Here is a 459577-nt window from a genome sequence, read left to right as displayed (position 1 = left end):
ATGTGGGCTGGCTGCTGCGCCTGTGGCTCGAGCTGCTGGCGCCGCTGGCGCCTGAAGAGCTGCTGTAGCGCACGCGGCAGCTGCGCCGGCAGTGCCGGCAATGCCGGCAATGCCGGCAGCGCCGGCGGCACCACGAGAATCGGCTGCACCGGCGGCGGCCCGGCCATGCCAGGCCAGGCCAGGCCGATGGCCGCCACGGCGCAGCGGCTTCAGCCCGCCTGCAGCCGGCGCTCGGCGCGCAGTGCCAGGCCGCCCAGCAGCATGCCGAGAGCGGCCGCGCCGGCCGTCACCCAGCGCGCCGAGGCCCATTGCCCGCTGGCCGCCACCACCGCGGCGATCAGCGGTGTGCCGATGAACTGGCCCAGCTGCGAACACTGCATCACCGCGCCCTGCACCGCGCCTATCTGCGCCGGCGTGCGCGCCAGCGCCACCGAGGCCGACAAGGCCGCCGCCGGGATCAGCCCGCCCGCGAACGACAGCGCCACGCTGCAGGCAAAGCGCAGGCCATCGGGCAGCACGGCACTGAAGCAGCCCAGGCCCAGCAGGCCGGTGGCGGCATGGGTGGCCACGATCAGCCGGCCGCGCGACACGCCGCGCTGCACCAGCATGCCGCCGATCAGGTTGCCCGGCACGCAGGCCAGCAGCATGGTGCAGGTGAGCAGGGCCACGCTGGCCGGCGCCAGGCCGCGCTGCTCGCGCAGGAAGCTGGGCATCCAGACGATCAGCGCAAAGTGCTGCAGCGCCCACAGCCCGAAGGCCAGGCCGTACAGCCAGGGCAGCGGCTGGCGCAGCACGGCCAGCGTGGGGCGCCAGTCGCCGGCATGGCTGCCGGGCGCGGCGCCGGCATAGTGCGCGCGCTGCAGCCAGGCCGCCGCCGCGGCGGTGAACAGGCCCGCACTGGCCAGCCACCACAGGCCGCGCCAGCCGGCCAAGGCCAGCAGCAGCGGCGACAAGGCCATCGCCAGCCCGGCGCCGGCCGGCAGGTAGGTGGCCCACACACCCAGCGCAAAACGCCGGTCGGCCGGGGCCGCGGCGGCGCTGATCAGCGTGGGCGCGGTGGCGGCCACGGCCAGAAAGCCGGCCCCTTCGGCCAGCCGGGCGGCCAGCAGCCAGCCAAAGCCCGCGCCCGCGCTGCCTGCCCCCGCACCCGCCGCACCCGCCGCACCCGCCTGGCCGGCCAGCAGGGCCGGTGGCAGCAGCGTGATCGACAGCGAGGCCAGGCCGCCCAGCAGCAGGCCGCCCAGCAGCAGGCGCAAGGCCCCCAGGCGCCCGGCAACCAGGCCCACGGCCAGCGCCGCGCACACCGCCAGCGTGACCAGGGCCGACGACACCCAGCCGGCCTGCACCAGCGACAGGCCCAGCTCGGCGCGCAGCGCGCCGATGGCCAGCGGCACCTTGCCCACGTTCAGCGCGATCGCCACGCCGGCGCCGGCGGCGGCCAGCACCGCGGGCCAGTGGGTCACCGGGGCCGCGGGCGGCGCTGGCAACCGGTGCGGGTGCGGGTGCGGGTGCGGGGCGGCGCGGCCGCCGGCAGCGCTCAACCGAGCAGCCCGCGCTCCATCGGCAGGGCCGGCAGATCCACCGCGGGTTGCGGCTTCCAGCCCTTCTGGCGGTGCTCGGCCACCACATTGGTGTAGATGCCGCCGCGCACATACCACTTGGCGGTGATGCGGATGAAGCGCGGATCGGTGGCGGCCACGATGTCGTCGAGGATCAGGTTGGTCACCTTCTCGTGGAACGCGCCTTCGTTGCGGTAGCTCCAGAAGTACATCTTCAGGCTCTTCAGCTCGACGCACAGCTTGTCGGCAATCATGTCGATGGTGAAGTGCGCGAAGTCGGGCTGGCCGGTCAGCGGGCAGTGGCAGGTGAACTCGGGCACCTGGAACTGGATCAGGTAGTCGCGCCCGGGCATCGGGTTGTCAAAGCTGTGCAGCTGCTTGCTGGGTGCGCTGGGCGGGTTGGGCGGCAGCGGGCGCGGCTGGGCCTGCGGCTGGGCGGCCGCGGCGGCCTTGGCGCCCGACTTGCGGCGCGCCGGCTGGCCGGCGTTGGCCGGGCGCGTGGCGGAGGGGTTCGGGGCGGAGGGCTTCTTGGCCATGGCGGCACGGCTCGACGGCCGGGTCTCGAAAGGGGGCGCGATGGTATCATCCGGCCCCGTTCGAACCCTTTTCCGGGTGCGATAAAACCATATAAATCAAGCACTTGCAGCCGCTCGCCGAGCCCGGGGCGCGGCCCGCCCGCGGTGTTTCGCGCATGCGTCTGAACCAGATCAAGCTCTCGGGCTTCAAGTCCTTCGCCGAACCCACCACCTTCCAGCTGCCTGGCCAGCGCGTGGGTGTGGTGGGCCCCAACGGCTGCGGCAAGTCCAACATCATGGACGCGGTGCGCTGGGTGCTGGGCGAGAGCAAGGCCAGCGAGCTGCGTGGCGAGAGCATGCAGGACGTGATCTTCAGCGGCTCGGGCCACCGCAAGCCGGCCAGCCGCGCCAGCGTGGAGCTGGTGTTCAGCAACGAGGACGCACGCGCCGGCGGCCAGTGGAACCAGTTTGCCGAGATCGCCGTCAAGCGCGTGCTCACCCGCGACGGCACCAGCAGCTACTACATCAACAACCAGCCGGTGCGCCGGCGCGATGTGCAGGACGTGTTCCTGGGCACCGGCCTGGGGCCGCGTGCCTACGCCATCATCGGCCAGGGCACGATCAGCCGCATCATCGAGAGCCGGCCTGAAGAGCTGCGCCTGTTTCTCGAGGAGGCTGCGGGTGTCTCCAAGTACAAGGAGCGCCGCCGCGAGACCGAGCACCGGCTGAAGGACACGCGCGAGAACCTCACCCGGGTGGACGACATCCTGCGCGAGCTCAACGCCAACCTCGACAAGCTCGAGAAGCAGGCCGAGGTGGCCGCGCGCTACCACGCGCTGCAGGAGGCCGGCACCACCAAGCTGCATGCGCTGTGGTTTCTGAAGCAGCGCGACGCGGCCGGCGAGGAGCAGCGCGTGCAAAAGGCCGTGCTGGAGGCCACCAACGCGCTCGAGGCCCGCCTGGCCGAGCTGCGCCATGTGGAGGCCGAGCTCGAGACCGTGCGCCAGGCGCACTACGGGGCCAGCGACCGCCTGCACCTGGCCCAGGGCGCGCTGGCCGATGCCTCGCTCGAGGTCAGCCGGCTCGAGGAGCGCATCCGCTACGTGGTGGAAGGCCGCCAGAAGCTGCAGCAGCGCCTGGCCGATCTGAAGAACCAGAGCGCCAGCTGGGAGCTGCGCCGCGACGAGGCGCTGGCCGAGCAGGACACCATTGCCGAGCAGATCGCCGCCGCCGATGAAAGCGCCGAGCTGCTGGCCGCCCAGGCCGAGGAGCAGGCCATGCGCCTGCCCGATGCCGAGGACGCCGTGCGCGCCGCCCAGGGTCAGGCCAATGCCCAGCGCGGCAAGGTGGCCGAGGTGCAGCAGCAGATCCAGGTGCTGGCCAGCGAGAGCCGCCACCTTGACGAGCAGGGCAAGGGCCTGCGCGGGCGCCGCGAGCGCCTGCACGGCGAGCGCCGCGGCCTGGCCGCGCCCGACCTGAGCCGGCTGGACGAGCTGCGCACCCAGTCGGCCGCCGCCGACGAGGCCCATGCCGTGGCCGAGGCCCGCCTGCACGAGCTGCAGGAGCAGGCGCCGGCGCTCGACGACCAGCGCCGCAGCCAGCAGCAGCAGGCCAACGACGAGGCGCGCAAGCACGCCGACATCGGCGCCCGCCTGGCCGCGCTGCGGGCATTGCAGGACAAGGTGCAGACCGAAGGCAAGCTCAAGCCCTGGCTGGCCAAGCACGGGCTCGACGGCCTGGCCGGGCTGTGGACCCGCATCCACATCGAGCCCGGCTGGGAAACCGCCCTCGAGGCCGCGCTGCGCGAGCGCATGAGTGCGCTTGAGATCGGCCGCCTCGACACCGTGCGCGCCTTTGCCGCCGATGCGCCGCCGGCCCGCCTGGCCTTCTACACCGCGCCCGCTGCCGGCATCGAGAACACCCACCGCACGCTGCCGCGCCTGAGCGACCTGCTGCGCCTGGGCCAGAACGCCGGTGACGAGGGCCTGAAGGCGCTGCTCAACGACTGGCTCGAAGGCGTGTACACCGCCGCCAGCCTGGACGAGGCCCTGGCCCAGCGTGGCCAGCTGACCCATGGCGAGGTCATCATGACCGCGCAAGGCCATGCGGTGAGCCAGTTTGCGGTGGCCTTCTACGCACCCGATTCCGAGCAGGCCGGCATGCTGGCGCGCGCGCAAGAGATCGAGCACCTCGACCGCCAGATCCGCGCCCAGGCGCTGATCGCCGACGAGGCCCGCAGCGCCCTGGTGCGGCTGGAGGCGGCCTATGCCGACGCCCAGCAGCGCCTGGTGGGCGCACGCCGCGAGGCCACCGACACCCAGACCCGCGCCCACCAGCTGCAGGTGGAGCTGCTGCGCCTGGCCCAGCAGGCCGAGGCCGCCCAGCTGCGCCGTGGCCAGCTGGACGAGGAGCTGGCCGAGATCGATGCCCAGGACGAGCAGCTGCAGGAACGCCGCGCCATGGGCGAGGCGCGCTTCGAGGAGCTGGATCTGCAGCTGGCCACCACGCAGGAGCGCCATGCCGAGCTGGACGAGGCGGTGATCAACGCCGAGCGCCGGCTCAGCGACGCGCGCGAGCAGCTGCGCACGCTGGAACGCCAGGCGCAGGAGTCGCAGTACCAGGCGCGTGCGTTGGCGGCCCGCCGCGGCGAGCTGCAGCGCATGATCGAGACCGCCGCGCAGCAGGTGCAGGGCAATGCCCAGGCCGGCGAGCAGATGGCGCTGGAGCTCGAGACCCTGAACGACGCCGCCGCCCAGGCCGGCCTGCAGACCGCGCTGGCGCTGAAGCTCGAGCGCGAGCAGGCGCTGGGAGCGCAGCGCAGCGAGTACGACGACCTGTCGCACAAGCTGCGCGCCGCCGACGAGCAGCGCATGGGTTTCGAGCGCAGCCTGCAGCCGCTGCGCGAGCAGATCACCAAGCTGCAGCTCGAGGCCCAGGCGGCGCAGCTGGGCGGCGCCCAGTACCTTGAGCAGCTCAGTGCGGCCAACGTCGACCTGGCGGCGCTGGCCACGCGCATCGAGGCCGACGGCCTCAAGCTGTGGGGCCTGCAGGGCGAGATCGACCGCATCAACAAGGAGATCGCCGCGCTCGGCGCGGTGAACCTGGCCGCGCTGGACGAGTTGAGCGCGGCGCGCGAGCGCAAGACCTTTCTCGACGCGCAGAACGCCGATCTGCTGGACGCCATCGGCACGCTGGAAGACGCCATCCACAAGATCGACCTCGAAACCCGCGACCTGCTGGGCAAGACCTTCAACCTGGTCAACGAGCAGTTCGGCCGCATGTTCCCCAGCCTGTTTGGCGGCGGCAATGCCAAGCTGGTGATGACCGGCGACGAGATCCTGGATGCCGGCGTGCAGGTGATGGCCCAGCCGCCGGGCAAGAAAAACAGCACCATCCACCTGCTGTCGGGTGGCGAGAAGGCGCTCACCGCGATTGCGCTGGTGTTCGCGATCTTCCTGCTCAACCCGGCGCCGTTCTGCCTGCTCGACGAGGTGGACGCGCCGCTGGACGATGCCAACACCGAGCGTTATGCCAAGCTGGTGGCCGAGATGAGCCACAAGGGCACGCAGTTCCTCTTCATCAGCCACAACAAGATCGCGATGGAAATGGCCGAGCAGTTGATCGGGGTCACCATGCAGGAGCAGGGCGTGTCACGCATCGTGGCCGTCGACATGGAAGCCGCTGCCAAGATGGTGGACGCATGAGTTTCGGCCTGATGGAAGGCCTGGCCATCGCCGCGGGCGTGGTGCTGGCGGGCGTGGTGGCCCACGGGGTGTGGAGCGCGCGCAAGGCCACGCCGCGCCAGGCCGAGGGCGCGGGCGACAGCCGGCTCGAGCCGGTGATGGGCGGCGCGGCGGCCGTCACGCGCGCCCCCGACGACGCGGCGGCCGACGCCGCCGAGGCCGAAGGCGCGATGCAGGCCCTGGCCGAGCTGCGCCCGGCCGTGGTGCCGCGCAAGACCGCGCGGCTCGATCCGCTGATCGATGCCATCGCGATGCTGCGGCTGGAGTCGCCGGTGACCGGCGAGCTGGCCCTGATGCACCTGCCGCCCACCCGACGTGCCGGCACCAAGCCCTTCCTGATCGAGGGGCTCAGCACCGACAGCGGCGAGTTCGAGCTGCCGGCTCCGGGGCGGCGCTACACCGAGTTCCAGGCCGGCGTGCAGCTGGCCAACCGCTCGGGCGCGCTCAACGAGATCGAGTACAGCGAGTTCGTGCAGAAGCTGCAGGGCTTTGCCGAATCGGTGGGCGCCATGGTCGACCTGCCCGACATGCTGGAAGTGGTGGGCCATGCCCGCGAGCTGGATGCCTTTGCCAGCGCCCACGACGCCCAGCTGGCGGTGGTGCTGCGCGCCAACGATGCCGCGTGGACGGTGGGTTATCTGCAGCAGGCTGCCGGCCGCCATGGCTTTGTGCCCGGCGTGTTGCCCGGCCGCCTGGTGCTGCCCGGCGCCGAGGACGGCGCGCCGCCGGTGCTGGTGCTGGGCTTCGACGCCCAGGCCGCGCTGGCCGACGACCCCAACGTGGCCGCGGTGCGCTCGGTGACGCTGAGCCTGGACGTGCCGCAGACCGCCGAGGCCACCGAGCCCTATCCCGCCTGGCAGGACGCCGCCCGCCGCCTGGCCGCCGAGATCGACGCCACGGTGTGCGACGACGCCGGCCGCGCCATCACCCTGCAGGCCTTCGTGGGCATCGGCGAAGACCTCAAGGTGCTGTACCAGGCGCTCGAACAGCGCGATCTGGCCGCCGGCTCGGCCGCGGCGCGGCGTCTGTTCAGCTGATGGCGCGCTGACCCGCTCAGAAGCTGGCGCTCTGGCGCGCCCGCCAGGCGCTGCACAGGTCCACCGACTCCAGCGTGCGCTGCAGTGCGCGCTGGCCGCCCAGGTAGCGCGGCATGGCCCGGCCGAAGGCGGCTTCGAGCTGGCGGCGCTCGTCGGCACCGCAGGCATTGCGAAACAGTCGCGGCAGGCCCGCCGGATCGTCGCGGCCCATGCGGCGGGCCAGCGCCTCGAACTGGCCGGCCACATCGGCCAGTGCGGCGCGGCGGGTGGTGGCGTCGGCGGTCTGGCCGCCCATCAGCGGCCACAGGCTTTCGCGGATGTCGATGCCGCTGTCCAGCAGCAGCGACCGGGCGCGTTGCGCCAGGGCCGGCTGGCGGAAGTGGCCCAGCGCGCTGAGCAGATCGCTGCGCAGCGTGCGGTCGCTGCTGCGGCGCAGGGTGGCCAGCAGGGCGTCGAACAAGGCCGCGTCGCCGTCCAGCGCGGCGGCTGACAAGGTGGCGCGGCGCAGGTCGCTGCTCAGCGCGTGGGCCTCGGCATCGGCCAGCCAGGCCAGGGTGAGCGCTCGGGCCTCGGCGCGCAGCACGGCGTCGTCGCCCAGCTCGGCCAGCCGTGGCAGCAGCTCGGCGCGCAGCAGGTTGGCGTCGTCACCATCGCCGGGCCGGGCGCGCCAGCCCAGCGCGCGGGCGCGCTCGCCGAACGCGGCCTGCCAGCGGGCGGCATAGGCCGTGCGGGCCGCGCCGGCCTCGGCCAGCGGCTTCAGGTGGGCCAGCAGCTCGGCCGCGGCCTCCACCACCGCGCGGCGCGGGTGGCCGGCAAAGGCCTGCACCACGGCCAGGGCCGCGGCGGTGTCGATCTGGCCGGCGTCGTGCAGGCCGGCCGCATCGTCGATCAGGGTCAGCGCCTCGCCGATCGTCAGGCTGGCCAGGGTGGAGGCGCTGGTCAGCCGCGCCAGGCCGTCGGCCGCGTAGGCCACGCGGTAGTAGCCGCTGCCGTCGGCGTTGGCGTTCAGCCAGGCCGGGCAGTCGGCATCGGGCAGGGTCAGCGTGGCCTGCGGCGCATCCAGCATCAGGCGGGTCAGGCCGGCCGGGGTGCGCACGCGCACCGGCACCTGCCAGCGGGTGGGCGGCCCGGCCACCGCGGGCGAGCCCAGCGGCAGCAGGCGCGACTGGGCCAGCAGCAGCTGTGGCGGCTGGCCGGCCGTGCACTGCAGCGTGGCGTGCAGCAGCGGAATGCCGGCCTGGGTGGTGAAGCTGCGGATGGCGGCCGGCAGCGCGGCGTCGTCCGGGGTCGGTTGGGGCGTGCCGGTGCCCGAGGCGCCTGTGCCAAGCGCGGCAAAGAAGTCGGCGCTGGTGGCATGGCCCCAGGCATGGCGCTGCATGTAGCGCTGCACGCCCTCGCGGAACCGCGCCTCGCCCAGCCAGCCCTCGGCCATGCCCAGCACGGCCTGGCCCTTCTGGTAGGTGATGGCGTCCCACAGGTTGCCCATGTCCTCGTCCACCCGCACCGGCTGCTCGATGCGGCGCGCGCTGGCCAGGCGGTCGGCGCGCATGGCCCAGCGCCGAGCGTGCGCAGGAGCGGCGTCCCAGCCGGCGTCGGGCAGCACCTGGGCGGTGATGCGGTCGCCCAGCCAGGAGGCGAAGGACTCGTTGAGCCACAGGTCGTCCCACCAGGCCATCGTGACCAGGTTGCCGAACCACTGGTGGGCCAGCTCGTGCGCGGCGGTGCTGGTGTACTCCTGCCGGAACGAGGCCGAGGCCTGGCCCGGCGGCGCCAGCATCAGCGTGGAGGCATAGGTCACCAGGCCCGGGTGCTCCATGGCCGAGAAGCCCACCGTGACCGGGATCGCCAGGCTGTCGAGCTTGGCGTAGGGGTAGGGCATGTCGAAGTAGCGCTCCAGCTGCTCCAGCACGCGGCCGGTGATGCCGGCGGCGAATTCGGCCTCGGCCTCGCGCCCGCGCGGCACCACAAAGCGGATCGGCGTGCCCGCCGGGCTGCTGGCGGGCGCCTCGCGCACGCCGAAGTCACCCACCGCAAAGGCCAGCAGGTAGGCCGGCAGCGGCGGCGTGGTGGCGAACTGCACGCGCTTGCGGCCACCGGCGGCCGGGCTCTCGCTGGTCACCGGCATGTTGGCCACCGCGGTGAGGCCCTCGGGCACGGTGAGGCTCAGGCTCCAGGGCAGCTTGAAGCCGGGCTCGTCGAACAGCGGAAACGCCAGCCGTGCGCCGGTGGCCTCGAACTGCGTGAACGCGGCCCAGCCGCCGCCGGGCGCTGCGGCCGCTGCGTCCTCGCGGTCGCGCTGGCGGAACAGGCCGTACACGTCCTTGTCCTGCAGCCGGCCCTCGAAGCTCAGGCCCAGCACCGCCTTGCCGGCCGGCAGCGGGCGCGGCAGGCGCAGCTCGATGCGCTCGGGGTCGCGCTGGCGCACCTGCGCCGCGCGGCGGTGGGCGCCGGTCTCGGCCCAGGCGGCCGTGATGCGCAGGTCCTTGGCATGCAGCAGCACCGTGCCGGACGGCTTGCTCAATGTGATGTCGATCTCGACCTCGCCGCGGTGCGTGGGCTGGGCCGGGTCGACCACCAGCGACAGGCGGTAGGCGGTGGGCCGCACGCCCTCGGGCAGGCGCATCGGCAGCGGCGCCGCGCGGGCCGGCGTGCGCGTGGCTGCGTGCACCGGCGCGGCGGCGGCCAGGGTGATCAGCAGGCCGGTCAGCGCCAGGCGCAGCAGGGGGGCGGGAGAGGGCATGGACAAAGCTTCATGCAGGCGCGGTGGGGCGCCCGTTGCGCGGCACTGTACAGAGGCCGCACGCGGCGCGGCGCCGGCCCCCTAAACTTGGCGCCCTGATGCCCGACATGCCCGCCTTGCCTGCCCTGCCCGAACCGCCCGCCGATCCGGGCGATGCCGGTGATCCCGCCGCCCGCGCCACCGCGCTGCGGGCACTGCTGCTGTACCACGGCCACCGCTACCACGCGCTGGCGGCGCCCGAGATCCCGGATGCCGAATACGACCGGCTGTTCCAGGCCCTGCAGGCGCTGGAGGCCGCCGACCCCGCGCTGCGCAGTGCCGATTCGCCCACCCAGCGCGTCGGCGCTGCCGTGCTGGACGGGCTGCAGCCGGTGCGCCACGTGGTGCCGATGCTGTCGATCCAGACCGAGACCGACACCAGCGCCGAGGGCGCGCGCGCCTTCGATGCGCGGGTGCGGCGCGAGCTGGGCCTGGCCGCCGACGCGCCACCGGTGGCCTACCACGCCGAGCTCAAGTTCGACGGCCTGGCCATCAATCTGCGCTACGAGCAGGGCCTGCTGGTGCAGGCCGCCACGCGCGGCGATGGCGAGAGCGGCGAGGACGTCACCCACAACATCCGCACCGTGCGCGGCCGGCCCGGGGCCGGGGGCGCCATCCCGCTGCGCCTGCAGGGCGAGGCACCGCCGGTGCTCGAGGTGCGCGGTGAGGTCTACATGCGCCGCGACGATTTCGAGGCGCTCAACGAGCGCCAGCGCGAGCGTGGCGACAAGACCTACATCAACCCGCGCAATGCCGCGGCCGGCGCGGTGCGCCTGCTCGACTCCACCCAGGCGGCGCAGCGGCCGCTGAGCTTTTTTGCCTATGGCCTGGGCGAGGTGCAGGGCTGGATCGCGGGCCACGAGCCCCCGGCCACCCAGCACGGCCTGCTGGCGGCGCTGGCCGGGCTGGGCCTGCCGGTGGCGCGCGAGAACGCGGCGGTGCAGGGCGCCGAAGGCCTGGTGGCCTTTCACCAGCACATCGCCGCGCAGCGCGACGCGCTGCCCTTCGACATCGATGGCGTGGTCTACAAGGTCGACAGCCTGGCGCTGCAGCAGCAGCTGGGCTTCAAGACCCGCGAGCCGCGCTGGGCCGTGGCCCACAAGTACCCGGCGCAGGAGCAGGCCACGCGGCTGAACGGCATCGACGTGCAGGTGGGCCGCACCGGCAAGCTCACGCCGGTGGCCAAGCTCGAGCCGGTGTTCGTGGGCGGCACCACGGTGAGCAATGCCACGCTGCACAACCTGTTCGAGCTGCGTCGCAAGGGCGTGCGCGTGGGCGACCGGGTGATCGTGCGCCGCGCCGGCGACGTGATTCCCGAGGTGGTGGGCCGCCTGCCCGGCGCGCGCGCGGCCTATGTGCCCAACTTCCGCATCTGGCCGCGGCTGTGCCCGGTGTGTGGCAGCCTGGCCGAGCGCGAGCGTGGCGGCATGGACTACCGCTGCTCGGGCGGCCTGTTCTGCCCGGCCCAGCGCAAGCAGGCCTTGCTGCACTTTGCCGGCCGCCGTGCGATGGACGTGGAAGGCCTGGGCGACAAGCTGGTGGATCAGCTGGTCGACGGCGGTCTGATCCGCACCCTGCCCGAGCTGTACACCCTGGGCCTGGCCAAGCTCAGCGCGCTGGAGCGCATGGGCGAAAAAAGCGCGATGAACCTGGTGGCCGCACTCGAGAAAAGCAAGGCCACCACGCTGCCGCGCTTCTTGTTCGCGTTGGGCATCCGCCAGGTGGGCGAGGCCACGGCCAAGGACCTGGCGCGCCACTTCGGCAGCCTGGACCGAGTGATGGACGCGCCCGAGCCCGAGTTGCTGCAGGTGCCCGATGTGGGCCCCATCGTGGCCCACAGCATCCGCAGCTTCTTCGACCAGGCGCACAACCGCGAGGTGGTCGAGCGGCTGCGTGCCGCCGGCATCGCCTGGCCCGAAGGCGAGGGCGCCACCACGGTGCCGCAGGTGCTGGCCGGCAAGACCCTGGTGCTCACCGGCACCCTGCCCAGCCTGGGCCGCGAGGACGCCAAGGCGCTGATCGAGGCCGCCGGCGGCAAGGTGGCCGGCAGCGTGAGCAAGAAGACCTATGCCGTGGTGGCGGGTGAGGAGGCCGGCAGCAAGCTCGACAAGGCGCGCGAGCTGGGCATCACCGTGCTGGACGAAGCCGGCCTGCAGGCCCTGCTGGCCGGCGCTGCGGCGGCCGGGCCAGCGGCCTGAGTTCGATCACCGCCACCTGATCCAAAACCCCCGCCGAGGAACCCAGCCCATGGCCGTGCGAGAGATTCTGAAAATGGGCGATGCCCGCCTGCTGCGCGTGGCGCAGCCGGTCACCGCCTTCGACACCCCCGAGCTGCACCAGCTGCTGGTGGACATGGCCGAGACCATGGTGGCCGCGCAGGGCGCCGGCCTGGCCGCGCCGCAGATCGGCGTCGATCTGCAGGTGGTGATCTTTGGCGGCGGCGGCCCCAACCCGCGCTACCCCGACCGCCCGCTGGTGCCGGCCACGGTGCTGATCAACCCGCAGATCACGCCGCTGGGCGAGGCGCTGGAAAGCGACTGGGAGGGCTGCCTCTCGGTGCCCGGCCTGCGCGGCCGCGTGCCGCGCCATGCGCGCATCCGCTACAGCGGGGTCGACCCGCTGGGTCGGCCGATCGAGCGCGAGGCCGATGGCTTTCACGCCCGCGTGGTGCAGCACGAATGCGATCACCTGATCGGCCGCCTGTACCCCACGCGCATGAGCGATCTGCGCGAGCTGGGCTTCACCAGCGTGCTGTTTCCCGGGCTGGATGCCAGCGCCGGCGACGACGATTGAGCCACCACCCGCCGCAAGGAGCCTGGCCATGCTGATGTCCGCCCTGATCAAGACGCCCGAGGCCATCGCCCGCATGCGCGAGGCCGCGGCCATCGTGGCCGGCACGCTGGAGATGATCGGCGCCCATGTGCGGCCCGGCATCACCACCGCGCAGCTCGACCGCCTGTGCCACGACTACATCACCGACCACGGTGCGGTGCCGGCCTGCGTGGGCTACCAGGGCTACCGCCATGCCAGCTGCATCTCGGTCAACCAGGTGGTCTGCCACGGCGTGCCGGGCGACAAGGCGCTGCGCGACGGTGACCTGCTCAACATCGATCTGGTGGCCAGCTGCCAGGGCTGGCATGCCGATTCAAGCGCCATGTTCACGGCCGGCCGGCCCACGCTGGCCGGCACGCGCCTGGCCACGCTGACCCAGCAGGCGCTGTACCTGGGCCTGCTGGCCGTGCGGCCCGGGGCGCGGGTGGGCGACATCGGTGCGGCCATCCAGCGCCATGCCCAGGCGCATGGCCTGAGCGTGGTGCGCGACTACGGCGGCCACGGCATCGGCCAGCAGATGCACGAGGCGCCCGAGGTGCTGCACTACCGCACCGGCAACCCCGGCATCACGCTGCTGCTGGGCATGTGCTTCACCATCGAGCCGATGCTCAATGCCGGTGGCCACGCCTGCCGCACCCTGGCCGACGGCTGGACGGTGGTGACCCGCGACCGCAGCCTGTCGGCGCAATGGGAGCACACGGTGCTGGTCACCGAACAGGGCGCCGAGCCCCTCACGCTGCGGCCGAGCGAGCGCCAGGGCTGGCTGGACTTCGTGGCCGCGCAGGGCGCGCCGGCCGGCGGTCAGCGCGGCAGGCCTCTGGCGCGTTGAGTGCTGGTGCGCCCGGTGGCGGGCGCTTGAAAGTCTGTCAATGGCACGAGCCAGCCGCTGGGCGCGGGCGTTGTGGGGTCAAGGCCTGGTAATCGTGCGCAGCTTGCTGCTGCTGTGGCTGGCCCAGGCCGGCAGCGCCTGGGCGGCCGATGACGAGCCGCTGCGGGTAGGCCGGCTGGCCGCCACCCAGGGCCCGGTGTGGCTGCTTGACCGCAGCGACGAAGCCGAGGGCGAGCCGCGCAGCTCGCGCCAGGACCGTGAGCGCGCCAACGGCCGCGACACCTGGCACGACAGCCGCGAGGCCTCGCTGGTCAACTGGCCGCTGGGCCGCGGTGACCGGCTGCGCACCGGCGCCGCGGGCCGCGCCGTGCTGCAGCTCGACAGCCTGACCCTGCGCCTGGGCGCCGACAGCGAGCTGCACATCGAGCAGCTCGATGCCGGGCAGCTGCGGCTGTGGCTGCCGCGCGGCGATCTGGCGCTGCATGTGCTGGCCGACCCCGGCACCCGCGCCATCGAGCTGCGCACGCCCGAGGGCCGGCTGTGGCCGCGGCGTGCGGGCCACTACCGTGCCAGCCGCGTGCACGACAGCACCCAGGCCACGGCCTGGGACGGCGAGTGGCACTTCGATGCCGACGACAGCGCACTCAGTCTGGGCGAGGGCCGGCGCGCCGATTTCTGGCTGCAGGGCCGGCCGCCGCGCACCCACCACGCCTGGACGGGTGTGGACCGCGACGACTTTGCCGACTGGGCCCGCCGCGAGGCCCGTGCCGACACGGCGCCAGCGGCCGCACTGCCCGCCGACCTGGCCAGCCTGCCCGGTGCCGGCGACCTGCAGCGCTGGGGCGACTGGCGCGACGACCCCGAGGCCGGGCGGGTGTGGCAGCCGCGCCAGCTGCCGCCCGGCTGGGCGCCGTACCGCGACGGCCGCTGGGTGTGGCTGTCGCCCTGGGGCTGGACCTGGATCGACGCCGCGCGCTGGGGCTTCACGCCCTTCCACTATGGCCAATGGCTGCTGCTGGGCGGCCGCTGGTGCTGGTCGCCGGGGCCGGTGGTTCCACGCCACCGTTACCGGCCCGTGCAACCGGGCTGGAGCCATGCGCGGCCGCAGCCGCAGCCGCTGCTGCCGCATCCGATGCCACCGCGCCAGCTGCATCCGCCGCCGGTGCATCGGCCGCCGGTGCACCAGCCCCTGCTGCCGCCACAGCCCGTGCCGCATCAGGCGCCCCGGCAGCACGTGCCGCACCATGCGCCGCAGCACCAAGCGCCGCAGCACCACGTGCCGGAGCGCCACGTGCCACATCACAACGTGCTACAGCACCACTCGCCGCAACAGCCAGCGGCACCCGCACCACTGGCCCCGCCTGCGCAGGTGCCCCCGCCTGCGCCGCTGGCGGCGCCACCCAAGCCGGCCATGCCGGCGGCGCCCGTGCCGGTGATGCCGCCGCCAGCCGCGCCCGCGCAGGCCGCACCGCCGGTGGCGTCACCCCGGCCGATGCGGGGCGAGCGAGAACGCGAGCCGCGCTCCGCCGAACAAGGCCCGCGCCGCCATGGCGACCGGGCCCAGCACGCGCCGCACTGATCAATCCCCGGGCCGGCCGTGCTGCGCTGCGCTCAGCGCAGCCAGGGCTTCATCACCTTCCACACATTGGCCAGCATGGTCGGGTGGGCCGCGGCCAGCGGATGGATGCGGTCGGGCTGGAACAGGCGTTCGGCCTGCGGCCCGTCGGCCACCCCGGCCAGCAAGAACGGCACCAGGGCCGCGCCCTGGGCCTGGGCCACGCCGGCAAACAGCGCGGCAAAGTCCTGCCCGTAGCGCGCGCCGTAGTTGGGCGGCACCTGCATGCCCACCAGCAGCACCTTGGCGCCGGCCGCTTGCGCAGCCTGGGTCATGGCCTGCAGGTTTTGTCGCGTCATGTCCAGCGGCAGGCCGCGCAGCGCATCGTTGCCGCCCAGCTCGATCACCACATGCGTGGGCTTGTGCTGGGCCAGCAGCGCCGCCAGGCGCGAGCGGCCGCCCGAGCTGGTGTCGCCGCTGATGCTGGCATTGACCACCGTGGCCGCCAGCTTCTCGTCGGCCAGGCGCTTCTCGAGCAAGGCCACCCAGCCGCTGCCGCGGGCCAGGCCGTACTCGGCCGACAGGCTGTCGCCCACGATCAGCACGGTGCGCGCTGCGCCCTTGCCGCCGGCCTGGACGGCCGGCGCGGCCAGCACCGGCTGCCACAGCAGGGGCAACAGCAGCGCGCTACAGTGCGCCAGCAGCTTTCGACGCGACGTGCCACGCCGCGGCTTCACACCATCCATGAGCGATCCCATCATCTCTGTCGAGCACGTCACCCGCGCGGTGTCTGATTCAACCGGCACGCTGACCATTCTCCATGACATCGATGTGAGGATTGCCAGCCGAGGTTCAACCGCCATCGTCGGCGCGTCGGGCTCGGGCAAGAGCACCTTGCTGGCCATCATCGCGGGGCTGGACCGGCCCAGCAGCGGCACGGTGCGCATTGCCGGCACCGACATCTTTGCGCTCGATGAAGATGCCCGCGCGGCGCTGCGCGCGCAGCAGCTGGGCTTCGTGTTCCAGAGCTTCCAGCTGCTGGCGCACCTGAGCACGCTGGAGAACGTGATGCTGCCGCTGGAGCTGCTGGGCCGTGCCGATGCCCGCGCCCGCGCCACCGAGATGCTGCGCCGCGTGGGCCTGGGCGAGCGCCTGCGCCACTACCCGCGCACGCTGTCGGGCGGCGAGCAGCAGCGCGTGGCGCTGGCGCGTGCCTTCGTGGTGGAGCCGGCCGTGCTGCTGGCCGACGAGCCCACCGGCAGTCTCGACCACGCCACCGGCGAAACGGTGATGCAGCTGATGTTCGAGATGAACCGTGAGTCGGGCACGACCCTGGTGCTGGTCACCCACGACCGCGGCATTGCCGCGCGCTGCGACCGGCAGCTGCACATCGAGGCCGGCCGCCTGCGCGAGGACACCCCGGCGTGAGGCGCCGCACGGTGCTGCTGGCGGCACCGGGCCTGCTGGCAGCGGGCCGGGCGCCGGCCGCCCCGGCCCCGGGCGACCTGCCGCGCGAGCGCGTGGCGCCCGGCGGCGTGGCGCGGCTGGCGCTGGGGCCCGATGCGGCCCGCCCGCGCGCCTGGCTTGACGACGCGCCGCTGCTGGTGACCGGCAGCCCCGCCGGCTGGACCGCGCTGGTGGGCCTGGCCCTCAAGCAGACGCCCGGCGCCGTGCGGGTGCGTGTGCAGATGCCGGGCTCGGGCACCGAGCAGCAGCGCACGCTGGACGTGCAGCCACACCGTTATGCCGAGCAGCGCCTGAAGGTGGCACCGGGGCAGGTCGACCTGTCGCCCGAGAACGCGGCCCGCGCCCAGCGCGAGCGCGAGCACATCGCAGGCCTGATCGCGCAGTTCAGCGAGCCGGCGCCGGCCACGCTGCGCATGCGGGTGCCCACGCCCGGCCCGCGCTCCAGCTCCTTTGGCCTGCGGCGCATCTTCAACGGCCAGCCGCGCTCGCCGCACAGCGGCATGGACATCGCCGCGGCCACCGGCACGCCGGTGCTGGCGCCACTGGCCGGCCGGGTGATCGACACCGGCGACTACTTCTTTTCCGGCCACGCGGTGTGGCTGGACCATGGCGCCGGCCTGCTGAGCCTGCTGTGCCATCTGAGCGCCATCGACGTGCAACCCGGCGATGTGGTGCCTGCCGGCGCGCCGGTGGCCAAGGTGGGCGCCACCGGCCGCGTCACCGGCCCGCACCTGCACTGGGGCGTGTGCCTGAACCAGGCCATGGTCGACCCGGCACTGTTTCTGGCCGACGCAGCCAACGACCCGCCGCGCCAATGACAACGGGCGCCCGAAGGCGCCCGTGAAGAGGGTTGTTGCCCACACCTCGGGGGGCTGCCGCGGCAACCCGCAGCCAGGGGCTCAGCACCTGTCGAAGCGAAGCGAGGCCAGCGCCGGGCCGCTCCCAAGCGGCCTCGCCCACCCCTCGGGGGTCGGCTGCGGTACCCCGCAGCCGGGGGCTCCCCTTACTGCGCGAACTTGTAGTCGGTCTTCGCGCCCTTGCTCAGGTCCTGCTGGAACTTGACCAGCTTCTGCTGGGCCAGGTGCTGCTGGATCTGGGCCTTCACCGCGTCGAACTCGGGAAATTGCGCCTGGCGGGTGTCTTCCAGGCGGATGATGTGCCAGCCGAACTGGGTCTTCACCGGCGTCTCGGTCATCTCACCCTTCTTCAGGCCCGACATGGCCTTGCCGAACTCGGGCACATAGCTCTCGGGCTTGGCAAAGTCGAGGTCGCCGCCGTTCTGGCCGGAGCCCGGATCCTTGCTCTTGGCCTTGGCCAGCTCCTCAAAGCTGCCGCCACCCTTGATCTGCGCGATCAGGGCCTTGGCTTCCTCTTCCTGCTCCACCAGGATGTGGCGGGCGCGGTACTCGGTGCCGGTGTTCTGGGCCTTGAACTTCTCGTACTCGGCCTTGGCCTCGGCGTCGGTGACCGGGTTCTTCTTCTTGTAGTCCTCGAACAGCTCGCGGATCAGGATGCTCTGGCGGGCCAGTTCCATCTGCGCCTTGTACTCGGCGTTCTGGCTCACGCCGCGGCGCTCAGCCTCCTGCGCAAAGATCTCGCGGCGCACCACCTCGTCCTTGGCACGGGCCTGGATCTCGGGCGTCACTTCCTGGCCGGCGCGCTTGGCCTGGTCGAGCAGGGTGTCCAGGCGCGCCTTGGGCACGGCCTTGCCGTTGACGATGGCGATGTTCTGCGCCAGCGACGCCAGCGGCAGCAGCAGGGCGGAAGTCACGGCCACCGCGGTGGCACGGGCAGCAAAGCTCTTGCGGATCATGGGCAGACAAACCTTCTCGGGGGAGACGGGCGCACCGGCTTGGCGGCCCTGACGGGAACGGAGGGAGAGTGGGAGTGTGGCCGCTGCCGTGCCTAGCACTCAGGCCGGGCTTGGCGCACGCGCATCGATGGCGAGCGCGTGGATGCCCTGGGCCAGCAGCGGACGCAGGGCATCATACACAAGGCGGTGTCTCGCCACGGGCGTCAGACCGGCCAGGCGCTCGCTGACCAGGCGCACCCGCCAGTGCGAGCCTTCGCCCGCGCCATGGTGGCCGGCGTGCAGGTGGCTTTCGTTGATGACCTCCAGCAACGCGATCGGCTGGATGGCGGCGCGCACCGCGGATTCGATCTGGCTGGCTTGTACGGCGTTCAAGGCTTGATCCTCTGGTCAGGGCGTGACCGGCTCCCGGCAGGGAGAAACGCGCCGGCCTCGGAGCGGCCGTGCGCAAACGCTCATGACGCCTTGTCGTCGGCCGCTGGCTCGTCGGGCAGGTACCGGCCGATGTACAGGCCCTGTGCCAGGGTGAACACCAGCATCAGCCCGATGCCGCCGAACAGCTTGAAGTTGACCCAGGCGTCGGTGCTGAAATGGTAGGCCACCCACAGGTTGAGCACGCCCATGCCGGTGAAGAAGCCGACCCAGGCCCACGACAATCTCTGCCACACGGCGTCGGGCAGCTGGATCTGCTCGCCCAGCATCAGCTTGAGCAGGTTGCGACCAAACAGCCATTGGCTCACCAGGAAGGACAGCGCCATGGCCCAGTACAGGCCGGTGGGCTTCCACTTGATGAAGGTCTCGCTCTTGAGCCACACGGTCAGCCCGCCCAGCACCACCACCAGGCTCAGGCTGATCCACAGCATCAGGTCGACCTTGCGGCCGCTGAGCTTGAGCCAGGCCACCTGGGCCAGCGAGGCCGCAATGACCACCAGCGTGGCCAGCATCACCGGCGCCTCAGCGGGGCCGACGCTGCCGCCGGCCACCATCCAGCCGAAGTGTTGCGAGGCGAGGGCGGCGGCCCATTCCCTGTGGTTCTCGGCGTACTTGAAGGTACCGAAAAACAGCAGGATCGGCAGAAAGTCCAGAAGCAGTTTCATGCGGCGGCGAGTGTAGCGGCCGGCCATGACGGCCGGCCCCCCCTCATCCCTGGCTTGCAGTGTCTGGCGCGCCCTGTTGGCGGCCAGGGCGTGACCGAAGTCAGGCTTTGGGCGTGAAATCGATCGACGCCGAGTTGATGCAGTAGCGCTCGCCGGTGGGCGCCGGGCCGTCCTCGAACACATGGCCCAGGTGCGAGCCGCAGGCGGCGCAGCGCACTTCAACGCGCAGCATGCCGTGGCTGGCGTCGACCAGGCGCTCCACGCGGCCGGGCTCGATCTCCTGCCACCAGCTGGGCCAGCCGCAACCGGCGTCGAACTTCTCGCCCGAGCGGAACAGCGGCGTGGCGCAGCCCACGCAGCGGTACACGCCATCGGCCCAGTGGTCCCAGAAGCGGCCGGTAAAGGCCCTCTCGGTGGCGGCGTGGCGGGCCACCTCGAACTGCATCGGGTCGAGCTGGGCGCGCCATTCGGCCTCGGTCTTGCGCACCGGGTAGCGGTCATCGTCGTGCGCATGCGGGGCGGGGGGCTTGGAACCGGGCTTGCTGAAGGGGTTCATGGCGGGGTGGTGTGCGGTGGCGGTGGCGGTGGCGGTGAGGCTGGGGCAGAACAGGGCGCAGGCGCCGGGCCGACGCCATCGGGCGCAGGCCTGCGGCGCACAATCGTGGCGGCAACGCTGCGCCTGCCGGCAGTGTAGGCAGGCCCTGCTGTCGCATCAGCGACCAGGGGTTTGCCCGCGCCCGGATAGCGTGCGCGCCCCATGGCCACCGCGGCAGCGCCGCCGGGCCAGCCGCCGTTTCTTAGCCCCCCCTGTTTGCCAAGACCCAAGGAGAACCCGATGCCTGCCTTGATGGGCCAGATGATGCAGATGCCCCTGCTGATCTCGAGCTTGATCCGCCATGCCGCGCGCCATGCGGCCGACACCGAGATCGTGTCCAAGCGGGTCGAGGGCGACATGCACCGCAGCACCTGGGGCGAGGTGGAGTTGCGCTCGCGCCAGCTGGCCCAGGCCTTTGCACGCCTGGGCTGCACGGCCGGTGACCGCATCGGCACGCTGGCCTGGAACGGCTACCGCCATGTGGAGATCTACTACGGCAGCTCGGGCTCGCAGCTGGTGTGCCACACGATCAACCCGCGTCTGTTTCCCGAGCAGATCGTGTGGATCGCCAACGATGCCGAAGACAAGGTACTGTGCTTCGACCTGACCTTTCTGCCGCTGGTGGAAAAGCTTGCCGCGCAGCTGACCACGGTGAAGCACTTCGTGCTGATGACCGACCGCGCCCACATGCCGGCCAGCAGCGGCATTGCCAATCTGCTGTGCTATGAAGACCTGGTGGCGGCCGAGAACGGTGACTATGTGTGGCCAAGCTTCGACGAGAACACCGCGTCGAGCATCTGCTACACCTCGGGCACCACCGGCCACCCCAAGGGCGCGGTGTACAGCCACCGCTCGAGCGTGCTGCATGCCTACGGCGCGGCGCTGCCCGACGCGATGGACTGCAGTGCCTCGGACGTGGTGCTGCCGGTGGTGCCGATGTTCCACGTCAATGCCTGGGGTCTGCCGTACTCGGCCGCGCTGGTGGGCTGCAAGCTGGTGTTTCCGGGCCCGCACCTCGATGGCAAGAGCGTCTACGAGCTGTTCGAGAGCGAGAAGGTCACCTTCTCGGCCGGCGTGCCCACGGTGTGGCTGGGCCTGCTGACCCATGTGCAGAACAACAAGCTGAAGTTCAGCACCTTCCGGCGCACCGTGATCGGTGGCTCGGCCTGCCCGCCGGCCATGATGAAGGCCTTCCAGCAAGAGCATGGTGTCGAGGTGATCCACGCCTGGGGCATGACCGAGCTGTCGCCGCTGGGCACGCTCAGCAAGCTCAAGGCCAAGCACCTCGAGCTGCCGCCCGAGGCCCAGCAGCGCCTGCTGGAGAAGCAGGGTCGCGTGATCTACGGCATCGACATGGCCATCATCGACGACGATGGCCGGGCGCTGCCCTGGAACGGCCAGGCCGCGGGCAACCTGGTGGTGCGCGGCGCGTGGGTGATCGACCGCTACTTCGGCAAGCCCGAGTCGCCGCTGGTCACGGTGAACGGCGAAGAGGGCTGGTTTCCCACCGGTGACGTGGCCACCATCGATGCCGACGGCTTCATGCAGATCACCGACCGCAGCAAGGACGTGATCAAGTCGGGCGGCGAGTGGATCAGCTCGATCGATCTCGAGAACATCGCGATGGCCCACCCGGCGGTGCACGAGGCCGCCGCCATTGCCGCGCGCCACCCCAAGTGGGACGAACGCCCGCTGCTGGTGGTGATGACCAAGCCGGGCCAGAGCCTCACCCGCGAGGAACTTCTGGGCTTCTTCGAAGGTCGCATCGCCAAGTGGCAGATCCCCGACGACGTGGTCTTCGTCAGCGAGATCCCGCACACCGCCACCGGCAAGATCCAGAAGCTGAAATTGCGCGAGCAGTTCAAGAATCACAGCTTGCCGTCCGCTTGACGGAAACCCTGCTTTACCTATGAAAAGCCACCCCTCCGCGGGTGGCTTTTTCGTTTTGCGGAATATTCTTCGAGGCTTGGGTATGTTTTTGTCCCGAGCGCGACAAGGCGCTCGGGTAGTCCCCGAGGCCCGAGCTGCATGCCATCCGTTACCTTCTCGCCGCCGCTTGCAGCGCAACATCGTTAGGAGACACGAATGAGCTTTGCCAAGACCCTGATCAGCCTTTCGGCCACCACCGCCCTGATGCTCGGCGCGGTGGCCGCCCATGCCCAGAAGGGCGAGACCGTGAAGATCGGCTGGGTCGACCCGATGTCGGGCCTGATGGCGCCCGTGGGCACCAACCAGATCAAGAGCTTCCAGTTCATGGCCGAGCAGTTCAACAAGAACAACGCGGCCGGCGTGAAGTTCGAGATGGTGCCCATCGACAACAAGCTCAGCCCGCAAGAGAGCACCACCGCGGTCAAGAGCCTGATCGACCAGGGTGTGCGCTACATCGTGCAGGGCAACGGCTCGGGCGCGGCGCTGGCCATCATCGATGCGGTGTCCAAGCACAACGAGCGCAACCCGGGCAAGGAGGTGGTGTACCTGAACTACGCCGCCGTCGATCCTGACCTGACCAACAGCAAGTGCAGCTACTGGCACTTCCGCCTCGACGCCGACACCTCGATGAAGATGGAGGCGCTGACCACCTGGCTGAAGGATCAGGCCGACGTCAAGAAGGTCTACCTGTTCAACCAGAACTACGCCCACGGCCAGCAGGTGAGCAAGTTCGCCAAGGAGAACCTGGCACGCAAGCGGCCCGACATCCAGGTGGTGGGCGACGAGCTGCACCCGCTGGCCTCGGTGCGCGACTTCGCACCCTATGTGGCCAAGATCAAGGCCTCGGGTGCCGACACGGTGCTCACCGGCAACTGGGGTTCCGACCTGACGCTGCTGGTCAAGGCCGCGGCCGATGCCGGCCTTAACGTCAAGTTCCTGACCTACTACGCCGGTGTCACCGGCACGCCCACGGCGCTGGGTGCCGCCGCCGCCGGCCGCGTGTATGCGGTGGCCTATGCCCACAGCAACATGCCGGGCGAGGTGTCGAAGGCCGGCGCCGACTTCAAGGCCAAGTTCAACGACGACTACTACACGCTGGCGGTGCACCACGCCTTCAACCTGCTGAGCTCGGCCATGGCCCAGGCCAAGACCACCGACCCGGCCAAGGTGGCTGCCACGATGGAAGGCCTGAAGTTCAAGAGCTTCAACGGCGAGGTCGAGATGCGCAAGTCCGACCACCAGCTGCAGCAGGGCCTGTTCATCACGGTGTGGAAGAAGGCCGATGCCAAGCACCCGTACTCGGTGGAGAACACCGGCTACGGCTTCCAGCCGGTGAAGGCCTACGACGCGTACGTCGCGTCGACGCCGACGAGCTGCCAGATGAAGCGTCCGTAAACCCCAACGCCTGAGTCGCCGGCCCGCCGGAGCCACCTCCGCCGGGCCGTTTTCACATCAAGGCCAGCCCCACCGTGGACCAGATCCTCATCAACGTACTCAACGGCGTCAGCTCCGGGCTGCTGCTGTTCATGCTCAGCTCGGGCCTCACGCTGATCTTCAGCATGATGGGCGTGCTGAATTTCGCCCATGCCAGCTTCTACATGGTGGGGGCCTACATCGCCTACACGCTCACCGGCGTGCTGGGTTTCTGGCTGGCGCTGCTGGTGGCGCCGCTGGCGGTGGGGGCTCTGGGGGCCTTGTTCGAGACCACCGCCCTGCGCCGGGTGCACAAGTTCGGCCATGTGCCCGAGCTGCTGATCACCTTCGGCCTGAGCTATGTGGTGCTCGAGCTGGTGCAGCTGATCTGGGGCCGCACGCCGGTGCCGTTCTCGCCGCCCGAGCTGCTGCAGGGCCCGGCCTTCACCATCGTGCAGTCGCCCAGCAGCGGTTTCTCGATGGTGTGGGGCGCGGCCAGCGAGGCGCTGTGCCAGGGCGCGCAGTGCTCGCGCTTTCCGATGACCCGCGCCTTCATGATGGTGGTGGCGCTGGCCATGCTGGTGTCGCTGTGGCTGCTGCTCACCCGCACCCGCATCGGGCTGGTGATCCAGGCCGCGCTGACCCACCCCGAGGCGGTGGAGTCGCTGGGCCACAACGTGCCGCGGGTGTTCATGCTGGTGTTTGGCAGCGGTTGCGCACTGGCCGGCCTGGCCGGCGTGATCGGCGGCATCACCTTCGTCACCGAGCCGGCCATGGCCGCGGTGGTGGGCTCGATCATCTTCGTGGTGGTGGTGGTGGGCGGCATGGGCTCGCTGGCTGGGGCCTTCGTGGCCTCGCTGCTGATCGGCCTGCTGCAGACCCTGCCGCTCACCGTGGATGCCAGCATCGCCGATGCCATCAACCGCCTGGCCGGTGCCGGCACGGTGGGTGACGGCACGCCGGGCTGGCCGCTGCTGCGCATCACGCTGGCCCAGGCCGCGCCGATCCTGCCCTACCTGCTGCTGGTGCTGATGCTGATCTTCCGACCCAAGGGCCTGCTGGGCACCCGCGAGAGCTGAGCGAGCGAATTCCCATGAGTCTTCCAACCCTGAGTTACCGACCCAACCCCTGGGGCGGCACGCTGGCCGTCTGGGGTGGTTTTGCCCTGATCCTGGCCGTGGCGCCGCTGTTCTGGACGAGCAGCTTCGCGCAGACCATGCTCAGCCAGATCGGCATCGCCATCATCGCCTGCCTGGCCTACAACATGCTGCTGGGCCAGGGCGGCATGCTCAGCTTCGGCCACGCGGTGTACAGCGGCCTCGGCTCGTTCCTGACCATCCACACGCTCAACCTCGTGTCGGCCGGCACGCTGAACATCCCGGTGTCGCTGCTGCCGGTGGTGGGCGGCCTGTCGGGCATGCTGTTCGCGGCGCTGCTCGGCTGGGTGACCACCAAGAAGAGCGGCACCACCTTCGCCATGATCACCATGGGCGTGGGCGAGCTGGTGTGGTCGATGTCGCTGATGATTCCCGAGTTCTTCGGCGGCGAGGGCGGCATCAGCGGCAACCGCGTGGTCGGCAAGCCGGTGATGGGCATCAGCTTCGGCCCGCAGATCCAGGTGTACTACCTGATCGCGGTGTACTGCTTCATCAGCACCGCGCTGATGTACGCGATGACCCGCACGCCGCTGGGCCGCATCCTCAACGCCGTGCGCGACAACCCCGAGCGGGTGGAGTTCATCGGCTACGACACGCAGATGGTGCGCTTTTTGGCCTTCATGATCTCGGGCTTCTTCTCGGGCGTGGCCGGCGGCCTGGGCGCGCTGAACTTCGAGATCGTCACCGCCGAGGTGGTGGGCGCGGCGCGCTCGGGGGCCTACCTGCTGTTCGTGTTTCTGGGCGGTGCCACCTTCTTCTTCGGGCCCATCCTGGGCGCGGTGCTGATGGTGATCGCGCTGGTTCTGCTGTCTGAGCTGACCAAGGCCTGGCTGCTGTACCTCGGCCTGGTGTTCCTGCTGATGGTGATGTATGCCCCCGGCGGCCTGGCCAGCCTGATCATGATGAACGTGCGGGTGGCCGCGTTTGGCAAGCTCAAGCGGGTGCTGGGGCACTACCTTGTTCTGGGCATCACCGGCCTGTTGGCGCTGGCCGGCATGGCCGCAATGATCGAGATGCTCTACCACCTGCAGCTCAATGCCGCGCTGGGCCCGACGATGAAGTTCCTGGGCGTGGCGCTGGATGCCGGCACGGTGGCCAGCTGGGCGGGCGCTCTGGCGCTGATGGTGGTGGGCGGTGGCCTGTTTGAATGGCGGCGGCGCGGCTTTGCGCGCACCTGGGGCGCGATCCAGTCCGAGATCGAACACAGCATCCAGCAACGGGAGGGCCGGGCATGAGCGGCCGATCTGAATTTGCAGTCGAGCTGCTGGACCTGCACAAGCGGTTCGGCAAGACCGAGATCATCCGCGGCGCGCAGCTGCAGGTGCGGCCCGGCGAGCGCGTGGCCATCATCGGCCCCAACGGCGCGGGCAAGAGCACGCTGTTCAACCTGATCAGCGGCCGCTTCGGTGCCAGCAGCGGCGACATCCGCCTCAACGGCCAGAGCATCCTCGGGCTCACGCCCTACGAGATCAACCGCCGCGGCCTGGCCCGCAGCTTTCAGGTGAGCAACCTGTTCGTGCGGCTGTCGGTGTTCGAGAACCTGCGCTGCGCCGTGTTGTGGAGCATGGGCCACCGCTACGCGTTCTGGCGGTTCCTGTCGCGGCTGGACGATGTGAACGCGCGCACCGAGCAGTTGCTGGCCATGCTGAACCTCGAGCGCCGCCGCGACACGTTGGCGATGAACCTCACCTATGCCGAGCAGCGCGCGCTCGAGATCGGCATCACCATCGCCGGCGGTGCCGAGGTGGTGCTGCTCGACGAGCCCACCGCCGGCATGAGCAAGAGCGAGACCAGCCGCTTCATCGAGCTGATCCGCGACGTGACGAAGGGCAAGACCCTGCTCACCGTGGAGCACGACATGGGCGTGGTGTTCGGCCTGGCCGACAAGATTGCCGTGCTGGTGTATGGCGAGGTGATCGCCTTCGACACGCCCGACGCCGTGCGCGCCAATGCCCGCGTGCAGGAGGCCTATCTGGGCTCGGTGCTGGCCGATCAGCAAGCCGCCGGCCACTGACGACGAGACGACCCACATGCTGTCATTGCGAGAACTCCACGCCTATTACGGCAAGAGCCATGTGCTGCATGGCGTCACCTTCGATGTGCAGCCCGGCGAGATCGTGGCCCTGCTGGGCCGCAACGGTTCGGGCCGCAGCACCACGGTCAAGGCCATCATGGGCCTGGTGCAGGCCACTGGCGCGGTCAGCTGGAACGGCACGCCGCTGGTGGGCAAGCCGGCCTTCGAGATCGCCCACCTGGGCCTGGGCTATGTGCCCGAAAACCGCGACATCTTTCCCAAGCTCACGGTGCACCAGAACCTGATGCTGGGCGAGAAGCGCGGCAAGAAGGACCCGCGCTGGTCCTTCGACGACATGTACACCATGTTTCCGCGGCTCAAGGAGCGCCAGCACACCGAGGCCGGCGTGCTCTCGGGCGGCGAGCAGCAGATGCTCACGCTGTGCCGCACGCTGATGGGCGACCCCGACCTGATCATGATCGACGAGCCCACCGAGGGCCTGGCACCCAAGATCGTGGAGCTGGTGGCCGAGTACCTGCGCGAGTTGAAGCGCCGCGGCATCGCCGTGCTGCTGGTGGAGCAAAAGCTCACCATCGCGCTCGAGGTGTCGCAGCGCTGCCTGGTGATGGGCCATGGCCAGATCGTGTTCGAGGGCACGCCGGTGCAGTTGAAGGCCAATTCCGACATCCGCAAGGAGTGGCTGGAGGTCTGAGCGTTCTGCCTGGCGTTTCCTGGGCCCCTTCTGGGTGGCTTCTGGGTGGCTTCTGGGTGTCTTGTGGGTGTCTTCTTGGCTTCGGCCTGGTTTTGGCTTGCGGGGACCGAGCAGGCCGAGGGGCGCATGGGCCTGCGGTGGCGTCAACTGCTTGGCCTGCCGCTGCGCGGCAGGCTTCCCTGCGCTGCTCGGCCGGGCGGCTTGTGCGGCGCAACTCCCTCCGCTCGCTGGCGCTCGCTGTGGTCGGACAAGCGCCGCAAGTCAGTTCACGATGTGCGCCTGCGGCGCACCGCCGCCCAACCTGCGCTGCTCGGCGGCGCAGATTCACGCCACCGCAGGCCCATGCGCCCCTCGGCCCTCACATACCGAGGCACGCGGGTATTTCGTCGCCCAGGCAGGTGCCTCGGGCCGAAGACGACGGGTGACTGGCTGACGCAGGTAAAGGAGGAGGGCCGTAGGCCCGGGGGACACGGAGTCAGCCAGTCACCCGGTGGCTTTGGCCTTGCACCCAAGCACGCAAGCGAAGTCATCGAGCAATTCGCCAAGTTGCACGCTCATATCAGGCAATAGCAATCGATGAAATTCAGGGTTTATCCCAGAACCCAAAAAGAACCCTTGCCGTTGTCTCGCCAGGGACAGATGCTATGCAAGCCGTGCCTAGAATCGAACGATCGTGCTTTTTTGAAAAGCACCCATTTCCTGAACCCGCGAGGAATGCCATGAGCGCCAGCTACGAAAACCGCGACGGTGTGGCCGTCATCACGCTGAACAACCCGCCGGTCAACGGCCTGGGCTACGACACGCGGCGTGCCATCGCCGATGGCATCGAGCGCGCCAATGGGGATGCCGCCGTCAAGGCCATCGTGCTCACCGGCGCCGGCAAGGCCTTCTCGGGCGGCGCCGACATCCGCGAATTCGATTCGCCCCGCGCCACCGCCGAGCCCAACCTGCTGTCGCTGATCAAGCTGGCCGAAGGCAGCGGCAAGCCCATCGTGGCCGCCATCCACACCGTGTGCATGGGCGGCGGGCTGGAGCTGGCACTCGGCTGCCACTACCGCGTGGCTGCGCCCGGCGCCGCCATCGCGCTGCCCGAGGTCAAGATCGGCCTGATCCCCGGTGCCGGCGGCACGCAGCGCCTGCCGCGCGTGCTGGGCGTCGAGACGGCCATGAACATGATCGTCAAGGGCGACCCGGTGCCCAGCGAGGTGCTGGCTTCGCTGCCGGGCCAGAAGCTGATCGACCAGATGATCGACGGCGACCTGCTGGCCGGCGCCATCGCCTTTGCGCTGAAGGTGGCTGACGTGCGCCCGCTGCCCAGCGTGCGCGATCTGAAGGTCAAGCACCCCAACCCCGAGGCGTACGTGAAGTTCGTGCGCAACATGGTGGCCGGCATGGCCAAGAACTTTCCGGCGCCGCTGGGCTGCGTGGACGCGGTGGCCTATTCGCTCAAGGCGCGCAGCCTCGATGACGGCCTGGCCGAAGAGCTGCGCATCTTCAAGGGCTTGATGATCACGCCCGAGGCCAAGGCCCTGCGCCATGCCTTCTTCGGCGAGCGTGCCGCCAGCAAGATCCCCGATGTGCCCGAGGGCACGCCGCAGCGCGCCATAGCCAAGGTGGGTGTGATCGGCGCCGGCACCATGGGCGGCGGCATCACGATGAACTTCCTGAATGCCGGCGTGCCCGTCACCATGCTCGAGATGAAGCAGGACGCACTCGACCGCGGCGTGGCCACCATCCGCAAGAACTACGAGGCCCAGGTCAAGAAGGGCAAGCTCAAGCAAGACAAGTACGAGCAGCGCATGGCCCTGCTGAGCACCACGCTGAGCTACGCCGACCTGAAGGACGCCGACCTGATCATCGAGGCGGTGTTCGAGGAGATCGGCGTCAAGGAAACGGTGTTCAAGACGCTGGACGAGGTGGCCAAGCCCGGCGCCATTCTGGCCAGCAACACCAGCACGCTGGACGTCGACAAGATCGCCTCGTTCACCAAGCGCCCGCAAGACGTGGTGGGCATGCACTTCTTCAGCCCGGCCAATGTGATGAAGCTGCTGGAGGTGGTGCGCGGCAAGGCCACCGGCAAGGACGTGCTGGCCACCGTGATGGCCGTGGCCAAGAAGATCAAGAAGACGGCCGTGGTCTCGGGCGTGTGCGACGGCTTCATCGGCAACCGCATGATCGAGCAGTACAGCCGCCAGGCCGGCTTTCTGCTGGACGAAGGTGCCACGCCGGCCCAGGTGGACAAGGCCGTCGAGAAGTTCGGCTTTGCCATGGGCCCGTTCCGCATGGGTGATCTGGCCGGCAACGACATCGGCTGGGCCATCCGCAAGCGCCGCGCGGTGGAGCAGGCCACCATGAAGTACAGCCGCACGGCCGACAAGCTGTGCGAACTGGGCCGCTACGGCCAGAAGACTGGTGCCGGCTGGTACGACTACCAGGCCGGCAAGCGCGATGCGATCCCCAGCCAGCTGGTCGAGGACATGATCGCCGCGCACCGCAGCGAACTGGGCATCACGCCGCGCAGGATCTCCGATGAAGAGATCGTGCAGCGCCTGGTGTTTGCGCTGGTCAACGAGGCCGCGCACATCCTCGAGGAAGGCATTGCCAACAAGGCCAGCGACATCGACATGGTCTACCTCACCGGCTATGGCTTCCCGCTGTTCCGCGGCGGGCCGCTGTGCTATGCCGACAGCCTGGGTCTGTTCAACGTGGCGCAGGCCATGAAGCGTTTTGCGCAGAACCCGAACGACGACGCCGCCTTCTGGCAGCCGGCACCGCTGCTGGCGCGCAAGGTGGCCGAGGGCGCCAGCTTCACCTGAGGCCCCGCGCCTCGCCGACTCACCGGGCCGCCCGCAACAGGCCAGCCAAGCCAGGAGACACACGATGAACGCACGCGCCAGCTTCACCCGCATGGACGAGAGCACCGCTGCCGACTGGCAGGCCATCGGCGCGGAGTTTCCGGCCTTTGCCAAGGCGTTGCCCGACCGTGTGCTCAGGCACCTGGCCCTGCTGGATGGCGACTACGGCGGTTTCCCGATCGACCGCTACCAGCACTCGCTGCAGACCGCCACGCTGGCACTGCGCGATGGCCGCGACGAGGAATACGTGGTCTGCGCGCTGTTGCACGACATCGGCGACACGCTGGGCTGCTTCAACCACTTCGACATCGCGGCGGCCATCCTCAAGCCTTTTGTCAGCGAGGCCAACCTTTGGATGGTGCAGAACCACGGCATCTTCCAGGGCTACTACTTCTTCCACCACATCGGGCTCGACCGCAACCTGCGCGAGCAGTTTCGCGGCCACGAGCACTTTGCGCGCACCGAAGAGTTCTGCGCGCTGTACGACAACCCCGCGTTCGATCCGGCGGTCAAGCCGCTGCCGATCAGCGAGTTCGAGCCCATGGTGCGCCGCGTGTTCTCGCAGGTGCGCCGCAGCGTCTACCAGGCCTCCAGCGTGGCGCAGAACGCCGCGCAGGCCTGAGCCCCTTCTTTCCATCTCGTCCAGATTCTCCCCAAGGAGCTTGCCAACATGACCGACGCCGTCATCGTCTCCACCGCCCGCACCCCGCTTGCCAAGAGCTGGAAGGGCGCCTTCAACATGACCCATGGCGCCACGCTGGGCGGCCATGCCATCGCGCACGCGGTGCAACGTGCCGGCATCGACGCCGGCGCGATTGAAGACGTGCTGATGGGCTGCGCCAACCCCGAGGGCGCCACCGGCATGAACATCGCCCGCCAGGCCCTGCTGAAGGCCGGTCTGCCGATCACGGTGAGCGGCGTCACGATCAACCGCTTTTGCTCCAGCGGCCTGCAGACCATCGCGATGGCCGCGCAGCGCATCATTGCCGGCGAGGGCGATGTGTACGTGGCCGGTGGTGTGGAGAGCATCTCCTGCGTGCAGCAGGAGATGAACATGCACATGATCCAGGACACCTCGCTGCTGAAGCTCAAGCCCGAGATCTACTGGAACATGCTGCAGACGGCCGAGAACGTGGCCAAGCGCTACAACGTGGCCAAGGAGCGCATGGACGAGTACGGCGTGGCCAGCCAGCAAAAGGCCTGCGCCGCGCAGGAAGCCGGGCTGTTGAAGGACGAAATCGCGCCGATCACCGTGACCGCCGGCGTGGCCGACGCCCAGCTGGGCCTGCGCAGCAAGGAAGTCACCGTGTCGGCCGACGAAGGCCTGCGCCCGGGCACCACGCTCGAGTCGATCCGCGGCATCCGCTCGGCCGTGCCGGGCGGCGTGGTCACCGCCGGCAATGCCAGCCAGTTCAGTGACGGCGCCGGCGCCTGCGTGCTGGTGAGTGACAGCTATGCCCAGCAAAAGGGCCTGAAGCCGCTGGGCCGTTTTCTCGGCTTTGCCGTGGCCGGCTGCGAGCCCGACGAGATGGGCATCGGCCCGGTGTTTGCCGTGCCCAAGGTGCTGAAGAAGCTGGGCCTGAAGGTGAGCGACATCGACCTGTGGGAGCTGAACGAAGCCTTCGCGGTGCAGGTGCTGTACTGCGCTGACACGCTGGGCATCCCGATGGACCGGCTCAACGTCAATGGCGGTGCCATCGCCGTGGGCCACCCCTACGGTGTGAGCGGCCAGCGCCTGACCGGCCATGCGCTGATCGAAGGCAAGCGCCGCGGCGCCAAGCGCGTGTGCGTGACCATGTGCATTGGCGGCGGCATGGGCGCGGCCGGTGTGTTCGAGGTGCTTTGACGCTGCGCTGAGCTGCTGAACCGAGACTGATTGAACCGATGCGCGACACCGTCGATTTTCTGCTGCGGCACTGGCTGAACGTGGCCGCGCTCACCGAGCGTGAGCGCTTTGCCGACCATTCGCCCGAAACCTTTGCCCAGGTGCTCGACACCTGCGAGCGCATTGCGCGCGAAAAATACGCGCCCTTCAACCGTCTGGTGGATGTGGAGGAGCCGCGTGTCGTTTCAGGTGCCGGCGGCGACAAGGTGATCCTGCCGGCCGCCACCCAGGCGGCCTGGGATGCGTACGCCGAATCGGGCATGCTCAGCGCCGCGCAAGACTACGACATCGGCGGCATGCAGCTGCCCTACACCGTGGAGGCCGCGGCCAACGCCTTCTTTGCCAAGGCCTCGGTCAGCATCGGCTCGGGCATGCTCAGCGTGGGCAATGCCAACCTGCTGATGGCGCATGGCACCGAGGCGCAAAAGCGCGTGTTCGCGCTCAACGAGTTCTCCGGCCGCTTCTCGGGCACCATGTGCCTGAGCGAGCCGCAGGCCGGCTCCAGCCTGAGCGATGTGGCCACCCGCGCCACGCCGGATGGGGCAGGGCACGAAGCCGATCCGCTGGGCCCGCGTTACCGCCTCAAGGGCAACAAGATGTGGATCTCGGCCGGCGAGCACGAGCTCACCGAGAACATCATCCACCTGGTGCTGGCCAAGATCCCGGGGCCCGATGGCAAGACGGTTCCGGGCGTCAAGGGCATCTCGCTGTTCGTCGTGCCCAAGAAGCTGGTGGACACCGAAGGCCGACTCACCGGCGAGCGCAACGACGTGGCGCTGGCCGGCCTGAACCACAAGTGCGGCTGGCGCGGCACCACCAACACGCTGCTGAACTTTGGCGAAGGCCAGTTCAAGCCCGGCGGCCAGGCGGGGGCGGTGGGCTACCTGGTGGGCCAGCCGGGCCAGGGCCTGGCCTGCATGTTCCACATGATGAACGAGGCACGCATTGGCGTGGGCATGGCGGCCACCATGCTGGGCATGGCGGGTTATGAAGCCAGCCTGGCCTATGCGCGCCAACGGCCGCAGGGCCGCGCCATCGGCATTGGCGGCAAGGATGCCGCGGCGCCACAGGTGCCGATCATTGCGCATGCCGATGTCAAGCGCATGCTGCTGGCGCAGAAGTCGTACTCGGAAGGCGCGCTGGCGCTGGCGCTGTACTGCGCCCGCCTGGTCGACGAGCAGCACACCGGCGCGCCCGAGGCTGCGCACGATGCCAAATGGCTGCTCGAGGTACTGACCCCGATCGCCAAGAGCTGGCCCAGCGAGTGGTGCCTCGAGGCCAACAGTCTGGCCATCCAGGTGCACGGCGGTTACGGCTACACACGCGACTTTCTGGTGGAGCAGTACTGGCGCGACAACCGCCTGAACATGATCCACGAGGGCACGCATGGCATCCAGGGCCTCGACCTGCTAGGCCGCAAGGTGGTGATGGAAGGCGGCAAGGGCCTGGCGCTGCTGGCCGGCACCATCAACCGCAGCATCGAGCAGGCCGGGCAGGTGGATGGCCTGGCCGAACATGGCGCGGCGCTGGCCGTGGCGCTGCAGAAGCTGGGCGCGGCCACCAAGGCCGCCTGGTCCACCGGCGTGCCCGAAGACGCGCTGGCCAACGCCACGCCCTACCTGCAGGCCTTTGGCCATGTGGTGCTGGCCTGGGTGTGGCTGGACGTGGCGCTGTGCGTGCGCCGCTCGGCGGCCGCGGTGCCCGAGGCCTTTGCCCAGGGCAAGCTGCAGGCCTGCCGCTACTTCTATGCCTACGAGCTGCCGCGGGTGGATGCCTGGCTGGGCGTGGTGGCCCGGCGCGAGGCGCTGTGCCGCGAGATGCACGACGACTGGTTCTGAGCGCCGCATGGGGATGTTGCCGCGGGCGCACACTGGCGGGCATGAAACCGTCTGTCGTCGAAATCTGGGTGTGGGTGCTGATCTATGGCGGCCTGCTGGGCGTGTGCACCGGCCTGGCGGCCGAGCGCTACGGGCTGGTGCTGGGCGAAAGCCTGGTCACCTGGGGCAGCCTGGTGGCGGCGCTGGGTGTGCTGCTGATCTACCTGCGCTCGCGCATGCGCGAGTGAGCGTCACCCCGCAACACATGGAAGCTGCATGACATGGGCACCGCGATCCAGCAACTGTTCAACCTGAGCGGCCGCGTGGCCCTGGTCACCGGCGGCTCGCGCGGCCTGGGCCTGCAGATGGCCGAAGCCCTGGGCGAGGCCGGCGCCAAGGTGATGCTCACCGCGCGCAAGAGCGCCGAGCTGCAGGAGGCCGTGGCCCAGCTGGCCGAGCGTGGCATCGATGCCCGCTGGGTGGCCGGTGATGCGGCCCAGCCCGACGACATCACCCACATCTGCAACGAGACGCTGCAGCGCCTGGGCGATGTGGACATCCTGGTCAACAACGCCGGCGCGGCCTGGGGCGCACCGGCCGAAGACCACCCGCTGGCCGCCTGGGACAAGGTGATGGGCCTCAACGTGCGCAGCGTGTTCCTGTTCAGCCAGCAGATCGGCAAGCGCTGCATGATCCCGCGGCGCCGCGGCCGCATCGTCAACATCGCCTCGATGACGGCCTTTGGCGGCAACCCGCCAGGCCAGGAGACCGTGGCCTACAACACCAGCAAGGCGGCGGTGGTGAACCTCACGCGCGCCCTGGCCTGCGAGTGGGGCGAACACGGCATCACGGTCAACGCCATCGCGCCGGGCTACTTTCACAGCAAGATGGCCGACCACATGATCGAGCTGGTGGGCGCCGAGGCCATGGCCGCGCGCGCGCCGATGCGCCGCCTGGGCGACGACGACGACCTCAAGGGCGCCGTGCTGCTGCTGGCCAGCGATGCCGGCAAGCACATCACCGGCCAGACCCTGGCGGTGGATGGCGGCGTGACGGCGGTACTGGCGCAATGAGCAACATGAGCAGCAACGATTCAAAACCACCGGTGCGCCGCCGCGCGGGCGCCAAGCCCTCGCCGCTGGACTTTCCGGCCAAGGTGCCTTTTGTCGAGACGCTGGGCTTCGCGCTGCACCGCTATGGCGACGGCGAGGCCGAGTTGCGCGTCGACCTCGACGCCGGCCACCTCAACACCTGGGACGTGGCCCACGGCGGCGTGGTGATGACCCTGCTGGACGTGGCCATGGCCATGGCCGCACGCAGCGGCAATGCCGCCGGCCAGGGCGTGGCCACCATCGAGATGAAGACCAGCTTCATGCGCCCGGCCGAGCACCAGCTGCGTGCCGTGGGCCGGCTGCTGCATGCCACCGCCACGATGGCCTTCTGCGAAGGCCAGGTGTTCGACGACCGCGGCCAGCTCTGCGCCACCGCCAGCGGCACCTTCAAGTACCTCAGGGGACTGGCAAAACGCCGCCTCCACGACGCGTCGCTCCTGCCTGCCGAGGGCCCGCTCGGCCCCTTGGCGCAAGCCGGCGGGACCGAGGCCGCACACACCCCTGACGCCCCCGACCAGGAGACCCCATGAACCCCACCCATAACCAACGCATCGTGCTGGCCAGCCGTCCGGCCGCCGAACCCACGCCCGACAACTTCCGCCTCGAGACCGTGCCGGTGCCCGAGCTGCAGGACGGCCAGGTGCTGGTGCGCCATCACTACCTGAGCCTCGACCCCTACATGCGCGGCCGCATGAGCGAGTCCAAGAGCTATGCCAACCCGCAGCCGCTGGACGAGACCATGATCGGCGGCACCGTGGGCGAGGTGGTGGCCACGCGCAGCAGCCACTTCGCGGTGGGCGACACCGTGGTGGGCATGGGCGGCTGGCAGCTGTATGCGGTGGTGGATGCCACCCAGCGCGGCCTGCTGCGCAAGGTGGACGCCACGCAGATCCCGCTGTCGGCCTACCTGGGGGCGGTGGGCATGCCCGGCGTCACGGCCTGGTATGGCCTCACCCAGATCATCGCGCCCAAGGCCGGTGAGACCGTGGTGGTGTCGGCCGCCAGCGGCGCGGTGGGCGGGGCCGTGGGCCAGCTGGCCAAGACCCGCGGTGCGCGCGCCGTGGGCGTGGCCGGCGGTGCCGACAAGTGCCGCTACGTGGTGGAAGAACTGGGCTTCGACGCCTGCGTCGACTACAAGGCCCATGCCGACCTGCGCAGCCTGTCGCAGGCGCTGAAAGAGGCCTGCCCGCAGGGCATCGACGGCTATTTCGAGAACGTGGGCGGCATGGTGCTGGACGCCGTGATGCTGCGCGCCAACGCGTTCTCGCGCATTGCCATGTGCGGCATGATCAGCGGCTACAGCGGCCAGCCGATCCCGATGGCGGCGCCCCAGCTCATCCTGATCAACCGCATGAAGGTTGAAGGCTTCATCGTCGGCGAGCACATGCAGCACTGGCCCGCGGCGCTGGCCGAACTGGGCGCCATGGTGGCCGGCGGCAAGCTGAAATACCGCGAGAGCGTGGCGCCCGATCTGGCCGCCGCGCCCGAGGCCTTTCTGGGCCTCTTGAAGGGCAAGAACTTCGGCAAGCAGCTGGTCAAGCTGGTCTGAACCCGGTGAGCGCCCAGCCCTTGCAATGGGCCTGGCAGCGCTTTGATGCGCTGACCGGCCAGCAGGTCTACGAGATGCTGGCGCTGCGCTGCCGCATCTTCATCCTGGAGCAGGGGCCGTACCTGGACCCCGACGGGCTGGATCAGGCCAGCTGGCACCTGTTCGGCCGCGATGCGCAGGGTGAGCTGCGCGCCTACCTGCGCGTGGTCGACCCCGGCCTGAAGTACGACGAGCCGTCCATCGGCCGCGTGGTGGTGGACGCCGCGCTGCGCGGCACCGGCGCCGGCCATGCACTGGTGGCCGAGGCGGTGGCGCGGTGTGACGCCACCTGGCCCGGCCGCGGCAACCGCATCAGCGCCCAGGCGCACCTGCAGGGCTACTACCGCCGCCACGGCTTTGCCACGGTGGGCGAGCCCTACCTCGAAGACGACATCCCGCATGTGCAGATGCTGCGGGCGCCCTGAACCCACGGAGACAGCCATGAGCGCATCGGTGATCACGCACGAGGTCGTCAACCAGGCCGAAACCCTGGTGGGCGCCAACCTGTATGCCGGCAACCAGGCGCTGCGCGATGCGCTGGCCTTCAACCTGCCTGGGGTGGACGAGGCGCCGTTCATCGCGCTGGGCGCCGAGGCCGGCTCGGCCGAGATGCAGCGCCATGCGCGCCTGGCCAACCGGCACCAGCCCGTGCTGCACACCCATGACCGCCAGGGCCGCCGCATCGACGAGGTCGAGTTCCACCCCAGCTACCACACGCTGATGGCCGCCGCCATGCGCGCCGGCCTGCACGGCACGCCGTTCACGCAGGGGCCGGGCGGCCACATCCGCCGTGCCGCGGCCATGATGCTGTTCACCGAGGCCGAGCCCAGCATGCTGTGCCCGATCTCGATGACCTATGCGGCCAATGCCGCGCTGCGCGACAACCCGGCCATCCATGCCGCCTGGGGCCCGGGCCTGGCCAGCACCACCTACGACGAGCGTTTCCTGCCCTTCGATCAAAAGCGCGGCCTGACCATGGGCATGGGCATGACCGAGAAGCAGGGCGGCTCCGATGTGCGCGCCAACAGCACCGAAGCCGTGCCCGATGGTCAAGACAATCAGGATGCCTGGGGCCAGCGCTACCGCATCACCGGCCACAAGTGGTTCTTCTCGGCGCCGATGTGCGACGCGCACCTGGTGCTGGCGCGCACCCCCGCCGGCCTGAGCTGCTTTTTCGTGCCGCGCTGGCTGCCCGACTGGGTGCCGGGCGGGCAGGGCGGCGGCCTGAACGCGCTGCGCGTGCAGCGCCTGAAAGACAAGCTGGGCAACCATGCCAATGCCAGCAGCGAGGTCGAGTTTCACGGCGCCATCGGCTGGCGTGTGGGCGATGAGGGCCGCGGCATCCCTCAGATCCTGGCCATGGGCATGCTCACGCGCCTGGATTGCGCGCTGGGCAGCGCCGGGCTGATGCGCCAGGCGCTGTCAATTGCGCTGCACCACACGGCGCAGCGCGAGGCCTTTGGCAAGCGCCTGATCGAGCAGCCGATGATGAAGAACGTGCTGGCCGATCTGGCACTCGAAAGCGAAGCCGCCACCGCGCTGGCGCTGCGCCTGGCGCGCGCGGTGGATGCCACCGAGAACGGCAACGATGCCTCGGGCCACGAGAAGCTGATCGGCCGCGTGCTCACGCCGATTGCCAAGTTCTGGATCTGCAAGCGCGGCGCGGCCTTTGCGCAGGAGGCCATGGAATGCCTGGGTGGCAACGGCTATGTCGAGGAGGGCGGCGAAGGCGTGATGGCCCGCATCTACCGCGAGATGCCGCTCAACTCGATCTGGGAGGGCGCCGGCAACATCATGGCCGTCGACCTGCTGCGCGCGCTGCGCAGCGGCCCGGTGGCCGAGGCCCTGGCGCATGAGATGCGGCCAGCCCGGGGCGCGCACCCGGCACTCGACGCCGCACTGGCCCGCGTGCTCGATGGCCTGGACGGCGGCCCATCCTCCGATTTCAGCGAGGCCCGCGCCCGCCGCCTGGCGCGCGACACCGCCCTGGTGCTGCAGGCCGCGCTGCTGCGCCAGCACAGCACCGATGCCGTGTTCCAGGCCTTTTGCGCCGGCCGCCTGGCCGAGGGCTGCGATGTGTTTGGCGCACTGCCTGCAGGCTGCGACCTCGATGCCATCGTGCAGCGCGCCCTGCTGCAGTGACGCCAGCCGCGACCGATCCGACAAGGAGACACCGACCATGCGCCATGAACTGATCCTGCACCACTACCCGATGTCGCCGTTTGCCGAGAAGGCGCGGCTGCTGCTGGGTGCCAAGGGCCTGGCCTGGCGCTCGGTGATCATCCCCAGCGTGATGCCCAAGCCCGACGTGCTGGCGTTGACCGGCGGCTACCGCAAGACGCCGCTGCTGCAGATTGGCGCCGACGTGTACTGCGACACCGCGCTGATGGCCCGCGTGCTCGAGGCGCGCCAGCCCACGCCCAGCCTCTACCCGGCCAGCGCGCCACTGGCGGCGCCGCTGGCGCAATGGGCCGACTACACGCTGTTCTGGCTGGCGGCCACGGTGGCCATGCAGCCGGCCGGCGCGGCCGCCATCCTGCCCAACCCGACGCCCGAGACGGTGAAGGCCTTTCGCAGCGACCGCGCCGCCTTCACCGCCGGCATGGCGCGGCCCACGCTGGCCGATGCCACGGTGCAGTTGCAGGCCGCGCTGGCGGCGCTGGATGCGCAACTGGCCCGCGGCACGCCTTGGCTGCTGGGCGCCGAGCGCTCGATCGCCGATTTTTCGGTGGCGCATTGCCTGTGGTTTGTGCGCCGGGCCGGCCCGGTGGCCGAGATCCTGGCACCCCATGCCGCGCTGAATGCCTGGCTCGACAGCATGCTGGCCATCGGCCATGGCACGCACCAGGATCTGGCCAGCAGCGAGGCGGTGGCCATGGCCGCCGCCGCCGGAGGCCACGCCCCCACCACGGTGCAGCCGGGCCTGGGCTTCGAGCCCGGCCAGGCCGTCACCGTGGCGGCGGTGGACTACGGCACCGACCCGGTGGCCGGCACGCTGGTGGGCCTGGGCCCCGAGAGCGTGACGATTGCCCGCCGCGACGAGCGTGCCGGCGCCGTGCACGTGCACTTTCCCCGCCAGGGCTTCCAGATTCGCAAGGAGCAAAGCGCATGAAGACATTCAAGGGCCGCACCGCGGTACTCACCGGCGGTGCCTCGGGCTTCGGCCTGGAGTGCGCACGCATTGCCGCGCGCGAAGGCATGAACGTGGTGCTGGTGGATGTGCAGGCCGATGCGCTGGCCAGCGCCGAGGCCGAGGTGGCCGCGCTGGCCGCGGGGCAGGGCGGCCGCGTGCTGTCGCAGCGTGTGGACGTGAGCCAGGCCACCGCGATGGAATCGCTGGCCAAGACCGTGCACGAGACCTTTGGCGCACCGCACTTCGTGTTCAACAACGCCGGCATCGCAACCGGCGGCCTGGTGTGGGAACACTCGGTGCAGGACTGGGAATGGACGCTGGGCGTCAACCTGTGGGGCGTGGTGCACGGCGTGCGCCTGTTCACGCCGATGATGCTGGCCGCCGCCCAGGCCGACCCGGACTACGAAGGACACATCGTCAACACCGCCTCGATGGCCGGCTTGCTGAGCCCGCCCAACATGGGCGTCTACAACGTCAGCAAGCATGCGGTGGTGACGCTCAGCGAAACGCTTTATCAAGACCTGGGCCTGGTCACCGAGCAAGTGCACGCCCATGTGCTGTGCCCGTATTTCGTGCCCACCGGCATCCACCAGAGCGAACGCAACCGCCCGGCTGGCATGGCCAACGCCGGTGGCCCCACCAAAAGCCAATTGATCGCCCAAGCCATGAGCGACAAAGCCGTGGGCAGCGGCAAGGTGAGTGCGGCCGAGGTGGCCGGCTTCGTGTTTGACGCGCTGCGCGAGAACCGCTTCTACGTCTTCAGCCACCCCAAGGCCCTGGGTGGCGTGCAATTGCGGCTGGAAGACATTCAGCTGCAGCGCAACCCCACCGATCCGTTCAAGGAGCGGCCCGAGGTGGGCGCGCAGTTGAAGGCACAGTTGCGCGGCTGATCTATGATGCACACCTTAATGTACACACATGAGGTGTGCCATGGAAACGCTCACGACGCGGGTGTTCAACAACGGCAACAGCCAGGCCGTGCGCATTCCGGCCGAGTTTCGGCTCGACACCGACCGGGTGAGCATCACCCGCAATGAGGCCGGTGATCTGGTGATTCACCCCTTGCGTGTGCCGCGCGGTGCCGCCCTGATGCAGGCCCTGCAAGCGCTGGGTGAGGTGGACGGCAGTTTCATTGCGGCGCTGGACGCCGAGCAGAGCAAGCCCTTGCCCGCGCAGGAGCGGGAAGGGCTGTGATCTACCTGCTCGACACCAACATCCTGATCTACCTGATCAAGAACCAGCCGCCGGGCATCGCGCAGCGCATTGACGCGATGCCGGCAGAAGACAGCCTTTGCATGTCATTCGTCACCTGGGCTGAACTGCTCAAGGGGGCGGAACGCAGCACCCGCAAGGTCGAGGTCTTGCGCAGGCTGGAATTGCTGGCGCGGCAGGTGCCCGTGCGCTACCCCAGCGGCCCGGCCATCTGCCGCCACTATGCCGAACAGGCCACGCGGCTGAAGGACGCCGGCACACCCATTTGCGCCAATGACCTGTGGATCGCCAGCCATGCCTTGGCCGAAGATGCCGCGCTGGTGACGCACAACACTCGGGAGTTTGGCCGCGTGGCCGGATTGCGTGTCGAAGACTGGGTGGCGGGTGCGGGGGCTTGACCGATGCAGCTCGCAGCAAGTGTGAGGTGGCTTCCAAGGCGCATCCACAAACCAATTGATGCCTCATGCATTCGCTAACAATTCGCTGACATGGGCCTCACATAGACTGGCCGAGAAGAAGCGCAAAGCCACGCACTGAGCTTGCTTCTCTGGTCTTGTCTAGCGGAGGGCGGGCTCGAAACGTGTCCGTAGAGGCTTCTTGGCAGTGAATCGTTTGCAAGATTCAGCTGCGGCTATTGCGGCTGATGGCTCCGATGTATTCGAGGCAGAGGCTCCTCTGCCCGACGCAAGAGATGTCGGCCTGCGTGCCTTGTGCATCGTGGCACGCATGCACCATGTGGCGGCCGAGCCAGACACCCTCAAACATCAACTGGGCCTCAGCGCCAGCGCTGATCTGACCCGCGACGATTTGCTGAACGCAGCCCGAGAGATCGGCTTGCGGGCACGGGTCGTCAAGACAAGCGCTCAGCGCCTGGCCTTGGCCGCTTTGCCCGCCTTGGCGCTGATGCGTGATGGCCGCACCGTGGTGCTGGCCCAATGTGATGGCCAGCGCGTATTGCTGCTGGACCCATCGGCCGGGGGCGAGGGCCAGGCCGTGCGCCCCACGATCCTGCCCTTGGACGCCTTTGCTGAAGCATGGCAAGGCGAACTGATCCTGATCGCCAGCCATGCCAGCCTGGCCGGCGAACTGGCGAAGTTCGACTCCTCCTGGTTCATCCCCAGCCTGGTGAAGTACCGCCGGCTGTTTGGTGAGGCCTTGCTGGCCTCACTGTTCCTGCAGTTGTTCGCGCTGGTATCGCCGCTGTTCTTTCAGGCGGTGATGGACAAGGTGTTGGTGCACAGGGGCTATACCACGCTGGATGTCTTGATCATCGGCCTGGTGGTGATCACGCTGTTTGAGAGCGCGCTCACCGTGCTGCGTGCCTATGTATTCAGCCACACCACCAGCCGCATCGATGTGGAGTTGAGCTCGCGGCTGTTTCGCCATCTGTTGAGCCTGCCGCTTGCCTACTTTCAGGCGCGTCGGGTGGGTGACTCGGTGGCGCGGGTGCGTGAGCTGGAGAACATTCGCCAATTTCTCACCGGCAATGCGCTCACCCTGGTGCTGGATGTTCTGTTCTCGGTGGTGTTCATTGCGGTGATGTTGGTCTACAGCGTGCCGCCCACCTTGATTGTGCTGGCGTCGCTGCCCTTGTACATGCTGCTCAGTCTGGGCATCGTGCCAGTGCTGCGAGGACGATTGAACGAGAAGTTTGCGCGTGGTGCTGAGAATCAGGCACTGCTGGTGGAAACCGGGACTGGACGAGGCCATCTCAACCCTGGCCACAGCCAGCCCCCCTGCGCCGGCACACCAAGAGGCCGAGAACTGAATGCACCTCCATACGACGATCACAAGCCGCACACTGATGCGCATGCGCTGGCTGCCGCTGGCCTGCCTGGCCCTGCTGGGCGCCTGCGCAAGCCAGGAGCGCGACCGCTACGCCTCAGTGCCCTTGCCCATCAGCACCCCGGGCCTGAGGGTGGCCTACGAAGCTGCGCGCATGGGGCCTACTGGTGGCCTAAACGACTGGCAGCAGCGCAGGCGTGACGACATCATCGAGACCCTGCGCGTCTCGGTTGAAAACAAGCTGCCTGCGGCCTTGCGCGCGGCAGGCATTGCCGCGCTGGTGCACAGCACCCGGCCGCCGGAACTGATCGACTGGAACCACCCCAGCTTTGCCGCCGCGGGTGATGACTGGCTGAGCCTGCGGGTGCGGCCGGTGTCGATGACACAAAACTGCGTCAACGCCGGTGCCAGCTGCGCCTACCAGTTGCGCGTGAGCCTGACGCTGATGGGCCCGCGGGGCCAAGGCGGTGTGTTGTGGTCCATCGAGATTGCGTAGCCAACCGTCGTCTCGGGTTTCGTCTGCCAGGCGCGCTACGACGAACTGGCGGAGCACATGGCCAGGGCGGTGTTGCGGGCAGTTAAGAAGGGAGAGTCGGCGCCATGAAATCACCCCCAATTGAACACATCTGGCGCAGTTGCACCGTTGCGCTGGGTCTGTCGGCAATCATGCTCACTACATGGGCGCAAGCGCCCGAAAGGACCGGGCCTGCGACGGCAGCGCCAGCAGGTGTGCTGCCGGCCACGCCTGCTGCTGAACAAGCCACGCGAGCCCCTGCCAGCCCGGAGCAACTGGCCCGCATGCAGGCCTCGCAGCGCTACCACCAGGCTGAGTTTGAACGCACTCAGCGGCGCCAGAGAGAACTCCAGGCCCTAAAGCCTCGGCAGTACGACCCAGCTTTGCGAGAAAACGCGCCACCGGCGTATTTTCCCAATACCAGCATAACGCCCGAAGAGCCGCCCGCTGTGCCGCAAACCCATGGGCTGGATCTCAGCCAGCATTCACCCGAAGTGGCCAAGGCCTACTTCAATTGGCTGTGCGCCAATGAAGCGGGTGACTTCATCTTCCATAAAGTTGAAGGTGTAGACAGCGTGTTCGAGATGCGGCCCCGAGAAGAGTATTCACAAGGCTGGGTTCGGACAAGCAAGTACTTCTGGGAGGATCCAGTCGGGCGTGCGGTATCTGCCGACAAAGGTGTCTTTTACCAACCGGAAGTTGAAGGTATGTATCCTGGCAGGCATGGCAGTTCATCCAATTACAAGAAGTGGTACGACAGGGCGGCAGCGGAAGGGCTGAAGATTATGCCCTATGAGCAGTACAACCCTGAACAGGGGTATGTAACTACTGAGGCTCAAGCGCGTCCGATTGACCAGGCGCGCTACGGGCCGGGGAGGTTCGTTCGGTTCACCCGAGTGTGGCCAACACACCCGGAGTATGACCGTGATCCACAGGGGCACATACGCATGTTCCAAGATAGGCGCCACCTCAATCCTGCATTCCCTTCCCCGGTAAGCCCCGAGGTTGACAATTGGGTGTACAGCATTCATGTGGATGAATTCCACACGTATCTTAAATCGCGAGGCCATATCCCGCCTCAAGCCCAGATGGGTGATCGGGTGCAGAGCAAATATGGTTTCATGTGGCGCGGCATTGCGCGCAGCCCGCATGACCGTGAATTCGGCATTGCAGGCAATGAAGTGCTTGTGTACGACCTCACTACCAATAAACTGCTGGGGGTGCGGCGCAACTTCCTGTGGGCGCCACTCATCAACGATGAACCAAGAAGCAGTGCTATTTGGTTACTCGGGCGTGGACAAAGGGTCTGTCGCGATCATCAAGAAAGATTTGAGAAGATGGTTCTGCCGCCACCTGATCCGTATGTCGGGCTGACAGTGTCTATTGAATAATATCCGCGGGTACTAATCCAATGACTTCTACGAATGATTCAATTTCCCTGGCTGATGCACGCCGCTATCAAAATGCCTATAGGCTGATGGCTGTCTCACAGGCTTTTTTCGATGGCATAGATTTCTCAGTGAAGGGCGACCTGAGAGTGAAGTCGGCTATTATGGACAAGCTCCAAATTGGCACCTTGAGCGCTGACATGCTGAAGGCGAGAGAGACGGATTGGCGAAAGACGCACAATGGTGAGCCTCTCCCTGAAGATCAGCAGCACGGCAGCAGCGCATTGGCGCCAATCGAAGCCGCGCAGGTGGTCAACGTGTACACACTGATCGACCAAAAGCCGAACGATCCGCAGAGTGGGTTTTCTGGGACACGGCTGGAGTCCTAGATCGATGGCAGTTTCGTCATTGCGCTGCGTGATACCGAGTTCACGCCCACCGAAAAGTGGATGGGAAACGCAAACCAGGATCTGAAGGGCGCCGATCACGACCAACTGCTGCTCACTGGTGGTGCATGGTCTCAGATCCACCTGATTAGTCATGACTCTCAGCCACGCCCCGAATCTGCCGCTCGCGCGTCGGCGCGGTGAGTGCCGCATGGCCGAGCAGGTTGCGCATCAGTTCGGCGAGGTCTAAGCGCGAGTTGAAGCGGTAGGCAAAGGCACCGAGATATTGTTGGGCGTACTTGCCGAACTTGAAGGCTTTGTGGGCGCCATGAATCATGGTCTTGAGGTTGCCCAGGATGGTGTTGACCCAGGTGAACTGCGGCAACTCGCGGGGCTTGCGCGCGGCCACGACGACGTAAGAGTGGGCGCAGCCGGCATCGATGACGCCGCCGAAGCAGGCCAGGCCGTCGCTGCGCACGTCGGTGCCGGGCAGCAGGTTGGCGCGGGCCCAGTGGGCGATGGCTTCGCGGCTGAAGGTGGACACGGGCGAGACCTTCAGCCGCAGCGGACGACCAAGGTCATTGGTCTGCACGGCCGCCACGATGGGCACCTTGTTGGGCGAACCACGCCCGCCCACGCCAGGGCGCTCGCCGCCGAGGTAGGCATCGTCGAGTTGCACGTTGCCGCTCAGGGGCTCGTGCGAGTCGTGTTCTGCCAGCGCGGCCATGAGCTTGTGGTGGATGAGCCAAGCAGTACGGTAGCTGGTGCCCAGATGGCGCATCAAGGCCAGCGAGGACAGGCCCGTCTTGTCCTGGCTGATGAGGAACATCGCCAGGAACCAGGTGCGCAGTGGCAACTTGGTGTTGTCGAGCACTGTGCCAGCGGTCAGCGAGGCTTGATGCCGGCAGCCACGGCACTGGAACAGACGACGCGAGCCATGGCTGACGATGTAGTGCGCCGGCAAGTCACAACGCGGACAGCGGAAACCCTGCGGCCAGCGCAGGGCCGTCAGCGCCGCAACGCACTTCTCTTCGGTGCCGTAGCGCTCGAAGAATTCGGGCATGGACACCCCGGGCTGGAACTGGACTCGGTTCATCGGCATGGCGCGCTCTCCGGATGGGATGAGCGTCACCCTACGAGATCACTGGCTCATGGCGTGATCCTGCTGAGAGTCGTGACGAATCAGGTGAGGCGGAAGCCTGGATAGGCGACGGTCTTTGGAATGAAACCACAGCAAATGAATATCTTTATGATATCGCGTCCGAGAAGATTGGTCGTGCTAGTAAGGAGCGACATTTTTACATCATATGGGCTGGAAACGAAGCGCGCTACGGATCTCCGATTGCTATTGATCTCAACGGTGATGGTTTACAGGCATTCAGGCTTTCCCAGAGTTCGACGTACTTTAGCTATTCCGCAGACCAGAAATTGGTCAAAACGGGCTGGCTCACCCAATCGGATGGCTTCTTGGCAATGGATGCGAACCGGAATGGCGCTATTGATGGGCTGGGTGAAATGTTCGGCGGTACAAATAGGGGCGATGGATATGCGAAGTTGGCTGTGCTTGATGAGAATGCAGATGGTGCATTGAATGAGCTGGATTCCGCGTATTCTGATCTTGTCGTATGGCAAGACTTGAATTCCAACGGGTCTTACGATGCCGGAGAAGGCTCTACGCTTGATCAACACGGCATAGCGGAACCTGATTCGAAACGAAGCTAAGCCTAGCTCACCCGGTGAGCCACCTGGCCCATAGGCTGGATGCACTTCACCCAGGAGTGCAAGCCGTGGCCTACAACCCGATCCAGTTTCAGCAAGGCATGTCGATGCCCGAGTTCCTGCAGTGCTTCGGAAACGAGGCTGCGTGCGCTGAGGCGGTTCGTCAGGCGCGCTGGCCGCAGGGTTTCGTTTGTCCGCGCTGCAGTAGCCGGGCGCACTGCGTTGTCTCGAGCAGCGGGCGCAACCTCTACCAGTGCCACAGCTGTCACCGGCAGACCTCGGTTACCGCCGGCAGCCTGTTCGGCAACACCAAGCTGCCGCTGACCCGGTGGTTTCTCGCGATCTACCTGATCAGCCAGGCCAAGACCGGCATGTCCGCCCTTGAACTCAAGCGGCACCTCGGCGTCAGCTACCCGACCGCTTGGCTGATGCACCACAAGATCATGACCGCCATGGCCTCGCGTGAGGCCGAGCACCGCCTGTCGGGCGCCGTGCAGATCGATGACGCCTACCTGGGTGGCGAGCGCCCTGGTGGCAAGCCCGGGCGCGGCTCGGAGAACAAGGTGCCCATCGTCGCGGCGGTCTCGCTCAACGACAAGGGCAATCCGCTGTACCTCAAGGTCACGCCGGTAGCCGCCTTCTCCAGCGATGCCATCTCCCACTGGGCACGGCTGCATCTGGCGCCTGGCTGCTCGGTGCTCAGCGACGGCCTGGGATGCTTCGCCGCCGTCACCGAGGCCGGCTGCACCCATCAGGTCGAGGTCGTCGGCCAGCGCAAGCCCCGGGACTTGCCGCAATTCAAGTGGGTCAACACCGTCCTGAGCAACCTCAAGACCATGCTCTCGGGTGCCTACAAGGCCTTCGGCTACGCCAAGTACGCCGACCGCTACCTCGGCGCCTTCGCCTACCGCTTCAACCGACGCTTCGACCTCGCCGGCCTCGTCATCCGCCTCATCGTCGATGTCTGTCGCGGCAAGGCCGCAACCGAGCGCGTCATTCGGCATGCTTAGCTTCGTTTCGAATCAGGTAGCGGAATTGGGTGTTCACTATGAGGTGAGCAACAAATGGTCCGAGAGCAATCTTATTGGCGAGTCTTCATATGCCATTAAGGATGGGAAGGTCGTTGAAATGGGAGACGTGTATTTCAGGTATGCATCGGACTACAGTGGCCCGAACTTTTCAAGCGCGGTGACACCGGTGGGAACGCATCAAGCAACCGATACGATGTTGGCCGAAATCCTGCCCAGCATCGACACAAAGGAAGTGATTGAGGTCGCTGATCTGCACTACTTGGAGCGAGGGTCAGAATCTCAAGTGACTATAGTCCATAGACTTATCGAAGCCATGGGCGCGTTTGCTCCGAATGCAGCCTTCGAGGCGACCTTTAAGGCGCTTACGAATAAGGAAGATTTGGCGCGTATCACTGTACCGATACAACCCGCCCATTTCGCCTGATCTCGCTGCACCAAAGACAAGGGGCCCAAACGGGCCCCCGATACATGTGCAGTGCGCCGGTTCAACCAGCCGCACTCTCGCGGTGGTAGCCGGTCACCCGCTCCACCTCGTTCTTCGAGCCCAGCACCACGCTCACCCGCTCGTGCAGCTTGGTGGGCTGCAGGGTCAGGATGCGTTCCTGGCCGTTGGTGGCGGCGCCGCCGGCCTGCTCCACCAGATAGGCCATCGGGTTGGCCTCGTACATCAGGCGCAGCTTGCCGGGCTTGTTGGGCTCGCGGGCGTCCCACGGGTACATGAACACGCCGCCGCGGGTGAGGATGCGGTGCACGTCGGCCACCATGCTGGCCACCCAGCGCATGTTGAAGTCCTTGCCGCGCGGGCCTTCCTTGCCGGCCAGGCATTCGTCGATGTAGCGCTTCACCGGCGGTGCCCAGTGGCGCATGTTGCTCATGTTGATCGCGAATTCCTTGGTGTCGGCCGGGATCTGCACGTCCTTCTCGGTCAGCACCCAGGAGCCGGTTTCGCGGTCGAGCGTGAACATCACCACGCCGTCGCCCACGGTGAGCACCAGGGTGCTCTGCGGGCCGTACACGCAGTAGCCGGCGGCGGCCTGCTGGCGGCCGGGCTGCAGGAAGTCGCTCTCGTCCACGCCGCGCTGGTTGGTGACCTTGCGCAGCACCGAGAAGATGGTGCCGATCGACACGTTGACGTCGATGTTGCTGCTGCCGTCGAGCGGATCGAACAGCAGCAGGTACTCGCCCTGGGGGTAGCGGTCGGGCACCAGCGAGATGGTGTCCATCTCCTCGCTGGCCATGGCCGCCAGGTGGCCGCCCCACACATTGGCCTCGATCAGCACCTCGTTGGCGATGACGTCGAGCTTCTTCTGCACCTCGCCCTGCACGTTCTCGGTGTCGGCGGTGCCCAGCACGTCACCGAGCGCGCCCTTGTTCACCTGGATCGCGATGCGCTTGCAGGCGCGGGCCACGGTCTCGATCAACAGGCGCAGCGGCGGCGGAATCTGGCCGCGGTCGCGCTGCTGTTCAACAAGGTACTGGGTGAGGCTGATGCGTTTCATGGCAGGCAAGGGGTTTGCAATGGCAAAGGGTCAATCTTCAAGTGACTTGGTGACGATCTCGCGCACGTCGTCCGACAGCCTGGCCTGTGCGGCCACGCGCGCCACGGCCTCGCGGGCGGCACTGCGGTAGGGCTCGGCCAGCACGCGCCAGCGGTCCATGGCGCGGGCCAGGCGCGCGGCAATCTGCGGGTTGATGGCGTCGAGCTCGAGCACGCGGTCGGCCCAGAACACGTAGCCGGCGGCGTCGCTGCGGTGGAAGGCGGCGGGGTTCTCGCGGCAGAAGGCGCCCACCAGTGCGCGCACGCGGTTGGGGTTCTTCATCGAGAAGTCGGCGTGCTGCAGCAGGCCCTTCACGCGGCCCAGCACCTGGCCGGCCGACTGGGCGGGGGCCTGCAGCGGCTCGGCGGCCATGGCCTGTGCGGCAAACCATTTGTCGAGCACCAGGTCGTCGCCCGCGGCCACGCCGTGAAAGTGGCTCAGCGCGGCCGTGGCCAGTGCCGAATGGCCGTTCACCAGCGCCAGCAGGGCGGCATGGCGGTCGGTCATCTGGCCGGCGTCCTTCACGCGCTGGTAGGCGCGGCCCGGCCACACCGGATCACCCTGGGCCACGGCGTCGAGCACCAGCATGCTCAGGGCCAGGTTGGCCAGCGCGCGCCGGCCCGATTGCACGGCGTCGGGGCGGTAGCCCTCGCGCACCTGGTGCGCCTCCCAGGCCCATTGCCAGTCGCTGCGCAGGCGGGCGGCCAGTTGCTGGCGCATGGCTTCGCGCAGGCGGTGGATGCGCTGCGGGTCGACTTCGGTGCACTGCTCGGCCACATAGCCTTCGCCTGGCGGGGTGAGCACCAGTTCCTTGAAGGCCGGGTCGAGCGCCGGATCGCGCAGCACGGCGCGCATGGCATCGATGAAGGCGTCGTCCAGCGGCGGCAGTTCGTCGCTGCCGGGCAGGGCGGCCAGCAGGCGGTTGAGCGCCAGGCGCTGGCCGGCTTCCCAGCGGTTGAAGGCGTCGGCGTCGTGGCGCAGCAGGGTGATCAGCGCACCGTCGTACAGGCCGCTGTCCAGCACCACCGGCGCCGAGAAGCCGCGCAGCAGCGAGGGAACGGGCGGCGCGTCGATGTCTTCGAAGACATAGCTTTCTTCGGCCGCGGTGAGCACCAGGGTGCGTTCGCTGCCGGTGGCCGCGTCTTCGCCCAGCAGGCGCAGCGGCAGGGCGCGGCCGTCGGCCGACAGCAGGCCCATCACCACCGGCATCACGCAGGGCTGCTTGGCCGGCTGGCCGGGTGAGGGCAGGGCGCTCTGGCTGAGGGTCAGCGTGAAGCGGCGGGCCGCCGCATCGTGCGTGCCGCGCGCGGTGAGGCGCGGCGTGCCGGCCTGGCCGTACCAGTGCTTGAACTGCGCCAGGTGCGTGGCCAGCGCGCTGCCGGAGTTGGCATCGGCAATCGCCTGGGCAAAGTCGTCGCAGGTCACGGCCTGGCCGTCGTGGCGCTCGAAGTACAGGTCCATGCCGCGGCGAAAGCCCGCGCGGCCCACCAGCGTGGCCATCATGCGCACCACCTCGGCGCCCTTTTCGTAGACCGTGGCGGTGTAGAAGTTGTTGATCTCCTGGTAGCGGTCAGGCCGCACCGGGTGCGCCATGGGGCCGGCATCCTCGGGGAACTGCACCGCGCGCAGGCCGCGCACGTCGTCGATGCGCTTGACGGCGCGGGCCGACGGCGAGCCGGCCATGTCCATCGAGAACTCCTGGTCGCGGTAGACCGTGAGGCCTTCTTTCAGGCTCAGCTGAAACCAGTCGCGGCAGGTGATGCGGTTGCCGGTCCAGTTGTGGAAGTACTCGTGGCCCACCACGCTCTCGATGCCGGCAAAGTCGACATCGGTGGCGGTGGCCGGGCTGGCCAGCACGAACTTGGTGTTGAAGATGTTGAGGCCCTTGTTCTCCATCGCGCCCATGTTGAAGTCGCTCACCGCGACGATCATGAAGCGGTCGAGGTCAAGCGGCAGGCCGAAGCGGGCTTCGTCCCAGGCCACGCTGGCAATCAGCGAGCTCATCGCGTGCTCGGTCTTGTCGAGGTCGCCGCGGCGCACATACACCTGCAGCAGATGCTCCTTGCCCGAACGGGCCACGATCTTCTGCTCGCGGCACACCAGATCGGCGGCCACCAGGGCGAACAGGTAGCTGGGCTTGGGGAAGGGATCGTGCCACTTGGCGAAGTGGCGGCCGTTGTCGAGCGCGCCGTGCGCCACCAGGTTGCCGTTGCTCAGCAGCACCGGGTAGCGGGCCTTGTCGGCGCGCAGGGTCACGCTGAACACGGCCATCACGTCGGGCCGGTCCAGGAAGTAGGTGATGCGCCGGAAGCCCTCGGCCTCGCACTGCGTGAACAGGCCGCTGCCCGAGGTGTACAGGCCCGAGAGCTGGGTGTTCTTGTCGGGCGCGCAGGTGTTGCGGATCTCGAGCGTGAAGGCGTCCTTCTCGGGCGGGTGGTCGATGACCAGCAGACCGTCCTCGTGCCGGAAGCTCACGCTCTCGCCATCGGCCAGGCAGCGCAGCAGCGTTAGATCTTCGCCGTGCAGCACCAGGGCCTGGCCGGCCGCGGCCTGCGGGTTGCGCTCGATGGCCAGCTTGCTGGCCACGATGGTCTTGGCCGGGTCGAGGTCGAAGCTGAGTTCGACCTGGCGAATCCAGAACGCCGGGGCGGCATAGTCCTCGCGCCGGATGGCGCTGGCGGTGGCTTCACGCATGGCGATGCGCTCCTCAAGTGTCTTGTCGGGGGGCGCACCGCCCGCCGGCCCGGGGCCTGGCTGCTGGGCGGCGCGGCGGGGGGTCAGAGGCCTTGCTTCAGACTGGCCTCGATGAAGGCGTCGAGATCGCCGTCCAGCACTTTCTGGGTGTTGCTGATCTCGACACTGGTGCGCAGGTCCTTGATGCGGCTCTGGTCGAGCACATAGCTGCGGATCTGGTGGCCCCAGCCCACGTCGGTCTTGGTGTCCTCGAGCTTTTGCTGCTCTTCAAGCCGCTTCTTCATCTCGAAGTCGTACAGGCGCGAGCGCAGGCGGCGCCAGGCCACATCGCGGTTGCTGTGCTGGCTGCGGCCGTCCTGGCACTGCACCACGATGCCGGTGGGAATGTGCGTGAGCCGCACCGCCGAGTCGGTCTTGTTGATGTGCTGGCCGCCCGCACCGCTGGCGCGGAAGGTGTCGGTGCGCACATCGGACGGGTTGATCTCGATCTCGATCGAGTCGTCGATCTCGGGGTAGACGAAGAGGCTGGCAAACGAGGTGTGGCGGCCGCCGGCCGAGTCGAACGGGCTCTTGCGCACCAGGCGGTGCACGCCGGTCTCGGTGCGCAGATGGCCGAAGGCGTACTCGCCGTCCACCTTGATGGTGGCGCTCTTGATGCCGGCCACGTCGCCCGGCGTCTCGTCTTCCACCGTGGCCGTGAAGCCCTTGCGCTCGGCGTACTTCAGGTACTGGCGCAGCAGCATGCCGGCCCAGTCGCAGGCCTCGGTGCCACCGGCGCCGGCCTGGATGTCGATGAAGCAGCTGCTCGGATCGGCCGGGTTGCTGAACATGCGGCGGAACTCGAGCCGCTCCACGGTTTCGCGCAGCGGCTGGGCATCGGCCTCGATGGTGGCGAGGCTGTCGAGGTCGCCCTCGGCCTTGGCCATCTCGTAGAGCTCGAGGTTGTCAGCCAGGTTGCTGTCGAGGTGCTTGATGGTCTCGACCACGTCTTCCAGCTGGCGCTTTTCGCGGCCGAGGTCCTGGGCGCGCTTGGGCTCGTTCCAGACGCTGGGGTTCTCCAGCGCGGCATTGACTTCGTTCAGCCGCAGCGATTTGCGGTCGTAGTCAAAGATACCCCCGGAGCTGCTGGGTACGGGCGCTCAGATCGGCAAGCAGCGAGCCGATGGCGTTGATCTGTTCGGTGTCCATGAGATGGCCTGGGTGCTGAAATGGCAGCCACGAATGACAAACCGGGATTCTCGCATGCAGCCCAGGCAGGCCCTCGCGCCGGCGCACGGTACCCGGGATGCCCCCGAGTGGTACCCGGGGTGGTTTGCGCATAGCATCGCGCCGCCCGCCGCATGGGCCCCGATCCCGATCCCGATGTCGACTCCCGAGAAGCACCGCCTCTACTGGCGCCGCGTCGTGCGGCTCACGCTGCTGCTGCTGGCGGTGTGGCTGGTCTTGACCATCGCGCTGTCGGTGTTTGCCCGCGAACTGAGCTTCGCCTTCTTTGGCTGGCCCTTCAGCTTCTGGATGGCCTCGCAGGGCGCGCTGTTCATCTTCTGCGCGCTGGTGTGGGGCTACTCGCTGCGCATGGACCGCCTGGACGACGAGTACAGCCCCGCGCAAGACGACTGAGGCAATGGCGGCCTGTCAGGCCGAGGTTGGCTGGCCCAGGTTGCGCAGCACCTCGCGCACAAACTGCGCGCGGTCCTTCGGATCGGCGATCTCGCGGTCGATGCGCAGCTTGTCATTGCCCACCAGCTTGATGGCGCGGTTCTTCTGCACCAGCTCGATGATGCGCATCGCATCCACCGGCGGGTTGGGCCGGAAGGTGATGTTCATCAGCTTGGGGTTGGCGTCGATCTTCACCACGCCGTAGGGCCGCGCCAGCACGCGCAGGCGGTGGGTGTCGAACAGGGTCTGGCCCTGGGCCGGCAGCTTGCCGAAGCGGTCGGTGATCTCTTCGAGCATGGCGTCCAGCTGCTCGGGCTTGCTGGCGGTGGCCAGGCGCTTGTAGAGGTTCAGGCGCACATGCACGTCGCCGCAGTAGGCGTCGGGCAGCAGGGCCGGGGCATGCAGGTTGACATCGGTGCTGCCGCCAAACACGCCGGTGGGGCTCAGCAGGTCGGGCTCCTGGCCGTTTTTCAGTGCGCGCACGGCCTCGGCCAGCATGTCGTTGTAGAGCTGGAAGCCGACCTCCATCATGTTGCCGCTCTGCTTTTCGCCCAGCACCTCGCCGCAGCCGCGGATCTCGAGGTCGTGCATGGCCAGGTAGAAGCCCGAGCCCAGCTCCTCCATGCTCTGGATCGCGTCGAGCCGCTGCTGCGCCTGCTTGGTGAGGGTTTCGGTGTCGGGCACCAGCAGGTAGGCATAGGCCTGGTGGTGGCTGCGGCCCACGCGGCCGCGCAGCTGGTGCAGCTGCGCCAGGCCGAACTTGTCGGCGCGGCTGATGACGATGGTGTTGGCGCTGGGCACGTCAATGCCGGTCTCGATGATGGTCGAGCACAGCAGCACGTTGTGGCGCTGGGCCACGAAGTCGCGCATCACCGACTCGAGCTGGCGCTCGGGCATCTGGCCGTGGGCGATGGCGATGCGTGCCTCGGGCAGCAGCTCGGCCAGCCGGCGGCCGCGGGCCTCGATGGTCTCGACCTCGTTGTGCAGGAAGTACACCTGGCCGCCGCGCTTCAACTCGCGCAGCACGGCCTCGCGGATCACGCTATTGCCCTCGCTGCGCACGAAGGTCTTGATCGCCAGGCGGCGCTGCGGGGCGGTGGCGATCACGCTCAGGTCGCGCAGGCCTTCCAAGGCCATGCCGAGGGTGCGTGGAATGGGCGTGGCGGTGAGCGTGAGCACATCCACCTCGGCGCGCATGGCCTTGATGGCCTCCTTGTGGCGCACGCCGAAACGGTGTTCCTCGTCGATGATCAGCAGGCCCAGGCGCTTGTACTTGAGCTCGGCGCTCAGCAGCTTGTGGGTGCCGACCACGATGTCGATGGTGCCGTCGGCCAGGCCGTCGAGCGCGGCCCGGATCTCCTTGGGCGAGCGAAAGCGCGACATCTCGGCAATGCGCACCGGCCACTTGCCGAAGCGGTCGACCAGGGTCTGGTAGTGCTGCTCGGCCAGCAGCGTGGTGGGCGCCAGCAGCGCCACCTGCTTGCCGCCATGCACCGCCACGAAGGCTGCGCGCAGCGCCACCTCGGTCTTGCCGAAGCCCACGTCGCCGCACACCAGGCGGTCCATGGGCTTGGGGCTCACCAGGTCCTGGATCACGGCGTGGATGGCGGCGCGCTGGTCGGGCGTCTCCTCGAAGCCGAAGCTCGAGGCAAAGGCCTCGTAGTCGTGCGGGCTGAAACGGTGCGCAAAGCCCTCGCGCGCGGCGCGGCGGGCGTACAGGTTCAGCAGCTCGGCGGCGGCGTCGCGCACCTGCTCGGCGGCCTTGCGGCGGGCCTTCTCCCACTGCCCGCTGCCCAGCCGGTGCAGCGGCGCCTCGTCGGCGCTGACGCCGGTGTAGCGGCTGATCAGCTGCAGCTGCGCCACCGGCACGTACAGCGTGGCCTTGTCCGCGTATTCGAGGTGCAGAAACTCGCTCGGGCCTTCGCCCAGGTCGATGTTCAGCAGCCCCTGGTAGCGGCCGATGCCGTGGCTGGCATGCACCACCGGATCGCCCACCTTAAGCTCCGACAAGTCCTTGATCAGCGCGTCGACGCTGCTGGTCTGCTCCTGCTTGCGGCGCCGGCGGGCCTGCGGCGTGCTGGCAAACAGCTCGGTCTCGGTGAGGAACTGGATCGCCAGCGCGCCCTCGGGCGCCTCGGGCTCGTGCCAGAAGAAGCCGGCCGCCAGCGGCGCGGCAGTGATGGCCACCTTCTCGCGCTCATCGCCGGTCTGGGCCAGAAACTCGGCCAGCGTGGCCACGCTGGGCGGCTCGATCTTGTGGTCGCGCAGCAGCTCCAGCAGGCTTTCGCGCCGGCCTTCGCTTTCGGCCACGATCAGCACGCGGTGCGGCGTGCTGTCGAGGTGCCGGCCCAGCGCGGCCAGTGGCTCGGTGGCGCCGCGGTCGGCGGCGATGTCGGGCAGCGGGCGGGCCCAATCCAGTGGTTCATCGCCGCGCAGCACCAGCGTGGCCTGGCGGCCGGCATTGGCAAAAAACTCGTCGGCGCGCTGAAAGATCTCTTCCGGCGCCAGCACCGGCCGGTCGGGATCGGCGGCCATGAAGCGGTGGCGCTCGCGCGTGTCGGTCCAGAAGCGCTCGATGGCCTGATCGACCTCGCCATGCAGCACCAAGGATGCCTGGGCGCCAAGGTAGTCGAAGACCGTCGCCGTCTGCTCGAAGAACAGCGGCAGAAAGTACTCGATGCCGGCCGTGGCGATGCCCTGGGCGATGTCCTTGTAGATGCGGCTCTTGGTGGGGTCGCCATCGAGCTTCTCGCGCCAGCGCTGGCGGAACATGGTGCGCGCCGCCTCGTCCATCGGAAACTCGCGGCCCGGCAGCAGCCGCACCTCGGGCACCGGGTACAGGCTGCGCTGGCTGTCGGGGTCGAAGGTGCGGATCGAGTCGACCTCGTTGTCGAACAGGTCCACGCGGTAGGGCACCGGCGAGCCCATCGGAAACAGGTCGATCAGGCCGCCGCGCACCGCGTACTCGCCGGGCGACACCACCTGGCTCACATGGTTGTAGCCGGCCAGCGTGAGCTGAGCGCGCAGCGCCGCCTCGTCGAGCTTCTGCTTTTGCTTGAACTCGAAGGTGGTGGCCGCCAGGAACGAGGGCGGCGCCAGCCGCGTGAGCGCCGTGGTGGCGGGCAGCAGCACCACGTCGGCATCGCCCTTGTGGATGCGCCACAGCGTGGCCAGGCGCTCGCTGATCAGGTCCTGGTGCGGGCTGAAGGTGTCGTAGGGCAGGGTCTCCCAGTCCGGAAACACCGTGGCGCGCAGCCCCGGGGCGAAGAACGGCATCTCGTCAGCCAGGCGCTGCGCGTCGGCCGGCTCGGCGGTGACGATGGCCAGCAGCTTCTTCTCGCCCACGCGTGCCTGCGCAAATCGGGCCAGCAGCAGGGCATCGGCCGAGCCGATGGGCCGTGGCAGCGTGAAGCGTTTGCCGGGGGCGATGACGGGCAGTTGCATGGGCAGGACCGGTGGAAAGACGGAGCGCGGCCGCAGCCGCTGAAAACGACGGCACGCCCCGGAGCCGTGACTCGGGGGCGTGATGAACGCGAATTCTAGAATCCCGCCCATGAACACACTGTTGACCGAAGCGGGCGGGCCGAGCGCCGGGCCGCCCCCAAGCCGGCCCGCCAACCCGCCCGGCGGGTGGCCCTGCGTACTCGCGGGGCCGGGTGCCCCTGCGGGCCGACGTATTCGCCGGACGAGGGGCTGACATGACTCCCCGTTGTTTCGCGTTGGTGCCCTGTGCGGGCACCGGCAGCCGCTCGGGCTCGTTCGTGCCCAAGCAATACGTCGCGCTGGCCGGTTTGCCGGTGGTGGCGCACACGCTGGCCGCGCTGGCGCAGGTGGAGCGCATCGCCGCCACGCTGGTGGTGCTGGCGCCCGATGACGAGCAGTTCGAGGACGAAGTGCCGGGCTTCGGCCAGGGCGAGCAGGCCGAGCGCGCCTGGATCGCCCGCGTGGGCGGCGACAGCCGCGCCGCCACGGTGCTGGCCGGCCTGGCCGAGCTGCGCGCCCGCGGTGCCCAGCCGCACGACTGGGTGCTGGTGCACGACGCCGCCCGCTGCCTGGTGCGCCCGGCCTGGATCGAGCGCCTGCTCGCCACCTGCTGGCACGACGAGGTGGGCGGCCTGCTGGCCCTGCCGCTGGCCGACACGCTGAAAGCTTGCGATGCCAGCGGCGACCGCGTGGCCGCCACCATCGGCCGTGAGGGCAAGTGGGCGGCGCAGACGCCGCAGATGTTTCGCCTGGGCCTGCTGGAGCCGGCCTTGCGCCAGGCGCTTGAAGCGGGCCCGGCCGGCAGCGCCATCACCGACGAAAGCAGCGCGGTCGAGGCCCTGGGCCATGCACCGCGCCTGGTGCGCGGCGATCTCGAGAACCTGAAGATCACCTACCAGCCCGACTTCGGCCTGGCCGAGCGCCTGCTGGCCACCGGACGGCGCGGCACCGAGTTGCGGCCCATGGTGCCGGCGCGCGAGTTCATGCTGGCCCAGGAGTTCTACACCGACATGGGCTTTGTGCGCGAGTTCAGCCGCGGCCAGCTGGCGGGCTTTCGGCTGGGCAACAGCGCCTTTCTGCTGCAGGACTTTCATGACGAAGGCCTGGCCAGCAACCTGGTGCTGCACCTGACCCTGGCCGACCTGGACGACTTCTGGGCCCGCCTGCAACGCGAGGGCCTGGCCGAGCGCTACGGCGTGCGCGTGGAACCGCCGCAGCTGCGGCCCTGGGGCCTGAAGGACATGACCGTGACCGACCCGAGCGGCGTGCTGTGGCGCATTGCCCAGCGCATGGAGGTGGTGGAGTGAGCCACATCGACCCGCTGAACCTGCGCATTGGCGAAGGCTGGGACGTGCACCAGCTCGTCGACGGCCGGCCGCTGGTGCTGGGCGGCATCACCGTGCCGCACAGCAAGGGCCTGCTGGGCCACAGCGACGCCGACGCGCTGCTGCACGCCATCACCGACGCCTTGTTCGGCGCCGCGGCGCTGGGCGACATCGGCCGGCATTTCCCCGACACCGATGCCACCTTCAAGGGCGCCGATTCGGGCGTGCTGCTGGCCGAATGCGCGCGGCGCGTGCGTGCCGCGGGCTGGCAGATCGTCAACGTCGACAGCACCATCGTGGCCCAGGCGCCCAAGCTGGCGCCGCACATCCCGGCCATGGTGGCGCGCATCGCCGAGCTGCTGTCGCTGGAGGCCGGCCGCGTCAACGTCAAGGCCAAGACCGCCGAGAAGCTGGGCCCAGTGGGCGAGGGCCGGGCAATCGAGGCGCGGGCGGCCTGCCTGCTGCTGCGAGGCCAGGGCCCGGCCGCGGGCGGCTGATCGCGGGCCGCCCGCGCAGCGGCCTCGCGCCCGCCGGCCTCAGGTCTTGGCGTGCTTCAGCCGCAGGTGGATCATCAGGCCGGTGTCGGGCGCGTTGTGGAACTCCACCGTGCCGCCCATGCGCGCCATGGCCTTCTCGACGATGGCCAGGCCCAGGCCGGCACCGGTGGCCGCGGTGCGTGCCGTGTCGCCGCGGTAGAAGGGCGCGGTGAGCTGCTTGATGCGTGACTCGGGCACGCCGGGGCCGCGGTCGCGCAGGCTGCAGATCACCCAGCCGCCGGTGCGCACATAGCTCACCTGCACCTCGGCCACGCCGGTGTCGGCGCTGCGGCCGTAGCGGCGCGCGTTCTCGAACAGGTTGGCGAACACACGGCCGAGCTCCACCTCGTCGGCCATCACCTCCAGGTCGATGGCCACGCGCGAGGTGATGCGGATCTCGCCCGGATCGCGGAAGGCTGCCGCCTCCTTGTCGATCAGGCGCGACAGCAGCACGCCCTGCAGGCGGGTTTCGCCCGGACGGGCGTAGTCCATGAACTTGTCGATGATGGCGTCGAGCTGGTCGATGTCGCTGGCCATGTTGGCGCGGGCTTCTTCGTCCGACACGCTCATCTCGGCTTCCAGCCGCAGCCGGGCCAGCGGCGTGCGCAGGTCGTGGCTGATGCCGGCCAGCATCACCACGCGGTCTTCCTCCACCTTGGCCAGCTCGCGCGCCATGCGGTTGAAGCCCATGTTCACCTCGCGGATCTCGCTGGTGATGGTGGTTTCGTCGAGGCGCGAATCGAGGTCGCCCTCGCGGATGCGGCTGGCCGCGAACTGCAGCTCGCGCAGCGGCCGGTTGATGCGCCGTGCCACCAGCACCGAGGCCACCAGGATCACCGCCAGCACCGCCAGCAGCGCCAGCAGCCAGGGCAGGTTGTGCGGCGGCAGGGCGCGTGCGGGGTCGGCGCGCAGCCACCAGGCCTCGCGCTCGATGGCAAATCCCACCCACAGGCCGGGCTGGCCGTTGACCTGGGCCGCCACCTGCGTCTCGGCCCCCAGCTCGCTGCGCAGCACGTCGGCAAAGCGGCGCAGGCTGGCATCGTCGCTGGCACTGGCCCAGCGGTCGGCGGCGGTGCGCGGGCGCAGCGTGAGCTGCTCGCGCGCCGCAATGGCCTGCAGCAGGCCGGCGCGCGCGCCCGGCTCGATGCGCACCAGCGCCTCGCGGCCGACGTTGATCACGCAGGCCAGCTCGCGCGCCGCCAGCACCTCGCGCGGCGGGTCGTCGCGCATCAGCAGGGCGATGGTCCAGGCCGTGAGGCAGCCACCCACCAGCAGCACCAGCAGGAAGAAGGTGCGCCAGAACAGGCTCAGCGCCATGCGCTGCGCCGACATCGGCACCGCACGGTTGGCGGCGCTCATGGCCTGCGCCCCCACGCCGGCGGCAGCGGTCCGCGTGGTGGTGCTCCGCCCGGCCGGGTCATGCCGCGCCGTCAGGCACGAACACGTAGCCCACGCCCCACACGGTCTGGATGTAGCGCGGTGCCGACGGGTCGGGCTCGATCAGCTTGCGCAGGCGCGAGACCTGCACGTCGAGGCTGCGGTCGAAGGGCTCAAACTCGCGGCCACGCGCCAGCTGCGCCAGCTTGTCGCGGCTGAGGGGCTGGCGCGGATGGCGCACCAGCGCCTTGAGCATCGAGAACTCGCCGGTGGTGAGCTGGATGGCCTCGCCGTCCTTTGTGAGCCGGCGCAGCGACAGGTCGAACGAGAACGGCCCGAAGCTCACCACCTGGGCTTCCTTGGAGGGGGCGCCCGGCGCCTCCTGCTGCGGCCGGCGGCGCAGCACGGCATGGATGCGGGCCAGCAGTTCGCGTGGGTTGAAGGGCTTGGGCAGGTAGTCGTCGGCGCCCACCTCGAGGCCGACGATGCGGTCGACGTCTTCCACCTTGGCGGTGAGCATGATGATCGGCGTGGTGTCGTTGGCGGCGCGCAGGCGCCGGCAGATCGACAGCCCGTCCTCGCCCGGCAGCATCAGGTCGAGCACGATCATGTCGATGTTCTCGCGCGTGAGCAGGCGGTTGAGCGTCTTGCCGTCTTCGGCCAGCAGCACCTCGAACCCCTCTTGCGTGAGATAACGGCGCAGCAGGTCGCGAATGCGGGCGTCGTCATCGACGACGACAATGCGGTCCGGCCGGGCCGTGGCTGCTGTACTCATGCGCACTCCGAATTTGTAACAGAGGCATTGTGGGCCCGGGTTCGAGGGCCAAACGGCCTGATCTGACCCACTGTTACAACTCTAACCGCATCGCGTCAGAGCCCGCCTTGCGCATCGTTCGCCTGCAGCGGCAGGCCCCAACCCCAAGCCCATGGACATCCGCGTTCCCCCCCCCGCCGCCCACTCCAGCAGCCCGTTGCCGGCGCTGCGCGTCCAGCGCTTTGCAGCCAGTGCCGCGCCGCCGGCCCCGCTGGGACAGATCGACTATGCGCAGGCCGGCCTGCGGGTGCTGGCCGGCGACGGCGTGGATGCCTGGTGCGCGGGCGACTCGCTGCGCGAAGGCCGCCAGGGCCTGCTGCAATGGCGCGACGACGGCCACTGGCTGTTCGGCAGCATCGACCTGCCCGAGCAGGGGCGCAGCCTGGCCGCACTGGCCGAGGCGGCCTATGCCGAGGTGTTCAGCTGCCTGGCCGCGCATGGCCGGCCGCTGGTGCGCACCTGGAACTACCTGCCGCGCATCCACGACGACTGCGCCGGGCTTGAGCGCTACCGCCAGTTCAACGCCGGGCGCCAGGCGGCGTTCATTGCCGCCGGTGTCGACAACCTGGCCGGCGCACCGGCCGCGTGCTGCCTGGGCACGGCCGACGGGGGGCTGTCGCTGCGCTTTCTGGCCGGGCATTGCCGGGTGCAGCCGCTGGAGAACCCGCGCCAGGTGCCGGCCTGGCGCTACTCGCGGCGCTGGGGCCCCAAGTCGCCCACCTTTTCGCGTGCGGTGCTGATGGATGCCGGCGGTGGCCGCACCGGCCTGCTGATCTCGGGCACCGCCAGCATCGTGGGCGAGGAGTCCCAGCACGAGGGCGATGTGCAGGCGCAGACCGCCGAGACCCTGGACAACCTGCGCGCCGTGCTGGCGGCAGCACGCGCCGCGAAGGCAGGCCTTGCGCTGGATCTCGACGCGCTGGAACTCACCGTCTACCTGCGCCGGCCGGCCGATCTGCCGCAGGTGCGCGCCCTGCTGCAGGCCGCCGCACCGGCGGCAGCGGCGCGCGCGCTGTGGCTGCAGGCCGACATCTGCCGGCGCGAGCTGCTGGTCGAGATCGAAGCCCATGCCCTGGCCTGAGCGGGCCGGCCCGGGGTCAACGCGGGCCGGGGCGGGGCGTTGAGAGTGGGGGGCGGCCGCAGGCCGGCCCGACCGGCCATTGCCAAGATCCCATGCTGACAAGGAGCGCCATGCGCCATCCGTTCACATCAAGCCCCCGCTCTGCGGCGGGCCGCGCCATCGCGGGCCTGCTGCTGTGCGCGGCAGCCACCGGTGCGGCGGCGCAAAGCCTCACCACCGCGCCGCCGGCCAATGTGCTGGTGCTGTCGGCCGAGGCCAGCACCGAGGTCGTGCAGGACCTGCTGACCATCACGCTGCAGGTGGTGCGCGAGGGCAGCGATGCCGGCGCGGTGCAAAGCCAGTTGCGCCAGGTGCTCGATGCGGCGCTGACCGAGGCGCGCAAGGCGCAGCGGCCTGGCCAGGTGGAGGTGCGCACCGGCGCGTTTTCGCTCTACCCGCGTGCGGCACCCAAGGGCGTGGGCATTGCCGGCTGGCAGGGCCAGGCCGAGCTGGTGCTCGAGGGGCGCGACCTGCCGGCCATCAGCGCGCTGGCCGGCCGCCTGCCGGGCATGAGCGTGGCCCGCGTGGGCTTCGGCCTGTCGCGCGAGGCGCGCGAGCGCGTGGCCACCGAGGTGTCGGCCAGCGCCATCGCCCGCTTCCAGCAGCGGGCGGCCAGCTACGCGCAGCAATTCGGCTTTGGCGGCTGGAGCGTGCGCGAGGTCAACATCTCGGGCGGCGATGTGGCGCCCAGCGGCCCGATGCCGATGTTTCGCGCCGCCCGCGCCATGGCCGCCGCGCCGGCCGATGAGTCGCAGCCGGTGGAGGCCGGCCGCGCCACGGTGAGCGTCACCGTCAGCGGCAGCATCCAGATGTCGGCGCGGTAAATCTGGCGTCAGCCCGGCGGCGCGCCGCGCATCGGGCTGCGCGCAGGCTCATTGAGCGACCCAGCCGCCGTCCACGTTCCAGGCCACGCCGCGGATGTTGTCGGCGGCCGGCGAGCACAGAAACACCACCAGCTCGGCCAGCTGCTCGGGCGTGGTGAACTGCAGCGAAGGCTGCTTCTCGGCCAGCAGTTGGCGCTTGGCGTCTTCTTCGCTGATGCCGGCCTGCGCGGCGCGGGCATCCACCTGCTTTTGCACCAGCGGCGTCAGCACCCAGCCAGGGCACACCGCGTTGACGGTCACGCCGGTGGTGGCGTTTTCGAGTGCCGCCACCTTGGTCAGGCCCACCACGCCGTGCTTGGCCGCCACGTAGGCCGACTTCTGCGCCGAGCCCACCAGGCCGTGCACCGAGGCCACGTTGACGATGCGGCCCCAGTTGCGGCGCTTCATGCCCGGCAGGGCCACGCGCATGGCGTGGAAGGCCGAGCTGAGGTTGATGGCGAGGATGGCGTCCCAGCGCTCGACCGGAAAATCCTCCACCGCCGCCACATGCTGGATGCCGGCGTTGTTGACAAGCACATCGACCGAGCCGAAGTCGGCCTCGGCCGCCTGCACCATGGCCTCGATCTCGGCCGGCTTGCTCATGTCGGCGCCATGGTAGGCAACACGGCGGCCCGGCTGCAGCGCGGCCGCCACCGCGGCCTTGGCGCCATCCACGTCGCCAAAGCCGTTGAGCATCACATGGGCGCCCTGGCGGGCCATGGCCAGCGCCATGCCCAGGCCGATGCCGCTGGTGGAGCCGGTGACGAGGGCGGTCTTGCCGTTGAGCATGTCGAATTCTCCTGTCGGGTGTGATGGTGTGCGGGGCGGGCCGCCACGGGCCCGGCTTGCTGCGATCATTATGGGCAAGGAGCCTGAAAAGTGACTGACCTGACCACCGCCCCTGCCCACACGCCCGCCGCTGCCGGGCCGCGCCTGAACCATGTGCAATGCCTGGGCAGCCGCGGCCTGCACCGCATGGCCTGGTGGGAGTGGGGCGACGCGGCCAACCCGCGCGTGCTGTTGTGCGTGCACGGCCTGTCGCGCCAGGGGCGCGACTTCGACACCCTGGCCGCCGCCATGGCCGGCGAGTACCGCGTGGTGTGCCCCGACGTGGTGGGCCGCGGCCAGAGCGACTGGCTGGCCGACCCGATGGGCTATGCCATCCCGGCCTACGTGGCCGACATGGTCACCCTGCTGGCGCGGCTCAATGCCGACACCGTGCACTGGGTGGGCACCTCGATGGGCGGGCTGATCGGCCTGGGCGTGGCCTCGCTGCCGGGCTCGCCCGTCTCGCGCCTGGTGCTCAACGATGTGGGCCCGAGCATCGAGTACGCCGCGCTGCAGCGCATCGGCACCTACCTGGGCCTGCCGGCGCGCTGGCCCAGCGTGGACGCCGCGGCCGACGCGCTGTGGGCCATCAGCCAGGGCTTCGGGCCGCACACGCGCGCGCAGTGGCTGGCGCTCACCCGGCCGCAGCTCAAGCCCGATGGCGACGGCTTCAAGCCGCACTACGACCCCCAGATCGCCGTGCCCTTCCGCCTGGTGACGCCCGAGCTGGCCCAGGCTGGTGAGGCCGCGCTGTGGCAGGGCTACGAGCGCGTGGGCTGCCCCACGCTGCTGCTGCGCGGCGCGCAGAGCGATCTGCTGTCGGCCGCCACGGCCCAGGCCATGGGCCAGCGCGGCCCGAAGGCGCGGCTGGTCGAGTTTGCCGGCGTGGGCCATGCCCCCACGCTGGTGGCACCCGACCAGGTGGCCGCGGTGCGCGACTTTCTGCTGCAGGGGTGATCGGGCGCCCATGAAGACCGTACCCGCGGCCGACCAGCCGCAGGCGCAGCCGGCCGCCGCCATCGTGCAGGTGGTGGATGTGGACCCCGCCGCCCGCGCCCAAGCCGGTGACGACGGCGGTGCCGATGCGCTGCTGCGCGCGCGCGCCTTTGCCGAACCCCTGCTCACCGGCCGCCTGCTCGACACCGGCGAAGACGCCCAGGGCCATGCCGATGGCGTGGCCGAGATCCTGCGCAGCATTGGCGCCGCACCGTCGATGCGCGCCGCCGCCTACCTGGTCTATGCGGGCGATTTTCTGCAGCGCCCCGAGGAGGTGGTGGCCAAGGCCTTCGGCACCCGCTACGCCAGCCTGGTGACGCTGACGCGCAAGCTGGTGCAGATCCAACGTGCCGCGCGCGAGGCGCAGATCGGCGCCGCCCAGCGCGCCGAGCAGACCGAGCGCGTGCGCAAGATGCTGCTGGCCTTCAGCCGCGACCTGCGCGTGGTGCTGCTGCGCCTGGCCAGCCGCCTGCAAACCCTGCGCTGGTACGCGGCCAGCAAGAACCCGTGCCCGCAGGCGCTGGCACGCGAGTCGCAGCAGGTGTTCGCGCCGCTGGCCAACCGGCTGGGCATCTGGCAGATCAAGTGGGAGATGGAAGACCTGGCCTTCCGCTTCCTGCAGCCCGACGACTACAAGCGCGTGGCCGCGCTGCTGGCCGAAAAGCGCGTCGAGCGCGAGGGCGGCATCGAGGCCACCCGCCGCCAGCTGGCCGACGAGCTGGCCGCGGTGGGCATCGCCGCGCAGGTGCAGGGCCGGCCCAAGCACCTGTACAGCATCTGGAAGAAGATGCGCGGCAAGGGCCTGGGCCTGGAGCGCGTGTTCGACGTGCGCGCGCTGCGCATCATCGTGGCCGATGTGCCGGCCTGTTATGCCGCGCTGTCGCGGGTGCACGAACGCTACGTGCCGGTGCCCGGCGAGTACGACGACTACATCGCCCGCCCCAAGGCCAACGGCTACCAGAGCCTGCACACCGTGGTGATGATGGCTGGGGGCATGTCTGGGGGGATGTCTGGCGGGATGGCGCTGGACGGCGAGGCGCCGCGCGCGGTGGAAGTGCAGATCCGCACCCAGGCCATGCACGACCATGCCGAGCACGGCGTGGCCGCGCACTGGGCCTACAAGGAGGCCGGCACCAAGGGCTATGCCGGCGTGCTGGCGGCGGGCGATTTTGAAGAGCGTGTGGCCGAGGCGCGCAAGGCTGTGCTGCGCCAGCTGCTGGCCTGGGAGCGTGATTTCGTGGGGCAGGGCGCCGACGAACCCGGCAACGGCAGCGCCCCTGCAGCGGCCACCGCCGGCACGCCCGAGGCACCGTCGTTCGACGACCGCATCTACGTCTTCACGCCGCAGGCCGCGGTGGTGGAGCTCACCGCCGGCGCCACGCCGGTCGACTTTGCCTATGCGCTGCACACCGATGTGGGCCACCGCTGCCGCGGCGCCAAGGTGGATGGCGTGATGGTGCCGCTGGGTACGCCGCTGGCCAATGGCCAGACGGTGGAGGTGATCACCGCCAAGGAAGGCGGCCCGTCGCTCGACTGGCTGAACGCCGAGCTGGGCTACCTGAAGAGCCCGCGCGCCCGAGCCAAGGTGCGCGCCTGGTTCAACGTGCAGGCCCAGGCCGGCACCATTGCCCGCGGCCGCGAGCTGGTGGAAAAGCTGCTGCAGCGCGAGGGCCGCACCGCCATCAAGCTGGACGACCTGGCCGCGCAGCTGGGCTTCAAGGGGGCCGATGCCCTGTTCGAGGTGGTGGGCAAGGACGAGTTCTCGCTGCGCCCGATCGAACAACTGCTGCGCCCCCCCGAGCCCGAGCCCGAGGCGGCGGCCGACATCATCACGCTCAAGCGCACCCGTGCCACCGACGGCGGCGTGCTGGTGGTGGGCGTTGAGTCGCTGCTGACGCAGCTGTCACGCTGCTGCCGGCCGGCGCCGCCCGACGAGATCGGCGGCTATGTCACGCGCGGCAAGGGCGTGGCCATCCACCGCCTGGGCTGCAGCAACTTCCGCCACATGGCGCAGCAGCAGCCCGGCCGCGTGATCGCCGTGGCCTGGGGCGAGCCGCCCAAGGGCCGCGACGCCGCCTACCCGGTGGACGTGAGCGTGGAGGCGGCCGATCGGCCCGGCCTGCTGCGCGACATCTCTGAGGTGTTCGCCAAGGACAAGACCCACATCACCGGTGTGCACACCCAGTCGGTGCGCGGCCCCGGCGGAGCCACGGCGCACATGACCTTCACCGTGGAAGTGGGCGATGCCCACCGCCTGAACGCCGTGCTGCGCCAGGTGGCGCAAGTGGCGGGCGTGCGTCACGCCAGACGCCGCGGATGATTTACTTGAAAGCCCTGAAACCCGTGCTATAGTCCTGGGCTCGACAGGCGCGTAGCTCAGCTGGTTAGAGCACCACCTTGACATGGTGGGGGTCGTTGGTTCGAGTCCAATCGCGCCTACCAAATTTGGTAGTTGAATCAAGCACCTGGCGGAAACGCCCGGTGCTTTTTTCATTCCGGTGCCAAACAGCCCGGTCTGGCGGGCCGCTGCAGGCTGCGACAAAGCCGCAGCCTGCTCGGGCCGTCACGTGGACTGGGCTGCCTTGACCGCGGCCTTGGCCTGGGTGGCCAGGGCCGTCTTGGCGGCGGCGTTCGTCGAGGCATCGGTGACCGCCTTTTTCGCGCCGTCGAGCGCACCGGCCACATAGGCCGCATTGCTCTGGGCCGCGGCGATCTGGCTGGTGGCCTCCTGGGCATGGCTCTGGGCGACCGTCACGCGGGCCTCGTAGATGGCCGCGTTTTTCGTCGTGATGGCCACGTTCTGTTCGGCCATGGCCTTTTCTGCCTTGACCAGTGCTTCGGCCTGGGCCGACTTGCCGGCCTTGTCCTGCGCGGCCACCAGGGCGTTGAGGGCGTCCTGCTCGGCCGCCTGGGCCGCCGTGAACGCGGCGCGCTTGACCATGGCGGCCTGGTAGGCCTCGTTGTAGGTGGTCTCGGCGTCCTTTTGCTCGCCCGCGGCCTCCTTGTACTCGTCCAGCGGCGCGAAGAAGCCCTTGCCCTTCAAGAGGTTCTCGGCCAGCTGGATATCGGATTGGCCACCCGCCGCGCCGATGGCGGCCATGAAGGTGTTGCCGCGTGCCTTGCCGACCGCCTTGCCCAGCTCGTTGGTCGCGTCGGTGGCCTGGTTGGCCTGCGACAAGGCCAGATCGGCCGCCGCCCGAGCGGTTTCCAGCCGGGTCTTGGCCGCGTTGAAGGCGTCCAGATCGGCCTTCGCGGTGGCCGCCGCCACCGGGATCGCGGCGGTCTTGTCGTCGGCCAGTTTCTGCCAGCGCTGGGTCTCGGCGGCATTGCTGGCCACATCGGCGCGGGCACTGGCCACCAGGGCCGTGGCCTGGCTTGCGCCGGCCGTGGCGCGCGCCACGTCCTGTGTGGCTTGCTGCAGCAGGGCCTCGCGCTGCGTCACCTGGCTGCGGGCCGCGGCCAGCTCGCGCTCGGCATTGGCCTGGGCATTGGCGGCGGCGGCAGCCTCCTCACGCTTGACCGCCAGGTTGGCAAGCTGCCAGTCGGCAGCGGCCTTGCCGGCGGCCTGGTCGGCGGCAATCTTGGCCTGGTTGGCCTGCTCGGCCTCGGCCTTGGCCTCGGCTGCCGCAGCGGCCGTGATCCGGGCGAAGTTGACGAGGAAGTTGTACTTCTGGATGTCTTCCGTCCGGGTCTTGTCCTGCTTGGCGGCGTTGGCCGCGGCCAGTGCGGCCGCGGCCTCGTCCTGCGCGGCCTTGGCCTTCTTCTGGGCTTCGGTGGCGCGGGCGCTGGCCAGCGCGGCAGCGGCCTCGGTGGCCTTCTTGGTGGCCTCGGCGGCCACCATGTTCATCTTGGTCGGCGACATGCCGATCTGCAGGTAGCCGGCCTCCAGCAGGTATTGGCGGTCGGCGTCGCGGCTTACGCGGTACCGGCCCTGGTTGTAGACGACGTTCTCGTCCGTGGTGGACGTGGCGTTGGCGGCGCTGGCCATCACCTCCTGAAGCTGGCGCTGCAGCGTGGCGAGGTCGGCACTGTTCTTGTTGTTCAGCGCGTCGTTCACCAGGCGTTGGGCTTGCTGGGCCGCGTCCACATGGGGGCCGGTGACCCGGGCCCCGACCTGCCAGCTCGTCAGGCTGGCAATGAGCCCGCGCAGGTGCTCGAGCTGGGCGATGACGCCGGCCTTCTGCGGCGAGTCTGCATTCAGGCGGAGCGCCGTTTGCTGGGCTTCGGCGCTGGCCTGCGTTGCCCGCTCGGCATCGGCGTTCGACTGCCGCGACGTCTGGTTCGCGTTGTTGACCTGGTCGCTGTTGCGCTGCGTGATCGAGGTGGCGTCGCTCACCTGCTTGGTCGCGGTGCCCAGGTTCGTGGTCGTCACGACGTCGAACGCATTGGCGATGTTCAGTCGGTCGGCCTTCTGGGTGGCGGTGACGCGGGTGTCGGTGGCGGCTTGCTCGGTGGACTCCTTGTCCAACTGAGACAGCGCCGCGGTGAGCTTGGCCTCGGCAATGCGCTGGCTGTCGCCGAGGGTGGCAACAGCCGAGGCGGCCTTGTCGGACTCGGTGTGGGTGTCGGCGGCCTGCAGTGCTGCGGTGCGTGCCGCCAGGCCGTCCTTGCTGGCCTGGAGCTGGGCTTTCAATGACGCCAGGGTCTTCTCTTCGCTGGCCGGTGGCGTGGCCGCATCCCTGGCCGCCTGGGTGGCGGCGGCGGTTGAGGCCTGGGCCCGGGCCTGTGCCGCGTCGGCCGCCTCCTGGGCCTGGCGTGCGGCCGTGGCGGCCGTTTGGGCCGTGGCCTTGGCGTTGGCCAGCGTGTCCTGCGTGGTCAGCAGATCCACCAGCGCGGCCTTGACCTTGGGGTCGAGATTCTCGAGCGAAGCCTGGGCCTTGCCGATCTGATCGGACCCAAGCCACTTTTTCTGGTCGGCGCTGAGCTGGCCCGGGTTTGCCGCATTCTTCATTGCCAGCGCGAAAGCTTCCAACACGATCTTGGCGTTGGCGACCAGGTTCTGGATCGTGTTGGCACGGCTCATGGGCATCGGGCCGGCGACGGTGGTGGTGCCGGCCGTGCCTGTTGCTGGGGGCGTGACCGGGCTCGACTGGCCCAGCATCGTCGTCAGAGCGGCGCTGCCGCTGCCGACGATGGCGCTGGAGGTGCTTGCATTCACCTGGCCGCTGCCGTCCCTGTCCGTGGGCGACTGCGGGCGCTGGATGATGGCCACCGTGTTGGCCAGCGTCGGGCCGGTGGCGGGGGAAGTCGTCGGCGTGGGGGCTGGAGCTGGAGCTGGAGCGGGAGCCGGAGCCGGAGCCGGAGCTGGTGCTGGTGCTGGTGCTGGTGCTGGTGCTGGTGCTGGTGCTGGTGCGGGAGCCGGAGCCGGATCGATGGTGAGCGTGCCGTCGTTGAGTGAAGTGACCTGGTAGTTGCCGTGCACGCCCACCGTGGTGCCGCTCACCTTGTAGGCATTGGGCCCGCTGGCATAGGTGCCAGCCGCGGTGGCGGCGTTGGCGGCGGAGCCCACGCTCAGGCCAAGCAAGGCCTGCAGGTTGTCCCCATTGGCCACCCCCTGGCCCCCGACGCTGAAGCCCACCGTGGGGTTGCTGGCATCGCCGTAGCTGCGGCTGCCCGCGGCATTGCTGCCGGCGCTGAGGCTGATCTGGCGCGGATCGACGGTGAGGGTGCCGTCGTGGATGGCGGTGACCTGGTAGTTGCCGTGTACGCCGGTGCTGGTGCCGCTGATGCGGTAGGCATTGGTGCCGCTGGCGTAGCTGCCGGCTGCGGTGGTGGCGCCGGCCGCCGAGCCGACGCTGTAGCCCAGCAGGGCCTGCAGGTTCTCGCCATTGGCGGCGCCCTGGCCGCCGATGGTGACACCCACCGTGGGGTTGCTGGCGTCGCCATAGCTGCGGCTGCCTGCGGCATTGCTGCCGGCGCTCAGGCTGATCTGGCGCGGTGTGATGGTCAGCGTGCCGGCCACGTACTCCACGCGATAGCCGCCCTGGTCATCCGGGGTGGCGAGCGTGAGCGCGCTGGGTGTCAGGCTGTAGCTGCCGGCGTTGCTGGCGCCGCCGCCGGCCGTGACCGTGGGCGTGCCGCTGAAGATGCTGGCGTCGGCACCCGTCACCGTGGCGGTGAAGCCCGAGGCCGCAAGGCCGTTGTAGACCGCCAGCCGGTTGTCGGCGATGACGAACACGGTCTTGAGCTGATCGGCCAGCAGCGGGTAGCTGCCGTCGCGCAGTTCCCAGCCTGTGCTGCTGTCCCAGGCCGGCGCAATGCTGGCGCCGTTGACGGCCGTGGGCAGCCTGAAGTTGGCCGCCGTCTGCATCTGCGCAGTCGTCATGCCGGTCACCTCGTTGGCGAGCTGGCCGCCGCTGGTGGCCTGGCGGCTGCTGCTCGTGTCCCAGAAGTTGGCCGACAGCAGGCCGGGCAGGTTGCCCGGGTTGTCGAAATAGCCGACGAAGCCGCCCACGCCCGCGCTGGCCACGCCGGCGTTGACCTCGCCGCGTGCGTAGTTGGCCACCATGGACGAGCCGGTGTAGCCCGCCAAGCCGCCCACGTCGGCCAGGCCGTTCACCGCGCCGGTGGCGTAGCTGCCGCCGATGCTGCCGCTGATGTGCACACCCACCAGGCCGCCAATGCCACCGGCCAGGCCGTGGCCCAGGCTGGTCTGGTCGCCGCTGGTGGCGTTGACGCTGACCTTGGCGTGGCTGGCAACGATGGCGCCGCCGTTGAAGCCGACCAGCCCCCCGATGGCGGTGACGCCGTCGTCGCTGCTGCCGGGGTTGGCGCCCACGCCCGCGAGGTCTCGGCCGGTCACGACGCTGGTGCCGTTGCCGCTGGCCTTGGCGTAGCTGTTGGCGATGCGGCCCTCGTTGCGGCCCACCAGCGTGCCCACGTGCGACAGGCCGCTGACGTTGGCATCGATCAGGCCGACGTTCTGCACCAGGCCTGGCGTGCTGGCGAAGGTGACGATGTCGGTGGTCGGGCGCAGCGCGCCGAACAGGCCGACGTGGGTGTTGTTGGCCCCCGCACCCGAGATGGTGAGGCCGGTGATGGTGTGGCCCAGGCCATCGAAGAGGCCATCAAAGGCGCTGGCCTGGTTGCCGATGGGCGTCCAGTTGGCGAGCGCCGGTGTGGTGCTGGTGTCGAGGTCGGTGCCCAGCACGTAGTTGCCGCTCAGGCCCAGGTCCTCGAGGCCCACCGACTTGCCGGCCACCTTGTCGGCCGAGGCGACGACGATGCTGTAGTGCAGGGTCGTGGTCGGCGTGGTGGCGCCGTCGCGCAGGTAGGTGGTGGAAAAGCTCGCGCTGGGCGAGAGCCTGACCGGGGCCGTCAGGCGGTAGCTGCCGGCGGCGGGCAGCAGGTCGTCGGGTGTGCCGGCCTGGCCGAACTGGAAGGCCAGGCCGCCGGCGCCCGTGACGCTGATCGGCGCATTGACGCGGATGTCGCGCCAGGCGTTGAGCGTGAGGGTCTTGTCGCTGCTCCAGCTCACGCTGTCGTTGACGTGGATGTCGCCGTTGCCGCTGCCGCCGCTGCTGCAGCTGGCACCCGCCGAGCAGCTGGTGCTGGTGTCGGTGGTCTGGATGGTGATGTTGTTGCTGGCCAGGGCCTGTGACAGCGCCGTGCCGGTGATGTTGCCGTTGCTCGCCGCGATGGTGAAGTCCTGCGGGTCGAGCAGCCAGATGCCCGTGCGGCCCTGGGGCGCGCCGGTGTCCACCCGGGCCTGGCCGGTGATCTGCAGCTGGCTGGCGCTGGTCTCGATGAAGCCGCCATCTCCTGCGGCCTGGCCGCCACGGGCGCTGAGGCTGCCGCTCACCAAGGTCTGGCTGGCGGGGTTGGCAAGGTCGGCCAGCAGCGTGGCCGAACCACCGCGGCCCTGGGCGCCGGCATCGACCGACACCTGGCCGCTGTGCAGCAGCTGGCTGCTGGCGAGCAGGCGCACGGTGCCGCCGTCGGTGCTGAGGCCTTGCGCTGCGACGCTGCCGCTGTTGACCACCTGGCCCAGCAGGCCGGCGGCCGATTGCGCCGAGAGCACCACCAGGCCGGCATCGGCCTGCACCAGATGGCGGTTCTCGACCAGCGTGTCGATGCTGGCGCGTTCGACCTGCACGTCAACCAGGGCGTTGCCGCTGATGTTGAGCGTGATGGCCTCGCCGGCGGCCAGGGCCACGGTGCCCTGCGGGGCCACGATCGTGCCTTCGTTGCGCACTTCCGGCGCCAGCAGGCCCACGTAGCGGGCGCTGAGTTCGCCCAGGTTGAGCACCTGGCCGCGCGCGCCGTCCCGCGTGAAACGGTAGCGGCCAGCCAGGAAGTCGTCGTCGCGCAGGTTCAGGCTCGAGGCCACGAGGCCGCCCACATCCACGCGCGCACCAGCGCCGAACAGCACGCCGTTCGGGTTGACGAGAAAGACCTGGCCATTGGCCTTGAGCGTGCCGTACACGGCCGAGGCATCGCTGCCGAGCACGCGGTTGAGCGCGATGGCCTGCGCCGAGGGCTGCACGAAATTCACCGTGGCCTGGCTGCCGATGTCAAAGCGCTGCCAGTTCAGGATGGCCTGGTTCGAGCTTTGCTGGATGTTCAGCGTGGCGCCACTCTGGCTCAGGCGGGCCTGGCCGGCCACCACCTGGCCGCCGGTGGGCAGCGCGCTGGCTGGCGGCGCCTGCGCGCCGGCGTTCTGGCCCAGCAGGGCAATCAGGCCGGCGAGCACCGAGCCGGCCATGCCGGCACGGCGCGAGCTGGGCTTGCCGCGCGTGCAGGCGGCTTCGTGCGCCACCACCCAGGTTTGGCGGGCGTCGCTCCAGATCAGCGTGTAGGTCTTGTTCATGGGTACTTCGTCTCGCTCAGAACGTGGCGTACAGATGGATCCAGGCCCGCGTGCGACCGGCGGCGCCATCGGCGTTGTGGCCGCTGGCATCGGCGCCTGGGTTGCGGCCCAGGGCGCGGGCCAGCGTGGCCCGCAGCGTGGCCTGGGGCGTCGGGCGCCAGACCGCGGTGAGGCCGGCCGCGCTGAGCGCGTAGCGGTTGTCCAGCGCGGGCTGGCCGGCGTTCCAGCCTGCCCAGGTGCGGTGGTTGAGCTGCACGCGGCCGTGGTCCAGGAAGACCCCCAGCTCGGTGGCCTCGTTGAGCTGGCGCACGAGATCGGCGCTGCCGATCCAGCCCTGGTCGCCCGTGCCTTCACCCACCGGGTAGGCGCGCACGCCGTTGGGGCCGCCCAGCGAGAAGCGCTCGGTCGAGTCCAGGTTCTTGTCGGCCAGCTGGCCGCGCAGCGCGCCGCTGACGCGCCAGGCGCCAGCCAGCGTCTGAAGGTAGGACAGGCTGGCGCTGAGCTTGTTGAAGCGGCCCTGCACCTGGCGCGCGGCGGCATCGGCGGCCAGTGCACCGGCGTTGGCCTGATCGCTGTCGCCCACGGTGAGGCCAAGGTCGAACTGCAGCATGCCCGGGGCCCAGAGCGCGCGCTCCACGCCGTCGAGCTGGCCGTCGAGCGCCAGGCCGGCAACCTGCACCCGGCGGCGGCTGGTCTCGCCCACCACGGTGCGGTCCACCAGGCGTTTGCTGTCGGCATTGAACAGCACGCCCAGGCTCAGGCCGTTGCGCCGGGCCAGCGGCAGGCTGGCCACCACGCCGGCGGTGCCGGCATCGCCACGCGATTCAAGTGCGGCCAGCGCCGGCTGCACCACGCGGTAGTGCATCTGCGAGGCGTTGAGGCCCACGCGCAAACCGCTGTGGCCCACGGCAATGCCGTAGTCCAGGCGGCCGAAGGCGCTGCCTTCGGACAGGTTGGCGGTGAGGGCCACGGCATCCAGGTGCCCGCTCAGGTTGCTGAGCACGAGGCTGCCGCCGAGCTGGGCTTCACCGGTGCTGGTGCTGCCCTGGTTGCTGACGCCAAGCTGGCCGGTCAGCCACGGCTTGGCGGTGGCGGTGACGGTGATGTCGACCTCGGCTTGCGCCTGCCCCGTGGCCAGCGCCGACCGCACGGCCAGGCCCGGTTGCTCGTTGAGCACATTGAGCGCCTCGCCCAGGCGATGGAGGTCGAAGGTGTCGCCACGGCCGAGGCGGTGGTCGATGAAGCCGGCCACGCGTGAGGCGTCGATGTGCGGGTCCGTGGCATTGACACGCACGCCGCCGCGCCGGCCTTCGATGACCTCCAGCGTCAGCACGCCACTCTCGATCTGCTGCGGCGGTGCAAACACGCGGGCCAGGTAGCCACGCCGGGCGTAGTGGGCCGACAGCGTTGCCGCCGCGCCTTCGAGTTGGCGAAAGCCCAGCTCCTTGCCCACCAGATCGCGCAGTTGCGCCTGCAGCTCGGCCTCGCTGATCAATTGGGCGCCGCGGATGCGAAACGCGTTGATCAGCACCCGCGGCCCGGTCTCGGGCGCCTGGGCCGCAGTGGCTGCGGGTGCGGGCGCGGGTGCGGTGGCCGGTTCGGTGGCGGGCGGGCGGGGCTGCTGGCGCAGCAGGCTGCCCGCATCGGGCGCTGTCTGTGCCTGCGCCCCCGTGGCCAGCGAGGCCGCCCCGAGCGTTGCCAGCATCAGCCGTGAAAGAGTGCACAGGGTCGGCCAGCCGACCGGATCGGGACGATGTGGGTTCATGAGCAACTGCGATGTGGAGTTGCTCTTTCGGCACCAATGCCGTGCAGGTTAGGCCGCGCCGGTGCCTGACGGCACCTGTTGGCTCGCCAGGTGTGCGAGGCTTCGCGAATCTGCACCCCGTGTGCAGCACTCCGCCAGGGCCGCCTTGCCCGGCCCTCACCGCCGGGAGGGTGGGCGTGCGCTCAACCCGCCTGCGACCCCCGGTGCGCCCAGCCGGTCATGCGCCGCTCGAGCACCGAGAAGGCCTCGTACATCAGCATGGCCATGGCGCCCACCACCACCAGGCCGGCAAAGGCCAGGCCCATCTGCATGGAGCTGCCGGCGCTGACCAGCAGGTAGCCGATGCCCTCGTTGCTGGCCGTCATCTCGCTGACCGTGGTGCCCACGAAGGCCAGCGTGATGGCCACCTTCAGGCTGCCAAAGAAGTAGGGCATGCTGCGCGGCAGGCCCACCTTGATCAACACGTCCCAGCGGCGGGCGCCCAGCACGCGCAGCACGTCTTCCAGCTCGGGCTCCAGCGTGGCCAGGCCGGTGGCGATGTTCACCGTGATCGGGAAGAAGCTGATCAGAAAGGCCGTCAGGATGGCCGGTCCGGCACCGATGCCCAGCCACACCACCAGGATGGGCACGAAGGCCGCCTTGGGCAGGGCGTTGAAGCCGGTCATCAGCGGGTAGATGGCGGCGTAGGCCAGGCGCGAGCTGCCGATCAGAAAGCCCAGCAGCACGCCGATGACGATGGCCAGGCCAAAGCCCGCCAGCGTGACCCACAGCGTGCGCCAGGCGTGCTTGGCGATCTCGCCCTTGAACTCGTTGAGCTGCTGGGCAATGCGCGCCGGGCTGGGAAAGATGAACTCGCTGACCGAGAAGGCCGAGCACAGCCCCTGCCACAGCGCCAGCACGGCCAGCAGCAGCAGCCAGGGCGCCCAGGTTTCAAGCCGCCTGCTGCTGCTGCTGCTCATGGTGTCACTCCCACGCCGGGCGTGCCCACCGGCTTGCGCATGGCGCCGATGTGGCCGCGCAGCTCGTGCACGATGTCGGTGAAGGCCGGTGTGTAGGTCAGCTCCAGGTCGCGCGGGCGCGGCAGCTCGATCTCGCGCCGCACCACAAAGCGGCCGGGGCTGCGGCTCATCACGTACACCGTGTCGGCCAGAAACACGCTCTCGCGCAGATCGTGCGTGACCAGGATGACGTTGAACCCGCGCGCCGCCTGCAGGTCGCGCAGCGTGCACCACAGCTCTTCGCGGGTGAAGGCATCCAGCGCGCCAAAGGGTTCATCCAGCAGCAGCATCTTCGGCTCGTGGATCAGCGCGCGGCAGATGCTGGCGCGCTGCTGCATGCCGCCCGAGAGCTGCCACGGAAAGCGGTCTTCGTAGCCGCCCAGGCCCACGCTTTGCAGCAGCGCGCGCGCCTTGGCTTCGTACTCGGCCTTTCTGCGCTTGAACTGGCTGCGGTGCGGCTCCACGATCTCCAGCGGCAGCATCACATTGGCCACCACCGTGCGCCAGGGCAGCAGGCTGGGCGCCTGGAAGGCCATGCCGGTGATCTTGAGCGGGCCGGTCACCGGCTGGCCGCCGATGTGCACCGTGCCCCTGCTGGGCCGCTTCAGGCCGGTGGCCAGCTTCATGAAGGTGCTCTTGCCGCAGCCCGACGGGCCGACGATGGCGATGAACTCGCCTTCGTTCACCTTCAGGTCGATGGCCTCGACGGCGTACTTGCCCTGCGCCAGCAACTCGTCGTTGTAGGCCAGCCAGACGTCGTTGAAATCCACGAACGGCGGCGTGCCCGCCGGGGCTGCGGTGGCACCCATCACTTCTTGGCCGGCTTGGCCGCCGCAAAGATGTCGCGCTCGGCGGCCGGCGGCAGGTAGCTGCCGTTCCACACCGCGTCGGGGTTGATGCGGCCCTTGGTGGCGTAGGCGTCGGCCACCTGGCTGGCCATCAGCGCCAGGCGCGGCGGCTTCACGTCGCCAAAGCCCTCGGCCCTGGCATCGGCGGTGGCGATCGACGACTCGATGGCCATGCGCAGGCGGCGCTCTTCCAGCTCGGCGTTGGCGATGCCGTCGCGCTCCTTCACCAGGGCCACGGCAGCCTTGGGGTCGGCGATCACGGCCTTGGCGCCCTTGGCAAAGGCGCGCAGAAAGGCTTTCACCGCCTCGGGGTTCTTCTTGAGGTAGTCCTCGCCCACGATGATGGCGTTGCCGTACAGCTTCACGCCGAACTGCGGGTAGGCCATCACCGCCACATCCTCGGCCTTGACGCCGCGCGCCTCCAGGCTCAGCAGGCTGGTGAAGCTGAAGCCGGTGATGGCGTCCACGTCGCCGCGGGCCAGCATGGTTTCGCGCAGCGCCGGCTCCATGCTGATCCAGTTGACCGCGCCCACGCCATTGGCCTTGGCAAACACCGGGAACGCACGCCGCCCGGCGTCGAACACCGGCGCGCCCAGCTTCTTGCCGGTGAGATCGGCCGGGCCCTTGAGGCCGGTCTTCTTGAGCGACAGCACCGCGGCCGGTGTGTTGTTGTAGACCATCATCACCGCCACCGGCTTGTTGGGTGCAGCGGGGTTGTTGGCATGAAACTCCATCAGCGCGGCCAGGTCGGCAAAGCCCATGTCGTAGGTGCCCGAGGCCACCCGGTTGACCGCATTGGCCGAGCCGTTGCCGGCATCGACCGTGACGTTCAGCTTCTCGGCCGCGAACAGGCCCTTGGCCACCGGATGCAGGAAGAAGGCCGACGGGCCCTCGAAACGCCAGTCGAGCTGGAACTTGACCGGTGTCTGGGCCTGCACCGGCAGTGCGGTGGCCAGCGTGGCGGCGACGGCGGTGCCCAGCGCCAGGCGGCGGGAGAAAAAGCGGGCCATTGGCAAAGCTCCTGTGCAATTGAATCTGGTGCACGGCCCTGCTGGCCGGTGCACACCGTCAGCTCTGCAAGCTTCGTGCGCGCTGCCTTGGGTGCAGCTGCGGGCGCCGGCCCGGTGCATGGGCTGCCGGGTGGGGCATGCGGTGCCCCGTGGCGGGGCGCGTGCGCCGCGGCGGTGCCGCCAAGGGCGGCGGCAGCAGGGCATGTGCTTTGCTATCCAGCTGGTGGAGCCCGGCCTTGATGCGGGGCCATCACAACCCTCCCCATCGTGAAGATATCAACCATGCAACCCTTTGCCCTGCGCCCCCTGATGGCTGCCCTGGCCCTGGCCGCCGTGGCCGGCGGCGCCGCCGCCCAATCCTCGGTCACCATCTTCGGCCTGGTCGACCTGTCGGCCGGCCGCACCCAGGCGCCGGGCGGGGCGGCCGTCAAGGGTGTGGAGAGCGGCAAGATGACCACCAGCTACTGGGGCCTGCGTGGCCAGGAAGACCTGGGCGGCGGCCTGTTCGGGGTGTTTTCGCTGGAGAGCTTCATGCGCAGCGACACCGGTGCGCCGGGCCGCTTTGATGGCGACGGCTTCTGGGCACGCAACTCCTTCGTGGGCCTGCGCAACGAGCTGGGCACGCTCACGCTGGGGCGCAACACCACCTCCTTGTTCGTGCAGACGCTGCAGTTCAACGCGCTGGGCGATTCGTTCGGCTACTCGCCCAGCATCCGCCACTACTTCACCAGCGGCACCACCACCGGCGACACCGGCTGGAGCGACTCGGTCAAGTACGTCAGCCCCAAGCTGGGCGGCTTCACGGCCACCGCCATGGGCGCGCTGGGCGAGGGCAACGGCGGGCGCAACATGAGCCTGGCCGGCCACTACGGCGCCGGCGACCTGGCGCTGGGCGCCACCTGGCAGAAGGTGGACAAGGGCGCCAGCGTGGCCGACACCACCACCTGGCAACTGGCCGGCTCGTATGCCTTCGGCCCGGTGCGCCTGTTCGGGCAGTACGGCGAGGTCGACAACCGCAGCACGCGGGTCGACTACACCATTGCCGGCCTGGGCGCCGCCTGGGCCGTCACCGGCCAGGGCAGCCTGCTGCTGCAGGTGGGTCGGGTCAAGCCCGCCACCGGCGCCAAGCGTGGCACGGTCAGCGGCGGCTACGACTACTACCTGTCCAAGCGCACCGACCTGTATGCCGTGGTGATGAGCGACCGGCTCAGCGGCGCCAAGAACGGCACCAGCTACAGCGTGGGCGGGCGCCATCGCTTCTGAGCGGGCGTTGCGGGTTGGCACCAAGGGGGAAACACCCGCGGGCCCGGGGCATGTGCGCTCCTAGAATCATGGCGCACTGCACAAAAGGAACTGTCCGACATGCCAGCCCACCGCCGCGCTGCGGCCGCCGACGACGCCACCCCTGGCGCTGACGCCGGTCCGCGGATCCTGAAGAAGTATCCGAACCGGCGGCTTTACGACACCCGCACCAGCAGCTACATCACGCTGGCCGACGTGAAGGGCATGGTGCTCGGCGGCGAGGTGTTCGAGGTGCGCGACGCCAAAACCGGCGACGACCTCACCCGCAGCATCCTGCTGCAGATCATCCTCGAGGAAGAAACCGGCGGCATGCCGATGTTCAGCACCACCATGCTGGCGCAGATCATCCGCTTCTACGGCCATGCCATGCAGGGCATGATGGGCTCGTACCTTGAGAAGAACCTGCAGACCTTCGTCGACCTGCAGGGCCGCTTTGCCGAGCAGAGCAAGGGCCTGTACGACGGCAAGGCCTTCACGCCCGAGGTATGGAGCCAGTTCATGAGCGGCCAGGCGCCGCTGATGCAGGGCCTGATGGGCAACTACCTCGAGCAGAGCAAGAACCTGTTCGTGCAGATGCAGGAGCAGATCCAGGCCGGCGCGCTGTTTCCGGGCATGCCGGGCTTCGGCGCCAAGAAGCCCTGAAAGCGGCCGGCGCGGCCCGGCCCCTTGCCTGCGCCGGCCGGCGCCGCGCGCCATCGGGGACAATCGGGCGATGCACGAGTCCCCTGACACCACCGCCGCCAGCCGCCCCGCCAGCGCGCCACCCAAGATCGGCTTTGTTTCGCTGGGCTGCCCCAAGGCCCTGACCGACAGCGAGCTGATCCTCACCCAGCTCAGCGCCGAGGGCTACGCCACCAGCAAGACCTTTGCCGGTGCCGACCTGGTGATCGTCAACACCTGCGGCTTCATCGACGATGCGGTCAAGGAAAGCCTCGACACCATTGGCGAGGCGCTGGCCGAGAACGGCAAGGTCATCGTCACCGGCTGCCTGGGCGCCAAGGCCACCGATGACGGCACCGGCAACCTGGTGCGCCAGATGCACCCGAGCGTGCTGGCCGTCACCGGCCCGCATGCCACGCAGGAGGTGATGGACGCGGTGCACGCCCACGTGCCCAAGCCGCACGACCCCTTCGTGGATCTGGTGCCCGAGGCGCGCGCGCTGTTTCGCGGCGAGGCCGGCATCAAGCTCACGCCGCGCCACTACGCCTACCTGAAGATCAGCGAAGGCTGCAACCACCGCTGCACCTTCTGCATCATTCCCAGCCTGCGCGGCGACCTGGTCTCGCGCCCGGTGGGCGATGTGCTGGGCGAGGCGAGGGCGCTGTTCGAGAACGGCGTCAAGGAGCTGCTGGTCGTCAGCCAGGACACCAGCGCCTATGGCGTGGACGTGAAGTACCGCACCGGCTTCTGGGACGGTCGGCCGGTGAAGACCCGCATGACCGAGCTGTGCGTCGCGCTGGCCGAGCTGGCCGCCGCGCATGGCGCCTGGGTGCGGCTGCACTACGTCTATCCGTACCCGCACGTCGACGAGCTGCTGCCGCTGATGGCGTCGGGGCAGATCCTGCCCTACCTCGACGTGCCCTTCCAGCACAGCCACCCCGATGTGCTGCGCCGCATGAAGCGCCCAGCCTCGGGCGAGAAGAACCTCGAGCGCCTGCTGGCCTGGCGCGCGGCCTGCCCCGAGCTGGTGATCCGCAGCACCTTCATCGCCGGTTTTCCGGGCGAGACCGAAGAAGAGTTCGAGCACCTGCTGAACTTCGTGCGCGAGGCGCAGATCGACCGCGCCGGCTGCTTTGCCTACTCGCCGGTCAAGGGCGCCACGGCCAACGAGCTGCCCGGTGCCTTGCCCGACGAGGTGCGCGAGGAGCGCCGTGCGCGCTTCATGGCGGTGGCCGAGCAGGTGTCGGTGCAGCGCCTGGCGCGCCGCGTGGGCGCCACCATGCAGGTGCTGGTGGATCACGCGCCGGGGCTGGGCCGCAAGGGCGGCCGTGGCCGCAGCTTTGCCGATGCGCCCGAGATCGACGGCGCCGTTCGCCTGCTGCCGCCCGAGAAGGCCAGCAAGACGCTGAAGGTGGGCGAGTTCACCAAGGCCCGCATCGTGGCCGTCGAGGGCCACGACCTGGTCGGCCTGCCGTTCTGATTGCCCCCGGGCCGGCCGCGGCCGGCCGTCCCCACACGGGGAACCAGGACCGTGGCGTGGCCACATTGCCTGGTGCGCCCCATCCGACGAGATGCCGCCATGCCTGATTCCGACGACTTGATCACCGGCCTGATCCACCACCCGTACCAGCCGCCCGAGGGCTGGGCGGCCGTGCCACCCGGCGTGTTCAAGGCCTCGACGGTGATCTTTCCCAGCGTGGCGGCGCTGCGCGGGCGCAGCTACACCGCCAAGACCGGCTACACCTACGGCCTGCGCGGCACGCCCACCACCTACCAGCTGGAAGAGCGCCTGGCCACGCTGGAGGGCGGGCGCCATTGCATCCTGTCGCCCAGCGGCCTGGCGGCCATCACCCACGTCAACCTGGCGCTGCTGGGCCAGGGCGACGAACTGCTGCTGCCGGCCAATGTCTACGGCCCCTCGGCCGACCTGGCGGCCAGCGTGCTGGCGCGCTGGGGCATCACGCACCAGCTCTACGACCCGATGAACCCGGCCGACCTGGCCGCGCGCATCACCGAGCGCACGAAGCTGGTGTGGCTCGAGGCCGCCGGCTCGGTGACCATGGAGTTCCCCGATCTGACGGCCCTGGTGGCGGCCGCCCGGGCGCGCGGCGTGCTGACCGCGCTGGACAACACCTGGGGCGCCGGCCTGGCCTTTCGCGCCTTTGATCTGGGGGTCGATGTGGTGATGCATGCGCTCACCAAGTACCCCTCGGGCGGCGCCGACGTGCTGATGGGCGCAGTGCTCACGCGCGACGACAGGCTGCACCAGCGCCTGCTGCGCGTGCACGGGCAACTGGGCCTGGGCGTGGCGGCCAACGACGCCGAGCTGGTGCTGCGTGGCCTGCCCACGCTGGCGCTGCGTTACCACGCCCACGATGCCGCGGCGCGCCAGCTGGCGGCCTGGCTGGCCAGCCAGCCGGGCGTGACCCGGGTCTTGCACCCGGCGCTGCCCGGTGCGCCGGGCCATGCCCACTGGGCGGCGCACTGCACGGCGGCGGCTGGGCTGTTCTCGGTGCTGCTCGATCCCGGCCTGCGCCGCGAACAGGTGGACGCCTTTGTCGATGCGCTGCGCCTGTTCAAGATCGGTTTCAGCTGGGGCGGCCCGGTCAGCCTGGTGGTGCCCTACGAGCTCGACGGCATGCGTGCCGACCGCTCGGCGCTGCCCGGCCACCTGGTGCGCCTGTCGATCGGGCTGGAGGCGGTGGCCGATCTGCAGGCCGACCTGGCGCAGGCCCTGGCGCTGCTGGCGCGGCCCTGAGCCCGGCCTGCGCCGCGTTGCGTGGCGGCTGCAGTGGTGAACCCGGGTGGGTATCTGGCCCGGGTGGGCGCGCACAACTGCGCGCCGCGTTCGTAACCGGGTGTTCGCTGGCGGCGCCGATCGGCTATACCGTCGGCTTGGCGTCCGCGGCCTGATCGGCCCGAGGCAGGGCGCCACCACCGCGTCAAACACCGCCGAGAACACCAGCCGTCATGTGGGACTCATCGACCATCGAACTGCCAACCGGCGCGCTCACCCAGCCGATGGGTCTTGAGCCGCATGCGCGCCCGGCCTGCCTGGTGGTCTACAGCGGCGCCGAAACCGGCCGCCGCCTGGTGCTGGAGCCCGGCAGCTCGGTGATCGGTCGCGGCCACGGCGCCAGCCTGTACCTCGACGACCCGAACCTCAGCCGCCGCCATGCCGAGCTGCAGGTGTCGGCGCAAGGCATCTGCCTGCGCGACCTGGGTTCGTCGAACGGCAGCTGGGTGAACGGCCGGCGCATCGAGCAGCCGCAGTGGCTGGCCGATGGCGACCGGGTCTGCCTGGGCAAGCTGCAGCTGCGCTTTCTGGCCGCCGGCAACCCTGAATCGGCCGTGCATGCGCGCGCCTGGCACCTGGCCAACGTGGATGGCCTGACCGGCGCATGGAACCGCCGCTACTGGCGCGATGCGCTGGCCACCGCCGTGCGCCTGGCGGCCCAGGGCGGCCCGCCGCCGGCGGTGCTGTGCGGCGACCTCGACTTCTTCAAGCGCGTCAACGACCAGTACGGCCACAGCGCCGGCGACACGCTGCTGCAGCAGGTGGTGCAGCGCGTGCAGGCGCGGCTGCGCCAGGGCGATCTGCTGGGCCGCCTGGGCGGCGAGGAGTTTGGCGTGCTGCTGCCAGGCACGCCACAGGCCACGGCGCTGGCGCTGGCCGAGCGGCTGCGCGAGGCCGTGGCCAGCCAGGGCTTCATGCTCGATGACGGCACTGGCGGCGGCAACCTGCAGCACCACCAGACCATGAGCTGGGGCGTGGCCTGCTGGTCGCTCGAGCGGGCCGACGCACCGGCCCTGATCGACCTGGCCGACCGCCGCCTCTACGAGGCCAAGCACGGCGGACGCAACTGCGTGCGCGGCTGAGCAGGCGTTTCGCGCGGCCTGTCGGCTGCGGTGCAGCGGCGCCCCATGGCGGCCCTGCCCGGGGCGTGTGAACGGCCGCTGCCGCAGCGGCCGCCAGAACAGTGGAATCGAAGTCACGTTCCACGGCCCGACGCCGCTGCTCTGGGCTGTTGGCTGGGCGGTCACCCCCGCGTGTGCGGGGCGGGTAGACCAGGGCTCCTGACTAGCATCGCGGCTGTCCTTGCGTTGCCTTGCACGAGCAGCAACATTCCAGCCACGCTTTCTCAGAAATGCCCAGCCAAGCCATGCCCATTGCCCGACCTTCCCTCACGGCCGCCAGCCTGTTGATCTGCGCCCTGGTGCTGAGCGCCTGCGGTGGCGGCAGCGAGACCGAGGCCGAGCGCACGGCCCAGCAGGCCGATGACCTGGCCAGCCGCACCGTGGTCTCGGACAGCGCCCAGCCCAGCGACGCCGATCCGCCCGCACTGCAAGCCGACGGCACGCCCGCCAGCCCGGCGCCGACCATGCGCGCCCAGGCCGCCGCGGTCACCCCGGTGGACAGCGAAGCGGCCATCGAGGCCGGCAACCTGTTGTTCCACGATGTGCGGCTGTCGGCCAGCGGCCGCATGTCCTGCGGCACCTGCCACGTCGAGGGCTCGGGCCATGCCGACGCGCCGGGCACGCGGCTGCCGCTGGGCGGGCCCCTGCTCGACCAGGCCGGCATGCGCTCGTCGATGACCGGTCGCTACCTGAACCTGACGCCACCGTTCCGCCTGAGCCTGCTGGGCACGCCCTCGGGCGGCTACCTGTGGGACGGCCGGGCCGACGACCGCTTCGGCCAGGCCTTTCACGGCGGGCCGTTCTTCAACCCGGTGGAGCAGGCGCTGCCGGGCAGCGCCACCGAGCCCAAGGCCCTGACCGACCTGGTGCGCAGCGCGCCGTACTGGCCGCAGATCCAGGCGCTGTACGTCGATGCGCCCGAGAAGATCGCCAGCGACACCGCGCTGTTCAAGGAGGTGGCGGTGCTGCTCGAGGTGTACCAGCGTGGCGACGCCGACTACAACCTGTTCGACAGCAAGTTCGACCAGGTGCAGGCCGGCAAGGCCAGCTTCACCGAGGCCGAGGCGCGCGGCTGGGCGCTGTTCAGCAACCCGCAGCGCGGCAACTGCGTGGCCTGCCACACCGCCTCGCTGACCAAGACCTCGCTGTTCACCAACTTCGGCTATGCCGCGCTGGGTGTGCCGCGCAACCATGCCGGCCCCAAGAACGCCGACCCGGCCTACTTTGACCTGGGCCTGTGCGCCCGCGAGAAGGCCCGCACCAACAACGTGGCCGATCTGCTGGTCAAGCTGCTGCCGCGCTACTGCGGCCTGTTCAAGACGCCCACGCTGCGCAACGTCGAGCACACCGGCCCGTACTTTCACAATGCCGCGGTGACCACGCTGGAAGACGCGGTGCGCTTCCACTTCGAGCGCGACACGCAGGCCGCGCGGTGGTATCGCAAGGCCGATGGCTCGGCCGACCGGCGCTACAACGATCTGCCCTGGTACTACCGCGGCAACCTGGCGGCGGGCCGGCCGTTCAATGGTGCCTGGCAGCCGGGCAACCAGGACATCGCCGACCTGCTGGCCTTTCTCAAGACCCTGAACGACGCCGACCAGGGCACCGGCACGCCGCACTGAGCGGCCAGCGGCGCCCGGTGGGCGCCGGCCTCACTGGCCCGACGAACCGCTGCCCGACTCGCCGCCCGGCGACGACAGCAGCGGGATCGAGCCCTCGGCACCGCCCAGCAGGCCGGTGCGGGTGTAGATGCCCAGCTTGTCGCGCGTGTCGCTGATGTCGAGATTGCGCATGGTCAGCTGGCCGATGCGGTCGGCCGGCGTGAACGCGGCGTCTTCCACCTTCTCCATGCTCAGGCGCTCGGGCGCGTAGGTGAGGTTGGGGCTGGCGGTGTCGAGCAGCGAGTAGTCGTTGCCGCGGCGCAGCTCCAGCGTCACCTCGCCGGTGATGGCGCGTGCCACCCAGCGCTGGGCGGTCTCGCGCAGCATCAGGCTTTGCGGGTCGAACCAGCGGCCCTGGTACAGCAGCTTGCCCAGGCGGCGGCCATTGGCGCGGTACTGCTCGATGGTGTCTTCGTTGTGGATGCCGGTGACCAGGCGCTCGTAGGCGATGTGCAGCAGGGCCATGCCCGGGGCCTCGTAGATGCCGCGGCTCTTGGCCTCGATGATGCGGTTCTCGATCTGGTCGCACATGCCCAGGCCATGGCGGCCGCCGATGCGGTTGGCTTCCTCGAACAAATCGACCGCGCTGGCAAACGTGCGGCCGTTCAGTGCCACCGGCTGGCCTTCCTCGAAGCGCACGGTCACCTCTTCGGCCTTGACCACCACGTCGTCGCGCCAGAAGGCCACGCCCATGATCGGGTTGACGATGCGGATGCCGGCGTTCAGGAACTCGAGGTCCTTGGCCTCGTGCGTGGCGCCCAGCATGTTGCTGTCGGTGCTGTAGGCCTTTTCGACGCTCATCTTGTAGTCGAAGCCGTTGGCGATGAGGAACTCGCTCATCTCCTTGCGGCCGCCCAGCTCGTCGATGAAGGTCTGGTCGAGCCAGGGCTTGTAGATGCGCAGCGCCGGGTTGGCCAGCAGGCCGTAGCGGTAGAAGCGCTCGATGTCATTGCCCTTGTAGGTGCTGCCGTCGCCCCAGATGTTGACGCCGTCGTCGCGCATCGCCACCACCAGCGCGGTGCCGGTCACGGCGCGGCCCAGCGGCGTGGTGTTGAAGTAGGTGGCACCGGCGGTGGTGATGTGGAAGGCCCCGCACTGGATGGCGGCAATGCCCTCGGCCACCAGCTGCGCGCGGCAGTCGATCAGGCGCGCCATCTCGGCGCCGTAGGCCAGGGCCTTGCGCGGGATCTCGTCGTAATCCGTCTCGTCGGGCTGGCCCAGGTTGGCGGTGTAGGCGCAGGGCACGGCGCCCTTCTTGCGCATCCACAGCACGGCGGCGCTGGTGTCCAGGCCACCGGAAAACGCGATGCCGACGCGTTCGCCGACGGGAAGCTTCTGAAGGATGTTGGCGCCCACGGGGGAGATCTCGCTGCTGGAAGTTGACGGAAAACCCGCGATTTTAGGCTGCCGCGGCCGGTCGCCGGCGGGGCCACAGGCCCAGCACCAGGGCCGTGCCGGCCAGGATCACCAGGCCGCCCAGCAACATGGGCAGCGTGAGGGCCTCGCCCAGCACCAGCGCGCCCCAGGCGCTGGCGAACACCGGCACCAGAAAAGTGACGGTGGCGGCTGACGTGGGCCCCACGCGGGCGATCAGCCGGAAGTACAGGATGTAGGCCAGCGCCGAGCACAGCAGCGCCAGTGCCGCGGCCATGGCCCAGTGCGCCGGCGAGGGTGGCGTGGCCGGCCAGGTGAGGGCGGCCGGCACGGCCAGCGCCAGCGCCGCAGCGGCCTGGGTGCCGGTGGCCAAGGCCATGGCCGGCACGCCGCTCAGGTGCCGGCGCGAGAAGTTGCCGGCATGGCCGTACATCAGCGTGCCCAGCAGGCAGGCGCCCACGGCCAGCGCGGCGCCGCCGTCGAGCTGCCAGCCGCCGAGCGTGCCACCGGCCAGCGACTTCTGCAGCGCCAGCCCGGCCACGCCGGCAAAGCCGATGGCCAGGCCGAGGGCGCGCGGCCGGCTCAAGGGGTCACCCAGCCAGGCCCAGGCGATCAGGGCCGTGGTCATGGGTGTGGCGGCATTGAAGATCGAGGCCAGGCCGGCCGGCAGCGTGAGTGCCGCGTAGCCGAAGCACAGGAAGGGCAGGCCCGAATTGGTGAGGCCCAGCACCAGCATCAGGCGCCAGTGCGCGCGCAGCGCCGGCCACTCGCCGCGCCACACCAGCAGCGGCAGCAGCATCAGCGCCGCGCCGGCCACCCGCACAAAGGCCAGGGCCACCGGCCCGAAGGCCGGCGCCGCCAGGCGCATGAACAGGAACGAGCTGCCCCAGATGGCGGCCAGCAGCAGCAGGTCGATCAGGTCGCGGCTTTTCATGCGGCGAGGATCGAGCGCTGCGCGCCTTCCAGCTGCAGCAGCGCCTGCTTGCGCTGCAGGCCGCCGGCATAGCCGGTGAGGCTGCCGTCGCGGCCCAGCACCCGGTGGCAGGGCACCAGGATGCCGACCGGGTTGCGGCCGATGGCGGCGCCGGCGGCGCGCACCGCCGCCGGCCGACCCACGCTGGCGGCCACCTCGGCGTAGGTGCTGGTGCGGCCGTGGCCGATGGCCAGCAGCGCCTGCCACACGGCGCACTGGAAGGGCGTGCCGTGCAGATCCAGCGCCACGGCCGGCGGCGGCTGGCCGTCGAAGTACAGCGCCAGCGCCTGCGCGGCGGCCTGCAGATGCGGGTGGTGCGGCGTGTCGGGCACGTTCAGCGTGCCGGGGTGGTGCTGCTGGGCATCGAACCACAGGCCGGCCAGGCCGTGCGCGGTGGCGGTGGCCAGCAGCAGGCCCAGCGGGCTGGCGATGCGCGTCTGCGCCTCGATCTTGGGGTGCGGGGTCATGGGGTGGTCTCCAGGTGCTTGCACGGCCCGGCGGGCAGGCCGGGGCGCTTGGCCGGGGCTTCGTCCGTGCGCAGGGGCGGACTGAGCTCCAGGCTCAGCCACAGGTTCATCACGGCATAGGCGCGCCAGGGCCGCCAGGCCTCGGCCTGGGCGCTGGCGGCCTTCACGTCGCGGGTGCCCAGCGCGTTGAGGATGCCGATGTCGCTGGCCGGCCAGGCGTCGGGCCAGGCCAGCGCGCGCATCGCGATCAGCTGCGCGCTCCAGTCGCCGATGCCGGGCAGGGCGGTCAGCGCATCGAGCGTGGGCTGCAGCGGGGCAGCGCGGTGCAACTGCAGCTGGCCGTCGGCCACCGCCTGGGCCAGCGCCTGCAGCGCACGCACGCGCTGGCGCACGATGCCCAGCGTGCCGATGTCCTCGGGTGCCGCGGCGGCCAGCGTGGCGGCGCTGGGAAACAGCCGGTCGAGCCCGGCAAAGGGGGTGTCGAGCGGCGTGCCGAAACGCTCGACCAGGCGCCGGGTGAGGGTGCGCGCCGCGGCCACCGTGACCTGCTGGCCGAGGATCACCCGCATCGCCGATTCAAAGCCGCACCAGCCACCCGGCACGCGCACGCCAGGGCGCGCCGGGCCGGGCAGGCCGGCCATCTGCGCATCGATGCGCGCCGGGTCGGCATCCAGATCGAGCGCCTGGCGGGCGCGCTCGCGCACCGCGGCCACTGCCGGCATCAGGCTGGGCGCCAGCGCCAGGCGCAGCTCGTGCCGATCGGCATCAAAACGCGCCTGCACCCAGCCGGCCAGCACCTGCCCCTGGTGCCTGAGCGCCAGCGTGCGCCGCAGCGCGAGGCCGTCGACCTGCTCGATGCCGGGCAGCGCACGCGCGCCCAGAAAGCTCAGCACGCCGGCCAGGTCGTAAGGTGGCCGCCAGGCCAGGCGCAGCTCGTCGCCGGCGGCATGGGCCGCGTGCCTTGCCAGGCCCGCATGGGCGGCGCTGCGCGGTGCTGCCGCGGCCGCCGTGCCATCGGCCGACTGCTTGCGCAGCGCGCCGGGCTGCAGCCGGTAGCGCTGGGCAAAGGCGGCGTTGAAGCGGCGCACGCTGGCAAAGCCGCTGGCCAGGGCCACCTGGGTGACCGGCAGCGAGGTGTCGGTGAGCAGCTGCTTGGCCAGCAGCAGGCGCTGGGTGGTGAGCCAGGCCATCGGCGTGACGCCATGGGCGCGCTGGAAGATGCGGCGCAGGTGCCGGTCGGTGATGCCCAGGCGGGCCGCCACGCCGGGCAGGATGGCCGGCAGCGCGTCATCCACGCCCTCGTGCACCGCCTGGGCCAGCAGGCGCGCGGCCTGGGCGGCCAGCACATCGGACGAGTCGGTCAGCGACAGGCCGGGCGCCAGCTCGGGCCGGCAGCGCAGGCAGGGGCGAAAGCCCGCCGCCTCGGCCAGCGCCGCCTGGCCGAAGAAGCGGCAGTTCTCGCGCCGCGGCTGGCGCACCCGGCACACCGGCCGGCAGTAGATGCCGGTGGAGGTGACGCCGACGAACAGCCGGCCGTCAAAGCGCGCATCGCGGCTGCGCAGCACCTGGTAGGCGGCATCGCCCTGCAGCGCACCCTCGCTGCCGTCGCCGTGGGTGGTGAGGGGGGTGTGGGTGGGGCGGGGCATGGCGCGATGATAGGCAGGCCCTGAGCCGCGGCTGGCCGTTTTCGGGCCTGTGCATGGCGCGCCCCGCCGGCCCGCAGCGCGCTACATCGGCTTGAACAGGTGCACGTAGGCCCGGCTCACCGGCAGCTCGTGCGGCCAGCCGTGCAGGCGCAGCCACAGGCGGCTGGCCTCGTCGCGCCGGGTGCCGGCCAGGTGCGCCAGGTTGACCAGGGTCGAGCGGTGCACCTGCACGAACTGCTGCGCATCGAGCTGCGCCGCCAGCTCGACGATGGGCGTGCGGATCAGGTGCTCGGCGCCGGCCGTCTGCACGCAGGTGTACTTGTCGTCGGCGCGAAAGAACAGCACCTGCTCCACCGCCAGCTGGTGGGTCAGGTCGCCGGCGCTGGCACGTATCCAGCGCAGCGGCGGGCTGGCCGGCGGGGCCGGGGCCTGGGCCAGCTGGCGCAGGGCGGCCAGCAGCCGGGCATCGGCGGCCGGCGCGGGGGCCTGGCCCGTGGCGGCCGCGTGGTCGGCTGCCAGGTGCTGCTGCAGCCGGGCCACGGTGCGCGCCAGGCGCTCGTGGCTGACTGGCTTGAGCAGGTAGTCGAGTGCCTGCTGGTCGAAGGCCTGCACCGCATGCTGGTCGTAGGCGGTGACAAAGACCACCCGGGTCGGGCCTTCGATGCCCTCGGCCACGTCCAGCCCGCTCTGGCCGGGCATCTGGATGTCCAGAAAGGCCAGGTCGGGCTGCAGCGCGGCAATGCGCTCGGCGGCCTCGTCGCCGTGGCGCGCCACGGCCACGATGCGCAGTGCCGGCCAGGCCGTGGCCAGCTGGGCCACCAGGGCGCGGGCCAGCGCGGGTTCGTCATCGGCCACCAGGGCCGTGGGCGCGGGGCGGCCGTGGGGCAGGCGGGCGGGGTGTTCCGGCAGGCGGTCTGTCATGGCGTCATCGTGTGCCCGGGGGATGGCAGCGTGGCAGCGTGGCAGCGTGGCAGCGTGGCAGCGTGGCAGCGTGGCAGCGTGGCAGCGTGGCGGCATGGCTTCAGGTGGGCGGGGCCTGCAGCGGCAGCACCAGCGTGGCCCGCGTGCCGGGGTGGGCCGCCACCACGCTCAGCGTGGCCGCCGTGCCGTAGCGCGAGGCCAGGCGCTCGCGCAGGTTGTGCAGGGCCACGCCGTTGCCGCGGTGGCCAGGGTGGCCGGGGCGGGGCGGGGCATCGAGGCCGCGGCCGTTGTCGTGCACGCTCAGCACCAGCCGGCCATCCAGCACCCGCGCCTGCACGGTGACGGTGCCGCCGTCGATGGCCGGCTCCAGCCCGTGGTGGATGGCGTTCTCGATCAGCGGCTGCAGCAGCAGCGGCGGCACCACGGCGGCGGCGGCGGCCGGCTCGGCCTCGATGCACACCTGCAGCCGGTCTTCCATGCGCAGCTGCATCAGCTGCAGGTAGGTGCCGGCCAGCGCCAGCTCGTCGGCCAGCGGGCCGTCGTCGCGGCGCAGCGCGCCCAGCGCGTGGCGCAGGTGGTCGGTGAAGGCCTGCAGCATCTGCCGCGCGCGCGGCGGGTCGGCCTCGATCGTGGCCACCACGCCGGCCAGGGTGTTGAACAGGAAGTGCGGTTCGATCTGGCCCTGCATCAGCTTGAGCTGGGCCTCGGTGGCGCGGCGCTCGGCCTCGAGCTGGCGCGCCTTGGCGCTGAACCACAGGTGAAAGCCCAGGCCGATCAGCAGCGACAGCAGCAGCGAGCCGGTGACATCGATGCGGGCCTGCCCGCCCAGGTAGTGGCGCACCGGGCCGAGGTCGAAGCCCGCCAGCTGCATGCCCAGCGGCCAGCCGATGGCCATGCCTACCAGCGTCACCAGCGTGAACACCAGGCTGCGCCGCCACATCGGCCAGCGGCGCAGGCGCGCCACCGTGAGCCAGGTTCGGCCGAGCACTTCGTGCATCAGGTGGATCAGGGCGCCGATGCTCAGGCTGACGATCAGGTTGCGCCCGTACCAGAGCGCCCAGCCGGCCGGGCTGACGCGGCAGCCGTTGCGGCAGTGCACCAGGTAGCCGATCACCGTGAAGATCAGCGCGATGGCCATGCAGAAGGCCAGCGTGCACAGCCAGGCCAGGCACCAGTCGCGGCTGAGCAGGGCCGGGCGGTGGCGCCAGTCGTGCCAGTTGCGCCAGGCCTGCTGCCACAGGTTCGGGCGGGCGGCCGGGGCGGGCCCGGCCGGAGCAGCGGTGGCGGTGGCGGTGGCGGTGGCGGCAGCGGCAGCGGCAGCGGGGGTGTTCATGCCGGCGCAGTGTAGGCAGACCGCCCTGGCGGGCACGGGGCTTGCGACAGCCGGCCAGCCGCTGGCGCCAATCAACGGCAGGGGCGGCAAACGGGCGGCCCGGGCCCGGGCGCCGCGTCTGCCCCGGGGCCGCGTCAGCGGCGTCATGGGGGCTGCCTACAATGCCGCCCGGTCTTCCTTTCACAGTACACACCCATCCCATGCAAGTCCACGCCAGTGTCTTCAAGGCCTACGATATCCGCGGCGTCGTCGGCAAGACGATCGACGAGACCTTTGCCGAGCACCTGGGCCGCGCCTTCGGCAGCGAGGCCGTTGCCGCTGGCGAGAAGGCCGTGGCGGTGGGCCGCGATGGCCGTGTCTCGGGCCCCGGCCTGGCGGCAGCGCTGATCCGCGGCCTCAAGAGCACCGGTCTCGACGTGGTGGACCTCGGCGCCGTGACCACGCCGATGCTGTATTACGTGGCCGCCACGCGCAGCGCGCAGGGCTGCAGCTCGGGCATCCAGGTCACCGGCAGCCACAACCCCAAGGACTACAACGGCTTCAAGATGGTGCTGGCCGGCCGCGCCATCTATGGCGACGACATCCAGAAGCTGCGCCAGCGCATGGAGTCCGAGACCTACACCGCCAAACGCGGCCGCGTCGGCAAGATGGACATCCTGGCCGAGTACACCCAGCGCATCCTGGGTGATTGCCAGCTCAAGCGGCCGATGAAGATCGTGGTCGATTCGGGCAACGGCATTCCGGGCGCCAGCGCGCCCGGCATCCTGCGTGCGATGGGCTGCGAGGTGGTCGACCTGTACTCGCAGGTGGACGGCGACTTCCCCAACCACCACCCCGATCCCAGCAAGCCCGAGAACCTGGAAGTGCTCAAGACCGTGGTGCGCGCCACCGGTGCCGAGCTGGGCCTGGCCTTCGACGGCGACGGCGACCGCCTGGGCGTGGTCACCGCCGGCGGCAACATCATTTATCCCGACCGGCAGATCATGCTGTTCGCGCGCGACATCCTCAAGCGCAACAAGCGCGCGCACATCATTTTCGACGTGAAGTGCTCGCAGCGCGTGCCCGAGGTCATCAAGGCCGCCGGCGGCAAGCCGCTGCTGTGGAAGACCGGCCACTCGCTGGTCAAGGCCAAGCTCAAGGAAATTGGCGCGCCCTTTGCCGGCGAGATGAGCGGCCACCTGTTCTTCGGCGAGCGCTGGTACGGCTTCGACGATGCCATGTACACGGCCGCCCGCCTGCTCGAGATCCTGAGCCGCGAGAAGAACCCCAGCGCCGTGCTTGACGCGCTGCCCACCAGCTTCTCCACCCCCGAGCTCAACGTGCCCTGCGCCGAGGGCGAGCACCACCAGGTGGTGGCCGATCTGCTGGCTCGCGTGGCCGATGGCCGCCTGGCCTTCCCGGGCGGCGAGGTTGGCACCATCGACGGCCTGCGCGTCGACTTCGCCGACGGCTTCGGCCTGATTCGCGGCAGCAACACCACGCCGGTGCTGGTGCTGCGCTTTGAAGGCCACAGCGCCGAGGCGCTGGCGCGCATCGAGAAGCAGTTCATGGCCGCGCTGCGCGAGGTCAAGCCCGACGCGCACATCCAGCAGGCCGCGCACTGAGCGCAGGGCGCCTGTCACCCGCCACGCGAGCTGCGCTGATGTTGCGCACCGGCTGGCAGGCTGTGGTGCGCGCCGTCTACGGCGCGCTGCTGTGGCTGGCCACGCCGCTGTACCTGCTGCGCCTGTGGCGGCGCGGCCGCAGCGAGCCGGGCTACCGCGAGCACCTGGCCGAGCGCCTGGGGCGTTATGCCGAACCGGCGCCGGCGCCGGGCGCGCTGTGGCTGCACGCCGTCTCGCTGGGCGAGGCGCGCGCCGCGCTGCCGCTGGTGGAGGCCTTGCGCCGCCACCGGCCCGGCTTGCGCATGCTGTTCACCCACGGCACGGCCACCGGCCGCAGCGCCGGCCAGCGCCTGATGCAGCCGGGCGACCTGCAGGCCTGGCTGCCCTATGACACGCCGGGTGCGGTGCAGCGCTTTGTGCGCCACTTCCGCCCCAGCGTGGGCGTGCTGATGGAAACCGAGATCTGGCCGGTGCTGCTGCACGAGGCCCAGCGCGCCGGCGTGCCCATGGTGCTGGCCAATGCCCGCCTGTCGGAGCGCAGCGCCGCCAAGGGCGCGCGCCTGGGCGCGCTGCTGCACCCGGCGGCCGCGCGCCTGGCCAGCGTGCTGGCGCAGACACCCGACGACGCCGAGCGCCTGCGCGCGGCCGGGGCGCTGACGGTGAAGGTGGTCGGCAACCTCAAGTTCGACATGACGCCGCCGCCCATGCTGCTGGCGCGCGGCCTGCAATGGCGCCGCGCGCTCAACCGGCCGGTGGTGATGATGGCCTCCAGCCGCGAGGGCGAGGAAGAGCCGCTGCTCGACGACTGGGCCGCGCTGCCCAGGCCGCGGCCGCTGCTGCTGCTGGTGCCGCGGCACCCGCAGCGTTTTGACATGGTGGCCAGCCTGGTGTTCAGCGCCGGCCTGACGCTGGCGCGCCGCAGCCGCTGGGTGAACACGCCGCCCGACGACGCCTACGGCGTCGACGTGTGGCTGGGCGACACGGTGGGCGAGATGCCGCTGTACTACGCCTGCGCCGATGTGGCCCTGCTGGGCGGCAGCTTCGAGCCGCTGGGCGGGCAGAACCTGATCGAGGCCGCCGCCTGCGGCTGCCCGGTGGTGATGGGCCCGCACACCTTCAACTTCGCCCAGGCCGCCTGGCATGCCGAGCAGTGCGGCGCCGCGCGCCGCGTGGCCAGCCTGCAGCAGGGTGTGGATGTGGCGGTGATGGCGGTGCAGGACATGGCCCGCAACCAGTGGGTCGACCGCGCACTGGGCTTTGCCGCCGCCCACCGCGGCGCCGCTGACGAGATGGCCAGCGAGGTGCTGGCCCTGGCCGGGCCGCCTTACTTGGCCAGCAAGGCCTCCAGCGCGTCCACGTCGCCCGGCTGAAGCAGGCCGGCGGCCTGGCGCAGCTTCAGGCTGGTGAGCAGCGCGTCGTAGCGCGCCTTGGCCAGATCGCGCTGGGTGTTGTAGAGCTGCGATTGCGCGTTCAGCACGTCGAGGTTGACGCGCACGCCCACCTTGTAGCCCAGCTGCGTGGCGTCCAGCGCCAGCTTGGTGGACGACTCGGCCGCCTCCAGCGCCTTGACCTGGCCCTGCAGCGACTGCACGCCCAGGAACGCACTGCGCGTGCCCAGGGCCACGGCGCGGCGGGCGGCCTCGAGGTCTTGCCGGGCCTTGTCTTCGAGCACCAGGGTTTCCTTCACCCGGTTCTGGATGGCATAGCCCGAGAACAGCGGCACGGCCAGCTGCACGCCCACCGTGGTGGTGGTGGTGGTGCCGGGCCGGCCGAACGAGTCGGTCACCGCGGTGCCGCGGCTGTCGCTGCCGGCCAGGCGGCCGATCAGGTTGACCGTGGGCAGGTGGCCGGCCTTGGCCTTCTCGGTCTCGAGCCGCGCCACCTCCATGCCCAGGCGCGCCTTGCGGATGCCGGGGTGGCGGTCTTCGGCCTGGTTGACCCACTCGTCGGCATTGGCCGGCAGCACGGCCGGCAGCACCAGCGGCAGCACCGGGCCACGCGGCACCACGCCGGCGCGGCCCACCAGCTGGTCGAGCGCCACGCGCTTGGTCTGCAGGTCGTTCTCGGCCACCAGCTCGCGGGCCTGGTCGAGGTCGAAGCGGGCCTGGGCTTCACGCGTGTCGGTGATGGTGGCGGTGCCGACCTCGAAGTTGCGCTTGGCCGAGGCCAGCTGCTCGGTGGTGGCCTTCTTGGCCGCCTGCTGCGCCGACAGCGCATCCTGCGCGGCCAGCACGTCGAAATAGGCCTGGGCCACGCGCACGATCAGGTCCTGCTCGGCGCTGTCGAGGTCGCTGCGGGCCAGCTCGAGGGCGCGCTGGGCCTGATTGAAGGTGGCGTTGTTGGCGCGGTTGAACAGCGTGTAGCTGCCTTCGGCGGTGAGGGTGGCGTTGGTCAGCGCGGTGTTGTTGGCGCCGGGCAGGTTGGATTCGGCGCGGCTGGCCGAGCCGGTGAGCTGGGCGCTGGGCAGCTTCAGCGCATTGGCCTGCGCCGCCTTGTGCACCGCCGAGTCGGCCAGCGCGCGGGCGGCCAGGTAGGTGGCGTCATAGGCCCGTGCGGCCTCGTACAGGGTCTTCAGGCTCTGCGCCTGGGCCAGGCCCGGCAGCGCCGCCAGGCCGGCTCCCATGACCAGCAGGCTGGAGCGGATCGCGGCGGTGGTCAGGCGCAGGGGCGTGCGGGGCATGGAAACAGTCCTTTGACGGGCGTTTGGAATGGGGGCGGGGTCAATAACGCGGCACCGACGCATCCACCTGCGTGGACCAGGCGTCGATGCCGCCGTGCACGTTGTACACATGGGCATGGCCCTGGCGCTGCAGGTATGCGACGCATTGCAGGCTGCGCATGCCGTGGTGACACAAAGCGAGGATGGTCTGCGCGGGGTCGAGCTCGTCCAGGCGCTGCGGCAGCTCGCCCATCGGCAGGTGCAGCAGGCGTGTGCCGGGCAGCTCGAGCCGGGCGGTCTCGAGCTCCCAGGCCTCGCGCACGTCCAGCAGCAGCGGCGGCGCGCTGCCGGGCTGGGCCGCGTGCTGGGCGATGAAGCTGGCGAGATCCTGCACGCGGATCTGGCGCAAGGGGGCGGTCATGGCGGCGGCGGTGATCGAACGGGGAGGGGGGACGGGCGCGGGCTTGAGTGGGCGGGTGCGGCCGGCTCAGAAGCTGAAGCGCGACGGTTCGTCGAAGCCACGCAGGCGCGGCTGCACGGTGTCGAACAGCGGCTGGGTCTGGAAGGCGGTGTCCGACAGGCGCGTGATGCGCACGGCGCGCATCACCGGCTCGTTGCCCACCACGGCGATCAGCCGGCCGCCCGGCTTGAGCTGCTGCAGCAGTGCCTTGGGCTGCTGCGTGACCGAGCCCGACAGCACGATGACATCGAACGGCCCCTCGGCCGCCAGGCCGGCGCTGCCGTCCATCTCGCGCACGCTGGCGTTCACCACGCCGGCGCGCTGCAGGTTGTGGCGCGCCAGCCTGGCCAGCGCGGGCTTGTCCTCGAGCGACAGCACCGACTGCGCGCGGTGCGCCAGCAGCGCGGCCATGAAGCCCGAGCCGGCGCCGATCTCGAGCACCTTCTCGTGGCGCTGCACCTGGGCGTCCTGCAGCAGGCGGGCCTCGACGCGCGGGCACAGCATGCATTCGCCCTCGGGCAGCGGGATCTCGATGTCGCTGAAGGCCAGCGCGCGGTGCTCGGCGGGCACGAAGTCCTCGCGGCGCACGATGGCCAGCAGCGAGAGCACGGCGGTGTCGAGCACGTCCCAGGGACGGATCTGCTGCTCGATCATGTTGAAACGGGCCTGTTCGACGTTCATCGCGGGTCCTGGTATACGGTGGAGGGGTATCGCGGGGCGGGAGAACCCGAATTCTAGAGGGGGCTCTGACCGCCAGCTTGCGCCGACGCCGCCGGCTGAGCCTGGTCAGCCGGGGGGCTGGCATGGCGCGGCTGCCAGCGCCGCCGCAGCCAGGCGCCGAGGTCGTCGAGCCAGCCGTAGATCACCGGCACCACCACCAGGGTGAGCACGCTGGAGGTGATGACGCCGCCGATCACCGCCTGGCCCATCGGCGCACGCTGCTCCGAGCCTTCGCTGAGCGCCAGCGCCAGCGGCAGCATGCCGAAGATCATGGCCAGCGTGGTCATCAGGATCGGCCGCAGGCGCACCCGGGCGGCATGCAGCAGCGCATCGGCGCGGGCCATGCCGTCGGCGCGGGCGCGGTTGGCAAAGTCGACCAGCAGGATGGCGTTCTTGGTCACCAGGCCCATCAGCATCACCACGCCGATGATCGAGAACATGTTCAGCGTGCTCTTCCAGATCAGCAGCGCGCCGACCACGCCGATCAGCGTGAGCGGCAGCGAGCTCATCAGCGCGATCGGCTGCAGCACGCTGCGGAACTGGCTGGCCAGGATCATGTAGATGAACACCACGCCCAGCAGCAGGGCCTGCACGGCGTAGACGAAGGACTCCTGCATGTCCTTGGTGCTGCCGCCGAAGCGGTAGCTGTAGCCCGGTGGCAGCGGCGTGGCGTCGAGCATGGCGCGCACATCGGCCGACACCTCGCCCAGCGCGCGGCCGCTGGTGTTGGCGGTGATCTCCGACTCACGGTTCTGGTCGCGCCGGTTGATCTGGTTGGGGCCGGTGCCGGGGCGCAGATCAACCACCTGGGCCAGCCGCACGCTGCGCGCCGAGCCATCGGCGTTGCTGCCGGTGAGCAGCGGCACGCGCGCCAGGTCGGCCAGGTTGGCGCGGCTGTCGGGCGCCAGGCGCAGCTTGACCTCGTAGCTTTGATCGTCGGCGGCGCGCCAGTCGCCCAGCGTCTGGCCGGCCACCAGGGCTCGCAGCGTGCTGGTGATGCTGCCCACCGACAGGCCCAGGTCGGAAGCCACGTCGCGCTTGACCTCCACCGCCACGGTGGGCTTGGGCGGCTTCATGCTGGTGTCGAGATCGGCGATGCCGGCAATGGTGGCCAGGCGCGGCATCAGGCTGTCGGTCAGGCGCTGCAGCGTGGCCAGATCGGGGCCCTGCAGCGACAGCGAGATCGGCTTGGCGCCGCCCACGGCATCGAGCAGGCCGACATGCGTGACGGTGATGCCCGGCACCCGCGCCAGCTGCTCGCGCAGCGGCACCGACAGCTGGTCGACCGAGCGCGTGCGCTGCTTGCGGTCGACCAGGCGCACGAACACGCTGGCGTAGTTGCGGCCCTGGGCCTGGCCGGTGTTCACCGTGGCCAGCGTGCTCTGCACCTCGGGCATGGCGCGCAGGATGGCGTCGACCTGGCGTACGCGCGCCTCGGTCAGCGCCAGCGGCGTGCCCACCGGGGTGTAGAAGGTGACCGTGCTTTCGCTGAAGTCGGCCTTGGGCACGAACTCGGTGCCCACGCGCTTGACCAGGGCCAGCGCCAGCACCAGGGTGCCCAGCGCAATGGCCACGGTGATCAGCGGATGGGCCAGCGACCAGGCCAGCGCACGCACATAGCCGTTGCCCAGGCGGTGCGAGCCGCGATCCACCCAGTGGGTCAGGCGGCCCAGCGTGTGGTCGTACAGGTTGCGCGGCACGAAGGGCTGGCCTTCGCGGTCGATGGCCGGGTCGTGCCACACGCTGCTCATCATCGGGTCGAGCGTGAAGCTCACGAACATCGAGATCAGCACCGCGGCCACGATGGTGACGCCGAACTCGTGGAAGAACTTGCCGATGATGCCGCCCATGAAGCCGATGGGCAGGAACACCGCCACGATCGACAGCGTGGTGGCCAGCACCGCCAGGCCGATCTCCTGCGTGCCGTCCAGCGCCGCCTGGTGCGCGCTCTTGCCCATCTGCACATGGCGCACGATGTTCTCGCGCACCACGATGGCATCGTCGATCAGCAGGCCCACGCACAGGCTCATGGCCATCAGCGTGAGCATGTTGATCGAGAAGCCGGCGATGTGCATGACCAGGAAGGTGCCGATCAGCGCGATCGGCAGCGTCAGGCCGGTGATGACCGTGGAGCGCCAGCTGTTGAGAAACAGGAACACGATGCCGATGGTGAGCAGCGCGCCCTCGATCAGCGTGCGCTGCACATTGGCCACCGACAGGCGGATCGGCCGCGAGCCGTCGCGCACCACCTCCACGGCCATGCCCCTGGGCAGCTGCGGCGTCAGCGCGGCCACGGCCTGCAGCAGGCCGTCGACGACCTGGATGGTGTTCTCGCCCTGGCTCTTCTGCACCTCCAGGCCGATGGTGCGCTGGCCGTTGTAGAGCGCCAGGGTCTCGATCTCTTCGGGGCCGTCCTGCACATCGGCCACCTGGCCCAGGCGCACCGGCTGGCCGTTGCGCCGCGCGACGACGATCTTGGCCAGGTCTTCGGGCCGGCCCACGCGGCCCTCGATCTGCACGATGCGCTCCGACTCGGCCGAGCGCAGGCTGCCGGCCGGCAGGGTCTGGTTCTCGGTGCGCAGCGCGTTGGTCAGGGCGTCGATGCCCACGCCGAAACCTTCCATGGCCTGCGGCCGCAGGTAGACGTTGACCTCGCGCCTGACGCCGCCCACCAGGGTGACCGCGCCCACGCCGCGCACGTTCTCGATGCGCTTGCGGATCACCTGGTCGGCGTGCGTGGTCAGCTCCTGCACGCTGCGGCTGCCGTCGGGCGAGGTGATGGCCAGCGAGAAGATCGGCCGCGAGGCGGGGTCGAAACGCGAGACGCGCGGCTCTTTCACCTCGTCGCGAAAGCCGGCCTTGACGATGGCCAGCTTCTCGCGCACGTCGTCGGCGGCGCGGCGGCCCTCGACGTCGAGGTTGAACTGCACGATCACCACCGAGGTGCCCTCGTAGCTGCGCGAGAACAGCTGGCTGATGCCGGCGATGGTGTTGATCGACTCCTCGACCTTCTTGGTGACCTCCTGCTCCACCACCTCGGGCGAGGCGCCGGGGTAGTCGACCTGCACCACCACGGTGGGAAAGTCGATGTCGGGAAACTGGTCGACCTTCAGGCGCTGGTAGCCCACCAGGCCCAGCACCACGAAGGCCAGCATGACCATCACGGCCATCACCGGATTGGCGATCGAAACACGGGTGAACCACATGGCGGCGGGCCCGGTGTCAGTGCGTCTTGGCCGGCGCGGCGGCGCTGGCGGGCGCCGTGGCGGCGGGCAGCTGCAGCCTGACGCCGGCGGCCACCAGGCCGGTGCTGGCGGCCAGCACGCGCTCGCCCTCGGCCAGGCCGGCGCTCACCTCCACCCAGTCGCTGCCGTCGACCTGGCCGCGCTGGCCCAGCGTGAGCCGGCGGTGCTCGGCGCGCTCACCGGCCAGCACCACGGCATAGGGCCGGGCCTGCTCGGTGCGCACCGCCGACAAGGGAATGGCCAGGACGCTGCGGCGCTCGAGCTCGACCACGCCGCGCGCGAACAGGCCGCTGCGCAGCCCCGGCTGGCCGGCCAGGCGCAGATAGGCCGGCACGGTGCGTGCACCGGCCACGGCGCTGGGGTTGATGCGCACCACCGTGGCGGCCAGCGGCTCGCCGCCGCCTTCCACGCTGAGCCGGGCGCGGGCGCCCACGCGCAGCGCCGGCACATCCTGCGGCGCGATGGCGGCCTCAAGCTCCAGCGTTGACAGGTCGACGATCTCGAGGATGCGCCCGTCCACCGCCACACGCTCGCCGGGCTGGGCCAGGCGCTGCGACACCAGGCCGCTGATCGGCGCGCTGAGGGTGGCGTCGGCGCGCGCCTTGCGGGCCAGCTCGACGGCAGCCTGGGCGGCCGCCAGGTTGGCCACCGCGGCGGCCTCGTTGGAGACCGAGGTTTCCAGCGCGGTGGGCGAGATGAAGCCCTGTGCCACCAGCGCCTTGTTGTTGGCCAGCTGGCGCTGCGCGATCTCGAGCTGGGCCTTGGCCGCAGCGGCCTGCTGCTCGGTCTGGCGCAGCCGCCAGTCGAGCTCGGTGGGGTCGATCTGGGCCAGCACCTGGCCGGCGCGCACGCTGTCGCCCTCGCGCACGCTCAGCTGCCTGAGCTCGCCGGCCACGCGTGCCTTGAGCACGGCACTGTCGGCCGCCTCGAGCGTGCCCGACACCTCGATCACCCGCGCCAGCTCGGTGCGGCGGGCGGTGATCAGGTCTTGCGCGGCCAGCGCCAGCGCCGGCTGGGCCGCGGCACTGGCCGCCGCAGCGGCTGCCGCGGTGCCGGCCTTGGCGGGCTCGGCCGGCGGGCCGCCGCGCAGCAGGCGCAGGCCCAGCCAGGCCACGATCAACAATGCCACGGCGGGCAGCAACCAGCGTTTCCAGGACGTCATCGGTGTATGCGTTGCAGGTGTTCGGTTGAGGGCTCAGGCCTGCGGTGGCGACGGCGGCGGCGGCGGAGAGACAGGGTGGGGCGCGCCGTGCTGCAGGCCGGCCAGCACCAGCTGGATGTGCCGGCTGATGAACTCGCGGCCTTCGAGCTGCCAGTTGAGCTGGCAGGCGCCCAGTGAATGGCGGTGCAGGCAGATCATGATCAGCGGCAGCACCAGCGAGTGCACCGCATGCTCCACCGGCACGTCGCGAAACTCGCCGGCAGCAATGCCGCGCTGCAGCACCGTGCCCAGCAGCTGGTGCGCGGGTTCGACCACTTCCTGGAGGTAGAAGTTGGCGATCTCGGGGAAGTTGCGCACCTCGGTGATGATCAGCTTGAACACCCCAGCCGACGGGCTTTCATAGAGCTGCGTCCACCAGTCGACCAGGATCACGTTGAGCAGGGCGCTGGCGCTGCCGTCGTGGGCCGCGGCCAGCTCGGCACCGGCGCTGATGCGGGTGCCCAGGTTGTGCGCGATCACCGCCTTCAGCAGCTCTTCCTTGCTGGGAAAGTAGAGGTACAGCGTGCCCTTGGACACACCGGCGCGCAGCGCCACCTCCTCGGCCCGGGCCGACGCGAAGCCTTTTTCGACAAACAGCGACAAGGCCGCGTCGAGCAGCTCCTGCGGACGGGCTTGCTTGCGGCGGCGGCGTTGCGCGGGCTCCTGGGCGTCAGGCGGCTCGCCAGCGTCGGGCGGGGTGGGATGGGACAAGGGAGATTGATTAATGACTGACCGGTCAGTAATGTAGTCGCCCGGGCCAAGCGTGGTCAAGGCGGGATCGCCCGGGGGGCTTGGTGGCCTGGCCGCGCAGCGTGCCCGGCCGTGCCTCGGGCCCCTGTGCTGCCAGCCTTCCTAGAATGCGGGCCCGCCAACCAATCTGCCTGCATGAACCTCGCCCGCCGACATCTGCTGCGCCGCAGCACCCTTGTGGCCCTGCCCATGGCCGGCGCGCTGCCGCTGGGCTGGCTGGCCGGTTGCGCCGGCATCGGCGGCCCCACCGTGGTGACGCTGGGCGAAACCGAGCTGGGCCTGCTGCTGGGCCGCGCGTTTCCAGCCCACCGCCGCCTGCTCGAACTGGTGGATGTGACCCTCAGCACGCCGGCGCTGCGCCTGCTGCCCGAGCGCAACCGCCTGGCGCTGGGCCTGGACATCGCGGCGCAGGAGCGGGTGCTGCGCAAAAGCACCCGCGGCCGCCTGATCTTTGACAGCGCGCTGCGCTATGACAGCCTGGACGCCACGGTGCGCCTGCAGCAGGTGCGCGTGACCCAGCTGAGCTTCGACGGCACGGCCGGCCTGCCGGCGGCGCTGGAGGCGGCCGTGGCCGCGGTGGCTGCCGCGCCCATGCCCACGCCTGCAAACACGCCTGCAAACACGCCGGCAAACACAGCCACACCCACGCCCGTGCCGGCCGCGGGCGCGCCGGCGGCCGGCAGCCTGGCGCAGCGGCTGGGCCAGGTGCTGGCCGAGCGCATGCTCGAGAACCTGCAGCTCTACCAGTTCAGCGCCGAGCGCCTGGCCAGCCTGCGCCAGCTGGGCCTGCAGCCCGGCGCGGTGACGGTGACCGCCCGCGGGGTCGAGATCACGCTGGCCCGCAGCGCTGGCTGAGAGGGTGAGTGCCCGGGGTGGTGACGCCGGCTGCGCCGGCGCGCATGGGCCCGGCCGATCAATGTGCTGCGCCGCAGCATCGTGACCCGGGCCGGTCACCCCCCGCGGCTATCATCCGCGGCTTTGCCGGCGCTCGCAGCCGGCCCAGCCATCGAACTGAGAGGAAGTGGGCGTGGATCTTCTGCTGTTGGTCAAGGCGGCCGTGATGGGCGTCGTGGAAGGGCTCACCGAGTTTTTGCCGATCTCGTCGACCGGTCATCTGATCCTGGCCGGCTCGCTGCTGGGCCTGAACGACGAGCGCGGCAAGGTGTTCGAGATCGCGATCCAGACCGGCGCCATTTTCGCGGTCATCATCGTCTACTGGCAGCGCCTGCGCGATGCGGTGACCGGCCTGGCCAGCAGCCCGGCGCAGCGGCGCTTCGTGGCCAATGTGGGCATCGGCTTTGTGCCGGCGGTAGTGCTGGGCCTGCTGTTCGGCAAGGCCATCAAGGCGCACCTGTTCACGCCCACGGTGGTGGCCAGCACCTTCATCATCGGCGCCTTCGTGATCCTGTGGGCCGAGCGGCGCGCCGCCACGGCGGTGCGCATCGAGTCGGTGGACGACATGACCCCGCTGGACGCGCTGAAGGTTGGCCTGGTGCAGTGCTTCGCGATGATTCCGGGCACCAGCCGTTCGGGCGCCACCATCATCGGCGGCATGCTGCTGGGCCTGTCGCGCAAGGCGGCCACCGATTTCAGCTTCTTCCTGGCCATTCCCACGCTGATCGGCGCCGGCCTGTACAGCCTGTACAAGGCGCGCGACCTGCTGCACATCGCCGATCTGCCGATGTTCCTGGTGGGCCTGGTGGCGGCGTTCATCAGCGCCTATGCCTGCGTGCGCTGGCTGTTGCGCTACATCGCCAGCCACAGCTTCGTGCCCTTTGCCTGGTACCGCATCGTGTTCGGCGTGGTGGTGCTGGTCACCGCCCACATGGGCTGGGTGGTCTGGGCCGATTGATTCGCCGATGGATGCGCCGATGGATGGGCCGGCGGGCCGGCCGGCAGGCCGGGCAGGGGCTCAGGCGATGCGCCGGAACATCAGGTCCCACACGCCATGGCCCAGGCGCAGGCCGCGGGCCTCGAACTTGGTGAGCGGGCGCAGCTCGGGCTTGGGCGCAAAAGCCTCGGCCGTGTTGGCCAGCGCCGTGCAGCCACCCAGCACATCCAGCATCTGGTGGGCATAGGGCTCCCAGTCGGTGGCGCAGTGCAGCCAGCCGCCGGGTGCCAGCCGGCTGGCCAGCAGCTCGACGAAAGGCGGCTGGATCAGCCGGCGCTTGTGGTGACGCTTCTTGTGCCAGGGATCGGGAAAGTAGATGTGCAGGCCGGCCAGGCTGTCGGGCGCCACCATGTGCTCGAGCACCTGCACCGCGTCGTGCTGCAGGATGCGCAGATTGCCCAGGCCGCGCTCGCCGATCTCGCGCAGCAGCGCGCCCACGCCGGGCTCGTGCACCTCGATGCCGATGAAGTCGAGATCCGGCCGCGCCGCGGCGATCTGCGCCGTGGCCTGGCCCATGCCGAAGCCGATTTCCACCACCAGCGGCGCCTGGCGGCCGAACACCGCCGCGGCATCCAGCCGCTGGCCGCTCGAACCGGTGTAGGGCAGCACGTACTGCGGCCCCAGCTCGCGCAAGGCACGCACCTGGCCGCTGCCCATGCGCCCGGCACGCAGCACAAAGCTGCGCACCGGGCGGTGCGCAGCCGCCGCGCTGGCCTGGGAGCTGTCGCCGGCCTGGGGGCTGTCGCTGGCCTGGGGGCTGTCGCTGGTGTGGCCGGGTTCGGTCGAGGGGTCCGCCAGGGTGGCTGGGTCGGCGCTCTGGGGCGTCTGGGGTTCGTGCATGGCGCGGGGCAAAAGAAGAACTGGCGGCCGGGCCGGGGGCTGATGCGGGCATCACCCCGGGCTGGCCCGCCTAGGCTGGCGGGGTGCGAGATTCTGCCCGAAGCCCCATGACCGGCCCGCCAGCCAAAGCCAAAGCCGCCGCCTCGGTGCTGGCGGCCGGCGCCGCCTCGGCGCCTGCGCCCGGTGGCCGCCGCCAATGGCTGGCCGGCAGCGCCGCCGGCGTGCTGGCCCTGGGGGCGGGCGCCTGGCCGGCCGGCGCACTGGCGCGGGTGGCGGGCTCGGCCGCGCCGGCCCGCGCGCCAGGTCTGGCCGCACCGGCCCGCGAGGCGGGCGCGGCCTCACCGGCCCGCGCGCCGGTGGTGCTTCCAGCGCCGCTGCGGGCCATCTGGGCGTCCTGCGGCCTGCCCGACAGTGCGCTGGGCCTGCACGTGCAGGCGGTGGACGGTGCCAGCGCGCCGCTGGCCAGCCTGAATGCCGAGCATCCCTATCAGCTGGCCAGCACGGCCAAGATCGTCACCACGCTGGCCGCCTTCGACCTGCTGGGCGCCGACTACTGCTGGCGCACCCGCGCCTACCTGGACGGCCTGCTGCGCCAGGGGCGGCTGCTGGGCGATCTGGTGATCCAGGGCGGCGGCGATGCGCGGCTGAACTCGGCCGAGCTGCGGCAATGGTTCGTGCGCCTGCACGAGCAGGGCGTGCAGGACGTGCTGGGCGACATCGTGCTGGACCATTGCGGCTTCCAGCTCACCGGGCAAGACCACGCCAGCACGCCGCCGCCATCGCCCGAGCGGCCGCACCATGCCTGGCCCGATGCCTTCACGCTGGACGACGGCCGCCTGCGTGCGGCCGGCGATCTGGCCGGTGGCGGCGCCGCGGTGCGCACGCCGCTGCAGGCCAGTCTCAGCGGCTCGCGCATCGACAGCGTGGTGGCCCAGCTGTGGCGCGCCAGCGGCGGGCGCCTGCGCGGCCGGGTGCGCGAGCGCCGCATCAGCGATCTGGCGCCCGGCACGCCGCGCGATGGCGCCGGCCGGCCGCTGGCAGTGTGGTCGGAGCACCGCTCGCCGCCGCTGCCCGAGCTGGTGCGCGAGATCAACAAGACCAGCGACAACCTGGCCGCGCGCAACCTGATGCTGAGCATGTCGCCCGGCTTTCCGCAGCGGGCGGCCACACTGCCGGCAGCGCGCCAGCGCCTGGCGCAGTGGCTGCAGCGCCAGGGCCTGGCGGCCGACGATCTGGCGGTGGACACCGGCTCGGGCCTGTCGCGCGACGAGCGCGGCAAGGCCCGCGCCATGGTGCAGCTGCTGCGCGCGGCCTGGCGCTCACCGCGGTCGCAGGGGTTCGTGCAGTCGCTGCCGGTGGCCGGCGTGGACGGCACGCTGAGCCACCGCATGACCCGCGGCCAGGCCACCGGCCGCGCCTTCCTGAAGACCGGCACGCTGCTGGACACCCGCGCGCTGGCCGGCTATGTGCACGGCCGCGACACGGTGTATGCCGTGGCCGTGCTGGTCAACCACCCCGAGGCGCCGCGCGCCACACCGGCGCTGGATGCGCTGGTGGAGTGGGTGGCCGCGCGCGCCTGACCCCTGCGCCGCCCGCTCGGGTGGCGGCCGCCGCTGGCCGGCGCGGGTGTGCCCGGCACGCGGCGGGCCTCACCACGGCACGTTGACGCTGGCCACCAGGGTGCGCCCGCGGCCCCGGTAGCAGTGGCCGTCCTGGCACGACAGGTAGCGCTTGTCGGTCAGGTTGGTGGCGTTGAGGCCCAGCTTGGCGCCTGGCAGCAGCGCGTTCAGGGTGTAGCCGATGCGTGCATCAACAAGGGTGTAGCCGGCATTGCGCACGGTGTTGGCGGCGTCCGCAAAGGTCTCGCCGGTTCTGCGCGCGCCCAGGCCCAGATCCAGGCCTTGCAGCCAACCGCTGCCAAAACGCTGGTGCACCCAGACGCCGGCCATGTGCCCGGGCGTGGTGACCGGCCGCTTGCCTTGCGTGCCGTCGTTGCTGCGGGTGATGCGGACATCGCCCAGGCTGTAGCTGGCAGACAAGTCCAGCCCGGTGGCCAGGCTCAGGCTCGACTCCAGTTCCACCCCGCGCGAGCGCATCTCACCGGTCTGCACGCTGTTGACCTCGTTGGCCGGATCGCGGGTCTTGACGTTTCGCTGCACCAGGTTGAACACGCTGAGGGTGTGGCTGACGCGCCCGCCGTCGGGCTGGTACTTCACGCCCAGCTCGGCCTGCCGGCCTTGGGTGGGCTTGAAGGCCTCACCCGCCAGATTGCTGCCGAACTGCGGGATGAAGGAGGTGGCCACGCTGGCGTAGGGCGACCAGGTGTTGTCGATGCGGTAGAGCAGGCCCAGGCTGCCGGTGCTGGCGTGGTCGGTCTGCCGCGTGCGTGCGCCGGTGCTCAGGTCGGTCTCGGCCTTGCGCACCGTGTCGCGCCGCAGCCCGGCCGACAGGCGCCAGGAGCCCACCGTGATCTGGTCGGCGAGGTACAGGCCGGTCTGGCTGCCCTTCATGCCTTGTTCAACCAGCACCGTGTCGGGCCGGGTGACCGTCTGGTGGTGGTCGGGGTTCGTCAGGCTGATCGACGGCGCGCTGCCGTACAGGTAGCGCACCTGCGCCGTCAGGCGGGCGTGGTCGAGCCCCAGGCTGAGCGTGTGCTGCAGCGCGCCGGTGGACAGCCGGGCCTCCAGCGCCGTGTCCACGGCCAGTGTGCGCATGGTTTCGTAGACGCCGTAGCTGTCGCGCAGCACGGTGGCACCATCGGCGTCCAGCGTGCCGTCCAGGTACTGGTTGTCGGTGCGCACCCGGGCATGGCGCAGGTTCTGGCGCAGGCTCCAGGCGTCGGACAGCCGGTGCCGGGCCTCGTAGCCCAGCGCCCACTGCGTCTGCTTCAGGCCGTCGAAGTCGACATCGCCATCCCAGAACTCGGTGAGCGTGCCGTCCGGCAGCTGAAACGGCTTGGGCGATCCCGCGGTCTCGAAACGGCTCCAGTGCGAGAGCACGGTGACCTGGGTGCGTGCCGACGGTGTCCAGCTCAGCGCGGGGGCCAGGTAGGTGCTGTCGTCGTTGACACCCACCGTGCCGGTGTTGGCCTTGCGGGCCAGGCCCACCAGGCGGTACTGCCAGTCGCTGTTCGGCACCAGTTCGCCACCGAGGTCGAACTGGGCCTGCCGGTGCTGGTGGGTGCCCGCCTGCACCTCCACCTCACGCACGGCGTCGCGGCTGGGCCGCTTGCTGACCCGGTTGACCAGGCCGCCCGGGCTGATCTGGCCGTAAGTCACCGAATCGGGGCCCTTCACCACCTCCAGGCGTTCCAGCGCATAGGGCTCGGTATGGGCATACGACAGCCATCCGGAATTGGGCTGGCGCAGGCCGTCGCGGTAATCGGCATCGGTGGTGACATCGAAGCCACGCACGACGATCTCGTCAAAGCGTGGATCGTTGCCCGACATGCCCACCTGCACGCCGGCCGTGTAGGCCACGGCATCCTCCACCGTCAGCACCTTGCGGTCGCGCATCTGGTCTTCGGTGATCACCGACACCGCGCGCGGCGTTTCGGCCAGTGGCAGATCAGACCTGGTGGCGCCCAGGCTGCGCCTGGCCACGTAGCCGGTCACCGGCCCGGTCGCCGTCTCCTGCTCGGCCCCGGCCTTGACCATCACTGCGGGCAGCACGGCCTCACGCATCACCGCCGGCGCTGGCGTGCCTGGCGCGGGCCCGGCCGCCTTGCGCAGGGCAAAACCGCCGCCCGGCAGCGGCACGGCCTCCAGGCCGCTGCCGCGCAGCAGCACATCCAGCCCGGCCGACACTTCATGCGCGCCGTGCAGACCCTGGCTGCGCAGGCCCGCAAGCCAGGCCGGGTCATAGCTCAGGTTGATGCCCGCCACGCGCGCAAAGCGGTCGAGCGCCGCCTCCAGCGGACCGGCCGGCACGGCGAAGGTCTTGAACCCCGCCTCTTGCCCGGCGACCGTGGGCGCCGACGGCTGCGCCGGTGCCTGGGTCTGAGCCTGGGCCTGGGCCTGGGCGAACAAGGCCAGCAAGGCGGCCTGCAGCGCGCGCGCCAGGCGCGTGCGCGGCATCAACGGCGGGTGCTTGCGGTGGATGGGCTGTCGCGTGGCGGCAGCAACTGGGGTGCGGTGATGGGTCATCGGTGCTTCTCTGGGCAAGACGGGTGGCAAGCGCCCGGGTTGCGCGGTTCAAGCTCTTCAAAAGCCAGGCCGCGAGGCGCTCTCCACAGACAGGCCGAACCAGAATCGAAATCCCCTCACCGCGCCGCAATGGCGTGCCGCCCGGCTGGCTGCGGGCCGGGGTGGCACGTTCAGGGCCGCGGCCCGACCGTGACCCACCAGCGTGTGCGGTAGATGACGCTGACCGGCTGGGTCGACGCGAGAAAGCGCAAGGCCTGGTCGGTGTCGCGGAGGTGGAACACGCCCGACACCCGCAGCCCGGCCACGCGCGGGTCGCAGCTGACGTGGCCGCTGCGGTAGCGGCTCAGCTGGGCCAGCCAGTCATCCAGCCGGATGTTGCGCCCGGCCACGACACCGTCGACCCAGGCATCGGCCTCGAAGCCCGGGTCCTGCGCCGCGGCGCTGCCCGTGTTGCTGAGCCAGCGGCTCTCGCCGGCGTGGACGAGGGCCGGCCCGCCATCGTTGGCGCCCGGCCTGGCGGGGTAAAGCGCCACGGCGCCTTCCTGCACCGCCACGCGGGCGCGGCCCGGGTCGAGCCGGACGACAAAGCGCGTGCCCAGCGCCTGCAGGCGGCCAAAGGGCGTGTGCACCCAGAATGGCCGTCTGGCGGCGGCGCCGCGAGCCGTGGCCCCCGCATCCGCGCCGGTGCTGACCCTGATCTCGCCGCGCCGCAGCACCACGAGCCGCAGCGCGCCGTCCAGGTCGGTGCTGACCGCGCTGTCGGTGTTGAGCATCATTACCGTGCCATCGGCCAGATGCAGGGTTTTCTGCTCGCCCACCGCCGTGAAGGTGCTGGCCTGCAGGCGCTGCCACGGGGCCTGCTCGTGCAGCACCCAGCCCAGGCCCGCCGTTGCACCCGCGAGCGAAAAAAGCTTCAGCAGCTGCCGGCGCCCGCCGGGCCTTGAACCGCGCGCCGGTTCGCGCTGCAGCTCGGCGGCCTGCAGGGTGTCCAGCGCCAGGCGGGCGGGCAGCCGGGCCAGGTCACTGCGCACGCTGCCGATGCGCGACCAGGCCAGCGCGTGCAAGGGATCGGCCTGCAGCCATTGCGCAAAGGCCTGCCGCGTGGTTTGCGTCGACGGGCTGTGGTCGATCTTCACCGACCAGGTGACCGCGGCATCCACCACGTCATCCGGCAGCCGCAACGCCTGTTCGGGAGGCAGTGCGGGTGCGGTCACGACTCAAAGCGCAGCGCGTAGCAGCGGCGCAAACCTTTGGCGACATGGCGCTCCGCCGTGGCCAGCGACACGCCCAGGCGCTGCGCAATCTGCGGGCAGCTCAGCCCTTCGAGCTGCGCCCAGAGAAAGGCCTGACGGACCGCGGCAGGCAATTCGTCCAAGGCCTGGTCGATGGCGACCAGGGCCTCCAGGATGACCAGGCGATGCTCGGGGCTCGGCACCTCGGCCTCAGGCCATGCGGCCAGGGTGTCGAGCCAGGCCTGTTCCAGATCGCGGCGGCGCCAGTGATCAATGACCAGGCCCTTGGCAATGGTGCACAGGTAGGCGCGTGGCGCATCGAGCCGTGGCGGAAGTCTGGCGCTCAGCAGCCGGACGAAGGTGTCATGGGCCAGATCGGCCGCCCGATGGGTGCAGCCCAAGCGGTTGCGCAGCCAGCCGTGCAGCCACCCGTGGTGGTGGCTGTACAGCGCATGCACTTGCTGCTGATTGGCGGATTCGATGGCGGACACGAACACCCTGGCGCAATGGCTGGCTGGGGCGCTCGGCACCTTGGCTGCTAATGGGAATTATTCGCATTGTAGCAATCCGGCGTCCGGCGAAACAGCCATGCCCAGGCGCTGCAAGTCGCTTTGGCCGGTGCGGCGGTGAAATGGGCCTGCGCCGCCCCACCAAACAACAAGGCCCTCCAGAACTGGGAGGGCCTTGGCGGTGCCGGTGTGTGCACCGGCGGCGAACCCGCAGGCTTGGTCAGAGGGCCCCAGGCACCGGCTGATCCGGAGCACCTGGGCCCACTGCCAGGCCGGCAGGTGAAGAACGCTTGGAGCGGGTGATGGGAGCCCGCCCCATAGTTTGGCGCCAGCAGTGTAGGTTGTTGACGTACTTGGATTTTATCGGCACCGGCGACTGACACCGGAGGTCGCCGCCACGCAGCTTTGGGACACCCCCTTGGGCCATGGCCAAGGAACCGCAGTGCCGCAGATTCTGGCTCGATTGACTGGACGGATACGGCGCGTAGTCTTGATAGCGCCGTCTGGGGCGGACCTTCACAGGCCAGGTGCCTCACTCGTGTCCAGGGGGCGGGGCGACGGTTGCGACAGCCAAGTTGCATTTTTGACGACTTCGAGCCGGCGCCTCAGAATCCGGGCTGACTGCTGACTGCACCCATGAAGAAGAATAAGAATAAGAACATCGACTCGGCGCAAGGCCAGGCCGGGGCCAACCTGCCCGGGCCCCTGCCCAAGCACGCATGCCTAGCGGCGCCTGCGGCCAGTTCCGCTGCCGTCACTGCAGCTCACTGGCAAGCTCCCCTGCCGCCTGCGCTGTCTGACTTCCGCGTCACTGCGTTCGCCGACTGGTTGGAATTCGAGATAGAGCTCGCACGGGCCTCGCAGGCTCGCCACGTTCGGGCAAGTCTGCCCAAGGCTTGGTCCACGAATGGCAAGGCGCCGTTTGTCGAGGCGGTGGGGGCGTCGAGGAGTGGCACGTCCACGCGATTCCGGTTTCGGATCCAAGATCCTGTGAGCGCGGCGGATCTGCTGATGCAGTTCCGCAAGCTCGACTACCTGCTGCCGCTCGCTGCGCCAGTTCGCATCGTGGGCATGGAGGTGGGCGTCGATCTCTGGCCGCAGAGGCCGGCTGCAGATGTTGTGCGCATGGCAGAGCACCTCTACCGCGGCCTGGCCGTGCTGGCCAGCGACAACCACCGGATCACAGGCGAGAAGGGCATCCGCGGCACCGCGACGAGTGCCAAGGGCCACCGGCGCGAGAACCTAAGCGCCCTTGCGGCGCAACGCACGATTTTCATCGGCAACACCGGAGACCCGGTCACCCAGCGCATCTACGCCAAGGGCTTGGCCCGTGCGCGCTACGAAGTCACGCTGACCAACGACAGCTGCCCAGTATCGAGCCTCGACGAGCTGGCCTGCTTCCGCTTCGAGAACCTCAGCGGCTGGTTCCGGTGGCGCACCCCGGACATGGAGCGCCTGAAGATGCCGTCGTGGCAGGCCACCCACACGTCGCTCACGCTGGACGACCACGAGCGCCGTCGACGCGAACATCGCCGCGTCCACGCCTTTGGCACGCGGGCCGACACGGCACTGGGCAAAGAGGCTGTGAAGGCGCTGAGGCGCCTGTCGACCGCGCAAGCCCGCGGTTGGCAGTCAGTGCTGACCAAGGTGGCCCGGCTGGGCGGTGAGCACCTGCTTGCCACGCGGAAGCCTCGACCGATTGACAGGCAAGCTGTTGATTTTGTTGAAGATTCGGCTGCGCTCCTGAATACTAACTTGCCCGAAGAACAAAAAGTTGTGAGTGGTCTTGATGACGTACGGTTCATCGACCACAGCAGCAACGTTACGGGGAGGGTGGTCACCAGGGCTGTTCGTGCCCGCGGCCGTCGGTTGGAGTCGGGCCAGCGGTACCGCGAGCTCAGAAGTGTGCGCCAAGGTGGACGGAAGACGGGCATGAGCCGCCGCCACAACTCGAAGACGGACCTTCTACCCCCTAGCTGGAACAGCCCAGCCACGAGGCCCTGGCTGCCGTTTTTCCTGGCGGCCAGGAGCAAGTCTTATAGGGCCACACGGGCCGAGCGCACCCTGCTGCGCACGTTGCGGAAGTCGCTGAGATTGCCTGCATGGTGGTGACCCACCGGTCCCAATAATCAAATCGAGCGGGTACATGTCGTGCCCGACACCTTCGAGGAGATCACCACCATGTCCACGTTCAAGCGCATGCCCAACCTCCGGGCCGACCGTCACCCCGAGCTCATCACCGCCGACAAGCTGGCCGCCACGCCGGTGCCGCTGGCTCAGCTGATGCGGGAGCACATCGACGCCGGCAAGGTCACCCAGCAGCAGTTGGCCGCCCAGCTGGGCTTCACGGGTGAGGCTCCCCTGCGGCAGATGCTCTCCGGCGCGGTGAAGGTGCCGCTGAGCCTGGTGCCGGCCTTGTCGAGGGCCCTGGGCATCGACGAGATCGCCCTGGCCGGCCTGTGGATGCGCGAGCATGACCCGCGCCTGCATGCCTACTTCGAGCGCATGCGTGAGCTCACTCACCTGTCGCCGGGCGAGGTCACGCTGATCGAGCAGATCCGCACGCTCACCCTCGGCCGCGGGGTGATCCCGGTCGTGTTCGACAAGGGCCCGGTGGTGGCCTTGCTGGAGTACTGACGCCACGGTCGGCCCGCGAAGTGCCAGCATGACAGCCCCGTGCGGCAAGCCTTGTCTTTGACCTCGGGCGCCCGCTGCCATCAAAATCCCGGCAACGAGCGCTGCCAGGGCCGCCACGCCTGCAACATCGCGCAGCGCGTGGAGGCCATGAAATGACAGACTCGACCGCCATGGGCTCCGAACAGCGCCGCCCGAGCAGGTCAGAGATCAGGGCAGAAGCGCAGGCCAGCATCGCCCGGCTGGAGGCTGCGGCTTCGTTGATCGCACAAACCCTGGACTCCGCCTCCGAGCACGAGGAAGAAGAGCTTCAGCATGAGCTTCATCGCGTCCGGGTCGATCAGGCCATCCTGCGGGAGTGCATCGGGATGCTGGACGACATGGAGGCCTGGCGCCGGGAGGTGCAGGATCTGACTGGCACAGCCTGGCTGCAACGCCCGCGGCTCCGCGTGTAAGCACAGGGCGATCCGGCAGCGGATCGTGATGTCGACGAAGACGGCCAGGTGCTGTGGCGCAGGCAGTGCGCAATTTCCCATCCCGGTCGTGATCTGCCCGTAGGTCATCACCTTGCTGGTCCAGACGCTGCAATCCGTCAATGAAGCAGCATGAAATTTCGGACAGCAGCGAGAGTCCGCAATTCCGCTGCAAGATCGATGCAGTGAACCCGCCGAAGCTGCTGGTTATCATCAAGCCTGTCATCTCCAGGGAGCGCACCGGGGTCAACCCCGGGCGGGCAGCGCAGCAAGATGCCGGGCAGTACCGAGTCGACGTCGAACTTCGCGTTCCTGCACGCGCGTGATCCGCTGCTGGCCCAGTTGGCCGTCAGCGCCGAGCGCTACTGCCATGACGACCCCAATGCCAGCCTGCTGAAGCTGCGCCAATTCGGCGAGGCGGTGGCCCAGCATGTGGCCGCGCTGCATGGCATCGCCGCCACCCCGGATCGGCCCCAGGCCGACATGCTGGCCGACATCCGGCGCAAGCAAGTACTCGATGGCGATGTGCTGGCCATGCTGCACATGCTGCGCACCCAGGGCAACGAGGGCGTGCACCGCTTCGAGGTGGATGCCCGGGCCGCGCTGGGTGCCCTGCGCATCGCCCGGCAACTGGCCATCTGGTTCCATCGCGCCTTCCGCAACCCGCCGGCCAGCTTCAAGCCCGGCCCCTTCACGGCCCCGGCAGCCCAGGTGCGCTACGTCACCGTGGCCGCCCGTCAGGTGGCCGAAGCGCCCGAGGTGGATGCGGCCGCCGCCGCGGCCCGACTGGCCGCCCTGCAGGCCGATCTGGACGCCGCCCGGCAAGCTGTGGCTGCTGCCGGCCAGGACGCCGAGCGCGCCCGGGCCGATGCCGCCGTGCAGGCTCAGGAGCGCGCCCTGTGGCAGCAACTGGCCCAGGACGAGGAACGCGAGCGCCAACGCCTGCAGGCCGGCTTCGACGCCGAGCTGGCCCGCATCCGCGCCGAGGCCGCCGCGGCCCAGGCCAAGCCCTCTGCGCCCGCCCACCAGGCCCAGCTTCAGGCCACGATGCAGGCCGCCCAGCAGGCCACGCGGGACATTGACCTGGACGAAGCCGAGACCCGCGCCCTGATCGACCACCAGCTGCGCGCCGCCGGCTGGGAGGCTGACTCGCAGCGCCTGCGCTTCGCCAGGGGCGCGCAGCCCGAGGTCGGGCGCAACATGGCCATCGCCGAGTGGCCCACCGCCTCCGGGCCGGCCGACTACGTGCTGTTCTGCGGCCTGCAGGCCATGGCCGTGGTGGAGGCCAAGCGCTTCGGGCTGGAGATCGCCAGCGTGGTGGGCCAGGCCGAGCGCTACAGCCTGGGCTTCGAGTTCCAGCGCGATGCCCGGCCGGCCGTGCCGCCCGGCTGGGCCGGTGGCGATGCCAAGGCCCGCGAGCAGTTTGCCGGCTGGCCGGCGCAGGCCGCCACGGTGATCGGCACCACGCACTTCCGCGTGCCCTTCGTGTTCAGCGCCAACGGGCGCGACTACCACCGCCAGTTTCTGCCTTTCAGCGGCGTGTGGCACCGCGATGTGCGCCGCCCGGCCAATCACGCCGACGCACTGCCCGGATGGCACACGCCCGAGGGCCTGCTGCGTGAGCTGGCCAAGGATGTGGACGCCGCCGAGCGTGAACTGCAGGCCGAACCCTTCGGCTACCTGGGCCTGCGGCCGTACCAGGAGCGTGCCGTGCAGGCCGTGGAAGGCGCCATCGCCGCCGGGCGCCGCACAGCCCTGGTGGCCATGGCCACCGGCACCGGCAAGACCCGCACCGTCATCGGCCTGATCTACCGCCTGCTCAAGACCAAGCGCTTCCAGCGCGTGCTGTTCCTGGTGGATCGCTCGGCTCTGGGTGAGCAAGCCCAGAACGCCTTCAAGGACGCCCGGCTGGAGCAGAACCGCCGTTTCACCGAGATCTACGAGCTCAAGGAGCTGGCCGACATCACGCCCGACGCCGCCACCAAGGTGCATGTGGCCACGGTGCAGGGCATGGTGCGGCGGCTGTTTGCCGGTGATGCCGGTGACATGCCGGTCGACCGCTACGACTGCATCATCATCGACGAGGCCCACCGCGGCTACATCCTCGACCGCGAGATGGGCGAAGGCGAGCTGCTGTTCCGCGACGAAACCGACTACATCTCGGCCTACCGCCGCGTACTCGACCAGTTCGACGCCGTGAAGATCGCGCTCACCGCCACGCCGGCGCAGCACACCACGCAGATCTTCGGCCTGCCGGTCACCACCTACAGCTACCACGAGGCCGTGATCGACGGCTGGCTGATCGACCACCTGCCGCCCATCCGGCTGCTCACCCAGCTGGCCGCCCACGGCATCCACTTCGACACCGGCGCCACCGTCACCGTGCTCAACAGCCAGGGCAGCACGGCGCAGCAGGTGCTGCCCGACGAGCTGGACTACGAGATCGACCACTTCAACCGCCTGGTCATCACGCCCGACTTCAACCGCGTGGTGTGCGACGAGATCTCGAAGCACCTCGACCCCATGGGCGACGAGAAGACCCTGGTCTTCTGCGCCAACGACACTCACGCTGATCTGGTGGTGAACCTGTTGACGGCGGCGCTCGAACGCGAGCACGGCCCGGTGCATGACAAGACGGTACTCAAGATCACCGGCCGCGCCGACAAGCCCGACGAACTGATCCGCCTGTTCAAGAACGAAGCCTTGCCCAAGGTGGCAGTGACGGTGGACCTGCTCACCACCGGCATCGACGTGCCGGCCATCACCAACCTGGTGTTCCTGCGCCGGGTGCGCAGCCGCATCCTGTACGAGCAGATGCTGGGCCGCGCCACGCGCCTGTGCCCGGCCATCGGCAAGGAACACTTCCGCATCTTCGACGCGGTGGATCTGTACGCCGCCCTCGATGCCGTGAACACCATGCGCCCGGTGGTGCAGAACCCCAATGTGCCGCTGCCCCAGCTGCTGGCCGAGTTGCAGGACGAGCGTGCCGGCCAGCTGGTGGTGGGCCAGGATGCCCGCACCGGCCAGGCCATCACCCATGCCGACGAACTGCGCGATCAGCTGCTGGTGCGCGTGCGCAACCTGCTGCGCCGGGCGCAGAAGCTGGCCGGCCAGCGCACCGAGCTGCGCGACGGCCTGCAACAGCTGCAGCTGCTGACCGGCCTGGCCCCGGCGCCATTGGTGGAGCACCTGCGCGGCCTGGATGTGGCCGGCCTGCGCGCCTTCATGGCCCAGCACGGCCAGGCCCTGGCCGCGCTGCGCACCGAGGCCACGCCCACCGCGGGCGTGGACCGCGTGCTGGCGCCGCACGCTGACCAGCTGCTGGGCGTGGAACACGGCTGGGGCCCCTACCAGCGCCCCGAGGACTACCTGGGCGCCTTCCACGCCTTCATCCGCGAGAACGTCAACCGCCTGGCCGCACTCGAGATCGTGCTCACCCGCCCGCGCGACCTCACCGCCGAGCACCTGCGCAGCCTGCGTGTGGAAATGGCCCGCCACCAGTTCACCGAGCCGGCCTTGCGCACCGCCTTCGCCCAGGCCCGGCAGGAGGACGTGGCGGCCACCGTCATCGGCTACATCCGGCAGCTGGCGTTGGGCTCACCGCTGCTGCCCTTCGCCACCCGGGTGGATCGGGCCGTGGCCCGCCTGCTGGCCCGCGGCAGCTACACCCCGCCGCAGCGCCGCTGGCTGGAGCGCATCGCCACCACGCTGAAAGACCAGGTGGTGGTGGACGAGAGCACCTTCGCCCAGGGCGCCTACGTCACCCACGGCGGCTTCAAGGCCGTGGACAAGGTGTTCGGCGGCCACGGCAAGGACGTGATCGGTGCGCTGGAAGACGAGGTGTGGAGCGACGCCGCCTGACCGGCGCCCATCCAGCCAGACCTTTTTAGATCTCTTTTCGGTCTATCATGCCGCCGCGGCTGCGGGCCGCCACCTCACTGGAGACCGACCATGCGCTACTCGACCCAGGTCAAGCCCATCAGCTGGCTCAAGGCCAATGCTGCTGAGGCCCTTGAAACGCTGTCCACACAGCGCGAGCCCTTGCTCATCACTCAGAACGGCGAGGCCAGGGCCGTGCTGCTGGACCTGGCCAGCTACGAGCAGCAGCAGGAAACCCTGGCACTGCTGAAGCTGCTGGCCATGTCCGAGCGCGATTTGGAAGAAGGCCGCGTGGAGCCGGCCGACAAAGTGCTGGCCGAACTGCAGGCCGAGCTGGACGCCGACTTCCCGCCGGTACCGGCAGCGGCCGCCACCCAGGCGCCCAAGCGTGCCAGGCAGCAGGTGCCCGTGCAGGCCAACGTGCGCCGCGCCGTCAAGAAATGAGCAGCGCCGAGCCTCCGGTTCATCAGGTGCTGATGTCCATCGAGGCCCGCAAGGACCTGCGGGCCATCGTCCGCTGGATCGCCGAGCACGATTCACCGATGGCCGCCACCCATGTGCTGAAACAGGTCACGCGCACCTACGAGGGCCTGGCCACCTTTCCTGAGCGCGGCGCCTATCCGCCTGAGCTTCTGGCCCTGGGCATCCACCGCTACCGCCAGGTGCACTTCAAGCCTTACCGCATCATCTACCGCGTGCTGCCAGACACCCAGCCGCCCGGCGTGCTGGTGGCGCTGATCGCCGACGGCCGCCGTGACCTGACCACCCTGCTTGAGCGCCGCCTGCTGGCGCCCTGATCTCCTCCCATGTCCACCCACAACATCGTCCAGAAGCTCTGGTCGCTCTGCGACATCCTGCGCGACGACGGCATCACCTACCACCAGTACGTCACCGAGCTCACGCTGCTGCTGTTTTTGAAGATGGCGCAGGAGACCGACACCGAGCACCGCCTGCCCGCTGGCCAGCGCTGGGCCGACCTGAAGGCGCGCAACGGCATCGCCCAGCTCGACCACTACCGCAGCAGCCTGCTGGTGCTCAGCCGCGCCGCCGAGCCCAGCGTGGCCGCCATCTACGCCGGCAGCAACACCAGCATCAAGGAGCCGCGCCACCTGGCCCAGCTGGTGGAGAGCATCGACGCGCTCGACTGGTACACCGCCCGCACCGACGGCCTGGGTGACCTGTACGAGGGCCTGCTGGAGAAGAACGCCGGCGAGACCAAGAGCGGCGCCGGCCAGTACTTCACGCCCCGCGCGCTGATCCGCGCCATGGTGGAGGTGCTCAAGCCCCAGCCCAGCGAGGTGGTGCAAGACCCCGCCGCCGGCACCGCCGGCTTCCTGATCGAGGCCGACCGCTACATCAAGCAGCACACCGACGACCTGTTCACCCTCACGGTGGAGCAGCAGAAATTCCAGCGCCAGCACGCCTTCGTGGGCATGGAGCTGGTGCCCGACACCCAGCGCCTGGCGCTGATGAACTGCTTGCTGCACGACATCACCGGCGCGGGCCAGGGCCCGGTGCGCGTGGGCAGCACGCTGTCGGGCGAGGGCGAGAGCCTGCCGCCGGCGGATCTGATCCTGGCCAACCCGCCGTTTGGCACCAAGAAGGGCGGCGGCCTGCCGACGCGGGGCGATTTCACCTACCCCACCAGCAACAAGCAGCTGGCCTTTCTGCAGCACATCTACCGCGGCCTGAACCCCGGCGGCCGGGCCGGCGTGGTGCTGCCCGACAACGTGCTGTTTGAGGGCAACGTGGGCAGGCAGATCCGCGCGGATCTGATGGACAAATGCCGCCTGCACACCATCCTGCGCCTGCCCACCGGCATCTTCTACGCCCAGGGCGTGAAGACCAATGTGCTGTTCTTCGAGAAGGGCCGCACGCCCACCGGCAATACGCACGAGGTGTGGGTGTACGACCTGCGCGCCAACATGCCGCAGTTCGGCAAGCGCACGCCGTTCACGCTGGCGCATCTGCAGCCCTTCATCACCGCGTATGGCGAGCGCGCCGATGGCAGCAGCCCGCGCACGGATGAGGGCGAAGCCGGGCGCTTGCGCCGCTTCAGCCGCGAGGAGATCCGGGCCCGTGACGACAGCCTGGACATCGCCTGGCTGAAGGACGACAGCGCCGAAGACGCCGCCGACCTGCCCGAGCCCGCCGCGCTGGCGCAAGCCGCGATGCAGGAGCTGGAGCACGCGATGACCGAGCTGGAGGCCATCCTGGCCGAGCTGGGTGCGGAGGTGGACGGGTGAGCGAGTTGCCGAGTGGGTGGACGCGAACCACCGCTGCCGAACTGTTCGAGCGGGTGACCAGTGGCTCACGCGGATGGGCGAAGTACTACGCCAACACCGGGGCAGCATTCATCCGCGTAGGCAACCTCGACCACGACACGATCAAGCTCGACTTGGCCGATGTGCAGCGCGTTGAGCCGCCAGCGGGTGCCGAAGGCGAGCGCACGCGCCTGATGCACAACGACCTGCTGGTGTCCATCACGGCAGAGCTGGGTATGGTGGGCTTGGTGCCGCGAGACCTCGGCGAGGCGTACATCAATCAGCACATCGCGCTGGCGCGTCCTCGCGCTGGTTGCGACCCCAGGTTTCTGGCTTGGTACTTCGCCTCCGAGGCGGACGGCAAGCGGCAGTTGCTCGCGGCGAGCCGGGGCGGAACCAAGGCAGGCCTGGGCCTTGATGACATCCGCGATGCCGAAGTGCTGGTTGCACCGTTTCCCGAACAACAGCGCATCGCCAACAAGCTCGACGCCATCCTCGCCCGCGTCGATGCCTGCCGCAATCGTCTCGACCGCGTGGGGCCGCTGCTGCAGCGGTTCAGGCAGTCGGTGCTGGCGAGGGCAGTGTCAGGCGGCGTAGGCGATCAGCAGTACGACATCTCAGAGTGGACGCCTTGCGCCATCGGTCAACTCGGCGTTGTTGTCACAGGCAACACACCCGCCCGAGTGCGGGCATCGGATCCAAATGGCCGAATCCCGCTTTTCAAGCCGACCGACTTGTCCCAGGGCGATGCGGTTTGCCAGTCTGACGAGCGTTTGACCGATGAAGGAGTCTCCGGTGCAAGGCTTCTGCCCACTGGCGCGGTTTTGGTGACATGCATCGGTGCCACGATTGGCAAGACGGGCCTGGCAGCCGTCCCGTGCGCGACAAACCAGCAAATCAACGCCGTGGTGTGCGACGAATCACGTGTGGATCCCCGCTATCTCTACCTCTGGTTCAGCAGTCCGATCGGGCAGCAGGCCGTTATAGGCAACGCCTCCGCCACCACGCTTCCCATCATCAACAAGTCGAAGTTCGCCTCCTTGCAGGTGCTCTTGCCACCGCTCGCGGTTCAGCGCGACATCGCTGGAAGGGTGTCCATGCTGTTAGAGCAAGCCGGTCGACTGCAACGACGCCTGGATGGTGCCGCGGCCACCATCCATCGGCTTGCGCCCGCCACCCTCGCCAAAGCCTTCCGCGGCGAACTCGTCCCCCAAGACCCGAACGACGAGCCGGCCGCCGAGATGCTGGCCCGGCTGGACGCATCCGCCCCACCGAAGACGACCGCCAGGCGAGGGAGAAGCACCGCATGAGCGAGGTGAAGCTGTACCGCCTGATCGACGGCAAGGCCAGTGAGCTGGAGGGCAGCGCGTCAGACCTGGAGAAACCGCTGCAGAAGCTGATCGAGGCCAACCTCGAGCCCATGCTGGGCATCCGCTTCCTGGCCACCGAGTACAGCACCGGCAAGCTGCACGGTGGCCGCATCGACACTCTGGGCCTGGACGAGGACAACTGCCCGGTCATCGTGGAGTACAAGCGCGCGGTGGGCGAGAGCGTCATCAACCAGGGCCTGTACTACCTGGACTGGCTGCTCGACCACAAGGGCGAGTTCCGGCTGCTGGTGCAGGAGCGTCTGGGCGCCGAGGTGGCGCAGGCCAACGAGTGGAAGGCGCCGCGGGTGGTGTGCATCGCCGGCGCCTTCACCAAGTACGACGGCCACGCGGTGCGCCAGATGCACCACAGCATCGACCTGATCCGCTACCGCCAGTTCGGCCCCGACCTGCTGCTGCTGGAGCAGGTGCACACCGCCCAGCAGACGGCCGGCGCCAGCGCCGCCAAGAAGCCGGGCAAGGCCGACACCGACGCCACAGAGGCCACAGGTCACCTGGAGACCGACCAGCCGGCACCCGCCGCAGCCACCGACAAGCCCGCCGGCACCGACAAGCCGTATGCCGAGGTGGTGGCCAGCATGGCACCGGCGCTGCAGGACGTGCTGGCCTCGCTGGAGGACTACATGTTCGCGCTGGGCGACGACGTGCAGCGCAAGGAGCTCAAGCTCTACGCCGCGTTCAAGCGACTGAAGAACTTCGCCACCGTGGTGCCGCAGAAGGGCCGCCTGCTGCTCTACCTGCACCTCGACCCGCCCAGCCTGGGGCCCTTGCCCCCGAACGCCCGCGACGTGAGCCAGCAAGGCCACTGGGGCACCGGTGACCTGGAGCTGGCGCTGACCACGCAGGAGCAGCTGGACGCGGCCAAGAGGTGGGTCGTGATGGCGTACGAGGGCAAGGCGCCCCCGCCACTGGCCACCTGACTGCCTAGCCACCTGACCGCCCGACCGCCCGACCGCCCGACCGCCCGACGTCAGACCCGGGCGGAAGTAAGGTCGCGTATATGACGATTCAGCGGATGACTAAGTGAATCGCACACCGCGCGATAGCCATCGCTGGTGAATCGATCACCGAGTTGAATCGAGTCGCCTCGAGACCCTGGCGGACGGATGAGGAGGATGCTCGAATCCGCCGCCTGTATTTTCCTCAAGTAAATGAGAGTATGTCGGCCTGAGCAGGGATTTTCAATTCCCGTGCGAGGCGTGCGGCGCTTGCTTGACGGAGCTCCGAAAACGGTTCAACGTTCTCGGCCCCTTCGCCGTCAGGTTCTTCGACGCGCTGCTATGCCAAGAACTGCGGTACCGAGCGCCAACAGCATCCATTGACTCGGCTCGGGGACAGTGCTGACCGATATGTCTCCGAGCGCTGTCCAGCTTGCGTTTCCGTTGGCCACAATCTGAAAATACCTGCCTGAAACTGCTGAGAAGTTGACGGTGACTGGAGCGGTATACGATGCATACTCATTGCGAACTGCAACCGGGTTGAGGCTTGACCAGTTCTGCCCGATCGGCGCATCGGAAATGTAAATTGCCTCGTATGTCACGCCAGGTGTCCAACCCGTTGTGTAGGTGACCGAGTACAGAAATTTCGTAGCCCCGAGATCCACATGCAACCAACCAGTTCCGAAAGTTCCAGAGTTCCATCCGCCGCCGTTGAATGCTGAATTGGCGTCTTGACCACTCCAGTACTGGCTTTGCGAGTAACTTCCACTGGGCAAACCGGCCGCGGCCGAACCAGCTGCAAGGGTATGTCCCGCGTGCAGTGTGATCGCGCCGAAGAATATTACTTTGTAGAACTTACTCATAGATCCCCCTGAAAACGTCATGGAACGTGCGAATGGAAGGTATCCATTCTCATCTAGATAGGTCCGAGACTTGTTCAGGCTAGGTTGCATGGCCTGCCAAGGCGAGCCAATTTTGCAAGCAAACCCGAGATTCCGAGCAGCATCAACACAGCTGCGGTCGGCTCAGGCACAGCGGTCGTCAGTTCAAGTTGGGAAGTCAGAGTGCCACGCAACACCGTACCCCCTTCGGCCAGAGAAAATTTCAATATCGAATTCTGAATAAGCCACAAATGATCGGGATCACCTTCGATAGGGCTCGAATAGCCGGTCATCGTTAGACCCGGCAGCTTGCTCTTGCCAGCGTCTGTCACCAGCACGCCGAAGCGCAAGCCCTCGGCCAGCGAAATACCAGCAGTACCGATGACGAAATCAAACGTGTCGCCCTGCCTGGGGGCGTAGCCAAACGCAGCAAACAATTCAGGCTGCAGTACCACCTGCACCTGACCGTCCAGTTGCACGGCCTCACCGACCATCAACTGGCTGTAGCTGCCACCGCTCTGGCTTGCGCTGCTGAAATCAGCTTGGCCATGACCCGCGATGAACAGCCGGAGAATGCCAGTGGATTCTTGCGTATAGCTGCCAGTGACGCTGAGGCTGGCGTCGACCGCAAAGGTGCCATTCACCACTGGTGAAGCTTCGCGCAGTTCTATTACTTGTGGGTTCGTAATCCCTGCGCTGAGTGTCAGTAGGGGCGCAGACGTAGCGCCTCCGGAACCAGTTCCACCGCACGTTCCGGCTGAGTCGCATCCACCCGACCAACGGGCGAAACGAAAATAGGTGTCCTGATTAATGACCACTGGCGAGGCGGCAGTGACTACGACTGCCGCTACCGGTTGTTGTGCCGCCGGCATCGTAGTCGGTGCATCAACAACATATTGCACCTCGCTACCTTTGACCTGTGCGAGCGCTTTTACTGGTATTCGGACCAGCCCGCGGTTAAGAACATTGCCTCTAATGGTTCCGTTGCCGCTGAATACGGCACCCTTGTCAATGGTCAGCGTACCTTGCCCATTATCGAGGTCAATTACTTCATTCGCGCCCAGCGAAAAATTCGATTCAGCGACGATCGTCAGGTTTTTCGCAACGATCGACGATCTGCTCGATGGATCCGCTACATAATTTCCGGAAAATACTCCATTCGCGATTGGGGAAGGGATGGACAAGCCCGATATCCGATCTATCCGGATTGAGACATTATCAAGCCAGATCTGCTCCCCAACTGTCTGGTACACCATTAACTGGATACCCGATATGCCGGCCATGCTTAGCACGTCATTCCGAGACTCCATGCCGAATATATTGCCTCCTTCATTCGAGGCGGAAAAGGATGTTAGCCCATTGGAGAATTTTGCTGAATACGAATAGACCCCAGGCGTCATTTGCACCAGCTGCGCAAGCGAATAATGACTAACATCAGAGAATAATATTCTTGGATAGTTATTCCCCCATCCGTAAGGATTGGTCCAGGTCTCCGCGCGAAACTCTCTATCGATCGTGTTACGTAGAGCGACCCCTTGCTGATTTCCCCAGTAGTTCGGGGAGAGGTTCGCTTGCCAATCGATGCTTATGCCGACCAAGTCTGGCGATGGAGGTAATTCGAGTGTCAAAACCCCAATAGAATCATACCCGGCGAAAAATCGGCCACCAGAAATACCGGCATTGTCAGCGTAGCCGACGGAGACTAGTGGGTTGTGGTATGTCCATCCACTGGGTATTGAATTATCGTCAAAATTGATTCTAATATACTCGCTTGCGGCATAAGCGGAAGCGGGTAGCATGCTTGAGAGCATCAATAGGAGGAGGATTACCGCCCGACCCAGCTTTGCTGCATGTACATCCAGGAAACCCTTCAAACCGATTTGCACCTCACGCCCCCTTGCTCAATCCACGGACTGAGCGTAGCGAGCAAGGCGACGCAATGGAATGACCGCGGGCTCGGCAGGGTCAATCTGCGCCCACAGAAGCTAGGGGGGCGTGCACAACTGCGGTGCAGTTTCTGTCCGAGACCGAGTTTGCCGTGCGCCATCGGCGCAAGAGCGCGAGCACCACCCCGGCGAGTGGGTCAGTGGGGTCGCTGATGCGATTCCTTCAGGCGCAGCGCATGGCCAACTGCCTCGACCCCCGCGGCTACGTCGAACCTGGCCGGTTTGACGTTGTCGAATTGCAGCGCCTCAATGTGAGGGCGAAGTTCCGCCGCTTCGCGCGCTTTGATGTAGTGCGCACTGGCCCCGGCATGTGCCTTCAGAGAATGGCCAAGCAACTGCTTGAATGCCTTGTCGGGCACGCCAGCCCGCTCCAGCGCGGTGTTCACTGTGTGCCGGAAGGAGTGAAACACCTTCCGACCATCGCGGGGTAGCTTGAGCCGCTTGCCGAGGAAGCGCTCGTTGAACCAACTGCTCGCAGCCTTGCCGTAGCCCTTGTCGGGGTGATGTATGAGTTCGGGGAACAGCCGCTGGTGACCGGCGATGCGCAATGCGGCGACGTAGTCCAGCAGACGAAGCTCCAGGAGCTTGCTGTGGATCGGCACCTGCCGCTCTGCTGCGACGGTCTTCAGTGACTTGTCCGGCGCGATGTCGTCGTCGTCGCTGTTCTGCTTGTCGGGGTTTGCAAGGTTGAAGTCGATCACCCACAGGCCGGGCTCAAGCTCTTTGATGTCGTCCAGGTACAGCTGTGACAGCTCGTTGATCCGGCCGCCGGTGAACAAGGCAAGCACTGGCAGCCAGTAGTAGTGCGGCCTGTAGCTGTGGAAGATGCCCTGCTGCGTCCGGCGCCCGACGCCGGTGACGAACCACTCGACGCCGAAGATCTTGCCGAGGTCGTCATCGCTGAACTGTTCGCGCTGCTGGTGGCTCTGGCGACGGGTACCGCCCATGGACTCGAACACCTCTGCGGCCAACTCGGCCGCGGGGTTCTGCATCAGCCAGCCAAGCTTGACGCCGAAGGCAATGATCGAGCTCATGTCCTCCACGAGGCGCTCAACCGAGCCCGCCGTTGCGGTCCGCATCCGAAGTTCGCCGGCGAGGCGCACCAGTTCGTGCCAGTCGGTCGCACCGTTGCTCAGCTTGGGTGCTGAGACGAGGTGTCGCCGGTGTGGCAGCCGACGCAGTTGGCCGGAGACACTCCAGAGCATCTCTCGGTCGACCTCCCCCAACAGTGCGTCGCCTGTGAAAGCCACCAGCGCGCCGCAGGCGTCGCGTTGCCGCCTGAGCTCATCGGGCTTCCAGTGCCCAGCGCGCTTGTCCAGGTACAAGGTCGCCAGTTCGGACAGCCGTTTCTTCGCATGCCGTGGGATCGCGAGTCCGCTTTCGTGTGCCGGTGAGACCGGCGATGCATGGCCTGGCGCCCCTGGATCAACTTGCCGCAGTTGCGGGCTCAAAGACCGGCGCAAAGCCTCGACGTCCAGCCGTCGCACGAGAAGATGATCGACGACGAGGCTGACACCAGGGTAGGGCACTACAAAGCCGACCCTCGAGAGGCCAGTGGCTGAAAACCGAAAGAGCGCAACTGCGGCACCCGCTGCGGCTTGCACCACACGCACCGCGTCGCTCGGGAGGTAGAGCTCCAGCTGCCGGCTCACGACTCGCTCTTGGCCCAGTCGCTGCAGCGCGCCGTCGCTGATGTCCACGGACACCAGGTAGCCGCTTTCGTCCCGCTCGTGGTTCAGTTCGGTGATGTCGTCGAGCACCCAACCCGACCAGGTGTTGGCCTCGACCAAGAAGCGTGCGTGACGGTGGGCCAAACGCCTGGTGAGGTCCATCAGGTCGGCCCCCAGCAGCTTGGCGGCCTCCGCGAGGGGCAGGGTGCCGTCGCCCAGGAGGTCCACGCTGCCTTGGAGAACTTTCTGCGGGTCCATCGTCATCAAGCTCGCGATTGTGCGATGCCAGTGAGCAGCCATCTCGGCAGCCACGATCTTGGCCACCACCAAATCACGACAGCCCGTGCTTCGCTGAACCTCGCTGCAGCCGACGATGACGCGCAGGCGTTCGGGGACGACGAAGCGAACCGCATACACGCCGCTGGATCGGCGGCGCAGGTGATGGCGCTGACTCATGTGGGATACCCCATTGGGACACCACTACCAGCGCCCGCCCGAGTCGGGCGGCAGCCCCTGACGGATCAAGGACTTACGAAACTATGGAGCGGGTGATGGGAATCGAACCCACGTATCGAGCTTGGGAAGCTAGCGTTCTACCATTGAACTACACCCGCAGTGCCGCGCATTCTAGCCATGGCCCGGCCCGCCTGGGCCGGTTGCCGGGCCGCCCGGTGTGCGTGGGCGCAGGTGTGCCGATGTGCCGGTGTGTCGGCGTGCCGGACAACGTGTGGCCGATGGCCGCGGTGCGCGGCCGATGGCCGCGGTGCGCGGCCGATGGCCGCGGTGCGCCGGCGTGGTGCCGTGGCATCCGCCGCCGCGCCGTCCCCGTAGTTCCCAGCGTGGCGCCGGCCGCTCGGGCTGGGGCATGATGCGGGGCACGATCATGAGTGAGCCTATCCAACTGCTGTTTCTGGGCCGTGGCGCGCCCGACCTGTCCACCTCGGTCTTCGGGCCGTTCGTGGTGCACCCCTGCGCCGGCCGCGCCGATCTGGCGATAGAACTCGACACCCACCCTTGCGATGCCTTGGTGGTGGGCGCCGATCTGGCCGAGCCGCTGGCCATGCTGGCCAACTGGCCCGAGCTGCCGCGTGCGGTGATCGACGCCGCGGTGCTGGTGGTGGCGCCCGAGCCTTCGTCGGCCGATGCCTTGCGCCTGGTGCGCCTGGGTGTGCAGGATGTGCTGCCCCAGCGCGGGCTGGACGCGCAGCAGCTGGCGCGCGCGGTGCGGCTGGCGGTCGAGCGCAAGCGCCTGGAGCGCATGGCGCGCAAGGCCTACGCCACCGATCTGGCCACCGGCCTGCCCAACCATCAGCAGCTGATGGAGCACATGACCCATCTGCTGGCGCTGCGCGAGCGCGAGCCTGCGGCGATGGCCTTGCTGGCGCTGCGCATCGACGGCCTGACCGCCACCGAGGCACGGCTGGGCGCCGAGGCGGCCAATGTGCTGCGGCGCAAGGTGGCGGTGCGCCTGCGCTCGGGCCTGCGCGCCAGCGATGTGGTGGCCTCGGTGGGCCTGGACAGCTTTGCGGTGCTGCTGGCCTGGATCGACAGCGCGGCCGATGGCCCGCGCGTGGCGGCCAAGCTGGCGCAATCGCTGCAGCGGCCGTTCACTGTGGCCGGGCAGGACGTGGCGGTGGCGGTGAGCGTGGGCGTGGCGCAGTACCCCGAGGACGGCAAAGAGGCCGACGCCCTGCTGCGCCGCGCGATGGGCCAGGCCGGCGAAGCGCCGGCGCTGGGCCGCGCCGGCCTGACGCCCCGCGGCGGGGCACTCGCCGCCAACGACGAGTGAAACGCGGGGTAGTAGCGGCCGGGCGCCGGGCCGCTCCCAAGCCGGCCGGCCAGGCGATCTGCCTGCGGTTCAATGCCGCAAGCATCGCCGGCCCCTCGGGAGGCCGACCGGGCTTGCCGGCGTTCAGCCGGCGCCAGACCGGGCGAGGGGCTGCCGTTACTTCAGGATGTCGCCCAGGCAGAGGTACTTGAGCTCGACATAGTCGTCGATGCCCTGGCGCGCACCCTCGCGGCCCAGGCCCGATTGCTTGACGCCGCCGAACGGCACCTCGGCCGTGCTGATCAGGCCGGTGTTGATGCCGACCATGCCGTACTCGAGCGCTTCGCCCACGCGGAAGATGCGGCCCATGTCGCGGCTGTAGAAGTAGCTGGCCAGGCCAAACTCGGTGGCATTGGCCCGCTCGATCACCTCGGCCTCGGTGCTGAAGCGAAACACCGGCGCCACCGGGCCGAAGGTTTCTTCGCGCGAGCACAGCATCTCGGGCGTCACGTCGGCCAGCACGGTGGGCGTGTAGAAGCGCTCGCCCAGGCCGGGGGCACGCTCGCCGCCCACCACCACGCGGGCGCCCTTGGCCACGGCATCGGCCACATGGCTTTCGACCTTGGCGACGGCCTGGTCGTCGATCAGCGGGCCCTGGCTGACACCGGCCTCGAAACCGTTGCCCACCTGGATGGCGGCGGCCTTGGCGGCCAGCTTCTCGACGAAGGCGTCGTAGACCTTGTCCTGCACATACAGGCGGTTGGCGCAGACGCAGGTCTGGCCGGCGTTGCGGTACTTGCTGATCATCGCGCCCTCGACCGCCGAGTCGAGATCGGCGTCGTCGAAGACGATGAAGGGCGCGTTGCCGCCCAGCTCGAGGCTCAGCTTCTTGATCGTGGGCGCGCATTGCGCGGCCAGGATGCGGCCGACCTCGGTGGAGCCGGTGAACGACAGGTGGCGCACCACGCCGCTGGAGCACAGCACCTTGCCCACCTCGATGGACTGGGCGCTGTCGGCGGTGAGGATGTTGAGCACGCCCGCGGGCATGCCGGCGCGCTGGGCCAGCTCGGCCACGGCCAGCGCCGACAGCGGCGTCTGCTCGGCCGGCTTGATGATCACCGGGCAGCCGGCGGCCAATGCCGGTGCCACCTTGCGCGTGATCATCGCGATCGGAAAGTTCCAGGGCGTGATGGCCGCGCACACGCCGATGGGCTGCTTGACGACGATGTAGCGCTTGTTGTTGTCGGTGGTGGGGATGGTCTCGCCGTAGACACGGCGCGCCTCCTCGGCAAACCACTCGAGGAAGCTGGCGCCATAGCCCACCTCGCCGCGCGCCTCGGCCAGCGGCTTGCCCTGCTCGGCGGTCATGATGCGGGCCAGGTCGTCGGCATGCTGCTGCAGCAGCACGAACCACTTCATCAGGATGGCGGCGCGCTCCTTGGCGGTCTTGGCGCGCCAGGCCGGCCAGGCGCGCTCGGCGGCCATGATCGCGTCGTGGCACTCCACCGGGCCCAGGTTGGCCACGTCGGCCAGCTTGAGGCCGGTGGCGGGGTCGGTGACATCGAAGCGGCTGTTGCCGCTCACCCACTCGCCGGCGATCAGCGCGTCGGTCTTCAGCAGGGTGGGGTCGCTCAGCGTGGCCAGCGGCGAGGTCTTCTTGTCCATGGCAGGTTCTCCGGTCAACGGGGCATTCTGGCCCGGCTGCGCGGGGAGGGCGGTATCGGCCTGTTGCATTGGGGTGTGCATCTTGTCGCGGCGGCGGTGAGGGGTGGGCCGGGGGCGGCCCGGGGTTTCAGCGGCGGGGCACGCCAGGCAGCGCGCACAGCATCTCGTAGAGCAGGTTGGCGCCCAGCAGCGCGGTGTTGCCGCTGGGGTCGTAGGGCGGCGACACCTCCACCAGATCGGCGCCCACCAGGTTCAGGCCCTGGCAGCCGCGCACGATCTCGAGCGCCTGCGGCACCGTGAGGCCGCCGATCTCGGGCGTGCCGGTGCCGCCGGCATAGGCCGGGTCGATGCCGTCGATGTCGAAGCTGAGGTAGCAGGGCGCATCGCCAATCGTCTGCCTGACGCGTTGCATGAGCGGCGCCAGCGATTGCCACCACAGCTCGTGCGCCGGCACCACGGTAAAGCCCTGCTGGCGCGGCCAGTCGAAATCGTCGGCGGCATAACCGGTGCCGCGCAGGCCGATCTGGAACACCTTGTTGCCTTGCAGCAGACCTTCTTCCACCGCCCGGCGAAACGGCGTGCCGTGGGCCACCGGCTCGCCGAACATGTGCTCGTTGACATCGGCATGCGCGTCCACATGCACCATCGCCACCGGGCCGTGCCTTGCGGCCATGGCGCGCAGGATGGGCAGCGCGATGGTGTGGTCGCCGCCCAGGGTGAGCGGCACGCAGCCGGCATCGAGCACGCGGGCGTAGAAGGCCGTGATGATGGCCAGCGACTTCTCCAGCGAGTAGGTGTTGATCGGCACGTCGCCCAGGTCGGCCACCTGCAGGGCATCGAAGGGCGCGGCACCGGTGGCCATGTTGTAGGGGCGCAGCAGGGCCGATTCGGCACGGATGGCGCGCGGGCCGAAGCGGGCCCCCGGGCGGTGGCTGGTGCCGATGTCGAGCGGCACGCCGATGAAGGCCGCGTCCAGCCCCTCGGGCGAGGTGGCCAGCGGCAGCCGCATCATGCTGGCGATGCCGCCGAAGCGCGGCATGGCGTTGCCGCCCAGCGGCTGGTTGAGTTGGCGTTCTGTCGTCATGCGCGGCGGCCGCGGATCCATTCGAGAGTGAGCATCAGCCCCGTGGTGAAGATCGTCAGCAGCGTGGCCACCGCGGCGATGGTCGGGTTGATGTTCTCGCGGATGCCGGTGAACATCTGGCGCGGCAGCGTCACCTGCTCGGGGCCGGCGATGAACAGCGTGACCACCACCTCGTCGAACGAGGTGGCAAAGGCGAACAGCGCGCCGCTGATCACGCCCGGCGCGATCACCGGCAGCGTGACGCGGAAGAAGGTGGTCACCGGGTCAGCCCCCAGGCTCAAGCTGGCCCGCACCAGGTTGTGGTTGAAGCCCTGCAGCGTGGCCAGCACGGTGGTCACCACAAAGGGCGCGCCCAGCGCGGCATGCACGAGGATCAGGCCGATGTAGCTGTCGGCCAGGCCCAGGCGCGCAAAGAACAGGTAGCAGGCCACGCCCACCACCACGATGGGCACCACCATCGGCGCGATCAGCACGCTCATCAGCGCGCCCTTGCCGGGAAACTGCACGCGCGCCAGGCCCACGGCCGTGAGCGTGCCCAGCGTGGTGGCAATCAGCGTGGCGGCCGGGGCCACGATGAAGCTGTTCTTGGCGGCGCGCGCCCAGTCGGCGCTGGTGAAGAGGTTGTGGTACCACTGCAGGCTCCAGCCCGGCATCGGGTAGGCCAGAAAACTGCTGGCCGAGAAGCTCAGCGGCACGATCACCAGGATGGGCAGCAGCAGAAACACCAGCAGGCCGATGGCCACCAGGCGCAAGGCCCACCAGCCGGCCTTGTCGATGGGCGTGTAGTACGCCGGGAATTGAGGACGAAGCAGGGACAGGGTGCTCATGACGATCAACCAAGACTGAGTTCGGCCTTGGCCAGCTTGCGGTAGATGCCGTACAGCGCCAGCGTGGCCACCAGCAGCACGGCGCCCAGCGCGCAGGCCATGCCCCAGTTGATGTCGACGTTGGTGTACTGGGCGATGTAGTAGCTGAGCATCTGGTCATCGGCGCCGCCCAGCAGGGCCGGCGTGACGTAGTAGCCGATGGCCAGGATGAACACCAGCAGCGCGCCCGCGCCGATGCCGGCATAGGTCTGCGGCACGTACACCCGGAAGAAGGCCGCCAGCGGCGCACTGCCCAGCGACACCGCGGCGCGCAGGTAGGTGGGCGGCACGCTCTTCATCACGCTGTACAGCGGCAGGATCATGAAGGGCAGCAGGATGTGCACCATGGCGATGACCACGCCGGTGCGGTTGAACAGCAGGGCCAGCGGCTCCTGGATGATGCTTAAGCCCATCAGGCTCTTGTTGACCAGGCCCTCGCGCTGCAGCAGCACGATCCAGGCGGCCACGCGCACCAGGATGCTGGTCCAGAACGGCACCAGCACCAGGATCATCAGCAGGTTGGCGTGGCGGGCCTTGAGCGTGCTGAGCCAGTAGGCCAGCGGATAGGCCAGCAGCAGGCACCACAGCGTGACGGTGAGGCTGATCTCGAAGGTGCGCAGCAGGATGCGGCCGAACACGCGCTGGTCGGGCTCCACCCGCGCGATGCCGCCTTCGGGCTGGCGCTTCAGGTCGATGGCGGTCAGCAGGTAGTCGGGTGTCCAGCGGCTGACGTTCTTGGCGATCGCCTGCCAGTACTTGGCCTGGCCCCAGCGCTCATCCAGCGCCAGCATGCGCTGCTGCACCTCGGCGGCGGGCAGTGTGGCCGGCCAGGCCTGCGGGTCGCGCACGGCGCGGTAGGTGGCCATCACCAGCGAGCGGGCGCCCGAGGCCTCGGTATTGAGGCGGCGGGCCAGGCCGCCGGCCTTGGCGCCATCCTCGATGGCCGCCAGGTCGGCCGCCAGCGCGGCAAAGGCCGGCGCCGGCGGCGTGTCAAGGCGGTTCCAGCCCGACAAGGCCTCGCCGGTGCGTGGCAGGGCCGCGGCCACCTCGGGGTTCTCGACCGCGCGCAGCAGCAGCGCACCAATGGGCACCAGCAGCGTCACCAGCAAGAACAGCAGCAGCGGCAGCGTGAGCAGCACGGCCACCGTGCGCCGCCGGGTTTCGGCGCGGTGCAGCGATTGGCGCAACGCCGGTGAACCGATTGCGGGGAGGGCGGCTGTGCTCATGGCGGACAACTCACGCAGGGATGAAGAACCCGAGGCCAGGCCAGGCGCTTACTGCGCCGCCCAGGAGGCGAAGCGCTTTTCCAGTTCTTCGCCCTGGTCGGCCCAGAACTTGATGTTGAACTGCAGCGCGTCCTTGGCATTGGCCGGGGCGGTGGGCAGCTTCTCCAGCACCTTGGCATCCAGCTTGGCCAGGGCCTTGGTGTTGGTGGGGCCGTAGCTGATGTGGCGGGCGTACTCGGCCTGGGCGTCGGCGCTGGAGGCCAGCGCGATGAACTTCAGCGCCGCGTCCTTGTTGGGCGAGCCCTTGACGACGGTCCAGTAGTCGAGGTCGTAGATGCCGCCGGTCCAGGTGATCTTGAGGTTCTTGCCCTCGCGCTGGGCGGCGTCGATGCGGCCGTTGTAGGCGGTGGTCATGGCCACGTCGCCGGCCACCAGGAACTGCGGCGGCTGCGCGCCGGCTTCCCACCACTGGATGCTGGGCTTGAGCTCACCCAGCTTCTTGAAGGCGCGGTCGGCGCCGGCCTTGGTGGCGAGTTCCTTGTACACATCGGCCGGCTTCACGCCATCGGCCATCAGCGCGAACTCGAGGTTGTAGCGCGCGCCCTTGCGCAGGCCGCGCTTGCCGGCGAATTTCTTGGTGTCCCAGAAGTCGGCCCAGGTGGTGGGCGCGGTCTTGAACTTGTCGCCGTTGTAGGCCATCACGGTGGACCACACGAAGATGCCGATGCCGCACTCGTGGATGGCGGCCGGCGTGAAGTCGGCCTTGGCGCCGATCTTGGCGTAGTCGAGCTTCTCGAACAGGCCTTCGTCGCAACCGCGGGTGACGTCGGGGCTTTCCACCTCCACCACGTCCCAGCTGACCTTCTTGGTCTCGACCATGGCCTTGATCTTGGCCTGCTCGCCGTTGTACTCGACACCGGTGATCCTGGCGCCGGCGTTGGCCTTCTCGAAGGCCTCGACAAAGGCCTTCTTCTGCGCCGCGCCATTGGCGCCGCCGAAGTTCACGACCGTGAGGTTCTGCGCCAGCGCCGGGGCGGCGGGCAGGGCAAGCGCGGCGGCGGCCGCGGCAATGGCAGCGATGCGGGCAAAGGTCGTCATGGTCTTGGGCAACTCCTCTTGGCAAACAGCGGGGGGAAAAGAATCGAGCGGCGGGCGTGGCGCCGCGTCAGACGTACACGCGCAGGTAGGGCGTGGGAATGTGCAGCCACAGCGTCTGGCCAGCCACCGGCTGCTCGCCGGCCGCCAGCGGCAGCTTGACGGTGGCCTGCTCCTGGCCGGCCACGGCGCAGCGCAGGCGCAGGTGGTCGCCAAAATAGATCACGTCGTTGACGGCGGCCTTCAGCGTGTTGGCCAGGTTCTCGGGCGGCGTGAAGCGCGCCTCAATGCGCTCGGGCCGCACCGAGGCCACCACCGCGGCGCCCGGCAGCGCGGCGTTGACGTTGATGCCGGCCAGGCGCTCGCCGGTGGGCAGCACCAGCTCGCAGCTGCCGCCCTGGGCCGCGCCCAGCGTGCCGGTGAGCAGGGTGCTGTCGCCCACGAAACCGGCCACGAAGCGGTTGCTGGGTGTCTCGTACAGGCGCTCCACCGCGTCGATCTGCTGGATCTCGCCATCGTTGAACACTGCCACGCGGTCGCTCATGGTCAGGGCTTCGTGCTGGTCGTGGGTGACGTAGACGAAGGTCACGCCGAGCTGGCGGTGCAGCTCCTTCAGCTCGATCTGCATGTGCTCGCGCAGCTGCTTGTCGAGCGCGCCCAGCGGCTCGTCCATCAGCACCAGCTGCGGCTCGAATACCAGCGCGCGGGCCAGCGCCACCCGCTGCTGCTGGCCGCCCGACAACTGGCTGGGGTAGGCGCGGTCGCGCCCGCCCAGCTGCACCATGGCCAGGGCCTTGGTCACGCGGCTGGCGATCTCGGCCTTCGGGACATTGCGCACGGTGAGCGGGTAGGCCACGTTGTCGGCCACCGTCATGTGCGGAAACAGCGCGTAGTTCTGGAACACCATGCCGAAGTTGCGCTTGTGCGGCGGGGTGCGGGTGATGGGCACGCCATCGAGCGTGATCTCGCCGCCAGTGGGCGACTCGAAGCCCGCCAGCATCATCAGGCAGGTGGTCTTGCCCGAGCCCGAGGGGCCCAGCAGCGACAGGAACTCGCCGCGGCGGATGTCGAGATCGAGCGAGCGCACGACCAGCGTCTCGCCGTCATAGGTCTTCTGCACGCCACGAAAGGCGACCAGCGTATCAGTGCGTGTGAAGGCGTCGGGCGGCATGGCGGAGGGCTTGGCTACGGCGATGCGGACTGTAGGCGGCGCTGTCACACGGCCGCCATGTACAGACGCGACAGACAGTTTCGGCACTGTACCGGCCAGGGGGCCAATACACGCTCACCCGGATGGTGCGTGCCGAAACGAGACGTCCATGGCCAAGCGCCAGGCTGGTGCCTGGCGCTGCGGGGTGGTGCCTGCCGGGGGAATCAGGCCGGTTTTGGCGGCCAGTACAGGCCCGCGGCCAGCGCGGCGCGAATGGCCTCGCCATGCTCGTCCAGGCCCGGCGGCGGCAGCTCGGCCACCGGCCGTTCGTTGTCAAAACGCATCGGCGTGGGCACGCTGGGGATGCCGTGGTGCGAGATCTTCATGCCGCGGTGCTGCACCTGCGGATGCTCGAACACCTCGGGCAGCTCGAGGATGGGCGCGCAGGGCACGGCATTGGGCTCGAGCAGGGCGGTCCATTCGGCCGTGCTGCGGGTGAGCATCCATTCGGCCACCTGCGGCATCAGCAGGTCGCGGTGGCCGATGCGCCCGGCATTGGTGGCAAAGCGCTCGTCGCGCGCCACCTCGGGGTGGCCGGCCAGCTGGCAAAAGCGGGCGAACTGGCCGTCGTTGCCCACGGCCAGCACGATGTGCCCGTCTTGCGTGGCCAGCACCTGGTAGGGCACCACGTTGAGGTGGGCGTTGCCCATGCGCTTGGGCCGCAGGCCGCCAATCAGGTGGTTGCTGGCCTGGTTGGCCAGCATGGCCACCTGGGTGTCGAGCAGGGCCGCGTCGATGTGCCGGCCCACGCCGGTGCGGCCGCGCTCGATGATGGCGGCCAGCACCGCGGTGGTGGTGTACACACCGGTGAACAGGTCGGCCACCGCCACGCCCACCTTCTGCGGCTGGCTGCCGGGCACGCCGTCTTTCTCGCCGGTGACGCTCATCAGCCCGCCGGTGGCCTGGATGGCGAAGTCGTAGCCGGCGGCCGGCGCATACGGCCCGGTCTGGCCGTAGCCGGTGACCGAGGCGTAGATCAGCCGCGGGTTCAGCGCCTTCAGGCTGGCGTAGTCGAGCCCGTACTTGGCGAGCTGGCCGACCTTGTAGTTCTCGAGCACCACGTCGGCCTCGGTGGCCAGCTGGCGCACCAGGGCCGCGCCCTCGGGCGTGGCGATGTCGATGGCGATCGAGCGCTTGCCGCGGTTGGCGCTCAAGTAGTAGGCCGAGGTCTTGGTGGCCGGATCGCCCCACCAGGGCGGGCCCCAGCCGCGTGTGTCGTCACCGGCGCCGGGTCGCTCGACCTTGATCACATCGGCGCCGTAGTCGGCCAGCAGCTGGCCGCACCAGGGGCCGGCCAGCACGCGCGACAGATCGAGGACGCGGATGCCGTCCAGCAATTTAGGTCCAGTCAAGATGTCTCCTCATGCTCGGTGCAAGCCACCCAGCGACCGCCGTGGAACCGGCCCTGCCGGGCCACTGGCGGTGCCCCAGTCCCTGGGTTCAGGCGAGGCGGCGAAGCCGCTTCGGGGGGGCTCAGCTGAAAGCCTGGATGCCGGTGATGGCGCGGCCGAGGATCAGCGCATGGATGTCGTGCGTGCCCTCGTAGGTGTTCACCACCTCCAGGTTCACCAGATGGCGGGCCACGCCAAACTCGTCGCTGATGCCGTTGCCGCCCATCATGTCGCGCGCCAGGCGGGCGATGTCGAGTGCCTTGCCGCAGCTGTTGCGCTTCATGATGCTGGTGATCTCCACCGCGGCCGTGCCGGCGTCCTTCATGCGGCCCAGCTGCAGGCAGCCCTGCAGGCCGAGGGTGATCTCGGTCAGCATGTCGGCCAGCTTCTTCTGGATCAGCTGGTTGGCGGCCAGCGGGCGGCCGAACTGCTTGCGGTCGAGCACGTACTGGCGGGCGCGGTGGAAGCAGTCTTCAGCGGCACCCAGGGCGCCCCAGGCAATGCCGTAGCGCGCGCTGTTCAGGCAGGTGAACGGGCCCTTCAAGCCACGCACCTCGGGGAACGCGTTCTCGTCGGGGCAGAACACCTCGTCCATCACGATCTCGCCGGTGATGCTGGCGCGCAGGCCCACCTTGCTGTGGATGGCCGGGGCGCTGAGGCCCTTGGCGCCCTTCTCGAGGATGAAGCCGCGGATCGAGCCCGCGTCGTCCTTGGCCCAGACCACAAAAACATCGGCGATCGGGCTGTTGGTGATCCACATCTTGGCGCCGCTCAGGCTGTAGCCGCCCGGCACCTTCTTGGCGCGGGTGATCATGCTGCCGGGGTCGGAGCCATGGTTGGGCTCGGTCAGGCCGAAGCAGCCCACCCATTCGCCGGTGGCCAGCCTGGGCAGGTATTTCTGCTTCTGCGCCTCGGTGCCGAATTCGTTGATCGGCACCATCACCAGCGAGCTTTGCACGCTCATCATGCTGCGGTAGCCCGAATCCACCCGCTCCACCTCGCGCGCCACCAGGCCGTAGCACACGTAGTTGAGGCCGGCGCCGCCGTACTCGGTGGGGATGGTGGCGCCCAGCAGGCCCAGGCTGCCCATCTCGGTGAAGATCTCGCGGTCGGTGCGCTCGTGGCGGAAGGCCTCGGTCACGCGCGGCAGCAGTTGCTCCTGACAGTAGGCGCGAGCGGCGTCGCGCACGGCGCGTTCATCGTCGCTGAGCTGGCTGTCCAGGTGCAGCGGGTCGTCCCATTGGAACTTGGCAGAGGTGGCGGCCATGGTCTGTCTCTTCGTTGGAGGAGTCGTTGATGGCGCCGATTGTGGTGGCGTGGATGAATAGCTGTCTAATATTGATTACCGATTGATCAATAGGGTCTGCGAATTCATGGAACTGCGCCATCTGCGCTGCTTTGTCGCGCTGGCCGAAGAGCGGCACTTTGGCCGCGCCGCCGCGCGCCTGGCCATGACCCAGCCGCCGCTGACCACCGCCATCCAGCAGCTGGAGGCCTCGGTGGGCGCGCGCCTGTTCGAGCGCAACAGCCGCGGCGTGGCCATCACCACGGCCGGTGCGGCACTGCTGCCGCGTGCACTGAGCCTGCTGGAGCAGGCCGCCGCCGCGGCGCGCGAGGCCCGCGACGTGGGCCTGGGCTTGGCCGGCAGCCTGCGCATCGGTTTTGCCGGCACGGTGCTGTACCGCGGCCTGCCGCAGGTGCTGCGCAACTTTGCCGCCGCGCACCCGCGCCTGCGCCTGAGCCTGCACGAGCTGAGCTCGGCCGAGCAACTGGCCGAGCTGGCGCAAGACCGGCTCGACCTCGGCTTTGTGCACACGCCGCGCGTGCCGCCGGGCTTTTCGCAGATCCTGCTGTCGAGCCAGCCGTTCATGGCCTGCCTGCCCGCCGGGCATGTGCTGGCCGGCAAGGCGGCGGAGGGGGCACCGCCGCTGGATCTGCGCCAACTGGCCGGCGAGCCTTTCGCGCTGATCATGCGGGCGGTGTCACCCGACTACCACGACCGCATCCTGGCGGCCTGCGCCGCGGCCGGCTTCGAGCCCGAGGCGCGTTTCGAGCTGCGCCACTGGCTCAGCGTGGTGTCGGTCATTGCCCAGGGCTTGGGCGTGGGCCTGGTGCCGGCCGCGCTGCAGCAGGCCGGCCTGCCGGGCGTCAGCTTTCGCCCGCTGGCCGCACCGCTGGCGCCCTACGACACGCACTGCCTGTGGCGCACGCAGCGTGATCTGGCGGCGCTGCAGGCTTTTCTGGATGCCGTGCGCGGCGTCGCCGAGAGCGGCCCTCCGTCGCGCCGGGCCGCCCCAAGGGACTGAGCACCCCCTCGGGTGGGCACAGGCGCGCAGCGAGCTTCGGGCCGGTGGCTTCAGGCCAGCTGGTCGAACAGGCCCGACAGGATGGCCAGGCCTTCGGCCAGCAGCTCGTCCGACGCGGTCAGCGGCACCAGGATGCGGATCACGTTGGCATACACGCCGCACGACAGCAGGATCAGCCCGGCCTGGGCCGCGGCCTTGACGATGGCCGAGGTCAGCGCCGCATCGGGGCGCCTGGCGTCACCGTCCTGGCACAGCTCGATGGCGATCATGGCGCCCAGGCCGCGCACGTCGGCAATCACCTTGTGTTTCGCGGCGATGGCTTTCAGGCCGTCGGTCAGCAGGGCACCCACGGCGCGGCTGCGGGCCAGCAGGTCGTCGCGCTCGAAGCTTTCCAGCACCGCCAGCGCCGCGGCCGTGGCCAGCGGGTTGCCGGCATAGGTGCCGCCCAGGCCGCCGGGGCCGGGCGCGTCCATGATCTCGGCACGGCCGATCACCGCGCTCAGCGGCATGCCGCCGGCCAGGCTCTTGGCCATGGTGATGAGGTCGGGCTGGGCCTCGGGGCCCCATTGCTCGCAGGCCAGCCAGGTGCCGGTGCGGCCGGCGCCGGTCTGCACCTCGTCGGCGATCAGCACGATGCCGTGCTGGTCGCACAGCCGGCGCAGCGCGATGGCAAATTCCACCGGCGCGGCATAGAAGCCACCTTCGCCCTGCACCGGCTCGAGGATGATGGCCGCCACGCGTGCCGCTTCGACGTCGTACTTGAAGATGGCTTCGATCGAGGCCAGCGCGTCGGCCACGCTCACGCCGTGCATCGCGCAGGGAAACTTGGCGTGGTAGATCTCGGCCGGGAAGGGGCCGAAGCCGGCCTTGTACGGCGCCACCTTGCCGGTCAGCGCCATGCCCATCAGCGTGCGGCCATGGAAGCCGCCGCCAAAGGCGATCACCGCCGCGCGCTTGGTGTAGGCGCGCGCCACCTTGACGGCGTTTTCCACCGCTTCGGCGCCGGTGGTCATGAAGAAGCTCTTCTTGGCGAAATCGCCCGGCGCCTTGGCATTCAGGCGCTCGGCCAGCTCCACATAGCTCTCATAGGCCAGCACCTGGAAGCAGGTGTGGGTGAAACGGCCCAGCTGCTGCTGCACCGCGGCCACCAGGGCCGGGTGGCGGTGGCCGGTGTTGAGCACCGCGATGCCGCCGGCGAAGTCGATGTAGCGCTTGCCTTCCACGTCCCACACCTCGGCGTTTTCGGCGCGGTCGACGAAGATCTCGTGGCTCTGGCCCAGGCCGGCGGGCAGGGCGGCGCGGCGGCGCGCCATCAGCAGCTGGTTGGTGCGGGCGGCGTCTTGAAGGGCGGAATCGCGTTGCATGGGGGCCTCGTGTGCAAGGGGGCGGGCGGATCGATGGCAGGCCGATCCGGGGCAGGGCGCCGGCCGTGGCTGCAGCATGGGCCTCACTCTAGGCAGTGCAGCCGGGCGCTACCATGTACAGGCCGGGCCGCCGCGCCGATGCACTGTGCAGGCGCTGTCACCGGTACAGATCGGCCTCGTGCCTGGCTTTCTTGCAGTTTCTGCGCGGCGTGCATCCACGCCGTGTCCCGTCCCGATGTTCACCTTGAATCCGCAGTCGTCCGTGCCGCTCGTCGTCCAGATCGTCGAGGGGCTGAGCCGGCTGATCGAGGACGGCTCGCTGCGCGCCGGCACCAAGGTGCCGTCGATCCGCCAGTTCGCACATGCGCACGAGGTCAGCGTGTTCACCGTGGTCGAGGCCTACGACCGCCTGGTGGCCCAGGGCTGGCTGGTGTCGCGGCCGCATTCGGGCTTCTTTGTGCGCCGCCGCGTGGGCGCAGCCGCCGCCGGCCGGCCCAGCGAGCCGCAGCAGCCGGGTGGCGCGGGCTTCGACGCCATGTGGTACCTGCGCAAGATCTTCGAGAACCGCCACCTGTCGATGAAACCGGGCTGCGGCTGGCTGCCGGGCGACTGGCTGTTCGGCGACGGCCTGAAGCGCAGCCTGCGTGGCCTGGCCGGTGACGACCTCGATCTGGGCGGCTACGGCGACCCCAAGGGCTACCCCGATCTGCGCCGCCTGATCCGCGACACCCTGGCCGAGCAGGAGATCGCCGTCACGCCCGAGCAGGTGCTGCTGACCCAGGGCTCGAGCCAGGCGCTCGACCTGGCCGCACGCCGCCTGGTGCGTCCGGGCGATGTGGTGCTGGTGGACGACCCCGGCTACGCCAACCTGCTGTTCTGCCTGCGCTTCATGGGTGCGCAGCTGGTGGGCGTGCCGCGCACCGCGGCCGGCTACGACCTGCCGGCGCTGGAGGCGCTGCTGGCCCGGCACAAGCCGCGGGTGTTCTTCACCCAGCCGCGGCTGCAAAGCCCCACTGGCTCGGTGGCCCAGCTGTCGCACCTGCACCGCGTGCTGCAGCTGGCCGAAAAGCACGACTTCGTCATCGTCGAGAACGACATCTATGCCGATCTCGACCCGGCACCGCGCCCCTCGCTGGCCAGCCTGGACCAGCTGGCGCGGGTGATCCATGTCAGCAGCTTCTCCAAGACCATCTCGCCCAATCTGCGCGTGGGCTACCTGGTGGCCGATCCCGACCTGGTGGAAGACCTGGCGCAGCTGAAGATGACCGCCGGCCTCACCTCGTCGGAGTTCACCGAGCGCCTGGTCTACGGCGCGCTCACCGAGGGCCGCTGGCGCAAGCACCTCAAGGCGCTGCGCGAGCGCCTGGGCCAGGCCCACGAGCGCGTGGCCTCGCGCCTGGCCGACCTGGGTTTCGAGACCTTTGCCGAGCCCAAGGCCGGCATGTTCTTGTGGGCGCGGCATGCCGACATGCCCGATTCGGCAGTGACGGCCAACATGGCCGCCGAGCACGACATCCTGCTGGGCCCCGGCCACCTGTTCTCGGCCACGCTGGAGCCCACGGCCTGGATGCGCTTCAACGTCGCCTTTTGCGAGGACGAGCGGGTGTTCGCCTTCCTCGAAAGCCGGCGCCTCGCAGCCTGAGCTGCGGCCGGCACCCGGCCCCACCGCCCAGGGCCTAAAATCGCGGGTTTCGTGCGCCCAGCCGGCGCGCAGCGCGACCGCACCCTCGACCACCTCTACAGGCACCGCCCGACCCGATGAAAGCCGCCGAGATCCGCTCCACGTTCCTGAAGTTCTTCGAGTCGAAGGGCCATGCCATCGTTGCCAGCTCGCCGGTGATCCCCGGCGACGACCCGACGCTGCTGTTCACCAACGCCGGCATGAACCAGTTCAAGGACGTGTTCCTGGGCTTCGACAAGCGGCCCTACAGCCGTGCCACCACCAGCCAGAAGTGCATCCGGGCCGGTGGCAAGCACAACGACCTGGACAACGTGGGCTACACCGCGCGGCACCACACCTTCTTCGAGATGCTGGGCAACTTCAGCTTCGGCGACTACTTCAAGAAGGACGCGATCAGCTACGCCTGGGAGCTGCTGACGGTGCACTTCAAGCTGCCGTCCGACAAGCTGTGGGTCACCGTCTATGCCGAGGACGACGAGGCCTACGAGATCTGGAACAAGGTGGTGGGCGTGCCCGCCGAGCGCATCGTGCGCATCGGCGACAACAAGGGCGGCCGCTACATGTCCGACAACTTCTGGATGATGGGCGACACCGGGCCCTGCGGCCCCTGCACCGAGATCTTCTTCGACCACGGCCCCGACGTGGCCGGCGGCCCCCCGGGCAGCCCCAACGAAGACGGTGACCGCTACATCGAGATCTGGAACAACGTGTTCATGCAGTTCAATCGCACCGAGGACGGTGTGATGCACAAGCTGCCCAAGCCCAGCGTGGACACCGGCATGGGCCTCGAGCGCCTGGCCGCGGTGCTGCAGCATGTGCACAGCAACTACGAGATCGACCTGTTCGCCAAGCTGCTGGGTGCCGCCAAGCTGGCCGTCGACAGCGCCTCGCCGGCCGGCAACGACTGTGACGCCACCAGCCCCAGCCTGAAGGTCATTGCCGACCACATCCGCGCCTGCAGCTTCATCGTCACCGACGGCGTGATCCCCGGCAACGAAGGCCGCGGCTACGTGCTGCGCCGCATCGCCCGCCGCGCCATCCGCCACGGCTACAAGCTGGGCGCGCGCAAGCCCTTCTTCCACACCCTGGTCAAGGCCCTGGCCGCCGAGATGGGCGAGGCCTATCCCGAGCTGGCGCGCGACGCCCAGCGCGTCACCGAGGTGCTGAAGACCGAGGAAGAGCGCTTCTTCCAGACCATCCATCACGGCATGGAGATCCTGGAAGCCGCGCTGGCCGCGATGGCCGGTTCGGGCAGCCAGACCATCGACGGCGACACCGCCTTCAAGCTGCACGACACCTTCGGCTTTCCGGTCGACCTGACCGCTGACGTGTGCCGCGAGCGCGGCGTGGCGGTGGACGAAGCCGGCTTCCAGGCCGCGATGAACCGCCAGCGCGAACAGGCGCGTGCCGCCGCCAAGTTCAAGATGGCCGCCGGCCTCAGCTACGACGGCCTGCCCACCACCTTTCACGGCTACGAGCACCTGGTGTGTGAAACCGCCAAGGTGGTGGCGCTCTACATCGACGGCAGCCCGGTGCAGCAGGCCAAGGCCGGCGACGATGTGGTGATCGTGCTCGACCACACGCCGTTCTACGCTGAAAGCGGCGGCCAGGTGGGCGACACCGGCGAGCTGCGCAACACCGCCGCCCGCGTGCTGGTGGAAGACACCACCAAGATCCAGGCCGATGTGGCTGGCCACCAGTGCCGCGTGCTGGAAGGCGCCATCGCCGTGGGCGACAGCTTCGTGGCCCGTGTGGATGCCGAGCGCCGCGCCAAGACCATCCGCAACCACAGCGCCACCCACCTGATGCACAAGGCTCTGCGCGAGGTGCTGGGCGGCCATGTGCAGCAGAAGGGCTCGCTGGTCACGCCCGAGCGCACGCGCTTCGACTTTGCCCACAACGCACCGGTCAGCGACGCCGAGGTGCGCCGCATCGAGGCCATCGTCAACGCCGAGATCCTGGCCAATGCCGGCACGCAAGCCCAGGTGATGGCCATTGACGACGCGCAAAAGAGCGGCGCGATGATGCTGTTTGGCGAGAAGTACGGCGAGACCGTGCGCGTGCTCAGCATCGGCAACAGCAAGGAGCTGTGCGGCGGCGTGCACGTGCGCGCCACGGGCGACATCGGCCTGTTCAAGGTGGTGGCCGAAAGCGGCGTGGCCGCCGGCGTGCGCCGCATCGAGGCCGTGACCGGCGACAACGCGCTGGCCTACCTGCAGCAGCTGGAAAGCACCGTGGGCGGCGTTGCCGGCACGCTGAAGGTCACGCCCACCGAGGTGCCGGCGCGCGTGAACGCCGTGCTCGAGCAGCTGCGTGCGCTCGAGAAGGAGCTGGCCGCGCTGAAGGGCAAGCTGGCCTCGTCGCAGGGCGATGGCCTGCTGGCCCAGGCGGTGGACGTGAAGGGCCTGAAGGTCTTGGCCGCGGTGCTGGAGGGCGCCGATGCCGCCACGCTGCGCACCACCATGGACCAGCTGAAGAACAAGCTCAAGACCGCCGCCATCGTGCTGGCCGCAGTGGATGGCGGCAAGGTGCAGCTGGCCGCCGGCGTCACCGCCGACAGCCTGGGCAAGCTCAAGGCCGGCGAGCTGGTGAACTTTGTGGCCCAGCAGGTGGGTGGCAAGGGCGGCGGCAAGCCCGACATGGCCATGGCCGGCGGCACCGACGCGGCCAGCCTGCCGGCGGCGCTGGCCAGCGTCTCGGGCTGGGTGGCCGAGCGGCTCTGAGCCCCGGCCTCGGCTGGCTTGTTGAGACGGCAAGGGGCGCTTCGGCGCCCTTTGCCGTTTCTCGGGGGTCACCTGCTTGCCGGCCAACGGGGCGCATGTCATCCTGTAAAAACTTGTGCGAGGACAGCTGCCCAGCAGCGACCGCGTTGGGAATGGATCAGCAACCCCTGGAGCCACCACCATGCCCATCGCTTCCGATCGCCCGAAGATCTTTGTCAGCTACGCCCACACCGACAAGGAATGGCTCGAGCGCATGCACGTGCACCTCAAGCCGCTGGAGCGCTCACACAACGTCGAGCTGTGGACCGACCAGAAGATCGGCGTGGGCAAGCGCTGGCTCGACGAGATCCAGAACGCGCTCGACGACTCGCATGTGGCCGTGCTGCTGGTGTCGGCACACTTCCTGGCCTCCGACTTCATCGCCGATGGCGAACTGCCGCCGCTGCTGCAGAAGGCCGAGCAGGAGGGCACGCGCATCATGCCGGTCATCGTGGGCAGTTGCGACTTCCGCGGCCACCCCGAACTCGGCGCGTTCCAGAGCGCCAACGATCCCGAGCAGCCGCTGCAGGCGCTGAACCCGGTGCAGGTCGACCAGGTGTTCGTCAAGCTCAAGCGCGCCATCGAGGAGGCACTGGCCGAGCAAGCCGCTCTCGACCAGGCCGCCGCAGTGGACGACGGCAGCGAAGACGAGGCCGACGGCGACGACAACGAACTCGCCGACTGGGCGCTGGAGCTCACCGACCACCTCGATGCGCTGCTCGACAGCGAAGAGGTGGCCGCGGTCAGGGTGTTCGCGCACGAGGGCCGCAACTCGGTGCAGATGCTGGCCTTTGGCCTGGCGCAAGACGATGACGGCGTGCTGCACGTGACGCTCGAGGTGGCCGGCAATGCCGACCTGCCCGAGTTTCTGCAGCTGCCGGTTGCCGTGCGCCAGCGCATGGCGCGCGAGTTTGGCGTCGAGCGCGACCGCGACCCCAACGCCGCCGGCGTGTGCGACTGCGGCCCGATCGACGAGGCCGAGGCCTGCCAGCTGCGCGACCTGGCCTGCAGCCTGCTCGAGCAGGTGTTCGGTCTGCCCACCAGCGAGGTGGGCATCGCCTCCGAGGCCGTCTCGGCCTGACACGCGGTGGCTGGGCTTGCTGCGCAAGCCGCTGCACGGGTGTCGGGCGGCGTTGCCCGAACCACGCCGAGCCCGCGCGCGACGCTTCATTCACACCGGGCTCGTGATGCGGCCTGCGCAGCCGCCCGGGCGTTGACGGCCGCGGTGGGCGCCGGCAACACTCGGGCGCTGGAGGATCCTGATGAGCTTTGACGCGCCCCTGAACATTCGCCGCGCCACCCCGGCCGATGCGCCCGGCTTCACCCGCATCATGGGCCACCCCGAGGTGCTGCCCTATCTGATGCAGGTGCCCTACGTGGTGGAGGAGCGGCTCAAGACCCTGCTCACCGAGCAGCAAACCCCGGGCAAGACCGATCTGATGCTGGTGGCCGAGCGCGCCGACGCGCATGGCGAGCCGGCCATCGTGGGCACCTGCGGCCTGCATCCGGTGGGCCTGCAGCTGCGCCGGCGCCACGTGATGATGCTGGGCCTGTCGGTGGCGCCCGAGGCGCAAGGGCAGGGCGTAGGCCGGGCACTGATGACCGCGCTGCTGGACTACGCCGACCGCTGGGCCCAGGTGCTGCGCCTGGAGCTGCAGGTGTTTGCCGACAACCAGCGCGCCATCGCCCTGTACGAATCGCTGGGCTTTCGCTGCGAGGGCCGGCACATCGGCTATGCCCTGCGCGACGGGCAGTACGTCGACTCGCTGTCGATGGCGCGCCTGCATCCCCGGCCACCGGTCTGGCCACCGCAGGGCGCCTGAACCCAGCCGCGCTGCGCCGCACGGCCGCCGTCTGCGGGCGCTCAGCAGCGACAATGCGCGCCTCATCTGCCTTTTTTTGACCCGCGCCGCTGCGCCGCCACCATGACCTCAACCCGCCGCCCCGCACCGGCCCGCCGCCCATGAGCCGCGCCCCCCGCAACGCCACCGAGGCGCAGATCGAGGCGCTGGAGCAGTTGTGCGAGCGCCTGGCCGGCTTTGGCGCCGACACCTCGCTCGAATGGCTCGATGGCTACATGACCGCCATCGCCTCCAGCCGCCGCGCCATCGCCATCGACGAATGGCTGCCCAAGGCCTTTGGCGATGCCTTCGAGCGCACCTTCGCCGATCCGCAGGACGAAGCCGCCGCCCGCGCCACGCTGCAGACCCATGCCGACCTGCTGGCCAGCCAGCTCGATGCCGAGGCCATGCTCGATGCGCCCGACAACCTGCGCCTGGCGCCGCTGATGGCCAGCTACGACGACGCCGCGCGCGCCGAAATGGTGGCCGGCGGGCATGCCACCGAAGAAGAAGCCCGCGACCTGCTGCAGACCGGTGCACTGTGGTCCGAAGGCTTCCAGCAGGCGGTGGAGCACTTTGCCGAAGACTGGCCTGAACCCGATCCCGAAAGCGACGAGGGCGTGTGGTTCGACAGCTGCATGGTCCGCGTGCTGGCGCTCACGCTGCCGCAAAAGGAGCTGGCCGAGCACCTGCAGGACGAGTACCCGGGCGAAACGCTGGAGCGCGACCAGATCGTCGACGAGGCCTGCTTCGCGATCCAGGATCTGCGGGTCTACTGGCTCGAGCATGCACCCAAGCCCGAGACCCGGCGCGTCGAGGCCAAGACCGGCCGCAACGACCCCTGTCCCTGCGGCAGCGGCAAGAAGTTCAAGAAGTGCCACGGCGCCTGAGCCTTTGATCCACCTGCCGCCAGGCGGCCGTGCAGGGGCCCGACCGGCCGCTGCCGGTGGCCCTGCGCCAGACTTGCGGAACCGAGCCTGATGTCCATCCCCGTTCCCCATCGACCGCAGCCGCTGGGCGGCCGCCACATCCTGCTGGGCCTGTCAGGCGGCATCGCCTGCTACAAGTCGGCCGAGCTGGTGCGCGAACTGGGCCGCGCCGGCGCCAGCGTGCAGGTGGTGATGACCGAGGCCGCCTGCCAGTTCATCACCCCGGTGACCATGCAGGCGCTCTCGGGCCTGCCCGTTGCGCTGAGCCAGTGGGACGCGCGCGAGCCCAACAACATGGCGCACATCAACCTCAGCCGCGAGGCCGACGCCATCCTGATTGCGCCGGCCTCGGCCGACTTCATCGCCAAGCTGGCGCAGGGCCGGGCCGATGAGCTGCTGTCGCTGCTGTGCCTGGCGCGGCCGCAATCGGCCGATGCCGCCATCGGCCGCAGCGTGCCGCTGCTGCTGGCCCCGGCCATGAACCGCGAGATGTGGCTGCACCCGGCCACGCAGCGCAACCTGCGCCAGGTGGTGGCCGACGGCGCCGTGCTGGTCGGCCCCGGCCATGGCGACCAGGCCTGTGGCGAGGTGGGTGACGGCCGCATGCTTGAAGCTACTGAACTGCGCGACGAGCTGATCGCGTTCTTCCAGCCCAAGCTGCTGGCCGGCAAGCGCCTGCTGATCACCGCCGGCCCCACCTTCGAGGCCATCGATCCGGTGCGCGGCATCACCAACCTGTCATCGGGCAAGATGGGCTTTGCCATCGCACGCGCCGCGCAGGAGGCCGGCGCCGACGTCACCCTGGTGGCCGGCCCGGTGGCGCTCGATACGCCGCGCCATGTGCGCCGCATCGATGTGAAGAGCGCGCAGCAGATGCACGATGCCGTGCTGCCGCTGGCCGCTGCGCAGCATGTGTTCGTGGCCACTGCCGCGGTGGCCGACTGGCGCCCCACGGCCAGCGCCGGCGAGAAGATCAAGAAAGACGGCTCGGGCCAGGTGCCCGCCATCTCGTTCACCGAGAACCCCGACATCCTGGCCGCCGTGGCCCGCCTGGCCGCCGCGCCTTACTGCGTGGGCTTCGCCGCCGAAAGCCACGAGCTGGCACGCCATGCCCGCGAAAAACGCCTGCGCAAGGGCGTGCCGCTGATCGTGGGCAACCTGGGCCCGGCCACCTTCGGCCGCGACGACAACACCCTGCTGCTGGTTGACGAGACCGGCGAACGCGAACTGCCCACCGCCGACAAGCTGAGCCTGGCCCGCGCGCTGGTGCACGAGATCGCCCATCGGCTCGGGTGCGCACCGGGGAGCCCGTGAGTGTGAATGCACTGCACTGGCCGGGCCTGGACTGGCTGGCCCTGGCGGGCGGTGGCAACCGCTGCGGGTGGCAGGCCGGCGCCCTGGACGATTTAGCGAGGTTCGGCGCACGCTTGCCGCAGGGCCTGAGCGGTACCCGTGCCGGCGCCGCCATTGGCGCCGCCGTTTTTGCCTGCGCGGCGGCGGTCAGGCCAATGGCCATGGATGGTGGCGACACCGACAACGCGCCCGTGCCCGTGCCCGATGCCGCGCGCCAGCCAGCGACCCAGGCTCTGGTGATGCCGACGCGTCATGACCCCGGGCGACCGCCGCTGTTTCGTGAGCTTGGCCGAACCTGCTGGCAGCCCAGCCAGCCCGTGCCTGTTTCAACCTGGGATTGCCGCCGGGGCACGCCCGTGAAGGCCGCTTGGGAGCTGGGCCGCAGCGATGCCGCGGCCTTGCTGTCACGGGGCTGCGTGACGCTCAGCTGACAAGTCCCCACCTCGACTGACCCATGATGAACTGCATCGATCTCAAGATCCTCGACCCCCGCATGGCCGAGCACCTGCCCGCCTACGCCACGCCGGGCAGCGCCGGCCTCGATCTGCGCGCCTGCATCGCCGCGCCGCTCAGCCTGGCCCCGGGCCAGTGCGAGCTGATTCCCACTGGCATCGCCATCCACATTGGCGATCCCGGTCTGGCGGCCATGATCCTGCCGCGCTCGGGCCTGGGCCACAAGAACGGCATCGTGCTGGGCAATCTGGTGGGCCTGATCGACAGCGACTACCAGGGCCCGCTGATGGTGAGCTGCTGGAACCGCGGCAACGCGGCCTTCACGCTCGAACCGATGGCGCGCCTCGCGCAGCTGGTGATCGTTCCGGTGGTGCAGGCCACGTTCAGGCGGGTGGATGACTTCACCGCCTCGCAGCGTGGCGAAGGCGGCTTCGGCTCGACCGGCAGGGCCTGAACCGGGGGTGACCCTGCGTACCCGCAGGGCCTGGTGCGCCATGCCAGCGGGCCGAGCGCCGGGCAGCTCCCAAGCCGGTCCGCACCCGCCCGGCGGGTGGCCCTGCGTACCCGCAGGGGCGGGTGCGCCATGCCAGCGGGCCGAGCGCCGGGCCGCTCCCAAGCCGGCCCGCACCCGCCCGGCGGGTGGCCCTGCGTACCCGCAGGGCCGGGTGCGCCATGACTAATGCAGATGGGGCGGCGTCTGCGCCGTGGGCACCACGCTCAGCAAGCTCTCTGCCACCGAGCCGGCTTCGGCTTCGGCATCGGTGGCTTCGCGCACGGCAAGCACCTTGACGTGCAGGTTCAGCGACACGCCAGCCAGCGGGTGGTTGCCATCCAGCACCACATGCGAGGTGTAGATCTCGGTCACGGTGTAGATCAGCTCGGGCGGCATGCCCACGGTGGCGGCGCCTTCGGGCAGGCCATCGAACTGCATTCCTTCTTCCACGCCCTCGGGAAACACCGCGCGGTCTTCAAAACACACCAGCTGCGCGTCATAGTCGCCGAAGGCGTGTTCGGGCTCGAGGTGCAGGTCGGTCTCGAAACCGGCTTCCTGGCCGGCCAGGGTTTCTTCCAGCTTGGGCAGCAGGTCGTCGCCGCCGTAGAAGAACTCCATCGGTTCGAGCAATTCATCGATGGCCTGTCCCTGGGCATCGGCCAGGGTCCATGTCAGGCTCACCACACAAGGGGCTTGGATCAACATCCAGGCATGATCGCACAAGCCGCATGACGCCCGGCCGCGGTGACAATGCCGCGCCATGGATGTGAACCAACCCACGGCGCTGCTGGGCGGCCTGTCGCCCGAGCGCTTCATGCGCCGCCATTGGCAAAAGAAACCGCTGCTGGTGCGCCAGGCCTGGCCCGGCGTGCAGCCGCCGTTGAGCCGCTCGGCGCTGTTTGATCTGGCCGGGCAGGAGGGCGTTGAAAGCCGCCTGCTGACGCAGCTGGATGCGCGCGGCAAGCCGGGCTGGCAGTTGCGGCACGGCCCGTTCACGCGGCGCCAGATCCCGCCCGTCGGCAAGCCGGGCTGGACCCTGCTGCTGCAGGGCCTGGATCTGCACCTGGACGCGGCGCACCGCATGCTGGCGCCGTTTCGCTTCGTGCCCGACGCGCGGCTCGATGACCTGATGATCTCCTACGCCAGCGATGGCGGCGGCGTCGGCGCGCACCTCGATTCGTACGACGTGTTCCTGCTGCAGGTGCACGGCCGCCGGCGCTGGCGCTTCGGCCCGGTGAAGGACCGCAGCCTGGTGCCCGGCTTGCCGGTGCGCATCCTGGCCAACTTCGAGCCCACCGAAGAACATGTGCTCGAGCCCGGTGACATGCTCTACCTGCCGCCGCTGTGGGGTCACGATGGCGTGGCCGAAGGCGAGTGCATGACCTGCTCGGTGGGCTTTCGCGCCGCCACCGCCACCACGCTGGCGCAAGACCTGCTGCAACGCCTGGCCGATGACCTCGAGCCGCCACCGCCGGGCGTGCGCGAGGCCATCTACCGCGATCCCGGCCATGGCGCCACCACCACGCCCGGGCGCCTGCCCACTACGCTGCGCGAGTTTGCGATCGCCTCGCTCGAGCGTGCGCTGGCCGACCCGCAGGCCCTTGACCGGGTGCTGGGTGCCGCCGTGACCGACCCCAAGCCGCAGGTCTGGTTCGAGGCTGGCGTGGCGGTGGGCGAGGGCGCCGGCGTGCGCCTGGATCGCCGCACGCGCATGGCCTACGACGAGCACCACGTGTTCATCAATGGCGAAGCCTTTGAAGCCAGCGGCCGCGACGCCAGGCTGATGCGCCAGCTGGCCGATGCCCGTGAGCTGGCACCGGCCGAGGTGGCGCGGCTGGGCGAGGGCGCGCGCGGCCTGCTCGACGACTGGGCCGAGGCCGGCTGGCTGCATCAGCAGCTGGCTGGTTGATTCATCGGCTGACATACCGTAGCCATGAATCCCCCAGAGCCACCATCCGGCCCGCCGGGCGATCCACTGGCGGCGCCCTTGGCCGATACCGTGCTGACCGGGCGCGCAGCGTGGGTCGATACCTTGCGCAGCACCTTGTGCCAGCTGGGCCATGGCCACGCCGGCGCGGCAGGCGCGGCAAACCCTTCAGGCCAAGCTGGGGGTGGCGTGGCCGTGCGGCCCGTGCTGCTGTGGAGCCGCGACTTCGCCGAATGGCCGCTGGGCGAGCCGGCCGTGCTGGACAGTCTGGGCCGGTGGCTGCGCGCTCCGGGCCGGCGTCTGGTGTTCATCGGCCACGATTACGCGGCAACAGCGCGGATCTTCCCCAGGCTGGAGCGCTGGCGCCGCGATTGGGCGCACCGCATCGATGCCTGGTCGCCCACGCTGCCCGTTGAGGACGAAGCCCCGAGTCTGCTGCTGGCCGGCCCAGTGGGGCTGCAGCTGCTCGACGGCACGCATTGGCGCAGCCGGGTGGTGCGGCAAGCTGCGCTGTTGCGTGCCCAATGGGAGCAAACTGATGCGTGTTTGCAACGCTGCGCACCGGCGTGGCCGGTGACCACGCTGGGTTTATAGGGACGTTCCCTAGTATGGCTATAATGGCGGGCTAGTCCCAGAAGGGCTCGAGCTTTCTGGGTCTGGTTTACGGCGGATCTGTTTCGATGGATGCGTCGGATCCTATTACCGGTAATTGTTGATCGATCCATTTTTAGAGGACAAACCAAATGAACAAGTCGCTCCTGCTGGCTTCGCTGATCGCTGCTGCTGCCCTGACCGCCTGCGGCAAGAAGGAAGAGGCGCCCGCCGCCGCTCCCGCTCCCGCCGCTGTCGTCGCCCCCGTGGTTGACGCTGCTGCTTCGGCCGCCGCTGCCGCCGCTTCGGGCGCTGCTGCTGTGGCTTCTGGCGCCGCTGCCGTGGCCGACGCTGCCGCTTCGGCTGCCGCCACCGCTGCCAGCAAGTAAGCTGCTGCTGCGTTGCGGCTTTCAGCCGCAGGCGAAAAAAAGCCGCCCTTCGGGGCGGCTTTTTTCATGGCGCGACGCGCAAGCCTCGGCATCGCGCTGCCAGCGCGACTCAGCGTTTCAGCGCGTCACAGTGACCGAGAAGCGCACCGCGCCGTAGGCATCACAGCCGGCAGTGGCGCATTGCGCGCGCCCGGCAAAGACCGAACCGCTGGCCGTGTGGCCCTGCGCCAGCGTGGCGGCCGCGGAGCCGGTGGGCAGTTTCTGGAACCAGGTCTCGCGCACCAGGCCCAGCGCCGAGAAATCACGCGGGTTCTCGGACACCAGGGCCAGGAAGTACTCCTCGCCCGCAGGCTCGGTGGTGTCGAGCGGCCAGTTCGCCTGCGGCAGCGTGAGAGCCTGCCCGGCGCGCACCCGGTTCTGCGTGGCCTGGCTGTTGGGATAGAGCAGCAGCCATGTGCCATCGCCACTGGCCGAGTACACATACAGGTAGCCGTCGCGCGCCGAGCGCACGGTGAACACCAGGCGGTCCTTGCCGATGCGCAGGCTGGGCTGCTGGGCGCCGGCCTGCACATCGAAGCCCGCGCTGCGGCCCTGCAGGATGCGGTCGAACTCGCTCACCGGGCTCCAGGTGGACGCCGGCCCGGCCGGCGCCACGGTGGCGGCCGGTGCCGGCGCCGCCGGTGCAGGGTTGGCCAGCGGGGCGGCGGGCATGGCGGCCGGTGCCGGACTGCGCTGCTGCAGCCACAGGGCGCCGGCACCGGCCAGCAGCACCAGGCTGCCGACACCGGCCCACAGCAGCTTCGGGCTGCCCTTGGCCTCGGCGCCGGCCGCTGCGTGCGGGCCGGTGTCGATGCTGGGCATGGCCTTGTGGGCCACCGGGGGCATCACGGTGACCGGCGGCGGCGCCGCCGGCGGGCGGCTCGACGGCACGATCACGGTCACGCCGCCGGCACCGCCACCATCGATGGCAATCGCCTGGCGCAGGGCCTGCACCGATTCGGTCCGCTCATCGGGGCGCACCCGCAGGCCGTCGTCGATGGCTTGCAGAAAACCGGCCGAATAGCGGCCCGCCGCGGCACGCACCAGGGGCACATAGCTGTCCTGCACCGTGCGGCCCACGGCGGCCGGCGGCTTGGTGCCGGTGATGGCGGCGTAGACCACCGCGCACAAGGCATACACGTCGGTCCAGGGGCCCTGCTTCATGCCGGGCACCTCGGCGTACTGCTCGACCGGGGCATAGCCTGGCTTGAGGATGGCCGTGAGGGCCTGCGTGGCATCGCTGATGACCATGCGCGCGGCGCCGAAATCAAGCAGCAGCGGCTTGCCGGAGCCAGCCAGCAGCAGGATGTTGTCGGGCGCGATGTCGCGGTGGTAGCAGCGCTCGGCGTGCAGCACGCCCAGCGCCTCGGTCAGCGGCGCCAGCAGGGCCATCAGCCAGCGTTCGTCGGGCGGTGCGCCCAGGGCCTTGAGCGTGGCCTTCAGCGTGGTGCCTTCGTAGAACGGCATCACCATGTAGGCCGTGCCGTTGGCCTGCCAGAAGCGGTAGACCTTGAGCAGCGCCGGGTGGTCGAACTGCGCCAGCATGCGCGCTTCTTGCAAAAAGCCGTCGAGGCCGGCATTGAACAGCGCACGGTCGCGCTCGGCCTTGACCACCACCTCCAGCCCGTCGCCACGGGCTGCCAGCGTGGCCGGCATGTATTCCTTGATCGCCACCCGGCGCTGCAGCATGTGGTCCTGCACCAGGTAGACGATGCCGAAACCGCCTTCGCCAATGACCTTGAGCACCTCGAACTCGGCCATGCGCGTGCCCACCGGCAAGGCATTGCCGATGGCAGCCGGCCGGCTGGCCGCCGCGCGCGGAATGATCTGGGTGGGCGCCCAGGCCTGCGCATCGGCCGGATTCGGCGTGGCTGCCGGGCGCGGCGATGGGTCAGGGGCGGGCGATGTCATCGGGTGCAGCTTGGGCGATCAATCTTGCCGATTGTTGCGCATGCCGGTCACGCTGCCGCCCCCCGATCAGCCGGGTTGTCCGTGCCCCGTGGGACGCCGCCGTGGCGTCGTGGGCGCCGGCCTTGGGCCGATCGGCAGGGTGGTGGGCTTGGGGCGCTCCGGCCGGCACGGGCAGCGCGCGTGGCGCGATGTCCATAGGGATCGTGCGGTATGGCAGCGAACACTCTGCTGGGATGAAGTTGCGCCTGTTCTCGTGGGATGCGTCCAACGGATACACGTTTATCATTGTTTTGCACCCATGGCATCGCGCCTGCGGAAAGTACTCTAAATCATGCTGAAGTCGTTGCGTCGCCTGTTGTCCCGAGGGGGCCAGAGCCCGGCCGCCGGCGTGTTCGAGTCCTGGGCCACCGAGCGCGGACATGCCTTCCGGCGGGTGCGCGATGCCGAGGGCTGCGTCATCGAAGGCCGGCTGGGCACCCAGCCCTGGCGCATCGAATGGGGCGAGCCGCAGCGCAACTACATCGCCGGGCACGAGCTGCGGCTGATGGCCGAGTTCAACCTGCCCAAGGAACTGCAGGTGCTGGTGCTCAACCGGCAGCTGATGGAAACCATGGAAAAGGCGGTGTACGAGCAGTATGTGGACGATGTGCAGACCCGCATCGACACCGAGACGCCATCCGAGATGCGCTGGCTGGTGATGTACCAGAAGCAGCCGGCGGCCGACCTGGGCCGTCTGCGCGATCGCTACGGCGCGGTGTCGAGCGTGCTGCCCTGGACCCAGCAGTGGCTGGCCTCGCCGTTGAGCGACGCGCTGGCGGCGTCGATCGATGCGGTGGCCGAGGATCACCCGGTCACGCTGACCATCGGCCGCGGCCGGCTCACGCTGCGCACGGCGATGGACGAGCCCGACGCCCAGCGCCTGGCGCAGTGGGTGTCGGTGTTCGAGCATGCGCTGCGCGAGGCGCGACGCCTGGGCGACGAGTGGCGCGACGCGGCCGGCGCCGGCCAGACCACCCAGCCCAGCCTGTGGGAGCACATCGGCCCCACCGATCCCGACGACACCACCCAGCGCCTGCCGCCGCGGGGATGAGGCACCCGGCCCCGCGGGTACGCGGGACCACCCGCCGGGCGGGTTGGCGGGCCGGCTTGGGAGCGGCCGGGCGCTCGGCCCGCTGAGGAGGCTGCCCCCGGCAGCCCAGAAGTCATCGTTGCGTGTGCCGCCCCAACTCGATCTTGGCGATGGCGTTGCGGTGCACCTCATCGGGGCCGTCGGCAAGGCGCAGCGTGCGGGCCTGGGCATAGAAGAAGGCCAGCGGCACGTCGTCGCTGACGCCGGCGCCGCCGTAGACCTGCATGGCCCAGTCGATGACCTTCAGCGCCATGTTGGGCGCCACCACCTTGATCATCGCGATCTCGGCCTTGGCCGCCTTGTTGCCGGCCACATCCATCATCCAGGCGGCCTTCAGGGTGAGCAGGCGGGCCTGCTCGATCAGGCAGCGGGCCTCGGCGATGCGCTCCTGCGTCACCGTCTGCTGGGCGATGGTCTTGCCGAAGGCCACGCGCGCCACGGCGCGCTGGCACATCAGGCCCAGCGCACGCTCGGCCAGGCCGATCAGGCGCATGCAGTGGTGGATGCGGCCCGGGCCCAGGCGGCCCTGGGCGATCTCGAAGCCGCGGCCCTCACCGAGCAGGATGTTGCTGGCCGGCACGCGCACGTTGCTGAACTCGACCTCGCTGTGGCCGTGTGGCGCGTCGTCGTAGCCGAACACCGGCACCTGGCGCAGCACGGTGACGCCTGGCGTGTCCATGGGCACCAGGATCATCGACTGCTGCGCGTGGCGCGGCGCGTCGGGATCGGTCTTGCCCATGAAGATCAGGATCTTGCAGCGTGGGTCGCCGCCGCCCGAGGTCCACCACTTGCGGCCGTTGATGAGGTACTCGTCGCCCGCACTGCCGCGAACACGTTCGATGCGCGCCTCGATGTTGGTGGCGTCGCTCGAGGCCACGGCCGGCTCGGTCATCGCGAAGCCCGAGCGGATCTCGCCGGCCAGCAGCGGCGCCAGCCACTGCGCTTGCTGCGCCGCGCTGCCGTAGCGGGCCAGCACCTCCATGTTGCCGGTGTCGGGCGCCGAGCAGTTGAACACCTCGCTGGACCACAGCACGCGGCCCATCAGCTCGGCCTGCGGGGCGTACTCGAGGTTGCTGAGGCCGGCGCCGCCATGGCCTGAATCGGGCGGCAGGAACAGGTTCCACAAGCCGGCGGCGCGCGCCTTGGGCTTGAGCGCCTCGATCACCTGCAGCGGGCTCCAGCGCTTGCCGGCGGCGGTGTTGGCGGCCAGCTCTTCGGCGTAGCGGGCCTCAGCCGGGAAGATGTGCTCGTCCATGAAGGCTTGCACACGTTCTCGGTACTGTTGGGTCTTGGCGGAGTAGGCGAAGTCCATGGTGGATCTTTGGTTTGGGTCAGGCAGGCTCAGCGTGGCGCGACAAAGCCCCAGGCCATCTCGGCCAGTGCCCGGGTGGCCGAGCCGGTGGCGCGCGCCTGGGCGCTCGAGGCCGTGCCGTCAAGCACGCGCTTGGCAATGCCCTGGGTGATGGCGGCCAGGCGGAAGCCGTTGTAGGCGAGGTAGAAGCTCCAGTCGGCCAGCAGCGCATCGGCGGCGTCGGTGCCGCTGCCACGGCCGGTGCGCTCGCAGTAGCGGCGGATGTAGTCGCGCTCGCCGGGAATACCCAGGGCCGCCAGATCCAGCCCGCCGATGCCGCGGAAGGTGCCCGGCGTGATGTGCCAGCTCATGCAGTGGTAGCTGAAGTCGGCCAGCGGATGGCCCAGCGTGCACAGCTCCCAGTCCAGCACGGCCACGATGCGCGGCTCGGTGGGGTGAAAGATCACGTTGTCGAGCCGGTAGTCGCCGTGCACGATGCTGACCTGGCTTTCATCGCAGGCGCTGTCGGGCATGTGCTCGGGCAGCCAGGCCATCAGCCGGTCCATGGCCTCGATGGGTTCGGTGATCGAGGCCTGGTACTGCTTGCTCCAGCGGCCGATCTGGCGGGCAAAGTAGTTGCCGGGCTTGCCGAAGTCGGCCAGGCCCACCGCCTTGGGGTCCACGCCGTGCAGCGTGGCCAGCACGCGGTTCAGTTCGTCGTAGATGGCACCGCGCTCGGCCGGCGCCATGCCGGGCAGATCCTGGGCCCACAGCACGCGACCTTCCACGCACTCCATCACGTAGAAGGCGCGTCCGATCACGGCCTCGTCCTCGCACAGCACATGCATGCGCGCCACCGGCACGCCCGACAGCGCCAGCGCGTTCATCACCCGGTATTCGCGCTCGATGGCGTGGGCCGACGGCAGCAGCTTGGCCAGTGGCCCGGGCTTGCTGCGCATCACGTAGGCGCGCTCGGGCGTGATCAGCTTGTAGGTGGGATTGGACTGGCCGCCCTTGAACTGCTCGACCGTCAGCGGCCCGGCAAAGCCGCTCATGTTGGCCGTCAGCCAGCGCTCGAGTGCGGCCAGGTCGAAGGCGTGCGAAGCCAGCACCGGCTGGGTGCCGATGTTCACGCTGTGGTCCATCGGGAAGTCTCCTGTGCCCGTGGACCGGGCGTCTTGGTGTCGAATGAATGGGCCGTCGCGGCCTGCTTGCCTAGCGTTCGGCGATGGTCAGCAGCTTGTCGCGCGACAGCACCACCAGACGGGTGGGTTCCACGCGCACCGCACCCTCGCGCTCGAAGCCCTTGAGCTCTTGATTGACGCGCTGGCGCGAGGCGCCCAGCAGCTGCGCCAGGTCTTCCTGCGCCAGCTGCAGGCCGATGCGGATCTCTTCGCCCTGCGGGATGCCGTAGCTCTTGGCCAGCAGCAGGATCTGCTTGGCCAGGCGCGCAGCCAGCGGCTTGGTGTTGAGATCCTCGAACTGGTTGAACATCAGGCGCAGGCGCCGGCAGTTCAGGCGCAGCAGCGCGTCGTACAGCTCGGTGTGCTGCGACAGCAGTTCCTTGAAGTCGGCCTTGCGCACGCACAGCAGCGTGGTGTCGCCATGGGCATCGGCATCGTGGGTGCGCGGCAGGCCGTCGAACAGCGCGATGTCGCCGAACCAGGTGCCCGGCTCGCAGTAGGTGAGGGTGACCTGCTTGCCCGACAGGGACACCAGCGACACCCGCACCGCGCCGCGTGCAACGCCGATCCAGTCTTCGGCCGGGCTGCCCCGAGTGGCCAGCGGAGCGCCGTCGCTCAAACGCCGCACATAGGCTCTCGACAGGATGGCATTGCGCAGGGGCTGGGAGAGCTTGGAGAACCACGCACCGCATTCGATGTTCTGTCGCTCTTCGATTGTAAGAACCGGGGTATTCATGGCTTGTCCCAGGCGCGACAACGGCGCCATCATGCAAAGCCTATTGTCTATGCAGCCATGCTGCAGCGCAGCCGTCGCAAACGACGATTCCGCACAGGCCGGATCGTGCGAGCGAGAACGACAGATGGAGACCCCACCCATGCCGACACGCCAGCTCGAGATCCCCAGCCGCCGCCACCAGATGACACCCGAGGAATGGCAAGCCCGCGTCGATCTGGCGGCAGCCTACCGGCTGGTAGCACTGTTCAAGTGGGACGATCTGGTGTTCACCCACATCAGCGTGCGCGTGCCCGGCAGCGAGGACCAGTTCCTGATCAACCCCTACGGCCTGCTGTTCGAGGAGATCACCGCTTCCAGCCTGGTGAAGATCGACCTGCAGGGCAACAAGGTCGAGGAGTCGCCGTTTCAGGTCAACCCGGCCGGCTTCACCATCCACAGCGCCGTGCATGCGGTGCGCCACGACGCCCAGTGCGTGATGCACACGCATTCGCTCAACGGCGTGGCGGTATCGGCGCAACAGGGCGGCGTGCTGCCGATCTCGCAGCAGTCGATCTTCGTGCTGTCCAGCCTGGGGTATCACAGCTACGAAGGCGTGGCCCTGCGCGACGACGAAAAGCCGCGGCTGCAGGCCGACCTGGGCCAGCACAGCTACCTGATGCTGCGCAACCATGGCCTGCTGACCGTGGGCGGCAACGTGGCCGAGGCCTTTCTGGCGATGTACGTGTTCGAGGCCTGCTGCACGATCCAGGTTCGGGCGCAGGCAGGTGGCGGTGCGCTGATCCCGGTGCACCCCGAAATCATCGGCAGCGCCAAACAGCAGTCGGCCCAGGCCACGCGCGGCATGGGCGGCAGCCTGGTGTGGCCCAGCCTGCTGCGTCGGCTCGACCGCCAGATGCCCGGCTACGACCAATGAGCCCGGCGGCTTGAGCAGCCGGCGCGGGCAGGCCGGCCGCGCCGGCGCCATCCGACACGCCGTGCGCAGCTTGCCGGGCAGCCGCCGGGCCTGGCCAGATGACGGGCCGGTGCAGGGCCGGTGCAGCAAGGGGGCTTGGCAGGGCCCCGGGCCAGGGGGCTGTGAAGCGTCTGGCGCGGGCCGGATGGGGCCAACCCGCATGCTAGAGTGCCCGCCATCCGCCGATGGCCCTCCAACCCGCCGCCCGACCCGCAGTACTCCGCATGGCGCGCCGTGTTCACCTTTGCCCTGCGCGTGCCGCATTGCCGCTGTTGCTGCTGTTGCTGCTGGGCCTGTGGCAGGCTGCCCCGGCAGGCGCCCAAGCCGTGCCGGCACTGAGCGCCGCCAGCGCGCCGGTGGCGCCACTGGCGCCGCTGCCCGGGGTGCCGGCCGCCCCCGCCATCACTGCACCCGCGAGCATCACCACGCCGGCGGCTGACAGCGGCGCCGATCTGGCACAACTGCGCACCGAGGTGCGCCAGCAACAGGAGCTGGTGCAGCTGATGCGCCACCGCCTGGCCAATGCCGACACCGCCAGCACCTGGCTGCCATGGGTGGGCCTGGGCCTGGTGTTCAGTCTGGCGCTGGCCGGCTGGCTGGGCCTGCGGCTGCTGCAGCTGCAGCGTGACGGCGCTGGCAGCCAGGCCAGCCGGCGTGAGAGCCGGCCGCCCGACTCGGCATCGCCCTTTGTGGCGCCACCGGTACGCCGGCCGGGCGCCGAAGCCGGCGCTGACCGCGATGCCCGCAGCGACGCCATCAACGCCTTGTTTGCCGATGCCGACGCGGCTGGCCGGGCCTCGGCAGCCGGCTCGCCCACCACCACGGCCGGTGCGATGGCCGCCTACCAGCCTGAGCCCAGCACGCTGACCCGGCCGGCGGTGTCGGTGCCGCGCCCGCCGCCCGATCCGCCATCGCTGTCGGGTGACCTGTCGCTCACCGGTCAGCTGCCCCGCGAGGTCAGCGTGGAAGAGCTGCTCGATCTGGAGCAGCAGGTCGACTTCTTCATGGTGCTGGGGCAGGAGGAATCGGCGGTTGATCTGCTGGTCAGCCACATCCGCGGCACCGGTGGCACGAATGCCTTGCCCTACCTGAAGCTGCTCGAGGTTTACCGCCTGCAAGGCCGTGCCGATGCCTACGAGCGCACGCGCAGCCGCTTCAACCTGCGCTTCAACGCCTATGCGCCCGAATGGTCGGCCGAGCCCGATGCCGGCCGCCTGCTCGAGGACTACCCCGGCGTGATCGAGCGTCTGCAGCGCCTGTGGTCGAACCCGCTGGATGCGATGGCCGACCTCGAATCGATGCTGTTCCGGCGCGACCAGGGTGAGCTGTTCGACCTGCCGGCCTACCGCGAGGTGCTGCTGCTGTACGCGCTGGCGCGCGATCTGCATGAGCAGCAGCCCGTGTCGGGCACGCCGGTGGATGTGCTGCTGCCGCTGGACGACGAGCAGCAGGAGACCACATCGCCACGGCCGCACCTGGGCCTGTTCTCCGACGAGGCCCTGGGTGGGCGCACCGCCGAGTGGGCGCGCAGCAACGAGCGCGGCGGCAGCCAGCGCCTGGCCGAACGGCAGGCCGAGCGGGCCCAGGATCGCCCGCTCGAGCGGCCGCACGACCGCACGATGGCGATGCGCACCCCCGATCTGCCACCGCCGCGCATCGATCTCGACATGGCGCTCGACATCGACCTGAGCGAGTTCTCGCCGCCGCCGCGCGAGTTCACGCAGCCGGCGGCGTTCAACGACGTGGACCCGCGCAGCTCGGACTTCGCCGATTTCGACGATCCGCCGCAACTGCCCACCACACCCACCGTGCCCACCCGGCGCGGCTGAGCGCCGCGTGCCGGCGGGCCAGCGCGCCAGCCAGGTTCAGATGCGGGCCAGCCGCGCCAGCGCGGCGTTCAGCGTGTCGTCGCGCTTGGCATAACAAAAGCGCACCAGGCCCTGGTTGCGGCCGTCGCCGTAGAAGGCCGACAAGGGGATGGCCGCCACGCCGATCTCGGTGGTGAGCCAGCGGCAGAACTCGGCCTCGGGCAGCGCGCTGATGGCGCTGTAGTCGACCACCTGGAAGTAGCTGCCCTCGCTGGGCAGCAGCCTGAAGCGGGTGCCGGCCAGGCCGGCGCGGAACAGGTCGCGCTTGGCGCCGTAGAAGGCCGGCAGTTCGAGGCAGGGCCTGGGGTCGGCCATGTAGCGGGCCAGGCCGTGCTGCATCGGCGTGTTGACCGTGAACACATTGAACTGGTGCACCTTGCGAAACTCGGCCATCAAGGGCGCCGGGGCGGCCACGGTGCCCACCTTCCAGCCGGTGACGTGGTAGGTCTTGCCGAAGCTCGAGATCACGAAGCTGCGCGCCGCCAGCGCCGGGATGCGCGAGGCGCTGGCATGCGGCTCGCCGTCGTAGACCATGTGCTCGTAGACCTCGTCGCTGATCAGCAGCACCTCGGTGGGGGCCAGGATCTCGGCCAGACGCTGCATGTCGGCCTGGCGCCAGATGCTGGCGCTGGGGTTGTGCGGCGAGTTGACGATGATGGCCCGCGTGCGCGGCGTGATGGCCGCGGCGATGGCGTCGAAATCGGGCCTGAAGCTGCCAGCCTGCAAGGCCACCCGCACCACCACGCCACCGGCCAGCTCGATGTTGGGCACATAGCTGTCGTAGTTGGGCTCCAGCACGATGACCTCGTCACCCGGCCCGACGATGGCCAGGATGGCCGTCAGGATGGCCTGGGTGGCGCCGGCGGTGACCGTGATCTCGCTGGCCGCGTCGTAGCGGTGGCCGTACAGCGCCTCAATCTTGGCCGCCATGGCCTCGCGCAGCGGCGCCACGCCGGCCATTGGCGGGTACTGGTTCAGGCCCTCGGCCATGGCCTGCTGCACGCAGCCCAGCAGCGCGGGGTCGCAGTCGAAATCCGGAAAACCCTGGCCCAGGTTGACCGCGCCATGCTCGGCCGCCAGCGCCGACATCACGGTGAAGATGGTGGTGCCCACCTGGGGCAGGCGGCTGGGCGGCTGGGGGGTGTGCAGACGCACTGGCAAAGGGGTGGGCAGGGGGGCGGCAGCGGTCATGGCAGGCGGGGCTGGGGTGGGGCAGGGCTCAGAGCTGGTAGTCGGCGGCGGCCTCGCCGCCCGGGCGCTCGGCCATCGCGCGTTCGATCATCGAGCGGCTCAGGCGCTCGGACAGCAGGGCCGCAAAGGCAAAGACGAAGTGGCGCAGGTAGGCGCCGCGCTTGAAGGCCACGCGCGAGGTGTTGGTGCCGAACAGGTGGCCTGCCGGATGCACCACCAGGCCGGCGCTGGCATCGGCCGAATCGCTGCGCACGGCCATCTCGGCCACCACGCCCACGCCCATGCCCAGCTTCACGTAGGTCTTGATCACGTCGGCGTCGATGGCTTCGAGCGCGATGTTGGGCTTGAGCCGGGCGCGGGCAAAGGCGGTGTCGATGCGTGTGCGGCCGCTGAAGGTGGGGTGGTAGGTGACCAGCGGCTCGGCGGCCAGCTGCTCCAGCGTGGGCCGCTCCACGCCAGCCAGCCTGTGGTCGGCCGGCACCACGATCACGTGCTGCCAGTCGTAGCAGGGCAGGGTCACGATGTTGGGATGCTCGGCCAGCGCCTCGGTGGCCAGGCCGATCTCGGCCACGTCGTCGATCAGCATGCGCGCCACATCGGCGGGCGTGCCCTGGTGCATCTGCACCTGAACTTTCGGAAACTGCCGCCGCAGCTGCGCCACCGGTTCGGGCAGCACATAGCGCGCCTGCGAGTGGGTGGTGGCGATCGACAGCGTGCCGGCGTCCTGCTTGCTGAACTCGTCGCCGATGCGGCGCAGATTGGCCACCTCGCGCATGATGATCTCGATCGACTGCAGCACCAGCTGGCCCGGCTCGGTGACACGCTTGAGCCGCTTGCCGTGGCGCGCGAAGATGTCCACGCCCAGCTCCTCCTCGAGCTCGAGAATGGCCTTGCTGATGCCAGGCTGCGAGGTGTAGAGCGCCTTCGCTGTCTCGGTGAGGTTGAGGTTGCGGCGCACCGCCTCCTGCACGAAGCGGAACTGGTGCAGGTTCATCGCAGCACGATTTCCGGCAGCGCCTGCGCATCCAGGGCCACGGCGGCCATGGCCTGCACCACGGCATCGGCCTCGCCCACGGCGCGGCGCAGCTGCCACTGCACCTCGGGATGCTCGGCCTGCAGCTGGCTCACCAGGGCCGGCAGGTCCTTGCGCACATGGCCGCCGGCGCCCAGGAACAGCGGCACGATCTGCACCGTGCGGCAGCCCGCCGCCGCCAGCTGTGCGCCCGCAGCCAGCAGGCCCGGCTGCATGAACTCGAGAAAGGCCAGCGCCACGCGGCTGGTGGTGGCCGCCTGGCCGTCGGCGGCCGGCGCCTCGCCGCGTGCCGCGCGGCACTGCCGCGCCACGGCCTCGAAGGGGCGCGCCCACAGGGGATCGCGCGCGCCATGGGCAAACAGCAGCAGGCCGCCAGCGGCAGAAACGTCGGTGTTCATCGGTACCTCACCAGCCATGCAAAGGCCGCCATCGAAAGCAACAGGTAGAGCAGGCTGGGCGTGGCCGCCACCAGCCAGGGGGTCCAGTGGCGCAGCATGCCCAGGTGACCGGCGGCGTTGTTCAGCAGCACGAAGCTGATGCCCAGCATGATGCCGCCGAACACCTTGAAGCTCACGCCGCCGGCGCGGGCATGCAGGTAGGCAAAGGGCAGGGCCAGTGCCACCATCACCACGCAGGCCAGTGGGTACAGCGCCTTTTTCCAGAACTGGATCTCGTGGCGCTGCGCGTCCTGCGACTGGTCGGCCAGGTGCCGGGTGTAGCGCCACAGGTCGAGCGTGGACATGGTCTGCACCGGCAGCAGCGCGGCGGTCACCACGGTGGCCTGCAGGCCGCTGGGCCAATCAAGTGCGGCATGGCGCCGGCTTTGCACCGTGCTGCCGCGGCCGGCGGCCTCGGGCGTGGGCCAGTCGGTGCGCTCGGCCTGGCGCAGCTGCCAAAGGCCCTGGTGCACCGTGGCCTCGGCGGCCTCGGTGCGGCTGCGCAGGCGGCCCTGGTCATCGAACTCGAAGATGCGCACGCCGCGCAGCTCGCCCAGGCCGGCCACCGCCTGCACATTGACCGACACCGCGCGCTCGCCCTCGGGCGTGGCCCGTCGCTCTTTCAGCCAGGCGCCGGTGCGGCCCAGGCTCACCGCACGGGCGCCGGCCTTCAGGGCCACCGCCTGGCGCTCGGTGTGCGGGGCCAGGTAGTCGCCGACGCCAAAGGTCAGCAGCGCAAAGGCCACGCCGGGCACGGCCAGCAGGCGCAGTGCGCGCACCGGGCCCAAGCCGGCGGTACGCAGGATGGTGAATTCTGATGACTGCGCCAGCCGGGCCATGGCGTAGATCGTGCCGATCAGCACCGCGATCGGAAACAGCTCGTAGAAGTGCCCTGGCACCTGCAGCAGCGTGCGCAGCGCGGCCACCCCCAGCGAGTAGCCGTTGCGGCCCACGTCCTCGATCTCGTCGACGAAGTCGATGAAGAAGAACAGGCTCAGAAAGGCCACCGCCACGAACACCACCGACCAGCCGATGTCGCGGTACAGCAGGCGCCGCACGGTCTTCATGCGCAGGCTCCAGTGGCCCGGCCGCTGCCGCCGCGCGAGAAGCGGGCGCGCCACACCGTGGCATGGTCGCGCCACCAGATCAGCGACAGCGCCAGCGCGAACACGCCGCCGTGGATCAGGGCCAGCGCCGTGCCCATGCCCAGGCGGCCGCTGGCCACCCACGATTGCGACAGGTTGATCAGGTTGAAATAGGCCACGAAGCTCAGCAGTGCGAACAGCAGGTTCCAGTTGGAGGCCCGGCGCGGCTGCGTGGCCGCCAAGCCGATGCCCAGCAGCAGCAGATTGGCGGCCGCCAGCAACAGGCCGAAGCGCCAGGCCAGCTCGCCCTGGTTGCGCGGTGTCGGGTTGCGCAGCAGGCTCAGGGTGGTGGTGGCCTTGGGCGGCCGCTCGGCGGCACTGCGCGCGGCGGCGTCGCTCACCACCACCCGGTAACGCTCGAAGCTGGACAGCGTGCGCACGCCGCTGGCGCTGTCGGTGTCGTTGCGCTGGCCTTCGTCGAGCTGCAGCATGCGCTGCGGGCCCACATCCACCAGGCGGCCGCGGTGCGCCGAGGTCACCGATTCCAGGGTGTCGCGGCGGGCCAGCACGAAGACGTTCTGGCCCTCCACGCCGGCCGCGCCGTCGGGGCTGGCGCGGTCGATGAAAAACACCCGGCTGCCATCGCGCGAGCTCTGGAACACGCCGGGCGTCACCCGCGACAGATCGGAGCGCTGCTCGTAGCGCCCGCGCAGCTCGGTGCCGGCCTGGTTGCCCCAGGGCCACACGAACAGCAGCAGCAGGCCCACCGCCAGCAGCACCGGCCAGGCCATGCGCAGCACCGGCCGCACAAAGCGGCCCAGGCCCACGCCACTGGCAAACCAGATCACCATCTCGCTGTCGCGGTACATGCGCCCGAGCGTCACCACCACCGCGATGAACATCGACAGCGACAGCATCGTCGGCAGGTGGCCCAGTGCGTAGTAGCCCAGCACCAGCACCACATCCTCGGGCGCGACGTTGCCGCCGGCCGCCATGCCCAGCGTGCGGATCAGCATCATGGTGATGACGATGGTCAGGATCACCACCAGGGTGGCCCCGAAGCTTCTTGCCAGTTCACGACGAACAGTCGAATCGAATAACATCTTTGGCTCTTCTAACCCGAGCGAATTATGGATTGCAGATCTCTCGTGATCGCGCCCGAGGCCACAAGCCGTCTGAGCGCAGATGCTGTTCTGCTGTTGGTGGTGGGCGAATCGCTGCCGCCGGCGGTGGATGCCGTGATCGGCCAGGCCGTGGCCGAGGCGCAGGCCCAGGGCGATCTGGTGCTCAAGCCCGGCAAGCAGGCCTACCTGGGCCGCGTGCCCGGCCTGAAGGCGCCGCGCCTGGCCGTGGTGGTGGCCAAGGATGGCAGCCCCAAGGCGCTCAAGGCGGCCGCGGTCAGCGGCCTGGCGCTGCTCAAGGGCCTGGCGATCAAGCACCTGGCGGTGCAGATCGCTGGTGCGGGCGAGGCCACTGCGGCGCAGGCCGAGGCCCTGGTGCAGGCGGTCACCGACGCGGTCTACCTGTACCGCGCCACCAAGCCCAGCGCGCCGGCCGCGCCGGTGCTGGCCAAGCTCACGCTGCTGGTGGGCAGCAAGGCCGAGGCGGCCACGGCCACCATCGGCCTGGTGCGCGGCCTGGCCATTGCCGAGGGCGTGACCCTGGCGCGTGAGCTGGCCAACCTGCCCGGCAACCACTGCACGCCCAGCGTGCTGGCGGCGCAGGCGCGCAAGCTCGGCCGCAGCCACGGCCTGCGCGTGGAGGTGCTCGAGCGCCGGCACTGCGAGGCGCTGGGCATGGGCAGCTTCCTGTCGGTGGCGCAAGGCTCGGCCGAGCCGCCCAAGTTCATCGTCATGCACTACCAGGGCGCGGCCAAGACCCAGGCGCCGCTGGTGCTGGTGGGCAAGGGCATCACCTTCGACACTGGCGGCATTTCGCTCAAGACCGCCGGCGAGATGGACGAGATGAAGTTCGACATGGGTGGCGCGGCCAGCGTGTTCGGCACGCTGCGCGCCATTGCCGAGCTCAAGCCCAAGCTCAACCTGGTGGCCGTGGTGCCGGCCACCGAGAACATGCCGGGCGGCCGCGCGGTGAAGCCGGGCGACGTGGTCAAGAGCCTGTCGGGCCAGACCATCGAGATCCTCAACACCGACGCCGAGGGCCGGCTGATCCTGTGCGATGCGCTGACCTATGCCGAGCGCTTCAAGCCCGCGGCCGTGGTGGACATCGCCACGCTCACCGGCGCCTGCATGATCGCGCTGGGCGGTGTGCGCTCGGGTCTGTTCAGCCCCGACGACGAGCTGGCCGCGGCCCTGCTGGCCGCCGGCGAGAGCGCGCTCGACCCCTGCTGGCGCATGCCCACCGACGACGAGTACGACGAGGCGCTGAAGAGCAACTTTGCCGACATGGCCAATGTGGGGCCGCGCGCAGGTGGTGCCATCACGGCGGCCAAGTTCCTGCAGCGCTTCACGGCCAAGCTGCGCTGGGCCCACCTCGACATCGCCGGCACCGCCTGGAAGTCGGGTGCGGCCAAGGGCGGCACCGGCCGCCCGGTGGCCTTGCTGACCCACTGGCTGCTGGCGCAGGCCAAGTGACGCCGGCGCCGGGCGGGATGCGCTGCGCATGACGCTGGAGGTCGACTTCCACACCGGTGTGGCCGACAAGCTCGGCTACACCTGCCGCCTGCTGCGCAAGGCCTGGCGCTCGGGCAAGCAGGTGGTGGTCACCGGGCCGCCGGCTGCGCTGAACCGGCTCGACCAGCTGCTCTGGACTTTCGAGCCCGGCGAGTTCATCCCGCACGCGCGGCTGCGCGCCGGCCAGGCCATCGAGCCGCGGCTGGCCCGCACACCGATCTGGCTGGCCGAGTCGCCGGCCGATGCCGGCCCGCGCGACGTGCTGGTGAACCTGGGCCCGCAGGCCCTGGCCACCGCAGCCACGGGCAGCGCCAGCTGTCCGCGCGTGATCGAGATCGTGGCCGACGAGCCCGACGAGGCCGAGGCCGGGCGCGAACGCTGGCGCCAGTACAAGGCCGCCGGCCTGAACCCACGCAACCACAGCCAGCGGCCCGCCCCGGCGGCCTGAGGCCCCAAGGCACCGGGCCAACGCACTGGGCCAAGGCACCGCGCCAAGGCCTGGGCATGCGGCTTGCGTGCCCTTGGCGGCTGGGTGCCGGTTGACTAGGGGCAAGCCCCGATGCGGGGCATCCGGGAGGGCCCTGTCAACAGGTGTATCGTTCCGCCCGTTGAGAAAACACACCTGTCTCGCAGGTGACCTCATCCTTCTTCCATCCGGAGGTTTTTGAATGCAACACAAGCTCAATCTGATCGTCGCTGCTGCCGCCACGGTGTTGGCTGGCACCGCCATGGCCCAAGACATGGTCGTCAAGATCGGTCACGTCGGTCCGGTGTCGGGTGCGCAGGCGCACTATGGCAAGGACAACGAGAACGGCGCCCGCATGGCCGTCGAGGAACTCAACGCCAAGGGCGTGACGATCGGTGGCAAGAAGGTCAAGCTCGAGCTCGTGGCCGAAGACGATGCCGCTGACCCGAAGCAGGGCACGGCCGCCGCGCAGAAGCTGTGCGATGCCAAGGTCAACGGCGTGGTCGGTCACCTGAACTCGGGCACCACGATCCCGGCTTCGACGGTGTACAACCAGTGCGGCATCCCCCACGTGACGCCCTCGGCCACCAACCCCAAGCTCACGCAGCAGGGCTACAAGACCACCTTCCGCCTGCTGGCCAATGACAACGCGCTGGGCGCCGGCCTGGCCCTTCACGCGGCCAACAACCTGAAGCTGAAGAAGGTTGCGATCATCGACGACCGCACCGCCTACGGCCAGGGCGTGGCCGAGGTGTTCAAGAAGACCGCGCTGGCCCGTGGCATCCAGGTGGTGGACGAGCAGTTCACCAACGACAAGGCCACCGACTTCATGGCCATCCTCACCGCCATCAAGAGCAAGGCGCCCGACGCCGTGTTCTACGGCGGCATGGACCCGCAGGCCGGCCCGATGCTGCGCCAGATGGACCAGCTGGGCATGAGCAACGTCAAGATGTTCGGCGGCGACGGCATCTGCACGGCCAAGCTGGCCGAGCTGTCGGGTGGTGCCAAGGCCCTGGGTGGCGTGATCTGCGCCGAAGGCGGCGCCTCGCTCGACAAGATGCCCGGCGGCAAGGCCTGGATGGCCAAGTACGAAGCCAAGTACCCGAAGCAGTTCCAGGTGTACTCGCCCTACACCTACGACGCGGTGCATGTGCTGGTCGACGCCATGGTGCGCGCCGGCTCGGCCGACCCCAAGGTCTACACCGCCAAGCTGTTCGAGAGCAACTACCAGGGCGTGACCACCAAGGTCGGCTTCGAGCCCGATGGCGAGCTGAAGAACCCCGCCATGACCCTGTACGTCTACAAGGACGGCAAGAAGGTCCCGCTGAACTGATCCACGGTTCAGGCCACGATAAAAAAAAGGGCGCCGCGAGGCGCCCTTTTTTCGTGTCCGTTGGGGCGTCAGGTGCCCGGCGCCACCTGCCAGATGCGGCGGGCGTATTCGCCGATGGCGCGGTCGGCCGAGAAGCTGCCCATGGCGGCCACGTTGGCAATGGCCTTGCGGGCCCAGGCTTGGGGGTCGCGGTACAGCGCATCCACCTGCAGTTGGGTGGCCAGGTAGTCTTCGTAGTCGGCCAGCAGCAGGTAGTGGTCGCCGCCCCACAGCAGCGCGTCCACAAGGCCGCGGTAGCGGCCGGGCTCGTCGGGGCTGAAGGCACCCGAGGCGATGGCATCGAGCACGGCCTTGAGCTGGGGCAGGCTCTCGTACAGGCGCATCGGCTGATAACCCGCTGCGCGGATGGCCGTGACCTCGCTGGCGCGGCGGCCGAAGATGAAGATGTTGTCGTCGCCCACGGCCTGGCGGATCTCGATGTTGGCACCGTCGTCGGTGCCGATGGTCAGCGCGCCGTTCAGGGCCAGCTTCATGTTGCCGGTGCCCGAGGCCTCGGTGCCGGCGGTGCTGATCTGCTGCGACAGGTCGGCGCCGGGCATGATCACCTCGGCCAGCGAGACGCCGTAGTTCGGCACGAACACCAGCTTGAGCCGGTCGCCGATGCGCGCGTCGTGGTTGACCACGCGGCCCACGTCGTGGATCAGCCGGATGATCTGCTTGGCCATGGCATAGCCCGAGGCCGCCTTGCCGGCAAAGATCACCGTGCGCGGCTGCCAGCCCTGGCCATCGGGGCCTTGCGGCTGGGCCAGGATGGCGCGGTAGCGGGTCACCACATGCAGCAGGTTGAGCAGCTGGCGCTTGTATTCGTGGAAGCGCTTGACCTGCACATCGAACAGGCTGTCGGGGTCCACCGCGGTGCCGGTGCTGTTGGCGATCAGCCGCGCCAGGCGGCGCTTGTTGGCCTGCTTGGCGGCCATGAACTCGGCGCGGAACGTGGCCTCGTCGGCCAGCGGCCCGAGCTGCGCGAGCTGCGCCAGGTCGCGCCGCCAGCCGGTGCCGATGCGCTGGTCGATCAGGGCCGACAGCGGCCGGTTGGCCTGGGCCAGCCAGCGCCGCGGCGTGACGCCGTTGGTGACGTTGCCGAAGCGCTCGGGCCACAGCAGCGCAAAGTCGGCAAAGATCGTCTGCACCAGCAGCTTCGAGTGCAGGGCCGAGACGCCATTGACCTGGTGGCTGCCGGCCACCGCCAGGTGCGCCATGCGCACGCGGCGCTCGCCGCTCTCGTCGATCAGCGACAAGCGGCGCATGAAGTCGAGATCGCCCGGCCGTGCCGCCTGGGCCTCGACCATCAGCTCGTGGTTGATGCGGAAGATGATCTCCAGGTGCCGCGGCAGAACCTGCTGAAACAGGCTCACCGGCCAGGTCTCCAGCGCCTCGGGCATCAGCGTGTGGTTGGTGTAGCTGAACACGCGCTGGGTGATGCGCCAGGCCGGCGTCCAGGCAAAGCCGTGTTCGTCGACCAGCAGGCGCAGCAACTCGGCCACGCCGATGGCCGGGTGCGTGTCGTTCAGGTGGATGGCCACCTTGTCGGCCAGGTTGGTGAGCCGGCCATGCTCGGCCAGGTGGCGGGCCAGCACGTCCTGGATCGAGGCCGAGGTGAAGAAGTACTCCTGCTTCAGCCGCAGCTCGCGGCCGGCCGGCGTGCTGTCATTGGGGTACAGCACCCACGAGATGTTCTCGAAGGCGTTCTTGAACTCGGCCGCGCGCGCATAGTCGCCGCTGTTGAAGGCGTGCAGGTCGATGTGGGCCGGCGCCACTGCCTTCCACAGCCGCAGCGTGCTCACCCGCTCGGTGCCGTAGCCGGGCACCACCATGTCGTAGGCCTTGGCCTGCACCGTGCCGGCATGGCGCCAGATCGGCGGCACGTCGGGCGATTCAGGGTGCTCGACCCAGCCGCCAAAGCGCACCGGGTGCACCACGTCCGGCCGCGGAAACTCCCACGGCGTGCCGTCTTCCAGCCACGGGTCGGGATGCTCGATCTGGCGGCCGCCGGCAATGCTCTGCGCGAACATGCCGAACTCGTAGCGGATGCCATAGCCGAAGGACGGCAGGCCGCGGGTGGCCATGGCGTCGAGAAAGCAGGCCGCCAGCCGGCCCAGCCCGCCATTGCCCAGCGCCGCGTCGCGCTCCTGGCCTTCAATTTCTTCGAGCGTGTGCGCGTGGCCGGCCACGCTGTTGCCGGCGGCGGCGCCGAGCCCCAGCGCATCGAGCGCGTTGCCCAGGCTGCGCCCGATCAGGAACTCCATCGAGAGATAGACCACGCGCCGCGCCTGGGCCGCGCGGTCGGCCGCGTCGCCCTGCACCCAGCGCCGCGACAGCTCGCCCCGCACGGCCTGCGAGACGGCGCCCAGCAGGTCGATCGGGCTGGCCGCGGCGGGGGCCGTGGCCATGGTGTGCAGCAGGTGATGCTCGACCTGGGCGGCCAGGCCGGTGCAGGCCTCGCGGGTGGCGGGCGTGGCGGGGGCGGCGGGCAGGGGTGTGGGCTGGCTCATCGGGCGGGGTGGGGTGGCGCAAGGCCGGGCAGGGCGGCCGGCGCACAGGGCAGGCGTTTCGCATTATTGATGCCACGTCCGGCGCGAAAGCCCGATTTGGCATGGCACCATGGCACGCAAGCCGGCAGGGGCGCAGGCAGGGTGTCTGCGGTCGTGTGCCGGCCAATGCCGTACGCGCCATGCCATCGATGAATCACCACGATCTTGCGTCCAGTCTTGACCTGCCCAAGCGCGCCGTGGCGCTGGTGCTGGCCGGTGGCCGCGGCAGCCGCCTGAAGAACCTCACCGACAACCGCGCCAAGCCGGCGGTGTATTTCGGCGGCAAGTTCCGCATCGTCGACTTTGCGCTGAGCAACTGCCTCAACTCGGGCATCCGCCGCATCGGCGTGATCACCCAGTACAAGAGCCACAGCCTGTTGCGCCACCTGCAGCGCGGCTGGGCTTTTCTGAAGGGCGAGATGAACGAGTTTGTCGACCTGCTGCCGGCCCAGCAGCGGGTGGACGAAGAAAGCTGGTACCGCGGCACCGCCGATGCGGTTTACCAGAACCAGGACATCCTGGCCGCCTACCGCGCCGACTACATCGTGGTGCTGGCCGGCGACCACATCTACAAGATGAACTACGCGCTGATGCTGGCCGACCACGTGGCGCGCGGGCGCGAGTGCACGGTGGGCTGCATCGAGGTGCCGCGCAGCGAGGCCCATGCCTTTGGCGTGATGGCGGTGGACGAGCAGCGCAACATCGTCGACTTTGTCGAGAAGCCGGCCGATCCGCCGGCCATGCCGGGCAAGCCCGACCGGGCGCTGGCCAGCATGGGCATCTACATCTTCAATGCCCGCTTCCTGTACCGCGAGCTCGAGCGCGACATGGCCGACGCGAACTCGAGCCACGACTTCGGCAAGGACATCATCCCGGCCATCGTGCAGCGCGGCCAGGCGGTGGCGCACCCGTTCGAGATGAGCTGCGTGGGCGGCAAGCATGGTGGCGCACCGTACTGGCGCGACGTGGGCACCATCGACGCGTTCTGGGACGCCAACATCGACCTCACCGCCACCGACCCCGAGCTCAACCTCTACGACACCCGCTGGCCGATCTGGACCTACCAGCCGCAGCTGCCGCCGGCCAAGTTCGTGCACAACGCCGACGACCGCCGCGGCAACGCCATCGAGTCGCTGGTGTCGGGTGGCTGCATCGTCTCGGGCGCGGTGTTCCGCTCGGTGCTGTTCTCCAGCGTGCGGGTGCACTCCTATGCCAGCGTCAACTGGAGCGTGCTGATGCCCGGCGTGCAGGTGGGCCGCGGCGCGCGCCTGACCAAGGTGGTGGTCGACCGCGGCTGCAGCATCCCCGACGGTATGGTGATCGGCGAGGATGCGCTCGAGGACGCGCGGCGCTTTCATCGCAGCGAGCAGGGCGTCACCCTGGTCACCCGGCCGATGCTGGCCGCGCTGGCCAACGGCACCGGCGCCAATGCCGGCGTGGAGGGCTCGGGGGTGCCGGCCTGATGCGCGTTCTGCATGTGGCGGCGGAGATTTATCCGCTGGTCAAGACCGGTGGCCTGGCCGATGTGGTGGCCGCGCTGCCGCCGGCACTGGCCGCCGAAGGGGCCGATGTGCGCCTGCTGCTGCCGGGCCTGCCGGCGGTGCTGGACGCGGTGCAGTCGCCGCGCACGGTGCTTGATGTGGGCGCGGCCTTTGGTGCCATGCGGGTGCGCCTGCTCAAGGGCCGCATGCCGGGCACCCAGCTGCCGGTGTACCTGGTGGACGCGCCCTACCTCTACCGCCGCGGCGGCAGCCCCTACCAGGCACCCGATGGCAGCGAGTGGGCCGACAACCTGCAGCGATTTGCGCTGCTGGGCTGGGTGGGTGCGCACCTGGCTGCCGGCGATGCCGACCCCGACTGGACGCCCGACGTGGTGCATGCCCACGACTGGCACGCCGCCATGACCTGCGCCTACATGGCCGAGCACCGGCCCACCGCCGCCGCCTCGGTGTACACGATCCACAACCTGGCCTTCCAGGGCCTGTTTGCGCACGACGACTGGGCGCTGCTGGGCCTGCGCTCGGCCTTCATGTCGCCGGCCGGGCTCGAGTTCCATGGCCAGCTGTCGTTCATGAAGGCCGGGCTCAAGTTCGCCGACGCGATCACCACGGTCAGCCCCAGCTATGCGCGCGAGATCGCCACGCCCGAGTTCGGCTGCGGCCTCGAGGGCGTGATCCAGGGCCGGCGTGGCGATGTCTGGGGCATTCTCAACGGCATCGATCCGCAGGTCTGGAACCCGGCCGCCGACGCCGCCATTGCCACCCGCTACGACGCCGACCAGGCCGCCGGCAAGCGGGCCTGCCGCCGTGCCCTGCAGGCCGAGATGGGGCTGGCCGCGGACGACAAGGCGCTGCTTGTCACCGTGGTCAGCCGGCTCACCTCGCAAAAGGGCCTTGATCTGGTGCTGGCCGCGCTGCCCGCGCTGGTCGCCGAAGGCGTGCAGTTTGCAGTGCAGGGCACTGGCGATCCGGCCTTCGAGGCCGCGTTCCGCATGGCCGTGGACGCCCATCCGGGCCGGGTGGCGGTGCACATCGGCTATGACGAGGCCTCGGCCCACCGCCTGATCGCCGGTGCCGACGCGATTGCCGTGCCCTCGCGCTTCGAACCCTGCGGCCTGACCCAGATGTACGGCCTGCGCTACGGCACCCTTCCCATCGTGCGGCGGGTGGGCGGCCTGGCCGACACCGTGGCCGATGGCGTGACCGGCTTCGTCTTTGACGAGGCCACGCCCACTGCGCTGGCCGCCACCGTGCGGCGGGCCGCGGCGCTGCACAAGGATGCGGCCGCCTGGTGGCGCATGGCCGGCACCGGCATGGCGCAAGACCTGTCGTGGGCCGGCCCGGCGCGGCAGTACCTCGATCTGTACCAGCGCGCCATGGCCGCGCGTGCCGCGGCACCGCGCGTCGTGCTGGGTTGAGCCGGCGGCGGCAAGGTCTGGCCTGGCCGCCACGGCTGCGCCGCCTGTCGCGTGCCGCCCGGCGCCTATCGTCTGGGGCCTGTCGCCTGAGGCGTGCGCTGCGGCTTCTGTCTCAGGGACCTGATTCGCCGACGATGCGCCACTGGCCGTCGATGCGGCGCAGGCTTAGCAGCGTGACCGAGTCGCCGCGGCGCCAGCGGCCCTGGCTTTCCAGCCGCCAGGCCACATGCACCGCCAGGCGCAGGGTGTCGTCACCGTGGGTGGCCGCTGTCCTGGCCGGTTGCATGCTCAGCGACAGCAACTGATAGCTGCGCTGCGGCCAGCGGCGCATGAAGGCGATCTTGTCGGCAGCAATCAGCGCCCAGTCGGCCTTGGCACGGCCGCGGTAGTGCACCTGGTCGGCGTAGAGCGGGCGCAGGGCAGCCAGCCGCTCGGCATCGGCCTGGGCCTCTTCAGCCAGCCACTGGCGAACGAACTGCTCGGCCTGCTGGCGTGGGACGGCGTCGGTGGCCGCGGGCTCTGGTGCAGGTGTGGCCGGCGAAGCGACGGCGGGTGCGGGTGCGGGTGCAGGTGCGGGTGCGGGTGCGGGTGCGGGTGCAGGTGCAGGTGCAGGTGCAGGTGCAGGTGCAGGTGAGGGCAGGGCAACGGGCGCGGCCGGTGCCTCGGTCAGTGCCGTCGGCGCCGCGCCGGGCGCGCTGGCCGCTGCGGGGTTGGGGTTCGGCAGCGCCACGGCTTCGGTCGGGCGGGATGCCGCGGCGGCCATGCCCGCCGGAGCCGGTGCCTGCGCTGCCGTGCCGGCCTGCCGGCTTGCCGCGGTACTGGCGCCGCCGGTGCTCGCCGGCGGGGCGCCGCGCTGCGCGGGTCGGCCGACGCTGAACCACAGGGCCACCACGGCCGCGGCGGCGACGGTGCCTGCCAGGCCGGCCACCGCGGCGCGCGGCAGGCCGGCACCGGTGGCCGCGCTCAGCGGGGCAGTCGGCGGGCGGCTGTTGCCCTGCGGCGCCGGCGGCAGCCAGCCGCAATTGGTGCAGTAGGGGCTGGCCGCGGCCCAGTGCTCGCCGCAGCGCGGGCAGTCGTCCAGGGCGCCCGCGGGCGGCGTCACCTCGGCAGCGCCCAGGTCGGCGGGCTCGGATGGCCGGGCAGGGTGCGGGTCAGGTGGCAATGCAGACGACGACATGGCATGCGGGAGCGGCGGGGATTCGACCCCGGCATATCGGCCGCGCCGGCCGCCAATGCAGCGCAGCGGGCGGGCCCTGCGGCGCGAGCGGGCAAAAAAAATGGCCCCGGGGCGACGCAGCGCACGCGGGACCTGATTTTTTACGGCTGCAGCGGCACCGGCAATCCGGTACGGCATCAGCCTTTGTAGGGTGGCGGAGAGAGCGGGATTCGAACCCGCGGTGGGCTGTTAACCCACACACGCTTTCCAGGCGTGCGACTTAAACCACTCATCCATCTCTCCGTGGCCAGCCCAGGATTCTAGCCCAGGCTGGCAGATCCACTGTGCGTTGCAAGCCGCAGCCGCGGTGATGGCGCTGCAGCCGGGCGCGCCGGTTGCAGCGCCAAGTCGGCCGAGCAGGGGCCGTGCAGGGGCCGTGCACGGGCAGTGGCTGGGCACTGCATGGGCGGTGGCCGGTGCGTCACGCGGGGGCCATCGCACGGCCCTACACTTCGCGCCTCGCCGAATTTTCGGGTTGTCTGTCCCCTTGGCCGCTGGAGCCGCCGATGCTGCGTTTTCACTTTCCCATCGTCATCATCGACGAGGACTTCCGCTCCGAGAACACCTCGGGCCTGGGCATTCGCGCGCTGGCCGCGGCGATCGAAAAGGAAGGGCTCGAGGTGCTGGGTGTCACCAGCTACGGCGACCTGTCGCAGTTTGCGCAGCAGCAAAGCCGCGCCTCGGCCTTCATCCTGTCGATCGACGACGAGGAGTTCACGCCCGGTCCCGAGCTCGACCCGGCGGTGCTGAACCTGCGCAGCTTCATCGAGGAGATCCGGCGCAAGAACGCCGACATCCCGATCTACATCTACGGCGAGACGCGCACCAGCCAGCACATCCCCAACGACATCCTGCGCGAGCTGCACGGCTTCATCCACATGTTCGAGGACACGCCCGAGTTCGTGGCGCGTCACATCATCCGCGAGGCCAGGAGCTACCTCGACGGCCTGGCGCCGCCGTTCTTCAAGGCGCTGATGGACTATGCGCAGGACGGTTCGTACAGCTGGCACTGCCCCGGCCATTCGGGCGGCGTGGCGTTTCTCAAGAGCCCCGTGGGCCAGATGTTCCACCAGTTCTTCGGCGAGAACATGCTGCGCGCCGACGTGTGCAATGCCGTTGAAGAGCTGGGCCAGCTGCTCGACCACACCGGCCCGGTGTACGAGAGCGAGAAGAACGCCGCACGCATCTTCAATGCCGACCACTGCTTCTTCGTCACCAACGGCACCAGCACCAGCAACAAGATGGTGTGGCACCACACGGTGGCGCCGGGCGACATCGTGGTGGTCGACCGAAACTGCCACAAGAGCATCCTGCACTCGATCATCATGACCGGGGCCATCCCCGTGTTCCTGACGCCCACGCGCAACCACTACGGCATCATCGGCCCGATCCCCAAGAGCGAGTTCAGCCGCGAGGCCATCGAGCGCAAGATCGCCGCCAACCCGCTGCTGGCCGGCGTCGACCCGCATGCCGCCAAGCCGCGTATCCTGACGCTGACCCAGAGCACCTACGACGGCGTGCTGTACAACACCGAGACCATCAAGCGCGAGCTCGACGGCTACATCGACACGCTGCACTTCGACGAGGCCTGGCTGCCGCACGCGGCCTTCCACCCGTTCTACGGCAGCTTCCACGCCATGGGCAAGAAGCGCGAGCGGCCCGAGCGCGCGGTGGTGTACGCCACCCAGTCCACGCACAAGCTGCTGGCCGGTCTGTCGCAGGCCTCGCAGGTGCTGGTGCAGGACTCGCGCACGGTCAAACTCGACCGGCACCTCTTCAACGAGGCCTACCTGATGCACACCAGCACCAGCCCGCAGTACGCCATCATCGCCAGCTGCGATGTGGCCGCGGCGATGATGGAGCCGCCTGGCGGCACCGCGCTGGTGGAAGAAAGCATCCGTGAATCGCTCGACTTCCGCCGCGCCATGCGCAAGGTCGACGAGGAATACGGCCACGACTGGTGGTTCAAGGTCTGGGGCCCTGACGCCCTGGTGGACGAAGGCATCGGCCGCTCGGCCGACTGGACCCTGCAGGCCGATGACGAGTGGCACGGCTTCGGCCCGCTGGCCGAAGGCTTCAACCTGCTCGACCCGATCAAGAGCACGGTGATCACCCCGGGCCTGGACATGAACGGCAAGTTCGCGTCCACCGGCATTCCGGCCGGCGTGGTGACCAAGTTCCTGGCCGAGCACGGCGTGGTGGTCGAGAAGACCGGCCTCTACTCGTTCTTCATCATGTTCACCATCGGCATCACCAAGGGCCGCTGGAACACGATGCTCACCGCGCTGCAGCAGTTCAAGGACGACTACGACAAGAACGCGCCGATGTGGCGCATCCTGCCCGAGTTCTGCCAGGCGCACCCGCAGTACGAGCGCATGGGCCTGAAGGACCTGTGCCAGGCCATCCACGAGGCCTACGCCGAGGGCGACATCGCGCGCCTGACGACCGAGATGTACCTCAGCGATCTGCAGCCGGCGATGAACCCGACCGACGCCTACGCCCACATCGCGCGGCGCGAAACCCAGCGGGTCGACATCGACGCGCTGGAAGGCCGCATCACCACCAGCCTGCTGACGCCGTACCCGCCTGGCATCCCGCTGCTGATCCCGGGCGAGCGCTTCAACAAGAAGATCTGCGACTACCTGAAGTTCACGCGCGCCTTCAATGCCCGCTTCCCGGGTTTTGCGGCCGACGTGCACGGCCTGGTGGCCGAGGACGATGGCAAGGGCGGCAAGCGCTACTACGTCGACTGCGTGCGCGACTGACGCACTGGCCTGCTGCGCCGGCCGATCTCAGGCCTGCGCTGCTCGCCGTACGGGTGTACGGCTGCGCTGCTCGACCTGACCTCGGCCCGCTCGCGACGGCCATTGCGCCAGTCGCGAGGGTTGGCAGAAGTCAAGCTTCCGGATTGGCGATGGCCACGTGGCTGAAGCCGCCGTCGACGTAGACGATCTCGGCGCTGATGCCGGCCGACAGGTCGCTCAGCAAGAACGCGGCGGTGTTGCCCACATCGTCGATGGTGATCGCGCGGCGGATTGGGGTGGTGGCGGCAAACTCGCTCAGCAGCTTGCCGAAGTCCTTGATGCCCGAGGCGGCCAGGGTCTTGATCGGGCCGGCCGAGATGCCGTTCACCCGAACGCCCTTGGCGCCCACGCTCTGCGCCAGGAATCGCACGCTGGCCTCGAGGCTGGCCTTGGCCAGGCCCATGGTGTTGTAGTTGGGCACGTAGCGCACGGCGCCCAGGTAGCTCAGCGTCAGCAGCGCGGCGCCCGGGCGCAGGCGCGGAAGCGCCGCCTTGGCCATGGCCGGAAAGCTGTAGGCCGAGATGTCGTGCGCAATGCGGAAGCTCTCGCGGTTCAGGCCGTCGAGAAAATCGCCGGCAATCGCCTCGCGCGGGGCAAAGGCGATGGCGTGCACGAAACCGTCGAACTGATCCCAGTGCTGGCCGAGGTCGGCAAACAGCTTTTCAATCTGCGCGTCGTCACCGACGTCGCAATCGAACACCAGTTTGGAGCCGAAATCGGCGGCAAACTCGGTGATGCGATCCTTGAAGCGCTCACCCACATAGCTGAAGGCCAGTTCGGCGCCTTCGCGGTGGCAGGCCCGGGCGATGCCGTAGGCGATGGAGCGGTTGTTCAAGACGCCCGTGATCAGCAGGCGCTTGCCGGCGAGAAATCCCATGCTGTTTCCTGTGGATGGCTGCAGTCGATCGAAGCCCGCGATTCTCGCATGCTGAGGGTGTGCCAAGTGGGGCAAGCTTGAGGGCATGGCGTTTGCAGGCTACAATCCCGCCTTTCGCTGAAGAGCAAAGTTGGGCGGAGACTTCCTGCCCATTTTTTTTGCTCGAACGCATTTCACTTTATTCACACCCGGGGTGGCGTCGCCGTCGGTTCGGGTGCTGGTTGAGCCGCGGCAGGATCGTTCAAGGCAGATGAGTTGGCAGGCAGCGCTGGAGCGCACCGTTACCGGCATGGGGTACGACCTCGTGGACGTCGAGCGTTCGACGGGTGGGTTGCTGCGCGTCACGATTGATCGCCTTCCCGGCCAGGTTTATCCGACCGGCCTCAGCGACTACGTGCTGGTCGAGGATTGCGAGCTGGTGACGCGCCAGCTGCAGTACCTGCTGGAGGTCGAGGCGGTTGAATACGCGCGGCTCGAGGTCTCGTCGCCCGGTCTGGATCGTCCGTTGAACAAGCCGGCCGACTGGCAGCGCTTTGTCGGCGTCGAGGTCGAGATCACGCTGCGCGAACCGTTCTTGAACCGCCGCAAGTGGCGCGGCGTTCTGGCGGCTGCGGCGCCCGAGGTGGCCGGTGCGGGTGAAACCGCCTGGCGGCTCGAGCTGCCGGCCGAATCTGACAAGCCGGCGCGTTTGCGCAAGGGTGGCAAGCCGGCGGTGAAGACCGCTGCGCGCACTGCCAAGGTGGCCAAGGGCGACTCGGCCACGGTGGCGCCTGTGCGCGAGGCGCTGGATTTTTCGCTGGAAGAAGTGCGCGAGGCGCGCCTGGTGCCGGTGGTTGACTTCAAGGGGCGGCGCGGTGGCGCGTCGGCCGAAGAAGAGTCGGCCGCCCACCGCGCCGAGGCCGAAAAGGAAGACGGAGGTCAGAACTGATGAACCGCGAAATGTTGATGCTGGTCGATGCCATCTCGCGCGAGAAGAACGTCGATCGCGACGTGGTGTTCGGCGCGGTCGAGGCCGCGCTGGCGCAGGCCACCAAGAAGCTGCATGGCGGCGAGGTGGACATTCGCGTGGCGGTCGACCGTGAATCCGGCGACTACGAGACCTTCCGTCGCTGGCTGGTGGTGCCCGACGAGGCCGGCCTGCAGAACCCCGACGCCGAAGAGATGCTCAGCGATGCGATCGACCGCATTGCCGAGATCGAGGTGGGCGACTACATCGAAGAGCCGATTCCGTCGGTGCCAATCGGCCGCATCGGCGCCATGGCGGCCAAGCAGGTGATCCTGCAGAAGATCCGCGATGCCGAGCGCGAGCAGCTGCTCAACGACTTCATGTCGCGCGGTGACCAGATCTTCGTCGGCACGGTCAAGCGCCTCGACAAGGGCGACATCATCGTCGAGAGCGGTCGTGTCGAAGGGCGCCTGAAGCGCAGCGAGATGATCCCGAAGGAAAACCTGCGCTCGGGTGACCGTGTGCGGGCCTTCATCACCGGCGTCGATCCCACCGCCCGCGGCGCGCAGATCATGCTGTCGCGCTCGGCGCCCGGCTTCATGATCGAGCTGTTCCGCCAGGAAGTGCCCGAGATCGAGCAGGGCCTGCTCGAGATCAAGAGCTGCGCCCGTGATTCGGGCAGCCGCGCCAAGATCGCCGTGATCTCGCACGACCGCCGGGTTGACCCGATCGGCACCTGTGTCGGCGTGCGTGGTTCGCGTGTCAACGCGGTCACCAACGAGCTGGCCGGCGAGCGTGTCGACATCGTGCTGTGGAGCGAAGACCCGGCGCAGTTCGTGATCGGCGCGCTGGCGCCGGCGAACGTGGTGTCGATCGTGGTCGACGAAGAAAAGCACGCCATGGATGTGGTGGTCGACGAGGAGAACCTCGCCATCGCCATCGGCCGTGGCGGCCAGAACGTGCGCCTCGCGTCCGAGCTGACCGGCTGGCGCATCAACATCATGACCGCCGAAGAATCCCAGGCCAAGCAGGCCCAGGAGTCCGAGTCGGTGCGCAAGCTGTTCGTCGAGAAGCTTGATGTCGACGAGGAAGTCGCCGACATCCTGATCGCCGAAGGTTTCGGCAGCCTCGAAGAAGTGGCCTACGTGCCGATTCAGGAGATGCTGGAGATCGAATCCTTCGACGAGGACACCGTGCATGAGCTGCGCAACCGCGCCAAGGATGCCTTGCTGACGATGGAAATCGCCCGCGAGGAATCGGTGGAAGAGGTGTCGCAGGACTTGCGCGACCTGGAATTCCAGGGCCAGGGCCTGAACTCGGAGCTGATCGACAAGCTCGCTACCGGCGGCGTGCACAGCCGCGACGACCTGGCCGATCTGGCCGTCGACGAACTGGTCGAACTGACCGGTCTGGCCGACGCCGAGGCCAAGGCCCTGATCATGAAGGCGCGGGAGCACTGGTTCACGGCCTGAAAGCCGCACTGAACCCCTCCCGAAACGCCAGAGAAGTTACGCAAGGAAAACCGCCCATGGCCGTGACCACCGTCGCCCAGTTCGCAGCCGAGCTCAACCGTCCCGCGGGGACGCTGCTCGAGCAGCTGCAGTCTGCCGGTGTCGCGAAGAAGTCTCCTGACGATCAGCTCACCGAGACTGACAAGGAGCGTCTGCTCGACTACCTGCGCACCTCGCACGGCACTGCTGCCGCCGCGCGCAACAAGATCACGCTGACCCGCAAGAGCACCAGCGAGATCAAGCAGGCCGATGCCTCCGGCAAGGCCCGCACGATCCAGGTGCAGGTGGTGAAGAAGCGCACCTTCGTCAAGCGCGACGAAACGCCGGGTGAAACGCCGGCGCAGGCGGCCGCGGCCGCGGCGGCCATCGAGTCCGCCGAGCTGCAGCGCCGCGAGGAAGAAGCCCGCGCCCAGGCCGAGGTGTTGCGCCAGCAGGAGGCCGAGCTGGCCGAGCAGGCCCGCCAGCGCGCCGAGCGCGAACGTGCCCAGCGCGAAGCCGCCGAGGCAAGCGCCCGCGCCGAGGCCGAAGCCAAGGCTGCGGCCGAGGCCAAGGCGGCGGCCGACGCCGCTGAAGCGGCCGCCAAGGCCGCGGCTGCAGCCGCCATCGAGAAGGCCGCCGCGCCGACCGACGGTTCTGCACCCAAGGCTGCGCCGGCCGCAGCGCCGGCACCGGTTGCCGCGCCGGCACCGGCGCCTGCGCCCGCGCCCGTTGTTGAAGCCGCCAAGCCGGTCGAGCCGCCCAAGCCCGCGCTGCGCGTGGTGAAGGCCGCCGACACCGAGGCGGCCGAGAAGCAGCGCATGGCCGACCTCGAAAAGCGCCGCAAGGCTGCCGAGGCCGAGGCGCTGGCCATCCGCAACATGATGAACGCCCGCCGTGGCGTGCTCACGGCCAAGAAGCCCGAAGAGGTCAAGCCGGCGGCTGCCGCGGCCGACAAGGCCGGCATTTCCGGCACCATCCACAAGCCCAAGGCGGCACCGGGTGCGCCGGGTGCTGCGGCGCCGGGCAGTGCCGCTGCCAAGCCGGGCGACAAGAAGTCGGTCAAGAGCGAGAAGCTCTCGTCGAGCTGGGCCGACGACGCGGCCAAGAAGCGCGCCGCGGCCGGCAAGGGCCGCACCGACGGCCCCGGCGGCAACCGCCCGGGCTGGCGTGCACCGCGTGGTGGCCGCCGTGGCGGCGAGCGTGATGGCTCGTCGGGTGGCTTCCAGGCGCCGGCCGAGTTCGTGTCGCAGGAAGTGCACGTGCCCGAGACAATCAGCGTGGCCGACCTGGCGCACAAGATGTCGGTCAAGGCTGCCGAGCTGATCAAGCACATGATGAAGCTGGGCCAGATGGTCACCATCAACCAGCAGCTCGACCAGGAAACGGCCATGATCCTCGTCGAGGAAATGGGCCACAAGGCGCTGGCCGCCAAGCTCGACGACCCGGAAGCCTTCCTCGAGGAAGAGCACGCCACCACCGACACCGAGATGCTGCCGCGTCCGCCGGTGGTCACGGTGATGGGCCACGTCGACCACGGCAAGACCTCGCTGCTCGACTACATCCGCCGGGCCCGCGTGGCCGCTGGCGAGGCCGGTGGCATCACCCAGCACATCGGCGCTTACCACGTCGAGACGCCACGTGGCGTGATCACCTTCCTCGACACCCCGGGTCACGAGGCCTTCACGGCCATGCGTGCCCGTGGCGCCAAGGCCACCGACATCGTGATCCTGGTGGTGGCCGCCGACGACGGCGTGATGCCGCAGACGCGCGAAGCCATCCACCATGCCAAGGCGGCGGGCGTGCCCATCGTCGTGGCCATGAACAAGATCGACAAGCCCGGTGCCAACCTCGAACGCCTGAAGGGCGAGCTGGTGGCCGAGCAGGTGGTGCCTGAAGACTTCGGCGGCGACTCGCCCTTTGTGCCGGTGTCGGCCAAGACCGGCGAGGGCGTCGACACGCTGCTCGAGCAGGTGCTGCTGCAGGCCGAGGTGCTGGAACTCACCGCACCGAAGGAAGCTGCCGCCAAGGGCCTGGTGATCGAAGCCCGCCTCGACAAGGGCCGCGGCCCGGTGGCCACGGTGCTGGTGACCAGCGGCACGCTCAAGCGTGGCGACGTGGTGCTGGCCGGTTCGAGCTTTGGCCGCGTGCGCGCCATGATCGACGAGGACGGCAAGGCCACGCAGGAAGCCGGCCCGTCGATCCCGGTCGAGATCCAGGGCCTGACCGAGGTGCCGGGTGCCGGCGACGAGTTCATGGTGCTGACCGACGAGCGCCGTGCGCGCGAGATCGCCACCTTCCGTCAGGGCAAGTACCGCGACGTGAAGCTGGCCAAGCAGCAGGCCGCCAAGCTGGAGAACATGTTCGACAACATGGGCAGCGGCGCCGCGCAGGCTCTGCCGCTGATCATCAAGGCCGACGTGCAGGGCTCGCAGGAAGCGCTGGCCACCTCGCTGCTCAAGCTCAGCACCGACGAGGTCAAGGTGCAGATCGTGCACGCCGCGGTGGGCGGCATCAGCGAGAGCGACATCAACCTGGCCATCGCCTCGAAGGCCGTGGTCATCGGCTTCAATGTGCGCGCCGACGCCGGTGCCCGCAAGCTGGCCGAGGGCAATGCGGTCGACCTGCGCTACTACAACATCATCTACGACGCGGTGGATGAGGTGAAGGCGGCGATGGCCGGCATGCTGGCGCCCGAGCAGCGCGAGGAAGTGCTGGGCACGGCCGAGATCCGCACCGTGTTCGTGGCCAGCAAGATCGGCACGGTGGCCGGTTGCATGGTCACCTCGGGTCTGGTCAAGCGCGACGCCAAGTTCCGCCTGCTGCGCGACAACGTGGTGATCTACACCGGCGAGCTCGATTCGCTCAAGCGCATGAAGGACGATGTGCGCGAGGTGAAGGAAGGCTTCGAGTGCGGTATCAAGCTGAAAAACTTCAACGACATCAAAGAAGGCGATCAGCTCGAACTCTTCGAGATCAAGGAAATCGCCAGAACGCTGTAAGTCGGCCCCAGCCCACTGCAGCAAACCCCGCCTGACCCCAGGCGGGGTTTGTGCTTGAGGGGCTGCCACCGCAGGAAAGCCCACCATGCGCCACAAGCAACGCTCCATCCCCAACCGCAGCTTTCGCGTGGCCGACCAGATCCAGCGCGATCTGGCCGAGCTGATCCGCACGCTGAAGGACCCGCGCGTGGGCATGGTCACGATCAATTCGGTCGAGGTCACGCCCGACTACGCGCATGCCAAGGTGTTTTTCTCGCTGCTGGTGGGTGATCCGGTCGAGTGCGAGGCCGGCCTGAACGAGGCCGCCGGCTTTCTGCGCAACGGCCTGTTCAAGCGCTTGCAGATCCACACCGTGCCAACGCTGCATTTCCAGTTCGACAAGACCACCGAGAACGCGGCCGAACTGAATGCCCTGATCCGTCAGGCCAACGCCACGCGGGCGAAAGAATGACCGCCTCCGAAGCAGCCTCGCTGCCGCCCGCCCAGGGGGGCGCCGCCAGCGGTCAGGCAAGGCCGGATCGGCGGCGGCCGTCTGGTCTGGTGCGTGCGCCGCGGCGCGCCGTGCACGGCGTGCTGCTGCTCGACAAGCCGCGTGGCTGGTCGAGCAATGATGCGCTGCAAAAGGCCAAGGGCATGCTGCGTGCCGAGAAGGCCGGCCACACCGGCACGCTCGATCCGCTGGCCACCGGTTTGCTGCCGCTGTGTTTTGGTGCCGCCACCAAGTTCAGCCAGGTCAGCCTGGACGCCGACAAGAGCTACCGCGCCACGCTGCGCCTGGGCCAGCGCACCAGCACCGGTGATCTGGAAGGCGAGGTGGTGGCCGAGGCGCCGGTGCAGGTGGATCCGGCCCTGATCGCCGCCGCCATCGCGCGCCACACCGGCGCGATCGACCAGCTGCCGCCCATGCATTCGGCGCTCAAGAAGGACGGCAAGGCGCTGTATGAATACGCCCGTGCCGGCATCGAGGTCGAGCGCACGCCGCGCCGCGTGACCATTCACGCCATCGACATGGTGAGCTGGGATGATGCCGCGCACACGCTGGTGATCGACGTGCGCTGCAGCAAGGGCACCTACATCCGCACCCTGGCCGAAGACATCGGCGCGGCACTTGGCTGCGGTGCCCACCTGGCCGGGCTGCGCCGCACGGCCAGTGGCGCGCTGCGCCTGGACAGCGCCCTCACGCTCGAGCAGCTGCAGGCCATGAGCGACGACGAGCGCCTGGCCTGCCTGCAATCACCCGACGCACTGCTGGCCGACTGGCCGGTGGTGAACCTGGGCGCCGACGAGGCGGCGCGGCTGCTGGCCGGCATGCGCCGCCGCGTGGCCTTGCCCGATGCGCCCTGTGTGCGTGTGCTGGGCCCCGACCTGGCCTTGCTGGGCAGCGCCCACATCACGGCCGGCGAGCTGATTGCCGACCGCCTGCTCAGCCCGCCCGAGGTGGCGGCGCTGGCGGCAGCCCGCAGCGCGCCGGCCCCGCGGCCGGCCGTGGCGCACGCCGCCTGACACGAGATTTCTGAATCCTTCGAGACCGACCCCATGAGCCAACAGATCCGCAACATCGCCATCATCGCCCACGTCGACCATGGCAAGACCACCATGGTGGACCAGCTGCTGCGCCAGAGCGGCACCTTCGCCGACCATGAGAAGGTGGTCGACACCGTCATGGACAGCAATGCCATCGAGCGTGAGCGCGGCATCACCATCCTGGCCAAGAACTGCGCGGTCAGCTGGGAAGGCACCCACATCAACATCGTCGACACGCCCGGACACGCCGACTTCGGCGGCGAGGTCGAGCGTGCGCTGAGCATGGTGGACGGCGTGGTGCTGCTGATCGACGCCCAGGAAGGCCCGATGCCGCAGACCCGCTTCGTGACCAAGAAGGCGCTGGCCCTGGGCCTGAAGCCGATCGTGGTGGTGAACAAGGTGGACAAGCCGGGCGCCAAGCCCGACGCGGTGATCAATGCCGCGTTCGATCTGTTCGACAAGCTGGGCGCCAACGACGAGCAGCTCGACTTTCCGGTGGTCTACGCCTCGGGCATCAACGGCTGGACCTCGCTGGTCGAAGGCGCGCCCGGCGAGCAGTGGGGCCCCGACATGTCGGCGCTGTTCAACACCATCCTGAAGCATGTGCCGGCGCAAAAGGGTGATCCCGAGGCGCCGCTGCAGCTGCAGATCTCGGCGCTGGACTACTCCACCTTCGTCGGCCGCATCGGCGTGGGCCGCATCAGCCAGGGCACCATCAAGCCGGGCATGAGCGTGGCGGTGATGGAAGGTCCCGACGGCAAGAGCGTGACCGGCCGCGTCAACCAGGTGCTGACCTTCCAGGGCCTCGACCGTGTGCAGGTCACCGAAGCCGGCCCGGGCAACATCGTGCTGATCAACGGCCTCGAGGACATCGGCATCGGCGTCACCGTCACCGACCCGGCGCGCCCGGCACCGCTGCCGATGCTCAAGGTGGACGAGCCGACGCTGACGATGAACTTCTGCGTCAACACCAGCCCGCTGGCCGGCCGCGAAGGCAAGTACGTCACCAGCCGCCAGATCTGGGATCGCCTGCAGAAAGAACTGCAGAGCAACGTGGCGCTGCGCGTCTCGGAAACCAGCGAAGACGGCATCTTCGAGGTGATGGGCCGCGGCGAACTGCACCTGACCATCCTGCTCGAGAACATGCGCCGTGAAGGCTACGAGCTGGCCGTGAGCAAGCCGCGCGTGGTGTTCCACAACGTCAATGGCGAGAAGCACGAGCCGATCGAGCTGGTGACCGCCGACGTTGAAGAGCAGCACCAGGGCGGCGTGATGCAGGCACTGGGCGAGCGCAAGGGCGAGCTGGTGAACATGGAGCCCGATGGCCGTGGCCGCGTGCGCCTGGAGTACCGCATTCCGGCGCGTGGCCTGATCGGCTTCTCGAACGAGTTCCTGAACCTGACCCGCGGCTCGGGCCTGATCAGCAACATCTTCGACGGCTACGAAGCCCACAAGGGTGACATCGCCGGCCGCAAGAACGGCGTGCTGATCAGCATGGACGCGGGCGAGATCTTCACCTACGCGCTGGGCAAGCTCGACGACCGCGGCCGCATGTTCGTCAAGCCGAACGACCCGGTGTACGAGGGCATGATCGTCGGCATCCACAGCCGCGACAACGATCTGGTGGTCAACGCCACGCGCACCAAGCAGCTGACCAACTTCCGCGTCTCGGGCAAGGAAGACGCGATCAAGATCACGCCGCCGATCGAGCTGACGCTGGAATACGGCGTCGAGTTCATCGAGGACGATGAGCTGGTCGAGATCACGCCCAAGAGCATCCGGGTGCGCAAGCGCCACCTGTCCGAGCACGACCGCAAGCGTGCCCAGCGCGAAAGCGCCTGAGCGGGCGATGGTGCGGGCCGCCCGGCGGCCCGCGGGCTGACACGACCCCATGACGCTGAACCACTCGCGCGCCGTGGCGCTGATGCTGCTGATCACGCTGATGTGGAGCATCGCGGGCGTGGTGTCGCGGCATTTCGAGGCCGCGCGCGGCTTCGAGGTGACCTTCTGGCGCAGCGCCTTCAATGTGCTGGCGCTGGTGGTGGTGCTGGGCGCCTTGCGCGGGCGCGCGCTGTGGCGCGACCTGCGCCACGGCGGCTGGCCGCTGTGGGCCTCGGGCCTGTGTTGGATGGTGATGTACACCAACTTCATGTTGGCCATCACCATGACCACCGTGGCCACGGTGCTGATCACGATGTCGATCGCGCCGCTGCTCACTGCCTTGTTCTCGCGCGTGTTTCTGCGCCACGCAATGCCGCTGCGCACCTGGCTGGCGATTGCCGTGGCCGGTGCCGGCATCGCCTGGATGTTCGGCAGCCAGGCGCTGGCGCAAAACGCCGGCGGCGGCTCGATGGCCGGTGCGCTGGTGGCGCTGGGCGTGCCGATTGCCGGCGCCAGCAACTTCACGCTGCTGCAGTGGCTGCACCAGCGCCATGCCGCCGATCCTGCCGTGGCCGAGCCCGAGATGCTGCCGGCGGTGCTGATCGGCGCGCTGCTGTCGGCGCTGCTCACGCTTCCGATGGCCCTGCCGTTTCAGGCCACTGGGCACGACCTGTCGCTGCTGGCCATGCTGGGCCTGGTGCAGCTGGCCATTCCCTGCCTGCTGGTGGTGCGCGTGGCCAAGGTGCTGCCGGCGCCCGAGATCTCGCTGCTGGGCCTGCTGGAGGTGATCTTCGGCGTGCTGTGGGCCTGGCTGGGGGCCGGCGAGGCGCCCGGCGCCACTGCGCTGCAGGGCGGGGCGCTGGTGATCGGCGCCCTGCTGGCCAACGAGGCCGTGGCCCTGCGTGGCCGCCGCCTGGCCGCGCAGCCGGTACCCACGGCCTGACACTGCGCACCGGCGCTGCGGCCGCTTGCCGCGGCCCAGCATGACGTGCTGCGGCAGATCATCCCGGCAAGCCGACCTGCGCCCGCGCTGAGCACGCTGCCCAGCGGTCACAATGAGGCCATGCCGCGCCGCGCCCGAACCGATTTGCCCTACCCGCGGCTGGTGGGCCATGTGGATGGCAGCGAGGCGCACTTTGCGCTGGTGCCCGCCGAAGGCCAGCCACTCGAGGCCGTGGCCCGCCTGGCCTGCGCCGCCCATGCCACGCTGGACGACGCGGTGCAGGCCTACCTGGCCACGCTGAGCGGGCCGCCGCCGCGTGCCGCCGCGCTGGGCCTGGCCACCGCCGTCACCGGCGACCGGGTGCGCATGACGAACCATGGCTGGGCCTTCTCGACCCGCGAGCTGCGGCGTGCGCTCGCGCTCGACGAGTTGCTGGTCATCAACGACTTTTCGGCCCTGGCGCTGGCGCTGCCGCTGCTGCAGCCGTCGGCGCTGCGCGCGGTGGGCGTGGGCGCTGGCGTGCCCGGCGCGCCGGTGGCCTTGATCGGGCCATGCACCGGCCTGGGCGTGTCGGGCCTGCTGCCCTCGCTGGACGGGCGCCTGCCGGTGCCGCTGGGCGGCGAAGGCGGGCATGCCTCGCTGTCGGCCCAGGACGCCGACGAGGCCGCGGTGCTGGCCCTGTTGCAGCGCCGCTTTGGCCATGTGTCGGCCGAGCGGGCGCTGTCGGTGCCCGGGCTGCTGAACCTGGCCCAGGCCGTGGCCCAGCTGCGTGGCGAGCCCTGCGCCGCCGATCAGCCTGACGAGGTGCTGCAGGCCGGCCTGGCCGGCAACGATGCGGTGTGCCTACAGGCCTTGCAGCTGTTTGCCAGCCTGCTGGGCAGCACCGCCGGCAACCTGGCGCTCACACTGGGCGCGCGCGGCGGGGTCTACCTGGGCGGGCCGCTGGTGCCACGCCTGGGCCGCTGGCTCGACCGATCGCTGTTTCGCGAGCGCTTCGAGGGCAAGGGCCGGCTGCGCGCCTACCTGCGCGCCATTCCCACCTGGGTGCTGTCCCCCGGGCCGCTGCCGGGCCTGATGGGCGCGGCGCGGGCGCTCACGCTGCTGAGCCCGGCCTCGCCGTTGACCACCGCCGGCGCCGCACGGCGTGGCCCGCGTGGCAGCCGGCGCGCCACGGCCACGGTGCTGCAAACCTTGCCGCCGCTGGCCGCGCCGGCCGAAGCGGGGCTTCCCGCCTTGCCGGCCCAGGATTGAATCTTTGCCGGCGCATGCCGCGCCCGCTGCACGACCCGACCGACACCATGCCGATCCACCGCCCGCTTGCCGACTGGAACTCGCCCCACACTGCCGACCCCGATGCCCCGCTGGTGCTGCGCTTTGCCGCCGTCGGCGATGTGGTGCTGCTCACCGCGCTGCTGGCCGCACTGGCCCAGCGCTATGGCCGGCCGGTGCACCTGCTGTCCTCGGGCGCCTGGACGCCGGTGCTGCTGGGCCACGACCCCGCCGTGGCCGAGCTGCGCCTGCTGAGCAGCCGCCGCGCGCCGTACTGGCTCACGCCCTCGCAATGGGCGGCGCGGCGCTACATCCGCGCGCACCGCGGCCCGGTGTACCTGTGCGACCCCGACATCTACGCCCAGCGCGTGATCGACGGTGCCGGCGTGCCCGAGTCACGCCTGGTGCGGGCCTGGCAGCACTGGCCGGGCGACGGCATCCACTGGGTTGACTGGTGGCTGCAGATTGCCGCGCTGGATGCCCCGGCCGTGCCCGGCCCGGCGCAGCCCGTCAGCGTGCCGGCGCATCCGCGCCTGGCCGTGCCGCCCGAGTGGCATGCGCAGGCTGAAGCCTGGCTGGCGGCCCAGGGCCTGCTGGGCCGGCCGCTGGTGCTGGTGCAGCCCGGGCACAAGAAGACCTACAAGCGCGGCAAGGTGGGCACCACCACGCACGACAAGCACTGGCCCGCCGAGCACTGGGCGGCGGTGATCCGCGGCATGCTGCAAAGCCTGCCGCAGGCAGCGGTGCTGCTCAATGGCGCGCCCCGCGAGGCGGCGCTGGTGCAGGACATCATCGACGCCGTGGACGCGCCGGCCGGGCCCCACCGCCTGGTGAACCTGGCGCGTGAAGACACGCCCTTGTCGCGCCTGGCGGCGCTGGCCGCGCGCGCACACAGCATGGTGTCGGTGGACACCGGCCCGGCCCATGTGGCCGGCGCGATGGACTGCCCGCTGGTGGCCTTGTACGGCCAGGCCGGCTGGGGCCGCTGGAAGGCCCGCGCGCCGCACAGCACGGTGATCGCGCTGGGCCCCGAAGCGCCCACCTCGGGTGCGCGGTTGATGGACCTGAGCCCCGAGGCCGTGTTGGCCGCCTGGCGCAGCCTGCCGGCGCGCAGGGCCGTCCAATGAGCGCGCCGCTCAACCCGGCCGGTGGTCAGGCTCCGTCGGGCCTGGCAGCCTCCGGCCCGGCACCAGGCGGGCCGGCACCAAGCGGCTCGGCACCAGGCGGCCCGCAGTTGGCCCTGGTGGCCCTGCTGGTGCCCGAGTACGCGCCGGCCATCGCGTTTTTCACCCAGGCGCTGGGCTTCACCCTGCGCGAGGACCGCGACATGGGCGCTGGCAAGCGCTGGGTGGTGGTGGCGCCCGCGGGCGGGCAGGGAACGGCCTTGCTGCTGGCGCGGGCCAGCGGCGCCGAGCAGCAGGCCGGCATCGGCCGCCAGGGTGCCGGCCGGGTGTGGCTGTTCTTGCACACCGACGACTTTGCGCGCGACGCCGCGCGCCTGCAGGCCCATGGCGCGCGCTTTGCCGAGCCGCCCCGCCATGAGCCCTATGGCACGGTGGCTGTGTTCGAAGACCCCTGGGGCAACCGCTGGGACTTGATCCAGCCGGCCGGTTGAAAGGTGCGCCCCCGGCGCTTCGCCCCGGCCTCCACCCAGGGGGCACCCAGGGCTGCTGACGGCTGCCTGCTGTTTGCTGTTTGCTGTCTGCTGTCTGCTGTTTGCTGTCTGCTGTTTGCTGACCACCCGCCGCTTCAGCGCGGCGCCTGGCGCGCAAAGAAGCGCCAGATCTCCTCGGTGGCATCCAGCGCGGTGGCGTTCGTGCTGCGGCCGCGCGGCTTGGTGCCGCCGGGCCAGGAGTGGCCGCCGCCGTCGGTGCTGCACCATTGCACGGCGCTGCCGTCGCGGCAGGGCGCGCGCTGCTCGCACAGCGCGCCATCGGTTTTCAGCACGGTCTGGGGCGCCGCGGCCGGGCAGCCGTTGCGCTGTGACCAGCGCGCCACCGTGTCGGCCACCGAGCTGTAGTCGGTTTCCTGGCGCGAGGGCTTGCCGGCGCCGCCGTCGTACAGCACGCGCTCGTCGTCGCGGGCGTGGATGTGCAGCACCGACACCGCCTGCGCCGGCGTGCACTGGTGCGTGTTGTCGGTGCCGGCCACTGCGGCGATGGCCAGAAAGCGCTGCGGCAGCTCGCAGGCCAGGCGGTAGGCCATCATGCCGCCGTTGGACATGCCGGTGGCGAACACGCGGCGCTCGTCGATCGCCCACTGGCCGCGCAGGCTGTCGATCAGCGCGGCGATGAAGCCCACGTCGTCGCTGCCCTGGTCGCGCGCAGCGCCGCAGCAGCGCCCGGCGTTCCAGGTGGCCAGGTGACCGCCCCGAAAGCGGCTGTAGCCATTGGGAAACACCACGATGAAGCCGTGCCGCTCGGCGGCGCTGATCCAGCCGTAGTAGCGCTCATCGGCCTGGATGTCCATGCTGCCGCCGCCGCCGTGCATCGACACCACCAGCGGCAGCGGCCGCTGCGGGTCGTAGCTGGCCGGCACATGCACGCGGTACAGGCGGGTGGTGCCGCCATGGGGCAGGCTGGCGCGGTGGCTGCCCGGGCCGGCGCTGAACGCGGAGTCGGCACCCGCCGCTTGCGCCGGGTTGGCAGCCGCCGCCTGCGACGGGTTGGCGGCCAGCGCTGGGGCGCCGGGCAGGCCCAGGCACAGCAGGCCCAGGAATCGCAGGCCGAGCCTCAGCCGCGGCGCGTTGCCCCGCCGCAGCCACCCCCTTGCACGGTGCCACCAGGTGGCAAGGCGGCGCTGCTGGGGCAAGGGCAGGGTGGTCATGCGGGGTCGAAGGTGGGGGTGGAAGGTGGGGGGCCAGGGCATTGTGGTCTGCGCCCCGCGCGGCCGCCGTGTCGCTGCATGACGCCATGTGACAGGCCTGTCGTGATGCGCCACCACCGCCCCGGAGGGGGGGCTGAGGCAGGCGTCAGCGCAGGCGCCTGGTGCGGCGGATCGCCTGACGCACATCAAGCGCGGCCGCTGGCTCCGGGACAACACCGTGCCGACGCGGCCGGCCCGCAACCTAGGATGCCGGCATGAAACAGCTCAGCGGCCTGGACGCGACCTTTCTGTTCCTTGAAACCGAGGCCATGCCGATGCATGTGGGCTCGGCCCATGTGTTCGAGCTGCCGCCGGGCACGCGGGGCAAGTACGTCACGCGCTTGCGTCAGCACCTGGCCGAGCGCCTGCCGCTGGCCCCGGTGCTGCGCCGGCGCCTGTGGTGGATGCCGCTGAACCTGGCCAATCCCGCCTGGGTGGATGCCGAGCCCGACCTGAGCTGGCATGTCGTCGAGCTGAAGCTGCCCGAGGCACGTGCGCGCGGCCAGGCCCGCAGCACCGACCCGGCCGCCACGATGGCCGCCTTCGAGAAACGGGTGGGCGAGCTGCATGCGCTGCGGCTGGACCGCACCCGCCCGCTGTGGCGCATGCATGTCATCGAGGGGCTGCCGCCCGGTCCGCGGGGCGAGCGCCGCGTCGGCGTCTACACCCAGCTGCACCACGCGGCGGTGGACGGCCAGGCCGCGGTGGCGCTGGCCGGTGTCCTGATGGACCTGCATCCCGAGGGGCGCAAGCTCGAGCTGCGGCCCAGCCAGCGCCGCAAGGTGTTCGAGCTGGGCTCGGCCACCATGCTGCGCAGTGCGCTGGCCAACGAGGCGGCGCAGGTGCTGCGCATCGTCAAGGGCCTGCCCGGCACCGTGGGCACCCTGGCCGGCGCGGCCGGCGACGCGCTGCGGCACACGGCCTTGCTGGGCGATGGCCGCGGCAGCGCCATCGGCAACCTGTCGCTGGCGCCGCGCACGCTGTTCAACGTCAACGTGGGCACCGGCCGCAGCTTTGCCGGCCTGAGCCTGCCGCTGTCCACGCTCAAGGAGGTGGCGCACGCCCAGGGCGTCACGCTCAACGACCTGGTGCTGTACCTGTGCAGCACCGCGCTGCGGCGCTACCTGGCCCAGCACGATGCGCTGCCGCGCAAGAGCCTGATCGCCGCGGTGCCGGTCACGCTGCGCGAGAAGGGCGACGCCTCGCCCGACAACCAGGCCTCGATGAGCCAGGTGAGCCTGGGCACGCACCTGTCCGACCCGCGCCGCCGCCTGGCCCACATCAAGGCCGCCACCACCGCCATGAAGGCCACCATGGGCAGCCTGAAGAGCGTTCTTCCGACCGACTTTCCGTCGATCGGCGTGCCCTGGCTGATGGAGGCCCTGACCGCGCTGTACGGCAAGGCGCGGGTGGCCGAGCGGTTGCCCCAGCTGGCCAATGTGGTGATCAGCAACGTGCCCGGCCCGCCGGTGCCGCTGTACCTGGCGGGCGCGCGCATGCTCAGCAACTGGCCCACGTCGATCGTGGCCCATGGCCTGGCGCTGAACATCACGGTCGAGAGCTACGACACGCAGATGGATTTCGGCCTGGTGGCCGATGCCGCGGCCGCACCCGATCTGCGCCGGCTGGCCGAAGCCATCCAGTCGGCCTTTGACGAGCTTCCGCTGCTGGCCCCTCGCCGCCGCGCCAGCGGTGCCGCCGCCAGCCTGCCCGAGCTGGCCCGCAGCGGCCGCAAGATGGCCGGCCAGGTGGTCAGTCAGGTGGCCAGCCAGATGGTGGGCAGCGTGGCCGACGGCGTGATGCAGCGCGTGGGCGGCGTGGTCAAGTCGGCGGTGGGGGCGGTGACCCAGGGCGCGGTGCGTGGCGCCCTGCAAGGTGTGGCGGCAGCGCGGCGGCCCAAGGCTGCTGCGACACCGCCGCCGGGCCCGGCCCCCAAGGCCGTGGCAGCACGCAAGCGGGCCAAGCCGGCCGGCCTGCGATGATGGCGCCTGCATCGCAGGCAAACCATCGCAGGGCAGGGCATGAGGATCAGCGCCAACGGCATCGCCATCGAAGTCGACATCCAGGGCCCGCCCGGCGGCGAGCCGCTGCTGTTGATCATGGGCCTGGGCATGCAGCTCACCGGCTGGCCCGACGAGCTGGTGGCCGATCTGGCGGGGCGCGGCTACCGCGTGATCCGCTTCGACAACCGCGACGCCGGCCTCAGCCAGCGCTTTGACGAGGCCGGCATGCCCAGCCTGTGGCGTGCCGCGCTGCGCCACACGCTGCAGCTGCATGTGCCGTCGCCCTACCGGCTGCGCGACATGGCCGACGACAGCGTGGGCGTGCTCGACGCGCTGGGCATCGAGCGGGCGCATGTGTGCGGCGCCTCGATGGGCGGCATGATCGCCCAGCATGTGGCGGCGCGGCACCCCGCGCGGGTGAAGAGCCTGGCACTGATCATGACCACCAGCGGCCACTGGCGCCTGCCGCAGCCGGGCTGGACGGTGCGCCAGGCCCTGCTGCGCCGGCCGCGCAGCAACAGCCTGCCCGACGTGGTGGCGCACCTCAGCAGCCTGTTCGGGCTGATTGGCAGCCCCGACTGGCGCGACGATCCGGCCCGCGTGCGCGAGCGCATGCAAGCCGCGGTGCAACGCGCCTGGCACCCCGCCGGCACCGCCCGCCAGCTGGTGGCCGTGGCCGCCGATGGCGACCGCTCGCCGCTGCTGGGCCAGATCCACCAGCCGACCCAGGTGATCCACGGCGCTGCCGATCCGCTGGTGCCACCGGCGGGCGGGCACGATCTGGCGCGCAAGATCCACGGCGCGCGGCTCGAGCTGATCGACGGCATGGGCCACGACCTGCCACTGGCGCTGCTGCCGCGCATCGCTGCGCTGATTGCCACCAATGCCGAGCGCGCCGCGGCCTGAGGCCCGCGTGGCAAGGCCCGGCAGACGGGTGCCGGCAGCGGCTGCGGCAAGCCTGGCCTTGGCCGGCCTGTTGCTGACCGGCACGCTGTCGCATGCCGTCGACCTGAACGCCCTGTGGGACTTTCGCCAGCCGCTGCGCAGCCTGGGCCGGCTGGACGAGGCCTTGCAGCTGCAGCAGCGTCTGGCAGCAGACAATACGGCCGCCGGCACGCCCGACCCGTACGTGTTGGACGAGCTGGCCGAGTTGCACCGAGCCCAAGGCCGCGAGCCCGAAGCCCGCGCTGCCGCGGCCCAGGCCGCCGCGCTGCGGGCCATGCGCTGAGTCGCTCGCCCCCCGCCAGGGCGCGGCCCTGGTCCGTTTCATCCTGTCCCGATGTGCCTGCCGGCGCCTGCCGCCGGACTGGCGCCGCATTTGCTGCCTGCCCTTGAACCCGCCTGCTGCCCAATCCGTGCCACTGAGCCCCTGGCGCCTGTCGGTCGCGCCGATGATGGATTGGACGGTGTCTTAAAAAATCATCGTTGAATCAACGTGTTGCAGCGATTGTTTTGGGGTCGTTGCATTTTCGTTGCACTGTAAGTGCGGGAAAGCGCTTGAGTTCGGGGCCGAGTTGCACTTTCCAGAACGTCGTCAGCGCCTGAGGCGTCGGCGGGGATGCCAGTCCAGCATGCCCATGGCTGACTTGACTGTACGGCTTATATCCGTATGATTTGAGGCTTGTACTAGGAGAACCGACATGGGCGCGCTCGCACTCAAAGATGCTCGCATGGAGCTCAAGACCACCAAGGAAGCCAAGGAGCTGCTGAGCAAGGCCGCCGTCCTGGGCGGCATGGACCTGTCGTCCTTCATGCTGTCGACCGCCATGGAAAAGGCTCGTGCGATCTTGCTCGACCACACCTCCATCCAGCTCTCGGTGCAGGGGCAGGCGCAGTTGGCCAGCGTGCTGCAGACGCCGGTTGCTCCGACCGAGGCCATGAAGGAACTGCGCCGCACGCCCCGCTTGAAAGTGCGTGAATGAGTTTTTTCATCACTCGCTTCGATCCGGGGGCGAAGTATGGGGGCTACAACCAGTTCGATTGCCAGCACGCCGTCATCAACAAGTTCGTCAAGGACTCGCTCAAGAAGCAGGTCAAACAGGGCTTGAGCGTGGCCTACGCGCTGCTGGAGGAGGATGGGGCCACGCAGCGATTCGCCGGCTTCTTCACGATCGCCAGCCACACCATTGCACTGTCGGCGCTGGGCGCCCTGCAGCGTGGCGGTCTCCCCAAAACCATTCCCTGTGTCCGCTTGATCATGCTCGGGGTTCACCATGCCGATGCAGGCCAGGGTCTTGGCTTGCAGCTCATGAACCATGCGCTGGACATCGTGAAGGTGGGGGCGCAGAGCATAGGGAGTTACGGCTTGTACCTGGATGCCGACGCGGGGGCGTTCGGTTTCTATCAGAAGCTGGGCTTTGTGCCGCTGGAGGGCGACAAGAGCCCGGCGCCTTCGCCGATGTTTCTGCCCATGTCGGCGATTCCCTGAGTCAGGCTGGCTACAGGGCATCGATCCCTTGATTGCCAGCCGCGAGCGTGGGCATTCGTCGGGTCAGACCGAGGCCACTCAACCAACAAGACAGGTGCATGGGTTCCACGATGAGGCTCGCCGACCGCATGCGTCAGTCGATTCGACGTCGATCTGGTCATGTCGTGCTGCGCGCCGAGCTCGCGCCCCTGGGCAGCGCATCGCAGGTTTCGCGAGCCCTGAAGACGCTTCAGCGCGACGGGGAGTTGCTTCGCCTGGGCGCAGGCGTCTATGCCAAGGCCCGTCGGGACGAATCCACGCACGAGGTAACGCCGGTGGTGGATGCCGAGACACTGGGGCGCGAGGTGGCGCACAAGCTCAAGGCAAAGGTGATCGACGGCGGTGATGGCACGCTGGTGCTGGATACGGGCGACCGTCGTGTTTCGCGCAAGCTGGCTCTGGGCCATGGCGCCGTGCATTACGTCAATGATCGCAATCGCAGGGCCTTCACGGCAACCAGAAAGAAGCTGAGTGACACAGCCCCTTTCCCGACCGCCGATGTGGGCAGCTATGTGCGAGGGCTTGCGGCCTTTCACGGGGTCCGGTATGAGCCGACGGCCGCCGATCAATGGGCCGAGACCGTAACCAGCTTGGCCGGAGACGACGTGCGTTCCGGCCCGGTGCAGGATCTGCTGGTCGCCCTCAAGCGTGCCGGCAAGCTGACCAAGGACGACATGGCGACGTTGCTCGTGAACTACCTGCGGGAGCGAAAGCAGGGTGTTTGATCCGTTCAAGGATTTCCAGACGTCGACTATGGCCATCCGTTTCTGGATGGCAATGGCCGTACCATGCTGGTGGTCCACACCGAGTTGTGTCATCGCGCCGGGTTCTGCATCGAATGGCACCGAACGAGCAAGTTAGATTACCTGACCGGACTGAGCGCCGAGATCGCTATGTAGGCGTCACAAGCTGAGTCCTCGGGCGGAACCGAGCTTCTTTCTGCGGTCTGCAAATCGCCGTTTGGCGCAGTCGCTGGTGGCTGTATGCCGGCGTCAATGCTGGCACTCAACGATGGCTGTCATGTGGTGTCGGTTGGGAGGGTGGCCTCAATGAATCTTTTCAATCCTTCCGGATGAGTAGCGACCAGTCTGCGGCAATAGTCGCCGTCCGCATGGTTGGCCGTTGCGCCCGTTGCACTTGAAATTTGTTTGGCCGCCCCAATAGTCTCCAGATGGAGATATCGGCAAGTAAATCAACTAAACCCTTCCGGGTACTATGCCTGGACGGCGGCGGCATGCGTGGGGTCTATCAGGCAGCGTACCTTGCAACCTTTGCGGGGCGTGTGGCCAAGCAGGCCGGGTGCGCAAATGCTTCGCTGGACATCGGCAAGGCGTTCGACCTGATTGTTGGTACTAGCACCGGCGGCATTGTCGCCAGCGCCCTGGCCAAAGGCATCCCACTGCAGGCGGTGCAGGACCTTTACGCCGAATACGGTGGAAAGATCTTTCCCTATCAGAAGCTACGGTCGACGCCCGTCATCGGGAACTTCGTGATTCGCAATTTCGGTTTCGGACTGCGCAAGGGTGAAGTTGCCTTGCGCGAGGCGCTCCGCACTAAGTTGGGTACTACTACCGTCGGTGAGGTATACGAGACCCGCAAGATTGCCTTGGCTATCCCGACCCTCGACCTCAACCGCCACGCGGCGGTGGTCTTCAAAACCAAGCACCTGAATCGTTTGAATGGCCGCGACGACACCCGCACGCTGGTCGATGTCTGCATGGCCAGTACGGCAGCTCCCATCCTGCGCTCGATGGCTCAACTGGACGAACCGGGCGGCGATGGCGCAACTACGGCCACCTACGTTGACGGTGGTCTCTGGGCTAACAACCCTGGCTTAGTCGGCATGATGGAAGCGGTCGAGATCCTCCATGACCGCAAGGAGGAACGCCCGATCCAGCTCTTCATGCTTGGCACCCTGCCTGCCCAAGGCGGCGAAGAAGTCACCGCCAGAGGTCGCTACCGGGCCGCGCCAGGCTGGAAGTTCGGCCTGAAGGCTATCGAAGCGGGTATGAACGCTCAAGCCGTGGGCTACGGCTACCTCACTAACAAGGTTGCAGAGCTGCGTCACGATGGCAGCTTCGCGTATCGCCTCCCTGCCCAATGCCCGTCCAAGGCGTTGCAAGAGCTGTTGTCCAACATGGACGACGCTCGCCCGAAGCTACTCAACGCGCTCGCGCGTCAGGCCATTTCCGACGTCGACTACGCATGGGCAGGCCAAGCGCATAACCCGCACTTGCTGGCCTTCCGAGCCGCGCTTTCCGAGTCCCAGCCACACATATAGAAAAGGAGGAGCTATGGCTGACATCAACTGCAACGCCGAGATGACGGCGTACCACCGTGACGAGGTCACCCTATCCCTGAATCAACAGCGGGACATGCGTACGCGCCGCGATGCAGGCCGCACTAGGCTCGAGAACGGGCTCGACACCGCCGAGAAGCCTCAGCCCCGGGAGGTCCGTTCGCAGGGTTCCTATCAAATGCGCACCATGGTGCAAGACCCAGAGAACGACTACGACATCGACGACGGGGCGTATTTCCGACATGACGATCTGAAGGACGACGACGGCCTGGACCTGTCGCCGCTGGTCGCCCGCCAGCGGGTGTGTGACGCCCTCAAGTGGGACGGCCGCTTCAAACAGGAGGCCGAGGTGAAAAGCAACTGCGTTCGCCAAGCGTACGCCGCGGGCTATCACATTGACGTGCCCGTGTACCGGGTCATGATCGTAAAGGACTGGCAGGGTAACGAAACCGAGCGGTACGAACTGGCCAGCGGCGATGCGTGGGTCATCTCGGACGCTCGAGCCGTGACGCGTTGGTTCAACAACAAGGTCAAGGAGCTCAACGAGAACGACAGCGAACTGAACGAAGGCCAAGCGGACGGCAGCCAGCTGCGACGCGTCACCAAGCTGACCAAGAAATTTGCGCGACGCGCTGACTGGAAGGCGAAGACCACCAGCGGCATCACCATCACCAAGCTGGTCGTTGACCATTTCGTGGCCAGCGCCGACCGCGATGACACGTCGCTGCGCGAGACCTGGAAGAAGATCAACGCTGCGCTGGTCTGGTCCACGCAGGTCGCCCACCCCGTCGTGGACAAGAACCTGGCGGAGAGTGGTGATGAGCAGGTGACGCACTTCCGTACCTGCTTGAAGGCGGCGCTGGACACGCTCGCAGCGCTCGACAAGGACGATTGCACCCGCGCTCAGGCTCGCCAGGCATGGGATGACGTCTTTGACACGACGTTCTTCTCCGACCAGCCTGATCCGGATGCGTCCAAGAAGGCGGCTGCCGGCGGCTCGGTTATGGAGGTGACGAAGGTCGAAACCGCGCGGCGCGACGATGGTGGGGGGCGCTTCGGCTGATGGCATCGCATGAGGTAATCACCGCCATCGAGGCTGAGATACAAAGCCAGCGTGCCGGTCGATGGCGGCGCCTGACCACCGAGGAGTTGCATCAGCAGTCGCCCCATGCTTTTGATAGCGGTTGGCGCGTGGAGGTCGCGGAAGGCGAGATCCGACCGGCGGGGGTGGATCACTTCCTCGTGGTCATCGATGCAGCGTTCCCAAATTCCCAGCCGCGGATACTTGCGCCGGGCATGGGCAGCGACTTTCGGTGGCCTCATGTCGAGCCCAAAGGTCTTTTGTGCCTGCGGCCAACGTCGGTGGCAGCACCTGCTGCCGATCGTATTCGTCTCCACCTCGGCGACGCGCTGGAACTACTGAATTATCCCGAGCACAAGTGCTCGGCGGAGTTCGAACGGGAGTTCGGCGCGTACTGGGCACAGCAGGCGACTCGGTCGCAAGACAGCCTGCGCGTGGTCAGCCTTGTCAAGCCAGGTGGCAAATCCCGCCAAGTCTTCTTTCATCTGGACAACCGGTTGTCGAGGCTGGTGGTCGCAGACACCAAGGCAGAAGTCAAGGTATGGCTCAACAGCGCGGGTTCGCCGATTGGCGACCGTGACCTCCTGCCGGGTCTGCTCGTGCGGCTCAAGAAGCCTTGGGCTCCAGCCGAGTTTCCAAAGACCGTCGGCGATACCGTCAAGGGCCTGCCCGAGGACGCCGTGCGCGCAACACTGCTGCCCGGACGAAGGTCGTTGTTCCTGTTCGAGGCCACGACGGTCACTGGGCCCGTTTTCGCGGCGGTGCTGGCCGCCGGGGCCAAGAGCGACAAGATCAAGAACGGCTTCCGCAGTTGGAACCAGGTGCCCCTCGAGCACATCAAGCGTGCCATGGCGCAACAGCGCGTTGAGCGCGTGGTGGTCAGCCGGGTTGATGCTCCGTGGATCCACGGCCGAGGCCATTCCACCGAGCAGGCTCCACTGCAGGCCTGCAAGGTGGCGGTGATTGGCTGCGGCTCTGTCGGCTCTGAGGTCGCTGAGTTACTCGCCAAGGCCGGTGTCGGCGAGCTGAGCTTAGTCGATAGCGATGACCTGATGTCCGCCAACGTGGGCCGCCACCTACTTGGAATTTCCTACCTCGGTTGGAACAAGGCCAAGGGCGTGGCGACCGAGCTGCGGCGGCGGCTGCCGCACCTGAAGATTGGGTCGACGTTCACGTCGAAGTTCGAGCGTCTCCAACCTGCGGAGCTGGATCGGCTCGCTGGAATGGACGTGATCGTGACGGCAGGGCTCGACATCGAGGGAGAGGCTGCTGTCAACGCCTGGCGGCAAACACTTGCGCACCCTCCGGCATATCTCAGCACTTGGGTGGAGGCATACGCGCTCGTCGGTCATGCGGTGCTGTTGTTCGGGAAGGATGATTTGATGACTCGGTTCGATGGCGAAAGGCCCGCATTTCGGCTGACGGATTGGCCCTCCGGCACCGGCGGCTTGATCGTCGAAGCAGGTTGCGGCAATGTGTTCCAACCTCACGGCGCGGTCGACCTTCAGACGTCGATTGCCATGGCCGCGAAGCTCGCCTTAGACGCGCTTCTGGGCCGGGTTCCTATGTCATGCCGGCGCGTCTGGTTCGGCGATAGGGAGGCAGTGGTAGCGCACGGCGGCTTCGCCCGCGAAGGCTTCACTGAAGTCAACGCCATGCGGCAGTTTTCGTGGTGAACTTGTTTCGCCGCGCGCGCGTCGTGGTACCTCCGGCAATCGGGCACATTGCGGACGTCGATCAGCGAGTTCGGCTGTGCTCCGAAGTCTTGTCGCACGTGCGTGGGCTTCGGCAGCTTTCATCGAGGGCGACCGAAGCAGGCGGTCAGCTGTTCGGCACCATAACGGCGGAACTCATAGACGTCACCAAGGCAACTGGCCCATACGCCGGCGATGAACGCTCGCGCTATCGATACCGATCAGGTCCCGCTGCAGCACAGCGCGCCATCCAAGAACAGTCGCAGGCAGGCCTGCTGTACCTCGGCGAATGGCACACGCATGCCGAGGACCTACCTGGCGCGTCGGGATTGGACGACGATGCGATGCAATTGCTTCTGGCGCGATCTCAACTGAACAGCAACGCGCTGTTAATGCTTATCGTCGGCCGCGAGGAAACCGTAGCTGGCCTCGCGTTGTTCACGGTGGCGCCAGAGCGTGTATACCGATGGACACTCGGTTTGTAGGCATAGCCATTAGCGCGGCACCACTATGGACAGCCATCGCCCCACTCACACCTGGCATCGTTTCCACGTATCCTCAGCCTGTTCCCGAGCCTTGTCGATCAGCTTCGCCAGGTCGCCGACATGGATGACGTAGGGCGCCTTCTGGGACTTGTTGAGCCGGAATACCGGAAGGGGCAATTCGCCTTGTGCCGCCTGCCGCATGGCCTCCTGCCGGCTGAGCCCGAGGTAGTCGACGCAGATGCGATCCAGCGACACGGTGGGGCCATCAAAGACGGCCATGAGTGCGAATGCGGTGTTCACAGTGCCACCTCCGGCAGCGCTGCGTTCATCAGCGTGAAGGTGACGGCTGCGCGTGCGAACAGCTTTTCCTGGTGGTCAGGGCCCCCGACTTCGCGCGCCTTTTCGTCCAGCAGCAGAAGTTGACCGTGGAACTGTGCGAGCAGGTTGAACTGGGCCTCGGTGTTGTGATCGACGCCACCGGCTGTATGGTCGAGCAGCTGGCTCAGCGTCCATTCGAGGCGACGCTCCACCTCGGCCTGAAGGTTTTCAGCACGTGTTTTCTCAGGCGCGATGAAACCCTGGCGAGGTGACTCGGGCACCGAGTTGTCGCACGATTCGCAGACGGGGAACTGTAGGACGGTGAGGGCATAGCCGGTGAGGCTGCCGGATTTCTGGCAATCGTGCATGGTGATCCAAGGTTCGATTTCCCCGAGGGGGAAAGAACCGGGTCACCGTTCGTCGCAACTTTGCGCTCCTGATCCCCTTACCCAGAATTGGGGGATACGAACCGGATCTACTGATGTCCGACCGTCCACCGCCCCAAGAGAACTTGTTCTTGGGCTCCGTCGTGGATCAGAGGGCTACCTCTGATGTCGTCAGTGCACTTTATGAAGTCCCTTCACTGCCTGCTGCGATCCCGTGCACCCATACGCCGCATCAGACTCTTTTTCGCTCAGGGACGTCGTCAGTATCTGGATACATCGCACCTTGGGTCAAGAAATCCGCGTGCCAGCTTCCGCTGAGTTGATGTTTTTATGCAACGCGTGCCGGAGGCGCTGAGTCGACCGCCGGCAGGAGTCGTGGCGACGCTGCGCCGCTCGGTCAGACGGCGTGCCGCGACGCTGTGGGCCGAGGGACGGGCGGGCGCTTCGCTCATCAACAAACGTCTTGCGGCCGTTTTGCTTCTTTTTCTTTGGTTGCATTTTGTTTCATTTGTTGCAAGGCGCCAAGCGGCTTATTTGGCGGGCAAGTTATTAAACGTTTAGACGTTTGATTTGACATGTTATTCACGTCATGATGTGAATCGATGGTTTATCGAGTGGTTCAAAAACTATTGCCGAGCCTGAATTTTCAGATGTAACTTTCGCCAAATTGGCCGGCGTGCCAATTGGCGTCATATCCGGCAAACTTTCTCCATCGATCGCCGAAGAAGAAGGCGTTTCGATGGCGAATGTTTGAAATCCGTGTTCCTCACCATCGTGGGGTTTGCCGTTGTTTTCGGTGGCCCGGGGTTCCTGCCATTCGTCTCTTTCGCGGGATTTGAAATGGGCGCCCTGAACCAGAGTACCCATTTCATTCCCATCAAAGTTACGGCCGATTCAGGCCAACACATATTTGGGAACCGATGAGACTGAGTAAATCAGAAACAAGCGCGGCAAGCGGGCCGGCCGCGGAGCAAGACGAGCCGCTGGTTCCTGCGCAAGTCAATCTGGCCACGTACCCATGGGCGCCTGTCCGCATGGACTACTTCACCGGGCACCTGCTCGCGCTGGCCGCCAACCCGGAGCCGTTCCGGGCCCTGGTGCTGCTGATGGCCCAGGCCTGGCGGCAACAGCCCGCCATGACGCTGCCTGATAACGACACCCAGTTGGCGGCGATGGCGGGCTTTGGTCGAGACGTCGCGGGCTGGGTGCTCATTCGCCCCGAAGTCTTGGAGGGCGACTGGTATCTGGCCAGCGATGGCCGCTGGCACCACCTTGAGTTCGGCGGGTGGGCTCTGCAGGCTTGGGACAGCAAACAGAAGACCGACCGCAGTTCGGAGAAGCAACGCGAGCGCGCGCTGGTCGGCGTTGCCCGCAGGCAGGCCGCCGCCAATGTTGGCGTCCCGTCGGCGGTGAGCCATGGCTCGGCCACGGCTCAGCCATATGAGAGTACCGAAGAATCAAAACATAAGTTAGATGAACACACATATGAGAGGGAGAGGGACAGAAGCACATCGTCAGATCGCTCTCTGCTCCCCTCTGTTGCAGATGCTTCTTCGTCTCATGTCAATCAGGGCACAGGCACAAAGGAGGACAAGCAATCGGTAGGCGACGTGGATCCTGTGGTGATGATCTTCGAGCATTGGAAGCAGGCAACCAGGCGGCCCGATGAGCTTCTTATTGAGTCCCGCAAACGTGTCATCCAAGCCAGACTGGATGAAGGCGTTAGCCCGGCGTCGATGTGCAAGGCCATTGACTTCGCCGCGCAGGATGACTTCTATCAAGGTCGCACCGCCAAGAGCACCCGCAGGCAGGACACGATCGCGGTCATCTGCTGCAGTGCCGACCGCGTCCTTGCTTTGGCCAGCGGGGCTCGCACAGGCGGTGCTCCGCAGATCAGCATGCTCAAGCCTGCGGCCCAGCGCACAGCAGAAGTCGCAGCGGCCGTGGCAGCACGGTACGACGCCGACGTGATCGATGCCGAAGCGCCATTGGTGCTGACGATCGAAGGGAGCGCAGCATGAACCGCGTGACCGTCAAACCGTCGCCATCGGTCGTGCGTGTGGTGACCGAATGCCTGTGCGAGGTTGCGGAGCGCACCGGGAAGGAGGTCGGTGCTCTGGAGATGGCGAAGTGGTACGAGGCCTTCGCTGTCTGTCAGCCCTTCGAGCTCCGTGAGGCGTTCGACAACCATGCCTTGACCTCGCCCTTCGCGCCCAGCATGGCCGCCATTCGCCAGGAGCTGGACCGCTCTCGATTCGGCGGCATCTCGGGTGCGTGGTTGATGGTCAGGGAGGCAGCCCTGGCGTGTGCGGGCCGCAACTTCTTTGTTGTCTTCGAGCACGCCGCCATCCACTTTTCCATCGAGGTCATCGGGGGGTGGCATTCGGTGATTCGGCTGGTCCGAGATCCAGGCAGCGTCTCATTCGCTCGACGCGATTTCATGAAGGCCTTTGAGGACCATCGCCCGTCGATCGGCTACCCGGCTGGGCTGGGTGGGTTCAACGGTGTCAATGCGGTCCTGATCGGACACCGGGAACGCGCGCTGGAGGTCTACCGGCACGGTGCGAAGGGGGGTGCAGCCTGCTTCTCCGGCATCAACATCCTGCATCCCCAGGTCGAGCTATTGCCCGGGCAACACCTGCAAGCCTGGCCGGCGCATCTGGGCCCCGAGCACATGGCTGTGCCACCCGGGCCACCTGTGCACATCACCCCGACATGGTGGGGCACCGAGCCGTCGCCATCGGCGCTGCCCGTAACACCCACCTGATAACGCTGCGTAACGCTACGCGCGATAACGCACCGTAACGCTACCTGTTACCAACCGAAGAAATGAAGGAATGAAATCATGATGAAACTTGACCTGACCGACGCGGTCGCTGCAGCTGACGCGGCCGTTGCTGCCGTCTGCGATGCCATGGTGAAGGAGGGGCTGAAGCCCTCCACCCGTTCCGTTCGCGAGCGGATGGGCGGCGGCTCCTACACCACCGTGTTGCGGGGGGTGCAGCATTGGAGGGAGCTTTGCGCGGCGTGCGCTGCTGACGATATCCCCCTCGACCCCGTCATCATCCAGCGGTTCCGCGCCCAGTACGTGGCGATCTCGAATCAGGCGTCCAATGACGCCAACATGCGCGCTGCAGATGCGGAAGAAACAGTGGCTCAACTGGCCGCCGAACTCGAGGGGATGGCAGATCGGCTGGCCGAACGAGAGGGTGAGCTGAGCACGGCGCAGACCCAAGTGCAGCAGCAGCAGGGGCAGCTGGCGGAGCGGGCCGGGGCGCTGGAAAAGCTGAAAGCGGAGTACGCTGCGGCGATCGATGAGGCCAATAAACGTGCCGCGTCCGAACGAGCCCAGGCGGAAGAGCTTCGTCAGGAGCTGGTGCGGAAGTCGATTGACCTGGCGCAGGTGCCGGGTCTGAAGGAAGAGCTGGAGGCAGCCCGGCAAACGGCGAAGAGCAGTGCCCACCAGGTGGCCGAGGCCAGGCAGATCGCCGCCGTGGCAGAAGAGCGGGCCGAGGCACATTTCGACCGGGCGTGCCAGGCCGCTTTGCGTGAGACCAAGCTCGAAGCCCAGTTGCAGCGTCTGCAGGAACAACAGGAGAAGGCGCTGGCCACGGAGCGCGCGCTGCAGCAGGATATCTTGAAGCTGTCCACCGCGGGGTCAGCCCTGGAAGCGCGTTGCCTGGTCCAGCTGTCCGAGATCGCACAACTGCGGGAGGCCGCGCGCAAGGCCGTTGCCAAAGACGATGAGCACGCCAGTGACCGTGACGGTGAAGAGGTTGCCCCCACACCGCGCGAACCGCGCGGCACCGTCTGACATCGGGCGGCGATCCGCGCTGGTCAGTGTGTCACCGACCTGGCCCGGATGCCGTTGCCACCATCGCGGTGCGGTACCGGGAAGAGGCTGGCTTCTGCCCGCGAGCCGAGCGATTCAGCGGCCGGCCGTCTGCCGGGCTTCCTGGTCGGCGATCATCTGGCTCAGTTCCTTGAACGTGCCGGGCTTGTAGAGCTTGATGGCCAGCTGCGCGAATTCTCGCTCGCAGGTGGGCACGCGGCCCGGCTCGGCGGGCTCGCAGCGCTTGGCCTGTAGCACGGCGCAGGGCGTGTTCATCAGCCGCACGCTGATGCCGCCAGACGGCAGCGCAGTAATGGCCAGTTCATCCGGCTTTCCCCAGCCTTGCGTGGGCTTCTGCGTCCACTTAAGTTCGTCGGATCGAAACTCGCCTGTCGCACCGCTGGGGCGGACGAAGCCCGCGAACGATCCGTTCGGAAACGCGGCCTCCGGCCGATCACCGAAACTGAACTCGGCATCCTTCAGTCCGTCCTTGAAGGGGCCGAAGGGGCGAACATCCACGATGGCGGCCACGCGCTGACCCGGCCGGCAACTGTAGACGCCGGCGAATCGGCCTTCAACAGGGTGAGGGCCGACGACTTTCTGTTTGCACCGCTGCGCGATTTCCCGCGGATTGCCCAGCACGATGAGCGAGGTCCCCGCTGCGCACAGGTTGTATTCCATCCGCGCTCCGAAGCCCGTTTGCCAGGTTCCTGTGGCCGAGAGAAGGCCGGGGTGCCCGGAGCCGAACGTCTGTCCGAGCATCAGGCCGATGAACCCGATCACCGCCAGGCCGGCCAGGATGGGCGCCAAGCTGAAGACCAGGGCCAACACGGGCAGCGCAAGGCAGCCGCCGATCCAGGTCCATGCGAGCATCGCGACGACCAACGCCACCATGCCCGCCCACCCGGGCTGCCCGATGCCGCCCACCAGGGCGGGCAACACACCAGCGCCGACGACGCCGCCGATGAGGCCAGCGACGACGATCACGAACAGCATGACCGCGTTCGGAGAGGCGGAACTCAGCACCGCCGTGCTGGCTGCGTCAGCGGCCCCGAGGGCCCCTGCGCCACCGGTGCTGCGCACATGCCCCGAAAAGACGGGCGACCGCATGCGCGGGTCGGACCAGTCCAGCCGCAGTTTGACCGCGCGGCGGATCCAGAAGGCCAGCGCGACGGACGCGGCGGCGTAGGCGATGAGAAGAATCGATGCGATCACGGACGTGCTCCCACAGTGGTTGAACAAGTGGGGGCGGGGTGGCGAACTATTTCGTTGAACTGACCAGCGGAGCGTCCCGGACCGATCCGTTGAGGTGCGGGTCCGTGTCCTTCTGTGCGGCTGCTGCCGCTCGGGCCTCGAGGTCGCGCTGGGACGCGCCTGCCGACACGGCGGCCGCGACGTGGTGAGGTGTTGCGAAGCGTGCGGACGTCTTGTGCGGCATCTGAGCGGCCTGCGCCAGTGCGGCGCCATTCATCAGCAAGCCCATCAACAGAAGGGCCACAGAGATTTTCAGGTCAGTCCAGATGGATGGGGTCATCAGTGATGGGTGGTGAGGGAAGTTTCCGCAGCGGTCCCGGTGACTGAATCTCCGGCCGGCCAGTATTTGCACCGACTCTATCATCTATGTATTTAATTAAGTGTGGTTTTTATGCATACGTAAAGCAACCCTTGTGGGATGGCAATAGCAAGCAAAAAAGTCATCCCCAGGGGCCGGCCCGTCGGCTCCAAATCGACCGACCCGACGATTGCAAAGGCCTTCGGCCAGGCGGTCGTCATGTTGCGGACATCCAAGGGTTTGTCGCAAGAATCTGTTGGATTGGCGGCCGCCATCGGCCGCTCGAACATGTCGTCTATCGAGAACGGGCGGACGGTTCCAAACCTTGTCGGCGTGGTCAAGATTGCCGCTGCACTGGGATGCAGCCTGCCCGTGTTGTCTCGAGAGTTCGAGCGAGCCTACAAGGGGCTCCTCCAAGGCACTGAGGGTGACGAGCCGGCCAGGTGACCGGAGGTCGCATTGCCGCTTTCATCGACCGGCCAGCCGGCCAGGTTTTTCTTGTATGGACGATGGGGGTGCAGCTACAGTGACAGTGTTTGCCGTCATGGCTCGCACCCGATTCAGCGGCACCCTGCGTTTTCTGCCTTCCACACCACATGCCCCAATTCTTCGACGCACGAACTTCATCGCCTCAGCAGGTGGTGCGTGAGCGTGGCCGGCCAGATCTCGTTGGCATAGCGAGACGATAGGTCACCCATTCCTCAGTTGGCGCGCCGCACTTGTCGGCGTCATCGCGGACTTCGTCCGTCCCAACTGAGCGTTATGTATGACTGAAAATCTGTTTGAAACTACCGTCGGCGTGGCCGAGCTGCTGCCGCTGTTTCAATGCCCCGACTGGATGAGCGTTCGGCTCGATCCTGAGCTGTCGCGTGATGGCCGTCGCCTTAGCGAAATCTTCCTGCGCACGTTTGCCCTGATCTTGGGGCGCAGGCAGCCCCGTCGGGCAGCCGTCAGCTGCGTGAGCGTGGACGGTGTCCTGCATGTGATGTTCGACTTCTCTCCGCGACGCGGCGATCTTGAGCACGCAACCCTCAGCAGTTTGGCCGAGTCCCTGCAGGAACTGCACAACCGTCGCCTGGCAGCCGAACTGCGCGACCACACTCAGCCGGCCAGGAGTGATGTCCCGGAATTCGACCTGCCTGACGTGGACGGCGGCCTCGACCTGCTGGGGCTGGTCACCGGCCCGCACGCACTTGAGCCGATCGACGTCTTCAAGTTCGCCGAGAGCGCAGAACAGCTCGAGCAGCGCATCAAAGGCCGCGATGGCGAAGCCGGCCGACGAATTGCGCAGACACTGGAGCGCTTGGCGCTCAGCGGCATCAGCCGGCCAATGGCGCCACCGCCCGCTGATTGGCTGCAGCGCCTGGACGCACTGGTGGAGAGCTTCCCCAGCTTCGAGCAGGTGATCGAGACGGCCATCCGCCCGCACATCACACTGTGCGCGCAGGGGTTGCCGCACCGGCTTGCGCCCATCCTGCTCGCGGGTGGACCCGGGATTGGCAAAACCACCTTCGCCAATGCATTGGCGGCCTTGCTGGGCACGCCGCCGCCGCTGTTCGTTTCGATGGCGGCCGAAACAAATGGCAGCTCGATTTCAGGATCGAGTACCTTCTGGTCGAACTCCTCGCCAGGTCAGCTTTTCGAGTTCATCGCCTGGGGACGTGCCGGGCACGACCCGGTGGCCAATGGACTTGTCGTGCTCGATGAAATCGACAAAGCCCACACGACCGGGTACAGCGGGCTCGGGCCGCTTTATTCGCTTCTGGAGGAGCACACGTCGAAGTTTTTCGTTGACCAATCGCTGCCCGATTTGATCTTCGATGCCAGTCACCTCAGGCTCATCGCGACGGCCAACAATGCCGATGAGATCCCTGCGGCGCTGCGCTCGCGCATGTTGGTTTTCCAGATCTCGCCGCCGTCCGCAGGGCAACTGATGAACGTCGCCCGGCAGATTCTGGCGGAGCTGATCCGCAAGATGCGAGTGCCGTTTTCAGCCGATCTGCCCGCAGCGTTGAGCGGGCAGATCGGAGACATGAGCCCGCGGGCCATCAAGCACGCTGCGGAAATCGCGTTCGCGCGTGCCGTGATGGCAGGACGCAGCCATCTCGTCGAAGAAGACTGGCCGGCGCTGCGCATGGATGAACGCCAGCCGGCCCGACGCGCAGCGATGGGATTTGTGCACAGCTGATGCGCCAGGCGCCGGGACCCGGCGCCCTTGCAGTTGCGCCCAGGCTGTGGACACGGCACCGCTGCTGGTCAGCAAATGGTGGTGGGCTCGGCGTCGTCATCCAAAGGCAGTTGGATGTCCACATGGGAAATGCCGGGAGCCACCTGGCCTGCAGCTGCCACGAGTGGCATTTTGAACACGGCGCGATCCTGGTCGCGCTCCAACATGCCGGCGATCTCGGTCACGAGTTCCGGCCGCTTGGCCATGACCCATTTGCCAATGATCACGGCCTGGCGCGTGATGCGTTTTCGCTCAGTGGCACCATGCTGCGCGAGCAACAGGGCGCGTCGGTTTTTGAGCTGCTGCAGTTTGATGTCAATCGACTGGATGTTGTTGGGTGTCATGGCCGCACCTGGATACGTTTGCTGAGTACAGTGTATTTATTGGCAAGACAGCTGTGGGGCTGTGCGGTCCTGATTACCCCCGATCATTTCGCCCATATTGCGAATGGCTATTGGATGGGAGTCGCTGACGACCTCCCCGAAGGGCGCACTTAGAGTAATCCCGCTTCGCAAGATTACGTGCGGTCAGGGCTGCGCCCCGACACCCCGGAGGAACTACAGTGGCAATTTTCCATTTGAGCGCTCGCCCGCCCATTGCTCGCGCCAGCGGCCGATCCGCTACAGCTGCGGCGGCGTATCGCGCCGGCGCATTGATCACCGATCAACGCACCGGTCAGGTCTTTGACTACCGCCGCCGCAAGGGCGTGCTTGACGCGCGCATCCACCTGCCGGGTGGCCGGCTTGTGCGGGATCGCGAAAAATTCTGGAACGACCTGGAGCTGCACCACCGCCGGCGTGATGCCGTGCTCGCGCGCGAAGTTGTGCTCGCGCTTCCCAACGAGCTGGATGCCGACGAGCGCGCCGCGTTGGCTTTCGGCTTCTCCCGAGACATCGCCACCGAGTTTGGTGTCGGCGTGGACTGCGCCTTGCACGCGCCATCCCGCGGCGGTGATGATCGGAATCATCACGCACACTTGCTCCTGACCGCATGTACGGTCGATGCCGACGGTGTGCTCGGTAAAAAAGCAGAACGACTCGACCCCATCGCGTGCAAGCGACATGGCGCAGCGGATTCCGTGTCGTGGCTGCGGCCACGTTGGGAGCTTTCGGTGAATGCTGCGCTTGCCCGCAAGGGATCTGCCGAGCGCGTTGATCACAGGAGTTTCAAGGATCGAGGGATTGGACGGTTGCCCACCGTGCACGTTGGCGTCAACGGTGCTGCGGCCCGGGGACGCGCCAGCCTCAACGCGCGGCTGCGACGGCGTAACGCGCGCGTTTCGGCCGTTGAGGAGCAGATGTGCAAGTTGTTGCGCATGAAGGCGCGCCTGGCTGAGCGGACCGAGCCAAGGCCGGACCCACAGCGTGTGGCGCCAAACGTCGAGGGACCGGCGTCCGATTTGTCGCCGTGGCGTCGCCCCAAGGAGGCGCTGCCAAGTTCGCGGAGATCAGTGACGGTGGTTCGTAGGGGTGGTGAACTTTCGATTCAGCAGTCTGATCGCCGCAAGCCACCACGGTCACAACATCGCCCTTGATCAAGGCGTGAATGTGGGTGGTGGATAAAAACACAGTTATCGGTGCGCATGGTCATCAAACTGATCAGGGTAAGATGCTCAGAATGCACCTGCCCATCATTTTCGTCTCGACCCAAGCCCAGGGGCCATCAAGCGATGGTTGCTGACCTGTCGCAGTCGCAACGGGAGCGGGTTGCATACCTTGAGCTGAAAGCGTTTTTCGCAGGCGAGTTGCGGCGGGCTGATATCGAAGAGCGGTTTGGAGTGAAGCCTGCTGCGGCCACTCGAGACCTGACCGCTTATCGTCAATTGGCCCCGGCAAACCTCTCATACGACGTGCTTGCCCGTTGCTACAGGCCGGCGGACGCATTCAAGCCTGTATTTGAGTTTTCGCCAGATCGCGTACTGGCCTGGCTGCTGCTCGGGTTCGGTGACGGTCTGGATCTGAAGCTTCGCAAGGCCGTACCTTGCGAAGGGCCTGGCAATTTGGTTCGCCCTGACCTGAAAACTCTTGCTACTGTGACGCGGGCAATGTGCGCCAAAAGAGCGCTCAAGGTGACCTATCTGTCGTTGTCATCGGGGGCGGCTTTGCGCGAACTGGTTCCGGTTGCGGTGGCAGACAACGGGTTGCGATGGCACGTTCGTGCATTCGACAGAAGTAAGTCACGGTTTGGCGACTTCGTCCTATCGCGCATTACGAAAGCCACAGAGGTAGCCGGCTCAGTCGAGGAGCATGAGCTGTTGGGTGCCGACGAGCAGTGGGCGCGGATCGTGGACTTGGAGGTCGTTCCCCATCCCGGCGTCAAGCAACCCAAAGCGATTGAGGCCGACTATGGCATGGACGGCGGCGTGTTGAAGATCAAGACGCGGGCCGCGCTTGCCGGCTATGTGCTTCGGCGATGGTCCATCGACGCGAGCCCCGACCACCGGCTCGACCCTGCGTCCCACCACCTATGGCTTCGCAACACGCCCACCCTCTATGGCGTGGAGAGCGCGATGCTCGCGCCAGGCGCTTCGTCGTCGGGGAGCCCCGCGTGACGTTGCTGCGTTCAAGCCCAATCCGCAACGAGATAGACAACATTCATACGGGAGCGAGCAATTGACAGAACAAAACACGATTGCCCATGAGCCAGGCGCGCCGCCGTCGAGCGCGTGGGTGCGTTTCCTGCGCACCTACGGTCCGACGCCGAACAACCTGACGATGTTCGATGAATACGTGGCCGGAGCCGTCGGCCGGGCTAAGGTGCAGCCCATCGCGCTGAGCACGCCGATGCTCGAGCCGATGAAGGCGCATGTGGCGTCTGGAAAGCCTGGCTCCATACTGATCGCGGGCACGGCTGGCGACGGCAAGACCTACCACTGCCGCGCGCTTTGGACCTCCATGGGCGGCGACCCGCGCGCGTGGGCCGCCAAGGGCAACATCAAAGAACATCGCCTGGCTGACGGCCGCTTGGCAGTCTTCATCAAAGACCTCAGCGAGTTCAATGGCGAGGAAAGCGATGCTCCCCTGGCACGGCTCGAAAAATCGGTGCTTGAACGCGACGACAGCGAGATCGTCATCCTGGCGGCCAACCACGGCCAAGTGCTCGACAGGCTTCGCGACCTTGGGCGCAGGCAAGGGCGCAGCCACCCGCTGCGCAAGCCGCTGCAGGAATTCTTCTTGCAGGCGGGCAAAGAGCCAGATCGCCTAGCCGTTTTCGACCTCAGCCGCAGCGTGGGCCGCATGGCGCTCGAGGAGGTGGTTGCCGCCGTTGCCAAGCACGCCGAATGGGACAACTGCCGCCGGTGCTCGCTGAAATCGGGCGATAAGGTGTGCCCGATCTATGAGAACCGTCAACGGCTTCTTGGAACTGGCGATGGCGCGCAACTCGGACGCCGGCTGGGCGACTTGGTGGAGATCGCCAGGCTCAACGGGCAGCATTTGCCGGTTCGAGACTTGCTCGCTCTGTGCGCCAACATGATCTTGGGCCACCGCGACGCCAAGGACGGCTTGATGTCCTGTGCCGAGGTCGCGTGGATTCAGGAGCAAGGGGCGGTGGATCGCGGGAGCGTCTACGGCAACGCTTTCGGCGCGAATCTTCCCAAGCGGCGCCTCGCCGACCGGCCGGTCTTCAAGGCGATGGCGGCCTTTGGCGTGGGCGACGAGACCACCAATGGCGCGGACGGCTTGTTGGTCTACGGGAAAGACGACGTGAAGCTCGCGCCGGCGTTCGCCCGCTTGATTGCGAGCGACCCCGTCTATGGGGCCACGCCACGGCTGCTGAGCGCCCAGGACAAGTATCTTGAAGGCGAGGAGGCCGCCCGCATCGACGGCGGAGCCGCCGGCTTCATGGACCTGCTGCAAGAGCAGCGCCGCCGCCTCTTCTTCACGCTGCCTCCGGGCGAGGAGGGCTACCCCTTCTGGTCGATGACCGTGTTTCGCTTCGCGGGCGAATACATGGAGATGCGCGCGGCCTTGCTCGACAAGAAGCCCGTCGCCGAGACCGTGCGCGGCCGGCTGGTGCGCGGCCTCAATCGCGTGATGACGGGCCTCTTGATCGACAACGTGGACCGCATCTTTGTCGCCAGCTCTGGTGGCTTCACGCAGTCGCGCGTGAGCGTGCTGTGCGACACCGAGGCCCCATCGCGCCGGCTCAATGGTGTTGGCATGGCGGTCAAGCTCGAGGCGAAGACGGGCCGCCCCTGTCTAGACGTGTCGCTTGCACAGGGCGCTGGAAATTTCGTGGCCTTCGACCTTACGCCTGTGCGCTTTGAGTTTCTCTCGCGGGTGGCCGAAGGCGCGCTGCCAGGCAGCTTCTCCAGCGAGTGCTTGGAAGACATGCTTGCGTTCAAGGCCAAGCTGCTGCGCAAGGCCGAGCTCATCCGGGGCCGCAGCCAGCAGGACGATGACGATGAGGCGGGCGCCGACAGTGGATCGCTGACGCTGAATTTCATCGACATTGAGCAGGGCGGCCACGGGTTCTCTCGGCCCATCACCGTGAGGATTTCCGAATGAGGCAACGCATTGACATTGACCGGGTCGACTTCGCCGTCGATGAGCACATCTGGGGCCACCGCCTCTACGACGAGCAGTTGCCGCATTTGACCGTGCTCGAATTCCTGGGCGTGCTGGGGTCAAACCTTGACAGCCCGCTGGTCGCCACGCCGACCGACAAAGTGCGATATCGGCCGCAGCATCAAATCCGCCTGCGCGGCCTGCTGTTCAACAACCCTTTTGTCGAAGCCATCCGCGAGCGGTCGATCACCGACGACGAGAAGTGGCGCGAGTGGAGCGCCTTGTTTGCCCAAGACGCGACCAAGCTTGGCGACGAGGACATGGGCTATCTGCGCAAGGCGTTTTCGAGCTTTGACGACTTCGCCAAGGCTATCGAGCTGCTGCGTTCGTCCGCGTTCGAGGCCCGCAGCAACAAGCGTTGGAGCTCCAAGTTCGTCTTTCCCTTTGGCCCCGACGCTTTGTTCGAGGACTTGCGGATCGACTCGGGCGGCGCGAGCAACGACCGGCGATTCTTCGCCCGCACGGGCGAGCTGCTGTATCTCATGCTCAGCCGCGCGGCTCGCGGCCCAGAACTTGGTGCCCAGCTTTCACAGCGCCTCTTCAATCGGGCGGCGCCGATGAATCGCTTGGTGCGCGCGCTGCAAGGTGAGCCCCAGCTCGCGTCGAATTCGCGCGACGTGGGCTATCTGCCCCACGCGTCCCATCCTCGCTTTGACCAGCTCTGCGATGACTGGCTCGCGATCCTGGCCAAGGACATGCCGATCTACGACGCCTTGGAGCACCTGATCGCCTCGGCGGGCCTCAACCTCCTGCTGTATTTCCTCGAGCAGGCCAAGACGCAGGCCGGTGACGCCGAGCCGGTCGAGTTTGTCTGTGAGATCGTGTCCAAGGAGCGCACAAAGGTTCGCGCCCTGTCGGGGGATAGCTACCAGCTCAACCAAGGCCTTTCGGTCAAGGCGGTCCGCGCCTCCATCGAGCAAGCCCGCTTGCTGCCCGAATGGGAAGCCGCCTCCAAATCGGACTACCCCGACGCGGCGCAGGCCAGCGTCATGCGCGAGTTGTTCCAGTGGCCATCGGCCGATTCGGACGACGACGCCGACTACACGCGCATGTCTGGCGACAAGCTGATCGAGAGGCTGGTGGACATGGCCATCTCGCGCCATGAGCAGCACGTCGGGAAGATTCATGCTTCGTGGTCGCGCGCCATCGGGCTCAGCTCCCGGCGCCTCGCGCGGCGCACGCGATATGCCCCAAACGACCGGCTCATTAAGACTCTGGTGGTGGCCATCGTCGATGACCGCATGCAGTTCGACGAGTTCTTGGCAGAGGCCAAGAGGCGCTATGGGCTCGTCATTGGCGACGCGGAAGGCTCACGCCTTGTCGCCGAGAAGAAGGTGGACCAGGAAGTGCTCAGCGAGAACCGCGCCAATCTCGAAGCGCGGCTGGTTGGGCTTGGGCTTGTGCGTCGGCTCTCCGACTCCTGCTCGTTTGTGGAGAACCCGTTTGGATTCAAGGGAGAAGAAAATTGCTGACCGATCGGATCATTGGGCGCGTCGGCGCCGACATCCTGGCCAAGCGCATCAATGACGCTCGCCAGGCCGACGGCTCGGCGCAGGACTCGGCGGCGCTGTTCCGCCTCGACAAGCTGTCTTCTTCCCAAGTCGCCTCGGTGGCCCGCGCGGTGCTTGCCAATCACGACTTGGCCGCGCGCGTCGATCTCATGATCCCCGAGGCGCTGGTCGAGGGCCAGGGCTTGCCGCCCGAGGCCCTGATCCAACACAACGCCGGCTTCGTGCGCAACAACGCCCAAACAAGCAAAGAGGCGATCCTCACGGCCAACGGCAACGAGCACAACCTGGCCGACACCCTTGGGCACGTCACAGCCTTGGGCGCCAAAGAGCTGCGCGCGAACGAAGAGGCATGGGTCGATGCCACATGCCATGTCGCTGGCATGGCGCCGGTTCCCGATGACCGCCAGGTGTTCCGCTCGGCCCTCAAGGGCCTGATCTCCGCCTATGACCTGTCCTTGGTGCAGCTTGGCGACTTCTGCGCCCACGTGACCGAAGCCATGTCGGCGACGCGCGGCCTGCCCATTCGCGACGCCATTGGCTGGTCGTTGCCGAAGGTGGGCTTGCCCCGAGACACCTCATTCTTCGCCAGCGCGAAGACCTACGGCGCGTCCTATAAGCCTTGGAAAAAGGCGTTTGAGAAGCTCTTCGCCCACCGCGCTCCGCTGCTGCTGCGCCTGCGACCCAACGGGCAGCCGCTGGACCCCGATGAAATGCGCCAGCGCTTGGACGACAACGCTGCGAGCATCACCGATGCGGCGCGCGTCGCCTTGGAGGCGTTCATCAATGCCCCCATGGGCGAGAACCAGCCTGCAGCCGACGTTGCCGAGCTCGAATGGGAAACCGATGGCGTGTGCCACATCTTCGACAAGCCCAAGGAGAAGCTCCAAGGTCTGGCCGAGCACACGTTGAAATTCTTCGAGCACGACTGCGACGACGCGGAAGCCCTCGACGAAAAGTGGAAGCGCCACCTTGAAGATCTCAAGGCGCGCGAGAAGCGCTCCGAGTGGAATGACGACGACAAGGTCTTTTTCGAGCTGCACCGGCGCTTCATGGAGCCGTCGCGGCAGCTTCACGCTCGTTGGGAGAAGGCGATCTTCGGCAAGGCCATCGAGTGCAATGATTTTCTCGACGGCTTTGCGAGCGTGACTCACCACCTGTTGGCCGGCGCCGACGACATGGCCGGCGAGCGTTTCTTGCGGTTCACGGTCAACAAGGGCCGGACCGAATGGCGCACTCGCTTCAACCACGACGTGGGGTGCTACTTCTCGGCGATGTATCGGGGCATCCAGGAGCTCATGGGCTCGCGGGTGAAGTGGGAGGTCAAGGGCATGGGCGCGGGCAACCTTCCCGACCCGCTCTTCCACTACGAAAAGTTTTTCGCCAAGGAGAAGGAGCTTCGCGGCGCTACGCTAAAGCCCGTTTCGTCGTTGGCTCGAAACGCGGTCCAGATCAAGTTTGACGTGGCGCTCGTGCAGCGCATCGGCGACCGCGAGACCGTCATCGACAAGACGCAGCTTGTGTGGAGCTATCGCCCCGAGTCCATCGGATTGGCGTTGGTCTCCGACATGCGCCGACTGCTGGAAAAGGGCGCGGTCGGCTGCACAGAGGTTCCGCGCCGCTTGGTCAGCAAGAAGGGCGGCGTGCAAAGCGTCTCGCTGCTCGACACCGGTACGCTGGAGGCCACGTTCTCCCGCGACGCCGGCTCGCTGATTCCGCCGGCCAACAAGCTGCGCAGCTTGCGCGCCGAAATCAAGGACCGGATCAAAGAGCTTGCCAATGAGGGCCGCCTGACCAAGGAGCAGCGCGACGAGCTGCGCGCGGCGTGGGATGCTTTCGAGGCCGACTACATCTTGGCCATGAAGGACTTCATCGACACGGGCCTGCAAGGCGAATCCGTCCTGCGGCAGGCCGAGTCGTTCTCGGCGCTGCTGAGTGCTCTGATGGTCCATGCTCGCGGCGACGTGTGCCGTGCCCGCTTGGTGGCCGAAGTGCTCTCGATTGGCACGGCCCGCATTTCAGGCGAGCAGCCCTCGCTCATCATCCCGCCATGGCATCCAGAGCGGATGAAGGCGCTGGCGGTCAAGACCCGCCGCGTTGCGGGCTTGGCGACCCACTTGCTCACCAGCGACAGCGTGCTGTTCGGGCACCGCGACATCTTCTTCCGGGAGTTTTCCGAGGAGCTCGCGCATCCGTTCTACCCCGAGATCGCGGTCATGCAGCGCGGCAGCGAGCCGCTGCTGGTCGCCGAGAGCAGCACCATCAACGGATACAGCCTTTTTGAGCGGCCGGTCCGGGGCGAAGAGGACTCCATGACCGATGTCGATCCGACCTCCGCAGCCAAACAGGCGCGCGAGCTGTTGGAGCGCTACATCGGCCTGCAGCCCCACGAGGCAGCCAATCTGAGCGTCTTGCTCTACAACGCTGACGCGGCGGAGTTGCCCCTGGCGACCGTGCGCGAGCTCGCGGGCCTGCAAGCCGAGGATGATTTCCAGTGCAGCGTGTCGGTCAGGCACAGCGATCCGGCCAAGCTGCGCCGCGTCTACGCCGAATTGGTCAACAAGGCGGGAGACGATCCCGACCTGCCGGTGGTCAGCGAAACCTCGGACAACTTCATCTCCAAGCTGCGCATCGCGGTGACGCCGGCCTCGGCCACGCCGGGGCAAGGCGAGGGCGGCTTCAAGCCCTTCGACGTGGCATTCCTGCACGACGTGGTGTCGCGCACGGCGGTCGAAGAGTGGCTTCCGGTGGACTGGACCAACGACCGGCCGAGCTTGGAGCACGCCCCGTCGCGCTGGTCCTATCGCAGCGTCTCTGGCGAGAACGAGCTCAAATCCACCACCTTCCTGACGTGCCCGTGGCAGACCGCTTCGGGATGGGCCTATGTCGGGGCGGTTGCCGCTGTGCATCGCCAAACCGATGCGCCCGTCGGAGCTCGGTATCTGCCTGCCCGTCGCATTTCGTTGCAGCATGAGGCGTTGGCTTCGACCATGAACGACGCGCACGCGTTGGCCGAGTGGGTTGCTACCTATGACGAGCTGCTCGACAAGCGGCAGTTGCAGCACAACGGAATCACGGTCGTCCGGTATCGCCGAGCGTCCACCAACGGCCGCAACATGATCGTGAGCTCGACCTCAGAGCTGCGCCTGCTCGGCGTGCTCATTCGCCGACGGCTCGGCGAGTTGGGCCTCTCTCTGGGCAGCGACGAACTTGACGGGGTGGCCGCCCGCATGAAGAAGGATGCGCTGTCGGTCTCCGGCGACATCGTCCTGCGCGCCGCCAAGCGCGGCGTGTCCGCTGGCGAAATGCTTGGGCTGGTCCTGAGCCGCCACTTGGTTGTAGAGGAGTTTGCCGCCCAGGCCAAGGCAGGTCAGTCTTTCAGCGTGTTCTTCCTGCTCGACGACTACGCCGATTGGCTGGCTCAGCGCGAAAGCCGCATCGCTGACATCTTGGCCCTCTGTGTTGAAGAGGTCGATGATGGGATTCGACTGCGCATCGCCGTGGTCGAGTCCAAATACGTCGCCGCCGAAGGCTCCGCCGAGGCCAAGCGCTCTTCGAAAGCCCAGCTCATGGCGACGCTGACAACGTTCCGGGCCGCGTTGTTTGGCGATCCTGGGCGCCTCGACCGCGACGTGTGGCTCTCGCGTCTGGCCGATTTGCTGATCGACGCTGAGATTCCGCCAGGCCTTTCCGGTTTGCTTGCGCGTGCGCGCTCGAAGTTGCGCGAAGGCGATGTGGACATCGCGCTGCGCGGGTACTCGCACGTCTTCGTCCATTCGGCCGAAGCGGGCCAATCCCGGTCGGCGTCCGAGCAGCTTGAGATCGACAACACTGACGGCGTCCAGGCCTGGCAGGAAGTATTCGACCGGCCGGAGCTGCGCAAACTGGTTGAGGCCTATTCGGCTGCAACTGGCGCGACTGGCGTTCGCGGGCAACTCGGCGGCTCAGAGCCTTGGAAATCAGCATCGTTCACCCGGCCCGCCGCGCGCGTGGCTTGGCACGCGATGATGGAGCAGCTTGGCCAGCAGGATGCGGCGGTGCAGGATGGCGCGGCCACGGCCGAATCGGCGCCCCCGGCGCCGGAGGCTCAGCCGGCGACCGCTCCGTCAGAAACCAAGCCCGTGGCTCCTTCGGTTCAAGAATATGAAGTCGCCGCTGCGCCAACGCCTGTCGCAGCGGCGGTGGGCGAGCATTTGTCGGTCTTGATTGCCACAAAGCAAGCCGGCCTCGCCGTGGCGGACGACGAGCGCGAAGCATGGGCGCAGGAAACGACCAAGAAGCTCAAGACGGCATTGAACAGCTACGGTTTGCAGGCGGCTGTCCTGGGCACGCGAATGACGCCCAATGGCTGCTTGGTGCGGCTGGCGGGCTCGGACCGGCTCAGGGTCGAGGACATCGAGGCCAAGCGCACGCAGTTGCTGACCACGCACGCCATCAACCTGGTGACGGTGCAGCCCAAGCCTGGCGAGATCGTGGTGACGATTGCTGGCGTCAAGCGCCAAGCCGTGTCGCTGTGGGACTTGTGGGCGAAGCGGCAGCTCAATCGCAACGTGGCGGGGATCAACACCTCGTTCGTGCTGGGCCTTCAAGAGATCAATGGCTCGCTGCTCTATCTGAACCTCGGCGGCGAGTTCGGCGGCCTGTCCTCGCATGAACCGCATTCCCTGGTGGCTGGCGCCACTGGCAGCGGCAAGTCAGTGCTGATTCAGGCGATCCTTCTGGACATCGCGGCAACCAACCCGAAAGAGCTGGCCCAGATCATCCTCATCGATCCCAAGATGGGCGTGGACTACGCCGCGTTGGAGGACTTGCCCCACATGCGCGAGGCCATCATCACCACCAAGGAGCGCTCGAATGAAGTGCTGGAAGCCTTGGTCGAGGAGATGGAAAGCCGATACCGGGCCTTTGCCCAAGCCCGAGCGCGCGACCTGGCGACCTTCAACGCCAAAGCAGCCCCAGACGCTCGCCTGCCCATGGTGTTCCTGATCCATGACGAGTTCGCCGATTGGATGCTCGATGACGCCTATAAGGGCGCGGTGGGCGCGGCTGTGCAGCGACTCGGCGTCAAGGCTCGGGCCGCAGGCATCCACCTGATCTTCGCGGCCCAGCGGCCGGACAAGGATGTGATGCCGATGCAGTTGCGAGAGAACCTGGGCAATCGCTTGATTCTGAAGGTCGCCAGTGAGGCGACCTCAAAGATTGCGCTTGACCGTCCTGGAGCAGAAATGCTCCTCGGGCGGGGGCACATGGCAGCGAAGCTCAATGGAGAGCAGGGACTCGTCTTTGCGCAGGCTCCGTTCCTGTCAGACGATGAGATCAGTTTGGCGGTCCAAGCCATCAATGCAGATAATTAGAAATAGCCTCAAGGAATTGCAATGAAAAGCTGGAATTCAAGCCCTCATCCTATTTCTGACATTCGCGATTGGAAGCAGTTGGAGCGGCTGGAGATAAAGCCTGACTTCCAACGGCTCGAAGTGTGGAGTGACGCGGCAAAAGTGATGTTGATGGACACCATCTTGCGCGGCATTCCGATGCCGAAGATATTTGTCTCTTCAGTAATCAAGAATGATCAAGTGCATAGGACGGTTATTGACGGGCAGCAACGCATCAGCGCAATTCTTGCCTTCATGGCTGACAAGTTCTCGCTTGAAAAGCCATATACCGGTGAGTTCAAAGGCCTGTATTTTTCGCAGTTGCCTGAGGGCGTTCGGAGTGCTTTTCTTCAGTATCGGATCGACTTCAATGAGGCGATGGAGTTCTCGGAAGAGGAGCTGAGGGAGACTTACTCCCGGTTAAATAAGTATTCGGTGGCCTTGACCAAGCAAGAGTTGCGTAGAGCAGACTATCCCGGCGCATTCTTGAAGATGGCAGAGGAGCTTGCCAATCACGACTACTTGGACAACGCTCGAATCTTCACGGTCGCCAACCGCAGGCGCCTCGCAGATGTCGAATACGTTTCCGAGTTGCTGGCGGCGTTGATTGCGGGTCCGCAGGACAAGCGCGATGCCCTTGATTCTTTTTACTTGCAGTATTCAGCTTGGGATGATGAGGATCGGAAGGGTGTCGAAACTCGATTCTTGAATGTCGTTGCAGACATGGCGGCGATATTTTCTGGAAACTTTTCAATTGACAAAACGCGTTTCCGTCAGAAGGCCGACTTCTATTCGATGCTCTTGGCCATTGACGAACTGCGCACTGCCGGAGGAGTTCTTGAAGGAGCGGATTTGTCTCCGCTGCGCGAAGACCTGAGATGTTTGGATCATGTCATCGCGCCGGAATCTGACGTTCGGGACTGTCGCGACTACGCCATCAAGTGTGTGTCTCAGGCCAATTCGCAGTCCAGTCGCCGATGGAGAGTCGGCTTCTTGCGAAGCTTTTTGGCTGGGACCTACTTGAGAAAGCCCCCGACAGGGGACGCGGCCGTCCTGTTCTATCGGATGTTGACTGATCACGGCGACCCTATGTGCCCGCCTCCGACTTACGGTTGCGACAGTTGCGGGGAGGACATTCCCACCAATGAAATTGAAGTTGTGGGGTGGAGAAAGGATTCGAGCGTATTTCAGATGGACAACGCCATTCATTTGCATCAAAAGTGCATTGACGCTGAGAGATGGATCATCTTGTCTGACGACGGAGCGAAGGCAGACCTCACTTTTTCCGCCGACAAGCAATTGCCATTGGTTTGACGGGCCGAGCGAAAATCCTATGTTTTTTCAGCTCATATCGGATCGAAACAGCCTGGCGGTGTCGCAACGCATTATTGGCGCAGACGGCAGGGCTTACACCATTCAAGAGCAGTTGGGCGAAGGTGGGAATGCCATAGTTTGCGAGTGCGCAGCCGAGGCAGACGGCGCGATCTACGCCGTAAAATTTCTCACTAACTCACGAGGGGCGTCTCGCAAAGAGCGTTTTGAATTGGAGGCGGCCTTGCTTGAAAAGCTTGCCGCGCTGAATCACGATCACCTCATTCACTTTGTCACCAGTGGCTCATGCGAGGGCGAGGTGGTGGATCGGTTCAAAAAGAAGCATCGAATTGAGGTGCCTTTCGTGATCATGGAGCGCGCTGCTTGCTCGTTGAGGGAATATGTTCGAGACTCTTCCGAACTGATCACTCCTGAGATATATGCCGCTCAGTTTCGGGGGCTAGTGAGCGCGTTGGAGCTGCTGCATCAACACGCCATACATCGAGACATCAAGCCAGACAACATTTTGGTGGTCGGCGAGCGATGGGTGATCAGCGATCTGGGGTTGTGCGCACCGCTAGAGAAAGCCGACGGCGAAGACTTGACGCTTCAATGGCAAATACCAGGCCCGCGTTTCTGGATGTCGCCCGAGGCGAACAACAGGCACGTTGGACTTGACGATGAAATCAACTTCGCTTCCGACGTGTTCCAGTTGGCAGCGGTGTTCTGGTGGGTGGTCAACCGCAGGCACCCAAGCGGAATCCTCATTCGAGAGGATTGGGCTGGCCTGGACAGTTTGTATGGCCCGATCTCGACGGCCCTGCAGCACTCTCAGAGCCGCCGATACGCTACGGCAAATCAGTTCGGAGCGGCGGTGGTCAACGCAATCAGCTTGTAGCGCCGACAGCTCAACGCTATTTGTGGCAAATCACGCAGGAGCCGTTGCCTTCATCCTCACCATAGACATCGTCGATGTCCTCGGGGCAAGAGCGAACTGGGCGAAGCGGGTTGATCGGGATTACCGCGCGCGCGCGCGCCCTGCGCTTCTCAAAATCGGCAACGATTTGGGCGACGCGCTCAGGCTGCTCCAACTCGGAAAGCGACTCGCCTGATGACCAGGTGAACGGGGAGCCGTGCTCCAAGGCATCTTTTTCCAATGCCTTGGCCTCTTCGAACTTGTCGGGATGGCGCTCTTTGAGGCGCACCCACTCGATCTTCTGCTGGAAGAAGCAGAACGTGCAGCCGCTTCGCGAGCGCCACTCGTAATACTTCGGGTAGCCCACCCCCGACGATTCAAGGATGTCCATCACGCCGGCCTTGTCGATGCCGGCCGTGCGGAAGGGCAGGCATACGCTCAAGCCGTCTTGCTTGGACGAGTAGCCCTCGCGATAGTCCTCGTCGGCTCGGATGGCCACATAGGTTGTGACTTTGTCGCCCGAGGCCATCATGGGTTTGACCCATTGTTCGAAGGGCGTCAGCTTGAGCTTGCGGGTGCACCAGCGCGTCTGCGGCGAAGGCAAGAAGTGGTTGTATTCGCGCAGCCAGAAATCGAAATCGCGGCGGGGGTTGAGTCGCTCGATGGGCTTGCCGAGGTAGCCCTCGAGGCGGCCCAGGAACTCATACACCTCAGGCAGCTCTTCGCCCGTGTCGGTGAAGAAGTATTCGATGTTGAGCTCGGGATGGGCTTGCCGCATGTGAACGGCCAGGGCGGCGCTGTCCTTGCCTCCCGAGATTCCGAGAACGTGGCGCTCAGCCATGGTTTCCCTCCTCATCGGCCGTCAACCTCATGCCCGCCTTGGCGAGAATCGCCAACAGGACATCAGTCCCCAAACCTTGCTTCTTCAATTGGGCGGCGATTTCGTCGGCCTTTGACTCCACGGCCTGGCGGTGCCGGTCAGTGATGTCAAACGAGCGCGAAATCATCTTCGCCCCGGTCCCCGCGCCGATGATGACGGCGAAAGCCTCGCTGTTGGGCTTGCGGCCCTTGACGGAGACAAAGGCCTCAGCCTGCCTGAACCGCAACGCAACCTTGGAGATCTCGAGCGTCGCCGCGTCGATGTCTCGGTCGGTCCAGTCGCGCGGCGGCTTGTTGGCCGCCAAGCTCAGGATGCCCTCAATGCTGACCGTGCTGCCGTCGTGTTTGGCCAGGCGGGTCGCGAACGAGTCTTGGCGGAGGTCGCCCGTAATGCCGGCGACGGCTTCAGCGCGAGCGCGCAGACGGTCAAGCTTGTCCGGCGGAGCGTCGAGGGCCTCGAGCATGGCCGCGTCCACGCTTCGCAGCATCGCCTCATAAGCCCCTGCCAACTCGGCAATGGGGCCGCGCAATGCCTCCACATAGGCGTCACCATCGCTGGTATCCAGCAACGCCACCAGATCGACAAACAAGACCTTGTGGGGGTCGCTTGCTTTAAGTAGCGTGTCTCGAATGGCTCGAGCGCTATCGCTGAGTTGATGGGTGCGCTGCGCCCAGACTGGGAGGTTGAAGACCAGGGCCACGAGCCCGCGCGCAGCTTCCAGCGGGTCGCGCGCCTCGGAGGCGTGTCCGACCTCGGCCAGGATGTTGGCGATGCCGCCCAGAATGCGAGTCTTCTCTTCGTCGATGACTACCCAGCGCAGCGAGAAGCGGGCAGGGTCTTGTAGATATTCGTCGATGTCCGCGTCAGTCAGGCGCGGGATGAACATTCCTTCCTTGTAGACGGCCACATTCGATTGATGGGCCAAAAGGAATGCCGCGAGGATGACCGGCTGAATGCCTGCTTTCACGCCAAAGGGCGGGGCTGACCAGCGTTCAAGGATGTCGGAGGCTTTCACCCGAGAAGACGAGTCCACGAACATGTCGCGAGTCGCTTGCCAGATGTCTGCGAATCGCATCTCGCCCTTGGGATCGGGCGGCACAAAGCGCCACTGGCCTTCGTTGACTTCGCGGTGAAGGCCAGTGCTGCGCAGAAGCGTCTCGTAGAGGCCTCGCTCGGCGGGGAATCCCTCGATGCCCAGGTGCTCAGCACCTTCGTGGGACAGCATACGGTGCAGCAGGTCGCGGCGCGCCTTGACGCTATTGCTCGACACGCTGTCGCGATTGACCAATTCGCTCCACACTAGCGGCGAGCTTCCATAGAGATCGTCGGCGAGGTTGGATGCGATGGGAGAGAGGCGCGCGCCGGCCTCAATGGAATCTTCGCTGCCATCGAACCACTGCGAGTTGGTCACGGCGGCTTGAAGCTGCTCTTCAAGGTTGGCCTTGACCGCTGCCAGGCGTGCATGGACTTCGCGCCGCGCGACGGCGTCGCCTTGCAGCTCGTGTCGGTCCTTTACGGCTTCGAGAGCCACCAACTCGGCACCGAGCTCCTCGATGCGGGCGTGGTTACGCGGGATGCCAACCAGCACCGGCCAGGGAGCTAGCCGCGAGGCGTCGTCGGCCCGGCGATGGGCCGACTTGATGCCCACGCCTCGGCCGGGGAGGGCGAGGGCGAAGAGCCCAAACTCGCCCTTCGATGGCTTGTACTTCTCTGCCAGGCGCTCGGCTTCGTCGAGCTTGCTCAGCGAGAGATTCATCCAGCGCATGGTGCCGGTCTCGTGATAGTGGCGCTTGGCCACGACCGGATGCAAGCCCATCAGTTGGGCGAGGTGGTTGTAGTCAACGCCAGGCGAGGCGGCCAGGGTCTTGGCGATGGCCGCGTCAATGTCGAAGTCGCTGCCCTCGAAAACAGACCAGGCGCCAATGTGCTTCTTGAAGAGAGCCACGCGCATGCGCGCGAGCTCTTCGAGCCCCTTCTCGATTTCCGCGATGGGCCGCTTGTAGAAGATCGCGCCCAGGACCGCCGTGTCGGCAGCCAGACCAGAGCCATTGCGGAACAAGTCGATGACGGCGATGTTCTTGATCAGCTCGACCAAAAACGCGTTGCCTGTCTTGGCTTCGGTGCGCTCAATGGCCTCAACCGCTTGCGACCAGCGATGTCCGTCGGGAGAGGCGAGGATCGCGGGCTCGAGGTTCGAGCGCAGGTAGTCCCAATAGTTGTCCGGCCGATACCAGGTCGCGGACTTGATCGGGGTCGCTTGGAGATACGAATGGAATCCATGCGGCTCGACTGACGCCAGAAAGCCGAACGTGCTTCGCTCGTTCTGGCCGAACTGTCGCTTGGAGATCGGACCGAGCAGCGCGGCCATGGCCGGATGCAGGGGCCAGCAAGTGGCCAGCGCTTCGGCGAATTTCGCGCCCACGGCAGGGCGGCGCGACCGGATGGATTCGGCGATGGTACTCGACGCGTCGAGCATCCAATCAGGGCGCCGCTCAGCCTCGATGGCGCGGCCAATGAGCTCCACGACCTCGTCGCTCGCGGCGACAAAGGGCAAGTCAATGTAGCGGCCTTGAACCTTGGCCCACTCGTCGCGGGTGTCCGTGCCTAGCCGCGCGCCGTATTGGGCGAACGATTGATGCAGCACGCCGACTACCACCAGCTTGCCATGCGCGCGGGCGGCAGCCTCTGCGAGCTCTTGGAAGAAATAGACATCGTCGCCATGGCCCAGCGCCGAGGCTTCGAGGAACTTGCCCATTTCGTCGAGGATGACCAGCACGCCGTCTTGCGAGCGATCTTCGGCGGTTTGGACCAGCTCGTTGATCAAGTTGGTCGGCGACACCTTGCGGTTGTCGGTGCCTTTGCCCTTGGCTTTGCGGAGCGCGGCATTGAGCTCGGCAATGACGCTGCCACGCTTGCCCACCACAGGAACGACTAGCCAGCCCTTACGGACCGGGAACGCCTTGTCGAACGCGGGCATTGAGCCGAGCTTGAGGGCGTTGCGGGCCTGGGCGCGAAGATTCTTGTCGGGATGCAGCGCGCTCGCGATGGCCACAGCCAGCGACGATTTGCCACCGCCGAACGGTCCAGTCCAGGTAAACGACCGTTGATTGGTCTCCGTCACTTGCCTGGCCATGTTCTCCAAAATGGAGGTGGCCGTGGAGTGGCAGATGTATCCCGCCAAAGCGTCGAGCCGCCCCAAATCTGCGTCCACGCGGATCGAGCGTTGGTAGTGGCGAGATATGCGGACGAAGTCCGAGAGCAATTGGCCTTCGTCGTCAGTCATAGGCTCTTCGAATCATTTCTCGGCGCATCTCTTCGGAGTCGCCGGCTTTCTTATGAACTTGGCGCATGCCTGCTGTGTCTGTCCACGCCAAGAAGCCTTCGGTGAGGTCGGCAAGGCCCATGAGGCGCTCCGCCACCGAGTCCTCGTCAAGCTTGAACACGCGGCCCGGCGAGCCTTCGCCATAGACAATGGCTTCAAACGCCATGGAGCTGACGCCTTCGGCCGCGCTGTCCCAATAGTCGAGCAACGCATAGGCGAACAGGCCATCGTGCAGCGTGGCCTTGGGGCCTCGGCGGAAGGCGTATTGGCCTTTGTGGACCTCTTGGAGCAGGCCGAGCTCGCCGAGCAGCGGTTCGGCGAAGTCTTCAGGCGAGCCGCCGGCAAAGCGTGGGGCATAGCTGCGAAGGCAGGTCTCCAAATCGCGCGACAACGTGGAGGCCGAGAGGCGTCGCTTGGGGTCGAGCTTGCGCGCGAAATCTTCGAGGGGTGCTTCAAGCTCTTGGCGCGTGAAGGTCGGCGCCGTCACATGGTTGAAGAGCCACCGCCACGTTGTGGCGCGGTTGCCTTTGCCGGCAAGCCACCAATGCGCATGCCAAGCTGTTGTGGGGTTCTCAGCGTAGGGGTCCAAGCCCCCATCTCGAAGAATTTCGCTTGCGACGGGCGAAATCTCGAACGATTGGGGGTCCTCGCCAGAGTCGCGAAGCACGTCGCAGGCCATCGCCCAATGGCGAATGGATGCAACCATGTTCTTGCCTACACCGAACGACGCGATGGCGTTCTCATCTGCGAACGCAGCTTTGGGTACGCGCCCGCCTTCAACCGCTTGGTCGAAGGCCTTCTTCAGCCACATTTGACGGAGCGGAAATGTTTCGTGCCCCGAAAAATGGATGGAAGTCCTCGATTTTGCTGTTGTTTTCATCAGCTCTATTGTAGCGTCGAACTGGCGGCAATCACCAGTTCGCCTCCCTCTTGGGAGGAGTCGACGCTGTGCGGTGTGTGCAGACGTCTGCACTTCGTAGCGCTCTTGCATCATACTGGTTATAAACACAGTCCACTCGAGGCGGCGCCTCGTGGGAGGCGATGTAGCCGTCCTGGCGACATACAGCGACCCCTACGAAGAGCAATTCAACGCGAGCCTGCGCGAAGGCATCAAAGCACCCGCGATCGGCCTGCGATAGCGGCCGTCGTGCTCACTCCAGAGCATCAACTACCTTCACGCGCGTACCGGTAAGAATGGGGGCAAGGATTCGGTGATCGCCCAGGTACACGCAAGACCACCCCGTTGCGCCGATTTGTGTGGGCGTGGCCAGGGGCGCTCCTGGAGGGGCGGGCGGTCGAGAAGTGCCCCCTGATGCCCCCCTACCTGCGGATCTAGTCCAACAGCCGGCAAGCGCTCACCCCGCCGGCTTCAGCGCCTCGAACCGGCGGTGCAGATCTTCCGGCCGGATGTGCGTGTACCGGCGCAGGGTGTTCCAGTTTGTGTGCCCGGACACCAGGGCAACTTCCTCGATCTTGAAGCCGTACCAGAACAGCATCGAGATGCCGGTGTGGCGCAGGTCGTGGAACCGCAGGTCCTTGATTCTGGGCAGCCCCGTTTCCGCGATGCGATCACGTGCGCGCTCGAACGCGGACGATGCGGACTCCATGTTGTACGGAAAAATGCGGGCGTCCAGCTTCGGGATTTCTTCCAGCAAGCTCCAGGCCGGCGTGAGAAGGGGCACCACCTGGTCGTTGTCTTCCTTTTTGGTGGGGTGCTTCACCTGGCGCAGGATGATCGTTCGGCGCTTGGGGTCGATGTCCTTCCACTCCAGGCGCCCCAGCTCGCTCAGCCGCCTTGGGAAGGCCAGCGCAAACTTGTAGAGCTGCGCCATGTCGATCGTTGTCTGATGGTGCGCGTTGCGCCGTGCAAACTCGGCCAGCAGTGCTTCTTCTTCCTCTCCGTCCACCCAGCGGACGACCTCGCGCGATTTGCCAACCAGGCCCTGCTTGTCGAGGTAGTGCATGGCCTCTTGAATGACCGCAGGATCGGCGTCCACGAGGTAAGCGATGCGGGCGACGCCGAACGCGGCTGACACTGGGGAGAGGTCGGACTTGATCGTGGCGGGTGTAACGCCGTCCTCGGTTTTCCGTCGGATTGCGTAGTCAATCAGGTGCTTGGGCTTGAGGTCGCGCACCATGACCTTGTCAAACTCAGCCGCGATCTTGTGGTGGTTGTGGATCGTCGAGCGACCCAGGAGAGGGCGCACTACCAGCTGCGCATCGAGGTGCTTGCGGACGAGATCTCCGACAGTCATCTTGCTGGAGGCGTGCTTGGCCGGCCCCTCCGCCTTGACCTTCGCCTCCAGGCGATCGCCCCAGGACACGGCCTGAGGCCGGGTGTCGAAGACCCTCGACTCTGAGAAAATCAGGACGCCGCCCTGCTTGATGCGAACCTGTGCGAGGAATTTGTCGCCGCGTGGTGTGACTGACGCCATGGTGTGATTTCCAGTGCAACTTGCTTTTATGATGTGGTGCAACTGTAGCGTCAAGTTGCACCGAGTCGTTGCACTTGGGGCGTTTTTATCCCGTTAAACGCCCTGAAATGCGCAGGCGGCACCCGAAAGCCAGAGAATGAATTCAGAACAAAATCAACAACTTACCGATAATTTATCGCCTTGGCGGGTCTGCGTTGCGCCGATGCTGGACTGGACCGACCGCCACTGCCGCTACTTCCACCGGCTGATCACGCGCCGCACCCGGCTGTACACCGAGATGGTGACCACCGGCGCGCTGCTGCACGGCGACCAGCACCGCCACCTCGACTTCAACGCCGAGGAGCATCCGCTGGCGCTGCAGCTGGGCGGCAGCGAGCCGGCCGATCTGGCCGCCTGCGCCCGCCTGGCGCAGCAGTGGGGCTATGACGAGGTCAACCTGAACTGCGGCTGCCCCAGTGAACGGGTGCAGCGCGGCGCTTTTGGTGCCTGCCTGATGGCTGAGCCGGCCCTGGTGCGCGATGGCGTGAAGGCCATGAATGACGCGCTGGGCGGCGCGCTGCCGGTGACGGTGAAGCACCGCATCGGCGTGGACCGCATCGAAAGCTACGACTTCGTGCGCGACTTCATCGGCACCGTGGCCGAAGGCGGCTGCCAGGTGTTCATCGTGCATGCGCGCAACGCCTGGCTGCAGGGCCTTTCGCCGAAAGAGAACCGCGAGGTGCCGCCGCTGCGCTACGACCTGGTGCACGCGCTCAAGCGCGAGTTTCCGCAGCTCACCATCGCCATCAACGGCGGCCTGGCGCACGAGGCGCAGATCGCCGAGCAGCTGGACGCTGGCGGCGCCGCACTCGACGGCGTGATGGTCGGCCGCGAGGCCTATCACAACCCCGCCGCGATGGCCGGCTGGGACGCGCGCTTCTTTGGCGACGGCACGCGGCTGCAGGCCGACGACGCGTGGCGCCTGGACATCGAGCAGGCCATGGTGGCCTACATGGCGCGCCGCCAGGCCGGGCACGGCACGCCCTGGAGCCACATCGCCCGCCACATGCTGGGCCTGTGGAACGGCCAGCCCGGCGCCCGGCGCTGGCGCCAGGTGTGGAGCGACCACCGCCTGAAGGGCGAGCCGGCCGCCGAGGTGGCGCGCCAGGCGCTGCAGGCCCGGGTGGGCTGAGAGGCTGCGCCGGGCGCGGTGGGCCGCTTTGGGCCGCTTTGGGCCGCGTTGGGCCCGCCAGCGCCGGCGGCGGCAAGCCCGCGGCAAGCCGGCGCCCTGGCGGGCAGGCCAGGCCCGGCACCCGGCCCGGCCGAGGCATGATCGGGGCTCGTGTTCGACCACCAGCCCACATGACCCATCCCACAGCCCAGATCGGCATTCTTGGCGGCAGCGGCCTGTACGACCTGCCGGGCCTCACCGACACCGCCTGGATCAGCGTCGAGACCCCCTGGGGCGCGCCCAGCGACCAGGTCTTCACCGGCACGCTGCCCACTGCCGGTGGCGGCGTGCGCCTGGCCTTTCTGCCCCGCCATGGCCGCGGCCATCGGCTCACGCCCAGCCAGGTGCCGTACCGCGCCAACATCGCGGCGCTCAAGATGCTGGGCTGCACCGATGTGCTGTCGCTCAGCGCGGTGGGCAGCCTGCGCGCCGATCTTCCGCCAGGGCATTTCGTCATCGTCGACCAGTTCCTCGACCGCACGGTGGGCCGCGCGGCCAGCTTCTTCGAGACCGGCCTGGTGGCGCATGTGTCGCTGGCCCACCCCACCTGCAGCCGCTTGGGCGATCACCTGCAGGCCGCGCTCGGCGCCATCGGGGTGCCGCATGTGCGTGGCGGCACCTACATCGCCATCGAAGGGCCGCAGTTCAGCACCCTGGCCGAAAGCCGGCTCTACCGCAGCTGGAACGCCGACGTGATCGGCATGACCAACCTGCCCGAGGCGCGCCTGGCCCGCGAGGCCGAGCTCTGCTACGCCAGCGTGAGCATGGTGACCGACTTCGACTGCTGGCACCCCGCGCACGAGCATGTGACGGTCGAGGCCGTGATCGGCGCGCTCACCGCCAATGCCGGCCATGCCCGCCAGCTGGTGCTGCAGGGCGCGCCGGCCCTGGCCGCCGATGGCCACGGCCCCGGCTGTGTCTGCCGCCGTGCGCTCGACTTTGCGCTGATCACCGCACCCGCCGCGCGAGATCCCGCCGTGGTGGCCAAGCTGCGCGCTGTTGCCGGGAGGGTGCTGTGAAGGTGGCCGGCGTGCACCGCCGCACCCTCTGGCCCAGCGACGATGGCGAAGCGGTGGAGATCATCGACCAGCGCCACCTGCCGCATGAATGGCGCGTGGCCCGCCTGGGCCAGATCGACGCCGTGCACCATGCCATCGCCGACATGTGGGTGCGTGGCGCGCCGCTGATCGGCGTGACCGCGGCCTACGGCCTGGCGCTGCAATGCCGCCACGCCGCCACCGATGCAGCCCTGGCCGAAGCCAAGGCCTACCTCGATGGTGCCCGCCCCACCGCGGTGAACCTGGCCTGGGCCACCCAGCGCATGCTGCAGGCCTTGCTGCCGCTGCCCCAGGCCGAGCGCGCCAGCGCCGCCTGGCGCTTGGCCGCAGCCCTGGCCGACGAAGACGTGGCCACCAATGCCGCCATCGGCCGCCATGGCCTGGACATCCTGCGTGCGCTGGCGGCCCAACACCCGCACCGCCCGCTGAACGTGCTCACGCACTGCAATGCCGGCTGGCTGGCTACGGTGGACTGGGGCACGGCCATCGCGCCCATCTACCAGGCGCACGAGGCCGGCCTGGCCGTGCATGTGTGGGTAGACGAGACCCGGCCGCGCAACCAGGGCGCCAGCCTCACCGCCTGGGAGCTGGGCCAGGCCGGCATCCCGCACACCGTGATCGCCGACAACACCGGTGGCCACCTGATGCAGCACGGCCTGGTGGATGCGGTGATCGTGGGCACCGATCGCGTCAGCGTGCGCGGCGATGTGTGCAACAAGATCGGCACCTACCTCAAGGCCCTGGCCGCGCACGACAACGGTGTGCCGTTCTACGTGGCCATGCCCTTCTCGACGCTGGACCCGACGCTGCACGACGGCGTGGCCGAGATCCCCATCGAGGCCCGCTCGCCACGCGAGGTGACCCACATCACCGGCCGCGACGCCACCGGCCGGCGCGTGGAGGTGCAGCTCACGCCCGACGGCAGCCCGGCGCTGAACTACGGCTTCGACGTGACGCCGGCGCGGCTGGTGACGGGGCTGATCACCGAGCGTGGGGTGATGGCGGCGCAGGAGGCCGTGATCCGCGCGGCACTGCAGCCGGGCCTGGCCCAGGCCTGAGGCCTCAGGCCTGCGGGCCCTGACGGCCGCGCGCCGGCCAGGTGGCCATCACCAGGCCGGTGAGCGCCAGCACCAGGGCCACGCCGTGCAGCGGCGTGACGGCCTCGCCCAGCAGGCCCACACCCACCGCGGCAGCGGCGATCGGCAGGCACACGGTGAACACCCCGGCCTGCGGCGCCGGCACATGCAGCAGGCCCTTCATCCACAGCCACACGGTGGCCACGCTGGCGGCCAGGGCGTAAAACAGCAGCAGCGCCCAGGTGGCACCGGGCACCGGGCGAAAGTCGAACTGCAGCGCCTGCCACAGGCCGAAGGGCGTGACCAGGGCCAGGCCCCACAGGTTGATCAGCGCGCTGATGCGCCGCGGGCTCACCCGGCCGGTGAGCCGCTTGCCGATGACCACATAGGCGGCCTCGCAGAACACCGCGCACAGCAGCAGCACATGGCCCAACCAGCTGCCCCAGTCGCCCCAGAGCCCCCCGGTGCCCGCGGCACCCGGCAGCGCAGCGCTGCCGCCGGCTGACGGGTCGGCCGGCGCGGCCGGCGCGCGTGCCAGCGCCAGCAGCGTGATGCCAAGGCCTGCGCAGGCGATCGAGGCGGCCACGCGGCGGCTGATGCGCTCGGCCAGAAACAGCCGCGACAGGATGGCCACCGCCGCCGGAATGGCCGCCATCACCACGCCGGCCGACAGCGCCGAGGTGAGCTGCACGCCGAACAGCATGCAGATGCTGAACAGGAAATTGCCGAGAAAGCTCTCCCAGAACAGCAGCTTGCGGTCGTGCGCCGACAGCGCCGGCTCATCGGCGCCACGCTTCACCCAGTGCGCCATGGCCACCGCCGCGATGCCAAAGCGCAACCAGGCCAGCAGGAACACCGGAAACACCGCCACCAGCAGCCGCGACAAGCCCACGTAGCTGCCCACCAGGGCCATGCTGGCGGCCAGCAGGGCGTAGGCGTGCAGCGGCGGATGCGGGTGCGGCGCGGCGGACTTCATCGCGCCCCGGCCGCGGCGACCGGGCGGGCGCGTACAGGATCAAAAGGCCGCGGCATAACGTGCCAGCTCCCAGTCGCTCACATGGCGTGCATGGGCCAGGTGTTCCTGCTGCTTGAGTTCAACAAACTGCGCGGTCAGCGTCTCGCCCAGCGCGCCGGCCACCACCGCACCGGCCTGCAGCGCGGCCAGGGCCTCGCCCAGGTGCTGGGGCAGGGTGGCGATGCCGCGCGCGCGAATCTCGGCCAGCGGCAGCGCGAACAGGTCGTCGTCCACCGCGGCGGGCAGGGCCAGGCCGCGGTCGATGCCGTCCAGCCCGGCGGCGATCAGGCCGGCGGTGGCCAGGTAGGGGTTGGCCGCGGCATCGGGCAGGCGCCATTCAAAGCGGCCATGCAGCGTGCGCAGCAGCGCGGTGCGGTTGTTGGCGCCATGGGCCACGAAGGCCGGTGCCCAGCTGGTGCCCGAGCGGCTCTCGCCCACCACCAGGCGCTTGTAGGAGTTGACCGTGGGCGCGGCCAGCGCGGTGAGCGCGGCCGAATGGGCCAGCACGCCGGCGGCAAACTGCTCGGCCAGCGGCGACAGCAGGGCTGCACTGTCGACCGAGCCATCGCGCCGGTGCGGCACGAACAGGTTGCGCTCGTCGCGGTGCTGGGTCTGCCACAGCGACACGTGCAGGTGCATGCCGCTGCCGGGCTGGTCGGCAAAGGGCTTGGGCATCATCGAGAAGCACATGCCGCGCGCCTCGGCCAGGGCCTGGGCGGCCAGCTTGAAGAGCATCAGGTGGTCGGCGCTGGCGATGGCCTCGTCGAAGCCGAAGTTGACCTCGTACTGGCCCTGGGCGTCTTCGTGGTCGAGCTGCAGCACATCCAGCCCGCAGCCCTCCAGCGCCAGCTGCAGCGCGCGCAGAAAGTCGGCCTGGCGCGGCAGGCTCTTCAGGTCGTAGCTGGGCTTGTCGAGGCGGTCTTCGTCATCGGCGGGGCACCAGCGTCCGCCAGCGTCGCGGCGCAGCAGAAAGAACTCGGGCTCGATGCCGGTGCGCAGCTGCCAGCCGCGCTCGGCCAGCCGCGCCACCTGGCGGCGCAGCACCTGGCGCGGGCAGGCGTCAAAGGGCTGGCCGTCGACGAAGCCGTCGCAGACGATGCGCGCGTAGCCCGGCATCCAGGGCAGGGCGGTGGCGGTGCTGGCCGCGCCGCGCGCCCAGTACTCCGAGCGCGGGCCGGTGCGCGGCAGGCCGGTGCCGGTGATCGACGGGCCGGAGAAGCCGGCGCCCTCGGTCAGCAGGTCGTCCAGATGGGCCAGCGGCACGTACTTGCCCTTGGCCACGCCCAGCACATCGGTGAACTGGGCGATCAGCGTGTGCACGCCCTGGGCCGCCAGGCGTTCGCGCAGGTCTTTCATGGTCTTCTCCCTGGCCGCCAATGGGCACAGTGCCACAACAGTATCGGCCCAAGCCAGCGGCCGCAGTCGCTTCCTGGGCGGTCAATCAAGCCTGATCCAGGTGGTCTTGAGCTCGGTGTACTTGTCGAAGGCATGCAGGCTCTTGTCGCGGCCATTGCCGCTTTGCCGGAAGCCGCCGAAGGGCACGGTGATGTCGTCCTCGTCGTACTGGTTCACGTGCACCGTGCCGGCACGCAAGGCACGGGCCACGCGGTGGGCGCGGTTGAGGCTGTCGCTCCATACGCTGGCCTGCAGGCCGTAGGGGCTGTCGTTGGCCAGGCGAACGGCCTCGGCCTCGTCGGCAAAGCGCAGCACGCTCATCACCGGGCCGAAGATCTCCTCGCGCGCGATGCTCATCGTGGGCGCCACCTGGTCAAACACCGTGGGCTCGACATAGAAGCCACCGCTGTCTTGCCGCACCTGGCGGCCGCCCAGCACGCAGCGCGCACCGGCAGCCTGGCCCTGGCCGATGTAGCCCAGCACGGTGCCCAGCTGCGTGGCATCGACCAGCGCCCCCAACTGGGTGGCGGCGTCCAGCGGATGGCCCGGCGCCCAGTGGGCGGCCTCGGCCGCCACGGCGGCCAGAAAGCGCTCGGCCACCTGCGCCTGCACCAGCACGCGCGAGGGCGCATTGCAGCTCTCGCCCTGGTTGAAGAACATGCTGCCGGCTATGGTGCGCGCGGCGCGCTCCACATCGGCGCAATCGTCGAACACCAGCACGGCGCTCTTGCCGCCCAGCTCGTTGTAGACGCGCTTGAGGTTGCTGCGGCCGGCGTACTCGAGCATGCGCCGGCCGGTGCGGGTGCTGCCGGTAAAGCCGATGGCGTCCACGTCCAGGTGCAGCGCCAGGGCCTCGCCAGCCTCGTGGCCGAAGCCGGGCACCACATTGAACACGCCGTCGGGCAGGCCGGCCTCCAGCGCCAGCTCGGCCAGGCGCAGCGCGGTGTAGGGGCTCTTCTCGCTGGGTTTGAGCACCACCGAGTTGCCGGCCGCCAGCGCCGGGCCCAGCTTCCAAGCGGCCATGATCATCGGGTAGTTCCAGGGCACGATGGCGCCGATCACGCCCATCGGCTCGCGGGTGATCAGGGCCAGGCCGCTGCGCGGCGTGGGCGCCACCTCGTCGTAGAGCTTGTCGATGGCCTCGCCATACCAGGCCAGGGTGCGCGCGGTGCTGGCCACGTCCACCGCCAGCGCATGGGCCACGGGCTTGCCCATGTCCAGGCTTTCGAGCAGGGCCAGCTCGTCGCCGGCGGCCAGCACCTTCTGGGCAAAGCGCTGCAGCACCTGCTTGCGCGCGGCGGGGGCCTGGTGCGCCCAGCGGCCGTCATCAAAGGCGGCGCGGGCGCTGGCCACGGCGGCCGCCACATCCACCGCCTGGCAGCGCGCCACGGCGCCGAGGCGGCGGCCGTCGATCGGCGAATGCTTGTCGAAGCTGGCGCCATCGGTGCTGGCCACGCGCCGGCCGTTGACCAGCGCGCGCCCGTCGGGCCCGCCACCGCGCAGCAGGGCCGCGGCGCGGGCGTGCCAGTCGATCACATCGGTGGGGGCAGGGGTGTCGGGCATGGTGGGGGTCCGTCGCGGTGGCGGGCAGCGTCACAGGCTGCCGGCTGGCAGCAACTCTACCCGCGCAGGCACCCGAGCCGGGGGGTGGGCGCATGAGCCGTTCGGCTCATGACGCACCGCCTTGGCGCAGTGCGGCGTCGCATGCCATCGCCACAGTAGGGATTGCAAGGTGGCCGCCCGCAGCGGGTTGTGCCGCTCGTTCCCCAGCCAACCCCTGCGCCAGGAGATCCCATGAAGGGCAACAGCCATCCGAAGAACGAAGTGTCCTTGAACGCTTCGGGCAATGAATCCATCCTCGATGTCATCGACCGCGTCGACGTCACCCGCCGCAACTTCGTGCGTGGTGGCGTGAGCGCCGGCGCGCTGGCCGCCGCCGGTGGCCTGTCGCTGGGCGGCCTGGTGCAGACGGTGCAGGCCGCCGGCACCTCCACCCTCAGCCAGCCGATCGGCTTTGCCAACGTGCCGGCCAGCACCCGCGCGCTGAACGCCAGCCTGGGTGGCAGCAGCACCGCGGTGATGGACAAGATCACCGTGCCCACCGGCTACACCGCCAAGGTGCTGGTGGCCTGGGGCGACCCGATCATGGCCGGCGGCACGGCTTTTGTGGGCGACGCCAGCGAAACCGCGGCCCAGCAGGCCAGGCAGTACGGCATGCACACCGACGGCATGCACTTCTTCCCGCTGCAGGGCACCGGTGGCGTGGCGCTGAGCGACCGCGGCATCCTGTGCGCCAACAACGAGTACACGCACGAGGACATCCTGTTCCCCGATGGCCAGGTGGGCACTGGCTACACCTTGGCCAAGACCCGCAAGTCGCAGGCCGGCCACGGCGTGTCGATCTGCGAGGTGCGCCGCGTGGGCGGCACTTGGCAGGTGGTGAAGAGCTCGGCCTATGGCCGCCGCATCACCGCCAACACCGTGTGCAAGATCAGCGGCCCGGCCGCCGGCCATGCGCTGATGAAGGCCAGGAAGTACAGCATCACCGACACCGCCAGCACCGACACCGGCACGCTGACCGACGGCACGGTGGCCTACGGCACCATCAACAACTGCGCAAACGGCGTCACGCCCTGGGGCACCTACCTGACCTGCGAAGAAAACTTCAACGGCAACTTCGGCAGCACCGGCACCGTGCCCGCCGCCACCTCGGGCGACGTGGGCAAGCTGTTCAACCGCTACGGCCTGGTTGCCGCCGGCTTTGGCTACCGCTGGCACACCACCGACGATCGCTTCGATCTGGTCAAGAACCCCAACGAGCCGAACCTGTTCGGCTGGGTGGTCGAGATCGATCCGGCCAACCCCGCGGCCGCGCCGGTCAAGCGCACCGCGCTGGGCCGCTTCAAGCACGAGAGCGCGCAGTACGTGGTGGACGCGCAGAACAACATCGCCTTCTACATGGGCGACGACGAGCGCAACGAGTACATCTACAAGTTCGTGTGCGCGGGCAAGTTCAACCCCGTCAACAAGGCCGCCAACCGCAACCTGCTCGACAGCGGCACGCTGTACGTGGCCAGGTTCAAGGACGACCTGAGCGGCGAGTGGATCGCCCTGGTGCCGGGCACCGTGGGTGTGGACGGCACGGCGCTGCGCGACAACCCGAACTTTGCCGGTCTCGACGATGCCGAGGTGCTGGCCAAGATCCTGATCAAGGCCCGCATGGCCGGTGACGCCGTGGGCGCCACGATGATGGACCGCCCCGAGTGGACCGGCGCGCGCCCGCGCATCAAGGGCTACAGCGAGATAGAGGTCTACTGCACGCTGACCAACAACAACCGCCGCGGCAGCAGCGCCACGCCGTCGTCGAACAAGGCCGATGGCAGCACCACCGCCGCCAGCGCCCGCCCGGCCGTTGATGCCGCCAACCCGCGCGCCGACAACGTGCATGGCCACATCATCCGCTGGCGCGAGGCCGGCCAGAGCGTGCTGGCCACCCGCTTCGGCTGGGACATCTTTGCCCAGGCCGGCGACATCAACACCGCCAAGCTGCCGCACGCCTCGGGCACCAACAACTACACGGGCAACATCCACGACGCGCCCAATGGCAGCGCCGACTACGGTGCGCCCGATGGCCTGTGGTTCGACCCGTTCGGCCGCCTGTGGGTGCAGACCGACCAGGTGGGTGACGGCAGCGGCGACTTCGTCAACATCGGCGGCAACATGATGGTGTGCGCCGATCCGGCCACCGGCGACACGCGCCGCTTCCTGACCGGCCCGAACAAGTGCGAGGTCACCGGCATCACCATGACCCCGGACGGCAAGACCCTGTTCGTGGGCGTGCAGCACCCGGGCGAAGACTCGACCGCGGCCAACCCGACCCAGTTCTCGAACTGGCCGCAGAACCAGTGGACGTTTGCCGCCGACGGCGTGACCCCGCTGCCGGCCGGCCGGCCGCGCTCGGCCGTGGTGGTGATCACCAAGGACGACGGCGGAATCATCGGCACCTGAGCGCCCGACGCGCGGCGCACCGGCCGGTGCGCCGCGCAGCAGACCACTCCCTTGCACCAAGGACATCCCATCATGAAACTGCATCTGATCGCCGCGGCCGCCATTGCCGCCGCCACCACGCTGCCGGCCCAGGCCGTGCTCGTCAACGACGCCGCCTCGCTGGGAGGCGTTCAATCGGTTGTCGACTTCGAGTCCTTCGACGGCCTGTGGAGCACCGGCCCCGAAACCGTGGCCGCCGGCGTGGTGTTCACCGGCGACACCGGCGCCGAGCTGGGCGCCAACCACCGCGACCTGGGCGACAACGGCCTGTGGACGATGGTCGGCAACAGCGAGCGTAGCGGCGTCTTTGCCGCCAGCGGTGTGGCCGGTGAACTGCGCTTCAGCTTCACCGATGCGCTGTCGCAGGGCGCTGGCGCCTATGTCAGCCTGTACGGCTCCAGCGCGCTGCCCTTTGCACTGACGCTGGAAGTCTCGGTCTATGGCGACAACCACCAGATCATCGAGACCCACAACATCGCCTTCAACGCGCCCTCGGCCAGCAGCGGCTACGACGAGGGCCTGTTCGTGGGCATCTCGCGTGCGCAGGCCGACATCCGCGCCATCTCGTTCAAGGGTGTGGGCGTGGTGGCCGACAACCTGACCGTCTCGGCCGTGCCCGAGCCCGAAAGCTATGCGCTGATGCTCGCCGGCCTGGCCGGTCTGGGCTTTCTGGCCAGCCGCCGCCGCGCGGGCTGATCGCAGGCACAAGCCGACGAGCTAGCAAGGCATCAAGCCAACAAGCCAACAAGCCAACAAGCAAAAGGCCCGGGCGCAGGCCCGGGCCTTTTTTCATTGATGGCCGGCAGCCGCTCAGGCGCGGCCGCGATGGCTGATCAGAAGCTCACCACCACCGAGCTGCCGAACACCGCGTTGTTCTTGCGGAACTCGCCGGTCTTGACGTCGAAGAACACCGGCAGGTTGGCGCGGTCGAGCCGCAGTTCGGTCTTGAACGTGGTGTTCAGGTTGAACAGGTAGCTCAGGCCCAGCGACAAGGCCATGCGGTTGGCGCCCTTGTTGCAGGCGCTGGTGGTGTTGTCGCTCAGGCAGTCCTGCGTGGGGTCCATGCCGATGCCGTTGCGGTAGTCGCCGCCCAGGCCGATGTCGCTGTCGTAATAGCCGGTGTAGGTGAGCAGGCCGCCACCGTTCTTCTTGTTGTTGAGGTAGTCGAAGCGCGCCATGGCCTCCCAGCGCGGCACGAACTTGTAGGCCACTAGGGTGGACAGGCCCCACCACGAGGCGTCGCGCAGCTCGCCGCTGATCGGATCGGGCGCGATGGCTGCCTTCTTCTGCTTGCCGAAGCTCAGCTGGCCCTGCCAGGTGATGTCGCCGCGCACGAAGTAGGCGTCGGCCTCGAACAGGTCGGCACGGCTGTCGGCGCAGCTGTCGGGGCAGTCGTTGTAGTTCACCACCTTGCCGTGCAGACCGGCAAAACCGAAGCCCTGGAACTCGCCGCGCGAGTAGTCGACGCGGTAGACGAAAGCCGGCGCCTTCTCGCCGGCATTGCGCTTGCTGGCGTTGACGTTGGCCAGCGCAAAGCGGCTCCACCACTTGCCGCGCACGAACTCCATGCCGGCGCCGGTGTACAGCGTTGGCAGCGTGAAGTCGTAGAGCAGGTTGTGGGTGATCAGCTTGTTCAGCGTGGCCTGCTGGTACTCGTAGCCCGACCAGTCGGGCATCTGGCCGGCGATGAAGCGGGTCTGCAGATCGCCCAGCGGCACCGAGACGCTGGCCTCCTGCACCAGCGACTGCTCGCCGATCACGCTGCCGGTGCCGCGGTTGGGCACCAGGGTCAGGCGGAACTTGGTGCCGCCGTCCAGCTCCTTCTGCAGGTCGAGGTAGGCGCCGCCGAAGTACGAGTTGTCGTAGTTGTAGCCATCCATGGCCACCGGGTTCAGGAATTGGAAGCCGGCACGGTTCTGGCGCTGGTTGTAGAGGTAGGTCGGGTCCATGAAGCCGCTGATCTTGAGCATCTTCAGGCCCTGCGACTCGACCGCGTCTTCCAGCGCCTCGGTCTTGACCACCACGCGGTTGAGCTCGCGTGCCTGCTCGGGCGTCATGCCCCACTGGCCGACAGCCGGCGCGGCCTTGGCCTCGGTGGCCTTGAGCTTGTTCTCCAGCTCGGCCACCTTGTCCTTGAGCGCCTGCAGTTCCTTCAGGATGTCGGCATTGCTCTGCGCCAGTGCCGGGCCGGCCAGGCTCAGGGCCACCAGGGTGGCGGCCGCAAGGGCTGCCGGCCGGGCCTGGCTGGGAATTCGCGTCATCGTGGGTTCTCCTCTGGCGGGGGTTGGAATCGGGGGCGGTTGGGTGGGCATCCGGCGCTGCATCAGGCGGCTATTCGGCGGTCATGCGGCGGTCAAGCGGCAGGTTGGCCGGCCTGGGCGCGCTCGTGCTGGCGGCGGCGTTCCTGGCGCGCGATCCAGTAGCTGGCGGCCACCACGCCGACGGCCACCACCGCGACGATCAGCGTGGCCACCGCATTGACGCTCGGGTCGAGGCCCAGGCGCGCGCGCGAGAAGATCACCAGCGGCATGGTGGTCGAGCCCGGGCCCGACAGGAAGGCCGACAGCACCACATCGTCGAGCGACAGCGTGAAGGTGAGCAGCCAGGCCGACATCAGGCTCTGCGTGATCATCGGCAGCGTGACCAGCGTGAACACCTGCCAGGGCCGCGCGCCCAGGTCCATGGCCGCCTCCTCGAGCTGCGGGTTCAGCTCGGTGAGCCGGGCCTGCACCACCACGGTGGCGTAGGCCATGCCCAGCAGCGCGTGGCCCATCCAGATGGTGAGCAGGCCGCGCTCTGGAAAACCGATGGCGCGCTGCACCGACACCAGCATCAGCAGCAGCGACAGGCCCAGCACCACCTCGGGCATCACCAGCGGCGCGCTGACCATGCCCGAAAAGGCGGTGCGGCCGGTGAAGCGGCGGTACTTCACCAGCGCCAGCGCGGCCAGCGTGCCCAGCACCACCGAGCCGCAGGCGGTGGCAAAGGCGATGCGCAGGCTCAGGCCCAGGCTGTTGAGCAGCTCGTGGTCCTGGGCCAGCGCGCGATACCAGCGCAGCGTGAAGCCGCGCCACTGGTTGGGCAGCGGCGAATCGTTGAACGAGTACAGCACCAGGGCCACGATCGGCAGGTACAGGAACACGAAGCCGGCGGCCAGCCAGCCGCGGCCGAACCACTGGTTGACGCGCTGGGTGGTCATGCGCGCTTCTCCTGGGCTTCGGCCTGGTACTTGTTGAACAGCGCCAGCGGCACGATGATCAGCAGGATCATCACCACCGCCACGCTGGCGGCCATGGGCCAGTCGTTGTTGCTGAAGAACTCGTCCCACAGCACGCGGCCGATCATCAGCGTCTCGGGGCCGCCCAGCAGTTCGGGGATCACGAACTCGCCCACGCAGGGAATGAACACCAGCATGCTGCCGGCAATGATGCCGGCCTTGGACAGCGGCACCGTGATCTTCCAGAACGCCACCCAGGGCGAGGCGCCCAGATCGGCCGCCGCCTCGAGCAGGCGCAGGTCCATCTTGGCCAGGTTGCTGTACAGCGGCAGGATCATGAAGGGCAGGTAGGTGTAGGCCATGCCCAGCACCAGCGAGAAGGGCGTGTGCATCAGCTTGCCCGGCGCGCTGATCATGCCCAGGGCATGCAGCAGCTGGTCGGCGCCGCTGCCGATGATCAGGTCGGCCACCCAGCCGTTGTCGCTGAGCAGGCCCTTCCAGGCATACACGCGCAGCAGAAACGAGGTCCAGAACGGCAGCATCACCGCCATCAGCAGCGCCGGCTGGGCGCTGGCGCTGGCGCGTGCCATGAAGTAGGCAAACGGGTAGCCGATCAGCAGGCACAGCAGCGTGGTGGCGGCGGCGTACTTCAGGCTGGCGACGTAGGTCTTGAAGTACAGCGCGTCCTCGCCGATGAAGACGTAGTTGCCGAGCTTGACGCTCAGCTGCAGCAGGCCGTCGCGGTAGGTGATCAGATCCTTGAACACCACCGTCTCCATCTCGGAGACGCTGATCTTCACCAGGATCAGGAAGGGCAGCGCAAAGAACAGCAGCAGCCACAGGTAGGGCGCGCCGATCAAGGCCTTGCGCCCGGACAGCAGGCGCGCGGGCTTCATTGGGTCAGCACCACATGGGCCGAGCGCGACCAGTGCGCCCACACCGCGTCGCCCCAGGTGAGCTCGTCGTCCTTGTGGCGCTGGGTGTTGGTCATGCTGACCTTCAGCCGCGTGCCGCTGGCCAGCTCGACGTGGTAGACGGTGAAGCTGCCGAAGTAGCTCATCTCCTTGATCGTGCCCTGGGCGGTGTTGAAGCCGTCGTGCGGCGCGTGGCGGCTGAGGTGGATCTTCTCGGGCCGCAGCGCCACGGTCACGCCCATGCCCTGGGTGCCGGTGATGCCGTGGCCCACGTAGTGCTTGCAGTCGGGCGAGGCGATCACCACATGGTCGGGCTCGTCGACCTCGAGCGTGCCGGGCATCAGGTTGACGTTGCCGATGAAGTCGGCCACAAAGCGGGTCTGCGGCGTCTCGTAGATCTCGGCCGGTGCGCCCACCTGCAGCAGGCGGCCCTCGCTCATGATGGCGATGCGGCTGGCCATGGTCATGGCCTCTTCCTGGTCGTGCGTGACCATCACGCAGGTCACACCCACCTGCTCGATGATGTTCACCAGCTCGATCTGGGTTTCTTCGCGCAGCTTCTTGTCGAGCGCGCCCAGCGGCTCGTCCAGCAGCAGCAGCTTGGGCTGCTTGGCCAGGCTGCGGGCCAGCGCCACGCGCTGCTGCTGCCCGCCCGAGAGCTGGTGCGGCTTGCGCTGCGCAAACTTGCCCAGCTGCACCAGCTTGAGCATGGCGTCCACGCGCTGCGCCACCTGGTCGCGCGGCAGGCCCTCGCGCTTGAGGCCGAAGGCGATGTTCTCCCACACGCTCAGGTGCGGAAACAGCGCATAGCTCTGGAACATCATGTTCATCGGCCGCTCGTAGGGCGGCAGCGCGGACAGGTCTTGTCCGCCCAGCACGATGCGGCCCGAGCTGGGCCTCTCAAAGCCGGCCAGCATGCGCAGCAGCGTGGTCTTGCCGCAACCCGAGGAGCCGAGCAGCGCAAAGATCTCGCCGCGCGCGATGTCGAGGCTGACGTGGTTGACCGCCTTGAAGCCGTCGAAGTCCTTCACCACGTCCTGGATCTGCAGGTAGGCGGTGTCACTGCCCTGCATGATCAGAGCCCGGTCTTGAAGCTGGTGTAGGTGCGCGTCATCAGGCGCCGCAGATCGTTGTTGAGCGCGTCGGGCGCCTTCATGCGCGCCATGTCGGCGGGCGACAGGAACACCGTCGGGTTGTTGGCCACGTCGGGCTTGATGAACTTCTTCGACTCGCTGTTCGGGTTGGCGTAGAACACCTTGTTCGTCAGGCTGGCATGCACCTCGGGGCGCAGCAGGTAGTTGATGAACTTGTGCGCATTGCCGGGGTGGGCGGCGTCGGTGGGGATCACCATCACGTCGAAGAACAGCAGGCCGCCGGTGCTGGGCACCAGGGCTTCGATCTTCTGGCCGGTCTTGCCGTCGATGGCGCGCTGGCGTGCGATGTTGATGTCGCCCGACCAGCCCAGCGCCAGGCACACGCTGCCGTTGGCCATGTCGTTGATGTAGCCCGAACTCGAAAACAGCGAGACATGCGGGCGAATGCTCTTGAGCAGTGCGCCGGCGGCCTGGTAGTCGCCGGCCACCTTGCTGTAGGGCGGCTTGCCCAGGTAGTGCAGGGCGGCGGGCAGCACCTCGGAGGCCGAGTCGAGAAAGCTCACGCCGCAGCTCTTGAGCTTGCTGATGTACTCGGGCTTGAACACCAGATCCCAGGCGTTGGCGGGCATCGGCAGGCTGCCCAGAGCGGCCTTGACCTTGTCGACATTGATGCCCACCGTGGTGTAGCCCCACAGCCAGTTGACCATGAAGTCATTGCCCGGGTCGAGCCGGGCCAGCTGCGCCTGCAGCGCCGGATCGAGGTTCTTCAGGTTGGGGATCTTGCTCTTGTCGATCTTGGCCAGCAGGCCGCCATCGACCTGCAGCTTGGCCCAGTGCGAGGACGGCACCACGATGTCGTAGCCGGTCTTGCCGGCCACCAGCTTGGCATGGACGATTTCGTTGTTGTCGAAATTGTCGTAGCGCACCTTGATGCCGGTCTCCTTCTCGAAGTTCTTCAGCGTGTCTTCGGCGATGTAGTCGGACCAGTTGTAGATGTTCAGAACCTTCTCTTCCTCCTGGGCTTGCGCAGGGGCCACACCGGTCAGTGCGGCGGCGGCAGCCAGGGACAGCAGGGAGACGGCACGACGAGACATCCGGGTCATCAAGGGTTCCTCCAGGGGGGGCGGTTCGGGTGCGGCAAACGGTGCAGGGGCGGTGCGGCAGTGGGTGTTGGCAGCCGTGTGCGCGGGCCGGGTTCGATGCCAAGTCTAGGCGGCAGTCGACACGGGTTTGATCGGGGGAAGCGAAGGGTTGTGCGGCATCGGCGCAACGCGGGGGCTCACAACCAGCCGGCGCTGCGCGCGTCGGCCAGGGTCAGGTCGAGGCAGCGGCGGATCAGCGCGACCATCTCGTCGATCTGCGCGCGGGTGATGACCAGCGGCGGCGCGATGATCATGCGATCACCCACCGCGCGCATGATCAGGCCGTTGGCAAAGCAGTGGCCGCGGCAGACCATGCCGATGCTCACGGCGGGGTCGAAGGGCGTCAACGTGGCCTTGTCCTTCACGAGCAGCAGCGCTCCCATCAGTCCGCAGGTTTCGGCCGTGCCCACCAGGGCATGCTCGGCCAGGCTTTCGAAGGCCTTTGCAAGATACGGGCCGACATCGTCGTGCACATGCTCGACCAGGCGCTGTTGCTGGATCAGCCTGATGTTGGCCAGGGCCACCGCACAGGCCACCGGGTGGCCGCTGTAGGTGAAGCCGTGCTCGAACTCGCCGCCCTGGTCGATCAGCACCCGGGCCACGCGCTCGCCCACCATCACGCCGCCCAGCGGGATGTAGCCGCTGGTCACACCCTTGGCAAAGGTCATGAGGTCGGGCCTGAAGCCGAAGCGCTCGCAGCCAAACCAGTGGCCGGTGCGGCCGAAGCCGCAGATCACCTCGTCGCTGACCAGCAGGATGCCGTACTTGTCGCAGATGCGCTGCACCTCGGGCCAGTAGGTCTCGGGTGGGATGATCACGCCGCCGGCACCCTGCACCGGCTCGCCGATGAAGGCGGCCACCTTGTCGGGGCCGATGGCCAGGATGCGCTCCTCGAGCCAGCGCGCGGCGACGATGCCGAACTCGGCTGGCGTCATCTGGCGGCCGTGCTGCACCCAGTAGGGCTGGTCGATGTGCACGATGTTGGGGATCGGCAGGCCCCCTTGTTCGTGCATGCCCGACATGCCGCCCAGCGAGGCGCCGGCCATGGTGCTGCCGTGATAGGCGTTGTGGCGGCTGATGATCACCTGGCGCTGCGGCTGGCCCAGCACCTGCCAGTAGCGGCGCACCATGCGCACGACGGTGTCGTTGCCCTCCGAGCCCGAGCCGGTGAAGAACACATGCTGGAACTGCGGCGGCGTGACCTGGCTCAGCAGTTCGGCCAGCTCGATGGCCGGCGGCGTGGCGGTCTGGAAAAAGGCGTTGTAGAAGGGCAGCTGCTGCATCTGGCGCGCTGCGGCATCCACCAGCGCCTGCTGGCCATAGCCGACGTTCACGCACCACAGGCCGCTCATGGCGTCGAGGATCTGGTGGCCCTCGCTGTCCCACAGGTAGATGTTGTCGGCGCGGGTGATGATGCGCGAGCCCTTGCGGGCCAGGCCTTGAAAATCGGTGAAGGGGTGCAGGAAGTGGGCCGCATCGGCCGCCTGCAGGTCTTGGGTGGAACGGGTGGCGTTCATGGTCGATTCCTTGAGGGGAGGCGGGGCGATCAAACGTGGAGCAGCAGGTGCTCGCGCTCCCACGGCGAGATCACTTTCATGAACTCGGCGTACTCGATCTCCTTGACCTCGGTGTAGACGGTGATGAAGGCCTCGCCCAGCACGTCATGCAGGTCTTTCTCGTCACGCAGCAGCTGCAGCGCCTCGCCCAGGCTGCGCGGCAGCTGGAACTCGCCCAGGTAGGCGTCGCCCTTGCACTCGGGCGAAGGCTCGATCTGCTTCTGGATGCCCAGCCAGCCGCAGGCCAGCGTGACGGCCAGGGCCACATAGGGGTTGGCATCGGCGCCGATCACGCGGTTCTCGATGCGCCGCGCCTGCGGTGGCGCCAGCGGGCTGCGGATGCCCACGGTGCGGTTGTCGGTGCCCCACTGGATGTTGATTGGCGCCGCGGTAAAGCGCGCCAGCCGGCGGTAGCTGTTGACGTAGGGTGCAAACAGCGCCATGGCCGCCGGCGTGTACTTCTGCAGGCCGCCGATGTACCAGAAGAACTCCTTGCTGGGCGTGCCGTCGGGGTTGCTGAAGATGTTGCCGCCATCGCTCTCGCGCACCACGCTCTGGTGCACATGCATCGCGCTGCCGGGCTCGCCGGCAATCGGCTTGGCCATGAAGGTGGCAAACATGTCGTGGCGCAGCGCCGCCTCGCGCACCGTGCGCTTGAAGAGAAACACCTCGTCGGCCAGGCCCAGCGGATGGTCGTGGAAGAAGTTGATCTCCATCTGCCCGGCGCCCACCTCGTGGATCAGCGTGTCGACGTTGAGCTGCATCTTCTCGCAGTAGTCGTACACGTCCTCGAACAGCGGGTCGAACTCGTTGACCGCGTCGATCGAGTAGGCCTGGCGCGAGGTCTCGCTGCGGCCGCTGCGGCCCACCGGGGGCTTGAGCGGCATGTCGGGGTCGGTGTTGCGGGCCACCAGGTAGAACTCGAGCTCGGGCGCCACCACCGGCTTCCAGCCCTTGCCGGCATACAGGTCGCACACCCGGCGCAGCACCGAGCGCGGGGCAAAGGGCACCAGCTGGCCGTCGCGGTCGAAGCAGTCGTGGATCACCTGTGCCGTGGGGTCGGTGGCCCAGGGCACGATGCGCACCGTGCTGGGATCGGGCCGCAGGTGCATGTCGCGGTCGGTGGGCGTGATGACGTCGTAGTACGGCCCTTCCTCGGGAAACTCGCCGGTCACACCCATGGCCACCACCGCCTCGGGCAGGCGCATGCCGCGGTCTTCGGTGAATTTCTGCCGCGGCAGGATCTTGCCGCGGGCCACACCGGTGAGGTCGGGCACCAGGCATTCGATCTCGGTCACGCGGCGCTCATTGAGCCAGTTCTCGAGATCGCTGAAGTTGAAGTGTTCGCGGGGGGTCATGCATCACCTTGGGGGTTCGTTGGCTCGGCGTTCAGGCTGCGGCTCGAAAGCTCGGGCAGCGCGGGCAGGCCGGGCGTCTGCGTTGGCGTGTCGGGGTGAGCGGCCGACACTAGGGCACCGGCGTGCGGTGTGCGGGCACGGGGGCCTGGGGCTGCCTGCGGTCGCGCCAGCTGCGGCAGGCCGCGCCAAAGGCCTGCAGCAGCGCCATCGACTGCGGATTGCTCGCCGCCTGCCATTCGGGATGCCATTGCAGGCACAGGTTGAAGCCCTTGGCCTCGGCCACCGAGAAGGCTTCCACCAGGCCGTCGGGTGCACGCGCTTCCACGCGCAGGCCGGGTGCCAGGGTCTTCACCGCCTGGCCGTGCAGCGAGTTCACGTCGAAGCGCCCGAGCGGCAGGATCTCGGCCAGCCGGCCGCCGGGCACCACGTCCACCGGATGGGCGGGGCCGTACTGCTGCTCGGCGCTCTGGCTGTCGTCCGAGCGGTGGTCGGCAAACGGCCCCTGCGGACCGCTGGACTGCTGCACCGCCTGGTACAGGCTGCCGCCAAAGGCCACGTTGGCCTCCTGCGCACCGCGGCAGATGCCCAGCAAGGGCGTGCCGCGCGCGATGGCGGCGCGGATCAGCGGCAGCGTCCAGGCGTCGCGGTCGGGGTCGAGCGGCAGGCGGGGGTCGTGCACGTCTTCGCTGAAGTGGCTGGGGTGCACATTGCTCTTGCTGCCGGTGAGCAGCACGCCGTCGGCCAGGTCGAGCAGGGCGGCAATCTCCTCGGGCAGTGCGGTGGGCACGATCAGCGGTGTGCAGCCGGCCAGGCGCACGGCGTCCACGTACTTCTTGCCGGCCATGTGGAAGGGGTGCTCGCCCAGCGGCTTGTTGCAGGCGGGCACCAGCACCACGGGCTTGCGCGGCAGCGGGGCAGGGGTGTTGGCGTGGTGGGTCATGTCGGGGTCACTCAGGCGAGCAGGTCTTTCAGGCGATACCAGGCCATGCCCAGCACCAGCAGCGGCATGCGCAGCAGGCGGCCACCGGGGAACGGGCGGTGGCGGATGCGGGCAAAGCTGTCGAAGCGGCTGGCGTCACCGGCCATGGCCTGGGCCACCAGCTGGCCGGCCAGGCCGGTGAGCGCCAGGCCGTGGCCCGAGAAGCCCTGCAGGTAGTACACCTGCGGCGCCTCGGGCAGGCGGCCGAAGTCGGGGGCGCGGTTCATGGTCAGGTCGACAAAACCGCCCCAGGCCTGGGTGATCGGCACATCGGCCAGCGCCGGCAGCGCGGCCAGCATGCGCTGGCGCATGCTCTCGGCCAGCGCGGCCGGGGTCACCGTGCTGTAGCTCACCCGGCCGCCGAACAGCATGCGCGCCAGCGCTTCGCCATGCGGGCCGGTTTCGGGTGCGAAGCGGTAGTAGTCGACCACCAGGTCGTTGTCGCACACCGCAGCGCCGCTGGGGATCAAACGTTGCGCCAGCGCCTGCGGCACCGGGCCGGCGGCCACGATGTAGGTGCCGGCGGGCATGATGCGCGCCTCGACCCGCGGCGCCACGCCCTGCAGGTAGACATTGCCGGCCAGCAGCACCTGGCGTGCAATGACACGCCCGCGCGGCGTGTGCAGCACCGGCCGCTCGGACGGTGTGAGCCCGGTCACCGGCGTGGCCTCGTGGATGCTCACGCCCAGGCTGGCGGCGGCCCGGGCCAGGCCCAGCGTGTACTTCAGCGGGTGCAGGTGGCCCGAGCGCGCATCGAACACGCCGGCGTGGTAGCGCGGGCTCTCGATCCAGCGGCCCAGGTCATGGCGGGTGATGTGTTCGAGCGGGTAGCCGTAGTGCTGCGCGAGGTGGTCGGCGCCGGCCAGCAGCGCGCGTGCCTTGCGCGGGCTGGTGGCCACGCCCAGCCAGCCGTCGCGCCAGTCGGCCTGGATGCCGAAACGCGCGCAGCGCGCGCGGATCAGGTCCAGCGCCTCGATCGTCATGTCGAACACGCGGCGCGATTCGGCCAGGCCCAGCTGCGCCTCGATGGTCTCGATATCGCAGCTCAGGCCGTGGATGGCCTGGCCACCGTTGCGGCCGCTGGCGCCAAAGCCCACCTGCTCGGCCTCGAGCACGCGCACCGAGAAGCCGCGATCGGCCAGCTCGATGGCGGCCGACAGCCCCGCCAGCCCGCCGCCGACGATGGCCACGTCGCAGCTGGCATCACCGTCGAGCGCCGCAAAGCCAGCACCGCGCGCCGCGGTGGCGGCGTAGTACGAATCGCGGCGGAGCTCCGGGTCGGCGCTGAGAAACGGCATACGGTGTGCGCTAGGCAGGGCCCTCGGTTCAGTCAGGCGTGTCGGCAGGCGTGTCGGCTGGAGTGTCGCTCAGCTCGGGCGGCAGGTTCCCGCGCCGGCTCAGGCGTGGCGGCGGATGGCGGCGCGCACGGTGTCGACGATGCGGTCGATGTGCTCGCGCTCGATGATCAGCGGCGGGCTCAGCGCGATGGTGTCGCCGGTGGTGCGGATCAGCACACCCTGCTCGTAGCAGTCGAGGAAGATGTCGAAGGCGCGCTTGCCCGGGCTGCCGGCAATCGGGGCCAGCTCGATGCCGCCCACCAGGCCGATGTTGCGGATGTCGATGACATGGGGCTCGCCCTTGAGCGAGTGCACGCCCTCGGCAAAGTAGCCGCCGATCTGCTGCGCGCGGGTGAGCAGGCCTTCTTCGGCGTAGGTGTCCAGCGTGGCCAGGCCGGCGGCGCAGGCCAGCGGGTGGCTGCTGTAGGTGTAGCCGTGAAAGAACTCGATCAGGTGCTCGGGCCCGGTCATGAAGGCATCGTGGATGCGCTGCTGCGCCGCCACCGCGCCCATCGGCACGCAGCCGTTGGTGATGCCCTTGGCCAGCACCATCAGGTCGGGCGTGACGCCGAAGGTCTGCGCACCGAAGGGATTGCCGGTGCGGCCGAAGCCGGTGATCACCTCGTCGAAGATCAGCAGGATGCCGTGCTGATCACAGATCTGGCGCAGCTTCTGCAGGTAGCCGGCGGGCGGAATCAGCACGCCGGTCGAGCCGGCCACCGGCTCGACGATCACCGCGGCGATGGTGCTCGGGTCGTGCAGCGCGCACAGGTTCAGCAGGTCGTCGGCCAGCTCGGCGCCATGGGCCGGCTGGCCCACGGTGAAGGCATTGCGCGCCGGATCATGGGTGTGGCGGATGTGGTCCACACCGGCCAGCATGGCGCCGAACATCTTGCGGTTGGCCACCATGCCACCCACCGAGATGCCGCCGAAGTTGACGCCGTGGTAGCCGCGTTCGCGGCCGATCAGGCGGGTGCGCTGGCCCTCGCCGCGCACGCGGTGGTAGGCCAGCGCCATCTTCAGCGCGGTGTCCACGCTCTCGGAGCCCGAGTTGGTGAAGAACACCTTGTTCAGCCCCTCGGGCAGCAGCTCGGCCACGCGGTGCGCCAGCTCGAAGGCCTTGGGATGCGCCATCTGGAAGGGCGGCGCGTAGTCCAGCTCGGCAGCCTGCTGCTGGATGGCCTGCACGATCCTGGGCCGCGCGTGGCCGGCGTTCACGCACCACAGGCCGGCAATGCCGTCGAGCACCTGACGGCCCTGGTCGGTGGTGAAGTACATGCCCTCGCTCTTGACGAACAGCCGCGGCGCCTTCTTGAACTGGCGATTCGCGGTAAACGGCATCCAGTAGGCGTCGAGGTTGGGCGTGGTCATCGAGAAAGCTCCTGCAGGTGGGTGGGCCGGCGAACGGGCTGCCAACACGGGTTTGCAGCGGACGCGTTGACCTGGGAGTCTAGACAGGCTGGCGCGCAATGTGCGTGCGCAAATCGGGCCGCCGCACCGAGGGCGCGGCATAAACTAGCTTCAGGCACCGATCACACGACAGAAAATGCGAACAGAAAGCCCGAAGCTGCAATTCGATGCGATCGACCGCGAGATCCTGCGCGAGCTGCAGGCCGACGGCCGGCTCTCCAATGTCGAGCTGGCCGAGCGCGTGCACCTTTCGCCCTCGGCCTGCCTGCGCCGCGTGAAGGCGCTCGAGGACGCCGGTGTGATCGACCGCTACGTGGCCCTGCTCAATGCCAAGGCGCTGGGCCAGCACGGCACCTGCTTTTCGATCATCAACCTGCAGACCATGAACGACCGCGTGCTGGGCGCCTTTGAGCAGGCGGTGCGCGACCATCCCGAGGTGCTGGACTGCTTCTACGTGGCCGGCAGCAACGATTACCTGATCCGCTTCAGCTACCGCGACGCCGAGGACCTGGAGCGCTTTCACACCCAGGTGCTGATGCGCCTGCCCGGGGTCGAGCGCTCGAACTCGATGCTGGTGCTGCGCACCGTCAAGCGCACCACGGCCTTGCCGCTGTAGCGGCGCAGGCCGTGGCGGACGGCGCGGCCGTCGCCGCTCAGGCCGAGGCGATGCGCTGGTCGCGGCTGGCGGCCTCGGCGGCCATCTGGCGCCGCGCCTCGGGGTAGATCAGCGACTCTTCAAGCGCGATGTGCTCGTGGTACAGCGTGGTGAACACGCCCACGCCGTGGCGCAGGGCCTCCAGCTCGTACCAGCTGTAGCCTTCGGCCACCGCCTGCAGCTGCGGCGCCAGTTCGAGCCAGTCTTCCTCGAGCCAGCCATGGTCTTGCTGCAGGCGCAGCACATGCTGGGTGAGTACCGGGTCGTTCTTGCGCAGCAGGGGTGGAAAGATCAGCGCCTCTTCGTCGGCATGGTGCTGGCGGGCATGCCCGCTGAAGAACGCGCACACCGCCTTGGCGCTCTGGCGCGCCGCGGCATCGACGCCGTGGTGCTCGAGGTGCTCAACCAGGTGCCGGAGATCGTTGAGCACGCCCATCATGCTGTGGTGGGTGCGGTCCAGCGCCTCCAGCGGGGGCAGGGGCGGCGGGGCGCTGCGGCTGGGGCGGGCGGCACGCTGGGTGCGGGCGGTCATGGCAATCACCTCATGCAGGTTGGCTGGGTGAAGCCCATTCTTCGCGGCCGCCCGGCGCGGCCTTTGCGCCGGATCAAGCCGCCTGCAGGCCCCGGCGCCGCCACCGCATCACGGGCGCAACACGATGTTCAGGCCGGGGCGCAGCTCGCTGGCATCGACATAGCCGATCGCACCGGGCGTGCTCTGCACGAACTCGATGACCTCGCTGCTGCTGGCCAGTTCGCGCGGTGGCGCGCCCTTGCCGACGTGGCGGCGCACCGTCCAGTAGGCGCGGTAGCGTTCTTCGTCCTGCTGCAGCACGCTGCTCAGGAAGCGGGCGCGCAAGGCGCTGCCGGTGGCGGCATTGACCACCGTGACCACCTGGCCGCCCAGCTCGATGGCGCGGCCGGTGTACAGGCGGGCGATGGTGGCGGCATCGGCCTTGGGCAGGCCGGCGTGGGCAATCAAGACCGGCACCGGCTCGGTGGCATGGCCCATGCTGGCCAGGCCCAGCGCGCCCAGGCCCAGGGTCTGCAGGGTGGCGCGCAGCAGGCGGCGGCGGGTGGGGGTGTGGCGGGAGTTCATGTGCGATCTCCCGTCAGAAGGCAAAGCTCAGGTTGACCGACAGCACGTTGAGCCCGGTGTCGCGGGGTGGCGCGCTGCCGGCTGGCGTGTCGACCAGGTGCGAGACCTGGCCGATGCGGGTGTGCAGCCACTCGCCCTTGAGCTTGACGGCGGGCGTGAGCCGGTACGAGGCGCCGATGGCCAGCGCATGCTGCTCGGCGGGCCAGAACACCTCGGCCGCCAGCTGCTGCGCGGCGTTGATCTGCGCCGCGCCCGGAATGGCCTGCGGCAGCGGGTTGGCGGTCAGGCGCGCGTACCAGTCGCGCGTGCCCTGGCGCGAGCGCTGCGTCGACAGGCTGGCATAGGGCGTGAGCCGGTCGATCTGCTTGAACACGGCCACATAGCCGGCCGTGGCGTCCACGCCGAAGGGCGAGTCGTGCTGCACATTGCGCACCGCCTCCACGGTGACGCGCCAACCCTGGCCCAGGCCGATCTCGGCGCCCAGCGAGCCGATGCTGTTGTGCACCGTGGTGACCGTGGGCACGCCGGGGCCGGGCAGGCTGTCGTTGACCTGGTAGTAGCCCAGGCCCGGGCCCAGCGGCACCCACGGGTAGTTGCTGGGAAAGGGTTCGTTGCCCGAGCGCTGCAGCGCCGAGCGGCTGAGGCTGGCACGCACCAGCAGATCGGGCTGGCGCAGCGTGATGGCCAGGCCCGCCAGCCGGGCCTTCACCGGCCAGTAGGTGGCACCGGCCGGCACCACCGGGGCCAGGCCCTCGCTGAGCCAGAAGCGGGCGGTGGAGCGCGTGGCGCCGCCAAAGGCCTCGATGCCCAGCTCGCGCTGGCCCTCGTCGCCCAGCGTCCAGCTGCGGCCGACCGACAGGCCGTTGAAATCGGGCACCGGCAGCACCGAGTACAGCTCGGTCGGCAGGCGCACCATGTCGTGGGTCTGGCCCACGTCCATCGACTCGGAATACAGGTACATCGGCAGGCGCAGCCGGCCGGCGCGCAGCAGCCAGTCGTCGTTGGGCCGCCAGGCCACGAAGGCCCAGGCCGGCACCAGATCCCAGCGGCTGTCGTGCTTGGCCGAGGGCGCCAGCTTGAGCTGGGCCGTGGCCGACCACTGCGGGCCAAACCGCACGTCGCCCTGCACGCCCAGCACCGAATCGCGGCTGAGCGTGCCGTTGCGGTCGATGTGGGTCTGGTAGGTGTAGGCGGCGTCGCTGCGCGCAAAGCCCAGCGTGCCGTAGGTTGACCACGACAACTCCTGCGCGATGGCCGGCAGACCGGCCAGCAGCAGGGCCGCGCCGGCCAGCAGGCGGCGCAGGCCACGGCGGGCAAGGGGGGACAGGTTCATGGGTCTCTTTCTCACGGCTGGCATGGCCAGCATGGCTGGCCTGCAGGCCACCAGGCCAACAGGCCGCCGGGGCGGGCGCGGCGATCAGTCATGCCACTGGCGGGCGATGGATTCGAGCTGCGGGCCCACGGCTTCGAGGGCCAGCACCACCTGCGGATCGAACTGCTGGCCGGCGCCCTGGCGGATGCGCGACAGCGCCTCGGCGTGCGGCATCGGCTCTTTGTAGGGGCGGCGGCTGATCAGGGCGTCGTAGACATCGGCCACCGCCATCAGGCGTGCCGACAGCGGAATGGCCACACCGCTCAGGCCATCGGGATAGCCGCCGCCGTTCCAGTGCTCGTGGTGGTGGCGGGCGATCTGCATCGCATAGGCCAGAAACAGGCTGCCGGCCTGGCCCATGTGCTCGGCCGCGCGGTTCAGCAGCTCCCAGCCGCGCACGGCGTGCGACTTCATGATGGTGAACTCTTCGGGCGTCAGCCGCGCCGGCTTGAGCAGGATGCCGTCGGGGATGGCCACCTTGCCGATGTCGTGCAGCGGCGCCGACTTGGCCAGCTGGTCGATCTGTTCGGCGTCGAGCAGGTAGCCGTCGGTGCCCTGGTCGGCCAGCCACTGGGCCAGCGCCCGCACGTACTCCTGCGTGCGGCGCACATGGTTGCCGGTTTCTTCGTCGCGGAACTCGGCAAACGAGACCATCACGTACAGCGTGGCGTCGCGCAGCTGGTCCACCTCGGCCAGGCGCTCCTGCAGCGCCTGCTGCAGCCAGCGGTTGCGGTCGGCCATGGCGTCCTGCCAGGCCTTGGCCTGCAGCTGCGTGGCCACGCGGGCCAGCACGGTGGCCGGGTTGAAGGGCTTGTGGATGAAGTCGGCGCCACCCACCTCGAAGCCGCGGCTCTCGTCCTCGGGCCGCGACAGCGCGGTGAGAAACAGCACCGGCACATGGCGGGTGCGCGCATCGGCCTTGAGCTGGCGGCAGACCTCGTAGCCGTCCATCTCCGGCATCATCACGTCGAGCACGATCAGGTCGGGCGGCGTGCGGCGCGCCAGCTCCAGCGCCTTGGCGCCCGAGGTGGCCAGCTGCACGCGGTAGGTCTGGTTCAGCAGATTGGCCAGCAGGCTCAGGTTGGCCGGCGTGTCGTCCACCACCAGCACCCGCGCCGGGGCCGTGCGCGGCACCGCCACATCGGTGGGCAGCGGCCCGGGGGCCGCGCGCGCGGGGCCGGCGGCGGCATCGGGCAGCAGGCGGGCAAGGGGTTCGAAATTCATGCCGTGGCGTCGCCGTCGGGCGGCGTGGGTTGGGCGGAAACGGGGCCGGGCCTGTGGCCGGTGCCGTCGCTGGGGCGCGTGCCGTCGGTGTTGACCGGGTGGCCCGCGGGGGTGTCGGCCGACCAGCCGGCCAGGGCCTCGAGCGCGGCGTCGAAGTCGTAGCGCGACATCGCCGCACTCAGCCGGCGCAGCAGCACCGGCGGCAGCTGGACACGCAGCGCGGCCTCGTGGTCCTGCCACCAGGTCAGCGCGTGGCTGTCGCTGTCTTGCAGCAGGCGCACCAGGGCCGGCAGGTCGGGCAGATCGAGGGCTGGGCCGGGCGCGGTGGCGTGGGCCTCGCCGGCGGCCGTGGTGACGTTGGCGGCCGTGGTGGCGCTGGCGGGCAAGGCCATCGGGGACGCTGCCGGCGGCGTGGCCAGCTGGGCCCGCAGCTGGGTGAGTGCGTTGACCAGCAGCGCCAGCTCGTGATCCAGCGGCGGCAGTGCGGCCGCGGTGTCGTCGGCGTTCATGGCGCGGGCGGCCTGCTCCAGCTGGTCGGCCCGGGCCTGCAGCGCGCCGGCGCCCAGCGTGGCGGCCAGGCCGCGCAGCGTGTGGGCGGCGCGGATCAGCGGCGGCCAGTCGCCCGCGCGCAGCCAGTCGGCCCAGTGGGCAATGCCGTCGGCATGGTCTTGCGCAAAGCCACTGAGCATGCGCCGGGCCAGCGACAGGTTGCCGTCGCAGTGCAGCAGCAGCTGGGCGCTGTCGATGCCCGGCAGCGCGGGCAGCGGCGGCGGCGCAGCAGGCTGGCCGGGCGCCAGCGCGGTGGCGGTTGCGATGGACGGACCGCCGGCGCCAGGGCCGGCCGGCGCCGTGGGCACGGCTGTTCCTCCCGTCTGGGCATCCGCCGAGGGGCTGGCCGAGGGGTGGGCCGGCCGGTAGCGGGCCAGCAGTCCGAACAGCGCCGCGGCGTCCAGCGGCTTGGCCACATGCTCCTGCATGCCGATGGCCAGGCACTGCTCGCGTTCGCCGGCCATGGCGTTGGCGGTCATGGCCAGCACGGGCAGGGCGTCGAAGGCGGGCTGGCGGCGCAGCTGGCGCACGGCCTCGTAGCCGTCCATCACCGGCATCTGCAGGTCCATCAGCACCACGTCGTAGGCGGCTGCGCCGTCGGCCTGCAGGCGGTTCAGTGCCTCCAGGCCGTGCACGGCCCAGCGCACCTGGGCGCCGCGGCCTTCCAGCAGCTCGATCGCCAGCTGGCGGTTGAGCGCGTTGTCCTCGACCAGCAGCACGCGCAGGCCGTGCAGGTCAGGCGCGTCGTCGGCCGCCGCGGCACCGCGCGGTGCCGGCGTGCGTGCGGCACCGAACAGGCCGCGCAGGTCGTCAGGCAGCAGCGGCTTGTCGAGCAGGCGCACATCGCCCTGGGCGCGTGCTGCGGCCACCACCTGGGGCGAGCCGTAGGCGGTCATCACCGCCACGCGCAGCGTGGGCTGGGCCTGCAGTGCGCGGCGCAGCACCTCGGCGCCGTCCATGTCGGGCAGCACCCAGTCGAGCAGCATCAGGTCGAAGGGCTGGCCATGGGCGCGCGCGGCGTCCAGCATGGCCAGGGCCTGCTGCGCGTCGTTGGCGGCCGAGACGCGGCCGCGGGAGCCCACGCCCAGGCGGTGCAGCAGGGCCTGCACCGTGGCCAGGGTGTCGCGCTGGTCGTCGACCACCAGCACGCGCTGGCCGGCCGTACCCGGCAAGGCCGGCAGCGGCTGGATGGCCGGCGCCAGCGGCAGCGCCAGGTGCACGCTGAAGCACGAGCCATGGCCCGGCGTGCTGCGCACCTCGATGCGCCCGCCCATCAGCTCGACCAGGCGCTTGCTGATGGCCAGGCCCAGGCCGGTGCCACCGAAGCGGCGCGTGGTCGAGACATCGGCCTGCGCAAACTCGCGAAACAGGCCGGCGCATTGCTCGGGCGTCATGCCGATGCCGGTGTCGCGCACGCTGATCAGCAGCTGCAGCGGCGCGGCCGGGTCGCCCGGCGGGCTGGGCTCGGTGTCCACCCGCAGCACCACCTGGCCGGCGGGCGTGAACTTGACGGCATTGCCCAGCAGGTTGGTGATCACCTGCGCCAGGCGCGTGGCATCGCCCACCAGGCGGCCGTGGCCGGTGAGCAGCAAGGGGTCGACCACGTCGCACAGCAGCTCCAGCTCCTTGTCCTGCGCGCGCTGGCGCACCAGGGTCACGGCCTGGGCCAGCACGTCTTCCAGCTGGAAGGGCCGGTGCTCCAGACTCAGGCCGCCGGCCTCGATCTTGGAGAAGTCCAGCACATCGTTGATCAGCGCCAGCAGGTGGTGCGAGGCGCCCAGCGCCTTGTCCAGGTAGTCGCGCTGGCGCGGCGCCAGCTCGGTGCCCAGGGCCAGCTGGGTCATGCCGATGATGGCGTTCATCGGCGTGCGGATCTCGTGGCTCATGTTGGCCAGGAACATGCCCTTGGCACGGGCGTGGGTCTCGGCCAGGTCGCGCGCGGCGGCCAGTGCGCCTTCGGTGCGGTCGCGCTGCTCGAGCTCGCGCCGGATGGCGCAGGCCATGTCATCGAGCGTGCGCGCCAGCGTGGCCAGCTCGGCCACCTGCGGGCGCAGCACCGGGTCGGCGGCGGCCGTGCGCTCGAAGCGGCCGGCGGTAAACCGCTCGGCCATCGCCACCAGGCGGCGGATGGGCAGCAGCACCCGGCGCCGCATGCCGTAGGCCGCCAGCAGCAGCAGCGGCACCAGCAGCAGGTTGACCACCACCGTGGCGGCAATGGCCTGCTGCAGGCGCAGGCCGGCGGCATCCAGCTGCTGCTGGGTGCGCCGTGCCACGCCGTCGGCCAGCTGGCGCACCGCGCGGTCGAGGTCGGCGCGCAGCGACTCGTACATCGGCGAGTGCACCAGCTCGATGGCATAGGCCAGGTCGGGCTTGCCATCGTCGACAAAGCTGCGCAGTTGCTTGTCGTACAGGCCCTGGGTGGCGGCAAAGGCGATCTTCTCGATCGCCTGCATCGGGCGTGCGGCGTCAAGCACCTCGGTGGCCGCGGCCAGCTCGGTGTCGGCAAAGCCCTGGATGCGCAGGCGTTCCACCAGCGGCTGGGCGGTGGCCGGCGGTGCGTTCAGGGGCGCAGGGGGTGCCGGCAGCGGTTGGCCGGCGCCGGCCGGGCTGACCTGGCTGGTCTGGCTGGCCTGGCTTGCCAGCGCCTCGCGCCAGTAGGCCACCGGGTCGGCCCCCTGGGGCGACGGGCGCTCGCCCTGGCGCGCGCCCAGGATCTCGTAGTAGAGGGTCAGGTAGCGCACCTGCCCGGTGGTGGTGTAGCCCTGCACCAGGTGCGAGAGCAGGTCGGTCTCCTGCACCAGGCGGCTGACTTCGGCGCGGGCCGACTCGCGCTGCGCGCTGGCGGCCAGGTTGCGCTGGCTGGCGTCGTGCACCACCCACAGCAGCAGCAGGTTGAGCGCCAGCGCCGCGGTCAGCAAGGCTTGCAGCGCGTGGGCCAGGCGCGCCAGCTGCGGCGCGGGCCGGGCAGGCGATGCAACAGGCGGGGCGATGGGTTCGGTGGGCTGGGACATGGCGGGCGCAAGCAGGTGCCGGCCCCGGGAGACGCAGGCAGAGGCAACGGCGCCGATCTTGGCCCGACCCGGGCGGGGGCCAGCCTGCGAAAAGATCATCGATGTAGGCACAGATCAAGCGGTGTCGCCATCGCCATGGCGTGTGCCGCACCGGCCGGCGTGCCGCGCCGCAGCGCATTTCACATCAAGAAATGTCGATTTCTGAATGTGAAATGAATGCATGCTGCGTCGCAGCATCTTTTTCCATGACGAAGAACGTCATACCGCATCATGGAATCTGACTCGCAAGTAGTTGATTTAATTGAGATTGAATTCAACTCTTCTATAAGACATAAGTCTTCCGAAAAACCTGGCGCGGCGCTACGCTAGAGCCCGTCACTGCTTTCATTCCCCTCCCGTTTCAACCGAAGGAACCTCAGCATGAGCAAGCTCACCCGCGAACAGCAGATCGCCGCCCTCGAGAAGGACTGGGCCGAAAACCCGCGCTGGAAGGGCGTGAAGCGCGGCTACAGCGCCACCGATGTGGTGCGCCTGCGCGGCAGCCTGCAGCCCGAGTACACCTTCGCCCAGCGCGGCGCCGAGGTGCTGTGGGACAAGATCAACGGTGGTGCCAAGAAGGGCTATGTCAACGCCTTCGGCGCCATCACCGCCGGCCAGGCCATGCAGCAGGCCAAGGCCGGCCTCGAGGCCGTGTACCTGAGCGGCTGGCAGGTGGCCGCCGACGGCAACACCAGCGAAACCATGTACCCCGACCAGTCGCTGTACGCGTACGACTCGGTGCCCACCATGGTTCGCCGCATCAACAACACCTTCAAGCGCGCTGACGAGATCCAGTGGAGCCGCGGGATCGGCCCGGACAGCAAGGATTTCATCGACTACTTCCTGCCCATCGTGGCCGATGCCGAAGCCGGCTTCGGCGGCGTGCTCAACGCCTTCGAACTGATGAAGAACATGATCGCGGCCGGTGCCGCGGGCGTGCACTTCGAAGACCAGCTGGCCGCCGTGAAGAAGTGCGGCCACATGGGTGGCAAAGTGCTGGTGCCCACGCAAGAGGCCTGCGAGAAGCTGATCGCCGCGCGTTTTGCCGCCGACGTGATGGGCGTGCCCACCATCGTGCTGGCGCGCACCGACGCCGAGGCCGCCAACCTGATCACCAGCGACCACGACGCCAATGACAAGCCCTTCCTGACCGGCGAGCGCACGCCCGAGGGCTTCTACCGCGTCAAGAACGGCCTCGAGCAGGCCATCAGCCGCGGCGTGGCCTACGCGCCCTACGCCGACCTGGTGTGGTGCGAGACCGGCACGCCCGACCTGGGCTTTGCCCGCGAGTTCGCCCAGGCCGTGCACGCCAAGAGCCCCGGCAAGCTGCTGAGCTACAACTGCTCGCCCAGCTTCAACTGGAAGAAGAACCTCGACGACAAGACCATCGCCAAGTTCCAGGACGAGCTCTCGGCGCTGGGCTACAAGTACCAGTTCATCACCCTGGCCGGCATCCACATCAACTGGTACAACACCTTCCAGTTTGCCCACGCCTATGCCCGCGGCGAAGGCATGAAGCACTACACCGAGATGGTGCAGGAGCCCGAATTCCGCGCCCGCGAAGCTGGCTACACCTTCGTGTCGCACCAGCAGGAAGTGGGCGCCGGTTACTTCGACGACGTGACCACCGTGATCCAGGGCGGCTCGTCCAGCGTCAAGGCGCTGACCGGCTCGACCGAGGAAGAGCAGTTCCACTGATCTTCCCAGCGCCGCCGGGCCCACCGGCCCTGCGGCGCCGCGTACTGCAGAGAGAGAACGCGGCCCGGCAACCCTGGGCCTCGGTTGACAGGCCCGGCATTGCCGGGCCTTTTTTGTGTCCGCACGCGGCCGGCTGATCAGCCGACGTGGCGCCGCCACACCAGCAGCGCAAAGCCCAGGCCACCCAGCGCCAGGGCCAGCACAAAGGCCGGCGAGGCCAGGTGGGCCAGCGCCGCACCGGCATCGCGCAGCGCCCAGGCCGGCAGGTCGGGCAACCACTCGACGATGTGCGCCGGCTCGGCCACATGCGCGCCCTGCAGCGGCGAGGCGGTCATCAAGGCCGACACGACCTCCCGCATCAGGCGGTTCAGCGCCGGGCGGAACCAGGGCTGCGGCAGGCGCGGATCGAGCAGGTGCACCGCCGCCAGACCCACCGCCACCACCACCGGCACGCCCCAGCGCTTGAGCCAGGCCGACGCGGCCATGGTCAGCAGGATCAGCGGCGACAGCCACAGCGCCGCCAGCAGCAGGCCCCAGGCCGCGCGCAGCAGCAGGGCGGCGCCAGCCGCCAGCATCGGCGTCCAGGGCAGGTCGAACCAGGCGCCCAGGCCATGGGCCGAGACCACAGCCGTCAAGGCCACCAGCTGCGAGCCCAGGGCCCCGGCCAGCAGCGCGGCCCAGGGCAGCACCAGCACATGCATCAGCAGCGTGGCGGCCAGGCTTTGCGAGTGCGAGCTGGGCATCGAGCGCCAGAACTCGATCGAGCGGTCCTGCACGTCGCGGCGTGCCAGGCCGGGCAACTGGAAGCCCAGGCTCAGCAGCGCCAGCACCACGGTGGCCGCAGTCAGACCCAGGCCCAGCAGCAGCGCCTGCAGCACGGCCGGCGCCTGGTGCAGGCCTTCGACCATGAAGCTCTCATCGTCGAGCTGCACCTGGATCAGGCTGCGGTCGAACACGCCCAGCACCAGCATCAAGGCCGTGGGCGCCACCAGCAGCACGCACCAGCCGATGCGGTGCTGCAGCCATTCGCGCCGCATCAGGGTGAAAAAGCGCTGCACGCGCGAGAGGCCGGCCTGGCGCGCGGCGGGGCCGTGGCCCGGGGTGGCGGTGGCAGTGGTGGTCATGGTGTCGGGCTCCTGCGGCGGCCTCACAGGCCGCTGCTGCGGTTGATCTCGGGCTGGCGGGTCAGCGCCACGAACAGGTCCACCAGGCTGGGCCGCAGGCGCTGGCCGAGGGCCTGCACCTCGGGCGGCGGCGCGCCGTCGAACAGCGCCGCCTGGCCACCGGCCGCGCCCGGTGCGCGGTAGCGCAGCAGCGGGTGCGCGGCGGCCATGGCCTCGGCGGCGGCGGCGTCATGGCCCAGCGCCACGAAGCGGCGGTCGATGTCTTCCAGGCTGATGGACAGCACCAGCTGGCCCTCGTTGAGCATCAGCACGTCGGACAGCAGGCTCTCGATCTCCTCGACCTGGTGGGTGCTGATCAGCACGCTGCGCTCGCCGTCGCACCACTCGTCGAGCAGCATTTCGTAGAAGGCCTTGCGCGACAGCACGTCGAGGCCCAGCGTGGGCTCGTCCAGGATCATCAGCCGCGCGTCGATGGCGGCAATCAGTGCCAGGTGCACCTGCACCACCATGCCGCGCGACAAGGCCTTGACCTTGTCGTCCAGGCCCACGCTGGTGCGCTTGATCAGGGCCCGCGCCCGCTCGGCCGAAAAGCGCGGATGCAGGCCGGCCATCAGCGACACCAGCTCATGCACGCGAGCCCAGCGCGGCAGGATGGCCACATCGGGGATGTAGCTCATCTGCTCGAGCAGGGCCACGCGCTCGCGGCGCGGGTCGCGGCCCAGCACCGACAGCTCGCCCTGGCAATCGGCCAGGCCCACCAGGGCCTTCATCAGCGTGGTCTTGCCGGCGCCGTTGTGGCCCAGCAGGCCCACCACGCGGCCGGGCGGGATGTCGAAGCTCAGATGGTCGAGCGCGCGCTTGCGCTGGCCGGGCAGGCGCCCGTAGTCGAGCGTGAGGCCGCGGGTGCGGATCAACGGGGTCATGGTGCTCAGTCCTCCCAGGTCAGATCGGCGGGCGCGATGTCGAGCCGGCGCAGCCGCTCGCGCAGCGGCGGCCATTCGGTGTGAAGAAAGCGCTGGCGCTCGCTGTGGCGCAGGTTCTGGCGGGCGCCGGGGCGCACGTACAGGCCCAGGCCGCGGCGGCTTTCCAGCAGGCCGGCCTCGCCCAGCGCGGCCAGCGCGCGGCTCACGGTCAGCGGGTTCAGCAGGTACTGGCCCGACAGTGCGCGCACCGAGGGCATGGCTTGGCCTTCGGCGATCTCGCCGTCGAGCAGGCGCGCGGCCAGGCGCTCGGCCAGCTGCTGGTAGATCGGCGCGCGGTGGTCCCAGGTGGGCTGCATGGTGCCGGGCTCCCGTCGGGTGTGTTGCTGAGGTAGCACACCATAACGACAGGCCCCGACCGGGGCGAGGGTCTTGCGACAGGCTGCAGCGCTGCGCGACAGGCCGTCGGCGCGCGGGCCGGCGGCCACACCGCCGGGCGCGGCGGCTTGCATCTCCCGGGCGCGGCGGCCTGCATCGCCCGGGCGCAGCGGCTTACATCGAGGCGGCCAGCATCGCCCGGTAGTCGTCGCGCGTGGCCAGGCGCGGGTTGGTCTTGTGGCAATGGTCGGCCATGGCGCCGTCGATCACGCGCTCGAACAATGTTTCGTCGACGCCCATCGCCCGCAGGCCGGCGGGCAGGCCCAGGCGGGCGTTGAGGGCGCGGATGGCCTCGGCCACCTCGGTGCCGGCAGCATCGCAGCCGGGCAGGCCGATGGCGTGGGCGATGCGCGCCAGGCGCTGATCGCGCTGCATGCTCGGGGCCGCGGCATTGAACATCACCACCGCGGGCAGAAACATCGCGTTCAGGGTGCCGTGATGCAGGCGCGGGTTCACGCCGCCCAGGCTGTGGCTCAAGCTGTGCACGCAGCCCAGGCCCTTCTGGAAGGCCATCGCGCCCTGCATGCTGGCGCTCATCATCTGCCAGCGCGCCTCGCGGTCCTGGCCGTCGCGGGTGGCACGCTCGATGTGCGCCCAGCCGCGCGTCAATCCATCCAGCGCAATGCCGTCGGCCGGCGGGTTGACGGCCGGCGCCATGAAGGTTTCCAGGCAGTGGGCGATGGCGTCCATGCCGGTGGCGGCGGTCAGGCCCGCCGGCAGGCCCAGGGTCAGCTCGGGGTCGAGGATGGCCGCCTTGGGCATCAGGTGCCAGCTGTGGAAGCCCAGCTTGCGGCCATCGTCGACGATCACGATGGCGCCACGCGCCACCTCGCTGCCGGTGCCGGCGGTGGTGGGCACGGCGATCAGCGGCGCCACGGCTTCGCTGATCTTCGGGCTGCCGCCCTCGATGGTGGCGTAGGTCTTCAGCTCGCCCGGATGGGTGGCCAGGATGGCCACGCCCTTGGCGAGATCGATGCTGGAGCCGCCGCCCACGGCGATCAGGCTGTCGCAGCCCTGGGCCTTGAACACCGCCACCGCGGCGCGCACGGCCGCCTCGGTGGGGTTGCTGGGGGTCTGGTCGAACACCGCGTGCGGCAGCCCGCCCAATGCGGCCAGCGCCAGGTCGAGCACGCCGGCGGCGCGCACGCCGGCATCGCTGACCACCAGCGGCTTGGCCATGCCGATGCGCTGGCATTCCTCGGGCAGCAGGCGCACCGCGCCGTGGTCGATCTCGATCTGGGTCAGGTACAGGATGCGGGCCACGGGCGCACTCCATCAGGCGTCAAGGGGATCAGCCCAGTATGCCCAGCGGGCGCCGCGGCCGCCGTCAAGCGCGCGACGCCGGCCGCCGCCGCGCCAGGCATGGCCGGCGTGCCGCCCGGCGCCATGCCGTGCGGCCGGGCTCAGCCGAGCCCGGCTCATGGCAGCTCATGGCAGCTCAGCGCGGCTCAGCGCAGACGCCCCACATAGCGCTGCTCCAGCAGCTCGCGCGGGCTGGCCGGCGGGCGCGGCGGCATTTCGGCCACCGGCCGGCGCAGCAGCGGCGCCAGGGCCAGCTCGAGCTTGCGCCCGCACTCCTGCACGTCGGCATGGCCGCAGTCGCGTGCCAGCGCCAGGATCTCGCGGGCGTAGGCCGCGTCGCGCGTCAGCCACTCGACATCGGTCACGCGGCCCAGCTTGCGGCGCAGCGCCACATGCAGGTGTGCGGCCAGGCCGAGGCGCTCGCTTTCGAGCAGGGGCCGGGTGTCGATGTCGGGGCGCAGGATCGTCAGGGTCATCGGCGTGTGGCGCGTGGTTGGCAAGGTGGCGCCGCGGCATGCAAGAAATAGACCCATGATCGTGCACCAAAGTGTGAAATCCTCCGTTGACGCGGCAATCGAAGGTGGGGCCACCGGCCACTGAATGGGGCCGCCACAAGCCGCCGCTTCAGGCGGCCGGCGCCAGCCCCCACCGCGCGGCGGTATGCTCCTTGGCCCCATCCTCGCGCGCCTCACCCTGGTGACCACCCGACTGCTGACGCCGGCCATGGCCGGCCTGCTGGAACGCATCCAGCGTGCCCAGCGCACACCTTTTCACGCCATGACGCCGGCCCAGGCCCGCGCCGCCTACGCCAAGGCGGCCGAGGTGCTCGAGCCGCCGCGGCCCGTTCTGCCCTGGGTGCAAGACCTGCACCTGCCTGCCGCCGATGGCACGCCGCTGCCGGCGCGCCTGTACGGGCCGGTGCCGCCGGCCCAGGCCGGCCACCTGCCGGTGCTGCTGTACCTGCACGGCGGCGGCTTCTGCATCGGCGGGCTCGACACCCATGACAACCTGTGCCGGCAACTGGCGCAGCGCAGCGGGGGCGCCGTGCTGGCGCTGGACTACCGGCTGGCCCCCGAGCATCCGTTTCCTGCCGCGGTGGACGACACCTGGGCCGCGCTGCGCTGGCTGGCCAGCGCCGAGGCGCGCCGCCTCGGGCTGGACAGCGAGCGCATCGCCATCGGCGGCGATTCGGCCGGCGGCACGCTGGCGGCGGTGGGCGCCATCCATGCGCGCGACATCGGCCTGCCGCTGGCGCTGCAGCTGCTGATCACGCCGGGCACCACGGCGCATGCCGACACCGGCTCGCACCACCTGTTTGCCAATGGCTTCCTGCTCGACGCGGCCAACATCGCCTGGTTCTTCGACCACTACATCCCCTACCACCACCGCCACGACTGGCGCTTTGCGCCACTGGAGGCGCCTGATCTGGACGGCGTGGCGCCGGCCTGGGTGCTGCTGGCCGAGTGCGACCCGCTGGTCGACGAAGGCATCGCCTATGCTGACCGCCTGCGCAGCGCCGGCGTGGCGGTCGGGCTCGAGATCGTGCGCGGCGTGGTGCACGACTTCATCAAGATGGGCCGGGCACTGCACGAGGCCGGCGCCGCGCAACAACTGGCCGCGCAGGCGCTGCGGGCCGCCTGGCACCTGGAGACCCTGCCATGACCACACGAGCCGACTACCGCCACTTCGAGCGCCTGCGCGTGCGCTGGGCCGAGATCGACCTGCAGGGCATCGTCTTCAACGGCCACTACCTGATGTACTTCGACACCGCCGTGGCCGGCTACTGGCGCGCCATGGCGCTGCCCTACCAGGAGACCATGCACTACCTGGACGGTGACCTGTACGTGCGCAAGTCCACGCTCGAGTACGAAGGCTCGGCGCGCTACGACGACCTCATCGACGTGGGCGTGCGCACCCAGCGCATCGGCAATTCGTCGATGGTGCTGGGCTGCGCGGTGTTTCGTGGCGACCAGCTGCTGGTCAGCGGCGAGCTGGTCTACGTGTTTGCCGATCCGGCCACGATGAGCAGCCGGCCGGTGCCGCAGCAGCTGCGCGATCTGCTCGAAGGCTTCGAGGCCGGCAAGCCGATGGTCGATGTGCGCGTGGGCAGCTGGCAGGCCTTGGGGGCCGAGGCTGGCGCGATCCGCAGCACGGTGTTCGTGCAGGAGCAGAAGATCCCGGCCGAGATGGAATGGGACAGCGCCGACGCGGTGGCCGTGCATGCCGTGGCCTGCAACCGCCTGGGCCGGCCGCTGGCCACCGGCCGCCTGCTCGAGCATGTGCCCGGCGTGGCCAAGATCGGCCGCATGGCGGTGCTGGCACCGATGCGCGGCACACGCATCGGGCGCTCGGTGCTGGACGCGCTGATGCAGGCCGCCCGCAGCCGCGGCGACCGCGAGGTGATCCTGCATGCCCAGACCTCGGCCGCCGGCTTTTATGCCCGCGCCGGCTTTGCGCCGCGCGGGCCCGAGTTCGAGGAAGCCGGCATCCCGCACATCGAGATGGTGCGCCAGCTCTGATGCGCCGGCGGCCGGCGCGGTGCGCGCCGGCGTGCCGCCATCAGGCCAGCGGCGTGAACCGCTCGCTGTGGCGCGGCTGCGGCAGGCCGGCGGCGCTGGCGGCGTCGGCCAGCGCCTGCTCAAAGCCCGGGCCGGGCAGGCCGGCATAGGCTTCCATCAGCGTCAGCTCGCCGTCGCGCAGCTCGGGGCGGCGCAGCAGCTCGGCGCTGAGCCCGGCATGGGCCCTCAGCAGTTGCGCCTGCATCGCCCGAACCCGGCCCAGCACGCCGGCCAGCGCCGGCTCGGGCACGCGGTAGTAGACATAGAGCCGCTCGCCTGCGGTGTTGGCTTGATCGGCCATGCCGGGGCGATCAGGCGCTGACCGCGGCCGGGGCGCCGCCGGATGCGGCGCCAGCGCCGGCGCTCAGGCGGCTTCCTGTGGCAGGGCGTAGGGCAGGGCACCGCGTGCCAGCACCGGGCCGTCGGCCGCGCCGGCATGCAGCGTGCCGCTGTCCAGCGCGGCCAGCTTCACCTCCACCAGCGCGCTGCTGCCGCCATCGGGCCGCGGTGCGGCCAGGGCCACCAGGCCCGCCGGCTGGCCGGGATCGGCATCGTGAAAGATCTCCTGGCCCACGTTCAGCGCCGCGGCGCTGTCGAACAGCACCGCGCGCCGCTTGAGCGTGCCGCGGTACTGGCTGCGCGCCACCACCTCCTGGCCGGGGTAGCAGCCCTTCTGGAAGTTCACGCCGCCCACCAGCTCCAGGTTCACCATCTGCGGCACGAACTGCTCGACGGTGGCGGCCACCACGCGGGCCACGCCGCTGTGCACCTCCAGCCAGGCCCAGCTGCCGGCATCCAGCGCAGGCAGGGCCGGCGCAGCCGCATCGGCCGCGCGGCACCACAGCGCACGCGGCAGGCCCGCGCCATCGGGCAGGCGCACCAGGGTGCCTTCGGGCGAGCTCACGCTGGTCCACACGCCGGCCTGGCCCAGCAAGCCGGCCGCCGAGGCGCCGGCCGTGCCCCACAGCACGCGCTCGGCACTGGCATCGCTGAGCTTGCACTTGGCGCGCAGCACAAACATGTTCAGGCGCTTGAGGGTGGGCGCCAGCAGGTCGGCGCTGCAGGCCAGCCACAGGGTCTCGGCGCTTTCGCACCACACCACAAAGCTGGCCAGCAACCGGCCCTTGGCCGAACAGTAACCGGCCAGGCGGGCCTGGCCCGGTTGCAGGCTCTTGACGTCCTGGGTCAGCTGGCTGTGCAGAAAGGTCGCCGCATCGGCGCCTTCGGCGCGGATCAGGCCCCAATCGGCCAGGCGCAGGGCGCCATCGGCGGTGGGGGACACGGCGGGCAGGGTGGGGGCAGCGGTGCTCATGCGGCCGATTATCATCAGCGCCCCATACCGCAGTCGGCTGCTCGGCCGCTTCTTTCGTGCTTGGTGATCCTGTTCTGGCCTGCGCGGCATGAAGCTCTGGCGTGTTGTTCTGGTGCTGCTGCTGCTGGCCGTGGGCGGCGTGGCGGGCGGCGTGGCCTGGTGGCTCGAGCGGCCGCTGCCGCTGGCCGCACCGGCGGTGGAGCTGTCCATCGAACCCGGCATGAGCCCGCGCGAGGTGGCCGCCGCCTGGGTGCGCGCCGGTGTGCAGACGCCCGACTGGGCGCTGTACCAGTGGTTTCGCGCCAGCGGCCAGGCCCGCCGCATCCGCGCCGGCAGCTACGAGGTCGAGCCCGGCATCACGCCACGCGGCCTGCTGGGCAAGATGGTGCAGGGCGACGAAAGCTACGAGCGCGTGCGCCTGATCGAGGGCTGGAGCCTGCGGCAGTTTCGCGCCGCGCTGGCCAAGGCCCCGCACCTGAAGCCCACCACCGCCGCGATGAGCGACGCCGAGCTGCTGGCCGCGCTGCAACTGCCCGCGCTGCCGGGCCTGGGCAGCGTGGCCAGTGCCGAAGGCCGCTTCTTTCCTGACACCTACCTGTACAGCCGCGGCGTCAGCGATCTCACCGTGCTGCGCCGCGCCGCACTGGCCATGCAGCGCCAGCTCGACGCCGCCTGGGCCCGGCGCGCCGAGGGCCTGCCGATCAGCACGCCGGGCCAGGCGCTGGTGCTGGCCTCGATCGTCGAGAAAGAGACCGGCCAGGCAGCCGACCGCGGGCGCATTGCCGGCGTGTTTGTCAACCGCCTGAAGATCGGCATGCCGCTGCAGACCGACCCCAGCGTGATCTACGGCCTTGGCGAGGCCTTCGACGGCAACCTGCGCAAGCGCGATCTGCAGGCCGACACGCCCTGGAACACCTACACGCGCCGCGGTCTGCCGCCCACGCCCATCGCCATGCCGGGCCTGGCCTCGCTGCGCGCGGCGGTGCAGCCCGAGGCCACGCGTGCGCTGTACTTCGTGGCGCGCGGCGATGGCTCCAGCATCTTCAGCGAGGATCTCGGCGCGCACAATCGCGCCGTCAACCAATACCAGCGCGGCCTGCCGCCGTCGCCCACCGCGCCCCGACCATGAGTTTCAGAGCCTTGTCCATCGCGCAGCGCGCCCAGCACCGGGCCGCTCCCGAGCCGGCCCGCAAGCCCCTGGCGGATCGGGCGCCGTACACCGTGACCGAGGCACGGGCATGAACCGCGGCCGCTTCATCAGCTTCGAGGGCATCGATGGCGCCGGCAAGTCCTCGCACATCGCCGCGCTGGCCGAGTGGCTGCGCGCGCGCGGCCACCGCGTGCGGCTCACCCGCGAGCCCGGCGGCACGCCACTCGCCGAGGCGCTGCGCAGCCTGTTTCTCGAGCAGCCGATGGACGCGCTGACCGAGGCGCTGCTGGTGTTTGCCGGCCGCCGCGACCACCTGGCCCAGGTGATCGCACCGGCGCTGCGGCGCGGCGAGTTCGTGCTGTGCGACCGCTTCACCGATGCCACCTTCGCCTACCAGGGCGCCGGCCGCGGCTTTGACCTGGGCGTGCTGGCCCAGCTTGAGCAATGGGTGCAGCGCTCGCCCGAGCTCGCCGAAGGCTTCATCGCGCCCGATCTGACGCTGTGGTTCGACGTGCCGGCCGAGGTGGCCGCGCAACGCCGTGCCGCCGCCCGCGAGGCCGACCGCCTGGAGCGCGAAGACCTCGACTTCTTCGGCCGGGTGCGCAGCGGCTACGCCCAGCGCGCGGCGGCCGCACCGCAGCGCTTTGTGCGCATCGATGGCCACCAGGCCATCGAGGCCGTGTGGCAGCAGGTGCAGCAGGCGCTCGAGGGGCAGACATGGGCGTGACATCGTCGGGGCTGCTGATCGGTGTGGGCCCGCAAGGCCAGTTGCCGCTGCCCTGGCTGGGCGAGGGCCTGGCGCGCGCCCGCGCCTTGACCCAGGCCCATGCCCTGCTGGCGCATGGCCCGGCCGGCGTGGGCCAGCTCGAGTTCTGCCTGCTGCTGGCCCAGGCCTGGCTGTGCGAGCGGCCGGCCGCACCCGCCGCAGGGCAGGGCCTGGGCGCAGGGCAGGGCGCCGCCTGTGGCCATTGCGAGAGCTGCCACCTGGTGCGCTCGCGCAGCCACCCCGATCTGCTGGTGGTGCTGCCCGAGGCGTTGCGCCTGCAGATCGGCTGGGCCGACGACGACGAAAAACCCAAGGGCGAGGCCAAGCCCAGCCGCGAGATCCGCATCACCCAGTTGCGCGAGGCCATCGACTGGGCCCAGCGCACCAGCGGCCGCGGCCGCGCCAAGGTGCTGCTGATCCATCCGGCCGACGCGATGAACGGCCCCACCGCCAACGCCCTGCTGAAGACCCTGGAAGAGCCGCCGGGCCAGCTGCGCATCGTGCTCGGCAGCGCCGATCCCGAACGCCTGCTGCCCACGGTGCGCAGCCGCTGCCAGCGCGTGCCGCTAGCTTTGCCGCCGGCCGAGCAGGCCGCCGCCTGGCTGCGCGCCCAGGGCCTGGCCGAGCCCGGCCCGCTGCTGGCGCTGGCCGGCGGCAGCCCGCTGGAAGCGCTGGCGCTGGCCGCCGAAGGCCTCACGCCCGAGGTGCTGGCCGAGCTGCCGCGCCGCGTGGCGGCGGGCGATCCAGCGCCGCTGCAGGGCCGGCCGATCCCGCGCGTGGTTGAACTGCTGCTGAAGCTGGCGCACGACGCGATGGCCCTGGCCGTGGGCGGCGCGCCGCGCCACTTCGCCGCCGCAAGCCTGCCGGTGGGCGGTGATCTGGCTGCGCTGGTGGCCTGGCAGCAGGCCCTGCTGCGCGCCGCCCGCCACGACGAACACCCGTGGAACGCCGGGCTGCTGATCGAATCGCTGGTCGGCCAGGCGGCGGCCGCATGGCCGGTGGCGCCGCGTGGCGCACAGCGCGGCGAACGCCCGGCTCCCGGCGCCCACGGCGGCGGACGCGCTTCGCTACACTCGGCGCGATGAACGAGCCCGCCTCCCGCCCCGGATCCCTCGCCACCACCGTGGCCACGCCGCGGCCCGCCGTGATCCAGCTGGTGTTTCGCGAAAAGGGCGCGCTGTACGCCGCCTACATCCCGATGCTGGCCGATGGCGGCCTGTTCGTGCCCACCACGCGCGACTACAAGCTGGGCGAAGACATCTACCTGCTCCTGTCGCTGCCCGAAGACCCGCAGCGCTACCCGGTGGCCGGGAAGGTGGCCTGGATCACCCCGGCCAATGCCTCGGGCGGCCGCACCCAGGGCGTGGGCGTGCGTTTTCCCAACGACGACAAGGCCCGGCTGCTGCGCCTGCGCATCGAGGAGATCCTGGGCACCCAGATCTCGTCGGCCAAGCCCACGCAAACCGTCTAGCCGGGCAAGGGCGGTCAGCCGGGGCCTGATGGGCGCTCAGCCGCCGCGGCCAAGGCGTGCCGCGCCCGCCTTTTTGGGCTTTCGCCCGCGCCTGCGGCGCGGCAACATCCGCCCCCTCTGACCTGCTGCTGTCCATGTTTGTCGACTCGCACTGCCACCTGAGCTTTCCCGAACTGCGCGAACGCATCGACGCCATCCGCGCCGACATGGCCGCCGCGCAGGTGGACCGCGCGCTGCTGATCTGCACCACGCTGGAAGAGTTCGACACCGTGCACGGTCTGGCCATGGCGCACGACAACTTCTGGGCCACAGCCGGGGTGCACCCCGACAACGAAGGCGTGACCGAGCCCGACGAAACCACGCTCGGCGCGCTGGCGCGGCGCGACAAGGTGCTGGCCATCGGCGAGACCGGGCTCGACTACTACCGGCTCAATGGCCGCAGCGTGGCCGACATGGCCTGGCAGCGCGAGCGCTTCCGCGTCCACATCCGCGTGGCGCGGCAACTGGCCAAGCCGCTGGTCATCCACACCCGCAGCGCCTCCGACGACACGCTGGCCGTGCTGCGGGAAGAGCAGGGTGGCACGGTGCACGGCGGGCCGGGCGGCGTGTTCCATTGCTTCACCGAGACCGCGGCGGTGGCGCGTGCCGCGCTCGATCTGGGCTTCTACATCTCGTTTTCCGGCATCATCACCTTCCGCAATGCGCAAGACCTGCGTGAGGTGGCCGCCTTCGTGCCGCTCGACCGCTGCCTGATCGAGACCGACAGCCCCTACCTGGCACCGGTGCCCTACCGCGGCAAGACCAACTCGCCGGCCTATGTGCCGCATGTGGCCGCCGAACTGGCCAAGGCCAAGGGCCTGAGCCTGCAGGCGGTGGCCGAGGCCACCAGCCGCAACGCCGAGCGCCTGTTCGCTTTGCCCGCCCTGGCCTGACCGCAGACCGCCGCAGGAGATCGTTGCCATGTTCCGTACCAGCATGCGCCTGATGGCCGCGTTGAGCCTGGCGTTGGCCAGCCTGGGCGCCCATGCCGGCGCCTACGACGACTTCTTTCGCGCGCTTCAGACCGACAACGCCAGCGGTGTGGCGGCCTTGCTGCAGCGCGGCTTCGATCCCAACTCACGCGACCCGCAGGGCCAGACGGCGCTGTACGCCGCACTGCGCGATGGCTCGGGCCAGGTGCTGGCGCTGTTGATGGCGCATCCGCAAACCCAGATCGACCTGGCCAATGTGGCTGGCGAAACCCCGCTGATGATCGCCGCACTTAAGGGCCGGCTCGATGCCGCGCGGCAGCTGCTGGACCGCGGCGCCACGCTCGAGCGCGATGGCTGGACGCCGCTGCACTACGCCGCCAGCGGCCCGGAGGCGACACTGGTGAAGCTGCTGCTCGACCGCGGCGCGCGGCCGGATGCCCGCTCGCCCAACGGCAGCACACCGCTGATGATGGCGGCGCGCAACGGCACCGAGGCCGCGGTGGCCCTGCTGCTGGCCCGCGGCGCCGATCCGGCGCTGCGCAACGAGCAGAACCTGGTGGCGGCCGATTTCGCCCGCCAGGCCGGACGCGAGAAGCTGGCGCTGTCGCTGAGCCAACCTGCACGGTGAGCGTGCGGTAGCGGCGCGCGCCGGCTTCCTGTTTCGCCTGTATCGGCCTGGCGCCCGGCGCGGTCCGGCCGATCCAAGCAGCAGCGGGCAGGGCGCTGCGCCGACGCGTTTGTCAGGCAAATACCGACACACGGCTTGTCGGGCGGCCGACTACAGCCGCGAAGGGGGCAGCCCTAGAGTGCGTCCATCGCAACCCGCTGCAGGACACCTCCGCCATGCAACCCTCACGCCGCGCCGCCAACCCGTTTGCACTGATGCTGGACCCGCAGGCCGTGTTGGCCCAGATCGAGCATTCCGAGCGTCTGGAACGCCTGCAACGCCGGGTGTGCCGCCCGCTCGACCGACCGCTGCTGGCAGGCTCTGCCGCTGGCCAGAACGATGTCGCGGCCCACGACCGCGCCATCGACGACGACGCGTCGGACGCCGACTTCGAGTGATGCCCGTGGTTCGCAGCGCCTGGTGGGCAGGCCCGCTGGCCGCGAGCCTGCTGTGCGGCTGCGGCGGCATCCAGGTGCGACCGCTGGCCACCGGTCAGGTCGAGCAGCCGGCCTACCAGTTGAATGGCCAGAACCTGGCCCAGCTTCGCAGCGAGGCGCAGCGCCTGTGTCCGCAAGGCGCCGAGGTGCTGCGCGAAGCCCAGCGCCTTGAATCGGGGCACGACGCGCCCGGTCCGTCGCGGTGGTCGCGCTGGGCGCATGAAGCCCAGCTGCGTTTGGCTCCGGCCACGCAGGAAGCCCAATTGCTGGTGCTGTGCCAGCGCATGCCCGGCATGGCGGCACTGCCGCCCAAAATGATGGCCAAGGCGCCGGTGCCGGCAGCCTCGGCCGCTGCGGATGCCGTTGACGGGTCTGCCAAGCCAGCCAGCAGCGCTGCGACGCCGCGGCCGATGCCGGTGTCACCGGTGGGCGAAGGCGATGTACGCGATGGCCAGTTGGCAGCGCTGCCGCCGGTGGCCGTTCGGTCGCCGACCACTGAACCCACCCCTGAACCCAAGCCCAAGCCCGCCCGCCGGCCGATGCGTGCCTCCAGCGCGCCGGTGTTGAGCTATTGACTGATGAATTGACCCAGCAAGGCGGTTGCGGTCGCTCAGCGCTTGCGCCGTTCAATCGGGGCAACACGGCGGGGTTTCTGGCGGGAGTCAGGCCGGAGCCAGGCAGCAAGCTTGAGTCATGTAGGAACAAGGACGAGTCAGGCACGAATCGGGCACGAATCGGGCACGAATCGGGCCGCCGTGTGTCGTGCCTGGCGTGCGCTTTTGTTGGCTCAAAAAGCGTGACGATGATGATTATGTTAAATGATGGAGGCGTGGCATAATAGATCACCCGGGCACAGTTGTGCATGCACTGGAGGGTTGTCTGGTCAAGTACCGGACACCGTGCTGCCAATGTCATATCCCTAGTTGCCCGACAACGCTGTTGACCATGGCCAAAGCCGATACCAAGACCACCATTGATTCCGACGGACTGCGTTACCGCAGCAAGGCACCCGGTTCTCCGTTCACGGCGGCTGGCGCGTTCGGCGCGGCCACGATGTCGTGTTTTCTGTGCGGCAAGCACCGTCCGCGCAGCCAGTTGAAGTCTCGCCGTTTGCTGGGCAAGGCGCAGTTCGTCTGCTCGCCCAGCTGCAAGGAAGCCGACGAAGCCAGCGCCGCCACCAAGCGCTGAGTGCCAGGCCCGCGCGCGGGCCTGCAGTTTCCAAGCCTTGTTCAACAGCCTGCTGGCCTCGCGCCGCAGGCTGTTGGTGTTTTCAGAGCGCAGGTTTTCAGCCTGAGCCGTGGCGCGATCCGTCGATCGGCATCGCCCAGGGTATTCCCGCGACATGCAGTATTGTGCTTGACCGGGTGGCGTTCACTGGATATCGTTTTCAGATACGCACAATAGTGCATGCCGTCAAAGCGTCGGGCTTTGGGGGCCAGTGTCTGGAGACTGTCCATGTCCGCGCCCCATTCGGCCTCTTGTAGCCAGCCTGATCAGCCAGCGCCACACCAGGCCGGCCCGATGCCTGGGCAGGCCTTCAATTTCGCCGCCCATCTGCTGGCGATCAACACCGGGCGGGCCGACAAGCCGGCCTTCATCGACGACCACGGCTGCCTGCGCTACGGTGAACTGGCCGAGCAGGTGCGGCGTTGCGCCGCGGCCTTGCTGGCGGCCGGCGTGCGGCGCGAAGAGCGCGTGCTGCTGCTGATGCACGACAACCTGGACTGGCCGGTGTGCTTTCTGGGCGCGCTGTATGCCGGCATCGTGCCGGTGGCGGTCAATACGCTGCTGCCGGCCGACGATTACGCCTACATGCTGCGCCACAGCCGAGCGCAGTGGGCGCTGGTGAGCGACGCCCTGCGCCCTGCCCTGGCCACCGCCATGGCCAAGGGCGGTCACGAACTGAAGGGCGTGTGGGTGTCCCAGCCCGACACGGTGTTGCCCGACGGCTGCCAGGCCCTGGCCGAGGTGCTGGCAGCCGCCACGCCGCTGGCCGAACCCGCGGCGACCTCGGGCGACGACATTGGCTTCTGGCTCTACTCGTCGGGTTCCACCGGCCGGCCCAAGGGCGCGGTGCACACCCATGCCAATCCGTGGTGGACGGCCGAGCTGTACGCCCGCCCGGTGCTGGGCCTGGGCGAGGCCGATGTCTGCTTCTCGGCGGCCAAGCTGTTTTTTGCCTATGGCCTGGGCAATGGCCTGAGCTTTCCATTGTTTGTGGGCGCCAGCGTGGTGCTGATGGCCGAGCGACCCACGCCCGACGCGGTGTTCAAGCGCTGGATGGCGCACCGCCCCACGGTGTTTTTCGGCGCGCCCACCGGTTACGCCGGCATGCTGGCGTCGCCCCATCTGCCGGCGCGCAGCCAGGTGGCGCTGCGTTTGTGCTCATCGGCTGGCGAGGCGTTGCCGCGCGACATCGGCGAGCGTTTCACCGCGCAGTACGGCGCCGAGATCATCGACGGCATCGGCTCCACCGAGATGCTGCACATCTTCTTGTCCAACCGGCCCGGTGATGTGCGCTACGGCAGCACCGGCAGGCCGGTGCCGGGCTACGAGGTGCAGTTGCGCGGCGAGGATGGCCAGCCGGTGGCCGATGGCGAGGTGGGCGACTTGTACATTGCCGGGCCCAGCGCTGCGCTGATGTACTGGGGCAACCGCGACAAGACGCGCGACACCTTCCAGGGCCGCTGGACCAAGAGCGGCGACAAATACCTGCGCGATGCCGACGGCTACTACACCTACGCCGGCCGGTCGGACGACATGCTCAAGGTGAGCGGCCAGTATGTGAGCCCCTTCGAGGTGGAGGCCACGCTGGTGCAGCACCCGGCCGTGCTGGAGGCCGCGGTGATCGGCGTGGCCGATGACGAGGGCCTCACCCGCAGCAAGGCCTTCGTGGTGTTGCGCAGCGGCCAGCAGGCCGATGCCCAGACCGAGGCGCTGCTGAAGGCCTTTGTCAAGGAGCGGCTGGCGCCGCACAAGTACCCGCGGCAGATCGAGTTTCTGGACGAGTTGCCCAAGACCGCCACCGGCAAGATCCAGCGCTTCAAGCTGCGCGAGCGCGAGCAGGCCCGATGAACACGCCCCACCCTGCGCCGATGGCCTTGTTTGGCGACGCTGCCGCGCTGGCGCCGCCGCGCGTGCTGCGCCAAGACCTGCCCGGTGGCGGCTTCGTGCTGCGCCACCCCGAGCCGCTGCAGCCTTATTCGCGCTGCATCGGTGCCTGGCTGGAGCACTGGGCGGCGACCACGCCCGAGGCGGTGTTTCTGGCCGAACGCGATGCCTCGGCCAGCGATGGCTGGCGGCGGCTGAGCTATGCCGAAACGCGCCGCCTGGTGGGCCGGATCGCCCAGACCCTGCTGAACTGGGGCCTGCCCGAGCGCGCGCCGGTGGTGGTGCTGTCGGACAACGCGGTTGATCATGCGCTGCTGTTGCTGGCCGCGATGCACGTGGGCCGGCCGGTGTGCACCATCTCCAGCGCCTACAGCCGGCTGACCCAGGATTTCAGCAAGCTGCGCGGCATGCTGGATGCCTTGCAGCCGGCCCTGGTGTACGCCAGCGATGCGGCGGTGTATGCGCCCGCACTGGATGGCTGGGGTGGCCCGGCCTTGCGGGTGTTTGGCAAGGGCGCTGACACGGTGCCGGGCGCCTGGGCGTTTGCCGATCTGCTGGCCACCCGCGAGACGCCGGCCGTGCTGGCCACCTACCACGGCGTCCGCCCCGATGACCATGCCAAGTACCTGTTGACCAGCGGCTCCACCGGGCTGCCCAAGGCGGTGATCAACACCCACCGCATGCTCACCGCCAACCAGCAGCAGATTGCGCAGGTGTGGCCGTTCCTGAACCGCCACCGCCTGAGCCTGCTGGAATGGCTGCCCTGGAGCCACACCTTCGGCGCCAACCACAACTTCAACATGGTGCTGGCCCACGGCGGCACGCTCAGCATCGACGATGGGCGGCCGGCACCGGGCCTGATCGACAAGACCGTGGCCAACCTGCGTGCGGTCAAGCCCAACTTCTACTTCAACGTGCCGCGCGGCTTCGACATGCTGCTGCCCTATCTTGAGCAGGACGCGGCTTTTGCGGCCGACTTCTTCGAGAACCTGGAGGGCGTGTTCTACGCCGGCGCCGCCCTGCCCCAGAGCCTGTGGCAGCGGCTGGAAGGCGTGGCCGAACGGGTACGCGGTGCGGGCCGGCCGCTGTGGTTCACCTCGGCCTGGGGTTCGACCGAAACCGCGCCGGCCATCACCTCGGTGTACTGGCGGCTCGACCGTGCCGGCTGCATCGGCGGCCCGCTGCCGGGCGCCGAGATCAAGTGCGTGCCCAATGCCGGCAAGCTGGAGATGCGGGTGCGCGGGCCCAACGTGTTTGCCGGTTACCGCAACGCGCCCGAGCTCACGGCCAAGGCCTTTGACGAGGACGGCTTCTACCTGATCGGCGATGCCGGCCGCCTGGTGGACGAGGCCGACCCGAACCAGGGCGTGGCCTTTGACGGCCGCGTGGCCGAAGACTTCAAGCTGATGAGCGGCACCTGGGTGTCGGTGGGCACGCTGCGGGTGCGCGCCGTCAGCGCCCTGACCCCGCTGGCCAGCGACGTGGTGGTGACCGGGCACGACCGCGAAGAGGTCGGCATCCTGGTGTTTCCGGGGCCGGCGGCCAAGGCACTGTCGGCCGAGGCCCTGGCCGAGCGCGTGCGCGCGGCCCTGGTGGCGATGCGTGCCGAGCACGGTGGATCGTCGCAGGCGCCCAGCCGGGCTCGCGTGCTCGACGAGCCGCCCGGCGTGGATGCCGGCGAGATCACCGACAAGGGCTACATCAACCAGCGCGCGGTGCTGGCCCGCCGCGCCGCCGAGGTGATCGCGCTGTACAGCAACGTGCCAGACCCGCGCACGATCCGGCTGTAGGCGCTCAGGCGCGGGGTTCCAGCAGCATCAGGCCGGCGGCGGTGTTCGAGATCGGGATGTGGTAATTGCGGTGCAGCTCGCGCACCTGCGGGCCGAGCGCGGCCCGGGTGGCCAGCCACATCAGCAGTTCCACGCCCTGGGTGCCGGCGGCTTGCACGATCTCGCGGGTGCTGAACTGCGTGGCCCAGTCGGGCTGGGCGCCCACCAGGCTGTCCATGAACTGCAGGTCGAAAGCCTTGTTGATGTGGCCGGCGCGCTCGCCATCGAGCTGGTGGCTCAGACCACCGGTGCCCAGCACCAGCACGCGTTGATCCGCCGGCCACGAGGCCACGGCACGGCCGACCGCCTGGCCCAGCGCCCAGCAGCGCCTGGCGCTCGGCAGCGGCGCCTGTACGGTGTTGATGCACACCGGCACCACCTTCACCGGCCACTTCTGATCGGGCCACAGCAGGGCCATCGGCAGCGTGAAGGCATGGTCGACCTGCATCTCCTGGCAGCTGACCGGATCGAAGTCCTCGCCCACCAGCGATTCCATCAGGTGCCAGCTGAGCGCCGCATCGCCCTGGAATGGCGGTACCTGCGGAATGCCCCAGCCCTCGTCGGCGTTGCGGTATTCGCTGGCCGCGCCGATGGCGAAGGTGGGCATCTTGTCGAGAAAGAAGTTCAGGCCGTGGTCGTTGTAGAACAGCACCACGGTGTCGGGCCGGGTCTCGGCCAGCCAATGGCGCACCGGGCCGAAGCCGTCGAAGAAGGGCTTCCAGTACGGGTCTTGCTGCAGGCTCTTGGCAATGGCGCCGCCGATGGCGGGCACGTGCGAGGTGGTGATGCCACCGATGATCTTGGCCATGGAGGGGCTCCTTGGGTGTCGGTTGAAGCGCGCTGGGGCATCAGCCCCGCGCCGCCAGGAGCTTGGCCTTGAACTGCTCCTTGGTCAGGCCGGTCTGCTGGGCGCCAATGTCCTGCATGTCGAGGCCGAAGATGCCGGCAAACTTGGCCAGGTAGTAGGCGTTGCCGCCGGCGGCGATCAGCTGCAGCACGTTGCGGGCGCGGATGGCCTCGCGCTGCGCGGCGTTGAGGCCGTAGCGCTCGCAGTAGCCGTCCTCGTCGGCCACGAAGGCCGCGCGGTTGGACGCGTCGTTGAACGAATAGCACATCTTGTTCAGCGCATAGCCCTTGCGGGCCATCTCGCCGTCGAAGATCACGGTGCCGGGAATCGGCGGCTGGTTGAGCGACATGGCGGTCTCCAGGGTGTTTTGCGTCGGGCCGGGCCGGCTGGCCAAACCCGTGTGCTCAGTGTGGCTTCAGGCATGATTCAGAAAAAGACCTGCGGATCGATAGAACCCATGAGCCATTTCGATCATTTGGACCTCGACGGCCATTTGCTGGGCTTGCTGCTGGCGGTGGCCGAAGAAGGTTCGGTGACCCGCGCGGCGCAGCGCCTGGGGCTCACGCAATCGGCGGTGAGCCATGCGCTGGACAAGCTGCGCGCCATCGTGGGCGATGCGCTGTTCGTGCGCTCGGGCCGCGGCATCGTGCCCACCGCCCGCGCCGAGGCCCTGGTGCAGCAGGCGCGGCTGCTGCTGGAGCAGATGCGCGGCTTCAGCACCGTGGGCGGTTTTGATGCCGCGCGTTTCGAGGGCCAGATCACCGTGGCCGCCAACGACCTGCAGCGTGATCTGCTGCTGCCCGCCTGGCTGCAGCGGCTGCGCGCACAGGCACCGGGCCTGCGGCTGCGGGTGGTGCCGTCGGGCGTGCCGCGGCCCGAGATGCTGCGCGACGGCGGCTGCCAGCTGGTGCTCAGCCCGCGCCCGCCCGAGGCCGCCGATCTGGTGCAAAACCGCCTGTTCGACGACCGCTACGCCGTGTTCTACGACGCGGCACGGCGCCCGGCCCCGGCCAGCCTGGCCGACTACCTGGCCGCCGAGCATGTGACCGTGGTCTACGAGCCGCGCCGTGCGCTGGACCTGGACCAGTGGCTGGCCGAGCAGGGCGTGGTGCGCCAGGTGGTGGCCACGGTGCCGGGTTTTGCCGGCCTGCCGGCCTTTGTGCGCGGCAGCCGCCTGCTGTGCACGGCGCCCAGTCGCCTGGGCCTCGGCCTGCTGGGCGGCCTGGCCAGCGTGCTGCCACCCCTGCCCTGCCCCACGCTGCCGATGTACGCCATCTGGCATGTGCGGCACCAGGCCGATGCACTGCACCAGTGGCTGCGCGGCACGCTCGACGAGGTGGCGGCGACGGTGGCGTTCGAGGCCGGCTGACGTGGTGGTGCGTCAGAGTGGCTTGTAGAACACCGTGGTGGCGCACAGCCCGCCCTGCGGCCAAAGCGCGTAGCCGGGGATCACGCCCACGCGCTGCCAGCCCAGGCGGGCGTACAGGCGCTCGGCGTCGCCGCCGGTCACGGTGTCGAGCACCAGCAGGGTCTTGCCGCGTTGGTGTGCCAGCGCCTCGGCCGCGCGCATCAGGCGTTCGGCCAGGCCGCAGCGGCGGGCGCAGCGGTGCACCAGCATCTTGGCCAGATCGGCGCGGTGGGGCTGGTTGTCGGGCTGCGCCAGCACCAGCTGCACGGTGCCGACGATGTCGCCGGCAGCATCGCGCGCCACCAGCAGGGCGCGGCGGCCGGCGCGCACATCGTCGGCCACGCCCTGCCAGAAGGCCTGTGCCTGGGCCGGCGTCAGGTCGGCCATGAAGGACACCGAGGCGCCGCCGGCCACGCAATCGAGCAGCAGCTCGGCCAGGCCGCTCAGGTCGGTGCTGTCGGGGCGGCCGAGTTCATGCACGGTGAAGGGGGCGGGGGTCATGGGGGTTCCTGCGGGCACGGCTCAGCGGGCCGGCAGCGTGGCCACGGCCACCAGGTACTGCGCGGGCTCGTGGCCGGGGTTGTAGAAGGCGGTGGGGGCGTCCAGGCGCATCGCCAGGCAATCGCCGGCGGCCAGCTGGTGGGTGACCGGGCCCACGGTGATCTGCAGCGTGCCGGCCATCAGCCACACCTGCTGCTGCACCGCGGGCGCGCGGGCACCGGTTTCGTAGGCCACCCGGGCGCCGGGCGGAAACCGCACTTCCACCAGTTGCAGCACGGTGTCCACGCCCGGTGGCGTGAGGCTGCGGCGTCGGTAGCCCGAGCCCGGGTCGGTCCACTCGGCCTGCTCGGCGCGGCGGGCCACGGGCGGCGGCGGTGCAGCGCCGGGCGGCGCCTGAAACAGCTCGGCCAGGGCCAGGCCCAGGCCATGGGCCACACGCTCCAGCACCACGGCGGTGGGGCTGGTTTCGCCACGCTCGATCAGCGACAGCATCGAGCGGCTCACACCGCAGCGCGCGGCCAGGCCGTCCAGCGACAGGCCGGCGGCCTGGCGCAGCTGGCGCACGCGCGCGGCAAGGCGCTGGTTCAGGCTGTTGTCATCGACCATGTTGCATCCATCATGTTGGATCAATCATCTAGCATGATGGATTAGCGCGTCAAGCACCCGGGCCGGGTGTCAGTGCGGCGGGCCCCAGACCAGGCGCAGCAAGGCGATCAGCCCGCCCAGGCTGACAAAGGACGCCAGCGTGGCGCCCAGCATGCACGCGGCATTGAGCGCCTGCAGCCCGTAGCGCTGGCCGAGGATCGGGTAGATGCCCAGCATCGGCGCCCCGGCCAGCACCACGGCCGACCAGGCCAGCGGCAGTGGCATGGGCCCCAGCAGCCACAGCGCCGCGGCCACGCCCAGCGGATGCAGCAGCAGCTTGCCGGCGGACACGGCGGCCACGTGGGTCTTCAGGCCCTGGCCGGCTTCCAGGCCCACCAGCGCACCGCCGATGTAGAACAGCGACACCCCGGCCGAGGCGTTGGCCATCAGCTCCACGGCCTTTTGCAGTGCCTGCGGCAGGGCCAGCCCGGCATGTGTGCGCAGCCCGCCCAGCAGCACACCGGCCACCAGGCCCAGCACGATGGGGTTCTTGCGCAGCCCCCAGCCGGCGCGCACGATGGCCCGGTGCAGCGGCTCGTGCTGCGCGGCGGCTGAATCGGCAATCGCCAGGCACAGCGGCATCATCAGGAAGTTCTCGACCACCATGGTCAGCGCAAAGGCCACCGCGGCCTCGGGGCCCACCAGCTGCAGGGCCAGTGGAAAACCCACGAAGGCCGAGTTGGAGCAGCTCATGCCCATGGCGGACATGGCGGCGCGCTCGCGTGGCTGGCCGCGGCTGCGCGCCCACAGCAGGCCGGCGCCCAGCGCCAGCAGCGAGCCGGCCGCGTAGGCCAGCAGGTAGCGGCCGTTGGCCACCTCCATCGGATCGCGCTGGCCCAGCGCCCGCAACAGCATGGCCGGGATGCAGAAGCCGATCACGAAGCGGCCCAGCGCAGGCAGCTGGGTACGGTCAAACAGGCCGGCGCGCACACCCAGCCAGCCCAGGCCGATCAGCGCAAAGATCGGCCCGGTGAGGTTCAGCAGCTCAAGCACCGGTGGCTGAACCCGCGCCGAACTCCTCGGTGTCGACCTCGGCCGAATTGGTGGCGTTGTAACGCGCACCGTGGATGGCCTGGGGCGTGAACAGCGCGTCCAATCGGGCCATCAGCGCGGCCGGCAGGGCCACGCCGGCGGCGCCCAGGTTCTCGTGCAGGTGATCGACGCGGGTCGTGCCCGGAATGGGCAGCACATGCGGGCCGCGGTGCAGCAGCCAGGCCATTGCCAGCTGGGCCATGCTGCAGCCGGCCTCGCCGGCCAGCGCGGCATAAGCCTCCAGCAGGGCCAGGTTGTTGGCGTAGTTGGTGGGGGTAAAGCGCGGCATGGCGCGGCGGATGTCCTTGGCGTCAAAGCCGCTCACATCGCGCAGGGTGCCGGTGAGGTAGGCGCGCGCCACCGGGCTGAAGGCCACGTAGGCGATGCCCAGCTCGGCGCAGGCCGCCAGCGTGCCCAGCTCGGCATTGCGGCTCCACAGCGAATACTCGCTTTGCAGCGCGGCAATCGGCGCCTCGGCATGGGCCCGGCGCAGCGTGGCGGTCGACACCTCGCTCAAGCCCAGCGCGCGCAGCTTGCCCTCGGCCTGCAGCCGCGCCATCTCGCCCACCGATTCTTCGATCGGCACCTGCTTGTCCCAGCGGTGCAGGTAGTACAGGTCGATCACCTCGGTGCCCAGGCGCTGCAGGCTGGCCTCGACATCGCGGCGCACGCTGGCCGGGCGGCCGTCGATCACGCGCTGCAGCGCACCGCCGGGGCCCACCGGCTGGCCGGTCATGCCACCCTTGCTGCACAGCGTGATGCGCTGGCGATGGGGCTTGAGCACGCGGCCGACCAGTGACTCGTTGGCACCAAAACCGTACAGCGCCGCGGTGTCGAACAGCGTTACCCCGGCATCGAGTGCCGCCAGCAGCACGCGCTCGCCCTGCTCGGCCGACACCGGCGCGCCATAGGCATGGCTGAGGTTCATGCAGCCCAGGCCGATGGCCGAGACCTCGAACGGGCCGATGCGTCGCGCGGGGAGCACTTGCGGGGGCACAGGAGAGGGTTGCGCGGGGGCAGGACTGGCGGACATCGACAACTCGGCTACGGGGGATGGCCACGATTCTGGCCGATCAAGCCGGCCCGCCGACTGCGCCGGCCTGGGCAATGGCGATCAGCGCGCGGGCGTTTTTGCCGCGCCCGATGGCGCCTGCGCGCGCCAGAGCGGAAACGGGCATGACGGCCCTGTGCCAACACGCGCCTGACGGCCCGGCCCGGCCGGGCCGCACGCCCGGCCTGGCCCCATGGGTTCAGCCCCGCGCGGTGCGCTCAGCCTGGCGGCGTGGCGCCGCTGCGCCGGCGGGCGCGCTGCACAGCGGCCAGCAGCGCCAGTGCGCCCAGCCACAGTGCGGCGGTGCCGGGCTCGGGCACCGTGGTGATCACCAGGTTGTCGTAGATCACCCAGTGGCCCGGCACCGAGCCGACGGTGAGGCCGGGGCGCGAAACGCCGGGCACATAGGCGGTGTCGTTGAACTCGACGATGGCCGCCAGGTGATTGTTCTGGATCACCACGCTCACGTGGCCGGTGGCGCTGATGTCCACCGAGAAGTGGGTGAGCATGTTCTCGTCGGGCGTGAAGCCCAGGCTGCCGCTCAGGCCCAGGTTCGGCACCTGGTACTTGTCCCAGTAACCCGGGTGGATGAAGAACACCTGGTTGCCGGTGGTGAAGCCCACATTCGTATTGCCCGGCGCGCCGGTGATCCAGGTGTCGAACTCGAATCGCAAGTCGCCCGGCGCGCCGTCGAACACCAGGTGGCCGTTGAGGCCACCGGTGCCGTACAGCAGCAGTTGGCCACCCACCACCCTGGCATCGGCCACACCACCGCTGACGCTCAGGCCGTAGGTGGCGGCCACCGCCGCCAGGCCCTCGGCCGGTGCATCAAACTCGATGAGCTGCTGCCCGGCCTGTGCCGTGCCTGTGCCCAGGCTCAAGCCCAGCCCGATGCCGGCGGCCATGGCCAGCGCCGTGAGCGCGTTTCTGGCTTGTTTCATGATCAGTCCTCCTGCCTCGTGAATCGATCAGCGCCATGCTCGGGCGGCACGTGCAGGGGCGCATCGCGCAGATGCATGAGGCGGCGTGCCACCCCCTTGAACGCGGTGACGCCGCGCACCAGTGCCCGCCGGCCGATCGCGCAAGATCGTGAGGCGCGGGCCACGCATTCGCGCGACCATGCCCGCTGCGGCCTGGCCGGGTGGCCGCGCCCTGCCCTCCACCCGATGCCGGCCAAGGTGAACCATGCGCGCGCTGCTGATCGACGACGAACAACTGGTGCTGGACGGCATGGACGCCTACCTGCAAGTGGCGCTGCCCGACCTGAGCATCGACAAGACCAGCGACCTGCCCGCGGCGCTGCAGCTGGTGGCCACCGTGCCCTACCGCCTGGTGCTGCTGGACTGGCACCTGGTGGACGGGCGCGGCCAGCCGATTGACGGCCAGGGCGTGGTCGAGGCACTGCGCCGGGCCGGCTCGCGCGCGCCGATCCTGCTGGTCTCGGGCGAAGACCCGCAGCGCTGCAAGGACTGGGTGCACCGCCTGGGACTGGCCGGCCATGTGCCCAAGAGCGCCAGCGGTGCCGCCCTGGTGGCGGCCATCCACACGGTGCTGGCCGGCGGCACCGCCTGGCCCGACGATGCCGCGCAGGCGCGGGCCCGCGCCGCCGCACGCCGCGAGCCCGCCAGCGCCGATGACGGGCTGCAGACCGAGGCGCTGCGCCTGCGCTTTCCCGAGCTGACCGAGCGCCAGGCCGAGGTGCTGAAGATCATGGTGCAGGGCGCCGGCGACAAGCAGATCGCGCGCACGCTGGACCTGTCGCTCAACACGGTGCGCAGCCATGTTCGCGGCGTGCTGGCGGCGGTGGGCGTCAACCGGCGTGGCGAGGCGGTGTTTCGCGCCCTGTCGCCCGAGGACAATGGCCAGCACTGACACCGCCCTGCTGGCGCAGCTGGCCACCGCGCGCGGCCAGGTGCGGCGCTCGCTGCTGCCGGTGGCGCTGGCCCACGCGCTGGTGGCCGGGCTGCTGTGGCAACAGGGCGTGGGCCTGGCCGCGGCGGCCTGGTGGTGCGCCGTGACCGCGGTGAACCTGGCCCGCAGTGCCCGTGCCCGGCGCCTGGCCGCGCAGGCCCCGGCCCCGGCCCAGCTGCGCAGCATGGGCCGCTGGCTGCTGCTGATGGGCCTGCTGGAGCCGGTGCCGCTGCTGCTGTGCGCCGGCTACGCCAGCCAGGAGAGCCAGTACCTGGTGAGCATGGTGCTGCTGGGCCTGACGGTGGGTGGCGTGTCCAACCTGGCCGGCCTGCTGCGGCTGTACCTGCTGTGGGCCCTGCCGCTGTGCGCCACGCTGGCCGGCCTGTGGCTGGCGCGCGGCGGCCCCGAGGGCTGGGGCATCGCGCTGCTGGTGCTGCTGTTCTTCGGGCTGCTGGGCAGCTATGTGCGCGACTACGGCGCGCTGCTGCGCCGCGAACGCGAGGCCGCCACGGCGCTGCGCCTGGAGCGTGACCGTGCCACCGCGGCCGTGCATGCGCGCAGCCAGTTCTTCATGGCCGCCAGCCATGATCTGCGCCAGCCGCTGGGCGCCATCCGCTGGTATGGCGAGGCGGTGCTCGAGCATGCCCGGCAGCTGCAGCACGACACGCTGGCCGACATCGGCGCCGGCCTGGCCCGCGCCGTGGCGCGCACCGAGCCGATGCTGGCGCAGTTGCTCGAGGTGGGCCAGCTCGACGCGCCGGGCGCGGCCGAAGGCCCCGCCGAGGCCGCGGCGCCGGTGGCCTTGTCGGGCCTGCTGCAAAGCCTGGCCGAGGCCTGGCAGCCCGAGGCCCAGACACGCGGCCTGGCGCTGACGCTCGAGATCGACCCGCAACTCGACGCGCCGCAGGTGCACAGCAGCGAGGCCGGCCTGCGCCGCATCTTCGACAACATCATCGGCAACGCATTCAAGTTCACCCCCAGTGGCGAGGTGAGCCTGAGCCTGCAGCGTGTGGCCGATGCCGCGGCGCCAGCCGGCGGAAGCCCACCCGGCAGCGGCAACCCTGGAGGTGCCGGAAGTGCCGGACTTGCCGGAGGTGTCGGCAGTGCCGGCAGTGCCGGCCGGGTGCGCCTGAGCGTGCGCGACACCGGCATCGGCATCGCGCCCGAGCACCTGCCGCGCCTGTTCGATGATTTTTACCAGGTGCCGCAGGCCGGGCGCAGCGCCGCGCGCGGCGTGGGCCTGGGCCTGGCGATTGCGCGCCGCCACGCGCAGCGCCTGGGCCTGGAGCTGCAGGTGCACAGCGTGCCCGGCCAGGGCAGCTGCTTTGCCTGCGAGCTGCCGCTGCTGGCGGTGGCGGCGGCGGTGCCGCTCAGCCGACCTTGAGCTGCTGCTCGAGCTGGTGCAGCACCTGGTAGCAGGGCAGCACCTGGGCCACGCTGCCATTGGGCTCGCGGCCTTCGCTGATGGCGGCAAAAAACTCGCGGTCCTGCAGCTCGATGCCGTTCATCGACACCGCCACCTGGCTCACGTCGATCTTCTCTTCCTTGCCGTTGAACAGGTCGTCGTAGCGGGCGATGTAGGTGCCGCTGTCGCCGATGTAGCGGAAGAAGGTGCCCAGCGGGCCGTCGTTGTTGAAGCTCAGCGAGAGCGTGCAGATCGCGCCATTGGCGGCCTTGAGCTGGATGCTCATGTCCATCGCGATGCCCAGCGTGGGATGGATCGGGCCCTGGATGGCATTGGCCTTCACCACCGGGCTGCCGCACTGGTAGGCGAACAGGTCCACCGTGTGCGCGGCGTGGTGCCACAGCAGGTGGTCGGTCCAGCTGCGCGGCTGGCCCAGCGCGTTCATGTTGCTGCGCCGGAAGAAGTAGGTCTGCACATCCATCTGCTGGATGTTGAACTCGCCAGCCTGCACCTTGTGGTGCACCCACTGGTGGCTGGGGTTGAAGCGCCGGGTGTGGCCGCACATCGCCACCTTGCCGGTTTCGCGCTGCACCTGCAGCACCTCTTCACCCTCGGCCAGCAGGTCGCACAGCGGAATCTCGACCTGCACATGCTTGCCGGCCTTCATGCAGGCGATGGCCTGCTGCGCATGCATCTGCGTGGGCGTGCACAGGATCACCGCGTCAACCTCGGGCAGCGCCAAGCTGTCGGCCAGCTCGGTGCTGACATGGCCGATGCCGTACTGGCTGGCCACCTCGCGGGTCTTGTCGAGATCGCGGCTGATCAGCGAGACCACCTCCACCCCGGCGATGTGGCGGATGCCGTCGAGGTGCTTGATGCCGAACGCGCCGGCACCGGCGAGTGCAACCTTGATCTTGCTGGACATTTACTGGTTCTCCATGATGAGGTGACCCACGGCCGTGTTCGATGCCGGCACATGGTAGAAGCGGTGTTTGACGGTGGGCCTGGCGCCGCCGGGCCGGTCGGTGTTGACATCGGCCATGGCGCCGCGCGCAATCAGCCACATCACCAGCTCGATGCCCTCGCTGCCGGCCTCGCGCACGTAGTCGATGTGCGGCACCTGGCTGCAGGCCTGCGGGTCGGCAATCATCTGGTCGAGCCAGGCGTTGTCCCATTCGCGGTTGATCAGGCCGGCGCGCGCGCCCTGCAGCTGGTGGCTCATGCCGCCGGTGCCCCAGATCTGCACGTTGAGGTCTTCATCAAAGCTCTCCACCGCGCGGCGGATGGCCTGGCCCAGCGCAAAGCAGCGTTTGCCCGAGGGCACCGGGTACTGCACCACGTTGACGGCGAACGGGATCACCTTGACCGGCCAGGCCTCGGGCTGGCCGAACATCAGCGACATCGGCACGGTCAGGCCGTGGTCGACGTCCATCCGGTTCACGATGGTCAGGTCGAACTCGTCCTGGATCACGCTGTGGGCGATGTGCGAGGCCAGCTCGGGGTGGCCCTGCACCACCGGCACCGGGCGCGGGCCCCAGCCCTCGTCGGCCGGCTTGAACTCGGCCGCGCAGCCGATCGCGAAGGTGGGAATCATCTCCAGGCTGAACGCGGTGGCGTGGTCGTTGTAGACCAGAAACACCACATCGGGCCGGTTGTCGCGCATCCACTGCTTGCTGGGCTCGTAGCCCTTGAACAGCGGCTGCCAGTACGGATCGCTGCTCTTGCCCAGGTCGAGCGCGGCGCCGATGGCCGGCACATGCGAGGTGTAGACGCTGGCGGTGATCTTGGCCATCAGGCTTGTTCCTTCTTCGCTGCTTGTTCACCGCGGCTGCGGTTGCCTTCGACCGAGCGGCCGCCGGCCAGCATCATGGCCGCGTACTGCTCCTGGGTCATGCCGGTCATGCTGGCGGCCATGTACTGGAAGCTCTTGCCGTCGGTGGCACCGATCTTGGCCAGAAAGTAGATGTTGCCGCCGGCCGCGATGCAGCGGTTCAGGTCACGCGTGAGCACGCCCTGCTTCTGCTCTTCGGTCATGGCCCATTGGTCGAGGTAGGCCCGCTCGTCGGCCTTGAAGCGTTCGCGGTTCTCGGCCTTCATCAGGCTCATGCAGAACTGGTTGAGCCAGTAGCCCCTGCGCGACTGCTCGGCATCGAAGATCGTGGTGCCGGGGATGTCTTGATAAGGTTTGTCGAGTGCCATGGGCAGGCCTCCTGTGGGAATGGGGTCGGGGCTCAGCCCTGCCGGGCGGCGCCCGGGGGCTGGTGGCCCCGGGGCCGCGCAGCGGCCACGTGCGTGGCCATGGCGGCAGGGGCAAAGCGGTGGGGGCGCCGCATGTTCAGCGCGTGCAGGCAAAGCTGCTGGCCGCGTTGGCGTCGCCGCTGCCCTGGTAGCGCGGCCAGGCCGGCCACTCGCACAGCGGATGGGCGCGCTGCACCGTGAACGGTGCCTTGGGTGCCTGCTGCACCAACTGCAGCTGGGCCGGTGCGCGGCCCTTCTCCACCCAGTCGGCCAGGGCCTGCAGCATGTCCACCTGCGAGGGCGCACCGCTGCCCACATGGTCGACACCCGGCGCGGTGAACAGGCGCACGAACTCGGCCGTCTTCTGGGCCCCCATGCGCGCCTGCACCGACTCGACATAGCCGATGCCGGCATACGGGCTCTGGGCGTAGTCGGCCATGTTCTCCAGCACGATCAGCTTGCCGCCGCGGGCGTGAAAGGCCGACAGATCGGGGTTGGTGGCGTCCATCAGCGCCGACACCTCGCGCACCCGGGCGGCGTACTTCTCGGGCGTGACCTGGCGCGGGTCGATCTTGGGATCGCGCGCATACACGTACTGCAGCGCACCGGCGCCGTAGACCCAGGCAATGCTGTTGTCGGGCGCCGGCGGCACCGCCGGTGCGGCCTTGCCCAGCCACCAGGTGCTCCAGCCGCCGGTGGGGCCGTAGCTCAGCGTGTCTTCGCCCGATACGCCCCAGCCCGGGTAGTCGGTCAGGCCGTTGGCCAGCGTGAACGGAAACCGGTAGGGCGAGTGCAGGGTCTGCACCGCCTTGAGCTGGGCGTCGTTGAGGCAGCTGTCGCCGCCCTGCCCCACGCCGCAGCGCAGGCGCATCACATCAAAACGGCCGCGGCAGCCCGCGGCGTCGCTGACCAGGCCATCGGCCAGGCCGTCGCTGGCGTCGCAGGCGGCCAGCACGGCCTCGTGCACCAGCTTCACCTGGGCCGGGCGGATCCAGCCCTCGCCCATGGTGGCCACGCCGTTGCGCGTGCCGGCAAACTGCAGGCCGGTCCAGTGCAAGACCGGCACGCGGGCAAACACGCCGTCAAAGTCGGCCGGATAGCGCTGGGCCATCATCAGGCCCTCGCGCCCGCCTTCGCTGCTGCCCGCGAAGTACAGCTTCTCGGGGCCGCGGCCATAGGCGCGGCCCATCACCACCACCGCCACGTCGCGCACCTTCTTGTACGAGGCGTGGAAGAAGTTCAGCGCGGCTTCGTCGTTGAGGGCAAAGGTCTGCGGCGGCTCGCCGGGCTTGTTCTGGTGGCCCGAGTCGGTGCCATAGGTGGCATAGCCGCGCGCCAGAGGGGCCGGCTGGTCGAAGCGCGCCGCCGGCAGCAGGCCCAGGCCGCTGATCAGGGTGCCATTGAAACCGCCGCCGCCATACTGCACCGAGCGGCCGTTCCACTGCGCCGGCAGGTTGATCTGGAACAGGATGGGCGGTGCCTTCAGGTCCACCGGCGCGATCTGGCCCAGCACCTTGCAGTAGGCCGGCGTGGCCGGCGTGATCAGGGCCGCCGGCGTGGGGCCGCGCTCGGCCACGGCCAGCGGGGCCGCCGCCTGCCAGGTGGCCGAGTCGATGCGCGCGGCACCGCTGGCCAGCTTGGCGTTGGCGCCGATCAGGCCCGGCTCGATGGTCTGGCCGGCCAGGCCACGGCAGGTGTCGGCCACGTCGCGCAGCGGCACCGCGCCACCGGCGCTGCTGTCGGGCATCACGGACCTGGGCGGCCACAGCGAGCAGCCGGCCAGCACGGCGGCAGCGGCCGCGGTGGTGACGATGAGGCGAAGGGCCATGGCGTGTCTCCAGAAAGTTCGGTTGGGGTCTTGCAGAGCGCTCAGCCCCGGTGCGGCGGCCAGGCGGCTTCGGGTGGCGTCAAGCTTCCTCGGGCCAGTACAGGCGCATGGGGTTGGCCACCAGCAGCTTGTGCTGCAGCTCGGCCGTGACGGCGATGTGCGGGATGAAGTCGACCAGCAGGCCATCGTCGGGCATGTGGTCCTTGAGGTTGGGGTGCGGCCAGTCGGTGCCCCACAGCACGCGGTCAGGAAACTCTTCGACCACCCGGCGCGCAAAGGGCACCACGTCGCGGTAGGCCGCCTGCTCGCCCTGCAAGGCCCGGGGGCCGGTGAGCGACAGGCGCTCGGGGCAGCTGACCTTGCTCCAGACATTGGGGTGTTCGCGCATGAACTTCAGGAACAGGCTGAACTCGGGCCCGTCCACGGGCTGGCCGACATCGGGCCGGCCCATGTGATCAACCACCACCGTGGTGGGCAGCGCGGTGAAGAAGTCCCACAGCTCGGGCAGATCCACCGCCTCGAAGTAGATCACCACATGCCAGCCGAGCCGGGCAATGCGCCCGGCAATCTCCAGCAGCTCGTCCTTGGGCGTGAAGTCGACCAGGCGCTTGACGAAGTTGAAGCGCACGCCGCGCACGCCGGCGGCATGCAGTTGCTGCAGTTCGTCGTCGGTGATGCTGCGGCGCACCGTGGCCACGCCGCGGGCCTTGCCACCGCTGGCCAGGCAGGCATCGACCATGGCGCGGTTGTCGGCCCCGTGGCAGGTGGCCTGCACGATCACATTGCGGGCAAAACCCAGGTGGTCGCGCAGCGCAAACAGCTGGGCCTTGCCGGCATCGCAGGGCGTGTACTTGCGCTCGGGCGCAAACCCGAATTCGCCACCCGGGCCGAACACATGGCAATGTGCATCCACTGCGCCGGCCGGCAGCTGAAAGCGCGGCCGGGCCGGGCCGCTGTACCAGTCGAGCCAGCCGGCGGTCTTGGTGAAATCACCCGAGCAGGGCTTGTTCATGGGTGCCTCTCGTTCGATGAGTACATCGCCCGATCCCCCGAGGGGATGCGGGCCAGCTTGGGAGCGGCCCGGCGCTTGGCCCGCTCCCGGGTTCTGTGGGGCCTGGCCGCGGTCGGCCTGCGCAGCCGCGAGGATGCGGTCGGCCTCCGCAGCCGCCAGGATGCGGTCGGCTTCCACGCGCCAGTCGGCGCTGCGTGCAAAGGCCGGCGTGCCTTTGGGGCCGAACAGGCCCTCGTCCGCCAGATCGGCCACCCAGGCCTGGCGCTCGGCGGTGCCGCTGGCGCTCCAGGGGGTCAGGCCGGCGTCCTTCACGGTCACGGCCACCTCGCGCACCTCTTCGCTGCGGCGCCGGCCATGCTCGATCACGCGCTGGAAGAAGTAGGCCGCCTGCTTGTCCCAGTCAATGGCCGGAAAGGTCTCGTGCAGGCTGGCGATCAGCGCGTCTTCCACACCGTAGTGGCGCGCCGCGGTGAAGCTTTCGATGACCATGGCCTCCAGGCCCTTGATCATCACGCTGCGGCACATCTTGGTGGCGCTGGCCACGCCCAGGCGCTCGCTGCTGACCCGGCTGGCAAAGCCCAGCAGGTTGATCAGCGGGCTCAGCTCGGTGGCGGCGGCACCGCCCAGCAGCAGCGGCACGCGGATGCGGTAGGGCGGGATGCTGGTCATCACCGCGCCTTCCACGTAGCGCCCGCCGGCGCCATCGACCAGGGCCGCGGCACGCTGCTTGGCGCCGGGCGAGGCCGAGTTGAAGTCGAGGAAAAACGCACCCGGCTGCAGCGCGGGCGCACAGGCCTCGGCCACCGCCACGGTCTGGCTGGCAGTGACCGCGCTGACGATGAAGTCGGCCTCGCGCGCCAGCCCGGCCGCATCGGCGCACAGCCGCACGCCCAGGCCCTGGGCATGGCTGCGCAGCGGCCCGGCCATGGCCGGATCGTCGAGCTTGCGGTCCCAGGCGCTGACCTGCAGGCCCTGGGCGCGCAGGTCTTCGGCCAGGATGCGGCCAACCTCGCCGTAACCGACCAGGCCGATGCGCCAGTGACGCGGATCGGGCAACGTGTGGGGCATGGTGCTCACCTCGGGCATGGGCGGGCGCGCCGGGCTCAGTCGAGCGCGGCCTTGGCGCGGCGGATCACGTCGGCATACACCGCCGACTGCTGGGCGATGGTGGCCGCCAGCTGCTCGCGGGTGGACGGGAACAGCTCGTAGCCGAAGGTGGCATAACGCTCCTTCAGGTCGGGCTCGGCCAGGGCCTCGGCGATGTCCTTGGTGATCTTGTCGGTCACGGCCTTGGGCAGTCCGCGCGGTGCGGCAATGGTCGTCCAGCCGGTCACCTCATAACCCGCCGGGCCACCCGATTCGGCCACCGTGGGCACATCGGGGAACGCGGCGTGGCGCTTGGGGCCGGTGACCGCGATGAACTTGAGCTTGCCGCCCTTGTACAGCGGGCCGGCGGTGGCCAGCGAGCCCAGCGCCCAGTTCAGCTCGCCATTGGCCACCCCGGTGTAGAGCATCGAGGTTTCCTTGTAGATCACGTGCTGCATCTCGGTGTTGGTGCCGGCCTCGAGCAGGGCCGAGCCCAGGTGCACCGGATTGCCCACCGACCACGAGCCGTAGTTCAGCTTGCCGGGGTTGGCGCGGGCATCGGCCAGGATGTCGGCCACCGTGCGGTACTTGCTGCCGGTGCCCACGGCCACGAAGAAGTAGGTGCGAAAGAGCGGCAGCAGCGGATCGAAATCCTTCACCGGGTCGTACGGCAGTTTCTTGAACAGGTGCGGGTAGGCCACCAGGTGCACGTTGTCGAGCTGGATCAGCTCATGGCCATCGGGGTTGGCGCGCTTCCAGGCGTCGATGGCGATGAAGCCGTTGCCACCGGGCTTGTTCTCCACGACAACCGGCTTGCCCCACTTCTTCTGCAGCTTCTCGGCCAGGATGCGCAAGACGGCTTCAGGCCCGGCACCGGCCGGAAACGGCGTGGTGATGCGCACCGGCTTGGTGGGAAAGTCCTGCGCCGCGGCGGGCAGGGCCAGGCCCAGGGAGGCGGCAAGGCCCAGGCTGGCCAGGGCCAGGCGGCGGGAGATGGGGAGAGAGCGGTTCATCGGGCGTCGGTGCAAAGGTCAGAAAAGAAAGGCAGTGCGGTCAGTCGATGTAGCGCAGGCCGGCCGCGGCCAGCGGTTCGCGCATCTTGTACATGTCGAGGCCCAGCACGCCGGCGGCCAGCTTCTCGCGCTTGGCCCCTTCATTGGCCTCGCGCGCCTGGGCGGCGGCCAGGGTGTCGGCGGCACGCGCGCGCGGCACACAGACCACGCCGTCGTCATCGGCCACGATCACGTCGCCGGGCGTCACCCACATGCCGGCGCACACCACCGGGATGTTCACCGAGCCCAGCGTGGCCTTGATCGTGCCCTTGCTGCTGATGGCCTTGCTCCAGACCGGAAAGCCCATGCGGGTCAGCTCCTTGACATCGCGCACACCGGCGTCGATGACCAGTGCGCGCGCACCGCGGGCCTGGAAGCTGGTGGCCAGCAGGTCGCCGAAGTAGCCGTCGGTGCAGTCGGCGGTGATGGCCGCCACCACGATGTCGCCCGGCTGGATCTGCTCGGCCGCCACATGCATCATCCAGTTGTCACCCGGGTGCAGCAGCACGGTCACGGCCGTGCCCGACACCTGGGCGCCGGCATAGATGGGCCGCATGCAGGGCTTGAGCAGGCCCACCCGGCCCATGGCCTCGTGCACCGTGGCGCTGCCGAGGGCGGCCAGGGCGTCGGTGGTGGCGCGGTCGGCGCGGGAAATGTTGCGGTAGACGACACCGAGTTCGTACATGGTGAGAACCTTGAGTAGATGGTGGATCGGCGGCTGGCCGGGGGCCCGGCGGCCGCTCAGTCGGGCTTGATCTTGTGGGCCGTGATCAGGCGGGCATAACGCTCACGCTCGGCGCGCAGGTGCTGGGCGAAGGCCGGTGCGTCCATGGGCGTGGCCTCGCCACCGGCCGCGTTGAGGCGCTCGCGCACCTCGGGCGACTGCGCCGCCTTCAGCGCAGCCGCGCTCAGCCGGGCCAGCACCGGCGCCGGCGTGGCCGCGGGCGCCAGCAGCCCGTACCAGACCGAGGCTTCAAAGCCGGCAAAGCCGCTCTCGGCCAGGGTGGGCACCTCGGGCAGCAGGCCGGAGCGCCGCGCGCTCAGCACGGCCACGGCGCGCAGCCGGCCGCTGCGGATGTGCGGCAGCGCCTCCAGCACGTTCACCGCCACCACGGGCACCTGGCCGCCGATGACGTCGGTCAGCGCCTGCGTGCCGCCCTTGTAGGGCACGTGCAGCATCTGGGCCTTGGCCGCCACGGCAAACAGCTCCATGGCCAGGTGCGGCGTCGAGCCATTGCCCGGCGTGGCATAGGCCACCGCTTCGGGCTTGGCGCGGGCAGCGGCCAGCAGCTCGGCCAGGCTGGCGTAGGGGCTGGCCGGGTTGACCGCCACCACCACCGGCACGCGGCCGATCAGGGCCACCGGCGCCAGGTCTTTCTCCAGGTCGTAGGGCGGCGGCTGGAACAGCGTCATGTTGGCCGTCACCGCGTTGGCGGCCATCATCAGGGTGTGGCCGTCGGCCGCTGCCGCGATGGTGGCCTTGGCCGCGATGTTGCTGGCCGCACCGGGCTTGTTCTCGATGATCACCGCCTGGCCCAGGTCGGCCTGCAGGCGCTGGCCCACGGCGCGGGCCACCACATCCACCGCGCCGCCGGCCGAGTAGCCCACCTGGATGCGGATGGGCGCGCTGGGAAACGGTGCGGCCTGTGCCCAGGCCCCGCTGGCCCAGCCGCAGGCGGCCAGGCCCAGCCCGGTGAGCAGCAGGCGCCGGGGGGTGCGCGGCAGCGCGCGGGGGGTGATGATGGGGTTCACAGGCCCTTGCCCTTCAGGTGGGTATCCAGCCGCGCAAACACGCGGCGTGCGTTGCCTTCGTAGACCTGCTGCTTTTCTTCGGCGCTGAGCAGGGTGCTGGCCTCGATGTAGCGCTTGGTGTCGTCGTAGTAGAAGCCGGTCTCGGGGTCGATGCCGCGCACCGCGCCAATCATCTCGCTGGCGAACAGGATGTTCTTCACCGGGATCACCTTGGTCAGCAGGTCGATGCCCGGCTGGTGGTAGACGCAGGTGTCGAAGAAGATGTTGTTGAGCAGGTGCTCCTGCAGCAGCGGCTTCTTCAGCTCTTGCGCCAGGCCACGGAAGCGGCCCCAGTGGTAGGGCACCGCACCGCCGCCGTGCGGGATCAGGAACTTCAGCGTGGGGAAGTCCTTGAACAGGTCACTGGTCAGGCACTGCATGAAGGCCGTGGTGTCGGCGTTGAGGTAGTGCGCGCCGGTGGTGTGGAAGCAGCTGTTGCAGCTGGTCGAGACATGCACCATGGCCGGGATGTCGTACTCGACCATCTTTTCGTAGATGGGGTACCAGCTCTTGTCGCTGAGCGGCGGCGAGGTCCAATGGCCGCCCGACGGATCGGGGTTGAGGTTGATGCCCACGTTGCCGTACTGCTCGACGCACTTGACCAGCTCGGGGATGCAGGTGGCCGGGTCGACGCCCGGGCTTTGCGGCAGCATGGCCGCGGGGATGAAATGGTCCGGGAAGAGCTGGCTGACGCGGTAGCACAGCTCGTTGCAGATGGCCGCCCAGGTGCTGCTGACGTTGAAATCGCCGATGTGGTGCGCCATGAAGCTGGCGCGCGGGCTGAAGATGGTGAGGTCGCTGCCGCGCTCGCGCATCTTGGCCAGCTGGTTCAGCTCGATGCTTTCACGCAGCTCGTCGTCGCTGATCTTCAGGTCGCTCACCTTGGGCATCAGGGCCGGGTCCTGGATGCCGGCGATCTGCTGGTTGCGCCAGTTCTCCAGCGCCTTGGGCGCCGTGGTGTAGTGGCCGTGAACGTCGATGATCATGCGGTGCCTCGCTCGGGGTTGGGCGTGGAAGGAAGAGAAGGAACAGACAGAAGAAGAGAGAGAGAACGCGCTCGTGTGGCGCTTGTGGCCCAGCTCAGGCGGCAGCCATGCCGTGGCGAACTTTGGTGGCAGCGGCCTCGGGTGCGGCCATGGCGGCCAGCAGTGCGCGCACGGCGTCGGGCCGGGTGCTGTCGGCGCACACGGCGCCCGAGAACACGGTGTCGATCTGGATGGCCGGCGGCAGCGGGCCGACCACGGCAATGCCCGGCAGCGCGATCAGCTCGCTGAGCTGCTGAAAGCCCAGCGCGATCTCGCCGCGGGCCACCAGCTGGCCCACCGGCACGCCGGGCGGCGGCGTGACGATGCGCGGCGCGATCTGCTGGGCAATGCCCCAGCGCTCGAACAGCCTGGCCAGCGCCACGCCGCTGGGGCCGGTGGAATAGCCCAGGCTGGGCGCCGCCAGCACGGCCGCGCGCACACTGTCCTCGCTGGACAGATCGGGCTGCGGCGCGCCGGCGGCCACGGCCACGGCCACGCCCGAGCGGGTGAGATCCACCTTGCTGCCGGCCAGCAGGCGGCCGGCGGCCAGCAGCTTGTCGATGGCGTCCGAGGCCAGGATCACCACATCGAAGGCCTCGCCGGCCAGCACACGCTTGGCGGCGTCCACCCCACCCACCGACTCGATGGCCACCGCCTGGCCGCTGCGCCGCTGCCAGTCCTGCGCCAGTTCGCCCAGGATGGCGCGGGTGGCCATCGACGAGATGCCGCGGATCACGGGCGCAGGGGGGGTGCTGGACATGGCGCGGGCGGTGGCGACAACCACCGGTGGTGCTGCAGGGTGCGCGCATTCTTGTCCTGCACCGCCACGCCGCAAAGGCATGGCTGGCGATAGCAGCTATGCCGCATCGGCATGCCAGCATGGCCATGCCCTGGGCGCCGCGCACGCCCCTCTTGCGGCCGTGCTGGCCTGCCAGCGGCTCAGCCGGGTTGCGACTGCGCGGCCGCGCCCTGCGACAGGCTGCGGGCCAGCTCCACCAGCAGGCGGCTGGTCTGGCGCATCAGCGGGCTGGCGCGCTTGTGCGCCGAGGCCGCCAGGCACAGCACGGTGGCCAGGCGCGGCTCGACCAGCGGGCGCACCAGCAACTGATCGGCCCGGCCCGAGGCGGTCACGGCGCTGGCATGCAGCACCGCGTGGCCATGGCCGGCGCACACCAACTCGACGATGGCGGCAATGCTCGACACCTCCCACGCGATGTCGAGCCGCACACCGGCCAGCGCGGCCCGGGTTTCGAGCAGGCGGCGTACCGCGTGGCCACGCTCGGGCACGATCAGCGGGTAGTCGGGCAGCTGGCGCAGCGGTGCGGCGCTGGCCGCCGTGCCGCCCGACGCGCTGGCCGGCGACACCAGGCACAGCGGTTCTTCAAGCACCGGCGTGATCTCGAGCGCCGGCTGGGCCTCGGGGTTGTACATCAGGCCCACGTCCACCCGGCCGGTGGTGATCCACTCGACGATGTGGCTCGACAGACCCTCCACGATGGCCAGCCGGCCCAGCGGGCAGCGGCGCCGGAAGGCATCCACCAGCGGCAGCGTGAGCTGCCGGCTCAGCGTGGGCGGCAGGCCCACGGTGATGCGGCCGGTGGGCGCATCGCGCGAGGCGCCCATGTCGTTGCGCGCCGCCGCCACCGACTGCAGGATGGCCGTGCCATGCTCGAACAGGCGCTGGCCGGCCTGGGTCAGCGTGACGCCGCGGCCGTTGCGCAGCAGCAGGGTCTCGCGCAGGTCGGTCTCGAGCGCGCGCACCTGCCGGCTGAGCGCGGGCTGGGCGATGTCGAGCACCAGCGCGGCCTTGCTGAAGCTGCCCAGCTCGGCCACGTGCACAAAGTATTCGAGTTGCTTGAGGTTCACGGCGCGGCGCATTGTCCCGCAGCCGACGCACCCGGCCCCCGGGCGCCGGGATACTGGCGGCCCTGCGTCCCCAAGCCCCCTTCCCTCACTACCCCGCCCCGCCATGCACTACGACGCCCTGAGCCGCGACCACGGCCTGCCGCACGACCCCTTCAAGGCCCTGGTGGCGCCGCGGCCCATCGGCTGGATCGGCACCGTCAACCGGCAGGGACAGCGCAACCTGGCACCCTACAGCTTCTTCAACGCCATCAGCGACCGGCCGCCCATGGTGGTGTTTTCATCGGGCGGCCTGAAGGACAGCCTGCGCAACGTGCTCGACACCGGCGAGTTCACCTGCTCGCTGGCCACCCGGGCGCTGATGGACGCGATGAACCTCAGCTCGGCACCGGTGAAGCCCGGCGTTGACGAATTCGAACTGGCCGGGCTGACCGCGGCGCCGTCGCGCTTCATTGCCGCACCGCGCGTGGCCGAAGCGCCTGCCGCGCTGGAGTGCCGGCTGTGGCAGACCATGGCCCTGCCGCCGCACAAGCCGGGTGCCGAGTCGAGCTACACGCTGGTGATCGGCCAGGTGGTGGGCATCTACCTCAACGACGACTTCGTGCGCGACGGCCGCTTCGACATCGCCGCCACCGAGCCGCTGCTGCGCCTGGGCTACATGGACTACGCCACAGTGGGCCCGGCGCAGATCTTCGAGATGAACCGGCCATTGGCCAGCGCGGATGGTTTGAGTGCCGAGCTGCCGGCGGCGGGGTGGGATGGGGTGTATCGCTGAGGGATCTCTGGCGTTTCGCGGTCGGCTTGCGGGCGTTTCGCGCTTGGCTTGGGGGGCTTGGCGTGTGGGTGTTTGGCTTGGGGGGTATGGCTTTCGGAGATCGAGCCGGCGATCGGACCGGGCAGCGGGTGCGGCGGGCCGACGGAAGCGGTCGCCTGCGGCGACTGCGCTGCGGTGCTCGGCCCGAGGGCGCGCCGTACATTCAGCTCCGTGCGCCTGCGGCGCACTGCGCACAGGTCCGGCGAGTCAGTTGCACGAAGCGCGGTCCGGCTGCGCCGGCCCACGCCGCCCTCGGGCCTGCGCGCCTCGCCGCTTCCCACGGCCCGCCGCACCCGCTGCCCGGCCCGATCGCTCACACCACGGTGGCGCGCGTCCGGCCAACAGCCAACAGCCAACGGCCAAAGGCCAGCACCCAACGGCCAGCACACAGCGGCCAGCAGCGCCTCGCCAAGCGTTCGTGCCCAGCCCCCATGCCTCGCAAAGCCGTGGACGGGCAGGCCGCGGCGGGCCTGTGAAGCGCCGGGGCTGGACGGTTTGGCGGCCGGCGCGCCGCAGGCGCGCATCGACCCTCTGACTCGCCGGACCTGTGCGCAGCCGGCCGCAGGCAGGCGGAGCTGAATGTACGGCGCGGCCGGCAAGCCGTTCAGTGCCGGGGAGTCGGCCCGCCGGGCCGACCGCTTCAGTGGCCCGCTGCGTCCTGCCCGCCCACGGCTTTGGCGCACCAACCGAGGCAAGCCACCCCTGGGCAGCTCAACACCAGCACCCCAACCCAAGCCAAAACTACTGCTTGCGAACGATCACGCTGCCCACCGAATAGCCTGCCCCGAACGAGCAGATCACCCCCAGATCACCCGCCACCAGATCGCCGTGGTGATGGTGGAAGGCGATGATCGAGCCCGCCGACGCCGTGTTGGCGTACTCGCTCAGAATGATCGGCGCCAGGTCGTCGCCCACCTCGCCAGCCACCAGGCGCTTGATGATCAGCTGGTTCATGCCCAGGTTGGCCTGGTGCAGCCAGTAGCGCCGCACCTGGGCGGGCGAATGGCCCAGCGCCGCCAGGTGGCCCTCGATGTGCGCGGCGGCCATCGGCACCACTTCCTTGAACACCTTGCGGCCTTCCTGCATGAAGGTCTTGTCGCGGGCGTCGGGGTCGGTGTCCTCGCAGCGGTTGAGAAAACCCGCGTTGTTGCGGATGTTGTTCGAGAACTTGGTGGCCAGCCGGGTGCCCAGCACCTGCCAGCGGTCGGACGAGCGGGCGGTGTCGGCGGCTTCCACGATGACGGCCGTGCACACGTCGCCAAAGATGAAATGGCAGTCGCGGTCGCGCCACTCGAGGTGGGCCGAGGTGATCTCGGGGTTGACGATCAAGACCCGCTGCGCGCTGCCGGTGCGCACGGCGTTGGTGGCCTGCTCGATCGCGAAGGTGGCCGACGAGCAGGCCACGTTCATGTCGAAGCCGAAGCCGCCGGCGCCCAGCGCTGCCTGGATCTCGCAGGCCATCGCCGGGTAGGCGCGCTGCATGTTGGCGGCTGCGCAGTACACCGCGTCGATCTCGCCGGCCTCCACCTGGGCGGCCGCCAGCGCCTTGGCCGCGGCATCGACCGCGATCTCGGCCATCAGCGAGATCTGGTCGTCGGGGCGCGGATCAAAGTGCGGTTTCATGCGCCGCGGGTCGAGCACGCCTTCCTTGGCGATCACGTAGCGCTGCTGGATGCCCGAGGCTTTCTCGATGAACTCAACGCTCGAATGCACCAGCGCCTGGCGCTCGCCAGCGGCAATGGCCGCCGCGTGCTGCTGGTTCTGGAGATCGGCATAGGCGTTGTAGGAAGCCACCAATTCTTCGTTGGTGATCGTGTGGGGCGGCCGGTACAGGCCGGTGCCGGAGATGACGACGTCTTTCATGCCGTCAGTGTAGGCCGCGGCCTTCAGCGCGCCACCCGGGGCGGCCCGTAGCGTCCGGGCTGCGGCGGCTCGGGCGCGGGCTCGGGCCCGAGCCGCAGCCAGTGCTGCAGCGTGGTGTACAGCGTGCGGGCGTCCACCGGCTTGGTGACATGGTCGTTCATGCCATGGGCCAGGCAGCGCGCCCGGTCGGCAGCGCTGACGCTGGCGGTCATCGCGATCACCGGGGTGTGGGCATGGTGGGCCATGGCGCGGATGCGCTGCGCGGCCTGCAGCCCGTCGGTGCCCGGCATCTGCACATCCAGCAGGATCGCGGCGTAGGCGGTGTCGGCAGCCAGGGCCACGGCCTCTTCGCCGCCGCCGGCCTGGTCGACCATCAGCCCCACCGAGGCCAGCAGCGCCGCGCCCACCTCGAGGTTCAGTGCACTGTCGTCGGCCAGCAGCACGCGCAGGCCGTCGAACTGCAACGCCAGGGCGCGGCGCATGCTGTCGGCTGAATCGGCAGAGTCGAATCCTGCCAGTTCGTCGCCCTCGTGCTCGCCCCATGGCTCGCGCCCCTGCTCGCGCCCCTGCTCATTCGCCAGCTTGTCTGCCAGGTCGTCTGCACTGTTGTGCGGCCGGGCGGGCCGCGGTGGCCACGGCAACGGGCCGGCGGTGCGTGCTGGCTGCAGCGGCGCTGTTGGTGCCCCTGCGTTGGGGCCAGCCGCAACCGCAGGCGCAGCGGCAACTGCTGCCGCAGCCGGCACGGCCTGGCCCAGCGCCGCCCGCAGCGCCAGCGGCAAGACCGGCTTGGCCAGCACGGCGCTGGCGCCGCTGGCCAGCGCCCGGGCCTGCAGCGCGGCGGGGTCGCGGCCGGTCAGCAGCAGCACGATGGGTCGCCGGCCTTCGCCCAGCGCCAGCGGCAGCAGGCTGCGCCAGGCCGGGGTGGCCGGGTTGGGGTCTTGGCGGCCGTGGCCGGCCGGCGCGTTGGCCACCGCCTGGGGCTCGGGCAGCTCGGCGTCGATCAGCACGACCGCCGGATGCACCGAACCGGCCAGCACGCCCTGCGCCTGGGCGGCCTGGCCCACGGCGCGCACCGTGGCGCCGGCGGCCTCGAGCATGTGGCGCAGCGCGTGGCGGGTGGCGCCCAGGTCGTCGATCACCAGCGCCGGGCCGGCCAGCCGCAGCGCGGGCAGCGGCGCGGCGTCGCTCGCCACGGCCAGGCGCACCGTGAACCAGAAGCTGCTGCCCTGGCCGGGCAGGCTTTCCAGCCCGGCCTCGCCACCCATGGCCTCGGCAATGCGGCGGCTGATGGCCAGGCCCAGGCCGGTGCCGCCATGGCGCCGGGTGAGGCTGGCATCGGCCTGCACAAAGGCATCAAACAGCTGCGCCTGCTGCGCCGCGGCGATGCCCGGCCCGGTGTCGGTGACCGTGAAGCGCAGCCTGCCCGGCTGGGCCGGATCAAGGGCCTCGACGCGCAGGCGCACCCAGCCCTGGTCGGTGAACTTCACCGCGTTGCCCAGCAGGTTGACCAGGGCTTGCGACAGGCGGGTGGCATCGCCGCGCAGCCGCAGCGGCAGCGTGCCGGCCTCGACCAGCAGCTCCAGCCCCTTGCCCCGCGCCGGCTCGATGACCAGATCGATGGCGCGGCGCAGCACATCGTCGAGCGCGAATTCGGCCTCGCTCAGCTCGAGCCGGCCGGCCTCGATCTTGGACAAGTCGAGCACGTCGCTGATCACCGCCAGCAGGTGGCCGGCGGCAGCGCCCAGCTTGTGCAGCCGGTCTTCGTGGTGGGTGCCCGCCAGCTCGCGCAGCAGCATGTGGTTCAGGCCGATGATGGCGTTCATCGGCGTGCGGATCTCGTGGCTCATGTTGGCCAGGAAATCGGTCTTGGCCCGGCTGGCGGCCTCGGCGCGGTCGCGCGCGCGCAGCAGCTCGGCGTTGGCGCGCTCGAGCCGCTGCTCGGTCTGGTGCAGCTCGGTCACGTCGGTCACCAGCACGAACAGACCGCACACGCTGTCGCCCTGCAGATCGGGGATGAACTGGATCCACACCGTGGCCCGGCTGCCGTCACGGCGTTGCAGGTCGTGCTGGAAGTGCTGCGCGCGGCCGGCCAGCGCGGCCTCGATGAACGGGCGCAGGGGTGTGTACACCTCGGCGCTCGAGACCTCGTCGGCGCGGCGGCCGATCATCTGCTCGGGCGTCAGGCCGAACCAGCGCTGGTGGCCGCGATTGGCAAAGCGGCAGCGCTGCTCGGCGTCCCAGTAGCCGATCAGGCCCGGCATGTTGTCGGCCACGGTGCGCAAGAAGGCCTCGTTGTCGCGCAGGGCGGCCAGCGTCTGGGCCAGCGCGCCGGTGCGCTCGGGCGGGCGCGCCTCGGGCTCGGTGCGGATGCGGTGGCGCGGCTCGGGCAAGGGGCTGTGCGGCGGGGCTGCCAGCTCACGCACGATGCACAGCGTGGCGGCCTCGCCGCCCAGCCAGGTGGGCTGCTCCTGCAGCTGCAGCCAGCGTGCGCCGTCGCTGGCGGCTGCGTCGGGTGCGGGCGCCGGCTCGGCCACGTCCTTCGTCAGCGGCTCGGCGTCGCCCGACGCGGGCCGCGGCAACAGACGCAGGCTGTGCTGGCGCACGCCGGCATCCATGGCTGCACCGGCATGGGCCGCGGCGGCGGGCGGCAGGCCCGGTTGATCGCGGTGGCGCTGGCAGATCTGCCGCCACAGCGGGCGGTGCTCGGGTGCCAGGCGCTGCGCCAGGTGTTCGGGGCCCAGGGCCACGGCGCTGGCGGCCGTGCCGAACAGCTGCGCCAACGCCGCGTTGTGGAACAGCAGGCGCTCGCCGCGCAGCACCAGCACACCGTCGCCCATGCCGTCGAACAGCTGGCGCTGCCAGGCCTCCATCGCCAGGCCATGCGCCCGGCTGCGGGCCCGCTCGAAGCGGCGGCGCAACAGCATCACGCCCAGATCGAGCAGCAGCAGGCCGGCCACCACCGCCAGGGCGGCCACCCAGCCCGGACGGCCCAGCCACAGCGCACCGGCCAGCGCCCCACCGCCGGCCAGCGCAGCCGCCAGCAGCGTGATGCGCATGCGGCGCGCACTGTGGCCGGCCACGCCATCGGGCCCGAACTTGCGGCGGCTCAAGGGCAGCACCCCGGGCCCGTGGCAGTCTGACTGCGGGCGGCTGCCGCCATGCCTTGAGCTGCCTGAAAAACCGCCCACGCGCCTGGCCCTGCTGGCAACCGCATCCCCTCCTCCGCACCCGCAACGGGCATTGACCACGTGACCGACCGGCACGCTCGGCCTTCACTCTAGGTGGCACAGGCGCCGCACGTGCGATCAAGCACACGTCAAATGGACGTTATCTTCAATCCTGTGCGTAAGTTGTCAGGTCACTGCAATTTGCGGCTTCTAAGCTGGGGGTTCCCATCCATGTTGAGGAGACAGCCATGAGCCTGCCCCGTGAGGTCTATTTCGTTGCCGCCGCGCGCACCGCCATCGGCACCTTCGGCGGTGCCCTGAAGGACACCGCGCCCACCGATCTGGCCACCCTGGTGGTGAAGGCCGCGCTCGAGCGCTCGGGCGTGGCGCCCGAGCGGGTGGGCCACCTGGCCATGGGCACGGTGGTCACCACCGAGCCGCGCGACTGCTACCTCAGCCGCCTGGCCGCGGTGAACGCCGGCCTGCCCAAGGAGGTGCCGGCCTTCAACGTCAACCGCCTGTGCGGCTCGGGCCTGCAGGCCATTGTTTCGGCGGCGCAGTCGATCGCACTGGGCGATGCCGAGGTGGCCATCGGCGCCGGCTGCGAGGTGATGTCGCGCGGCGCCTATCTGGTGCCTTCGGCCCGTTTTGGTGCGCGCATGGGCGATGTGCAGATGATCGACCTGATGGTGGGCGCGCTGCACGACCCGTTCCACAAGATCCACATGGGCATCACGGCCGAGAACGTGGGCGAGCAGTACGGCATCAGCCGTCAGCAGATGGACGAGCTGGCGGTGGAGAGCCACCGCCGCGCCGCCGCGGCCATCGCCGCCGGGCGCTTCAAGGAGCAGATCGTTCCGGTGATGCTCAAGACCCGCAAGGGCGAGCTGGCCTTCGACACCGACGAGCATGTGAAGGCCGACACCACGATGGACACGCTGGGCAAGATGAAGCCGGCGTTCAAGAAGGACGGCGCCGTCACCGCCGGCAATGCCTCGGGCATCAACGACGGCGCCGCCGCCGTGGTGATGGCCAGCGGCGATGCGGTCAAGGCCCAGGGCCTGAAGCCGCTGGCCCGGCTGGTGGGCTATGCGCATGCCGGCGTCGAGCCCACGATCATGGGCATCGGCCCGGTGCCGGCCACGCGCAAGCTGCTCGAGCGCACCGGCCTGTCGGTGGCCGATCTCGACGTGATCGAGAGCAACGAAGCCTTTGCCGCCCAGGCCTGCGCCGTGGTCAAGGAGCTGGGCCTCGATCCGGCCAAGGTCAACCCGAACGGCTCGGGCATCTCGCTGGGCCACCCGATCGGCGCCACCGGCGCGGTGATCACCACCAAGGCGATCTACGAGCTGCACCGCACCGGTGGCCGCTATGCGCTGGTGACCATGTGCATCGGCGGCGGCCAGGGCATCGCGGCGATCATCGAACGAACCTGAGCCCTCCCCTCTGAGTCGCCGGCGGCGCATCGCCGCCACACAGGGCAGGTAAGCTTGCTGCGTTGCAGCACGCTACCTGCCCTGCTTTCATTTCCGCTGTCAAGTCACTCGCAAGGAGCACACATGAGCATTCGAACCGTCGGCATCATCGGCGCCGGCACCATGGGCAACGGCATCGCCCAGGTGTGCGCGCAAAGCGGCCTGAACGTGGTGATGGTGGATGTGGCGCAGGCCGCCGTCGACAAGGGCCTGGCCACCATTGCCGGCAGCTTCGACCGCCTGATCAAGAAGGACAAGCTGAGCGTGGCCGAGAAGGACGCGGCGCTGGCCCGCATCCAGGCCGGCACCGACTACGCCGCGCTGACGGCCTGCCCGCTGGTGATCGAGGCGGCCACCGAGAACGAGGCGCTCAAGCGCAAGATCCTGGCCCAGTTGGATGCCCAGCTGCCGGCCGAGGCGATCATCGCCACCAACACCAGCTCGATCTCGATCACCAAGCTGGCCGCCGCCACCTCGCGGCCCGATCGTTTCATCGGCATGCACTTCTTCAACCCGGTGCCGATGATGGCGCTGGTGGAGCTGATCCGCGGCCTGGCCACCAGCGATGCCACGCACGACGCGGTGAAGGCGCTGGCCGTGGCCCTGGGCAAGACGCCGATCTCGGTGAAGAACGCGCCGGGCTTCGTGGTCAACCGCATCCTGATCCCAATGATCAACGAGGCCTTCTTCGTGCTGGCCGAGGGCGCCGCCACCGCCGAGGACATCGACGCCGGCATGAAGCTGGGCTGCAACCAGCCGATCGGCCCGCTGGCGCTGGCCGACATGATCGGCCTGGACGTGTGCCTGGCGGTGATGGAGGTGTATGTGGCCGAGTTTGCCGACTCGAAGTACCGCCCGGCGCCGCTGCTCAAGGAGATGGTGGCCGCCGGCTGGCTGGGCCGCAAGAGCGGCCGCGGCGTCTACCGCTACTGAGCGCTGCCCCCGGCCGGCACTGACACCGGTACTGACACCGGCAAGGCGCCGGCGGGCGCGGCAGGCACAGGCGCTGCGCGCAAGGCCAGCAGCGCGGCCAGCGCCGCTTCGTAGTCGTGCAGGGCCAGCGGGCGCGACACGCTGGCGGCCAGGCTGCTGCCACAGTGGCGCAGCAGCGCCGGCTCGATCTCGCGCAGCAGGGCCCCGGCGCGAAAGTCGGCCGCCGCCAGCAGGGCCTGCAACTGGTCGAGCTGCTGTTGCAGCACCGGCGCCATGGGCCGCGGGCCCGCGGCCACGGCCACCGGCGGTGCACCCGCACCGGCCGCTGCCCCGCCAGGGGCCGCGGGTGCCGATGGCGGCAACTGCTGCAGGCGCTCGTACACCGCGGTCACCAGCGAGGCCAGGTCTTCCTGCAGGGTCTGCACCGTCTGCTGCAGGCCGGCGTCGGCCTGGGCATCGTCGCTCAGCGTGTCCACGCGGGCCTCGATGGCGCGGCTTTGCAGCGCCAGGCCGCTGGCACCCACCGCACCACAGGCGCCGCGCAGCGAATGCAGCAGCTGGCGCGCCTCGGTCCAGCGGCCGCTGGCAACGGCCGCATCCAGCCCCTCGATGCCCCGGGCGTAGTGCTCGGAGAACTGGCGCAGCACGCGCTCGTAGACCGCGGTGCGCCCGGGCAGGTACATCAGCGCGCGGCTCATGCTCAGGCCCGGGATGCCGGCAAAGGGGTCGGCCTCGTCGCCCGCGCCATCGGCCGCCGGCAGCGTGCCATCGTGCGGCGCGGCGGCCAGGGCCAGCGGCGCCACCTCGCGCACCGGCAGCCAGCGGTCGAGCATGGCGTACATCAGCACCGGATCGACCGGCTTGGCCAGGTGGTCGTCCATGCCGGCGTCCAGGCAGGCCTGGCGGTCGTCGCCAAAGGCATTGGCGGTCATGGCCAGGATCGGCGTGCGCCCATGCTGGGGCAGCAGGCGGATGCGGCGGGTGGCCGACAGGCCGTCCATCTCGGGCATCTGCATGTCCATCAGGATCAGGTCGTAGTGGCAGGCATCGGCCAGCTCCACGGCCTCGCGCCCGTTGGCCGCCAGGTCAACGGTCAGGCCGGCTGCGCGCAGCAACTCGCCCGCCACCTCCTGGTTGATCAGGTTGTCCTCGGCCAGCAGCACGCGGGCGCCCTGGTGGCGGGCCCGCAGCTGGTGCTCGTGGCGCAGCCGCACCTCGGCCAGGCCGGTGGTGATCAGCGCCGGCGGCTCGGGCGGCAGGCTGTGGTCGTGCAGGCCGCCCGACGGCGGCTCGAAGCGCGCGGTGAACCAGAACTCGCTGCCCTGCCCCGGCGCGCTGCGCACGCCCACCTCGCCGCCCATCAGCTCGGCCAGGCGGCGGGTGATGGCCAGGCCCAGGCCGGTGCCGCCAAAGCGGCGGGTGGTCGAGGTGTCGGCCTGTTCGAAGGCATTGAAGAGCTGGCCGATGCGCTCGGTCGGCACGCCGATGCCGGTGTCGCGCACGGTGAAGCGCAGCTGCACCTGATCGGCCGCCGGCGGGCCGGGCTGAACCTCGGCCACCGGCTCCAGCGTGCACAGCAGCTCGATGCGGCCATGGTCGGTGAACTTCACCGCATTGCTCATCAGGTTGAGCAAGGCCTGCGAGACCCGCGTCGGGTCACCGCGCAGCACGGTGGGCAGGCCCTCGGCGCGCACCAGCAGGGCCAGGCCCTTGCCGCGCAGGCGCTCGCCGACCAGCGCGCACACCCGCGACAGCAAGGCGCCGATGGCGAAATCGGTCTGCGCGATGCGCAGCTTGCCGGACTCGATCTTCGACAGGTCGAGCACGTCGTTGATCACGTCGAGCAGGTGGTGTGCGGCCGCCGACACCTTGTCGAGCCGGGCCTGCGCCACCTCGTCGTGCAGGTCGCGCTGCATCAGGTGGGTCAGGCCGATGATGGCGTTCATCGGCGTGCGGATCTCGTGGCTGACGTTGGCCAGGAACGAGGTCTTGGCGCGGCTGGCCTGCTCGGCGCGGTCGCGCGCGGCGGTCAGCTGCTCGTTCAGCGCCGACAGGCGCAACTCGCCGGCGCGGATGTCGGTGATGTCGGAGGCCAGCACGAACACGCCGGCCACCGCGCCTTCGCTGCCGGCTGCCGGCAGGCGGTCGGGCACGAAGTGCACCCAGAAGCTGCGCGCCTGGCCGTCCGGGCCGGGGTAGTTTTCGTGCCACTGCTGGCCCTGGCCGGCACAGGCCGCGTCAAAGGCCTCGGCGGCGCGCTGCAAGGCAAAGGGCCCCAGCACCTGGTCGCGGCGCAGGCCCACCACCTCGGTGCCGGCCGGCGCAAACCACTGCCGGTAGGCCTTGTTGGCAAAGCGGCAGATGCCGGCGGTGTCCCAGTAGCACACCATGTCGGGCAGGTTGTCGGCCACCGAGCGCAGGAAGCGCTCGCTGGCCAGGCGCGCGTTCAAGGCGTCCTCGAAGGCGCGGCTGCGCTCGGCCACCTGGTCTTCCAGCCGGGCGCGGTGCTCGGCCAGTTCGGCCTGCGCCTGCTTGTAGGCGCTGATGTCGATGACCACCGACACCACGTGGTCGGGCCCGCCGGCGGCGTCGCGCACCATCGAGCTGGTGCGCCGCACCCAGAGCGAGCCGCCATCGGCACGCAGGTAGCGCTTCTCGACGCTGACGCTGCTGAGCTCGCCATCCAGCAGGCGCTGCAATGCCTGCCAGTCGGCCGGGCGATCGTCGGGATGGGTCAGGCTGCGAAAGTCCATGCGCTGCAGCTGCTCGCGGCTGTAGCCGGTGAGCACGCACAGCTGCGGGCTGATGCTGAGCCAGCTGCCGTCGAGCCGGTTCTCGGCGATGCCCACGGCGGGCGTCTCGAACACCGCGCGGCGCCGGCTGTCGCACTCGCGCCAGCGCTGCTCGGCCTGCTGCGCGGCGCTGATGTCATCGGCCTGCAGCACGGCGCCGCCCCCGGCCACCGCCCGGGCACGCAGGCGCAGGCTGCGCCCGGCCCAGCCGCCCTGGCCGCTGAACACGCGCTCCAGCGTCGTGCCGTCAGCGCCGCGGGCCAGCAGCGCGGCCAGATCGAGCGCCCACTGCACGGCCTCGGTGGGGGCGATCAGCGCTGCAGCCTCGCCGCCCTCGGCGGTGCTGGCGGGCTCGGCGGCCACGGCCTCGCAGGACCGGTGGCACAGCGCCAGGTAGTCCTGGCCCGGCTCGCCGCCCATCGGTGGCGCGGCGGTCTGGTCGTCGGGCCGCTGCGCCAGCGCATGCCAGGCGGCATTGGCCTGCACAAGACGCCCGCGGCCATCCAGCAGCGCCAGGCCCGAGGCCACGGCCTCGGTCAACGCGGCCAGGCCGGGCTGGCCCCCGGCCACGCCGGCGGGTGCGTCGGGGGCGATTTGGGCGCCTTGGGCGCCTTGGGCGCCTTGGGCGCCTTGGGCGCCTTGGGCGTCTCGGGCGTCTCGGGCGCCTTGGGCACCCGGGGCGCTCTGCGCGGTTGGCGTGGCTCGTGCAGCGTGTGCGCCCACGGCGACGGCATGGGCTGCGGCCCTGGCCGGGCGTGGCCGGGCCAGCAGCCAGCCCAGCGCGGCGGCGCCGGCCGGCAGCAGCGCGGCGCCCCAGCCCATCGGCCAGCGTTCGGGCCACAGCAGACCGGTGGTCACGGTGATGGCCAGCAGGGCCGGCAGGCGCCAGCGGCTGCGGCGTGCGCTGGCGGACTGGTTTTGCCGCTGCATCAGGCGGCCAGGCCCGCAGCCAGGCCAGGCTCGTCCAGCACGGCAGTGGCCGGCGCCGCCATCAGCGCGGCCAGCGCGTCGAAGCGGGCTTCGAAGGCATCCACAACGGCGGGATCGAACTGCTGGCCACGGCCGTCGCGGATGGCCTCGCGCGCCTGCGCCAGGCTCAGCGCCGGCCGATGGGGCCGCGGCGCCAGCATGGCGGTGAAGGCGTCGGCCACGCTGGTCACCCGCGCCGTCAGCGCAATGGCCAGGCCGGCCAGGCAATCGGGGTAGCCGCGGCCGTCCCAGCGCTCGTGGTGGCTGCGGGCGATCTCGCGTGCGCAGCGCACCAGCGTGGGCTGGGGGCCGTCCTGCACCGTCAGCTGCACCAGGGCGTCGGCGCCCAGCCGGGCATGGGCGCGCACGGCATTCCACTCGCCGGCGTTCAGCGCCTCGGGCTTGGCCAGGATGCGCTCGGGCACCGCGGCATTGCCGATGTCGTGCAGCGGCGCGGCCTGGACCAGCGCCTGCAGCCAGCCCGGCGCATGCGCCTCGGGGTAGACGCCGCTGCGGCGCAACTCTTCACCCAGCACCGCCACCACGCCGGCCACCTGCTCGAGGTGGCGCTGGCCATCGGGGTGGCAGCTGCGCGCCAGCTGCTGCAGCAGACCGAGGCCGCTGTGCTGCCAGCCGGCCGCGGACGGCGCATGCAGCGGGCCGGTGTCGAGGCGCTTGCGGGCCTGCTTCAACGCCACATGGGTGCGCACCCGGGCCAGCAGGCTGGGCGCCCGGATCGGCTTGGTGATGAAGTCGCCCGCCCCCAGGCGCAGCGCATGGGCCTCGCTGTCGGCATCGTCCAGCGCGGTGAGAAAGAGCACCGGGATGGCGGCCGTAGCGGGCATGGCGCGCAGCTGGCGCAGCACCTCGAAGCCGTCGATGTCGGGCATCATCACATCGAGCAGGATCAGGTCGGGCTGCGGGTGCAGCTGGGCCAGGTCGATGGCGCGGCGGCCGCCATTGGCAGCGCGCACCGAGAACTCGGGATGCAGCAGTTCACCGATCACCGTGAGGTTCTCGGGGTTGTCGTCCACGATCAGCACCAGCGCTTGCGCTCCGTGCGTCGGCCACATCGTTGTGCTCCCGCCCATGGCCCGGCCGGCGCCGGGCGTTCCTGGGATAAACGCGGCTGTCGAGCAGCCATCTTGCCCCTCTGAGGCCCACGTTTTTATCACATCAACCCGGCCGGGCCGACCGCCGCCGGCCGGCTTGACGCCCCGTGGTTCAGTGCCTGCTGAACGCTGGGCACAATGCCGGGCGTGACTGCCGAACTGCCCATCGAACTGCCCGCCGACCCACCTGCCATCCTGCCATCCCGGCGCGGACCGCAGCGCATTGTCTGCCTGACCGAAGAGCCCACCGAGGTGCTGTATGCGCTGGGCCAGCAGGCGCGCATTGTCGGCATCTCGGGCTTCACGGTACGCCCGCCCCAGGCGCGGCGCGACAAGCCGCGGGTCAGCGCCTTCACCAGCGCCAAGATCGAGCGCATTCTCGAGCTCAAGCCCGACCTGGCCATCGGCTTTTCCGACATCCAGGCCGACATTGCCGCCGCCTTGATCCGCGCCGGCGTCGAGGTGTGGATCAGCAACCACCGCAGCGTCGACGGCATCCTCGACTATGTGCGCCGGCTGGGCGCCCTGGTGGACGCGGCCGATGACGGGGCGCGTTATGCCGACACGCTCGCCGCGCGGCTGGCGCAGGCGCGCGCGCAGGCCGCGGGCCTGGCGCGGCGGCCACGGGTGTACTTCGAGGAATGGGACAGCCCGCAGATCAGCGCGATCCGCTGGGTCAGCGAGCTGGTGGCGGTGGCCGGCGGTGACGACGTGTTTGTGCAGCGGGCTGCCGCCTCGCTGGCGCGCGAGCGCATCGTGGCCGACCCGGCCGAGGTGATCGCTGCGGCCCCCGACATCATCATCGGCTCGTGGTGCGGCAAGAAGTTCCGGCCCGAGCAGGTGGCCGCCCGCCCCGGCTGGCAGGCGGTGCCGGCGGTGCGCGATGGCGAGCTGCACGAGGTCAAGTCGCCGCTGATCCTGCAACCCGGGCCGGCCGCGCTGACCGACGGCCTGGCCCGCCTGCAAGCCATCATCGGCGGCTGGGCGGCACGCCAGGGCGGCCTGCGGTAGTGGCCGCCGCGGCCGCGCGGCGGGCCGCGGTGTCGCCGACATAGCACACCAGGCCAGCGGCCACCCGGGCCGCGATTGGCTGTCACCCTAGCGGCCATCGCTCGCCGTTCAGCGGCCAAGCTGCGCGAAATGCACCGCAACAGTGCCGTGGCGGCGGGGCAGGCCCGACGGCGCGCCCTTTGCGCAAAAGACCGCTCAAGCCGCAGGGCCTGCCTGCCGACAACCAGCGCAATACCGCGCGTCCCGCCTGGCAGTCATGGGGTTGGGCCGTTCATTGCCCGAGGCTACCGACATGACTTTCTTCCGTGACCTGCGCATTGCGCACAAGGTGCTGCTGCTGGCGCTGGTGTTCGGCCTGTTCACCATGCCGATGGCCGGCATGGTGCTCACCAGAATCTGGAGCGACTACCAGACCGCCCGCACCGAGCAGGCCGGCGTGCCCGCCCTGGGCGCCGTGCTGGGCCTGATGCGCCACACCCAGACCCACCGCGGCCTCAGCGCCGGCTGGCTGGGCGGCAACGACGCGCTGGGCGCCCGCCGCGAAGCGCAGGCCGCCGAGCTTGACAAGGCCTTGGCCACCGCCATGACCGAGACCGCGCGTTATGCCGCCGGCGCGGCGGGCGAGCGCCGCCGCACGCTCGAGCAGGGCTGGCAGGAGCTGCGGCGCGATGTCGCCACACGCGGCCTGCCGCTGCCCGATTCGTTCAAGCGCCACACCGAGCTGGTGAGCATGGCGCAGCGCATGCTGGCCGACGTGGCCGATGGCGCCACGCTGATCCTCGATCCCGAGCCCGGCACCTACTACCTGATTGCGGCGCTGGTGGACACCCTGCCGCGCATCAGCGAGCTGATGGGTCAGGCGCGCGCCACCGGCACGGTGCTGCTCAAGCGCCAGAGCATCACGCCCGCCGAGCGGGTGCGCCTGCAGACCCTGCTCGAGCGCATCGCCCAGCTGGAGCTGGAGTACCTGCGCTATGTCGACCAGCTGGCCATCGCCGACCCCGCCACCGCCAGCACGCTGGCCGCACCGATGAAGTCGGCCCGCACCGCCATCGACCAGGCCGTGGCGATGGTGCGCAGCCAGCTGATCGATCCCGAGACCCCCAACCAGCCGCCGGTGGCCTATTTCGACGCGATGAGCGGCTTCATCGACGCCCAGTACAGCTTCACCGACCTGGCCTTCGCCAGCGTGAGCCGCCAGCTCAACGAGCGCGTGGCCGGCGCACGCAACGAGCTGGTGCTGACCCTTGCGCTGCTGCTGCTGATGCTGGGCACGGTCATGCTGACCGTGGCGGCCATCACCCGCAGCATCGGCCGCGGCACGGCCGGTGCGCTGGCCGCCCTGCAGGCCCTGGCCCGCGGCGAGCTGGACCACCGCGTGCACACCGAGGCGCGCGACGAGATGGGCCAGCTGGCCCATGGCATTGCCCAGGCCATGCGCCAGCTGACCGGCATGGTCAGCGAGGTCAAGGCCAGCGGCAGCGCGCTGGGCACCGCCTCGGCCGAGATCGCCGGCGGCAACGCCGACCTGAGCAGCCGCACCGAGCATGCCGCGGCCAATCTGCAGCAGGCGGCTTCGTCGCTGGAGCAGCTGACCAGCACGGTGCGGCTCAACGCCGACAACGCCAGCCAGGCCACCACGCTGGCCAGCCAGGCCAGCACCACCGCCGGCCAGGGCGGCGCGCTGATGCTGCGTGTGGCCAGCACCATGGACGCCATCAGCGACAGCTCGCGCAAGATCGGCGACATCATCGGCACCATCGACGGCATCGCGTTCCAGACCAACATCCTGGCGCTCAACGCTGCGGTGGAGGCCGCCCGGGCCGGCGAGCAGGGCCGCGGCTTTGCCGTGGTGGCCAGCGAGGTGCGCAGCCTGGCGCAGCGCTCGGCCGGCGCGGCGCGCGAGATCAAGTCGCTGATCGGCCACAGCGCCACCACCGTGGCCGGTGGCGCCGCGCTGGTGAACGAGGCCCGCGACACCATGCAGCAGATCGTGGGCCAGGTCAGCCATGTCAGCAGCCTGGTCGGCGAGATCGGCCGCGCCACGGCCGAGCAGGCCAGCGGCCTGGCCACGGTGAACGCCTCGGTCAGCCAGCTCGACCACTCGACGCAGCAGAACGCCGCGCTGGTGGAAGAAAGCGCCGCGGCCGCCGCCAGCCTGCGCGATCAGGCCGAACGCATGGTGGGCGCCGTGGCGCGCTTTCGCACCGCGGCCTGAGGGCCATCGGGCCTGATGGCCCGCCGGCCTGAGCCGGCTGGCCGCCTCGCGTTCAGCCCGCCCAGTGGTACCAGCGCACGCCTTGTGCGTCGGGCTCGGCGCGCACCTCGCCGCGCTGCACCAGGTGGTTCAGGTGGGCCAGGCTTTCGCCGGTGGCCATGCCCAGCAGCTCGCCCTTGCCGTCGATGGGCCGCGCGAACAAGGCGCCGAACACATCGATGGCGCGGCGCGGCCCTTCGCGCAGCGTGCGTGACAGGCGCTGCAGGCCGCGGTGGTGGCCGCGCATCAGGCGTTGCAGCCGCGCATGCAGGCCGCGAAACGGCTCGCCATGCGCCGGCAGCACCAGCAGATCGTCGCCCAGCGTGCGGTGAAAGCGCTCGAGCGACTCGATCCAGTCGCCCAGCGGATCGGCATCGGGCTCGGTGGGAAACACGCTGACGTTCGACGAGATGCGTGGCAGCACCTGGTCGCCCGAGATCAGCACGCCCAGTGCCTCGCTCACCAGGCAGGCATGCTCGGGCGAATGGCCGCGGCCGACCATCACCCGCCAGTCGTGTGCGCCGATGCGCAGGCTTTCGCCGTCGGCAATGCGGCGAAAGCTCTCGGGCAGCGGGTGCACGTACTTGCCAAAGCCACCGAAGCGCGCGCGGTACACATCCAGCGCCTCTTCGGGCCAGCCGCACTGGCGGTAGAAGCGCACGCCGTCTTCGGGGGCCTCGCGGCCGGTGTCGGCGGCCAGCACGCGGCAGGTCAGGTACTCGAGCCGGGTCATCCACAGCCGGCACTGGAACTTGCGCGTCAGCCAGCCGGCCATGCCCACGTGGTCGGGGTGCATGTGGGTGCAGAAGATGCGGGTGATGCGTGCGCCCTGCGGCGTGGCGGCCAGCGGCCCGTCGGGGGCGATCAGGCCGCGCCACACGGCCAGCGCCTCGGGTGTCTTGGTGCCGGTGTCCACCAGGGCCCAGCCGGGGCCTTGCGCGTCGTCGTCGGCGATCAGCCACAGGTTGATGTGGTTCAGCGCAAAGGGCATCGGCATGCGCAGCCACAGCACGCCGGGCGCCACCTCGCGTGGCTCACCCGGCTGCGGCGGTGCGTCCCAGGGGTAGTCGAGCTTGTAGGGCGGCTCGGCGGCGGTTTCGTCGGGCGTCTCGGGGGGCAGATCGGGCCGGCCGTCGGCCGAAGGGGCGGGAGCAGACATGCGGCGATTGTGCGGCAGCCCCCTGAAAGCGGCTGTCAGCCATCCGACAAGGCATACAGCAGCCGCCGGTAGACCAGGGCGCTGGACAGCAGATCAAGATGGTGCAGGCCCTCGCCCACCCAGCAGGCGGTGGCCGGCAGCGGCGGCACCAGCGCGCTGCGCGGCTGCTGGCCCAGCGCGCTGCGCGGCTGCTGGCCCAGCGCGCTGGCCAGCGGCACCAGGCCATCGCCGCGCCGGGCGCTGTGCAGCCGGCTGCCCAGGCAGCCGGCGATGGCGTGGCAGGCCACGCCGGGCGGCAGTGGTGGCAGTGGTGGCTGCGCGTGGCGCAGTGGCTGCGGTGGCTGCCCTCGGCCGCGGCCGCCCTGCCCGCCCGGCGGCAGCAGATCGCCATGGCGCAGATCGGCCATGCCGGCGCTGCGCCAGCCGGCCAGCCGGGCCAGGGGCGCCGAGGCCGAGCGCAGCCCCAAAACGCGCCGCAGCCAGGAGCCCATGCGCTCGAGCGGCAGGCCCAGCTGCGGCGTGCCCAGAAACACCAGGCGGCGCAGCCGGGCCGGCCAGCGCGCGCCGCCCACGGCCGCCTGGGCGCAGGCGCTGCGGGCCACCAGACCGCCCATGCCGTGGCCCACGATGTCCAGCGCCTGCAGGCTCACGGGCCAGTCGTGCGCCAGCGCCTCCAGCATGTGGTTCAGCCGCGCGCCATTGGCGGCCACCGACAGGCCGCTGTTGTAGCGCAGGTGCAGCAGCGTGGCGCCCAGGTGGCGGGCCAGCAGCGGCCCGTGCTCGTGGCCCTCGCGCTGCCAGCCGGCCTCGTTCAGGCACAGGTCGTGCACCATCAGCAGCACGCGCGGCCGGGCCTGCAGACCGGGCGCCGCCAGATCCAGCGCTGCCGCCTGGTGGCGCCACTGCATGGGCGTGGCCAGCGCATGCTCGGCGCGCTGCAGGTGGTCGCCCAGCAGGCCGTTGAGCACGGCCACCAGGCCCTCGCGCGATGCGCCGTCGCCGGCGGCCACGGCATCCAGCAGATCGCTCAGCGCGTCGATCGGCGCGTGAATCGGCGCGTGGATCAGCGCGGCACTGGCCAGCGCCGGCGTTTGCCATGGTTCGGCGCCTGGCCAGCGGCCGGGTGCGGGCCCGGCGCGCAGCGCGTGCTTGTGACGCATGTTCACCTTCCAGAGGCTGCCGGTGCCCACGCCATCGGGGTGTGCGGATGAAGGCGCGGCGGCGTTCCAGCGGCATTGGCGCCCAGGCGGGCGTGCCGGGGTCTGCGTCAGATCAACGTCAGCGCGGCGTCAGGCGGCGGCCTGGCCCTTGTACATGCCCTCGATCAAGTCGGCGTACTTCTTGTTGATCAGCGAGCGTTTGAGCTTCATGGTGGGCGTGAGCTCCTCGTCCTCGGCGGTCAGGCGCTGCTCGATCAGCCGGAACTGCTTGATCTGCTCGACCCGCGCGAAGGCCTTGTTGACCTTCTCGATCTCGTCGCCGATCAGCGCAATCACCTCGGGTGCGCGGCACAGGCTCTTGAAGTCGCTGAACTGCACGTCGCGATCCTGCGCCCACTGGGCCACGTTGTCCTCGTCGATCATCACCAGGCAGCTGAGGTAGGCGCGCTTGTCGCCGATGACCACCGCGTCGGTGACGTAGGGGCTGAACTTGAGCTGGTTCTCCCACTCGCTGGGCGTGATGTTCTTGCCGCCGGCGGTGATGATGATGTCCTTCATGCGGTCGGTGATGTAGAACCAGCCCTGCGCGTCGACCCGGCCCACGTCGCCGGTGTGCAGCCAGCCTTCGGCGTCGATGGCCTCGGCGGTTTTCTCGGGCAGGTTGAGGTAGCCCGCAAAGCGGTTGCCGCCGCGCAGCAGGATCTCGTGCGTGACCGGCGCGATGCGCATCTCGACGCCCGGCCCCGGAATGCCGATGCTGCCGGGCCGCGTGGCGTCGTACGGGGTCACGGTGCCGCCGCCGGCGGTCTCGGTCATGCCCCAGCCCTCGCGCAGCGGGATGCCGAGCGCCAGGTACCAGCGGATCAGCTCGGGCGAGATCGGTGCCGCGCCGGTGAGCGCAAGGTGCACGCGGTTGAGCCCCAGCATGCGCCGCACATTGCCCAGCACCGCCATGCGGGCCAGCGCGTACTGCAGCGCCAGCAGGCCGCCCGGCGTGGCGCCCTGCTCCTTCAGCGCGGCCACGCGGCTGCCCACGCCGATGGCCCAGCCGTAGGCCAGCTGCTGCAGCCGGCCGGCCTCCTTCAAGGCGATGCTGACGCTGGAGTACATCTTCTCCCACACCCGCGGCACGGCGAAGAACACATGCGGCTGCACCTCGCGCACGTTCTCGAACACCGTCTCGGGGTTCTCGACGAAGTTCAGGATCGAGCGGCGGTAGATCGACACGTATTCGCCGATCAGGCGCTCGGCGATGTGGCACAGCGGCAGAAACGCCACCCGCTCCTCGGCCTCGGGCAGGCCCTGGAACAGGCCCGGGTTGGTGGACGCCAGCACCGCGCACAGGTTGCGGTTGAGCATCATGGCGCCCTTGGGCCGGCCGGTGGTGCCCGAGGTGTAGACCAGCACCGCCAGATCGTCCGGGCCGCGGCTGGCCAGGCGCTCGGCCAGCAGCCCCGGGTGCTGCGCGAGGTGGTCGCGGCCCAGCGCACGCAGCGCGGCCAGGCTGATGACCTGCGGGTCATCGAACTGGCCCAGGCCTTCCATGTCGAACACCACCACCTTGCGCAGGCGCGGCAGCTGCTCGCGCATCTCGAGCCACTTGTCGAGCTGCTCGTCGTCTTCGACGAACAGGAACACGCTGCCCGAATCGGCGCACAGGTACTGCACCTGCACCGCGGCATCGGTGGGGTAGATGCCATTGACCGCGCCGCCCATGCTGAGCCCGGCCAGATCGGTCCACACCCACTCGCGGCAGGTGTTGCTGAGCACCGAGATCACCTCGCCCGGCTGGTAGCCCAGGCTGGCCAGGCCGGCGCCGATCTCGGTGACGATGCTGGCCACCTCGTTCCAGCTGTAGCTGCGCCACAGGCCCAGGTCCTTCTGGCGCATCATCACCGCGTCGCCCATCTCCTGCACGCGGTGCCAGAACATCCTGGCCACCGTGTCAAAAGGCAGGCTTTCGGGCACCCAGCCGGGCCGGGTGGCGGTGACGATGCGGTGGGGGTCGAGTGAAGTGCTCATCGCCAGGTCTTCTTCTTCTTCCAGCGGCGCTCGCCGCGAACGCCGGACTCCTTCATGCCGAGGTAGAACTCGCGGATGTCCTCCTTCTCGCGCAGCACATCGCAGGGGTCTTCCATGACGATGCGGCCGTTCTCGAGCACGTAGCCGTAGTCGGCCGCATTGAGCGCCATGTTGGCGTTCTGCTCGACCAGCAGGATGGTGGTGCCGCGCTCGCGGTTGATGCGCACCACGATCTCGAAGATCTCCTTGGTCAGCCGCGGCGACAGGCCCAGGCTGGGCTCATCGAGCAGGATCAGCTCGGGCCGCGCCATCAGCGCGCGGCTGATCGCCAGCATCTGCTGCTGGCCGCCCGACAGCAGGCCGGCATCCTGGCGCTCGCGCTCCTTCAGGATGGGAAAGTAGCCGAACACGCGCTCGATGTCCTGCGCGATGCCGTCCTTGTCGTTGCGGGTGAAGGCGCCCATCAGCAGGTTGTCGCGCACGCTCAGCAGCGGAAACACCTCGCGCCCCTCGGGCACATGCACCAGGCCCAGGCGCACGATCTCGGCGGGATCGCGGCCGGTGATGTCCTGGCCCTTGAACTGCACCGTGCCGCGCAAGGGGTCGAGCACGCCCGAGATGGTCTTGAGGATGGTGCTCTTGCCCGCGCCGTTGCTGCCCAGCACGGTGGCGATCTCGCCGCGCCGCACCTTCAGGCTGACGCCGCGGATGGCCTTGATCGGGCCGTAGGCGCTCTCCACATTGGCCAGGCTGAGCAAGACCTCATTGGCGGCGGCAGCCGGTGCCGCGGCTTGCAGCACGGCGCTCATTGGACGACCCTCCGCGCGATGCGCGCCGGGATTCGCGCCGGGATTCGCGCCGGGATTCGCGCTGGGGAGCGGCCCGGCGCGCTCATGCCGCCTGCCTCCGCAGCGCGGACACATCGTCCACGGTGCCGAGGTAGGCCTCGATCACGCCGGGATGCGCCTGCACCTCGGCCGGGGTGCCGAGCGCCAGCACCTCGCCCTGGTTCATGGCCAATACGCGGTCGGAAACGCGCGAGACAAGGGTCATGTCGTGTTCCACCATCAGCACCGTGATGCCCAGTTCGGTCTTGATGTCCTGGATCCACCAGGCCATGTCCTCGGTTTCTTCGACGTTCAGGCCCGACGAGGGTTCGTCCAGCAGCAGCAGCTTGGGGCCGGTGCACAGCGCCCGCGCCAGCTCCACCACCTTGCGCTTGCCGTAGGGCAGGCCCGCCACATGGCTGTCGCGGTAGTGCTGCAGGTCGAGCAGGTCGATCACCTCCTCGGCACGGCGGCGCGCGCTCAGCTCGGCGCGGCGGGCAGCGGGCAGAAACAGCAGGTTGTTCCAGAAGCCGGCGCGGCAGTGGATGTGGTGGCCGATCAGCAGGTTCTGCAGCACCGTGGCGTGCTCGAACAGCTCGATGTTCTGGAAGGTGCGTGCAATGCCCAGCGCCGCGATGGCATGCGGCGCCAGCGCATCGAGCGGCTGGCCGTCGAAGGCCAGCGATCCGGTGGTGGGCTGGTAGATGCGGCTGATCAGGTTGAACACCGTGGTCTTGCCGGCGCCGTTGGGCCCGATCAGCGTGAACACCTCGCCACGCTGCACATCGAAACTGACCTTGTTGACCGCCAGCACGCCGCCAAAGCGCACGCTCAGATCCCTGGCTTCCAGCAGCGCGCTCATTTCAGCCTCTCTGACTTGGTGTAGCTCTTTTGACGCTTGAACATGCCCTTGCGGTAGAACGGGAACAGCTGCAGCCAGGTGCGCACCTTGAGCCAGCGGCCGTACAGGCCCATCGGCTCGAACAGCACAAAGCCCATCAGCACCAGGCCGTACACCACCGCCTGCAGGCCCGTGGCCTGGCCGATGGCCGGCGGCAGCCAGTCCTTGGCCACGGCAATGCCCTGCGGCATGGCGATCAGGAACACCGCGCCAAAAAACGCGCCGTGTACCGAGCCCAGGCCGCCCACCACCACCAGCAGCAGCAGGTCGATCGACTGGGCAATGCCGAACTGGTCGGGCGAGATGAAGCTGAGCTTGTGCGCATACAGCGCGCCGGCCAGGCCCACGATGGCCGCTGACAGCGCAAACGACAAGGTCTTGTAGCCGGCCAGGTGGATGCCCATGCTCTGCGCCGAGATCTCGCTGTCGCGGATGGCGATGAAGGCCCGGCCGGTGGACGAGCGCAGCAGGTTCATCACCCCCAGCGTGACCACGGCACAGGTGCCCAGGGCAATGAAGTAGAAGGCCGTGGACGAACCCAGATCGAGCCCGAAGAACTGCGGCTTGACCACGCTGAGCCCGGCATTGCCCTTGGTGACGCTTTCCCAGCGGGCCAGCACCTCCTCGACGATGAAGCCGAAGGACAGCGTGGCGATCGACAGGTAGATGCCCTTGACCCGCAGTGCCGGCAGCCCCACCACCACGCCCACCGCGGCCGACAGCAGCGCCGCAAAGGCCATGCTCACCGGAAAGGGCCAGCCGCGCGCCGCCAGCACCGCCTCGGTGTAGGCGCCCACGCCCAGAAAGGCGGCGTGGCCGATGGACGCCAGGCCGGTGTAGCCCGACAGCACCATCAGCCCCAGGCCGGCAATGGCGTACACCAGCATGAAGCTCAGCTGGCTGAGCGCATAGTCGCCGGCCCACAACGGCGCGCTGATGGCCGCCAGGCCCAGCAGGCCGTACCAGAAGCTCTGGCCGCTGTGCTCGACGAGCCGGATGTCCTGCTCGTAGCTTGTCTTGAAGAGAAAGCGCATGTCTTGTTCTTCTTCCGGTCAAACCTTCTTGCGCATCGCGCCGCCGAACAGGCCGTTGGGCTTGACCACCAGCATCACCAGCACCACCACATAGGCCGCAATGTCCTTGAAGCCCTCGGGCAGGTAGAAGCCGGCAAAGGCTTCGACCAGGCCGATCACCAGCCCGCCCACCACCGCGCCCGGCAGGCTGCCGAAGCCGCCCACCACCGCGGCCGGAAAGGCCTTCAGGCCGATGAAGCCCATGTTGGCGTGCACGAAGGTGATCGGTGCCAGCAACAGCCCGGCGGTGGCCGCCACCGCGGCCGACAGGCCCCACACCAGGCCATTGAGCCGGCGCACGGGAATGCCCATGTAGTAGGCCGCCAGCTGGTTCTGCGAGGCGGCCTGCATCGCGATGCCCACCTTGCTGTAGCGGAACATCAGGAACAGCAGCGCGCACAGCAGGCCGGTCATGCCGATCACCGCCACCTGCTCGACGCTGATCACCGCCCCGGCGATGGTGAGCACCTGGCCCTTGTAGGGCACGGCGATGGTGCTGGTCTCGGTGCCGATCTCGGGCAGCATCGAGATCAGGCCGCGTGCGGTGTAGCCCACGCCGATGGTCAGCATCACCACGGTGAACTGCGGCTGGCCCAGGATCGGGCGGATGACCAGGCGCTCGAGCGCGATGCCCAGCGCCAGCATGCCGGCCACCGCGGCCGGCGCGGCGGCCCAGTACGACCAACCGCCCCACTGGATGAGCACCAGCGCGCCAAAGGCGCCCAGCATCATCAGCTCACCCTGGGCGAAGTTGACGGTCTCGGTGGCCTTGTAGATCAGCACGAAGCCCAGCGCGATGAGGGCATAGATGCAGCCCAGCGATGTGCCCGATACCAGCAGTTGCACGAACTCCAAGCGCCTTCTCCTGCGGCAGACCAGTGCCGCCAGTCGCAACGATGGGCGCGAGACTAGGGGCGCCGTGGCGGGCTGTCTTGTGCATACATGCTGCCCGCCGCTCGGCCCCGTGCATCACGGGGAAAGCCCCAGGGTGCGGGCCTCAGTGCAGCGCCAGCGGGGCGTGCGGGCCCGGCGTGCCGGTATCGGGCTCGGCCGCTGCGGGCGTGGCGCTGGTGGCGCTGGTGGCGCTGGTGGCGCCGTTGGCGTCCGGGCGCGGGGCCTCGGTCGCGCCCAGGGCGTCGCGCAGGCGGTCGGCCTGCACCACGGCGGCGGCCATCTCGGGCGTCAGCGGGCGGGCCAGCAGGTAGCCCTGGCCGAACTGGCAGCCCATGCGGCGCAGCTGGGCCAGCTGCTCGGGCGTCTCGATGCCCTCGGCGATCACCGTCTTGCCCAGCGCATGGCCCAGCGTGAGCACGGCGCGCACCACCTCGGCGTCCTTGGCGTCGGCGTTCAGGCGCTGCACGAAGGAGCGGTCGATCTTCAGGCTGGTGATCGGCAGCGTCGACAGGTACGACAGCGACGAGTAGCCGGTGCCGAAGTCGTCCACCGACAGGCCCACGCCGATCTCGCGCAACTGCGCCATCACCTGCAGCGCGGCGTCCAGCCGGTGCATCAGCGTGCTTTCGGTGATCTCCAGTGTCAGCTGGCCGGGTTCGAGCCCGTTGGCCAGCAGCGCGGTGGACACGCGCGACACGAAGTTGCCGCGGCACATGTCGGTGCCCGAGACATTGACATGCAGGCGCGGCCGCGCGCCCTGCCCCTGCAGCCGCTGGAACTCGCGCAGGCGCTGGCAGGCGCTGGCCAGCACCCAGTCGGTCAGCGGAGAGATCATCGCCGCGTCCTCGGCGATCGGGATGAAGGTGGCCGGCGGCACCGCGCCCAGCTCGGGATGGTCCCAGCGCACCAGGGCCTCGAAGCTGTCGATGCGGCCGGTGGACAGGTCGTAGATCGGCTGGAAGGCCAGTGCCAGCTGGGCCTGCTCGATGGCGCGGCGCAGATCGCGCTCGAGGTTCACCTGGGCGGCCAGCTGTGCACGCAGGCTGGCGTCGAACAAGGCGGTGCGCGCACGCCCGGCCGACTTGGCGCGATACATCGCGATGTCGGCGTCACGCAGCACGTCGCCGGGCGTGTCGTAGCCCACGGTGCTGAACGTGATGCCGATGCTGGCGCTGCTGTTGACCTCGGTGCCATCCACCAGGTAGGGCTCGGCCAGCATGCGCTGCAGCCGGTCGGCCATGGCCAGCGTGGGCGCCTCGTCGGCCATGCCGTCGATCAGGATGGCGAACTCGTCGCCGCCCAGCCGGCCCACCGTGTCGCCCGGGCGCACCGCCTCGCGGATGCGCTGCGCCACCATCGTCAGAAAGCGGTCGCCGGCGCTGTGGCCCAGCGTGTCGTTGATCAGCTTGAAGCGATCGAAGTCGAGGTACATCACCGCGAAGCCGTAGCCGGCATCGCGCTTGCTGCGCGCGATGGCCTGGGCCAGGCAGTCGCCGAAGCGGATGCGGTTGGCCAGCGAGGTGAGGCCATCGTGGTAGGCAATGTGCTGCAGCTTGGCCTCGGCCTCGCGGCGTGCGCTGATGTCCTGCACCTGCAGGATCAGGCAGGGCTCGCTGGCATGGCGGTCGGCAAAGTGGCCGCTGTGCACGGCCACCGTCACCGCGCTGCCGTCGGCACGCAGGCAGCGCAGCTCCACGGCGGCGGCGTCGACCTCGATCTCGGCCTCAGGCCCGGTGTCGGGGTCGGGCCCGTCGGCCTGCTGCCGCGCCGCGCCGGCCTCGACCAGGCCGCGCCACTGGCGTTCGAGCAGCGGCAGGTCGTCGCGGTGCACATGGCGCTTGAAGTCGCGGCTGGTCAGGTCGTCGTCGCCACAGCCCAGCAGCTGGGCCAGCGCCGGGTTGGCCTGCAGCACCCGGCCATCGGCCGAGACCAGGGCCATGCCGATGGCGGCATGCGAAAACGCGCTGTGAAAGCGCCGCTCGCTCTCGCGCAGCTGCTGCAGGTGGCGCGCCGACTGGGCGGCCTCGCGCTCGGCGGCCTCGATGCGCTGCGCATGCGCCTTCTCGTCGCTTTCGCGCTGGCGGAAGTGGTAGTGCAGCATCACCAGCAGCGCGATGATGATCGGCACCGCGGCCGCCATCACGCCCACGCCCGAGGCCTTGAACACCAGGTACAGCAGGCCCGCCAGCAGCGCGCTGGCCGCGTAGGTGGTGCCCACCCAGCCGAAGTTCTGCACAAACTGGTTCCAGCGCAGCGGCTCGTTGCGCTTGAGCTGCGGCACCAGCGAGATCAGCGAGGTGTTGAGCAGAAAGTGCCCGATGGCGGCGGTCATGGCCAGCAGCAGCACCAGCGCCTCGGCCACCGCGCTGCGGGTGCCCAGCGCGTCGGTGGCGGCCTGGAAGGCCGAGCCGGTGAGCATCATCGACAGGCAGGCGGTGGCCGGGCTGATCAGGCGGCTGGTCCAGCGCTTGCTGGTGCGGGTGGCACCCACCAGGGCCTCGCCGGCCGCGGCCAGCGCGGCCGCTGCCGGCCCGTGCAGCAGCAGCAGCAGCATGATGAACAGCTCGCCGGCGGCAAACGAGTTGCGCGAACCCGGGATGCGCACCGGAAACAGCCCCGCCAACATGGCGATGGCACAGCCCACGCCCACCTGCAGCAGCACGCCCGGGCCCACGCCGGCCAGGCCGGCCACGGCCAGGCCCAGCGCCAGGCTGCCCAGCGTCAGCACGCTCCACCAGTAGGCCGTGGCGCGCGGGTTGTAGTCGGGCATCAGCGCCGCATGCAACCAGCGCCAGGGGTTCTGCGCCTCAGTGGGGGGATCGGGCTGGGGTGTGGGCATCAGAGTACCAGCGCCGCCGCAGGCCTGCCGTGCCGAGAATCGGCCAGCAGCGCAAGGACGCTCTGCCAGGGTTGTCGGCCACGGGCGGGCCTGGCTTGAGCGCGGAGTGGCTGCCTCGGGCGCTGCCGTGGCAAATGTCAGAGTTCGCCTTCCGGGCTGGGCGTCGACGACGCACGCACCGTGCCGGCGGTGGTCTCGCTCAGCACCACGCCTTCGCTCAGCACCACGCCCTCGCTCAGCACCACGCCTTCGCTCAGCACCACGCCTTCACTGAGCACCACGCCCTCGCTGAGCACCACGCCTTCGCTCAGCACCACGCCCTCGCTGAGCACCACGCCCGAGGCCAGTGGCACGCCGCTGCCGCTGCCCACCCAGCCGGCCAGCGTGTTGCTGGGCATGAAGACGCCGGTCTTGCCGTTTTTCGAGCTGGCGCCGGCCAGCGCGGTGATGCTGCGCACGCCGGGGGTAACCAGCGTGCCGCTGGTGGCCAGGCCATCGCTGAAGCTGCGCGGCACATAGCGGTGGTAGGCGGTGCCGGCCGGTTCGGGCCAGTAGCTCACGGTCTGGCGGCGCACGGTCTTGCCGCCCCAGGCCAGCCGCGGGTCGTAGATCGGCTGCCACTTGGTGAACAGGTCGCTGCCGGCCAGCACCTGGCGGCCGGCCATGATCACGAACTGCGACCAGGCAAAGGTCTGGCCGTTGATGGTGGACTGCGGCAGCGGCAAGGCGGTGGCGTTGATGGCCGTGCCTGCGCTCAGCGTGCCGGCCGCCAGGCGGTCGAGCGTGTCGGTGCGCAACGCCCTGGCCAGGCGCACCGCGCCCTCCAGGTTGAGCATGCCGGCGCCCTGATCCACCAGGCTGGCGTTGGGCAGCGGCTGGGCGGTGTACTGCAGGATGGCCTTGATCATCGGCGGGGTCAGGCCCGGGTTGGCCTGCAGCAGCACGGCCGCCGCACCGCTGACCACCGGCGCCGCCACCGAGGTGCCGCTGAGCAGCATGGCCGAGCGCTTGACCGCCTGCGTGCCCAGGCCGCTGACCAGCGCCGGGTAGGTGCGGGCCAGCAGATTCCAGGCGCCGGCCTCCGAGGTGGCGCCGATGGCCACGATGCGGTTGCCCGGCGCCACCAGGTCGGGCTTGATCAGGTTGTCGGGGTAGCGCACGCCATTGGTGTCGACCATCGCGCCGCGGGTCGGCCCGCGCGAGCTGAAGCCGTTGACCGTGTCGTCGCCACGCGCGTTGGTGGACTGCATGTGCGACGAGCCCACGGTGATCACCGACGGGTCGAGCCCCGGCGAGCCCACCGTGCCGTAGGTGGTGCTGCCGCTGGCCTGGCCGAAGTTGCCGGCGGCGGTGACCACGGTGATGCCGGCGGCAGCGGCACTGCGCACCGCGCGGGCCAGCGGATCGGTCTGCCACGACTCGGTGGAACTGGCCGCCAGGCTCAGGTTCATCACCCGGATGTTGTGGTTGCGGGCGTTGTGGATCACCCAGTCGATGCCGGCCAGCAGATCGGCCACGGTGCCCGAGCCATCGCTGGCCAGCACCCGCACATCGATGATCGAGGCGCCCGGCGCCACGCCGGCGGTGTCGGTCGGGCCGTTGTTGCGGCGTGCCGCGGCCACCGCGGCCACGTGCGAGCCGTGGCCGTAGGGGTCGTAGTCGAGGCTGGCATTGACGGTGATCGAGCTCTCGAAGGCCATGCGCTCGACGCTGCCCGGCGCAAAGCCGCTCACCGCCGCCGCGGCGCTGGCCTTGCCCACCAGGCTCACCTGGCGCACCACGCGCCTGGCGCCGGCGGTGTTCACAAAGCTCTCGTGCGAGGCCATCACCCCGGAATCGAGCACCGCAATGCCGATGCCGCTGCCATCCAGGCCGCTGTAGTTGGCCGAACTGCCGCTGTAGCTGCGCACCGCCGCGCTGGACGCGCCACTCACCAGCTCGAGCGTGCTCACCGCGCGGCGGGTGGCGCGGTTGGGCGAGACCGAGGCCACGTCATCGCGCTCGTCCAGCGCCTTCAGGCTGCGCGAGGGCACCGTGACCGACAGCGCGTTGATCGACGCGAAACGCGCGTGCACCGTGCCGCCAATGCGCTCGATGAAACGGCGCAGGCTGCGGAACTCGGGGTCGGCGCCCTCGCCGACGATCAGCGCGTCAACCATGCGCTGGCCGTTGTGCTGGCGCACCCAGCGGTGGCCCGGCTGCATCGGCGAGGCGGCGGCCACCTCGAGGTCGCGCGCCAGCTTGCGGTGCTTGGTCTGCCCGCCGGCGTGCACGCCCAGCCCCGACACCAGGGCCAGCGATGCGGCCAGCAGCAGCACCACGGGCCGCAGCAGGCGGCGCTCGATCAACACGATGAATGGGGTCAGAAAGCCCATCTTGCAGTCCTTTTGGCTGGGGCGCTTGTGTGCGGGGGCCGCTCAGCGCCAACGGCTCGCATCATGATCAAGACCCCGCCTGAATGGGGGGGATGCCGCGCCGGCGCGTGTGCAATTCGTCGTGCAGATGTCACGTCAGCAACAGCGTGCAAGCGGGCTCGGCCGATCGGGCGTCGACTTGAGCCTGGCCGTCGTGATGGCCGTCACGGCGAATGCATTGCGCGGCGCCAGTCTTGCTCGGCTGTCTTGCGCGCACTGGCTGGCGGCCGGCCTTGCGGCCGCCGAGCGGCCCCGGCGCACGGCATGCGCTAAGGTGGCCGGCCCCGCTTCAGATTCATTGGAGACCCCCATGCATGTGGCCGACGCCCTCGCTGCGCGCCGTTCGATCCGCGACTTTCTGCCCCGGCCGGTGCCCGGCGAACTGATCCGCAAGGTGCTGGCCACGGCGGCGCGCTCACCCTCGGGCGGCAATCTGCAGCCCTGGCACATCGATGTGGTGGCCGGTGCGCCGCTGCAGGACCTGCTGGCGCGCGTGAAGGCGGTGCAGGCCGCCGCCGCGGCCGGCCAGCAGGTGGAGCAGCCCGAGTACGGCATCTACCCGAAGGAGCTGGTGTCGCCCTACCGCGACCGGCGCTTCCAGATCGGCGAGGACATGTACGCCGCGCTCGGCATCCCGCGCGACGACCGCGCGGCGCGGCTGCGCTGGTTTGCCCGCAACTACGAGGGCTTTGGTGCGCCGCTGCTGCTGTTTTGCAGCGTGGACCGCCGCATGGGCCCGCCGCAGTGGAGCGACCTGGGCATGTACCTGCAAAGCGTGATGCTGCTGCTGCAGTCAGAAGGCGTGGACAGCTGCGCCCAGGAGGCCTGGTCGGTCTACCCGAAGACGGTGGGCGGGTTTCTGGGCCTGCCGGCCGAGCGCATGCTGTTCACCGGCATGGCCATCGGCTACCGCAACCCCGAGCATCCGGTGAACGCGGTGCTGGCCCAACGCGCGCCGCTGGCCGAGTTCGCCAGCTTCCACGGCCTGTGAGTCAGGCCCGGGCGTGCCGCAGCCGGCGGTGCGCACGGCGCGCATGCGGCACCCAGCCGTGGCCGGCCCAGCGCCGCCACATCAGCAGACCGCGGATCCACTCGTCGGCCGCATAGGCGATCCACACCCCCATCAGGCCCAGCCCGAGGTGGCTGCCCAGCAGCCAGCTGCCGCCGGCCAGCACCAGCGCAAAGCTGGCGGCGCCGGCCAGCACCGGGTAGCGCGCATCGCCCGCCGCGCGCAGCGCGTTCACCAGCACCAGGTTGAAGGTGCGGCCGGTTTCGAGCAGCGGCGTGATCCACAGCAGCGCGGCACCGGTGCGCACGATGGCCGCGTCGTCGGTGAAGCCGCGCAGCAGCTGCGGCCCGGCCAGCGCCGCCAGCACCGCCGCGCCGCCGCTGACCAGCAGGCCCACGCCCATGGCCTGCCTGACCAGGCGGTGCGCCTCGTGCAGGCGCCCTGCCCCGACCAGATGGCCCACCACGATCTCGGCCGACAGGCCGGTGGCCAGGCCGGTGAGCAGCAGCAGATGCATCACCTGCATGGTGTAGGCCTGGGTGGCCACCGCCGTGGTGCCCATGCTGCCCACCACCGCCACGCTGACCATGAAGGCCATGCGCCAGGCGATGTTCTCGGCCGCGCCGGGCAGGCCGATGTGCAGCACCGGGGCCAGCGTCTGGCGCGGCAGGCGCCACCAGTCGGCCAGCACGGTGCTCAGCCCCAGGCGCTGCTGCCACAGCTGGCGCAGCAGCACCAGGCCCAGCACCCGGCCGGCCAGCAGGGCCAGCGCAAAGCCCGGCAGGCCCAGGCCCCAGCCCCAGCTGGCCTCGGACATGGCCACCCAGGCCAGGCCCAGGTGCAGCAGCTGCGTGGTGACGATCACCCGCAGCGTGGGCCGGGCCTGCAGGTGCGAGCGCAGCACGCTGGCCTGGGTGGCGTTCCAGGCGTCCAGCAGCACGGCGGGCGCCAGGGTCTGCAAAAAGGTGGTGGCCAGCGGCAGCACCTCGGGCGGTGCATTCATCAGCCGCAGCAGCGGCGCGGCCCCCAGCAGCGCGCCCAAGGCGCCCAGGCCGCCGATCCAGGTGGCTGCGCCCAGCGTGGCGCGGGCCACGCGGTCGGCCTCGTCGCGCCGGCGGCCGCCCAGGGCCTGAGACACCACCACCCCCACGCCCGCGCCGACCACGCGAAAAAAGATGAACAGCATGGCCAGCACCTGGTTGGCCAGTGCAAAGGCCGCGCCATGCCGGTCGCCCAGGCGCGCCGCCAGCACCGTGCCCACCACGCCCACGGCGATGCCCAGCAGCAGCTCGGCAAACAGCGGACCGGCCAGCGGCAGCAGGCGCGGCCGGGCCATGAAACTGCGCGACGGCGTGCTGTTCACCGCACGCCCGCCGGGCGGCCGGGCCGCCGTGTGCCGACCGGCGACTCAAGCCGCCGTGTGCAGGCCGGCGACGCTGGGCGCCCAAGCGGCCGGTCACGGCGGTGGTCGCAGTCGAATGGGCACGGTGTCAAGCAGGTCTCCGGGCTGCGCCCTGCCGGGCGGCGATGGCCATGCGGCCAGGTTTTGAAAGCGCTGTCAGATTGTGCCCTGCCGCCATGAGGGCCAGGCCGATGGTGCTGGCGCCACGGTGACAGGGCCGGCGCCTGGCAGCCGCCAAACTGTGCCGCACAAAACCGCCCTGGAGACCCCGATGGACAACCACAGCCTGGCCCCGACCATCATGGTCGACAGCGAGCATCCCGAGGTGCAGGCCTTTGCCCGCCAGCATGGCCACGGCGCCACGGCGCGCGAGCGCGCGGTGGCGCTGTACCTGGCGGTGCGCGACGGCCTGCGCTACGACCCCTACCAGATCAAGCTCACGCCCGCCGGCATGAAGGCCAGCACCGCCATCCGCCACGGCCTGGGCTGGTGCGTGCCCAAGGCCACGGCGCTGGCCGCCGTGTGCCGAGCCGCCGGCATTCCGGCGCGGCTGGGCTTTGCCGACGTGCGCAACCACCTCAGCACCGAGCGCATGCGCCAGCGCATGCAGACCGATGTCTTCTACTGGCATGGCTACACCGAGATCTGGCTCGATGGCGCCTGGCGCAAGGCCACGCCGGCCTTCAACCTGTCGCTGTGCGAGCGCTTCGGCCTGCTGCCGCTCGAGTTTGATGGCGTGGCCGACTCGATCTACCACCCCTGCGACCGCGAGGGCCGGCGCCACATGGAATACCTGGCCCAGCGCGGCTGCTTCAACGATGTGCCACTGGCGGCCATGCGGGCCGACTTTGACCGCCACTACCCCGGCCTGCACGACACCGGCGGCGATTTTCTGGCCGACGTGGCCCGCGAAACCGGGGCCGCGGCGCAATGAGCGCCATCCCCGAAGGCTTTGTGCCGCTGCCCATGCCCAGCGGCTTCATCGCCAACAACGGCCCGCTGTACATGCGCCACGAGCCTCGGCCCGGGCAGGCCGGTGCCGATCTGGTGTTGATGGGCTTTCGGGTCGAGCCGCGCCACTGCAACCCGATGAACAACTGCCACGGCGGCTGGCTGGCCAGCTTCTGCGACATGGTGCTGCCGCTGTCCATCCACCGCAAGGCACCCGAGGTGGGCCACAAGTTCCTGCCCACCATCAACCTCACGCTCGACTACCTGGCCCCGGCGCCGCTGGGCTGCTGGGTGCAGGGCGAGGCCCAGGTGCTGCGCAGCACGCACAGCCTGGTGTTCGCCCAGGGCCTCATCACGGCCGACGGCGTGCCGGCGGTGCGCATGAGCGGGATTTTCAAGATCGGCAAGGCGTTTGTGCTCACTGGCGACGAGGGCGGCTGAAGCTCAGACACAGGTCGACTGACCGCTTGATGTCCCCGGTTTTGGCTTGCCAAAGCCGGCGCGAGGCCAAGGCCACCGGGTGGCCGGCTGACTCCATGCCCCCCCCGCAGGCCCGTCCGCCGCTCGGCTGGCTCGATCGCGGCACGCAATCACCAGCAACCCAAGCAGCAACCCAAGCAGCAACCCACCAAATAGCCAGACCCAATGATCAACATTGGCTCAATCAAACAAGTCAATGCTGCAACGCACATAAGATTCCGCCTGTCGCATCGATCGACGCAACCCACCCACACAAGGATTCGACATGTCGCTGTCGCTGATCAACACCCCCGTCCAGCCGTTCAAGACCACCGCCTTCGTCAACCGCGCCGGCAAGGGCGAGTTCATCGAGGTCACCGAAGCCAGCCTGAAGGGCAAGTGGTCCGTGCTGATCTTCATGCCGGCCGCCTTCACCTTCAACTGCCCGACGGAAATCGAAGACGCCGCCGACAACTACGCCGCCTTCCAGGCCGCCGGCGCCGAGGTCTACATCGTCACCACCGACACGCATTTCTCGCACAAGGTGTGGCACGAAACCAGCCCGGCCGTGGGCAAGGCCAAGTTCCCGCTGGTGGGCGACCCCACCCACGTGCTGACCAACGCCTTCGGCGTGCACATCCCCGAAGAAGGCCTGGCGCTGCGTGGCACCTTCGTGATCAACCCCGAAGGCCTGATCAAGACCGCCGAAGTGCACAGCAACGAGATCGCCCGCGACGTCTCGGAAACCCTGCGCAAGCTCAAGGCCGCCCAGTACACCGCCGCCAACCCCGGCCAGGTGTGCCCGGCCAAGTGGAAGGAAGGCGCCAAGACCCTGGCGCCCAGCCTGGATCTGGTCGGCAAGATCTGATCATCTTTCGATGATCCCGAGCGGGGCGGGCCGGCGGCCTGCCCCACTCCCCCCGCCTGAACCCTGCTTCAGGCCCTGCTGAAAGCTTCCTGCGGTGCCGCTGCACGGAGGTTTTCAACGGGGCCGGATGGCCCACGCCTGAACATCCGCGAAAGGACCGCACCATGCTCGACAGCAACACCCAAGCGCAGCTCGCCGCCTACTTCGAGCGCATCAGCCAGCCCATCGAGCTGATCGCCAGCCTCGATGACAGCGCCGGCGCGGCCGAGATCCGCGAGCTGATCAGCGAGATCGCGGCCATCGCCCCGGCCAAGATCAGCACCCGCTTCGACGGCAGCTTCGCGCGCCGGCCCAGCTTCCAGATCACCCGCGTGGGCCAGGACATGGGCGTGCACTTTGCCGCCGTGCCCATGGGCCACGAGTTCACCTCTCTGGTGCTGGCGCTGCTGTGGGCTGGCGGCCACCCGCCCAAGGTGGAGCCCGAGGTGCTCGAGCAGATCAAGGCCCTCGACGGTGATTTCACCTTCGAGACCTACATGAGCCTGACCTGCCACAACTGCCCCGACGTGGTGCAGGCCATGAACCTGCTGGCGGTGTTCAACCCGCGCATCCGCGCCGTGGCCATCGACGGCGGCCTGTTCCAGGACGAGGTCGAGGCCAAGCAGATCATGGCCGTGCCCAGCGTGGTGCTCAACGGCGCGGCCTTCGGCAACGGCCGCATGGAGGTGGGCGAGATCCTGGCCAGGATCGACACCGGCGCCGCCCGGCGCGAGGCCGCCAAGATCAGCGAGAAGGCGCCCTACGAGGTGCTGATCATCGGCGGCGGCCCGGCTGGCGCCGCGGCCGCGGTGTACGCGGCGCGCAAGGGCATCCGCACCGGCATCGTGGCCGAGCGCTTTGGCGGCCAGACCATGGACACGCTGGGCATCGAGAACTTCATCTCGGTGCTCGAGACCGAGGGCCCCAAGTTCGCCGCCGCGCTGGAAGCCCATGTGCGCCACTACGGCGTGGACATCATCACGCTGCAGCGCGTGGCCAAGGTCGACCCGGCGGCCATGCCCGGTGGCCACGCCACGGTGACACTGGACAACGGCGCCACGCTGAAGGCCCGCACCGTGATCCTGGCCACCGGCGCGCGCTGGCGCAACATGAACGTGCCCGGCGAGCACGAGTACCGCACCAAGGGCGTGGCCTACTGCCCGCACTGCGACGGCCCGCTGTTCAAGGGCAAGGACGTGGCGGTGATCGGCGGCGGCAACTCGGGCGTGGAAGCGGCGATCGACCTGGCCGGCGTGGTCAGGAGCGTCACCCTGCTCGAGTTTGCCGATCAGCTCAAGGCCGACCAGGTGCTGGTGGACAAGCTCAAGAGCCTGCCCAACGTCACGATCCATGTGAATGCGCAGACCACCGAGGTGACCGGCGACGGCCAGAAGATGAACGGCCTGAAGTACAAGGACCGCGTCTCGGGCGCCGAGCACCTGCTCGACCTGGCCGGCGTGTTCGTGCAGATCGGCCTGGTGCCCAACACCGAGTTCATCAAGGGCACGGTGGAGCTGAGCCGCTTTGGCGAGATCGTGGTCGACGCCAAGTGCCACACCAGCGTGCCGGGCATCTTTGCCGCCGGCGACGTCACCACCGTGCCCTACAAGCAGATCATCATCGCCACCGGCGAGGGCGCCAAGGCCGCACTGAGCGCCTTTGACCACCTGATCCGCACGCCGGCACCGGCGGCCTCGGCCGGCTGAAACGGGTGGCTTCCCGGGCCACCTGTCAAGCGGCCGCGGGCGGGTAGGATGCCGGGTTTCCGCCCGCATCCCCAAAGCCCCTTCCGTGTTCAAGAACCTGCTGATCTACCGCATCGTCCCCGAGTGGACGGTGGACTTTGTCGACCTCGACGCCGCGCTGGGCAAGGCGCGCTTTGCCGAATGCGGCGCCACCCAGCCGATGGCGCTGGGCTGGACCAGCCCGCGCGGCGACGCCCATGCGCCGCTGGTGGAATCGGTGGCCGGCCACTGGCTGATGAGCCTGATGGTCGAGCGCAAGCTGGTGCCCGGCTCGGTGATCAAGCGCCAGGTGGATGCGCTGGCCGCCAAGATCGAGCTGGAAACCGGCCGCAAGCCCGGCCGCAAGGCCAAGCAGGACCTGAAGGACCAGGCCATGCTCGAGCTGCTGCCCCAGGCCTTCACCAAGCGCGGCAGCGTGCGCGTGTGGATCGCCCCGGCCGAGCGCCTGCTGGCGGTGGATTGCGGCAGCCAGAGCAAGGCCGACGAGGTGCTCACCGCCCTCACCGAGGCCCTGCCGGGCTTTGCGGCACGGCCGATCAATACTGCGGTGTCGCCGGCGGCGGCCATGGCCGAATGGCTGGTCAGCGGCGAGGCGCCGGCCGGCTTCACCATCGACCGCGACTGCGAGCTCAAGGCCGCCGAGGGCGAGAAGCCCGCGGTGCGCTACGCCCGCCACACGCTGGAGATCGTGGAGATCCGCGAGCACATCGCCGCCGGCAAGCAGCCCACCCGCCTGGCACTGACCTGGAACGGCCGCGTCAGCTTCGTGCTGACCGAGGGCCTGCAGGTCAAGCGCATCGGCTTCGAGGACGGCGTGTTCGAGAAGCAGCCCGGCGCCAGCCGCGACGAGAACTTCGACGCCGACGCGGCCATCAGCACCGGCGAACTGCTGCCGATGATCGGCGACCTGCTGGACGCGCTGGGCGGTGAACAGGCGCTGGGCGAGCCGGCAGCCGGCACCGCCACGCCGGCCAGCGCCGCAGCGCCTGCCGCGGCACAGGCACCCGCACCGGCGTCAGCAGGCGGCGGCAGCACCAGGCCCCCGGCCAGCGACATTCCGCCCTGGGAAAACGAAACGGCGGCCTGAAGCCGCCGTTGAATCCGGTGCCCCGGGGCCTGCTGGCCCGGGTGGCACCACCTGCGCGAGATCAGGCCTGGCGACGGCGACGGGCCGCATGGCCCAGCAGGGCCAGCACGCCCAGCGCCATGGTCAGCACCGTGGCCGGCTCGGGCACGGCCGCCAGCATCTGGGCGCCCAGGATCTGGTGCGCGGCAGTCGTCGGGTGGATGCCGTCCCAGTACAGGAAGCTGGCCGGCGTGCAGCCCGCGCCGAGCGAAATGCAGCTCTGCGTGACGTTGGTGAAGCCGTTGAGCGGCGAGCCATCGGTGATGGCGCGCTGCGCCGACATGGCGTCAAAGAAGTAGAAGGTCTCGTCGCTCCAGCTCAGCGCCAGTTCGGCATAGGCCGTGGCCAGCTTGCTGTTGAACAGCTCCGACGCGTCGGTGGCCATGGCCGCGCCCACGGCGCCCGAGGCCCGGCCTTCGGGCGTCAGGCCCAGGTCGGGCAGGTTGGGCAGCAGGAACTCGCGTGCGCCCAGGTCGTGCAGCGAGCTGACGATGCTCTTGAGGTTGGCCACCGCGGTGTCGATGGACACGCCGCCACGCAGGTCGTTGGCGCCGCCCCACACAAAGTACAGCGCGCCCGAATCGGCCGCGCCACCGCCCAGCGAGGCCTGGAAGCCCGCCAGCTGGCTGAGCATGCCGGTGCCGGCGCCGCCATTGCCGTCGGCGCCGGTCCGGGCGCCGGCGATCGCCAGGTTGGTGAAGGCTGCGCCGGTGGTGCCCAGGCCCGCGGCCAGGTGTTCAACCGCCACCGGCCCATCGGCGAAGCGGCCCTGGTAGTACGGCGGCGGCGGGAAGGTGCCGCCGGTCAGGGCGTACAGGTTGCCGTCATCCGACAGGCTGTCGCCCACCACCACCAAACCCGAAAACGCGTGAACCGACGGCGTGGCTGCGGCCAGGCAGAGCAGCACGGCGGCTGCGACGGAACGTGCTTGAAAGCGATGCGGCATGGTGGGTGTGCTCCTTGGCAATGAATGCCGCACAGCATGAGGCCCGCCCATGCCCAAGCCCATCCCGATCACCCCCAGTCCCCCCCTTGATCACGGGGGCGGCGCTTCAGGTGCCCTTGCTCACCACGATGGTCGGGAACTTGCTGGAGAAGTCCTTGGCCTTCTCGGCGATCTTCACCGCCACCTGGCGCGCCATGCTCTTGTACAGCGCCGAGATCTCGCCATCGGGCTCCGACACCAGGGTCGGCCGGCCGGCGTCGGCCTGCTCGCGGATGCTGCGGTTCAAGGGCAGCGCGCCGAGATAGTCGATGCCCCGCTCGGCGGCCATGGTCTTGCCACCGTCGGCGCCGAAGATGTGCTCGGTGTGGCCGCAGTTCGGGCAGCAGTACACCGCCATGTTCTCCACGATGCCCAGGATGGGCACGCCCACCTTGTCGAACATCGCGATGCCCTTCTTGGCGTCGAGCAGCGCAATGTCCTGCGGCGTGGTGACGATCAGCGCGCCGGTGATCGGCACGCGCTGGCTCAGCGTGAGCTGGATGTCGCCGGTGCCCGGCGGCATGTCGACGATCAGGTAGTCGAGCTCGCGCCAGCGGGTCTGGCGCAGCAGCTGGTCGAGTGCCTGGGTGGCCATCGGGCCGCGCCAGATCATGGCCTGGTCGTCGTCGACCAGAAAGCCGATCGAGGCCACCTGCAGGCCGTGGCCTTCCATCGGCTCGATGCTCTGGCCGTCCACGCTTTCGGGGCGGCCGCTGATGCCCAGCATCATCGGCTGGCTGGGGCCGTAGATGTCGGCGTCCAGCATGCCCACGGTGGCACCTTCGGCGGCCAGCGCCAGCGCCAGGTTGGCCGCGGTGGTGCTCTTGCCCACGCCGCCCTTGCCCGAGGCCACGGCGATGATGTTCTTCACCCCCGCCAGCAGCTGCACGCCGCGCTGCGCGGCATGGGCCACGATGCGGCTGGAGACGTTGACACTGACATTGCCCACGCCCGGCACCTTGCGCGCGGCCTCGATCAGCTGCTTGCGCAGCGGGCCATGCAGGCTCTTGGCGGGGTAGCCGAGCTCGAGATCGAAGGCCACGTCGTCGCCGTCGATCCTGAGGTTCTTGAGCTGGCGGTTGCTGACGAAGTCCTTGCCCGTGTGGGGATCGGTGACGGACTTCAGCGCGGCAAGCAGGTCGGCTTCGACAACGGCAGTGGGCATGTTTCGGGCAGTCGTTTTCTGAGGGGCGCCGCCGTTGGGTTCAGCAGGCGAAGACGCGCGAGTCTATCCAAGCGCGCCGTGCCGCGGGCCGTCCCCCGGGCAAGTCCTGCCGCCGCGCTGAGATCTGGCCGATCAAGATCTCCCTACTCGATCAATCGAGTTCGCCCTGCGCCCCGGACAATTCTTGCCATCGCGCCCCACCCCATGCAGGAGAGTTGTTGATGTCCAGGCAAGCCTCGGCTGTATCAGGCCCCGCTGAACCTCCGCCCTCGCCCGTGCACGGGAATCCAGCTGTATCGAGACCCGCAACACGGGTGGGGCGCGATGCCTCGTCGCCCGGCGCGGCCGCGGCCTTCTTCCGCCCGGGCGTGGCGCTGTTCCAGCGTTTGCGCTTTCCGGCCAAGGCGGCGGTCATCTCGCTGTGTTTTGCGCTGCCCATCGCCATCTTGCTGGCGCTGCTGTCGGGCAGCATGACCGCCAACATCGAATTCGCCCGCAAGGAGCGCGATGGCGTGGCCGTGATGCAGCGCCTGACCCCGGCGCTGCAGGGCATCCTGGCCACGCGCAATGCCACCCGCGCCATGCTGGGCGGCCATGCCACGCAGACCGACTACCAGCAGGCCCGCGACACCACCGACGCCGCGCTGAAGGCCTTGCTGCAGCACCTGACCGACAGCCACGACCCGCTGGGGCTGCAGCCGCGCGTGCGCGAGCTGCACCAGCGCTGGCAGCAAACAGCCCAGTCCAGCCACGGCGTCGACGACAAGGGCCGCACCGTGTTCGGCCCGGTCAGTGCGGCCATGGTCGAGCTGCTGCAGCAGGTGGGCGACGACTCGAACCTGGTGCTCGACCCCGATGTCGACAGCTTCTACACCGTCAATGCGCTGGTGCTGACCCTGCCGCGACTGGCCGAAGACCTGGGCCAGGTGTGGGGCTGGGGCAGCTTTGCGGCCGCCAAGGGCGACTTCGGCAGCGCCGAGGCGCGCAACCGCTACATCGGCTGGATGGCCAGCGCCGCGGTCTATGCGCGCGATCTGCGGGCGCACCTCGAGCATGCCGCCAAGGCCAACCCGGACATCGCCGCCGCACTCGACACCGCACCGCTGGACGCGGCCCAGGCCTACCTCCAGCAGGCCGAGGCCATCGGCCGCGCGCCGGCCGAGCTGGCCGCTGCCGGGGTGTATGCCGGCGGCGGCCAGGCGATCGCGCAGCTGTTCAAGCTGTACGAAAAGGGCCTGCCCGCGCTGGACGGCCTGCTGGCCCAGCGCATCGACCGCCTGGCGCGCGAGCGCAACCTGGCCTTTGCCGTGGTGGGCGCCGGCCTGCTGCTGGCGGCCTACCTGATGCTGAGCTTCTACCGCGTGATGGATGGCGGTGTGCGCCGGCTCACCGGCCACATCGAGGCCATGCGCGACGGCTGCCTGGCCGAGCCGCTGCAGCCCGAAGGTGGCGACGAGATCGCCCGGCTGACCGACTCGCTGGAGCAGATGCGCGGCAACCTGCAAGGCATCGTGCGCGCGGTGCGCGACGCGGCCGACGCGCTGCAGGCCAGCGCCGAGCAGGTGAGCGGCGGCGCGGGCGATTTGTCCAGCCGCACCGAGGCCAATGCCGCGGCGCTGGAGGAAACCGCCGCGTCGATGGAGCAGATCGCCGCCACCGTCAAGCAGAGCGCCGATGCCAGCCGCACCGCCGCCACGCTGGCGAATGACAACGCCGCCACCGCCGGCCACGGCGGCGCGATGGTGGCCGAGGTGGTCACCACCATGGTGGCGGTGCGCACCGCCTCGGCGCGCATTGCCGACATCGTGGGCGTGATCGACGGCCTGGCCTTCCGCACCAATCTGCTGGCGCTCAATGCCGCGGTCGAGGCGGCGCGCGCCGGCGACCAGGGCAAGGGCTTTGCCGTGGTGGCCACCGAGGTGCGCGCACTGGCGCAGCGGTCGGCCCACGCGGCGCGCGAGATCCGCAGCCTGATCGGTGGCAGCGTCGACACCGTGGCGCAGTGCACCGAGCGGGTCCAGGCCGCCGGCAGCACCATGGCCGAGGTGGTGCGCAACGCCGATCGCATCAAGCGCCTGCTGGCCGAGATCTCCGGCGGCGCCAGCGAGCAGAGCGCCGGCGTGGCCCATGTCGGCAGCGCGCTGCAGGATCTGGACGGCAGCACCCAGCACAACGCCCGCCTGGTGCACGACACCGCGGCCACCGCGCACGCCATGCGCCAGCAGGCGCTGCGCCTGAGCGCGGGCGTGGCCCGCTTCAGCGTCTGAGCCGGGTGCGCCCGGCCCCTGCGCCGGGCAGGCGGCGCGGGCCGGGTGCCGCCAACTAGAATCGCGGGCTGTCTTTCCGGATGGTCGCCATGACCCGCAAGCTCTTCGTCACCACCGCCCTGCCCTATGCCAACGCGGCCTTCCACATCGGCCACATGATGGAGTACATCCAGGCCGACACCTGGGTGCGGGCACAGCGCATGCGGGGCGCGCAGGTGGATTTCGTCTGCGCCGACGACGCGCATGGCGCGCCGATCATGATCGCCGCCGAAAAGGCCGGCCTCACGCCGCAGCAGTTCGTGGCCGGCATCGCCGCCGGGCGCGCCCAGTACCTCGACGGCTTCCACATCGCCTTCGACAACTGGCACAGCACCGACGCGCCCGAGAACCACACGCTGGCGCAGGACATCTACCGCGCGCTGCGCAAGAACGAGCTGATCGAGGTGCGCTCGATCGAGCAGTTCTTCGACCCCGACAAGGGCATGTTCCTGCCCGACCGCTTCATCAAGGGCGAATGCCCCAAGTGCGGCTCGAAGGACCAGTACGGCGACAACTGCGAGGTCTGCGGCGCCGTCTACCAGCCCACCGAGCTGAAGAACCCGTTTTCGGCGCTGAGCGGCGCCACGCCGGTGCTGCGCACCAGCGAGCACTACTTCTTCAAGCTCAGCGACCCGCGCTGCGTCGAGTTTCTCGAGCAGTGGACGCAGGACGGCAAACTGCAGCCCGAGGTGGCCAACAAGGTCAAGGAGTGGTTCGCGCGCGATGACGACGGCAAGGCCCAGCTCGGCGACTGGGACATCAGCCGCGATGCGCCCTACTTCGGCATCGAGATCCCCGATGCGCCGGGCAAGTACTTCTATGTGTGGCTGGATGCGCCGGTGGGCTACCTGGCCTCGCTGAAGAACCTGCTGGACAAGCGCGGCGAGGATCTGGACGCCTACCTGGCCGACGCGCAGCGCGAGCAGGTGCACTTCATCGGCAAGGACATCGTCACCTTCCACACCCTGTTCTGGCCGGCGATGCTCAAGTTCAGCGGCCGCAAGGTGCCCGACCAGGTCTTCGTGCATGGCCACCTGACCGTGCACAACGAGAAGATGAGCAAGAGCCGGGGCACCGGCATCAGCCCGCTGCGCTACCTCGAGCTGGGCCTGGATGCCGAGTGGCTGCGCTACTACATCTGCGCCAAGCTCAATGCCCGCGTGGAAGATCTCGACTTCAACCCGGCCGACTTCATCGCCCGCGTCAACAGCGACCTGGTGGGCAAGTACATCAACATCGCCAGCCGCGCCGCGGGCTTTTTGAGCAAGCGCTTCGGCGGCCGGCTGTCGGCCGACTGCGGCGTCGAGGGCCGCCAGCTGCTGGACGGCCTGCGCGCCCATGCCGCCACGGTGGAAGAGCTGTACGAGACACGCGAGTTCGGCAAGGCCGTGCGCGAGATCATGCTGCTGGCCGACCGGGTGAACGAGTACGTCGACCAGCACAAGCCCTGGGAGCTGGCCAGGAAGCCCGAGGCCGACGCCCGGCTGCACGATGTGTGCTCGGTGTGCATCGAGGCCTTCCGCCTGCTCACGATCTACCTCAAGCCCATGCTGCCGGCGCTGGCCGTGCGGGTGGAGAGCTTCCTGAACGTGGCGCCGCTGCAGTTTGCCGACGCGCAGCGCGCGCTCGGCGCGCACACCATCGGCGCCTACCAGCACCTGATGCAGCGGGTGGACGCGGCCAGGCTCGAGGCGCTGCTCACGCCGCCCGAGCCGGCCGCCGCCGCTGCAGCCCCGGCCACCGCGGCGGCCACCCCGCCCGGTGGCGAGGCCGTGGCGGCCGAGATCGGCATCGATGCGTTCACCGCGGTCGACCTGCGGGTGGCCCGCATCGCCAACGCCGAGTTCGTGGACGGCAGCACCAAGCTGCTGCGGCTGACGCTGGATGTCGGCGAAGGCCGCATGCGCAACGTCTTCAGCGGCATCCGCAGCGCCTACCCCGACCCGGCCGCCCTGGTGGGCAAGCTCACCGTGATGGTGGCCAACCTGGCACCGCGCAAGATGAAGTTCGGCCTCAGCGAAGGCATGGTGCTGGCCGCCAGCCACGCCGACGAAAAAACCACGCCGGGCATCTTCATCCTCGAGCCCCACGCCGGCGCCGTGCCGGGCATGCGCATCCGCTGATCGCGGCCGCGCAGCGCACAGCGCGCCGTGGCCCGCACGGCGGCGGCCTCAGGGCGCCGACGGCCCCTCGGCGGCCCACAAGGGCAGGCGCACCAGCACCCGCGTGCCCTGCCCCGGCCGCGAGCGCAGCACGATCTCGCCGCCCAGTGCGGTGACCAGCTGCTGACAAATGGCCAGGCCCAGGCCGGTGCCGGGGTAATCGGCATGGCGCTGCAGGCGCTGGAAGGGCTTGAACAGCCGCGCCATCGCGTCCGGGGCCATGCCGATGCCCTGGTCGATCACCGACACCGTGGCCCAGCCTTCGTGCACGGCGGCCAGCACCCGCACCTGCGGCGGGCAGCCCGGCGGCACGAACTTCAGCGCATTGGCCAGCAGGTGCTCGAACAGCAGCTCCAGCGAGGGCCCGTGCCCGGCCACCACCGGCAGCGCAGCCACCTGCACGCAGGCGCGCAGCGGTGGCGGCAGCGCCGCCAGGCGGCTGGCCAGCACGGCATCCAGCGGCACGGCCACCGCCGGCGGCAGCGACAGGCGCTGCACCTGGGCGTACTGCAGCACATCGTCCAGCAGGCCGCGCATGCGCACCGCCTCGGCGTCCACCACGGCCAGCCAGACGCGAGCCTGTTCCGGCAGCGCGGCGCCATGGTCGGCCTGCACCAGCGCATTGAACTGGGTGATGGCGTTCAGCGGCCCGCGCAGATCGTGCGAGGCCGCATGCACGAACTGGCGCAACCCGGCATGCGCCTGCTCGAGCTCGGCGCTGCGCTGGCGCAGGCGGTTGTTGTCGGCACGCCAGGCAGTGACCGCGGCCGACAGCAGCAGCGCCGGCACCAGCACGGCGGCCACCGCCAGGTACACCAGGCCCAGCTCCCACTCGGCCGTGGCCGGCGGCGGCAGCAGCACCCCGGTGCCCAGCGCCGTGGCCACGGTGAGCGACACCACCAGCGTCAGCAGCGCCACCGCGGCGCTGTCGAGCAGCATGGCCGCGGCAATCAGCGGCAGCGCCACATACACAAAGGGGTACGGCATGCTGGCCATGCACAGCAGGGCCAGGCCCACCGCCAGCGGCAACAGGACCAGGGCGCGGGTATCGCGCAGCATGTCGCCCAGCACCACCCACGGTTGCCGCGCCAGGCTCAGGCCCAAGGGCAGCACCGACACCGCGCCGATGGCGCTGCCCTCCAGCCAGGTCAGGGCCACCAGGCCGGCGTCGGGCCGGCCGAGCACACGAAACAGCAAGCCCACCAGCGTGGCAGCCACCAGTTGCGGCAGCAAGGCGCCGCGCAGCAGCACGCGCAGCAGCACCGCCGGCGTGCGCAGCGGCGCATGCGTCAGGCCGGCGCGGCGCAGCAGCCAGCCGGCCAGCGCCACCTCCAGCAGATTGGGCAGCAGCAGCAGGCCGATCAAGGACCAGCCGTCGCCCCACCAGCCATTGGCCACCATGTTGGCCAGGCCGGCGCCGGCCAGCAGCCAGGGCCAGTGCCGCAAGGGCTGCCGCACCAGCAGCACGGCGGCCAGCGCGTTGGCGTACCAGACGTTGGCCACCGAGCCCGGCTCGCGGCTCAGCGCGATCGACAGCATGGCGGCGGCGCCGTAACCCAGCACCAGCAGCAGCAGCAGCGCCGGCAAGGGCCAGGCGGGTTCGGCCTGATCGGGGAAGCCGCCGCCCACCTCGGCCGCGGCGGCATCGGCCGGGGGCGGCAGCAGCAGATCGAAGTCCGGGCCGCGATCAGGCACCGGCGCTCCTGCCGGGACGTGTGGCCCGCCGTTTCAACCAAAGGCCCGCCGCCGCCAGCAGCGCCAGCGCCAGCAGCGCCAGTCCCCACAGCACGGCGGCCGGTGGCTCGCCGTCGTCCACCGCCAGTGGGGTCAGCCACTGGTCGAGCACCCGCTGCCGCTCGCGCGGGCCCACCCGCCGGATGCCACGGTTGATGATGTCCACCAGCTCGGGCCAGTCGGCACGCACCGCGAAGCTGAGCTGGTACTCGAAGCCCACCGGGCCATCCACACGCAGCCCGCCCATGCGCTGCGTGCGGCTGATGAAGGCCACGCTGGCCACATCGGCCACCACCGCCTGCACCTCGCCACGCTGCAGCGCGGCCAGCGCCACGGCATCGTCGGCCAGGGCCACCCAGCGCACCTGGCGGTAGCGCTGGCGCATCACCGACTCGACCGCATAGCCCTCGCCCAGGGCCACCGGCACGCCGGCCAGCTCGGCCAGCGGACGCACCGCATCGGTGGCGCGCCGCACCAGCACCGCCGGCACCGCCACATAGGGCTGGCTGAAGCGCAGAAACTGCGCGCGCTCGGGTGTGGGCCGCAGCGACGAGATCAGGTCGATCTGCCGGTTGCGCGCGGCGGCCAGCAACTCGCGCAGCGGCGCTGCCGGCTGCTGGGCCACCACCAGCCCGGTGCGCGCCTGCACCAGGCGCAGCATGTCGACCGACAGGCCATCGAGCTGGCCGTCGGGGCGCACGAACACGAAGGGCCCGTAGTCGCGCTCGGGGCCAAAGCGCACCGGCTGACGGCTGGCCAGCCATTGGCGCTGCGCGGCCGTCAACTCGTCGGCCGCCGCTGGCGCGGTGGCGGGCGTGGCTACGCTGCTGCTGGAGCTGCTGCTGCCGGTATCGGCGCCCGGGCCTGCCGGCGCGGCCTGCGCCGCCGGCCCGCCCAGCGCAAGCCACGCATGCAATGCCACGGCCAGCAGCCCGGCGCACAACGGCCGTTCATCAGCGCACCACCGCCAGCGCACGCGCGGCCTCCAGATCGAGCGGCTTGACCAGGTAGCCCGACACGCAGCGGTGCTGGGCTGCGCGGGCGCGGTCGGCGGGATCGGGCGAGGAGCTCAGCATCACCACCGGCACCGCGGCCTGGCCGCGCTCGGCACAGGCCCGCTCGTGGCTGGCCAGGAACTCGAAGCCGTTCATGCCGGGCATGTGGATGTCGAGCAGGATCAGGTCGACCGCCGCCGCCTCGGGCTGGGTACTGGCCAGGAAGTCGAGCGCCTTGCCGGCCGAGTCGAAGGTGATCAGGCGCGCCACCACACCCGCCCGCTCCAGCATGATGCGAGCGAAGAGCAGATCCACGTCGCTGTCGTCGACCACCACCACCGTATTCAGCATGTGCGCGCCCGCAGCCTGCGGTGCAGCCGCGGGCTGAAGTGCATCGTATCGGCAAACCGCTCTGGCGGCTTGACCTATGTGAACGCCTCGTCGGCTTCGCGGGCCGTGCCCGGCAGGCGCAAGGGCCGGTGATAGCATTTGTGAACCATGCCCGCCCGCCCTGTTGTCGGCCTTCGCACGGCGCATCCGTCGGCGCGCCGCCGCTACCTGGCACGCATCCAGCATGGTGGCCCTCCGGCGCGCAAAGCTGTCGCTCATCGCCACACTGCGCCGGAGGCTGCATGCCAGTTCGAGTTCCGCTCCACCCCTTCCGTCCCCGCCTGCTCGACACGCTGAGCGGCTACTCGCGGCAGCAGTTCGCCGCCGACCTGGGCGCCGGCCTCACGGTGGGCATCGTGGCCCTGCCGCTGGCCATGGCCTTTGCCATCGCCAGCGGCGTCAAGCCCGAGGCGGGGCTGTTCACGGCCATCATCGCCGGCTTCCTGATCTCGGCGCTGGGCGGCTCGCAGGTGCAGATCGGCGGCCCGGCCGGGGCCTTCATCGTCATCGTCTACGGCATCATCGAGCGCTACGGCCTGGCCAACCTGCTGATCGCCACCTCGCTGGCCGGCGTGCTGCTGTTTCTGATGGGCTGGCTGCGGCTGGGCGCGCTGGTGCGCTACATCCCGGTGTCCATCGTCATCGGCTTCACCAACGGCATCGCGGTGCTGATCGGCCTGAGCCAGGTGAAAGACCTGCTGGGCCTGGCCATCGACAAGATGCCGGGCGATTTTTTCAGCCAGATCGCGGTGCTGGCGCGCCAGGCCCACACGCTGAACCCGGCCGCGCTGCTGGTCGGCCTGGCCTGCCTGGCGCTGGTGGTGCTGTGGCCCAAGTCGTATGCCATGCCGGTGGGCCCGGTGGGCCTGCCGGCCCGCGCGCGGCGCCTGGCCGCGCATGTGCCGGGCACCATCGTGGCGCTGGTGCTGGCCACGCTGGCCACGCTGCTGCTGGGCCTGCCGGTCGAGACCATCGGCAGCCGCTTTGGCGGCATTCCGCAGGCGCTGCCGCAGTTCGCGCTGCCCGAGCTGAGCTGGGCCACGGCCAAGCTGCTGGTGATTCCCACCATCACCATCGCGCTGCTGGGCGCCATCGAGTCGCTGCTGTGCGCCCGCGTGGCCGACAACCTGGCGCCGCAGCATGCCCGCCACGACCCCAACCAGGAGCTGATGGCCCAGGGCCTGGCCAATCTGGTGACGCCGTTTTTCGGCGGCATTCCGGCCACCGGCACGATCGCCCGCACGGTGACCAATGTGCGCGCAGGTGCGGCCTCGCCGGTGGCCGGCATCGTGCACGCTGCCACGCTGCTGGCGGTGGTGCTGGTGGCCGCGCCGCTGGCCCTGCATGTGCCGCTGGCGGCGCTGGCCGGCATCCTGCTGTTCGTGGCCTGGAACATGGGCGAGTGGCGCGAGTTCGCGCGGCTCAGGCACTTTCTGCTGCCCTACCGCGCCACGCTGCTGGGCACCTTTGTGCTGACCGTGGTGTTCGACCTGACCGTGGCGGTGGAGATGGGCCTGCTGATGGCCTGCGGCTTCTTCATCTACCGCATGAGCACGCTGTTCACGGTGCAGCCGCATGCCAGTGCCGCGCCGCTGCCGCCCGGCGTGGTGGCCTTCGAGCTGTTTGGCTCGCTGTTCTTCGGCGCGGTGGGCAAGATCGAGCGGCTGCCCAGCCAGGTGCCGGCCGGCACCCGGGCGGTGGTGCTGGAGATGCACCGCCTGATCTCGATGGACACCTCGGGCCTGGACGCGCTGCGCCAGCTGCACGGCGCGCTGCAGCGCCAGGGCGCGGCCCTGGTGCTGGCCAACGTGAACCCGCAGCCGCTGGGCCTGGTGCGGCGCTCGGGCTTCGAGGCCGAGATCGGCGCCGAGCAGATCGTGCCCAGCGTGGCCGATGCGGCCCTGATCACGCCGGCACGGGCCGACGCCGGCACCACGGCGGCTGGCTGATCAACGCCCGCCGCTGCGCCTGCGCGGCGCGCTTGGCGGCGAGAACGGTGCCTCGTCGGTAAGGTAGACCTTGGCGTAGGTCAGGATCACATCGCGCAGCAGCAGCCGCTGCTGGCTGGGCAGGCGCAGGTAGGTGTCCAGAACCTCGCGCTCCGGCAGGCCCATCTGCTCGTCCCAGCGCTTGCTGTACTCGCGCACCGACACGGCCACCTGTTCCCCGAAACGCAGCACCTGCGGCTCGATCTTCAGCCATTCGGCCAGGGTCTGCAGCTTGTCCTGCGTGGGGATGGACTTGCCGTTCAGCCAGTTCCAGGCGGCCTGCTGGCTGATGGGCTTGCCGCCCCACCAGCGCACGTTGAACTCGTGCTCGATCACCGCGGCGCTCTGCTCGTAGCCAGCCGATGCCAAGGCGGCCCGCAACCGGCTGCTGAACTCGCTCTTCTCGCTCATTCAGCGACGCTAGACAGCCGTCGCGCCCAGACCATCATTTCACTTGATAATCAAATCAAGTTTCACTTGATTTCGGCAGCCAGACCGATCTGGCTGCTGCGTTGACTCATGCCCAAGTCGTTGCTGGAGCAACTGCCCGACATCGTGGCCAACGGCCGCCGCCAGGCCGAACGCATCCTCGAAAGCCTGGAAAGCCGCCAGCGCGTGAGCCTGCAGACCCGCGAGTGGGTGCTGCCCAGCCGCGACGCCGCGGCCACCGACTGGATCGCCCAGCAATCCCGCCAGACGCACTGGGCAACCACGGGTCAAGAGCCGGCCTGGGCCAACCGTCTTGTGTACGGCGACAACCTGCAGGTGATGGCGGCCCTGCTGGCCGGCGATGCGCAAACCCCGTCGCTGCGCGGCCGGGTGGACCTGATCTACATCGACCCGCCCTTCGACTCCAAGGCCGACTACCGCACCAAGGTCACGCTGCCGGGCGTGGAATTGGAGCAGCGGCCGACCGTGATCGAACAGTTCGCCTACTCCGACACCTGGGCCGACGGCACGGTGTCGTACCTGGCCATGATCACGCCGCGGCTGGTGCTGATGCGCGAGTTGCTGGCCGACACCGGCTCGATCTACGTGCACTTGGACTGGCACGTGGGCCACTACGTGAAGCTGGTGATGGACGAGATCTTCGGCAAGGACAACTTCGTCAACGAGATCGTCTGGAAGCGTAGTGATGCCAAAGGCGATGCCACGCAGGGCAGCCAGCACTTCTCGCGCGTCCACGACACGATCCTGTTCTTCCAGAAGTCCGCGCCGCGTTACTGGAAACCGATCTTCCTGCCACTGTCGACCAGCTACGTCGACGACTTCTACAAGCACCGCGATGCCGATGGCCGGCGCTACAAGTTGGAGAACATGCTGGGGCCGGGGGGTGAGGCAAAGGGCAACCCGGTGTACGAGGTCTTTGGAGTGCGCAGGGCCTGGCGCTACTCGCGCGAACGCATGCAATCGCTGATCGATGCAGGTCTCGTGGTGCAAACCAATCCAGGCACGGTGCCGATGCAGAAGAAGTACCTGGACGAGTCCAAGGGTGTACAGGTCGGTTCTTGGTGGGACGACATCAGCATGCTTCGCGGATGGTCGGCCGAAAAGGCTGACTACGGCACCCAGAAGCCCGAGAAGCTGCTTGAACGGATCATCAGCGCATCATGCCCACCAAATGGCATCGTGGCGGACTTCAACGGCGGCTCTGGCACCAGTGCGGCGACCGCTGAACGCATGGGCCGGCGCTGGGTGACAACTGACATTGGCAAGCCCGCCTGCATGATCATGCGCAAGCGCCTGATCGACCAGAACGCTGGCCCATTCCTTTACCAGGCCGTGGGTGACTACCACGTGGAAGTGGCCAAAGCCACGCTGGGCCGCGACTTCCGCATTGGCGACTTGGCGCAGATCGTGCTGTCGCTGTACGGCGCGCTGCCGCTGCCGCCCGAGGACAACCCGTCGCGCAACCTGGGCCAGATCGCCGGCTTCCGCGCCGGCGCCGGGCGCGGCAGCAAGACCCTGGTGCTGGCCGATTCGCCCAACAAGCTCACCGGCACGGCCACGTTGAAGAAGGCCGTGGCGCTGCGCGACAGCCTGCTGGGCGGCTGGGACCGCGTGGTGGTTCTGGGCTGGAACTTCGAGCCGGCCATCGGCGAGGTGATGACCGCGCTGAACGACAGCCGGCTGGAGGTGCTGGTGATCCCGCCCGACCTGCTCGACCGGCTGAAGAAGAAGGGCAGCGTCGACAAGCTGCGCGGCCAGGTGCGCTTCTCGTCGCTGCAGTACCTCACGCTGCATCCGGTCCGGCGCCAGGCCCTGCCGGCGGCGGAAGACGGCCCCGCGATGGAACAGCTCGACGTGCGGCTGAAGAACTACGTGCTGCTGTCGCCCGAGGCCATCAACCTCGACGACGCCAACCGCCAGAAGCTGCAGGCGGTGGTGAACGACGATCCGCTGGCCCTGGTGGAGTACTGGGCGGTGGATCCCGACTACGACGGTGAGCTGTTCCGCTCGGTGTGGCAGGACTACCGCGGCAACACCGCCAACGATGCCGACGCCTACCGCGTGGTGACCGCGGCCCAGTTGCAGGTACCTCGGCGACCCGGCGTGCGACGCGTGTGCGTGCGGGTGGTGGACGTGTTCGGCTTCGAGTCCGAGGTGGTGCAGGTCGTGCCGGAGCACCGGGCATGAGCCGGCCCGCCGCCACGCCCGCGCCGGCCTCGAACCCGCTGGCCCTGTCGGCCGCACTGACCGCGCACACGCAGGGGCTCACCCGGGGGCTGGCGCTGGGCACGGCGCCGTTGTTCGAGCAGGTCACCCCGGTCACGGCCGAGCTGCTGCATGCGTGGTTCGGCGAGGACATGGTGGCGGCCCGCCAGGGCCTGAACTTCCACGCCGGCCAGCGCCAGGCCATCCTGAACGTGATCGTGGCGCACGAGGTGCTGGGCGCGGCCTCGCTGCCGGCGCTGTACGAGGCCCTGGTGCCCGAGGCCTTGCTGGCCGATGCCCGCCTGCCGGGCCGGCCCGGCCACCCCAAGTACTGCCTGAAGATGGCCACCGGCACCGGCAAGACCTGGGTGCTGCAGGCCCTGCTGGTGTGGCAGCTGCTGAACAAGAACGCGGCGCTGGCCGAGGGCCGCGACGACCCGCGCTTCACCCGGCACTTCATGGTGGTGGCGCCGGGGCTCATCGTCTACGAGCGGCTGCTGGACGCCTTCTGCGGCCGGCGTGTGCCGGGCTCGGCCACCGGCGAGCGCGACTTCGCCACCGCCGACCTGGCGCGCCACGCCGACCTCTTCATCCCCGAGCCGCACCGCGACGCGGTGCTGGCCTTCGTGCGCGGCAATGTCTGCGCCAAGACCGAGATCGGCTTGAAGACCACCGGCAACGGCCTGCTGGCCGTCACCAACTGGCATCTGCTGACGGGTGCCGAGGACGAGGAGATCGACGAGGCCGCACAGGACGGGGCGGTCGACGCCGGCGTGGCCGTGGCCGAGGCCCACCGCGTGGTGGCCCAGGTGCTGCCGTTGACGCCCGGCCGCGCCACCGGCAATGCGCTGGACGTGCTGGACCGCCGCCATGCCCGCGGCCATGTGCTGGAGCACCTGGCCGCCCTGCCCGAACTGATGGTGTTCAACGACGAGGCCCACCACATCCACGAGGTGCGGCGCGAGGGCGAGGTCACCGAGGTGGAGTGGCAGAAAAGCCTGGGCCGCATCACCGAGGCCAAGGGCCGGCGCTTCATGCAGGTGGACTTCTCGGCCACGCCGTACAACGACGTGGGCACGGCCAGGAACCGACGCAAGCTGTACTTCCCGCACATCGTCACCGACTTCGACCTGAAGGATGCGATGCGCGCCGGCCTGGTGAAGTCGCTGGTGCTCGACCGGCGCAAGGAGATCGGCGCCCTGCCGCTCGCCTTCACCGCCGAGCGCGATGCCGCCGGCGAGCTGGCGCTCAGCGACGGCCAGCGCGTGATGCTGCGCGCCGGCCTGCACAAGCTGCGCCGGCTGGAGGCCGACTTCGCCCGCGTGGCGCCGGGCCGCCACCCCAAGATGCTGGTGGTGTGCGAGGACACGGCGGTGTCGCCGCTGGTGGCCGCGTTCCTGCGCGACGAAGGACTGGCCGAGGACGAGGCGACCACCATCGACTCCGGCCGCAAGGCCGAGCTGGGCGAGAAGGAATGGGCCCAGGTGCGCGACCGCCTGTTCGATGTGGACCGCCATGCCAGCCCCAAGGTGATCGTCAGCGTGCTGATGCTGCGCGAGGGCTTTGACGTCAACAACATCTGCGTCATCGTGCCGCTGCGCTCCAGCCAGGCGCAGATCCTGCTGGAGCAGACCATCGGCCGCGGCCTGCGGTTGATGTGGCGCGAACCCGAGTTCGACGACATCAAGCGCGAGAACCGCCAGCGCATCAGCGACGGCCAGGAGCCGCACAGCCTGATCGACATCCTGTCCATCGTCGAGCATCCGGCCTTCCAGCACTTCTATGACGAGCTGATGGCGGACGGCCTGGTGGGCCACAGCGCGGGCGATGGCGACGACGACGGCAGCAGCACCGGCGACGTGATGCTGGCCGGCCTGCGCGAGGGCTACGAGCCCTTCGACTTCGCCGTGCCCTTCATCGTGCGCGAGGCCGACGAGGTGCTGGACAGCGCGCCGCCCGACATCGCCGCGCTGCCGCCGTTCACCGACTTCGGCCTCGACCAGCTGCGCCACATGCTGGGCCGCGGTGACCAGTTCATCTCGCAGGACCTGCAGAGCAGCACGCTGTTCGGCGGCTACCGCGTGGATGGTGCGGTGATGAGCGTGGGCGGCTACAACGACTACCTGGCGCGGCTGACCCGGCGCATCGGCCAGGCCCTGAGCCAGCCCCTGCCCAAGACCGGCAAGGTGGCCTCGCACGTGGCCACGCCGTACCGGCAGGTGGACACGGCCGAGCTGACCGGCTGGCTGGACGACTATGTGTGGACGCGGCTGTTCGGCACCGACTTCAACCCGCTGGCCAACGAGGACTGGCGCCTGCTGCTGCTGACGCCGGTGGTCGAGCACATCACCCGGGTGTTCGCGATGGCGCTGGTGCAATCGGCCCAGCCGCGCGCCGTGGGGGCGGCCGAGGTGATGCACCGCCGCCTGTCGGAGGTGCCCGCGCTGACCGTGCGCGAGAGCGCGTCGGTGCCGGTGAGCAAGTGCATCTACACCCGCCTGCCCTACCCCACGCACAAGGGCGGGCTGGAGCGGCGCTTCATCCAGTGGGCCCAGGCCGATGCCGGCGTGCAGGCCTTCTGCAAGATCAGCGAGACGCGGCACCACTTCGTGCGCCTGCGCTACGTGAAGGAGGACGGCCTGCCGGCCTACTACTCGCCCGACTTCCTGGTGCGCACGGCCGAGGGCATCTGGCTGGTGGAGACCAAGGCCCAGGACCAGGTGAGCCACCCCAACGTACAGCGCAAGCGCCGCGCCGCCGTGGCCTGGTGCGAGCGCATCAGCGCCCTGCCCGCGGCGCAGCGCAGCGAGCGCCCCTGGCACTACGTGCTGCTGGGCGAGGACCTGGTGGTGGAGTGGCAGGGCCAGGGCGGCACGCTGGCCGAGTTGCTGTACCTGCAGCGGCTGCGGCCGGTGCCGGCCAGCGTGCAGCAGGCCAGCCTGCTGTAGCTGCGCGCACGCGGTCAGGCGGCGGCGCCTGCGCTCGCGGGCCTCAGCGCGCCCAGGGGCCGCGCAACTCTGCCAGCGCAGCCATCGGCTCGGTACAGGCCGCCACGGCGGCATCGTGGCGGGCCGCCAGCCAGCCCACGGCGAACCAGGCCTCGGGCTGCTGCGCCGCCAGCGCGCGGCAATGCGCGGCGGCCACGACGGCGTCGTTCAGTTCGCCCAGCGGGCCCTGGGCGGCTTGCAGCGCATCGACGAAGCGCGCCAGCGGCCGTGCCGGCCACAGGCTGACGCTCAGCTCGGTGGCGTAGCGCAGGCGCTTGATGCGCCGGCGCAGGCGGTGGCGCGCGGCGTCGTCCAGCGTGGCAAAGGCCTGGGCGTCGCGCCGCACCTGGCGCAGCAGGTGGCGCAGTGCCCGGGCCAGGGTGTCGCGCAGCGGCTGCGTGGTGGCATCGGTCGTGGCATCGGTGCCCAAAGCCGCGGACGCCGGCAAGCTCAGCGCCAGCAGCCGCAGCCACAGCGCCTGGGTGTCGGCCGCACACAGCAGGGCTGGCAGGTCGGCGCTGCCTGCGGCTGGCTCGGGCTGGGCCAGCGCCGGCGCGCCGGCGGCTTGCAGCGCGGGCCACAGCCAGCCAGCGCGCACGTCGCGGTCGCGGGCCTGACTCAGGCGGGTGAACAGCTGTGCCACCGCAGCCGCGAGTGGGGCGTCCAGGCCCGGCAGCAGGGTGCGGTACAGGCGCAGCACGGTGCGCAGGCGGCGCAGGCCCACGCGCAGCTGGTGCAGGTGCTCGGGCTGCCACTGGCCATCGGCGATCTGGCTGGCATTGGCCAGCGACTGCTGCAGGCCCTCGCCCAGCATGGCCGCCACCGCGGCGCGCGCGCTGCAGCCGGACTCGAGTGTCAGGCGCCGCGCCTTGGTGGGCGGGCTGACGGCCAGGCCTGCGCCGGGCGGCGCGGCCAGGGCCTCGGCCTGCCGCGCCTGGTGGGCCAGCGCGTGGCCTCGCTCGCTCTTGCTGCGCACATCCAGCCACAGGCCGAAACGCGCGCTCCAGCGCGCGGCTAGGTCGAGCAGGGCCGGCGTGTCGCCCTGGATCAGCTCGAACTCGATCTCGCACACCGGCAGCACCAGGCCGCCGGCGCGGATCTCGCCCTCGTCGAGCGCCAGCTCGATCACCGCGCCCTGGTGGCGCACGTGGCGCCAGGTGCGCTGCACCTGGGTGGCGTAATGCTCGCGCAGCGTGGCGTTGCGCGCGCCCGCCAGCACCTCGCGCAGGCGCGCGCCGGCCGGGCTGCCGTCGTGGCGGGCGATGTCCAGCCCGGGGGGCGTGTGCGCCGCCTGCGGCCCCGCCGCGGCCAGCACCACGTTGTGCTCCAGGCGCTGCAAGGCCACGCGGCCCTCGGCCTTGAGCGTCTGCACCCAGCTGTCGCCTTCCTGGCGCAGGCGCAACGCCACGCGGGCGCGGGCCAGGTCGCCGTCGGCGGTTTCCATGTAGCGGGCCGCCAGGGCCAGCGGCCTGGCGCTGGCCGTGGCCACCGCACGCCGCACGGCCGCCAGCCTGGCGGCGGGGATGCGGAACTTCAACTCGACTTCATGCGACATGCGGGCGATGGTGCCATGCCAGACCGCCTGGCCCGGCCTCTGGCCACCTGGGCCGGGGCCTACAATCGCGGGTTGACCCGCAGGCCGCGCCTGCCCCCGAACCGAGCCCCACCATGCCGCTCTTCTGGAAGCACTACCAGTCCGACGCCACGCAGTTCATCAATGACCTGAAGGCCAAGAAGCCGACGCTGGAAGCCGAGCAGCGCGCCGGCCGCAGCCTGCTGTGGGATCGCGAGCAAGACCGCCAGGCGCAGGCCGACTACCAGGATGCACGCGTGCCGCAAGGCGCCTACGTGTACTTCGGCCGCCCCAAGAACGCGGCCCGCTGAGCGCCCTGCCGCATCGCCGGCCGGCTGCGCCGAGCGCCAGGCCTGCCCCGTGCCCACACCGCGCCCGCTGAAGGCCCGTTGAAACGCCCCCCTGCCGCCGTGCCCCTGCCCGACCCGCAGCCGCAGCCCGCCGACGACGGCCGCCCGGCCGCCGCACCCGACACCGACACGCTGCCGGTCGACCATGTCGCGGTGGCGCGGCTGTATGGCGAACCGCTGTTCGCCATGCCGCAGGACCTGTACATCCCGCCGGATGCGCTGGAGGTCTTTCTCGAGGCCTTCGAAGGCCCGCTCGATCTGCTGCTGTACCTGATCCGCAAGCAGAACTTCAACATCCTCGACATCCCGCTGGCCGACGTGACGCGCCAGTACCTGGCCTATGTCGACCAGATCCGCCAGCGCAACCTCGAGCTGGCCAGCGAATACCTGCTGATGGCCGCGATGCTGATCGAGATCAAGTCGCGCATGCTGCTGCCGCCCAAGAAGAGCGACGACGGCCATGAGGCGGCCGACCCGCGCGCCGAGCTGGTGCGGCGCCTGCTCGAATACGAGCAGATGAAGCTGGCCGCGGCGCGGCTTGATCAGCTGCCGGTGATCGGCCGCGACTTTTTGCGCGCCGAGGTGCACATCGAGCAAAGCCTGAAGCCGCGCTTTCCGGATGTGGCGGTGGTCGACCTGCGCGAGGCCTGGGGCGACATCCTCAAGCGCGCCCGCCTGAACCAGCACCACCGCATCAGCCGCGAGCAGCTCAGCGTGCGCGAGCACATGAGCATCGTGCTGCGCACGCTGCAGGGCCGGCGCTTCGTCGAGTTCGAAGACCTGTTCGACCCCACGCGCGGCGTGCCGGTGATGGTGGTGACCTTCATCGCCATGCTTGAACTGGCGCGTGAGCGCCTGCTCGAGATCACCCAGGCCGAGCCCTTTGCGCCGATCTACGTGCGCCTGGCCTACCAGCCGGCCTGAGCGCTGCCCGGCACGGCACGGCCATCGCCCGGCCGCCCGCCGCTGCCGCGCGAGGCAGCTGTGGCACAGTCGCGCCTTTCCCACGCCCTGGCCCGCCCCGCTTTCCCGATGGCACTCAAGTCCACGATCTACAAGGCCACGCTGCAGCTCTCGGACATGGACCGCCATGTCTACGGCGAGCATGCACTGACCCTGGCCCTGCACCCCAGCGAGACCGAAGAGCGCCTGATGGTGCGGGTGCTGGCCTTTGCGCTGAACCTGCCAGCCGATGACCTGAACGGCACGCTGCAGTTTGCCCGCGGCCTGTCCGACACCGACGAGCCCGACCTGTGGCACAAGGACCTGTCCGAACAGCTGCTGCAGTGGATCGAGGTGGGCCAGCCCGACGAGCGGCGCCTGTCCAAGGCCTGCGGCCGCGCCGACCGGGTGGTGATCTACGCCTATGCCAACAGCACGCCGATCTGGTTTGCCGGCATCGCCAACAAGATCACCCGCCTGGGCAACCTCAAGGTCTGGCAGATCCCGGCCGACCAGAGCCAGGCCCTGGCAGCGATGGCCAGCCGCGCGATGCGCCTGACCGTCACGGTGCAGGACGGCCATGTCTGGGTCAACGACGACAGCCACAACGTCGAGATCACGCCCCAGGCGCTGTGGGGCGGCGAGGCCTGAATGCCCACGCTGACCCGCCGCCACCTGCTTTTATCGCTGCCGGCGCTGGCCGGTCCGAGCCTGCCCATGAGCACTGCCCAAGCCGCCACGCCCGACCCCACCGACGACCCCCACCTGTGGCTCGAAGACGTGCAGGGCGAGCGCGCGCTGGCCTGGGTGCGCGAGCGCAACGCCGCCACCCGCGCGGTGCTGGAGGCGCACCCGCGTTTTGCCACCACCCGCAGCGGGCTGCGCGCCATCCTCGACTCGCGTGACCGCATTCCGGCCGTGGCCCGGCGCGGCGACTGGTTCTACAACGTCTGGCGCGATGCCCAGCACCCGCGCGGCCTGTGGCGCCGCGCCACGCTGGTCGAGTTTCGCAAGGACAGCCCGGCCTGGGAGACGGTGATCGACCTCGACGCCCTGGCCAAGGCCGAGGGCGAGAACTGGGTCTGGGCCGGCGCCACCGCGCTCGGCCCCGACTACCGCCGCTGCCTGATCAGCCTGTCGCGCGGCGGCGCCGACGCCACCGTGGTGCGCGAGTACGACACCGTCGACAAGCGCTTCGTGCCGCCGGCCGAAGGCGGTTTCAGCCTGCCCGAGGCCAAGAGCCGGGTCAGCTGGGCCGACGCCGACACGCTGTACGTGGGCAGCGATTTCGGCCCCGGCTCGCTCACCGACTCGGGCTACCCGCGGGTCATCCGCCGCTGGGCGCGCGGCACGCCGCTGGCCAAGGCACCGCTGGTGTTCGAGGGCCTGGCCAGCGATGTGAGCGTGGCGGTCTCGGTCGATCGCACGCCGGGCTTCGAGCGCACCGTGTTCTCGCGCGCCACCGACTTCTACAACGCCGAGATGTCGCTGCTGCGGCCCGACGGCACGCTGGCGCGCATCGACCTGCCCAGCGATGCCGAGCTCGACTTCTGGCGCGACCAGGCCCTGGTCAGCCTGCGCAGCGACTGGCGCCCGGCCGACCGCCGCTGGCCGGCTGGCGCCCTGCTGGTGGGCAGCGCCCAGGATCTGCTGGCCGGCCGCCCGGTGGCCTGGCAGGCCTTGTTCGAGCCCAGCGCCACCCGCTCGCTGGCCAGCCACAGCACCACGCGCAGCCATGTGCTGCTCAACGTGATGGACAACGTGGCCGGCCGGCTCGAGGAATGGCGCCGCGATGGCGAGCGCTGGAGCCGCCGCGAGGTGGCCACGCCCTATCCCGGCAGCCTGAGCGCCAGCGCGCTGCACGACCCGCTGCTGGCCCAGGACGCGCTGGGCGAGAGCTACTGGCTCAGCTACACCGATTTCCTGACCCCCGATTCGCTGATGCTGGGCCGCACCGGCCGCGACGCTCGCGAGCCGATGAAGGCGCGCAAGGCCTTCTTCGACGCCGCCGGCATGCGCGTGGAGCAGCGCTTTGCCAGCAGCCGCGACGGCACCCGCGTGCCCTACTTCGTGGTCTGGCCGCAGGGCGCCGTGGCCGATGGCCGCAACCCCACGCTGCTGTACGGCTACGGCGGTTTCGAGGTCGCGCAGCGGCCCTGGTATTCGGCCGGCTTCGGCCAGGCCTGGTTTGCCCATGGCGGCGTGCTGGTGGTGGCCAACATCCGCGGCGGCGGCGAGTTCGGGCCGGCCTGGCACCAGGCCGCCACCAAGGCCAACAAACAAAAAAGCTACGACGACTTTGCCGCCGTGGCCGAGGACCTGATCGCGCACAAGATCACCAGCCCGCGCCACCTGGGCATCGAAGGCGGCAGCAACGGCGGCCTGCTGGTCGGCGCGGTGATGCTGCAGCGGCCCGAGCTGTTCAATGCCGTGGTCTGCCAGGTGCCGCTGCTCGACATGCGCCGCTACCACCGGCTGCTGGCCGGCGCCAGCTGGATGGCCGAGTACGGCGACCCCGACAAGCCCGACGAATGGGCCTGGATCTCGCGCTACAGCCCCTACCAGAACGTGCCGGCGGCCAGCACCCGCAAGCTGCCCAAGCTGCTGTTCACCACCAGCACGCGCGACGACCGCGTGCACCCGGGCCATGCGCGCAAGATGGCCGCCCGCCTGGTCGAGCGGGGCCACGAGGCGCTGTACTACGAGAACATCGAGGGCGGCCACGGCGGCGCCGCCGACAACGCCCAGAAGGCCGACATGCTGGCGCTCGAGTTCAGCTTTCTGTGGCAGCAGCTGGCGCGTTGAGGCTGAACACGAAATACGCGCCCTGCCCCACCGCGGCCTCGGCGCGGATGTGGCCGCCGTGCCGCTCGATGATGCGCGCAGCGATGGCCAGGCCCACGCCCGTGCCCTCGAACTCGTCGGCCCGGTGCAGGCGCTGGAACACGCCGAACAGCTTGCCGGCGTAGCGCATGTCGAAGCCGGCGCCGTTGTCGCGCACCGCGTAGGCCAGGCCGCCCCCGGCCAGCGGCTCGGCGCTGAACTCGATGCGCGGCTGCGCCTGGTGGCGGGTGTACTTGACCGCGTTGTCGATCAGGTTGGCAAACACCTGGCGCAGCAGCGTGGCATCGGCCTGCGCATCGGGCAGCTCGGGCAGTTGCACCACGATGCCGCGGCGGGTGATCTCGTCGGCATGTTCGGCCAGGCAGTCCTGCACCAGCGCGCCCACCGCCACCGGGCTGCGCAGCAGCGGCTCGCGCGCGCCACGGGCAAATCGCAGCAGGTCGCGGATCAGGCGGTCCATGCGCAGCGCGCTGCCGCGCAGCAGCTCGAGCATGTGCCGGCCGTCGGCGTCCACGCCCGCGGCATGGTCGCGCAGCAGCAGCGACGACAGGCCGTCGATGGCGCGCAGCGGCGCGCGCAGATCGTGCGACACCGAGTAGGCAAAGGCATCCAGCTCGCGGTTGCTGGCCTCCAGCGCACGGGTGCTGGCCTGCAGCGCCTGCGTGCGCTCGGCCACGCGCTGCTCGAGCTCGGCGTTCAGCCGGCGCAAGGCCGCCTGCTCGCGCGCCGCGGCCACGCGGTGATAGGCGTTTTCCAGCGCCAGCGGCAGCAGCTGCAGCAGGTGGGCGTTCTTGGGCAGGTAGTCGGTGGCGCCCAGGCGCAGGGCCTCGGCGGCCACATCCTCGGTGCCCTGGCCGGTGGCCAGCACCACCGGGATGTCGAGCCCGCGCTGCTCGCGCAGCGTCTTCAGCAGGTCGAGCCCGCTGTCGCCGGGCAGGCGGTAGTCGACCAGCAGGATGTCGTAGGCACAGGGCGCCGAGGCATCGCCGGGCAGCAGGGCCAGCGCCGCCGCCGCGTCGGGCACCGCCTGCAGGCGCAGGTGCGGCGCATGGCGCTCGAGGTGGCGGCGCGCCAGGTCCACATCCAGCGCCTGCGGCTCCACGTACAGCAGCTGCAGCGTGCGGCCGCGGCGCGCGCTGTCGGCCTGGCGCCGCAGATGGGCGGCCCGCAGCGTGGCGCCCAGGCGCTCGTGCAGGTCGTCGCGCTTGACCAGGTAGTCGTCGGCACCGGCGCGCAACGCAGCCACGGCCATCGATTCGTCGCCCTGGCCGGTGAGCGCCACCACGGTGAGCGGCGAGCCCTGCTCGCGCAAGGCCACGATCAGCTCGAAGCCATGGCCGTCGGGCAGGCGCAGGTCGCTGAGCAGCAGGTCGAAGCCGCCCGCCTCAGCCGCCCCGCCCGCTGCCACGGCGGCAGAGGCGACGGCCAGGATCTCGCGCGCCTGCTGCAGCGTGGTGGCCAGCACCAGGCCGTCGGCCAGGCCGGCCGCGGCCAGTGCGCGGCCGATCAGGTCGGCGTCGCGCGCATCGTCTTCGAGCAGCAGGATGCGCATGGCGCGGGGCAGAACCTAGACCGGAGACTGGTTGACCAGCGTCCAGTAGACATCGAGCTGTTCGGTGACATCCATGAACTTCTCGAACTCGACCGGCTTGACGATGTAGGAGTTGGCGCCCAGGTGGTAGGCCGACTGCACGTCGCCGTGCTCGGCCGAGGTGGTGAGCACCACCACCGGCACCGCGCGCAGCGTGGCGTGGCTCTTGAACGCGCGCAACACGTCCAGGCCATCCACGCGCGGCAGCTTCAGGTCGAGCAGCACCACCACCGGGCGCGGCTCGCCGGCCTCCCAGCGCGGAATCCAGGCCAGCGCCTCTTCGCCGTCGCGGGCCACGATGACCGGGTTGCTCACCTTGCGCCGCCGGAAGGCACGCAGTGTCAGGTCGACATCCATCGGGTTGTCTTCGACCAGCAGGATGGGGTTGTCCTTGTTCATCGTGATCCTGGAAGCTCGAGCCTGAAAACGGCACCTGCGCCGGGCTGGCCGTGGGCACTGGCCGTGCCGCCCATGCGCTCCATGGCCTTGCGCACGATGGCCAGGCCGACCCCGGTGCCGGGGTAGTCCTCGGCGCGGTGCAGGCGCTGGAAGATCTCGAAGATGCGCTCCTGAAAGCGCATGTCAAAGCCGATGCCATTGTCACGCACCCACAAGGCGACGCCGCCGTCGGGGCGCTGCTCGCCCCCCAGCTCGATGGTCAGCGGCACGCCCTGGCGACCGAACTTCAGCGCGTTGTCGATCAGGTTGCGCAGCGCGATCTCGAGGCCCTGGCCATCGGCCTGGGCCTGCAGGCCGTCGGGCAGGTTCAGCGTGATGCTGGCGCCGCGCTCGGCCACCGCCTCGTGCAGGGCCTGGATCACGGCCTGTGCCAGCGGTGCCAGCGCCACCGTGCCCAGCGCCACGCTGCGCCGCTCGAGCCGCGAGTAGGCCAGCAGGTCGTCGATCAGCTGGCCCATGTGCTGGGTGGCCTGGCGGATGTGGCCCAGGAACTGGCGGCCCTCCTCGTCAAGCTGCTGCGCATGGTCGCGCTGCAGCAGGCGGCCGTAGCCGTCGATGCCGCGCAGCGGCGCCTTCAGATCGTGCGAGACCGAGTAGGTGAAGGTTTCCAGCTCGCGGTTGACGCGGCGGATGTGGCCCACGGTGGCATCGAGCTGGGCGTTCAGCCGGTCGATCTCGCTGATGTCGATGAAACACACCAGGGCGGTGCCGTCGCTGCTGTCGTCCAGCGCCGGCAGCGACATCGACAGCAGCAGCTTGCGCGGCCGGCCGTCGGGCAGGGTCTGGCGGCGTTGCCAGATGTGCTGGCGCTCGCCGCGCCACAGCGCCAGCAGCTCGCCGATGAAGTCGCTCATGCCCTCGGGCGTGTCGAACATCGGCTCCAGCGTGCGCGGCTGGCCGTCGTGCAGGCCCAGGTCGCGCAGCTCGGCGGCCTTGCGGTTGACCTTGAGCACCCGCACCGCGCGCAGGCATTCGCGCACCACCTCCGGATGGCGCGCCAGGTACGCGGCCGGATCGCTCACACCCTCGTCGCGCAGGGCATTGAGCACGCGCCGCGCGCCGCTCCAGTCCTGCTCCTGGATGGCCACCGGCACGGCCTCGAAGATGCGCCGGTAGCGCAGCTCGCTGGCCTGCAGCTGCTCGGTGCGTTCGGCCACCCGCTGCTCCAGCTCGACGGCCAGGCGGCGTACCTCGGCCTCGGCTTCGCGGCGCTCGCTGATGTCGATGCACGAGCCCACGCGCTCGAGCACATTGCCCTCGCCGCGCACCAGCCTGAACTCGTCGCGCAGCCAGCGCCAGCGCCCGTCGCGGTGGCGAAAGCGGTACTCCACCACCGTGGCGCCATCGCCGGCTTGCACGCCGGACATGGCCGCGGCCACCGCCGCCAGGTCGTCGGGGTGCACATGGGCCTGCCAGAAGCCGGCATCGGTCTGGAAATCCTGCGGCCGGTGGCCCAGCAGCAGCTCGACATTGGCCGAGCAGAAGCTGGCCGCGCCCTGCGTCGGATGCCGTACGCTGTAGATCACCGCGGGCGTGTGGTCCAGCAGGTGGGCCAGGCGCCGCTCGCTGGTGCGCAACGCATCCAGCAGGCGCCGGCGCTCGGTGATGTCGCGGCTGATCACCAGCACGCTGTAGACCTTGCCATGCGCGTCGACCTCGGGCACCACCAGCGACTCCCAGGTGCGCTGGCCCTGCGGGCCCGGAAAGTCGAACTGCAGGCGCTCGGTGGGCGCACCGCCGAACACCCGCGCAAGCAGCGCGTCCCACACGCACACCAGCTCGGGCGGCATGCCCAGCTCGGCCGTGGTGCGGCCGATGAAGGCCTCGGGCGCCAGCCCGGTGGCCACGCGCACCGCGGCATTGGCATACAGATGGCGGCCCTGGCGGTCGATGCGCACCACGGTGTCGGGCAGGTTGTCGGCCAGCTTGCGCATCTGCGCCTCGCGGCGGGCCAGGCCGCGGTGCTGCTGGCTGGTTTCAGCCAGCGCCTGGGCCAGCCACCACAGCGCCCACAGGGCCCACAGCGCGGCGCCCAGCATCAGCCCCGGCACCACCGCCCGCACGGCGCCGGGCAGCGGCAGCAGCCAACCGGCCGGCAACAGCAGCAACAGCACGGCCAGGCCGGCCACGGCAGCCCGCCAATGGCGTCGCCAAGGCGACAGGCCGGTGGCCTGAACGGCGGCACCCGATGACGGCGCGCCTGCTTGCGCGGCCTGCGGCGGCGCGACTTCTCCCACGCTGACTTCCTCCCTGCCTGCGCCGGTGGTCAGGGTCGCCCACGGCGACCGCCATCGTGGCTGGCAAGGAGAATGCTAAGCCACACAGCGCACGGCCAGCTTGCGCCGGCGCGACCGAATGGCAAAAAGCCGCTGCGGCCGGATGCCGATCAGGCGAAGGCGTAGGGCCCGCCGCGCTGCAGCGCGCGCTGGTAGGCCGGCCGCGCATGGATGCGCTGCAGGAAGGCGTGCAGGCGCGGGCGCGAGGCATCCAGCCCGGCGCGCTGCGCCGCGGCCTCGAGCGGAAAGCTCATCATGATGTCGGCGCCGCTGAGCTCGTCGCCGGCAAACCAGGCCCCGCGGCCGAGCTCGGCCTCCATGAAATCGAGCTGGCGCTTCAGATTGGGCAGCACCATCGCATCCATCACCTTGCGGCTGATGCCGCGCGCGACGGGCTTGACGAAAAACGGCATGGGCGCGCTGGCCACGCGGTCGAAGATCAGCTTGAGCAGCAGCGGCGGCATGGCCGAGCCCTCGGCAAAGTGCAGCCAGTAGCGGTAGCGCAGCGCCTCGGGGCTGCCCGCGGCCGGCTGCAGCCGGCCCTGGCCGTAGCGCTCGAGCAGGTACTCGACGATGGCGCCGGTTTCGGCCACCGTGGTGTCGCCATCCTGGATCACCGGGCTCTTGCCCAGCGGGTGCGCCTGCAACAGCTCGGGCGGCGCCAGCATGGTCTGCGCGTTGCGCTGGTGCTGGCGGATCTCGTAGGGCAGGCCCAGCTCTTCAAGCAGCCAGAGCACGCGCTGCGAGCGCGAGTTGTTGAGGTGGTGAACGGTGATCATCGTGGTGCGGCGGGTGGGCAAAGACGCAAGGGCGCGCATTGTCCCCGCCCGCCGCGCCCGCTGCCGGCCGCGGGGCATGGCCCGCCGCCGGCAGCCGGCCACAGGCTCACTGGCTGAGCTGCAGCGTGTAGCTCGCGCCCACCGCGCCACTGCCGTGGCGCACGCCCACCAGGTAGTTGACCGCGGCGCTGGCGTTGTTGCTGTAGACCACGCTGTCCACCGCGCCCAGGCCGCTGTTGCTGCTGCTGACCAGGGCGCTGCCGCTGCTGCTGTACAGCACCAGGTTGTGGTTGGCGGTGGCCGCCGGCGTCAGGCGGGCGGTGAGCGTCTTGCCGGCCGGCAGCGTGACGCGGTAGAGATCGATGTCGCTGCTGGCCGTGAGCGTGCCGCCCACCCGGGCCACCGCAGCCACCACCACCTGGGCGCTGGCCACGCTGCCATTGGGCTCGAGCTCGGCCACCGCGGTGGCGCTGATGGCCGGTGCCGCCGCCGCGGCGCTGACCGCCAGCGCGGCATCAAGCAGGCCGGTGCCGCAGCCGCTGCAGCTGGCCGGAAAGGCGCGCACGCTGCTGCGCAACAGGCTCTCGGTCTGCTCCACCGTGAGCGCCGGGTTGCGCGCCAGCATCAGGGCGGCCACGCCGGCCACATGCGGCGTGGCCATCGAGGTGCCCTGGTACCAGGCATAGCTGTCGGCGCCCGGTGCGCCGCTGCCGGTGTTGAGCGTCGACAGGATGCCGTTGGTGGCCGCCGCACGGGTGTCACCGCCCGGTGCGGCCAGGTCGACGTTGGCGCCGTAGTTGCTGTAGTAGGCCCGGCCGCCACTGCGGTTGGCCGCGGCCACGGTGGTCACGCCATGGCAGTTGGCCGGCGTGGCGTTGAGTGCACTGGCCGCCGAGTTGCCGGCCGCCACCACCACCACGGCGCCACTGGCGCGGGCCTGGTTGATGGCGTTCTGCATGGTGGTGCCGCAGCTGCCGCTGCCACCCAGCGACAGGTTGATCACCCGCGCCGGCGTGGTGTTGGCCACCACGCCGCTGACGGTGCCGCCAGCCGCCCACAGCAGGCCGTCGGCGATGTCGGAGGTGTAGCCGCCGCACTTGCCCAGCACCCGCACCGGCAGCACCTTGGCGCCAAAGGCCACGCCAGCCACGCCGCTGGCGTTGTGGGTGAGCGCGGCAATGGTGCCGGCCACATGGGTGCCGTGCCAGCTGCTGGCCTGCGCCGCACTGCCGCTGCCGCATTCGCCGGCGGCCACGCCATCGCCCGGATCGAGCGCGCTGGCATCGCGGCCATTGCCGTCGTTGCCCACCGCGCTGGTGCTGATGAAGTCGTAGCCGGCCAGGATGTTGGCGGCCAGGTCGGCATGCGGTCGGTAGCCGGTGTCGACCACCGCCACCACCACGCCGGCGCCGGTGCTGGCGTCCCAGGCAGCGGGCAGGTTGAGGCCGGCGGTGGCCTCGCTGTAGTGCCACTGGCTCAGGTAGCTGGGGTCGTTGGGCTGCAGCTGGGTCTGCAGGCGCAGATCGGGCTCGGCGTACTCGACATTGCTGTCGCGCCGCATGATCTCCTGGGCCAGGCTGCGCACAGCGTCGACGCCCAGGCTGCGGTCCAGCGCCATCACGTGGGCGGCCTGGCCGTTGCTGCGCAGCCGGCTCATCTGCGCACCGGCGCGGTTGACCACCTCGTGGGCGCTGCCCATGGTGGCCAGGCCGGGCTGGCTGGCGGCGGCACTGCCGCTGCGGTACTTGATGATCAGCCGGTCGGTGACGGCGGCCGCTTCGATCCGGCTGCCGCCATCGGCCGCCAGCGACGCGGCCTGCGCCAACGGTGACAACAGCAGCCAGCCCATGGACAGCGCGGCCAGTGACGGACGGATGAGTGCTTGCATGGTGATGGGGTTTCCCTCGGTTGCGGTGCGTTGGATTGCGGAGCGTGCGGTGTGCGTGTGGCCGATCGTCCGGCGCAGGCCCGTGGCCTTGCCGTGTTGCCCGATCGGCCCCAAATTTTGCGCGCCCGTGAGCCCCGGCAGCCAAGGGCCGCGCCGGTCTTTACCTTTACAAATCAGCGGCTTACACCGCTTGACCTGGGCGTTTCAAAGGCACCACAAAGGCACCCAACGCGGTGCCCGGCATGCCTGCCGCCACCAGCGCTGAGGGGGGCTCAGGCGCTCAGATCGACACGCGCTCGCGCACGCCGTCGGCCGCCATGTCGGCGCCGCGGCCGCGGGCGATGACCTCGCCACGCTCCATCACCAGGTACTGGTCGGCCAGCTCGGCGGCAAAGTCGTAGTACTGCTCGACCAGCACGATGGCCATGGTCTTGCGATCGGCCAGCATGCGGATGACGCGGCCGATGTCCTTGATGATGCTGGGCTGGATGCCCTCGGTGGGCTCGTCGAGCATCAGCAGCTTGGGCCCCGGCGCCAGCGCGCGGGCAATCGCCAGCTGCTGCTGCTGCCCGCCCGAGAGATCGCCGCCGCGGCGGTGCATGAACTGCTTGAGGATGGGAAACAGCTCGAACAGTTCAGCCGGGATGTCGGTGCCCGCAGGCCGCGTGGCCAGGCCCATGCGCAGGTTCTCTTCCACCGTGAGGCGGCCGAAAATCTCGCGGCCCTGCGGCACGTAGCCGATGCCTTGGCGCACCCGTTGGTACGGGGTGGCCTTGGTGATGTCTTGCCCATCCAGCTGCACCGTGCCGGTCTTCACCGGCACCACGCCCATCAGGCTTTTCAGCAGCGTGGTCTTGCCCACGCCGTTGCGGCCCAGCACCACGGTCACCTCACCCATCCGGGCCTCGAAACCCACATTGCGCAGGATGTGGCTGCCGCCGTAGTACTGGTTGATGCCTTCGACTTTCAGCATGGCTTGCCTTCACTCGTCATCGCCCTACCACCACCTTGACCTGCGGGAAAGGATCTCCGCACGCGGGCATCCGGGCGATGGGCAGTGGGTGCCCGCCGTCCGCAGGTAAAGGAGGAGGGCCGAAGGCCCGGGGGACACGGAGGACGGCGGGTACCCGCTGACCGGCGACCAGCGCAGGTCACCACGAGAACGTCAACACGCACAGTCTCAACGCCCAAGATATACCTCCACCACCTTCTCGTTCGCCTGCACCTCGGACAACAAGCCCTCCGCCAGCACCGAGCCCTCGTGCAGCACGGTCACCTTCTTGCGGCCCTCGGTGAGCTGGTCGACGAACTTCATGTCGTGCTCCACCACCACCAGCGAATGCTTGCCCTCGAGCGACAGAAACAGCTCGGCCGTGCGCTCGGTTTCTTCGTCGGTCATGCCGGCCACCGGTTCATCGAGCAGCAGCAGCACCGGGTCCTGCATCAGCAGCATGCCGATCTCCAGCCACTGCTTCTGGCCGTGGCTCAGCAGGCCGGCCTGGCGCTGGGCCTCGTCCTTCAGGTGGATGGTGCCCAGCACCTCGCCAATGCGGTCGAGCTGCGCGCCACCCAGGCGCGAGAACAGCGAGGCCTTCACGCGGCGGTCGCCCGCCAGCGCGAGCTCGAGGTTCTCGAACACGCTGAGCTCCTCGTACACCGTGGGCTTCTGGAACTTGCGGCCGATGCCCACCTGGGCGATCTCGGGCTCGGTCAGGCGCAGCAGATCAATGGTGCTGCCGAAGAAGGCCTTGCCGCTGTCGGGCCGGGTCTTGCCGGTGATGCAGTCCATCATCGTGGTCTTGCCCGCGCCATTGGGGCCGATGATGCAGCGCAGCTCGCCCACATTGACCGTCAGGCTCAGCTTGTTCAGCGCCCGAAAGCCGTCAAAGCTGACCGTGATGTCGTCGAGGTACAGCGCCACGCCATGCGCAGAGTCGGGCTGGCCCAGGCGGGCAATGCGGCCATAGCTGGCACTGCGGCCACCGCTCTCGGTGCGGCCGCTGCCGGCGGCCTTCCGGGCCTCGTAGGCCTCGCGGCGGCGGGCGCCCTCTTCCATCAGCTCGGGTGTCATGTCTGCCCCTCGGGCGTCGAGTACGCCGCCCGATCCCCCGAGGGGATGCGGTCCGGCTTGGGTGCGGCCCGGCGCTCGGCCCGCTTCATTGCTTCTTCTCCGTGACCTTTTTGAACAGGCCCACGATGCCGTTGGGCAGGTACAGCGTCACGGCGATGAACAGCGCGCCCAGAAAGTACAGCCAGTATTCGGGAAAGGCCACCGTGAACCAGCTCTTGGCGCCATTGACGAAAAACGCGCCGATGATCGGGCCGATCAGCGTGGCGCGGCCGCCCACCGCCGCCCAGATGGCGATCTCGATGCTGGCCGCCGGGCTCATCTCGCCGGGGTTGATGATGCCCACCTGGGGCACGTACAGCGCGCCGGCGATGGCGCACATCACCGCGCTGAGCGTCCAGATGCTCAGCTTGTAGGCCAGCGGGTTGTAGCCGGTGAACATGACGCGGGTCTCGGCGTCGCGGATGGCCTGCAGCACGCGGCCGTACTTGCTGTTCACGATGGCGCGGGCCATCAGGTAGAAGCCGATCAGCGTGAGGCCGCTCAGCGCAAACAGAAACACCCGCATCTCGGCCGTGGCCAGCGGCACGCCCAGGATGCGCTTGAAGTCGGTGAAGCCGTTGTTGCCGCCAAAGCCGGTCTCGTTGCGGAAGAACAGCAGCATGGCCGCAAAGGTCATGGCCTGCGTGATGATGCTGAAGTACACGCCCTTGATGCGCGAGCGGAACGCGAACCAGCCGAACACCAGCGCCAGCAGGCCCGGCACCAGCACCACCAGCAGCATCTGCGCGACGAAGCTGTCGCTGAGGCCCCACTGCCAGGGAAAGCTCTTCCAGTTCAGGAACACCATGAAGTCGGGCATGTCCGACTTGTACTGCCCGTCGCGGCCGATCTGGCGCATCAGGTACATGCCCATGCCGTAGCCGCCCAGCGCGAAGAACAGGCCGTGGCCCAGGCTCAGGATGCCGGTGTAGCCCCAGATCAGGTCCATGGCCAGGGCGCAGATCGCAAAGCACAGGATCTTGCCGGCCAGGCTGACCGTGTAGTCGCTCACATGCAGCAGCTGGCCTTCGGGCACCCACAGGTTCAATACCGGCACCAGCAGCGCCAACAGCGCCACCGCGGCGGCCACCACCGTCCAGCCGCGGGGGCCCAGCAGCAGGCCGCGCTTCTGGGTCAGGGGCAGCTGGGCCATCGTTGCATTGCTCATCGTTGTCGTGTTCATGGGTTCAGGCCTCGGCACTTCGGCCCTTCATCGCGAACAGGCCTTGCGGTCGCTTCTGGATGAACACCACGATCACCACCAGCACCATGATCTTGGCCAGCACCGCACCGGCCCAGCCTTCGAGCAGCTTGGACAGCACGCCCAGGCCCAGCGCGGCGATCACCGTGCCGGTGAGCTGGCCCACACCGCCCAGCACCACCACCATGAACGAATCGACGATGTAGCTCTGACCCAGATCGGGGCCCACATTGCCCACCTGGCTGAGCGCGCAGCCGGCCAGGCCGGCAATGCCGGCACCCAGCGCAAAGGCCATGGTGTCGACGCGGGCGGTGTCCACGCCCACGCAGGAGGCCATGCGCCGGTTCTGCGTGACGCCGCGCACAAACAGCCCCAGCCGGGTCTTGCTGATCAGCAGTGCCATGCCGGCCAGCACCAGGGCCACGAACACGATGATGGCGATGCGGTTGTAGGGCAGCACCAGGTTGGGCAGCACCTGCACGCCACCCGACAGGAAGCCGGGGTTCTCCACCGCCACGTTCTGCGCGCCGAACAGGCTGCGCACGGCCTGCATCAGCACCAGGCTGATGCCCCAGGTGGCCAGCAGGGTCTCGAGCGGCCGGCCGTAGAGCCAGCGGATCACCGTGCGCTCGAGCACCGCGCCCACCAGCGCGCTGGTGGCAAAGGCCACCGGCACGGCCAGCAGGATGTAGGCGTCAAAGGCCGCCGGCAGGTGGGTGCGAAACAGGTTCTGCACCACGTAGGTGGCGTAGGCGCCGATCATCATCAGCTCGCCATGGGCCATGTTGATGACGCCCATCAGGCCATAGGTGATGGCCAGGCCCAGCGCCACCAGCAGCAGGATCGAGCCCAGGCTGATGCCGGTGAACAGCACGCCCAGGCGCTCGCCCCACAGCAGGCTGCCCTGCACCTGGTCGAGCGCGGCGCCGATCGCCGCCTTGACCTTGGGGTCGGCTTCCTTGTTGCTCTGCTCGAGCAGCAGCGAGCGGGTGTTGGGGTCGGTGCTGCGGGCCAGGGCCTGGGCCGCGGCAATGCGCTTGGCCGGGTCTTCGGCGCCGATCAGCACGGTGGCGCGCAGCAGCGCCAGGCGCGCCTTCAGGCCGGCATCGGTCTCGGCAGCCAGCGCGCGTTCGATCAGCGGCAGCTTGGCCTCGTCGGCCGACTCCTTGATGTCGGCAATGGCCTTGGTACGCAGCGCCAGGTCGGGCGCAAACAGGCCCAGGGCGGCAATGGCCCCTTCCAGCTCACGGCGCATGCGGTTGTTGTTGACCACGTCCTCGGCGTCGGCCGGCAGCGTGGCGGCAGCACCGGTGGCCGCCTCGACCGCCTGGCCGTCCTTGACGATGAAGGCCTTGCCACCGGCAGTCTTCACCGCGTCGTCCAGCATGGCCTGCACAAAGGGCACCAGCGCGGCGTCGCCCGCGGCCACGCGCTCGTTCAGCGCGCTGATGCGTTCATCCGAATCGCCCGCGGCGATCTTGCCCGCCTGCTCGGGCGTCAATGCAAACGCTGCCGGTGACCAGAGGCCAACCAGCAGCAGGACAAGAGAAAGAAGCAGACGAAAACTCATCGAGGCGCACCAAGGCAGCAAGACGCACGCCCCATCCCCGGCAGGGGACAGGCCGCACAGCGGCCAGGGGCGCGGGCTGGTGTCGGAAGGGCCCAACCGGATCCGGGTTGCCCGGTCCGGTTGGGTGACCCCTCGGGGGTGGCCGCCAGGCGGCCGGGGCTCACTTCTTCGCGGGCACGTTCTTCTTGCCCTTGTTCTCGGCGATGAAGTCGCTCCAGGGGTCCGCCACCACCGGGCCCTTGGTCTTCCACACCACGTTGAACTGGCCGTCGGCCTTGATCTCGCCGATGAACACCGGCTTGTGCAGGTGGTGGTTCTCCTTGTCCATGGTGGACATGAAGCCGCCCGGCGCCGGGAAGGTCTGGCCGGCCATCGCCGCGATGACCTTGTCGGTGTCGGTGCTCTTGGCCTTCTCGACCGCGGCCTTCCACATCATGATGCCGATGTAGGTGGCTTCCATCGGGTCATTGGTCAGCGGCTTGTCCTTGTGGCCGGCAATGCCCTTGGCCTTGGCGTAGTCGCTCCACTTCTTCACGAACTCGGTGTTGGCCGGGCTCTTGACGCTCATGAAGTAGTTCCAGGCAGCCAGGTGGCCCACCAGCGGCTTGGTGTCCACGCCGCGCAGCTCTTCTTCACCCACGCTGAAGGCCACCACCGGCACGTCGGTCGCCTTCAGGCCCTGGTTGCCGAGCTCCTTGTAGAAGGGCACGTTCGAGTCGCCGTTGATGGTCGACACCACGGCGGTCTTCTTGCCTTCGGAAGCGAACTTCTTGATCTTGGCGATGATGCTCTGGTAGTCAGAGTGGCCGAAGGGGGTGTACTCCTCCAGGATGTCGGCCTCGGCCACGCCCTTGCTCTTGAGGAAGGCGCGCAGGATCTTGTTGGTGGTGCGCGGGTACACGTAGTCGGTGCCCAGCAGCACGAAGCGCTTGGCGCTGCCGCCGTCCTTGCTCATCAGGTATTCCACCGCGGGAATGGCCTGCTGGTTGGGCGCGGCGCCGGTGTAGAACACGTTCTTGCTGAGCTCTTCACCCTCGTACTGCACGGGGTAGAACAGCAGGCTGTTCAGCTCTTCGTAGACCGGCAGCACCGACTTGCGGCTCACCGAGGTCCAGCAGCCAAAGGTCACGGCCACCTTGTCCTTGCTGATCAGCTGGCGTGCCTTCTCGGCAAACAGCGGCCAGTTCGAGGCCGGGTCCACCACCACCGGCTCGAGCTTCTTGCCCAGCACGCCGCCCTTGGCGTTGATCTCGTCGATGGCCATCAGCACCGTGTCCTTGAGCACGGTTTCCGAGATCGCCATCGTGCCCGACAGCGAGTGCAGCACGCCCACCTTGATGGTGTCCTGGGCCTGGGCGCCCAGGCTGGTCAGGCTGGCCGCGAGAGCGACGGCGCCCAGTGCGGTGGTGAAGTGGCGACGGTTGGCTTGCATGGTCTGGAACTCCTCCGGGTGATGCACCCTGTTGATCGGACGGCTTGCAGTCTCGGCACGCACGGCCGTTCAGGCCATACGACACCCTGCGTATGCCGCCCGCGTGCCCGGCCCGCGCCAGGCTGGCCGGGCGTGGCGCACAAACACAGTACGAAGTCACCGAACGCGGCGCGAATCGCCGGCTTGCCCCCTGGGCACTGCAGTTTTTGCCGATATTCGACGCGCCGGACGTCTAGCATCCGCGCCCACACCAAAACCCAAGGAGTTGACGATGACATTCATCCGCACCCCCCTGCTCGCCGCCCTGCTGGGCGCCTGCACCCTGGCCGCCCAGGCCCAGGCCACCGCCAAGCCCGACGGGCAATGGCGCTCGTCGCTGGGCCTGGGCGCCAGCCTCAGCTCGGGCAACAGCAAGACCAGCAACTTCGCCCTGAGCGGCGACGCGGTGAAGCTCAGCGCGCAAGACAAGGTCTCGCTGTACGGCAACGCGCAGTACGCGCGCTCGGGTGGCATCACCACCGGCGAGCAGATGCGCGCCGGTGGCCGCTACGACTACAACCTGAACCCCGAGCTGTTCGGCTTTGGCGGCCTGGACTTCACGCGCAACAAGTTCGCCAACCTGTCGCTGCGCAGCCAGCTGAGCGCCGGCCTGGGCTGGCACCTGATCAAGTCGCCCGCCACCACCTGGGACGTGTTCGGCGGCCTGGGCTACACCAGCGACAAGTACAAGGACGCCATGCTGATCGACGGCAGCTCGCGCACCTCGTACAGCTACATGGGCCTGCTGCTGGGTGAAGAATCCAGCCACAAGCTCAGCGAGACCACCAGCGCCAAGCAAAAGCTGGTGGTGGTGCCCAACCTGAAGAACCGCGGCGAGTTCCGCGCCACCTGGGACGCGAGCCTGGCCGTCAGCATGAGCAAGGCCATGAGCCTGAACGTGGGCGTGGCCCTGGCCCACAACTCCGATCCCGGCCCCGGCCGCAAGACCACCGACTCGCTGCTGACCACCGGCGTGTCGGTCAAGTTCGACTGAGCCGCGGCAGCGCAAGCCCCTTTACCAAGCAACCCAACCAGAGGAGTTCAAGCATGAGCATGGCATCCGAGTTCAAGGAATTCGCGCTCAAGGGCAACGTGATGGATCTCGCCGTCGGCGTGATCATCGGTGGCGCCTTCGGCAAGATCGTCGATTCGCTGGTCAAGGACCTGATCATGCCCATCGTCGGCAAGATCTTCGGCGGCCTCGACTTCAGCAACTACTTCATCCTGCTGGCCAACCCACCGGCCGATTTCAAGGGCGCGATGACCTATGCCGACCTCAGCAAGGCCGGCGTGCCGATGCTGGCCTACGGCAACTTCATCACCGTGGCGATCAACTTCATCATCCTGGCCTTCATCATCTTCATGATGGTCAAGCAGGTGAACCGCCTGAAGAAGGCCGAGCCGCCGGCCCCGCCCGCGCCGCCGGCCCCCACGCCCGAAGACGTGGTGCTGCTGCGCGAGATCCGCGACGCGCTCAAGCAGCGCTGAAGCCCTGCCGGATCGGCCGCCCGCCGGCGGCGATCCGGCCCGGGTTTGATCCAGCGCAGCCGGGCCGCGGCGCACCTGCGGCGTGGTTTATTCGCAACGATTCAGGCCCAAGAAAGGCCGGCTGGCGCCCTTCGCGCGCATGCCGGGTGCGAGCCAGAGGGTGCGCCTGGGCCGCCATGGCCCTGCGCTGCAAGCCATGGGCGGCCACCCGGGCGGGGTCAAGTGCCGCGGCGGGCGGCCGATAAGCCGGTGGTAGAAGTCTCCGCCGTGCGTCGGTGGGCTGCCGCACCCGCGGTGGCCTGCGGCCGCCAAGCCCATGGATCAAACCCTGCCCCTGCGACTGCCTGCCCATCTGGAAGGTGCCGTGCAACGAGTGCGCATGGCCGCGCGCAGCGCTGCCGAGCACACGGTGGACAGCCTGGGCCTGGCCGCGCTGGCCAGTGGCAGCGTGGTGCAGCGCGATGCGCTGCTGGGCGCGCAGTACGAGCTGAACCGCAAGCTGGCGATTTTTGCGCTGACCTTCAACGAGGCGCTCGACACCGATGTGGCGCGCCAGACCGGCACGCTCACGCCCACGCCCAACCCGGCGGTGACACCCGAGTCGCTGATCTCGAACTGGGACAAGCTCTCGCTGGTGGACGACCACGAGGTCGAGATCCACATCTCGGCCGATCGCTTCTCGCTCGAGATCGCCCATGCCTGCGAATGGGAGATCCGCGAGCTCGACGCCTACATGGGCTCGCTGCTGGGCCTGGGCGCCGCCGACCATGACCGCAACCCGCTGCGCGCCGAGGTGGTGGCGCGGGCCATGATGCGCGCGGTGGACGCGATGAGCGACCGCCCCGAGGTGCGCAAGGTGCTGGCCAGCGAGATCGGCCGCTCACTGGCGCAGGCCATGCGCCAGACCTATGGCGACATCGTCGGCGACCTGCGTGTCAGTGGCCTCAAGCCGGCCGGCCTGTCGGTGCGCCAGACCGCCGGCCGCGGCGGCCTCAGCTCGGGCCACGGCGCGCTGGCCGAGGACAGCGGCCACGGCCACGAGCTGTCGGCCGCGGGGCGGCTCGGACCGCGCACCGGCCCGGGAGGCCAGGCGCTGCACTCAGGCCAGGGCGGCATGGGCGGCCGCAGCGGCTTCGGCAGCTCGGTGCGCGGTGCGGCGGCCGGCCAGGGCGGCGCGTCGCTGGGCCGGGTGGATGCGCCGATGATGTCGCTGATCCGCCGCCTCACGCTGGCCCCCGGCGCGGCATCCGGCGCGGCTTTCAGCGGCGGCGCAGGGGCCGGTTCGGCCGGCGGCGCGGCGGGCCACGGCGGCGGCTGGGGCGGGGCTGCCACGCAGGGTGGTGATCCGGCCTGGGCCGGGCTGCCGGCGCATGCCGAGGCGGTGTCGCTCGACGGCCTGCCGCTGGCCGCGCCCAACCTGATCCTCACCTACCGCGACGAGCTGCGCCAGGCCGCCACCGGGGCGCTCGACCACATGGTGATCGACGTGATCGCCGGGCTGTTTGACCAGATCCTGTCGGATGCCAAGGTGCCGCCGCAGATGGCGCGCCAGATCGCGCGGCTGCAGCTGCCGGTGCTGCGCGCCGCACTCGGCGACCATGCCTTCTTCTCGTCGCGCCGCCACCCGGTGCGGCGCTTCATCAACCGCATCGCCTCGCTGGGCACGGCGGTGGACGATTTCGACGGCCCCCAGGGCCGTGCCCTGCTCGAACGCGTGGCTGCGCTGGTGCAGGAGGTGGTCGACGGCGACTTCGAGCAGATCGAGGTCTACGAGAAGAAGCTGCAGTCGCTGGAGGCCTTCATTGCCGCCCAGGCGCAGGCCGAGGTGCAGGCGCTGGGCAGCCCGGACGCCGTGCTGGCGCGCAAGGAGGGCGAGCTGCAGGCGCAGGCGCACTTCTCGCAGAAGCTGGGCGATGCGCTGGCCGGCCTGCCGGTGCCCGACTTCCTGCGCGAGTTTCTGGCCCAGACCTGGAGCCGCGCCATTGCCAGCACCGAGCAGCAGGACGGCCGCGACAGCGCCCTGGCCCGCCGCATGCGCGAGGTCGGCCGCGAGCTGGCGATGAGCGTGCAACCCAAGGGCACGCCGGCACAGCGCCAGCTGTTCCTGCGTGCCTTGCCGCAGCTGATGAAGGACATCAACGCCGGGCTTGACCGGCTGCGCAGCCCCGAGGAGCTGCGCCGCGACTTCTTCGCCCAGCTGCTGCCGGCACATGCCGAGGCACTGCGCGTGCAGCCGCTGTCCACGCTCGAGCACAACCTGCTGGCCAAGCGCGTGGATGGCGCGCTGGCCACGCCGCTGCCGGCGGCGGGCGAGATGCCGCCGATGTCGCCCGCGGCCGCCAAGGCCCTGCAGGCGGCCGCACTGGAACCCAGCTTCACTGCGGCCGAGGCCCGTGCGGTGGGCCTGATGGACGAGGCCGCGGTCGACTGGAACGGCAGCGTCGACATCGACCTGAGCGCCGCGCCCGAGGCCGAGATCGCCGCGGTGGACATCGCCCTCGATGGCCTGCCCGCACCCGAGGCGCTGGAGCCCACGCGCGGCAAGTCGCTGGCCGACCATGTGCAGCTGGGCTTTGCCTACCAGATGCATCTGGATGGCGAATGGCGCAAGGTGCGGCTGACGCATGTCAGCGCCGGCCGAAGCTTCTTCGTCTTCACCCACGGCAGCAAGCAGCGCCAGACGGTGTCGCTGACCCAGCGCATGCTGGGCAAGCTGTGCGAGGCCGGGCGACTGCGCGCCTTCGAGAACGCCTACCTGCTGGAGCGCGCCACGGCACGTGCGCGGCGCCAGCTGGCGGCGATGGGCGGGGCCCCGGCCGGCCGCAGCCACTGAGCACAGGCGATCCCGGCGCAGTCGCGGGGGCGGCCCGGCAGGCGACGATGGGCCTTCAGGCGCCGCTGAGCGCGCGCGCCATGCGCGCCGCGGCGATCAGGCTGGCGGCATCGGCACGGCCGCTGCCGGCGATGTCGAAGGCCGTGCCGTGGTCGGGGCTGGTGCGCACGAAGGGCAGGCCCAGGGTCACGTTCACGCCCTCCTCCACGCCCAGGTACTTCACCGGGATCAGGCCGTGGTCGTGGGTCATGGCCACCACCAGGTCGAACTCGCCCGGATGCGCCGGCGGCGCGTGGCGCGCGCGCATGAACACCGTGTCGGGCGCATAAGGCCCCGAGGCATCGATGCCCTCGGCGCGCGCCGCGGCGATGGCCGGGGCGATGATGCGCAGCTCCTCGTCGCCAAACAAGCCGCCCTCGCCGGCATGCGGGTTCAGGCCCGCCACCGCGATACGCGGTCGCGCCTGGCCCCAGGCGGCAGCGGCGGCATGGGCGATGCGCAGGGTCTGCAGGATGCCGGCCTCGTCCAGCAGCTCGATGGCCCGGCGCAGCGCCACATGGATGGTGACCAGCACCACGCGCAGCTGCTCGTTGGCCAGCATCATGCGCACCGGCGCACCACCGGCCAGGGCCTGCAGCATCTCGGTGTGGCCCGGGTAGGGCACGCCGGCGGCGGCCAGTGCCTCCTTGTGGATGGGCGCAGTGACCAGCGCGCTGGCCGTGCCGGCCTGCACCAGCGCCGCGCCGGCTTCGATGCACCGCGCTGCGGCCTGGCCGGCATCGGCATGGATGGCGCCCATCGGCAGCTGAGCCAGTGCCTCGGGCAGGCCCGGCGGCTGCCACACCGGCAGACAGCCGGGTGGCGCCTGGCCGGCATCGGCCGGCGCCTCGAGCACTGCCACCGGCAGCAGCAGGCCGCATTGCGCCACGGCACGCCGCATCACGGCCACGCTGCCCACCACCAGCACCGGCCCGAGCGACCGTGTGGCCACCGCCTTGGCAATGATCTCGGGGCCGATGCCGCAGGGGTCGCCCATGGAGACGGCCAGCAGAGAGGATGGGTTGGATGCCATGGCGCGGATTGTCGCGTGGCGCCACGCGCCGGCCCGGCACCCCGCCGGCCGGCCGCACACCACACAGGCTTGCGCAGCTTCACCCGGCTTTGCGTGCTCGACAAACCGCGGTGCTGGCGCGGCGCCAGCATCAAGCCCTGTTCCACCACAGGAGTCGCCCGATGCGGCACATCCCCACTTTGCTTCCGTCCTGGTCTGTCGCGCTGAGCACCGCTGCGCTGCTGGCGCTGGGCAGCGGCCAGGCGCAGGCCGACACGCCCTACTACCTGGGCGGCAGCCTGGGCAGCACCAGCTGGCGCGGCCCGGTCAATGGCATCGACGGCAGCGACAGCGGCACCGGCTACAAGGTCTACGGCGGCTGGCAGCTCACGCCGAACTATGCGCTGGAGCTCAGCTCGGTGCGCCTGGGCTCCCAGCAGGACGCCAACGGCAACGAGGCCCGGGCGCGCGGCTACGGCCTGGACGGCGTGGGCCTGCTGCCGCTGGGCCAGGGCTTCAGCCTGCTGGGCCGCGTGGGCCTGGCCGACCTGAAGACCGTGACCAGCACCGGCAGCGACCGCGGCATGGCGCTCAAGATCGGTGGCGGCCTGCAGTACCAGCTGAGCCAGAGCACCGCGCTGCGCGCCGAATGGGAGCGTTACCGGCTCAGCGCCTACAGCACGCACACCAACGCCGACCAGTTCACGCTCGGCGTGAAGTTCGGCTTCTGACGCGCTGAGTCGATGGCCTGGCACTGCCCGACGCCAGCGGCCGCCGCGCCAGCGCTTGCGCCCGGCCGCTGGCGGCGCCGTCGCGGCAGGGCGGCGGCAAGGCCGCCACGCGGCTGGGCCCGTCAGGCCGGGTTGTCGATCTCGATGAAGCGGTGGGCGATGCCGAACTCGCGCGCCAGGTGCTCGCCAACGGCCTGCACGCCGTAGCGCTCGGTGGCATGGTGGCCGCAGGCCAGGAAGGCGGCACCGGTCTCGCGTGCGATGTGCGCCTGCGGCTCCGACAGCTCGCCGGTGATGAAGGCATCGGCGCCGGCCGCGATGGCGGCCTCGAAATAGCCCTGCGCGCCGCCGGTGCACCAGGCCACGCGCCGCAGTGGCCGGCCATCGCCCGGCAGCAGCACCGGCGTGCGGCCCAGTGCCACGGCCACGCGCGCGGCCAGCGCCGCCGCATCGGCCGTGCCCTCGGGCGCCGGGCCGATGAAGCCCAGCGCCTGCTCGCCAAACTGCGCATCGGCCACCAGGCCCAGGCGGGCACCCAGCTGCGCGTTGTTGCCCAGCTGGGCATGGGCATCCAGCGGCAGGTGGTAGGCGTAGAGGCTCACATCGGCGGCCAGCAGGCGGCCCAGGCGCTGGCGCATCCAGCCGGTGACGCGGCCGTCCTGGCCACGCCAGAACAGGCCGTGGTGCACCAGCAGCGCATCGGCGCCATCGGCGATCGCGGCCTCGATGAAGGCCAGGCTGGCGGTGACGCCGCTGACCAGCCGGCGCACCGTGGCCCGGCCCTCGACCTGCAGACCGTTCGGCCCATAATCCTTGAACCGATCGACGCCCAGCAGGCCGGCCAGGTGTGTTTCGAGCGCGCCGCGCCCGAGTTGCGCGTGGTTTGAGTCCATCGCCGTCCCCACTGTCTGTTTGCTGCCCCACCGCCCACCGATGCGACGTCTCTGGCTGATTTTCTCCCAGGCCACCACGGTGGCCCTGGCGGTGCTGTTCGTGGTGGGCACGCTCAAGCCGCACTGGCTGGGCCTGGCCGGCCAGCGCAGCAGCCGCCCGGGCAGCGGCGCGCCGCTGCTGGGCCCGCTGCGCGGCGCCCCCGGCCTGCTGCCCGCCACGGCGGGCGGCGGCAGCGCCGGTACGCAGCCGCGCGAGGGCTTTGCCGCCGCGGCCCGTGCGGCGGCGCCGGCGGTGGTCAGCGTCACCACCAGCATCGCGCGCAGCCGCAACCCGCACGCCGACGACCCGAACTTCAATTTCTTCTTCGGTGAGCGCGGCCAGCCGCAGGCCGGCTTTGGCTCGGGCGTGATCGTCTCGGCCGACGGCCTGCTGCTGACCAACCACCATGTGGTGGACAACGCGCGCGAGATCGACATCCGCCTGGCCGATGGCCGCGAGGTGCGCGCCGAGGTGGTGGGCACCGACCCCGAGACCGATCTGGCGGTGCTGCGCATCCCGCTCGACAAGCTGCCCGCGGTGGCGCTGGGCCGCAGCGGCGCGCTGCAGGTGGGCGACGCGGTGCTGGCCATCGGCAACCCCTTCAACGTGGGCCAGACGGTGACCATGGGCATCGTCAGCGCGCTGGGCCGCAACGGCCTGGGCCTGTCCACCTTCGAGAGCTTCATCCAGACCGATGCGGCCATCAATCCGGGCAACTCGGGCGGTGCGCTGGTGGATGCGCAGGGCCAGCTGGTGGGCATCAACACCGCCATCTACTCGCGCTCGGGCGGCAGCATGGGCATCGGCTTTGCCATTCCCGTGGATGTGGCGCGCCGGGTGATGGACGACCTGCTGCGCGACGGCGAGGTGCGCCGCGGCTGGATCGGCGTGGAGCCGCGCGACCTGACGCCCGAGTTCGTCGAGAACTTCAAGCTCGAGGTCAACAAGGGCGTGCTGATCACCGGCGTGCTGCAGGACGGCCCGGCCTACAAGGGCGGCGTGAAGCCGGGCGACGTGGTGCTGGCGGTGGCCGGCCAGCCGGTGGCCAGCGTGGCGCAGCTGCTCAACACCGTGGCCGCCCTGCCGCCCGGCAAGCCCGCCACGCTGCAGGTGCAGCGCGGCAGCAAGGCGCTGGCCCTGACGGTGGACGTGGTGCAGCGCAAGCCGCAGCTGCCGCGGCGCCAGCCGCAGTAGTCACTTGCAGTAACCAGCCGCCGTCGTCAGGCCAGGCCGCCGGCCCGGGCCACCAGCCGCGGCGGGCGCGCCGCCGCTGCCGCCGATCAGGGCTCGGTCTTGGCGCCGGCCTCGGCGTCGGCCGCTGGCGGCTGGGTGTGCTTGATGAACACCCGGGCGGCCACGATGCCCACCTCGTACAGCAGGCACATCGGGATCGCCAGCGCCAGCTGCGAGACGATGTCGGGCGGCGTGATCACGGCCGAGATCACGAAGGCGCCAACGATGAAGTAGCCACGCCACTCCCTGAGCTTCTCGACGCTGACGATGCCCATGCGCGCCAGCACCACCACCGCCACCGGCACCTCGAAGGCGGCGCCGAAGGCGATGAACATCGTCAGCACAAAGCCCAGGTAGGCCTCGATGTCGGGCGCGGCGGTGATGCTCTTGGGCGCGAAGCTCTGGATGAAGCTGAACACCTGGCCGAACACGAAGAAGTAGCAGAAGGCCACGCCCGCCAGGAACAGCAGCGTGCTCGACACCACCAGCGGCAGCACCAGGCGCTTCTCGTGGCTGTAGAGCCCCGGCGCGACAAAACCCCAGACCTGGTACAGCACCACCGGCAGCGCCACCAGGAAGGCGCCCATCAGCGTGACCTTCAGCGGCACCAGAAAGGGCGAGATCACGTTGGTGGCGATCATCGTGCTGCCCTTGGGCAAGGCCGCCACCAGCGGCTGGGCCAGCAGGTCGTACATGCCGCCCGGGCCGGGCCACAGGCACAGCACGCCGAAGACCACGCCAACGGCGATCACGGCGCGGATCAGTCGGTCGCGCAGCTCGATCAGGTGCGAGACAAAGGGCTGCTCGGTGCCGGCCAGTTCGTCCTGGGGTTCGGTGGTCAATTCAGTGGTCCATGGCGCCAGACGGCACCCATTGCGCTCGAGTCCATGGGGCGCCGCGGCGGGTTGATCATTTCGGGCGGTGCCGCGCCACGCGCGCCGCGCCCGACTGCACATGGCCGCGCACGCCGGCGCGCTGCTTGTACCAGCGCGGCATGGCGCTGCGCTTGAGGCGCCAGTGCTTGTTGGGGCGCTGGTACTGCGGCGGCAGGTCGGGCAGCGAGATCACGTCATGGCTGCCATCGGCGCTGGCGCCGCTGTCGCCAAAGCCGCTGCCCAGGCCGCTGAACTGCTCGTTGAACGATTGCTGCGCCTCGTTGAAATCGGTCTTGACCGACTGCTCGACATCGTGCGCCGCGGTCTCGAACTGCGACTTCATCTTCTGCAGTTCTTCAAGCTCGATCGAGCGGTTGACCTCGGCCTTGACATCGGCCACATAACGCCGTGCCTTGCCCAGCAGGGTGCCCACGGTGCGGGCCACCTTGGGCAGCTTCTCGGGGCCGATGACGATCAGCGCCACCGCGCCGATCAGCGCAAGCTTGTCGAATCCGAAATCGATCATGCGGAGGGCTCGGGGCGGAAGGCTGTGCGGCAGTGGCGCACCGCTGCGCGGGCGCCAGTGGGCTCAGGGCGGCAGGCGGCCAGGTCCGTGCAGGCGTGGGTCAAGACTTGGTCTTGGCCTCGACGTCCACGGTGCCGGCATCGGCCGACTTCTGCTGGTGCGGCACCTGCGTGGGGGCGGCATCGGCCGACGCGCCGCCGTCCTTCATGCCGTCCTTGAAACCCTTGACGGCCGATCCGAGATCGCTGCCCATGTTCTTGAGCTTCTTGGTGCCGAAGATCAGCACCACCACAAGCAGCACGATGAGCCAGTGCCAGATGCTGAATGAACCCATGACGAACTCCTGGAGAAACTTGAGGCGTAAAAGACGATTCTAGGGGTTGGACCCTGCGTGCCCGGTGAGACCGGCGCGATCAACCTTTGTTCCAGGGGCGCGGTCCGCCCATCACATGCAGGTGCAGGTGCATCACCTCCTGCATGCCGTCGCGGCCGGTGTTGATCACGTGGCGAAAGCCATTGCTCACGCCCAGCTCGCGCATCAGGCGCGGCGTGACGGCCATCATGCGGCCCAGCAGTTCGGCATGGCGCTCGTCCACATCGGCCATGCTGACGATGTGCAGCTTGGGAATGACCAGGATGTGCACCGGCGCCCAGGGCTGAATGTCGTGAAAGGCCAGCAGGTGCTCGTCTTCATGAACCTTCTTGGCCGGGATCTGCCCGGCGACGATCTTGCAGAAGATGCAGTTCGTGTCCATGTCAGCCCCTCGTCCGCCGGGTACGTCGGCCGATCCCCCGAGCGGATGCGGGCCGGCTTGGGAGCGGCCCGGCGCTCGGCCCGCTCGCGTCTGAGTGTGGTTGTTTCATGTCGGTCGTCATTGTGGTGGTCAGGCCCCAGGCGGCGCGCTGCGGCGGGCAAACTCTTCCAGCCCCGACAGGCCTTCGCGGCGCGCCAGCTCGGCCAGCACATCGGCCGGTGCCAGATCGAACTGGGCCAGCGCGATGATCGAGTGGAACCACAGGTCGGCCACCTCGTAGACGATCTTGGCGCGGTCGCCGTCCTTGGCGGCCATCACCGTCTCGGTGGCCTCTTCGCCCACCTTCTTGAGAATGGCATCGGTGCCCTTGGCAAACAGCTTGGCCACATAGCTCTTGTCGGGGTCGCCGCCATGGGCCGGCTTGCGCGACTCGATCACCTCGGCCAGACGGGCGAGCAGATCCTGGGAGGTGATGGCGGGGCTGGGGCTCATGGCGAAAGGCTGGCGATGGCGCCGGGCAGGTTCAAACAGGCTTTACTTCTTGTAGATGCGCTCGGGGTCTTCGAGCACCGGCTCCACGGCCGTCCACTGCCGCGCTGCGGCCGTGCCCTCGAGCCGGCTGTAAAAGCAGCTGTGCCGGCCGGTGTGGCACGCGATGCCGGGATCGTGCCCGAGTTGTGTGACCTTCATCAGCACCACGTCGGCGTCGCAGTCCAGGCGCAGCTCGTGCACCTGCTGGAAGTGCCCGCTTTCTTCGCCCTTGTGCCACAGGCGCCGGCGCGAGCGGCTCCAGTACACCGCCTGGCCCAGCTCGGCGGTGCGGCTCAGGGCCTCGCGGTTCATCCAGGCGAACATCAGCACATCGCCGCTGCCCGCCTCCTGCGCGATCACCGGCACCAGGCCGTCGCTGTCCCACTTGATGCTGTCGAGCCAATCCATGCCGGCAGTGTAGCGAGCGGGCCGGGGCGGCCCTGCCGGCCGCGCACCCAGGCCGGCGATCAGCCCCCTGCCCCGCGCGCCCCGCCCCCCTCAGCGTCTCAGGCCTCGCGGTGGGTGGCGCCGCTGTGGCCGCGCTCGGCGGCAAACCAGCGCAAGACCGGCAGCGTGCCCGGCAGCACCGGCAGCTCCTGCACCGGCAGGGTGCACCAGGCCATCTGCTGGCCTTCGCGCATGTGCAGCTCGCCGGCCCAGTCGAACACCTTGCAGAAGTTCAGCCGCACGCGGGCATGCGGGTAGTCGAACATCGCCACCTGCCAGGGGTGCACAGCGCCGATGGTGATGCCCAGCTCCTCGTGCAGCTCGCGGCGCAAGGCCTGCTCGAGCGTCTCGCCGGGCTCGAACTTGCCGCCCGGAAACTCCCAGTAGCCGGCATACACCTTGCCCTCGGGCCGGGTGGTGAGCAGGAACTCGCGCTCGACGCCCTGCGCATCGCGGCGCACCAGCACGCCCACGGCCACCTCGGTGACCGGGCGGTCGTGGGTGGGCGCGCCGTCCACCGCGGTGATCTTCGGCGTGCCCTCGGCGGGTTGGGCCGGGGCCGCGTGCGGGCCGGCCTCAGACACGGTCGAGCCCGTCGGGGGCCGGCACCTCGGTGGACGGTGCATGGGGCGCGTCGCCGCCATGCTCGCGCCCGGCCCAGTCGCGCGCAAACTGGTAGGCCACCCGGCCCGAGCGCGAGCCGCGCTCCAGGGCCCACACCAGGCTGGGCTGGCGCGCGGTGGCGATGGTGGCCTCGGCCACGCCGAAGTGCCGCAGCCACTGCGCCACGATGGCCAGGTACTCGGGCTGGCTGAACGGGTAGAAGCTGATCCACAGGCCGAAGCGCTCACTCAGCGAGATCTTCTCCTCCACGCCCTCGCCGGGATGGACTTCGCCGTCCTCGGTGTGCTGGTACGTGAGGTTCTCCTTCATGTACTCGGGCAGCAGGTGGCGGCGGTTGCTGGTGGCGTAGATCAGCAGGTTGTCGCTGGCCGCGGCGATGCTGCCGTCGAGGATGCTCTTGAGCGCCTTGTAGCCGGGCTCGCCCTCGTCGAAGCTGAGGTCGTCGCAGAACACGATGAAGCGCTCGGGCCGGTCGGCCACCAGGTCCACCAGATCGGGCAGGTCGATCAGGTCGGCCTTGTCGACCTCGATCAGGCGCAGGCCACGGTCGGCAAACTCGTTCAGGCAGGCCTTGATCAGGCTGCTCTTGCCGGTGCCGCGCGCGCCGGTGAGCAGCACGTTGTTGGCCGGCTGGCCGGCCACGAACTGCGCGGTGTTGCGCAGCAGGCGCTCCTTCTGGCCGTCCACCTCCTGCAGATCCTTCAACCGGATGCCGGCCACCTGGCGCACCGGCTGCAGCAGGCCCGAGGCACCGCGCTTGCGGTAACGGTAGGCGATCGAGGCGCCCCAGTCGGGCGCGGCCAACGGATGCGGCAGCACGCCTTCCAGGCGCGCGAGAAGCTGGTCGGCGCGCTGCAGCAGCGCGTCCAGGGAGGGGGCAGACACGGTCATGCGGGCAGTGTAGCCAGCGCCATCACGCGATCCTCGGCCACGGCGTACACCGCATCGCCCGGGCCGCGCGGCAGCACATGCAGGCCGGTGAACTCGCCAAAGGCCGGCAGCACCGCGCACTGCCGCCCGAAGTGGAAGCAGGGCAGGCGCAGGCTCTGGCGCGCCCGCCCGGCCAGCACCACGCCGGGGTGCACATGGCCGGCCAGCGCATAGGCGCCGTCCACGGCCTGCGGCTCGTGCACCAGCGCCCAGGGGCCGCGGTGCAGCGGGCCGTCGTGGCACTGCACGCCCAGCCCGGGCGGCGGATCGCCGGCATGGGCATCGTGGTTGCCGCGCACCAGCGTCAGCACCAGGGCCGGATGCCGATCGCGCCAGCGCTGCACCTCGGCCAGCGTGCCTGGCGCCAGCGCCCGCACCGAGTGCAGCAGATCGCCCAGAAACACGATCTCGCGCGCCCCGGTGGCGGCCAGCATGGCATCCAGCCGGCCCAGCGCCGCCAGCGTGGTGCCGGCCGGCACCGGCACACCCAGGCGCCGGAACGACACCGCCTTGCCCAGGTGCGCATCGGCCACCAGCAGCAGGCCCAGCGCGGGATCGAAGGCCGCCTTGTGCGCCAGCAGCTGCAGCCGGGCACCACCGGGCAGGGTGTGGCAGGCCGTCATGCGCAGGGCCGACCCCAGCGCGCCGGGCCACCGCCAAGGCCTGGGCAGCCCACCGGGGGGCAGGCGTGCGGCAGGCGGGCGGGCATTCAGAGCGCGGTCAGGCGCGCCAGCAGCGGCTCGAGGTGCTCGGTGGGGCTGCGCCGGAAGCCCGAGCGGGCATAGCGCTGCAGCCGGCCGACCAGCAGTGCGGCCAGGCCCGAGGCGGCCACCTGGGCGTCGACCGTGGGCGTGGCGGAGCCGGCGGCATCGGCCGCGGCGCGCAGGCTCTGGCGCAGCTGCGATTCCACGCGGTCAAAAAACTGGTTCATGCGTGTGGTCAGGCGCTCGTGCTCGAACACCAGCGCGTCGCCGACCATCACGCGCACCATGCCGGGGTTCTTCTCGCCGAACTGCAGCAGCACGGTGACCACGCGGCGGGCCTGGGCGTCGCCACGCGGTTCGCGCTCGGTGATCTGGTTGACCAGCGTGAACACGCTGGTTTCGATGAACTCGATCAGGCCCTCGAACATCTGCGCCTTGCTGGCGAAGTGCCGGTACAGCGCGGCCTCGCTGACCTCGAGCCGGGCGGCCAGTGCCGCGGTGGTGATGCGCTCGGCGCCGGGCTGCTCGAGCATGGCGGCCAGGGTTTGCAGGATCTGCACCCGGCGCTCACCGGGGCGTGGCCGCTTGCGTGCGGTGGCCGGTGGCGTGGCCGAAGCGGCGGCGCCATCGGCACCCACACCGGCCAGGCCGCCCACGCCCACCAAGGGGGCGAGCAACGCGGCTGCGCTGCCGGATGGCGCGTCGGGATCAGGCATCACGGCAGGGGGACGGCGGGGTCGGCAGCGGGGGGTATCGAAGCATTCTGGCACAGCGCCGGGCGCTGCCCGGGAGCAGGAAAACACCGAGCACGGGCGCCCTGGTCAACCCGCATCAGCGGCCGCCATGCCACCGCGCAGCAACGGGCGCAGGCCACGCACCACCCGCTGCACATAGGCCGGCCGCATCGACAGCCGCGCCACGCGCGGGCCCAGCGTGACGCCGCGGCGCACGAAGCGCTGCATCCACACCGTGCCCATGCCCACGCGGCGGGCCGACTTGAGGTGCTCGAGCGTGTCTTCCACCAGCACGCAGCGCTGCGGCGGCACGCGCAGGCGCACGGCCAGCGTGCGCAGCATGCGGGCATCGGGCTTGGGCCGCAGCTGGCCGAACACCTGCATCTGGTCGATGCCGATCACGCCATCGAACAAGTGGGTGATGCCCAGCGCACCCAGCACCCGCAACGCATAGTGCCGCGGCGCATTGGTGAGGATGAACTTGCGCCCGCGCAGCCGGGCCAGCGCGGCAAAGTCGTGGCGGTGGCCGTCCAGGCGCTGCTCCAGCCCAGGCAGGCGGTGCGTGTCGTGCAGAAAGTGCATGGGCTTCACGCCATGGTGGCGGATCAGGCCCAGCAGCGTGGCGCCGTAGTGGTGCCAGTAGTGGTGGTTGAGGTCCTGCGCCGCCTGCGCATCGAGCGCGAGCGTGCGCGCGGTGAAGTCGCCCATGCTCGCGTGCAGCGCCGGAAAGACCCAGGCTCCGGCGTCGTGCAGGGTGTTGTCGAGATCGAACAGCCAGACGCGGTCGGCAGGCTTCATGGGGCGCGGATGGGTGCCGGCGGGCACCTGAATGGGACAGCGGCGGCCAGTGTAGCCAGCGCCTTCGGGCCACTTGCCACAGGCAATGTGGGCAGCCCGGCGCAGGCCATGCGCGCAGCCCGCCGCAACGCGGGCCCGTGATGGCACGCCGCGTACGCGGGTGAACCCGGCGCACTGTGCCGCCACGCCGCAGCGCTGGCGCACAGGCGTGCCCAGGCGCGCCAGCACGACGCAACGTGGCGCTGCCGCTGGCACGCACCGCGGCGCCACAGCGCCGCGCGCAAACCCTGCGCCAGCATGAACCGGCCCCGGCCGCGGCCACCTGGCAAGCGAGCCCCTTGATCGGCCCCTGCGCCGCCCGGGCGCAGCGCATTGCGCCAGGCGTGGCAGGCCGCCACGGCAGGCCGTGCCACGGCTGGAGCAGATGGGCCGATGGCATGTGGCTTGCGATGGGCAGCCCCGCCCGACCGGCTTCAGGCCGTGCAGGCCGACACCGGCATCGGGCCCTTCACCACAACCCAGAAACAGGAGACTCCACCATGTCCACCCCCCTCGCACGCACCCTGCCCGCCCTGCGCATGGCCGCCCTGCCGCTGCTGCTGGCCACGGCCGGCAACGTTCAGGCCGCCGAGTTCAAGGCCGGCGACTGGACCGTCTCGGTCGGCGGCATCGTCAACGCCTACTACACCAGTGTGTCGTGCAGCGGCAGCCAGGCCGTCAGCGGCCTGACGCTGGGCGCCGAGGGCCTGGGCTGCGGCGGCAAGAGCGGCGCCACCAACGTCGGCAACGGCCTGCTGCCCAACGCGCTGATCACCTCGGTGAAGGGCAAGCAGGACGGCCTGGACATCGGCGCCACGCTGATGATCGGTGCGGCCGTGTCCTCGTCCGACAGCATCGGCAACAACAACAACGTGGACGTTCGCCAGGGCTTCTTCACCATCGGCTCGGCCAGCGCCGGCACCGTGAAGCTGGGCCGCGACTACGGCCTGTTCGGTGCCAATGCCATCCTGTCCGACATGACGCTGCTGGGCGTGGGCGCACCGGTGCAGGCCACGCAGGGCAACCGCGTGTCGCTGGGCCACATCGGCGCCGGCTACAGCTACCTGGGCCACTACGGCCAGATCGCCTACGCGCTGCCGGCGATGGGCGGGCTGAGCCTGAGCGCCGCGGTGATGAGCCCGGTCAACGCCTTCGCCAACGCCAACGCCACGGCCGGCCGCTCACCGCAGGTGCAAGGCCTGGCCGCCTACGCCACCGGCAGCACCAAGCTGTGGCTGGCGGCCAAGTCGCAGCCGTTCAAGGGCAATGCCACCCAGCCCGGCTTCACGATGTCGGGCGTGGAACTCGGCGGCTCGGCGGCCTTCGGCAGCTTCGGCCTGCTGGCCAACCTGCAAAAGGGCAAGGGCCTGGGCGTGCTGGCCGATGGCGACAACGGTGACCAGAAGCAGACCAACTGGGTGCTGCAGGGCACGATGACGCTGGACAAGCTCAAGCTCGGCCTGAGCGTGGGCGAGACGCGCCTGGACGGCGGCACCGGCACCGACCTGAAGAAGAACGCCAACACCACGCTGGGCGCCTACTACAGCCTGACCAAGAGCGTGACCCTGGTGGGCGAGCTCAGCCGCACCAGTTCGGCCAGCGCCGCCGGAGATACCGCCAGGATGAGCGGCGCGGCGCTGGGCGGCATCCTGTTCTTCTGATGCACTGACCCCGCAGCAAAAGGGCCGCACGGTGTGCGGCCCTTTTTGTCGTGGCGCGTCGGCGCTCAGTAGCTCTTGATCATGGTGCCGAAGGCCTGGTCGGACAGGATCTCCAGCAGCAGCGCATGCGGCACGCGGCCATCGATGATGTGCACCGCGTTGACGCCGCTCTTGGCCGCGTCGATGGCGCCGGCCAGCTTGGGCAGCATGCCGCCCGAGATGGTGCCGTCTTCCACCAGCTCGTCGATGCGGCGCGGCGTCAGCTCGGTGATCAGCTCGCCGGCCTTGTTGAGCACGCCGCGGATGTTGGTCAGCATCAGCAGCTTCTCGGCCTGCAGCACGGTGGCCAGCTTGGCGGCCACCACGTCGGCATTGATGTTGTAGCTCTCGTTGCGCTCGCCAAAGCCGATCGGGCTGACCACCGGGATGAAGGCGTCGTCCTGCAGCGCCTTGACCACGCTGGGATCGATGGAGTCGATCTCGCCGACCTGGCCGATGTCGTGCTCCTTGCTGGGGTCGTCCTTGTCCAGCATCCTGAGCTTCTTGGCGCGGATCATGCCGCCGTCGCGGCCGGTCAGGCCCACGGCCTTGCCGCCAGCGGCGTTGATCAGGCCCACGATGTCTTGCTGCACCTCGCCGCCCAGCACCCACTCGACCACGTCCATGGTCTCTTCGTCGGTGACGCGCATGCCCTGGATGAAGGTGCCCTTCTTGCCGATCTTGGCCAGCGCCGAGTCGATCTGCGGGCCGCCGCCGTGCACCACCACCGGGTTCATGCCCACCAGCTTGAGCAGCACGATGTCCTCGGCAAAGTCCTGCTGCAGCGCAGGATCGGTCATGGCGTTGCCGCCGTACTTGATGACCAGGGTCTTGCCGTGGAACTTGCGGATGTAGGGCAGGGCCTGGGCCAGGATCTCGGCCTGGTCACGCGGGGCGATGTGGCTCAGGTCGTGGTCGGCAGCGGGAGCGGTCATGGCGGTCTTTCAGCGGCGCGCGTGCGCTTTGGGGGTGCGACGGTTGATGCAATGCAGCAAACTGCGGCATTGTAGGAACTCTGCCCGCCCGGCAGGCTCGTACGCCGGGCCTGGCCCGCCACCCTGCCACCGCTGTTGCGCGGGGCCGGCGGCCCCGCCCGCACCCACTCTGGAGAACCCGCTTGACCGCTCAGCCCCGCCGCCGCCCTGCCCTGCCGCTCACCCGCCATGCCGCCCTGGGCCTGGCGCTGGCCGCCATGCTGTCGGCCGGCCCGGCCCGGGCCCAGGCCACCGAGGGCGAGGTGCGCAAGATCGACCTGGCCCAGGCCAAGGTGACACTCAAGCACGGCGAGATCAAGAACCTCGACATGCCGGCCATGACCATGAGCTTTCGCGTGGCCGACCCCAAGCTGCTGGAGGGCCTGAGCGAAGGCAGCAAGGTGCGTTTCGACGTGGAAAAGCGCAACGGCCAGTACACCGTGGTGCGCCTGGTGCCGGCGCGCTGAGCCGCGCGCCCGGCCAGCGCGCGCTTCAGCGCACCCGCAGGCGCGGGCCACCCGGCTCGGCCGGGACCACCTCGCCCACCACGGCGGCTTCGGCAAAGCCGTGGCGCGCAAACACCGCCAGCACCGCCGCCAGCGCCGCCGGCGCGCACGAGACGAGCAGGCCGCCGCTGGTCTGCGGATCGCTCAGCAGCGCCTGGTCTTCGGGCGCAAAGCCGGCCGGCAACGCCACCTCGGCGCCATAGCCGGCCCAGTTGCGGCCCGAGGCGCCGGTGACGCAGCCCTGCTGCGCCAGTGCGCGCACGCCCGGCAGCAGCGGCACGCGCGCCCAGTCGATCTGCACCTGGCAACCGGCAAAGCGCGCGCCGCGCGCCAGCTCCAGCGCATGGCCGGCCAGCGCGAAGCCGGTCACGTCGGTCAGCGCATGCACGCCGTCCAGCGCCGCCAACTCGGGGCCGGGCGTGTTCAGCTGGGTCGTGGTGGCGATCATCTGCGCGTAGCTGGCAGCGTCGAGCAGGTTCTTCTTCAAGGCCGCCGACAGCACGCCCACGCCCAGCGGCTTGCCCAGCACCAGCACATCGCCCGGCTGCGCATCGGCATTGCGCTTGATGCGATCCGGGTGCACCAGGCCCAGCGCCACCAGGCCGTAGATGGGCTCCACGCTGTCGATGGTGTGGCCGCCGGCAATCGGGATGCCCGCCGCCCTGCACGCCGCCGCGCCGCCTTCGAGGATGCGGCCGATGGTGCCGGTGCTCAAAACGTTGATCGGCATGCCCACCAGGGCCAGCGCCATGATCGGCGTGCCGCCCATGGCGTAGACATCGCTGATCGCATTGGTGGCGGCGATGCGGCCGAAGTCGTAGGCATCGTCCACGATGGGCATGAAGAAGTCGGTGGTGGCGATCAGCGCCTGCTGGTCGTTGAGCCGGTAGACCGCCGCGTCGTCGCTGGTCTCGATGCCCACCAGCAGCTCGGGCGGCACCGGCAAGGTGCTCTGGCCGCGCAGGATCTCCGCCAGCACGCCCGGCGCGATCTTGCAGCCGCAGCCACCACCGTGCGAGAGCGAGGTCAGGCGCGGCTCGGTGGCCGGCGTGGGCGGGGTCGCGGAGGCAGGGGCAGCGTGGGACATGGCGTGGCGCAAGAAAAGGGGCAGGCATCGCGGCCGGCGGGCCGCAGGCGCGCAGCATAGCCGCCGCTGACGGGCGCCGACAGCCGCCGCCGCCAGGCCCGGGGCCGCTGACAATCGGGCCATGCGCCCATCCGCCCGGCCCTCGCCCACCCGACACGGCAGCGGTCAATCCGCCAGCCCGCAACGCCGCCTGCTGCTGGCCAGCGCCGGCGCCGCGCTGTGCGGCGTGGCCGGCCTGGCCCGCGCCGCCGAGCCACCGGGCCACGAGTGGCGCCCCTGGCCCGGGCGCAAGCCCGTGCCGCCGCTCGACCTGCCGCTGCTCGACGGTGGCCGCTGGCGCCTGGCCGGGCAGCGCGGCCATCCGCTGGTGCTGAACTTCTGGGCCAGCTGGTGCGGCCCCTGCCGCGCCGAGATGCCGGCGCTGGAGCTGATGGCGCTGCGCCACGCCGCGGATGGCCTGCGCGTGCTGTGCATCAACCACCGCGAGTCGGCGCTGGCCATCCGCCGCTTCACCGAGGCCATCGACCTGTCGCTGCCGGTGGCGCTGGACGCCGATGGCGCGGCCTCGGCGGCCTGGACGCCGCGGCTGTTTCCGACCACGGTGCTGGTCAGCCGCAGCGGCCGGCCGCTGGGCCAGGTGCTGGGCGAGCTCGACTGGGCCGGCCCGGCCGCGCGCGCGCTGCTGGCGCAACTGCTGGCCGCCGCCTGAACCGCGCACCGGCCTGGGCCGGGCCCGCTTGGCGGGACAATCGGCGCTTCCCGTGTTTTTTGCGCCCTTGGTGCGCCCCAGGATCATCATGACCACTTTTCACCGCCGCTCGCTGCTGGCCGCAGCCGGCAGCCTGGCCCTGCCCGGGCTGTCTGTTCTTCAACCCGCCGCCGCGCAGACCACGGCCGCCCCGGCCGCCAGCCGGCGCTTCGAACCCGTGCCGGGCACCTGGCGCAGCTTCGAGCTCAGCACCCAGATCGAGCTGAAGGGCGTGCAGGGCCGCGCCGCCAAGGTGTGGGTGCCGCTGCCCTCGGTGGACACGCCCTACCAGCGATCGCTCGACAGCAGCTACACCGGCAATGCGCAATCGATGAAAGTGGTGTCCGACAGCCAGTACGGCGCGCGCATGCTGCTGGCCGAGTTTGCCGCCGGCGGCCCGACGCCCGTGCTGCAGGTGGCCAGCCGCATCCAGAGCCAGAACCGCAGCACCGACTTCAGCCGCAAGACCGTGGCCCGCGAGGATGCCGACACGCTGCGCGCCTGGACCCGTGCCACCGAGCTGATGCCCACCGACGGCATCGTGCGCAGCACGGCGCAAGGCATCGTGCGCGGCGCCGGAACCGACCGCGAGAAGGTGCAGAAAATCTACGACTGGGTGGTGGGCAACACCCACCGCGAGCCCAAGGTGCGCGGCTGCGGCACCGGCGACATCAAGGCCATGCTCGAGACGCAGAACTTCGGCGGCAAGTGCGGCGACATCAATGCGCTGTTCGTGGGCCTGTGCCGCGCGGCCGGCGTGCCGGCGCGCGATGTCTACGGCATCCGCCTGGTGCCCTCGGCCTTTGGCTACCGCGAGCTGGGCGGCAACCCGGCCAATCTGAAGGGCGCGCAGCACTGCCGCGCTGAGGTGTTCTTGAAGGACTTCGGCTGGGTGGCGATGGACCCGGCCGATGTGGGCAAGGTGATGCGCCAGGAGTCACCCGAGTGGATCAAGGACGTGAACCACCCGCTGGTGACACCGGTGCGCAAGGCCTTGTTCGGTGGCTGGGAAGGCAACTGGCTGGCCTACAACATGGCCCACGACGTGGCCCTGCCCGGCAGCACCGGCCCGCGCCTGGGTTTCCTGATGTACCCGCAAGCCGAGATCGCCGGCGAGCGCGTGGATGCGCTGGCACCGGACGATTTCAAGTACACGATTTCGGCGCGGGAGCTGATGAGCGCTTGATCTGCTCGCTCTTGGTCTTCTCGTTGCGGACGGTCGCAAAGTCCTGCGCGGGAGACAAGGCCGCCGGGTAACCGCCCGGCTCCATGTCCCCCGCCGTCGGCCTCCCGGCCAACGGCTCCTCCTTTACTTGCGCCGGGCGGTCACCCGGCGTCCTCGTCTCGGCACGATCTCCGCATGCGGGTATTCATCCACGCAGGGCGCTGTGCCTCGGGGCAAGGCCGGCGGGTGGCCCTTGGACGCAGGTCAAGGAGGAGCCGAGGTGCGGGAGCACCTCGGCGGGGGACACGGAGTCCAAGGACCACCCGCCGGCCTTGACCTTGCGCTGGACGTCGAACAGCGAACCGCGAACGCAAGATCCCAGGCACCCAAGCGTCAGAAGTGGATGCCCCGCATCATCTGCTGCAGCGCCACCGCCTCGGCTGAGAGCTTGGGCTTCTCGCCCTTGGCACCGGCCGCCGCATCGCTGTCAGGGAACATGCGGAAGGTGGTGTTCATGACGATCTGCGCGATGCGCGGCACCAGGGCATGCAGCACCTGGCCGAAGATGCCCAGGCGCGTGGCAATGCGCACCGGCTTGTAGACGCAGGCCTCGGCAATCATGTCGGCCGCCTGCTCCGGCGAGAGGGTGGGCACGTTGTTGTAGATCTTGGTGGGCGCGATCATCGGCGTGCGCACCAGCGGCATGTTGATGGTGGTGAAGCTGATGCCCTGGTCGGCAAACTCGCTGCTGGCGCAGCGTGTCCAGGCATCGAGCGCCGACTTGCTGGCCACGTAGGCAGAAAAGCGCGGCGCATTGGTCAGCACGCCGATCGAGCTGATGTTGACGATGTGGCCGCGGCGCTTTTTCACCATGCCCGGCAGCAGGCCCATGGTGATGCGCAGGCAGCCGAAGTAGTTCAGGTCCATCGTGCGCTGGAAGTCGTGGAAGCGGTCGTAGCTGTTCTCGATGGCGCGGCGGATCGAGCGGCCGGCGTTGTTGACCAGGTAGTCGACACCGCCATGCGTTTCTTCCAGCATCTTGCAGAACGCGGCGCAGCCGGCCTCGTCGGCTATGTCCACCGAGTGGCTGTGCACCTGGGCATCGGCGCCGGCCTTGGCCTTGATCTCGGCCACCGCCTCGCGCAGCTTGTCTTCGCCGCGGGCGCAGATGATGGTGATGGCGCCCGCCTCGGCAAACTTGATCGCAGCCGCCAGGCCGATGCCCGACGAGCCGCCGGTGATCAGCACCACCTTGCCGCCCACCGTGCCCTTCAGGCTGCGATCGATGAACAGATCGGGGTCGAGGTGGCGCTCCCAGTAGTCCCACAGGCGCCAGGCGTAGTCGTCGAGCTTGGGGCATTCGATGCCGCTGCCCTTCAGCGCCGCCAGCGTCTCGCGACAGTCGAAGCGCGTGGGGTAGTTGACGAAGCTGAGCATGTCTTCCGGCAGGCCCAGGTCCTTCATCACCGCGTTGACCACGCGGCGCACCGGCGCCAGCGCCATCAGGCTCTTCTTGACGCCGCGCGGAATGAAGCCCAGCAGCGCCGCGTTGACGAAGACATTCATCTTCGGTGCATGCGCGGCCTTGGCAAACACGTCGAGCACATCGCCCACGCGGTAGCCCACCGGGTCGACGAGGTGGAAGCACTTGCCCTTCAGCGCGCTCTTGCCATGGCTGATGTGGTCAATCGCCTTGACCACAAAGTCCACCGGCACGATGTTGATGCGCCCGCCCTCCAGGCCCACCGTGGGCATCCACGGCGGCAGCAGCTGGCGCATGCGCTGGATCAGCTTGAAGAAGTAGTACGGCCCGTCGATCTTGTCCATCTCGCCGGTGCTGCTGTCGCCCACCACCATGGCCGGGCGGTACACCGTCCACGGCACCTTGCACTCCTTGCGCACGATCTTCTCGCTCTCGTGCTTGGTGGCGAAGTACGGGTGGTCGAGGTTCTCGGCCTCGTCGAACATGTCCTCGCGGAACACGCCTTCGTACAGGCCGGCCGCGGCGATCGACGACACATGGTGCAGGTGGCCGGCATCGATGGCCTTGGCAAACTCCACCACGTTGCGCGTGCCCTCCACATTGACGCGCACCTGGGCCTCTTCGTCGGCCGACAGGTCGTACACCGCGGCCAGGTGGTATACGGCGTCGATCTGGCCCTTCAGTGCCTTGATCGTCTCGGCGGCCACGCCCAGCTTCTTGCCGGTGAGGTCTCCGGTCACCGGCAGCGCACGCGCCTTGCTCACGCCCCAGAAGGCATACAGCTCGGCCAGCTTGCCCTCGCTGCCGGGCCGCACCAGAAAGTGCACCGTGCTGCCGCGGCGGGCCAGCAGGGCCTTGACCAGGCGTTTGCCGATGAAGCCGGTGGCACCGGTGACGAAGTAATGCATGGGCTCGCTCTCCAGGAATCGCGCTCGAACGCGGGTCGAGCCTGGATTCTTGACGATGGCCGGCACTGCCCCCTTGCGCGCTAACCCCAAGCCTGCCCAGCCACGCGGCGCGCGCTACAGCGCCGCCTCGAAGCGCTGCCCGCCCACGCCGAAGACCACCGACTTGGGCCGGATCTGCAGCAGGCGCACACCGGGTGCCACCTCGCTGCCCTCGTGCGCCACCTGGCCATTGACGATCACCAGCCGCTGGCTGGCCTGCTCGGAATACATGCCGCCACCCAGCGCCAGCGGCGGCACCTGGCGGCGCAGCGCCTCGGGCAGCTCGGCCAGCGTGGGCAGGCGCGCGCTGGCCGGCGGTGCTTCGGCCGGCATGGCCGGCACGGGTGGCGTGGGTGGCGTGGGCGCAGGCATCACCAGCACCACCGGCGGCGGCACAGGCGCCGCGGCCAGCGCGGGCGCGATGGACGGCATCGGGGCGGCGGGCGCCGGCGGGTCACCCGGCGTCACCGCCGTCGAGCCGGCAGCTGGCGCCACGGCAGCCGCCACGGCGGGCGTGCCCACGCTGGCCGGCGCGTGCGCCGAGCGCCACCACAGCTGGCCCAGGCCCAGGCCCAGACCCAGCAGCACGGCCACGCCCAGCGCGGCGGCCAGCGCCATCGCCAGCCCGCGCCGCCGACCGCCCGACGCCAAGGCGGCGCCCGTGGCCAGCGGCACCGCCGGGGTGTTCAGACCGGGCACGCTGCCGCGCTGCCGTTCGGCATCGGCGCGGCGCAGGGCATCAAGGATGTAGGACATCGGAGCAAAGGGCGTGTGGCCGCGCCGCGGCGGGCAGGGTGTCGGGTGCGGGCTCGCCGGGGCCGGTCAGTGTCGCCGGGCCAGGTGTCGGCGCTGTCGTGTGCAGGGTCATCGGGCTCCGCTCACTCGATGGCGCCGGCCACCAGGCGCGGCTCGGCCACGCCCAGCGCGCGGTTGATCTGCATGAAGGTGGTGGGCCCGGCCACGCCATCGGCCACCAGGCCCTGGGCCCGCTGGAAGGCCAGCAGCTGGCGCCCCCAGCGCGGCCCCAGTCGCTCGGCGGCGGCCGGCGCTGCGGCGCCCTGCACGCGCTGCAGCGCTTCGGTCAGCGCCAGCACCACGGCGCCCTGGTCGCCCGGCCGCAGCGGCTGGGCATAGCCGGGCGGCGCCTGCCAGAGGGTGGCGAAGTCACCCTGCCACAGCTGCACCAGGGCCGCTGTGTCGATGCGCCAGCGCCGGGCGCCGGCCGCCAGCAGGGCCTGCCGGCCGTCCAGGCCCAGCAGCAGCACCCGGGCGCTGCGGCCCTGGCTGTCGTGCAGGGTCAGCCAGCCGGGGCGGTCGAGCAGGCGCAGCAGGGCCAGGCTCATCTGCGTGCCACGATGGCATTGCCAGACCGAGCCCGCGCCGCACAGGGCCTGGGCCTGGCCTGGCGCCTGGCCCGCCGGCACCCAGACCATGGCCAGCGCCGCCCAGGCCGCCGGCTCATCGGCCAACAGGCGCGACCAGTCGGCCACCGGATCCAACAGCGGCAGCGGCGCGGCTGCCGCCAAGGCCTGCGGCGCCACGGCCGGCGCAGGCACCTCAGGCACCACCGGCACCGTGGCCGGCGCCGACGCCAACGCCAACGCCGGCGCCGATGCGGCGCTGGCCGGTGCTGGCGCCGCCGCCGTGGCGCTGTCGGCCCCCGGCAGCAGGCGGTCAGGCAGCAGGCGGCTCGGCGCCACGCCCAGGCCCGCCATCAGCGCCAGGCCGGCCAGCAGCAGCAGCGCGCCCCCCGCCCAGGCCACCACCGCACCAGGGCGCCAGCGCGGCGCGGCGCCCGCATCGAAGACCTCGGCCGCCGCGGTGTCGACGATGCGCCGGCTCACGCGCTCGCGGCGCTCCACATAGGCCCCCAGCAGCGCGCGGTCGGCCAGCAGGTTGATGCGCCGCGGCACGCCGCCGGTGAGCGCATGCAGCCGCGCCAGGGCCGCACGCTCGAAGGGCAGCGGCCCGGTGCGGCCGGCCACGGCCAGGCGGTGCTGCAGATAGGCCAGCGTCTCGTCGCGGTTCAGCGCACCCAGGTGGTAGCGCGCGATCACGCGCTGCGCCAGCTGCTCCAGCGCCGGCTGCGCCAGCAGCGCGCGCAGCTCGGGCTGACCGATCAGGATGATCTGCAGCAGCTTGCGCTCGCCGGTCTCCAGGTTGGTCAGCAGGCGCAGCTGCTCGAGCACCTGGGCCTCGAGGTTCTGCGCCTCGTCGATCACCAGCACGCACTGCCAGCCCTGGGCATGGGCCTCGAGCAGAAAGGCGTTCAGCGGGTCGATGTGGTCCTTGACCGTGGGCGCGCCCGCGCTGCGCGGCGTGACCGCAATGCCGAACTCGTCGCACACCGTCTGCAGCAGCTCGATGACCGACAGCTTGGGATTGAAGATGTAGGCCACCCGGCAAGGCCCGGACAGCGCCGGCGGCACCGCACTGCCCGGCCCGCCGCGGGGGGCAGGCGCAGGCGCAGCCTCGGCCACCGGCCCGGCGTCCGGGCCGTGCACCTGCTCGAGAAAGCATCGGCACACGGTGGTCTTGCCGGCACCGATCTCGCCGGTCAGCAGCACGATGCCGCCACCGGCCTGCAGGCCGTACAGCAGATGGGCCAGCGCCTCGCGGTGCCGCTCGCTCATGAACAGAAACCGCGGGTCCGGCGCGATCGAGAACGGAGCCTGCGCGAGTCCGAAATGGGCGGCGTACATGGGCCGCGAGGATAGCTTGGCGCACCCGGCGCGGCGGCTCCGCCCGGGCGCCGCGCCCGCCACCCCGTGAAAGCGCGGAGCTAGAGCGTCGGCCCTAGTCGATTAAGCTGACGCCCTCAGAACGCCTGCCTACACTGGCTGCGCCGGCTGGTTCCAGCGGCCGGGGTCGCCACCACAACACCTGCGAGGAGCAAGCCGTGGTCAAGAAGCTTCAGAAGTTGGCCGAGAAACAGGCCGCGCCGGCCGCCGGGCTGCTTGACAGCCAACTGGCCCAGACGGTGAAGGACTCGGCGCAGCAGATCTGGCTGGCCGGCCTGGGCGCCTTTGCCAAGGCCCAGGGCGAGGGCACCAAGGTGTTCGACACCCTGATCAAGGAAGGCGTGAGCCTGCACCGCAAGACCCAGGCCGTGGCCGAAGAAAAGATCGGCGACGTGGCCGGCAAGATGTCGGCCATGGCCGGCCAGGTGGGCGACAAGGCCAACGCGCACTGGGACAAGCTGGAATCGATCTTCGAAGAGCGCACCGCCCGTGCGCTGAGCAAGCTGGGCGTGCCCACCGCCAAGGACGTGGCCCAGCTCAGCGAGCGCGTGGCGGCGCTGGCCGCCGCAGTGGCGGCCATGGGCGGCCAGCCGGCGGCCCAGGCCGCGCCCGCCAGGAAGGCCGCCGCCAAGAAGGCCGCGACCCAGGCGACCGCAGCGACAAAACCGCCAGCCAAGACCCCGGCCGAAACGCCGGCCAAGAAGGCGGCACCGAAGAAGCGCGCAGCCGCTGCGCCCACGCCGGTGGCCACCCAGCCGAGCGCCCCGACGACCGCCAAGTCCATCGCCAAACCCACCGCCAAACCCGCCGCCAAGCGCACCCGCAAGGCCCCGGCCGCCTGACGCGCTGTGAACGGACCTGCTGCGCGGGCACATTGCCGCCCTGCGCCACGGGCCGCACGGGTGCACGGCTGCGTTGACCGAACCACGCTGAGCCCGCGCGCCACGGTTCGTTCACACCTGCTGAGGTTCGGGCCGCCGGCCTGACGCCGGCGCCGCCACCCCACCGTGAGCAACCGCGCCCCACCGCGCGCGCGCCGTGCGCGACGCGCCCGGCCCCCAGGCGCACCGACAGCGGCACCCGCATCCGCACCAGCCTCGGCACCCGCGCCGCGCATCGGCCTGGCGCTGGCCGGTGGCGGCCCGCTGGGCGCCACCTGGGAGATCGGTGCGCTGTGCGCAATCGAGGATGCATTGCCCGGCATCGACCTGGTGGCCCTGCAGGGCTATGTCGGCGTGTCGGCCGGCGGCTTCATCGCCGCGGCGCTGGCCAACGGCATGCGCCCGCGCCAGCTGTGCGCGGCCTTCATCGAGAACGACACACCGCTGCCCGATGACGAGATCAGCCCCGCGCTGTTCGTGCGGCCGGCCTTTGGCGAGTGGTTCGAGCGCCTGGCCATGCTGCCCGCGCTGCTGGCGCAGGCCGGCACCCGGCTGCTGCTGAACCGGCGCTCGCTGACCGCGGCGGTGGAGCGCCTGGGCGCCGTGCTGCCCACCGGCCTGTTCGGCAACCAGGCGCTCGAGGCGCGGCTGCAGCGCATGTTCACCCAGGCCGGCCGCAGCGACGATTTCCGCCACCTGCGCCAGCGCGGCCGGCACCTGGTGCTGGTGGCCACCGACCTCGACAGCGGCGAGGTCGCCCCCTTCGGCCTGCCAGGCTGGGACGCCGTGCCGATCTCGCGCGCGGTGGCCGCCAGCGCCGCGCTGCCGGGCCTGTTTCCACCGGTGCAGATCGCCGGCCGGCACTATGTGGACGGCGCGCTGAAGAAGACGCTGCATGCCAGCGTGCTGCTCGACCAGGGCCTGGATCTGCTGATCGCGCTGAACCCGATCGTGCCCTTCGACGCCACGCATGCGCTGCCGGCCCAGGCGCGCGGCCGCGCCGGTGAGCGCATTCCGCATCTGGTGGATGGCGGCCTGCCCCTGGTGCTGAGCCAGACCTTCCGCGCCCTGATCCACTCGCGGCTGCAACTGGGCCTGAAGGGCTACGAGCGCTCGCACCCGCACACCGACATCGTGCTGTTCGAGCCCGACCAGCGCGACCCGGAGATGTTTCTGGCCAACATCTTCAGCTACTCGCAGCGCCGCCACCTGGCCGAGCATGCCTACCAGAAGACCCGCGCAGACCTGCGTGCGCGCCGCGACCTGCTGGGCCGCCTGCTGGCCCGCCACGGCCTGCAGCTGGACGAGGCCGCGCTGGACGACCCGGCGCGCCGCCTGCTGCTGCGCCAGCCGCCGCCGCGGCCGCGGCGCTGGCACAGCCGGCTGAGCCGCTCGCTCAGCCGCCTGGACAAGGTGCTCGACACACTCGAGCAGCGCCTGGCCGCGGGTTGAGGCCCACGGCGCCCGGCCGCGCCCTCAGCACACTCAGCACACTCAGCACACTCAGCACACTCAGCACACTCAGCGCCCTCAGCGCCCTCAGCGCCCCCAGCGCCCCCAACGCCCTCAGCGCAGGCGCAGCACGCCGCCGGCGGCGCGCACCGCGCCCTCGCCCATGGCCGCGCCAAAGCGCTTGGCCAGGCGTTCGGCCACGTTCTCGCGCGGCGTGTAGTCGATGATCTCCTCGGCCTTGACCACCTCGCGCGCCACGTAGTCGAGGCTGCCCAGGTGATCGACCAGGCCCAGCTTGACCGCCTCGTCACCGTTCCACACCAGGCCCGAGAAGGTGTCGGGCGTGGCCTTCAGCCGCTCGCCGCGGCCCGACTTGACCACGGTGATGAACTGCTGGTGGATCTGGTCGATCATGGCCTGCAGGTAGGCGCGGTGCTTCGGATCGGCCTCGGAGAACGGGTCCATCATGGCCTTGTTCTGTCCGGCAGTGATCAGCCGGCGCTCGACGCCCAGCTTGTCCATCAGGCCCGGAAAGCCGAAGCCGTCCATCAGCACGCCGATCGAGCCCACCAGGCTGGCCTTGTCGACATAGATCTCGTCGGCGGCCACGGCCACGTAGTAGGCACCCGAGGCACAGATCTCCTCGACCACCGCATACACCTTCTTCTTGTGCTTGGCCTTCAGGCGCAGGATCTCGTCGTTGATCAGGCCGGCCTGCACCGGGCTGCCGCCGGGCGAGTTGATGCGCAGCACCACGGCCTGGGCGCCGCTGTCGGCAAAGGCATCGCGCAGGCCGGCGATCAGCTGCTCGGCGCTGGCCTCGGTGTCGGCGGCGATCTCGCCGCGCAGCTCCACCAGCGCGGTGTGCGGCGTGCTGGGCGCCGAGTGCGAGCCGCGCTGGGCAAACAGCGCCCAGGCCACCGCCGTGACCAGCATCAGCCAGGCCAGGCGGAAGAAGATGCGCCAGCGGCGCTCGTTGCGGCGGTCGTGCAGCAGCTCTGAAGACAGGCGGTCGACGGTGCGCTCGAGCGCGGCCAGCGAGACCACCGGCACCGCCGTGGCGCCAGCGCTGCTGGCGGAGGCGGCGGAGGCCGGGGCCGACGCTGCGGCTGCGGGCGCCGAGCTGGCGGCGGCAGCCGGGGCGGGCGTCGCGTCCTGGGCGGGCGCGGCGGGTGCGGGGGTCGCTGCGGGCTCGGGGGGCGGGGCGTCGTCCTGGGGATTCATCGGGGGCTCAAGGCTCGGGGTCGGCAGCCGCGGGGGCTGCGAAAGGCGTCGGAGGGTGCAGTGCGGTGCTGCCGCCGCCCGCTGCCGGGCTGGGGCGGATGTCCGCGGAAGGATACCAACAGGCCATGCCCCCTTGCTCGGCCACGGTCACCGGCTTCAGGCGGCCGCGGCCACAGGGGCCGCCCACGCAGCGCCCGTCCTCGGGGGCATAGGCCGCGCCGTGGATCGAGCACAGGATGAAGCGCTTGTCGGCATCGAGAAACTCGCCCGGCTGCCAGTCCATCTCGGTGGGCACATGCACGCAGCGGTTGATGTAGGCCACCACGCGGCCGTCGATGCGCAGCGCAAAGGCGCGGGCCGGCTGGCCCCACAGCAGCACGTCCCACACGAAGGCGCGGCCACGCTCGGCCAGCGCGCTGCTGGGGCACAGCGGCAACGGAGCCAGGGCCGGGTCTGGGGCCACCGGCTCAGGCCTGGCTTTGCAGCCAGGCAGACAGCTCGGCGGTGGAGTGCGCCACGTGCAAGGGCTCGAGCGCGGCAAAGCTCTCGGGCTCGTGCGCGCCAAAGCTCACCGCCACGCTGGCCGTGCCGGCGTTGCGGGCCAGCTGCAGATCGTGCGTGGTGTCGCCGATCATCAGCGTGCGCTCGGGCTCGACGCCGAACTCGCGCATCAGCTCGAGCAGCATGCGCGGATGCGGCTTGCCGGCGGTCTCGTCGGCCGTGCGGGTGGCATCGAACAGGCCCTTGAGCTGCACCGTGGCCAGGCACTCGTCCAGGCCGCGCCGGCTCTTGCCGGTGGCCACGCCCAGCCAGTGGTTGCGGCGCTTCAAGGCCTGCAGCATCTCGAGCGTGCCGTCGAACAGCACCAGCTCATGCTCGCGCTGCAGGTAATGGTGGCGGTAGCGCCGGCCCAGCTCGGGGTAGCGCTCGGCCGGCAGCTCGGGCACGGCGTGCTGCAGCGCCTCGGTCAGGCCCAGGCCGATGACATAGGCCGCACGCTCGCGGCTGGGCTCGGGCAGGCCCAGGTCCACGGCCGCGGCCTGGATGCAGCGCGCGATCAGCGCGGTCGAATCGAACAAGGTGCCGTCCCAGTCGAACACGACCAGGTCGAAGCGGCGGGGGCGCAGTGCAGACATGCCCGGAGTATCGTCAATCGCCAGAGCCGCTCAGCGCCCGGCCGCTGAATCGCCGGCCGGCCCCGTGACCGGCTGCTGCACCGCGTTGCGGATGTAGGGCCGCCGCAGGCGCAGGAACGGCGCCTCGACGAAGCGCATGCTCAGATAGCCCACCGGCATCGACGCGGCGAAGGCCACAAACGCCACACCAAAGGCCACGTAGGCGTTCGACAGATCGACAACATGGCGGTGCAGCCAATGGGCCAGGTGGAACACCCAGAAGAAATGCAGCAGGTAGATCGAGTACGAGTACTCGCCCATCTTTCCCCACCAGCGCGACACCGCGCCGTTGGCGGCAATGCCCGCGCCGTCATACCAGGCGATCAGGGCCGCAAAGGCCAGGCCCTCGATGGTGGGCAGCACGATCCACACGCTGCTCTGGCGCAAGCCGTGGTTGCCGCCGGCAGCGTCGAACGCGTCATAGAAGCTGAGAAACAACACCCACAACGCCGCCACAGCCCAGGGGCGCCGCACCAACGCGCCGCGACAGTGCGCCGCCAGCATGCCCAGCAGGAATTGGTCGATGCGCCCCACCAGGGTCCAGTAGGCCAGGAACTCGACCTCACCGTGCTGCTGGTACCAGGCCCAGCGGAACAGCAGCGCCGCCGCCAGCAGGACCAGCATGGCCAGCCAGGTGCGGCGCATCAGGGCCAGCAGCAAGGGCAGCAGCAGGTAGAAGTGCAGCTCGACGGTGATGGACCAGCCGCCGTTGGGCCAGGACGGCTTGACGAAGCCTTTCGGGAACACCGCCCACACCCAGTAGGCGCGGCGGATGTCGCCTTCGTCCACGGCGCGCTGGATCGCGAACAGCATGGTCGCCAGCAGCAGCAGTGGAAACAGGCGCAGCGCGCGGTTCCACAGAAACCAGCCGAAGTGGATGCGCCGGCCGTCCAGCAGGCGCATGAACAGGTAGCCGCTCAGCGTCATGAACAGCGAGACGCCGACATGGCCCTCGTCGAACAGCACCAGCGGCCCCCAGATCGGCACGCCCTCGTAAGGCAGCGGCGCGCCCTGACCGCCATGGGTGAAATGCCAGGTGAAGACCAGCAGCGCGGCCAGCGCGCGCAGATGGTCAAGCGCCGGAAAGTAGGCGCCCGAAACGGATTTCATCGCCGCTTGCTCCCGGCCCGCCGCCGCGGTCGGGGCATGGAGTGGGTGCCGGAACGAAGGGGGCGCAAGGTTCAGGGCCTGCTGAGCTTGCGCATGACGCACACCAGGTTCGACCCCAGCCGCCCCTGGGCCACGATGTCGAAGGCACCGCGAAAACCGTACATCGCCGCACCGCGGTGGCGGTTGTCAAAGTAGATCGACATCGTCTCGTGGGTCATCAGGTTGACATGGGTCGGATCGCGGAACGCCGGCGAGAACGGGTAGATCGGTGTGCTCGAGAGGAACAGCCCGTCGGGCTTGGTGATGCGCCAGACCTCGTTCATCAGCTCGACGAACGCAAAGCGCCGCTCGGGCAGGTAGATCACGCGCGGCACATGTTCCAGAAACTCGAATGCGGTGACGTAATCGAAATGCCCATCCGGGTACGGTGCGCCGCCGATGGTCAGGTCGGCGTAGCGAATGTTGCGTCCCAGATCTTCGCGGATGTCGAGGCCATGCACCTCGCTGGCGCGAAAGGGGTTCTTCGGGTCGGGCCCGCAGCCGATGTCCAGCGTGCGCGTGGGGCCGGCCGCCTCGCCGTTCAGCCGGTGCTGCGCCAGCAGATGGTCGATGCTGCGGACCTCGGGCAGGTCCTTGACCCCCCGATGCATGTCCGCCAGCAGCGTGACCAAACGCCGTGCCTGCTGCAACTTCGCCAACAACCCCATCGCACCCCCCCTTGCTGACAACGACGGAACAACCCTGTCTGCTGCGTCGCGCAGCAAACCTGGCGCGCACCGAATCCGTCCCCGGCGCGACTGATCAGCGATGGCACGGCGCACTGCGTCGCCTCGACCAAGCTGTGGCCGATTCTGCCCGCTGCCTCAGCCCGGCGCGATGACACCGTCGCTGCGGCCGGCATCTGCCTGGCCGCGATCGCCCAGGCGCGCGATCAGTTGGGTGCACTCGGGCGGCAGCGGCGCCGCCAGCGTGATGCGCTCGCCGCTGGCCGGGTGGTCAAAGGCCAGCTCGCGGGCGTGCAGGAACATGCGCTCGAAGCGCAGGCCCGGCAGGGCCTCGCCGCGCGCAAACTGCCGGTTGCGGGCGAAGTCACCGTACTTGGGGTCACCCACGATCGGGTGGCCGGCCTGCGACAGGTGCACACGGATCTGGTGCGTGCGGCCGGTCTTGATGGTCACATCCAGCAGCGTGGCCTCGCCCAGCGGCTGCACGATCCTGACCAGGCTGATCGAGCGCTGGCCATCGGGGTGATCGGCCGCCACGGCACGCACATGGCGCTCGCCGCGGGCGTCCAGCGTCTTGTGCAGCGCCACGTCGATCACCTTCAACCGGGCCGGCCAGGCGCCGAGCACCAGCGCGGCGTAGGTCTTGCCGGTGTCGCGAGCACGGAACTGGTCCTGCAGGGCCACCAGCGCGCTGCGCTTCTTGGCCAGCAGCAGGATGCCCGAGGTCTCCTTGTCGAGCCGGTGCACCAGCTCCAGGAACCTGGCCGCAGGCCGCGCGCGGCGCAACTGCTCGATCACGCCAAAGCTCACGCCCGAGCCGCCATGCACGGCCACGCCGGCCGGCTTGTCGATGGCCAGCAGGTGTTCGTCCTCGAACAGCACCGGAAACTCGCGCGGCGGCGCCTGGCCGGCGGCGGCGGCACCGGTGTCGTCGGGCCGCGGGCCGCCGGCGCCGTCGCTGCGCCCGTCCAGGCGCTGGGCGGCGGCATCGGACAGGCGCACCGGCGGCAGGCGCACCAGATCACCGGGCGCCAGGCGGGTGTCGGCCGCCGCGCGGCCCTTGTTGACGCGCACCTCGCCCGAGCGGATCACGCGGTAGACATGGGTCTTGGGCACACCCTTGAGGTGGCGCAGCAGAAAGTTGTCGAGCCGCTGGCCTTCGCCGGCCTCGTCCACCACCAGATGGCGCACCTGGGGCCCCGGCGCCGGCGGCGCTGGCGGGGCTTGCGCCGGGGCCGGGGCCGCCGCGTGGGCTGGCTGCCGGGCCCGTGATGGTTTGGTGCTTATAATGATCTCCGCCACAAGTGGGCTGTAAGTGCTTGATTTTTCAGAGTTTACCCGGGCATGAACGGCGCTACCGTGGCAGGGCACCCCAGGAGGGGTGTCTTGAACAACGTTGATGCAACGCCTGCGTGGCCCGCAGCAGGCCCGTTCCCAAAGGTGGACGGGCGGTTCGGCAGCCAGGTGGAAGAGACACGAAATACCAGCCGTCCCGTCTTTCAGACGGGAGCCAAAAAAAGGTCATGGGCGGCAGACACTCCCACCGGGGCCGTCTGCCACCCGCGTCGAAGCCCTCGCCTCGCATGAGCCCCCTTCACCCCCCCCGCCCCCGCGCCGCAGTTGGCGCCGAGGGCCGCCGCGCGATGCGCCCAGGCCCTTCGTGGCCGGCGCGCGTGGCACCGGGCCGGGTGACCGGGGCACCGCCTGCCGAACCGGCCTCGCCGCACGCTGCCCCGCTGCACGCCTGATCGACCCCGATCAACCGCAGTCCAGGGCGATTCCTTCTCCGGCCGATTTTTCGTTTCTCGTGCATTGGATGGGTCGCCTGCCCGAGCGTCGCTGACGCCCGGGCGCGGTGACTGCGATGCACTTGCCGCATTCATCGGCAGGTGCATGTGAGGAGTGCACATGAAACGCATGCTGATCAATGCCACGCAGCCGGAAGAGCGGCGCCTGGCCATCGTCGACGGGCAGAAGCTGCTCGACTTCGAAACCGAGATCGAAGGGCGCGAGCAGCGCAAGGGCAACATCTACAAGGCCGTCGTCACGCGCGTCGAGCCCAGCCTGGAAGCCTGCTTCGTCGACTACGGCGAAGACCGCCACGGCTTCCTGCCGTTCAAGGAAATCTCGCGCCAGTACTTCCGCGACGGCATCGAGCTGAAAAACGCGACCATCAAGGACGCGATCCGCGAAGGCCAGGAACTGCTGGTGCAGGTCGAGAAGGAAGAGCGCGGCAACAAGGGTGCGGCGCTCACCACCTTCGTCAGCCTGGCCGGGCGCTGCCTGGTGCTGATGCCCAACAACCCGCGCGGCGGTGGCGTCAGCCGCCGCATCGAGGGCGAGGACCGCGAGGAGCTGAAAGAGAACCTCGAGCAGCTCGAATACCCCAAGGGCATGAGCCTGATCGCCCGCACCGCGGGCATCGGCCGCACTGCCGCCGAGTTGCAGTGGGACCTGAACTACATGCTCAAGCTGTGGGACGCCATCGACGGCGCCGCCAAGCAGGGCAAGGGTGCGTTCCTGATCTACCAGGAGTCGTCGCTGGTCATCCGTGCGATCCGCGACTACTTCACGTCGGACATCGGCGAGATCCTGATCGACACCGACGACATCTACGATCAGGCCAAGCAGTTCATGACCCACGTGATGCCCGAGCTGGCACCACGTGTGAAGCGCTACCGCGACGATGCGCCGCTGTTCAGCCGCTTCCAGATCGAGCACCAGATCGAGACGGCCTTCAGCCGCACGGTGAACCTGCCCTCGGGCGGCGCCATCGTGATCGACCACACCGAGGCGCTGGTCTCGGTGGACGTGAACTCGGCGCGCGCCACCCGGGGCGGCGACATCGAAGAAACCGCCACCCGCACCAACCTGGAAGCCGCCGACGAGATCGCGCGCCAGATGCGCCTGCGTGACCTGGGCGGCCTGATCGTCATCGACTTCATCGACATGGAGGAGTCGAAGAACCGCCGCGAGGTGGAGCAGCGCCTGCGCGACGCGATGCGGCAAGACCGCGCCCGCGTGCAGTTCAGCTCGATCAGCAAGTTCGGCCTGCTCGAACTGAGCCGCCAGCGCCTGCGCCCGGCGCTCAGCGAAGGCAACCACATCACCTGCCCGCGCTGCAACGGCACCGGCCACATCCGCGACACCGAATCGAGCGCGCTGCAGATCCTGCGCATCATTCAGGAAGAGTCGATGAAGGACAACACCGCCGCCGTGCACGTGCAGGTGCCGGTGGAGGTCACGTCGTTCCTGCTCAACGAGAAGCGCACCGAGATCACCAAGATCGAGCTGAAGCAGCGCTGCACGGTGCTGCTGGTGCCCAACAAGCACCTCGAGACGCCGAACTACAAGCTCGAGCGCCTGCGCCACGACGATCCGCGCCTGGAGAACCTGCAGGCCAGCTACACCATGATCGAGGAGCCGGAGGACGAGGTGGCCATCAGCCGCCGCGAGAAGGCCGGCTCGAAGCAGGAACCGGTGATCAAGGGCGTGCTGCCCGACCAGCCGGCGCCGATGCCCGCGCCCAGGCCCGAGCCGGTGGCCGTGGCGGCCGCCGCAGTGGCCGCCACCGCCGCACCGGCGGCACCGGCCGCGCCGGCCGCGCCCACGTGGGTGGCCCAGCCGCCCGCGCCCGAAGCGGGCCGCGGCTTCTTTGGCTGGATCAAGAAGCTGTTCGGCGCCCCGGCGCCGGCGCCCACCGCCCCGGCGGCACCGGCAGCAGCCCCCGCGGCCGCACCGGCTGCAGCACCGGCCGGCGAAGCCAAGCGCGAAGGCCGCGAGGGCCGCGAGGGCCGTGAAGGCCGCGGCGACCGCGATGGCCGCCGTGGTGAGCGTGGCGGACGCGGTGAGCGCGGTGAGCGCGGCGAGCGTGGTGGCCGTGGTGGCAACCGCGAAGGCCGCGAGAACCGCGAAGGGCGCGGCGCCGAGCGCGGCGAACGTGCCGAGCGCCCGGAGCGTGCCGAACGCCCCGAGCGTGGTGAACGCGCCGAGCGCCCCGAACGTGGCGAGCGCGGCCCGCGCCGCCCCGAGCGCGAGGCCCGTGCTCCCGAGGCCCTGGTGGCCGAAGGCCAAACCGCCGCGCAGGGCGAACTGCCGCTGACCCTGGTGGATGGCCAGAACCCCGTGGACGGCACCGAGGGCGGCAGCGAAGAGCAGCGCCGCCGCCGCCGCCGCCGTGGCGGCCGTGGTGCCCGCGGTGACGAGGGCGCGCCGGGTGCCGAGGCCGGCGCCGAGGGCCTGAGCGCCACCGACGCGGTCGACGCCGCCGCCGTGGCCCCGGCCGGTGACGCCGCCGACGCCAGCGCCGACACGCCCGCCGACGGCAGCGCCGAAGCCGGCGCGCCGGCCGACGGCGAGGCCCGCGACGAGAACCGCCGCCGTGGCCGTGGCCGCGACCGCCAGCGCGGCCCGCGCGAGCGCCGTGAGGGCGAGGCCGTGGCCGCTGACGAGAGCGCTGCGCCCGCGCCTGCCGCCGCCGACGAGGCTCCCGCCCCCGACGCCGCAGCAGCCGTTGCCTCTGCCGTTGCCTCTGCCGTTGCCGAGCCGGTGACGGTCGAAGCCGCCGCGCCGGCCGCCCCCACCCCGGTGGCACCCGCCCCGGCAGCCGCCGCCCCGGTGGCGCCGCAACGGGCACCCGCCCCGGCCCCGGCCGCTGCGGTGGCTGCGGCCATGCCGGTGGTGACGGCCTTCACGCTGCCGGTCAGCTCGCTGCAAAGCCTGGCCGATGGTGCCGGCCTGCAGTGGGTGCTGTCGGATGCCGACAAGATCGCCGCCGCCCAGGCAGCGATGGCCGCCGAGCCCAAGCCGGTGCATGTGCCGCGCGAGCCCAAGCCCGTGGTGCTGCTCGATGAAGGCCCGCTGGTGCTGGTGGAGACGCGCAAGGACCTGTCCCAGGTGACCCTGCCCTTCGAGCAGCCGGCGGCGGCCCCGCAGGCCTGACCGGCCAGGCCGGTGTGGCGCGCCCACCCGGCGCGCCTCGCCCCCCTACCCCCACACGCCGCCCCGGCCCCCAGCCGCGGCGGCGTGTTGCATGGCGCAGGCCACAGCCCGCTCGATCCCCCGGCCAACCCGGCGCAACGCCACCCGGTGCCCGGCCCTAGTTCAAAGTCGGCCCACCGCCGGCCCACCCATCGCCCAGCCTCGGCCCAGCCGCCGCCACCCTCACCCGCCAGCCGCCCACCATGACCGTCACGCTGAAGAAACCTGCCGCCTCGGCCGTCCCCATCGTCTGCGTCACCCGCGACAGCCTGGCGGCCACCGCCGCGGCCGCGCTGAGCCCGGCCGAGCGCCAGTGGCTGGCCACGGTGGGCTTTGCCGGCGCGCCCGACAGCCATGTGCTGCTGCCCGGCGCCGAAGGCCACCTGCGTGCGGTGTGGGCTGGCGTGCGCAGCGCCGGCGATGCCTACGCCCTGAGTGCCCTGCCGATGGCCCTGCCCGAGGGCCGCTACCGGCTGGACGACACCGCCGGCCTGGCCATCGCCCCCGCGGCCGCGGCGCAGTCGTGGGCGCTGGGCGGCTACCGCTTTGCGCGCTACAAGGCGCCGCGCCGCACGCCGGCCGAGCTGCAACTGCCGGCCGGCGCCGAGGCCCGCCACGGCCTGGCCGTGGCGGCGGCCATGATCGCCACGCGCGACCTGGTCAACACCCCCGCCGAGCACCTGGGCCCGGCCGAGCTGGCCCAGGCCGCCCAGGCCCTGGCCCTGGCCCATGGCGCGCGGTTCAAGCAGACCGTGGGCGATGCGCTGCTCAAGCCCGCCTCGCGCTTTCCGGCCATCCATGCCGTGGGCCGCGCCGCGGCGCCCGAGCGCGCGCCGCGCCTGATCGAGCTGAGCTGGGGTTCGCCCAAGCACCCGCGGCTGACCCTGGTGGGCAAGGGCGTGTGCTTTGATTCCGGCGGCCTGGACATCAAGCCGGCCGACGGCATGCGCCACATGAAGAAGGACATGGGCGGCGCCGCCAATGCCCTGGGCCTGGCCCAGCTGATCATGGGCGCCCGGCTGCCCGTGCAGCTGACCGTGTTGATCCCGGCGGTGGAAAACGCCATCGCCGGCAACGCCTACCGCCCCGGTGACGTGATCAGCACCCGCGCCGGACTGGGCATCGAGATCGGCAACACCGACGCCGAGGGCCGCGTGATCCTGTGCGACGCGCTGGCCTATGCCGCCGAGGCCCGGCCCGACCTGATCATCGACCTGGCCACGCTCACCGGTGCGGCGCGCATCGCGCTGGGCGGGCAGCTGCCGGCGCTGTTCTGCCGCGACATGGCCGCTGCGCGCGACATCGTCGACCACGGCCTGGCCATCGGCGATCCGCTGTGGCATCTGCCGCTGTGGGCGCCGTACCACGCCGGCATCGAGAGCGATGTGGCCGACATCGTCAACACCGGCCGCGGCCCGCAGGCCGGCGCCATCAACGCCGCGCTGTTCCTGGCCGACTTCGTGCCCGCCAGCATCGACTGGCTGCACATCGACCTGTACGCCTGGAACGACGCCGCACGCCCGGGCCGCCCGGCCGGCGGCGAGGCGCAGACCATCCGCACGCTGCTGGACTGGCTGAAGGCCCGCTACGGCGGCTGAAAGCCCGAGCCTGAGCCCACGCCCGGCGCACCTGGCGCGCCGCTGTTCCCCGCGGTTTCACCGCCCCCCCCCACCGCCTGCAACCGCCCCTCACTGCAGGGGCGGTTGGCCTTGTGGCCTGGCCCATCGCATGGCTTGACGTGCTTGCGTTCATGTGTATTATTGAATTAATACACCAATGCAGATGCACTTCGACATCGTTCCCGGCAGCCCGGTGCCCATCTACCGCCAGATCGTCGAGCAGCTGCGGCGGCAGGTGGCCGGCGGCCAATGCCGGCCGGGCGACGAACTGCCCAGCGTGCGTGCCCTGGCGCAGCAGCACGCCATCAACCCGATGACCGTGTCCAAGGCCTACAGCCTGCTGGAGGCCGAGGGTTTGCTGGAGCGGCGCCGCGGCCTGGGCATGGTGGTGGCCGCGGCCGGCGCCGGCGCCGCATCACCGGCCGAGCTGCTGCGCCCGGCGCTGCAGTCGGCCGCCCAGCAGGCCCGGCAGTTGGGCCTGGACGCCGACACCGCACTGGCCCTGTTTGCGCAGTGTCTGGCCGACCAAGATCCGGCCGTTGACCCCAGCCCTGGGAGCCCCACCGCATGACGCCTGCCCTTTGCACCGATGCCAGCGCGCTGGCGCCGCCCGACACCGACTGGGCGCTGGAAGCCGACGCCATCACCGTGGCCGGCGGCTTTCGTCCGGCCCTGAGCGAGCTCACGCTGCGCCTGCCCACCGGCGCCGTGCTGGGCCTGGTGGGCTGCAACGGCGCCGGCAAGAGCACGCTGCTGCGCTGCCTGGTGGGCCTGGGCGCACCGGCGCGCGGCCAGTGCCGGCTGCTGGGCCAGCCGGCGTTGCAGCTGCAGGATGCCCAGCGCGAACGGCTGGGCTATGTGGCGCAGGCGCCCGATCTGTTCGGGCACCTGGACGCGCTGGCGCACTTCCAGTCGCTCGGCCACCTGTACCGCGGCTGGGACGATCAGCGCGCGCTGGCACTGGCCCGGCTGCTGAGCCTGCCGCTGGATGTGAAGGCGGCACAGCTCTCGCCCGGCGAGCAGCAAAAGCTCAGCCTGGTGCTGGCCCTGGGCCACGACCCCGACCTGCTGATCCTTGACGAACCCATGGCCAGCCTCGACCCGCTGACCCGTCGCGACGTGATGCGGGCCTTGTTCGAGCGAGCGCCGCACCGCGCCGACCGCAGCATCGTCATCAGCAGCCATCTGCTGTCGGATCTGGAGCGGGTGGTCAGCCATGTGGCCTTTCTGCGCGATGGCCGCCTGCAGCTGATGGGCGCCTGGGACGACCTGGCCGAGCAGGTGCGGCGCATCCCGCTGTCGGCCGCCGAGCTGGGCCAGCTGCCCGCCCGCTCGCTGCTGCGGCTGCCCGGCGCAGCCGCTGCCCGGCAGCCGGTGCTGGTCGACACCCGTCACGCGCCTGCCCTGGCCACCGAGGGCCGTGCGCTGAGCCTGGATGAGCTCTTCATGGACTTGAATTCATGAGCGCACTGGGCCGCTCCCCAGCCGCTGCGGCAACAAACTGGATGGGCCTGGTGTCGCCGGCCATGCTGGTGCTGGCGGCCTTGTGTGGCAGCCTGGCCATGGTGCTGGCCACCGGGGCGGCGCTGAATGTCTGGCGCGGTCAGCCGGTGTGGACTGGCCGGCTCTGGGGCAGCTATCTGCTGGCCATCCCGATGCTGTGCCTGCTGCCCGGCGCCGCGCTGCACAGTGCGCGGCAGCAGGTCGAGGTCTGTCAGCGCCGCCAGGCACCCCACGGCGGCAAGCTGGCCAGCATCGGTGCCTGGCACCGCCTGATGGTCATCGTGCTGGTGGTGATGTGGCTGCCGATGCTGCTCACCGCCGCTGCACAAGAGCTGGGGCGCCGCCCGTGGCACACCGACCTGCGCGGTTATTCGCTGGCGCTGCAGGCCCTGCACATCACCGGGTTGGCGCTGCTGGCCACGGCGGGCTGGCGCGGCCTGCTGCCGCCGGTCTGGATCCTGGCCGCGCCGCTGTTGCTGCTGGAGTGGGCGCTCAGATTGGCCGGCTGGTGGCCTGGGTCGGCGCGCGCGGCCGGGCCATGGCCCGAGGCCGGCCTGGCGCTCACCTTGCCCCTGGCCTGGTGGGTGTGCGCCCGGCACCTGGGCCAGCCTTTGGCGCCGCTGGCGGCGCCTGCGGCGCCGAAGAACACCCCGCTCAGGCTGTGGCAAGGCCTGCGCCGCGACATCCAGAAAGCCTGGCGGCCGCTGGACGGCCAACGCTCGCCGCTGGGTTTGCTGCTGGTGATGGCCGTTCTGGTGCCGCTGGGCGACCTGGGCCCCGGCCAGCTCGCGATCACCTGGGGCGGCGCCGTGACGCCCTGGTTCGTGCCGCGCCTGGCCTGGCTGACGCTGCTGATGGCGCTGTTGCTGCGCGGCCCCGACTTGCACTGGCGCCAGCTGCTGGCGCCGCAGGGGCTGGCCCGCCGCCAGCTGGGCTGGCACATCCTGCAGCACAGCCTGTGCGGCATGGTCTTGCTGTGGGTGCTGTCGACGCTGCTCACCACGCTGGTGTTTCTGCCCGTGCTGACACCACCGCTGCGGCTGGACCTGCTGCGCATCATCCCGCTGCAGGCCGCGGCGCAACTGCCCGAGCTGATGCTGGCCACCACCCTGGCTGCGGCCCTGGCGGCGGCCGGCCACCGCAGCCGCGGCGCCAGGCGCTGGGAGCGCGCTGCGCTGGTGGCTGGGTTTGCGCTGCCGATCATGCTGGCCGGCGTGGGCCAGTACTTCGACTGGCCCACCCTGAACAACGGGCTGCGCGCCCCGCTGTGGCATCGCGACGCCGGGCATGCGCTGAGCGTGCTGGCACTGTCAGCCGGCGTGGCCTGGGCGGCCGCGCGCCTGTGGTCACGCGCCGACTTGAGCACGCTGCTGGCCGAGCGCGCAACAAGCCCGGACAGGCGGCACTGACCCGGCACGGCCAGGGCCACGCCGCTGGGTCAGGCCGGGCCCGCCGGCCGCCGGCACCCGCACCCGCACCCGCACCCGGCACCCACACTCGGCAACCGGCACCCGTACTCAGCACCCGCACGCGGCAGCCGCAGCCGCGCATGGAGCCGGCATGGTGCCGGGCACACGATGCCGGTGCATCCGCCAAGCCCTGACGCACCGGTTTGCACTGCGCACGCCCATGGCTGCGCTGCCCGGCGCCACGCTGCAAGCAGGCGCGGCGCGCGCTCCCTGCCGGGCGATCACCCAGCGCAAGCCGGCCCGGATTGCCGGATACCGCACCGGCGCCAGGTCGCCCCAAGGCACAACGGCACGGCGTTTGCTAAGCATGACCTGTCATAACAGGTTCAGCCAAGGCCACCATGCCCAGCCACCGAGCCAGACAGCAGCCGCCCAGCCCAACGGGCAGCGCCGGCCCCACCAGCACGGCCAGCACGGCCAGCACGGCCAGCCGCACCCGGCGCATGGCGTCGCCCGCTGTGCCGGTGGCGCCAGACCTGGCCGCGCCGGCCAGCAGCGTGGTACCGATGTCGTCGGTGCCGATGCATGCGCAGATCCGCGAGATCATCCGCCGCCGCGTGCTCGATGGCAGCTATGCGCCGCACTCGCAGATGCCGTCCGAGAGCCAGATGATGGCCGGCTTCGGCGTCAGCCGCATCACCATCCGCCAGGCCCTGGGTGACCTGCAGAAGGAAGGCCTGATCTTCAAGGTGCCGGGCAAGGGCAGCTTCGTGGCCAAGCCCAAGGCCTTCCAGAACCTGTCGCGGCTGCAGGGCTTTGGCGAGGCCATGTCACCCGCGGGTTATGAAACCTTCTCGCAGGTGCTGGCCACCCGCGAGCTGCCGGCCGATGAGCAGGTGGCGCGGCGCCTGCAGCTCAAGCCCGGTGCGCTGGTGGTGCAGATCCAGCGCCTGCGCTACCTCAACCGCGAGCCGATCTCGGTGGACGTGAGCTGGTTCCCGCTGGCCATCGGCCGCCGCCTGGTGACCGAAGACCTGCCGGCGCGCGACATCTTCGTGATCCTCGAAAACGACCACGGCCTGCACCTCACCCACGCCGATGTGCAGATCGAGGCCATCAGCGCCGACGAAGGCCTGGCCCGCCACCTGGCCCTGCCCGAGGGCGCGCCGCTGCTGCGCATCGAGCGCCTGACCTTCGCCGACGAGCGGCCGGTCGACTACGAGCACCTGTACTACCGCGGCGATGCCTTCCAGTACCGGCTGCGAATCGACCGCAGCTGAGGCTGGCAGGGCCTCATGCACGCCCTGCAGATGCACAGCCGAAATGCTTTGTTCCGCGCAGCCCGGCGGCTGAACACACTGCCTGGCTGACCCCGATGCCCTGCCCATGGATGCGCCTGCGATGAACACCCTGAACCTGGAATTCGACCTCGTCGTCATTGGCGGCGGCACCGGCGGCCCGATGGCCGCCGTCAAGGCCAAGGAGGCCAACCCCAAGCTGCGCGTGCTGCTGATCGACAAGGCCAACGTCAAGCGCAGCGGCGCCATCAGCATGGGCATGGACGGGCTCAACAACGCCGTCATCCCCGGCCACGCCACGCCCGAGCAGTACGTCAAGGAGATCACCGTCGCCAACGACGGCATCGTCGACCAGGAGGCGGTGATGGCCTACGCCGCCAACAGCTTCGCAATGATCGAGGAGCTCGACCGCTGGGGCGTCAAGTTCGAGAAGGACGAGACCGGCGACTACAGCGTGCGCAAGGTGCACCACCTGGGCGCCTATGTGCTGCCGATGCCCGAGGGGCACCACATGAAGCGCATCCTGTACCGGCAGTTGAAGCGCGCACGGGTCGAGATCACCAACCGCGTGGTGGTCACGCGCGTGCTCACCGGCGCCGATGGCCAGGTGGCCGCGGTGATGGGCTTCGACTGCCGCACGGCCGAGCTGGTGCTGATCCGCACCAAGGCCGCCGTCATCAGCACCGGCGCCGCCGGCCGCCTGGGCCTGCCGTCATCCGGCTACCTGATGGGCACCTACGAGAACCCCACCAACTGCGGCGACGGCCATGCCATGGCCTTCCATGCCGGGGCCGCGCTGGCCAATCTGGAGTGCTTCCAGATCAACCCGCTGATCAAGGACTACAACGGCCCGGCCTGCGCCTACGTCACCGGCCCGCTGGGCGGCTACACCGCCAATGCCCATGGCCAGCGCTTCATCGAGTGCGACTACTGGTCGGGCCAGATGATGCAGGAGTTTCACAACGAGCTGCAAAGCGGCAACGGCCCGGTGTTCCTCAAGCTCGACCACCTGGCCGAGGAGACGATCCAGGAGATCGAGACCATCCTGCACAGCAACGAGCGGCCCAGCCGCGGCCGCTTCCACGAAGGCCGCGGCACCAACTACCGGCAGAAGATGATCGAGATGCACATCTCCGAGATCGGCTTCTGCTCGGGCCACTCGGCCTCGGGCATCCACATCAACGCGCGCGGCGAGACCTCGGTGCCGGGCCTGTACGCGGCCGGCGACTGCGCCAGCGTGCCGCACAACTACATGCTGGGCGCCTTCGTCTACGGCAAGATCTGCGGCGAGCAGGCCGCCGCCTACTGCGCCGGTGCCGGCCCGGCACAGCACGACGCCGGCGCCGAGGCGGCCGAGGCCGCGCGCATCCTGGCGCCGCTGCAGCGCAGCGACGGGCTCACGCCGTTCCAGATCGAGTACAAGACCCGGCGCCTGGTCAACGACTACCTGCAGCCGCCCAAGGTGACGCGCAAGTTCGAGATCGGCCTGCAGCGCTTTGGCGAGATCCGCGAAGACCTGGGCGCCCTGCACGCGGCCAACCCGCACGAGCTGATGCGGGCCATGGAGGCGCACTCGATCCTCGACTGCGCCGAGATGGCCGCCCGCGCCAGCCTGTACCGCACCGAGAGCCGCTGGGGCCTGTACCACGCCTGTGTCGACCATCCCGAGCGCGACGATGCCAACTGGTTCTGCCACGTGCTGCTGTCGCGCGGCGCCCAGGGTGAGATGCGCCTCGACAAGCGTGCCATCGAGCCCTACATCGTGCCGGTCGACGACGCCGAGCGCAGCGCCTACCAGCGCCTGCGCATCGCCCCGGGCAGCACGGCGGCGCCGCAGGCCGCCTAGCCGCACCCATACGCGACATCCCCGAGCCACCAAACCGAGGCCCAGCCACCATGACCCTGGCCACCACCGCCACCCAAGTGCCCGTTCGCGTGGACGACGACAAGTGCATCGCCCACAAGGGCTGCACGGTGTGCGTCGATGTCTGTCCGCTCGACGTGCTGGCCATCAACGTCGTCAAGGGCAAGGCCTACATGGCCTTCGACGAGTGCTGGTACTGCCTGCCCTGCGAGCAGGACTGCCCGACCGGCGCGATCACGGTCGACATCCCCTACCTGCTGCGCTGAGCCGCCACGGCCCCCGCCCGCCCACCGAGAACGCCCCCATGAGCACCGCCATTGCCGCCCGCCTGCAAGACCCCGACGCCACCGTGCGCCGCCTGGCCGTGATCGACCTGCCCTACAGCGACGAGGACGACATCGTGCCGCTGCTGCTGCCCTGCCTGGCCGACACCGATGCGCTGGTGCGCACCGAGGCGGTGAAGGCCCTCGAAGGCTACGAGGAGCCCGAGGTGCTGGCCGCCCTGGTGCCCATGCTGCTGGACGCCGATGCCGGCGTGCGCCAGGCCACGGGCCAGGTGCTCGGCGAGCTCAAGCAAGCCAGCTCGGCCCAGGCGCTGCTGCCGCTGATCGCGCCAGCGCAGCCGGCCGAGGCGCGGGCCCAGGGCTTTCGCGCACTGCGGGCACTGCGCTGCGCCGCGGCCTTTGCGCCGGCCATGGCCTCGCTGCGCGACGCCGATGCCGCGGTGCGGGCCGAGGCCGTGGGCGTGCTGGGCTACCTGAAGGATGCCGCCGCCATTGGCGAGCTGGCCGAGGTGGCGGCCAACGACCCCGTGCCCGAGGTGCGCCGCATCGCCGTGGGCGCGCTGGGCTATGCCAGCAGCGTGAGCGTGCTGCCGGCGCTGACCCGGGCGCTGGGTGATTCGCACTGGCCGGTGCGCGACGAGGCCGCGCAAACCATCGGCAAGCTGCGCCTGGCGCCCGCCGTGCCCGACCTGGTGAAGGCCATGGACGACGAGATGTGGCAGGTGCGCCTGAAGGCCGCGCGTGCGCTCGGCCAGCTCAAGGCCGAGGCCGGCCTGCCGCCGCTGGTGGCCGCGCTGCAGCACCCGGTGAGCAACCTGCGCAAGGAGTCGGCCATTGCACTGGGCGAGATCGGCGACACCCGCGCCATCGCGCCGCTGGAGGCCGCGCTGGCCGATGCCGACCCCGACGTGCGCAAGCTGGCCCGGCTGGCGCTCACCGCCATCGGCCTGGCCCAGGACAGCCGCCACACCGGCGCGGCGTGACCACCGCCCCCGCCGCGCCGAACGCCATGCTGACCGCAGTACACGACCCGCGCCGGCCCATGGCCGGCGACGCCGACCACCCGGCAGGTGGCACCGGTCGTGCTTTGAATCCAGGAGACGGCCCCTTCACGCCAACACCCTTGACGCCTGGAGTACCGACGATGACGCCCTATCCCCTGCGCGGCCTGCTGGCCGTGGCCCTGAGCGCCGGCCTGGCCGGCCTGTCTGCGCCGCATGCCCGGGCCGCCGACGAGGTGCTGATCGGCATCGGCACGCAAAACACCACCACCAACACCGTGACCGGCGGCGTGGTGCTCAAGGAGCTCAAGCTGCTTGAGAAGCACCTGCCCCGCACCGGCAAGTACAAGAACATCAGCTTCAAGCTCGACTGGCAGAACTTCACCAGCGGCCCACCCATCACCAACGGCATGATGGCCAAGAAGCTGCACATCGGCATGATGGGCGACTACCCGCTGCTGGTGAATGGCGCCACCGGCCAGAGCCAGCCCGGCAACGAGACCCAGCTGGTGGCCGTGATTGCCTACAACGCCTACGGCTCGGGCAACGGCCTGGTGGTGCACAAGGACTCGCCCTACTACGAGCTGGCCGACCTGAAGGGCAAGAACGTCTCGGTGCCCTTCGGCTCGGCGGCGCACGGCATGCTGCTGCAGGCCATGCAGAGCCGGGGCTGGGCCGAGAACTTCTGGAACCTCTCGAGCCAGAGCCCCGAGGTGGGCACCACCAACCTGCAGGAAAAGAAGATCGACGGCCACGCCAACTTCGTGCCCTTTGCCGACCTGCTGCCCTACCGCGGCTTTGCACGCAAGATCTTCGACGGCGCCGAGACCAAGGTGCCCACCTTCCACGGCGTGGTGGTGCGCAAGGACTTCGCCACCCAGTACCCCGAGGTGGTGGTTGCCTACGTGAAGGCGCTGATGGAGGCCAACGCCTGGGTGCGCGCCAACCCGGCCGCCGCCGCCGCCAAGGTGGAGGAGTGGACCAAGATCGAGAAGGAGGTGGCCTACCTGTACCTGGGCCCGGGCGGCATCCACACGCTCGACCCCAGCATCAAGCCGCGCTGGCTGGACACCATCAAGACCGGCCACGAGGTGCTCACCCGGCTCAACCGCGTCAAGCCGCTGGACATAGCCGCCTGGGTCAACGAGAGCTATGTGAAACAGGCCTTCGCCGAGCTGAAGCTCGACTACGAGGCGCAGAAGCAGACCCTGGCCAACTACGACATCGGCGGCACCGACGCCGTGTGCAAGCTGTCCATCACGCGGCCCAAGGAGGCCGGCGAGGTGTGGGCCGAAGGCGCCGCCGCGCCCACCGCACACGCCAGCCCGCTGTGCACGCTGGCCGCCATCCACAAGGCCCAGACCGGCGGCAAAAAGGTCAAGGTGGCCTATGTGTACGACAAGGCGCTGGGCATCAAGGTGTTTGCCGACAAGGCCTTCTACGCCTTGAACGCCAGCGACCCGAAGAAACCCCTGCTGCTGCCCTTTCTGCTGAAGAAGGACGCCGAGGCCCATGCCGCAGCCACCGGCGGCAAGCTGGGCGGCTATGCCGACGCGCTGGCCCTGGCCCAGGGCGCCGCGCTCTAGCGCAGCGCCGCCGCGGCCCGGTTGCGCGCGTGCCGAGAGTTCAAGTCCCGTCCGTCGTTGTGGAGTGCTGCTGCCATGTCGCCCATCCCCCTGCGCATCGTTCCGGCCGAAGCCCCGGCTGCTGCACGGCCTGCCACGGCAGCCGCCGCCGCGTTGGGCACGCCCCAGCTGGCCGCCGTGCCGCCGGGCCGTCCCGGCACGCCACGGGCCGCTGACCCCACCGGGGGCGGCCGCAGCAGCGGCCCGCGGCGCGCACTGCAGCTGCTGCGCAGCCAGGCCCTGGCGCTGCTGCTGGGTGCCTGCTCGCTGGGCACGCTGCTGCTGATCTGGCACCTGGCCACCACCTACCGCTGGGATTTCTACATCCGCTTCACCAACCTGCCCACGCCGCTGGAGGTGGCCCAGCAGCTGGGCAAGGCGATGGACAGCACCAAGTTCATGCACAACGTGGGCATGAGCCTGCGCCGTATCGCCATCGGCTTTGCGGTGGCCAGCCTGCTGGGCGTGGGCCTGGGCCTGGCCATCGGCCGCTACAAGCTGCTGCGCCAGCTGATGTTTCCGGCCATCGAGGCGCTGCGGCCGATCCCGGCCATTGCCTGGGTGCCCATCTCCATCATGCTGTGGCCCGACAACGAGGTGAGCATCGTCTTCATCACCTTCATCGGCGCGTTTTTCCCGATCCTGCTCAACACCGTGGCCGGCGTGCAGGCGGTGGACGCGGTGCTGCTGCGCGCCGGCCAGTGCCTGGGCGCCCGCGAGCCGCAGCTGATGTGGCATGTGGTGCTGCCGGGCGCGGCGCCGCAGGTCTTCACCGGCCTGGCGGTGGGCATGGGCGTGGCCTGGGTGTCGCTGATCGCCGCCGAGATGATCTCGGGCCAGTTCGGTGTGGGCTACTTCACCTGGGAGGCCTACTCGCTGATCTCGTACGCCGACATCGTGCTGGGCATGATCACCATCGGCGTGCTGGGCCTGGGCTGCAGCTGGCTGATCCGCGCCGCCAGCCGCTGGGCCCTGCCCTGGCTGGTGTACAGCAAGCCCGGGAGCCAGGCATGAGCGGCGCCCGCGCCCCTGACGGCCCCGCCTCCGCAGGCACCGATGCGCTGGCCACCGGCGCTGGCACCGCGCATGGCCACATCGTGCTGCGGCAGCTGTCGATGAGCTTCGGCCAGGGTGCCGGCCGGGTGGATGCGGTGCAGGCGGTGGATCTGCAGGTGGCGCCAGGCGAGTTCGTCTCGATCATCGGCCCTTCGGGCTGCGGCAAGAGCACGCTGCTCAACGTGGTGGCCGGTTTCACCACCCCCAGCGCAGGCCAGGTGCTGCTGGACGGCGTGGCCATCACGGCGCCGGGGCCCGAGCGCGGCGTGGTGTTCCAGCAGTACTCGCTGTTTCCGTGGATGAGCGTGCGCAAGAACGTCGAGTTCGGCCTGAAGATGCAGGGCGTGACCGCCAGCAAGCGCGCCCAGACGGCGCGCACCCTGCTGGGCCTGGCCGGCCTGCTGGCGTTCGAGAACCACTACCCCGACCAGCTCAGCGGCGGCATGAAGCAGCGTGTGGGCATCGTGCGTGCGCTGGCCACCAGCCCGCAGGTGCTGCTGATGGACGAGCCCTTCGGTGCGCTGGACGCGCAGACGCGCGTGGTGATGCAGCAGATCCTCACCAACATGTGGCAGAAGTTCCGCCTGTCGGTGCTGTTCATCACCCACGACATCGAGGAAGCCATCTTCCTCAGCGACCGGGTCTACGTGATGACCGCCCGGCCCGGCCGCATCAAGGCCGAGCTGCCGATCGCGCTGCCGCGCCCGCGCACGGCCGAGATGATGTCGTCGGTCGAGTTCACCCAGATCCTGCACAAGCTGCGCAACCTGATCCGCGAGGAGAGCCTGGTGGCCATGGGCCATGAGCTCGACGACGGTGGCCTGCAGGGCTTTGCCACCGAGGTGGGCCCGGCCGGTGTGCAGCAGATCTGCTAGGGCCTTTGTACTGCCCGGATGATGCCCATCCCATGACGCCTGCCGCGCCCGAAGCCCTCACCGACCACCGGCTCGGTGGCGTGCTCGAGATCCGCTGGTCCGACGGCCAGGTCAGCCGCCTGGGCCACCCGCTGCTGCGCGAGCGCTGCCGCTGCGCCGGCTGCGAACAGCAGCGGCGCCAGGGCCTGGGCCCGACGGCCGCCAATGCGCAGCTGCGCCTGGTGCAGATCGACACCGTGGGCACGATGGGCCTGAACCTGCAGTTCAGCGACGGCCACGGCCGCGGCATCTACCCCTGGGCCTACCTGCGGCAACTGGGCGGCCTGTGAGGCCGGCGCAGCCGCCATGAACGGGCACGGCGCCTGGCGGCGCGGCCACGCCACGCTGGCCCGGCACTGGCCCGGCGTGCTGCTGTGCGCGGTGATCGCGATGGCCGCCAGCCTGATCTCGCGCCAGCATGGCGGCCCGCAGCTGCTGTATGCGCTGCTGTTGGGCGTGGCCTTTCACTTCCTGCTGGCCGATGCCCGCATCCGTCCGGGCGTGGAGCTGTGCACCGGCCTCGTGCTGCGCCTGGGCGTGGCCCTGCTGGGCGCGCGCATCACGCTGGCGCAGATTGCCGGGCTGGGCTGGGCCACGGCGCTGTGGCTGGTGGCCTGCGTCGTCAGCACCGTGCTGCTGGGCATTGCCCTGGCACACCGCCTGGGCCTGGGCACGGCCCAGGGCCTGCTGTCGGGCGGGGCCACGGCCATCTGCGGCGCTTCGGCCGCGCTGGCCATCGCGGCGGTGCTGCCGCGCAGCCGCGAGCAGGAGCGCTTCACCGTGCTGGTGGTGGTCACCGTGACGGCCTTCTCCACCCTGGCGATGCTGATCTACCCGCTGCTGGCGCATGCGCTGCAGCTGACACCGGCCCAGGCCGGCGTGTTTCTCGGTGGCTCGATCCACGACGTGGCGCAGGTGGTGGCCGCTGGCTATCTGCTGGGCCCGGCCACCGGCGACACCGCCACGGTGGTGAAGCTGTTTCGCGTGTCGCTGCTGGCGCTGGTGGTGCTGGCCGCATCCGCCGCCTGCGGGCACACCGCGGCGGCGACCGATCGGCCCGCCGCGCGCCCGCGGCCCTGGGCGCTGGTGCCGTGGTTTCTGTGGCTGTTCATGGCGCTGGTGCTGCTGCAGTCGCTGCAGCTCATCCCGGCGGCCAGCCTGCCGGCGCTGGGCGAGCTGGCGCGCGACTGCCTGGTGCTGGCCATGGCCGCACTGGGCATCAAGACCTCGTTCCAGGACCTGCTGCAGACCGGGTGGCGGCCCTTTGCGCTGCTGCTGGCCGAAACCGTGTGGCTGGCGGCGCTGCTGCTGCTGGCCGTGATGAACGTGCTGCCGCGGTAGCGGGGCAGCGGGCGCGATGGGCGCGGTGGGCGCGAAGTGAGCCCCGGGCGCGCCAGGCGCCGCGGTGCTTCAGGGCAGGCGCGCCAGCGCGTGCTGGTACTGCGGCTGGTGCATCAGCTCGTCCCAGGGCAGCGGCGGGCTCAGCGGCAGCAGGTCGAGGCGGCGCGCCTCGCTGGCGCCCTGCGCCTGCCAGCGCTTCTTGCGGCGTGCGCTCATCAGGCCGTCGAGCAGCGCATCCACCGGCTTGCCACCGTCCACCAGGCTCTGGTTGCACAGCAGCACCAGGTCGCAGCCGGCGGCCAGCGCGGCGATGGCGCCATCCACCGCACTGCCGGCCACCTTGGCGCCTTCCATGCTGAGGTCGTCGCTGAAGATCGCGCCCTGGAAGCCCAGGCGGCCGCGCAGGATGTCCTGCAGCCAGCGCGGCGAGAAGCCGGCCGGCAGCTTGTCGACCTTGGGGTAGATCACATGCGCCGGCATCACGCTGGTCAGGCTGGTGGACAGCCAGTCGTAGGGCATGGCGTCGTCGGCCAGGATGGCGCGCAGCGCGCGCTTGTCCACCGGCACCTCGGTGTGGCTGTCGGCCGCCACGAAGCCGTGGCCGGGGAAGTGCTTGCCGCAGTTGGCCATGCCCGATTGCAGCAGGCCATGCATCAGGCTCTTGGCCAGCATGGTGACCACGCGCGCATCGCGGTGGAAGGCGCGGTCGCCGATCACGCCGCTGGGGCCATGGTCGAGATCCAGCACCGGCGTGAAGCTCAGGTCCACGCCGCAGGCGCGCAGCTCGGCGCCCAGCACATAACCCGCGGCCGTGGCGGCATCGGTGGCGCGCAGCGCGTCCTGCATCCACAGCTCGCCCAGCACGCGCATGGCCGGCAGGTGGGTGAAGCCGTCGCTGCGAAAGCGCTGCACGCGGCCGCCTTCATGGTCAACACACACCAGCACATCGGGACGGATGGCCTTGATCTCGGCCGTCAGCGCGGTGAGCTGGGCGCGGCTGGCCCAGTTGCGCGCAAACAGGATCAGGCCGCCGGTCAACGGGTGCTGCAGGCGGCGGCGGTCGTCGGCGTTGAGTTCGGTGCCGGCAATGTCCAGCACCACGGGGGCATGGCCCAGGGTCGATTCGGTCATGGAGGTGTCTTGGCGGCGCGCTCAGGCGCCGGGGTTCGGGAACGGTTCAGAAACAGCGGGCCCGTCACGCTCAACCACCACAAAGCTGGCGGCGTAGTCGGTCTCGTCGGTGACGGTGACATGGGCGCGCAGGCCGCGCGCCTGGAACCACTGGGCCAGCGCGCCATCCAGCCGGATGTAGGGCTGGCCGCTGGGGTGGTTGAGGATCTCGCAGGCGCGCCAGCTCATGGGCATGCGCATGCCCAGGCCGATGGCCTTGGAGAAGGCCTCCTTGGCCGAGAAGCGGGTGGCCAGGTAGGCCACGCCGCGCACCTCGGCCCGGGCACGGCGCGCGCGCCAGACCGCCAGCTCGCGCTCGCCAAGCACCCGTTCGGCAAAGCGCTCGCCGCGACGCTCGAAGGTGGCGCGCAGGCGGCGGATGTCGCAGATGTCGGTGCCGATGCCGTGGATCACAGCGTCAGGCTGCGCTGGATGCAGCGCTGGTAGTCGCGCACCGTCTCGGCCAGGCCGAGCGCCAGCGCATCGGCCATCAGCGCATGGCCGATCGACACCTCGGCCACGCCGGGCACGGCGCGCAGAAAGTCGGTGAGGTTGGCGCGGTTCAGGTCGTGGCCGGCGTTCACGGCCAGGCCGGCGGCCTGGGCCGCGGCGGCGGCGGCGGCAAACTGCGCCAGCACCTCGGCCTGGCGCGGCGTGCCATGCGCGGCCGCGTAGGTTTCGGTATAGAGCTCCACCCGCTCGGCGCCGGTGGCAGCGGCACCGGCCATCAGCGCGGCATCGGGGTCCATGAACAGGCTCACCCGCACGCCCAGCGCCTGGCACTCGGCCACCAGCGGCTGCAGACGCGCCAGATCCTGCGGAAAGCGCCAGCCGTGGTCGCTGGTGAACTGGTCGACGCTGTCGGGCACGAAGGTGGCCTGCTGCGGCTTCACCACGCGGATGAAGTCCATCAGGTTGTGGAACGGATTGCCCTCGAGGTTGTACTCGGCCTGCGGCCACTGGCGCATCAGCGTGGCCAGCTCGTGCACATCGTGGGCGCGGATGTGGCGCTCGTCGGGCCGCGGATGCACCGTGATGCCCTGGGCGCCGGCCTCGAGCGCAATGCGCGACAGCGCCACCACGTCGGGGATGCCCAGATGCCGCGTGTTGCGCAGCAACGCGATCTTGTTGACGTTGACCGACAGCGCGGTGCGGCCGTCGTGGCGACCGGGCTCGGGGGCGACCAGGGGATTCATGGCGATGACCGGGGGGTGAGGGAAGGCGGGGCGGGCTCGGCCAGCGTCAGCGGCGACACCACCGGCGCGGCGCCCGGACCGTCAAGCAGGCGGCGCACCTCCAGCATCATCTGCCGGGTGCGCAGCTGCGGCGAGCCCAGATGATAGTGAAGCTGGGCCCGCAGCTGCGGCCGCAGCGCCGCCAGTGCCGTGCCGCAGGCCAGGCGCAGCGCCCCCAGCGCCTGCGCGCCCAGCGCGGCCTCCAGCGCCAGCCAGATCGCGCCGTCCATCGCGGCCGGCTCGTCGTTGCCGGCGCGCACCAGGCCGGTTTCGGGCAGCAGGCGGTAGCGGCGGCCGGGCTTCAGCAGATCCTGCGTGGCGGTGTCGAGCTCCAGGCCGGGCAGCACGCCGATCTCGCGCAGCAGCAGCAGCTCGAAGGCGCGCAGCGCGGCCTGCGCGGCGGCCTCGTCGTGGGCCGCGGCGGCCAGGGCCTGCAGCGTGTCGGCATAGGCGTCGAACACCGGCTCGTGGGCATCGTCGCGGGCCAGCAGCTTTTGCAGCAGCTCGTTCAGGTAGAAGCCGGCAATCAGCTGGCCCGGCGGCAGCACGCGGCCGGCGCCGGCGTATTCGGCCGCCCGCAGCGTGACGATCTCGCCGCCCTCGCCACCGGCGCCGGCACTGACCCCCGCCCCGCCACCGCCCTCACCCGCCTTGTCGGCCTTGCTGCGGCCCAGCGTGACCTGCACCCGCTGAAAGGGCATCAACACCGGCCGCAGCTGCGAATAGGGCCGCTTGGCGCCCTTGGCCACCACCGCCACGCGGCCCTGCTCACGGGTGAACAGGTCGAGGATCAGGCTGGTCTCGCTCCAGTCCCACTGGTGCAGGACAAAAGCATGCTGGGCCGAGAACCGACTCACAACGGAGCACGGAGACCGCGTGGAGATGCCGTCGCGAGCGCGCCGAGGTCAGGCCGAGCAGCGCAGCCGTACACCCGTACGGCGAGCAGCGCAGGCCTGAGATCGGTGGGCGCAGCAGGCAGATCCATGCGGTTTCACTCGTAGCCGTAGGAGCGCAGATGCTCCTCGCTGTCGGCCCAGCCCGAGCGCACCTTGACCCACAGCTCCAGAAACACCTTGGCACCGGTGAGCTGCTCGAGCTCTTGCCGGGCCTCGCTGCCGATGCGCTTGAGGCGCTCGCCGCCATCGCCGATGACCATGCCCTTGTGCGCGTCGCGCTCGACCACGATGGTGGCGGCAATGCGGTGCAGCGGCCGCACCGGGCCTTCTTCTTCCTCGTACTTGTCGATCACCACGGTGGAGCTGTAGGGCAGCTCGTCGCCGGTCAGGCGGAACAGCTTCTCGCGGATCAGCTCGGCGGCCATGAAGCGGTCGCTGCGGTCGGTGAGCGCATCTTCCTCGTACAGCCAGGGCTGCTCGGGCAGGTAGGGCGAGACGATGCGGAACAGGCGCTCGACATCGGCCGCCTTGGTGGCCGACATGGGCACGAACTCGGCAAAGGTGTGGCGCTCCTGCATGGTCTTGAGCCAGGGCAGGATGTCGGTGCGGCGCTGCACCGCGTCGAGCTTGTTGGCCACCAGGATGGCCGGCTTGTCCTTCACGCCACCGCCCTGCAGCAGGGCCAGCACCTTGGCGTCATCGAGGCTGAAGCGGCCGGCCTCGACCAGGAACAGCACCACGTCCACATCGGCCAGCACGCCCTGCACCGTGCGGTTGAGGCTGCGGTTGAGCACCGCACGGCCACGCGTCTCCTTGGTCTGGAAACCGGGCGTGTCGACGAACACGAACTGCGTCTGCTCGAGCGTGCGGATGCCGGTGATGCGGTGGCGCGTAGTTTGCGCCTTGCGCGAGGTGATGCTGATCTTCTGCCCCACCAGGGCGTTGAGCAGCGTGCTCTTGCCCACGTTGGGGCGGCCGACGATCGCGATCAGGCCGCAGCGCTGGCCCTGGGCATCGGCCGGGTTGGTGCCGTCGGGCGTGTCGGCATCGGCCGCGGAAGAGTGGTCGGGCAGGGTCATGGGGGGCATGTCGTGGAGGGCGGGCGCCAGCGTCTGGCTCGGCGGTGGTGGGCGAGGCCGGGCGGCGCGGCTCAAACCCGCAGCGGGCCGCCGGGCTTGTCGCTGGCGCGCAGGCGCGCCAGCATGCGGCGCGCGGCTTCTTGCTCGGCGGTGCGGCGCGAGCGGCCCTCGCCCGGCTCGGCCAGGCCCAGCGCGGGCACGGCGCACTCGACCTCGAAGGTCTGCGCATGCGCCTGGCCGCGCGTGGCCACGATGCGGTAGGCCGGCACCGGCAGGCGCCGCGCCTGCAGCCACTCCTGCAGCTCGGTCTTGGCGTCCTTGCTCCAGTTGTCGGCCTCGGTGCCGGCGATCAGCTCGCCAAACAGCAGCCGCACCAGGGCCTGCGCGGGCTCGAAGCCGCCGTCGAGGTAGGTGGCACCGATCAGCGCCTCCACCGCATCGGCCAGGATCGAGGGCCGCTGCGCGCCACCGCCCCGCGCCTCGCCGTCCGACAGGCGCAGCACCTCGGGCAGGCCGAGCATCAGCGCCACGCGGTGCAGGCTGTCCTCGCGCACCAGGTGTGCGCGCACGCGGGTCAGGTCACCCTCGTCCGAGCCCGAGAAGCGCTCGTACAGCAGGGTGGACACGGCCAGGTTCAGCACCGCATCGCCCAGAAACTCGAGCCGCTCGTTGTGGTCGGCACCGTGGCTGCGATGGGTGAGCGCGCGCGACAGCAGACGGCCATCGGCAAAGCGATGGCCCAGGCGTTGCTGCAGCGAGTCGAGGCGGGGTTCCATGGCAGAAAGGGTAGCAGGCCGGCGCCAGGCTGGCGACCGGTGGGCTCAGGAAGCCGGAAACAGTGTCGGGTACATCACCGCGACGGCATGGCGCTGGTGCGCTGCCGGCGCGGCGGGGCAAGGCGGCAGTCGAGGACTTCTCAGCGTGGCGCCCGGGCGCCGCGCCTCACTTCGACTGGCCGCGGTACTTGAGCAGCAGGAACACGGGACCGACCAGCTCGATCTCCTTCTCGTAGGCGAAGCTGATCACCACCTTGTCGTTCTGCTTGGTGATGTCGAGGTCGCTGCCCGAGATCGATGAAATGGTCTGGTCGACGTTCTTCTGCTTGTCGAAGGCGGCGCGGATGCCGGCCACCGTGGTGGACTGGCCGACCGCCACGCGGTCGACCGCGCGCTGGATGGCATAGAACTCGGTCACCGTGGGCAGCGCATGCACCAGCACATAACCGGCGAAGCCCACCACGATGGCCCAGCTGAGCAGGCCGATCAGCGTGAGGCCTCGGGTGGGGGTGGCAGTGCGGACGCGTTGCATCATGGGCCTGGCCAGGTGACGGTGGGCGCCGCGAAGGGCTTCAGTTGAAGCTGCCGATGCGGCGCAGGTTGCCGAAGTTCATCCACACCACGAAGGCGCGGCCGACGATGTTCTCGTCGGGCACAAAACCCCAGTAGCGCGAATCCTGCGAATTGTCGCGGTTGTCGCCCATCATGAAGTAGTGGCCGGCCGGCACCTTGCAGGTGACACCTTCGGCGGTGTAGCGACAGTTGTCACGGAACTTTTCGAACGACTCCATCGGCTGGTAGATCGAGCTGCGCTTCGGGTCGACCAGGATGTTGTGCGTGACGGCGCCCAGCTGCTCGGAGAACTCGGGCGCATAGCGCATGCTGTCCTCGTCGTAGAAGTCGCCCTTGGCGGTCAGCGGCACCGGCTTGCCGTTCACGGTGAGGCGCTGGGCGCTGTAGGTGACCTCGTCGCCCGGCACGCCCACCACGCGCTTGATGTAGTCGATGCGCTTGTCCACCGGGTAGCGGAACACCATCACGTCGCCGCGCTGCGGGTCGTTGTTGGCGATGATCTTCTTGTTGATCACCGGCAGGCGCACGCCATAGTGAAACTTGTTCACCAGGATCAGGTCGCCGACCAGCAGCGTGGGGATCATCGAGCCCGACGGAATCTTGAACGGCTCGAAGAGAAACGAGCGCAGCACGAACACGATCAGGATCACCGGAAACAGCCCGGCGGTCCAGTCGATCCACCAGGGCTGCATCAGCAGCTTCTCGCGGGCCTCGCTGACATCGCCGTCGACCTTGGCGATGCCCATCTTCTGCAGCTCGGCGCGGCGCTGGGCATCGCCCGAAGCCAGCGTGTCGGCCGCCCGCTGGCGCGCCGGCGCAAAGCGCCAGTGCTCGGCCAGCCAGTAGCCGAGCGTGAACACGGTCAGGACGAAGAGCAGCAGCGAGAAATTGCCGATCCAGTGACCGAGGTACCAACCACCAAGGTAGACGGCCAGTGCGCCGTACAACACGGCAGTGAGGGTGCTCATCATGGATGCATCGGGCGCCGTATCGGGCCGGGAATTAATCGTCCACCTGCAGGATGGCCAGGAAGGCCTCCTGCGGGACCTCGACCGAGCCGATCTGCTTCATGCGCTTCTTGCCCGCCTTCTGCTTCTCGAGCAGCTTGCGCTTGCGGGAGATGTCGCCGCCATAGCATTTTGCCAGCACGTTCTTGCGCAGGGCCTTGATGTTCTCGCGCGCAATGATGTTGGCGCCGATGGCCGCCTGGATGGCCACGTCGTACATCTGGCGCGGGATCTGTTCGCGCATCTTGGCCGCCACGGCGCGGCCGCGGTACTGGCTTTGCGCGCGGTGCACGATCATCGCCAGCGGGTCGACACGGTCGCCGTTGATCAGGATGTCGACCTTCACCACATCGGCAGCGCGGTACTCCTTGAACTCGTAGTCCATGCTGGCGTAGCCGCGCGACACGGATTTGAGCTTGTCGAAGAAGTCCAGCACGATCTCGGCCAGCGGCAGCTCATAGGTGAGCATCACCTGCTTGCCGTGGTAGGCCATGTTCAGCTGCACGCCGCGCTTCTGGTTGGCCAGGGTCATGACCGGGCCCACGCTGTCTTGCGGCATGTACAGGTGCACGGTGACGATGGGCTCGCGGATCTCGCGGATGCGACCCAGGTCGGGCATCTTGCTGGGATTCTCGACGTCGATCACCTCGCCGTCGTTGAGCTCGACCTGGTAGACCACGCTGGGCGCGGTGGTGACCAGATCCTGGTCGAACTCGCGTTCGAGCCGCTCCTGCACGATCTCCATGTGCAGCAAGCCGAGAAAGCCGCAGCGAAAGCCGAAGCCCAGCGCCTGGCTCACCTCGGGCTCGTAGCGCAGGCTCGAGTCGTTGAGCTTGAGCTTCTCAAGCGCGTCGCGCAGCGAGTCGTACTCGCTGGCCTCGGTGGGATACAGCCCGGCAAACACCTGGGGCTGGATCTCCTTGAAGCCGGGCAGCGCCTCGGCCGCCGGACCGGCGTTGTTGGGCAGCTTCTTCTCGAGCGTGACCGTGTCGCCCACCTTGGCCGCCTGCAGCTCCTTGATGCCGGCGATCAGAAAGCCCACCTCGCCGGCATGCAGCGCATCACGCGGCTCGCTCTTGGGCGTGAACACGCCCAGGTGCTCGAGCGGGTAGACGGCATTGGTGGCCATCATGCGGATGCGGTCGGCCTTGCGCAGCACGCCATCGACCACGCGCACCAGCATCACCACGCCCACGTAGTTGTCGAACCAGCTGTCGATGATCATGGCGCGCGGCGGGCCGCCGGCATCGCCCTTGGGCGGCGGAATGCGCGCGATCACCGCCTCGAGGATCTCGTCGATGCCCAGGCCGGTCTTGGCCGAGCAGGGGATGGCATCGGTGGCATCGATGCCGATCACGTCCTCGATCTCGGACTTGGCGTTCTCGGGATCGGCCTGCGGCAGATCCATCTTGTTGAGCACCGGCACCACCTCGACGCCGAGGTCGAGCGCGGTGTAGCAGTTGGCCACCGTCTGCGCCTCGACGCCCTGGCTGGCGTCCACCACCAGCAGCGCGCCTTCGCAGGCGCTCAAGCTGCGACTCACCTCGTACGAGAAGTCGACGTGGCCGGGGGTGTCGATCAGGTTGAGGTTGTAGACCTTGCCGTCCGCCGCCTTGTACTGCAGCGCCGCCGTCTGGGCCTTGATGGTGATGCCACGCTCGCGCTCGATGTCCATCGAGTCGAGCACCTGCGCTTCCATCTCGCGATCGGACAAGCCGCCACAGCGGTGGATCAGGCGATCGGCCAGCGTCGACTTGCCGTGGTCGATGTGGGCGATGATGGAAAAGTTTCGGATGTGGTCCATGGGAACAGTCAGCGCCCCGTCACCGGATGCGCGACAAGCCGCGCGGCATCGCATTCGGACCGGGGGTGTCGGCAAAGCCTCGCGCAGGCCCGCCGGGACATAAAAAAAAGGCACGTCCAAGAGGAGACGCGCCTTCCAACAAATGTTTGGCAACTGCTTGTTGGGCCTTCATTGTAGCCAAATCGACCGCGCTGGAAACCGCGCCAATGCTGGATTTCCGGCCGTTGCGGGTGGCCAACAAAGAAAACTCATCCACAGCTTATCCACAGTCTCGGCGGCACAACGCCGAGTGCTTCAACCACCGTTCACTGCGCGCGCGAAGCGCATGCAAACCCGTGGCGAACCCCTGAATTCTAACTGCCGGCCAGCACAATCCACGGCGGCGGCCCAAGTAAGTTAGCGACAACCAACTTCAGCACCTGTCACACCGGCAGAAACGGCTGGCCGCGGGCCGGTGCGCGGCCTGGGGGTTCATCCAGCCGCCCTGCCGTGATGCGGAAAGACCCGCCAGCGCAGTCGGATGCCCAGGTTTTTTGAGCCCCCGGCCGGATCAGCGGGTCGGCCGGATGACCAGGTAGTTGACCCACTCGCCGCGCCGCACCATCACGCTGATGGCGCGCGCCTTCTCGGCCTTGGTGGCCACCGCGAGGAACTGCTTGACGTCGCTGATCTCGACGTTGTCGAGCGCCAGCACCACATCGCCCTCGCGCAGGCCGGCGCGTGCGGCCGCACCGTCCACCGCCTCGACCCGCACGCCCTGCTTGAGCTTGAGCTCGCGGCGCTGGGCCTCGGTGAGCTCGGTGACGGTAAGGCCCAGCGCCGAGCGGGCCGGCGCCGCCGGCGCCTCCTGGGTCGCGACCCGCGTGGGCGCATCGGGCTCGAACTCGGCCACCGTGACCGTGATGTCGCGGTAGCCGCCGCGGCGGAACACCTGCAGCACCGCCTTGCTGCCCGGCCGGGTGGCACCGACGATGCGCGGCAGGTCGCCCGACTTCTCGACCGCCTTGCCATCGACCTTGGTGATGATGTCGCCCGCCTCGAGCCCGGCCTTCTCGGCCGGTCCACCGCCTTCGACGCTGCGCACCAGCGCGCCGGCTGGCTTGCCCAGGCCGATCGACTCGGCCACGTCCTTGGTCACCGGCGCAATGCTCACGCCGATGCGGCCGCGGATCACCCGCCCCTGCGCCCGCAGCTGGTCGGCCACGCGGCCGGCCTCGTCGATCGGGATCGCGAACGAGATGCCCATGAAGCCGCCCGAGCGGCTGTAGATCTGGCTGTTGATGCCCACCACCTCGCCACGCATGTTGATCAGCGGACCGCCCGAGTTGCCGGGGTTGATGGCCACGTCGGTCTGGATGAAGGGCAGGTAGTCGCCGGTGTCGCGCGCCTTGGCGCTGACGATGCCGGCCGTGACCGTGTTCTCCAGGCCGAAGGGCGAGCCGATGGCCAGCACCCATTCACCGACCTTGAGCTTGCCGACATCGCCCAGCTTCACCGCCGGCAGACCGGTGGCGTCGATCTTGACCACGGCCACATCGGTGCGCTTGTCCAGGCCGATGACCTTGGCCTTGAACTCGCGCTTGTCGGTGAGCGTGACGATCAACTCGTCGGCGCCATCGACCACATGCGCGTTGGTCATGATGAAGCCATCGGCGCTGAGCACGAAGCCCGAGCCCACACCGCGCTGCTGCGGCTCTTCTTCGGCGTTGCCGCCACGCGGCGTGGTGCCGCGGCCACCCGGGTTGTTGGGATTGCCGGGCATCGGAATGCCGAAGCGGCGGAAGAACTCCTCCATGCTCGGGTCCATGCCGCTCTGGCCACTGCGGCCATTGGCACGCTCGAGCGTACGGATGCCCACCACCGACGGGCCCACCTTCTCGACCAGCTCGGTGAAATCGGGCAGCGTTGCGCCGGCCGCCACCGGCGCTGCTCGCACCTGGGCCACAGCCGGCACGGCCAGCATCAGCGCAGCCGCCAGCGCCACAGCGGCACGGCTTGCGCGGGACAGCGAGAACTCCATCATCGACATCAGGTCACCTCGTCTCACACCACCAACGGGCCGACGATCAACGTCGGCGCTCGAACAACATCTCGAACTGCTGCGCCGTGGCCAGCGGCACCTCGCCGACCACGGTGAACCACCAGTCGCCGCGGCGGCTGGTGAGCGTTTGCGTGGCGCCCATCAGGCTGCGCATGGGCTGGCGGTGACGCTGCGCATCGAAGCGCTCGATGAACACCGACACCTGCGCCAGGCCATCGGAGAACACCGCCTGCATCACCGGCTCCACCGTTTCGCGCTCGGCCAGATCGAGCGAGCGCCGCGTGCACGAGACCAGCTGGAAACCCGGCACCGCGCGGGCGATGCGCCAGCCCTCGACCTCGGGCTCGGTCTTGACCGCCGGGGCCTGCACCACACGGTAGCCCTCGAGCTTGCGCATCGCGGCCAGCACCGGCTCGGCCGACAGGCGCCCGCCGATGCGCAGATCGCTGAAGGCGGTGGACTCAAGCACCTCGCCATTGCGGCCCAGCAGATCGGCACGCAGCAGCAGGCCGGTTTCGCGCTCGGCCCACAACCGCTGCGCAAAACGCCATTCGTCGCGGGGCTTGAACATCAGCACCTGGGCGTCGTGGCCGGCCACGCGGTCTGCGCCCATCGCGCGCAGCTCGTACTGCTCGAGCACCCGCTGCCCGGCCATGCGTGGCAGGGCCGGAAACTCGCTCACCGGATCGTCCTGCTCGGCCACCGCCAGCCGGGTGGCCGGCCACAGGGTGAGCATCTGCTCGTTGTGGCGGAACTGCAGGCGCGGCTTGCCGTCGAGCACCTCGATGCGCTCGACGCGCTGGCGGGCATCGCACACATGCAGCACGCGCGAGCTGGACACCACCCCGCCGGCGGTGAAGGTGAGCGTGCCCTGGTAGCTGCGCTGCGCCACGGCCTGCTGGGCGCGGCTGAGCCATTGCAGCGCCTCGTCGATGGCGGTTGCCGTGGGCACCGACTGCGGCGCCACGCGCGACACCGCGGTTTGCGCCACCGGCAGCAGCGGCCAGCACAGCACGGCCAGGCCCAGGCCTGCAGCCAGGCCCTGGCGAGCTACGCCGCCATGGGCACCCAAGCGGCGCACTGTCACCGCGACTCGTAGACCACGGCCACCGGAGCGCCGTCGTGGTCGGGCGCAACGAAGCCGTTGGCCAGCTTGCGATGGGTGGCGATGTAGCGGTCCAGCCGCGCATCGCGCACCATCGTCATCGGCACGCTGCCACCCGGCACCGACGCCGCCAGGCCCGGGCCCACGCTGGTGGCCGTGGCCATGAGGCCCGGCTCCAGAGGCCCCAGCGGACTGACCGCCCGCATCACACCCACCACACCGGCCACCACCACCACGCCTGCGGCCACGGCCATCGGCGCAAAGCGGCGCGAGGCGGCTCGGCGCTGCGGCACCGTCGCCGCCAGTGCGGCGGCGGCCGGCACGGCAGCCACCGCCACGGCCGGCTCACGCGCGGCCGGCAAGGGCGCCATCGGCACCGGCTCGGTGGCCAGACGCTCGCGCAGGCGCTGCAGAAAGGCCTCGTCGCGCTGCGGCGTGCTGGCCAGATCCTCGGAGCGCAGCACGTCGCCGATCAGGTGGTAGGTGTGCCAGGCATCGCGCGCCTGCGCATCGGCGCGCCAGCGGCTGCAGGGCGCGCGCACGCCCTCGGGCGGCAGCTCGCCGTCCATCAGCGAGGACAGGGTTTCACGCTGCGCGTTCGACGAATCCGAATTGCTCACCATGGTCCTCGTTCAACTCCAGTTCGCTGCCCGGGCCTGCCCCGTGACCGCTCGATGCCGTGCGCTGCGCCGCATTGACCGCCTTCCGCACTGCCCACCACCGCTCACCACCGTTCGCCATCGCGCGTGCCCAGCAGGGGCCGCAGGCGCTGCGCGATCGATTCGCGCGCGCGGAAGATGCGCGAACGCACGGTACCGATCGGGCAGTTCATCAGGGCGGCAATCTCTTCGTAGCTCAATCCTTCGATCTCGCGCAGCGTGATGGCCTGGCGCAGATCCTCTGACAAGGCTTCGATCGCGGCGTTCACTGTCTGGGCGATTTCTTTGCTGGCCAGCAGGGCCTCGGGGGTTTCGCCATTGCTTAGTTCGGGTGCACCGCGGGAAGTTTCATCGTCGTCGTCATGCGCACCGGCCATGGCCGATTCGGTGAGCACGGGATCACGCCGCAGCTCCACCAGGGCCTTCTTGGCGGTGTTGACCGCGATGCGGTAGAGCCAGGTGTAGAACGCGCTCTCGCCACGAAACTGCGGCATCGCGCGGTAGGCGCGGATGAAGGTTTCCTGCGCGATGTCCTGCACCAGGTCGGTGTCGCGCACCATGCGCGCGATCAGGCGCTCGATGCGGCGCTGGTACTTGACCACCAGCATCTCGAAGGCCGCCGTGTCGCCCACGCGCGCGCGCTCGACCAGCGGGCCATCGACGTCGTTGGGGTTCATGACCGCGCGTCCGCCGCAGGCATCACAGCAGGCCGGGCCCGACCCGGCCCTCGGGCACCGGCTGCAGCACGGCGTGGTGCTGCAGCGCCACGCGCAGGCCATGCCAATGGCTGCCGGCGGCCGCCCGCCGGGCCACGGCCCAGCAGACCGGCGGGTGCGCGGCCAGGGGCCGCAGGCGCAGCAGCAGCCACGGGCCCAGGTCGAGTTGCACGGCCACGCTTGCCAGACGGTGCACCGGCAGCGGCGTTGAGGCCTGGGCGGGCACACCGCTCATCAGGCAGGTCCAGTATTGGCCCGTCCAGCCCAGCCCTTGCGCCGTGCCGGGCAGGCAGCGGCAGGCTTGCCAGCGACCCAGCCACGCAGCGCCCAGCAGCCAGGCCGCCGCGGCCAGGGCCGGCCACCAGCGGCCGGCATCGGGCCCGGACAGCTGCGCCTGCCATGCGCTGCGCCAGGTGGCGGCCCAGGCGATCAATGCCCCGGCTGCGATCAGGTGCAGCAGCACGATGGCCGCACGCTCGGTGCGTCCATCGGCCAGCGGGGCTTCGACGGCAGGGGCGGCGCGCATCGCAAGCGCCGGTGGGCGTCACACGCGGCGCAGTACCAGCGTGCCGTTGGTGCCGCCGAAACCGAAGTTGTTCTTCACGGCCACGTCGATCTTCATCTCGCGCGCGGTATTGGCGCAGTAGTCCAGGTCGCACTCGGGATCCTGGTTGAAGATGTTGATCGTGGGCGGCGACACCTGGTGGTGCAGCGCCAGCGTGGTGAACACGCTTTCGATGCCACCAGCGCCGCCCAGCAGGTGACCGGTCATGCTCTTGGTGGAATTGACCACCAGGCGCTTGGCATGGTCACCAAAGGCCAGCTTGATGGCATTGGTCTCGTTCAGGTCGCCCAGCGGCGTGGAGGTGCCGTGTGCATTGAGGTACTGCACCTCGTCGGCATTGATGCCGGCATTGCGCAGCGCCGCCTTCATGCTGCGCTTGGGACCATCGACGTTCGGTGCGGTCATGTGGTACGCGTCGGCGCCCATGCCAAAACCGGACAGCTCGGCGTAGATCTTGGCGCCGCGCTTCTTGGCGTGCTCGTACTCCTCGAGCACCATCACGCCGGCGCCCTCGCCGAGCACGAAGCCGTCGCGATCCTTGTCCCAGGGTCGCGAGGCGGTCTTGGGGTCGTCGTTGCGGCCCGACAGCGCACGCGCTGCCGCAAAACCGCCCAGACCCAGCGGCGACACCGTGCTTTCGGCGCCGCCGGCAATCATCACGTCGGCATCGCCGTATTCGATCAGACGACCCGCTTCGCCGATGCAGTGCAGGCCGGTGGTGCAGGCCGTCACGATGGCCAGGTTCGGCCCGGTAAAGCCGAAGCGGATCGAGATGTGGCCCGAGATCATGTTGATGATCGAGGCCGGCACAAAGAACGGGGAGATGCGGCGCGGGCCGCGTTCCATGTAGTCCTTGTGCGAGTCTTCGATGTTGGGCAGGCCACCGATGCCCGAGCCGACGATGCAGCCGATGCGCTCGGCCGCCTCTTCGGAGAGCGCGTCGTTGACAGGCAGACCGGAGTCTTGCACCGCCTGGATCGCCGCCGCCATGCCGTAGTGGATGAAGGTGTCCATGTGACGGGACTCCTTGCCGGGGATCCACTCCTCGACCTTGAAGCCCTTGACCTCACCCGCAAAACGGCAGGACAGCGCCGAGGCATCGAAACGGGTGACGTTGTCGATGCCCGAGCGGCCCGCGACCAGATTGGCCCAGGCTTCGGACACGGAGTTGCCCACCGGGGTGATCAACCCCAGACCGGTGATGACGACGCGACGACGGCTCATGTGTACTGGGTATCAGGCCTTCTGGTGCTTGACGGCGTAGTCGATCGCCAGTTGCACCGTGGTGATCTTCTCGGCTTCCTCATCGGGAATCTCGATGCCGAACTCGTCTTCGAGGGCCATCACCAGTTCGACCGTGTCCAGCGAGTCAGCGCCCAGATCGGCCACGAAGGCCTTCTCGTTGGTGACGTCCGACTCCGGCACGCCAAGTTGCTCGGCAATGATCTTCTTGACGCGTGCTTCGATATCGCTCATGACTCCTCCAGGAGTAAAAATGCACAAACCAGCCCAGGATTCTACCGGCGCTGGAGCGAGCTCTCTAGATGGCCTGCCCCGCGCCGCGCCGGTCGGGTCTGGATGACCGGCGAGGAAAATAGCTCGTTGTCTGGGTCTCAGACCATGTACATGCCGCCGTTGACATGCAGCTCGGCGCCGGTGATGTAGCCGGCCAGCGGGCTGGCCAGGAAGGCCACCGTGTGCGCAATCTCCTCGGGCGTGCCCAGGCGGCCCAGCGGGATCTGGCCCAGCAGCGCGGCCTTCTGCGCTTCGGGCAGCACATCGGTCATGTCGGTGGCGATGAAGCCGGGGGCGACACAGTTGACCGTGATGTTGCGGCTGCCGAGCTCACGCGCCAGGGCGCGGCTCATGCCGGCCAGGCCGGCCTTGGCGGCGGCGTAGTTCACCTGGCCGGCGTTGCCCGACGCCCCCACCACCGAGGTGATGTTGATGATGCGGCCAAAGCGCTGCTTCATCATCGGCCGGATGGCCGCGCGCGACAGGCGGAACACCGCCTTCAGGTTGGTGTCGAGCACCGCATCCCAGTCGTCGTCCTTCAGGCGCATGGCCAGGTTGTCGCGGGTGATGCCGGCGTTGTTGACCAGCACGTGCAGCGCGCCGAACTCCTTGACGATGGCGTCGAAGGCCGCATCGGTGGCGGCTGCATCGGTGACGTTGAGCACCACGCCACGGCCGCCCAGCGGCTCGAGCGCCTGCTGGATGCTGGCGGCGCCCGACTCGCTGGTGGCGGTGCCGATCACCGTGTGGCCTTGCGCGGCCAGCGCGGCCGCGATGGCACGGCCGATGCCGCGCGTGGCGCCGGTGACCAGGGCAATCTTCTTGTCGTCGCTCATGGCTCAGGCTCCAGCCAGCAGGGTCTTGGCCTCGGCCAGCGAGGCGGGGTCGAATACCGTGGTGGCCACGGCCTCGCCGTCGATGCGCTTGACCATGCCGGCCAGCACCTTGCCCGGGCCGCATTCAAGAATGTGGGTGAGGCCGCGCGCGCGCAGCGCCTGCACCACTTCCACCCAGCGCACCGGGCCGAAGGCCTGACGGTACAGCGCATCGCGGATGGCCTGGGCATCGGCCACCACGGCCACGTCGATGTTGTTCACCACCGGGATCTGCGGCGCGGCGATCGCCACCCCGGCCAGCCGCTCCTTCAGGCGCTCGGCCGCCGGCTTCATCAGGCTGGAGTGGAAGGGTGCCGACACCGGCAGCGGCAGCGCCCGCTTGGCGCCCAGGCCCTTCAGCAGCTCGCAGCCCTTGGCCACGCCGTCCTTGCTGCCGGCGATGACCGTCTGCTTGGGATCGTTGAAGTTCACCGCCTCCACCGGCTGGCCGCTCTCAGCCGCGGCGAGCGCGCAGCCCTCGCGCACCTTGTCGGCATCCAGCCCCAGGATGGCGGCCATGGCGCCCTGCCCCACCGGCACGGCATCCTGCATGGCCTGGGCGCGAAAGCGCACCAGCGGCAGCGCATCGGCCAGGCTCAGCGCACCGGCGGCCACCAGCGCGGTGTACTCGCCCAGCGAATGACCGGCCACGGCTGCGGGCAGCGCGCCGCCTTCGGCCAGCCAGGCGCGGTAGCAGGCGATGCCGGCGGTCAGCATCACCGGCTGGGTGTTGGTGGTGAGGGCCAGCTGCTCCTGCGGGCCTTGCGCGATCAGCGCGGCGATGTCTTCGCCCAGGGCCGTCGAGGCTTCTTCGAGCGTGGCGCGCACGGCCGGGTGATCGCCCCAGGCATCGAGCATGCCGACGGATTGCGAACCCTGGCCGGGAAAAACGAAGGCGAACGGGGTCATCGGATGGGAGTCTCCGGACGATGGGTGACAGGAATGGGCGGCTGCGCCAGCGACGCGCCGCCGGTCAGAAATCGAGCAGCACGGCGCCCCAGGTAAAGCCGCCGCCCACGCCCTCGAGCATCAGCGTGTCGCCGCGCCGCACCTTGCCGGCGCGCACCGCGGTGTCCAGGGCCAGCGGGATCGACGCGGCCGAGGTGTTGCCATGCTGATCGACGGTGACGATCAGCTTCTCGAGCGGCAGCTTCAGCCGCTTGGCCGTGCCCTGCATGATGCGGATGTTGGCCTGGTGCGGGATCAGCCAGTCGATGTCGGACTCGCTGCGGCCAGCCTTCTCGAGCGTGGCGCGTGCCGCCTGCTCGAGCACACCCACGGCCAGCTTGAACACGGCCTGGCCGTCCATCTTGAGCAGCGGATCACCCAGCACCTGCCCGCCCGACACCGTGCCCGGCACGCACAGGATGCCCACGTGCTTGCCATCGGCATGCAGATCACTGGCCAGGATGCCCGGCGTGCCGCTGGCCTCGAGCACCACCGCGCCGGCGCCATCGCCGAACAGCACGCAGGTGCCGCGGTCGTTGAAATCGAGGATGCGCGAAAACACCTCGGCGCCGATCACCAAGGCCCGCGTGGCGGCGCCGGTGCGGATCATCGAATCGGCCACCGTCAGCGCATAGACGAAGCCCGAGCACACGGCTTGCAGATCAAAGGCCGGACAGCCGGCGATGCCGAGCTTGTGCTGCACGATGCAGGCGGTGGACGGGAACACCATGTCCGGCGTGGACGTGGCAACGATGATCAGGTCGATGTCGGCCGCGGCGCAGCCAGCGGCCTCGAGTGCATGGCGTGCGGCCTGCACGGCCAGGTCGCTGGCGTTGACGCCCTCGTCGACAAAATGGCGGGCACGGATGCCGGTGCGTTCAACGATCCAGTCATCGGAGGTCTCGACGCCACGCTCGGCCAGCTGGGCGGCCAGCATGGCGTTGGTGAGGCGGCGCGGCGGCAGGTGGCTGCCGGTGCCAGCGATGCGTGAATAACGGGCGGGGCTGGCGGAATGCGGTGTCGTCATGCGGCTTTGGCGGGCGGCTCGGTGCGGGCCACCGGCACATCCGCCGCGGCCGTGGCCAGCGTGTTGCGGATGCGTTGGTGCACGCGGTCGAGCAGTCGGTTGCGCGCCGCATCATACGCCCGCGCCATGGCGCGCTCGAAGGCGTAGGCATCCGACGACCCATGCGCCTTGAACACCAGGCCACGCAGGCCCAGCAGCGCGCCACCGCTGTAGCGGCGGTGGTCGATGCGGGCCTTGAACCGGTTGAGCACCGGCAAGGCCACCAGCGCCGCCAGCTTGGTGATCGGCGAGCGGGTGAACTCCTGCTTGATCATCAGCGACAGCATGCCGGCCAGGCCTTCGCTGGTCTTGAGCAGCACATTGCCGACGAAGCCGTCGCACACCACCAGGTCGGTGGTGCCCTTGAAGATGTCGTTGCCTTCGATGTTGCCGTGGAAGTTGATCTGCCCGGCGGCATCGGCGGCGCGCAGCAACTCACCGGCGCGCTTGATCACCTCGCTGCCCTTGATGACCTCTTCACCGATGTTGAGCAGGCCCACGGTGGGCTGCTCGTTGCCATCGTCGAGCGCACTCACCAGCGCACTGCCCATCACCGCGAATTGCAGCAGGTGCTCGGCACTGCAATCGACATTGGCGCCGAGGTCGAGCACCTTGGTGAAGCCACCCTTCTGGTTGGGCAGCATGGCGGCAATGGCCGGCCGGTCGATGCCGTCGAAGGTCTTGAGCACGTAGCGCGCCACGGCCATCAAGGCCCCGGTATTGCCGGCCGACACGCAGGCATCGGCTGTGCTGGCCCCGTCATCGCCAGCCTTGAGCTGGCCGATGGCCACGCGCATCGACGAGTCGCGCTTGCGGCGCAACGCCACCTCGACCGCATCATCCATGGCCACCACCTCGGTGGCCACCACCCGGGTGCAGCGCGGCCAGCCGGCGGCGGGCGCCAGGGCCTCGGCCGTGCCCACCAGCACCAGCTCGGCCTGCGGGTGGCTGTCGAGAAACGCGCGGCAGGCCGGCAGCGTGACCGACGGGCCATGGTCGCCGCCCATGCAATCGATGGCGAGACGCACACGGGCAAGGGGCTGCAGCATCGGGGAAACGGGCGACGTCAAGGGCGGTCAATCGAAAGGCAGGGCACACACGGTGCCGGCACCCGGCGTGCGGCGCTGGCACCAGCCCAGACACCGCACTGGCGCCACAGGCACCGGGCGGCGCCAAGGGTAGCCGCTTTGCGCGCCAGGCCCGTGACAGGCCGGCCACAGCAACGACGACGCCCGGCAGCGCACAGGGCGAAGCCGGGCATCGGAACCCGCAGCAAGCGGGGGCGGCAAGTCGGGCCGCGCGGGCCTGGCCTCGCGCAGCGATCAGCGGCATGGGCAGCAGAGCGCCTCGATCCGCCGAGCAGGCCTGGATCAGGCCTCGGTCTTGGTCTTGAGCACCTTGCGGCCGCGGTAGAAACCGGTCGGGCTGATGTGGTGGCGCAGATGCACCTCGCCGGTGGTCGGCTCGATGCCGGTACCCGGGGTCACCAGCGCGTTGTGCGAGCGGTGCATGCCGCGCTTGGAAGGCGACTTCTTGTTCTGTTGAACGGCCATGAGGTTCTCCTGATCGGATGAGGGACGGTTGGCGCCAAAACGACGCAACCCTCATGCGATGAATGCAGCGCGCAATCCGTGGAATGCAGACGCACGTTGGGCGGTTGGTGCTTTTCGGCGCTTGAAACCCTGACGGCTTGGCGGCGCGTGAAGCGATTGGCGGGCTTGGCGATCAACCACTCGCGGACACCCCAGGCCAAATGGCCCAGTTCCGCAAGGGAAAGCCCGCGACTATACCACGGCCTGAAGAAATCAAGCCATCAGCTGGCGCCGCGGTCGGTCTTGAGCGACTGCAGCACCGCAAACGGATTGGCGCGCTCGGCCGGGGCATCGTCGGCCGACGCAGCGTCAGCCGCCATCGGCAAGGGCATCGGGCACTGGCTGTGGCGCGGCACCAGCGGCAGGGCCAGCAGCAATTCGTCTTCAACCAGCTCGCGCAGATCGATCGAGCGGCTGAGCGCCAGCACGTCGTCGTCGATCTCGGCGTCCAGTGCCTCGGCCTGCGCCTCGCCCCGCACGAAGCGGATGCGGCGCGCCAGCGCCAGCGGCACCTCGAAGGGCTGCAGGCAGCGCTGGCAGCTCAGCCACACCCGGGTGTCGGCCGACAAGGCCAGCCAGAGCTCGGCCTCACCACCGGCCACGGCACGGCGCTCGCCCTGCACTTGCCAGCGCACCTCCCCCAAGGGCACATCCTGGGGCGGCGACTGGCTTTCAGCCAGACGCACGAGCGAATCGCCGGGCCACTGCCCGGCCAGCGCACCACCATCGGCTGCAAAGGCGGCCACATCCAGGCGCAGGGGATCGTGCTGGCGTTTCATCGCGGCCAGTGTACGGCGCGATGTGAGAATTGCCGGCATGTCCATGCCCTCCAATGCGCCCACCGCGGCACCGGCAGCCAGCGCCGCGCCGCGCCTGGTGCTCGGCTCCACCTCACGCTACCGGCGCGAGCTGCTGGGCCGCCTGCGCCTGCCCTTCGAATGCGCCGATCCGGCAGTGGACGAGGGCCGCCTGCCCGCCGAGAGCCCGGCCGACATGGCCACCCGGCTGGCGCTGGCCAAGGCACGCGCGGTGGCCGCGCGGCACCCCGATGCCATCGTGATCGGCTCGGACCAGGTGGCCGACCTGGACGGCGAGCCGCTGGGCAAGCCCGGCACGCATGCGCGTGCCCTGGCGCAACTGCACGCGATGCGCGGCCGCGCCGTGCTGTTCCACACCGCCGTGGCGGTGGTGCGCCCGGCCACCGGCCACACCGGCCAGGCCATGGCCACCGTGCAGGTGCGGTTTGGCCAGCACAGCGATGCGCTGCTGGATCACTACCTGCGGCTGGAGCAGCCGTATGACTGCGCCGGCAGCGCCAAGTGCGAGACGCTGGGCATTGCGCTGCTGGGCGCCATCGAGTCCGACGACCCCACGGCCTTGATCGGCCTGCCTCTGATCCACACCTGCGCGCTGCTGCGCGCCGCCGGCCTGGAGCCCCTGGCATGGGCACGCTGAACCCGCCCCCGCCTGGCACGCCGAGGGGCCGCCTGGTGCTGATGCCCAATGCGCTGGACCTGGGCACCGGCAGCGAGGTCGGCCTGCACGCCCTGCTGCCATCGGCGGTGATCGAGCGCGCCGCCAGCCTGCCGCACTGGGTGGCCGAAAACGCCAAGACGGCGCGCGCCTTCCTCAAGCGCGTGGACGCCATCGTGCCGCTGGCGCGGCCGCTGCAGCAGATCGACATCACCGAGCTGCCGCGCCCGCCCAAGGGCGCCGGCCGGCCGGCTGCCGCGCCCGACATGGCGCCGCTGCTGGCCCCGGCCCGCAACGGGCATGACATCGGCCTGATCTCGGAAGCCGGCATGCCGGCCGTGGCCGACCCCGGTGCCGCCCTGGTGCTGGCCGCGCACGAGCAAGGCATCGTGGTCGAACCCCTGGTGGGCCCCAGTGCGCTGCTGCTGGCCCTGGCGGCCAGCGGGCTCAACGGGCAGCAATTTGCCTTTGTGGGCTATCTGCCGGTGGACAGCCCGGCGCGCGCGGCGCGCATCCGCGAACTCGAAACCCTGTCACGCCGGCAGCAGCAGACGCAGCTGGCCATCGAGACGCCCTACCGCAACGATGCGCTGCTGGCCGCCTTGATCGAGCACCTGCAGCCCACCACGCGTCTGGCCGTGGCCAGCGGCCTGACCCTGCCCGCCGCGCGCTGCCGCACGATGAGCGTGGCGCAGTGGCGCAAGACCGGCCCGGGCGATGCGCTGGGCGACCGCCTGCCGGCGGTGTTTGCCTGGCTGGGCGCTTGAGCCCAGTGGCCCAAGCCGGCGCACAGGCCTGCCAGCCCCAGGCTGCCGACTGACCCGCCCTGCCGGCGCGCCCCTGCGGCCTTCAGGCCTTGCCGCCGCCCAGCAGCGACGCCACCTTGCGCTTGGGCCGGATGCTGGGCGAGATGGCGTTGCGCACCGGTGCTGCGTCCTTGCGATCCCAGCTCGGCGCGTCGGCGGTTTCGGCCGCGGGCTCATAGGGCCGATCAAACAGCGGATCGGACGGCGCGCGCGGCGGCGGCGCATAGCCCACCGGCGCAGTGGCCGAGCGGCGTGGCCGATCAGCGTCGTAGCGCGGGGCGCGCTCTTCGCGCTCGGCACCTTCGGCGCGCGGCGCGCGATCACGCTCGAACTCGCGTTCACGCATCGGGCGGCGCGGCCGGTCGTCCTCGAGCTCGAAGGGCTCGAGGTCGATCTTCTTCTTGATCAGCTTCTCGATGTCGGCCACCAGACGACTGTCATCGCGATCCACCAGCGTGACGGCCAGGCCCGAGGCACCCGCGCGGCCGGTGCGGCCGATGCGGTGCACATAGTCTTCGGCGTTGAAGGGCACGTCGAAGTTGAACACCGCCGGCAGGTCGGCGATGTCGAGACCGCGGGCCGCCACATCGGTGGCCACCAGCACATCCACCTCACCGGCCTTGAACGCGGCCAGCGCCTTCAGGCGCTCATCCTGGCTCTTGTCGCCATGCAGGGCCTGGGTGCGCAGGCCGTCGCGCTCGAACGAGCGCGCCAGGCGCGCGGCGCCCAGCTTGCTGTTGACGAACACGATGGCCTGGGTGATCTTGCGCACGCGCAGCATCTGGCGCACGGCGGCACGCTTGTCGTCCTCACCCACGCTGTAAAAGCGCTGCTCCACCGTGGAGGCGGTGGCATTGGGCCGCGCCACTTCCACCAGGATCGGGTCTTGCAGGTAGCTGTTGGCCAGTTTCTTGATCTCGGGCGAGAACGTGGCCGAGAACAGCAGGGTCTGGCGGTTGCCCTTGGGCAGGTAGCTCAGGATGCGCTGCAGATCGGGCAGGAAGCCGATGTCGAGCATGCGGTCGGCCTCGTCGAGCACCACGTACTCGACCTGGTTGAGCACCGCGTTCTTGGCCTCGATGTGGTCGAGCAGGCGGCCCGGCGTGGCGATCAGCACCTCCACACCCTTCTTCAGCTCGGCGGTCTGCGGCTTCATGTCGATGCCGCCAAACACCACGGCCGAGCGCAGATGCGTGTGCTTGGCGTAGGCCTTGACGTTGTTGGCCACCTGGTCGGCCAGCTCGCGCGTGGGCGCCAGCACCAGCGCACGCACCGGGTGCCGGGCGGGCGACATCGAGGCGTTCTCGTGCTTCATCATGCGCTGCAGCAGCGGCAGCGTGAAGGCAGCCGTCTTGCCGGTGCCGGTCTGGGCCGCGCCCATCACGTCGCGGCCGGCCAGCACGATGGGGATCGCCTTGGCCTGGATCGGCGTCATCGCCGTGTAGCCCGAATCGGCCACGGCGCGCAGCAGCTTGGCGTCGAGCGCGAGGGTTTCGAAGCGCTGGGGCGCGGTGTCGGCGGCGGCTGGGTCGGCCGTGTGTGCCGGAGATTGCGCCGGATCGGCGCTGGCGGTGGTTTCGGTCATCAAGCGCTGATTATCCCTGACGCACGAACTTCGTGGTTTGGGGCATCGGGCGGGCCGCGCCGGGCCGTCACGCAACGGTTCATAGAATGCGCGCCGGCGCCTGCCCATGGCGCACACTCCCGACAAACCCTTAGCCGACCCGCCTGCCCATGAAATTCGTCTTGCTCGGACCCGATGGCCAGGTGGGCTGGGAGCTGCGCCGCGCACTGGCGCCGTTGGGCGATGTGATCGCCCTGCCGCGCGCCGAGGGCGGCGACCTGGCCCAGCCCGGCGCCCTGGCCAACCGCTTGCGCGCCCTGCGGCCTGACGTCGTGGTCAATGCGGCGGCCTACACGGCCGTCGACAAGGCCGAGAGCGAAGCCGCGCTGGCCCAGACCATCAACGCCGAAGCACCCGGTGCGGCGGCCGCCGTGATGGCCGAACTGGGCGGCTGGCTGCTGCACTACAGCACCGACTACGTGTTTGACGGCAGCGGCAGCCAGGCCCGCGACGAAACCGCGGCCACGGCACCGCTCAGCGTGTACGGCCACACCAAGCTGGCCGGCGAGCAAGCCATCCGCGCCAGCGGCTGCCGCCACCTGATCCTGCGCACGAGCTGGGTACACGCGGCGCGCGGCGGCAATTTCGCCCGCACCATGCTGCGACTGGCCGGCGAACGCGACAGCCTGAACGTCATCGATGACCAGATCGGCGCCCCCACCGGCGCCGATCTGCTGGCCGACCTGGCCGCGCACATGCTGCGCGGCGCGATCGCCAGCCCCGAGCTGGCCGGCACCTATCACGCCGTGGCCGCGGGCGAGGTCAGCTGGTGCGGCTATGCCCGCCATGTGATCGCCTGGGCGCGCGAGCGCGGCGTGACCCTCAAGTGCACGCCCGAGGCCGTGAACGCCATCCCGACCAGCGCCTACCCGACGCCCGCCACGCGGCCGCTGAACTCGCGTCTGAGCACCCGAAAACTGCGCGAAGCCTTCGGCCTCACGCCACCCGACTGGCGCGCCGGCGTCGAGCGCATGCTGCGCGAAGCGCTGCAACTGCCCTGATCGCCGAGCCGCCAGGCAGATCCGAATCCACCCCCTGCATCCGAGCCATCCGATGAAACTGATCCCGACCCGCATTCCCGACGTGGTGATCGTCGAACCCGCCGTCTTCGGTGACGACCGCGGCTGGTTCTTCGAGAGCTACAGCGAGCGCAAATTCCACGACGGCCTGGCCGCCCTGGGCCTGCCCAAGCCCCGCCCGTTCGTGCAGGACAACGAAAGCCACTCCAAGGCCGGCGTGCTGCGCGGCCTGCACTACCAACTGCCGCCGCACCCGCAAGGCAAGCTGGTGCGCGTGGTGGCCGGTGCGGCCTTCGACGTGGCGGTGGACATCCGCAAGGGCTCACCCACCTTCGGCCAATGGGTGGGCGTGGAACTCACCGCCGACAACAAGCGCCAGCTGTGGATCCCCGAAGGCTTCGCGCACGGCTTCGTGTCGCTGGTGGATGACACGCGCTTTCTGTACAAGACGACCGATTTCTACGCCAAGGATTGCGAGCGGGCGATCCGCTTTGACGATCCGGCGATCGGGATCGAGTGGCCGGCGGGCTTGCAGCCGCTGTTGGCGGACAAGGATGCGGCGGCGCCGGAGTTGGCGAACTCTGAGCTCTTCTGACCACAGCAGGGCGAGCCAGCGCCTACCAGCGCCATTCGCAGCCTGGGGAGCGGCGCGTCAGTGCCGCGTGATCAGCCAGCGCGGAGACCGGAAACGGACAATGCGCCAATACAAGTACGAGTACAACGCGACAAACAAGCCAATGAACGAGGCTAGGACGGCCGTGCGATCCCACCACAGCATGGCGGGCACCACCGCGAACATGCAAAGGAACCACAGATACGGGGAGGTCATGGAGTTGCGCCGTACCTTAGATCGCTTGAGTTCGCGGCCAACGGCCCATCGCATCAGCCGCCGATAGACCAGCGAATGCAGATGGATGCCGTCTGGCATGCCGACCGGTTGACCCCGCAACACTTTTCGGCGATAGATCGAGAACACCGTTTCGAACACCGGGTAGATGCACACCAGCAGCGGAAACATCGGCGAAACGTCAGGGTTGCGATGCAGCAACAGGATCGCGAGTTCGGCGACAAAGAAGCCCAGGAAATAGGCGCCACCATCGCCAAGGAAGATAAGGCCGAGCGGGAAGTTCCAAACGAAGAAACCCAGCACCGCGCCGATGCCAGCCAGCGCGAGCGTCATGATCGTGTAGTCGCCCACTTGGAACGCGACGTAAGCGATGCTGACGAGAATCAGCACCACACACATTGACGCCAGACCGTTCATGCCGTCAATGATGTTGATCGAGTTGGACACACCAGCAACCACGAACACCGTCACGAGCGATGCGCCAACGACGGACGAAACCACCCAGTCGAGCCCTGGCAAGCCAGTGCGCAAGATAAGTGCATCCACAAAGCCGGCAGCCAGGACCGCAGACATGGCAGTGAAGAACAGCCTGCGGCGGGGACTTTGCGTCTTGGTGAGATCTTCAGTCAGACCCGAGCCGAAGGCCGGCAAAGCACACAGAGTGAGCGCCAATGCCAGCGGCTGATCGGTTGTAAGCCACAGCCCCACCGACACCAACAGAACGCCGAGGAAGATGCCTATGCCGCCCACTCTAGGCACAGGCGCCGCATGGAACTTTTGCGGCCCTGTCATGTCGTGATCCAGCAGCCGATTGCCCTGCCGACGACCTACCCTTACTACAACCATGGTGGCGAGGAGCGAACAGGCGAGAGCGAGCAGTAGAGCGTTCACCATCGTCAGTATAGTTTCTTGCTACGCGCACCACTCGGGGTGCCGCCTCGGTGCAACCTGCCTGCCGGGTAGAATTCGCGTTTCCCTTTTGCCAGCCAAGTGGCTGGCAATCAACCCAGGAGAGGCAACTCAAACACCGCCTCTCAGCACCAACATCGCCCATGCATCCTTCCGCTGTTCTGTGCAAGTTCGTCTGCTCATCGATCGCGGTCGGCATGGCCGCGCTTGTTGGCGCCGGGGCGGCGGCGCAAACGATGGATGTGGACAACATTGTTGACTCGCGTTCAGCCTCCGAGAGCACCGGGCCAGTACGCCTGCGTGGCAGCAACCCAGCGTTAGCGCAACCGCAAGCCACCGAGTTGGCGCCGCAGAAGCCTCAACCCTACGTCGCCGGTGAGTTCGAACGTTATGTTCGCGCACGCTCCGGTGACACCGAGGTTCGCCGCCTTGGCGCCGAACTCAAGCTTGAGGGCTCGGCTGCTGACCCTAGTGCTCTGGTGCCGGCGGACTATGTGATTGCGACAGGTGACGAAGTATTGGTGACCATGTGGGGAACCGTGGATGCCGATCTGCGGCTCACGGTCGACAGGCAGGGAAAAATCTCGATCCCGCGGGTTGGCGCCGTGCAGGTTGCCGGCTTGCGCAACGCTGATCTGCAGTCGGCGGTTGAGCAGCGTGTAGCTCGCGTCTTCAAGGGCTTCCAGTTGAGCGTGTCGCTCGGGCAGCTGCGCGGCATCCGGGTGCTTGTCACTGGCTTCGTGGCCAATCCGGGCACCTACACGGTCAGCGCCTTGTCGACCGTGGTCAACGTGCTCACGCGCGCTGGCGGGCCGTCGGCAGCAGGAAGTTTTCGTGCGGTAGAACTTCGTCGGGGCGGGCAGCTGGTCACAAAGCTCGACCTCTATTCGCTGCTGCTTCGAGGCGATCGCTCCGGGGACGCCTTGGTGCAGCCAAGTGACGTCGTCCATGTCATGCCCGTGGGAATTCAAGTGGGCGTCGTTGGCAGCGTGAACAGGCCGGTCGTGGCCGAACTGCGTCAAGGCGAAACCGTGGCAGACGCATTGGCCATGGCCGGAGGGCTGTCGGCGGTAGCCGAATCCTCTCGCGTGACCGTCGAGCGAATGAAGGACCGGCTCGATCAGCGCGTGGTGGAGTTGCGCCTGCCCGCCGATGCGCTATCGCTACTGGCCCAGGGCGACATCGTGCGAGCATTCAACGCTTCCGAGCCCATTCTCTCTACGCAGCGACAGAACAAGCGGGTGCGGGTCGAAGGTGAGGTGGCCCGACCTGGCGAATATTTGCTGCCGCCGAACAGCACCATCGAGGACGCCATCAGCATGGCGGGCGGACTGTCACCGTCGGCGTTCCTTTATGGCGCCCAGTTCACGCGCGAGAGTGCGCGCACAACCCAACAGCAGAACTACGAGCGCGCACTGCGCGACCTGGAAACGGACTTGGCACGCTCGTCGGCGTCGCAGCGCCTGTCGGCCGGCGATCAGGCCACGCTTTCGCAGGCTCAGTTCACCTCTTCCAACAGGTTGCTTGAGCGCCTTCGCGCGCTCCAGCCGTCGGGGCGCATCGTGCTGCAGTTGCCGCGAGATGCCAAACAACTGCCAATGCTGTCGCTGGAAGATGGTGATCGCCTGACCGTCCCGCCGATTCCCACCACTATCGGCGTCTTCGGCAGCGTGTTCAATGCGGGCAGCTATCTGTACCGCGATGCGCGGACGCTGGACGAGTATCTGCGTTTGGCTGGCGGTCCGACCAAAGGCGCCGACGAGAAGAGCATCTTCGTCGTTCGTGCCAACGGCCAAGTCGTCAGCAGCCGCCAAAGCAGCGCTGCCAGTTCCTGGTTTGGCGGCCAATCGATCGGCAGTCTCCCTGCCGAACCCGGGGATACCATCTTCGTACCGGAAGAGATGGACAAGACGACCTTTGTCCAATCGGCCAAGGACTGGACGCAGATCCTGT

The 459577-nt window shown here is 69.5% G+C and carries 386 protein-coding genes, 3 tRNA genes and 4 pseudogenes (2 of these 393 cut by a window edge); 192 read left to right on the top strand and 201 right to left on the bottom strand.

Features of this window, described 5'->3' with window-relative positions; translation table 11 throughout:
* Positions 1-68: the end of a phospholipase D-like domain-containing protein gene (locus N4G63_RS06770; protein ID WP_260785480.1), read on the top strand. The gene continues 1480 nt to the left of window position 1, outside the view; only the last 68 of its 1548 coding nucleotides appear in the window; its start codon lies off the left edge, out of view; the stop codon is at positions 66-68.
* Between the two features lie 141 nt (positions 69-209).
* Here N4G63_RS06770 and N4G63_RS06765 read toward each other — a convergent pair whose 3' ends face one another.
* Positions 210-1463 (bottom strand): MFS transporter, encoded by a 1254-nt coding sequence (locus tag N4G63_RS06765; RefSeq protein WP_260785481.1) that lies wholly within the window; start codon positions 1461-1463, stop codon positions 210-212.
* A gap of 74 nt (positions 1464-1537) precedes the next feature.
* Entirely contained in the window at positions 1538-1912 is a 375-nt protein-coding gene (queF, locus tag N4G63_RS06760; RefSeq protein WP_443112042.1) for a preQ(1) synthase, read from the bottom strand.
* Between the two features lie 338 nt (positions 1913-2250).
* Between queF and smc the strand changes: the two genes are divergently transcribed.
* Positions 2251-5778 carry a chromosome segregation protein SMC gene (gene smc / locus N4G63_RS06755; RefSeq protein WP_314599499.1) on the top strand — a complete coding sequence of 1176 codons (3528 nt, stop codon included), beginning with the start codon at positions 2251-2253 and terminating at the stop codon, positions 5776-5778.
* Entirely contained in the window at positions 5775-6854 is a 1080-nt protein-coding gene (locus N4G63_RS06750; protein ID WP_260785482.1) for a cell division protein FtsZ, read from the top strand. Before smc ends, N4G63_RS06750 begins: the two co-directional genes overlap by 4 nt.
* A 16-nt stretch (positions 6855-6870) precedes the next feature.
* Here N4G63_RS06750 and N4G63_RS06745 read toward each other — a convergent pair whose 3' ends face one another.
* Entirely contained in the window at positions 6871-9594 is a 2724-nt protein-coding gene (locus N4G63_RS06745; protein WP_260785483.1) for a M1 family metallopeptidase, read from the bottom strand.
* A gap of 107 nt (positions 9595-9701) precedes the next feature.
* Between N4G63_RS06745 and ligA (N4G63_RS06740) the strand changes: the two genes are divergently transcribed.
* The 4 genes from ligA (N4G63_RS06740) (at position 9702) to N4G63_RS06725 (ending at position 14873) form a co-directional block, all read left to right on the top strand.
* Positions 9702-11831, top strand: coding sequence for an NAD-dependent DNA ligase LigA (gene ligA, locus N4G63_RS06740; RefSeq protein WP_314599498.1), 2130 nt, complete (start codon positions 9702-9704; stop codon positions 11829-11831).
* Positions 11832-11880: 49 nt separating this feature from the next.
* Entirely contained in the window at positions 11881-12426 is a 546-nt protein-coding gene (gene def, locus N4G63_RS06735; protein ID WP_260785485.1) for a peptide deformylase, read from the top strand.
* A 34-nt stretch (positions 12427-12460) separates the two neighbouring features.
* Positions 12461-13294: a type I methionyl aminopeptidase gene (map, locus tag N4G63_RS06730; protein ID WP_260786662.1), complete on the top strand. Its 834-nt coding sequence runs from the start codon at positions 12461-12463 to the stop codon at positions 13292-13294.
* A gap of 94 nt (positions 13295-13388) precedes the next feature.
* Positions 13389-14873: a DUF6600 domain-containing protein gene (locus N4G63_RS06725; RefSeq protein WP_314599497.1), complete on the top strand. Its 1485-nt coding sequence runs from the start codon at positions 13389-13391 to the stop codon at positions 14871-14873.
* 32 nt (positions 14874-14905) lie between these two features.
* Here N4G63_RS06725 and N4G63_RS06720 read toward each other — a convergent pair whose 3' ends face one another.
* Complete coding sequence (locus N4G63_RS06720; RefSeq protein ID WP_443112012.1) at positions 14906-15607, bottom strand: arylesterase; 702 nt, start codon at positions 15605-15607, stop codon at positions 14906-14908.
* On the opposite strand from N4G63_RS06720, the gene N4G63_RS06715 reads away from it, so the two are divergent.
* Positions 15594-16277 carry an ABC transporter ATP-binding protein gene (locus N4G63_RS06715; RefSeq protein ID WP_260785488.1) on the top strand — a complete coding sequence of 228 codons (684 nt, stop codon included), beginning with the start codon at positions 15594-15596 and terminating at the stop codon, positions 16275-16277. The two genes, N4G63_RS06720 and N4G63_RS06715, sit on opposite strands and share 14 nt — an antisense overlap.
* Positions 16274-17134, top strand: coding sequence for a peptidoglycan DD-metalloendopeptidase family protein (locus N4G63_RS06710; RefSeq protein ID WP_314599495.1), 861 nt, complete (start codon positions 16274-16276; stop codon positions 17132-17134). Before N4G63_RS06715 ends, N4G63_RS06710 begins: the two co-directional genes overlap by 4 nt.
* 185 nt (positions 17135-17319) lie before the next feature.
* On the opposite strand, the gene N4G63_RS06705 is transcribed toward N4G63_RS06710, so the two are convergent.
* The 4 genes from N4G63_RS06705 to msrB form a co-directional block, all read right to left on the bottom strand.
* Positions 17320-18129: a peptidylprolyl isomerase gene (locus N4G63_RS06705; RefSeq protein WP_314599494.1), complete on the bottom strand. Its 810-nt coding sequence runs from the start codon at positions 18127-18129 to the stop codon at positions 17320-17322.
* Between the two features lie 99 nt (positions 18130-18228).
* On the bottom strand, positions 18229-18501 hold the full coding sequence (locus tag N4G63_RS06700) for a BolA family protein (RefSeq protein ID WP_260785490.1): 273 nt from the start codon (positions 18499-18501) through the stop codon (positions 18229-18231).
* Between the two features lie 80 nt (positions 18502-18581).
* Positions 18582-19223 (bottom strand): septation protein A, encoded by a 642-nt coding sequence (locus N4G63_RS06695; protein WP_260785491.1) that lies wholly within the window; start codon positions 19221-19223, stop codon positions 18582-18584.
* 100 nt (positions 19224-19323) lie between these two features.
* Positions 19324-19779, bottom strand: a complete 456-nt coding sequence (msrB, locus tag N4G63_RS06690; protein WP_260785492.1) for a peptide-methionine (R)-S-oxide reductase MsrB — start codon at positions 19777-19779, stop codon at positions 19324-19326.
* A 279-nt stretch (positions 19780-20058) separates the two neighbouring features.
* Between msrB and N4G63_RS06685 the strand changes: the two genes are divergently transcribed.
* The 24 genes from N4G63_RS06685 to N4G63_RS06570 all read left to right on the top strand — a co-directional run bounded on the left by N4G63_RS06685 (position 20059) and on the right by N4G63_RS06570 (position 44721).
* The gene (locus N4G63_RS06685) at positions 20059-21708 is read left to right on the top strand and encodes a 3-(methylthio)propionyl-CoA ligase (RefSeq protein WP_314599493.1); all 1650 of its coding nucleotides are present in this window, start codon (positions 20059-20061) and stop codon (positions 21706-21708) included.
* 243 nt (positions 21709-21951) lie between these two features.
* Positions 21952-23142 carry a branched-chain amino acid ABC transporter substrate-binding protein gene (locus N4G63_RS06680; protein ID WP_443112041.1) on the top strand — a complete coding sequence of 397 codons (1191 nt, stop codon included), beginning with the start codon at positions 21952-21954 and terminating at the stop codon, positions 23140-23142.
* A 131-nt stretch (positions 23143-23273) separates the two neighbouring features.
* Complete coding sequence (locus tag N4G63_RS06675; RefSeq protein WP_443112040.1) at positions 23274-24239, top strand: branched-chain amino acid ABC transporter permease; 966 nt, start codon at positions 23274-23276, stop codon at positions 24237-24239.
* Positions 24240-24253: 14 nt separating this feature from the next.
* Positions 24254-25552: a branched-chain amino acid ABC transporter permease gene (locus tag N4G63_RS06670; RefSeq protein ID WP_260785495.1), complete on the top strand. Its 1299-nt coding sequence runs from the start codon at positions 24254-24256 to the stop codon at positions 25550-25552.
* Positions 25549-26331, top strand: a complete 783-nt coding sequence (locus N4G63_RS06665; RefSeq protein WP_314599491.1) for an ABC transporter ATP-binding protein — start codon at positions 25549-25551, stop codon at positions 26329-26331. Before N4G63_RS06670 ends, N4G63_RS06665 begins: the two co-directional genes overlap by 4 nt.
* Positions 26332-26347: 16 nt before the next feature.
* On the top strand, positions 26348-27043 hold the full coding sequence (locus tag N4G63_RS06660) for an ABC transporter ATP-binding protein (RefSeq protein WP_260785497.1): 696 nt from the start codon (positions 26348-26350) through the stop codon (positions 27041-27043).
* A gap of 719 nt (positions 27044-27762) precedes the next feature.
* Positions 27763-29859, top strand: a complete 2097-nt coding sequence (locus tag N4G63_RS06655) for a 3-hydroxyacyl-CoA dehydrogenase NAD-binding domain-containing protein (protein WP_260785498.1) — start codon at positions 27763-27765, stop codon at positions 29857-29859.
* 64 nt (positions 29860-29923) lie between these two features.
* A complete protein-coding gene (locus N4G63_RS06650) occupies positions 29924-30520 on the top strand; it encodes an HD domain-containing protein (RefSeq protein WP_260785499.1) in 597 nt (198 codons plus the stop codon).
* Between the two features lie 48 nt (positions 30521-30568).
* The gene (locus N4G63_RS06645) at positions 30569-31744 is read left to right on the top strand and encodes an acetyl-CoA C-acyltransferase (RefSeq protein ID WP_260785500.1); all 1176 of its coding nucleotides are present in this window, start codon (positions 30569-30571) and stop codon (positions 31742-31744) included.
* 38 nt (positions 31745-31782) lie between these two features.
* On the top strand, positions 31783-33621 hold the full coding sequence (locus N4G63_RS06640) for an acyl-CoA dehydrogenase (RefSeq protein ID WP_260785501.1): 1839 nt from the start codon (positions 31783-31785) through the stop codon (positions 33619-33621).
* Between the two features lie 41 nt (positions 33622-33662).
* The gene (locus N4G63_RS06635; RefSeq protein WP_260785502.1) at positions 33663-33848 is read left to right on the top strand and encodes a hypothetical protein; all 186 of its coding nucleotides are present in this window, start codon (positions 33663-33665) and stop codon (positions 33846-33848) included.
* Between the two features lie 33 nt (positions 33849-33881).
* The gene (locus N4G63_RS06630; RefSeq protein WP_260785503.1) at positions 33882-34673 is read left to right on the top strand and encodes an SDR family oxidoreductase; all 792 of its coding nucleotides are present in this window, start codon (positions 33882-33884) and stop codon (positions 34671-34673) included.
* 5 nt (positions 34674-34678) lie between these two features.
* A complete protein-coding gene (locus tag N4G63_RS06625; protein ID WP_260785504.1) occupies positions 34679-35242 on the top strand; it encodes a PaaI family thioesterase in 564 nt (187 codons plus the stop codon).
* Positions 35239-36261 (top strand): NADP-dependent oxidoreductase, encoded by a 1023-nt coding sequence (locus tag N4G63_RS06620; RefSeq protein WP_260785505.1) that lies wholly within the window; start codon positions 35239-35241, stop codon positions 36259-36261. Before N4G63_RS06625 ends, N4G63_RS06620 begins: the two co-directional genes overlap by 4 nt.
* 74 nt (positions 36262-36335) lie before the next feature.
* Entirely contained in the window at positions 36336-36725 is a 390-nt protein-coding gene (locus N4G63_RS06615; RefSeq protein ID WP_260786664.1) for a GNAT family N-acetyltransferase, read from the top strand.
* Positions 36726-36741: 16 nt separating this feature from the next.
* Positions 36742-38442: an acyl-CoA dehydrogenase family protein gene (locus N4G63_RS06610; RefSeq protein WP_260785506.1), complete on the top strand. Its 1701-nt coding sequence runs from the start codon at positions 36742-36744 to the stop codon at positions 38440-38442.
* Between the two features lie 37 nt (positions 38443-38479).
* Entirely contained in the window at positions 38480-39412 is a 933-nt protein-coding gene (locus N4G63_RS06605; protein ID WP_260785507.1) for a glutathione S-transferase family protein, read from the top strand.
* Entirely contained in the window at positions 39409-40323 is a 915-nt protein-coding gene (locus N4G63_RS06600; protein WP_260785508.1) for an SDR family oxidoreductase, read from the top strand. Before N4G63_RS06605 ends, N4G63_RS06600 begins: the two co-directional genes overlap by 4 nt.
* Before the next feature lie 40 nt (positions 40324-40363).
* A complete protein-coding gene (locus N4G63_RS06595; RefSeq protein ID WP_260785509.1) occupies positions 40364-40627 on the top strand; it encodes an antitoxin in 264 nt (87 codons plus the stop codon).
* Positions 40624-41043 (top strand): type II toxin-antitoxin system VapC family toxin, encoded by a 420-nt coding sequence (locus N4G63_RS06590; protein ID WP_260785510.1) that lies wholly within the window; start codon positions 40624-40626, stop codon positions 41041-41043. The genes N4G63_RS06595 and N4G63_RS06590 overlap by 4 nt, the downstream gene beginning before the upstream one ends.
* Before the next feature lie 205 nt (positions 41044-41248).
* Positions 41249-42631 carry an ABC transporter transmembrane domain-containing protein gene (locus N4G63_RS06585; RefSeq protein ID WP_314599490.1) on the top strand — a complete coding sequence of 461 codons (1383 nt, stop codon included), beginning with the start codon at positions 41249-41251 and terminating at the stop codon, positions 42629-42631.
* Entirely contained in the window at positions 42585-42926 is a 342-nt protein-coding gene (locus N4G63_RS06580; RefSeq protein ID WP_314599489.1) for a hypothetical protein, read from the top strand. The genes N4G63_RS06585 and N4G63_RS06580 overlap by 47 nt, the downstream gene beginning before the upstream one ends.
* A 104-nt stretch (positions 42927-43030) precedes the next feature.
* Positions 43031-44335: a hypothetical protein gene (locus N4G63_RS06575; protein ID WP_260785513.1), complete on the top strand. Its 1305-nt coding sequence runs from the start codon at positions 43031-43033 to the stop codon at positions 44333-44335.
* A 20-nt stretch (positions 44336-44355) separates the two neighbouring features.
* On the top strand, positions 44356-44721 hold the full coding sequence (locus N4G63_RS06570) for a hypothetical protein (protein ID WP_260785514.1): 366 nt from the start codon (positions 44356-44358) through the stop codon (positions 44719-44721).
* A gap of 145 nt (positions 44722-44866) precedes the next feature.
* On the opposite strand, the gene N4G63_RS06565 is transcribed toward N4G63_RS06570, so the two are convergent.
* A complete protein-coding gene (locus tag N4G63_RS06565; protein ID WP_260785515.1) occupies positions 44867-45820 on the bottom strand; it encodes an IS1595 family transposase in 954 nt (317 codons plus the stop codon).
* A gap of 38 nt (positions 45821-45858) precedes the next feature.
* Between N4G63_RS06565 and N4G63_RS28385 the strand changes: the two genes are divergently transcribed.
* The 3 genes from N4G63_RS28385 to N4G63_RS06555 all read left to right on the top strand — a co-directional run bounded on the left by N4G63_RS28385 (position 45859) and on the right by N4G63_RS06555 (position 47892).
* On the top strand, positions 45859-46440 hold the full coding sequence (locus N4G63_RS28385) for an SPM autocatalytic domain-containing protein (protein WP_510182764.1): 582 nt from the start codon (positions 45859-45861) through the stop codon (positions 46438-46440).
* Between the two features lie 65 nt (positions 46441-46505).
* On the top strand, positions 46506-47447 hold the full coding sequence (locus N4G63_RS06560) for an IS1595 family transposase (RefSeq protein ID WP_260785517.1): 942 nt from the start codon (positions 46506-46508) through the stop codon (positions 47445-47447).
* Complete coding sequence (locus tag N4G63_RS06555; protein WP_260785518.1) at positions 47440-47892, top strand: hypothetical protein; 453 nt, start codon at positions 47440-47442, stop codon at positions 47890-47892. The genes N4G63_RS06560 and N4G63_RS06555 overlap by 8 nt, the downstream gene beginning before the upstream one ends.
* A gap of 61 nt (positions 47893-47953) precedes the next feature.
* Here N4G63_RS06555 and N4G63_RS06550 read toward each other — a convergent pair whose 3' ends face one another.
* From N4G63_RS06550 to prfB, 3 genes are all read right to left on the bottom strand, one after another.
* A complete protein-coding gene (locus N4G63_RS06550) occupies positions 47954-48967 on the bottom strand; it encodes a class 1 fructose-bisphosphatase (protein ID WP_260785519.1) in 1014 nt (337 codons plus the stop codon).
* A gap of 30 nt (positions 48968-48997) precedes the next feature.
* Positions 48998-51700 carry an aminopeptidase N gene (gene pepN / locus N4G63_RS06545; protein ID WP_314599488.1) on the bottom strand — a complete coding sequence of 901 codons (2703 nt, stop codon included), beginning with the start codon at positions 51698-51700 and terminating at the stop codon, positions 48998-49000.
* Between the two features lie 83 nt (positions 51701-51783).
* A protein-coding gene (prfB, locus tag N4G63_RS06540; protein WP_314599487.1) for a peptide chain release factor 2 occupies positions 51784-52888 on the bottom strand; the annotation gives its coding sequence in 2 pieces (ribosomal slippage) (positions 51784-52806 and positions 52808-52888; 1104 coding nt in all).
* A 174-nt stretch (positions 52889-53062) separates the two neighbouring features.
* On the opposite strand from prfB, the gene N4G63_RS06535 reads away from it, so the two are divergent.
* Entirely contained in the window at positions 53063-53320 is a 258-nt protein-coding gene (locus N4G63_RS06535) for a DUF4212 domain-containing protein (RefSeq protein WP_314599486.1), read from the top strand.
* A 15-nt stretch (positions 53321-53335) separates the two neighbouring features.
* On the opposite strand, the gene mfd is transcribed toward N4G63_RS06535, so the two are convergent.
* Positions 53336-56803 (bottom strand): transcription-repair coupling factor, encoded by a 3468-nt coding sequence (gene mfd / locus N4G63_RS06530; RefSeq protein WP_260785523.1) that lies wholly within the window; start codon positions 56801-56803, stop codon positions 53336-53338.
* 254 nt (positions 56804-57057) lie between these two features.
* Here mfd and ispD point away from each other — a divergent pair, with 254 nt between their 5' ends.
* Both ispD and ispF read left to right on the top strand, forming a co-directional pair.
* Positions 57058-58149, top strand: coding sequence for a 2-C-methyl-D-erythritol 4-phosphate cytidylyltransferase (gene ispD / locus N4G63_RS06525; protein WP_314599485.1), 1092 nt, complete (start codon positions 57058-57060; stop codon positions 58147-58149).
* A 5-nt stretch (positions 58150-58154) separates the two neighbouring features.
* Positions 58155-58664 carry a 2-C-methyl-D-erythritol 2,4-cyclodiphosphate synthase gene (ispF, locus tag N4G63_RS06520; protein ID WP_260786665.1) on the top strand — a complete coding sequence of 170 codons (510 nt, stop codon included), beginning with the start codon at positions 58155-58157 and terminating at the stop codon, positions 58662-58664.
* Positions 58665-58703: 39 nt separating this feature from the next.
* On the opposite strand, the gene N4G63_RS06515 is transcribed toward ispF, so the two are convergent.
* Together N4G63_RS06515 and ompR are read right to left on the bottom strand one after the other, a co-directional pair.
* Positions 58704-60062: an ATP-binding protein gene (locus N4G63_RS06515; RefSeq protein ID WP_260785524.1), complete on the bottom strand. Its 1359-nt coding sequence runs from the start codon at positions 60060-60062 to the stop codon at positions 58704-58706.
* A 58-nt stretch (positions 60063-60120) separates the two neighbouring features.
* On the bottom strand, positions 60121-60855 hold the full coding sequence (ompR, locus tag N4G63_RS06510; protein ID WP_260785525.1) for an osmolarity response regulator transcription factor OmpR: 735 nt from the start codon (positions 60853-60855) through the stop codon (positions 60121-60123).
* A 151-nt stretch (positions 60856-61006) separates the two neighbouring features.
* Between ompR and N4G63_RS06505 the strand changes: the two genes are divergently transcribed.
* Together N4G63_RS06505 and N4G63_RS06500 are read left to right on the top strand one after the other, a co-directional pair.
* Positions 61007-61975, top strand: a complete 969-nt coding sequence (locus N4G63_RS06505; RefSeq protein WP_314599484.1) for a chorismate transformation FkbO/Hyg5 family protein — start codon at positions 61007-61009, stop codon at positions 61973-61975.
* Positions 61976-62085: 110 nt separating this feature from the next.
* Positions 62086-62838: an SIMPL domain-containing protein gene (locus N4G63_RS06500; protein ID WP_260785527.1), complete on the top strand. Its 753-nt coding sequence runs from the start codon at positions 62086-62088 to the stop codon at positions 62836-62838.
* Positions 62839-62886: 48 nt separating this feature from the next.
* Here N4G63_RS06500 and N4G63_RS06495 read toward each other — a convergent pair whose 3' ends face one another.
* Positions 62887-63666 carry a 3-hydroxybutyrate dehydrogenase gene (locus N4G63_RS06495; protein ID WP_260785528.1) on the bottom strand — a complete coding sequence of 260 codons (780 nt, stop codon included), beginning with the start codon at positions 63664-63666 and terminating at the stop codon, positions 62887-62889.
* Between the two features lie 186 nt (positions 63667-63852).
* Here N4G63_RS06495 and N4G63_RS06490 point away from each other — a divergent pair, with 186 nt between their 5' ends.
* The 3 genes from N4G63_RS06490 (at position 63853) to N4G63_RS06480 (ending at position 67143) form a co-directional block, all read left to right on the top strand.
* Positions 63853-64662 (top strand): alpha/beta fold hydrolase, encoded by an 810-nt coding sequence (locus N4G63_RS06490; RefSeq protein WP_260786666.1) that lies wholly within the window; start codon positions 63853-63855, stop codon positions 64660-64662.
* Between the two features lie 10 nt (positions 64663-64672).
* The gene (locus N4G63_RS06485; protein WP_314599483.1) at positions 64673-67021 is read left to right on the top strand and encodes a RelA/SpoT family protein; all 2349 of its coding nucleotides are present in this window, start codon (positions 64673-64675) and stop codon (positions 67019-67021) included.
* Positions 67022-67066: 45 nt separating this feature from the next.
* Positions 67067-67143 (top strand) — tRNA-Val (locus N4G63_RS06480).
* Positions 67144-67264: 121 nt separating this feature from the next.
* Here N4G63_RS06480 and N4G63_RS06475 read toward each other — a convergent pair.
* The 5 genes from N4G63_RS06475 to N4G63_RS06455 form a co-directional block, all read right to left on the bottom strand.
* Entirely contained in the window at positions 67265-73510 is a 6246-nt protein-coding gene (locus N4G63_RS06475; protein WP_314599482.1) for a two-partner secretion domain-containing protein, read from the bottom strand.
* Positions 73511-73526: 16 nt separating this feature from the next.
* Positions 73527-75215, bottom strand: coding sequence for a ShlB/FhaC/HecB family hemolysin secretion/activation protein (locus N4G63_RS06470; protein ID WP_314599481.1), 1689 nt, complete (start codon positions 75213-75215; stop codon positions 73527-73529).
* 242 nt (positions 75216-75457) lie between these two features.
* Complete coding sequence (locus N4G63_RS06465; protein ID WP_260785531.1) at positions 75458-76234, bottom strand: ABC transporter permease; 777 nt, start codon at positions 76232-76234, stop codon at positions 75458-75460.
* Positions 76231-77082 (bottom strand): ABC transporter ATP-binding protein, encoded by an 852-nt coding sequence (locus tag N4G63_RS06460; RefSeq protein ID WP_260785532.1) that lies wholly within the window; start codon positions 77080-77082, stop codon positions 76231-76233. Before N4G63_RS06460 ends, N4G63_RS06465 begins: the two co-directional genes overlap by 4 nt.
* Positions 77082-78131, bottom strand: coding sequence for an ABC transporter substrate-binding protein (locus N4G63_RS06455; RefSeq protein ID WP_260785533.1), 1050 nt, complete (start codon positions 78129-78131; stop codon positions 77082-77084). The genes N4G63_RS06460 and N4G63_RS06455 overlap by 1 nt, the downstream gene beginning before the upstream one ends.
* 282 nt (positions 78132-78413) lie before the next feature.
* On the opposite strand from N4G63_RS06455, the gene N4G63_RS06450 reads away from it, so the two are divergent.
* The 6 genes from N4G63_RS06450 to N4G63_RS06425 all read left to right on the top strand — a co-directional run bounded on the left by N4G63_RS06450 (position 78414) and on the right by N4G63_RS06425 (position 85633).
* A complete protein-coding gene (locus N4G63_RS06450) occupies positions 78414-79394 on the top strand; it encodes a porin (RefSeq protein WP_260785534.1) in 981 nt (326 codons plus the stop codon).
* A gap of 99 nt (positions 79395-79493) precedes the next feature.
* Positions 79494-80075, top strand: a complete 582-nt coding sequence (phaR, locus tag N4G63_RS06445) for a polyhydroxyalkanoate synthesis repressor PhaR (protein WP_260785535.1) — start codon at positions 79494-79496, stop codon at positions 80073-80075.
* 70 nt (positions 80076-80145) lie between these two features.
* On the top strand, positions 80146-81573 hold the full coding sequence (gene rimO / locus N4G63_RS06440; protein ID WP_260785536.1) for a 30S ribosomal protein S12 methylthiotransferase RimO: 1428 nt from the start codon (positions 80146-80148) through the stop codon (positions 81571-81573).
* Between the two features lie 99 nt (positions 81574-81672).
* Entirely contained in the window at positions 81673-82851 is a 1179-nt protein-coding gene (locus tag N4G63_RS06435) for a PLP-dependent transferase (protein WP_260785537.1), read from the top strand.
* Between the two features lie 212 nt (positions 82852-83063).
* Entirely contained in the window at positions 83064-83972 is a 909-nt protein-coding gene (locus N4G63_RS06430; RefSeq protein ID WP_260785538.1) for a diguanylate cyclase, read from the top strand.
* A gap of 284 nt (positions 83973-84256) precedes the next feature.
* Positions 84257-85633, top strand: coding sequence for a cytochrome-c peroxidase (locus tag N4G63_RS06425; protein ID WP_260785539.1), 1377 nt, complete (start codon positions 84257-84259; stop codon positions 85631-85633).
* Positions 85634-85663: 30 nt separating this feature from the next.
* Here N4G63_RS06425 and argG read toward each other — a convergent pair whose 3' ends face one another.
* The 6 genes from argG to N4G63_RS06395 form a co-directional block, all read right to left on the bottom strand.
* The gene (argG, locus tag N4G63_RS06420) at positions 85664-87028 is read right to left on the bottom strand and encodes an argininosuccinate synthase (protein ID WP_314599480.1); all 1365 of its coding nucleotides are present in this window, start codon (positions 87026-87028) and stop codon (positions 85664-85666) included.
* Between the two features lie 43 nt (positions 87029-87071).
* Positions 87072-87980, bottom strand: coding sequence for a DMT family transporter (locus tag N4G63_RS06415; protein WP_260785541.1), 909 nt, complete (start codon positions 87978-87980; stop codon positions 87072-87074).
* Complete coding sequence (locus N4G63_RS06410; protein ID WP_260785542.1) at positions 87977-88486, bottom strand: methylated-DNA--[protein]-cysteine S-methyltransferase; 510 nt, start codon at positions 88484-88486, stop codon at positions 87977-87979. The genes N4G63_RS06415 and N4G63_RS06410 overlap by 4 nt, the downstream gene beginning before the upstream one ends.
* Complete coding sequence (locus tag N4G63_RS06405; RefSeq protein WP_260785543.1) at positions 88483-90132, bottom strand: DNA-3-methyladenine glycosylase 2 family protein; 1650 nt, start codon at positions 90130-90132, stop codon at positions 88483-88485. The genes N4G63_RS06410 and N4G63_RS06405 overlap by 4 nt, the downstream gene beginning before the upstream one ends.
* A gap of 81 nt (positions 90133-90213) precedes the next feature.
* The gene (locus N4G63_RS06400) at positions 90214-91053 is read right to left on the bottom strand and encodes a LytR/AlgR family response regulator transcription factor (RefSeq protein WP_260785544.1); all 840 of its coding nucleotides are present in this window, start codon (positions 91051-91053) and stop codon (positions 90214-90216) included.
* Positions 91054-91153: 100 nt separating this feature from the next.
* Positions 91154-92386, bottom strand: coding sequence for a sensor histidine kinase (locus N4G63_RS06395; RefSeq protein WP_260785545.1), 1233 nt, complete (start codon positions 92384-92386; stop codon positions 91154-91156).
* Positions 92387-92586: 200 nt separating this feature from the next.
* Between N4G63_RS06395 and N4G63_RS06390 the strand changes: the two genes are divergently transcribed.
* Together N4G63_RS06390 and N4G63_RS06385 are read left to right on the top strand one after the other, a co-directional pair.
* Positions 92587-93990: a phosphomannomutase/phosphoglucomutase gene (locus N4G63_RS06390; protein WP_260785546.1), complete on the top strand. Its 1404-nt coding sequence runs from the start codon at positions 92587-92589 to the stop codon at positions 93988-93990.
* A gap of 38 nt (positions 93991-94028) precedes the next feature.
* Positions 94029-95360, top strand: coding sequence for a 3-deoxy-D-manno-octulosonic acid transferase (locus N4G63_RS06385; RefSeq protein ID WP_260785547.1), 1332 nt, complete (start codon positions 94029-94031; stop codon positions 95358-95360).
* On the opposite strand, the gene N4G63_RS06380 is transcribed toward N4G63_RS06385, so the two are convergent.
* The 6 genes from N4G63_RS06380 to N4G63_RS06355 form a co-directional block, all read right to left on the bottom strand.
* Entirely contained in the window at positions 95315-96670 is a 1356-nt protein-coding gene (locus N4G63_RS06380; protein ID WP_314599479.1) for a TolC family outer membrane protein, read from the bottom strand. The genes N4G63_RS06385 and N4G63_RS06380 overlap by 46 nt on opposite strands.
* 40 nt (positions 96671-96710) lie before the next feature.
* Positions 96711-97070 carry a rhodanese-like domain-containing protein gene (locus N4G63_RS06375; RefSeq protein WP_260785549.1) on the bottom strand — a complete coding sequence of 120 codons (360 nt, stop codon included), beginning with the start codon at positions 97068-97070 and terminating at the stop codon, positions 96711-96713.
* Between the two features lie 66 nt (positions 97071-97136).
* A complete protein-coding gene (locus tag N4G63_RS06370) occupies positions 97137-97790 on the bottom strand; it encodes a protein-L-isoaspartate O-methyltransferase family protein (RefSeq protein ID WP_260785550.1) in 654 nt (217 codons plus the stop codon).
* A gap of 53 nt (positions 97791-97843) precedes the next feature.
* Positions 97844-101035 (bottom strand): efflux RND transporter permease subunit, encoded by a 3192-nt coding sequence (locus N4G63_RS06365; RefSeq protein ID WP_260785551.1) that lies wholly within the window; start codon positions 101033-101035, stop codon positions 97844-97846.
* Positions 101036-101051: 16 nt separating this feature from the next.
* Positions 101052-102236, bottom strand: coding sequence for an efflux RND transporter periplasmic adaptor subunit (locus N4G63_RS06360; RefSeq protein ID WP_260785552.1), 1185 nt, complete (start codon positions 102234-102236; stop codon positions 101052-101054).
* A gap of 33 nt (positions 102237-102269) precedes the next feature.
* The gene (locus N4G63_RS06355) at positions 102270-102986 is read right to left on the bottom strand and encodes a TetR/AcrR family transcriptional regulator (RefSeq protein WP_260785553.1); all 717 of its coding nucleotides are present in this window, start codon (positions 102984-102986) and stop codon (positions 102270-102272) included.
* A 174-nt stretch (positions 102987-103160) separates the two neighbouring features.
* Between N4G63_RS06355 and N4G63_RS06350 the strand changes: the two genes are divergently transcribed.
* Together N4G63_RS06350 and N4G63_RS06345 are read left to right on the top strand one after the other, a co-directional pair.
* Complete coding sequence (locus N4G63_RS06350) at positions 103161-103880, top strand: hypothetical protein (RefSeq protein ID WP_260785554.1); 720 nt, start codon at positions 103161-103163, stop codon at positions 103878-103880.
* 172 nt (positions 103881-104052) lie between these two features.
* Positions 104053-104877 (top strand): undecaprenyl-diphosphate phosphatase, encoded by an 825-nt coding sequence (locus N4G63_RS06345; RefSeq protein WP_260785555.1) that lies wholly within the window; start codon positions 104053-104055, stop codon positions 104875-104877.
* A gap of 60 nt (positions 104878-104937) precedes the next feature.
* Here N4G63_RS06345 and trmB read toward each other — a convergent pair whose 3' ends face one another.
* On the bottom strand, positions 104938-105756 hold the full coding sequence (gene trmB, locus N4G63_RS06340; RefSeq protein ID WP_443112011.1) for a tRNA (guanosine(46)-N7)-methyltransferase TrmB: 819 nt from the start codon (positions 105754-105756) through the stop codon (positions 104938-104940).
* A gap of 107 nt (positions 105757-105863) precedes the next feature.
* Between trmB and N4G63_RS06335 the strand changes: the two genes are divergently transcribed.
* A complete protein-coding gene (locus tag N4G63_RS06335) occupies positions 105864-107336 on the top strand; it encodes a D-alanyl-D-alanine carboxypeptidase/D-alanyl-D-alanine-endopeptidase (protein ID WP_260785556.1) in 1473 nt (490 codons plus the stop codon).
* A 69-nt stretch (positions 107337-107405) separates the two neighbouring features.
* Here N4G63_RS06335 and N4G63_RS06330 read toward each other — a convergent pair whose 3' ends face one another.
* The 3 genes from N4G63_RS06330 to N4G63_RS06320 form a co-directional block, all read right to left on the bottom strand.
* Complete coding sequence (locus N4G63_RS06330; protein ID WP_260785557.1) at positions 107406-109901, bottom strand: TonB-dependent siderophore receptor; 2496 nt, start codon at positions 109899-109901, stop codon at positions 107406-107408.
* Positions 109902-110071: 170 nt separating this feature from the next.
* Entirely contained in the window at positions 110072-111115 is a 1044-nt protein-coding gene (locus N4G63_RS06325) for a FecR domain-containing protein (protein ID WP_314599478.1), read from the bottom strand.
* Complete coding sequence (locus N4G63_RS06320; protein WP_260786669.1) at positions 111112-111615, bottom strand: sigma-70 family RNA polymerase sigma factor; 504 nt, start codon at positions 111613-111615, stop codon at positions 111112-111114. The genes N4G63_RS06325 and N4G63_RS06320 overlap by 4 nt, the downstream gene beginning before the upstream one ends.
* A gap of 663 nt (positions 111616-112278) precedes the next feature.
* Here N4G63_RS06320 and N4G63_RS06315 point away from each other — a divergent pair.
* From N4G63_RS06315 to N4G63_RS06270, 10 genes are all read left to right on the top strand, one after another.
* Positions 112279-113754: a hypothetical protein gene (locus N4G63_RS06315; RefSeq protein ID WP_260785560.1), complete on the top strand. Its 1476-nt coding sequence runs from the start codon at positions 112279-112281 to the stop codon at positions 113752-113754.
* Positions 113755-113823: 69 nt separating this feature from the next.
* Entirely contained in the window at positions 113824-114279 is a 456-nt protein-coding gene (locus N4G63_RS06310; protein WP_260785561.1) for a hypothetical protein, read from the top strand.
* A gap of 152 nt (positions 114280-114431) precedes the next feature.
* Positions 114432-114731 (top strand): hypothetical protein, encoded by a 300-nt coding sequence (locus N4G63_RS06305; protein WP_260785562.1) that lies wholly within the window; start codon positions 114432-114434, stop codon positions 114729-114731.
* 140 nt (positions 114732-114871) lie between these two features.
* The gene (locus N4G63_RS06300; RefSeq protein WP_260785563.1) at positions 114872-115075 is read left to right on the top strand and encodes a hypothetical protein; all 204 of its coding nucleotides are present in this window, start codon (positions 114872-114874) and stop codon (positions 115073-115075) included.
* Positions 115023-118610 (top strand): type I restriction-modification system endonuclease, encoded by a 3588-nt coding sequence (gene hsdR / locus N4G63_RS06295; RefSeq protein ID WP_314599477.1) that lies wholly within the window; start codon positions 115023-115025, stop codon positions 118608-118610. The genes N4G63_RS06300 and hsdR overlap by 53 nt, the downstream gene beginning before the upstream one ends.
* Before the next feature lie 90 nt (positions 118611-118700).
* The gene (locus N4G63_RS06290; protein WP_314599476.1) at positions 118701-119072 is read left to right on the top strand and encodes a type II toxin-antitoxin system Phd/YefM family antitoxin; all 372 of its coding nucleotides are present in this window, start codon (positions 118701-118703) and stop codon (positions 119070-119072) included.
* A 32-nt stretch (positions 119073-119104) separates the two neighbouring features.
* Positions 119105-119425: a type II toxin-antitoxin system RelE/ParE family toxin gene (locus N4G63_RS06285; RefSeq protein ID WP_260785565.1), complete on the top strand. Its 321-nt coding sequence runs from the start codon at positions 119105-119107 to the stop codon at positions 119423-119425.
* A 9-nt stretch (positions 119426-119434) separates the two neighbouring features.
* Positions 119435-120874, top strand: a complete 1440-nt coding sequence (locus N4G63_RS06280) for a class I SAM-dependent DNA methyltransferase (protein ID WP_260785566.1) — start codon at positions 119435-119437, stop codon at positions 120872-120874.
* Entirely contained in the window at positions 120871-122202 is a 1332-nt protein-coding gene (locus N4G63_RS06275; RefSeq protein ID WP_260785567.1) for a restriction endonuclease subunit S, read from the top strand. The genes N4G63_RS06280 and N4G63_RS06275 overlap by 4 nt, the downstream gene beginning before the upstream one ends.
* Positions 122199-123200 (top strand): DUF5655 domain-containing protein, encoded by a 1002-nt coding sequence (locus N4G63_RS06270; RefSeq protein WP_260785568.1) that lies wholly within the window; start codon positions 122199-122201, stop codon positions 123198-123200. Before N4G63_RS06275 ends, N4G63_RS06270 begins: the two co-directional genes overlap by 4 nt.
* Before the next feature lie 338 nt (positions 123201-123538).
* Here N4G63_RS06270 and N4G63_RS06265 read toward each other — a convergent pair whose 3' ends face one another.
* From N4G63_RS06265 to N4G63_RS06250, 4 genes are all read right to left on the bottom strand, one after another.
* Positions 123539-124081 (bottom strand): discoidin domain-containing protein, encoded by a 543-nt coding sequence (locus N4G63_RS06265; protein WP_260785569.1) that lies wholly within the window; start codon positions 124079-124081, stop codon positions 123539-123541.
* A 74-nt stretch (positions 124082-124155) separates the two neighbouring features.
* The gene (locus N4G63_RS06260; RefSeq protein ID WP_314599475.1) at positions 124156-125985 is read right to left on the bottom strand and encodes a hypothetical protein; all 1830 of its coding nucleotides are present in this window, start codon (positions 125983-125985) and stop codon (positions 124156-124158) included.
* 197 nt (positions 125986-126182) lie between these two features.
* Entirely contained in the window at positions 126183-128171 is a 1989-nt protein-coding gene (locus N4G63_RS06255; RefSeq protein WP_260785572.1) for a DUF6538 domain-containing protein, read from the bottom strand.
* 84 nt (positions 128172-128255) lie between these two features.
* A tRNA-Gly gene (locus tag N4G63_RS06250) sits at positions 128256-128329 on the bottom strand.
* Positions 128330-128598: 269 nt separating this feature from the next.
* On the opposite strand from N4G63_RS06250, the gene N4G63_RS06245 reads away from it, so the two are divergent.
* Positions 128599-129504: a GGDEF domain-containing protein gene (locus tag N4G63_RS06245; protein ID WP_260785573.1), complete on the top strand. Its 906-nt coding sequence runs from the start codon at positions 128599-128601 to the stop codon at positions 129502-129504.
* 156 nt (positions 129505-129660) lie between these two features.
* On the opposite strand, the gene N4G63_RS06240 is transcribed toward N4G63_RS06245, so the two are convergent.
* The 8 genes from N4G63_RS06240 to N4G63_RS06205 all read right to left on the bottom strand — a co-directional run bounded on the left by N4G63_RS06240 (position 129661) and on the right by N4G63_RS06205 (position 139287).
* The gene (locus N4G63_RS06240) at positions 129661-131148 is read right to left on the bottom strand and encodes an NAD-dependent succinate-semialdehyde dehydrogenase (RefSeq protein ID WP_260785574.1); all 1488 of its coding nucleotides are present in this window, start codon (positions 131146-131148) and stop codon (positions 129661-129663) included.
* Positions 131149-131275: 127 nt separating this feature from the next.
* Positions 131276-132232 carry an agmatinase gene (speB, locus tag N4G63_RS06235; RefSeq protein WP_260785575.1) on the bottom strand — a complete coding sequence of 319 codons (957 nt, stop codon included), beginning with the start codon at positions 132230-132232 and terminating at the stop codon, positions 131276-131278.
* Positions 132229-133059 (bottom strand): ABC transporter permease, encoded by an 831-nt coding sequence (locus tag N4G63_RS06230; protein WP_260785576.1) that lies wholly within the window; start codon positions 133057-133059, stop codon positions 132229-132231. Before N4G63_RS06230 ends, speB begins: the two co-directional genes overlap by 4 nt.
* A gap of 5 nt (positions 133060-133064) precedes the next feature.
* Complete coding sequence (locus tag N4G63_RS06225; protein WP_260785577.1) at positions 133065-134324, bottom strand: ABC transporter permease; 1260 nt, start codon at positions 134322-134324, stop codon at positions 133065-133067.
* A gap of 48 nt (positions 134325-134372) precedes the next feature.
* A complete protein-coding gene (locus N4G63_RS06220; protein ID WP_314599474.1) occupies positions 134373-135422 on the bottom strand; it encodes an ABC transporter substrate-binding protein in 1050 nt (349 codons plus the stop codon).
* A gap of 67 nt (positions 135423-135489) precedes the next feature.
* Positions 135490-136590 carry an ABC transporter ATP-binding protein gene (locus N4G63_RS06215; protein WP_260785578.1) on the bottom strand — a complete coding sequence of 367 codons (1101 nt, stop codon included), beginning with the start codon at positions 136588-136590 and terminating at the stop codon, positions 135490-135492.
* 203 nt (positions 136591-136793) lie between these two features.
* Positions 136794-137981 carry a CaiB/BaiF CoA transferase family protein gene (locus N4G63_RS06210; protein WP_260785579.1) on the bottom strand — a complete coding sequence of 396 codons (1188 nt, stop codon included), beginning with the start codon at positions 137979-137981 and terminating at the stop codon, positions 136794-136796.
* A gap of 121 nt (positions 137982-138102) precedes the next feature.
* Entirely contained in the window at positions 138103-139287 is a 1185-nt protein-coding gene (locus N4G63_RS06205; RefSeq protein ID WP_260785580.1) for an acyl-CoA dehydrogenase, read from the bottom strand.
* Positions 139288-139393: 106 nt separating this feature from the next.
* On the opposite strand from N4G63_RS06205, the gene N4G63_RS06200 reads away from it, so the two are divergent.
* Positions 139394-140326: a LysR family transcriptional regulator gene (locus tag N4G63_RS06200; RefSeq protein ID WP_260785581.1), complete on the top strand. Its 933-nt coding sequence runs from the start codon at positions 139394-139396 to the stop codon at positions 140324-140326.
* Between the two features lie 50 nt (positions 140327-140376).
* Here the strand turns inward: N4G63_RS06200 and gabT are convergent, their stop codons facing one another.
* Positions 140377-141690 (bottom strand): 4-aminobutyrate--2-oxoglutarate transaminase, encoded by a 1314-nt coding sequence (gabT, locus tag N4G63_RS06195; protein ID WP_260785582.1) that lies wholly within the window; start codon positions 141688-141690, stop codon positions 140377-140379.
* 235 nt (positions 141691-141925) lie between these two features.
* Here gabT and N4G63_RS06190 point away from each other — a divergent pair, with 235 nt between their 5' ends.
* The 8 genes from N4G63_RS06190 (at position 141926) to dut (ending at position 151163) form a co-directional block, all read left to right on the top strand.
* Positions 141926-143332 carry an aminotransferase-like domain-containing protein gene (locus tag N4G63_RS06190; RefSeq protein ID WP_260785583.1) on the top strand — a complete coding sequence of 469 codons (1407 nt, stop codon included), beginning with the start codon at positions 141926-141928 and terminating at the stop codon, positions 143330-143332.
* Positions 143333-143448: 116 nt separating this feature from the next.
* Positions 143449-146094, top strand: coding sequence for an alanine--tRNA ligase (gene alaS, locus N4G63_RS06185; RefSeq protein WP_260785584.1), 2646 nt, complete (start codon positions 143449-143451; stop codon positions 146092-146094).
* Positions 146095-146275: 181 nt separating this feature from the next.
* Positions 146276-147214, top strand: coding sequence for a toll/interleukin-1 receptor domain-containing protein (locus N4G63_RS06180; RefSeq protein WP_260785585.1), 939 nt, complete (start codon positions 146276-146278; stop codon positions 147212-147214).
* 181 nt (positions 147215-147395) lie between these two features.
* Positions 147396-147956, top strand: coding sequence for a GNAT family N-acetyltransferase (locus tag N4G63_RS06175; RefSeq protein WP_260785586.1), 561 nt, complete (start codon positions 147396-147398; stop codon positions 147954-147956).
* Between the two features lie 140 nt (positions 147957-148096).
* Positions 148097-148864 (top strand): YecA/YgfB family protein, encoded by a 768-nt coding sequence (locus N4G63_RS06170; RefSeq protein WP_314599473.1) that lies wholly within the window; start codon positions 148097-148099, stop codon positions 148862-148864.
* Positions 148865-148954: 90 nt separating this feature from the next.
* Entirely contained in the window at positions 148955-150217 is a 1263-nt protein-coding gene (gene coaBC / locus N4G63_RS06165; RefSeq protein WP_260785588.1) for a bifunctional phosphopantothenoylcysteine decarboxylase/phosphopantothenate--cysteine ligase CoaBC, read from the top strand.
* A gap of 2 nt (positions 150218-150219) precedes the next feature.
* Positions 150220-150687, top strand: coding sequence for a patatin-like phospholipase domain-containing protein (locus N4G63_RS06160; protein WP_314599472.1), 468 nt, complete (start codon positions 150220-150222; stop codon positions 150685-150687).
* A gap of 26 nt (positions 150688-150713) precedes the next feature.
* On the top strand, positions 150714-151163 hold the full coding sequence (gene dut, locus N4G63_RS06155; RefSeq protein ID WP_260785590.1) for a dUTP diphosphatase: 450 nt from the start codon (positions 150714-150716) through the stop codon (positions 151161-151163).
* A gap of 222 nt (positions 151164-151385) precedes the next feature.
* On the opposite strand, the gene N4G63_RS06150 is transcribed toward dut, so the two are convergent.
* Positions 151386-151907, bottom strand: a complete 522-nt coding sequence (locus N4G63_RS06150; RefSeq protein WP_260785591.1) for an FKBP-type peptidyl-prolyl cis-trans isomerase — start codon at positions 151905-151907, stop codon at positions 151386-151388.
* Positions 151908-151962: 55 nt separating this feature from the next.
* On the opposite strand from N4G63_RS06150, the gene N4G63_RS06145 reads away from it, so the two are divergent.
* From N4G63_RS06145 to N4G63_RS06135, 3 genes are all read left to right on the top strand, one after another.
* Positions 151963-153111 (top strand): JmjC domain-containing protein, encoded by a 1149-nt coding sequence (locus tag N4G63_RS06145; protein WP_260785592.1) that lies wholly within the window; start codon positions 151963-151965, stop codon positions 153109-153111.
* 78 nt (positions 153112-153189) lie between these two features.
* Positions 153190-153723 (top strand): hypothetical protein, encoded by a 534-nt coding sequence (locus N4G63_RS06140; RefSeq protein ID WP_260785593.1) that lies wholly within the window; start codon positions 153190-153192, stop codon positions 153721-153723.
* Positions 153724-153872: 149 nt separating this feature from the next.
* A complete protein-coding gene (locus N4G63_RS06135) occupies positions 153873-154109 on the top strand; it encodes a hypothetical protein (protein ID WP_260785594.1) in 237 nt (78 codons plus the stop codon).
* A 117-nt stretch (positions 154110-154226) separates the two neighbouring features.
* Here the strand turns inward: N4G63_RS06135 and N4G63_RS06130 are convergent, their stop codons facing one another.
* Complete coding sequence (locus N4G63_RS06130; protein WP_260785595.1) at positions 154227-156059, bottom strand: serine/threonine-protein kinase; 1833 nt, start codon at positions 156057-156059, stop codon at positions 154227-154229.
* A 331-nt stretch (positions 156060-156390) separates the two neighbouring features.
* On the opposite strand from N4G63_RS06130, the gene N4G63_RS06125 reads away from it, so the two are divergent.
* Positions 156391-157149, top strand: a complete 759-nt coding sequence (locus N4G63_RS06125) for a hypothetical protein (protein ID WP_314599471.1) — start codon at positions 156391-156393, stop codon at positions 157147-157149.
* 112 nt (positions 157150-157261) lie between these two features.
* Here N4G63_RS06125 and N4G63_RS06120 read toward each other — a convergent pair whose 3' ends face one another.
* The 3 genes from N4G63_RS06120 to N4G63_RS06110 all read right to left on the bottom strand — a co-directional run bounded on the left by N4G63_RS06120 (position 157262) and on the right by N4G63_RS06110 (position 160399).
* Positions 157262-158500 (bottom strand): acyl-CoA dehydrogenase family protein, encoded by a 1239-nt coding sequence (locus tag N4G63_RS06120; protein ID WP_314599470.1) that lies wholly within the window; start codon positions 158498-158500, stop codon positions 157262-157264.
* A 29-nt stretch (positions 158501-158529) separates the two neighbouring features.
* Complete coding sequence (locus N4G63_RS06115) at positions 158530-159624, bottom strand: phosphotransferase family protein (RefSeq protein WP_314599469.1); 1095 nt, start codon at positions 159622-159624, stop codon at positions 158530-158532.
* A 70-nt stretch (positions 159625-159694) separates the two neighbouring features.
* Positions 159695-160399, bottom strand: a complete 705-nt coding sequence (locus tag N4G63_RS06110) for a Crp/Fnr family transcriptional regulator (protein WP_260785600.1) — start codon at positions 160397-160399, stop codon at positions 159695-159697.
* A 139-nt stretch (positions 160400-160538) separates the two neighbouring features.
* Between N4G63_RS06110 and N4G63_RS06105 the strand changes: the two genes are divergently transcribed.
* Both N4G63_RS06105 and N4G63_RS06100 read left to right on the top strand, forming a co-directional pair.
* On the top strand, positions 160539-161312 hold the full coding sequence (locus N4G63_RS06105) for a class II aldolase/adducin family protein (RefSeq protein WP_260785601.1): 774 nt from the start codon (positions 160539-160541) through the stop codon (positions 161310-161312).
* A 311-nt stretch (positions 161313-161623) separates the two neighbouring features.
* Positions 161624-163180: a hypothetical protein gene (locus N4G63_RS06100; RefSeq protein WP_314599468.1), complete on the top strand. Its 1557-nt coding sequence runs from the start codon at positions 161624-161626 to the stop codon at positions 163178-163180.
* 36 nt (positions 163181-163216) lie between these two features.
* Here N4G63_RS06100 and N4G63_RS06095 read toward each other — a convergent pair whose 3' ends face one another.
* The 5 genes from N4G63_RS06095 to lptF are packed head-to-tail and all read right to left on the bottom strand — an operon-like array spanning position 163217 to position 168068.
* Positions 163217-164410: a pyridoxal phosphate-dependent aminotransferase gene (locus N4G63_RS06095; RefSeq protein ID WP_314599467.1), complete on the bottom strand. Its 1194-nt coding sequence runs from the start codon at positions 164408-164410 to the stop codon at positions 163217-163219.
* A 28-nt stretch (positions 164411-164438) separates the two neighbouring features.
* On the bottom strand, positions 164439-165404 hold the full coding sequence (locus N4G63_RS06090) for a CysB family HTH-type transcriptional regulator (RefSeq protein ID WP_260785604.1): 966 nt from the start codon (positions 165402-165404) through the stop codon (positions 164439-164441).
* Complete coding sequence (locus tag N4G63_RS06085) at positions 165401-165841, bottom strand: sirohydrochlorin chelatase (RefSeq protein ID WP_260785605.1); 441 nt, start codon at positions 165839-165841, stop codon at positions 165401-165403. The genes N4G63_RS06090 and N4G63_RS06085 overlap by 4 nt, the downstream gene beginning before the upstream one ends.
* Positions 165838-166947, bottom strand: coding sequence for an LPS export ABC transporter permease LptG (gene lptG / locus N4G63_RS06080; RefSeq protein ID WP_314599466.1), 1110 nt, complete (start codon positions 166945-166947; stop codon positions 165838-165840). Before lptG ends, N4G63_RS06085 begins: the two co-directional genes overlap by 4 nt.
* The gene (gene lptF, locus N4G63_RS06075; RefSeq protein ID WP_260785606.1) at positions 166944-168068 is read right to left on the bottom strand and encodes an LPS export ABC transporter permease LptF; all 1125 of its coding nucleotides are present in this window, start codon (positions 168066-168068) and stop codon (positions 166944-166946) included. Before lptF ends, lptG begins: the two co-directional genes overlap by 4 nt.
* Before the next feature lie 27 nt (positions 168069-168095).
* Here lptF and N4G63_RS06070 point away from each other — a divergent pair, with 27 nt between their 5' ends.
* The 3 genes from N4G63_RS06070 to N4G63_RS06060 all read left to right on the top strand — a co-directional run bounded on the left by N4G63_RS06070 (position 168096) and on the right by N4G63_RS06060 (position 171397).
* Positions 168096-169559 (top strand): leucyl aminopeptidase, encoded by a 1464-nt coding sequence (locus N4G63_RS06070; protein ID WP_260785607.1) that lies wholly within the window; start codon positions 168096-168098, stop codon positions 169557-169559.
* A gap of 28 nt (positions 169560-169587) precedes the next feature.
* Positions 169588-170046 carry a DNA polymerase III subunit chi gene (locus N4G63_RS06065; protein ID WP_260785608.1) on the top strand — a complete coding sequence of 153 codons (459 nt, stop codon included), beginning with the start codon at positions 169588-169590 and terminating at the stop codon, positions 170044-170046.
* Positions 170047-170266: 220 nt separating this feature from the next.
* Positions 170267-171397, top strand: a complete 1131-nt coding sequence (locus N4G63_RS06060) for a branched-chain amino acid ABC transporter substrate-binding protein (protein ID WP_260785609.1) — start codon at positions 170267-170269, stop codon at positions 171395-171397.
* Between the two features lie 68 nt (positions 171398-171465).
* Here the strand turns inward: N4G63_RS06060 and N4G63_RS06055 are convergent, their stop codons facing one another.
* Entirely contained in the window at positions 171466-173949 is a 2484-nt protein-coding gene (locus N4G63_RS06055; RefSeq protein ID WP_260785610.1) for a glycogen/starch/alpha-glucan phosphorylase, read from the bottom strand.
* 188 nt (positions 173950-174137) lie between these two features.
* Between N4G63_RS06055 and glgC the strand changes: the two genes are divergently transcribed.
* Both glgC and glgA read left to right on the top strand, forming a co-directional pair.
* Positions 174138-175451, top strand: coding sequence for a glucose-1-phosphate adenylyltransferase (gene glgC, locus N4G63_RS06050; RefSeq protein WP_260785611.1), 1314 nt, complete (start codon positions 174138-174140; stop codon positions 175449-175451).
* Entirely contained in the window at positions 175451-176905 is a 1455-nt protein-coding gene (gene glgA / locus N4G63_RS06045; RefSeq protein ID WP_260785612.1) for a glycogen synthase GlgA, read from the top strand. The genes glgC and glgA overlap by 1 nt, the downstream gene beginning before the upstream one ends.
* A gap of 112 nt (positions 176906-177017) precedes the next feature.
* Here glgA and N4G63_RS06040 read toward each other — a convergent pair whose 3' ends face one another.
* Positions 177018-178082 carry a nuclear transport factor 2 family protein gene (locus N4G63_RS06040; protein ID WP_314599465.1) on the bottom strand — a complete coding sequence of 355 codons (1065 nt, stop codon included), beginning with the start codon at positions 178080-178082 and terminating at the stop codon, positions 177018-177020.
* Between the two features lie 191 nt (positions 178083-178273).
* Positions 178274-178364: transfer RNA gene (locus tag N4G63_RS06035), tRNA-Ser, on the bottom strand.
* A 263-nt stretch (positions 178365-178627) separates the two neighbouring features.
* Here N4G63_RS06035 and N4G63_RS06030 point away from each other — a divergent pair.
* Entirely contained in the window at positions 178628-180886 is a 2259-nt protein-coding gene (locus N4G63_RS06030) for an Orn/Lys/Arg family decarboxylase (protein WP_260785613.1), read from the top strand.
* Positions 180887-181016: 130 nt separating this feature from the next.
* Here the strand turns inward: N4G63_RS06030 and fabI are convergent, their stop codons facing one another.
* A complete protein-coding gene (fabI, locus tag N4G63_RS06025; RefSeq protein WP_260785614.1) occupies positions 181017-181802 on the bottom strand; it encodes an enoyl-ACP reductase FabI in 786 nt (261 codons plus the stop codon).
* 250 nt (positions 181803-182052) lie between these two features.
* Between fabI and N4G63_RS06020 the strand changes: the two genes are divergently transcribed.
* The 10 genes from N4G63_RS06020 (at position 182053) to N4G63_RS05975 (ending at position 194469) form a co-directional block, all read left to right on the top strand.
* The gene (locus tag N4G63_RS06020) at positions 182053-182730 is read left to right on the top strand and encodes an LSm family protein (RefSeq protein ID WP_260786670.1); all 678 of its coding nucleotides are present in this window, start codon (positions 182053-182055) and stop codon (positions 182728-182730) included.
* Positions 182730-184220 carry a transcription termination factor NusA gene (gene nusA, locus N4G63_RS06015; RefSeq protein WP_260785615.1) on the top strand — a complete coding sequence of 497 codons (1491 nt, stop codon included), beginning with the start codon at positions 182730-182732 and terminating at the stop codon, positions 184218-184220. The genes N4G63_RS06020 and nusA overlap by 1 nt, the downstream gene beginning before the upstream one ends.
* Positions 184221-184276: 56 nt before the next feature.
* The gene (gene infB / locus N4G63_RS06010; protein WP_260785616.1) at positions 184277-187237 is read left to right on the top strand and encodes a translation initiation factor IF-2; all 2961 of its coding nucleotides are present in this window, start codon (positions 184277-184279) and stop codon (positions 187235-187237) included.
* An 85-nt stretch (positions 187238-187322) separates the two neighbouring features.
* Complete coding sequence (rbfA, locus tag N4G63_RS06005; protein WP_314599464.1) at positions 187323-187688, top strand: 30S ribosome-binding factor RbfA; 366 nt, start codon at positions 187323-187325, stop codon at positions 187686-187688.
* A gap of 89 nt (positions 187689-187777) precedes the next feature.
* Positions 187778-188740, top strand: coding sequence for a tRNA pseudouridine(55) synthase TruB (gene truB / locus N4G63_RS06000; RefSeq protein ID WP_314599463.1), 963 nt, complete (start codon positions 187778-187780; stop codon positions 188738-188740).
* A gap of 33 nt (positions 188741-188773) precedes the next feature.
* The gene (gene typA / locus N4G63_RS05995; RefSeq protein ID WP_260785618.1) at positions 188774-190603 is read left to right on the top strand and encodes a translational GTPase TypA; all 1830 of its coding nucleotides are present in this window, start codon (positions 188774-188776) and stop codon (positions 190601-190603) included.
* 49 nt (positions 190604-190652) lie between these two features.
* Positions 190653-191585 carry a DMT family transporter gene (locus tag N4G63_RS05990; RefSeq protein WP_260785619.1) on the top strand — a complete coding sequence of 311 codons (933 nt, stop codon included), beginning with the start codon at positions 190653-190655 and terminating at the stop codon, positions 191583-191585.
* Positions 191586-191705: 120 nt separating this feature from the next.
* Positions 191706-192836, top strand: a complete 1131-nt coding sequence (gene glk, locus N4G63_RS05985) for a glucokinase (protein ID WP_260785620.1) — start codon at positions 191706-191708, stop codon at positions 192834-192836.
* Positions 192837-192850: 14 nt separating this feature from the next.
* Entirely contained in the window at positions 192851-193981 is a 1131-nt protein-coding gene (locus N4G63_RS05980; RefSeq protein WP_260785621.1) for a glycosyltransferase family 9 protein, read from the top strand.
* 116 nt (positions 193982-194097) lie between these two features.
* The gene (locus N4G63_RS05975) at positions 194098-194469 is read left to right on the top strand and encodes a VOC family protein (RefSeq protein ID WP_260786671.1); all 372 of its coding nucleotides are present in this window, start codon (positions 194098-194100) and stop codon (positions 194467-194469) included.
* 134 nt (positions 194470-194603) lie between these two features.
* On the opposite strand, the gene N4G63_RS05970 is transcribed toward N4G63_RS05975, so the two are convergent.
* On the bottom strand, positions 194604-195680 hold the full coding sequence (locus N4G63_RS05970; RefSeq protein WP_260785622.1) for an extracellular catalytic domain type 1 short-chain-length polyhydroxyalkanoate depolymerase: 1077 nt from the start codon (positions 195678-195680) through the stop codon (positions 194604-194606).
* A gap of 254 nt (positions 195681-195934) precedes the next feature.
* Here N4G63_RS05970 and N4G63_RS05965 point away from each other — a divergent pair, with 254 nt between their 5' ends.
* The 10 genes from N4G63_RS05965 to N4G63_RS05920 all read left to right on the top strand — a co-directional run bounded on the left by N4G63_RS05965 (position 195935) and on the right by N4G63_RS05920 (position 205748).
* Positions 195935-197701, top strand: a complete 1767-nt coding sequence (locus N4G63_RS05965; RefSeq protein ID WP_314599462.1) for a wax ester/triacylglycerol synthase family O-acyltransferase — start codon at positions 195935-195937, stop codon at positions 197699-197701.
* Between the two features lie 39 nt (positions 197702-197740).
* The gene (locus N4G63_RS05960; RefSeq protein WP_260785624.1) at positions 197741-198628 is read left to right on the top strand and encodes an alpha/beta fold hydrolase; all 888 of its coding nucleotides are present in this window, start codon (positions 197741-197743) and stop codon (positions 198626-198628) included.
* A gap of 58 nt (positions 198629-198686) precedes the next feature.
* On the top strand, positions 198687-198950 hold the full coding sequence (locus N4G63_RS05955; protein ID WP_260785625.1) for a hypothetical protein: 264 nt from the start codon (positions 198687-198689) through the stop codon (positions 198948-198950).
* Between the two features lie 412 nt (positions 198951-199362).
* A complete protein-coding gene (locus tag N4G63_RS05950) occupies positions 199363-199644 on the top strand; it encodes a type II toxin-antitoxin system TacA family antitoxin (protein WP_166158810.1) in 282 nt (93 codons plus the stop codon).
* Positions 199641-200150, top strand: coding sequence for a GNAT family N-acetyltransferase (locus N4G63_RS05945; RefSeq protein ID WP_087748557.1), 510 nt, complete (start codon positions 199641-199643; stop codon positions 200148-200150). Before N4G63_RS05950 ends, N4G63_RS05945 begins: the two co-directional genes overlap by 4 nt.
* A 98-nt stretch (positions 200151-200248) precedes the next feature.
* Positions 200249-200914, top strand: coding sequence for a DUF6088 family protein (locus N4G63_RS05940; protein ID WP_260785627.1), 666 nt, complete (start codon positions 200249-200251; stop codon positions 200912-200914).
* Positions 200915-201360: 446 nt separating this feature from the next.
* Entirely contained in the window at positions 201361-202470 is a 1110-nt protein-coding gene (locus N4G63_RS05935) for a patatin-like phospholipase family protein (protein WP_314599461.1), read from the top strand.
* 13 nt (positions 202471-202483) lie between these two features.
* Positions 202484-203551: a cyclic GMP-AMP synthase DncV-like nucleotidyltransferase gene (locus tag N4G63_RS05930; RefSeq protein ID WP_260785629.1), complete on the top strand. Its 1068-nt coding sequence runs from the start codon at positions 202484-202486 to the stop codon at positions 203549-203551.
* Positions 203551-205245 (top strand): ThiF family adenylyltransferase, encoded by a 1695-nt coding sequence (locus N4G63_RS05925; protein ID WP_260785630.1) that lies wholly within the window; start codon positions 203551-203553, stop codon positions 205243-205245. Before N4G63_RS05930 ends, N4G63_RS05925 begins: the two co-directional genes overlap by 1 nt.
* Positions 205242-205748, top strand: coding sequence for a Mov34/MPN/PAD-1 family protein (locus N4G63_RS05920; protein WP_260785631.1), 507 nt, complete (start codon positions 205242-205244; stop codon positions 205746-205748). The genes N4G63_RS05925 and N4G63_RS05920 overlap by 4 nt, the downstream gene beginning before the upstream one ends.
* A gap of 45 nt (positions 205749-205793) precedes the next feature.
* Here N4G63_RS05920 and N4G63_RS05915 read toward each other — a convergent pair whose 3' ends face one another.
* The 3 genes from N4G63_RS05915 to N4G63_RS05905 all read right to left on the bottom strand — a co-directional run bounded on the left by N4G63_RS05915 (position 205794) and on the right by N4G63_RS05905 (position 207319).
* Entirely contained in the window at positions 205794-206048 is a 255-nt protein-coding gene (locus N4G63_RS05915) for a pyocin activator PrtN family protein (RefSeq protein WP_260785632.1), read from the bottom strand.
* Positions 206045-206434, bottom strand: coding sequence for a hypothetical protein (locus N4G63_RS05910; RefSeq protein ID WP_260785633.1), 390 nt, complete (start codon positions 206432-206434; stop codon positions 206045-206047). The genes N4G63_RS05915 and N4G63_RS05910 overlap by 4 nt, the downstream gene beginning before the upstream one ends.
* A 600-nt stretch (positions 206435-207034) precedes the next feature.
* Positions 207035-207319 (bottom strand): hypothetical protein, encoded by a 285-nt coding sequence (locus N4G63_RS05905; RefSeq protein ID WP_260785634.1) that lies wholly within the window; start codon positions 207317-207319, stop codon positions 207035-207037.
* A gap of 167 nt (positions 207320-207486) precedes the next feature.
* Here N4G63_RS05905 and N4G63_RS05900 point away from each other — a divergent pair, with 167 nt between their 5' ends.
* The 3 genes from N4G63_RS05900 (at position 207487) to N4G63_RS05890 (ending at position 210266) form a co-directional block, all read left to right on the top strand.
* Positions 207487-208473 (top strand): hypothetical protein, encoded by a 987-nt coding sequence (locus tag N4G63_RS05900; RefSeq protein WP_260785635.1) that lies wholly within the window; start codon positions 207487-207489, stop codon positions 208471-208473.
* Positions 208470-209219 (top strand): hypothetical protein, encoded by a 750-nt coding sequence (locus N4G63_RS05895; protein WP_314599460.1) that lies wholly within the window; start codon positions 208470-208472, stop codon positions 209217-209219. The genes N4G63_RS05900 and N4G63_RS05895 overlap by 4 nt, the downstream gene beginning before the upstream one ends.
* Before the next feature lie 81 nt (positions 209220-209300).
* Positions 209301-210266: a DNA-binding protein gene (locus tag N4G63_RS05890; RefSeq protein WP_314599459.1), complete on the top strand. Its 966-nt coding sequence runs from the start codon at positions 209301-209303 to the stop codon at positions 210264-210266.
* Positions 210267-210380: 114 nt separating this feature from the next.
* Here the strand turns inward: N4G63_RS05890 and N4G63_RS05885 are convergent, their stop codons facing one another.
* The 3 genes from N4G63_RS05885 to N4G63_RS05875 form a co-directional block, all read right to left on the bottom strand.
* Complete coding sequence (locus N4G63_RS05885; protein ID WP_314599458.1) at positions 210381-211499, bottom strand: hypothetical protein; 1119 nt, start codon at positions 211497-211499, stop codon at positions 210381-210383.
* A 46-nt stretch (positions 211500-211545) separates the two neighbouring features.
* Positions 211546-211818 carry a hypothetical protein gene (locus N4G63_RS05880; protein WP_314599457.1) on the bottom strand — a complete coding sequence of 91 codons (273 nt, stop codon included), beginning with the start codon at positions 211816-211818 and terminating at the stop codon, positions 211546-211548.
* A 92-nt stretch (positions 211819-211910) separates the two neighbouring features.
* Positions 211911-212177 (bottom strand): protease-associated domain-containing protein, encoded by a 267-nt coding sequence (locus N4G63_RS05875; protein WP_260786744.1) that lies wholly within the window; start codon positions 212175-212177, stop codon positions 211911-211913.
* Here N4G63_RS05875 and N4G63_RS05870 point away from each other — a divergent pair.
* Entirely contained in the window at positions 212077-212283 is a 207-nt protein-coding gene (locus N4G63_RS05870; RefSeq protein WP_260786672.1) for a helix-turn-helix transcriptional regulator, read from the top strand. The genes N4G63_RS05875 and N4G63_RS05870 overlap by 101 nt on opposite strands.
* Before the next feature lie 319 nt (positions 212284-212602).
* Positions 212603-214024, top strand: a complete 1422-nt coding sequence (locus N4G63_RS05865) for an AAA family ATPase (RefSeq protein WP_314599456.1) — start codon at positions 212603-212605, stop codon at positions 214022-214024.
* A gap of 68 nt (positions 214025-214092) precedes the next feature.
* Here the strand turns inward: N4G63_RS05865 and N4G63_RS05860 are convergent, their stop codons facing one another.
* Positions 214093-214407: a hypothetical protein gene (locus N4G63_RS05860; RefSeq protein ID WP_260785641.1), complete on the bottom strand. Its 315-nt coding sequence runs from the start codon at positions 214405-214407 to the stop codon at positions 214093-214095.
* 218 nt (positions 214408-214625) lie between these two features.
* Between N4G63_RS05860 and N4G63_RS28295 the strand changes: the two genes are divergently transcribed.
* The 7 genes from N4G63_RS28295 (at position 214626) to N4G63_RS05825 (ending at position 227720) form a co-directional block, all read left to right on the top strand.
* Complete coding sequence (locus N4G63_RS28295) at positions 214626-215597, top strand: MobA/MobL family protein (protein ID WP_443112010.1); 972 nt, start codon at positions 214626-214628, stop codon at positions 215595-215597.
* A gap of 135 nt (positions 215598-215732) precedes the next feature.
* A complete protein-coding gene (locus N4G63_RS05850) occupies positions 215733-216614 on the top strand; it encodes a BrxR family transcriptional regulator (RefSeq protein WP_314599454.1) in 882 nt (293 codons plus the stop codon).
* 61 nt (positions 216615-216675) lie between these two features.
* Positions 216676-218571 carry a hypothetical protein gene (locus tag N4G63_RS05845; protein WP_314599453.1) on the top strand — a complete coding sequence of 632 codons (1896 nt, stop codon included), beginning with the start codon at positions 216676-216678 and terminating at the stop codon, positions 218569-218571.
* Positions 218568-220103, top strand: a complete 1536-nt coding sequence (locus N4G63_RS05840; protein WP_314599452.1) for a hypothetical protein — start codon at positions 218568-218570, stop codon at positions 220101-220103. The genes N4G63_RS05845 and N4G63_RS05840 overlap by 4 nt, the downstream gene beginning before the upstream one ends.
* Positions 220097-225493, top strand: a complete 5397-nt coding sequence (locus tag N4G63_RS05835; RefSeq protein ID WP_314599451.1) for an FtsK/SpoIIIE domain-containing protein — start codon at positions 220097-220099, stop codon at positions 225491-225493. The genes N4G63_RS05840 and N4G63_RS05835 overlap by 7 nt, the downstream gene beginning before the upstream one ends.
* Before the next feature lie 21 nt (positions 225494-225514).
* Complete coding sequence (locus tag N4G63_RS05830) at positions 225515-226825, top strand: GmrSD restriction endonuclease domain-containing protein (RefSeq protein ID WP_314599450.1); 1311 nt, start codon at positions 225515-225517, stop codon at positions 226823-226825.
* A gap of 19 nt (positions 226826-226844) precedes the next feature.
* Positions 226845-227720: a protein kinase domain-containing protein gene (locus N4G63_RS05825; RefSeq protein ID WP_260785649.1), complete on the top strand. Its 876-nt coding sequence runs from the start codon at positions 226845-226847 to the stop codon at positions 227718-227720.
* Between the two features lie 16 nt (positions 227721-227736).
* Here N4G63_RS05825 and N4G63_RS05820 read toward each other — a convergent pair whose 3' ends face one another.
* The 4 genes from N4G63_RS05820 to N4G63_RS05805 all read right to left on the bottom strand — a co-directional run bounded on the left by N4G63_RS05820 (position 227737) and on the right by N4G63_RS05805 (position 234375).
* Positions 227737-228579 carry a phosphoadenosine phosphosulfate reductase domain-containing protein gene (locus tag N4G63_RS05820; protein WP_260785650.1) on the bottom strand — a complete coding sequence of 281 codons (843 nt, stop codon included), beginning with the start codon at positions 228577-228579 and terminating at the stop codon, positions 227737-227739.
* Positions 228572-231901: an ATP-binding protein gene (locus tag N4G63_RS05815; protein ID WP_260785651.1), complete on the bottom strand. Its 3330-nt coding sequence runs from the start codon at positions 231899-231901 to the stop codon at positions 228572-228574. The genes N4G63_RS05820 and N4G63_RS05815 overlap by 8 nt, the downstream gene beginning before the upstream one ends.
* The gene (locus N4G63_RS05810) at positions 231894-232820 is read right to left on the bottom strand and encodes a DUF4007 family protein (protein WP_314599449.1); all 927 of its coding nucleotides are present in this window, start codon (positions 232818-232820) and stop codon (positions 231894-231896) included. Before N4G63_RS05810 ends, N4G63_RS05815 begins: the two co-directional genes overlap by 8 nt.
* A 475-nt stretch (positions 232821-233295) precedes the next feature.
* The gene (locus tag N4G63_RS05805) at positions 233296-234375 is read right to left on the bottom strand and encodes a tyrosine-type recombinase/integrase (protein WP_260785653.1); all 1080 of its coding nucleotides are present in this window, start codon (positions 234373-234375) and stop codon (positions 233296-233298) included.
* Positions 234376-234511: 136 nt separating this feature from the next.
* Between N4G63_RS05805 and dusA the strand changes: the two genes are divergently transcribed.
* From dusA to mtnA, 3 genes are all read left to right on the top strand, one after another.
* Positions 234512-235546 carry a tRNA dihydrouridine(20/20a) synthase DusA gene (gene dusA / locus N4G63_RS05800; protein ID WP_260785654.1) on the top strand — a complete coding sequence of 345 codons (1035 nt, stop codon included), beginning with the start codon at positions 234512-234514 and terminating at the stop codon, positions 235544-235546.
* A gap of 170 nt (positions 235547-235716) precedes the next feature.
* Entirely contained in the window at positions 235717-236604 is an 888-nt protein-coding gene (locus N4G63_RS05795) for an S-methyl-5'-thioadenosine phosphorylase (protein ID WP_260785655.1), read from the top strand.
* Positions 236601-237701 carry an S-methyl-5-thioribose-1-phosphate isomerase gene (gene mtnA, locus N4G63_RS05790; RefSeq protein ID WP_443112009.1) on the top strand — a complete coding sequence of 367 codons (1101 nt, stop codon included), beginning with the start codon at positions 236601-236603 and terminating at the stop codon, positions 237699-237701. Before N4G63_RS05795 ends, mtnA begins: the two co-directional genes overlap by 4 nt.
* Before the next feature lie 4 nt (positions 237702-237705).
* On the opposite strand, the gene N4G63_RS05785 is transcribed toward mtnA, so the two are convergent.
* From N4G63_RS05785 to N4G63_RS05775, 3 genes are all read right to left on the bottom strand, one after another.
* Positions 237706-238695: a DMT family transporter gene (locus tag N4G63_RS05785; RefSeq protein ID WP_260785657.1), complete on the bottom strand. Its 990-nt coding sequence runs from the start codon at positions 238693-238695 to the stop codon at positions 237706-237708.
* A gap of 39 nt (positions 238696-238734) precedes the next feature.
* The gene (glnT, locus tag N4G63_RS05780) at positions 238735-240090 is read right to left on the bottom strand and encodes a type III glutamate--ammonia ligase (protein ID WP_260785658.1); all 1356 of its coding nucleotides are present in this window, start codon (positions 240088-240090) and stop codon (positions 238735-238737) included.
* Between the two features lie 81 nt (positions 240091-240171).
* Positions 240172-241692 (bottom strand): aldehyde dehydrogenase, encoded by a 1521-nt coding sequence (locus N4G63_RS05775; RefSeq protein ID WP_260785659.1) that lies wholly within the window; start codon positions 241690-241692, stop codon positions 240172-240174.
* 231 nt (positions 241693-241923) lie between these two features.
* Here N4G63_RS05775 and N4G63_RS05770 point away from each other — a divergent pair, with 231 nt between their 5' ends.
* Both N4G63_RS05770 and N4G63_RS05765 read left to right on the top strand, forming a co-directional pair.
* Positions 241924-244137 carry a PhoX family protein gene (locus tag N4G63_RS05770; RefSeq protein WP_260785660.1) on the top strand — a complete coding sequence of 738 codons (2214 nt, stop codon included), beginning with the start codon at positions 241924-241926 and terminating at the stop codon, positions 244135-244137.
* A 72-nt stretch (positions 244138-244209) separates the two neighbouring features.
* Positions 244210-244872 carry a PEP-CTERM sorting domain-containing protein gene (locus N4G63_RS05765; RefSeq protein WP_260785661.1) on the top strand — a complete coding sequence of 221 codons (663 nt, stop codon included), beginning with the start codon at positions 244210-244212 and terminating at the stop codon, positions 244870-244872.
* Positions 244873-245009: 137 nt separating this feature from the next.
* Here the strand turns inward: N4G63_RS05765 and N4G63_RS05760 are convergent, their stop codons facing one another.
* The 10 genes from N4G63_RS05760 to aptA form a co-directional block, all read right to left on the bottom strand.
* Positions 245010-246437 (bottom strand): DUF3138 family protein, encoded by a 1428-nt coding sequence (locus N4G63_RS05760; protein ID WP_314599448.1) that lies wholly within the window; start codon positions 246435-246437, stop codon positions 245010-245012.
* Positions 246438-246529: 92 nt separating this feature from the next.
* Positions 246530-247375: an ABC transporter permease gene (locus tag N4G63_RS05755; RefSeq protein ID WP_260785663.1), complete on the bottom strand. Its 846-nt coding sequence runs from the start codon at positions 247373-247375 to the stop codon at positions 246530-246532.
* On the bottom strand, positions 247372-248289 hold the full coding sequence (locus N4G63_RS05750; protein WP_260785664.1) for an ABC transporter permease: 918 nt from the start codon (positions 248287-248289) through the stop codon (positions 247372-247374). The genes N4G63_RS05755 and N4G63_RS05750 overlap by 4 nt, the downstream gene beginning before the upstream one ends.
* Positions 248286-249380 carry an ABC transporter ATP-binding protein gene (locus N4G63_RS05745; protein ID WP_260785665.1) on the bottom strand — a complete coding sequence of 365 codons (1095 nt, stop codon included), beginning with the start codon at positions 249378-249380 and terminating at the stop codon, positions 248286-248288. Before N4G63_RS05745 ends, N4G63_RS05750 begins: the two co-directional genes overlap by 4 nt.
* 2 nt (positions 249381-249382) lie before the next feature.
* Positions 249383-250495 carry a polyamine ABC transporter substrate-binding protein gene (locus N4G63_RS05740; protein ID WP_260786674.1) on the bottom strand — a complete coding sequence of 371 codons (1113 nt, stop codon included), beginning with the start codon at positions 250493-250495 and terminating at the stop codon, positions 249383-249385.
* Between the two features lie 185 nt (positions 250496-250680).
* Entirely contained in the window at positions 250681-252060 is a 1380-nt protein-coding gene (locus N4G63_RS05735; protein ID WP_260785666.1) for an aspartate aminotransferase family protein, read from the bottom strand.
* A gap of 29 nt (positions 252061-252089) precedes the next feature.
* Entirely contained in the window at positions 252090-253457 is a 1368-nt protein-coding gene (locus N4G63_RS05730; protein ID WP_314599447.1) for a glutamine synthetase family protein, read from the bottom strand.
* Between the two features lie 109 nt (positions 253458-253566).
* Positions 253567-254397 (bottom strand): gamma-glutamyl-gamma-aminobutyrate hydrolase family protein, encoded by an 831-nt coding sequence (locus N4G63_RS05725; RefSeq protein WP_260785668.1) that lies wholly within the window; start codon positions 254395-254397, stop codon positions 253567-253569.
* 11 nt (positions 254398-254408) lie between these two features.
* Positions 254409-255734 (bottom strand): NAD(P)/FAD-dependent oxidoreductase, encoded by a 1326-nt coding sequence (locus tag N4G63_RS05720; protein ID WP_314599446.1) that lies wholly within the window; start codon positions 255732-255734, stop codon positions 254409-254411.
* 99 nt (positions 255735-255833) lie between these two features.
* A complete protein-coding gene (gene aptA, locus N4G63_RS05715) occupies positions 255834-257144 on the bottom strand; it encodes an omega-aminotransferase AptA (protein WP_314599445.1) in 1311 nt (436 codons plus the stop codon).
* Positions 257145-257319: 175 nt separating this feature from the next.
* Between aptA and N4G63_RS05710 the strand changes: the two genes are divergently transcribed.
* Positions 257320-257799 carry an Lrp/AsnC family transcriptional regulator gene (locus tag N4G63_RS05710; protein WP_260785669.1) on the top strand — a complete coding sequence of 160 codons (480 nt, stop codon included), beginning with the start codon at positions 257320-257322 and terminating at the stop codon, positions 257797-257799.
* Positions 257800-257836: 37 nt separating this feature from the next.
* On the opposite strand, the gene N4G63_RS05705 is transcribed toward N4G63_RS05710, so the two are convergent.
* The 5 genes from N4G63_RS05705 to N4G63_RS05685 form a co-directional block, all read right to left on the bottom strand.
* Positions 257837-258370, bottom strand: a complete 534-nt coding sequence (locus N4G63_RS05705; RefSeq protein ID WP_260785670.1) for a hemerythrin domain-containing protein — start codon at positions 258368-258370, stop codon at positions 257837-257839.
* Positions 258371-258478: 108 nt separating this feature from the next.
* Entirely contained in the window at positions 258479-258934 is a 456-nt protein-coding gene (locus N4G63_RS05700) for a type 2 periplasmic-binding domain-containing protein (RefSeq protein WP_260785671.1), read from the bottom strand.
* 13 nt (positions 258935-258947) lie between these two features.
* On the bottom strand, positions 258948-260267 hold the full coding sequence (locus tag N4G63_RS05695) for a hypothetical protein (RefSeq protein WP_260785672.1): 1320 nt from the start codon (positions 260265-260267) through the stop codon (positions 258948-258950).
* An 84-nt stretch (positions 260268-260351) separates the two neighbouring features.
* Positions 260352-261530 carry an HD domain-containing phosphohydrolase gene (locus N4G63_RS05690; RefSeq protein ID WP_314599444.1) on the bottom strand — a complete coding sequence of 393 codons (1179 nt, stop codon included), beginning with the start codon at positions 261528-261530 and terminating at the stop codon, positions 260352-260354.
* Positions 261527-265090, bottom strand: a complete 3564-nt coding sequence (locus N4G63_RS05685) for a hybrid sensor histidine kinase/response regulator (RefSeq protein ID WP_314599443.1) — start codon at positions 265088-265090, stop codon at positions 261527-261529. Before N4G63_RS05685 ends, N4G63_RS05690 begins: the two co-directional genes overlap by 4 nt.
* Before the next feature lie 420 nt (positions 265091-265510).
* On the opposite strand from N4G63_RS05685, the gene aceA reads away from it, so the two are divergent.
* The gene (aceA, locus tag N4G63_RS05680) at positions 265511-266827 is read left to right on the top strand and encodes an isocitrate lyase (protein ID WP_260785676.1); all 1317 of its coding nucleotides are present in this window, start codon (positions 265511-265513) and stop codon (positions 266825-266827) included.
* A gap of 137 nt (positions 266828-266964) precedes the next feature.
* On the opposite strand, the gene N4G63_RS05675 is transcribed toward aceA, so the two are convergent.
* The 5 genes from N4G63_RS05675 to N4G63_RS05655 all read right to left on the bottom strand — a co-directional run bounded on the left by N4G63_RS05675 (position 266965) and on the right by N4G63_RS05655 (position 271087).
* The gene (locus N4G63_RS05675) at positions 266965-267951 is read right to left on the bottom strand and encodes a hypothetical protein (RefSeq protein ID WP_314599442.1); all 987 of its coding nucleotides are present in this window, start codon (positions 267949-267951) and stop codon (positions 266965-266967) included.
* Between the two features lie 23 nt (positions 267952-267974).
* Entirely contained in the window at positions 267975-268874 is a 900-nt protein-coding gene (locus tag N4G63_RS05670) for an ABC transporter ATP-binding protein (RefSeq protein WP_260785679.1), read from the bottom strand.
* A 5-nt stretch (positions 268875-268879) separates the two neighbouring features.
* Positions 268880-269230 carry a GntR family transcriptional regulator gene (locus N4G63_RS05665; RefSeq protein WP_314599441.1) on the bottom strand — a complete coding sequence of 117 codons (351 nt, stop codon included), beginning with the start codon at positions 269228-269230 and terminating at the stop codon, positions 268880-268882.
* Positions 269231-269423: 193 nt separating this feature from the next.
* A complete protein-coding gene (gene gbd, locus N4G63_RS05660) occupies positions 269424-270572 on the bottom strand; it encodes a 4-hydroxybutyrate dehydrogenase (RefSeq protein ID WP_260785680.1) in 1149 nt (382 codons plus the stop codon).
* Positions 270573-270757: 185 nt separating this feature from the next.
* Positions 270758-271087: a hypothetical protein gene (locus N4G63_RS05655; RefSeq protein ID WP_260785681.1), complete on the bottom strand. Its 330-nt coding sequence runs from the start codon at positions 271085-271087 to the stop codon at positions 270758-270760.
* A gap of 247 nt (positions 271088-271334) precedes the next feature.
* On the opposite strand from N4G63_RS05655, the gene N4G63_RS05650 reads away from it, so the two are divergent.
* Both N4G63_RS05650 and N4G63_RS05645 read left to right on the top strand, forming a co-directional pair.
* On the top strand, positions 271335-272273 hold the full coding sequence (locus tag N4G63_RS05650) for an alpha/beta hydrolase (RefSeq protein ID WP_260786676.1): 939 nt from the start codon (positions 271335-271337) through the stop codon (positions 272271-272273).
* Positions 272270-273130 (top strand): YbgC/FadM family acyl-CoA thioesterase, encoded by an 861-nt coding sequence (locus N4G63_RS05645; RefSeq protein ID WP_260785682.1) that lies wholly within the window; start codon positions 272270-272272, stop codon positions 273128-273130. The genes N4G63_RS05650 and N4G63_RS05645 overlap by 4 nt, the downstream gene beginning before the upstream one ends.
* Positions 273131-273170: 40 nt before the next feature.
* Here N4G63_RS05645 and N4G63_RS05640 read toward each other — a convergent pair whose 3' ends face one another.
* Together N4G63_RS05640 and ygfZ are read right to left on the bottom strand one after the other, a co-directional pair.
* A complete protein-coding gene (locus N4G63_RS05640) occupies positions 273171-273470 on the bottom strand; it encodes a DUF4936 family protein (protein WP_260785683.1) in 300 nt (99 codons plus the stop codon).
* A 63-nt stretch (positions 273471-273533) separates the two neighbouring features.
* Entirely contained in the window at positions 273534-274481 is a 948-nt protein-coding gene (ygfZ, locus tag N4G63_RS05635) for a CAF17-like 4Fe-4S cluster assembly/insertion protein YgfZ (protein WP_260785684.1), read from the bottom strand.
* A gap of 88 nt (positions 274482-274569) precedes the next feature.
* Here ygfZ and mltG point away from each other — a divergent pair, with 88 nt between their 5' ends.
* The 11 genes from mltG to N4G63_RS05580 all read left to right on the top strand — a co-directional run bounded on the left by mltG (position 274570) and on the right by N4G63_RS05580 (position 284844).
* Positions 274570-275610: an endolytic transglycosylase MltG gene (mltG, locus tag N4G63_RS05630; protein WP_260785685.1), complete on the top strand. Its 1041-nt coding sequence runs from the start codon at positions 274570-274572 to the stop codon at positions 275608-275610.
* A gap of 109 nt (positions 275611-275719) precedes the next feature.
* The gene (tmk, locus tag N4G63_RS05625) at positions 275720-276358 is read left to right on the top strand and encodes a dTMP kinase (RefSeq protein WP_260785686.1); all 639 of its coding nucleotides are present in this window, start codon (positions 275720-275722) and stop codon (positions 276356-276358) included.
* Positions 276349-277482 (top strand): DNA polymerase III delta subunit-related protein, encoded by a 1134-nt coding sequence (locus N4G63_RS05620; RefSeq protein ID WP_260785687.1) that lies wholly within the window; start codon positions 276349-276351, stop codon positions 277480-277482. The genes tmk and N4G63_RS05620 overlap by 10 nt, the downstream gene beginning before the upstream one ends.
* Positions 277479-277868: a PilZ domain-containing protein gene (locus tag N4G63_RS05615; protein WP_260785688.1), complete on the top strand. Its 390-nt coding sequence runs from the start codon at positions 277479-277481 to the stop codon at positions 277866-277868. Before N4G63_RS05620 ends, N4G63_RS05615 begins: the two co-directional genes overlap by 4 nt.
* Before the next feature lie 134 nt (positions 277869-278002).
* Positions 278003-278800, top strand: a complete 798-nt coding sequence (locus N4G63_RS05610; protein ID WP_314599440.1) for a TatD family hydrolase — start codon at positions 278003-278005, stop codon at positions 278798-278800.
* 28 nt (positions 278801-278828) lie between these two features.
* The gene (locus N4G63_RS05605) at positions 278829-279467 is read left to right on the top strand and encodes an ankyrin repeat domain-containing protein (protein ID WP_260785689.1); all 639 of its coding nucleotides are present in this window, start codon (positions 278829-278831) and stop codon (positions 279465-279467) included.
* 215 nt (positions 279468-279682) lie between these two features.
* Positions 279683-279904 carry a hypothetical protein gene (locus tag N4G63_RS05600; protein ID WP_314599439.1) on the top strand — a complete coding sequence of 74 codons (222 nt, stop codon included), beginning with the start codon at positions 279683-279685 and terminating at the stop codon, positions 279902-279904.
* On the top strand, positions 279904-280518 hold the full coding sequence (locus N4G63_RS05595) for a hypothetical protein (RefSeq protein WP_314599438.1): 615 nt from the start codon (positions 279904-279906) through the stop codon (positions 280516-280518). Before N4G63_RS05600 ends, N4G63_RS05595 begins: the two co-directional genes overlap by 1 nt.
* Before the next feature lie 370 nt (positions 280519-280888).
* Entirely contained in the window at positions 280889-281131 is a 243-nt protein-coding gene (locus N4G63_RS05590; protein WP_260785691.1) for a hypothetical protein, read from the top strand.
* A 333-nt stretch (positions 281132-281464) separates the two neighbouring features.
* On the top strand, positions 281465-283018 hold the full coding sequence (locus tag N4G63_RS05585) for a benzoate-CoA ligase family protein (RefSeq protein WP_260785692.1): 1554 nt from the start codon (positions 281465-281467) through the stop codon (positions 283016-283018).
* A complete protein-coding gene (locus tag N4G63_RS05580) occupies positions 283015-284844 on the top strand; it encodes a feruloyl-CoA synthase (RefSeq protein ID WP_314599437.1) in 1830 nt (609 codons plus the stop codon). The genes N4G63_RS05585 and N4G63_RS05580 overlap by 4 nt, the downstream gene beginning before the upstream one ends.
* A 4-nt stretch (positions 284845-284848) precedes the next feature.
* Here N4G63_RS05580 and N4G63_RS05575 read toward each other — a convergent pair whose 3' ends face one another.
* A complete protein-coding gene (locus N4G63_RS05575) occupies positions 284849-285691 on the bottom strand; it encodes a class III extradiol dioxygenase family protein (RefSeq protein WP_260785693.1) in 843 nt (280 codons plus the stop codon).
* Positions 285692-285731: 40 nt separating this feature from the next.
* Complete coding sequence (locus tag N4G63_RS05570; protein WP_260785694.1) at positions 285732-286079, bottom strand: protocatechuate 4,5-dioxygenase subunit alpha; 348 nt, start codon at positions 286077-286079, stop codon at positions 285732-285734.
* 99 nt (positions 286080-286178) lie between these two features.
* Between N4G63_RS05570 and N4G63_RS05565 the strand changes: the two genes are divergently transcribed.
* Positions 286179-287099 (top strand): LysR family transcriptional regulator, encoded by a 921-nt coding sequence (locus N4G63_RS05565; protein WP_443112039.1) that lies wholly within the window; start codon positions 286179-286181, stop codon positions 287097-287099.
* 12 nt (positions 287100-287111) lie between these two features.
* Here the strand turns inward: N4G63_RS05565 and N4G63_RS05560 are convergent, their stop codons facing one another.
* From N4G63_RS05560 to N4G63_RS05540, 5 genes are all read right to left on the bottom strand, one after another.
* The gene (locus N4G63_RS05560; RefSeq protein WP_260785696.1) at positions 287112-287639 is read right to left on the bottom strand and encodes a GNAT family N-acetyltransferase; all 528 of its coding nucleotides are present in this window, start codon (positions 287637-287639) and stop codon (positions 287112-287114) included.
* Positions 287640-287660: 21 nt separating this feature from the next.
* The gene (locus tag N4G63_RS05555) at positions 287661-288245 is read right to left on the bottom strand and encodes a helix-turn-helix domain-containing protein (protein ID WP_314599436.1); all 585 of its coding nucleotides are present in this window, start codon (positions 288243-288245) and stop codon (positions 287661-287663) included.
* 69 nt (positions 288246-288314) lie between these two features.
* Positions 288315-289277 carry an AEC family transporter gene (locus N4G63_RS05550; RefSeq protein WP_314599435.1) on the bottom strand — a complete coding sequence of 321 codons (963 nt, stop codon included), beginning with the start codon at positions 289275-289277 and terminating at the stop codon, positions 288315-288317.
* A complete protein-coding gene (locus N4G63_RS05545) occupies positions 289270-290301 on the bottom strand; it encodes an aldo/keto reductase (protein ID WP_260785698.1) in 1032 nt (343 codons plus the stop codon). The genes N4G63_RS05550 and N4G63_RS05545 overlap by 8 nt, the downstream gene beginning before the upstream one ends.
* A gap of 284 nt (positions 290302-290585) precedes the next feature.
* Complete coding sequence (locus tag N4G63_RS05540) at positions 290586-291308, bottom strand: PEP-CTERM sorting domain-containing protein (protein ID WP_260785699.1); 723 nt, start codon at positions 291306-291308, stop codon at positions 290586-290588.
* Between the two features lie 244 nt (positions 291309-291552).
* Here N4G63_RS05540 and N4G63_RS05535 point away from each other — a divergent pair, with 244 nt between their 5' ends.
* Both N4G63_RS05535 and N4G63_RS05530 read left to right on the top strand, forming a co-directional pair.
* On the top strand, positions 291553-292239 hold the full coding sequence (locus tag N4G63_RS05535) for a LuxR C-terminal-related transcriptional regulator (RefSeq protein WP_314599434.1): 687 nt from the start codon (positions 291553-291555) through the stop codon (positions 292237-292239).
* Entirely contained in the window at positions 292226-293662 is a 1437-nt protein-coding gene (locus N4G63_RS05530) for a sensor histidine kinase (protein ID WP_260785701.1), read from the top strand. The genes N4G63_RS05535 and N4G63_RS05530 overlap by 14 nt, the downstream gene beginning before the upstream one ends.
* Here N4G63_RS05530 and N4G63_RS05525 read toward each other — a convergent pair.
* The 12 genes and pseudogenes from N4G63_RS05525 to N4G63_RS05470 form a co-directional block, all read right to left on the bottom strand.
* Positions 293649-294608: a Gfo/Idh/MocA family oxidoreductase gene (locus N4G63_RS05525; RefSeq protein WP_314599433.1), complete on the bottom strand. Its 960-nt coding sequence runs from the start codon at positions 294606-294608 to the stop codon at positions 293649-293651. The two genes, N4G63_RS05530 and N4G63_RS05525, sit on opposite strands and share 14 nt — an antisense overlap.
* Complete coding sequence (locus N4G63_RS05520) at positions 294609-295475, bottom strand: class III extradiol dioxygenase subunit beta (protein WP_260785703.1); 867 nt, start codon at positions 295473-295475, stop codon at positions 294609-294611.
* Positions 295475-295882 carry a protocatechuate 4,5-dioxygenase subunit alpha gene (gene ligA, locus N4G63_RS05515; protein WP_260785704.1) on the bottom strand — a complete coding sequence of 136 codons (408 nt, stop codon included), beginning with the start codon at positions 295880-295882 and terminating at the stop codon, positions 295475-295477. The genes N4G63_RS05520 and ligA (N4G63_RS05515) overlap by 1 nt, the downstream gene beginning before the upstream one ends.
* 136 nt (positions 295883-296018) lie before the next feature.
* The gene (locus N4G63_RS05510; RefSeq protein ID WP_314599432.1) at positions 296019-297749 is read right to left on the bottom strand and encodes a tannase/feruloyl esterase family alpha/beta hydrolase; all 1731 of its coding nucleotides are present in this window, start codon (positions 297747-297749) and stop codon (positions 296019-296021) included.
* A gap of 79 nt (positions 297750-297828) precedes the next feature.
* Positions 297829-298761 (bottom strand): amidohydrolase family protein, encoded by a 933-nt coding sequence (locus N4G63_RS05505; RefSeq protein WP_260786677.1) that lies wholly within the window; start codon positions 298759-298761, stop codon positions 297829-297831.
* A gap of 261 nt (positions 298762-299022) precedes the next feature.
* Positions 299023-299829: pseudogene (locus tag N4G63_RS05500) on the bottom strand (NAD(P)-dependent oxidoreductase); the annotation flags it as partial.
* 35 nt (positions 299830-299864) lie between these two features.
* Positions 299865-300860 carry a Bug family tripartite tricarboxylate transporter substrate binding protein gene (locus N4G63_RS05495; protein ID WP_260785706.1) on the bottom strand — a complete coding sequence of 332 codons (996 nt, stop codon included), beginning with the start codon at positions 300858-300860 and terminating at the stop codon, positions 299865-299867.
* Positions 300861-300900: 40 nt separating this feature from the next.
* Complete coding sequence (ligK, locus tag N4G63_RS05490; protein WP_260785707.1) at positions 300901-301584, bottom strand: 4-carboxy-4-hydroxy-2-oxoadipate aldolase/oxaloacetate decarboxylase; 684 nt, start codon at positions 301582-301584, stop codon at positions 300901-300903.
* A gap of 56 nt (positions 301585-301640) precedes the next feature.
* On the bottom strand, positions 301641-302651 hold the full coding sequence (locus tag N4G63_RS05485) for a tripartite tricarboxylate transporter substrate-binding protein (RefSeq protein WP_314599431.1): 1011 nt from the start codon (positions 302649-302651) through the stop codon (positions 301641-301643).
* Positions 302648-303676, bottom strand: a complete 1029-nt coding sequence (locus tag N4G63_RS05480) for an amidohydrolase family protein (protein ID WP_314599430.1) — start codon at positions 303674-303676, stop codon at positions 302648-302650. The genes N4G63_RS05485 and N4G63_RS05480 overlap by 4 nt, the downstream gene beginning before the upstream one ends.
* Positions 303677-303770: 94 nt before the next feature.
* Complete coding sequence (locus N4G63_RS05475) at positions 303771-304475, bottom strand: substrate-binding domain-containing protein (protein ID WP_314599429.1); 705 nt, start codon at positions 304473-304475, stop codon at positions 303771-303773.
* A gap of 179 nt (positions 304476-304654) precedes the next feature.
* Positions 304655-305581, bottom strand: coding sequence for a LysR family transcriptional regulator (locus tag N4G63_RS05470; RefSeq protein ID WP_260785709.1), 927 nt, complete (start codon positions 305579-305581; stop codon positions 304655-304657).
* Positions 305582-305684: 103 nt separating this feature from the next.
* On the opposite strand from N4G63_RS05470, the gene N4G63_RS05465 reads away from it, so the two are divergent.
* Complete coding sequence (locus N4G63_RS05465) at positions 305685-306353, top strand: flavin reductase family protein (RefSeq protein WP_260785710.1); 669 nt, start codon at positions 305685-305687, stop codon at positions 306351-306353.
* A gap of 780 nt (positions 306354-307133) precedes the next feature.
* Here the strand turns inward: N4G63_RS05465 and N4G63_RS05460 are convergent.
* Positions 307134-308255 carry a beta-ketoacyl-ACP synthase III gene (locus tag N4G63_RS05460; RefSeq protein WP_260785711.1) on the bottom strand — a complete coding sequence of 374 codons (1122 nt, stop codon included), beginning with the start codon at positions 308253-308255 and terminating at the stop codon, positions 307134-307136.
* 23 nt (positions 308256-308278) lie between these two features.
* Positions 308279-311365, bottom strand: coding sequence for a response regulator (locus N4G63_RS05455; protein ID WP_260785712.1), 3087 nt, complete (start codon positions 311363-311365; stop codon positions 308279-308281).
* Between the two features lie 305 nt (positions 311366-311670).
* On the opposite strand from N4G63_RS05455, the gene N4G63_RS05450 reads away from it, so the two are divergent.
* On the top strand, positions 311671-312858 hold the full coding sequence (locus N4G63_RS05450; RefSeq protein ID WP_260785713.1) for an acetyl-CoA C-acyltransferase family protein: 1188 nt from the start codon (positions 311671-311673) through the stop codon (positions 312856-312858).
* A 123-nt stretch (positions 312859-312981) separates the two neighbouring features.
* Positions 312982-313830, top strand: a complete 849-nt coding sequence (locus N4G63_RS05445) for a 3-hydroxybutyryl-CoA dehydrogenase (protein ID WP_260785714.1) — start codon at positions 312982-312984, stop codon at positions 313828-313830.
* On the opposite strand, the gene N4G63_RS05440 is transcribed toward N4G63_RS05445, so the two are convergent.
* The gene (locus N4G63_RS05440) at positions 313824-317552 is read right to left on the bottom strand and encodes a hybrid sensor histidine kinase/response regulator (RefSeq protein ID WP_260785715.1); all 3729 of its coding nucleotides are present in this window, start codon (positions 317550-317552) and stop codon (positions 313824-313826) included. The two genes, N4G63_RS05445 and N4G63_RS05440, sit on opposite strands and share 7 nt — an antisense overlap.
* On the bottom strand, positions 317552-318664 hold the full coding sequence (locus N4G63_RS05435; RefSeq protein ID WP_260785717.1) for a response regulator: 1113 nt from the start codon (positions 318662-318664) through the stop codon (positions 317552-317554). Before N4G63_RS05435 ends, N4G63_RS05440 begins: the two co-directional genes overlap by 1 nt.
* Before the next feature lie 177 nt (positions 318665-318841).
* Between N4G63_RS05435 and N4G63_RS05430 the strand changes: the two genes are divergently transcribed.
* Entirely contained in the window at positions 318842-319714 is an 873-nt protein-coding gene (locus tag N4G63_RS05430; RefSeq protein WP_443112008.1) for an ABC transporter substrate-binding protein, read from the top strand.
* 292 nt (positions 319715-320006) lie between these two features.
* Complete coding sequence (locus N4G63_RS05425) at positions 320007-321932, top strand: methyl-accepting chemotaxis protein (protein WP_260785718.1); 1926 nt, start codon at positions 320007-320009, stop codon at positions 321930-321932.
* A 52-nt stretch (positions 321933-321984) separates the two neighbouring features.
* Here N4G63_RS05425 and N4G63_RS05420 read toward each other — a convergent pair whose 3' ends face one another.
* The 9 genes from N4G63_RS05420 to N4G63_RS05380 all read right to left on the bottom strand — a co-directional run bounded on the left by N4G63_RS05420 (position 321985) and on the right by N4G63_RS05380 (position 335221).
* Positions 321985-323130: an MBL fold metallo-hydrolase gene (locus tag N4G63_RS05420; protein ID WP_260785719.1), complete on the bottom strand. Its 1146-nt coding sequence runs from the start codon at positions 323128-323130 to the stop codon at positions 321985-321987.
* A gap of 35 nt (positions 323131-323165) precedes the next feature.
* Positions 323166-324290 carry a DUF7379 domain-containing protein gene (locus N4G63_RS05415; RefSeq protein WP_260785720.1) on the bottom strand — a complete coding sequence of 375 codons (1125 nt, stop codon included), beginning with the start codon at positions 324288-324290 and terminating at the stop codon, positions 323166-323168.
* A 129-nt stretch (positions 324291-324419) separates the two neighbouring features.
* Positions 324420-326222 carry an AMP-dependent synthetase/ligase gene (locus N4G63_RS05410; RefSeq protein ID WP_314599731.1) on the bottom strand — a complete coding sequence of 601 codons (1803 nt, stop codon included), beginning with the start codon at positions 326220-326222 and terminating at the stop codon, positions 324420-324422.
* Positions 326223-326308: 86 nt separating this feature from the next.
* Positions 326309-327121 (bottom strand): ABC transporter ATP-binding protein, encoded by an 813-nt coding sequence (locus tag N4G63_RS05405; RefSeq protein ID WP_260785721.1) that lies wholly within the window; start codon positions 327119-327121, stop codon positions 326309-326311.
* An 82-nt stretch (positions 327122-327203) separates the two neighbouring features.
* Entirely contained in the window at positions 327204-328001 is a 798-nt protein-coding gene (locus N4G63_RS05400) for an ABC transporter ATP-binding protein (protein ID WP_260785722.1), read from the bottom strand.
* A complete protein-coding gene (locus N4G63_RS05395; protein ID WP_260785723.1) occupies positions 327998-329074 on the bottom strand; it encodes a branched-chain amino acid ABC transporter permease in 1077 nt (358 codons plus the stop codon). The genes N4G63_RS05400 and N4G63_RS05395 overlap by 4 nt, the downstream gene beginning before the upstream one ends.
* A gap of 18 nt (positions 329075-329092) precedes the next feature.
* Positions 329093-329968, bottom strand: a complete 876-nt coding sequence (locus N4G63_RS05390; RefSeq protein ID WP_260785724.1) for a branched-chain amino acid ABC transporter permease — start codon at positions 329966-329968, stop codon at positions 329093-329095.
* 142 nt (positions 329969-330110) lie between these two features.
* A complete protein-coding gene (locus N4G63_RS05385; RefSeq protein WP_260785725.1) occupies positions 330111-332846 on the bottom strand; it encodes a putative bifunctional diguanylate cyclase/phosphodiesterase in 2736 nt (911 codons plus the stop codon).
* 137 nt (positions 332847-332983) lie between these two features.
* On the bottom strand, positions 332984-335221 hold the full coding sequence (locus N4G63_RS05380; RefSeq protein WP_260785726.1) for a S8 family serine peptidase: 2238 nt from the start codon (positions 335219-335221) through the stop codon (positions 332984-332986).
* Positions 335222-335570: 349 nt separating this feature from the next.
* On the opposite strand from N4G63_RS05380, the gene N4G63_RS05375 reads away from it, so the two are divergent.
* On the top strand, positions 335571-336251 hold the full coding sequence (locus N4G63_RS05375; RefSeq protein ID WP_314599428.1) for a nitroreductase: 681 nt from the start codon (positions 335571-335573) through the stop codon (positions 336249-336251).
* A 1-nt stretch (position 336252) separates the two neighbouring features.
* On the opposite strand, the gene N4G63_RS05370 is transcribed toward N4G63_RS05375, so the two are convergent.
* Complete coding sequence (locus N4G63_RS05370) at positions 336253-337605, bottom strand: MATE family efflux transporter (protein WP_260785727.1); 1353 nt, start codon at positions 337603-337605, stop codon at positions 336253-336255.
* 337 nt (positions 337606-337942) lie between these two features.
* On the opposite strand from N4G63_RS05370, the gene N4G63_RS05365 reads away from it, so the two are divergent.
* The 5 genes from N4G63_RS05365 to N4G63_RS05345 all read left to right on the top strand — a co-directional run bounded on the left by N4G63_RS05365 (position 337943) and on the right by N4G63_RS05345 (position 342820).
* Positions 337943-338605: a transglutaminase-like domain-containing protein gene (locus N4G63_RS05365; protein WP_260785728.1), complete on the top strand. Its 663-nt coding sequence runs from the start codon at positions 337943-337945 to the stop codon at positions 338603-338605.
* Entirely contained in the window at positions 338602-339063 is a 462-nt protein-coding gene (locus tag N4G63_RS05360; RefSeq protein WP_260785729.1) for a PaaI family thioesterase, read from the top strand. Before N4G63_RS05365 ends, N4G63_RS05360 begins: the two co-directional genes overlap by 4 nt.
* A gap of 310 nt (positions 339064-339373) precedes the next feature.
* Positions 339374-339949, top strand: coding sequence for an alkyl hydroperoxide reductase subunit C (gene ahpC, locus N4G63_RS05355; RefSeq protein WP_314599730.1), 576 nt, complete (start codon positions 339374-339376; stop codon positions 339947-339949).
* A gap of 164 nt (positions 339950-340113) precedes the next feature.
* Entirely contained in the window at positions 340114-341694 is a 1581-nt protein-coding gene (gene ahpF / locus N4G63_RS05350; protein ID WP_260785730.1) for an alkyl hydroperoxide reductase subunit F, read from the top strand.
* A gap of 85 nt (positions 341695-341779) precedes the next feature.
* A complete protein-coding gene (locus N4G63_RS05345) occupies positions 341780-342820 on the top strand; it encodes a recombination-associated protein RdgC (protein ID WP_314599427.1) in 1041 nt (346 codons plus the stop codon).
* A gap of 61 nt (positions 342821-342881) precedes the next feature.
* Here N4G63_RS05345 and N4G63_RS05340 read toward each other — a convergent pair whose 3' ends face one another.
* Entirely contained in the window at positions 342882-343805 is a 924-nt protein-coding gene (locus tag N4G63_RS05340) for an SGNH/GDSL hydrolase family protein (RefSeq protein ID WP_314599426.1), read from the bottom strand.
* Positions 343806-343911: 106 nt separating this feature from the next.
* Positions 343912-345009, bottom strand: a complete 1098-nt coding sequence (gene apbC / locus N4G63_RS05335) for an iron-sulfur cluster carrier protein ApbC (protein ID WP_260785733.1) — start codon at positions 345007-345009, stop codon at positions 343912-343914.
* A 314-nt stretch (positions 345010-345323) separates the two neighbouring features.
* On the opposite strand from apbC, the gene N4G63_RS05330 reads away from it, so the two are divergent.
* A complete protein-coding gene (locus N4G63_RS05330; RefSeq protein ID WP_260785734.1) occupies positions 345324-347276 on the top strand; it encodes a methyl-accepting chemotaxis protein in 1953 nt (650 codons plus the stop codon).
* Between the two features lie 89 nt (positions 347277-347365).
* The gene (gene metG / locus N4G63_RS05325; protein WP_260785735.1) at positions 347366-349438 is read left to right on the top strand and encodes a methionine--tRNA ligase; all 2073 of its coding nucleotides are present in this window, start codon (positions 347366-347368) and stop codon (positions 349436-349438) included.
* Positions 349439-349486: 48 nt separating this feature from the next.
* Here the strand turns inward: metG and N4G63_RS05320 are convergent, their stop codons facing one another.
* The 3 genes from N4G63_RS05320 to N4G63_RS05310 are packed head-to-tail and all read right to left on the bottom strand — an operon-like array spanning position 349487 to position 352557.
* Positions 349487-351172 (bottom strand): sensor histidine kinase, encoded by a 1686-nt coding sequence (locus tag N4G63_RS05320; protein WP_314599425.1) that lies wholly within the window; start codon positions 351170-351172, stop codon positions 349487-349489.
* Positions 351165-352133: a transporter substrate-binding domain-containing protein gene (locus N4G63_RS05315; RefSeq protein WP_260785738.1), complete on the bottom strand. Its 969-nt coding sequence runs from the start codon at positions 352131-352133 to the stop codon at positions 351165-351167. Before N4G63_RS05315 ends, N4G63_RS05320 begins: the two co-directional genes overlap by 8 nt.
* A 31-nt stretch (positions 352134-352164) precedes the next feature.
* The gene (locus N4G63_RS05310) at positions 352165-352557 is read right to left on the bottom strand and encodes a response regulator (protein ID WP_260785739.1); all 393 of its coding nucleotides are present in this window, start codon (positions 352555-352557) and stop codon (positions 352165-352167) included.
* Between the two features lie 281 nt (positions 352558-352838).
* On the opposite strand from N4G63_RS05310, the gene N4G63_RS05305 reads away from it, so the two are divergent.
* Positions 352839-354545 carry a SulP family inorganic anion transporter gene (locus N4G63_RS05305; RefSeq protein WP_260785740.1) on the top strand — a complete coding sequence of 569 codons (1707 nt, stop codon included), beginning with the start codon at positions 352839-352841 and terminating at the stop codon, positions 354543-354545.
* Here the strand turns inward: N4G63_RS05305 and N4G63_RS05300 are convergent, their stop codons facing one another.
* Positions 354546-354995, bottom strand: a complete 450-nt coding sequence (locus tag N4G63_RS05300; protein ID WP_260785741.1) for an XRE family transcriptional regulator — start codon at positions 354993-354995, stop codon at positions 354546-354548.
* Positions 354996-355103: 108 nt separating this feature from the next.
* Between N4G63_RS05300 and N4G63_RS05295 the strand changes: the two genes are divergently transcribed.
* Positions 355104-357221, top strand: a complete 2118-nt coding sequence (locus tag N4G63_RS05295; RefSeq protein WP_314599424.1) for a site-specific DNA-methyltransferase — start codon at positions 355104-355106, stop codon at positions 357219-357221.
* On the top strand, positions 357218-360187 hold the full coding sequence (locus N4G63_RS05290) for a DEAD/DEAH box helicase family protein (protein ID WP_314599423.1): 2970 nt from the start codon (positions 357218-357220) through the stop codon (positions 360185-360187). The genes N4G63_RS05295 and N4G63_RS05290 overlap by 4 nt, the downstream gene beginning before the upstream one ends.
* Before the next feature lie 43 nt (positions 360188-360230).
* Here the strand turns inward: N4G63_RS05290 and N4G63_RS05285 are convergent, their stop codons facing one another.
* A complete protein-coding gene (locus N4G63_RS05285) occupies positions 360231-361781 on the bottom strand; it encodes a CYTH and CHAD domain-containing protein (RefSeq protein ID WP_260785745.1) in 1551 nt (516 codons plus the stop codon).
* Positions 361782-361894: 113 nt separating this feature from the next.
* On the opposite strand from N4G63_RS05285, the gene N4G63_RS05280 reads away from it, so the two are divergent.
* From N4G63_RS05280 to N4G63_RS05265, 4 genes are all read left to right on the top strand, one after another.
* On the top strand, positions 361895-362110 hold the full coding sequence (locus N4G63_RS05280; RefSeq protein WP_260785746.1) for a DUF3460 family protein: 216 nt from the start codon (positions 361895-361897) through the stop codon (positions 362108-362110).
* A 99-nt stretch (positions 362111-362209) separates the two neighbouring features.
* Entirely contained in the window at positions 362210-363073 is an 864-nt protein-coding gene (locus N4G63_RS05275) for a segregation and condensation protein A (RefSeq protein WP_443112007.1), read from the top strand.
* Between the two features lie 108 nt (positions 363074-363181).
* Complete coding sequence (locus N4G63_RS05270) at positions 363182-363742, top strand: YaeQ family protein (protein ID WP_260785747.1); 561 nt, start codon at positions 363182-363184, stop codon at positions 363740-363742.
* Positions 363743-363808: 66 nt separating this feature from the next.
* A complete protein-coding gene (locus N4G63_RS05265; RefSeq protein ID WP_260785748.1) occupies positions 363809-365896 on the top strand; it encodes a prolyl oligopeptidase family serine peptidase in 2088 nt (695 codons plus the stop codon).
* Here the strand turns inward: N4G63_RS05265 and N4G63_RS05260 are convergent.
* The 10 genes from N4G63_RS05260 to urtA all read right to left on the bottom strand — a co-directional run bounded on the left by N4G63_RS05260 (position 365865) and on the right by urtA (position 379241).
* Entirely contained in the window at positions 365865-367487 is a 1623-nt protein-coding gene (locus N4G63_RS05260) for a sensor histidine kinase (protein ID WP_260785749.1), read from the bottom strand. The two genes, N4G63_RS05265 and N4G63_RS05260, sit on opposite strands and share 32 nt — an antisense overlap.
* Positions 367488-367502: 15 nt before the next feature.
* Positions 367503-367925: a response regulator gene (locus tag N4G63_RS05255; protein ID WP_260785750.1), complete on the bottom strand. Its 423-nt coding sequence runs from the start codon at positions 367923-367925 to the stop codon at positions 367503-367505.
* Positions 367922-370114 (bottom strand): PAS domain-containing sensor histidine kinase, encoded by a 2193-nt coding sequence (locus tag N4G63_RS05250; RefSeq protein WP_260785751.1) that lies wholly within the window; start codon positions 370112-370114, stop codon positions 367922-367924. The genes N4G63_RS05255 and N4G63_RS05250 overlap by 4 nt, the downstream gene beginning before the upstream one ends.
* 257 nt (positions 370115-370371) lie before the next feature.
* Positions 370372-371040: a glutathione S-transferase family protein gene (locus N4G63_RS05245; protein WP_260785752.1), complete on the bottom strand. Its 669-nt coding sequence runs from the start codon at positions 371038-371040 to the stop codon at positions 370372-370374.
* Between the two features lie 106 nt (positions 371041-371146).
* Positions 371147-372928: a S8 family peptidase gene (locus tag N4G63_RS05240; protein WP_260785753.1), complete on the bottom strand. Its 1782-nt coding sequence runs from the start codon at positions 372926-372928 to the stop codon at positions 371147-371149.
* Between the two features lie 280 nt (positions 372929-373208).
* Complete coding sequence (gene urtE, locus N4G63_RS05235) at positions 373209-373901, bottom strand: urea ABC transporter ATP-binding subunit UrtE (protein WP_260785754.1); 693 nt, start codon at positions 373899-373901, stop codon at positions 373209-373211.
* Between the two features lie 207 nt (positions 373902-374108).
* Positions 374109-374999 carry an urea ABC transporter ATP-binding protein UrtD gene (gene urtD, locus N4G63_RS05230; protein ID WP_260785755.1) on the bottom strand — a complete coding sequence of 297 codons (891 nt, stop codon included), beginning with the start codon at positions 374997-374999 and terminating at the stop codon, positions 374109-374111.
* An 85-nt stretch (positions 375000-375084) separates the two neighbouring features.
* Positions 375085-376191 carry an urea ABC transporter permease subunit UrtC gene (gene urtC / locus N4G63_RS05225; protein WP_260785756.1) on the bottom strand — a complete coding sequence of 369 codons (1107 nt, stop codon included), beginning with the start codon at positions 376189-376191 and terminating at the stop codon, positions 375085-375087.
* Positions 376192-376225: 34 nt separating this feature from the next.
* Entirely contained in the window at positions 376226-377809 is a 1584-nt protein-coding gene (gene urtB / locus N4G63_RS05220; protein ID WP_260785757.1) for an urea ABC transporter permease subunit UrtB, read from the bottom strand.
* A gap of 160 nt (positions 377810-377969) precedes the next feature.
* The gene (gene urtA / locus N4G63_RS05215) at positions 377970-379241 is read right to left on the bottom strand and encodes an urea ABC transporter substrate-binding protein (RefSeq protein WP_314599422.1); all 1272 of its coding nucleotides are present in this window, start codon (positions 379239-379241) and stop codon (positions 377970-377972) included.
* A 271-nt stretch (positions 379242-379512) separates the two neighbouring features.
* On the opposite strand from urtA, the gene N4G63_RS05210 reads away from it, so the two are divergent.
* From N4G63_RS05210 to N4G63_RS05200, 3 genes are all read left to right on the top strand, one after another.
* Entirely contained in the window at positions 379513-380274 is a 762-nt protein-coding gene (locus N4G63_RS05210; RefSeq protein ID WP_314599421.1) for a DUF481 domain-containing protein, read from the top strand.
* A gap of 53 nt (positions 380275-380327) precedes the next feature.
* Positions 380328-380768, top strand: coding sequence for a large conductance mechanosensitive channel protein MscL (mscL, locus tag N4G63_RS05205; protein ID WP_314599420.1), 441 nt, complete (start codon positions 380328-380330; stop codon positions 380766-380768).
* Between the two features lie 364 nt (positions 380769-381132).
* Positions 381133-383601, top strand: coding sequence for a DUF1631 family protein (locus N4G63_RS05200; protein ID WP_260790565.1), 2469 nt, complete (start codon positions 381133-381135; stop codon positions 383599-383601).
* Positions 383602-383656: 55 nt separating this feature from the next.
* Here N4G63_RS05200 and pdxA read toward each other — a convergent pair whose 3' ends face one another.
* Positions 383657-384673, bottom strand: coding sequence for a 4-hydroxythreonine-4-phosphate dehydrogenase PdxA (gene pdxA / locus N4G63_RS05195; RefSeq protein ID WP_260790563.1), 1017 nt, complete (start codon positions 384671-384673; stop codon positions 383657-383659).
* 161 nt (positions 384674-384834) lie between these two features.
* Here pdxA and N4G63_RS05190 point away from each other — a divergent pair, with 161 nt between their 5' ends.
* Positions 384835-385383, top strand: coding sequence for an outer membrane beta-barrel protein (locus N4G63_RS05190; RefSeq protein ID WP_260790560.1), 549 nt, complete (start codon positions 384835-384837; stop codon positions 385381-385383).
* Positions 385384-385505: 122 nt separating this feature from the next.
* Here N4G63_RS05190 and N4G63_RS05185 read toward each other — a convergent pair whose 3' ends face one another.
* Positions 385506-386276, bottom strand: coding sequence for a Nif3-like dinuclear metal center hexameric protein (locus tag N4G63_RS05185; RefSeq protein WP_260790558.1), 771 nt, complete (start codon positions 386274-386276; stop codon positions 385506-385508).
* Between the two features lie 40 nt (positions 386277-386316).
* Here N4G63_RS05185 and N4G63_RS05180 point away from each other — a divergent pair, with 40 nt between their 5' ends.
* Entirely contained in the window at positions 386317-387510 is a 1194-nt protein-coding gene (locus tag N4G63_RS05180; protein WP_260790550.1) for a S1C family serine protease, read from the top strand.
* Between the two features lie 86 nt (positions 387511-387596).
* Here N4G63_RS05180 and tatC read toward each other — a convergent pair whose 3' ends face one another.
* The 12 genes and pseudogenes from tatC to N4G63_RS05125 all read right to left on the bottom strand — a co-directional run bounded on the left by tatC (position 387597) and on the right by N4G63_RS05125 (position 394473).
* On the bottom strand, positions 387597-388391 hold the full coding sequence (tatC, locus tag N4G63_RS05175) for a twin-arginine translocase subunit TatC (protein ID WP_314599419.1): 795 nt from the start codon (positions 388389-388391) through the stop codon (positions 387597-387599).
* A gap of 67 nt (positions 388392-388458) precedes the next feature.
* A pseudogene (tatB, locus tag N4G63_RS28290) lies at positions 388459-388587 on the bottom strand (Sec-independent protein translocase protein TatB); the annotation flags it as partial.
* A gap of 131 nt (positions 388588-388718) precedes the next feature.
* Positions 388719-388950 (bottom strand): annotated as a pseudogene (gene tatB, locus N4G63_RS28285) (Sec-independent protein translocase protein TatB); the annotation flags it as partial.
* A gap of 100 nt (positions 388951-389050) precedes the next feature.
* Positions 389051-389284 (bottom strand): Sec-independent protein translocase subunit TatA, encoded by a 234-nt coding sequence (tatA, locus tag N4G63_RS05165; RefSeq protein WP_260790543.1) that lies wholly within the window; start codon positions 389282-389284, stop codon positions 389051-389053.
* A 79-nt stretch (positions 389285-389363) separates the two neighbouring features.
* Complete coding sequence (locus N4G63_RS05160; protein WP_260790541.1) at positions 389364-389705, bottom strand: histidine triad nucleotide-binding protein; 342 nt, start codon at positions 389703-389705, stop codon at positions 389364-389366.
* 129 nt (positions 389706-389834) lie between these two features.
* Complete coding sequence (locus N4G63_RS05155) at positions 389835-390197, bottom strand: phosphoribosyl-ATP diphosphatase (RefSeq protein WP_260790533.1); 363 nt, start codon at positions 390195-390197, stop codon at positions 389835-389837.
* 42 nt (positions 390198-390239) lie between these two features.
* A complete protein-coding gene (gene hisI, locus N4G63_RS05150) occupies positions 390240-390644 on the bottom strand; it encodes a phosphoribosyl-AMP cyclohydrolase (RefSeq protein WP_260790531.1) in 405 nt (134 codons plus the stop codon).
* Positions 390645-390742: 98 nt separating this feature from the next.
* Positions 390743-391267, bottom strand: a complete 525-nt coding sequence (locus N4G63_RS05145) for an NUDIX domain-containing protein (RefSeq protein ID WP_443112006.1) — start codon at positions 391265-391267, stop codon at positions 390743-390745.
* Positions 391260-392198 carry an ATP-binding protein gene (locus tag N4G63_RS05140; RefSeq protein WP_260790529.1) on the bottom strand — a complete coding sequence of 313 codons (939 nt, stop codon included), beginning with the start codon at positions 392196-392198 and terminating at the stop codon, positions 391260-391262. Before N4G63_RS05140 ends, N4G63_RS05145 begins: the two co-directional genes overlap by 8 nt.
* Positions 392195-392860, bottom strand: coding sequence for a ligase-associated DNA damage response endonuclease PdeM (gene pdeM / locus N4G63_RS05135; protein WP_260790527.1), 666 nt, complete (start codon positions 392858-392860; stop codon positions 392195-392197). The genes N4G63_RS05140 and pdeM overlap by 4 nt, the downstream gene beginning before the upstream one ends.
* 86 nt (positions 392861-392946) lie before the next feature.
* Positions 392947-393657, bottom strand: a complete 711-nt coding sequence (gene slmA / locus N4G63_RS05130) for a nucleoid occlusion factor SlmA (RefSeq protein ID WP_260790525.1) — start codon at positions 393655-393657, stop codon at positions 392947-392949.
* Between the two features lie 105 nt (positions 393658-393762).
* Positions 393763-394473 (bottom strand): pyrimidine 5'-nucleotidase, encoded by a 711-nt coding sequence (locus N4G63_RS05125; RefSeq protein WP_260790523.1) that lies wholly within the window; start codon positions 394471-394473, stop codon positions 393763-393765.
* A gap of 539 nt (positions 394474-395012) precedes the next feature.
* On the opposite strand from N4G63_RS05125, the gene N4G63_RS05120 reads away from it, so the two are divergent.
* Positions 395013-396173, top strand: coding sequence for a porin (locus N4G63_RS05120; RefSeq protein ID WP_260790521.1), 1161 nt, complete (start codon positions 395013-395015; stop codon positions 396171-396173).
* 65 nt (positions 396174-396238) lie between these two features.
* On the opposite strand, the gene argB is transcribed toward N4G63_RS05120, so the two are convergent.
* The gene (gene argB / locus N4G63_RS05115; RefSeq protein ID WP_260790519.1) at positions 396239-397147 is read right to left on the bottom strand and encodes an acetylglutamate kinase; all 909 of its coding nucleotides are present in this window, start codon (positions 397145-397147) and stop codon (positions 396239-396241) included.
* A gap of 182 nt (positions 397148-397329) precedes the next feature.
* On the opposite strand from argB, the gene N4G63_RS05110 reads away from it, so the two are divergent.
* The gene (locus N4G63_RS05110; protein ID WP_260790516.1) at positions 397330-397653 is read left to right on the top strand and encodes a copper-binding protein; all 324 of its coding nucleotides are present in this window, start codon (positions 397330-397332) and stop codon (positions 397651-397653) included.
* A 25-nt stretch (positions 397654-397678) separates the two neighbouring features.
* On the opposite strand, the gene selD is transcribed toward N4G63_RS05110, so the two are convergent.
* Positions 397679-398779 (bottom strand): selenide, water dikinase SelD, encoded by a 1101-nt coding sequence (gene selD, locus N4G63_RS05105; RefSeq protein ID WP_314599418.1) that lies wholly within the window; start codon positions 398777-398779, stop codon positions 397679-397681.
* A gap of 121 nt (positions 398780-398900) precedes the next feature.
* On the opposite strand from selD, the gene N4G63_RS05100 reads away from it, so the two are divergent.
* Entirely contained in the window at positions 398901-399488 is a 588-nt protein-coding gene (locus tag N4G63_RS05100; RefSeq protein WP_260790512.1) for a TlpA disulfide reductase family protein, read from the top strand.
* A gap of 88 nt (positions 399489-399576) precedes the next feature.
* Positions 399577-400713 carry a transglutaminase-like domain-containing protein gene (locus N4G63_RS05095; protein ID WP_314599417.1) on the top strand — a complete coding sequence of 379 codons (1137 nt, stop codon included), beginning with the start codon at positions 399577-399579 and terminating at the stop codon, positions 400711-400713.
* Positions 400714-401085: 372 nt separating this feature from the next.
* Here the strand turns inward: N4G63_RS05095 and N4G63_RS05090 are convergent, their stop codons facing one another.
* The 3 genes from N4G63_RS05090 to N4G63_RS05080 form a co-directional block, all read right to left on the bottom strand.
* Positions 401086-403083, bottom strand: coding sequence for an SDR family oxidoreductase (locus N4G63_RS05090; protein WP_260790510.1), 1998 nt, complete (start codon positions 403081-403083; stop codon positions 401086-401088).
* A gap of 114 nt (positions 403084-403197) precedes the next feature.
* Positions 403198-403878, bottom strand: coding sequence for a general secretion pathway protein GspB (locus tag N4G63_RS05085; protein ID WP_260790508.1), 681 nt, complete (start codon positions 403876-403878; stop codon positions 403198-403200).
* A 122-nt stretch (positions 403879-404000) separates the two neighbouring features.
* Complete coding sequence (locus tag N4G63_RS05080; protein ID WP_443112005.1) at positions 404001-405824, bottom strand: AAA family ATPase; 1824 nt, start codon at positions 405822-405824, stop codon at positions 404001-404003.
* A gap of 197 nt (positions 405825-406021) precedes the next feature.
* On the opposite strand from N4G63_RS05080, the gene N4G63_RS05075 reads away from it, so the two are divergent.
* Together N4G63_RS05075 and N4G63_RS05070 are read left to right on the top strand one after the other, a co-directional pair.
* Complete coding sequence (locus N4G63_RS05075; RefSeq protein ID WP_260790503.1) at positions 406022-406705, top strand: phasin family protein; 684 nt, start codon at positions 406022-406024, stop codon at positions 406703-406705.
* A gap of 273 nt (positions 406706-406978) precedes the next feature.
* On the top strand, positions 406979-408196 hold the full coding sequence (locus N4G63_RS05070; protein WP_260790681.1) for a patatin-like phospholipase family protein: 1218 nt from the start codon (positions 406979-406981) through the stop codon (positions 408194-408196).
* Between the two features lie 114 nt (positions 408197-408310).
* On the opposite strand, the gene sppA is transcribed toward N4G63_RS05070, so the two are convergent.
* The 6 genes from sppA to N4G63_RS05040 all read right to left on the bottom strand — a co-directional run bounded on the left by sppA (position 408311) and on the right by N4G63_RS05040 (position 413621).
* Positions 408311-409420, bottom strand: a complete 1110-nt coding sequence (gene sppA, locus N4G63_RS05065; RefSeq protein ID WP_260790501.1) for a signal peptide peptidase SppA — start codon at positions 409418-409420, stop codon at positions 408311-408313.
* A 7-nt stretch (positions 409421-409427) separates the two neighbouring features.
* Positions 409428-409856 carry a Rieske (2Fe-2S) protein gene (locus tag N4G63_RS05060; RefSeq protein WP_314599415.1) on the bottom strand — a complete coding sequence of 143 codons (429 nt, stop codon included), beginning with the start codon at positions 409854-409856 and terminating at the stop codon, positions 409428-409430.
* Between the two features lie 31 nt (positions 409857-409887).
* On the bottom strand, positions 409888-410556 hold the full coding sequence (locus N4G63_RS05055; protein ID WP_314599414.1) for an HAD family hydrolase: 669 nt from the start codon (positions 410554-410556) through the stop codon (positions 409888-409890).
* 30 nt (positions 410557-410586) lie between these two features.
* Positions 410587-411705: an acyltransferase family protein gene (locus N4G63_RS05050; RefSeq protein ID WP_260790497.1), complete on the bottom strand. Its 1119-nt coding sequence runs from the start codon at positions 411703-411705 to the stop codon at positions 410587-410589.
* Between the two features lie 71 nt (positions 411706-411776).
* On the bottom strand, positions 411777-412376 hold the full coding sequence (locus N4G63_RS05045; RefSeq protein ID WP_314599413.1) for a class I SAM-dependent methyltransferase: 600 nt from the start codon (positions 412374-412376) through the stop codon (positions 411777-411779).
* A 192-nt stretch (positions 412377-412568) separates the two neighbouring features.
* On the bottom strand, positions 412569-413621 hold the full coding sequence (locus N4G63_RS05040; RefSeq protein WP_260790493.1) for an RluA family pseudouridine synthase: 1053 nt from the start codon (positions 413619-413621) through the stop codon (positions 412569-412571).
* A 717-nt stretch (positions 413622-414338) separates the two neighbouring features.
* Between N4G63_RS05040 and N4G63_RS05035 the strand changes: the two genes are divergently transcribed.
* The 14 genes from N4G63_RS05035 to N4G63_RS04970 all read left to right on the top strand — a co-directional run bounded on the left by N4G63_RS05035 (position 414339) and on the right by N4G63_RS04970 (position 431324).
* Positions 414339-417371, top strand: a complete 3033-nt coding sequence (locus N4G63_RS05035; protein WP_260790491.1) for an Rne/Rng family ribonuclease — start codon at positions 414339-414341, stop codon at positions 417369-417371.
* A gap of 242 nt (positions 417372-417613) precedes the next feature.
* Positions 417614-419008, top strand: coding sequence for a leucyl aminopeptidase family protein (locus N4G63_RS05030; protein ID WP_260790489.1), 1395 nt, complete (start codon positions 417614-417616; stop codon positions 419006-419008).
* A 178-nt stretch (positions 419009-419186) separates the two neighbouring features.
* On the top strand, positions 419187-419600 hold the full coding sequence (locus N4G63_RS05025; RefSeq protein ID WP_260790487.1) for a GntR family transcriptional regulator: 414 nt from the start codon (positions 419187-419189) through the stop codon (positions 419598-419600).
* Positions 419597-420493, top strand: a complete 897-nt coding sequence (locus N4G63_RS05020) for an ATP-binding cassette domain-containing protein (protein ID WP_260790470.1) — start codon at positions 419597-419599, stop codon at positions 420491-420493. The genes N4G63_RS05025 and N4G63_RS05020 overlap by 4 nt, the downstream gene beginning before the upstream one ends.
* On the top strand, positions 420490-421941 hold the full coding sequence (locus N4G63_RS05015; protein WP_260790468.1) for a hypothetical protein: 1452 nt from the start codon (positions 420490-420492) through the stop codon (positions 421939-421941). Before N4G63_RS05020 ends, N4G63_RS05015 begins: the two co-directional genes overlap by 4 nt.
* Positions 421942-422507: 566 nt before the next feature.
* Positions 422508-423221 (top strand): GntR family transcriptional regulator, encoded by a 714-nt coding sequence (locus N4G63_RS05010; protein WP_314599729.1) that lies wholly within the window; start codon positions 422508-422510, stop codon positions 423219-423221.
* 121 nt (positions 423222-423342) lie between these two features.
* A complete protein-coding gene (locus N4G63_RS05005; protein ID WP_260790464.1) occupies positions 423343-425085 on the top strand; it encodes a fumarate reductase/succinate dehydrogenase flavoprotein subunit in 1743 nt (580 codons plus the stop codon).
* Positions 425086-425135: 50 nt separating this feature from the next.
* A complete protein-coding gene (locus tag N4G63_RS05000; protein ID WP_260790462.1) occupies positions 425136-425369 on the top strand; it encodes a 4Fe-4S dicluster domain-containing protein in 234 nt (77 codons plus the stop codon).
* Between the two features lie 38 nt (positions 425370-425407).
* Positions 425408-426370 (top strand): HEAT repeat domain-containing protein, encoded by a 963-nt coding sequence (locus tag N4G63_RS04995; protein WP_260790460.1) that lies wholly within the window; start codon positions 425408-425410, stop codon positions 426368-426370.
* 161 nt (positions 426371-426531) lie between these two features.
* Complete coding sequence (locus tag N4G63_RS04990) at positions 426532-427974, top strand: ABC transporter substrate-binding protein (RefSeq protein ID WP_260790458.1); 1443 nt, start codon at positions 426532-426534, stop codon at positions 427972-427974.
* Between the two features lie 75 nt (positions 427975-428049).
* On the top strand, positions 428050-429027 hold the full coding sequence (locus tag N4G63_RS04985) for an ABC transporter permease (protein WP_260790455.1): 978 nt from the start codon (positions 428050-428052) through the stop codon (positions 429025-429027).
* Positions 429024-429944, top strand: coding sequence for an ABC transporter ATP-binding protein (locus N4G63_RS04980; protein ID WP_260790454.1), 921 nt, complete (start codon positions 429024-429026; stop codon positions 429942-429944). Before N4G63_RS04985 ends, N4G63_RS04980 begins: the two co-directional genes overlap by 4 nt.
* Positions 429945-429976: 32 nt before the next feature.
* Positions 429977-430273, top strand: coding sequence for a DUF971 domain-containing protein (locus tag N4G63_RS04975; protein ID WP_260790453.1), 297 nt, complete (start codon positions 429977-429979; stop codon positions 430271-430273).
* 16 nt (positions 430274-430289) lie between these two features.
* A complete protein-coding gene (locus N4G63_RS04970; protein WP_260790452.1) occupies positions 430290-431324 on the top strand; it encodes a YeiH family protein in 1035 nt (344 codons plus the stop codon).
* Positions 431325-431393: 69 nt separating this feature from the next.
* On the opposite strand, the gene nagZ is transcribed toward N4G63_RS04970, so the two are convergent.
* From nagZ to N4G63_RS04855, 23 genes and pseudogenes are all read right to left on the bottom strand, one after another.
* Positions 431394-432455: a beta-N-acetylhexosaminidase gene (nagZ, locus tag N4G63_RS04965; RefSeq protein WP_260790451.1), complete on the bottom strand. Its 1062-nt coding sequence runs from the start codon at positions 432453-432455 to the stop codon at positions 431394-431396.
* Positions 432456-432476: 21 nt separating this feature from the next.
* Positions 432477-432908 (bottom strand): holo-ACP synthase, encoded by a 432-nt coding sequence (gene acpS, locus N4G63_RS04960; protein WP_260790450.1) that lies wholly within the window; start codon positions 432906-432908, stop codon positions 432477-432479.
* A complete protein-coding gene (locus N4G63_RS04955; RefSeq protein WP_260790449.1) occupies positions 432905-433690 on the bottom strand; it encodes a pyridoxine 5'-phosphate synthase in 786 nt (261 codons plus the stop codon). The genes acpS and N4G63_RS04955 overlap by 4 nt, the downstream gene beginning before the upstream one ends.
* An 86-nt stretch (positions 433691-433776) precedes the next feature.
* A pseudogene (gene recO, locus N4G63_RS04950) lies at positions 433777-434586 on the bottom strand (DNA repair protein RecO); the annotation flags it as partial.
* Between the two features lie 134 nt (positions 434587-434720).
* Positions 434721-435704, bottom strand: a complete 984-nt coding sequence (gene era / locus N4G63_RS04945; RefSeq protein ID WP_260790447.1) for a GTPase Era — start codon at positions 435702-435704, stop codon at positions 434721-434723.
* A 71-nt stretch (positions 435705-435775) separates the two neighbouring features.
* Positions 435776-436480: a ribonuclease III gene (gene rnc / locus N4G63_RS04940; protein WP_260790446.1), complete on the bottom strand. Its 705-nt coding sequence runs from the start codon at positions 436478-436480 to the stop codon at positions 435776-435778.
* Positions 436481-436646: 166 nt separating this feature from the next.
* Entirely contained in the window at positions 436647-437012 is a 366-nt protein-coding gene (locus N4G63_RS04935) for a DUF4845 domain-containing protein (RefSeq protein ID WP_314599412.1), read from the bottom strand.
* A gap of 40 nt (positions 437013-437052) precedes the next feature.
* Positions 437053-438021 (bottom strand): signal peptidase I, encoded by a 969-nt coding sequence (gene lepB, locus N4G63_RS04930; RefSeq protein WP_260790444.1) that lies wholly within the window; start codon positions 438019-438021, stop codon positions 437053-437055.
* 34 nt (positions 438022-438055) lie between these two features.
* Positions 438056-439864, bottom strand: coding sequence for a translation elongation factor 4 (lepA, locus tag N4G63_RS04925; RefSeq protein WP_314599411.1), 1809 nt, complete (start codon positions 439862-439864; stop codon positions 438056-438058).
* A gap of 19 nt (positions 439865-439883) precedes the next feature.
* Positions 439884-440120, bottom strand: coding sequence for a hypothetical protein (locus N4G63_RS04920; RefSeq protein ID WP_314599410.1), 237 nt, complete (start codon positions 440118-440120; stop codon positions 439884-439886).
* A gap of 294 nt (positions 440121-440414) precedes the next feature.
* Positions 440415-441893, bottom strand: coding sequence for a DegQ family serine endoprotease (locus N4G63_RS04915; protein WP_314599409.1), 1479 nt, complete (start codon positions 441891-441893; stop codon positions 440415-440417).
* 37 nt (positions 441894-441930) lie between these two features.
* A complete protein-coding gene (locus N4G63_RS04910; protein ID WP_260790441.1) occupies positions 441931-442992 on the bottom strand; it encodes a MucB/RseB family sigma factor regulatory protein in 1062 nt (353 codons plus the stop codon).
* Complete coding sequence (locus N4G63_RS04905) at positions 442989-443633, bottom strand: sigma-E factor negative regulatory protein (RefSeq protein WP_314599408.1); 645 nt, start codon at positions 443631-443633, stop codon at positions 442989-442991. Before N4G63_RS04905 ends, N4G63_RS04910 begins: the two co-directional genes overlap by 4 nt.
* Positions 443634-443734: 101 nt before the next feature.
* Positions 443735-444346, bottom strand: a complete 612-nt coding sequence (gene rpoE / locus N4G63_RS04900; RefSeq protein WP_260790439.1) for an RNA polymerase sigma factor RpoE — start codon at positions 444344-444346, stop codon at positions 443735-443737.
* 22 nt (positions 444347-444368) lie between these two features.
* Positions 444369-444911, bottom strand: a complete 543-nt coding sequence (locus N4G63_RS04895; protein ID WP_260790438.1) for a hypothetical protein — start codon at positions 444909-444911, stop codon at positions 444369-444371.
* 18 nt (positions 444912-444929) lie between these two features.
* Positions 444930-446174: a beta-ketoacyl-ACP synthase II gene (fabF, locus tag N4G63_RS04890; protein WP_260790437.1), complete on the bottom strand. Its 1245-nt coding sequence runs from the start codon at positions 446172-446174 to the stop codon at positions 444930-444932.
* Positions 446175-446186: 12 nt separating this feature from the next.
* Positions 446187-446426 (bottom strand): acyl carrier protein, encoded by a 240-nt coding sequence (acpP, locus tag N4G63_RS04885; protein WP_195796395.1) that lies wholly within the window; start codon positions 446424-446426, stop codon positions 446187-446189.
* A gap of 137 nt (positions 446427-446563) precedes the next feature.
* Complete coding sequence (fabG, locus tag N4G63_RS04880) at positions 446564-447301, bottom strand: 3-oxoacyl-ACP reductase FabG (RefSeq protein WP_260790436.1); 738 nt, start codon at positions 447299-447301, stop codon at positions 446564-446566.
* Between the two features lie 3 nt (positions 447302-447304).
* Positions 447305-448249 carry an ACP S-malonyltransferase gene (fabD, locus tag N4G63_RS04875; RefSeq protein ID WP_260790435.1) on the bottom strand — a complete coding sequence of 315 codons (945 nt, stop codon included), beginning with the start codon at positions 448247-448249 and terminating at the stop codon, positions 447305-447307.
* A 64-nt stretch (positions 448250-448313) separates the two neighbouring features.
* Positions 448314-449315, bottom strand: coding sequence for a beta-ketoacyl-ACP synthase III (locus tag N4G63_RS04870; protein ID WP_260790434.1), 1002 nt, complete (start codon positions 449313-449315; stop codon positions 448314-448316).
* Positions 449312-450403, bottom strand: coding sequence for a phosphate acyltransferase PlsX (plsX, locus tag N4G63_RS04865; RefSeq protein ID WP_260790433.1), 1092 nt, complete (start codon positions 450401-450403; stop codon positions 449312-449314). Before plsX ends, N4G63_RS04870 begins: the two co-directional genes overlap by 4 nt.
* Positions 450404-450724: 321 nt before the next feature.
* Positions 450725-450907, bottom strand: a complete 183-nt coding sequence (rpmF, locus tag N4G63_RS04860; protein WP_260790432.1) for a 50S ribosomal protein L32 — start codon at positions 450905-450907, stop codon at positions 450725-450727.
* 260 nt (positions 450908-451167) lie between these two features.
* Complete coding sequence (locus N4G63_RS04855; RefSeq protein ID WP_260790431.1) at positions 451168-451725, bottom strand: YceD family protein; 558 nt, start codon at positions 451723-451725, stop codon at positions 451168-451170.
* A gap of 37 nt (positions 451726-451762) precedes the next feature.
* Here N4G63_RS04855 and N4G63_RS04850 point away from each other — a divergent pair, with 37 nt between their 5' ends.
* Positions 451763-452401, top strand: coding sequence for a Maf family nucleotide pyrophosphatase (locus tag N4G63_RS04850; protein ID WP_443112004.1), 639 nt, complete (start codon positions 451763-451765; stop codon positions 452399-452401).
* Positions 452389-453186, top strand: coding sequence for an SAM-dependent methyltransferase (locus N4G63_RS04845; RefSeq protein ID WP_260790430.1), 798 nt, complete (start codon positions 452389-452391; stop codon positions 453184-453186). Before N4G63_RS04850 ends, N4G63_RS04845 begins: the two co-directional genes overlap by 13 nt.
* Before the next feature lie 82 nt (positions 453187-453268).
* Here the strand turns inward: N4G63_RS04845 and N4G63_RS04840 are convergent, their stop codons facing one another.
* The gene (locus N4G63_RS04840) at positions 453269-454810 is read right to left on the bottom strand and encodes a DEAD/DEAH box helicase (protein WP_260790429.1); all 1542 of its coding nucleotides are present in this window, start codon (positions 454808-454810) and stop codon (positions 453269-453271) included.
* 149 nt (positions 454811-454959) lie between these two features.
* On the opposite strand from N4G63_RS04840, the gene rfbD reads away from it, so the two are divergent.
* Together rfbD and rfbC are read left to right on the top strand one after the other, a co-directional pair.
* Positions 454960-455850, top strand: coding sequence for a dTDP-4-dehydrorhamnose reductase (gene rfbD / locus N4G63_RS04835; protein ID WP_314599407.1), 891 nt, complete (start codon positions 454960-454962; stop codon positions 455848-455850).
* A 52-nt stretch (positions 455851-455902) separates the two neighbouring features.
* Entirely contained in the window at positions 455903-456463 is a 561-nt protein-coding gene (gene rfbC, locus N4G63_RS04830) for a dTDP-4-dehydrorhamnose 3,5-epimerase (RefSeq protein WP_260790427.1), read from the top strand.
* A gap of 57 nt (positions 456464-456520) precedes the next feature.
* Here rfbC and N4G63_RS04825 read toward each other — a convergent pair whose 3' ends face one another.
* Entirely contained in the window at positions 456521-457606 is a 1086-nt protein-coding gene (locus tag N4G63_RS04825) for an MraY family glycosyltransferase (protein ID WP_443112003.1), read from the bottom strand.
* Positions 457607-457767: 161 nt separating this feature from the next.
* Here N4G63_RS04825 and N4G63_RS04820 point away from each other — a divergent pair, with 161 nt between their 5' ends.
* Positions 457768-459577, top strand: partial view of an SLBB domain-containing protein gene (locus N4G63_RS04820; protein ID WP_260790425.1) — the 5' portion only. It continues 47 nt past the right edge of the window; 1810 of the gene's 1857 nt are visible here — the first part of the coding sequence; it begins with the start codon at positions 457768-457770; the stop codon falls past the right edge of the window.

It is taken from the genome of Aquabacterium sp. OR-4 (genome assembly GCF_025290835.2).
GTDB lineage: Bacteria > Pseudomonadota > Gammaproteobacteria > Burkholderiales > Burkholderiaceae_C > Pseudaquabacterium.
This window is presented reverse-complemented; position numbering and strand designations above follow the sequence as displayed.

Coding starts and splice junctions, on each gene's coding strand:
- queF (WP_443112042.1), bottom strand. CDS start 1,912: ATGCCCGGGCGCGACTACCTGATCCAGTTCCAGGTGCCCGAGTTCACC.
- smc (WP_314599499.1), top strand. CDS start 2,251: ATGCGTCTGAACCAGATCAAGCTCTCGGGCTTCAAGTCCTTCGCCGAA.
- N4G63_RS06750 (WP_260785482.1), top strand. CDS start 5,775: ATGAGTTTCGGCCTGATGGAAGGCCTGGCCATCGCCGCGGGCGTGGTG.
- N4G63_RS06745 (WP_260785483.1), bottom strand. CDS start 9,594: ATGCCCTCTCCCGCCCCCCTGCTGCGCCTGGCGCTGACCGGCCTGCTG.
- ligA (WP_314599498.1), top strand. CDS start 9,702: ATGCCCGCCTTGCCTGCCCTGCCCGAACCGCCCGCCGATCCGGGCGAT.
- def (WP_260785485.1), top strand. CDS start 11,881: ATGGCCGTGCGAGAGATTCTGAAAATGGGCGATGCCCGCCTGCTGCGC.
- map (WP_260786662.1), top strand. CDS start 12,461: ATGTCCGCCCTGATCAAGACGCCCGAGGCCATCGCCCGCATGCGCGAG.
- N4G63_RS06715 (WP_260785488.1), top strand. CDS start 15,594: ATGAGCGATCCCATCATCTCTGTCGAGCACGTCACCCGCGCGGTGTCT.
- N4G63_RS06720 (WP_443112012.1), bottom strand. CDS start 15,607: ATGGGATCGCTCATGGATGGTGTGAAGCCGCGGCGTGGCACGTCGCGT.
- N4G63_RS06705 (WP_314599494.1), bottom strand. CDS start 18,129: ATGATCCGCAAGAGCTTTGCTGCCCGTGCCACCGCGGTGGCCGTGACT.
- N4G63_RS06695 (WP_260785491.1), bottom strand. CDS start 19,223: ATGAAACTGCTTCTGGACTTTCTGCCGATCCTGCTGTTTTTCGGTACC.
- msrB (WP_260785492.1), bottom strand. CDS start 19,779: ATGAACCCCTTCAGCAAGCCCGGTTCCAAGCCCCCCGCCCCGCATGCG.
- N4G63_RS06685 (WP_314599493.1), top strand. CDS start 20,059: ATGCCTGCCTTGATGGGCCAGATGATGCAGATGCCCCTGCTGATCTCG.
- N4G63_RS06680 (WP_443112041.1), top strand. CDS start 21,952: ATGCTCGGCGCGGTGGCCGCCCATGCCCAGAAGGGCGAGACCGTGAAG.
- N4G63_RS06675 (WP_443112040.1), top strand. CDS start 23,274: ATGCTCAGCTCGGGCCTCACGCTGATCTTCAGCATGATGGGCGTGCTG.
- N4G63_RS06670 (WP_260785495.1), top strand. CDS start 24,254: ATGAGTCTTCCAACCCTGAGTTACCGACCCAACCCCTGGGGCGGCACG.
- N4G63_RS06665 (WP_314599491.1), top strand. CDS start 25,549: ATGAGCGGCCGATCTGAATTTGCAGTCGAGCTGCTGGACCTGCACAAG.
- N4G63_RS06660 (WP_260785497.1), top strand. CDS start 26,348: ATGCTGTCATTGCGAGAACTCCACGCCTATTACGGCAAGAGCCATGTG.
- N4G63_RS06655 (WP_260785498.1), top strand. CDS start 27,763: ATGAGCGCCAGCTACGAAAACCGCGACGGTGTGGCCGTCATCACGCTG.
- N4G63_RS06650 (WP_260785499.1), top strand. CDS start 29,924: ATGAACGCACGCGCCAGCTTCACCCGCATGGACGAGAGCACCGCTGCC.
- N4G63_RS06645 (WP_260785500.1), top strand. CDS start 30,569: ATGACCGACGCCGTCATCGTCTCCACCGCCCGCACCCCGCTTGCCAAG.
- N4G63_RS06640 (WP_260785501.1), top strand. CDS start 31,783: ATGCGCGACACCGTCGATTTTCTGCTGCGGCACTGGCTGAACGTGGCC.
- N4G63_RS06635 (WP_260785502.1), top strand. CDS start 33,663: ATGAAACCGTCTGTCGTCGAAATCTGGGTGTGGGTGCTGATCTATGGC.
- N4G63_RS06630 (WP_260785503.1), top strand. CDS start 33,882: ATGGGCACCGCGATCCAGCAACTGTTCAACCTGAGCGGCCGCGTGGCC.
- N4G63_RS06625 (WP_260785504.1), top strand. CDS start 34,679: ATGAGCAGCAACGATTCAAAACCACCGGTGCGCCGCCGCGCGGGCGCC.
- N4G63_RS06620 (WP_260785505.1), top strand. CDS start 35,239: ATGAACCCCACCCATAACCAACGCATCGTGCTGGCCAGCCGTCCGGCC.
- N4G63_RS06615 (WP_260786664.1), top strand. CDS start 36,336: ATGCTGGCGCTGCGCTGCCGCATCTTCATCCTGGAGCAGGGGCCGTAC.
- N4G63_RS06610 (WP_260785506.1), top strand. CDS start 36,742: ATGAGCGCATCGGTGATCACGCACGAGGTCGTCAACCAGGCCGAAACC.
- N4G63_RS06605 (WP_260785507.1), top strand. CDS start 38,480: ATGCGCCATGAACTGATCCTGCACCACTACCCGATGTCGCCGTTTGCC.
- N4G63_RS06600 (WP_260785508.1), top strand. CDS start 39,409: ATGAAGACATTCAAGGGCCGCACCGCGGTACTCACCGGCGGTGCCTCG.
- N4G63_RS06595 (WP_260785509.1), top strand. CDS start 40,364: ATGGAAACGCTCACGACGCGGGTGTTCAACAACGGCAACAGCCAGGCC.
- N4G63_RS06580 (WP_314599489.1), top strand. CDS start 42,585: ATGGGGCCTACTGGTGGCCTAAACGACTGGCAGCAGCGCAGGCGTGAC.
- N4G63_RS06575 (WP_260785513.1), top strand. CDS start 43,031: ATGAAATCACCCCCAATTGAACACATCTGGCGCAGTTGCACCGTTGCG.
- N4G63_RS06570 (WP_260785514.1), top strand. CDS start 44,356: ATGACTTCTACGAATGATTCAATTTCCCTGGCTGATGCACGCCGCTAT.
- N4G63_RS06565 (WP_260785515.1), bottom strand. CDS start 45,820: ATGCCGATGAACCGAGTCCAGTTCCAGCCCGGGGTGTCCATGCCCGAA.
- N4G63_RS06555 (WP_260785518.1), top strand. CDS start 47,440: ATGCTTAGCTTCGTTTCGAATCAGGTAGCGGAATTGGGTGTTCACTAT.
- N4G63_RS06550 (WP_260785519.1), bottom strand. CDS start 48,967: ATGAAACGCATCAGCCTCACCCAGTACCTTGTTGAACAGCAGCGCGAC.
- pepN (WP_314599488.1), bottom strand. CDS start 51,700: ATGCGTGAAGCCACCGCCAGCGCCATCCGGCGCGAGGACTATGCCGCC.
- N4G63_RS06535 (WP_314599486.1), top strand. CDS start 53,063: ATGTCGACTCCCGAGAAGCACCGCCTCTACTGGCGCCGCGTCGTGCGG.
- mfd (WP_260785523.1), bottom strand. CDS start 56,803: ATGCAACTGCCCGTCATCGCCCCCGGCAAACGCTTCACGCTGCCACGG.
- ispD (WP_314599485.1), top strand. CDS start 57,058: ATGACTCCCCGTTGTTTCGCGTTGGTGCCCTGTGCGGGCACCGGCAGC.
- N4G63_RS06515 (WP_260785524.1), bottom strand. CDS start 60,062: ATGAGCGCCGCCAACCGTGCGGTGCCGATGTCGGCGCAGCGCATGGCG.
- ompR (WP_260785525.1), bottom strand. CDS start 60,855: ATGAGTACAGCAGCCACGGCCCGGCCGGACCGCATTGTCGTCGTCGAT.
- N4G63_RS06505 (WP_314599484.1), top strand. CDS start 61,007: ATGGACATCCGCGTTCCCCCCCCCGCCGCCCACTCCAGCAGCCCGTTG.
- N4G63_RS06500 (WP_260785527.1), top strand. CDS start 62,086: ATGCGCCATCCGTTCACATCAAGCCCCCGCTCTGCGGCGGGCCGCGCC.
- N4G63_RS06495 (WP_260785528.1), bottom strand. CDS start 63,666: ATGCTCAACGGCAAGACCGCCCTCGTCACCGGCTCCACCAGCGGCATC.
- N4G63_RS06490 (WP_260786666.1), top strand. CDS start 63,853: ATGGCCTGGTGGGAGTGGGGCGACGCGGCCAACCCGCGCGTGCTGTTG.
- N4G63_RS06485 (WP_314599483.1), top strand. CDS start 64,673: ATGAAGACCGTACCCGCGGCCGACCAGCCGCAGGCGCAGCCGGCCGCC.
- N4G63_RS06475 (WP_314599482.1), bottom strand. CDS start 73,510: ATGAACAAGACCTACACGCTGATCTGGAGCGACGCCCGCCAAACCTGG.
- N4G63_RS06470 (WP_314599481.1), bottom strand. CDS start 75,215: ATGCTGGCAACGCTCGGGGCGGCCTCGCTGGCCACGGGGGCGCAGGCA.
- N4G63_RS06465 (WP_260785531.1), bottom strand. CDS start 76,234: ATGAGCAGCAGCAGCAGCAGGCGGCTTGAAACCTGGGCGCCCTGGCTG.
- N4G63_RS06460 (WP_260785532.1), bottom strand. CDS start 77,082: ATGGGTGCCACCGCAGCCCCGGCGGGCACGCCGCCGTTCGTGGATTTC.
- N4G63_RS06455 (WP_260785533.1), bottom strand. CDS start 78,131: ATGGCCCGCTTTTTCTCCCGCCGCCTGGCGCTGGGCACCGCCGTCGCC.
- N4G63_RS06450 (WP_260785534.1), top strand. CDS start 78,414: ATGCAACCCTTTGCCCTGCGCCCCCTGATGGCTGCCCTGGCCCTGGCC.
- phaR (WP_260785535.1), top strand. CDS start 79,494: ATGCCAGCCCACCGCCGCGCTGCGGCCGCCGACGACGCCACCCCTGGC.
- rimO (WP_260785536.1), top strand. CDS start 80,146: ATGCACGAGTCCCCTGACACCACCGCCGCCAGCCGCCCCGCCAGCGCG.
- N4G63_RS06435 (WP_260785537.1), top strand. CDS start 81,673: ATGCCTGATTCCGACGACTTGATCACCGGCCTGATCCACCACCCGTAC.
- N4G63_RS06430 (WP_260785538.1), top strand. CDS start 83,064: ATGTGGGACTCATCGACCATCGAACTGCCAACCGGCGCGCTCACCCAG.
- N4G63_RS06425 (WP_260785539.1), top strand. CDS start 84,257: ATGCCCATTGCCCGACCTTCCCTCACGGCCGCCAGCCTGTTGATCTGC.
- N4G63_RS06415 (WP_260785541.1), bottom strand. CDS start 87,980: ATGAAAAGCCGCGACCTGATCGACCTGCTGCTGCTGGCCGCCATCTGG.
- N4G63_RS06410 (WP_260785542.1), bottom strand. CDS start 88,486: ATGACCCCGCACCCCAAGATCGAGGCGCAGACGCGCATCGCCAGCCCG.
- N4G63_RS06405 (WP_260785543.1), bottom strand. CDS start 90,132: ATGCCCCGCCCCACCCACACCCCCCTCACCACCCACGGCGACGGCAGC.
- N4G63_RS06400 (WP_260785544.1), bottom strand. CDS start 91,053: ATGACAGACCGCCTGCCGGAACACCCCGCCCGCCTGCCCCACGGCCGC.
- N4G63_RS06395 (WP_260785545.1), bottom strand. CDS start 92,386: ATGAACACCCCCGCTGCCGCTGCCGCTGCCGCCACCGCCACCGCCACC.
- N4G63_RS06390 (WP_260785546.1), top strand. CDS start 92,587: ATGCAAGTCCACGCCAGTGTCTTCAAGGCCTACGATATCCGCGGCGTC.
- N4G63_RS06385 (WP_260785547.1), top strand. CDS start 94,029: ATGTTGCGCACCGGCTGGCAGGCTGTGGTGCGCGCCGTCTACGGCGCG.
- N4G63_RS06380 (WP_314599479.1), bottom strand. CDS start 96,670: ATGCCCCGCACGCCCCTGCGCCTGACCACCGCCGCGATCCGCTCCAGC.
- N4G63_RS06375 (WP_260785549.1), bottom strand. CDS start 97,070: ATGACCGCCCCCTTGCGCCAGATCCGCGTGCAGGATCTCGCCAGCTTC.
- N4G63_RS06370 (WP_260785550.1), bottom strand. CDS start 97,790: ATGAACGTCGAACAGGCCCGTTTCAACATGATCGAGCAGCAGATCCGT.
- N4G63_RS06365 (WP_260785551.1), bottom strand. CDS start 101,035: ATGTGGTTCACCCGTGTTTCGATCGCCAATCCGGTGATGGCCGTGATG.
- N4G63_RS06360 (WP_260785552.1), bottom strand. CDS start 102,236: ATGACGTCCTGGAAACGCTGGTTGCTGCCCGCCGTGGCATTGTTGATC.
- N4G63_RS06350 (WP_260785554.1), top strand. CDS start 103,161: ATGAACCTCGCCCGCCGACATCTGCTGCGCCGCAGCACCCTTGTGGCC.
- trmB (WP_443112011.1), bottom strand. CDS start 105,756: ATGCACGAACCCCAGACGCCCCAGAGCGCCGACCCAGCCACCCTGGCG.
- N4G63_RS06335 (WP_260785556.1), top strand. CDS start 105,864: ATGACCGGCCCGCCAGCCAAAGCCAAAGCCGCCGCCTCGGTGCTGGCG.
- N4G63_RS06330 (WP_260785557.1), bottom strand. CDS start 109,901: ATGACCCATCACCGCACCCCAGTTGCTGCCGCCACGCGACAGCCCATC.
- N4G63_RS06315 (WP_260785560.1), top strand. CDS start 112,279: ATGAAGAAGAATAAGAATAAGAACATCGACTCGGCGCAAGGCCAGGCC.
- N4G63_RS06310 (WP_260785561.1), top strand. CDS start 113,824: ATGTCCACGTTCAAGCGCATGCCCAACCTCCGGGCCGACCGTCACCCC.
- N4G63_RS06305 (WP_260785562.1), top strand. CDS start 114,432: ATGACAGACTCGACCGCCATGGGCTCCGAACAGCGCCGCCCGAGCAGG.
- N4G63_RS06300 (WP_260785563.1), top strand. CDS start 114,872: ATGAAGCAGCATGAAATTTCGGACAGCAGCGAGAGTCCGCAATTCCGC.
- hsdR (WP_314599477.1), top strand. CDS start 115,023: ATGCCGGGCAGTACCGAGTCGACGTCGAACTTCGCGTTCCTGCACGCG.
- N4G63_RS06290 (WP_314599476.1), top strand. CDS start 118,701: ATGCGCTACTCGACCCAGGTCAAGCCCATCAGCTGGCTCAAGGCCAAT.
- N4G63_RS06285 (WP_260785565.1), top strand. CDS start 119,105: ATGTCCATCGAGGCCCGCAAGGACCTGCGGGCCATCGTCCGCTGGATC.
- N4G63_RS06280 (WP_260785566.1), top strand. CDS start 119,435: ATGTCCACCCACAACATCGTCCAGAAGCTCTGGTCGCTCTGCGACATC.
- N4G63_RS06270 (WP_260785568.1), top strand. CDS start 122,199: ATGAGCGAGGTGAAGCTGTACCGCCTGATCGACGGCAAGGCCAGTGAG.
- N4G63_RS06265 (WP_260785569.1), bottom strand. CDS start 124,081: ATGAGTAAGTTCTACAAAGTAATATTCTTCGGCGCGATCACACTGCAC.
- N4G63_RS06255 (WP_260785572.1), bottom strand. CDS start 128,171: ATGAGTCAGCGCCATCACCTGCGCCGCCGATCCAGCGGCGTGTATGCG.
- N4G63_RS06245 (WP_260785573.1), top strand. CDS start 128,599: ATGAGTGAGCCTATCCAACTGCTGTTTCTGGGCCGTGGCGCGCCCGAC.
- N4G63_RS06240 (WP_260785574.1), bottom strand. CDS start 131,148: ATGGACAAGAAGACCTCGCCGCTGGCCACGCTGAGCGACCCCACCCTG.
- speB (WP_260785575.1), bottom strand. CDS start 132,232: ATGACGACAGAACGCCAACTCAACCAGCCGCTGGGCGGCAACGCCATG.
- N4G63_RS06230 (WP_260785576.1), bottom strand. CDS start 133,059: ATGAGCACCCTGTCCCTGCTTCGTCCTCAATTCCCGGCGTACTACACG.
- N4G63_RS06225 (WP_260785577.1), bottom strand. CDS start 134,324: ATGAGCACAGCCGCCCTCCCCGCAATCGGTTCACCGGCGTTGCGCCAA.
- N4G63_RS06220 (WP_314599474.1), bottom strand. CDS start 135,422: ATGACGACCTTTGCCCGCATCGCTGCCATTGCCGCGGCCGCCGCCGCG.
- N4G63_RS06215 (WP_260785578.1), bottom strand. CDS start 136,590: ATGCCGCCCGACGCCTTCACACGCACTGATACGCTGGTCGCCTTTCGT.
- N4G63_RS06205 (WP_260785580.1), bottom strand. CDS start 139,287: ATGGCCGCCACCTCTGCCAAGTTCCAATGGGACGACCCGCTGCACCTG.
- N4G63_RS06200 (WP_260785581.1), top strand. CDS start 139,394: ATGGAACTGCGCCATCTGCGCTGCTTTGTCGCGCTGGCCGAAGAGCGG.
- gabT (WP_260785582.1), bottom strand. CDS start 141,690: ATGCAACGCGATTCCGCCCTTCAAGACGCCGCCCGCACCAACCAGCTG.
- N4G63_RS06190 (WP_260785583.1), top strand. CDS start 141,926: ATGTTCACCTTGAATCCGCAGTCGTCCGTGCCGCTCGTCGTCCAGATC.
- alaS (WP_260785584.1), top strand. CDS start 143,449: ATGAAAGCCGCCGAGATCCGCTCCACGTTCCTGAAGTTCTTCGAGTCG.
- N4G63_RS06180 (WP_260785585.1), top strand. CDS start 146,276: ATGCCCATCGCTTCCGATCGCCCGAAGATCTTTGTCAGCTACGCCCAC.
- N4G63_RS06175 (WP_260785586.1), top strand. CDS start 147,396: ATGAGCTTTGACGCGCCCCTGAACATTCGCCGCGCCACCCCGGCCGAT.
- N4G63_RS06170 (WP_314599473.1), top strand. CDS start 148,097: ATGAGCCGCGCCCCCCGCAACGCCACCGAGGCGCAGATCGAGGCGCTG.
- coaBC (WP_260785588.1), top strand. CDS start 148,955: ATGTCCATCCCCGTTCCCCATCGACCGCAGCCGCTGGGCGGCCGCCAC.
- dut (WP_260785590.1), top strand. CDS start 150,714: ATGAACTGCATCGATCTCAAGATCCTCGACCCCCGCATGGCCGAGCAC.
- N4G63_RS06150 (WP_260785591.1), bottom strand. CDS start 151,907: ATGTTGATCCAAGCCCCTTGTGTGGTGAGCCTGACATGGACCCTGGCC.
- N4G63_RS06145 (WP_260785592.1), top strand. CDS start 151,963: ATGGATGTGAACCAACCCACGGCGCTGCTGGGCGGCCTGTCGCCCGAG.
- N4G63_RS06135 (WP_260785594.1), top strand. CDS start 153,873: ATGAACAAGTCGCTCCTGCTGGCTTCGCTGATCGCTGCTGCTGCCCTG.
- N4G63_RS06130 (WP_260785595.1), bottom strand. CDS start 156,059: ATGACATCGCCCGCCCCTGACCCATCGCCGCGCCCGGCAGCCACGCCG.
- N4G63_RS06125 (WP_314599471.1), top strand. CDS start 156,391: ATGCTGAAGTCGTTGCGTCGCCTGTTGTCCCGAGGGGGCCAGAGCCCG.
- N4G63_RS06120 (WP_314599470.1), bottom strand. CDS start 158,500: ATGGACTTCGCCTACTCCGCCAAGACCCAACAGTACCGAGAACGTGTG.
- N4G63_RS06115 (WP_314599469.1), bottom strand. CDS start 159,624: ATGGACCACAGCGTGAACATCGGCACCCAGCCGGTGCTGGCTTCGCAC.
- N4G63_RS06110 (WP_260785600.1), bottom strand. CDS start 160,399: ATGAATACCCCGGTTCTTACAATCGAAGAGCGACAGAACATCGAATGC.
- N4G63_RS06105 (WP_260785601.1), top strand. CDS start 160,539: ATGCCGACACGCCAGCTCGAGATCCCCAGCCGCCGCCACCAGATGACA.
- N4G63_RS06095 (WP_314599467.1), bottom strand. CDS start 164,410: ATGACCGCTGCCGCCCCCCTGCCCACCCCTTTGCCAGTGCGTCTGCAC.
- N4G63_RS06090 (WP_260785604.1), bottom strand. CDS start 165,404: ATGAACCTGCACCAGTTCCGCTTCGTGCAGGAGGCGGTGCGCCGCAAC.
- N4G63_RS06085 (WP_260785605.1), bottom strand. CDS start 165,841: ATGAACACCGACGTTTCTGCCGCTGGCGGCCTGCTGCTGTTTGCCCAT.
- lptG (WP_314599466.1), bottom strand. CDS start 166,947: ATGAAGACCGTGCGGCGCCTGCTGTACCGCGACATCGGCTGGTCGGTG.
- lptF (WP_260785606.1), bottom strand. CDS start 168,068: ATGTTATTCGATTCGACTGTTCGTCGTGAACTGGCAAGAAGCTTCGGG.
- N4G63_RS06070 (WP_260785607.1), top strand. CDS start 168,096: ATGGATTGCAGATCTCTCGTGATCGCGCCCGAGGCCACAAGCCGTCTG.
- N4G63_RS06065 (WP_260785608.1), top strand. CDS start 169,588: ATGACGCTGGAGGTCGACTTCCACACCGGTGTGGCCGACAAGCTCGGC.
- N4G63_RS06060 (WP_260785609.1), top strand. CDS start 170,267: ATGCAACACAAGCTCAATCTGATCGTCGCTGCTGCCGCCACGGTGTTG.
- N4G63_RS06055 (WP_260785610.1), bottom strand. CDS start 173,949: ATGAGCCAGCCCACACCCCTGCCCGCCGCCCCCGCCACGCCCGCCACC.
- glgC (WP_260785611.1), top strand. CDS start 174,138: ATGAATCACCACGATCTTGCGTCCAGTCTTGACCTGCCCAAGCGCGCC.
- glgA (WP_260785612.1), top strand. CDS start 175,451: ATGCGCGTTCTGCATGTGGCGGCGGAGATTTATCCGCTGGTCAAGACC.
- N4G63_RS06040 (WP_314599465.1), bottom strand. CDS start 178,082: ATGTCGTCGTCTGCATTGCCACCTGACCCGCACCCTGCCCGGCCATCC.
- N4G63_RS06030 (WP_260785613.1), top strand. CDS start 178,628: ATGCTGCGTTTTCACTTTCCCATCGTCATCATCGACGAGGACTTCCGC.
- fabI (WP_260785614.1), bottom strand. CDS start 181,802: ATGGGATTTCTCGCCGGCAAGCGCCTGCTGATCACGGGCGTCTTGAAC.
- N4G63_RS06020 (WP_260786670.1), top strand. CDS start 182,053: ATGAGTTGGCAGGCAGCGCTGGAGCGCACCGTTACCGGCATGGGGTAC.
- nusA (WP_260785615.1), top strand. CDS start 182,730: ATGAACCGCGAAATGTTGATGCTGGTCGATGCCATCTCGCGCGAGAAG.
- infB (WP_260785616.1), top strand. CDS start 184,277: ATGGCCGTGACCACCGTCGCCCAGTTCGCAGCCGAGCTCAACCGTCCC.
- rbfA (WP_314599464.1), top strand. CDS start 187,323: ATGCGCCACAAGCAACGCTCCATCCCCAACCGCAGCTTTCGCGTGGCC.
- typA (WP_260785618.1), top strand. CDS start 188,774: ATGAGCCAACAGATCCGCAACATCGCCATCATCGCCCACGTCGACCAT.
- N4G63_RS05990 (WP_260785619.1), top strand. CDS start 190,653: ATGACGCTGAACCACTCGCGCGCCGTGGCGCTGATGCTGCTGATCACG.
- glk (WP_260785620.1), top strand. CDS start 191,706: ATGCCGCGCCGCGCCCGAACCGATTTGCCCTACCCGCGGCTGGTGGGC.
- N4G63_RS05980 (WP_260785621.1), top strand. CDS start 192,851: ATGCCGCGCCCGCTGCACGACCCGACCGACACCATGCCGATCCACCGC.
- N4G63_RS05970 (WP_260785622.1), bottom strand. CDS start 195,680: ATGACCACCCTGCCCTTGCCCCAGCAGCGCCGCCTTGCCACCTGGTGG.
- N4G63_RS05965 (WP_314599462.1), top strand. CDS start 195,935: ATGAAACAGCTCAGCGGCCTGGACGCGACCTTTCTGTTCCTTGAAACC.
- N4G63_RS05960 (WP_260785624.1), top strand. CDS start 197,741: ATGAGGATCAGCGCCAACGGCATCGCCATCGAAGTCGACATCCAGGGC.
- N4G63_RS05950 (WP_166158810.1), top strand. CDS start 199,363: ATGGGCGCGCTCGCACTCAAAGATGCTCGCATGGAGCTCAAGACCACC.
- N4G63_RS05945 (WP_087748557.1), top strand. CDS start 199,641: ATGAGTTTTTTCATCACTCGCTTCGATCCGGGGGCGAAGTATGGGGGC.
- N4G63_RS05940 (WP_260785627.1), top strand. CDS start 200,249: ATGGGTTCCACGATGAGGCTCGCCGACCGCATGCGTCAGTCGATTCGA.
- N4G63_RS05935 (WP_314599461.1), top strand. CDS start 201,361: ATGGAGATATCGGCAAGTAAATCAACTAAACCCTTCCGGGTACTATGC.
- N4G63_RS05930 (WP_260785629.1), top strand. CDS start 202,484: ATGGCTGACATCAACTGCAACGCCGAGATGACGGCGTACCACCGTGAC.
- N4G63_RS05925 (WP_260785630.1), top strand. CDS start 203,551: ATGGCATCGCATGAGGTAATCACCGCCATCGAGGCTGAGATACAAAGC.
- N4G63_RS05910 (WP_260785633.1), bottom strand. CDS start 206,434: ATGCACGATTGCCAGAAATCCGGCAGCCTCACCGGCTATGCCCTCACC.
- N4G63_RS05905 (WP_260785634.1), bottom strand. CDS start 207,319: ATGGGTACTCTGGTTCAGGGCGCCCATTTCAAATCCCGCGAAAGAGAC.
- N4G63_RS05900 (WP_260785635.1), top strand. CDS start 207,487: ATGGACTACTTCACCGGGCACCTGCTCGCGCTGGCCGCCAACCCGGAG.
- N4G63_RS05895 (WP_314599460.1), top strand. CDS start 208,470: ATGAACCGCGTGACCGTCAAACCGTCGCCATCGGTCGTGCGTGTGGTG.
- N4G63_RS05890 (WP_314599459.1), top strand. CDS start 209,301: ATGAAACTTGACCTGACCGACGCGGTCGCTGCAGCTGACGCGGCCGTT.
- N4G63_RS05880 (WP_314599457.1), bottom strand. CDS start 211,818: ATGACCCCATCCATCTGGACTGACCTGAAAATCTCTGTGGCCCTTCTG.
- N4G63_RS05865 (WP_314599456.1), top strand. CDS start 212,603: ATGACTGAAAATCTGTTTGAAACTACCGTCGGCGTGGCCGAGCTGCTG.
- N4G63_RS05860 (WP_260785641.1), bottom strand. CDS start 214,407: ATGACACCCAACAACATCCAGTCGATTGACATCAAACTGCAGCAGCTC.
- N4G63_RS05850 (WP_314599454.1), top strand. CDS start 215,733: ATGGTTGCTGACCTGTCGCAGTCGCAACGGGAGCGGGTTGCATACCTT.
- N4G63_RS05840 (WP_314599452.1), top strand. CDS start 218,568: ATGAGGCAACGCATTGACATTGACCGGGTCGACTTCGCCGTCGATGAG.
- N4G63_RS05830 (WP_314599450.1), top strand. CDS start 225,515: ATGAAAAGCTGGAATTCAAGCCCTCATCCTATTTCTGACATTCGCGAT.
- N4G63_RS05825 (WP_260785649.1), top strand. CDS start 226,845: ATGTTTTTTCAGCTCATATCGGATCGAAACAGCCTGGCGGTGTCGCAA.
- N4G63_RS05820 (WP_260785650.1), bottom strand. CDS start 228,579: ATGGCTGAGCGCCACGTTCTCGGAATCTCGGGAGGCAAGGACAGCGCC.
- N4G63_RS05815 (WP_260785651.1), bottom strand. CDS start 231,901: ATGACTGACGACGAAGGCCAATTGCTCTCGGACTTCGTCCGCATATCT.
- N4G63_RS05810 (WP_314599449.1), bottom strand. CDS start 232,820: ATGAAAACAACAGCAAAATCGAGGACTTCCATCCATTTTTCGGGGCAC.
- N4G63_RS05805 (WP_260785653.1), bottom strand. CDS start 234,375: ATGGCGTCAGTCACACCACGCGGCGACAAATTCCTCGCACAGGTTCGC.
- dusA (WP_260785654.1), top strand. CDS start 234,512: ATGAATTCAGAACAAAATCAACAACTTACCGATAATTTATCGCCTTGG.
- N4G63_RS05795 (WP_260785655.1), top strand. CDS start 235,717: ATGACCCATCCCACAGCCCAGATCGGCATTCTTGGCGGCAGCGGCCTG.
- N4G63_RS05785 (WP_260785657.1), bottom strand. CDS start 238,695: ATGAAGTCCGCCGCGCCGCACCCGCATCCGCCGCTGCACGCCTACGCC.
- glnT (WP_260785658.1), bottom strand. CDS start 240,090: ATGAAAGACCTGCGCGAACGCCTGGCGGCCCAGGGCGTGCACACGCTG.
- N4G63_RS05775 (WP_260785659.1), bottom strand. CDS start 241,692: ATGCCCGACACCCCTGCCCCCACCGATGTGATCGACTGGCACGCCCGC.
- N4G63_RS05770 (WP_260785660.1), top strand. CDS start 241,924: ATGAAGGGCAACAGCCATCCGAAGAACGAAGTGTCCTTGAACGCTTCG.
- N4G63_RS05765 (WP_260785661.1), top strand. CDS start 244,210: ATGAAACTGCATCTGATCGCCGCGGCCGCCATTGCCGCCGCCACCACG.
- N4G63_RS05760 (WP_314599448.1), bottom strand. CDS start 246,437: ATGACGCGAATTCCCAGCCAGGCCCGGCCGGCAGCCCTTGCGGCCGCC.
- N4G63_RS05755 (WP_260785663.1), bottom strand. CDS start 247,375: ATGACCACCCAGCGCGTCAACCAGTGGTTCGGCCGCGGCTGGCTGGCC.
- N4G63_RS05750 (WP_260785664.1), bottom strand. CDS start 248,289: ATGAAGCCCGCGCGCCTGCTGTCCGGGCGCAAGGCCTTGATCGGCGCG.
- N4G63_RS05745 (WP_260785665.1), bottom strand. CDS start 249,380: ATGCAGGGCAGTGACACCGCCTACCTGCAGATCCAGGACGTGGTGAAG.
- N4G63_RS05740 (WP_260786674.1), bottom strand. CDS start 250,495: ATGTCTCGTCGTGCCGTCTCCCTGCTGTCCCTGGCTGCCGCCGCCGCA.
- N4G63_RS05735 (WP_260785666.1), bottom strand. CDS start 252,060: ATGAACGCCACCCGTTCCACCCAAGACCTGCAGGCGGCCGATGCGGCC.
- N4G63_RS05730 (WP_314599447.1), bottom strand. CDS start 253,457: ATGACCCCCCGCGAACACTTCAACTTCAGCGATCTCGAGAACTGGCTC.
- N4G63_RS05725 (WP_260785668.1), bottom strand. CDS start 254,397: ATGACCCACCACGCCAACACCCCTGCCCCGCTGCCGCGCAAGCCCGTG.
- N4G63_RS05720 (WP_314599446.1), bottom strand. CDS start 255,734: ATGCCGTTTCTCAGCGCCGACCCGGAGCTCCGCCGCGATTCGTACTAC.
- aptA (WP_314599445.1), bottom strand. CDS start 257,144: ATGACCACGCCCAACCTCGACGCCTACTGGATGCCGTTTACCGCGAAT.
- N4G63_RS05710 (WP_260785669.1), top strand. CDS start 257,320: ATGCGAACAGAAAGCCCGAAGCTGCAATTCGATGCGATCGACCGCGAG.
- N4G63_RS05705 (WP_260785670.1), bottom strand. CDS start 258,370: ATGACCGCCCGCACCCAGCGTGCCGCCCGCCCCAGCCGCAGCGCCCCG.
- N4G63_RS05700 (WP_260785671.1), bottom strand. CDS start 258,934: ATGAACTCCCGCCACACCCCCACCCGCCGCCGCCTGCTGCGCGCCACC.
- N4G63_RS05695 (WP_260785672.1), bottom strand. CDS start 260,267: ATGAACCTGTCCCCCCTTGCCCGCCGTGGCCTGCGCCGCCTGCTGGCC.
- N4G63_RS05690 (WP_314599444.1), bottom strand. CDS start 261,530: ATGAATTTCGAACCCCTTGCCCGCCTGCTGCCCGATGCCGCCGCCGGC.
- N4G63_RS05685 (WP_314599443.1), bottom strand. CDS start 265,090: ATGTCCCAGCCCACCGAACCCATCGCCCCGCCTGTTGCATCGCCTGCC.
- aceA (WP_260785676.1), top strand. CDS start 265,511: ATGAGCAAGCTCACCCGCGAACAGCAGATCGCCGCCCTCGAGAAGGAC.
- N4G63_RS05675 (WP_314599442.1), bottom strand. CDS start 267,951: ATGACCACCACTGCCACCGCCACCCCGGGCCACGGCCCCGCCGCGCGC.
- N4G63_RS05670 (WP_260785679.1), bottom strand. CDS start 268,874: ATGACCCCGTTGATCCGCACCCGCGGCCTCACGCTCGACTACGGGCGC.
- N4G63_RS05665 (WP_314599441.1), bottom strand. CDS start 269,230: ATGCAGCCCACCTGGGACCACCGCGCGCCGATCTACCAGCAGCTGGCC.
- N4G63_RS05655 (WP_260785681.1), bottom strand. CDS start 271,087: ATGACCCTGACGATCCTGCGCCCCGACATCGACACCCGGCCCCTGCTC.
- N4G63_RS05650 (WP_260786676.1), top strand. CDS start 271,335: ATGGCCGGCCTGCTGGAACGCATCCAGCGTGCCCAGCGCACACCTTTT.
- N4G63_RS05645 (WP_260785682.1), top strand. CDS start 272,270: ATGACCACACGAGCCGACTACCGCCACTTCGAGCGCCTGCGCGTGCGC.
- N4G63_RS05640 (WP_260785683.1), bottom strand. CDS start 273,470: ATGGCCGATCAAGCCAACACCGCAGGCGAGCGGCTCTATGTCTACTAC.
- ygfZ (WP_260785684.1), bottom strand. CDS start 274,481: ATGAGCACCGCTGCCCCCACCCTGCCCGCCGTGTCCCCCACCGCCGAT.
- mltG (WP_260785685.1), top strand. CDS start 274,570: ATGAAGCTCTGGCGTGTTGTTCTGGTGCTGCTGCTGCTGGCCGTGGGC.
- tmk (WP_260785686.1), top strand. CDS start 275,720: ATGAACCGCGGCCGCTTCATCAGCTTCGAGGGCATCGATGGCGCCGGC.
- N4G63_RS05620 (WP_260785687.1), top strand. CDS start 276,349: ATGGGCGTGACATCGTCGGGGCTGCTGATCGGTGTGGGCCCGCAAGGC.
- N4G63_RS05615 (WP_260785688.1), top strand. CDS start 277,479: ATGAACGAGCCCGCCTCCCGCCCCGGATCCCTCGCCACCACCGTGGCC.
- N4G63_RS05610 (WP_314599440.1), top strand. CDS start 278,003: ATGTTTGTCGACTCGCACTGCCACCTGAGCTTTCCCGAACTGCGCGAA.
- N4G63_RS05605 (WP_260785689.1), top strand. CDS start 278,829: ATGTTCCGTACCAGCATGCGCCTGATGGCCGCGTTGAGCCTGGCGTTG.
- N4G63_RS05600 (WP_314599439.1), top strand. CDS start 279,683: ATGCAACCCTCACGCCGCGCCGCCAACCCGTTTGCACTGATGCTGGAC.
- N4G63_RS05595 (WP_314599438.1), top strand. CDS start 279,904: ATGCCCGTGGTTCGCAGCGCCTGGTGGGCAGGCCCGCTGGCCGCGAGC.
- N4G63_RS05590 (WP_260785691.1), top strand. CDS start 280,889: ATGGCCAAAGCCGATACCAAGACCACCATTGATTCCGACGGACTGCGT.
- N4G63_RS05585 (WP_260785692.1), top strand. CDS start 281,465: ATGCCTGGGCAGGCCTTCAATTTCGCCGCCCATCTGCTGGCGATCAAC.
- N4G63_RS05580 (WP_314599437.1), top strand. CDS start 283,015: ATGAACACGCCCCACCCTGCGCCGATGGCCTTGTTTGGCGACGCTGCC.
- N4G63_RS05575 (WP_260785693.1), bottom strand. CDS start 285,691: ATGGCCAAGATCATCGGTGGCATCACCACCTCGCACGTGCCCGCCATC.
- N4G63_RS05570 (WP_260785694.1), bottom strand. CDS start 286,079: ATGTCGCTCAACCAGCCGCCGATTCCCGGCACCGTGATCTTCGACGGC.
- N4G63_RS05560 (WP_260785696.1), bottom strand. CDS start 287,639: ATGACCCCCGCCCCCTTCACCGTGCATGAACTCGGCCGCCCCGACAGC.
- N4G63_RS05555 (WP_314599436.1), bottom strand. CDS start 288,245: ATGGTCGATGACAACAGCCTGAACCAGCGCCTTGCCGCGCGCGTGCGC.
- N4G63_RS05540 (WP_260785699.1), bottom strand. CDS start 291,308: ATGAAACAAGCCAGAAACGCGCTCACGGCGCTGGCCATGGCCGCCGGC.
- N4G63_RS05535 (WP_314599434.1), top strand. CDS start 291,553: ATGCGCGCGCTGCTGATCGACGACGAACAACTGGTGCTGGACGGCATG.
- N4G63_RS05530 (WP_260785701.1), top strand. CDS start 292,226: ATGGCCAGCACTGACACCGCCCTGCTGGCGCAGCTGGCCACCGCGCGC.
- N4G63_RS05525 (WP_314599433.1), bottom strand. CDS start 294,608: ATGTCCAGCAAGATCAAGGTTGCACTCGCCGGTGCCGGCGCGTTCGGC.
- N4G63_RS05520 (WP_260785703.1), bottom strand. CDS start 295,475: ATGGCCAAGATCACCGCCAGCGTCTACACCTCGCATGTGCCGGCCATC.
- ligA (WP_260785704.1), bottom strand. CDS start 295,882: ATGGCACTCGACAAACCTTATCAAGACATCCCCGGCACCACGATCTTC.
- N4G63_RS05510 (WP_314599432.1), bottom strand. CDS start 297,749: ATGGCCCTTCGCCTCATCGTCACCACCGCGGCCGCTGCCGCCGTGCTG.
- N4G63_RS05505 (WP_260786677.1), bottom strand. CDS start 298,761: ATGAACAAGCCCTGCTCGGGTGATTTCACCAAGACCGCCGGCTGGCTC.
- N4G63_RS05495 (WP_260785706.1), bottom strand. CDS start 300,860: ATGAACCGCTCTCTCCCCATCTCCCGCCGCCTGGCCCTGGCCAGCCTG.
- ligK (WP_260785707.1), bottom strand. CDS start 301,584: ATGTACGAACTCGGTGTCGTCTACCGCAACATTTCCCGCGCCGACCGC.
- N4G63_RS05480 (WP_314599430.1), bottom strand. CDS start 303,676: ATGATCATCGACGTTCACGGCCACTACACCACGGCGCCCAAGGCGCTG.
- N4G63_RS05475 (WP_314599429.1), bottom strand. CDS start 304,475: ATGTCCAGCACCCCCCCTGCGCCCGTGATCCGCGGCATCTCGTCGATG.
- N4G63_RS05465 (WP_260785710.1), top strand. CDS start 305,685: ATGCACTACGACGCCCTGAGCCGCGACCACGGCCTGCCGCACGACCCC.
- N4G63_RS05460 (WP_260785711.1), bottom strand. CDS start 308,255: ATGAAAGACGTCGTCATCTCCGGCACCGGCCTGTACCGGCCGCCCCAC.
- N4G63_RS05450 (WP_260785713.1), top strand. CDS start 311,671: ATGAGCCTGCCCCGTGAGGTCTATTTCGTTGCCGCCGCGCGCACCGCC.
- N4G63_RS05445 (WP_260785714.1), top strand. CDS start 312,982: ATGAGCATTCGAACCGTCGGCATCATCGGCGCCGGCACCATGGGCAAC.
- N4G63_RS05440 (WP_260785715.1), bottom strand. CDS start 317,552: ATGCAGCGGCAAAACCAGTCCGCCAGCGCACGCCGCAGCCGCTGGCGC.
- N4G63_RS05435 (WP_260785717.1), bottom strand. CDS start 318,664: ATGTGGCCGACGCACGGAGCGCAAGCGCTGGTGCTGATCGTGGACGAC.
- N4G63_RS05430 (WP_443112008.1), top strand. CDS start 318,842: ATGCCGGGCGTGACTGCCGAACTGCCCATCGAACTGCCCGCCGACCCA.
- N4G63_RS05425 (WP_260785718.1), top strand. CDS start 320,007: ATGACTTTCTTCCGTGACCTGCGCATTGCGCACAAGGTGCTGCTGCTG.
- N4G63_RS05420 (WP_260785719.1), bottom strand. CDS start 323,130: ATGTCTGCTCCCGCCCCTTCGGCCGACGGCCGGCCCGATCTGCCCCCC.
- N4G63_RS05415 (WP_260785720.1), bottom strand. CDS start 324,290: ATGCGTCACAAGCACGCGCTGCGCGCCGGGCCCGCACCCGGCCGCTGG.
- N4G63_RS05410 (WP_314599731.1), bottom strand. CDS start 326,222: ATGTTCTGGCACCGCGTGCAGGAGATGGGCGACGCGGTGATGATGCGC.
- N4G63_RS05405 (WP_260785721.1), bottom strand. CDS start 327,121: ATGAGCGCCGTGCTGCAAGCCGCGGCACCGGCTGCCGCCGCCAATGAG.
- N4G63_RS05400 (WP_260785722.1), bottom strand. CDS start 328,001: ATGAGCGCGCTGCTGGAAGCCAGGGATCTGAGCGTGCGCTTTGGCGGC.
- N4G63_RS05395 (WP_260785723.1), bottom strand. CDS start 329,074: ATGCGCTTTCTCTTCAAGACAAGCTACGAGCAGGACATCCGGCTCGTC.
- N4G63_RS05385 (WP_260785725.1), bottom strand. CDS start 332,846: ATGCCCACACCCCAGCCCGATCCCCCCACTGAGGCGCAGAACCCCTGG.
- N4G63_RS05380 (WP_260785726.1), bottom strand. CDS start 335,221: ATGGGCTTTCTGACCCCATTCATCGTGTTGATCGAGCGCCGCCTGCTG.
- N4G63_RS05375 (WP_314599428.1), top strand. CDS start 335,571: ATGCATGTGGCCGACGCCCTCGCTGCGCGCCGTTCGATCCGCGACTTT.
- N4G63_RS05370 (WP_260785727.1), bottom strand. CDS start 337,605: ATGGCCCGGCCGCGCCTGCTGCCGCTGGCCGGTCCGCTGTTTGCCGAG.
- N4G63_RS05365 (WP_260785728.1), top strand. CDS start 337,943: ATGGACAACCACAGCCTGGCCCCGACCATCATGGTCGACAGCGAGCAT.
- N4G63_RS05360 (WP_260785729.1), top strand. CDS start 338,602: ATGAGCGCCATCCCCGAAGGCTTTGTGCCGCTGCCCATGCCCAGCGGC.
- ahpF (WP_260785730.1), top strand. CDS start 340,114: ATGCTCGACAGCAACACCCAAGCGCAGCTCGCCGCCTACTTCGAGCGC.
- N4G63_RS05340 (WP_314599426.1), bottom strand. CDS start 343,805: ATGCCGCATCGCTTTCAAGCACGTTCCGTCGCAGCCGCCGTGCTGCTC.
- apbC (WP_260785733.1), bottom strand. CDS start 345,009: ATGCCCACTGCCGTTGTCGAAGCCGACCTGCTTGCCGCGCTGAAGTCC.
- metG (WP_260785735.1), top strand. CDS start 347,366: ATGACCCGCAAGCTCTTCGTCACCACCGCCCTGCCCTATGCCAACGCG.
- N4G63_RS05310 (WP_260785739.1), bottom strand. CDS start 352,557: ATGCTGAATACGGTGGTGGTGGTCGACGACAGCGACGTGGATCTGCTC.
- N4G63_RS05305 (WP_260785740.1), top strand. CDS start 352,839: ATGCCAGTTCGAGTTCCGCTCCACCCCTTCCGTCCCCGCCTGCTCGAC.
- N4G63_RS05300 (WP_260785741.1), bottom strand. CDS start 354,995: ATGAGCGAGAAGAGCGAGTTCAGCAGCCGGTTGCGGGCCGCCTTGGCA.
- N4G63_RS05295 (WP_314599424.1), top strand. CDS start 355,104: ATGCCCAAGTCGTTGCTGGAGCAACTGCCCGACATCGTGGCCAACGGC.
- N4G63_RS05290 (WP_314599423.1), top strand. CDS start 357,218: ATGAGCCGGCCCGCCGCCACGCCCGCGCCGGCCTCGAACCCGCTGGCC.
- N4G63_RS05285 (WP_260785745.1), bottom strand. CDS start 361,781: ATGTCGCATGAAGTCGAGTTGAAGTTCCGCATCCCCGCCGCCAGGCTG.
- N4G63_RS05280 (WP_260785746.1), top strand. CDS start 361,895: ATGCCGCTCTTCTGGAAGCACTACCAGTCCGACGCCACGCAGTTCATC.
- N4G63_RS05270 (WP_260785747.1), top strand. CDS start 363,182: ATGGCACTCAAGTCCACGATCTACAAGGCCACGCTGCAGCTCTCGGAC.
- N4G63_RS05265 (WP_260785748.1), top strand. CDS start 363,809: ATGAGCACTGCCCAAGCCGCCACGCCCGACCCCACCGACGACCCCCAC.
- N4G63_RS05260 (WP_260785749.1), bottom strand. CDS start 367,487: ATGCGCATCCTGCTGCTCGAAGACGATGCGCGCGACGCCGACCTGATC.
- N4G63_RS05255 (WP_260785750.1), bottom strand. CDS start 367,925: ATGAACAAGGACAACCCCATCCTGCTGGTCGAAGACAACCCGATGGAT.
- N4G63_RS05245 (WP_260785752.1), bottom strand. CDS start 371,040: ATGATCACCGTTCACCACCTCAACAACTCGCGCTCGCAGCGCGTGCTC.
- N4G63_RS05240 (WP_260785753.1), bottom strand. CDS start 372,928: ATGCAAGCACTCATCCGTCCGTCACTGGCCGCGCTGTCCATGGGCTGG.
- urtE (WP_260785754.1), bottom strand. CDS start 373,901: ATGCTGAAAGTCGAAGGCATCAACCAGTACTACGGCGGCAGCCACATC.
- urtD (WP_260785755.1), bottom strand. CDS start 374,999: ATGACACCCGAGCTGATGGAAGAGGGCGCCCGCCGCCGCGAGGCCTAC.
- urtC (WP_260785756.1), bottom strand. CDS start 376,191: ATGGCCCAGCTGCCCCTGACCCAGAAGCGCGGCCTGCTGCTGGGCCCC.
- urtB (WP_260785757.1), bottom strand. CDS start 377,809: ATGAGTTTTCGTCTGCTTCTTTCTCTTGTCCTGCTGCTGGTTGGCCTC.
- urtA (WP_314599422.1), bottom strand. CDS start 379,241: ATGCAAGCCAACCGTCGCCACTTCACCACCGCACTGGGCGCCGTCGCT.
- N4G63_RS05210 (WP_314599421.1), top strand. CDS start 379,513: ATGACATTCATCCGCACCCCCCTGCTCGCCGCCCTGCTGGGCGCCTGC.
- mscL (WP_314599420.1), top strand. CDS start 380,328: ATGAGCATGGCATCCGAGTTCAAGGAATTCGCGCTCAAGGGCAACGTG.
- pdxA (WP_260790563.1), bottom strand. CDS start 384,673: ATGGCATCCAACCCATCCTCTCTGCTGGCCGTCTCCATGGGCGACCCC.
- N4G63_RS05190 (WP_260790560.1), top strand. CDS start 384,835: ATGCGGCACATCCCCACTTTGCTTCCGTCCTGGTCTGTCGCGCTGAGC.
- N4G63_RS05185 (WP_260790558.1), bottom strand. CDS start 386,276: ATGGACTCAAACCACGCGCAACTCGGGCGCGGCGCGCTCGAAACACAC.
- N4G63_RS05180 (WP_260790550.1), top strand. CDS start 386,317: ATGCGACGTCTCTGGCTGATTTTCTCCCAGGCCACCACGGTGGCCCTG.
- tatA (WP_260790543.1), bottom strand. CDS start 389,284: ATGGGTTCATTCAGCATCTGGCACTGGCTCATCGTGCTGCTTGTGGTG.
- N4G63_RS05160 (WP_260790541.1), bottom strand. CDS start 389,705: ATGGACACGAACTGCATCTTCTGCAAGATCGTCGCCGGGCAGATCCCG.
- N4G63_RS05155 (WP_260790533.1), bottom strand. CDS start 390,197: ATGAGCCCCAGCCCCGCCATCACCTCCCAGGATCTGCTCGCCCGTCTG.
- hisI (WP_260790531.1), bottom strand. CDS start 390,644: ATGGATTGGCTCGACAGCATCAAGTGGGACAGCGACGGCCTGGTGCCG.
- N4G63_RS05140 (WP_260790529.1), bottom strand. CDS start 392,198: ATGACCGTGTCTGCCCCCTCCCTGGACGCGCTGCTGCAGCGCGCCGAC.
- pdeM (WP_260790527.1), bottom strand. CDS start 392,860: ATGACGGCCTGCCACACCCTGCCCGGTGGTGCCCGGCTGCAGCTGCTG.
- slmA (WP_260790525.1), bottom strand. CDS start 393,657: ATGCCTGATCCCGACGCGCCATCCGGCAGCGCAGCCGCGTTGCTCGCC.
- N4G63_RS05125 (WP_260790523.1), bottom strand. CDS start 394,473: ATGAAGCCTGCCGACCGCGTCTGGCTGTTCGATCTCGACAACACCCTG.
- N4G63_RS05120 (WP_260790521.1), top strand. CDS start 395,013: ATGTCCACCCCCCTCGCACGCACCCTGCCCGCCCTGCGCATGGCCGCC.
- argB (WP_260790519.1), bottom strand. CDS start 397,147: ATGACCGCTCCCGCTGCCGACCACGACCTGAGCCACATCGCCCCGCGT.
- selD (WP_314599418.1), bottom strand. CDS start 398,779: ATGTCCCACGCTGCCCCTGCCTCCGCGACCCCGCCCACGCCGGCCACC.
- N4G63_RS05100 (WP_260790512.1), top strand. CDS start 398,901: ATGCGCCCATCCGCCCGGCCCTCGCCCACCCGACACGGCAGCGGTCAA.
- N4G63_RS05095 (WP_314599417.1), top strand. CDS start 399,577: ATGACCACTTTTCACCGCCGCTCGCTGCTGGCCGCAGCCGGCAGCCTG.
- N4G63_RS05090 (WP_260790510.1), bottom strand. CDS start 403,083: ATGCATTACTTCGTCACCGGTGCCACCGGCTTCATCGGCAAACGCCTG.
- N4G63_RS05085 (WP_260790508.1), bottom strand. CDS start 403,878: ATGTCCTACATCCTTGATGCCCTGCGCCGCGCCGATGCCGAACGGCAG.
- N4G63_RS05080 (WP_443112005.1), bottom strand. CDS start 405,824: ATGTACGCCGCCCATTTCGGACTCGCGCAGGCTCCGTTCTCGATCGCG.
- sppA (WP_260790501.1), bottom strand. CDS start 409,420: ATGAATCCCCAGGACGACGCCCCGCCCCCCGAGCCCGCAGCGACCCCC.
- N4G63_RS05055 (WP_314599414.1), bottom strand. CDS start 410,556: ATGTCTGCACTGCGCCCCCGCCGCTTCGACCTGGTCGTGTTCGACTGG.
- N4G63_RS05050 (WP_260790497.1), bottom strand. CDS start 411,705: ATGAAATCCGTTTCGGGCGCCTACTTTCCGGCGCTTGACCATCTGCGC.
- N4G63_RS05035 (WP_260790491.1), top strand. CDS start 414,339: ATGAAACGCATGCTGATCAATGCCACGCAGCCGGAAGAGCGGCGCCTG.
- N4G63_RS05030 (WP_260790489.1), top strand. CDS start 417,614: ATGACCGTCACGCTGAAGAAACCTGCCGCCTCGGCCGTCCCCATCGTC.
- N4G63_RS05025 (WP_260790487.1), top strand. CDS start 419,187: ATGCAGATGCACTTCGACATCGTTCCCGGCAGCCCGGTGCCCATCTAC.
- N4G63_RS05020 (WP_260790470.1), top strand. CDS start 419,597: ATGACGCCTGCCCTTTGCACCGATGCCAGCGCGCTGGCGCCGCCCGAC.
- N4G63_RS05015 (WP_260790468.1), top strand. CDS start 420,490: ATGAGCGCACTGGGCCGCTCCCCAGCCGCTGCGGCAACAAACTGGATG.
- N4G63_RS05010 (WP_314599729.1), top strand. CDS start 422,508: ATGTCGTCGGTGCCGATGCATGCGCAGATCCGCGAGATCATCCGCCGC.
- N4G63_RS05005 (WP_260790464.1), top strand. CDS start 423,343: ATGAACACCCTGAACCTGGAATTCGACCTCGTCGTCATTGGCGGCGGC.
- N4G63_RS05000 (WP_260790462.1), top strand. CDS start 425,136: ATGACCCTGGCCACCACCGCCACCCAAGTGCCCGTTCGCGTGGACGAC.
- N4G63_RS04995 (WP_260790460.1), top strand. CDS start 425,408: ATGAGCACCGCCATTGCCGCCCGCCTGCAAGACCCCGACGCCACCGTG.
- N4G63_RS04990 (WP_260790458.1), top strand. CDS start 426,532: ATGACGCCCTATCCCCTGCGCGGCCTGCTGGCCGTGGCCCTGAGCGCC.
- N4G63_RS04985 (WP_260790455.1), top strand. CDS start 428,050: ATGTCGCCCATCCCCCTGCGCATCGTTCCGGCCGAAGCCCCGGCTGCT.
- N4G63_RS04980 (WP_260790454.1), top strand. CDS start 429,024: ATGAGCGGCGCCCGCGCCCCTGACGGCCCCGCCTCCGCAGGCACCGAT.
- N4G63_RS04975 (WP_260790453.1), top strand. CDS start 429,977: ATGACGCCTGCCGCGCCCGAAGCCCTCACCGACCACCGGCTCGGTGGC.
- N4G63_RS04970 (WP_260790452.1), top strand. CDS start 430,290: ATGAACGGGCACGGCGCCTGGCGGCGCGGCCACGCCACGCTGGCCCGG.
- nagZ (WP_260790451.1), bottom strand. CDS start 432,455: ATGACCGAATCGACCCTGGGCCATGCCCCCGTGGTGCTGGACATTGCC.
- N4G63_RS04955 (WP_260790449.1), bottom strand. CDS start 433,690: ATGAATCCCCTGGTCGCCCCCGAGCCCGGTCGCCACGACGGCCGCACC.
- era (WP_260790447.1), bottom strand. CDS start 435,704: ATGACCCTGCCCGACCACTCTTCCGCGGCCGATGCCGACACGCCCGAC.
- rnc (WP_260790446.1), bottom strand. CDS start 436,480: ATGGAACCCCGCCTCGACTCGCTGCAGCAACGCCTGGGCCATCGCTTT.
- N4G63_RS04935 (WP_314599412.1), bottom strand. CDS start 437,012: ATGCAACGCGTCCGCACTGCCACCCCCACCCGAGGCCTCACGCTGATC.
- lepB (WP_260790444.1), bottom strand. CDS start 438,021: ATGAGCACCCTCACTGCCGTGTTGTACGGCGCACTGGCCGTCTACCTT.
- lepA (WP_314599411.1), bottom strand. CDS start 439,864: ATGGACCACATCCGAAACTTTTCCATCATCGCCCACATCGACCACGGC.
- N4G63_RS04915 (WP_314599409.1), bottom strand. CDS start 441,893: ATGTCGATGATGGAGTTCTCGCTGTCCCGCGCAAGCCGTGCCGCTGTG.
- N4G63_RS04905 (WP_314599408.1), bottom strand. CDS start 443,633: ATGGTGAGCAATTCGGATTCGTCGAACGCGCAGCGTGAAACCCTGTCC.
- rpoE (WP_260790439.1), bottom strand. CDS start 444,346: ATGAACCCCAACGACGTCGATGGCCCGCTGGTCGAGCGCGCGCGCGTG.
- N4G63_RS04895 (WP_260790438.1), bottom strand. CDS start 444,911: ATGCGCGCCGCCCCTGCCGTCGAAGCCCCGCTGGCCGATGGACGCACC.
- fabF (WP_260790437.1), bottom strand. CDS start 446,174: ATGAGCCGTCGTCGCGTCGTCATCACCGGTCTGGGGTTGATCACCCCG.
- acpP (WP_195796395.1), bottom strand. CDS start 446,426: ATGAGCGATATCGAAGCACGCGTCAAGAAGATCATTGCCGAGCAACTT.
- fabG (WP_260790436.1), bottom strand. CDS start 447,301: ATGAGCGACGACAAGAAGATTGCCCTGGTCACCGGCGCCACGCGCGGC.
- fabD (WP_260790435.1), bottom strand. CDS start 448,249: ATGACCCCGTTCGCCTTCGTTTTTCCCGGCCAGGGTTCGCAATCCGTC.
- N4G63_RS04870 (WP_260790434.1), bottom strand. CDS start 449,315: ATGACGACACCGCATTCCGCCAGCCCCGCCCGTTATTCACGCATCGCT.
- plsX (WP_260790433.1), bottom strand. CDS start 450,403: ATGCTGCAGCCCCTTGCCCGTGTGCGTCTCGCCATCGATTGCATGGGC.
- rpmF (WP_260790432.1), bottom strand. CDS start 450,907: ATGGCCGTTCAACAGAACAAGAAGTCGCCTTCCAAGCGCGGCATGCAC.
- N4G63_RS04855 (WP_260790431.1), bottom strand. CDS start 451,725: ATGAAACGCCAGCACGATCCCCTGCGCCTGGATGTGGCCGCCTTTGCA.
- N4G63_RS04850 (WP_443112004.1), top strand. CDS start 451,763: ATGTCCATGCCCTCCAATGCGCCCACCGCGGCACCGGCAGCCAGCGCC.
- N4G63_RS04845 (WP_260790430.1), top strand. CDS start 452,389: ATGGGCACGCTGAACCCGCCCCCGCCTGGCACGCCGAGGGGCCGCCTG.
- N4G63_RS04840 (WP_260790429.1), bottom strand. CDS start 454,810: ATGACCGAAACCACCGCCAGCGCCGATCCGGCGCAATCTCCGGCACAC.
- rfbD (WP_314599407.1), top strand. CDS start 454,960: ATGAAATTCGTCTTGCTCGGACCCGATGGCCAGGTGGGCTGGGAGCTG.
- rfbC (WP_260790427.1), top strand. CDS start 455,903: ATGAAACTGATCCCGACCCGCATTCCCGACGTGGTGATCGTCGAACCC.